Below are 461373 nucleotides of genomic sequence, written 5' to 3' on the forward strand. Positions count from 1 at the left end.
GGTGAGCAGCATGTCCAAGACAGGCAAACAGGATATCAAAGTACTGCAGCGAAACAAGAAAGCATTCTTCAATTATGAGATACTTGAAACCCTCGAATGCGGCATGAGCCTTTCCGGAACAGAAGTGAAGAGCATGCGTGAGGGTCGTTTTTCTTTCACTGACAGCTATGTGACAATTGAAAACGGACAGCTTAGGCTTCTGCAATTTACCATACAGCCTTACAAACAGGGGTCCATTTTCAATCATATACCTTCAGGGCCAAGGGTCCTGCTTGCGCACAAGCAGGAAATCAAGCGGCTGAAGAGAAAAACAGAAGAAAAGGGACTGACGCTCGTTCCTATCCGCGTCTATCTGAAGGGCAACCTTGTCAAGATGGAGATCGGCCTTGCAAGAGGCAAGGCGTTGCATGACAAACGGGATGCAATCAAGGAACGCGACATGAAACGGGATGCAAAAAGGGAACTGAAGCGCCTGAACTATTAGAAGGAGGAAATCCTGTGAGGGTCTTGCATACCAGCGACTGGCACATAGGCAAGCAGATAGGAAACATGAGGATTCCTGATGTGCATGAAGCCTTCATGGGATTTCTGCGACAGATAGTCATTGACCGCCAGGTCGATGTCCTGCTGATAAGCGGTGATGTCTTTGACACCAGGTCTCCTTCCGCACAAAGTCAGAAAATGTTCTACGGGCATATGTTTGACCTGCTCCAGACCACAGGCCTTTCTCACATCGTCGTAACCAGCGGCAACCATGACAGTCCCGCAGTATTGTCCATGCTTGCCCGGATTTTCTCACCTTATGGCCTGCACATCGTCACTTCCTGCAATCCTGCTGATGAACTGCTCACACTCACAGACCGCAACGGAAAGCCGGCTCTTCAAGTACTGGCAGCCCCATTCCTGCGGGAAAGGGAAATACGGAACAGCCAGGGAGAAGCCAGCACACAGGACCTGAGGGCTGCCCTGTCAAATGCCATTGCCGCACATTTCCGGCATGCACAGGAGCTGATGGAAGCAAAGTTTGATCCTCTTTTGCCTACCATAGGCATGGCACATCTCTCTGCTGCAGGCTCCTCTGCAGAAAGCATAGACAAAGGCGCCGGGGTAAGGGATTTGTATATCGGAGGCCTGGATACGGTCAATCCTTCCATTTTCCCTGCCTTCTGCGATTATATGGCCCTCGGGCATATCCACCTTCCCCATGTGGTCGCACAAAATGAAGCCATCCGATACTGCGGCAGCCCTATCAGCCTTGGGTTCGGTGAACATGGCAGAAAACAGATGCTGCTGATAGACTTCGACGGCAAAACACCAAAGGTCTCCCCAGTTGCCATACCTTGTTTCCTTTCCCTGCTGCAGGCAACAGGTACCGGACTGGATGAAATACTTACAAAGATCGACACCTATGCCAAAGAAAGAAAAAACCTGACGGACCTGGTCAGACCGACCACCTATGTTGAAATCATCTACAAAGGTGAGAAACCGCTTCCCTCCCTCAAGAAAGACGTACAGGATCATCTGTCCGCATTGGATGGGGAATGGGTACTCAGCCAAATAAAGTCCTTGCGTTCCCTTGGCAAATTGACCGCACAAGATGCTTCGATACGTTTGGATGAACTGACACCGGAAATTGTATTCGAGCAGATCGTAGGCAAAGACAATGCGTTACGCTATAAACCGCTGTTCGATCTTGCATATGCCGCAGCTCTTGCTGCGAAGGCTGAGGAAACATGAGAATCCAGAGCATCGAAGGAGAAAACATCAACTCCTTGAAAGGAAAGTGGAAAATTGACTTTACTGATCCATCCTTGGTACAGGACGGGCTTTTCCTCATCACCGGCGATACAGGAAGCGGCAAGACAAGCATTTTTGATGCCATCTGCCTTGCCCTCTTTGCAAGGACTCCGAGGATTGCCAACGTTTCTGCGACTTCCAATGAACTTATGAACAGGGACAGCGGTTCCTGCTATGCCAAGTTGACCTTTGCAAAGGGCAACAACGTCTATGTATCGCTTTTTTCACAGCATAGAGGCAGGTATGCTTCCTCAGGAAAGCTACAAGCCCCAAAAAGGGAACTCTCATTGCTGACAGGAAAGATACTTTATGACAGGGTATCGGGATACAATGACCAGATAAGTAGGCTCATCGGCATGGATTTTGACCAGTTTACCCGTTCCATGCTGCTTTCCCAAGGAGAATTCAGCAAGTTCCTGCTCTGTGACGAAAAAGACCGGGCCACTATCCTGGAACAAATCACAGGAACTGACATCTACTCAAAGATAGGAAGCCAGATCTATGCCCTGTATAAGGATGAAGAAGCAAAGCTTGACAAGCTCAGGGAAGGCTTGGGCCAGATAATCCTTCTGGATGACCAGCAACTTGCAGCATTACAGTCTAAAAAGAGTCAGGCAGCTGATAGGCTCTTGCAGTTGTCTGCTGAAGAAAAAGGACTGCAGCAGATACTTGCCTGGTACGCTTCAATGCAGAAACAGGCCGAAAAAGAAAAAGACTTGGAAGAACTTGCCCTCCAGATTGACACTGGAAAAGACAACTATGGCAAGCAGAAAGAAAGACTTGGTTGGCATCAGGAAGCTGTCGGGTGCCTACCAAGCTATACCTTGCTGGACCTTTGCAATACCCAACTTCAAGAACTGTCAGCAAAAAGAGAAACGGCCGAAAAGAAGCTGGAAGCCTTGACCAGCGATCTTGCACACTATGAAACCGAGTCCAGTCAGGCAACCTCTGCCTTCAGCAAAGAAAAGGAATCCAATGAAAAGCTCAATGAGCTGACTGCCAAAATACGCCCCATCGACAGCAAAATAACTTCCTTGACAGACTCGTCGACCATGTTGACAGGTTTGGTAGAAAAAGAAACCGACGAAGCGGAGAGCCAGCGCGAACAGGTGGAAAAACTGAAAGAAAGAATTGCAGAACAAACAAAAAAGGTTGAATTTGCAAAACATTACTTGAAAGAACATGAAGCAGATGTACTGCTGGTAGAAGAACTTTCGCTCTACCTTGACGCCCGCACACGAAGAGATGAGTTTTTAAAAAATCTGGCTGTTACAAAAAAACAGATCCAGAACGCTGCACAGGAACAGGTCGAAATCTCAAAAGAATTGACAGAGAAATCAGACAGCAAGGAAACCCTTGCACTGGAGTCTGCCGCAGCAACGTCAGAACTTGATGAAGCCACACATCGCCTTGCAACATTTCCTGATGCCGAAACACTGGAACAGCAAAGGCAGGAAGTTGGCCGTCTGCAGAAACTGGTCGAGGATGCTTCAGCCTTTTCCTCGCAAATGGAATCCCTTGAAGAAAAAATCACTTCCCTTACGGTGCAAGAAGAACAGGAAGAAAATGAACAGCAACATTGCAGCCGACTCTATGAGAAACAGAAAGAGCTTGTAGCAGGATACAAGGAAAACCTTGGCATGGCGGAGAAACTTGCCGGACTCTCCGGCTATGTTTCATTGCTGCAAGAAGGACACCCTTGCCCTCTCTGCGGTTCAGTTTCCCACCCGAAGCCCGTTGCTTCTCCTGCAGAAGATCTCATGGCAATCAGAAAGAAGGTTTCAGTTGCCGAAACACAACTGGAAAAGCTTCAGGAAAGCCTGCATGAGGCAAAAGGAAAGCTGTCTTTGACACAAGCCCTTCTCAGTGCTGACAAAAAGACACGGACAGCGCTCTCTGACAGCATCAACCATGAATTCGGGATTGTCCCGGCACGGCTGCCTGAAAAGCAGGAAGTGCTGGAAAAAGAGTACGGCAGCCTTGCACTAAAGGTGAAAAGGCTCAATAAGGATAAGGAAGCAGCAAACCAAGCTATTTCAAAGCTGACAAAAGCTCAGCAGACTGCACAGAAGGCCCTTGCTGATTCTCAGAAGGAAACAGATAAACTTCGCCAGCAGCTGGAATCTCTAGGAAAAGACGAAGAGCGATCAAGAAAAGATGCTGATGCCATAGAAAGCAAGCTGAAACGTACAGAAGATGCACTCCTTCCCTTTGCTACATATGACAAGTTGGATGCAGCAAGCCTGAAAGGCCTGCGTGCTGCTTTCCAAGAACAAACTGCGACACTTGCAAAGATTGACCTCGCAGAACTTGAAGATCGACTTCAGCATGCTACACTGAATCTCACGGCACAGCTTACAAGGCTTGGATCAGACAGGAATCAACTGGCAGCACTGCAGCAAAAACTTGCTGGACTGCGGACGGAAAGAACGGAACTTTTTGGCAACCGTAACTGTGAAGCAGAACAGAAAGCTGCAGAAGAACGATTGGAAAAACGACGTACAGAAGAAAGAGAAGTACAGGCAAGACTCGCAACCTGCAAGGAAGAGATTGCTTCCCAGACAGCCCTGCTTGCATCTCTTGCTACATCACGGGATGAACAGCTGGATCTGCAGTCGACCTATAGGAAAAATTTGGAAGAGAAGCTTTCGGCACATGGTTTTTCAGATATCGCAACAATGCTTGCAGCAAAATTGGATGAAAGCCAACTTTCTGCAATAACGGAAGAGACAAAGTCCTTTGAAACACAACAGCAGGAATATCAGACCAGGAAGCAACTGCATCTGCAGGCCCTTGATGAACTGGAACAGACAAGGCCGAAACAGGAAGAAGAGTCTGTACGTGACAGATCTGAAACCATAGCACAGGAAATCACGGCCCTGACAGAGCAGCAGGGAGCCATCGGCGCCCAGCTGGAAACCGATCGGCAAAACAGGCAAAGATACAGGACGAAGTTTACTCAGGTAACAGACCAGGAACAGATCACAGAAAAATGGAAACAGTTCAATTCCCTTTTGGGAAGCAGTGACGGTACCAAGTTCAGGAAACTTGCCCAAGGTATCACGCTTTCTGCATTGCTCAAGTCCGCAAATACAAAGCTTGAATTGCTCAATGACAGATACCAGCTTGCCGACGATACCGAATCCGACAGCCTTGATATCTCAGTCGTCGACAGCTACATGGGTGGAATCGTGCGCCCGGCCAGCAATCTTTCCGGCGGGGAAACCTTCCTGGTTTCACTCGCCCTTGCCCTCGCCCTGAGCCAGATGATGTCAAAGGAAGACGGCATTGATACTTTATTCCTTGATGAAGGCTTCGGCACCTTGGATGATGAATTGCTCGATACCGCCATGAATGCCCTGGGAAACTTTGCCCAAGGCGGCAAGCTTATCGGTATCATCAGCCATGTTGACAAGCTCAGGGAAGTAATCAACATCCAACTGCTTCTCCGTAGGAAAGGCGAAGGCTCTTCACGTATCGAAGGCCCCGGTGTTTCATACCTGTAACTACAGGAGCATTTTCCCCCATCGTCCATTTTTCTTTACACCTTCCTTTACATATCTACCCACACTGGACAGTCAGCGTTACAGGACTTTGCCCTTTCCTTTTTGACGTCATCAAGACCTATGTACCTATAGATTGAATTCACCTTTTTAGATAAGTACACTATCAAAAACAACAGTATTTAAAATGTGTTAGTAAAAATATACATAGTATATAAAATTAATTAGAAACATTAAATTTATGTATAAATTATAGAATATTAAATATTTTAATAATTTTATGTATACAAATAAAAATAATTATATCAATTAAATTTCAAAAAATAAGGAAATTTTTTTAAATATTTATTTTCAAAGTCAAAATAAATACACAATATTAGTCATAAATTAGACAATTATTCTTAAATAAAATTATTATTTATATATAACAATATTGCATAAAATAAGAATATTTTATGTATATTTATTTTTTATACATATCAAAAATATTATATATTCATTTTTAGTACTTACTTATATTCAGTAAGTACTAGATTTTATTAATTGACATAAAAAATGAATATAATATATTATAAATAAAGAATTAATAATAATTATAAAACATAGGAATTTTTCTCTATTATTCCAATATTGAGCAAATTATTGAGCATTTATCCAGACGGAGGATACACGTAAAAATGAGCAATCCAGCACCATTCACCATCTGCAAACTGAAGCAAAGGGACAATGCCTACTTCTACGTGACATTCAGGGATGCTGCAACAGGCAGACGTGGTACGAAAAAAAGCATAGACAAGCTCAAAGCCAAGTCGGGCTTGGGCTTTGCCCACGTGACAAGGAAAGAAGAAGCAGTGCTCATTGCCAATACGCTGCTTGAACAGAAACAGGCTATGCTAGGAAAGCCTGAAACAACTTCCCTGCGTTCTTTTTTGCTTGAGTTCTTTGATTGGGATCACAGTCCCTACTATGTCCGACGCAGGATGCTTGATGCTGACAGTGTCTCACCTGATTATGTTTCTACAAGAAGAAACCTAATTGCCAATCATCTCATTCCATTGATTGACAGGAATATGTCCGTACAGCAGGTTACTACTCCATATCTCGAGCAACTCCAGCAAAAGCTTGCTGATGACGGCAAGCTTGCCCATGCAACAATCAATCTGATCATGGGAGCCCTTGGACAGGCACTAGGATATGCCCAGAAACTTTCACTGCTTCCTGCCGATGTCATCATACGCATTGAGAATCTCAGCGCGGGGCACAAAATACGGGGCATATTGGATCAGAGTGAAACACAACGGCTCATTGCCTATCTGGACGGACTCTCCGATCGACGTCCCTATCTCTCCTGCTGCCTTTCACTGTTGACAGGCATGCGTTCAGGGGAACTGCGCGCACTGCGCACTTCCCAGATACATGATGGCATGATTGCCGTAGATGCTGCATATGCCAATATTGCCGGAATGAAACTCCCCAAAGGGAAAAAGGCAAGGACCGTCCCCTGCCCTTCATGGCTTTGTGAACAGTTGGTTTCCTTTGCAAAGCAAAATCCGTATGCCACAGGATTGGTCTTCTGGAGCAGAAAATCCGGAGGACCGGTTTCAAGCCATTACTTCTCTACGCAACTCCACAAGGCATTGTCAAAAGCAGACATCCTTACTGCAGAGGAAATTGAGACCAGAAATATAAGTTTCCATAGCCTAAGGCATATGGCAAATACCCTGCTGCGTGGTTCTGTCGATGAATATCTGCTGCGTCTCACCATCGGGCACAGCAGCGAAGCACTTTCTGATATGTATACACATATCAGCGACAATGCCCTTGCAAGTCTCAGAACAGCTCAGGAACAGCAGATCATGCCTTTCCTTTCAGTTTCTTCCACTGTAGATGGCAAGGAGTGACTGGCCATAAAACTAGTTTAGAAAAATCATTTACCTTTTGCCTTTTTTGCCATCAAGGGGTATAGTGATACATATACCCCACTGCAAGGGGATATTCCGGTATAGAAACCGGACTTTTTTTTGGCAATATGGTTGCAAGTCTGCCATTTGCCATGGTATTTTTCAGTATTACATTATCTTAGGAGTTTACACATAGAATGAGTAGATACAAGTTGGCTACCAAATGCATCCAAAGCGGTTATGTTCCGAAAAACGGAGAGCCAAGGGTTCTACCTATCTGCCAGAGCACGACATACAGGTATACCAGTTCCACACAGTTGGCAAAACTGTTTGACCTGGAAGAGCCGGGACATATGTATTCAAGGATTTCCAACCCTACCGTGGCATGTGTCGAAAGTAAAATCGCAGACCTTGAGGGTGGCGTCGGTGCCTTATGTACTTCCAGCGGACAAGCAGCTACGCTCATTGCAGTCCTCAATATCACGGAAGCAGGAGATAATGTAGTCTGCATGAACGATGTCTATGGCGGGACGACCAACCTTCTTGCAGTGACGCTGAAAAAGCTTGGTATCGAAACACGTTTCATTTCATCTGAAATGACAGATCTGCAGATAAGTACCTGCTTTGACACCCATACACGGCTGCTTTTCGGGGAAACACTATCCAATCCGGACTTAGTCGTATTGGATATCGAACGTTTTGCTACCATTGCCCATGGACACGGAGTCCCTCTGATCGTCGACAATACATTCGCTACACCCATCCTCTGCAATCCCTTCCACTGGGGTGCCGATATCGTCATCCATTCCACCACAAAGTACATGGACGGACATGCGACAGTTGTCGGCGGCGTCGTCGTAGACAGCGGCAACTTCGATTGGGAAAAGGATGGCAGGTTCCCACAACTTTCCCAGCCGGATCCTTCCTACCACGGCGTAGTCTATACAAGCAAGTTCGGCAAGGAAGCATATATTGTCAAGGCAAGGACTCAACTTCTTCGTGATTTAGGCTGCAGCCCTCAACCGACAGCAGCTTTTCTACTCAATCTGGGACTTGAAACATTGCATCTGAGGATGCCCCGTCATTGTGAAAATGCCTTTGCTGTTGCCACTTTCCTACAAACCTGTCCGCAGATTGAAAGCGTCGATTATCCAGGTCTCAAGGAAAGCAAAGATTATCGCCTGGCTCAGAAGTACCTGCGCGGCGGTATGGCCGGTGGTGTCGTTTCCTTTGTCATGGCTGGCGGTAGGAAAGCTGCGACCGTATTCATGGATTCGCTTGAACTGGCCGAAATCGTCGTCCATGTTGCCGATGCACGGACCTCGGTCCTGCATCCTGCTTCTACTACCCATCGTCAGCTGACCGATGAACAGCTTGAAGCTGCCGGCATCAGTCCTGGTTTCATCCGACTCAGTGTCGGTATCGAAGATATCGATGATATCATTGCAGATCTGCGGCAGGCACTGGACAAGGTAGCTACATGCCGATAAAAATTCCCAATGATCTGCCAGCAAAAGTTGTACTTGAGCGCGAGAATATATTTACCATGGAAGAAGGACGGGCCTATAGCCAGGACATCCGTCCGCTTCGTATTGCAATCGTCAACCTGATGCCTACAAAGATCAGTACGGAAACACAGTTGGCCAGACTGCTGGGCAACAGTCCTCTGCAAGTTGAAGTCGACCTCATCCAAATGAGCACACATGAAAGCAAGAACACCAGTGCCGAACATATGCTTGCTTTCTACAAGACTTTTGCTGATATCAAGAAAAACCACTATGACGGGATGATCATAACAGGAGCTCCTGTCGAACAGCTACCCTTCGAGCAAGTGGAATATTGGGGCGAGCTGTGCAAGATCATGGAATGGAGCAAGACACATGTGCATTCCACTTTCCATATCTGCTGGGGAGCCCAGGCAGGGTTGTATTATCACTATGGAATTCACAAAGTACCGTTGAAAAAGAAGCTGTTCGGGGTCTATAAGCATAAGGTTACCTACGACCATCCGATTCTCCTGCGTGGTTTCGATGAAGTCTTCCTTGTGCCCCATTCCCGTTATACGACGGTACTCCGTTCAGATATCGAGCATGTGCATGAACTGAAGATCCTCGCAGCATCGGAGGAGGCAGGTCCATATGCAATCTCCAATGACAAGGGGAAACAGATTTTCATAACCGGACACAGTGAATACGACAGGCTGACATTGAGCGATGAATATTTCCGTGACAAAGAAAAGGGACTTCCTATCCAGGTACCGTACAATTATTTCCCAGATGATGACGATACGAAGACGCCCATCATGACCTGGCGAGGACATGCCAATCTTCTATTCTCCAACTGGTTGAATTATTTTGTCTACCAGACTACACCGTTCGAGCTCAAGCTTGCAGGAACAAGCAAGGACCAGCATAAGATATTTTATGCCGAATGATATAAAATGCGAGGCTTTCACCTACGGGAAACGGGCCTTGGAACCTATCAATATGTATAAGATGTTGTAAAAGAGGAACCGAATGTTTACTGAATCCCTAGTGTATCAGAACCAAGACAGTCTGCTTACATTCATTGCTTCCCATGGTTTGGCTGACAAGGCACATATGTTTGTCCAGGTATTTTTTCCACCTGCGTACCTCCGAAACCAAATCGAGGCAGTGATGCAGGAGATTACACAAGTCCTACCCAAGGCAAGTATTGCCGGTTGTACTGCTGCCTATAGTTTCTCTGCAGGCAAGAAGGAAAACTTCGAAGGTCATGTACTGCTCGTCTTCCACAGCTTTGAATCAACTGACATGCGGACAAAATTGGTTGACCTGAGCCATAACGCTGTTTCCAGTTTTTCGGAAATGGTAAAAGAAGCTGCCAGTGCAATCTCAACACCAGGAACAAAGGGCTTTCTTGTCTTATCTACAAATCCTGATATCGACGGAGAAAAAGTAATCTCCGCAATTGAATCAGTCTCACCGCAGAAAACGGAGATATTCGGCAGTGTTGCAGCAGCTTCAAATCAGGACCAACATGGTTTTGTCTGCAATGAGGAGGCATTGACCGACGAAGGCCTCCTCCTTTGTTCTTTTTCTTCTGAAATTCTCCAGATACATCATCTGTCTTCCAGCAATTGGTCACCGATCGGAAAAAAATTCCAGGTGACAAGATGCAACGGACGGGAGTTGGTCGAACTTGACCATCGGGAAGCCAAACAGATCATCATGGCCCATCTTGGCATACAGGATGCCACCAATCTGCTGGATATCAGCTGGCTGTATCCTCTTATGCATATCAATGAGAAAGGACAATGCTATACCTACACCTACCATACACGTACAGACAGCGGCAGTCTTTTCATGAACAGCGAGTTACCTGTCGGTTCCTTTGTCCAGCTGAGCTATGAGAATCTTACGGATGTGCTCCAAGGTATCCAGCAGGGGTATGACAAGCTACGGGGCATTGATACAGAATCAGTAATGCTTGTTGCCTGTGTAAGCCGCTATATGCTCCTTGATGACCTCAATTGGCAACTCATATGGGGATATGGAGGACGGGTTCCCATTACAGGAATGTTCGGTTGGGGTGAATTCAGCAAAATTGACGGAACCAATATGTTTTCAAGTGAGATGCTCGATATAATTTCCTTCAGTGAGCACACAGAAAAACCTTTTTCCTATGATTTCATCAAAGATGAAATTTCGCTTGACAAGAGAAAATATGATATGGTGCTCCATCATCTCATTATGTATTCTGCCAGGGAAATGCAGGATATAAATGACAGGCTCGAGCTTTCAATTGAAGACAAGACCTCACAGCTACGTGAGAACTACTATAGGGATCTGGTATCAGGCTTTCCAAATAAAAACAGGCTGTTACGTGATATTGCTCTCAAAAAGGTTGACAAAGTTGCCTATATTGTGTTGCCCTTGCTTCAGCGCTATGCATCCTACTATGGATTGGAACTTATCCGCAGGCTTGAACGGGCCTTCGGATCTTTCACCAAGTTCTGCTTTGAGAAGGAAAACGGATATTTCTACCAGATAAGCAGCGAGAGCTATGCAATAGGATGCAGCAACCGGATCAGCTTCCATGATTTTGTTTCAAAGCTGCAGTGGTACCTCGAACTGCTGAAAAAGCATATTTTCAGCATCGGTGGAGCCGATATCTATCTTGATGCAACATTGGGCATAGCAGACAGCAACAGCGACAATATCTGTGAAAATGCAAACACTGCCTTAGTCATTGCCATCAACGAACACCGCCAATACGTCATTTATGATCCGGATTCTGTCTCTGTCACAAAAATGAAGGCAAACATGGAAATGGTATCAAAGATCCGGTCTGCAATCGAAGAAGATAGGATATTCCCTGTCTTTCAGCCGATTTATGACAATTCAAAACATACGATAACAAAATATGAAGCCCTTGCACGCATGGAAGATACCGATGGGAGCATAATACCGCCCCTTTCCTTCATAGAAGTAGCAAAACTTTCAGGGCAATATAGTGCAATCACCACAGTCATGATGAAAAAAGCCTTTGAATTTTTCAAGGAAAGCAAGTATGAATTTTCACTTAATCTCTCAATCTCGGACATCAAGAACGCTGAAAGCAATGCTGCCATCCTTTCCCGTCTGTCTTCTTTCCCAAAACCTCAGCACGTCGTATTCGAAATCCTTGAAACGGAAAAAATCGAGGAATTTGAAGAAGTTCAGCAATTCATCAGCAGAGTAAAGCAACTGGGAGGACATATTGCACTCGATGATTTTGGAAACGGATATTCGAACATGATGTATCTTACACGCCTGGATATCGATTATATCAAGTTGGACGGTTCAATAGTCAAAGATGCCGCGACTGACAAAGTTGCCGAGAATGCAGTAAAGACAATGTTGAACTTTGTAAAGATCACAGGCCAGAAGGTTATAGCGGAATATGTCAGTGACCAGGCAATCCAACAGAAAATACAAGAACTTGGTGTCGATTACTCACAAGGATATTACATAGGCCGCCCCGCAAAGATGCTGCTGCCGGATGATTTCTCATTGGCTTGAGAAACATGGTGCAGCATTCTGGGATAAGGCCTGTCCGTCACCCAATCAGATAGCCGCAGTCGACACAGATTGTCTGTCCCGTGACGGCAGTGTTCCTCGCCAAGAACAGTACGGCAGAAGCAATGTCTTCCGGTTCCACAAGACGCTTTATGACTGCGCGGGCAAGGAATTTACCCTTAGTGGGGTTTTCCGGCCGATCAAGATAAGGAGCGTTGATAAGTCCTGGAGCTACTGCATTTACCCGTATTGACTGAGGACCGAGTTCTGCTGCCAGGCTTCGTGTATATGATACGACAGCACCTTTGGAAGCATCGTAATGGACTGTCTTTCCGAAGCCAGGATGAAATGCATTGGAAGAAGCAATGTTGATGATGCTACCATGATGCAGTGCAAGAAGAGGAATTGCATGTTTGCAACAAAGAAACATGCCTTTGACATTGACATCAAAGACGTTGGTAAAATCATGGATATCCAATTCCTGTTGCAGGCTTTCAGTAAAAACACCACTTACATTGACCAGAAGGTCAAGGGCAGTGAAGCTGGAAAAGAACTTGCTTACCTGTACCTCATCGACATTGTTCAATTGCCTGAAAGTACATCCCTGCATAGCATTGGGTGCATGTGCACAGTAGGTACCGATTACGGTATAGCCTTCCTTCACCAACTGCGCACAGATACTGCGACCTATATTGCTGCTTCCTCCGACTACCACAGCTTGCATCACTAAGCCTCCTTCCCTGCAAGGAAATCTCCAAGAAAAGCTACACCTGGATACATTTCAAGCAATTCCCTTCCTCCCAGTTCAAAGGCATCGTACCGGAAAGCAGGAACAAGGACACAGGCAACCAAAGCCCAATGGCCGCCGTGCTTCAGACGGGTTCCCTGCCAGCAATCATTCTCCACCAAAGCATAAGGGGCATATCCCTCACCAGCCTTTCCCAAGATGGTCAAGCTGTGGGTACCGTCCGGCAACAACTGAAGCTGTTCGACAGGATCCCCATCAAGGAACAACCAAGATTCATCATGGGCAAGGCGATGCAATGCTGAAAAACTGTTTTCCGTCATAAGATAGTAAATGATAGAACCAGCTTCCTTTTCCTTGCCGTCCTTGAAAGTCATGACCCTATGGAAATAACCACCTTCTTTCTCAAGGGGAACCAGATGCAACTGTTCAATAAGTTGCGTTGCATCTAGCGTGGCCATTCTGTTACCAACTGTTTCATGTAAGCGGTAAACGTATCTTTTACCTTCATGCTGGTCTCAAGTACGTCGTTGCCGTCAATGGCTTTCTTGGTCATGCCCGCACCCATGTTGGTCAGACAGCTTAGGCCAAGCGTCCGAAGTCCCAGATAGGCTGCAGTTATGGCTTCAGGGACGGTAGACATACCCACAGCATCAGCACCCAATAGCCTTGCTGCCCTGATTTCAGCCGGTGTTTCAAAATTCGGACCGGTAAAGTATTGGTAGACCCCTTCCTTGATGGCAATATGCTGCCTGCTGGCAATTTCCCGGGCATATTTCCTAAGCTCTGCATCATAGGCATTTGACATATCAAAGAAACGGGGGCCAAGAAGCCCATCCTGCTGTTGCCCGGTAAGCGGAGACTCTGCCTGCAGCTTGATATGGTCACTTATGACCATCAAGTCTCCCGGCTGCCATTTTTCGTTGAGACACCCCGCCGCATTGGTAAGAATCAAATACTTGACACCGAGCAATTTCAGGACTTTGATCGGATATGCAATGGTCTGCATGGAATATCCTTCATAATGATGGAATCGTCCTTGCATACAGATTATATGACGGCCACCTAGATCGCCGGTAAGCAACTTTCCTGTATGTCCAGGAGCCGTGGAAACCGGAAAATATGGTATCTCCTTGTAAGGAATGGCAATGGTTTCTGATAATTCTTCGCCGAACTGTCCCAGTCCACTTCCAAGTATCAAGGCAATGTCAGCGACCTGTGTCCCGAATATTTCAGAAAGGTATGCTACGGATTCTTCCAATTGTTCTCGTTCTGTCATCATATCAAACGAGGATATCCTCTATCCTCTTCTCCTACTCTTAAAGGCTTCGCTATACCCTGATGACAAGCAAGCCATCAGTATGGCAACGCAGAAACTCTGCAAGGGAATGATAAAGGATACGGCACGGTGTTGCAATATATCCTGTTTATGTGGCCTGCCAGCCTTCAAGGTCCAACAACCACTTCTTCTTTTCCAATCCGCCGCCATAACCTGTCAAGGATCCATCTGCACCGATTACCCTGTGGCACGGATAGATGATTGCCAGTGGATTGCGATGTATGGCCTGCCCTGCTCCCCTGCAGGCATTGGGACTGCCTGCCATACCTGCTATGGCTCCATAGGTCAGTGTCTGACCATAAGGTATCTGCAGCAAGGCTTGCCAGACGCGTTTTTGGAAATCCGTACCTTCCAGGCAACATTCCACCTTGAAGTCTTTCAATTTCCCGGCAAAGTAGTCGTCAAGTTGCCTGAATACCTCACACGAGAACAACGAAGAAGAAGCCCCTGGATCCTCTCCGTCACAATAATTGAGACGATAGGCAACCTCATGTTGATATTCCAGGCGAACCCAACCGATTGGGGTAAGATGAAATGCATGTTCCATTATGGATTTCCTCCTGTACCAATGATACGATATCAGGATAACACCTGCAACACAAACCGGCTCTTTACAGCTTATTCCGATAGCAGCATACTATATGTATGGAAAAACGACTATTCAGATGCGAAGGACACTTGATCGATTCCGGTCTGCTTTCCAAAGTACTCAATACGATACTGGAAGCAGGATCTGATTACCATATTACTGATTTTGTCATCGGAAAGACACCGGATCAGACTTCTTCCGTAAAAATCGCTGTCATGTCCAAAGATAGCCACAGCCTGAAGGAACTGACGGTACGGCTCGGAAAACTCGGAGCCTATGAGGAAGAAGTCCCGCCGGCAATATTCAAGGCGGCAGACAGGGACAAACATGCTCCCGAAGATTTCTATTCTACGACAAACCACCGCAGTGAAGTCTTTACCGAGGGGACTTGGCATAAAGTGCTGGACCAAAGGATGGACGCAGTCATCGTCAGGGCTGCCGATGGACTGCTCCGCTGTACAAAGCTGAGAAACATAAAGGCAGGCGACATGATACTTTGCAACGGAGAATCGGTAAGAGTATTTCCTCCTCAGGCAAGCAGACGGAAAAGCAACGGCTTTGCATTCATGGACAATGCAGTATCAAGCGAACGAAGCGGTGAAACAGCCATACGCGGTGTTGCAGACATGATGAGTACGATCAGGCACGACCATGGCAGAATCATCGTTGTCTGCGGACCGGTAGTCGTACATACCGGAGGTGCCGATGCCTTGGCATCCTTGATTCGCAAAGGCTATGTCCAAGGCTTCCTCGGAGGCAATGCAGTTGCAGTACATGACCTGGAATATCGTTTTTTCGGCACCAGCCTCGGCATAGATCTCAAGACAGGGAAACAGACAGAACACGGCCATGACCACCACATGAAGGCAATCAACAGGATCTACGGCTATGGTTCGATAAGGAATGCCATTGCCAGCGGTGCGCTGAAGGAAGGGCTGATGTTTGAAGTCCTCACCAACGGCATACCCTACTGCCTGGCCGGTTCCATACGTGACGACGGACCTCTTCCTGAAACGGTCAATGACATGATCGAAGCCCAAAGACAATATGCCTCCATCATCAAGGATGCCGATATGATACTGATGCTTTCCACCATGCTCCATTCAATCGGCACAGGCAATATGACACCTTCGCATGTACACACCATCTGTGTGGATATCAATCCGGCCGTCGTGACAAAGCTATCCGACAGAGGTACAGGACAAGCCGTCGGCATCGTCAGTGATGTCGGACTTTTCCTGCGCGAGCTTGATGCCAGTCTCAGACCCCTACCAGGTTCCGCCGCCGCCGCCGCCGAAACCGCCGCCGGAGAAGCCACCGCCGCCGCCTCCGATACCACCACCTGAATGGGCAGCCTGTGCACGCATTGTCTCAGAAATTGTATGCTGCAATGAAGAAGAAAGTCCCATATAGAGCCCCGAATACATGAAAATTCCCGGTCCTGTGTACCATACAGGATTATCGAGATGGAAAGTCTCGAATTTCTTCGACCACTTTTTTCTCAAGCCCCAGCACAATGGCATACGACAGAAGATGATAGTAGAGCATCGGCTGCTCATCGATCAGACGCTTCAGCTTGTCAAGCTCCACATACTCAATGAAAGACTTGAATCCAAGGGCCTGCTGCAATATCTGCTGCGCATATGGACTACGCTTTTCAATGGCCGCTGTAAGGATTGACAGCAGCAGACTGAAGATGCCGGTCCCCAATGCATATCGGAAGGAAAGCGCCGTAGGAAATGCCAATAAGAATTCTATGATCAGAAAATCTGCAGCACAGACGATAAGAAACAGCAATGAAATTCCTACGATCTTTCCTGCCTTGCTGAATATCTTCTTGCCTGCACTGTGGTTGATGAGCCTGTCAGTAGGGACATAGAGAACCAGGAAAAGCAAGAAGCAAAGAAGAGAAGGAGCTATGGCAGCTGCCGGTATGCCTTTTCCCAAGGCAATGCTGAGCACAACAAAGGCTACAGCTCCAAGGAGGATGGCAAGCAGCTTTGCTCTTTTGCTCTTCTTGTTCTTCAGGCTATGTTCACCTTCAAAGTAACTTGCACATTCGGTTTCAGCCCTACGCAAGCCCTCCACGAAGGAACTGCCGAACTGCGATGGGTCATGGCTCATGCCTACCACAGGTGTCGCACCGAGGAACACATGGTACAGCTGTTCCTCTGCCGTACTTGTAAATTTCGGGGCAGCTGCAAGACAGGTATAGGTATAGCTCTTCTTGGCAAACATCCCTTTTCCCGTCTCTTCTTCCTGTATGGAAATGTAACCTTTGTCGGCCCAATAGAAAAGCATGGCAACGGCATCACTGTCATTCGCCGAGCCTTTGAGCAAATGAGCCAGCAACATCGGAGAAAGATCATCAGGAGGATCAAAGGTCTCTACATCAATCAGTTTTTCATCCTTTCCATATTTCAGATACAAGGCAAAAACCAATCCCAGCAACAGGACAAGCAGGGCTAGGTACGGAACAAAAAACCCTCTTGCTATACCTATTGGATCCCTTGCTCCGACAAATGAACCGTCAGGAAGCCTGACGTTGACAGTAAGTCCCTCACCGGGTGCAAAACCGTAAGCAGTTCCAGAAATCGTCTTGCCATCATCAGAAAGCGTATAGTTGACATTGCCACCGACACTGCCATAGGCACCCCGGCTGAAGACAATCCTGTCATTACGCAGATCAAACGGTGTCTGGATTGTAAAATCAAGCCGGTCAAAAGGCAGTTGCCAGCCAGTACCGAGTATATTGTAATACAGCTGGTCATAGCCGTCATTCTGGTCTGCACCGATATCATAGGAATAACTGAGTGTGTAATGCTGCACACCACTGACAAGCCTGTCAGGATCCCCTACCTTCACCATGACGTTTCCACTTTGCCTGTCAACGGAAAACTTTTCCGAACATCGGATATCGGAGACCCTGACCATATAATCATTCGAGGAATTTGTAGGAATGACCCTGTAGAATCCATGTCGAGGACTGTCGAAGAATAACTGATAATTTTCCTGTACATCAAGTACATTGTTCTTGTTGGCAACGACCTTGACAGCAATTTCATTGCCACTGTCTACGGCAAACAACGGCAACAGGACAAAGCAACCTAAGAAAAGCAAAAAGCTTCTTTTCATCTGCAACTTGCTGGAATTTAGCATCAGGACCTTCCTTCGGATGTTATTTTGGTTACAGTATTTTGCTTACAGGTCCCTACTTGTCAAGGAGGAACCTTCTTCCCTGTCCGTACCCTTTTGCTATATCCTTCGTGAAAGGAGAACTCATGATACTCAGTTGCAGCAGGCGATGCGACATCCCTTCATTTTTCCCCAGATGGCTTGTTTCCAGACTTGAAGCCGGTTATGTCCTTGTCCGAAATCCCTATGACAGGCATAAGGTCAGCAGAATAAGCCTGCAACCTGAAGTTGTAGATGCCATGATATTCTGGTCAAAGAATCCCCAACCGCTTTTCCCTTATCTGGACCGTATCCCCTATCCATATTACTTCCAGTTTACCCTGACGCCTTACGGCAAGGAACTTGAACCGAATCTCCCGGACAAGAAAAGTTATCTGGTCCCTGCCTTCAAAAATCTGGTAGAGCTTCTGGAACATGACCGCTGGGGACAGGGTCGTTCCAGAGTACTTTGGCGATGGGACCCGATCATATTGACCGATAAGATGGATGAAAACTTCCACCTGGAACAGTTTGAAATCTATTGTCAGCTGCTTGAAGGATATACCGGACGGTGTACCATAAGCATTCTCGATGCCTACACAAGGACAAAGAAGAATCTAAGAGGCCTTCCCGTACAGTATCGTTCACCGAAGGACCTTTCCCAACTGGCAGTTTCAATGGTCGATATCGGCAAAGAACATGGAATTGATGTGGTAAGCTGCTGTGAAGACGAACTTGGCATCAGGAAGGGAGCCTGCATTGATGCCGCCTTGCTTGACGGGTTGTTTTCCTTGGGACTGACCGTGCAGAAAGACAAAGGCCAACGGCCCGGATGCAGATGTTGCAACAGCATCGACATAGGAAGCTATGACTGCTGTCTCTGGGGCTGCAGATACTGTTATGCAACAGGAAGTCTTGCTGCAGCACAGCAAAATGTAAGCCTGCATGACGAGAAAAGTCCTCTTCTCTATGGAAACATAGACAAGGCTGACATCATCACAGAACGGAAGATGTGCAGCCTTGTGTCCGGTTTGCCTTCACTGAAAACTAGAAATGTGACAACTGCTGTATTACGAAAACAGAGAGATGCTTCAGCCCCCTCGCTCCACCCATCAATACGGGGCAAGCCCCAAGGTATTTCTTAGACATCAGGGCATGCGCTTCTAAGATGAATTATAATTGTCCATAGTCATTCTTTTCACTTTAATTCTCTATACAACTCCGCCATTACGTTCTTGTTTGTATAATTTTATATATTCACTATAAGATGAAATATCAAATTCGACATACTGTGCAATAAGTACCAATATTTGATTTTCTGATTTCTAATACTTACATAACTTATTCAAGCCATAGATTTTCACATGGCAAACAACGGCGAATTCAGATCCTTTAGTTCCAAAAGATATGCTATATCGTTTGGAACACATAAAATTGTAATTATTTCAAAGAAAGATCTTCCTCAGACTTGTTATAGATATCAAATCTATTCTTTATGTCAATCTGATTCACAATCCAACCACGAACCATACAAAGTTTGATAAAATCGTCTATTCGATTTTCACCAGACATTTCTTTAAGTGTAACGACAACGCCGAATGGTAATCTCCTACCATTTTTGACACGCAGTCTTTCTTTTACTTTAATACTAAGACCCCAAGTACCTACGCCATAAACTTTTCGTGGTTTTGGTCTATTTGTAATGATGTCACTTACAAGTTTTATATTGTCCCACTTGCGATATAATTTTCGAGCTTCTTCTTCAAAAAGTGGATTAACTCCCATGTCACCTTGCCTGTTTGCATTTATCGATTTAATTGTTGCTTTGCCGTTATCTTCTTTTACACGTCCAAAGTGAACATCCATTTCTGTACTGGTATAATCAACGCCTTGAGTTCTAAGACACTTTGGAAAATAACAAAGTGTTGCCCTTGCAAAAAATGGCTGTTTATTTTTATAAATCGGAATAGGAATGTTATAGGTAAATGTTTCATAAGCATCGCATGTTCCAGTCAGAATAAATCTAATTTCATCATTTGGAGTTTGGATAATATTTTCAATTCGTTGTGGAACAACACCATAACCAATAGAATGTGACAAAGTATTCATATCCATTCTATTCCATCCTGCAGCTGCATCAATAAGTAACGCTTTGGCAACTTCTCTGGTAAAACCCATGTTATATATCAAATATGCCATTTTTCTTGAAATCCAAGGTGCTGAAAACGAAGTGCCCATAACGAACCCTTCACCACAAGGAGTGCAGACTTTCATTGGCTGTCCTATGTCTCCTCCATAATAACTGATATCTGGCTTATGAAAGAAAGAAAGAACAGGACCGACACGATGATATGAGGCAGGTTTATTAGTTAAGTTTACTGAATTAACCACAATAGCATTCAATGAATCCGCAGGAGCACCTATTGGCATCTTCTCTGGGGAATCATTTCTTTTGTTAGTTCCGGCAATAACAAAAATAATATCGTAATCACTTTGGATCTTATCAAGCTCTGCAGCTTCGGGGGATATAAAGTTCCTATTGATCGGCATATCAGAACCAAGTGATAAATTCCAAACCTTTATGTCCTGATTCCTAGCAACAATTTCACGTATTGCTTTCAAAATACTGAAGGAACTAAAACGTCCTGCTTTCGCGACACCAAAGTGTTTGACTTTAAACCTACCACAACCATCATCTAATTCAGGATTAATAGTTGGTCCATCAACAATAATAGATGTCACCTCTGTTCCATGATTGTAATCTCGAGGCTCAAGTTCAATGCCCTCATCTATCATAGAAACATAAGTAACCCATTCATTGAAATATACTTTTTTATCGAAAGGTGTATCAATAACACCAACTGTCGGTTCCTGATGGGGCGCTGGAATATCAACGATTTTTGTATTGCTATTACGTGCTTCTTCTGGAGTCACTTCCCTTAAATCTCGAACTTTCATAGCAATCAGGTAGGGGGCATTTTCTTCTAACAGCTTAATTTCATCCGGCTCCAAACGGATTGTAGTATCATCAATAACTTTTGCATTTATCATATCAATTCCCAGCTTACTAAGTAAATCTTTAGTGGCAACATCTGTTTTGTAAATGGTTATAATTGAGCGGTCTTCTATGCCCTCAACATCCTGGTCAACATCGAATCTTTGCACATAGTAAGCATCCTTAACGACCCTTAAAAAATTAGTCTTTGCAAGTTTTGTGTTTCTGTAGGCTTTGCGTTTTTTATTGAGTGATTCAATATCTTCTTGCGTTATCTTTCCTTTGTATTCAGTTTTTACGACATCAATACAGACACTTAACCGATCAATAGACTCTTGCAAATCATCTAGCATTACATAATGCGTAAAGACATGTTTTATCGGGTTCTCGCCATCAAATTTTGACCCTCTGATTGAATCGTTTGGATCAGAGGAGCCTTTACATAATAAACCTCGAATTCTATTGCTCTTTGCAACAACGTGTTTATAATGTACACTTACAAGAGCACCTTTTATCAATGTATTTTCCTGCCAAAAACGTAGTATATGTTGCAGTTGATTTCTTAAATCCTCAAGATGATTTGATTCAACAAAACCATTTGTAGGCAAACTTGGAGAGCCAGCTTTACTTTGGTTATTTTGCTGTTGAAATTGACCTTTTAATTGTAATATGTTATTCACTTAATTTTTCCCCTTTAAATCTCTGGAAACTTGGCTTTTTGAGACTCCTGTCAGAATCTCTATTTCTCTCACCGTAAAACCTTGTTTCTGAAGCTTTTTTAGATTGGCTGTTTGCTCTCTGTTTACGGCATAATACAGACGTTTCAGATAATCAAATCCATCGCTAGGATTACTAAAAGCAATTGCTGTACGAATAATATTCTTTAAATCTCCCGGATACGGAAGAGGATCCAGTAAATTTATTATCTTTCTAAAAAGCCGAACATTTCTACCAACACATTTAAATTTGTTTAAAAAGTCATTCATTAGAATTTCGGCAATTTCCAATAGATCTTCTCTGCTATACCGATTAAAGTCTATTGTTGAATCAAACCGCCTTATCAAGGCTTTATCGAAATGTTCGAATAGATTTGTTGTTGCAATTAAAACAATCCGATCATCCAAACGATCAAGTCCTTTCAAAATTGTAGAAGTAGCTCTACCCATTTCACGTAAATCGTTGGAATTAGTACGATCCATTGCAATCGAATCGATTTCATCAAACAGGATAAGTACTTTTTCAGGGTGAGCAAAGCTGTTAATCTCCTTAAAGAGTGAATCAATGTTTTTTTGCGTTTGGCCAAGTTTGCTATCGATTACAATGGAAAAATTCACAGAATATAATTCTCGTTCCAAAATACGAGCAACTTGTTTTGCTGTTTCAGTCTTTCCGGTTCCTGGAGCACCTTGGAATAGAAATTTATTAATTCCCAAATTACGTCCTACGGCATTTACCAAGCCAATTATATCTTTTTCAAGAGAATCAGGTAACGGGAGCGGTGTGTTACTAACATTTAATTTTTCAAAAAAGCCAGAAGGACTCTCGCTCATTTGAGGAATGAATGTATTTGCATCTGACAACAGAGCCATAATATATTCGGCTAACTGAGAATCTCCTGCAGAATCAAAGTCTTTAGCAATTTCATATGCTTCACTCCTAAAACCTGCATCATTTTCTTCTGCATGGTACTTTATTAAATTAATTATGTTCTTCTTTTTCATATAGAGACGCCCCTTGTAAAATTCAATCTCAGTATATCACATATGGGACAAAAGTCAATATATTGGGACAATTTTTCAATTTATTCAGCTTGACTTTCTGCATCATCTATCAAAACAGCTTATATAGTCTACACTAATTTTTATAGCTGAAATGACTACCCACGACAAAGCTTCAAAACGCTTTAGCTTGACTCGAAAAGAACATCTGTTTTCTTACTATGTATTAAGATAATGTCATTAGTGCTCTATAGTTTTCATTGCACAAAACATACATGAGGACTTCTCTCATAACTACAATAGCCAAAAACGACATTGATTGCGAGCCCTACAACTCATATAGCGAGAAACTTATCAAATTTTAAGGTATTACCAGAATAGTAGTTCTCCAAGAACTTCAGTCAGCAGACATAGTTGTGGAACGACAGAACGAGTATAGCAGCAGCAAACAAGGTTATTCTCAACTCACAAAACAGGAGAAATGCCCAATGGAATTGCTGATCAGTTCATAGAGACCTTCGTTCCCAGAAAGTAAACAAAAAAAGTGATTGACAAAAACAAATAGGTAAAAAAAATCATAAGACGGTCTGGATATACTTGTATTGGCAAAAAGCTACTCAACCAGCTGCAAAACTTCAGTTATTTTGATAAAAACGTTCTTGCTAATTTATTACTGAGGTTGCAAGCAAAAAGGGCTCATTACCCATAATCATTGTAATAAATAGTAAAATCATTTGGAGCATCTTATACCGGATATTACAAACATATAAAACGGAGAAATCGCACCGTCATACAAAAATTGACGTATAACCAATGACAGGCAATGCAAAACACCATACAATTTTTCCGATTCGGCATTGCATTATTTACTGAACAAAACGCTGTGAGTCCCGATGCGTGCCAGTATCAGTACAAGAATATCATTCCCTACACGATACACAAGCAACCAGTCGCTTTGAATATGATATTTCCGACGCTCTATCGATTTAATAGTGCGTGATTGCGGTTTGTTTCGGGAAGCGACTCGCCTTTGGCAAGCAGGCAAATGCTATTGTCCAGCAGATCCATGCTTCACCCACGCCTCATCTCCAGCTTGTAATCCTTCTTGAATCATGAAGTCAAAACAATTCCAACTTCATTTTTAAGTTCCCGCAACGATTCTTCTACATCGCTGTAGTGCTTTACATTGGAATCTCGGACAGTACATTCAGCTTCTTGCATAGTGTCAATGGTAACAGCATTCGGTGTGTTGAGCACCACATCAAACGGAAAAACACCCAATCGAAGCGACTGTATCAAGATATAAAAAACTATATTAATGACTGACGTCAGTCATTAATTATATGGAGGATTTGTATGTCTAGACCGGCAGTAACCAAAAAGGAAGATATCATTGCAGCAGCACTGGCAATGTTCAGAAAAAAAGGAGTGAACAATACCACTGTGAGCGATATTGCAAAGGAAGCTCATGTCGCACAAGGCACATTCTATAACTACTTCCGGTCAAAAGACGACATATTTGCAGAAGTATTGGAAAAAGCTACGGAACATACCCTTGAGGAAACACAGAAAACAGTACAGAAAGAAGATATCGGCCCTGTTGAAAAACTGAAGCTTCTGGTACAACAGGATTTCATGATGAACCGTCGGAATGACAGTCTGTTCGATGTACTGCATGAACCCAGGTATGCCTATGCCCATCAGAAATATATCGTAAACCGTATACTGAAGCTGAAACCGATCTGTGCAGGGCTGATCAGGCAAAGCGTTGATGCAGGATACTTCGACACACCTTATCCTGAAGAAACGGCTTTGCTTCTGCTGACAACCCAGAAATTTGTATTTGACCCGGCTTTTTTCCATTTGGATGGAACTGAAATACTTAAGATGATAGCACCTTTCGGAAATTTTGTAGAACGTGTCCTCGGCGCAAAACATGATCCAACTATGGAAAAGGACTGGAAACAGAATATCTTACAATATTTTGGAGATGGCATAAAATGAAATTCGATATCAAGGATGAACAATTGGCATTCCAGGCACTCAGGATGTTAAGTGAAGTCTCCTCAGGACAGGCCGATGTGAACGAAGTCATGGATACTGCACAAGAAATCGAAGGTGGCAACTATGAAAGCTGGTACCAGGAATGGACAAAAACAGCAGACAGAGTACGGAATATTGCCGACGTTTTTCTAGCCCAAGGCCATTATGTCAGTGCTGCCGAAACCTATTTACGGGCTTCCAACTATTACCGTGCCGCTGGCTTTTACCGTGGCGTGCTGATTGTTGAAGGATGCAACGCTGAAACGAAGCACAGACTTGAACAACTGGATATTTTGGCTTTGGATTGCTTTTCACAAGTAATCCGATACGGAAACACAGCGATTGAGCCAGTAGAAGTTCCCTATGGGAACACGACACTTCCCGGTCATTTTTACAGGGTTCCGGCAAAAGAAGACAGCAAATCCGCCCCTACCCTCATCATGATGAATGGCTATGACGGTACAAAGGAAGAACTATATGGCTTCGCGCTTGCAGCGCTTAAGCGTGGCATGAACTGTTTCACGTTCGAAGGTCCGGGTCAAGGGGAAATGATCCGTAAAAAAGGCATCCCGTTCCGTCCTGACTGGGAAAATGTCGTAACACCTGTCATTGATCATCTGATTGTAAAGTTAGGTGTCAACCCAGACAATATCATACTCTGGGGAGAAAGCATGGGAGGCTATCTTGCTCCCAGGGCAGCTGCCTTTGACCATCGGATAGCAGCCTGTGTTGCAAACAGCGGAATCTATGATTTCATAGGGTGCCATGCACCGGAGGGAATGGGCCGGCATACCTTTTTTGAGGCAATTTCCCACGCATCAGAGACGGAAATAGAGACCGCCCTGCAAGTACCCCTGTCCCATCCACAGGTCGACTGGGCATTCAAGCATGGAATGTACGTATTTGGTGCAACAAACCTGAAAGACTTTCTGTTGAAAGCAAAGGAGTATTATCTTGAGGGAAGTGCATCGCAAATAAAATGCCCGACACTTGTAACGGACAGTAAAAATGAAACCAATTTCCCAGGAGAGGCCAAGAAACTCTACGCATCACTACGTTGTCCGAAGGATTATCTGCTTTTTACAAAGCAACAAGGTACTGCCGAACACTGTCAGCAAGGCGCAAAGATCTATGCAACAGGCTGTATCTTCAACTGGATTGAAGACCATCTTCCGAAGAGTTGCGAGCAACAAGCTTGACAACGGATGGCCTTTGATGGGATTGTTGGAACATATGGTGATTGCACGCATCAAAAGTGATGTTACAGAGAGGAACACGTAAATGAAAAATGAAAGCATAGACCATGGCAAAGCTTTTGACTGGGGTAATACATCAAAGGATTACGCAAAATACCGTGATATCTACCCAAAAGAATTTTACAAGAAGATAGTTGACTTAGGTCTTTGTATTTCCGGGCAAAGTGTCCTTGACCTCGGCACAGGCACCGGAGGGAGCATCAGACTACCTGGACTGCGTGGATTGCCATGCATGTGACCTGGAACTCCCGTTCACACGTGAGAGTTGGCATGGCCGGATCGTGGCCTGCCGTGGCATAGGAGCTTCTTCATTGCCTCAGGATAAAATCAATGCCTTCAAGAAAGAGCATCTCGAGTATATGCAGACTGTACCGGAATGTTTTACCATTCCGCACTATGTGACAATGCTGGATTTCAAGGCAAAGGCTCTTTGATTATCCTAGCATGAGAAAATCTCTATATGCATAGGCAGATGTTTCAAGAACTCAAGCCAGCATCGGCAGTAAAAGGCTCGTCCGTGTTACAAGTCAAGCCGGCTGAGACAGAATGGGACCATCTCCTGGCATATCGATCGATCAATGATGGAAAAAACAGATCAATAGGAAGGACCATATCATGAAAATTGGAATGATCGGAGGAATCGGGCCAGAATCGACCGTGGATTACTATCAGCGCCTCATAAGACTCTATCAGAAAAACATAAGCAGCAACGAGTATCCTGGAATCATCATCAACAGCATCAATATGACGGCTATGTTGAAATTCATTTCAGATGACGATCGGAAGGGGTTGATCACTATGCTGTCCGATGCTGTCCATTCGCTGTACAAAGCCGGTGCAGATCTCGCGTTCATTGCGTCCAATACACCGCATATTGTCTTTGATGAAGTCCAGAGGATATCTCCTATTCCACTCGTCAGCATCGTAGAAGCAACAAGAATGAAGGCTGAGCAGCTCAGTCTGAAGAAGATAGGTCTGCTTGGAACGCTGTTTACCATGCAAAGCAGTTATTATCAGGATGAATTCAACCACAGCAACATTGAGGTCATAGTCCCTGATGAAGTTGAAAAGCAATACATCCAGCAGAAGTTGTTTTCGGAAATTGAACAAGGCGTATTTCTGGAAGAAACGAAAAATGGCCTTCTGAAAATCATCAGGAGGTTGATAGCCGAAAAATCAATAGACGGTGTGGTATTGGGATGTACGGAACTTCCGCTGATTCTGACGGAAAGTGAATATGGTATTCCTTTCCTGAATACGACTGAGATCCATGCACAACAGATTTTTGAAAAATACATGGAATTGAGCAGGAAAGCATAACAGAAGGCAAATCACACCTACGCCTTTCCATAGCAGACAAGTCAATTCTTATCAAAAAGACAAGCTTACTCAGATAAGAGCTCCTTTCAACATCGGTATGCATATTCTTTTTTTTCTGCTATACTTGGTGCAATCTAATCAAAGCTGGAGGACCGCATGTCAAAGATTCTCTTCGTAGTGGATATGCAGAATGATTTCATCGACGGGGTTCTCGGAAGCCCTGCCGCCGTCGCTATCATCAAACCGATGGCACAGTTTCTTGCAACATTCCAAGGGACTGTCTACTTTACCCAGGACACACATCCGAAGGATTGCTACGGCACTACGCTGGAAGGCAAAACCCTTCCACTTCATTGTGAACCTACAAGCAATGGCTGGCAGATTGCATCCCAACTGGCACCATATGTCCAGAAAGATCATACCATAGAAAAAAACACCTTCGGAAGTCTGGAACTGCCCGATTATATCACAAAGGAAACCGACGAAGTCTTTTTCTGCGGTGTCTGTACCGATATCTGTGTAGTCAGCAATGCATTGCTTCTCAGGGCAACATATCCTGACCTTCCTATTACGGTCTATGGTGATCTTTGCGCAGGTAGCAGCGAGGCAAGGCATCAGGCAGCTCTTTCCGTGATGGCCAGCTGCATGATCAGCATCAGGCAGGCAGGAAAATGAGCCTGAACAGTACGCCTTCTGCAAATCGCATCCATATCGGTTTTTTCGGCAGGCGCAATGCTGGCAAATCAAGCTTGGTAAACGCCGTGACAGGACAGGACCTTGCCATTGTCTCAGACATCAAAGGTACAACGACAGATCCTGTATTCAAGTCAATGGAACTGCTTCCTCTCGGCCCTGTCGTCATCATAGACACACCGGGTTTCGATGATGAAGGGGCTTTGGGGAAACTGAGGATTGAAAAGACACGGCATGTACTGGCCAAGACAGATGTTGCTGTCCTTGTCACCGATGCTACCGTCCCCTTAGGAGAGGGAGAACTGGCCCTTGTTGATCTGTTCAAGGCAAGGAACCTCCCTTATATAATCGCTGCCAACAAATGTGACCTGCTCGAAAACCAGCCACAGCCAGACGAACATACCATGTATGTCAGTGCCTTGAAAGGTACGAATATCAAGGAACTCAAGAATACCATCTCCCATCTGACGATTGCAGACCAAAGCAATCTGAGAATCGTAGGAGACCTTATCCATCCTTCTGATTTCGTCGTATTGGTCACTCCGATCGACAAGGCCGCACCAAAAGGCAGGCTCATCCTTCCCCAGCAGCAGACAATACGGGATATACTTGAAGCAGACGCAACGGCAGTGGTCGTCAAAGAGTTCGAACTCAAGGAAACGCTGCAGGATCTGGGCAAGAAACCGACAATGGTAATTACGGACAGCCAAGTGTTTTCAAAAGTATCTGCAGATACCCCCGAAGATATTCCCCTTACCTCTTTTTCAATCCTGCTTGCCAGATACAAAGGTCTGCTTGAGCCGGCAGTAGACGGAATCAAGGCAATCGAGCATCTTAAGGATGGGGATAAGATACTTATTGCAGAGGGCTGTACCCATCATCGGCAGTGCGATGATATCGGAAGCGTCAAGATTCCCCGTTGGCTCAAGAACTATACAGGAAAAAAACTGACGATTGAAACTTCTTCAGGCACAGGATTCCCCGATGACCTGTCCCCTTATGCGGTGATAATCCATTGCGGAGGTTGCATGCTGACGGAAAGGGAAATGCGCTATCGCACCGAATGTGCAAGGCGACAGGGAATCCCCATCACGAATTATGGCCTTGTCATCGCTTACATGCAGGGAATACTGAAACGGAGTCTGGAGGTATTCCCCTACCTGTTGGAAAAACTGGAGGATGACAATGAGGAGTGAAACTGACAACCTCGGTACGGTCGAACTTCCTGACGATGCCTTATACGGCATCAATACCTACAGGGCAATGCAGAATTTCTCACTGGATAGCAAACCTACCAGTCTGGTGCTGATTCATGCCATGGCAATGGTAAAGAAAGCTGCTGCATTGGTATATGCAAGGTTGCATGTACGGGAAGAAGGCATCTATGAGGCAATTGTCTCTGCCTGTGACCAAGTCATCAGAGGAGAAGTTGATTCAGTCTTCAAGCTGGATGCACTGCAGGGAGGAGCCGGCACTTCGACAAACATGTGTGTCAATGAGGTAATTGCCAATTTGGCATTGCTCAGATTGGGTAAGGAATGCGGTCAGTACAGTATCATCCACCCCCTTGATGACGTCAACAGGGGCCAGTCAACCAACGACGTCTACCCTACAGCCTTGCGCATTGCTGCCATCACTCAGCTGAGGATCCTCAGTGACGCCTGTGCAAAATTGCAGGAAGCCCTTCAGGAAAAAGAAAACGCCTTCCAGGATATCGACAAGCTGGGCAGGACGGAGCTTATGGATGCCGTAAGCATTACGCTGGGAGAAGAGTTCGGCAGCTATGCCCAGGCAATTGCCAGGGACAGATGGAGATTGTACAAGATCGAGGAAAGGCTCCGTCAGGTAAACCTGGGAGGCACTGCAGTAGGTCTGAGCGACAATGCAAGCCGAAAGTACCGTTTCGGAGTCATTGAAGAAATAAGAAAACTGACATCAATCGGCCTGGCCGCAGCAGAATATCCTATGGATGTCACCCAGAACAATGACGTCTTCGTTGAAGCTTCAGGTCTCCTCAAAGCCCTGGCAGTAAACCTGAGCAAGATTGCAGGCGACCTGCGCCTGATGAACAGCGGGCCTTACGGAGGCTTCGGTGAAATCAGACTGAAAGCCGTACAGCAGGGAAGTACCATCATGCCGGGAAAGGTAAATCCGGTCATCCCAGAAATGGTCATGCAATGTTCGATGCGTGTCCTTGCCAATGACAGTGCCATAAGCCAGGCAGCCAGCCATGGTGAGTTCGAGCTCAATGCTTTCCTGCCGCTTATTGCAGACAGCCTGCTCGAAAGCCTGAACCTGCTGATCAAGGCAACGGACTTGTTCAGGACAAAGGCAATCGAACCTTTGGAGGCAGACAAGGATGCCTGTCATAGGCATCTGAGTGATTCCTACGCTTTTGCAACCTCCTTTACCCCCAAATTGGGGTATGAGACTGTAAGTCATATAGTCAGGGATCATAATCCAAAGGAAGCTTATGAAATACTTCAGAAAATGAATGAAAAATTGCAGGATGCCACAACTTAATTTTCGTTTTACTACTTTTTCTTCAAAATAGCCCTTTTTGTGTATTTTTAATTTCTTTCAGCTTCAGGAACCGTTTTTTCTTGCTAAATCAGCAATGATTTTTGATTTTTCTGGTAATTATGCTTGCAAATTCGATGTCCGATGCTACTATATAAACACCACCAGGAGAGCGGTGGAATTAATCTGGAGGTCTTTTTATGAAAAGAACACTCATTTCACTATTGTTGATCGGTGCCGTATCCGTAGCAGCTTTTGCCAACGGGAATGCGGAATCCAGTACTACAGCTACAAAAACAGAAACTGCATCCAAGCCAAGTGTACGACTCTTGACTGATGCAACCGGTATTGATGACAAATCATTCAATGCAGCTGCCTGGCGTGGCATACTCAAGTTCTATGGTGAGACCTGGGACAACACCCCTTCAAGAGGCAGTTTGTATGATGTCGTCACTGCAGCTTCACAGGATATGTATATCCCGAATCTCAAGAATGCCGCAGATGCCGGCTATGACTTGATCATTACCACAGGTTTCACCTGGGCTGATGCACTTGGAGAAGTTGCCAAGCAGTATCCTGACCAGAAATTCATGATTGTCGATGTCAACTGGGTCAACCAACCGAATGTAAGGGAATATGTCTATACGGAAGAACAGGGTTCATATCTTGTCGGTGTCGTTGCTGCCTCACAGGCAATCCACGACGGCATCCAGAATCCTAGGTTCGGCTTCATCGGCGGAGTTCCTGGAGCAACTATCACGAAGTTTGAAATGGGTTATATCCAGGGTATCAAGTCAATCCTTCCCAATGCACAGGTAGTCGATTACTATGCAAACAGCTGGGGAGCCCCGGAACTTGCAAAGGCACAGGCAAAGAGCTGGTATGACAATGGTGTGTACTGCATCTTCAGTGCCGCAGGCGGCACGGGCAACGGTACTATTTCCCAAGCCAAGGAAATGCGTCTTGCAGGTAAGAACGTATGGGCAATCGGTGTTGATTCCGACCAATATGAAGACGGCATCTATGCAGATGGCAAAAGCGCAGTCCTTACTTCAATGCTGAAACTTGTTGAAAATTCCACTCTTGATGCACTCAACAGAATTTCAAACAACACTTGGGCTGCTGGTCAAATCGTCATGTCCATGAAAGACGGTGGTGTCGGTTACTCCCAGGCCAACAAAAAATTGGACAAGGATGCAATTGATGCAGCTGAAAAAGCAAAGGCCGCAATCATCAAGGGCGATATCAAAGTCTATGGTGTCTACAAGGATGCCTTGGCCGCCGGAGCTGTTCCTGCTGGTCTCCATGCGCTTGATGACTGATTAATTTCCTGATATGGAATAAAGTCCGGGTGACTTCAGTCCCCGGACTACTTTTGTTCAAGCAAACTTTCTGGTTGGACCCGCTTCCAGATAGACAGGAGGCTCCCGTGAGTGAATATGCTATTGAAATGCTTGGCATCACCAAGACTTTTCCTGGTATCATAGCAAATGACAACGTCACCATACGTGTAAGAGATAATGAAGTACATGCCTTGTTAGGAGAAAACGGTGCAGGAAAATCAACCCTGATGTCCATCCTCTTCGGTGCATACAGCGCAGACAGTGGCATGATTCGGATATTCGGAAAGGAAGAGCACATCAAGAATCCGAATATAGCAACGGAACTTGGTATCGGTATGGTACACCAGCATTTCAAACTGGTACACAACTATACCGTAACCGAAAATATCGTACTGGGAAGGGAACCGAGAAATCGCTTCGGCATACTGAACCTCAGCATAGCAGAAAAGAAAGTCCAAGAACTGTCTGACCATTATGGTCTCATGGTAGACCCACGGGCAAAAATTGACGATATCACCGTCGGGCAGCAACAGCGGGTCGAAATTCTCAAGACATTGTATTCTGATTCAAAAATCATCATCTTCGATGAACCTACCGCAGTGCTTACGCCACAGGAAATCGACGAACTGATGGAAATTATCCGAAAGCTCAAGCAGGAAGGCAAGACCATCATCCTCATCACGCATAAGCTCAAGGAAATCAAGGCAGTCAGCGACCGCTGCAGTGTACTGCGCAGAGGGAAATACATAGGGACAGTAAATGTAGCTGATGTTACCGAAGATGAATTGGCTTCGATGATGGTCGGACATGCCGTCAAGTTCCAGATAGAAAAGAATCCGCTCCATATGGGAAAGAAAATGCTGGAAATAAAAAATGTCAGCATCAATGACCATAATGGGCTGCAGAAAGTCACAGACCTGAGTCTTGATATCCATTCAGGCGAAATACTGGGTATTGCCGGCGTCGATGGCAATGGACAGAATGAGCTGTTGATGGGCCTTTGCGGCATGCTGCCTATCACAGAGGGAACAGTTACCCTTGACGGAACTGACATCACCCACATGACAATCCTTGACAGGATAAAGAACGGACTGGGCTACGTACCGGAAGACCGACAGAAGTATGGGTTGGTCAAGGAATTTTCACTCAGTGAAAATGCAGTCCTCAAAGATTTCTACAAAAAAAAGTATGCGGGTCCGCTACATACCTTGAACCAAGCAAGATTCCAGCCGGTTGCAGATAAACAAATCAAGGAATTCGACATACGTGCAGCATTGGGACCGGCAACAAAAGCAGGTTCGCTTTCAGGTGGAAACCAGCAGAAGGCAATAATTGCACGGGAAATCTCATTGGACCCGAAAGTCCTGCTGGTCGCACAGCCTACCAGAGGACTGGACGTAGGTGCCATAGAATTCATAAGGAAGAGACTGCTTCAGGAACGTGACAGCGGACAGGCAATCCTCCTCATTTCCTTCGAACTGGATGAAATCATGAATCTCTGTGATACAATCGCAACAATCAGCAAAGGCCAGATCGTCGGTATATTCAAGGAAGGTGAAGTCAATGAAAGGCAGATAGGCCTGATGATGGCTTCCAGCGGCAGGGAGGAAAAGAAATGAAAACAGAAGAAAAACGTTCATTCATTGACTGGATGCTGGACAATGAGGTGATGATTTCCCTCCTGGTCGTCCTCTTGGGTTTCCTCTGCGGAACCATACTGGTACTGGCAGTCGGCAAGAATCCTGCAAACATGTTCAGTTCCATCTTTGACTCGATGGTCGGTATCCCGAAAAGGGACGGTACATGGAATTTCCGATACATCGGAGAAACCCTGGCTTATTCCATGCCCTACATTCTCTGTGGGCTTTCCATGGGACTGCCATGCAGGGTCGGCCTATTCAATATCGGAGCTGAAGGACAGTATATCATGGGAATGACAGCTGCCCAGTCCCTTGCACTCTTCATCTCTCCGTTTCCCGGACAATGGTTCTTCTGCCTCTTGGTTGCTTTCATTGCAGGAGCCTTGTGGGGCGGCATCGTAGGTTTGCTCAAGGCAAAGTACAACGTAAGTGAAGTCGTCGCGACCATCATGCTCAACTATATTGCCCTCTATGCAAGCCGGTTGATCTGTTTCCATCAGCCTGGTGCAACCACCTATAACACTGATCCCCTACCCGCTACTGCATTGCTTTCCAAGTTCCTGATCAAGACATCAAACCTGAACATAGGTATTTTCTTCGTACTGCTTTCAGTACTGCTTTACTGGTTTGTCGTCAACAAAACCAAGTTGGGATACAGCATGAGGGCAACAGGCTATAACAAGAATGCTGCAAAATGCTGTGGCATATCAACGGTACGGTCAATTGCAGCCAGCATGGCTCTGGCGGGTGCCTTCGCCGGACTTGCCGGCGCAATAGTCCTGCAGGGAGGAGCTTTTCCGAAAGGAAGGATCATCACTGGAATGGACAACTATGGTTTCATGGGAATCGCAGTTTCCTTGGTAGGTAACAACACGGCTATCGGCAACCTGCTTGCAGGATTGCTTTTCGGCGTACTGAAACAAAGCCAGTCCCTTATGCAAAGCAGGAATATTCCCAAGGAAATTACTTTTATCATCCAGGGTCTGATCGTTGTCTTCATCTCACTGCGCAGTGGATTGGAACTTGTCAAGCTCTATAGGAACAAGAAAAAACTCCAGAAGGAGGTACTGCACAAATGAACATATTGCTGCAGATTCCGACCATACTTATGATCGTAGCTCCTATACTCATCACTGCCATAGGCGGTATGTTTACTGAACGAAGCGGAGTGGTCAACATTGCTTTGGAAGGTCTGATGGGGCTCGGTGCCTGCGCAGCCGCATGCTGCCATTACCTCATGGAAGCTGCCGGCTATGGACGCTATTCACTCGTGCTTGCGCTTCTTCTGGGTGCATTCGTCGGCTGGGCTTTCTCCCTTATCCATGCAGTGGCCTCCATTGACCTGAAGGCAGACCAGACGATCAGCGGCACAGGCATAAACCTGCTTGCTGACGGCCTGACCATCTTCGTAGCACAGATACTGTTCCATGCAGACCGTACAAAAGAATATAAGATCGGCATGTTACCTGACAAAATAGGTATGTATCCTACTGTCTATATTGCAGTTGCCGTCGTCATCATTGCCTGGTTTGTCATGTTCAAGACTCCTTTCGGCATGCATCTGAGAGCCTGTGGCGAGCACCCTGCTGCTGCGGATTCAGTCGGTATAAATGTACGTCTGATGCGATACAGCGGTGTCATGATATCAGGAGCACTCGCAGGATTGTCCGGCGGTTGTATCGTCCTGACGCAGACCATCCAGTACACTTCAGGTACCATCGGAGGCCGAGGCTTCATTGCCCTTGCAGCCGTATCCTTCGGCAGATGGACACCGCTTGGGGTAACAGGCGCTGCAATCCTGTTCGGCGGCATGCAGGCTATGGGAGTAATCGCAACGAATATCACCAGTCTCAGGGGCATACCTTCCGAATACTTCAACATACTGCCATACTTCGTGACCCTTGTCGCCTTGATACTCACCAGCGGAAAGGATTATGCTCCGCAGGCCAACGGCATTCCATATGAAAAAGGAGCATCATGATATGACGCCTCATAATGCTGCTGAAGTCGGAATGATTGCAAAGGATGTACTGCTTCCAGGAGATCCTGCAAGAGCTCGTTTCGTAGCTGAAAATTTCCTGGACAATGCATCCCTTGTTTCTGAAATACGTGGAATCCCATGCTTTACAGGAACTTACAAGGGAAAACGCATGAGCGTCATGGCTTCCGGCATGGGAGGGCCTTCCGTAGGTATCTACTCATGGGAACTGTTTGCTGCATATAAAGTTGACAACATAGTAAGAATAGGTACCTGCGGAGGCTATCAGCCGTCTCTTGAAGTAGGAGATCTTGTCTTTGCCTTGACGGCTTCTACCGATTCTGCATGGGCACATCAATATGGGCTGAAAGGAACCTTCAGCCCTGTCTGCTCTCCTTCCTTGCTTGGTTGCATGCATACGGCTGTTGAAAGACTTGGTTACCGTTATACCATGGGCATGGTACTTTCCAGTGACCTGTTCAGCAGTTACAATGCACTTGGTGCCGATTCTTGGAAAGCTTGGGCTGATATGGGTGCCTTGGCACAGGACATGGAAACCTATGCGCTCTATTGCAATGCCATGAGAGCCGGAAAACATGCTTTTTCCATCCTCACCATGACCGACAACTGTGCGACGGGAAAAAGTTTTGCAGACGCTGACCGTATGAAGGGAAATGAAAAGATGATCAAGGTCGCTTTGGAAGGATTGTACCTGAGAGGAAAAGACTGATATGAAAGAAAGGATACTTATTGACTGTGACACAGGTCAGGATGATGCTGTGGCAATCCTGCTGGCAGCAGGTTCCGACAAACTGCAGATAGAAGGAATCATTGCCGTCGCCGGCAACGTCAGCCTAGCCCATACCTTGGAAAACAATTTGCATCTGGTAGAAGCAATGGGAAAAGACATTCCTGTTTTTCGTGGAGCGGAAAAACCCCTGGTAAGAGAACCGATCAAAGCAGGACATGTCCATGGTACAAATGGTCTGGCCGGCTATACATTTCCTCCTGACTGCAGCCGCCGTTGCAGTGGAAACGGCATAGCATTCATCATCAAGACCATAATGGAAAATCCTGGACAGATTTCCTTGGTTGCTACCGGTCCATTGACTGATATTGCCTTGGCCTTCAGGGAAGAGCCACGTCTGGCAGAAAATGTAAAGCAAGTCGTCCTTATGGGAGGATCGATGGGAGAAGGCAACATAACTCCCAGTGCCGAATTCAACATATATGCAGATCCTGAGGCAGCCCAGATCGTCTTTTCCAGTCATGCAAGAATCTACATGATGGGACTTGACGTCACACTGCAGGTTACCCTGACGGATCAGATATTGGAACGGTTCAGAAAAGAACAGGAAGCAGATCCTAGGACCATGAGAGGCCTTTTCCTGAAAGGCATGGAAAGTTATACACGGGCCTGCATGGATGTAATCCATGATTTCCCATCCATGCATGATCCCTGCTGCATTGCCTATCTGCTTGACAGCTCACTCTTTACCTTTACAAGAAGAAACGTGGTCGTCGAGACAAAAGGCACCTACACCTATGGTAGGACCGTTGCATTATGGCCGGAAGAAACCGCCGATACATTCATCGGTATCAAAGTCGATGCCTTGAGGTTCTGGGATTTGCTTTCAGCCTCGCTCAGCAACCTCAGGTAGCACAACGGCACCTACAGTTTCTGCCATACGGATTTCAATGTCGACAGCGCCTTTTCATCCTTTGCAAGGTCATCTTTTTCCGAAGCATGGAAAGACAGGTCGACCGTTTTTTCCCACCCGATGTAGTCAAAGATACATCCGAACTGCTTGGATATGAGCTCATACTCCATATCCTCCAAAGACGCCCCGCCGATACTGATGATACCGGCCTTCTTTGCTTGCTTAGGTCCATCAGGCCCACTGATGCAATAAAGTTTGTCCACTGCCAGTTTCAGTTGGGCCGAGACTCCCCAGAAATAGACGGGAGTTACGTAAAGGATCGTATCCGCTTCCCTTACGCTGTTGATCATTTCGTTGGTATCATCATCAAAGACACAATCTCCCCCATTGTCAAAGCACGCCTTGCAATCCTGGCAAGGCCGGAGGTCCATTTCATTGGTATCAAGGACGATTACCGTCGCATCAGTGATATGTGATTTCACTGTTTCCGTAATTGTCCGTACGGCAGTACTGCAGTTGCCATCCTTGCGGGGACTTCCGTTGAAAATCAAAAGGTTCATTTTCTTTTCTCCCTGATATAGCCAGTATAGGCTTTTTCATCTGATCAGAAAAGAGATAAGACGCCCTCCGATGTATTCAGGAAACAGTCTTGGCTTATGGCCAGGGATACGCTACCATCAGGATATGAAACCTATTGCAACCATACATACTGACTTCAATACAAAATTCGGAATTCCAAGACAGGCAGGGATCATCCGACATGCAGAAGGATGGATTACATTTCTTGATGGCTACAGGAATCCCCAGGAATTCATCGGACTTGAAGGTTATTCCCATATCTGGCTCATCTGGCAGTTTTCCGAACACCTTTCAAAAGGCTGGAAACCCATGGTACGTCCTCCAAGGTTAGGAGGTAATACAAAGGTCGGTGTCTTTGCTACCCGCTCCCCTTTCAGGCCGAATCCCTTGGGCCTTTCCTGCGTCCGGCTTCTCGGCATTGAAAACTCGGCAGCACAAGGTCCCTTGCTGCATGTGCAGGGTGCAGACATGCTTGACGGTACCCCTATCTATGACATAAAACCTTATGTCCCGCTCTATGACAGTATACCCGATGCAAAAGGCGGTTTCGTTGACAGCGTCAGCCGTACCTTGCTTACCGTCTCGATACCTTTGGAAATCCAGGAAAGGATTCCTGAAGAAAAAAAAGAAAACATACTTTCGATCCTTGCCCAGGACCCGCGTCCGTCCTACCAACATGATCCTGAGAGAATCTATGGATTTGTATTCTCAGGGTTGGAAATAAAGTTTACCGTGACAGGGAAGCAACTTACCGTGATTTCAGTAGAAAAAAAGAGTTGACAGAGGGCAAGCCGACAGGAAAATGCCTTGTTATGATACCGCTACTCCGTTATACTGCCAGAAAACTCAATATTTTTTGGTGGTACAATAATGACACAACACAAAAAAGAATTGATTCTTTTCTCACTGTTCATCACATCTATGGTATTGGTCAATACCATAGGGACCAAGATCATTGCCTTGTTTTCAATCAGGGTGTCGGTCGGCATTTTTTTCATGCCGATCCTCTTCCTCATCACCGACATCGTCGGTGAGGTAAAAGGTAAAGCTGAAGCACTTTTCTTTGTAAAAGTTGCAACAGGAATGCTCCTATTCCTTTTCTGCATGGTCGCGCTCTGCGTCAAGATTCCCCCGTATTCCGGTTATTCCTACCAGAAGGAATATGCCTTGATATTCGGCTCGACACTCCGCATGACCATTGCTTCACTCATCAGCTTCATGATCAGCCAGAACCTTGATGTCGTACTCTTTGACAAAATCGGCGCTGCCTGCGGCGGTAGATACCTGTGGATCAGGAACAATACTGCAACGATGACAAGTCAGCTCATTGATACGATTGTCTTCGATTTCATTGCCTTCTATCATCTGACACCACAGTTTGATGTACCTTTTCTCATTTCCCTTATCCTACCGTACTGGATGTTCAAAGTACTTTTTGCTGCCATGGATACGCCATTCTGCTATCTCGGCGTAAGGTGGTTGAAAGGAGAAAAACCTTTCAAGGAAAACCAACTTGCCACAGCCGTATCCTGCTGAAATTGTTACGGTAAATTTTTCGGAATCTGCTTCCAATCCTAAGATAGAAAAGTTATCATGGTGGGATGAAATCAAATATCAGGTTGATGACAAAAGGAGCAGTCGGACGTGAAATTCTGACATTTGCTTTTCCTGTCTTTCTTGCAAATCTTTTCCAACAGTTATATCTTACCGTGGATTCATTGGTTATCGGTAATTTTGTCGGAAAAGAAGCACTTGCTGCCATAACTTCCGTAGGGCCGTTGGTTTTCCTTCTGGTAGGTCTGTTCAATGGTCTTTTCATAGGTGCGGGAGTAGTAATTTCCAAATACTTCGGTTCAGACGATGCTGACGGTGTCAGCAAGTCCATCCACACGACAGTAGCTTTGGGCTTTTCCAGCAGTGCCCTTGTTACCATTGTCGGTATAATCGGTTCCCCATACATCCTCAGATGGATGGGGACCCCTGCCGAGGTTTTCTCACAGGCAAATTCTTATGTAGAGATCTATTTCATAGGCATCAGCTCACTCATACTCTACAACATGGCCACAGGTATACTCCAGGCTCTTGGAGACAGCAGGCATCCGCTGTATTTTCTCATTGCTTCATCCCTGACCAACATCGTGCTTGACCTGCTGTTCGTAGGTGTCTTGGACTGGGGAATGGACGGAGCAGCCTATGCAACCATCATAAGCGAAGCAATTTCCGCAGTCCTTTCCATGGGACTTCTCTTTCTCACAAAGGAACAATACAGGGTACATCTCCGCCAGGTACGATTCCATGGCAGGCAACTTGGACGCATCCTGCATATCGGTATTCCTTCCGGTATCCAGAACTCCGTAATTTCAATCGCAAATGTCTTCGTGCAGGCCAGCGTCAACAGTTTCGGAGCAGCTGCCATGGCTGGCAATGGGGCTTTCCTGCGTATCCAAGGATTTGTTTTTCTGCCGATTACCAGCTTTGCCCTTGCCTTGACTACTTTTACGAGCCAGAACATAGGAGCAGGAGAACTAGGAAGAGTAAGGAAAGGTATACGCTTCTCCCTGGCATTCTGCCTGATCATGGCGGAAACCTTCGGATTGTTCCTTTTTTTGTTTGCGAAGCCTCTGCTGTTGCTTTTCAGCAGGGATCCTGAAGTACTTGCGATCGGAACCGAAAAGGCTCACATCGCATGTTTTTTCTTCTGTTGCCTTGCCTTGTCGCATACCATGGCCGGCATCTTCCGTGGAGCCGGCAGAGCTATCATACCCATGCTGGTAATGCTTGTCTGCTGGTGCCTGATACGGGTAAGCTATATCTTCATCACTTTGAAATACTTCAATGACATACGGGTCGTATTCTGGGCTTATCCCATCACATGGACTCTCAGCTCATTGATATTCATCTTCTATTACTTCAAGGTAGACTGGCTCAGGCAACGTTGAACGGTTGCTACGAACCATAAAGATTACGAAAAGACTGAACTCATTGTGTCCCTAAGCCCTACTGGGTAACTATAACAGCAAGATATCCTAGGCTTTCTTACAACACAGACAAAATAATTCGGATCCGCTGTTTTGCACAACGGATCCGAACTACAATCTGTACAATGGAGGTGGGGAGAGTCGAACTCCCGTCCTGACGTGCCACCCGTAGACCTCTACAGGCTTAGTCCCTGCTTGGTTTTGTCGCCAGAACTTCTGTGCAGGAACAGACATCATCCTAGCCAAGTCAGCTTTTATGTTCCTCTGCAGCACTGACCTCTGCAGAGGTAAGTCCCTATTGTTACAAGCATCCGAAAGTTAGGAACAGCACTAAGGGAGCCTGTACGTTCAAGCTAGCTTACGCAGCGAGAGCGTATTCTGCATCGTCGAAGTAATCTTCGTCTTTCTTTGCAGTTATTGTTTTTTGCTAGTTTATGGAGTTGGCGCTCCGTCTGCAGCCTCCGGCCTGATCTACGCCAGTCGAAACCAAGTACACCCCCCAAAGAATTGCTTCTTCAAGGACAAGCAGAATATACTACACAACCAGCAAAAAGGCAAGTGGCAAAAGAAACTGCCTATGACATTCAAGCAGGATAGTCATAATTTGGCGAATCAAATGCACTGGCAGCAGAAAGACAAGCAGGAACTTTCCGTATCATCGCATACCTGAAACAGCAGATACCCTTATCTTTTATATTACCGATAAGCTTCAGCCCGCAAGCTTCCAGCAAATGTATGGAAGGAAGGTTCTCCTGGGCACATTCTGCCTGAACTTCCCAGATTTCCAAATCAGCAAAAAGATGTTCGATCATTACTGTCAGGACTTCTTTCATCAGTCCCTTACCCCAGTAACACTTGTTCAGGGCATAGCCTACTGCAGCATCCTGTTCGGAAATCAGCTTTACGGTAAGGATTCCGACACAACGATGTTCCTCCCGTAATTCCAAGGCATAGACTCCTTCCATGCACACATAATTCCGATAGAGCGTTTCCAAGGCAAGCAATCTTTCCTGTACCTTTCCCCAAGGAAGATATCTGGCAACCTCAGGATCCTCGGCCCAACTCAGCATTTCCTCCAAATCCCTGGTACTTACGGGCCGCAGATCGAAATGCGGCGTTTCCAATCGAGGGAACAGGCTTTTCACCTCCAAACCTCCATACAAGACATTCAATCCTCCAGTTGTTTCTTCGGTGTAAGTTTTTCGGCAAAGGTGTCAAGTTTGTCAAAGACTTCAACGAGATCGGTAAAACGGAGTGCTGCCACCCGATCATAATATGTCGGTTGGGCATTGACAATCACGATCTTTCCATGGCGGACATAAGAGGGAAACGATGCAGCAGGCTGTACGGTCATGGAAGAGCCGAGGATCAGGCAAAGGTCACAGGCAGAGAACATTTCATAGGCACGAGTCAAAATTGAACTGTCAAGTGCTTCCCCATATAAGACGATGTCTGGTTTTATGACTCCGCCGCAGGCTTCGCACCTCGGGACCTTTCCTTCCCGTACAATCGGTGCAACCTGTGCATATGAGTAGTATTTGCCACAGTTGGTACAGGCATGGTGACGGGCACTACCATGGACTTCATAGACTTTCTTTGAACCTGCCCTTGTGTGCAGCATGTCGATGTTCTGGGTAAATATACCCTGTACATAGCCTTTGTTTTCGAGCTTTGCCAACACTGTATGCACAATGTTCGGCTGATAATCTTCCAGGTGGTACCATACATCCTTTGCCCATGCATAGAAAATCTCCGGATGAGTATGGAAGAAGGAGATATCAAGTACCTGTTCAACCTGCATTCCATGCCAAGGATCCGTATAGACACCATGGGCACCTCGAAAATCAGGAATACCGCTCATCGTCGATATTCCTGCACCTGTAAAGACTACAGTAGAATGACTTTTTTCAAGTAATTGCTCCAATTGTCCTATATCGGTATCAAAGTCTTTCAAAACATGCCCTCCTATGGTCTGCCATAACAAACGGACAGGCCCTCCTGACAATGATAAAATCATCTATGTGTGTTTGCAAGTACCTACTCCCATGCAACAGGAAAGATATTACTTAGCTTGGAAACCGGTCATTGTATTCCCATTGACTCCCGTATATGACACGGCAACAACCTCACCTCTCACACATCGGCCAATAGGTGTAAAGGCTACCATTTCGTTATGTTCGCCACGGCCAAGGAACTGCTTTTCATCATTTCTGCTTACACCTGTAACCAATATACGATGGGTACCGCTTGCCCTTGCTGTCTTTTCCTCATGGAAAATGATCTGTTGTCTGTCAATCAGCTTTCTCAACCTTTCACCTTTGGTTTCTTCCGAAAGTTGTCCGTCCATCTTGACCGCCCTCGTACCTTCCCTTGGATTCCAGTAGTACATAAAAGCTTCAGTACACCGCATCAGTTCAAGCAAGCTTCGGGTCTCCATGTAGTCTTCTTCTGTTTCACCGGGAAAACCGACCATGACGTCCGTTGAAAAGGTTACGGATGGGATTTCTTCCTTTATCCGCTGGATCAGGGAAATGAATTGCTCCCTGTCATATTTCCGGTTCATCAGCTGAAGGATCCGTGAACTACCGCTCTGAAGAGGAATGTGCAGATGTTTTGCAACCCTTGGTTCCTTCTGTATCACCTGGATAAGAGACTCACTGAAATCCTTGGGATGGGGGGATTCAAAACGAATCCATTCCACGCCTTCTGCGGCAGTACAGACTGCTTCAAGCAACACAGGAAAGTTCACCTTCCTGCCTGTTGCATCTTCATAGGCGTAACTGTTCACATTCTGTCCCAGGAGCGTAATTTCCTTCACGCCTTTTGCTGAAAGGAATCTTACTTCTGTAAGGATTTCTGACAGCGGACGGGAAACTTCCCTTCCACGTACATATGGGACGATACAGTATGAGCAGAAATTATTGCAGCCATTCATGATCGGCACATAGGTCGACAGATCCCCTTCCTTGTAGTATGACCTTTGGAAATGGTAGGATGTTGCTTTCTCATCCTCATACATGCCTTGAGCTATCTCAAGTATTTCCTGCTTGTCATTGGTACCAAGCACATAATCGACATAAGGAGCTTCCTTTTTCAATTGGTCTGAAAGACGCTCAGCCATACAGCCGGTCACGACCAGATACATGGGACGTTCCTTCTTCAGCCTGGAATAGAAGCCAAGACGCCCCCATATCCTGTTTTCAGCAGTCTGTCTGACAGAACAGGTATTCAATACCACAAGGTCCGCTTCTTCTGCACATCGGGCTTTTGTAAGTCCGATTCCCTGCAACTGTGTTTCAAGGGCATTGCTTTCCGCGACATTCATCTGGCACCCATAGGTTTCAATCAAATAAGAGGCAACCTTCACAGGCTTGTCAGCAATACTCATACAGTCTTGTTTCCCTTGACGCTCATCAAAGCACTTTTCATTGTATTTTCCATAAGCATGGCTATGGTCATCAGGCCCACGCCTCCTGGAACAGGAGTAATGGCAGAAACTTTTTCGCTGACTGGTCCATAATCTACGTCGCCGACAAGGCGATAACCACGTTTCCTTGTTGCATCCTCGACCCTGTTGATACCGACATCGATGACGACAGCCCCATCTTTCACCATGCCAGCTGTAATAAAAGCAGGTTTGCCGATGGCAGCAATGAGAATGTCGGCACTTCTGGTAATAGAAGGCAAATCATATGTCTTGGAATTGCAGACCGTAACGGTAGCATCCCTTCCTTTCTGCATGAGCAAGGCAGCCATAGGCTTGCCGACTATGTTGCTTCTCCCCACAATGACGGCATGTTTGCCACAGGTTTCGATGCCATAGTGGTCAAGTATGGCAAGTACACCGTTCGGTGTACAGGAGACAAATCCATCAAGCCCTATCAGCAACTTGCCTACGTTCTGAGGATGGAAACCATCGACATCCTTGTTGGGATCAATAGTCTCTATGACCTTTTCTTCGTCCATTCCTTTCGGCAAGGGAAGCTGTACCAGTATGCCGTTGACTTCTGGATCCTCGTTGAGTTCCTTTACCAAGGCAAGGAGATCACTTTCCTTCGTTTCGGCTGGCAGCGTATAGTCACGGTGACCGAAACCAAGGCGGATACAGGCTTTATGCTTGCTTCGTACATAACTTTGGCTGGCAGGATCATTTCCTACCAAGACAACAGCCAGAGTCGGTACTTTCCCATACGCTTCCTTGAATGTTATACATTCCTTGGCAATTCTTTCCAGCCGTGCCTCGGCAACCTCTTTTCCTGATAATATCTGCACGTTATGCTCCTTGCCTTTTATATAGCACAATCGTTGCTGTTGTTCCACTACCGTAGCAAAAAGAAAACACATACAAAGCACATAGACAGTCAGAAAACCTGAGGTTGATATGCACAGGCAAAAGTCAGTATCATGCAATAGGGAGAAAGCTTGTAACGAGACAGCTGATTGGCTGTTGTTCTAATAAAAACATCCCGAGGGAATATTTCATGAAAAAGAAATTATCAGGTCTGTTTCTCTGCATCATGCTGCTTGCTTCAACAGGGCTTTTTGCACAGAGCACATACTATGAAAAGGGCAATACATCATTCTCATTCACAGCTGGCATAACAGCACCTTTCTTCCTCCATTTCTGGACAGGAGAAAACAATCATCCGGACCAGTGGTACTTCTTTTCTAACGACATGAATATCTACGTAGGTGGTTATGCCGCCATTTCCTATATGGCTTTCACGAATGAACGGTGGGCTTTTGGAGGAGAGCTTGGCTATTCTTTCAATTATGATAAAGGAGACCATCTGTATTATAATGTCCCGCTAATGGCAAAGGTAGCCTATTATCCTATACAGACTGGAAAGTTTGATTTATATCTGACTGCTGGTTTAGGCCTAGCATACAACCACTACACTTCCAACAACCTGACTGATGTTTCACAGGGATTGCTCAGCCCGTATGCCAATCTTGGCATAGGAGGCATGTACTTCTTCAATGACAACTGGGGACTCGGTCTTGAAACCGGGGTTGACTTCATCCCACAAATAAGTTTTTACCAAGATACGGCTCAGGACAATGGAACCTTCGCAACCATACCTGTTGTCCTTAAGGTCACCTACAGGAACTGAGGAGAGAGAAACAATGAACATTAAGAATATAACCAAAGTTTCAGTAATAGCAGCCTGCGCTGTATCTGCACTGATGTTGACTGGTTGCGATTCTGATGCAACCGAGGGTATCTATGCCCAAATGCTGACAGCCCAGACTTCAGTTTCCTATACGACCAAGCAATTGACAGGATACATTTCTAACGGCACAGGGTCTTCCTTCCTATCATTGGAAGATACAGGAATTTACAAGGTAACAGAAGGTACTACAACCGATGCTGATACGCTCATTTCAACTCCGAATAATTCAGTAGTCAGAACAAAAATTATAAAGAGTGTGCATACCTTGGATAACGGTACCAAGCAACAGATAGCTTCAATTTACTCTCCAGAAGATGAAGGAATATTCGAATTATATTATATCCTTGGTAACAGTGGGGATATAGATGTAGAGGATGCGACGGCAGATAGTCGTCATGCAAAGCTTTATCGATACAGCAGCAGCTCCTCTTCTACTGATCCTTTGACAGCAGGTACTGCTTTGTCAAATCCTACTGACTATAACTATTATCCCCAGTATTTTACGGCAAACAATTATTTGGTAGGCCTCAAGAATACTACATATGAGACCGACAAAGAAGAGACAGAACAATATGTTACGGAAAAGACCTTGGCTTTGCTTGATGCTTCAACATTTGACTCAAGCGATACAGAAATCGGTTGGGATACAATCGATTCGGACAAATTGTTGCCAATAGATACGGATGGCGGTTACGGATTGTCCAGTGTTGTACCTGTACTTGATGCGACACAAGAGACTACATATGCCACGGACACACCTTTTGTTGTCACAATTGCTGATTCAAATACTGATGAACACTATTACTCATTCTACTTATACGATAGCACTTCAGGTTTCTCATCAGAGTTAAATTCTGAAGGTGGTGATGGTACTGACGACGCAATTGAATATGATCTCGTATCAGCAGCTGAGACTGGAGATGGCACAATAATCGGTGTATTGAAAAACGGCGATATGGTGTATATAAGTGATACTACCGTAAAGGAATTCGATCCTGGTGCCAACTATTCATTCACCTATGGCGGTCCGCGTCCTTCATTCCTAATTAATAATGATGATGAGGCTTACCTTATCATCATGGATACCAGCTCCGATATGATTGTCTATAAATTTTCAAGTAGCAGTGCACCTACTTCAAAAACTTCAAAAAGTGGAGTTTCAATTTCCTGCGTAACAAACGGGTATGCTTCCGATCTTTCCGGCACAGATGAAATCAGCTCATTCATTAAACTCGATACCAAGAAGTATGTGGTTGCCACTACCAGTTGCGGCTACTATACCATTACCTTCTCCGATGACCCGACTGACGGCGATGGAACCGGCTATGCATCAGTAGAAGGCATTGATTTCAGCGAATAACCTAGGCTTGTCTTTCCGTCCGATATTCTAATTGTACGGGAACAAAAAAGTTTTACTTCGGCATCGTTATGAGACACAAAGATGACAGGGCATGCAGCAGCAAGCAATGTTTCTTTCAGCTCGTCTGCAATGGCATCCTTCAGTTCTGTATCCAAAGCTGAAAAAGGTTCATCCAGAAGAATTACCTCAGGACTGGAAGCAAACAGCCTGGCAAGAGCTACGCGTTGCTGCTGTCCACCTGACAACTGCCTTGGATAACGCTTTTTCAATTGATCGATATGAAGCAGTTCCAGATAATGTTCCGCGGTCTCGGTTGCCCGAAGCTTCCACTGCTTGCTTGATTCGCCTTTGTCACGTGCGATACTGCACATAAGATTGCCCATGACAGTCATATGAGGAAAGAGCGCATAGGATTGGAACAGATAGCCTACCCGTCGGTCACGACAGGGAAGGTTTATTTCCTTCTTACTGTCGAACAGGACCTTATGCCCGATGGTCACATGACCTGCATCCGGTTTTACTATTCCCGCTATGCATTTGAGTGTCATGCTCTTTCCGCTTCCGGAAGGCCCAAGCAATCCCACGATCTCTCCATCATCTACCTGGATGCTGGAAGAAAGTACAAAAGGTATCTGCCCATCTGAAGACAGGCTCAGCTTGACCGCCACATCTAGGTTCATCCTTTCCTCCTGCTATTGAAATGAGTCGTCAGTGCCAATGAAATGCAGGAAATGCCTATGATGATGCCTACCCAGATCCATGCTTCAGTCATATCACCGGCAGCCGTGGCAAAATAGATTGCCATCGGCATCGTCTGTGTCCGTCCTGGGATGTTGCCTGCTACCATCAAGGTCGCACCGAATTCACCGAGGCTTCTGGCAAAACTAAGAGCCAGACCGGCAATCAACCCGGGCCAGGCTTCAGGAACCATCACCTTGATAAACAACTTCCACTCCGGCATGCCAAGCGTCCGACCAGCCCATAGCAGTTGATCATCTATCTGTTCAAAGGCGCCACGGGCAGAACGGTACATAAGCGGGAAGGAAACAACAGTCGCTGCAATGACAGTTGCTTTCCATGAAAAGATAATCTGCTGCCTTCCTGTCGAGGCAAGAAGTATCCCGATCGGTCCGTTCCGTCCGAACAGTACCAAGAGAAAGAATCCCAGCACCGTCGGAGGAAGTACCAATGGAAGAGTAAGCAACGTATCAACCAACGTTGCTTTCCTCCCCTGCATCCTATAGCATAACCTGGCGATGATAGGGCCGATGATGAACACAATTACACTTGAGAGTATTGCAGCTCTCAAAGAGATATACAGGGGAGAAAAATCAAACATGGTTACAGTACGGAGAAACCGTATTTTGCAAAGATCTTTGCAGCTTCGTCAGTGAAGAGGAAATCTTCATACGCCTTGGCTGCTTCGGGTGCCTTGCAATCCTTTGTCAATCCGACAGGATAGATGATCCGCTTATGGCTGTCCTGCGGGGCTACTGCACATACGACAACCTTCTTGCTCAGCTGTGCATCAGTAGAATAGACTACACCTGCATCGACATTGCCGGTCTCAACCCAAGAGAGCACTTCCCTGACATCCTTTGCCAGTACAAGCTTCCCTTTGAGGGCATCATCCAAGCCAAGGTTGGTAAATACCTGGGCAGCATACTGTCCGGCCGGCACTGATTTCGGATCTCCTATGCCGACTTTTTCGACCGAGGCAGCCTTCAAGTCATCAAAGCTTTTCAATTTTTTACCATTTTCAGGAACGATGAGCACGACATTGTTTTCAAGTATATGCTTGACCGTCGAATCATCCATCAGTTTTTTGTCCTGAAGGGCTGTCATCTGCTTGAGACCAGCAGAAAAGAACATATCAGCAGGTGCGCCCTGCTCAATCTGCTGCTGAAGTGCTCCTGAAGAGCCATAGTTGCAAGTAATGGTAACCTGTGGATTCTTTTCCATATAGGTAGATTTCAGCTCATTCATACAATCTGTCAGGCTTGCTGCGCAACTGACCAGCAATTCTGTCTTTTCTTCGGTTGCCCCTTGGGCAAAACCAGCTGTCAGACATACCAATCCCAACAGCATTCCGATGACACACATTTTTTTCTTCATGACAAGGACCTCTCTTTCCTTAGTATGGCTTTTGGCAAAGGGATATATGCTCCAAACTTCCGATAGTCTATTGCATCGTTCCTATTGCTGTATGCAAGCCATTATATTTTTATAAATATAATGGAAGTATAGACAAAGGCACCAGATATGTCAATAAAACAGAAAAACAAAAAAGAAAGACTCAAACACAGCCAATCAGTCTAATTTTTTAAAAATTCCAACAGGTTTTTCAAATCACGTTCCATAAGTTCATGTCCATGCTGATAGAACGCTGTCAGCACGTCAATGTCACGCTCCATCTGTCCCACAGGAGTCAGTTCAGGACGCATGACAAAGCATTTTCCCTCTTTTTCCATACTGTCAACAAATTCAATTTCTTCATTGTAGACCCGAGGACGGTCAAGAAGGCAATTCAATAGCTGTGGATAATCCTTAAGTTTTCTTTTCATCGCCTTGACTGTCAGCTTTGAATCAGGCTCTTTCCTGTAATCGGCTTGCCTTGTCAATATGACAATCGGCTTGCAATCCGGATATGCTTCCATGGCATGTGCAAGAGGAATAGAATCGCCTACACCTCCGTCCAAGTACGGTACACCGTCAATGACGACAGGATCACATATGACCGGCATACTGCAGGAAGCCTTGCAAAGAGCCATCGTGTCTTCCCCTTCTATGCTTTTCATCCTGTGATAAACAGCCTTCCCTGTCAGGCAATTGGTCATGACAACCTCCATTTCAATATCCGAATCTTGATAGGTCGCATAATCAAAGGGATGCAGGCGGTTCGGATATGCATCAAAAAGCATTTCCATATCCATCAGACCTTTCTTTGAAAACATACCGAGAGGATGGATGTATTGCTCTTTCTTGTCCGGTATGATCATGCAGTCCCGGGATCTGCCGATTTGTCTTGACACATAGTCAATGGCATTGCAGCTACCTGCGGAAACTCCGATAAGCTTTTGGATCCAGATATTCTGTTCCATGAGGTAATCAAGGACGCCGGCGGTGAATACCCCCCGCATCGAACCTCCCTCAAGAATCAAGATTGCGTCATATATGTCCATAATTACCCTCGTCTTTCGATACGATACCAAAAGAACCAAAAAATCAAAAGGGACAGAAAACCCTACTTGTCCCTGACAGCATAACAGATTCCATGGTTAAAAAAATTCTTGGAAATAAGCCAAAAGAAAACAAAAAAACCGCTGGAACAGCGGTTATGCACACTATAGAATCAAGTTCAATCGTAATCACCACGTACGCGATGCAGGATTTCCCTCACTTCGGAATCCTTGTACTGGCTGTCAATCTCTTCACTCGTCAACCCGATGAACTCATGGCAGTTGTAGTGGATCCATACTTCATCTTCAGGTTTTTCGATGACATGCTTGCGGCACCAGTAGTCCGGCTGGATAGGAAGCGGCGCCTTTTCCGGATGGGTAAATACCTTGTAGTCGAAGACAGCAATTTTCACATCTTCCCGGGGAATCCCTTTCCCCATTACAATTTCAGCCAGGGCATTCACCGTCTTTCCGGTATCGAAGATATCATCTATGATAAGGATCTTGTCACCGCTTCGCAGATGCTCGGGTGAATACGTCCAACCATCGACGATGACCTTGCTCTGGCTACGCAGATACCCATAGGAACGTGCCACAACGGCGGCATAGAATACAGGCCGACCTTTTTCTCTCAGTCGTACCATCTTGTAGTATTCGCTCATCACATTGGCCATGTAGGCTCCGCCCCTCAAGGATGCATAAATTACGTCAGGAATAAAACCATCCTCACGATACATCCTGTCGACAAGCTTGAGTGCACTGTCTCTGATGAAATCCGTCTGGACAAATTCCTTTGCCATTGGTGAACCTCCGCCTATATTTGTGTCAAGATTTCCACACCATCGCTCAATATGACGACCGTATGTTCAAAATGCGCTGCTGGCAGACCATCTGCAGTCCTTACCGTCCAGCCGTTGGGATCATCGTCGATGATATCAGCAGTACCGCGGTTTATCATCGGTTCGATTGCAATCACCATACCAGGACGAAGCCTTGGGTTTGGAGAAAGGATAGAAACGTAATTCGGGATTTCAGGAGGTTCATGGACATCAAGGCCTACCCCATGTCCGCAATATTCCCGCACCACACCGAAGCCATTCTTATCGGCATGGTCAAAGACAGCCTTTCCGATAGTATGGACACGTGCATTCCTTGTTCCTGCCGCCTCACAGCCAAGAGCAAGACATTCCTTGGTCACCTTGCATAGGCGTTCATCCTCGGGATCACCCTTTCCGCCAACGATAAATGTCCTGGCACTGTCAGAAAAATAGCCGTCAAGGTTGATTCCCAGGTCAATGGAAACAAGATCACCGTTCTTTATGATTTTCTTGTCGCTTGGTATGCCATGTATGATTTCATCATTGACGCTGATACAAGCAGTGGTCAGGAAATCCTCCAAAAAGCTTGAAGGCAGGTTTCCAGCCTCTGTTGGAAATATATTCATAGCAAAAATCGTCTATGAATTTTGTCGTCATACCTTCTTTCAGGTAACCATCACCCAGAATATCCAGCAATTTGCACAGCTCATGGCAACTTTTCCGGATACCCTTCAATCTGTTCCTTGTTCTTTATTGTTATCATTTGTTTTCCTTTGCATCAGACAATTTCTTCTGCATGGCATCCAAGATGCCATTTATGAACTTATAGGTCACATCAGTCGAGAATTCCTGTGAAAGTTTGACAGCCTCATCAATGATGATATGGGGATGTATGTCAGTTTTGAGAAATGAATAGACGCTCAATCTGAGAATATTCCGATCGACAATGTCAATCTTCTCAATCGGACGATTGATTGAAAATTCACTTATCAGCGCATCGATATGATCAAGCTCCTCAAGGGTGCCCCTCAGCATCAGGGAGGCAAAGACCTTTACCTCTTCCTCCAGCTCTGCATTTTCAGTCTCGTTGATACCTGCAAACGTATCAGGTATCTTGTCGACGGACAATTCATTGTTGAAATCCATTGCATATAGGGTCTGCAAAACCAGCTCACGCGCCCTGTGTCGTGTCTTCATTGATCTGTCGGCGGAATCAGTAATCCGCCATCCTCCTACGTGTAACGCGGCAGCATACTGCATTCCGCCTGGACTTATGAAAAGCCAATAGGAATCAATGCAACGGGGCTGCCACGCCTGAATCCGTTGTTGCTATCAGTCTTACCGCATAATTGTCAAACTTACAATAGCATCTGCAGAAAACAACAGGAGACTCGGTTGAGCCTCCCATTGCAATCATATGATATATGCCTAGACAAGCTTGGTAATCGTAGCTTGTTTTCTCAGGTCAGTAACCACATTGTTGATTGCCAGCTGGTAATTCTTCTGAGCCTGCTGCTGCTTGAGATAATTGGAAATATAATCACGGACCGTTGTCTTGCTGTCAGGATTTATCGGATCATCAATCTTCAGGAACTTGGCCTGTACATGGGAAAGTACCTTGATGATGTGATAGCCGCTTGTGGAAGTAATGACATCGGAAATCTTGCCGACATCAGTTTCCATGCATGCATTGAAGAACGTATCACCGAGAAGCTTCTTGATATTCTGGGTATCGTCCATCGTTACCCAGCCAATCTCTCCACCATTGTTGACGGAACCTTCATCCTTGCTGTACTGTGCAACGGCTTTTTCAAACGTAATGTCTCCGCTCTCAATCTCACCATGGAGCTTTTCCATCAGGGCCTTGTTATCGGCATCCTGCGTACTATCATCTTTGTCAAATGGAATGAATATCTGAGCGACTTTTGCACATTCAGGATTGACGAACTGAGTTGCATTCGACCTGTAGAATGACTTTATGTCATCATCGCTTACCGTAACGTTCGAATCCATCAGATCCGGTTGCTTTTTCTTGAGATACTGTCCCAATAGATACTGCTGGGCAAGTGTCGTCTTGAAATTGTCAACAGAACCGTACGCCGACACAACCTGTTTGTCAAAAGCTTCTTGCGTAAGTGTCACTCCGGACTGCTGCTTATATTGCTGGACAGCACTAGAGAACTGAGATGTATAGAGATTATCCTTCAACGAATCAGTAACTTCCAAACCTTCATGCTTTGCAGCAATGAGGACAAGCTGGTCATTTATCATAATGTCAAGGACGTTGCCCTGGGTAAACTGACTCGCGTCACCGCCATTCTGGCTGGCAGCAGCTTTGTAACTTGCTACCTTCTGATTGAGCTCAGTCATACCGATGGCAGTCTTTTCCCCATATAGGCTGATAAATGCAGCAGGCTGCCCGCTTCCTATAGCATCAGCAAATACCCCTGAAAGCGCAAAAACTCCCAGGACAAAGGAAAGCATACATTTCCTTACCAAACCATTCATCTTTAGCCTCCGATTACTTGGAATCAATATGCAACCGCTTGCCTACTGCAGCAGCTTCTTCATTTTTCTTAAGGATATCACTGTTCTTCAGGTACATGCCTTCACCCTCCATAGCCTTCATCAGCATCTGGAGGGTCTTGTTGGCTCTCATGCCAGGTTTCGTAACAAAACCCATGCACCTTTTACCGGACAGCTTGCCCGCGCGTGCCAGGAATTGGGAGACTTCAGGAGGAATGCTACCACCAAAGGCACCTGTAGCTTCAGTACCGACAATGATATAATCATAAAAAGAGACTATCTTTCTCTCCTCATGCTTCATATCCAATATATCAACCTGATGCCCTTGGCCATCAATGCCCTTGGCCATGGCATTGCAGAGCCCCTTCAGATGGGTATCATCTTTTCCCGCTGCAGCATATAAGATACAAACGCGCATGCCTACTCCTTAATACCTAAACACAACGACCGACCGCAGGACGATATAGCTGCGATCGGCCGTAAGCATACAATTTCATTGACGATGCAACATTACCTTATTTGGCGGAAGAATCAACCCACCAAGTCTGACTCTGCTGCACCTGCTGTGTCTCAACGGAATTGAGCAGGGTGTCCTTGGACGAGGTAGAATTCACCATAGCAATGCACAAGGCCACAATCATGAATGCCGCACCCAGAACAGCCGTCGCCTTAGTCACGACACTGCTTGTATGAGAACCGAAAGTTGACTGTGCAGAACTGCCGAAGGCACTCAAGCCATCACTCTCTTCATCCTGGATTGCAACGATAAAAATCACCAGAAAACCAATGATGATAAAAAGCACCAAAAGAATCGTACTAAACACACCCATATACTACCAACTCCATAACTTACTTGTCAAAGCAGACGATCGGAAGGAATTTTTCAAGTGAAAGGGAAGCACCGCCGACCAAAGCGCCATCGATGTTTTCCTTAGCCATCAGTTCCTTGACATTCGCAGCCTTCACTGAACCACCATACTGTATAATTGTCTCTTCTGCAACCGTTTTTCCAAAAAGTTTTTCGACAAGAGACCTGACAAAAGCATGTGCAGTGTCAGCATCTTCAGGTGTGGCAGTCTTTCCTGTACCGATAGCCCATACTGGTTCGTATGCCAGGGTAACCTTCTTCATCTGTTCAGCAGTCACACCCTTCAGACCTACTTCAATCTGACGGGTCAGCACTTCTTCCAGCTTACCGCCTTCTCTTTCATCAAGGGTTTCACCGATGCAGAGATCAACATCCATACCTTCCTGCAATGCAAGCAGCACTTTCCTGTTGATGAATTCATCACTCTCACCATAGATATGGCGTCTTTCACTATGTCCCAGGATAACAGCATTTACACCGATATCCTTCAGCATTTCCGGCGAAACTTCACCAGTAAATGCACCGGACACATGATCATTCATGTTCTGTGCAGATACAACAATGTCACTGCCCTTCAAGGCTTCCACGACACCCGGCAATGCCACGAAATTGGGAGCAACCATCACTTTTGCATTGCAACCCTTGGCAGCTTCAGCCAAAGCTTTTGCAAGCTTGACACCCTCACTCGGGGTCAGGTTCATCTTCCAGTTTCCTGCAATATATGGTCTTCTCATCTTCTTCTCCAAGGCTTTGATACCTGGCAATTCCTTGCCTTCCAAGAATTCAAGTGAAGCTCCGCCACCGGTAGAAACGTGGCTGATCTTTGAAGCCAAGCCGAACTTATTGATGGCTGCAACAGAATCGCCGCCGCCGACTACAGTCGTTCCCTTGCACTTTGCAAGTGCCTGGGCAACTTCAAGCGTTCCCTTTGAGAATGCTTCAAATTCAAATACACCCATAGGGCCGTTCCAGACAACGCTCTTTGCATCTTCCAAAGCTGCACAGATTTCCACAACCGTCTTCGGTCCGATATCCATGCCGATAAGGCCTTCCGGGATATCAGGGCTGTCAACACTGACAGGCTTTGCAGTTTCACTGAATTCAGCAGCACAGAGATGGTCGACAGGAAGTATGACTTTCACGCCCTTTTCACCGGCCTTCTCAAGGAAGCTTCTGGCAGTATCAAGATAATCACTCTCAAGCAAACTACCACCGATGGTATGTCCCTGTACCTTGAGGAACGTATATGCCATGCCGCCGCCGATGACGATGGTATCACAGGTCTTCACAAGGCTTTCAAGTACGGTAATCTTGCTGGAAACCTTGGAACCGCCGATGATGGCAACGAATGGCTTTTCAGGATTCGAAAGCAACGGAGCCATATATTTGACTTCCTTCTCAATAAGGAATCCTGCATAACTTGGCAGATAGTGTGCAACGCCTTCAGTTGAAGCATGGGCCCTATGTGCGGTGCCGAATGCATCATTTACATAGACATCCCCATAGGAAGCAAGTTTCTTTGCAAATTCAGGATCATCAGCCGTTTCCTGGCTATAGAACCTGACATTCTCAAGCATCATCACCTCACCCGGCTTAAGGGCTGCAACCATATCTTCCGTTGCTTTGCCCAATACATCCGGAGCCAGCTTGACATCCTTGCCCAGCAACTCGGAAAATCTCCTGCAGACAGGAGCAACGGAAAACTCAGGTTTCTTTTCTCCTTTCGGTCTGCCGAAATGGCACATGACGACAAGGGCTGCCCCATCATCAAGCAGATACTTGACGGTAGGCAATGCTGCCTTGATGCGGGTATCATCAGTGACTTCCCCATCCTTCACAGGACAATTGAAATCTACTCGGATCAAAACTTTCTTTCCGGAAAAAGAAGCATCTCTAATTGTATTCAATACCATGTCTTTACTCCTTTACTGACAAGGCCTGCCCCATTGGTAAGAGCAGGCCTGTTCCTCAGTTTCCAAGGGAAGTCGATTATTTGCCGATCTTGCGAGCCAAATCAACTACACGAGTGGAATAACCCATTTCGTTGTCGTACCAGCTCAGTACCTTGAAGAACTTGGGCCCCATCTTCATGGTCGAAAGTCCATCAACGATGGAAGAGTGGTTGTTGCCGACGATATCATGGGAAACAATCGGATCTTCAGTGTAAGCCAAGATGCCTTTCATCGGGCCTTCTTCAGAAGCCTTCTTGAAAGCTGCGTTCAGCTCTTCGACAGTGCAGTCCTTCTCGGTTTCGAAGGTAAGGTCTACGATTGACCCGGTAGGAGTAGGTACGCGCATTGCCAGACCGTTCATCTTGCCAGCAAGAGAAGGAATGACCTTGCCGATAGCCTTGGCAGCACCGGTGGTAGTCGGGATGATGGACACAGCGCCGGAACGTGCACGGCGGAGATCAGCCTTCGGCTGGTCAAGCATGACCTGGTCATTGGTATAGGAATGTACGGTCGTCATAAGGCCACGGACAATACCGAAGTTGTCAAGGATGACCTTTGAAATAGGAGCCAAGCAGTTGGTCGTGCATGATGCATTGGAGAAAGCAGTGTTCTTCAGATCAATTTCATTGTCATTTACGCCGCAGACGATGGTCTGGTCAATTTCATCTTTTGCAGGAACAGTGAGGATAACCTTCTTTGCACCAGCCTTGAGATGATCCTTGTAGCCACCGCGGGGACCTTCAGCAGTTCTGAAGACACCGGTGGATTCAATGACGACATCAACACCAAGCTTACCCCATGGCAGAACTTTCGGATCTCTTTCCTTGTAGATCGTAATCTTCTTGCCGTCTACGGAAATGTAATCTTCACCATAGGTGACGTCATGGTCGTATACACCATAGGTCGAATCATATTTGAGCAGATGAGCCAGAGTCTTCGGGTCGGTCAAATCATTGATACCGACAATTTCAATAGCAGGATCCTTGGAAGCAATCTTGAATACGTTGCGTCCAATTCTACCAAAACCGTTAATTGCAATCTTCATGGAAAAATCCTCCAGATTTATGGTTAGTTTTATGTTTTCACTATACTATCTCAGTAAAGAATGGTCAACGAATTGCACAGTTTTTATAGGAAAAACTTAAAGAAACACACAAAAACGATATTTCAAAAACTAAAGTGAACCAAATTTGATATTATCGGCTTTTTCCCAGTTATAATTCAAAACATATACCAGATATCACATAAACATTCATAAGGCAAAACAAAGTCGCCAACAGGATAAAACAGAAGAAAAGCTACCCCTTCTGCTGCTGGTCAGCAGCAGGCCTGAGCTGCAGTTTTATCTTGTTTATCTTATGCCCTTCGATATCTTCGACAGTAAAAACAGCCTGTCCGTCATCCACATGCTCACCCTTGAGAGGAATCCTTCCAAAAAGTTCGAAGACATAGCCTCCGATGGTTTCAAAGTCATCCTCATCGAGATTCAGATGGAAGCGTCCGTTGATTTCTTCAATATTGCATCGGGCATCAACTTGGTAAGTCGAAGCATCCAGCTGGATGATATCATCCTCTTCGTCTTCATCAAACTCATCCTGGATGTCTCCGACGATGACTTCGAGGATGTCCTCCATACAGACTATACCTGATACTCCGCCATATTCATCCACGGCGACGGCAATATGGACCTTTCTCTTCTTGAAATCCCGCAACAAGTCATCCAAATGTTTGCTATCAGGGACAAAATATGCAGGCCTCATGAGCTTTCTTACGTCAAAATGCTCTCTGATGCCCTTCTTGAGCAGGTCTTTTGAATACAGCACACCGATGATATCGTCGCTGCTTTCCCCAAAGACAGGATAACGCGAATATCCATGTTCACCGATGACCTCATAGAATTGGTCCAGGCTGATATCAGCACTTATGAACTCGACATCTATGCGAGGGACCATTACTTCCCTTACGGTCATGTCTTCAAGCGCACCTATGCCCTGAATCATCGTTTCACGTTCCTTGCGTTCTGCTTCCGACAATTCCGTTGGCATGCAACCTTTTCTACGTTTATGGAACAAGTCCAGCAATCCCACTGTCATTTACCTCCGAGATCAGCCAGGATACGTTCCTGAAGTTCGAGCATAGGCTCTTCAGCTCCATTGGTGGCATGATCATAGCCAAGAAGATGCAATGTACCATGGATAAGCAATCTTCGGATCTCCTGAGCAAACGGCACGGAAAACTCTTCGCTGTTTGTTTTGGCAACAGAAAGGCAAATAACCATATCTCCGAGTACGCGCAACCCGTCATCATCGCCGGACGGCCAGAAATCAGTTGCAGAACGTACATCGGACTGCACGAAGGAAAGTATGTCAGTGGGACCTTCCTTTCCTCGCCATTCCTTGTTCAGCGTCGCAATCGATGCCTCGCTGACAAAGGAAACAGACAGTTCAACACCATCGATCTTCTGATAGGCAAGTACCTGTTCTACCCATTGCCTGACCGACGGCTCATCAGCAACTTCCGCATAGGAAGGTTCTTCATATTCTACGTCAATGCTACAGTTCATACTTATGGCAATATGCCTTGCGTGCAGACTATGCAGCACAAAGTTGCCGGTTCCTCCTAGGAACGGTAGGTTTGCAAACCGTTCTTCTGATATCAGTTGTGACCCGAGGATTGTCTCTCAATCCCCATATGGGACAACGAAAAGCAATTCAATTATAAAAACGATAATGTAATTTGGAAAGATTGTCTATTTCCCTATGGAAAAATTCATTGAAAAACCCCATTTACCTACGATGATCGGCTTCATATTGTTCATCTCCCGGGTAGCTGATCCTCGTGTGATATTTGCCTACGAGGCTGTTTTCAAGGGATTTCTCGATTTCATCAAGTTCCGTAAGATCAAGATGAGAATCATTGAGCTGGTTATTCGACAATTTTCCCATGAAGATAGCATGAATCTTCCTATGAAGCTTTGTCGGTGTGGTATTCTTCAGGGATTTCGTAGCAGCCTCGACACTGTCTGCAAGCATAAGTATTGCACTTTCCTTTGAACTTGGCGGCTGAGCCGTATAATGATAATCTGCCGCAGCTACTTCCTCGCCGTTTTCATTGTTGCTGTTCATGGCTTCTTCATAAAAGTACTTGATCAAATCGTTGCCATGGTGTTCACCTATGACCTGTATCACCTCGGCAGGCAAGCCCGCATCACGACACTTTTCAACACCGAGCTTGACATGGCTTCTGATGATTGCTGCACTCATCTGCGGCTTCAGGTTGGTATGCTTGCTTATCTCCCCTTCCTGGTTTTCTGTAAAATAATCAGGATGGTCAAGCTTACCTACATCATGGTACAGAGCTGCGACCTTGCATAGTTCAGCATTGGCTCCGATTGCCAAAGCTGCATTGTAAGCGAGTTCGCTGACCGCAAGGCTATGGTTGTAGGTACCTTGGGCGGTCGCCTTCAGACGTTCCAGCAAAGGTGTATCCAATGATTCAAGCTCTTTCAGCCTGAATACCGTAGGCAAGTTCAAGGCACTGTCTACAAACGGCATCGTCAGCAGTACCAAGCTGAAACAGAATGTAAAGTTTACAAGACTTCCTAACAGGGAAATCGAAAGTTCCTGCAATGCGATGTCCTGAACGAAATAAAACAACACAGTCATAAGCAGATACCAGAGCACTGAAAGAAAGACACTGGCCATCTTTCCCCTGCGTGTGTTGAAGAGATTAGCCAGGAAAAGGACCCCCAAGGAGGCAATGCAGAGATAAAAGAACGTGAACCAGGTGCTTGACGGGAGAAAGAAGCAATAGAAAGCAAGTTGAATCGTAAAGAGGACTCCGTACCGCTTCATGTTCATTGTCTCCGAGATGAACAGGGTACCGAACACAACAGGGACAAAAGCTTCCCAATGAGCCACCCCGAACCTGCCGCACAGATACATGGCAAGCAATGTCGTCAATACTGCCATATCCATAAGAATCAGATATAGAATCCAGATGATGCTACGACGTCTGTTTGTCCCATCCATCAGCCAGTAGAATGCATAGCTGACAAGTGCTGCCAATATCAGAAAAAACAGCCGTCCGCCGATTTCATATCGGTCAAACGGTGCACTATGCAATTCAACCTCTGCCAACAGATCAATATCTTCCTGCGTCACCAAGGAATCCTTTACCAGAATCTGTTGCCCGCTTGAAATTACTTTTTCCACAGGTTTTACTGCATCGTATGCCTGCTGTCGTGCTATAATGGCCCTGCTTCCATCATAAAGCACATTAGGACGCATGGAAAGAGCAAGAATCTGAGAAAGCAACTGGGGATTCTCCACGCCTTCTGCGGTAAGGAAAGCCGCCAGATTTGCAGCATCCGTCAATTGGGATACCTCATATTCCTGTTCCTGTGAAACCATCTGCTTATAGGACAATCCAGACAGATTTCCACGGACTGCAATCTTCTTGTACCCTTCTTCTGACACTTTGGAAAGTTCCTTGCTGTCATAGTAACCTGAGTTCAGGATTTCCGTGCCGCATGACTGTAGGGAAACTGAAAGCTTTGTCCTGGCCTCCGGTGTCATTTCCACCAAAGCCGAAACGACTGCCACTGCCTGCTGTGCAGAGCCCTCGTCAAACAAGCGGGCAAGCTTCTTCTCGTCTACCGGCGACTGTTTCAATACCGATACCAATTCTTCCAAGTTTCCGACATTTTCCGTAGTTGCCGCAATGTCAAGATAAAAAGGAGGCAAGACTGCGGCAGCAGCAGCTTCACGAGCCTGCTGGGTAGCCTTCTCATCAATATAGCGGAACCCATTGCGGACATAGACATCACGAGGCGCAAGCTCCTTTACCTTAAGGGAATCCGAAGTCAGTCCGGTCCCGAGCACATTGCCGGAGAAACGCAAAGGAAGAACCATGACGGCAACAATAGGTAAAATTGAAAGCAAGACTATCCAAAAGGCTTGGGCAGCAGTCATTTCCCTGTCCTTCGGTATAAGTTCGCTGAAAATGTGTGAACTAGTTTTCATAGGTAACCTTGCTGTCCCTTTCATAGGCGTCGACGATACGTTGTACCAATCTGGACCGGACTACATCCTTCGTCCCAAGGCGTACGAAGCTGATCCCTTCGACCCCTTGGAGAATTCTTGAAGCATGGACCAGACCTGACTCGACCTTATAGGGCAAATCAACCTGAGAGATATCCCCTGTCACGACTGCTGAGGAATTGTCGCCGAGCCTGGTCAGGAACATCTTCATCTGTACCGGGGTGGTATTCTGGGCTTCATCAAGGATAATGACAGCGTTGTGAAGGCTCCTGCCACGCATATAGGCAAGCGGAGCAACCTCAATGGCTCCGTTTTCTTCCAACTTGTGAATCATGATAGGACTGAGCAACCACTCCATGGCATCATACAACGGCCTGACATACGGAGTAATCTTCTCATCCACGCCACCGGGAAGGAAGCCCAGGCTCTCGCCGGCTTCGACTACCGGCCGCGTAAGTATTATCTTCTGCCGGGTTCCCGAAAGTATCTGTGACAAGGCATATGCTACCGCAAGGAAAGTCTTTCCGGTTCCTGCAGGCCCGATTGCAAAGGTAAGACGGGCATGCTGCATGGAAAGGATAAGTTCTTTCTGATTCGGTGACTTCGGCGAAATGACCTTGTTGTTCTGTAGCTTGATAGCCACATCCTCGGGAGCATAGATATCTTCCTGCACCCTGCCAGCCGCTACGTCACCGACTGATACTTCGCCTGAGACTGCATTGAGCAGCATCTGCCATTCCATGAATATTTCGCTCTCGCCTAGATATTCCTTGCCATCAGTGCACAGCTGTTCCAAGTTGTCCATGAGCCGTCGAAACAAACCGACTTGATATTGGTCACCACAAGGAAGCAGCAACCGGTTACCCTGTGTCAGTATTTCAAGGCCAGTCAAAGCTTCCAGATAAGAGATATTGTGATCATTTGCACCACAGATCGTCCTCATTGCATCCAGGTTGTCAAACTCTATGCTCGTTCCCATGCGCCTTCCATCAGTCGCTGTCCAAAGTCCATTGTTGTTCATCGTTATCATAGGACAGTGTATTGTCTACCTTTAGTTCCGGTATTGTCTTCCATTGCAGATAAATGGAAAAAGTTGGAACCCATTGGTAGGTATAATCTGATAATACAACGCTTCCGGTGTATTTGCAATGGAGATTCCAGTCATCCATGTAATGGACCATTTCGATGCTGATATCTTCCATATTGAACTGCGTATTCTTGTTGCCGCCGCCAATGATATCAAAGGACCTCAGCAAATCCGCTGAAAGTGAAGCAAAGCTGAAGTTTCCATCATCGTCTTCATAGGCTTGGAATCCATAATTGGAGCTATCCAGCGAAATCTTCAAGTCAAGGAACTTTGCAATCGAATAGGTCGTATCGAGTGAGAATGTCATATATGATGAAGTGAAATCCGCAAAATCCCAATACAGCCTGAATGACATGCCTACCTTCCATTGGATACGCCCCTTCCATTGCCGTATCACAAGATCATCGAAGCTCAGCTTCTGGTCCAGATAGCTCAAGTCTACATCACCGTCATACGATGAAAGTGAAAGGCTGATATCATAGTAGCTACTGTCAAACGAAGTGATGATCGACGGGAAACAATTATGATAACCATCATCATATCCTTCAAAATCTACTTCCTGCGAAAGCTTGCCGACCCAAGGGAGCCTGATACTTAGCGAACTGGTAAGATCGAGCGGGTCAAGTAAGCTTTCATAGCCGCTGTCATATTCCAGGTCATACTCTGCGTCAGCCGTGAATGATACCCGTCCCATTTCAAAAGCAAGGTCATCATTGATGGCTGACGGATACAGTTCCCCTGAGGAACTGGATCGAGCAAAATCCATGCTGACGGTATTGGAGGTATCCAGATAGGAAAGCGTAAGGGAAGGTGACAGCTTCCAGTCAAGAGGCGGAAGCTGCAGGGCTATTGACGGGACAAAGGACAGTTCCCCTGCATTCCACGTATGCTTGAGCGAAATATAGTGCTTGGTAACGAAATCATCGGAAAAAGCAAAGGACTCAATGTCAAGCGACGGGTTGTCATTACCAGTACTGTCGCTACTATCATAGGAATATTCAGACTGGTAAAGCTTTGCATTGAAACCATAGGTAAAGCCCAGGGGATCTATGTATATCTTGTTGGTCGTCGTCAGCTTGAAAGTATTTTCTGCATCGTAGGATGAGGAAGAAGCATAGCTGTTCCGCTCATATATATTGCTGCCGTCTATGCTGCTGCTGACCGTAAGCAGATTGCTGAACTTGGCATCAAGGTCCAAGGAACCTTTGGCTTTATCATAACGGGTCGATTCTTCATCGCTGCTGTCAATCATATCGGTAGTGGTATCATAATACGTATCGGTCAGTTGATATCCCAAATCAATGCCACCAGCAGAGCTCACTGCTGCACTTGATGCAGAAGACTCATCAGCGGAAAGAGGCTTCCCCCATATCGAACTGTATGTACTGTCTTCTGCATTTGTCTGGGAAGTCGTCTGCTGAGCTGTTGCATTATCTACGTTATCGGGCGATTTGCTGCCGTCCTCACTTGATGTGCCATTTCCGTCGGTTGCCTTGCCTGCTTTTGCAGCATCAGGTGAAAAAGATATATTCAACAGCTCGCCTTTCATGCCTGCGGTCATCTTCGGCAAAGTCATTGAATAGAGATGATAGCCATATACAGAATCGACTTTCCTCCACTTCCATACCAGAGAGGAACTGAGGCTTGTAATATCCAGGCTCTGGATATACTGGCCGAACATATCGGTAGGGACCTGCAGGCTACCAGTCAAAGACCATGTATAGGAAGTAATGTCGGAAGAATAGGTTGTCGGAAAACTCAGGTCATAGTTCCACAGTGCATCTATGGAAAAGGAAGAAAGTCTGTTTGCATAGGCCTCCCTTACCTTAGGATCGGATAGTATCGGCATGGTCAGGTCCAGCTTCATCCATTTGGTCTTGACCTTCAACTCATTGGAAAAATCAAACCGCGCCACAGGATAATAGCTGTACGACGACTGCGCAAGCGTATCTCCGTCAGCTGCGAACCCTAGGAATCCTCTGGAAAAAAATGTAACTGCATTGTCAGGCAAGGCAAGCTGTGTTTCATATCCCAAGACTGCCGACCCATTATTGCTATCGCTGTTGCTATCATAGGTATGTTGATAGGCATCAAAAGTCAAAGCCAAGTAACTTGATGTTGCTTTCACCCATTTATCAAAATCAGAATCTTTACTGGAATTCCCTCGGTTTTTATAGATAGGCCCGGAGGGAACGGCATTGCTGGTATCAGTTTCGGATTGAAGAAGGCTTGAAAAACTGGTTCCCTCAGCGTCAGCAAAAGACGGATATGTTCCGAACAATACATATGTGGTATTGACGAAAAGACCTCGGTTGCTTTCCATGCCGACGGAAGGATGCCCTGTCATGGTTGCGCCTGGATAAAAGAAATACGGAAAGTACAACAGTGGTACCCGGCCTATCTTGATTGTGGCATCCTTGAGAAACATATCGCCATGCGGAAGGATGGCAATGGTATCGGCATGAATGGATGAATAGGAGGTCTCGGGATCAGTAGTGATTATGCCATCTTTCATGATCATGGAATCGCTTGACCTGTCATAGTTCAGCAAGGAAGACGTCGCCGTGAAGGTGACCTGATCACCATTGCTGTTTTTTCTATCCGTTGTCACCGTGCCGCCGCTGACCGTCAGATTACTGTTTGACCAGTCAAGGACAACGATCGATCCTCCTATCTGCTGGATTGCTTCCTGTACCGCAGAATCATCCTTGTCACTGAAGGAAACCTGTCCGAGAGCAGACAGACGCGTATGTTTCAGATCCACGATCATCCTGGCTGCTGAAAGTACCCTCTCCCCTTTTTCGTTTGCAAGAGAAAAACTTACCTGGACATTTCCTGAAAGAAAGACCAATGACTCATTTCCCCCTAGCTTCTCCATTGAATCGGCATGAAGGATAGTAAGCGTATAGTTACCTTTGGTTGCAGCAGAAGCCTGTCCAGATGCCTCGGCTTCCTTATCAGCAGGTCCGGCAGCAGCGGAAGCAGGTTGCATACCTGTATTTGTACTAACAGCAGTGCTGTTGGTGTTGCTGTCATTGATTCCCATTGCAGCCTGCAGTCTGTCCCTCAGTTCCTGTTCCGTCCCATCAGTCGGCAATCCACGTACCGCACAGAGCAATTCGAGCTCATCTGCCCCAGCCTCATCCAAGGCAATTGACTGCAGATCAAGCTGACTGCCCCATACGGGGAAGCATGCTGCTGAAAGGAAAAAACAGAACAGGAAGAGGATTTTTCTCACCGGGCAGCCCTCACTTTATTCCCATCTTAGCCAAATACTGGCCAGTATATGAAGCCTTGCAACGGGCAACTTCCTCAGGGGTGCCACTGGCAACGACAAACCCGCCTGCATCACCACCCTCAGGACCGAGGTCAATCAGATAATCGGCACATTTCACTACATCAAGGTTATGTTCAATGAGTACGACAGTATTTCCTTTTTCTACCAGACGTTCAAGGACTTCGACAAGTTGCTTTATATCGGCAAAATGCAGGCCTGTCGTCGGCTCATCAAGGAAATAGAGAGTCTTTCCGGTACCGACCTTGGACAATTCCAAGCTCAGCTTGACCCGCTGTGCTTCTCCTCCGCTCAAAGTCAATGCACTCTGCCCTAGCTTCAGATAACCTAGGCCGACAGACTGCAGGGTCGTCAATTTACGGGAAATCGAAGGAAAGGCAGAAAAGAAATTACTGGCTTCGTTGACAGTCATTTCAAGGACATCATGGATATTCTTTCCCTTATAATGTACTGACAGCGTTTCCTGGTTATACCGTTTTCCATGGCAGACATCACATTTGACATAGACATCCGGCAAAAAGTTCATTTCAATCTTGATCGTACCATCCCCTTTGCAGTTCTCACATCTGCCACCTGGGACATTGAAACTGAACCTACCGCTTTTGTACCCTCGCGCCTTTGATTCAGGCAAAGAGGCAAACAAATCCCTGATCGGCGTAAAAGCTCCGACGTAAGTAGCAGGATTGCTCCTTGGTGTCCTACCTATCGGGGTCTGGTCGATGTTGATCATCTTATCAATGTCTTCGACGCCACTCAAAGCCGTATAACCATCGTACGACAGTTCTTTTTTCTCCAAGCTGGCCTTTATCGCAGGAAGCAGCACTTCTTCAAGCAAGGTTGATTTACCGGAACCAGATACACCGGTAATGACGACGAGTTTGCCCAATGGAAGTGTTATATCGATGTTCTTGAGATTATTCTTGCTTGCCCCCTTCAATACAATCTTCTTGCCAGAACCCTTTCTCCGTTCCTTGGGAATAGGAATTGAAAGTTCCCCGGAAAGGAAGCGTCCCGTCAGGGATGCCGGATTCTTTTCAATTTCTTCAGGGGTACCCTGTGCAGTGATATAGCCTCCATGTACGCCGGCACCAGGTCCAAGATCGACTACATAATCACTTTCCCTTATCGTCGTTTCATCATGTTCAACGACAATGAGGGTATTGCCGATATCACGCAACTTCTTCAATGTCCTGATCAGCCGGTCATTGTCCCGTTGATGGAGCCCTATGGACGGTTCGTCCAACACGTACATGACTCCTGTAAGGGCAGAACCTATCTGCGTTGCCAGACGTATGCGTTGGGCCTCTCCTCCGCTAAGTGTTCCACTGGTACGGTCCAATGTCAGATAAGTAAGGCCAACATCCTGCAGGAAACCGAGCCTCGAACCGATTTCCACCAGCAACTGGCGGGCAATTTCCTGCTTGACAGGGGGAAAATCAAGATTTTTAAAAAAATCAATGCTCTGGGTAACCGTCATGGCTGTTACATCCATGATGGTCTTTCCTCCTACAGTAACGGCAAGCGCTTCAGGTCTCAACCGTTTTCCATGGCAGACAGGACAGGACTGACTGGTCTTGAAAGACTCATACCATAGCCACATCTGATGGGAAGCACTCTGTTTCTGCCGTCTGTCCAATTCGTTGACAATACCCTCAAACGGCCTTACTTTCATCATGCCAGCCTGGTGTGCATCCTTTTCATAATACATGGGAAGAGGTTTCGCATACCCATAGAGTATGGCATTGATTACTTCATCGGGCAAATCCTTGAACGGAGTATCCAATGAAAAGCCCATTGCTGCTGACAAAGCTTCAAAGGATGCCCTGTTCCATGAAGCTTGCGGATTATGGGTTTTTATCGCATGCTGGTTAAAACTGAGATTCCAGTCAGGAATAAGCAGATGTACATCAAAATGAGCTACAAATCCCAGCCCATGGCATTCAGGGCAGGCTCCGTAAGGGTTGTTGAAGGAAAAAAGACGAGGCTCCGGTACCGGAAGGGAAATCCCACAGTGAGGGCAACTGTTGTTTTCACTATAGATATGTTCCTTTTCATCGAAACCACCTTCCGGCCCTGGCAGAAAAGGCTGTCACTTTTACCAGGCCTCCTGCGGTTTCGATGGCTGTTTCAAGGGAATCAGCCAATCTGCTTCGCGCCTGTACATCAAGCACCAATCGGTCTACGATGATATCGATATCATGCTTGTACTTCTTGTCGAGCTTTATATCCTCATCCAACAGACGGATCTGGCCGTCGACTTTGGCACGTTGGAAACCTGCGGCCTTGGCATCACTGAATACTTTCTTGAACTCACCTTTCTTTCCCATTGCAACCGGGGCGCTTATCATAAGACGGGTTCCTTGAGGAACCGTTGCAATGGCATCTATGATCTGGTCAATGCTCATATCAGAAATTTCTCTGCCACATTTCGGGCAGTGAGGAGTCCCGGTACGGGCCCAGAGCAACCGATAGTAGTCATAGATTTCCGTAACAGTCCCCACGGTAGACCTAGGATTGTTGTTTGTTGATTTCTGTTCTATGGAAATGGCAGGAGAAAGTCCCTCCATGTAATCAACCTCAGGCTTGTCCAACCGCCCCAAGTACTGCCGTGCATAGGCACTGAGAGATTCAACATAACGGCGCTGCCCTTCGGCAAAGATGGTATCAAAAGCCAGGCTGCTCTTGCCTGAACCGGACAAGCCACTGATGACAATCAGCTTGTCCTTATCCAGCGTAAGATCAATATTCTTCAGGTTATGGACCCTAGCTCCCTTGATGATCAATTTCTTATCTTGCATCAGCTGCTATTGCCTCCAGCAATACGTTCTTCGCATCCTTCTTGTCCACTTCCTGGTATAATGCACCATGCTTGTACAAAAACACTTTCCGACCTATCCCTGTTATGGCAAAGTCTGCATGGGATGCTTCTCCGGGGCCATTGACTTGGCACCCCATGATAGCAACGGAAATATCCTTTTCAATCTTCAGCAGATCAGGTTCGACGGAAGCAAGGAATCCCTGGGAATCAAAAGTATGGCGTCCGCAACGGGGGCAGCTTATGATTCGCACGCCTTTATGTCGGAGGCCCAATGTCCGCAGTATCTCCACGCCTGCATAGACTTCATCTTCCAAGGAACCGGTAATGGAAATACGCATCGTATTGCCTATCCCCTTCTTCAGCAGATTGCCCAATACCCATGTGGAACGAGCCACGCTTGAAACCACGGAACCTGCTTCAGTCACACCCAGGTGCAGGGGGTATCCGCTCTGTGATGCAAAGGATTCGTTGGCAATCCTTGTGATTTCCAGATCCGTGGACTTGAGTGACACTACCGTATTATAGAAACCGAACTGTTCGAAGAGAGAAAGATAGGAAAGTGCAGAATCGACCATCAGCTTGGCCTGCCCTACAGGCTCTTCACTTTTGGGCAATGACCCGGAATTCAGGCCTATCCTGATTGCAGCGCCATGGTCTGCAGCACTTCTGACAATTTCCTCCACCTTCCATCTCGCCCCGATATTGCCGGGATTGATCCTGACCTTGCAAAACCCGCAATCCAATGCGGCAAGTGCCATCTTGTAATCAAAATGGATGTCCGCAACAAGTGGCATCGGGCTTTTTTTGCAAAGGTAGACAAAGGCATCCCTATCATCATCACTGGGGTAGGAAAATCGCATGATATCGCATCCCATGGCCTTCAAGGAAACCATCCTCCGCAGAAGTTCATCCAAATTCTCCCTGTCATGCGGAACCGGCGAATCATACATGGTCTGGATACTGACAGGATATCCTTCCCCTATGGAAATCCCACCTACATGGGCGTTATGCTTATTCATCATGATGCTCCTGAATCAACGTATAATCGTTTTTGATGATACCTTAATGCTCCAGGCTTGAACAGGCCTTGCCGGCAGTCATGGCAGGTATTGATAAAACAAAACCCAGTCGAAATCCGCTAGGATAACAACTGGGTTTCAGACTGAAAGCAAAGGTCAGTTATTTCTGCCCCTCAGCCTTCTTCTTCTTTGCTTCCATATGTTCTTTCCACAGTGAATCAGCTACAGGTGCCCAATCTTTGGCATACTCTACACACTTGCTGCAGAGGTGATCGGCACTTTCCCTGTCACATAGGTCAGTGGATACAGCACCTGTTTCCTTGACCATCTGGGGAAGCCTGTCAGGATTCTCAAGCATCGGACAAGGCTGGTAGAGATTGCTGTTGAACGGCTGCGCTTTCTTATAAGCCCTGAACAGTGGCTGCTGCAAAGCTTCAAGAAGCGTCTCCTTATGGATGTTTGCACTTGAGTAATGAATGAACACACAGGGTTCGACATCACCGTTTGAATTGATATGCAGGTAATTCTTACCTCCTGCGATACATCCGCCGATATACTCACCGTCATTCTGGAAATCAATCGGGAAAATCAGCTTGCCGTTGTTCTCATTCCTCAGGTTCCTGATGGCATTGAACATGAACGTGCGCTGCTCGGCAGTCGGCAGGAATGTCGTGTCAGTGTCCTGGCCTACCGGCATGAAATGGAAATACCAAGTCCACAGACAGCCATGCTCAATGATCATATCAATGAATTCGTCGCTGATGACCGTCTTGTAGTTCTTATTGGTCCAGCAGATTGAAGTTCCGAAAGCCAGCTTGTTCTTCTTCATCAGGTCCATGGCTGCCATGACCTTGTCAAAGCATCCCTCACCTCGTCTGAAGTCATTCTCTTCCTTGAATCCTTCAAGGCTCAATGAAAGTATGATATTTCCGCAGTCTCTCGCTTGGTCACAGAAATGCTGGTCTATCAATGTACCGTTCGTAAACAGATGGAATATGCAGTCACTGTGTTCCTTTGCAAGCTTGACGATGTCATTCTTTCTCATCATAGGCTCCCCGCCTGTATAGAGGAAGAAATGGGTACCCAAGTCAACTGCCTGCTTGATGATGGAATCCAAGTCATCATAAGAAAGTGCAGTCGTCTTCTGATACTCACTGGACCAGCAACCGGTACAGTGCAGGTTACATGCAGATGTAGGATCAATGACAATTGCGAAAGGTATATTGCAGTCATACTTCTCGCAAAGCTTCCTGCTCATATTCCAACCGAGGTAACCGCCCTCATAACCAAGGTTGAGCATCATATTCTTCAATATCTTGGAATCAACGGAATTAAAGATATGATTGGCATATTTTGCCCATTTTGCATTCGGATCGGACATATATTTTGACATGCCTCTGAAAGCATCCGCTTTTTCAGCACCATTCTTTGAACTGTAGTACTTTGTAAACAGATCAATAACTTGAGAAATTCCATCCTTGGGATTTTTCTTGGCATGATTCAATGCAAGTTCAAAACCAGCACCGATTGCAGCTCTCGTTGCCTTGTGCGATAAATCCATATACCCCTCCATTTCCAAAGAACCACAGTGTCAGGGCAACTTTTGCAGTTCCTTGGATAGACTTGATTATAGTAATAACGTGAGGCTTACACAACATCGTCGGCCTATATTTTCTCACTTGAATGGCAAATGGTCAAGTTATGGAAAAAAAACTTTGTAAAAGTTGAAAATTACAAAATCATGAAGGCATATTCCAATGTCTGACATAGAAATCGCACAACCACAAGAAAAGGATTGTACAAAAAATACAGGATACTTTCCTGCTGTCAAACATCCAAAATTGTCAGATATTTACTTCATGACAGCAGCTCTTGCCTGACATTGTCCCTGTATATCCATCATTATGGCATCGAACCCTACTGTATCAAATTGCGATGTCATCATATAGATCTATCCTTATCAGGATACCCTGCTTTCAGAAAAAAAATGGCAAATCTCACGAAAGAACTCTTTTCTGGGTATATTGCATTCTTCATATTTACAAGTCATTGCAAAGAGTTTTGGATATCATCTGCCAAGCAGACAATCAAAGCAAGACAAACGAAAGGAGTCAGACCAATTACATCCATCCTAAATATCAGTTTTTTTGCTATGAATTCATATTCAAGCAATACAACTTGTGTTTGAAGGAGAAATTGTCCATAGCATCCGATGAAGCTCTGCCCATACTACATGTACAGAGAAAACGGCAGGTTTTGCTTGCACCTTTTTCCTAGTTTTCATCAAACCAAAATCAAAAAAATGATGGCACCGCGAAAGCACCATCATCCAATCCGTTGTCACGGAGATTCCTCTTCGGTCTACTGAAGTACCAAAAGAGAGAAGACCAAGGTAAACAGAGCGACGGTTTCAACGATACCGATGACAATAAAGTAGTTTGCCGTTCCTTTGTCCGTCGAAGCCAAAGCATCACAGGCTGCAGCAGCAACCTTACCCTGCATAAGGGCAGAAACACCAATGGCAAGTCCACCGAAGACGCCCACACCGAATCCAAGGTAACCGGAAGTACCACCAGCAACTGCCGCCTTGATGAAGTTCATCAGAAGAAGGCCGTAGATGGTCTGGGTAAGAGGCGCACCGGCAAAAGCAACCAGCAGGAAGGATGCCTGCTTTCCGCTTGCATAACATTTTTTCCATCCACCGATTGCTGCTTGGGAAGCAAAACCGGTACCAAAGCCAGAACCCACTGCAGAAAGTGCCAAGGCACATGCCATTCCGATAAATGCAAAACTATTCATGATTAAACTCCTTAGTTGTCCAATGACAACGGTAATTACTTGAGTACGACCGTTTCACGAAACGGTTCATAGGCGATACCAGACCACTCCATGCCGAGCTGGCCCGAGAATTCCAACAGATTCAACCTTACTCCATGCACGAAGACAGAGAGCAGACCCATCATCAGGTTCAGGCCATGTCCAAGGGCCAGTACGAGCAGCCCTGCGACAGTTGCCCATCCTCCGATCAACGGTGCAGCCATGGCATTGAAGCTCTGCGCTATGGCAAGGGTTGCAAGTCCGACAGCAAACAACCTGATATAACTCATCAGATTGGAAAAGCAGCTGATCGTATCCAGGAATGTCGTAAAGAAACCCGCAAGTCCATGAAGTATGCCGATTCCAAAAGACTGTCCCTTCTGCTGACTGCCGAAGAACACTACCAGCAGGAAACCTACGCCGATTACGCTGAATGAGAATCGGTAATTGCATGGAGCCTGGATAACGAGGCTAAGTACGACAAAATACAAAACCAGGATATCCATCAGCCAACCGACATCAGCAAGGAAAGAAATCTCTTTCTTTGCCAATTTTCGTGAAATATTGATGACTTCTGCAAGGCTCAGCTGAATCGTTCCCAGGATGAAGCAGAAATGCATGAGGTTGTTCTGGGCAACCTTGGCATCCACTCCAAAGAGAGCCGGATAGCTTGCCAGTGGCGCAAATACGAGGTATTTCAGCGGAGTATACTTGACGATGGACTCACTGCCGAACCATGTCCCTGTAAGGCTGCCCCACACTACTGTCGCAATGGAAAGCACATACAGCAACTTGACCGCATCCGTAGCCTTATGCTGCTTCACATGCAGCAGTATCGTCACTGCCAGGAAAATCATTCCATAGCCGGCATCCCCGATGATCATGGCAAAGAACAAGGTAAAGAACATCAGGAACCATGTCGATATCTCACCTTCCCTATAGGCAGGAACCGTACCGAGAATATCGAACAAAGGTTTGATGATGCCCACTCCCCTTGCATATTTGACATAGGTAGGAGGAATATCATCATCCTCGGGATCATCCATCAGATATCCCCAGGCATTCTTCTTTGCAGCTTTCTGGAATGCGACGACTGCTGTCTGCGGAATATATCCGGTAACATAGCAGAGATTCTCGCCACCTCCCATCTGAGAAGCAACTTGTTCGAACTTCTGGTCCATTTCATTGACCCTGATGGTCAATGCATAGGCATCAAGGTACTTGCAGCTGTCCCTGAGGAAACTGTCAACGTCAGCAACCTTCTTCCTGCTGTCCGCAATCCTTTGCCGGAGGGCCGAGGGGCCAAGCTCAGGCAATTCAAATCTTGTCGCAGGATAGGCAGAAAGATCCAAAGGCTTGCCGACGGTTGCTATGGCTCTCTGCTTGTTGACAGGATCAAGCAACAGATAGTCGACATCCGAACCAAGCTTTTCAAATTCCTGCTTGCTCAGCGTGTAAAAGAAAAGCGACACGCCTTCGTCAGCAAGTTTTCTGATCTGTGAGGGATCAAATTCACCCCATGCACCGACCTGCTCGACCAACTGCGTATCCTTTCCAATCTGCTCGACCAGTTCTTTTTTCAAGTCAAGCTGGCTGACAAGTTCCTTATGTATTGATTGGAAAGCTTCCTCTGTCAGTTTCACCTGCTTCCCGGCAGTTGCATTCTTGTCGGCAGCCAAGTTTTCCTGAAGAGCTTTCTGGACCAACTGCAGGGAAGCATGTTCCTTTTCCAGCTCCTCACCCTTGGTACTCTTTCCCTTTTCATCATAGATATGCATCACACCGAGTTTCCTCAGCCTTCTGAGCATATCGAGCTTTTCCGAAGTCTGCACGACGACGGTAACTTTTTTCATGGGTACTATCATATATTCCCCCCTGTTACCTTTGCCTTTGCAATCTTTCCTCGTACCACAGCAGCGGACATCTGATCGCCTATATAGATGCTGATTTTCTTGATGTTCGCCTTCGCTTCCGGGATCTTGACTTTCTCGAAGAGATTCACCCTTTGCGATGTCGTCCGCAGTTCCTTGCCAAGCAACTTTTTCTGTATCTCAAGTGTCGACACCAAAGCATCCAGCCTTGCATATTCACGCAATGTCTGGATTCCCTTGTCGACCCATAGAGGATACACATCAAGGTCATAGTCAATATCCTTGAAGGTAAGCTCCTTGAACCGGGGAATCATCACACCTGCAATGTTTCCTTTTTCACGGACAACTTTGTCAACTTGGACAAGGTTGGAAAGATCTTTTTCAGGACCAAAGGCACGGTTTTCTGCATAGACTGCAATCCAATCCTGCATTCCGTCCACGAGCTGCTTCTGCTGGACCTTCAGCTTGGCAATACGCGCTTCGATATCCATGATTACCGACTGAAGCTGCTGTTTCTTCAATTGCAGCGTCGGAAGATATCGGGTGTACTGCTTCAGCTGGTCTTTCTGCTTCTTCAGTTCGTTTTTCGTCAATTTGACGGCCATGGTTCCTCCCTACTTGTTGAGTTTCTTGGGCCAGCGGCTCATAATCAGATCAGTCTTGAGTCCTGTTTCATTGGGTTCAAAACATTCAGCAAGGATTTCCCAGCCGAGATCCAAAGCCTCTTCCAAAGGAATGTTGACAGAAAGGTCCATCATCTTGGCTTCAAACAATTCGCCGTACTTGAGGAGTTTTTCATCCCAATCAGACATCTGGAAACCCATGGAACGCTTCTCCAGGCTTTCCTTGTAGGATGCATAGAGCTTGATCATTGCGTCCATCAATGCCCTGTGGTCATCCCTGGTATCCTTGTTGACCTGTTGCTTCAACCTGGAAAGTGAACCGAACGGTTCAATCCTTCCACCTTTGAGGTAGTACTGTCCTTCGGTGATATAACCGGTATTGTCAGGAACCGGATGGGTGACATCGTCACCGGGCATCGTAGTCACTGCCAAAATCGTAAGGGAACCTGCGCCGTCAAAGTCAACTGCCTTTTCGTAGCGTGAAGCCAAGGCAGAATATAGGTCGCCGGGATAACCACGGTTGGAAGGTACCTGGTCCATGGTGATTGCCATTTCCTTCATGGCATCGGCAAAGTTGGTCATATCCGTAAGAAGGACAAGCACTTTCTTGCCGTCGATTGCAAATTTCTCAGCTACAGCCAGCGCCATGTCAGGGACAAGCATACATTCGACGGTAGGATCACTTGCCGTATGGATGAACATGATGGTCCTGCTCATTGCACCGCTCTTTTCAAGCGTGTTCTTGAAATAGAGATAGTCATCATATTTCAGACCCATGCCACCCAGTACGATCAAGTCGACCTCGGCCTGCATTGCAATACGTGCAAGCAACTGGTTGTATGGTTCGCCGGATACGGAGAATATAGGGAGCTTCTGGCTTTCTACAAGCGTATTGAAGACATCGATCATCGGTATACCGGTACGGATCATGTTCCTAGGTATGATACGTTTTGCAGGATTGACAGAAGGACCGCCGATCTCAATCATGTTCTCATCGAGTGCAGGACCATGGTCCCGGGGCACCCCGCTTCCGTTGAACACCCTGCCAAGCAGCGCATCCGAATAGGAAACCCTCATCGAATGTCCGAGGAAACGGACATGGTCGCCTGTCGAGACACCTGCAGCTCCTGCAAATACCTGCAACGATACCATGTCGCCTGAAAGCTTGATGACATTGGCATAGCTTTCCTTGTTCCCTGAAGAAACGATGGCCAATTCATTATTGTGTACGCCCTTTGCGCGTACCGTAATGACATTGCCGATTATGGATTCAATCTTTGTATATACTTTTTGCATCATTGGCCCCTTACATCAGCTTCTCACCGGCTTTGTCATAGCCGATGCAAGTCTTCTCATACTGTGCCTTGATTTCCTCTTCCTTCTGTCCGAAGCGAGGATCATCGAACTCAACATTGTTCCAGTCAAGGAAATTCTGTCTGAGGGCATTGAAGAACTGTCTGACTTCCTTCTTGTCCTCAAGCTGGAACTTTGCACACAGGACCTTGAACAGAAGATCAAAGGTACGGCGCTGGCGTTCGACCGAAACAGAGGCATCAACGGGGTCAAATGAATTCTGCTGCAGATAGACAGCGTCAAGGAGCTCACTCTTCTGATAAAGGATGTAATCATCTATGCTGGTTCCTTCTTCACCGACAACCTTCATCATCTGGTTGATTTCACTTCCATGATGGAGAATTTCGCTTGCATAATTGACCTTCGCATTGTCAATGACTCCCGAGTACTTTGACCAGGAAGTAAGACTGTCTATGGCAGGATACTTACGGGCATCTGATCTTTCCCTTGAGAGGCCATGGAAAGCTCCGACGACCTTGAGCGTCGCCTGTGTGACAGGCTCTTCAAAGTTACCGCCGGCAGGAGATACGGTACCGCCGATGGTAACCGAAGCTATCCTTCCGTCATTCAACCGGACTTTTCCGGCCCTTTCATAAAATTCAGAAATCCTTGATTCAAGATATGCAGGGAAAGCTTCCTCCCCAGGAATTTCCTCCAACCTGCCGCTCATTTCCCTCATGGCCTGTGCCCAGCGGGAAGTAGAGTCTGCAAGCAACAGTACGTCAAGTCCCATCTGCCTGTAGTATTCTGCCATGGTCACCGCAGTGTAGACGGAAGCTTCACGGGCAGCAACCGGCATACTGGAAGTATTGCAGATGATGATGGTTCTTTCCATCAATGACCGCCCTGTCTTCGGATCGGTCAGCTCCGGGAACTCCTTGAGGATTTCCACGACTTCACCTGCACGTTCACCGCAGGCAGCGATGATAACGACATCTACATCAGCATTTCGGCTTTCCATGTGCTGGAGCACCGTCTTGCCTGCACCAAAAGGTCCCGGCGTACAGAAAGTACCACCCTTTGCAACAGGAAGGAACGTATCGATGACCCTTACTTTCATTACCAGAGGATCGGTAGGCATAAGCCGCTCGGCATAATTGGTGATAGGAACCTTTACCGGCCAGGAGAATACCATGGTCAGATCCTTTTTGTTTCCTTTCGGATCCTCGACCGTGGCAATCTTTGCCCTGACATTGTATTTGCCTGCAGGGACTATGGAAACAACCTTCCACTCCACATCGGCAAAATTGAACGGAACCATGATCTGATGGGTAAACAGCCCTTCCGGTACAGTCGCAAACGTATCACCGACATGCAGGATATCTCCGACCTTTGCAACAGGAGTAAGGTCCCAGTCCTTGTTCGGGATAGGATCCATGTACACGCCTCTCTGCAGGAAGAAGCCGCACTGCTCTGCAAGATCCGGAAGCGGATTCTGCAGGCCATCATAGATTTGCGTGAGCAGGCCTGGCCCAAGTTCAACGGAAAGCATCTCCCCGGTGAATTCCACCTCATCGCCCACGGCAACACCATTGGTTGACTCAAAGACCTGCAGGGAAGCTGCTTTCCCACTGATCTTGATCACTTCACTTTTCAGCCGGATATTGCCTACATGAATGTATCCGACCTCATTCTTTGAAATGGCTGTGTCGAATTCAACAGTGACCATGTTTCCATTGACACCGGTGACACGCCCGCTCATCTTTTCCATAGCATTCTCCACATTAATTGCCTTTCATCATCGACTTCAGATTGCCCAGCAAACCATCAAATTCCTTATTTCCATCCGCCGTATCAAACTCGCTCTTTCTTTCAAGCAACCGAAGCTTGAGACTATAGGCCAATAGGCCGGTCAGATCAAACATATGGTTGACGCTGGCATCATCCAGATATTCCCAGAACAACCGGAGTAGGATCAGTTCACCTTCCAGAGGATTCTGTGCCCCGATGGCATTCCTCACGGCCTCACTGATCTGAAATTCCCTGTCACCCGAATTCCTGTACTTGTCTCCACGGAGATTGAGCTTCTTGCTCCGCTGCTCGGACAACTCCATGCGGACCATCTGCTGGAATTCTTCCCACTGACGGACAAACCCATTGGCACAGGGTTCACCGGCCAGAGCCTTCGTCATGGTCGTGTAGTCCTTTCCCTTCATGTTTCCCTGGCAGTCTTCGAGGAACTTTACGACACTCATCGGTGCCGGATCCTCCCAGCGAAGCATAGGAAGGGAAGCTGCCAGATAGTAATATGAAGCCACTCTGCCGCTCTCCTATTCGCCGATGATTTCTGCGATTGCAGGTGAAAGGAACGGGAGCATAAGCTTGGCTACATCTTCATCGCTGAAATCGTAGTATCCCGATCCATCTTTGTCACTGAGCCTGAATCCGACAGAAACAGACTTGACTGGTTTGATCTCCAACCCATTGCGGACGGCATCTCCCAACTCTTTGACAAGCGTCTTGCCAAGCGCATCGAAATCCTTCTGGGACAGCTGAAGTTCAGTCTTGCTCGGATCAACTATATCCTGGAGGAGGATTTCCTTGATGAGTTTTACCAAGTTGTCAGACGAATATGCCTTTGCAATCTTGGTTTCAAGCAAACCATTCAGCTGCTTTTCCAGTGCATTTCTCAGAGAAAGCTGCACATCTCTGGCTGCCTGCTTGAGACCAGCTTTCGCACTCTGGTCCCTCAGTTCAATGTCCCTTTGGGCATCGGTAACCAACTTGTCTGCTTCCTTCTTGCCGTCGGCAACGATCTTTGCCGCCTGCTCCTTGGCATCGGCAATGATCTTGGCTGCTTCGGCATTGGCCTTGTCAATGCCTTCTTTCTGAATGGAAGCAACCAAATCCTGAATCTGTTGTGCCATACTGTACTACCTACCTTATGATTGATTTCCATGCTTTGGCCGTTGTCAAAAAAATTCCAACATTGACAACTATACAAAAAACCACAAATTGTGTCCAATGCATTGCATGGTTTTCATCCAAAACAACGGTACTTCTGCCATTGCAAGACAAACTTCATCTGTTTTCCATATTGGAAATGAACATATCTTCTATCGATATGGCATCTGGCTGCAAGTGCGATACCGATGGAAAAACAAGAACATACCATCAGGAAAACCCTCAGGCCTCCTCATACAGGGCAATGCCTTCTGCCTTGAACCTTGCTTTCTGCAAGGCAAGAAGCTTCGCCAAGTCCTCCTTGTCTTCGGCAAGGGCAACCGGTTCAATTGCAAAGAGTTCAAGACCTATCCTTGCATATTCCTCCTGCAGGCAAGCATTGGTGTACAGGCCCATGTCCAGGCTGAAACGTATCCTGCCCATGTCCTTCACCACGTCGTTGCTCTCCACCAGCAGGCTTCTGTCAGTCTGTTGGTTATAGATTCTCAGGATGCCTCTCTTTGGCCCATCAGCCAGGAAACAAAGAGAAGACAGTGAATCATCAGATATCACTGTCTTGCCTCGTGTGCCTGCTGGTCATTGCCATCTTTTTCCCTGTCGGCTTTGATGAGGTTCCTTACCCCTTCGACCGCAACCTTGATCGCTGCCTCAGTATCATGCAGGATAGGATTGTCCATGCCGAGTTTTTCCCGTTCCTGGTTGCCGACGACAAAGAATTCGCTGCCGCACCTTGCTCCGAGTCTGGCGCAGACGGTAAATATGGCAGCACTCTCCATTTCCGAAGCCAAGACACCAAGACGCTTCCAAGCCTCCCATTTTTCAGTCAGTTCATAGCTGACAGGCATGATCTGCGGTGAATGCTGTCCATAGAAGGAATCCTTGCACTGGACCACTCCCATATGATGGCGATAACCAAGGGACTTGGCAGCTTCCCTGAGGCAAAGGGCAACATCGAAAGTTGCAACGGCAGGAAATTCGATAGGTGCGTACTCACGGCTCGTACCTTCCATCCGCACCGCAGCCGTGGCAATGACTACATCGCCTCCGACGACAGGAAGCGCAATCCCGCCACAGGTTCCCATCCTTACGAAGGTATCTGCGCCACAGGTGTACAGTTCCTCAACGGCAATTGCAGCCGATGGGCCGCCTATACCCGTACTGGTAACAGAAACCTTTTCGCCTTCGAGCATTCCCGTATAAGTAACAAATTCCCTGCTATCCGCCACAAGTACAGGATCATCCAGATATTTTGCAATTTTCTTTACCCGTTTTGGATCCCCGGGAAGAATCACATACCTGCCTACATCACCCTTCTGTATCCGCAGATGATACTGGATACCGGTGCCTCCCATATAATCTGACATACTGGACTCCTTGTTACGCAACTGTAAAAGAGTGCGTATGGGCAAGCATATCCCAGAACCACAAAAACCGCAACAGAGATAACTAAAATGATTATCGGAAGAGGGTGTCCAGTTCCCTGCAATCCATGATATACTGGTTCCCACTAGCACAGGAGGTGCCAATATGAACATTCCTACTCCGCACATTCAGGTGACGGATCCCGCGCTTGTGGCAACAACCGTACTTATGCCAGGTGACCCTTTGCGGGCAAAGTACATTGCAGAAACGTATCTTGAGGACTATGTCAGGATCAATGAAGTCCGCAACATGTTCGGCTACACAGGTTATTATAAGAAGAAGAAAATCACCGTCTTTGCCTCAGGCATGGGAATACCGAGCATAGGCATCTATTCCTATGAACTGTTCAGTTTCTACAACGTGGAACGTATAATCCGTATCGGCTCCTGCGGCTCTTATGGCCCCCAGCTGAAACTGTATGATGTTGTACTGGCAAGCGATGCCTTCAGTACATCAACTTATGCACAGGTCCTGAACGGTGATACACGCAACATCATCGAGCCTTCCATGGAACTCAACAAGGCGCTTATGGAATCTGCAGCAGGACTGGATATTCCCCTGCATCCTGCACGGGTAAACAGCGAAGATGCCTTCTATACAAATGACCCCAAGCATTATCTGAAGATGCGGGATGAAATAGGATGCAAAGTCGTTGAAATGGAATCATTCGGACTATTTGCCAATGCACAGGCCCTCGGACGGCAAGCTGCCTGCCTGCTGACAGTATCTGACGAAATTGAAAGCGGCAGGAAAACTACCAGCGGCGAACGCCAGACTGCCTTCGGCAGAATGATGGAAATCGCTCTCAACGTCCGATAGCAACCAAAAGTAAGCATCCGGTGGCAAGACCGTGACGGGAACAGTTTTCCTTACAGTTCCACATAGGTCTTGCCCATGCCTCCGTCATCCGGTTTGGCAAAATGAAAGTCCTTTATGTTCTGGTCTTGTTTCAGATACCGCGTAATACCGGTCTGAAGGATGCCGTTGCCCAGGCCATGGATTACTTGGAAAGAAGACAGACCATGGACCATGCAGGCTTCAATCTGACGCTGCAATGCATCCAAAGCCTGTTCCAGGGTCAGACCACGGACATCGATGCACAGCTTCGGCCTCGGAGAAGAAGACAGATAGCTGACATTGACTTTCTGGGATTGAGGTTCCTGCTTGTCGATGGGCTCCAAGTCCTTTTCCTTGAGCGTAATGCGCATAGAACCGATACCTACTTCCCATTTGTCCCGGCCTGCAGCAGAAAGGATGATACCTTCCTTCTTCAGGGAACCGCACAGGACATGGCATCCTACAGAAAGCACAGGTTTCGATCCTTTCATGTTCCTTGCATGCAGTTCCGTCTCTTCCTTGTCCAGCTGGTCTGAAAAATCCGCCTGCTTCTCTCCGATATCCGCAATGAATGTCTTTACAGCCTGGGTCTTTTCTTTCGTCAGTTTTCCCGTGGCAACATCCGATACAAGTTTTTCCAGCCTTGATCTGCTTTCCCTCACATATCTTGAAAGTTCAGTCGACTGGCTGACCTTGAGCATATGCTCTTTCTGCCGGACCTGAAGCTCATGCAGGTCAATCTGACGACGCAGTTCGGACAGCTGCCGCTCCCGCTCCTCAAGTTCCTTTGCCTTCCAGGCAGCCTCGCGCTGCCTGCTTTCCAATTCTTTGATGATCTTGCCCATCTGCAGGTTGTCAGACCCAAGGTAACGGCGCGCGGCTTCAATCACCTCATCAGGAAGCTTCATGCGAATTGCCGTATCAAGGGCATGGCTGTCTCCCGGCAACCCCTGTATGACATTGAACGTAGGCAAATGGCTGTCTTCATTGAACTCCATGCTGGCATTCATCATCGACGGCGAAATATAAGCCTTGTGCTTCAGGGATACCTGGTGAGATGTAATGAGGCTGAGACCGGCATGGACAGCCAGGTAGTCCAGGACACCGCAGGCAATGGCACCACCCTCGGCAGGATCGGTGCCCGATCCAAGTTCATCAAGGATGACCAAGGAACTGTCAGTACAGCCACGGAGTATCTGCGCAAGGTTATGCATATGGCCTGAAAACGTACTCAGTTCATCGCTGATGCTCTGTTCGTCCCCGATATCAGTGTACAGGCCGCTGAAAAGAGGCAATGCAGAACCTTCACTGCAAGGAATGAAACCAGTCAGCTGATTAAGCAATACAAAAAGTCCTACCGTCTTTATGGTTACCGTCTTTCCGCCTGCATTCGGACCGGAAAGGACCACGGCCCTGATATTCTCCTTCAGGTCAATGGTAATGGGAACAGCCTTCTGCCCCAGCAACGGGTGGCGGGCCTTGAGCAATCTTACCGGTGAAGGAGCCTCTTCCAGCAGCGTCTGCGTGCAATGCTGGTCAACGGACCATACAGCCATGGCATAAAGGCAATCTATCTGCGTCACGACGGAAGAAAGCACCCTCAGCTCCGTTTCCAACGACTTCAGCTGCTGTGAAAGCTCACTCAGGATCCTTGCAATCTCTATTTGTACCTGCTGTTCTGCCAGCACTACCTGGTTGTTGTACTCAACCAACTTGTAGGGTTCCATGAATATGGTATTGCCACTTGCAGAAGCACTGTGGACAAAACCATCAACCCTTGACTTGGCATCACTGCGGACAGGAAGGACCAGCCTGCCGTCACGGACGGTTTCCGGTTGGTCACGCATGGCATCGACATGGCCTTTGATGAATTTCCTGGCATAGTCGGTCCTGCTGTGTCTGGACGCATCCGCAGCTTCAAGCAGCTTGCGGATTGAAGGATATGACTCCTTTACCTTGCCGTCCCCGTCCAGGACCTGGGTAGCTTTTTCTGCATATTGCAGAAGTTCAGGGATCAGATGTTCGGAAAGGGATGAGCCCAACGAAGGTTCAGATTCATCAAGGCACAAGAAATCAAGAAGTTTCCTGCTGCTGTCCACATACTCGGCAGATGCAAGCAGGCATATGCCATCCAGAGACTGATAGGTGCGGTCAAATTCTTCCAACACAGGTTCCAGTGAAGGAAAAGCCTCAGGCTTTTCCGTATGTGGACGTTGCAGCAACGCACGCAACCTATCAACTATATGCTGGCGTTCCAAAAGCAAGGTCCGGTCACCTATGAAATCATCAAATCCAAGCCTTGCCTTTCCTTCGCATGTCAGGCAATGCGAGGCAATCATCTGCCTGACCTGGGGGAAACCAAGGTCTTCCAAAGTCTTCTTGCTGACGGTCATAGTATCTTTTCCTTCTGGTTCATCTTCTTATCCGGCATCTTGTACCTGGCCTTGCTTGTTGATCCCGTACTGCCCTTCCAGCAGGGACCCTGTTCTTCCAAGCTCTGCAATATCCTCAAGTAGCTCTCATACCGGTCAGCATCTATCAATCCTTCTTCAACTTGACGTTTGACTTCGCAGTCAGGCTCACTGTCATGCAGGCAGCCGTCATAGGCACATCTGGAAGCAGGTTCCCTGAACTCAGGAAAGCTGTTTGCAATCTCAATAGGATCACGATGGGGAACGATCAGCTCACGTACTCCCGGAGTATCTACGATATGCAGGTCTCCCTGTTCCAGCAAGAGTGCATAGTTGGTCGTATGTCTTCCCCTGTTGTATTTGAGGGAAACATCACCCGTCCTTTGCCCACTGCCGAGCAGCACATTGACAAGCGTCGATTTGCCTACGCCGCTCTGCCCTACGAATGCGGCGAGCTTACCCCTGAGATAGTCCGACAATTCCTCGATGCCTCTTTCCTCCAATGCACTGGTCCTGAACACAGGGTAGCCCAGGCGGCCAAAAAGTTCGAGCCGTTCCTGTTCCTGTTCCGTCATATCCAGTTCCATCTTGTTAAGTACAATGATGACCGGAATTCCTTGGCTGCTGGCTATGACACGATCGATGAACCTAGGCCGAAAAGGCGGTACCCCGCAGCTGCATACGCAGACAAGCAAATCCATATTGGCAACTACCGTCTGGTTACATTGCCCCTTTACATTCCATCTCTGGAAACAATTCCTTCGAGGAAGGCGACGGGTGACAAGCCCCTCCTGGGTACCTGTAACGGTAAATTCCACCAAGTCTCCCACAGAGAGAGGATTATATTCACCACTGACAGCTTCAAGCTGCTTTCCCTTGATACGACAAGAGTAGACTGTCCCTTCACACTTTGCTGAAAAAATGTTGTTGATACCTCTGGTAATCATTCCGACCATGCTTTGCATGTTAGAGAAAAGAGAAAGGCTTGACAAGCATCAGATTTCTGATACGCTGGATGCATGTTCACATTTCAAACCTGCAAAAAAGAAGGATGCAATGCCTTTGTCTGCATGGATGGCGAGTACTGCTACAGGCATGCCCCAGACAGGGAAAAGCTACGGCAGAGACTGCGGGACCTGCTGGAAAGCGACCAGGACAGGATTGCTGACCTTTGCTTTACCCATGGAGAATTTGAAGATTTCGTCATAAAGAAAAAAAGATTGACCAGCAGCAACCTTTCATGGTGCGTATTCCGGAACATTGATTTTTCAGGCTGTACGATCAACTCAAGTTTCTTCAGCTTCTGTATTTTTGACACCTGTAGGTTCAAGGATGTCGACATAAGGTATTCCGTCTTTTCAGGAAGCAAGATCATTGGCTGTGACTTTTCAGGTTCGCTTCTTATCCATGACAATTTCATGGGAATCGACGCATGGAACTGTGACTTCAGCAGCAGTGATCTCTACTTCACGACTTTCTGCAGTTCGCAGCTCAGGGATGTTTCCTTCGAAGATACCAATCTGAAGAAATCAGATTTCCGGATGACCGTGCAACGCAGGCTTAATTTCCGCTACTCGAACCTTGAATCAGCAAACGGCAGTTCCATGGCCGTACTGTGAAAAGGGAGGAAATAGAATGAAAATATACCAGCATTTTTCCGTAGTAGGGTTCTGCAATACCTATATCATCGGAGGTCCTGAAGGCGGACAGGCCATCCTCATTGACCCCGGACATGTAGACAATGAGCTGATTGCAATAATCGAACGGAACCATTATACGTTGGGAACGATCCTGCTTACCCACCGTCACAAGGCCCACACCCAAGGCGTAGGGACCTTGCTCAAGATCTACAGTCCGAAGATATATGCCTATGCAGAAAAGGTCTATGACTTCCCCGTGACCAGGATACATGGGGATGAGACCATTGACTGCGGCGGTATCAAAGTAGAAACCATACATGTACCTGGACACAGCGTCGATTCCTTGGTCTTCAAGATAAGCCATGCACTGTTCACAGGGGACACGCTCAATGCCGGCAGAACCAGTTCAACTCCAGGCTATATGGAACGGTCTATCCTTGCAGACCAGATTGAAAAGAAACTGATGTGCCTGGACGGCAATTTCCTTCTGTTTCCAGGACACGGAGCTCCGAGCACCATCAACAACGAACGGCTGTTCAACCCCGATCTGTCAGAAAGGACCGCCTCACAGTGGATTCAAAGCTCACATCATTCATAGGACAGGACATAAGATAAGGTTACCGAAGGAATATGGCAGGCTACAGCTGTCGGATAATCTGCTTGAACCGCTGTGGCATAGGAGAGCGGAAGTTGAGCCGCCTGCCATCACGCGGATGATCAAGTTCAAGGGAAAAGGAATGGAGCATCAATGTCGCTTGGGGAAAAGTCCTGTCAGGACGGGCATAGATCGGATCTCCCAGAAGAGGATGCCCTATCGATGCCATATGGACACGGATCTGATGGGTGCGTCCTGTATGGATGCTGATGCGTACCAAAGCATAGCCTTCAAACTGCCGCAGGACCACAAAAGAAGTATCTGCAGACTTTCCCTTGGGAGGTTGGCAGATGGTAAATTTCTTCCTGTCTTTCCGGTCCCGGACCAGATTGGTCTGGATCCTGCCCCGTTTGTTTGTGAAAAAACCCTTGCAGATAGCTATATATACTTTACTGACCGTGTGTTCCTTGAATTGGGCAGCAAGCTTCCGATGGCTTTCCCTGTTCAAGGCAATGACCATTGTGCCGCTTGTGTCCTTATCCAGGCGATGCACGATGCCAGGCCTCAGCGGATCAAGCTGCCAGGCCTCGTCCTCGTCGATATCAGCAGCTGAATCGGCATTTTTGGAAGAAGCTGGATCACCGCTTTCAAAATCCCTGCCATACCTGAATACCAATGCATTTACAAGCGTATGATGCAGGTTTCCCGCCCCAGGATGTACAACCATTCCTTGGGCTTTGTCAACGACAAGCAAGTCAGCATCCTCATACAGGATATGAAGCGGCAGATCTTCTCCCTCTATTTCTCCGAAGCACTCCTGGCTATATGAGACGACTATCCGGTCGCCACAGGAAACCTTGCTGCTGTTCTTTGCCGGTTTCCCGTTTATGGTAATCTCTGCATCGGCGACAAGGGAACGGGAAACATCATCCCGACAGGAAGCGACATATTTGTCCACCCTCACAGGCTGTGCGATTTCTCCGACAGTCAGTTCTATCAGTCCTTTGTCCAGGGACATCAATTGAATTCTCCTATGATATAGTCTGTGACGGCAATGAACAGGGAAATTGTCGCCGCAACGACAAGCTCCTGCTTCAGCAGCTGCAGATCGTCATCAGGATAGGAAAGCAATCCTGCGCTTACTCCTACTCCGTAGCCAAGCGTAACTACCGGCATTGAAAAAGCAAGCGAACCGAAGAAAAGTGATTCGCCTCTCCGCAACTTTACTGCCCATGACGGGAATTCCTCAGCCTTGTAGGGCTCAAACGTAAAGTCCTGGCTGTCATCAGTAGTATCGCTGCTACTGCTGTCTGTAGCAAACAAAGAAGCACAGGACAGGCACAGGACTACCAGAAGCAGCAAAGGAAGCTTATGTTTCACCTTATGCATCCTTGTTCCCGTAGTCACGCTTTCCGAATATCTTCGTTCCGACTCTGATGAGCGTTGAACCACACTGCAGGGCAAGAAGGTAATCACCGCTCATACCCATGCTCAGTTCATGCAAGTTGAGAGAGGGAACATCACTTGCAAGTCTGGACTGGATTTCAACCAGATGCTCGAAAGCCTGCTTGGTCTTTGCATGGTCGTCTCCCAATGGTCCGATCGTCATCAGTCCGTCAATCCTGATATGAGGAAAATCGCCGGCATGCTGGCAAAGTTCCAGGATCTCAGCATAGGAGCCGAATCCGCTCTTGTTTTTCTCTCCGCTGGTATTGTATTCAAGAAGCACAGGCATGATGATGCCGAAATCAGCTGCGGAGCTATTGATCAAACGTGCTACCTTCATGCTGTCGACACTGTCAATTGCATCAACATAGGAAACCGCCTTCTTGACTTTGTTGGACTGCAGGTGTCCGATCAAGTGCAGCTCCATCCCCTCCGGTCTTGCACCCTTCGGAGGAAATTTCATCAGCACTTCCTGTACACGGTTCTCTCCGAACAACCTTTGTCCAAGGTCATAGGCCTCCATTACCGCTTCCCAGGGATGGGTCTTGCTGACAGCCATCAGCCTGGTTTTCCCTTCCCTTCCACATTCCTCGATCTGTCTATGTATTTCATTCAATGCTTCTTTCATCAGAGTCACCTCTGCGTATAACCATACCACACACGATCAAAAAATCCTAGGTTCCGGAAACTTCGGGACAGGCTATCCAATGGTCGTCCCCGACCAGCCTGAGCTTCGGAACGCCATTGTCACAGGAAGGCATATGGTCTGTACAGGCCGAGGCAAACGGGCATCTTCCATCCTCTCTTCCAGAAGAATCCTCCATCAAACCTGCAAAGCCACTGCCACTGGCAGCAAGAAGTTGCCTTGTATAGAAATGAAGGGGATTCCTGACCACGGCAACGGCGGGGCCCACCTCAACTATCCTTCCCATATACATGACGGCAATCCGATCTGCCATATAGGAAACGACATCCAGGTCATGTGAAATAAAAAGATAGGTTAGATTCAATTTCTTCTGCAAGGCAGAAAGCAGGTTCAGGACCTGTGCCTGTACAGAGACATCCAAGGCAGAAACACTCTCATCAAGAATAAGGAAAGATGGACGGAGTACCAAGGCCACGGCCAATGCCAGCCTCTGGCGCAGTCCTCCGGACAAGCGGGAAGGCCGGCTGTCAAGATACATCAGGTCCAGTCCGACAGCAGCCATCATTTCCTTGACCATGGAAAGCCTGTCTGACTGGTCAGTGTTTCCATGTATGACAAGCGGCTCCTCTATGAGGTACCGGACTGTCTTGAGGTCATCAAGGCTGCTGTAGGGATCCTGGAATACGATCTGGACATTCCTTCGGAAACTCTTGTAATCCCGCTGGCACAGTACATTCATATCTTCCCCGTTGAACAGGACTGTGCCGCTGTCGGGGACCAACAGATGTGAAGCAACCTGTGCAAGCGTTGATTTACCGCAGCCGCTTTCACCTATCAAAGCAAAGGTTTCCCCCTTCCTGATGGACAGGTCAATGTCATGCAGGACGGACTTCTTCTGTCGTCTCCCGATCCTGTAGGAGAAACAGACATCCCTGAATTCTAGCATCGGCTCCATCCGTCCTCCTCCCTGAGCAAATGGCATAGGGCCTTCTGATCATCCCTGCAGACAAGAGGTGGCAGCTGACGGCTGCAGATAGGCAAGGCCCTTTTGCACCGGGGGGCAAAAGGACACCCTTCGGCAATACGTCCTTCCAGGGAAGGAACCGTTCCTTGTATCGAAGGCAAGCTGGCCCCACGCTTGTCAACGGAAGGCAAGGAAGCAAGAAGGTCCTGGGTATAAGGATGGGCTGGTGCCTGCAAGACTGCACTGCTACTGCCAGTTTCAACTATCCTGCCTGCATACATGACATATACCCTGCTGCAGACTGTCGAAACGAGCATAAGGTCATGGGAAATGAAAAGCAAGGAAGTATCCGACAATGAATAAATACCCTTCATCGTCTCAATCACCTGACGTTGGATCCTGGAATCGAGAGCCGTGGTAGGTTCGTCGGCAACAAGCAAGGATGGATGCCCCATCAATGCAATGCAAATCATGATCCGCTGTCTCATACCACCGGAAAGCTGATGCGGATAGCAACGATACAAGCGGTCAATATCAACGAAGCCGACCTTTTCCATCATCTCATGGGCCAGAATTGAAGCTTCTTTCCTCTTGATCCCATGGCAAACGGAAGCTTCCTCAATCTGTCTGCCGACACGGACAAGGGGATCAAGGGCAGTAAGTGGTTCCTGGAAGATCATCGACACCTTCGTACCCCTTGCTTTCATCCATTGCCGTGGAGAGTATGAAAGTACATCTTCGCCTTCCAGCAAGATCCTGCCCTCCAAAGGCTTTGAACCTGCAGGAGCAAGCCCTGCTATGGAAAGTGCCGTCAGGCTTTTGCCACAGCCGCTCTCTCCTACCAAGGCTACGGCTTCACCTTTCCCGACTTCAAGGTCAAGCTGGGTAACGGCAGAAATCATCCGACCTTCGACAGGAATACCGAGCGAATATCCTTGGATCTGCAGTACGTAGTTCATCCCTGTACCTCCCGCAAGCCACTCCCCAGCAGGTTGAATCCCAGGACAAGTATGACGAGTACTACAGCAGGAGCAAGGATATAATGAGGGGCAACAAGGATATATGGCTGGGCATCACTGAGCATTTTCCCAAAGCTTGGAGTCGGCGGCTGTATACCTAGCCCCAGATAGCTCAGCCCGGCCTCGCTCATTACGGCAGAAGCAAATGAAATGGAACATGTATTGAGTATGTCTGCCTTGATATGCGGAAGTATATGGAACACCATGATCCTGAGGCTACCTGCTCCTCTTGCTTTTGCCGAAAGGACATAAGTCTGGTTCCTGTGTGCCATGAAACCTCCTCTGGCGACCCTGGCAAAACGAGGAAGCCCCATCAAAGACAATGCCATGACCATACTTGAGTAATTTGCTGATAGGACTGCAACGAACATAAGGGCCAGCAGAATGCCAGGAAAAGACATCAGCGTATCTATGACCTTCGTGACTGCTGCATCCACCTTGCCCCCGAAGTAACCGGCGAAAGCTCCCAGCGGAGTACCGACGACAAAACTGAGAGCAACGACCACACATCCCAGTGAAAGGGAAATCCGGGCTCCGACCATCAGGCGGGAAAGGATATCCCTGCCAAGATGATCACACCCCAGCAGATGGGCACGGCTGAGACCTTGCAACTTGCTGGAAATATCAACGGTATTGGGATCATACGGCAGGTATATCAATCCGACCAGCATCAGCAGGACAATGCTTGCAATGCAGCAGAAACCTATGGTAAAGCTTTTGTTCCTGAAATATATTCCCATGGCCTACTCCAACCTGATCCTTGGATCGATCAAGCGATAGACGACATCAACTGCAAAATTACACACGATGACGATGAAGGAAAGATAAAGGACAAGGGCCTGGAGCAAAGGCAAGTCCCGGCTGGTAATGCTGGAAGTAAGCAACTTGCCTATTCCTGGCAGTGAAAAGACATTTTCAATGATGATGCTTCCCCCCAGCACATCGGCAACCAGCATGCCGAATATCGTTACCACAGGAACAAGGGAATTTCTCAGCACATGCAGATACAGGATACGGGATTCGCCGGCACCTTCCGAACGTACCGTACGTACATAGTCCTTTTTCTGCTGTTCCAAGATACTTGAACTGAGGTATTGGGACAGGACGGATGCACAGCCGATTGCCAGGGACAGCGAAGGAAGAAATATGGAAGCAAACCAACGCGAATGGGACTGGGAAAACCTGACATACCCCATGGAAGGAAAAAGAGGAATCCTGACAGCAAGCAGGGAAATGAGAAGGATACCTACAAGGAAAGCAGGTACAGAAAGTCCCATCTGGGACAAGAAGGTAAGTACCATTCCTTTGCCATGCGATTTCCGGCTGGCCAAAAGGACACCAAGCGGAATGCCGATGAGGACCGACAAGCCAAGGCCAAGCAAGCCTATGGACAGTGAAACAGAAAATGCATTCCAGATCAAAGAACTTATAGGGAGCCCATAACGGTAGCTTGTACCGAAATCCCCTTTCGCTGCAGCCTTCAACCACTTGAAAAATCGCAACGCGGTATTGCCGTCAAGCCCCATGCTCTGGTGGAGCTGCGCAACCTGTGCAGGATCGGCATCAGGGCCAAGCATGACCAAGGCCGGGTCTCCCGGCAATATCTGAAATACAAGGAAAGTAATCAAGGCAACCAATATGATTGTCAGAAGCGTACTTGTAAGCTTTCGTAGCACATAGCGCATGGGCAGCCCTCATCTGCTGGCATGGTACAGCAATTCATGAAAACGGAAAAGGCCCGTCCTATTCGAAGTAAAGCGAAGCAAAATCATAGTAACCTGCGAAATAGAACTTATATCCCTTCAGGTTTTTCCTTACCGCCACGGTCATCTCAGGATCACAGATCCAAATTGCCGCAGCATCTTTTGTCGCAAGCTGCTGTGCCTGCTTCAGCAAAGAGACATATTTCGTCTGGTCTGTAGCAACTGATGCCTGCTTCAGCAAGGCATCATAAGCATCGTCTGTATAATTGAAGAAATTTTTCTTGTAGCCTGAGGTGTAGCGGAACATGACTGCATAAGGGTCAACCTTTCCCGTAAGTCCGATGACAGTCGCCTGGTAGTTCCTGTCCGTGTAGACATTCTGAAGCCATGTACCCCATTCAACGCTGTCAATGGTGACATCAATGCCGAGCTTTGCCAATTGGCTGACCAATATCTGGGCAGTATCAACATGCTGGAAGTAGTTTGCAGGAACGGTAAGCGTCATCCTGAAACCATCAGGATAACCGGCCTGGGTCAGCAACGCCCGTGCTTTTGCAAGATCATGGGGATAAGACTCTGCCAATTCCGTATTGCAGTATGCATCCATGGCGGGGCTGACATTGGTATACATCGGTACTGCCTTGCTTGAAAAGACCCCGTCAATGATTTCTTTCCGATCAATACCATAGTAGATGGCTTGTCTTACCCGTGGATCATCAAACGGTTTGCGCTTGTTGTTGAGTGCAATGAGATCAGCCATGTTCATCGGATCCGCTTCCAGGACAAAATCCTGCTGCAACGGAGCAAAGAGGTCTGCCGAGACAAGGCCGAAATCAAGCTGTCCGGACTGGAATGCAGAAACCATGGCCGCTGAATCCGTCATGATATATACCTCGACACGGGCTATTGCAGGCTCTTTGCCCCAATAGGAATCATTCCGTACGAGATCTACCTGCTGACCGGGGACATAAGCTTTGAAACGATACGGCCCGGTACCTATCGGAGCCGTGGCATTTTCCGTGTAACCGGCTTTCACGATCGGCTGGATGGCAAGTGGCAGAAACGTCGACGAAGGATGGTCCAGGGTAACCTTCACCGTATAGGGATCGGGAGCAGAAATGGCACTGATGATTGAAAACTCATCCAACAGCCTGCTGTTTCCATCCAGACCTGCATACCTATCATAGGTATAGAGCACATCCTTGCTTGTAAAAGGAGTACCATCATGGAACGTGACATCCTTCCGCAGATTGAACGTATAGGTCAATCCATCAGGGCTTACCGTATAGGATGTAGCAAGGCTAGGCTGCAGGCTACCATCGGTATCAAAGGTCAGAAGTCCTTCATAGATATTTTTCAGCAATGACAACGTATCAAAGGCGGCAGCTTTGAAAGGATCAAGAGAATCAATGTCACTGGTCATGCACATCCGTACGACATCCCTCTTCACAGGAGCCTGTGCTTCTTCACTTTTCCCAGAAGCAACAGCCAGCGGAAGCGCAAGCAACAGACTCAGCAGCAATGTCAGTATTTTCTTCATGATAATCTCCTTGGCTAAATCAGTCTAACGATACAGTCTCATCCAGATTGTTTCAACAGCACGTACTCTTGTTTTTTCTTCTGATTCTGTTGACACTTTTCGTCGGCTGTGCTAACTTCACTCAAGTGATACGAAAGGGCGGATAGCTCAGTGGGAGAGCGGTTGCCTTACACGCAACTGGTCGGGGGTTCAAATCCCTCTCCGCTCATAGAAAAAGCAGGTCTTCAGAGACCTGCCTTTTTTTATCTTCCTGCCACTGCGAAAGGGCTATGCCGCCCTTTGCAACAGAAAAGATACTTCTATTTCGATGTATTTGAATTATTGTCTTTCAACAGCACATCATGTGCCCCACCCTCTACGATTGAAGTTGCTGAGACAAGTGTCAGCTTTGCCTGTTTCTGCAACTGGGAAATAGTCAGGCAACCACAGTTGCACATCGTACTTCTGACTTTGCTCAACGTCATCTCAACATTGTCTTTCAGGGCACCTGCATAGGGAACATAGGAATCGACACCTTCTACAAAAGAAAGTTTCCTGTCTCCACCCAAATCATAGCGCTGCCAGTTCCGGGCCCTTGCACTTCCTTCTCCCCAGTACTCTTTCATGTAACTTCCGTTTACATTGACCTTCTGGGTAGGACTTTCATCGAAGCGGGCAAAATAACGACCCAACATGACGAAATCAGCTCCCATAGCCAAAGCCAAAGTGAGATGGTAATCATGGACGATACCACCATCAGAACAAATAGGCACATAGGTACCGGTCTGCTCAAAATAATCGTCCCTTGCCTTGGAGACTTCAATCATTGCCGTAGCCTGGCCTCTTCCGATACCCTTTGTTTCCCTTGTAATGCAGATGGAACCGCCTCCTATGCCTACCTTGACGAAATCAGCACCGGCTTTTACCAAAAACAGGAAACCTTCGCGGTCAACCACATTTCCGGCTCCGACCTTTACTGAATCCCCATATTTTCCACGGATCCAGGCCAGGGTATCGGCCTGCCATTGGGAGTATCCTTCGGATGAATCGATGCATAGCACATCAGCTCCCGCGTCGACCAGAGCCGGTACCCGCTCTTCATAGTCACGGGTATTGATACCTGCACCTACGACATATCGCTTATGGCAGTCAAGCAATTCATTCGGATTATCCTTATGGCTATCATAATCCTTGCGGAATACAAAATAACAGAGCTTCCCGTCCGCATCGACGACCGGTAGGGAATTGAGCTTGTTATCCCAGAGCATGTCATTGGCCTGGGACAAGGTTATGCCATCCTCCGCAAAGATCAGTTTTTCCTTAGGAGTCATGAATGTCCTGACCTTGGTGTCAAGGGACATCCGGCTCAGCCGCCAGTCTCTGCTCGTCACGACACCCATCAAAAGGCCGTTGGGACTACCGTCATCAGTAACAGCTATGGTAGAGTGACCGAGACGTTTCTTCAATTCGACGACATCTGCAAGCGTCTGGTCCGGCATGATATTTGAATCAGATGGTACAAATCCTGCCTTGAAGGCCTTGACTGCACGGATCATAGCAGCTTCGTCTTCGATTGACTGTGACCCGTAGATAAAGGAACAGCCACCTTCCCTGGCCAAGGCCTCGCCCATCCTTACACCGCTGACAGACTGCATGATGGCACTTACCAAGGGAATATTAAGGGTCAATCCAGGTTGTTCACCTTTCCTGTATTTGACCAACGGAGTCTTCAGTGAAACATTGCGGGGAATACACTGTTCGCTTGAATAACCAGGAATCAGCAGGTACTCACTGAAGGTATGTGAGGGAGTATCATAGTAGTATGCCATAGAGGCCTCCTGTCTTTTTGACAAAGTATGATGAAGGAAAAAAGAGGTTGGTTCAATACAAGACACGCTTCTTTTCAACAATTTTGCAACAGCTTAGCACTACTATGCAACAAAAGTACAGCCATCCAGGGAATTTTCCCAGGATGGCTGAGCAACACAATCTGCAGAAAGCAAAATTACAAGGATTCACATCCTGCCATAAAGGAAAATCTTCTCACGAAGATCGGAGAGTACAGGAGTAAGGTCAGCTTCCGGCATCAGCTGCCAAGCCCAATTGTGTCCCCCGCAGGTTGCCGGAGTATTCATCCTCGCTTCATCTCCCAATCCAAGGATATCCTGCAAGGGGAAAATTGCATATCTGGCATGGCTTTGCATGACAGCCTTGACCATACCGGCACACACATCCTGCTTTGTACATCCAAGATAACTGCACACCTGTTTCTTTTCCTTCTCCTTCAAGTCTTCAAACCAGCCTTTCACCGTCTGGTTATCATGCGTTCCCGTATAGGCGACACATCGTTCCCCATAGTTATGGGGCAGGAAAGTGTCATAGGGATGCAGTTTTCCTCCGGCATCAAAGGTAAAGCCGAACTGGGCTATCCGCATCCCAGGAAAGCCATTGCTGTCCCTGAGGGCTTCGACGTCAGGCGTGATCACACCAAGGTCTTCTGCAAAAATCCTTATCGCCGGGAATCTTTCCTTCACCTTGCAGAAGAAATCCATACCGGGGGCTTTTTCCCATGTGCCGATTTCAGCAGTAGGATTTCCATACGGCACACTCCAATAGGCCTGAAATCCCCTGAAATGATCAATCCTGATGATATCAGTCAGTTCCTGAAGCCGTTTCAGACGCTGCAACCACCACTCGTAACCGTTTTCTTGCATGACCTTCCAATCATAGACAGGATTTCCCCACAGTTGCCCGGTTACGCTGAAATAATCAGGAGGCACACCTGAGACAAAGGAATAGCGCCCTGCCTCATCGGTTTTGAACAATTCGATATGGCTCCATGAATCCACGCTGTCAGGAGCAACAAAGATAGGGATGTCACCGACGATGCTGATACCAAGAGAATTGGCCGTTTCCTTCAGACGGTGCCATTGTACGTCAAAGAAAAACTGGAGCACTTTCCAGACTTCAATCATCTTTGCCTGTTCCTTACGGACAGCTGCAAGAGTTTTGCTATTCCTTCTACCCAAGGCTTCCGGCCATATCGAATGCCATCGTGCATCTCCAAAACGCTCATACAGGACCATGAAAAGCGCATAGTCATCAAGCCAATAGCTGTTGTCGGCACAGAATGCTTCATAGGCCCCTTTATCAGCAGCACCATAGAGAAAACGTTCAGCTGCCCGTTTCAGCAACCCGATCTTCCAAGGCATGACCATATCATAGGCTACCCGTCCCCATGGAAAAGGAGGCCTGTCAGTGACAAGCTCTGAAGCTAACAGCAATCCCTGGTCCTTCAGGTCATCAAGGGACAGCAGCAATTCATTGCCAGCAAATGAAGATCTGGCTGCATATGGGCTGTTTCCATAACCTGTCGGTCCCAATGGCAGGACCTGCCAGATACGTATGCCGTCTTCAGCCAGCAGGCGTATGAACTTTCTGCACCCAGGTCCGATATCCCCGATGCCATAGGGAGTAAAAAGAGAAGTAGGATGCAGCAGTATGCCGCAGAACCTTCTGTTTTTGGTATCCATTACGACTCCTTTCTCAAAACATGTAACATAGCCGAAACCATATCTGGATCACTCAACCTTTCACGGCTCCTGCAATGACACCTTCGATGATGAACTTCTGCGAAAAGAAGTAAAAGAAAATCACCGGAATCATAGCAAGGATCAGCATGGCCATCATTGCCCCCATGTCCACTGAACCGTAACCTCCGCGAAGATATTGAATTGCAATAGGAATGGTCTTGTAATCGGTACCGATCGTAAGGTAAGGAAGCAGGTAATCATTCCATACCCACATGGTATTGAGAATGGAAACGGTAATTGCCGTCGGCTTGAGCATGGGCAGCACGATTTGGAAAAAAGTCACTATCGGCGTAGCGCCGTCGATCATGGCAGCCTCTTCCAAGGCAAGGGGTACACTTTTTATGAACCCGCTGAACATGAAGGTCGAAAGCCCGGCACCGAATCCTACATACAGGACGATTATCCCTACAGGATTATCCAGATGCAGCATGTTCGCCGTTTTGCTCATGGTGAACATGACCATCTGGAACGGTACGATCATGGAAGTGACAAGCAACAGGTACATAACGGACGTAAACTTCGTCTTCACCCTCGTCAGATACCAACCAAGCATGCTGGTGACCAAATCAATGGCCAATACGGAAAAGACCGTGATGAACAGTGAGTATCTGAATGCGGAAAAGAAATCAATCTTCTCTACCCCGTTCACATAGTTCTTCATCCCTACGTAAGTCTTGGCCTGCGGCAAGGAAAAAGGACTGCTGGATATGAAGAACCTGCTCTTGAAAGAATTGATCAGTACAATGAAAATCGGAACCAGGAACAGGATGCAGATTATCAGAAGTACAAGGAACAGTATGGCTTCTACCGTCGGATTTCTTTTTTTTGACATCAGGCTTCAACCTCCCTGCTTCGTGTAAGCTTAAGCTGAGAGAAAGCAATGACAGCTACCAAGACAGTGAATACCAAAGCCTTGGCTTGTCCTACTCCTTCAAAGCCGCTCCTGCCGTAGAATGTATTGACAATATTCAAAGCCAGCATTTCAGTCTGCCTGCCTGGATCTCCTGCAGTCAAGGCAAGGTTCTGGTCAAAGAGCTTGAACCCATTCGTAACTGAAAGGAAAAGGCAGATGGTGAAAGTACTCATCATTGAAGGAATGATGACATCCTTCAGCGTAACCCATTTCCCGGCTCCGTCGATTTCAGCAGCTTCAAGGAGGTCACTGGATATGTTCTGTATCCCGGCAATATAAATGATCATATTATAACCGATGCTTTGCCAGTTCATGACGCAGACAAGGCCCCAGAATCCATATTTGGGATCAGTAACGATCGTCGCATTGTATTTGAGCAGGACACCGTTGATGATGACCTGCCAGATCCACCCGAGGACAATGCCACCGATCAGGTTGGGCATAAACAGGATGGTCCTGAAGACATTGGTCCCTTTTATCTTCCTGGTAAGCAGAAGTGCAAGCCCGAAAGCAAAGAAATTTACACTGACCGTACAGACAACGGCATATTTGACGGTAAACCAGAGAGAGTTCATGAAAGTATCATCGACAAACATCTTCCTGAAATTGTCAAGGCCTACGAAGTGAGCATCGGTTACTGTCGTAAATTTACAAAATGACAGTACGACTCCCATGATAAAAGGGATAAAAAAAGCCAGGCAAAAGCAAATCAGACCTGGCAAGGCAAACAAAGCAAAGTATTTCTGTAAGCTTTTCTGCATGTATACTCCTCCATGACATGTGCATGCCATCCTCAGTTGCCAGAGGACGGCATGCAAGATGAAAACTGATCTGAAGGCAATCAGTTGGTATGGGTAAGCTTGTATTCACTTGCCCAATCATTGACAGCCGTTTTCATGACCTGATCCCATGAAGCCTGTCCCTGTGCATAACTGAGCAAGGCTGCTCCAAAATCATTTTTCCAGTTCTCACTCGGAATAGCCTGGAAAGCCCATGGAACTGAAGTAAGACCAGGTTTGTTCATCCAGTTGACGATTTCCTTGCCAAGGGGATCTGCCGGAAGTTCATCCTTTGAGAATGAGTTGAACGGTGTAATGAAGCCCAAGGAACCGATGCAAAGCTGCTTGCCGGTCTTGGAGGAGAACAGCCAACTCAGGAATTTGTCCGAATTCTTCTGAGCCTGGGCAGAGACATGGCTGTTGATGCACAGATAGTTCTCCGTTCCGATGCACAGGCCACGTTTTTCTTCTCCTGGAATTCCCATGTATATAGGCATGAACCTGATATCATCATTTGCAACGGTGTTCCCATCAACACCAAGGATCTGGCTGGCTGCCCAGTTGCCGTTCTGTACCATGGCACATTGCCCGAGAGCAAATTCAGCCATGGAATCATCCACGGACTTTGAGCCAAGCAAACTGGCAGGAGTGCAACTGTTATTGATATACAGATCAAAGATCTGCTTCATCTGCGGCCCATATTTGAAGGTAATGGTCGGAGAAGCAAGTCCGGCAAGCACAGGATCGTCATATCCCTTCTTCTCGGCAAATTCATAGTAAAGCGGGATATTGACCAAATGGGTCTGCCATCTCCATTGGGTACCTGCTGCCATTGAAGTAGAAGCAAAGACACCCTTTATGCCAAGTTCAGCTTTATGGGCGGTCATATCCTCGACTACAGCTTTCAAAGTAACAAAATTGTTGATCTGATCGACACTTGAAACAGCCGTTTTTTTGTCAGGCAAGGCAAAATATGCCCTCATGATCTTATCATTATAAATGATGCCATAGCCTTCCACTGCATAGGGTACTGCGGCAATCTTGCCATCGGCAGTCAGAGCCATCGACTTGTCTGCTAGCAATTTATAGAAATCAGTGTCCTTGAGATCCATTGCATTGTCTTTGTCCGTTGCAAGTCCTACAGGACCGTTCGTCTGAAAAACAGTCGGAGGGACACTCTTTGCCATTTCACTCTTCAGAGTCTGAGCATAGGTACCTGAACCAGCAGTTACGACTTTCAAGTCGATACCGGTTTCCTTTTCAAAAGCAGGAATAACCTGATTTTCATAGACCTTCGTTATTTCTGATTTAAAATTCAAGAAATAGACTCCGTCAGAGGGTGTCTCCGACTGTCCGTTCGCCCACAGGCAACTTGACAGCAGCAACAGTCCGGCAGCAATGACAGTAAATGTTTTTCTCATCATCTTCTCCTTTGTATGTGTTGTTTTCAATTTCGTTGAAATACAAATTTTCAACTTCCAGGACACATAGTAAATCGGTTTTCTAAATCGGTCAACCAGAATAAATCGTTCTGTACGACTTCATTGAAAAAAAACTCGGAATGTGCTATCCATAGGCGACGGCAACAGCTTCGTCGGTTGCCGGGAGGAAAAGAATGGCCTACCGTTACGAAACGCATCTGCATACGAATGTTGCCAGCGCCTGTGCAATATCTGCACCGGAAGAGTATATCCAGCCTTACCTTGATGCAGGATTTGCAGGTATCATTGTCACCGATCACTTCTTCAATGGAAACTCATCAATAGACAAGACGTTGCCATGGAAAGCGCGTGTCGAAGCATTCTGCAGCAGTTATGAAAAGACAAAGGAAGCCGGTTCAAAACTTGGACTTGACGTCTTTTTCGGCTGGGAACATTGTTTTGGCAATGATGAGTACCTGGTCTATGGCTTGGACAAGGCATGGTTGGAAAACCATCCGCAGATCATGGGCTTTTCACATGAGCAATTGTTTTCAGAAGTCCAGGCAGCAGGAGGAGCCATGGTACAGGCCCATCCCTTCAGGACACGGGACTATATAAGTTCAATTGAACTTTACCCTTATGCCGTACATGGGGTGGAAGTGGCCAATGCTGGAAATATGGAAGAAAACGACAGACGGGCATTCAGGTATGCACAGACCTATCATCTTCCTATGACCGCAGGTACTGACATCCATGATGTAAGGGGAAAATCAAATTTTTACGGGGTTGTCTCCGACAGACGCTGGAAAAGTATCAAGGACTATGTACAGGCCCTTCGGCAAGGAAAACAATTGGGCTTGCTCACTGACCGCATGGATCTTGAAGGTCCTGTCGACTCCATCCTTTCCTTACCTGTCAACCTACATGCTTAGATTCACTCTATATTTCCTTGACAGTAATCCTTTTTTTTGAAATGATTATCAGGCGGAAATAGATTCTCACGTCATGCTTTGTCCGCGTTCCTGCTCCGTCCATACCTATGGCGCAGCTGCTATGGGGACGTTCCGTGCCAGCCGATCAGGAATTTTTCCGTGGCTTGTCAGATCAGTTTCTCGATCCAAAAAACAAGGAGTAAGGCAACAGCAAGTAACAATGAACCAAAACAAAAAAAGAATTACCATCAACGATATTGCGCAGGAATGTGGCGTATCAAAGACTTCTGTTTCCTTTGCTTTCAACGATCCGGGCAGACTCAGTGTCCAGACGCGGGAAAATATATTGAAAACGGCTGAGCGCCTAGGATATTTTCCCGATCCCTTGGCTCGTAACCTCTCTCTTCGCAAACACAATTCAATTGGATTTCTCCTCCCTCAGGATATAGGTTCGACATTAGGGAACCCTTATATTTCCCTTGTAATCCAAGGAATAGCTACAGTCTGCCAACAAAAGGGACATACCCTTACCATTATTCCTCCTTTTCATTCCAGTGCATTGGATGCTGTAAAACTGGCTGCCGTTGATGGACTCATCGCCCTTGGCATGGATGTTGACCCTGGAGTCACCGATTTCCTGAACAAAAGGAAAGTACCTTTCGTAACGATTGATGGCAAAGCTGCGCCGAACCTTCCTTCGGTCAATATCGATGACAGGCTTGCAGCTTTTCAAATCATGAAAGAAGTCCTGGACAAGGGACACAGACGACTTGCCATCGTCAGTCTCACCGAAGACCTGTTTACGGCCGCTGATGCAGAAAATCCTTTGACTGCTCCCTACCTCAGAAGACAGGGATATGAAGAAGCTTTGAAGCAATATGGCCTGGACCTTGCTACCCCTGACGTTTCCGTCCTTGTCTGTGAATGCACCTTCCAGGACGGAAGGGACCTTGTCAGCAAACTGCTTGGACTAAGACAGAAGATTACCGCAGTCATTGCAATGAGTGACATCGTTGCCCTGGGCATACTCTATGGTCTGAAGGAACAGGGCATCCAAGTCCCATCCCAGCTTTCCGTCGTCGGATTTGATGATATTCCTGAGGCTGCACTGAGTTATCCGAAGCTTACCACAGTCAGCCAGCCGGGTATTGAAAAGGGAAAACTCGCCGCTATGATGCTGTTCGATTACCTTGAAGGAAAATCGAGTGAAATAAAGCAGGCCTATATACCCTTCGAACTGGCTATGAGGGAATCCCTAGGACCGGTGGCAATCCAGAGCCGCTGATATCTTCCTTATGTCATATCATTAGCCCTCTTCTTCTGAAAGTGTCCGTTTTTTACCCATCACAGGCAAATTGTTTATCAGGAACAGGACTTCTGCAATATGAATGTTCAAAGGTTTCTGATAGGATAAGCCAGATGGATTTGAGGGAGTGGCATATGTATTCTGACTTATATAAAAAAGCACAGGAACTGTATGGACAAGGAATCTTCGGACTCTATGACATGGGATCGGTCATGGCCGTGAGAATTCCACATGATGGCGATATCCATTACTGTGTCATCGAAGATTCTTCAATTTTCATTTATGAAGGTGCCAGAGGTTTTGAAAGCTGGGTAGACCTGCTTGACCAGGATGATGAGACAGGCGACCTTGCTGCACTTGAAAAGGAATACATGAGGTACGGCTACTCGATTGATTTCATTCCGAATGATGAGGCTACGGCAAAACAGATGGAAGAAGCAGCAGATACAGGTATTTTGCCAGCTGACATATTCCCGACTTTCAACAAACATCTGGAACTATGCATGCCGTTGCAACTTTCCTTCACAGAAAAGACTGCAAGACTTATAGCTACCGTCCTCGATGCCTTTGCCTATGCAGTACAGAACAAGCTATGCATTGACTGCGACGAGGATCAGCTGAAATGTCTGACACCGTCCGGTGGAAGCTTTTCGGTCTCTTCCATTCAGATTCCCGAAGAGTTCAACAGATTTCCCAGTCCAAGGCTCCAGGGAAAATCACAAAACCTTTTTCTCCATGCAAAGAAGCTGAAAAGTACTGACTGGGATCTGCACATGTTCATCATTCCTGATGCAAACATCTATGCTGAAAAACTTGGCATACGCAAATTCCCCATAGCCTATGTACTGATTGAGGAAGGAGACGCCACTGTACTCTGCAGCGGTTTCGTCATTGACTTTTCCAACGACTATCATAAGATCCTTGATGATGTCCTTCACCAGATTGAGCAACGGGGCCTGCCCTCTTCCTTGAACGTAACAAGCGACAGGGCATACTGCTTGTTTTCTGAGCTCTGCGACCAACTGGACATCGAACTTTCCCAATACTCTACACTGGATGATGCCTTTGAGCTGGAAGATCAGTTCCTTGATGATTTCAACAAAGGTAGCTACCGCTTCCCTGATCAGCTTTCTTAGGACTGAAACAAGATAAAAGCAATTGAATCTGCATCGGTGTTGTCCTGATTCAGTCAGTTTCCGACGAAATCTTGCTTCCAGCATAGGAAATTTTCTGATAAGCAAACAGGAGTATATTTTCCCTAATATTTCAAAAACAAAGCAGACTGAGGAAAAATATATGACTGTAAATCATGGCAGACAGTATCCAAGGTCAGCGTCTGCTGTCATTGTTTTCAAAAAAGAATCAGACAAGTTGCATCCCCAGGCATGTGTATTTCCCTCAAAAAGGAAAAGCTTCCTGTATAGGATAAATACAGGTAACCAGTCAACACAACAAGGACTGCGGGTTACAGTTGCTGTTTTCTTTACCTCTTGATTTCATTCTTCAACAGTTCCGTTCCATTTGCAAAGCAACAAGTTTACATATGCCACGTCGGTCAGTTTATACAGAAAAAAAGCCATTCATGTATCAAATCTGTAAGTTTTTTTGAAAAAACAAATACAAACCAAGCAAAAAAAATAGTTATATACAAATATTTTACTATAAAATTCTATAAAATAACTATTATAATTTATTAAAATTATATTATATATTGATTAATTTATACTTTTAACTAATGTTTATATAGTAAAAAAATATAAATATTATTTAGTAATACTACAGATATGCTAAGATATCATACTAAACAATGAACTAACAATAGAACAATTTTGAAAAAGCCGTCCATCGGCCAGGCACGATAGACGGCAATTGAAATGGAAAATAATATATCTGACTGAAGAGGATACTCGGCGCCAGAGACATCTTTCCAGACAAATATCAATAATAGGAAGTGGCGCCTTTTTAGGCTTTCCCGGCATCCAAGGCTATGCGCGCTGCACTATCATGATGCCGCTTCTCATATGAAGGTCTTCCGACCAGCCATATGGCCCATATAATCAAGGCCAGAGCAATTGCCGGCCCTATGCCAAACGAAGCACCAAAGAACAGCCAACTGCCGAGCTGGTAGCAAACGAATGCAAGCGCATAACCAAGAATCACTTGGTATAGGATTGCAAATGTACTCCACGCCTTGTTGCCCATTTCCCTGATGATCGTTGCTATTGCTACGATGCAAGGTGGATCAAAAAGATTTATGATCATAAATGAGAAGGCACCCATTGTGGTAAACATTCCAGCAATACCCTGCATAACAGCAGCATCTGAGGCATCAGCTGCAATCTTATTCAGGACGGCCAATGTACCGATTGCCTGTTCCTTTGCCATTTCTGCCGAGATGACAGCAACGGCACCTTTCCATGTACCAAAGCCTAATGGAGCAAACAGCCAGGCAAAAGCATGTCCGATTGCAGCAAGCATACTGCTTTCGATATCAACCATCTGGAATGTCCAACTGAACGTGGACAGCGCCCAAATGACTACACAAGCCGTAAAGATTATCGTACCGGCCTTGATGATGAACGCACGGGATCTTTCCCACATATGTATCAGCACTCCTTTCAATGCCGGCATATGGTATGCTGGAAGTTCCATGACGAATGGTGCCGGATCTCCGCTGAATGCCTTGGTCTTCTTCAAGGCAATACCGGAAAGGACTATGACAGCAATGCTCAAGAAATACATAGACGGAGCAATCCATACTGAATGCGGGAAGAAAACTGCCGTAATCATACCGATGATGACAGTCTTGGCAGAACAGGGAATGAATGTACACAGCATGATGGTCATGCGTCGGTCTTTCTCATTCTCAATCGTCCGGGCCGCCATGATGGCAGGAACTCCACAACCTGTACCGATAAGGATAGGAATGAACGATTTGCCAGAGAGTCCAAACCGTCTGAAAATCCTGTCCATGATGAATGCAATCCTTGCCATGTAGCCAGAATCTTCAAGGATTGCAAGGAAGAAGAAAATCAGCAGCATCTGCGGAACAAATCCAAGGACTGTACCGACACCTCCGATGATACCGTCCACCAAAAGGCTTTCAAGCCAAGAAGCAGCTCCTGCATTTTCCAGGAAAGTGGATACTCCATTGGTAATAATACCACCGAAAAGAGTATCATTGACCCAGTCAGTAAGGAATCCACCCAAGGTAGTAACGGAAATATAATATACGAACCACATGACAGCAGCGAAAATAGGAAGAGCCAGTATCCTGTTTGTCACTATACGGTCAATCTTGTCTGAAACCGAAAGATTACCTGCAGGTCGTTTCTTACGGATTGTCATTGAAACAATTTTTTGGATATAGGCATATCTCTGGTTGGTAATGATGCTTTCGGCATCGTCATCCATTTCTTTTTCACAATCGGTGATATGAGTCGACAGATGAGCCATAAGCTTCGGGTCCAAATGCAGGCTTTCAAGGACTTTTTCGTCTTTCTCAAATACCTTGATTGCATACCAACGGATATTCTTCTTATCTACAAAAGGAGAAATTGATTCTTCGATATGTGCGATTGCATGTTCGACGCTTCCAGTAAATACATGGGGCCTTTCCTTGATCTGGCGGGTCTTGGCAATTTCAATCGCCTTTTCAGCAGCCTTGAGGCTACCCTCGCCCTTCAATGCACTCATTTCGATAATTTCACAACCTAAGGTTTCTCCTAATTTTGCCAAATCTATCTTGTCTCCGTTCTTTCGGACAAGATCGACCATATTCAAGGCGATTACCATAGGAATTCCCAATTCAAGCAACTGGGTCGTCAGGTACAGGTTACGCTCGATGTTCGTCCCATCAATTATGTTGATGATTGCATCAGGCTTTTCATTGACCAGATACCTTCTCGTCACCACTTCTTCCAATGAATAGGGTGACAGGGAATAAATCCCGGGCAAATCCTGGATGATCACATCCTTATGATTCCTTAACCTGCCGTCTTTTTTCTCTACGGTTACACCCGGCCAGTTACCGATATACTGGGTGCTACCCGTCAAATCATTGAACAATGTAGTCTTGCCGCAATTAGGATTTCCGGCAAGTGCAATTTTAATTTCCATTCTACAGATTCCTCATTCCACTCCTCAGCGAGGGTACTTTTTCATAAAGTCGGTTCAAAACACTTCAATTTGCTGTGCATCATTTTGACGCAGGGACAACTCATATCCTCTGATCTGGATCTCGATAGGATCTCCAAGGGGAGCTACCTTCCTGATATATACATCAGTTCCCTTGATAATTCCCATATCCATGATCCTGCGCTTGGTTGCACCTTCTCCAAGAAGCTTTTTCACCTTGACCGTTTCCCCTACTCCAGCATCCTTCAATGTCTTTATCATAAACTTCTCCTATACCATGATTCGGTTTGCCATACTCTTGCCCAATGCAATCCTGCTGTCCTTTACCTGCAGTATCAGGTTACCGGACAACTCCGAAATCACCGTGACAGAACCATCTACGACAAAGCCCAATTCCGACAGATGTTGCCGTATTGCATCATTGCCCGTAATTTTATGAATCGTTACGGTTTCACCGGCCTTTGACATAGTCAATGGCATCATTTTTCCTCCTAAAGATTACTCGGAAATCTTCTTTGAACGGCATGCCAAGTTCACACTTCAGGTTTGTTAGACGTCTCTAACTTAAAGTGAGTTTAACGCCTCTAACTTTTCCTGTCAAGCCTATGAAAAAAATAATTCAAGAAAAAACCATGCCTTGTCGGTAACTTGCAATTTGCTTTTTACAGTTACCTATTGTATATTGAATCCAAGAAGTCGCTTTTAGAGCTAGAAAATTGGCTTCAGCAGGCACATGTCCCTTGAATGCACCAAACAAACGGAAAAATGTTATTTTTGTGTATAATTAATTGATATTTTGTCGGTATACAGAAACCAAAGGATCAAAAATGTCATTGAAGAAAACTACAGAAGACTACCTTGAAGCGATGTTGATGCTCAAGGAAGAACATGGATATATAAGATCCGTAGATGTTGCAGAAAAGCTGAGTGTCACGAAACCAAGCGTAACCTATGCCACAAAGCAGCTGAAAGAAAAAAAATATATAACAATGGATCCTAACGGATCAATCAGCCTGACTGCTTCAGGAATGGAAATTGCCTCAGGGACCTACCGTCGGCATAAGCTCCTTACCGAATTCATTGCCAGGCTTGGAGTCGACCGCAAGATTGCAGAGACGGACGCCTGCAAGATTGAACATGACCTCAGCAAGGAAACATTCGATGCCATCTGCAACCACGTCAAACAAGAAATAAAAGAAGAATAGAAATATAGGATTGGTTCTCTTTGGACCTTTGCCTTGATTTCAAGACAATGTCAGAAAGTCTCCTGTCCTGCATTCTGGTACTGACGGCTGCCAATTGAAAAGAAGCCGGTCAAAGATAGAAAGGCTTTGACCGGCAAATGAAAACATACCCCCTCCGCTTTACCGTGGAGATAAAGCGGAAAACAACAAATCAGGATTTATCAATATGGCAGGAATGGCAAGCAGAACACGCACTGCAACCGCTGCAGCAACCATCACAGGACTTACCGTTCTTTGCCCTCTTTACCACGCTGACAAGCGCTAGGATGATACACCCGAATACAATGGCTCCGATAACCCAGTTTATCATAGTTCCCTCCTGTCAATAAGAAACTCACAAGAAGCAATATTGTTTGTCTCTGCTAACTTGTACGCATAATCTAACACTTCCGCAAAAGAAAGTCAACACTGATAAAAATCCTCAGCAAGCCAAAAGCCAAGACTTCTTCCAGTTTTTCAGCCAAAGCTAACAACAGCAAAAAGAGCCCCCGAAAACTATCGGGGGCCAAAGGCAAGGATAAAAAATGGAATATTGGACAAGAATCTATGCATGGCCCCTTGCCCATCAATGATATGATGCTTATACAGTGAGCCAATACGTATTGCCTCGTCGGTTGGCAGTACTCATTTCACTAATCGCATCTAACTTGCAAATACCAAAATGTTAGCCATTGCTAATAATCATATCGGCTTTATACTATGGAAAAATTTCATGGCAGTCAAGTAGGCAATATAAAAAAACCAAGATTTTTCTCTGTAAGATTTCTTTGGTACTTCCGGTCTACAAATTCAAAAGGTCACCAATTCCTTTATCTTCCATAATCATTTCACAGAAATGAAGATAGAAGAAGTTTCAACGAGGAATAATCCTAGCGAAACGGGTATCCGGAACATAAGAGACCATTGTTCCAAGTACAAGATTCCTACAAGAGGAAGCAAAAGGGACATGGACGTAGATAGTCATGGATATGCTGATTTCCAATTCATACCGTATGTAACTTCCCAAAAATTGTTTGGAAACAATCCGTGCCCTGGGCTTGCCTACTTTTACTTTTCCTATAGCGATATACTCTGGTCTTAGCATCAAAGCAACAGGCTCTCCTTTCTTGAGCGACCGACAATCCTGTCTGTCAATTCTGAATGGAATATTTCCTGGCAGCAGGACCGTTATGATGTTTCCTTCTGCCTGCTGCACTGTCAGGTGAATAAGATTTGCCTGGCCTATAAAGTCCGCCACAAACATTGACTGCGGAAAGTTATAGATTTCCTCAGGGGTACCGATTTGTTTTATTCTTCCTCTGTCCATGACGATGATCCTGTCAGCAATAGAAAGCGCCTCCTGCTGGTCATGTGTCACATAAAGACATGCAATGCCAAATTTACGTTGTATTGTAAAAATCTGCGATCTCATTTGGATCCGGAGCTTAGCGTCAAGATTTGAAAGCGGCTCATCCATCAAAAGCAATTGAGGTTCCATCACGATTGCCCTGGCCAATGATACCCGCTGCTGTTCTCCCCCGCTAAGCTCTTCAGGATAAGCCAGGCCCTTATGTGTCAAATGAAACAATTCCAGACAATCCTTTACAGATTTTTCAATTTCTGCAACACTCTTCTTCTTGCACTTCAAGGGATATGCAATATTTTGCATTATGGTCATATGAGGCCATAAGGCATAATTCTGAAAAACAAAACCGATATTCCTATCATTCGGCACTATTGAAATATGCCGTTTGCTGGAAAACAAGACCCTACCATCCAAAATAATTTCACCTGTGACTGTCTTCCCTATTCCAGCAACTGCACGCAGGAGTGAAGTTTTTCCACAGCCGCTCGGCCCGAGGATAGCAATCAATTCCCGGTTCTTTATCTTGGCAGAAAACTTATCTACGGCAAGTTGTGTATCATACGTAACCGAAACATCGTCAATTTCCAAAGACATTCCTGGATCAGCTCCTTTTACCGATAAAAATTATCAAAAAACGCAACAACATGATGCAACCAATCAAGACGACAGCCAAAGTCGAAGTCATTTCCAATCCATAGGACTGGGACTGCATGCCAAACAGCAAGACCCCTACAGTCTGTTGACCGGCTGCATAGAGAAGCAACGATATGGGAATTTCCCGTAACGCTATGATGAAACAAAGGACAGATCCACTTCTTATTCCTTTTTCAAGCAATGGCCAGACAATATCCCTCATGCTTTTTCTTTGCGAAGCTCCTGCAAGTCGTGCTGCAGCAATCTTGTCCCAATCTATTTTTGCAACCAAGCCATTGATATTATTCAAGATAATAGGAGTAAAGAGTACCGCATAAGTCACTATTATCGCCCATGCAGAACCATACAATCTTATCGGTTTCCTGTTCCATGCTGTTATGGCAGCTACAGCAAGTACAAGATTAGGAATGGAAAGAGGAAAAGAAACAAGCCGGACCAAGTATTTTCTTCCAAAAGCATCAGCAGGCAAAAGGGAAATATGCAAAGCAATAAACGAAGCAATACCGATACCGGTTGCCCCATACAAGAAACTGTTGCGAAAAGCAACTTTAGCTTGTTGGTCAGAAAACAGCTCAATATAATTGGAAAATGTAAGGTATTCAGACTTAAACGGCAATCCCCATCGCTTGAGAAACGATGAAGCAACCATGCAGACCAAAGGAACTGCTATGAGGCAGACAAGGACGAACAAGACTACGGCCATTACAATGAAGCGCCAACGCCCCAAGGAAAAACAGACAGAAACATTTTGACTCGAATGGTGTACCTCAAAGCTTTTTCCAATAAGCCTTTTCCTTCCGAAACTACAAATTGCTGTTACCGTAATGACCAGCAGGAGTGACAAGCCTGCAGCCTCCCCAAGTTTCAAAGAAGAAAGCGATGCATATATCTGGGTTGAAAGAAATCGTTTGCCGACTGGAAGTCCCAACGCTGCAGGTACATCAAAATTGGCAATGATCCTTCCGAAAACCAAACTGCTTATCGAAACCAGCTGCGGAAGCAGCAAAGGAACAGTTACGTCTACAAGAGTATGCCATTTACCGGCACCTGAAAGCAAAGCTGCCTCTTCAAGACTCCTATCATAGTCAAGCAATGCATTGTACAATGCAAAATACGTAATCGGCAGCATATGGACAGACAATACCAACCCTACGGAAAATACCGAATATGGCATCATGGTCATCCCATAATGCCATCCCAGATGGTTCCACAATCTGTCGATATATCCATTCCGGCCAGCAAGCTGTATCCACGACAAGGCCAACACATAAGATGGTATGGCAAAAGCAATGAAAATAAAAATATGGACAAACCTTTTTCCTGGCATGTCCGTCCTTGCTACCAGCACGGCAAGGACAAGGGCAACAAATACGGTAAGGCAAGTCGAAATGATTGCCATGCTGATGGATGTAACCACAGCTTTCCATGTACGGGAATCTATAAGAAGGTTGATAATCGGCAATATCCTGCCATCAGAATTCAAACTTCCATTGAATGCACTGACAAACAGAGAAGCAAGCGGATATGCCACAAAAAGTCCTGCAGCTATCCATAGACCTACAAGTACAGGGGAATGTGTAGTTCTAGAAAAGTGCATTGAATTGAGTCTTTATTTCGTCCTGATGCTCAGACAGATACTTCCAGTCAACGCGATGCACCGAAAAATTGTCAGGAATTCCGGCAGGGAGAGAAAGATCTGAACGCACGCTGATGAATTCATACTTCAATGTTATTTCCTGAGCTTCCTTTGAGATCATAAAGTCTTCAAATGCACGGGCAAGCTGTTCTTTTTTCTGAGAACGTTCAGGATTGTTGCTGATTGCAATCGGTCTTTCTATTGCCAATGCACCCTCTGAAGGCCAAACAATGCCGATAGAGGAAGGATAACCACCTTTCCTGGCTTTTTTTTGAAGGCGTAAAGCTTCGTCATCAGGCGCTATACCCAGTAAGAATTCCTTTTCCATAATCTTGGAAGGAACTGCACTGTTTTTCTTTGCCAGATACAGGTGATTATTGACCAAAGACTTGTAGTAATCCCAATTCCTTCCTTTCATGTCATATAAAGTTGCTACCAACGCCAAGGCAGTAGAAGACTGCTCAGGATCTGCCTGCAGAACAGCATGATCATATTCTGGTTTTGTCAAATCCGCAAAAGAAGTCGGAACCTGGTCAGCAGGCATCAAGTCTGTGTTATATAAAATGACACCATACCGTTCATTGACCAAAGTATAATTGCCTTTTGTCCTGTATATGGGTTTCAGTTGTTCAATCCCTTGCGGAACATATGGATCCAAAGCTCCCGCTTCATCAAGGGCAATGTAAAGCAAAGGGTCAGATCCCCAGAACACATCCGCACGGATGCCACCTGTCTTGAATTCAGTCCAGACCCGTTGACGCAATGGGCCACACCCCAGTCCGACAATATCCAAGACATCACCCCTATCCTTTTCAAATGCCTGTTCCAGTTCCTGCAACATGGCAGAAGGGCCGGAAATATAAGCGGTTATTTTTTCATCAGGTTCATTGACTTCTTCAACTCCCTCAGCAAACAAAGCACTTCCAACCAGTACCATGGCAGAAAGAACTAACAGAAACTTCCATCCCGTATGTTTCATAACACCTCCACAAATTTAACTAATTAGTTATTGCTAACTTTGTAAGCTAAAGCTAACACTTTGTCAAGGGGAAATTCCCAAATCTACAAAATTAAAACCTGAAAATGGATAATCCAGAAATACTGGGAATCAATTTACAAAGGCATATATGGACTTCACACAACACTCTTTATGAATTAATTTCATGTTATGTGCATTACTTACTGTCGTAAAACAGTAGCAACATGTCCTGTAAATCCTCAGTTAAGGAAAAAAGAGCCCCCGAAAACTATCGGGGGCCAATGGTGGAGATTCTACGGAATGGAGCATTTGGACAAGAATCCGTGTATGGACTTCCCACCTGTCAACGAATGGCATATGATATCCGATCTTGCTGAGACCGAGTCAACTGGCATTCCTTTCACTTGTGCAGACTAGCTAAAGGAAATTTCATTGAATCAGCAAAATGTTAGCATATGCTAATAATCGTATCTTATCCAAAGGAGCCATTGCAGTCAAGTAGCAACAGAAAAAAACTCCAAATAAAACTGATATAACCATGACAAAGAAAATATAAACTCATTCAGTAAAAAGAGACATGTTGGCCCTTAGTAAAGTAAAAAAAGTACTTAAGTGCTTTAGAAAGCTTTAATTGTCTTGCAGAATGCAACATCAATGGCATAGTAAATTATATCGAATTATACTATAATTTATATTCATATGATGAAATAAGATAATATTTATTTGATAAAACAATATAAATTTTTTCTATTTTCATATAAAACCAATTTGAAATTTTCTTTTTACACTAATAAGAAATCTCATATAAAAGCAAATATTGTAGGCCTTTTGCTCCAAAGAAAGCCTTTCTCACACACGAGAATAAAACTAACATTAGTAAGAGTTAAACTTTCGTGCGCAGTACTACAACAGTGGCACTATTTCAATTGAAAGAGACATATTCTTCTCTCGCTCAATACTTCTTTTACATCCTTGGGCAATGTGTAGAAGATTATGGGAACCAGTAAACAAGGAAAAATAAGCTGATACCCTCTGACAGGGTTAATCCTTTACATTCCCTGGCATGTAAACTTGTGTACCGACAATTACTTTTCTGCATGGAAAAGCAACAGAATCATATGGTACACATCATAAAATACCAGCAAGTCATAGTATAATGCTACGGAAAGCTCCTTGTATTTCATGTGCAGGACCCCAAGCTCCTGCACTTCTTTTGAAATAATCAAATGGCCAAATAGGTAATCAGAAAGCCCGCACAGCCCGAACACAGTAACAATTATCCTTATCATGGCAACTGCGAGCGCCAAAAGTAAACTTTACAAAGTATGCACGATCAGAATCGCCCTCGGAAGAATAAGAACTCCAATAGTAATCCTTTTTGAATCCTCCTTCAGTGTATATTTGATCGTACATTTTGCGCAATTCATCCAGAGACGGCAGGAACCAATCGCTATACCCGTTCAGTATTTTGTCGTAACATACTTTTGCAGCATAATCGGTTCTACCCTCGTATGGTTCTGCAGTACCAAATTTCGCTACTATCGCCTCCGTGTTTGCCTTTCCGTCTCCGATTTCTCTATACGTCCCCGAGATTGATGTACCATAGCCTCCCCAGACATAATATCCTTCATCAGCAGGAGCTGCTTCAAGATATCGCCAGCCACAGACACTCGATTCCATATTATCTGCTCCATCAGGATCACTAAGCATATTGTCTGCATCGCAGTCATAGAAAATTATTCCTCCTGCAGGTCCAGTGTCTCCCACAGAATAAGTTTTTTTCCACGTATAGGTTGCACTTGCCACACTGCTGTCCGCCATGCCGCTCTTCACCGCCATCGCCCTTACTGTCACCGTGGCATCCAGTGTAATGGCTCCGTCATAGATGTTGCTCAGCGTGGTCGGCATACTGTCGTCCGTCGTACAGTAGATGGTCGCACCGTCGGTCCCACAGCTGACCGTCACGCTCTGGGTCCCCTCGAAGGTACCTCCCGTCGGGCTGATCACCGGCGTCGCCACCTGGCTGACCGTCACTGCCAGCACCGCAGTGGAGGAATCGGCAAATCCGTCCTTCACCGCTATGGCCCTCACCGTCACGCTCGCCGTCACCGTGACCGCCCCGACATATTGGTGGCTCGAGGTGCTCGGCGTGCTCCCGTCCGTCGTGTAGTAGATGGTTGCTCCACTGGTAGCACTGCTGATCGTTATGGCCTTCCCTCCCGGCGCACTCAGGCTGCCGTCTATCTCAGGCATCGCCGCCCTCAGCGTGTAGGTCCTGCTCGCCGCAGCAGAGTTCACCTTCCCGCTTTCCTCGTTGAATGCCGTAATGGTCGTCCCCGTACTTGCGATGCTGATGCCTGACAAGTAGGTCTGGTAGGTACCGCTTCCTGCCTTGTAGCGTATGGTATCGCCGGTCAGTGTCAGCGTAAATGTATTGCTGTAGGTTCCGGTGGTCTTGCTGAAGTCTGGTCCTGTGGCAACGCTGTAGGCCTGTGTCCCTGTGGCAGACCTGACCATCCCGTCCTTTTCTGCATAGGCCTCCACCTTGAGCTCCTTGCCCTGCGTCACCGGGATACTTGTCCCTGTCGTCCAGCTTCCATAGCTTGCACTGCCTACCGCATACCGGTAATGGATGGTTGCTCCGCTAGTCTTGCAGCTGATGGCAACATCTTGCGTATCTCCTGAACTCAGGCTGAAGGTCGGGGTCACTGCAGCAGAAACCGTAACAGCTTGGCTGGCTTCCTCTGAGTCCAGCAGGTCAGCCTTCACGGCAACTGCCTCTACCGTCTTGCTCTCTGTCAAGGTGAACGGAGCTGTATAGCTCTCTCTCGTACTGCTGGTGGCAGGGTCAGTCCCATCTGTCGTGTAGTAGATCGTCGCTTCTGCAGTATCGGTTGCCATGGTCACCTGCTTGCCGCCGGTAACATCACCTGTGCTTATCGTAGGCTGTGCTGCCTTGGAAAAGTCAGCGTCCTCGAAGCTGATCGTCCCGCTCGACTCCAGCCCCGTGAACACGTTCACCATGTCCATCCCTGAGAAAGTAATCTGGGTACCGGAGGGATTGGTAAACCTCACCCCTACCATGTAGTCGCCTGCAGCGGCAGTGCCGCTTACTGCCACACTGCTGCTACTTATCGTCCCGGCAACATAGTCTTCTCCTATGTCTGCCCCTACTCCTTTGAAGGATGCTCCTAGGTCTTCCGGCCAGCTTATCCCTATGCTATAGGTTCCGGTGTCACTTGTAAGGTAATGCAGGGTGAAGCTGATGGAGCTCGTCTTCCCTGAGTTGACTGCGACTCCGGTTGCATCGGCCTGTTCGGTGATCACCGTCCCGTCGCTGTTCATCCCTTCCACATGGAAGTCCCAGGTGCCTACGGGAATGCTGGAGACCGTATTCTTTTCACCGAGGATCAAGGTCTGCTTGGAGAGCGTCTTGCTGCTGTTCGTCTCTTCGCCCCAGAAGGACACCTGGGTGACCTTGGCACTGCTTCCGGGAGTTATCGACTTGGACGTACCTTCGTCTAAGCCAAACTGCAGTTCACCGTAGGGATCAGGGTCCTGACAACCTGAAAGTAATAGCAAGGTAAAAAATAAAATGAACAAAAGTCCATATAAATATATAGGAAATCTAAGTTTTTTGTTTACAGACATAGCAGACACCTTTTGCTCTACAAAGATTGTGGTTCTATGCGGATACAAGGATACCTTTTCTGAGTAGATTTTCATTTTGTCGGTTCTGATTATGTCATAGCTTTCATTATTTACAATAGACAACTAACGCAAACTGTAAGAAAAATGATTTTTTGTTCTGTGAATTTTAATTACAATATCCCAAAGTCTAATATTTTGGTGAAGAATTATAAGAATAATGAAATCTTTTTTGTCGAGAATAAAATTTTGTCAAAGAAATCATAAACATGTTGCGACAACTGGCGTCATAAGATAGCCATTCTCTGCAATCACTGGAAAAGGCTGAGAGCAAACTTGAAACCAGACAGAAACGGTCCCCTTTGAAAGGGACCGTTCGCTTACATCACTTGCTTGAACCGCTTGCCTTCTTACAATCAGTACAGTAAAAACCCGATCCATGGAAAAATACGGGTGCCGGTTCATACTTCTGATGCAAAGAATTCTTTGCCTTGCAATATGGGCAGTCAGTAGGAAGCGGATCCTTCATTGATTGCTCAACGGTAAACTGTTTTTTACATTTTGTGCATTGAAATTCGTAAACTGCCATATGTTATCATCCTATATCTTCACAGAAGACGCGACGGAGTCGGTCAACTGTGTAAATTGCTCTTCACTCAGCGGCATATCATGGAAAGATACCACAGAACCATCCTGGGCAAACATTTCACGTAATGCAGAGAAATCGAGTTTTTCTCCCTGTTTTCTCAACATAGCAACATAACCAGTCTTGAGAGCTTTCAACATGGTATCAGCATATTCCTGGCTCTTCATGTCAAACTCTCCCTCGACACTCTTCGCCCCTTCAGCAGAGGAATGTATGCAAAGCAATAGAAAATCCATTTTCTGGTACATCGGCTGGGTAATTCCCATGCCAAGGTCAAACATAGTCGTAGGTTCCATTGCCATCAGGCCAAGGTCTGAAGCATACAGCTTCAACACAGCTACATCATTATAGAAACTATAATCGGAAGACTCCATTTTCCGTTTCAAATCAGGAAAAGAAGTATCTGAAGCTCCGATCATGTTCGACCCAAGAAGTCCCACATCGAAGGAACCATCCCGATAGAAAGTGATACCTGAGTCTTTTTTCTTGGTAAAACGGCCCGAGACATTCATGGCAGAAGAAAACAACCATGAAGGGAAATCACCCTCCAAGACGGCATTGTACCGAGTATCCGCACTCTGTAGAGGAAAGACATCCCTGTCATCAGGAATAAGTTCAACGGTAATCTTCTTTGCCCGTGAAGCAATTTCCTTTCCTACAAGGGACCTTGCCAGCTCCGGCTGCTTGGGAACATCCATGATCAACATGATGTTCCCGGCACCAGCCAGTTTCTGCAAAGGTACTATACCGGATTCAGGTGAAACAAACAGGGAGGAGCGACAGCCGATGAGCATCAGCGAAACAAGAGCCGATCCAATGACATAACCGATCAGCTTTGATATCTTCATCGTCTATCCCTCCATCTCTTATCTGTCATCAGGCATCTACCCGACTGACTGAAAGCTTGATCTTCGTGTCTCCGACTTCATACTCCTGGCCCTCTACGCTTTTCTTCTGCAACTTGTTGCATAGGGTCTCATGCGCAATATAAGAACCAAAATCCTCAAAGACTCCGTCAAGGACAGCATCGCCATCCCACTCAAGCGTGATATGGTCGGCAACATCAAACCCGGCATCCTTCCTCATGTTCTGGACAACCCTGATGATGTCTCTGGCAACACCTTCCTTGATAAGCGCATCTGTCAGTTTCGTATCAAAAGCAACTGTCAGCTCACCCTCATTCAGCACCTTGACATCTTCAAGTTCCGTCCTCTGGATAACCAGATCGGCCTCACCGAGCTCAATCGTCCCATCGGTATAAGATATGGAAACAGTCCCACCATCAAGGATACCGGCAATTGCACTGCTGTCCAATTGCTGGATCTGATTTGCTACTTCCTTCATATACTTGCCCAGTTTCTTACCAAGAAGCTTGAAGTTTGCCTTTGCCTGATAACTTACAAGATTGCTTTCATCAGCCTGGATATGCACCTGTTTGACATTGAGTTCTTCACAGATGATATCAGTCATCGAAGAAAGGATCCGGCGGTCATCGTCACTGCGGTCAACCAAGTAAAGGGTACTGAGCGGCTGGCGTATCTTCAGGTTATGGCTGCTTCTCAGGCTTCTTCCCATGACGATTGACTTCATTGCCAATCCCATCTGTTTCTCAAGTTCAGGATCTCTCTCTTTCTCATCATAGGCAGGATAGTCACAAAGGTGGACAGAAGAAGGCATTGCCTCAGTCCTGAGATTGCGATAGATCTCTTCAGTTACGAACGGTACTATCGGGGCACAGGCCTTCACCACTGTCATCAGCACGCTGTAAAGCGTATCATAAGCCATCTTCTTGTCACTGTCATTCTCACTGCGCCAGAATCTCCTGCGGCTTCTCCTGATATACCAGTTGTTGAGATTGTCAATGAAAGCCACCATCGTCGCACAAGCCCGCTGGATATCATAGTTGTCAAATGCCTCAGTAACATCCTTGACAAATCCCTGGCACGTACTGATGACCCAACGGTCAAGGGAATTTTCCAGCTTTTCGAACGGCGTTTCTCCAGGGACATACCCATCTATGTTCGCATAGGTAACAAAGAACGAATAGGCATTCCAAAGAGGAAGGATGAACGTCTTGATGACATCTTTTACGGATTCATCACTGAATTTCAAATCATCCGCCTTGACTACCGAACTGTCCATAAGGGCAAAACGAAGCGCATCGGCACCGTAGGTGTTGATCAGCTCCATAGGATCGGTATAGTTCCTCTCGCTCTTGCTCATCTTCTTGCCTTCGGCATTGAGCACGATACCGTTGGTGACACAATGAAGGAAAGCCGGTTTCTCAAAAAGTGCAGCCGCAATGATAGTGAGCGTATAGAACCAACCACGGGTCTGGTCCAGTCCTTCACAGATGAAATCAGCCGGGAAGTTTCCTTCGAAACGTTCCTTATGTTCAAACGGATAGTGCTGCTGGGCATAAGGCATGGAACCTGATTCAAACCAACAGTCAAGGACATCGCTGATACGCCGCATCGTGCCTTTCCCATCAGGGCTAGGCCATGTAAGCTCATCAACATACTGCTTGTGCAGATCCTCGACATGACGTCCGCATTTCTTTTCAAGTTCAGCTACGGAACCGATCACTTCGATATGATCAGAACCATCACATTTCCACACCGGTATCGGGTTGCCCCAGAACCTATTCCTGGAAATAGCCCAATCCCGTGCACCTTCAAGCCACTTGCCGAATCTTCCATGCTTGAGATGAGAAGGCACCCAAGTAATCTCCTCATTGCAGTCAAGCATAGTCTGCTTGATCTTCTGCACATCGACAAACCAGCAGGACATTGCCCTGTAGATCAATGGCATCTTGGTACGATAGCAGAAAGGATATGAGTGCAGGTAATTCTCACGCTTGACCAGCTGGCCGTTCTTCTTGAGCATATCGATGACGTCTTTGTCGCAATCCTTGACGAAACGTCCCTTGAAATCAGGAACTTCATCGGTGAACTTGCACTCATCATCCACAGGACAGACAACCGGGATTCCAGTTCCTTTCAGCACATTGTAGTCATCTTCACCGAAGCCGCTTGCCGTATGTACGATGCCGCAGCCATCCTCAGTAGTGACATAGTCACCAAGCACCGTCACAAAGGCTCCGGCACTTTCCTTCAGATTTGCAAAGTAAGGGAACAGAGGAGTGTAGCCGATACCTTTCAGGTCACGGCCTTTATAGGTTGCAACTATTTCATAGTCACTTTCATCCTTGTAGTAATGTGACAGGCGATCCTTGCCCAGGATGTAATACTCATTGCCGTCCTTGACCTTCACATAATCGATATCGGGACCAAGTGCAAGGGCCAGGTTGCTGGGAAGTGTCCATGGCGTAGTCGTCCATGCAAGGAAATAGGTATCCGTTGTCCCATCCACAAGGAACCTGACGGTTACAGCCTGGTCGACCACATCGCGATAGCCACCCAAGTTGACTTCAAAATTCGAAAGTGGACAGGCAAGTTTCGGGCTATACGGAAGGATGTTGTATCCTTCATAGATCAGGCCCTTGTCATACAATGACTTGAAGACCCACCAGATCGATTCCATATAGTCTTTGTCCATGGTACGATAGCCATGTTCGAAATCAACCCATCGTCCCATACGTTTGATCGTCTGTTTCCATTGGCTGGTAAAACGCAATACGATGGACTTGCAGTTGTCGTTGAACTTGGCAACCCCATAATCCTCTATTGCACTATGTCCGCTGATACCCAGCGTCTTTTCCATTTCATATTCAACGGGAAGTCCATGGCAATCCCATCCCCACCGTCTGTAGACACGCTTGCCCTTCATGGACTGGTAACGTGGAATGGCGTCTTTTATGGTACCCGGAACCATATGTCCGAAATGGGGAAGCCCCGTCGCAAAAGGAGGGCCATCATAAAAGACAAACTCATTGTCTGCAGGGCGTTGTTCGACGGATTTGGAAAAGACATCTTCCTCGTCCCAGAACTTCAGGATCTTTTCTTCGACTTTCGGAAAGTCGACTCTCGTACTGACTGGACGAAACATTTCAACTCCTAAGAATGAAAACTCATTTCCAACAATAATACGTAAAAATTACATCAATGGCAACACTTGACAACCACGCAGACAGAGAAGAAATACCCCTATTCCCACTGTTTCCGTAATTGACGCGCACAAGGCAAGCCTATATCCTTGTGACCATGAAAACTTTTCCTCTCAACGCAGATGTCAGGGCTCTCTCCCACATATTCAAGATCAATGGGTATAGCCTTTACATAGTTGGTGGTGCCGTCCGTGATTTCTTGCTTGGAAACAAGATACAGGATTTTGACTTTACGACCGACGCAAAACCGCAGCAAGTGATGCGCCTGTTCTCCAGGACTATTCCGACCGGCCTCAAGCACGGGACGGTCACCGTCCTGTTCCATGGGCATTCATATGAAGTCACTACGTTCCGTACCGACGAAGGCTATTCAGATGGCCGTCACCCTGACAAGGTCAGTTTCGTTCCCAGCCTCGAAGAAGACCTAAAGAGAAGAGACTTCACGATCAACGCTCTCGCCGCTGATATGGAATCTGGAAAAATCATTGACCTCCATGAGGGTATACAGGATCTGAAGAGGAAAAGCATACGGGCAATCGGAGAGAGCAGGCAACGCTTTACCGAAGACGGGCTGAGGATCATGAGAGCCTGCCGTTTTGCATCTTGTCTTGGCTTTGACATAGAGCAAGGGACTTTCAATGCAATGGAAGCCTGCAGGGATAATCTCAAAAACGTATCAAAGGAACGGATCAGAGAAGAATTCTACAAGCTGTTGATGGGAAAACAAGCCAGAAAGGGTCTGCAGCTCATGCTGGATAGCCATGTCATGAATCAGGTATTGCCTGAAATTGCAGAACTGGCCGGTATTGAACAGGGAGGCTTCCATCATGAGGATGTCCTGGAACACACACTGTCTGCCGTGGATGTTGCAACACAACTTGATTATCCGCTTCCTGTACGAATCGCGGCCCTGTTGCATGACATAGGCAAAAAAGAAACACAGCAGGAAGATGCTGCACGTAGCCAGGAAGATGGCAGGAAAGCCTATTCCTTCCATGGACATGAGCTGGTTTCTGAACGGAAGGCACATACTATCCTTCGTAGGTTGAAGGACTCCAACGAACAAATAGACTTGGTATGCAATCTTGTCAGGAACCACATGTTCCATTACACACCGGACTGGAGTGATGGAGCCGTCCGACGATTCATCAACAGAGTAGGCAGAAGCAACCTGGACTACCTGTACCAGCTGCGCATGTGTGATGCAAAAGCCATTGACAATAGGGCCAACTGGAGTTGCATCGGAGAATTGGAACAACGGGTTTCTGCACTGCTGGAAAGAAATGAGGCACTTACGCTCAGCGACCTTGCAGTCAATGGCAAGGATCTCATGGAAGCAGGTATCCCTGCAGGACCAGCAATGGGACAAGTACTCCAGCAATTGCTGGAGACAGTCCTTGATGACCCTGCACAAAACACAAAGGGAACACTGCTTGGAATTGCTACCGCCTACTATGCCACTTATCTGGCATGATAGGCTGGCATCAGCAATCCAGCTGGTGTCCCTCTGCTGTAAGAGCCTCGAAAGCTAATTTCGCAGCATTCTGCTGGGCTTGCTTCTTGTTTTGGCCGGAAGCAGGTCCGAAGACTGTTCCATTGAGCTTGATGTTCATGAAAAAGACACGCTTGTGATCAGGACCTTCCGTCTTGACCAGTTCATATTCAGGTACACATTTCCATTCTTTCTGGGAATACTCCTGGACAGCAGTCTTATAATCCCTTACAAGCTTATGGGAAAAATATGCCTGTATCTGACCTACCATCAATCTTTCAATCAGTTCCTTTGCAACAAAGAACCCTTGGTCAAGATATACGCATCCGAAGATGGCTTCCATGCAGTCCGAAAGGATAGCTTTCTTTTTCTTCCCTCCGGTAATCCGTTCCCCCTTGCCGACCAAAAGCAATTCACCGACACCAAGCTGTACGGCTACTTCGTACAGTGAATCTTCACTGACGACAGCGCTTCTTATACGGGAAAAATCACCTTCATGCTTTGCAGGAAGGTTGAGAAACAGCCAATCACTTACCGAAAGGCTAAGCACGGAATCCCCTAGGAATTCCAGACGTTCATTGTTGTCAGTCGCGTCCGGACATTCATTGGTATAGGACCTGTGTGTAAAGGCAAGGTTGAACATATTGACATCCTCGACCTGAACACCCAGTTTCCTTTGAAAACTTACAAGCTCCCGCGTTCTCTCAGCAGAGACAGGGGGAGCTTGTCCAACTTTGGCATTAATCATCAGAATGAAGGAGCCTCAGTTTTTTTGAGAAGAAAGGTAATCGACCGCATCCTTGACAGTTTCGAACTCATTGGCCTTCTCATCAGGAATGGCAATGCCCATTTCTTCTTCAATGGCATAAATCAGTTCATAGGTATCCAAGCTGTCTGCCCCTAAATCCTTGCGGAAAGAGGCATCCATGGTGACCTTTTCGGGATCCACATCAAGTTTCTCAGCAATCAATGCCTTTACCTGTTCAAACATTTCATTGTTCATCTATAATTACCTCTTCTGTTATTTGCTGCTTGTGTCAATAATCTGCTCACCCTTGTAATACCCACAATTAGGGCATACTCTGTGAGGCAGGATAAGGTTACCGCAAGTAGAACATTCCACCAACGTAGGAGCTTTGAGCTTCATGTTGGCAGCCTTACGGGAAGCAGCCCTTGACTTTGATGTCTTATATTTCGGTGTTGCCATTATATATACCTCTTGTACGATTTAGTTATTACCTGTTGACGCTTAGGCAAGCATAACAAAAACTGCGTGAAGCGTCAACAACAAACCCAGGTAATTTACCTTAAGCTGAAAAAGCTATCTTGTTCATTCGTTCATGCATGGACAAACACATTCCGGACCCGTAATTTGACGACACTTGCGTTGAACGGCTTCATTATCACATCAGCTGCACCAAGCTCCAAAGCCTTTTCCACGTTCGTGTCACCGTCTGCTATCAGAATGACTGGAATGGAAGACAATTGTGCATCCTTTTTCAGCAATGAGAGGAACTCCAGACTTTCCATATCCGGCAGGTGCATATCAAGAAGAATCAACGAAATTTCCCCATGATGACTATGAAGCAACTGAGAAGCTTCCTTACCAGTTGCTGCCTGGAGAACCTTACACTCACCGGTAAGATAGGTAGTAAGTGTCTTCCTAGTCATCTGTGTCCCGTCAACGACAAGGACTGTCCGTTGTTCATGCATTGTCTCGTCCCCTGCATAGAAGCAATGGCAGGCTCTCCCCATCTGTTTTGCATCATACAAAGCCATATCTGCCCTAGCAAACAAAGTATGGTAAGTATCTCCATAATGTGCCGTAGAAATCCCTATTGAAAGCGAAATAAAACAATTCATGTAAGAAAAAACATGTTCAACATGCTCCTGAAGCATGTTGGCAATTTTCGTCGCATATGCACGGTCTGCGTCAGGGAGGAACAAAACGAATTCATCTCCCCCTATCCTGCCTATCACCTCATTCCTACAGAACATTTCAAGCAACTGTTTGCCGAAGTTCTGCAGTACCATATCGCCGATCTGATGCCCCTGTGTATCGTTGATCATCTTGAACTTATCAATGTCAATGACAAAAAAGCAACCATATGCTTTCTGTTTCAAGGCATCATTGACAAGATATTCTACTGATTTCCGGTTGCAGACTCCTGTCAGGCTGTCAATGGTAGACATCTGATAGATTTCAAGCAGGCTTGACAGTTCGATTTTTTTTGTCTGATCAGAAAAGAATGCCCCAAGGATGGAACCCAACAGGGCCGTCATGCCGATGATGAAATCAGTCGTAAAGAAGAAATGAGGTTTGAAAAACCAAGACGTAAGCAGGAAACAGACACAGGCAGTCCCGCTGAGAAAAATAGAAACCGAGAGAGAAAAATGAAAAATCAATATCAGCAAGACCGAAACGATGCCATAGAAATATGCCGGAACATAAGGGTAGAGATAACAGTTGGAAATCATGAAGAAAACCATGACAAGGCCCCAGAACACATAGGCTGCTGCCGTAGCCCATTCCGTATGCAATTTGAGTTTCCGTTCAAGGATAAACTGATATATCCCCATCGAGACCAATGAAAAGAGGACAAAAAGAATCCTCATCTTGTCAAAACTCTGGAAAACAACCAAGAAAAAAAGAAAAAAGAGTATAAGAACTGCAATACGCCCGGCAATACGCACGATCTGCAGATTCCATTCATTGAGTATCTGCGGCAATTCAGCTAGTTGCTGGCGTGATAATACACTTCCCTTACTTTTTTTCATACCGATCTCTTATTTTCCTAGCCACAAGAGGAGGGACCATCGTAGAGATATCGGCATGATAGAAAGCCAATTCCCTTATCTGGGATGACCTCAGCAAGAAATAATTGGGACTGGTAGGCATAAACAGGACTTCAAGTTTGTCATACAGCTGCTTGTTGGTCATGGCCAATTCAAATTCATAGCCAAAATCGACCAAGGCACGCACGCCTCTGATCATGACCCTTATATCATGCTTCTTTGCAAAATCCACGACAAGTCCATTATAGATGACGACTTCAATATTGTCATGGCTGCTGAGAATCTGCGTCAGCATATCCTTCCGCTCTTCAGGGGAAAAAAGACACTGCTTGTTGATATTTGCAGCTACGACGACATACAGATGTTCATACAAACGTGCACTCCGTTCAATGATATCTATATGTCCGAGCGTAGGTGGATCAAAGGAACCGGGAAGCATGGCATTCATTGTTTTTGATTCTCCACATACTGTTTCATCTGCTGGTAAGTTTCAGGAGATTCCACGTTGATTTTTTTTTGCAGTATCAATTTACCTTCTGCATCGGTCGTGAAGATACCAAAGTTTCCCTCACCGATATAGCTAAGCTTCTCATCAGCACCGAGATGTTCTTCTTCCTTTATCTTGTCCATGATACAGTCAAAATGATAGAATCCATTTTCTCCTGCACTGACAGCCTCAGCAATATTCTCAATTGTCTTTCCACAGAGCAGGCAGTCAGGACGGGGCTCCACTACAGATTTTATAGGCGTATCAGGTAAGGTACCATGAAATTGCTTCCTATCCTGTGATGGCAGAAGTTTTCGCCCTTGGTCACTGCGTTCGTGTCCATCTTTTCTCAGGGCTCCTTTTTTCTTCCTGCGCCTTTTCTCGCCCCTCTTCTTTTTCCGTACATCCATTTCAGGAAAATTATTCTTTTCCATGTATCCTCCGACAGTCATGCAGACACAGCCCTGATCATGATAGTATATTTCTGATGATATTGACAAGGAACACACGAACATGTCTTCACAGACTGCAGAAGGGTGGCAAAACGCCACCCTTCCTGTAGTTCCGCAATCGATGATGACTTAGCGGTTCTTGCTGACAATAAGCTCTTTGACCTTGGCCGCTTTCCCAACCCTTTTCCTGATATAATAGAGCTTTGCCCTTCTGACACGTCCTTTGCGAACGACTTCAATTTTTTCGATACGGGGAGAATGAAGCGGGAAAATCCTTTCTACACCCACACCATAGGAAATTTTTCTTACGACGAAAGAGCGACGGAGTCCACTGTTGTTCTTGGCAATGACCAAGCCTTCAAAAACCTGGACTCTTTCCGTTGTACCTTCAATAATCTTGAAGTAAACCTTGATTGTATCACCAACTCTGAAATTCTCAGCGTTTTCCCTCATCTGCTCTTCTTCAATTGCTTTAATTACGTCCATTTTAGGTCCTCTTTGCCTTGTTTCTGATTTCTTGCAAAGCTTTTCTGGTCTTGACATCCAACGATGCCTCTTCCAAAAGCTCCGGCCGGTTCAACAATGTCTTTTCCAGCCGCTTACCCAAGCGCCAAGCTTCAATTTCTGCATGGTTGCCACCCAACAATACAGGGGGAACCTGCATATCCTTATACAACTCAGGCCGGGTATACTGTGGATACTCCAGCAAATTGCCGGTAAAGCTTTCCTCTTTGAGAGACTCACCGTTGATCACACCGTCTACCAGACGATAGACAGCATCTATGATCACAAGGCTTGCCACCTCACCACTGGAAATCACGTACTCACCGATACTAATCTCGTCATCAACATACAGGTCAATTGCCCGTTGGTCAATTCCTTCGTAATGTCCGCAGATAAAGACCAAGTCTTTTTCCTTGCTCAGTTCCTGGGCGTAGGCCTGGGAAAAGGGCTTGCCGGACGGTGAAGCATAAATGACCCTCTTTTCACTGGCACCGATTGACTCCAACGCATCGCACAACGGCTGGGGCTTGATCACCATCCCTGCACCGCCTCCATAAGGCGTATCATCACAGGTATGATGACAATCAGTAGCGAAGTGACGAAAATCAATCAAGTTATAAGAGATTCTACCCGCCTGGACAGCTCTCTTCATGATTGAATTCGTAAAGAAACCCTGGAGCATCTCTGGAAACAAGGTTACTACATCTATATTCATGCCAACAACCAAGGCGTCAACAGTTCAATGGTCTTTGCCTCAAGATTTACATTTGCAACATACCTGTCCATCTTGGGAACAAGGTATTTTTCCCCTTTTCCATCTGCTGCTTCCAGCATAAGGGACTGTGAACCCTCGAAGACATTAACCACTGTAGCCATTGGCAAACCGCCATGAACGAGTGTGCACCCGATCAAGTCGGCGACATAGTATTCCCCATCCTCAAGCGGGGCAGCCTCACTTCTTGGAACCTGAAGTGTAGCACCTGAAAGCTTTTTTGCTTCTTCCGGAGTATCAATACCCCGAATTTTCATCAGTGCCTGACTGCCCGACATGCGGAATCCATCGATATGACATGGAAGCTCGCGGCCATCCTTCAAGAGGATAATTCCCTCCTTGAGTTGTCCCAAGTAGGAGCAATCATCGTTGAATGGGCGGACCTTTACCTCACCCTTGACTCCGAAAGAAGTCTGGATGATAGCCGTTGCGAGCATATCCATACCTAATCCAAAATCTCCAAAACAGCACGCTTGCCGCTCTTTGTCGCAGAAGCACTCAGGATGGTTCTGATTGCCTTGGCAATGCGGCCCTGCTTGCCGATCACCTTGCCGACATCATCCGGGGCAACCCTGAGTTCCAAAATCGTTGACTTCTCGCCTTCGATCATAGTCACGGATACTTCCTCGGGGACATCTACAAGGGACTTTACAATGTATTCAACAAGATCTTTTTCCACAACTTTCCTCTTATTCCTGGACAGTTCTGGAAACTGTAATTCCCTGCTTATTAAGCAAGGAACGGACAGTCGCACTGGGTTGTGCACCCTTTGCAAGCCAATCTTTCACTGCCTCAACATTGAGAACCACTTGGTTTTCTTTGTTTTCGACGGGATGATACTGACCGACTTCTGCAAGTGTCTTACCCTTGGTTGCGACCCTGGAATCCTGGACAACGATCCTATAATAAGGACGCTTCTTGGATCCAAAACGCTTCAGTCTCATACTTGTGCTCACGCTGTTTCCTCCTACTCGAACTTCAATAGCTACGATTTGAGTTTGTATTTCCTTATCCGAACTGCTGCTGTAGCTTGTTCAGATATTTTTTATTCTTTGTAATCTTACGCATGGTATTACGCATTTTCTGAAATTTTTTCAAGAGCCTGTCAACATCAGATACACGCGTCCCACTTCCCTTGGCAATTCTCCTGCGCCGGGCAGGTCCTATAATCATGAAATTAGATCTTTCTTTCTTTGTCATCGAAAGTATGATTGCCTTGTCACGCTTGAACTGGTCCAAATCGAGCTTGCTGGTGTCTACATTGCCTGCGACACCCGGGACCATATCAAGGATCTTGTCCATCGACCCCATCTTCTCCATCTGCTTGATCTGTTCCAGATAATCCTGCAGGTCAAAGGTCTTGTTCTTGATCTTCTTCTCAAGCTTTGCAGCTTCTTCCTGATCAACGACCTCCTGTGCCTTTTCGACCAAGGAGACGATATCACCCATTCCCAGGATCCTGCTGGCAATCCTGTCAGGATAGAACTGGTTGAGGTCTTCCATTTTTTCACCGACACCGATGAACTTGATGGGTTTGCCGACAACCGACTTCAGGGAAAGAGCTGCACCACCACGGGTATCTGAATCAAATTTGGAAAGGATGACTCCTGAAATACCTACATGCTGCTCAAATTCCTTTGCAATGGCAACAGCATTCTGTCCAGTCATTGCATCAGCAACGAAAAGCGTCTCATCCGGATGTACAGCTGCTGCGATGTCTGTAATTTCCTTCATCAGTATCTCATCAAGATGCATACGTCCTGATGTATCGATGATCATCACATCAAATTGATTCTTCCTGGCATATTCAAGCCCGCGCCGTGCAACGGTCACGGGATTTTTTTCACCTTCTATGGTAAAGACAGGGACTTCAACCTTTTCACCCAGTACCTGCAGCTGTGTGATTGCAGCAGGACGGACCAAATCAGCAGCAACCATGAGCGGACGCCTACCTGACTGCTTCAGCTTCAATGCAAGCTTTGCACTGGTCGTCGTCTTGCCGCTTCCCTGGAGTCCCATCATAAGCAGTACACTGGTCGTGTCTGGACCTTTGAGCTTCAGATCCTGGTTGCCTTCATCACTAAGGAGAGCAACCATCTTGTCATAGACGATTTTCGTAAACTGCTGCCCTGGGTCAACGGCCTTGAGTACCTTCTCACCCAAAGCTTCCTCACGTGTTGCATTGACAAAACGACGCACCACACGGAGGTTGACATCTGCATCAAGCAGGGCAACCTTTATCTGCTCTACGGCATCTTCAATATTTCTTTCGGTAATCTTGCCTTTTCCGGCAAAATTCCTCAGTATTCCTGAAAATTTCTCACTTATTGAATCAAACATTACCTATCTCAATTTTTTCTAAGCTCAAGTGCCACTTATACCCCAAGAAAACACCCGTTGTCAAGGCTGGAACAAGTTTTTTTCCTTTCGGTTATTCAAATTCCACACTTTCATTCTTATCATTCAATATAACCGGTTCCCCTTCCAATGCCCCCAACTTATAACTTACTGTCTTGGAGACACCAGCTTCTACCTGAGTCACCCCAAGCAAGGTAGTACTGCCGATGACCGTATGCTTGTTATGGGTAATGATGATAAACTGGCTGTCCTTCGAAAAATCATCAAGGACCGAAAGGAAGAATCCGATGTTCCTGTCGTCCAAAGCCGCATCAATCTCATCAAGGATACAGAAAGGACTTGGCTTGACCTGATAGGTTGCAAACAGCAGTGCAACTGCCGTCATGGAGCGCTCACCGCCGGAAAGAAGTGACAGTGCAGTCAGCTTCTTGCCAGGAGGTTGGGCAAGGATTTCAATACCACTTTCCAGGACATTGTCAGGGTCGCTGAGCTGCAGTTCTGCACGGCCACCACCGAAAAGTCTCTTGAATATCAACTGGAAGTTCTGTGAAATCTGCTGGTAGGTAGATTGGAACAGGTCAGTACTTTCCTTTGTAATGTCACCTAGGACTTCCTGCAGATCCCCCTTTGCTTTCAGCAGATCATTCATCTGCGTAGTAAGGAAGTCATACTGTTGCTTTGCCTCATTGAATTCATCTTCAGCCATCTGGTTTATGTAGCCAAGCTTGCCCAGGTCTTTCTTGACTTCCTCAAGTCTGTTTTTCAGTATCGTGGTATCTCCAAGGTCATCCTTCAACCTTTCTTCATACTCATTGAGGCTTTTCCCATAATTATCAAAGAAATCCGTATAGATCTTCTTGATCATTTCTCCCAGCTGTTCAATCTGCAGTTCCAGCCGGTCATTATCCCTGCGAAGCTGTTCCAGCCGCTGATAGGAATCATTCTTCTGGTTCTGCTTCATCTTGACAGCTTCAGTTAGGTTGTTGATATCTTCAATCTTCTGGCCAAGCTGCTCGGAAAGGGTTACGCCCTTTGCTGCAATCTGGTCCATTTCGGCTTCGCATTCCCTGATGCTCGTCTGGGTTTCATCAACACGTTGCAGGGCATCCTGACTTTCATGCATCCTGTCGCTGTAGTCAAGCTTCAGTTCCTCAGAAGCCCGTTTCGTCTTTTCAATTGCAATGTTCTGTGCCTCAATCCTACCCTCGATATCCTTGTCCGTCAGATTAAGGTCATAGATGTTATCCCTGTAATCATCGCATTGCACCCCAAGCTTGCTGTTTTTGTCCCGAAGGAATGAAATGCGTTCCCTCGCCAGGTTGACTGCTTTCCTGTTGTCTTTCATGTTGCTGTCAACAGTTCTCTTTCGGGTCACTATACCGTCTGAGGTAACAAAATCATCGACAAAGGTAGGAATGACTGCATCATAGGAGGCAAGCAATTTTTCCACTCGCAGCAGATTCTTCAGATTGCTGTCAAGATCTTTACTGACCATGGAGACCAAGGCAGAGGCATCCAGCCCTTCAAGTCGGGAAAGGCGCTGCTGCTGTTCTTTGACAGACTGGACGAAATGATCAAGGGTCTGCCTTAATTCTTCTCTTGCGGCAACCCTCTTATCGACACTGTAGTCACTTTGGCGAAGCTTCTCATCAAGCTGGAGTACGATGGAATCCGTCAGCTCTTCCAGCTCATGGGCAAGTTTTCCATAGGCATCCTCAAGATCCCGGGCCGCCTGTTCCTGGTCCGTTATCTCCTTGTTCTGGTCAATGATGAGCTGCTGAGCCTTTCGCAACGACAGTTCCATTGAGGCGATTTCGTCCTTTACCTCTTTTTTCTGCTGCACGAGATCGGCAACTTTCGCCTGATAGGAGGATATTTCCTGATCATTGCGTTCCAGTTTCTCCTTGATCGCTTCAGCTTTCTGCAAAGCAGAATCCTTGGTCAGCAGAAAATCCTTGAGACGCCCGGAAAGCAAATCCAAAAGGCTCTGTTTTCCTCTGTGCTCTTCTTCCAAACGCTTGAGCTCGGTCTGCATACCAGCACGGGATGCAATCTGATTCCTCAGATTTTCCTGCATCTCCTCAATGACCGTATCAATGCCGGAAAGGGAAACATTGCTGTTTTCCCATTCCTGTTTCTTCTGTTTCAGTTCTTCTGTCTTTGCATCGCTCAGCATAGCATACGTCTGCACCGATGAAAGCTGCACGTCGACTTCGAGGGAAAACTTTTCCTTTACCAACGCATTGTACCTGCTGCATCGCTCAGCCTGATTCTTCTTCAGTTCATAGGTACGCTTGACTTCCTGAAGGATGGTATCGACCTGTGCGATGTTTTCGTCGGTCTTGATCAGTTTCCGCTCAGCCTCCTTGCCTTGTACCTTATAGCGGGAAATTCCTGCTGCTTCCTCAAATATATAACGTCTGTCTTCGGGCTTGGTAGAAAGTATCTGGTCAATCTTACCCTGTTCAAGGATAGAATAGGCACTTTTACCGACACCGGTATCCATGAACAGTTCCCGGATATTCTTGAGCAGGACCTTTTCCCTGTTGAGATAGTATTCACTCTCTCCGCTCCTGAATATCCTTCTTTTTATTTCAATCTCACTATCATCAATAGTAAGGTAATGCTGCTCATTGCTTATAACCAAAGTTACTTCAGCCATCGTCATCGGCTTACGGGTATCGGTCCCGTTGAAGATGACATCTTCCATCCTGCCGGCTCTGAGTGTCTTCGTCGATTGTTCTCCCAATACCCATTTGATGGCATCTACAATGTTGCTTTTTCCACATCCATTAGGGCCAAGAAGGCTGGTAATCCCATCGGAGAAATCAAGGCGTGTCTTATCTGCAAAGGATTTGAATCCGAAGATCTCGAGACTTTTTAAGAACAAGATAATTTCCTTCTCCGGCAAGACCGGAAGCATACAGAGGCTGCTCGGCTCCCCAAGAAGAGCACATGGAAAGCATAGCAGATTTATAAAGCCGGCGTCAATTAAACATGGCTTGAAGTGACAGGACAATGGGGATAAGCTAGTCAAAAAAAGGAAATTGCAGAAATGCCACAATTTCAGATACAAACAGAAAAAGAAGCAAAAACAATCATCGTCGGTCTAGACGAAGCAGGCAGGGGGCCATTGGTGGGTCCGGTCTATGCCGGTGCCGTAGTCCTTCCCCAGGATTTTCCTCTAGGATGTCTCAACGATTCAAAGAAACTGTCAAAGGAAAAACGGGCAGAAGCAGAGGCAATCATCAAGGAAAAAGCCCTGGCATGGGCTACGGCCTTTGCAACGCATGAGGAAATCGACCATATCAATATATTGCAGGCCAGCATGCTGGCGATGAAGCGTGCATTCATGAAAGTCAGCCAGCAACTGGAAGAAAAAGGCTTCCATGCAGACCTTGCCTTGGTAGACGGTAACCGTTGCCCCGACCTACCGGTAGAAACGAAGGCTTTCGTAAAAGGAGATGCAACCTACCCGCCTATCATGGCAGCATCAATCCTTGCAAAACAGGAAAGGGATCGGATAATGGTGCTATGTGCAGAGAAATGGCCAGGCTACGGCCTTGAAAGACATATGGGCTATCCTACGAAGGCACACAGGAAAGCAATTGCACTGCTGGGACCGTTGCCGATCCAAAGAAAAAGCTTCCGCACTGTGCCACCTAAAAGCGAAGCACAAGGGAAGCTGTTTTCCGACATCTGAATCTGGTCCTATTCTTCCTCGCCGTTGTTATCATAGTCGTCGTTTTCTTCCCTACGATAGGACCGGCGTTCCTTGCCATGGATCTTGATGTAGTCAAGTGATTTCTGGAATTCCCTGATGAATTCGCCCATATCTTCCTGATAAACCAGAATTGATTGACGAATGAATCTGTTGGATTCTATATCACCCTTGCTTTCTACGATATTGAGATACAACTCACCATAAACGTTTTCTTTGACGTTGAAAAAATACGTCCTGTCATTCTTGACCAACCTGGTCGAAAAAACTTCTCCGCGCTGTCCCATATGCTTCCTCACTTGCAATTGATAAAAAACCAGCCTATCCTCGGCCTGAGCCCCTGTCAGTTTATTCTTTTCAATGGATCACAGGGGAAAAAAAGCTCTGCAAGCTACATAAGGCCTGCAGAGCAGCCTAAGCGCCCTACGGGGGTCGAACCCGCATCTCCAGCTTGGAAGGCTGGGGTAATACCGCTATACGAAAGGCGCGCGACATTGGTGATAATAGTAAACTGGAAATATTACGTCAAGTAGAACCAGGAAAATTCCCTGGATTTTTATCAAATCAAAGCACCCGCCTCCAAAAAGGAGAACGGGTGCTTGTCTCCCTGCAGCCGTATGATTACTTCTGGAGGGTGATAGGCGTGCCATAGTAGGCGGCCTTGTAGATCATCTTCACATCAGCAACAGTAGGATGTCCCGGATTTGTCAGCGTGCAGGGATCTTCAAATGCATGCTGGCTCATTCTGTCAAGCACAGCCTCGAACTTTTCGGGAGTAATTGCAACTTCCTTGCAGTCCTTGAAGTTTGTAGGAATACCGACCTTTGCGTTGATCTCCTCGACATTCTTTGCAAAATCAGGAATGCGCAGCTGCTTTTCACCGAAAGCGTACTTATCCGTGAACTGCTTGTTGTAAGCAATGATATAAGGAAGCAGGATTGCATTGGCAAGTCCGTGGGTAACACCGAATTCCCCGCCGATCTTATGGGCAAGCGAATGTACCAGGCCCAAGGAAGCATTGGTAAATGCCATGCCAGCCAGAGCAGAAGCTTCATGCATCTTCAACCTTGCGTCAAGGTCGTCGCCCTTTGCATATGCCGTAGGCAGGTTGTCGGTAACAAGGCGGATTGCTTCCAATGCATACGGATCCGTAAAGGGAGTTGCTGCAGTAGAAACAAGTGCTTCCAATGCATGGCACATGACATCCATGCCGGTATTGGCAGTAATGTGCGGGGGCATCGTCCTGGGTAAATCTGGATCAAGGATAGCCATATCAGGAACCATCTCACCAGATACCAGAGGATATTTGATATGATTTTCAGGATCAGTAATGACGGAGAATGCAGTAATCTCACTTGCAGTGCCGCTTGTGGACGGAATAGCAATGAATTTGGCCTTGTTCCTGAGTGCAGGCATGGAACCTACAGGAAGAAGCTGTTCAAAAGTCACTTCCGGATGCTCATAGAAACACCACATGACCTTGGCCGCATCAATTGCAGAACCACCGCCGATGGCAATGATCCAATCAGGCTTGAAGTCAAGCATTGCCTTTGCACCACGTTTGACAGTTGCAACCGAAGGGTTTGGTTCGACACCATCAATAAGAATAGCCTCTATGCCACCTTTCTTCAGAATTGCCGTGACCTTGTCGATGAAACCGAACCGCTTCATTGAACTACCACCGGTAACCAAGGCTGCCTTCTTTCCTTTCAACCCGGCAAGCTTTTCAAGTGAACCTTCTCCATAGTAGATTTCACGGGGAACAGAATAGCTCATTATACTCATCTTACATCTCCTTAGACAGGCAACTGCTGTCATCGATTTTCTTTTGGAACTACCTTCGGCTTATCTCCGATGGCTGCTTCCTTTTCTCTTTCGACTATAACATAGCAATCTGACGCAGTAGAGTCAATAGATAAATATATATTTTTATCTATATTCTGATTTTTTTTCTTTCAAAAGCGTTTTTAAGCAACCAGATAGGTATTATATGTCCAATTTTTTCAATAATTAGCCATCAATATATGAATCCAAACACATTTTCATTCTTTTTGTTCAATTCAAAATAAAAATGCCGTTGGCAATGATATTACCATTCCTGCTATATCGGCGAGGAAAATATCCTGCTCCAGTTGTGTTCTTTCCTCCTGATAGACTCAAAATTCCATAGCCGAAACCATCGGAAAATGAATCGCCATCTTTGAAGAAAGGAAATTTTGCTGTATCATGGTCGGCATGGAAGATTTATTCACTCGATATGCAGATTTGGTCTGTACACGTCAGCTGCAGCTGACAGCCGGAGACAAGCTTTCCATCCACAGTGAGGAAGCCACATTGTCATTTGCAAGAGATTTGGCAAAACTTGCTTCTGGATATACCAGGACCACTGTCAATATAGTGGTTACCGAAAAAGGACGAGTCAAGGAAATTGTTCCCATGGAACCTGATATCCCTGAAATGCTCAAGCTGGATGGCAAGACCCCTATCCTATGCCGCATCCTCAGCATGGAAAACCAGCCGTTGTTTGATGATGAGGATCCCTTCAAGATTGCAAAGGAAGCTGCTTCACTCAGCAGATACAACATGCTCGGAGAGCCTTTGGTCCTTGACCGACGGGTTGCTGTACCATGGGCAGTAGTTCCCGTTCCTGGCATGAATCTGCTTCTTGCACTGGAAGAAAATGCTGACAGCGAAGATCCTATCAGGTTATTGGAAATCCTGTATCGGCTCAGCATGGAGAATCCCGGAACGTTCTGGGACAACCAGAAGCAGCTCCTTGCACAAAGACGGCAGCAACTGGACAGCTTTGGTTCCCAAGCCCTGTTCCACATCCAGGGAAATGATACGGATTTCACCTGCAGGAAAGCAAAAAGGACCTGCTGGCAAGGCGGAGAAATCACTTTGGCAAGCGGCAGGACATTCCTGCCTTCCCTTCCCTGCCAGCATCTTCATGCCACGTTGGACGGCAGTTCGGCAGACGGTACGGTAACAGCATCCAGACCATTCATTGTCCTGGGAAAGTTCGTCAGGAACGCTACATTCAAGTTGGAACATGGCAGGGTCGTATCATTCGATGCCGAGGAAGGCAAGGATGCCTTGGCAGCTTTTTTCGGCGCCGACCTGAATGCAAACGTCGCCAGTACATTGAGCCTGGCAGACGAAGGGACAAGCGAATCATTGCATCTCAGGAAAGGTGTCCATCCTGTTTTCACGATCGAATCGACAGCCTGCCTGACTTTCGGGGCAATACAGACCGATACGCTTCTCGGGCAAAAAGATATGGATGACCTGGAACAGGATGAAATAAAAAGTTGCCTGGTCAGGCTGGTCATGCCTATCGGCACGCCAGACATGAAGGTAACTGTAACAGAAGAAGACGGAATCGAACATATGCTCATGTTGGATGGCAACTTTGAAGCATAGAAAGCAGTTCCGTCGATGTTTTACTTGCTTACCTGCCGTTGGTTGAGGTCATTGATCAGCTTGAGCCCATTGAGTGTATGGAGAGGATCGACCTCATCAAGGCAGGGAATCAGGGATGCAATGGTCTTCGAAAGCCCACCTGTCGCCATGACATGCAACTTTCCACCTATCTGTTTCTCAGTCCTTGCTATCATGGATTCGACCAGGCCCGCATAACCGAGCATGATTCCTGAACGTATTGATTCATCGGTAGTACGCCCCATCGACACTTTCGGAATCTTGAGCTCTACCTGCGGCAACTGGGCAGTCTGCCCGAACAAAGCATTCACGGCAGTTACCAGTCCTGGTGCAATCGCCGCACCGATCACATCGCCGTCAGCACCGACACAGCTTATAGTCAAAGCAGTCCCAAAATCAACGATTGCAACAGGCATATCAGGATGCAGATGATGCCCCCATGCCAAATTACAGAGAATATCAGTACCGAGCTCCGGAGGAATCGTCTCTCTTGCCAGGCCAGCCTTCACATCAAGGGTCACCATCAATGGCTGGATATTGAACAAGCGGATGATATTCTTCTGCAACGCCCTGGACAGATTCGGTACTACAGATGAGATGACCGCTTGGTCAACCTTGCTGACAAGACGAGGCCGTTCGCTGTGTGCAATCAGACTTTCCAGCATGACAAAGTATTCATCGCTTGTCTTGCTTCCGTCAGTATGTATACGCCAGGTCTCTACCCATGATGTACCATCATGGACAGCAATGACAATATTCGTATTTCCGATATCAACTGCACACAACATTCTCTGCCACCTTAGATTGAAACCGTATGGGCAGTATCACTATACAGCTTGTCACGCAGTTCGTTGACCCCCTCGTCAACCAGATATTCGTCAAAGCTCATCATCCGGTCAATGATACCGTTCGGAGTTATTTCAATGATCCGATTGGCTATGGTATTGACGAACTGATGGTCATGGCTGTTGAACAGGAGTACTCCGGTAAAGTCTATCAGTCCATTGTTCAATGCAGTGATGGATTCCAAGTCAAGATGCGAAGTCGGCTCGTCCATCAGCAGGCAATTGGCACCTTCCAGCATCAGCTTCGAAAGCACACAACGTACCTTTTCACCCCCAGAAAGGACAGTACAGTCCTTCAGTGCCTCATCGCCGCTGAAAAGCATGCGGCCCAGGAAACTTCTGATATAGGTATCGTCCTTGATCTCAGGTGAATATTGCCTGAGCCAATCTGTAATAGACAGATGTTCCTTGAACATTGAAGAATTGTCCTTGGGATAATAGGAAAGACTGGTCGTCACTCCCCATGAAAAAGTTCCTTCAAACTCAGTATCTTTTCCGCTGAGTATATCAAACAGGACAGTCTTGGCCTGATGCATGGGCCCGACAAAGGCAATCTTGTCCCCAGCGTTCACCGTAAGGGAAAAATCATTGAGCAACATCTCGCCATCTGATTTTTTGGTAAGGTCCCTGACATCAAGGATGTTCCTGCCGCACTCCCTGACAGGCTTGAACGCCACATAAGGGAATCTCCTGCTGCTTGGCTTGATATCATCGATGGTCAGTTTGTCGATCAGCTTTTTCCTGCTGGTCGCCTGCTTGGCCTTGGCAGCATTGGAACTGAACCGTTGGATAAAGTCCTTCAACTCAGCAATCTTGTCTTCCCTTCGCTTCTTTTCATCCTTCATCTGCTTTGCGGCAAGCTGACTGGAGAAATACCAGAAGTCATAGTTGCCGACATACAGCTGTATCCTTGAAAAGTCGATATCAGCAATATGAGTACAGACACTGTTGAGAAAGTGACGGTCATGGGAAACTACAATGACCGTGTTATTGAAATTTTCGAGGAAGTTTTCAAGCCATTGGATGGATTCCAGATCCAAGTGGTTTGTCGGTTCATCCAGGAGCAGGATATCAGGATTACCGAACAATGCCTGGGCAAGCAAGACCCTGACCTTGACATTGTCTTCAACCTCAGCCATCAGTTTCGTATGCTTGTCAGTCGTTATGCCAAGGCCATCCAGCAGCTGAGCTGCTTCAGCTTCGGCTTCCCATCCGCCAAGATCATTGAATTCGCCTTCCAGTTCTGCAGCCCTTATGCCGTCTTCTTCTGAAAAATCTTCCTTGGCATATATTGCCTCACGTTCCCTCATGATGGTATACAGCCGGTCATATCCCATGATCACCGTTTCAAGGACCGTATGACTCTGAAAAGCAAAATGATCCTGCCTAAGCATAGTCATACGTTCGCCCGGGGTTATGATGATCTCTCCTGTATCAGGTTCGATTTCTCCAGATAGAATTTTCAGAAAAGTTGATTTTCCTGCTCCGTTGGCACCAATTACGCCATAGCAGTTGCCTGGTGTAAACTTGATGTTGACTTCCTTGAAAAGTACTTGCGTACCAAAGGCCAGGGATATATTCGACGCTGTTATCATTGCTTGTTTCCTCTGAGGTAATATTGCAAAAAAAAGAGCAACCCCAGCGGCTGCCCATTTCAGTTCTTTTAGTAGTCCCTAGGGGAATCGAACCCCTATTTGGAGACTGAGAATCTCTCGTCCTAACCATTAGACGAAGGGACCGACAATAGCTGGGATGGAGGGACTCGAACCCCCAAAGGCAGAACCAGAATCTGCAGTGTTACCGTTACACCACATCCCAAACTCAAATTACCTGTGTACTATATGTAATCGTCCTCAAGTTGTCAATTACTTTCAAAAAGTTTTTTGCTTTGCCATGGCAGTCTTCTCAGGAAAAAGGCTAGAAAAGCAGTCACGGCTCCTTTGTCAAGACTCCGATTATATACAGATATACAAAGAGATTACTGTTGATTTTTAAAGGCTTTGACACGTGCACTGGCACTGGCATCAAACCCGTCACGATAGCCATCCTGGAGGTATCTGTAAGCAAGACCGGCTATCATTGCACCATTGTCCGTACAGAGCTTCAAAGATGGGAAAGTCACCGTGTATCCACCCTTTTCAAGGTCTTTTAATTCCCTGCGAAGCAAGCTGTTGGCTGCCACGCCGCCACCGGCGCTGATCCTCTTGTACCCCGTATCATCAAGAGCCAATCTCACACGTTTCATCAGAATCTGAATGGCAGATCTCTGGAAACTTGCTGCAATGTTCCCGTTGCTCTTTTCGCTCTTTCCATCCCAGAACTGGTCCCTTTGGTTGATGACCGCGGTCTTGAGCCCGGAATAAGAAATATCGTACCGATGCCCCTCGCCCAAAGACGGGCCAGGAAACAGGAATGCCTTGTCATTGCCTTTCTGGGAAAGTCGGTCAATTACCACCCCGCCGGGATATCCCATGCCATAATGCTTTGCCACTTTGTCAAAAGCTTCCCCGATTGCATCGTCTATCGTCGTCCCAAGGACCTCGACCCTGTCATAATCCTTTACTTCGCAGATAACCGTATGCCCACCTGATACCAAGATTCCCAGATATGGGTACTCCAAGAAATGTTCTATCTGGGAAGCATAGAGATGAGCCCTTATGTGATCAATGGTAATGAACGGTACATCGAGGCTGGCTGCAAATCCCTTTGCAAAATTCAGTCCCACCAGAAGGCTGCCCATCAGCCCTGGCCTGCTGGTCACGGCTACGGCATCTACATCGGTAGCATCCAACCCAGCCTGCTTCAGTGCAGCAGCCACTACCTGGTCTATCCACTCGGTATGCAACCGGCTGGCCAGTTCAGGAACGACACCCTCATAGGGCTTGTGCAACTCAATCTGGGTTGCAATGACATTGCTCAGTATCTGATTTCCATCCTTGACGACTGCAGCACTGCACTCATCACAGGACGTTTCAATTCCCAATACATTCATAGTGATTCCAACTTGGCAGATCCTATCAAAGAACTGCCATTCTCCTACATAATTTCTGAACAGAAAGACAGTACAGTCTTTCCTTATAATGATCCCTCATCATCTCCACCGCCGACAATCTCAGCATCGATACCAAGATGATTCATCATATCAAGGAACTTGCCTAATGAAGGCTCAGAATGGGAAAGGGCCTCGATGACCGACCGCATCTGGAGTTCTGCAATAGAAGCCCCCTGGTCCAGCAATGTGGGATATAAATCAATCAGGAAGGAACCGACCTCACTGCTCCAAGCCTCGCTGATCGTTGCAATATTCTTTTTTTCTACGGCCGGCAAAGGAACCAAGTCATTGGTAATCGGAAGACGTCCGACATGTATGACCATATTCTGCATTTTTCTCATAGCCTAAGAGTACTGAGAACAGCGGCTACGGTCAAGGAACTGAGAATGATAATCAAAAAAACTTAAGGCCAGGCAAAAAGTGATACAGCCGTCCTACAAAGGGGCTTTCCCACAAGATTTTCCATTCTATTGACAGAATAAGGAAAAATCTGTAGAGTGCTTTTCGTCAGTCGGCAGGATATCCGGTCAGCGCAGACATGCCAAAGTAGCTCAGGGGTAGAGCAGCTCACTCGTAATGAGCAGGTCAAGGGTTCGACTCCCTTCCTTGGCTTCCAGTACTTTCCCTTCATTACGAGGGGAAATTTTTTTGTCCGGACCTTTGCTGTTTTCGGGCAAGGACAGGAAAGGGTACCGTTTCCGGTACCCTCCCCTACAAGAACAGCATAGCGCTCTTATTTCTTTTCGTTGACCACAGCCTGTGCTGCAGCAAGTCTGGCAATCGGCACTCTGAAAGGAGAGCAGGACACATAGTTCAGCCCGATCTTCTGACAGAAAGCAATCGTCTTGGGATCACCGCCATGTTCACCGCAGATACCCAGCTTGATATCAGGTCTTACGCTTCTTCCAAGCTTTGCGGCCATTTCGACAAGCTTGCCCACACCACCGATATCGATGGTAGCAAACGGATCATAGTCATAGAACATCTTGTCCGGATCATTGACATAATGACCAAGGAAGGAAGCTGCATCATCACGGGAGAATCCGCAGGTCATCTGGGTCAAATCGTTTGTTCCGAAACTGAAGAATTCTGCATCCTTTGCAATTTCATCAGCAGTTATGGCAGCCCTGGGCACCTCGATCATCGTACCGATCTTATAATCGACCTTCATGCCTTCCAACGTAAAGACAGAATTGATGATCTCAACTGCATGGTTCTTGCAGAACAGGAATTCCTTGCTGTTTCCGACCAGAGGTATCATGATTTCCGGATAGACATTGGTTCCGTTCTTCTTCACCTGTATGGCAGCTTCGATGATAGCCCTTACCTGCATGCGAAGGATCTCAGGATAGATGATGGCAAGCCGGCATCCCCTGAAACCAAGCATAGGGTTGAATTCCTGCAAGGAAGAAATCTTTGCAGCAATTTCTTCGACGCTTACCCCCATGTCAAGTGCCAGCTCGTGACGTGAAGTGTGGTCATTGGGAAGGAACTCATGCAAAGGTGGATCCAGCAGACGGATAGTTGCAGGACGGCCATCCAAAGCCGTAAAAATCTCAACGAAATCCTGCCGCTGGATAGGCAGCAGTTCATCAAGGGCTCTGGTTCTCTGCACTGTATTGTCGGCCAAAATCATCTTGCGGACGCTCTTGATACGGTTGCCACCGAAGAACATGTGCTCTGTACGGCACAACCCGATACCCTCGGCCCCAAGGTTGATAGCCATCTTGACATCCTGAGGTGTATCAGCATTGGTCCTGACGCCCAATTCCTTGAGACTCTGCACATAGCCCATGAACGTCTTATAGTTCTGATAAAGGGAAGAGTCCTTCTCCTCCATCTGTCCGTTGAGCACCTGGACTATTTCACTGGGCTTGACTTCAATTTTCTGCCCGAATACTGCTCCGGTAAAACCATCGATGGAAATGTAATCACCTTCCTTGATAGTCTTGTCACCGATTGTCATGAACTTCTTGGGTTCGTTTACCTTTATGGCACCGACACCCGAAACACAAGGGCAACCCATGCCGCGGGCAACTACAGCCGCATGGCTGGTCATACCACCCCTGCAGGTAACGACACCACGGGAAATAGCCATGCCCTGTATGTCTTCGGGTGAAGTTTCGGTTCTTACAAGAATGACATCATGACCGATCTTTGCCATTTCCTCAGCTTTCTGTGCCGTAAAGCAGACCTGTCCGCAGGCACCTCCGGGTGAGGCATTGAGGCCATGGGCAATTTCAGAAATCTTTTCCTTACTGATCAAAGAATAGTCAAGTACAGGGGCAAACAACTTGTTGAATTCGGCAGCAGGGACCCTGGTCACAGCAGTTTCCTTTGTGATCAGACCTTCTTCCACCATTTCGACCTGTGATCTCAACCAGCTGAAAATAGTCCTCTTGCCATTCCTTGTCTGCAGCATGTACAGCTTGCCTTCCTGGATAGTAAATTCAAGGTCCTGCATGTCATGGTAATGCTTTTCCAGCTTTTTCCGGATATCTACAAGCTGCTTGTAGACTGCAGGGTTGACTTTGTTCAACGTTTCGATCGGTTTCGGCGTCCTGATGCCGGCTACGACATCCTCGCCTTGGGCATTCATCAGATATTCACCATAGAACTTGTTCTCACCTGTGGAAGGATCACGGGTAAAGGCAACGCCGGTTCCTGAAGTATCACCCATGTTGCCGAACACCATGGACTGTACATTTACGGCTGTTCCCAGCAAACCACGTATGTCATTCATCTGACGATACTTGATGGCTCGGTCATTGTTCCAAGAATCGAAGACTGCACGGATTGCCTTGAAGAGCTGCTCTTTCGGATCTACGGGGAAATCTTCTCCTGTATACCTTCTGTACAACCTCTTGTAACGGGCAATGACTTCCTTGAGGTTGTCAACGTCAAGCTCGGTATCAAATACCTTCTTGTTTTCATCCTTGACATCCTGCAGTGCACTTTCGAATTCATGATGAGGAACCTTCATGACGACATCACCGAACATCTGGATAAATCTTCTGTAGCTGTCCCAAGCGAAACGCTCATTGCCTGTTTTCTTGATCAAGGCCTGCACGGTATCGGGATTGAGACCAAGATTCAAGACAGTATCCATCATTCCTGGCATGGACTGGGCTGCACCTGACCTAACGGAAACCAAAAGCGGAGAAGTAGCATCTCCAAGTTTCGCATGCATGACATCTTCCAGATGTGACAGCGCTTCAAGCACTTCCTCTTCAAGACCAGCAGGGAGCAGGCCCTCATGGTCATTGAAATACTCACAGGCATTGGTTCCAATCGTAAATCCCGGGGGAACCGGCAGACCGATCGAAGTCATTTCAGCCAAGTTGGCCCCCTTGCCTCCAAGTAAATCTCGCATTGAAGCATTTCCTTCAGCTTTTCCGTTGCTGAAGGAATACACATACTTATTATTCTCTCTCATTATTTCCTCCATGGACAGCAGTCCATGACCATAGGTTATTTTATACGACAAGCGGGTGTCAATCAAAAAATCTGAAAAAGTAACGATTTCATGCTGAAACGATACAAAGGGCAGGCAGAAAAAAAACGAGCCGTCCCCTACGGAACAGCTCTCATAAGAAGATATATGATAATCAACGTCCAGGTTGCCCTGCCGTTGTCAAGCGCTATAGGCTTCCAGACTCCGATGAGTCTCTACATCCTGAAGCTTGCTGATTGCACGTTTTTCAATCTGGCGGATCCTTTCCTTGGTAAGGTTGTACAGTTCCCCTACTTCCTTAAGGGACATCTGGCTCTTGCCATTCAGACCGAAACGATATTCAAGGATAGTCCGTTCCTTTTCGCTCAGATGGGAAAGCGCCTCATTGATATCATCTTTCATTGCACTTTCCATCACACGCTGGTCAGGAAGTTCACCATCGGAAGGAATGAAATCCCCGATGCTGCTCTCTGATTCATCACGATAGACCGGAGAATCCAAGCTGACCATGTCTTGTGATACTTTAAGAAGCACATCAACGACCTCTTTGTCAAGATGTGCAGCTTCAGCAATCATCTCATTGGTAGGCTCATTGCTGAGCTCATGTGTAAGCTGCTTCTGGACTTTCTGGATCTGAAGCAATTCATTGCTTCGGTTGAGCGGCAATCTTACCGCACGGCCCTTTTCGTTGATAGCCTTCATGATGGCCTGTCTGATCCACCATACCGCATAGGAAATGAAATGGTAGCCTTTGTCAGGATCGAATTTATCAATGGCTGTCATCAAGCCGATATTGCCTTCATCAATGAGATCTGCCAAAGGCAGCCCTTGGTTCTGATATTTCTTTGCTATGTTCACTACGAAACGAAGATTTGCTTCAACCAGACGATTGCGGGCAAACTGGTCACCCTGCAATGCCCTCTTGCTAAGGTTATATTCCTGTTCTCTGGAAAGAAGGGGGACCTTGTTGATTTCCTTCATATAGATGGAAAGCACATTGGCATCTTCCTGCAGGTAATCTTTATTGTCATTCAGCATTCTACTGTTGCTTTTGCTCATTGTCTCGTCCTCCTGTATGGCAATTAGAATGCAATATCCATGCCAATTCACTATTGACTGTGCAATACAAAGCAAAAAAAAGTCATTTTCCCTGTAAAAAATACTGATATGATACAAAATAAAATTATTTTATGTATCAATCAGGTAAACAGCATAAGATTATGGGCTCAGAATGACATCTGCCAACTTCAAAAGAAAGGAAAGCAGTGTCACATTGACACACAGGATCTGATATGATGAAAAAAAGCATCATTTTGACTCACTCTACACAGGGCCTTCATCAAGCAGTGTGAGAATGACGCAACTTTTATAAGGAATCTGCTTCTTCAAAGCACCAAGGAAAATCAATGCGGATAGTCTTGTACCACTGCCTGAGGTTGCTCTTGTCAAAGTCAAATGCACTATGAGCCAATTGCTGTGATAGATCTTCCCATTCATTTCGAATCAAATCAAAAATCATATCACCCTCGCAGAGATCGATACCCAAGGAACGTCTCCCCAAAAGATAAATTGCAAACTGGATACGGAAGAATTCGATAAAATCATCCTCAGCCCCATCAACATCAAGGTTACGCAACAGGAAAGTATCACTGAAGCAATCCAAGGATTTTGCGATTTCCTTCTTCCTGGAAAACAAGGCACCCAGCCGGTAGAAATCTTCTGCCAGTTTCTGCATGGGAGGACGGAATGAACACAAGCAAGTCATTTCCTTGCTTTCCTGACATCCTGTCTGCATATGAATAGGGTATCTCAAATCTTCCATTTCCATCATTTCCTTTCATTCATCAATATACTCATAGAGTAGCCATAAGGCAAATAAAAACTGCCGTCGGATATATTGAAAATCGGATATCCCTGACCAGAAGACACAGCAGCATAGAAAGGAAATCCTGTCCATCTGAAGTATATCATGACATCCCGGCCACTCAACCTCTTACATATAAGGAAGCAGCCAAGAAAAAACTTCCTTATTGCCGAAGATGTACAGGACCACAAGCTGCCAGAGCATACCAGCAAGAGAAATATTCCAGTTACTTTTCATTTTTGCAGGTAACCTTCCTTTACCTAGCTAGAAACACCCCACCCCTCTTTGGCAAAGGGAAATGCCTTTCTCCCCTATTCATTGCCGACATTTTTCCAAGCGAATATTTCTCTTGATTTTCAACTTCGATGTTGCCGCTTGGAATTCTTATGAGTATATTAGAATCTAGCAGGCGGATGATATCCGCCTAATATTATTGATATATTCAAGGAGAAGGAAGAATATGAAGATCAGACCTTTAGGAGCAAGAATTCTCGTAAAGATGGAAGAAGTCAAGAAACAGACAGCCAGTGGCATCTATATCCCTCAGTCAGCACAGGAAAAAACCCAGATTGCAAACGTTATGGCAGTCGGCGATGACAAGGATGCCATCAAGGTAAAGGTCGGTGACAAGGTACTCCACGACAAATATGCAGGCACCCAGGTCAAGATTGATGGCGAGGAATACCTCATCATCAACATGGACGACGTCCTTGGTGTAGTCGAATAGACAAAAAAGCTTCAACTTTTCCAACCAGCCCATACGGGGCTGGTTTTTTCAGCTGAAAAGGAACCTTTCTATCTTGTCGGCAACAGAAGCAAGTTCACATTGCTGCCAATCACATTCAGGAAGTGCCCTGAGGATAAGTTTTCCATACTGCTTGGTAACCAGACGGGGATCAAGGACAAGCACAACCCCTTGGTCATCACTTTTCCGGATGAGTCGTCCGAACCCCTGTTTCATCTTCATCATGGCATCAGGAAGCTGGATATACATGAATGGTGATTTATTCTGGTGTTCCAGATATTGGGCCTTGGCCCTCAGTACAGGATGATCTGGGACAGGAAATGGCAACTTGACAATGATGACCAACCGCAATGCACTGCCGGGGACATCGATACCCTCCCAGAAAGATGACAAGGCAAAAAGCGTTGCATTCCCATTCTCCCTAAACTTTTCAAGCAGCTGCTGTCTGCCCAGGTTCTCTCCCTGCATCATCAGACTCAGATGTGCCTTTTCAAACTTTTCCTTCAGCTTGTCATGTACAGCCTGCATGGAGACCCGGCTGGTAAAAAGGACCAAGGCTCCACCACCGGAAGAATCCACAGCAGGGAATATCGCATCAGCCAAAGCCTGGTGATAGGCGTCCTGTTTTTCAGTCTCCCTCGCAAAGGCCGGCGCATCATAAGGCGTAAGCAGCAGCAGGTGGTTCCGGTAATCAAAGGGAGAAGGAAAGGAATTCTTAAGAAACATACGGTCAGACCCGAACGGCAAGCCTACCCTTCCGCACCAGAAGGCAAAATCATCACCAAGGTTCAACGTCGCACTGGTAAAGATAATCGAAGAAAGCTTGCCATACAGGTTTTTCTCAAGCAAGGATGCCACCTCCAGAGGTGAAATGATCACCCGGATCGTCACGACCTTGCCATCAGATCCTACCAGCGGTTCAAACCAATGTATATCATCACCCCAGCCTGCGACATCAAGGAAGGCTGCAAGATTTGCACAGCTTTCACCGATTGCACCGAGCATGTTCTGCAGGTCAACCAAGTAGGTCTTTTCCTCTGCATCCAATTGCAGATGTGCCAAAAATTCATCTGCAACGGACAGCAATGCCTTGCAAGCCTCTATGACCTTTGTTGCAGCAGGTACAAAATCCTTTGCAAGCCGGGGAAAAGTCTGTACGGAAATCAAGACCGGCCTGAATCTGTTTCTTGCGAAGGTAATTTCCATATAGCTCTGGAAAGAATGGACCATATCTTCCATTTGCTGCAGCTTGTCAAATACAGTAAAGACATCATTGCCCTGTTTGGCAAACCTCGACAGGATTTCCAAGACATTCAGATACCGGGCTCCGGTACGTGTATCGACATGTACCGGTCCGGCACTTTCTTCTTCAGTCCCATAGGTCCTTTTCTGCCTGATCCTCTGTATGACACGCAAGATTTCCCTACCGTCAAAGATCCTGGCATAGAATTCACTGGCAACAGGTTCGATGTTATGCGCCTCATCGACCACCAGGTGTGCAAACGCAGGCAAGACCGAATCCTCGTCATATCCCATATCCTTCTCGCTGCGGTTCTTTGAATCGGTGAAAAGCATATGATGGTTCGTTATGATGATGTCAGCCTGTTGCTGCGCTTCCTTTGCCTTCATGAAAAAACATTGGCGATAGTAGGGACACTTTCCTTTCAGACAGTTGTCCGGATCACAGTTTACCTTTGCAGTAATCGCCCCAAGTTTCAGATTACAGTTTGAAAGCAGGCCGTCTTCTGTGGTCACCAACCAACTATTGAACCGTGACTGCAGGGATATCGAATCCTTGAGCAACTTAGGATCCTTTTCAAGGAACTGGAGCGCACGCTCCAGGCAGACATAGTTTCTCCGGCCTATTGCCAAGGCAACCTTGCAATCGACCCCGAGAAAAGCAAAAAGCTGCTTTATGTCCCTGTTGTACAGCTGGTCCTGCAGATTGATGGTAGCCGTCGCTATCACCGTCCGGCTCTGGGCACCATAGAGGGCATTGTAAATTGCAGGGACAAGATATGCATAGCTTTTCCCTATCCCTGTACCGGCTTCAATCACGCAGATTGCATCTTCCCTGTAGGCTTTGTCGACCAGCTTGCACATCTCAACCTGGCCGTCCCTGGCCTCAAAGTCCCTCATCTTCTTTTCAAGCAGTCCGCCTTTGCAGAAGATGTCTTCAATCTCACTCGTAGTCAAGCTGATACTCCTGCAACTTACGGTGCAAGGTCTTCCGTCCTATCCCAAGGATCTGGGCAGCCTTTGTCTTGTTTCCCTTGCAAGCCGTGATGGTACTGAGAATCAGCCTGCGTTCACCTTCAGCCAAGCTAATGCCGACATCGAGGTCCACTTTTGCATTCTTGCCACTTCCCCGTACCTGAGGAGGCAGATCACCTAGCTCAATGACATTGCCACGGCATAGGACTACCGCCGCCTCAATGCAGTTTCTCAGTTCCCTGATATTGCCAGGCCAGTCATAGCTGTAGATTGCATTCTTCGCTTCACTGGAGATATCCTTGATATTCCGGTTGTTTTCCTTGTTGGCCTGATCGAGGAAAGCAGTCATAAGCAGGGGAATATCATCCCGACGCTCCCTCAGCGGAGGTACTTCCAGATGGACCACATTCAACCTATAGAACAGATCCTCCCTGAATGTACCTTTCTTGATTTCTTCTTCCAGGTTCCTGTTCGTCGCGGCAACGATACGCACATCAACGGTAATCGTCTTCTCGCCGCCGACTCTCTCAAACTGCCTTTCCTGCAGTACCCTCAGGATCTTGATCTGCGTAGACATATCAATTTCGCCGATCTCATCAAGGAAAATGGTACCGCCGTCAGCAAGCTCAAAACGTCCTTTCTGCTGACCGACCGCTCCAGTAAAAGCCCCCTTCTCATGTCCGAAAAGTTCACTTTCAAGCAAATTGGCATTAAGTGCAGCACAATGGACCTTGATAAACGGGCCCTTTGCTACGGTCTGACAGCTGATGTATGGCATCGGCTACCAGCTCCTTGCCGACTCCGGATTCTCCGGTCACAAGGACAGAAGCCCTGGAAGGTGCCACTTGGCTGATCGTCTCCATAAGCTGCTTTACCTTGGCACTGTTGCCTATCATCTTCGAGTATCTGTTCTGAGCACGAAGCGTATTCAGTTCAGATCTCATCCGTTCCATTTCCTCAGCCATGTCCTTGTTTTTCAAAGACTTCTTGACAAGGATGGAAAGCCTGTCCAAGTCTACCGGCTTGGTAAAGAAATCAACGGCACCGTCCCTCATGGCATTGACGGCAGTTTCAATGGTCCCATGACCGGTAAGGATCACCACGGGAATATTGGGATAGGAAGCAACGATTTTCTTCAGGAGTTCCTCGCCGTCCATCCCTTCCATCCTCAGGTCAGTAATGACAAGATCAACTTCATTCTTATTCAGCATTTTCCATGCCTGCAGGCCATTCTCTGCCAACAGAGTCTGATAGCCATCCAATTCGAGGGCCATACCCAGGCCCTCTCGTATATTCTTCTCATCATCGCAGACAAGGATCGTCTTGTTCATTTCTCCTGCTCCTTCCCGGCTTCGCTCACTTCCGCATGATATACTTCCCCAAGTGCAAGCCGTTGCCCATGCGGAACTGGAAGCTTCATGGTAAATGTCGTTCCCTTGCCCAAGATGCTATGGACCTGTACATCACCATTATGTTCCTTGAATATCTTATATACCACGGTCAGCCCCAGTCCGGTACCACTGGCCTTGGTAGTGAAATATGGCTCAAATATTTTCGCCAGAGTCTTTTCATCCATTCCTTTCCCATTGTCGGAAATAAGGATATCGACAAAATTTCCATCCAGTTTGCAGGCGATGGTCATGATGCCTTCCGGAGTTTCTTCCATAGCCATCATTCCGTTCTTTATGATATTGAGCAACGCCTGCTTAAGCAGATTGGAATCTATCATCAGCCGAGGTACAGAAGCAAAGGAACGTACGAGACTGACATGATTTTCCTTCAGTTCCGGTTCAACGAAATCACAGATTTCAGTAAGAAGCGGAGGCAGTGCAGTCAACCTGAGCGTAGAATCCATCGGACGGACAGCAAAGAGAAAATCCACCACGATGGAATTCAACCTCTGTATTTCTTCATCGATTACGTTGATATAACGGGAAGCATCATCCAGCGTCAGGGTTCCCTTTCTTTCAAAAGCCTTGGTAAGCAACTGGAGATGGATACCGATAGCAGCAAGAGGGTTCTTGATCTCATGGGCAACCCCTGCTGCCATTGTCGTCATCGAAGCCAAGCTCTCACTCCTGCGAAGCCGTGACTCATCCCTTTTTTCCTGGGTCGCATCGGTAAACACGACAAGGAAAGCAGATGGAGCCGCACTGTCGTCCTGCTCCATGGGAGTCACATTGACTCTCAATGTCTTGGTTTCAGGACCCCATTGGTAGGCAAACTCACCGGTATTCTCATCCTTGCCCCGGAAACAATCCATCAGATAATTTCTCAAGGCCGTATCATTGAGTACATAACTCACAGCATAGCCGTCATAAGACTTCAGGCGCTTGAAAGGAGACAATAACCTGGCAGTCCTGTTGATATACTGTATCCTTCCGTTGGCATCACAAAGCACGACTCCCTGCGGCAAACTATCCAAGACCTGTTCAAATTTATCGATTACGGCACTTTCCCGTTCAATCACCTGCACAATCTGACGACAGTCCAGCTGATCAATCTTATGCAATGCTCTTTTTACAAACTTATCCACACTTACACCTCAGACAAATCATAATAAATTGCTTCCCACATGTTTCTTTTGGTAACATTGAACCGGGTACTTACGAGAAAACTCCGGTCAAGCACCTGAAGCATCTGATGGGCATGGTAGGTATCCATCTGTCCGCTTGCCAATGCCAATGAAATATCCTCTGACAGCTGTGAGAGGATATACACATCCAGACGGCTCTGTTCAAAGGCTCCTGTCAATTCGGCCAGAGAAGCAGCATCAAGCCTACGGGCACGGGGAAGAAGAGAAGAGACAAAAAGCTTGATCTGCCCGTCAAGCTGGGAAAGTCCACCCTTTGTTGCCCCTTGCAGAAAAAATTGTTCTATCGTCATATCCTGCCCAAGAAAAAATGGCTGCAGCAACCGATGCTGCACCTCTATTGGAAGCGGTGGAAAGAAAATCTTCCTGACCCTGGAAAGGATAGTCTGGATTATCTGTCCAGGCCTTTCGCTCAGAAGAATGAAGTATACACCGTTTTCCGGTTCCTCGAGCATTTTCAGCAAACTGTTTCTGACTGCATCATTGGCACTTTCGATTGATTCGATGATGATGATACGGGCCCGTTCTCCGACCATGGTTGAACCGACCCATTGCCTCAGCTGGCGAACTGAAGCGATGCTGAGATTAGTCAGGTTCTTGCTGTCCTGGGCAAGCAAAGGTTTCATTGCGACCTGCAGTTCCTTGACCCGCTTGCCTGCTGTCTTTTTGTCCATATCGGGTTTTTCCCTGAACAAGTCAATAAGCACGTCATTTGCAGCCCTTGCACCTTCGTAAAGTTTTGAATCCTTGTCAGCAGCAAGAGCAGGATGATAAGACAGGAGCAAGAGTCTGACGGTCCTGATCAGATAGGTACGGGAAAAATCATTCCTCAGACGAAGGAAAGCATCACATGCTGCTTGAAAACGAAACGAAAAATCACGGTTGGAAATGATGACCACATTGGACATCGTAAGATATTTGAAACTTTTGCAAGACGGACAGGTACAGGAATCCTCACCGTTTTCCATGCAGGAAAGCTGGCGGGCAAGTTCAATTGCGGCAGTCATCCTTGAAGAATATCGGGGACCACAGAACAACGAGGAACGGCTGACCGTTCCTGCACGGAAATCTTTTTCAAGCTCATCTGCCACAACGGGCTGACTGGCCCTCAACCGTTTAAACATAGTTGCTGATCCCCTGCTGTACCACAGGCAGGTACTTGATAAGGAATTTCTGCACGAAATATGACTTATCTGTAAAACCAGAAATGTCAAAGAGCTGCTGGCTCTTGAGCAACAGCAACAGCACACAGATGACGACAAGCGCAAGCAGACATCCCCAGATAAAGCCAAGCACAGTATTTATCGGTCCAAGGCCTATGCCATTGAGCACTTTTGTAAGCCAATTGCCGAATGCCTGTGTCAGCAAGAAGCCAACATAAAAAAGCAAGATATAGGCGACCAACGCTGCAGTGAACGGAGACAGAGAAAATGTCGATATGAGCAAGGGAGCCACAGACTTGGTAAACATAAGGCCCACGCATAAGGCAACGACATAACCTGCTTTGCTGGCAAATGATGAAGCAAAGCCTTCCAAGGCTCCGCCGATCCCCCCTATAAGTACAAGGACCAATATGATGACATCCAGTGCATTGATCACGACATTTCCGATGGCCATGCTCCATTCCATCTTATTTCTCCTTTTTTGCTGCAAGTTCCTTCAGCAAGCAGACAATCTTTTCCCCAGCATCTGCTGAGGAAATCTTCTTCATAGCCTGTGACATGGTTGACCGCTTTGTCTCATCACCAAGCAGACTTACCACCATATCAGCAAACATATCTGCAGAGCAACCCTTTTCAAGTACTTCGGCAGCTCCCTTCTTTTCATAAAAAGTTGCATTGGCTTCCTGCTCTCCTCGGCTTGCACTGCGCAATGGCAACAATAAGGCTGGCTTGCCTAGCGCAGCAAGCTCAGACAAGGTCCCTGCACCACTTCTGCAGACTACCAGGTCTGCCCGACGATACAGGCCAGGTAACTGAGTACCTATGAATTCCTCTTCCCGATATCCTTCCTTCACTATGCCGCTTGTCTTTCCTTTTCCACATTGGTGAAAGACATTGCAGACAGGACAGAGACGGTCAAGGGAGCCGGTTACCAGAGCATTGAGTTCGTTTGCTCCCTGGCTTCCCCCAAGTACCAGCAACAGAGGCTTGTCATCATTGTAAAACCCCAAAGTTTCTGCAGGAATGGCATCTGCAAGGTCTTTTCTGACCGGATTCCCGGTATATACGACCCTTGCGTGCCCTAGTTTTTCCAAATGGAGGTCAAAGCCTGTGGCCAGCACTGTTGCAAAATGACAGTTTATCCTGTTTGCCAGCCCGATGCTGCTGTCAGATTCATGGGTAAGGACAGGTATATGAAGCAACCATGCAGCCATGACAGGCGGTACGGATACAAAGCCGCCCTTAGAAAACAACACATCAGGCTTAAAGCCACGGAGAATTGACAGAGAGCGGGAAAAGGCCATGGCCAACCTGCCGAGATCCGTAAGGTTTCTCAATGAAAAATAACGGCGCAGTTTCCCGCTGGGAACTACGGCATACGCTATTCCCATTGCTTCAACCTCCTGCCGTTCCCGAAAATCATCACGGCCTATCCACAGTTCTGACAAGCCTTTTTCAGCCTGTAGCCTCTGATGTACGGAAAGAGCAGGCAATATATGCCCCAATGTTCCTCCGCCCGAATAACAAATCCGCATGGAAACGATGGTACCACAGCAGTGGTAAAAATGCAACAACAGAGTCAAAATGACACATATTGGGGCAATTAGACTGTTTTTTCTCTCTTTAAAGCGCTTTGTTTCCGTTTTTCCTTGAAGAAATTGTAGTTTCATAGTAACTTTCAGTGGATAATTGTAATCATGCAGTTTCCTTTTCACTGGAAGCAATCCGGTGCCAAGAAACAGACAACGTGGAGAAGTACATGGCAAAATCGATTTTCGGAGTTCTTTTCGGAACCAAGCAGGACCGTGACATAAAGAAACTCAAGCCAATCGTCAAGCTTGTAAACGACCAGGAATCTTGGGCAAAAGCCTTCAAGGATGAAGATTTCCCAAAACAGACGGCCGAATTCAAGAAACAGGTAGCAGAAGGCACCGGGTTGGATACGTTGCTCCCCCAGGCTTTTGCCCTAGCACGTGAGGCAGCATTCAGGGTCTTGGGCCAGCGCCATTACGATGTGCAGATAATGGGCGCCATTGTCTTGCACAAAGGCAAGATATTGGAAATGAAAACCGGTGAAGGAAAAACACTGACGTGTGTTCCTGCTGCTTATCTGAATGCATTGGAGGGCAAAGGTGTACATGTAGTCACCGTCAACGACTATCTGGCTTCCCGTGATGCCCATTGGATGGGGCCTGTATACAACTTTCTTGGGCTCAGTACAGGTGTCATTGTCTCGGATATGGACAATGACTCAAGAAGACAGGCATATCAGGCTGATATTACCTATGGTACCAACAACGAATTCGGATTTGACTATCTGAGAGACAATATGAAATGGTCTCTTGCAGACAAGATACAACCGAAGCACCATTACTGCATCATCGATGAAATTGACTCGATTCTTATCGATGAAGCCCGTACGCCTCTGATTATCAGCGGCCAGGCGGAAGATGATTCCGAACAGGTACTGGGTGCTGAACAGATTGCAGGCTCTTTGGTTGAATGTGAAAAAGATCCTGCGACAAATGACTACTATGAAGTCGATCCTCTTGCACGTTTTGACAAGGACAGTGCTCCATTCGATGAACGGGGTGACTATAAGATTGACGAGAAAAAGAAATCCGTTTCATTTACCTCCCAGGGTCTTACCCATATGGAGGAATTGCTTCAGAAACACCATACCATCTCAGGAAGCCTCTATGAGGGTGCCAACTTTGAATATGTGCACTATGTGACCCAGGCAGTCAAAGCCCTTCGCCTCTTCCAAAAAGATGTTGATTATGTCGTCCAGGACAATGCCATCCAGATCGTCGATGAATTTACCGGGCGTATCCTATATGGAAGACGTTACAGTGACGGCTTGCACCAGGCAATTGAAGCAAAGGAACATATCAAGGTCCTTGGGCAGAACAAGACATTGGCGACGATTACGTTCCAGAATTTCTTCAGGATGTACGACAAGCTTTCCGGTATGACCGGTACTGCTGAAACAGAAAGCACTGAATTCATGAAGATATATGAGCTGGATGTCGTAGTCATCCCTACCAATCGCCCAATCATCAGAAAAGATGAGCAGGACCTGATCTACTATGATGAAAACTTCAAGTTCAAGGCAATCTGCGAAGAGATCAAGCGGATACATGCTACAGGACAGCCGATTCTAGTTGGTACAGTATCAATTGAAAAGAGTGAAGTGCTCTCTACGTTGCTTCGGAAGATGGGTATCAAGCATGAAGTGCTCAACGCCAAGAACCATGCCAGAGAAGCTTTGATCATCGAGGAAGCCGGTGCAAAGGGTGCAGTTACCATTGCCACCAATATGGCCGGACGTGGTACTGATATCAAACTCGGCGGCAGCATCGAGAATATGGCGAGGAAACTCTGCGGTACCGATGCGACTCCTGAAGAAATGGCAGAGGCAACAGAAAAGGTCCGGCCACAGTGGAACAAGGCATACAATGAGGTCAAGGCTCTCGGAGGTCTGTATATAATCGGTACAGAACGACATGAGGCCCGCCGTATCGACAATCAGCTCAGAGGTCGTTCCGGACGTCAGGGCGACCCCGGTTCCTCACGTTTCTATGTATCCCTGGATGATAACCTGATGCGTCTGTTCGCAAAGGACAATCTCAAGGAAATGCTCGGCAAAGCCGGCATGAAAGATGGAGAGCCGCTCCAGCATAGGATGCTGACAGGTTCCATTGAACGTGCTCAGAAGCGAGTCGAGGAAAGAAACTTCGATATCAGAAAGCATCTGCTCGAGTATGATGATGTGCTCAATGAACAGAGAAATTTCATCTACCAGAAGAGGGATGATATCCTTGGTGAAGAGCATATCCTGCAGAAGGTGCTTGAATATTGCCACAAGCTCACAGACGGCTACGTAGACGAAGCCTTTGACTTGAAAGATGACAACCAATGTAGGAATATCGTCGAACGGATGGACAGTGAAATGCACCTGGCATGTTCTCCCCTCGCCCAGGAAGCTACGCGGGAAGAATGGAAGGAGTATCTGCATAAGACGATTGATGACGAAGTCATGGCTAAGGTGGCAATCACGACAGAAAAGCCGTTCAATGATTTCCTGAGATTCCATTTCCTTCGTCAGATTGATATCCGTTGGCAGGATCATCTCTCCATGCTTGAAGAGCTAAGAGAAGCCGTAGGCCTCCGTTCCTATGCGCAGAAGAATCCTCTTGTTGAATATAAGCTGGAAGGATTTGACATTTTCAACCAGATGTTGGAAAATATAGAGGATTTCATGGCCTTTACCCTTGTCAATGTCAGGATCAGAGAGAAGGATGAAAGCTATGACAGGCAACATAAACCGGCTAAAACGGTTGAACGCCATACCAGAAGTGCGGCCTTCCAGGAAAAGGCAGACCAAGCGGCTCGGCAGACGCAGAAAAACCGTCAGTCCGACCAAGGGCAGACAAAACCTGTCACTATCAGGAGGACTTATCCGAAGGTAGGAAGGAATGATCCCTGTCCTTGCGGTTCCGGTAAGAAGTATAAGAATTGTCATGGAAGGCATATGTAACAGATCATATGCTTTTGGTTAGATCAGAACTCTCTTCAGAGGAATATGTGGACTACGTGCACAGGTGCAAGTCATCTGTGCACGTTCTTTTATTGGTTGGGTTTCAAAGTCATATACTATGGATTCTTTATACCTTTCCGTTGTTTTCGGAAAAGGCAACGCTCATTTGAATAATCAATGGTTTTCTTTCATTCTTCTGTGATATCAAAAAACCTCTTCGAAATCATATTACCGTTGTTGTCTACTTTTACCAGATGAGAAAGGTCTGCTTCGTCTTCACCTTTTGTTTCGAAATATTCATCATTGCAATAGACAAAGTAACTCTTGCCGTTGGGGAAAATTTCAACACGGTCTAAGTTTCTAAGTAGTTCTTCTTCAGCTTGCTTCGTTGTATGGGCCAAAGCAGTGTCTTTAACGGCTGACACACAACAATAATCTTTGGTTGCTTTTTCTTCTTCTTTAATCATTCCATCGTCCCAAATACTGACTCACTAAATGTACTTTCATTTTATGTTCTTTGCTACATAGATAGACATTTCCATAAAAAAGCCTTTGTGTACAATCATATGGTATACATCATGGAATACTGGCAAGTCATAGTATAATGCCACAGAAAGCTCCTTGTATTTCATGTACAGGGCCCCAGGTTCCTGCACCTCCTTTCAAACTAGTCAAATTGACAAATAGGTAATCAGAAAGCCCGCACAGCCCGAACATAGTGCTTGTTGCTCTTGATGTCGTCGTACTTGCTGTCAAAGTAGAAGTAAACGTAGTACGCGTTGTCAGCGCTGGACTGAGAAGAACTCCAATAGTAACTATCCTTGAATCCTCCGATACTCTTTCTTTGCTCGTACATTTCGTATAACTCATCCTGCGATGGCAGAAACCAATCGCTGTACCCATTCAGTGTCTTGTCAGAGCATACCTTTGCCGCATAGGTATCGGTGATGCTCTTTTTTTCAAGTGTATCTACAATTGCTTCAGTGTTTGCCTTTCCGGTTTCGATTGCAGTGCTTGTTCCCGAGACTGAAGTCTTATAACCTCCCCAGACATAGGTTCCTTCATCAGCAGGTGCCGCCTCAAGATACCGCCAGCCATTGCTATAGGAACCTTTGTCATAGAATATTACGCCACCCGCAGGTCCAGTACTACCGATCGTATAAACAGCTTGCTTCATATATTCTCCGCTTGTTGCAACCGCAGAATTTGCCATGCCACTCTTCACCGCCATGGCCTTTATTGTAGTCGTAGCACTCAGGGGAATGCTTCCTCCCGACGTAATATGGCTGCTGCTTGTCGTCGGTGTAGTACCATCTGTCGTGTAGTAGATGGTTGCACCACTGGTACTCGTCATTGTCACTGTCTGGCTATCGGTAAAGGTCGTTCCTCCTGCAGGACTGAAAGTCGGTGTCGTTACTGTTGAAACTGTAACTGCCTTACTTGCCACTCCAGAACTGGCAAAGTTGTCCTTCACTGCAATGGCCTTGACCGTCTTGCCGGAAGTCAGAGTAAAACTTGTCCCTATTGTACTCGATGCAGTCGGAGTACTCCCGTCTGTCGTATAGTGGATAGTTGCTCCGCTGGTCCCACAGCTGATGCTTACCTTCTGCCCGCCTGTGGTTGCGCTCTGGGAAATGACAGGCGTCGCTGCCTGCAGGGTATAGGTGTTGACTACAACAGCAGAGTTCACTTCCCCGCTTGCTTCATTGAATGCCGTGATCGTTGTTCCTGTGCTGGTGATGCTGATGCCTGACGAGTAGGTCTGGTAGCTTCCGCTTCCTACCTTGTAGCGTATGGTATCGCCAGTCAGTGTCAGCGTAAATGTATTGCTGTAGGTTCCGGTGGTCTTGCTGAAGTCTGGTCCTGTGGCAACGCTGTAGGCCTGTGTCCCTGTGGCAGACCTGACCATCCCGTCCTTTTCTGCATAGGCCTCCACCTTGAGCTCCTTGCCCTGCGTCACCGGGATACTTGTCCCTGTCGTCCAGCTTCCATAGCTTGCACTGCCTACCGCATACCGGTAATGGATGGTTGCTCCGCTAGTCTTGCAGCTGATGGCAACATCTTGCGAATCTCCTGAACGCAGGCTGAAGGTCGGTGTCGCTACAGCAGAGACCGTGATGGCCTGGCTGGTCTCCTCTGAGTCCAGCAGGTCTGCCTTCACGGCAACTGCCTCTACCGTCTTGCTCTCTGCCAAGGTGAACGGAGCTGTATAGCTCTCTCTCGTACTGCTGGTGGCAGGGTCAGTCCCATCTGTCGTGTAGTAGATTGCCGCTTCTGCTGTATCGGTTGCTATGGTCACCTGCTTGCCGCCGGTAACATCACCTGTGCTTATCGTCGGTTGTGCTGCCTTGGAAAAGTCAGCGTCCTCGAAGCTGATCGTCCCGCTCGACTCCAGCCCCGTGAACACGTTCACCATGTCCATCCCTGAGAAAGTGAGCTGTGTACCAGAGGGATTGGTAAACCTCACCCCTACCAGGTAGTCGCCTGCAGCGGCAGTGCCGCTCACTGCCACACTGCTTCCGCTTGCTGTCCCTTCATACCAGCTGTCCCCGAGGCTTGCCTCAACCTTGGTAAAGGTCGATGACAGGTCTTCCGGCCAGCTTATCCCTATGCTATAGGTCCCGGTGTCACTTGTAAGGTAATGCAGGGTGAAGCTGATGGAGCTCGTCTTCCCTGAGTTGACTGCGACTCCGGTTGCATCAGCCTGTTCGGTGATCACCGTCCCGTCGCTGTTCATCCCTTCCACATGGAAGTCCCAGGTGCCTACGGGAATGCTGGAAACCGTATTCTTTTCACCGAGGACCAAGGTCTGCTTGGAAAGCGTCTTGCTGCTGTTCGTCTCTTCCCCCCAGAAGGACACCTGGGTGACCTTGGCACTGTTTCCGGGAGTTATTGACTTGGCGTGCTCCATCTGCAGAGAGACTTCCCCCACCTGCAGGTCAGGTTGATCACAGGAAACCAGCAAACAGATTACCAACAACAGTAAGGACAACTTGCAGAAAAATTTCAGTATGTTCTGCATTTTTTTCATAGGATATGCTCCGACCTGGGCACAACACAAGAAGTTTCATGTGGTCGGATTGAAAACAATGAGACCGTATACTGTGATACCGTATGTCCAGCTATTAAGTTCAGTATTATGTCATAACTTTCATTATTTACAATAGACAACTTACATAAAATGTAAAGAAAAGCACAAACTCATTAAATTCTCTTTCAAAAATTATTTTGATGGATCTTATATTTTCTTGAGTATACTTAGGCTATTACAGGAATAATAGATAGTCATGCGTTAAATAGCTCCTTGTAACTAAAGTCATAAGGAAACGCAAGCCTTCCTGATTTTAGGAAGGCTTGCATCTATCATGAAAATATTTCAGCCAGCAGTACTATTCTGACTGTAGTTGAACTTGGTACTCTCTAGCCAAGTATACCATCAAATTTCTTTCCTATGCACCTATCACAGGACTACCGCCGGCATCTGACGATCTCAGTCTCTCGATCTCCGCCAATACATGCTCGGCAGTTGCAGGGTGTCTAAGAAATACTTTCTTTCCCGGCGCCGTAGCAGCAACGGCATCACGCAGTGCATTGAATACTGAAATACCGTAGAGGAACGGAGGTTCTCCGATGCCCTTATTGCCGAGAACACCGCAGATCTTGTCATCAGTAGGTATAAGATCTACGGTAAAATCAGTCGGGAAGTCGGTAATCAAAGGAACTTTGTATTTTGCAAAAGAATCAGCCAACTGGACACCCGAGGTACTGACAGGAAGATCCTCCATGGTCACATATCCAAGTCCTTGGATAAAACCACCGACAACCTGTCCTCGGTCAATATCATAGTCAATCAGGTTGCCACCCTCATGCCGTATATGTACCAAGTCAACCGTATAGGTACCGGTAAGTACGTCGATAGTCACCCCGGAAAGAGCAACACCATTGGTAAAATATGAAAAGGGCGTACCTTTTCCCGTCTTTTTGTCATACTGCAACCCCGGCGTAGCAAAATGAGCCTGGGCACCGAGCCGATACCTATGGAAATAGCAGTAGGATACCAGTTTCTCAAACGGATATTTCTTCTGGCTTGCCCGTATGTCAAAGGCCATATCGTCTTCTATCCTGACATATTGGAGAGCCGGAGGAAGACCGAAATCATCCTCAAACATATGGGAAGCGGCTTCCTTGAGAGACGCGAGGATAGTAAGGGCAGCTTTCCTTGCTGCAGCTCCGTTGATATCAGTCCCGGTTGACGCTGCCGTTGAAGTTACAGTTCCTACCCGATGTGTATTGGTCGATTCATTGTGTACCCGTGACACAGAAACACCAAGTGTCCTTGCAACGATTTCCTCGACTTTCGTATACAGCCCCTGGCCCATTTCGATACCACCGTGCGATACAGAAATCGACCCATCAGTAAAGATATTGATAAGGGCATTCCCTTGGTTAAGGAAAGTTGCAGTAAATCCTATGCCATACTTGATGGGTACGATACCAAGCCCTTTCTTTGAAAAGTGATGCGACGCATTATATGCTGCCTTTTCTTTGCACAGACGTATGTAATCTGCACTTTTCAAAAGCTGGGCATGGATCTCGGGTACCCTGACCTCTTCCATGATCATGCCATAAGGAGATTTTTGTCCTTCTTCCAGAAAATTGACTTCCTGTATTTCACTTACATCCTTGCCTAGTTCACCGGCAATCCGGAAGATAATCTCTTCCATGACCAATGTCGCCTGAGGAGCTCCGAATCCCCTGAAAGCAGTATTGGGAGGAAGGTTGGTACGGCAACCGGTACCGGTGATCTTGGCATTCGGAAGGTAATAGGCATTGCATATGGCAAATACTGCTCTTTCCACAATCGCCAGACTAAGATCCTCATAGTAGCCACCGTTTGCATAAAGTTCCACTTGGAAAGAAGTAATCTTCCCCCTATCATCAAATCCTACATGGTAATAGGAAAGGTATGGATGACGTTTCCCTGTAATCCGTATATCCTCATTCCTTTCAAGGACCAGGCAGCAGGGATGGTGTGTCAGATAAAGTCCCAACGCCGCAAGTGCAGCCCATACGGTGCCACCCTTTTCCTTGCCTCCGAATGCCCCGCCTATGCGATAGACATCGACTTCCACCTGGGATTCTTCCAATCCAAGGGCAAGTGCAGTGACTTGCTGGGCATCAGAAATACTCTGGGTACTGCACTGGATGACAATATTCCGTCCATAGGTATCATAACTTGCAAAAGCCCTTTGGGTCTCGAGATAGGCATGTTCCTGCCCTCCTGAGACAAAGTTGCCTTCAATCCTGTGCTTCGCTGTTTTGTATGCCTGGGTGACGTCTCCACAATTGATGATCAAAGGTTTTGTATAGAATGACTTTTTATTTATGGCATCTTCAATGGTCACGATACCGCAGCCATCGTCTTCAGTGTTGACCTTGCATAGCCGTGCAGCCTTCCTTGCCGCCATCTGAGTACGGGCAATGACAAATCCGACCGGTTGTCCAAGGTAGCGGACATTCTTGTCAGCAAGCAGGGGCTCTTCCTTACGATTCGCAGATCCATGACCGTTCACTCCAGGGATATCGGCAGCAACGACACCTCTGATGAAACCGTCAACCTGCTTACACGCAGAAAAATCGACCGAGATCAGCTTGCCGGATACAATCGGAGAGGTCACAAGACAGCAATGCCAGTAAGACCTGAAACAATCAGCTTCACCGTCAAACGACATGGTTCCTTTTACAAGTTCCTTCAGGTTTTCCATTCTTTTGTTCATTTCAGTCAACCTCTCTGATTGCAAGTACATGCTTGATGATGTGGTTCCTGATCAACTGGCTTCGATAGGTAGCGCTGCCCCGGACATCGCTCAAAGGGGCAAACGACGAGGCAACGGAAGCCGCCTTGGCAGCAAGTTCCTTTTCATCCATCGATGCCGGGATATCCCCCAGCCTGACCAGGCGGACTGTCTTGTCGACCCCTCCGAAGGCAATCTCAAGGCTTTGTATGTTCCCCTCGGCATCCGCTGTATACGAAACGGCAGAATTGACACTTGCAATATCAACAGCCTTTCTTTTTGATGTCTTCTCAAATCTGTAGGATTTCTCCAATGCTGAATCAGGTATGGATATCCCCCACACAATCTCATCCTTTGCAAGGGCCATCTTCTTATAATCAAGATAGAATTCCCTGATGGCAACGCTGCGCTCTCCGGCAGGTCCTCTCACCAGCAGCCGGGCATCATAGCAGAAAAGCATCACCACAGAATCCGCAATGGGAGACGCGTTGCAGATGTTCCCGGCCAAGGTCGCGAAGTTGCGGATCCCCCTATGGGCCATCATGCCCAGCATATTGCACAAGGGTGCCAGCTCCCTGGAGGCAATTTCATTCCCTGCAATCTGAGACAGGGGCTCTGAGGCCCCGATCACGATGCAGCCCTTCCCATGGCTGATGCCGAGCATCTCCCTGACCCTGGAAACGTCTATCACCCTCGGAGGAAAAGCATCTGTCGCATGCGCCCTGACCGACAGGTCCGTGGAACCGCTGACGATGACAGCATCAGGGAACTCCTTCCGCATGCCGTCCAGCTGTCCGAAGTCAAGCGGCATCAGGTAGTCTCCGGCCTGCAGCCCCTGCGGCAACTTGGAAAGCTCCGGTTCTATGGCACGCAGCTTCGCTGGGACGACGTCCGCCTGCGGATGGGCCTTGAGGGAATCAGCCACCAGCCTGGCTGTTTCCATGATTCCCTCATATCCGGTACAACGGCAGATGTTCCCTTCCAGTGCAAGCACCAGTTCTTCATAGGTAGGAGTCCCTTCTTCGGCAGCAAGCGAAAACATGCTCATGATGAATCCCGGTGAGCAGAAGCCGCACTGCAGCCCATGCTTTTCCAACATGGCTTCCTGGATCAGGTTCAGTTCCCCATTCTCGCCGCCTATCCCCTCGACTGTAATGAGGGAAGTCCCCTGCAGCTTGCCTACGGGCATAAGGCAGGAATTCATCGACCTGTAGCTGACCTTGCCCTGACAGGCCGACGCGAGGGTAACGGTACAGGCCCCGCAGTCCCCTTCCCCACAGCCTTCCTTGGTGCCGGTCAGCCACAGGTCCTCCCGCAGGAAATCAAGGACGCGCATGGACGGATCCAATTCCCTTTCAATAAGTTCGCCGTTGAGAAAAAAAGAAATCTTTACTTTCTGCATGTTCTTAAAATCCCTTATACATAGGTTGCTTGTGCAACTGATTCATCTTTACCTTTCTTGTAGCAAAGAAAACAAATATCTTCATAAATTTCTTCAGCCCTCGAGCAACATCATTGCTTCCGATTCTCATAAAGGCCGATACCTGTCCTTCCAAAACATATTCCTTTTATCAGGGTGGAACCCTATTGCTTAGTTTTACAGGATAGGAAAAATTTTCTATCTATGCAACGACACTTTGTAAAATTTTAGCTGAAAATCAAAAATGGAACATATTCATTTGCCTTTGCCGTAATAAGATACATTCTGTAAATACCATATAAGCGGCATATAGATATAGAAATATTTATAATGAATATTTATTTGCAATATCTGGCAACAATAGTTGAATATCAAAATATTTTTACAAGCATATACAGACTGAAATACTTGAACGGAGTTCTTTCCTCTTATGTTTGCTATATAGAAAACGGCAAGAGCCCTGCCGTTCCCATAGGAATTGCAGGCAGGCCGCCAACAGCGCAAACAGTTGCAGGACAATTATAAGTTCATCAACCTAGAATTCAATTTCTTAAAAGGTGTAACAAGCCTTTTGAAAAATACAATTAATCCCTATAAATATTTATTTACAAGAGAATAATATACAACAAAACTACTTTCATTGAATGATAAAAATAGAGCAGATAGTACGTGGCAGGATCACTTTGAAAAGAAATTCATCGGATCAAGAGAAAAACCGTTCTGATAGATGGCAAAATAAAGCGATGGCTTCTTCAGATTTCCGCCACCGGTTGTACCACAGGTTCCGATTGCCTGCCCGGCATCCAGATGGGCCCCGATTGTAGTACTGACTTCGTCGAGATGCCCATAGACCGTTTCATAACCACCTTCGTGTGTCACCTTGACGTATCTGCCTAGGCCATCATCCTGAAAACCGATATCTGCAACGCTGCCTTCGGCACTGGCATGCACATCCTTGCCCTCCATCATGAGGCCCTCCAGGTTGGGAGTATCCCCGTTGGGATTGTCCTTCAGATACTGACCGTACATGGCAGTTATCTTTCCGTCACAGGGACGGATGAATGTCGATGCCGGCCGTGCATATGAAGCGGCAGAAGAATTTTCATCCACATCAGGAATAAACAGTTTCTGCCCGACTTTGATGTTTTCTGATGTCAATGCATTGAGTTCCATCAAAGTTTCCCATCCGAGATTAGGACTATACCGCTTCGCAATGGTAGAAAGCATATCACCGCTCTGCACGACGTAATAATGTCCATCCCTGTCGGGTATGGAAAGGATATCCCCGGCTTTGATCGCATTGACATTTGCAATGGAATTGACGCTGATAAGTGTCTGGATCTTCAGATCATATAACGTCGCAATATCCTGCAAGGTTTGGTTTTCCTGTACCACATGCTGATGGAACTGGACAGCAAGGGAATCGGCTTTATCTTGCTTCATTGTAGAAATATCACGTGCAGTAGTAGACGAATCCTGCTTTGCTGTCACCGTAGGAGCCGAAGCATCGCCAGCGGCAAGTGCCGTAGAATCGGAAGGAACTGTATCGGCTACAGGCTGTACGACCGTCGTACCTACAGTTACAGGTGCCGAAGACAAATCGGCAGAGGAGGATGGCTGGACTACCTGCTGAGGAGTCTCTTGTACGGTAGCCTTGTCAGAAGAAGCCGGAGCAGGCGCAATGAAGACACCATAGACAAACAGGCTACCAAGGACAACAAGCACACACAGGAAAATGACCAGCAGATGGGTGTTGGTCCCGTGTTTGTGTTCATTCTTCCGTTTTCCCCTTCCGTAGTCATCGGGGGGAGTGCCGTCCATGTTAAATATTTCCCTGCTATCTCTCATATATCGACAATACCCTGTCTCTAGTGTACAATATAAAAGCTATGGATTCTACTAAAAAAACAAGAAATTTTCTCATCTTGCTAGCAATCATTGCCATTCTTTTCCTATTGGTACTGATCCGTGTAGGAAACATAGACCATACCTTTGCAGCAAAACGGACAAGTTATGATGATCCTGAGGTTGCAAGCCAAGTGACAAGAGGTGCTATCCTTGACAGAAATGGCAGGATATTGGCAATAGAAAATACGTATACCAGCTGCAGTTTCAGATTGGATGCCATAACAGACCTGCCCGCAGCGGCTGCTTTTGCGGCTCCATACCTGGATATGAAGTCTTCCGAAATCATCGAGGCATGCAAGGGCCATACATACCAGGCTATGGTCAAACGACGGATAGACAAGAAAAAGGAAGAAGCCTTCCGTGCCGCCATACAAGCCCAGAAATACACGGGAAAAATAAAACTGGAGACTTTTACCGGCAGAGATTATCCCTACACATTCCATGCTGCACAGCTGCTTGGTTTCATCGGTCAGGACGGTACAGGGTTGGCAGGATTGGAACATTCACTTGATTCCCAGCTTTCACCGCTCCCTGGGCTTGACGAAAAAGTTACCAGAGGTACCGACGTAACCTTGACATTGGACATGGACATACAATATCTCAGCGACTTGGAAGTCCAGAAAATAGGAAACAAGTTCAAGCCGGAAAGTGCCTTGGCTATCGTCATGGATGCAAAGACAGGAGACCTGCTGGCAGTCACCAGCTACCCTTGGTTCGATCCCAACGATATTTCGGATTCAACTGATGATGAACGACAGGAAAAGGCGTTTTCCATGCTGTATGAACCAGGATCGGTCTTCAAGGTCTTTTCCTTTTCCGCAATCATGGACATCGGGGAAGCAGACCTGGCTACGCCTTTTGAATGTACCGGGAGCTACACCTTCACAAACCGTGGACAGACGGCCACCGTCAACTGTGTACACGCACATGGAACCGTTACACCGACGACGATGATTGCCAAAAGCTGCAATGGAGCAATTTCCTGCTGGGCGCTGCAGACGGATGACCGACCTTTCTACGACAAGTTATGCAGTTTCGGTTTCAATGCCAAGCAGGACCTGCCTGTAACAGGTATTGCACGTTCGAGAATTGCGGATCCGTCCACATGGTCTTTCCGTTCCAAACCTACCATTTCCTTCGGCCAGGAAATGGACACTACGGCACTCAACATTGTTTCAGCAGCAACGGCACTTGCCAACGGCGGTTATCTGCTTTCTCCGCATCTGATACTGGAAAAACAAGCAGGAGACCTGTATCCGGGAAAGGGAAAGATCCTGGAAACACGGCAGGTACAAAAGAGCAAGGAACCCATCATCAGCAAGAAGACAGCTGATTTTGTCCTCGGTGCAATGGTTGAAGCAACCAAAGAAGGCGGAACTGCCATAGCCTGTGCAGTCGATGGCCTCAAGGTAGCAGCAAAGACAGGCACTGCCCAGCTGTTCAACGAAAAGACACATAGTTACATCAATAGCAGGACAATGGCATCGACTCTGGCAATCGTACCAGAAGATGACCCGAAATATATCATCTACATAGCAGCAAAAGCACCAAGCCAAGGTTCGATATGGGGCAGCAATATTGCAGCCCCTGCCGTCGGGAATCTGATCAGAGGCCTGGTCGCACAGGGAAAGCTCCTCAGATGATGGAACCGGGAGCAAAGGTCTGTGCCACCTTGCTGCCGACAGACAGTGCAGACGCACAGGCATCAGGGAACGATACTCCCCCAAGCAATGCAAGGCAGAGCCCAGAGCAGACGCCGTCCCCACATCCGATGGTATTCACCACACGGTCTACCGGAGGGACCTGCAACGTATAAGGCTGCTCTCCGTCGAAGCACAAGGCCGGCCATCTGCCGTGGGTCAGCAATATCCGGGCTTTTGCCATCCTGCCCACTTCAACCATCTTCTGTTTGGCAAGTTCCACGGTCCTGCTACCCTCATGCCCTTCTGTCACGGTACAGTCAGGCAAGAACGTAGAAACAAACTCACTGAGATTCGGCTTGACGACAAGGCCTTCTACTTCAAGGCAACGTCTCAGGTCTTCGCCTCTGACATCAAGCACCACCGTCTTACCCAAGTCCCTTGCTTCCCTGCAGAAATCCCTGTAAAGAAAATCTGAATATCCGGCACATCTGCTACCGGTAATGATAAGCGCATCACTTTCTGCAATCCTCTGCCCGAACAGTTTTCTGAGTCCTTCCTCAGTACCGGATGGCACAGCCGTTCCCTCTTCCACCAGTTCAGTTGCCATGCCATCATGAAGGACCGTCGTACAACAGCGGACAGGAACCTGTGCATCGACACTACAAAGCGTAAAGCCTGCTTCGTGGCATAAATTTGCATGTAATTCGGCTTCTTCACCGCCCTGATGACTCAAAAGCACGGCTTCGGCACCCAGCTGTGTCAGTATCCTGGCACAATCAGCACCTTTTCCACCCACAGAAAGCAACGACCGTTTGCTTCTGTTGACTTCTCCGGCTTTGAAATCCTCAAAATACAGCGTTCTCTGAAGCGTCGGATTAAGACAGACAACAAGGATTTTATTTTGCATCACCTTCTCCTGCAACCAGCGATGTCCCATTCTCCCACATGGACTTGAAATCCAAAGAGAATCCTGTAAGCAGGCTCATGATATAGGCACCGCTTGCCTGCTGCAGGTCTCCTGTGATATTTGGCCCATTGCTGAGGAACAGCAAAGGAAGCCCTGTCCCGTGGCAAAAAGAAAGCACGTTTCCGAATGTAGCAGTCTGGTCACACATTGTCACTACAGCACTCTTGAACTCATATGCTGAAAACTTTGCGTAGTCGCTTTCCAGCTGTCGCAGCTTATGCCTGGCATCGATGCAATAGAAGTGCCCGACCTTGGCCAAGGGAAGATGAGCAAGCATAGCATCTGCAAGCTCATCGTCGATACCCCTTTGGTCGACAAGCACCAGGTCATATTCGTCAAAGCAGTCCTTTGCCAATTTGTCAAAAGCAATGAGATCTGCTGCATGGAATACATGCATTGCAGGCAGATGCTTTTCTTCAGCAAGTGTACCGGCACTACCCAATGTCAGGAAAGCGACCTTCCTTTTTGAAAGGTCAATGACATCCTCCGAATAGAGTGCTGCCAGTTTCAGCAAGGCAAGTGTCTTACCGACACCTACCGGTCCATGCAAGACAAAGAATTTCGGAGGATGAAGCATGTCATCACGGTCGATGCCGGCCGAATCTACCAACCGGTTGACCAACCGCAGTTCCATCTCCGTCAGATCCTTGGCATCTGCCCATACGAGATTGCCGATCACTTCTCTTGTCAGCTCCTCAGAAAAATCATTGGACAGCAAGGTCCGCCGCATATCCTTGACGACCTCGCTGGGCGCTTCTATCGACTTCGGCGGCTGAGCTTTGGCTTTTGCCACCTGCTCTGCCTCAGGCCCCTTTTCCTTGACCAGATAGCATTGGATGCTACATCCTCCCCTTCGACGGAACGAAGGGGCAAGTGTCGTCCTGGTATGAATCCTGACAGCACTGCCGAATTTCTGCCTGGCAAGTTTCACCGCCTCGTCATAATCCTTTCCTACGAATGTCAGGAATTCCATACCGAGCTCCTACAGGATGAACCGGGAAAGATCCTGGTCCTCGACTACATCGCCAAGCCGGCGGTCAACATAATCAGATGTTATCGTAATTGTCTGTCCTGTCAGTTCATCCGCACTGAAACTCAGCTCCTCAAGCAGCTTCTCCATGATCGTATATAAACGTCTGGCTCCGATGTTCTCATTGGCAGTATTTACCTGATGTGCAATCTCGCTGATCCTGCTGATGGCATCATCACGGAAAACAATATCCACGCCCTCAGTCTTGAGCAGTTCATGGTATTGCATGGTAATTGCATTCTTCGGCTCAACCAGGATTCTCTTGAAATCATCAACAGTAAGATCATCCAGTTCCACACGGAGAGGGAAACGTCCTTGGAGTTCAGGTATGAGATCGCTGGGCTTTGAGACATGGAAAGCACCGCTTGCGATGAAAAGGATGTGGGTCGTGTCAATGACACCCCACTTGGTGTTTACCTTGGTTCCTTCGACGATGGGCAGAATATCACGCTGGACACCTTCACGGGAAACATCCTGTCCTCCGCTGCGTTGTCCCTCTGCATTGGCTATCTTATCTATCTCATCAATGAAGATGATGCCCATCTGCTCGACACGTTCCTTTGCCTCGTCCTTGGCCTTGTCAGGGTCGACAAGTTTGTCAAGTTCTTCCTCTCTGAGCAGTTCCCTGGCCCTTTTGATGGAACAGACACGCTTCTGGGGCTGACGGAGCATGGAAGAAATAGAATTCATTGCATTCTGTATATCTTCCATATTTCCACCGCCGAACATCTCGACACCGAGAGAAGAACCGGAAGAAGTGACATTGAGTTCGACTTCCTTATCTTCAAAGGCACCCTCATGGAGCATTTTCCTGAATTTCTCCCTGGTTGTCGTCTTGTCCTCTTCAAGGGCACCCTGTGAAGCATCCAGCTTCGGCAAAAGCAAATCAAGAAGCCGTTCTTCGACCAATGCATCCACTTTGTCAGCATTGTTTTCACTTGCTTCTTTCTTTACCATCTGCAAGGAAACCCCCATCAAATCCCTTACCATAGATTCCACATCGCGCCCGACATAGCCCACCTCAGTAAACTTGGTAGCTTCGACCTTGATGAACGGGGCACCGCTGAGCTGGCTTATCCGTCTGGCCAATTCAGTCTTTCCACATCCTGTAGGACCGATGAGTATCATGTTCTTGGGAGATACTTCATCCCTGATCTCAGGAGGAAGCCTCTTACGTCTGGTGCGGTTCCTGATAGCAACAGCAATCGTACGCTTTGCTTTTTCCTGTCCGATTATATACTTGTCCAACTCAGCCACAATCTGTGACGGTTTCATTTCATCCAAATTCTGCAATTGTTTCATTCTTGCTTTCCTATAATAAAGGGAACCGTAGCCACGTTCCCTACTAATTTTTCTTTGTAGCATCCATAAAGGTTTCAGGTTCACCTGGAACCTCAACCAAAATCTTGTCATCGGTATAGATGCACAGGGACGATGCAATCTTGACGCTTCTGTAGGCAATCTCACGTGCATCCATATCCACTTTTGCATCAATATATGCCAGAGCTGCAGAAAGCGCAAAGTTTCCGCCGCTTCCGATAGCCATTACATTGTATTCCGGTTCAACGACATCACCGACGCCGGTAAGCAGGAGAATCTTGTCATTGTTCGCCACGATCATCTGTGCATCAAGCTGCCTCAGTTGCTGGTCAGCTCTCCATAGCTTTGCCATTTCCACTGCCGACCGTACCAAGTCGCCGGAATATTTCTTCAGTTTCTGTTCAAAGTGCTCAAAAAGGGTAAAGGCATCAGCCGTTCCACCGGCAAAACCGGTAACGACCTGTCCGTCATAAAGCTGACGGACCTTCCGTGCATTTCCCTTTAGAATAGTGTTTCCGGCAGTTACCTGTCCGTCACCGGCCAATGCAACCTTACCGTCTTTCTTCACTGCTACGATTGTAGTTCCTCTGTATTGTTCCATTATGTTTCCCTTCCATGAGGATGACTGTCCAAATAGACTTCCCTCATTTTTTTCTGTGAGACATGCGTATAAATCTGTGTTGTCGAAAGCGACACATGCCCCAACAGTTCCTGGACAACCCTTATGGATGCCCCGTTGTCAAGCAAATGGGTAGCATAGGTATGCCGCAGGACATGCGGCGTAAATCTCTTCTGCCAGCCAAAAGCAAGACGCTGTGCTTCAAAAATACTCTCAACAGTTGAAATCGACAACCTTTTTCCTTTGTCTGATACAAAGAAAATGTCCAGATCCGACTTTCCCTTGATCCCCTTGAGTCTTTGCAGGACACTTCTCTGGGAAAGGTAGTACCGGGCAAGTTCCCTGCAATGGTCCGTCAGGTAAACTTTTCTCTGCTTGCTTCCTTTTCCCATGACAAGGAAACCATCGGCTTCCAGGTCAACATCCCGTACGTTGAGAGGCAGCAATTCCCCTATCCTGCAACCGGTGTCGTAGAGCATCGTAAACAGCAGTACGTTCCTTAATTTCGGGAAGGTATCTGTCGGCTGACTGAGCAGACGATGTACTTCCTCGACAGTAAGGACCGTCGGAAGCGGTCGTCCTGTCCCCCTGGTTGATACTGAAGAAAACGGATTATGTTCCGTATAGCCATGTTTGCGGCAATAGGTAAAGAACCCTCGCAGACAACTGATTTTTCTGGCTATGCTCCGTTTTGACAGATGTTGTCCCTCCAGCAGTCCAAGATACAGTATGGCATCCCCGTCAGCAACGGCAGCAATATCAATCTGCTTATCAGCCAGAAAAGCCAAGAACTGTCTGATATCATTCCCATAGGCTTCCAGCGTATTAGGACTACGTGAGCCGACAGCTTTCAGCACATCAAGATATTCTCCAAGCAATCCATACCCATCCATGATTTTTCCATTCTATCATTGCATAAGGACTCTCACAAGCCAGAAGGGCATGTCTCTTTCATCGGTAAACCTTGCAATCTTGCCAAGTCCTCATAGCCATGTACCATAATTGCACCATCATCAAACAACTGCTTGGATCCTCTGCAGAACATCCGTCCGTCGACCCCACACTGATGGACATAGCATTCAATGCCAGAATCCAAGGCTTCCTGCACACAGGACAGGGATCCGCTTCGCTGCGATGCCTGCAGCACGACAAGACAGGATGCCAAGCCGACCAACAACGTAGCCCCGTTTCTCCTTGCCCCCGGCTGGGAGTTCCCCATCCAAGGTTCCATGCACGATACCGTAGCAACACCAGATCGATGTCTGCAATGGTCCAATCCACAACCGGCGACCCTGACAGGCACCGTGCCCCCTGCAGCAATACCGGCAAGCATCCGGGAACCGCAGGTCCCTTCTCCTGTCAGTACTACCGAAATTCCATTGAAAGAAAGGGCCCGTGAGAAACCATAGGCACAGCAAAGTACGTCATCATAGGCAGTATCACTGCACGTCAAGGCAACAGCCATACCGCAGGTTGACGGAAACGGAGCGTCAGATGTAAGCCGATACGGAGGATGTGCAAGCCTGTAGAGACCTTCAGGATATCCATCCTCTCCGCAGAAAGCTACCCTGTAATTCCTAAAGCTGTCCAACCGTGCAGAAATATCGGGAAATGATCGGTGGGAGACTATCAATGACTCGATTTCAGCAACACAGAGATCCTGTTTCTCAAATACAGGCTTCAGCTGTTCCTGTTCAAAAGGAAGCAACGACAACAGCAGTTTTCTTTCCCTATCCATGTCCTGTTATACAAAAAAGACAGGAAAACGGTTGTGTCAGACCAGGAAACTGAAAATGAGTTTCAAAAGCAACAGTGCCATTACGATCAGCATGATCGGCTTGACAATTGCAACACCTTTCCTGATTGCCATGCCAGCACCCAGATATGAACCGGCAATCTGGCATGCAGCACAGGGGATTGCAATAAGATAATCAATGTTGCCATTGAGGATGAATGTTGCCAAAGCCGCAACGTTGCTGGCCAAGTTGACAATCTTTGTCGTACCGCAGGAAGTGACGATATCAAGTCCGATCAAGGCAGAAAAAAGGAAAGTAAGGAAAACACCGGTTCCAGGTCCGAAAAAACCGTCATAGAATCCGATGAGCAGGCAGGCTATGCAGCATATGAAGTAAGTAAGCGGACCATCTGCCATCCGTCTCTTTGCAACCCCGAAGTCCTTTTTCAACAGCGTAAAGGCTGCTATGACAGGGACCAGCACCACCATCAGATACCGCAGGAACGTATCTGAAGCCTGGAGTGCCACATGGGCTCCGACAGCGGAACCGACAAGGCTGAAGATGACAGCGAAGGTTCCCAATTTCATCTCAACTTGTCCGGCTCTGATATAACGTATCGCAGCCACCGTCGTACCGCTGGTAGAGGCAAACTTGTTGTTTCCCAATGCCAGATGAGGCGGCATTCCCAATGCCATGTAGGAAGTAAGGGAAATCAAGCCGCCGCCGCCTGCAATTGAATCAACGAAACCGGCAAGGAAAATAAGAGGACATAATATGATAAGCATCTTCGGATCCATTCACTCGTGCTCCCGTACAGGCTTATCAGATGCAAGGTCCTTGTGATATCTGGCATACGCCTGTTTCCTGTCAGTATCATCGACGTGAGTATATATCTGCGTCGTCTGGATGTCACTATGGCCAAGCAGTTCCTGGACGACCCGAAGGTCAGCCCCGCCTTGCAGCAGGTGAGTTGCAAAGCAATGCCGGAGCGTATGGACATGCAGGAATGGAAGATCAGCCTGAAGTGCATACATTTCCAATCTCTTGCTTACAGCCTGACGTGTCAGTCCTGTTCCCCGCCTGCCAAGGAATACAAGCGGGTTCTTTTTCCCTCCGGTCAGCAGGGGACGGGATTCAGCGAAATACAAATCCATATATTTCTGGGCTACTTCACCTACCGGTATCGTCCGCATCTTCCTGCCTTTGCCTACTATGGTAACGGCGTTCTTCTGATAATCAGGCAATCGCAATGAGATAGCCTCGCTTATCCGCAGTCCACAGCTATAAATAAGCTCAAACAAGGCCCTGTCCCTGATAGAAAGGGAATCTGTAAGGGGAATCACGGCAAACAGATGGTCTATTTCTTCTTTTGAGGCAACTTCAGGAAGTTTCCGGTGTACTTTGATGGCATCGAGCAATTCAAGGGGATTATCAGTGCGATATCTATGGGAAACCAGGAAACCTGCAAAACTTCGCAAGGCAGACATATCCTTTGCCTTGGTCCGGTCACAGAGCTGTCGCTGGTTGTCGCAACTGACCATGTAGCCTTCCACATCCCTTGATGCAAAATCATCGACATCTTTTCCGATTGAGACTAGATAAGCAAGGAACGTAGAGACTTCCCGCAGATAGTCAGCGACGGTCACGTCAAGCAACCGCCGCTGATATGCCAGATAATCACGATAGTCTTCGAGGATCTGGTCCCGATAGATAGAGAGAGGCATTTATTTCTTGTCCACCTTCTGGTACCGCAGTACAGCCGGTATATTGTAGTCATCCTGCTCACCGCCATTTGCCTGGGCACCGATACGCTGCTGCAGATCCTGCCAACGATTGACTGTTATTGTCTCGACTCCCGACGGAGCTTTCTTTTCTCCATCTTCACCAGTTTCCTTTTCTTTCTTTTCAGCGCTTTCATCCGAAGTAGTCTCGACCCCCTTCTTGGTCTTCTCCGCCGTAGCCGAAGGGAACAGATGTTCTCCTACGCTCTCTGGTCCGGCTTCAAAGCCAGTGGCAACAACCGTTACCTTGACTTTGTCTCCAAGTTCAGAATTGAAGGACTGTCCTGCAATGATCAAGGCATCTTCAGCACATTTCTCGGTAATCAGTTCCACTACATCCTGATATTCCTGGATTGTCAGGGAGTCAGAACCGGCAAGATTGACCAAGACGCTCTTTGCTCCCTGGATGGAAGCATTTGCAAGCAACGGATTGGAAATGGCCTGGCGGGCAGCGTCGACGGCACGGTTGGCACCTTCCCCGAAGCCGATGCCCATAAGGGCATCTCCCTTGCCTTTCATTACCGTCCGCACATCGGCAAAGTCGATGTTGATTTCACCGGGTTCGGTAATAAGTTCCGAAATACCCTGCACGCCCATATACAGCACTTCATCAGCCATCAGGAAAGCCTGTTTGATCGGTGTATTGTTCTCCACTACATTGAGCAGATATTGGTTGGGTATGATAATCAACGTGTCTACCTGGGCACGGAGCTTCTCTATGCCCTGCTCGGCAAGCTGCATTTTCTTCTTGCCCTCAAATGCAAAGGGAGTAGTGACGACGCCGACCGTCAGTGCATTGGCACTCTTGGCAACCTCAGCGACTACAGGAGCCGCTCCGGTCCCAGTTCCGCCGCCCATGCCGGCAGTGACAAAGACCATGTCACAGTTCTCGACTTCTGCACGAATATCCTCTTTGCTTTCGATGGCAGCTTTTTCGCCTATCTCAGGAATGCCGCCGGCTCCCAGCCCTTCGGTCAGAGCCTTTCCCAATGTCAGACGTGTCTGTGCATTGGATCGTTGCAGTGCCTGCATATCGGTATTCATTGCGACAAAGTTCACCTTCTTCAATCCACTGGCTATCATACGGTTGACCGCATTGCCACCGGCTCCGCCTACTCCGATGACCTTGATGGTAGTCTCAACCGCCTGCTCGCCGGATATCATATCCTGCACTTCAAACATTCCTACATCCATAGCTACTCATTTCCTTATCATAGTCAAAATATCGATCTGAAAAAGTTCGAGACCTTCCGTACCACACCGCCATCTTTCTTGCCCTTCCTCCGTGGAACATCGGAAGAGGATTCCAGATGCTTTTTGGTATTGCTTTTCAAAAGCCCCAGGACAGTCGTGTACTGAGGGCTGATATAATTCCTGTCAAGACCACCGATGGCTTCAGGGAATCCTACCCTGCAAGGCATCCTGAAGATTTCCGTAGCAAGATCGGCAATACCGGACATCATGGCACCGCCGCCGACAAGGACGACGCCGCCGCCGATATTCCCTAGGTCAGGGACACTGCGCAACTTGTTCTGCAACCGGGAAAATATCTCAGCCATACGGGCTTCGATGATCTTCGACAGTTCCCGCTTCGGCAATCTGATCGCAGGCAAATTGCCCGCCTGGGGAATGAGGACCATTTCATCACTGGAAACCGAGGGAACGTAACAATGCCCATACTCAAGCTTCAGTTGCTCTGCAATGGCCTTCGTCTTGCCCAAGATCTGTGCAATGTCCTCAGTTACGGATTCCCCTCCAAGGTTTACTCCTCCGGTATACATGGGAGTACCGCCACTGTAGACGATCATGTCTGTGGTACCGGCACCGATGTTGATCAGGATAGTACCCATCTCCTTGTCTTCCGAAGACAAAGTTACATCCGCATCGGCAAGGCTCTGCAGCGTCGTCCGAAGTACATCCAGGCCAAGACGCTGCACACATTTCCTATGAGTCTGGCAAAGCACTGAACTGGCAGTTACCACAAGGACCTTCGTCTCAAGTCGATGGCCGAGCATGTCGATGGGGTCTTTGATACCACTCCTCCCATCTATCTTGAAATCCTGTACCAGAGAATGGATGATCTCACGGTCACTGGGCAATGCAAAGGCCCGTGCGACTTCCATACTTCTGAATACATCTTCTTTTTTGATTTCCTGATCAGGGTCACTGATGCTGACGACACCCTGGCTCATGATTCCCTGTACGGATTCTCCGCCGACTCCGATTATGACATCGTTGATCTCAGTCCCTGCAAGCATCTGGGCTTCATTTATAACGCTGTTGATTGATCTGACGGCACTTTCTATGTTGATGATCGTCCCATGCAGGACACCTTCGCTGGCTCTTTCGCAGATGCTGTCTACCATCAGCTGGTCATCCCTACCGACCGATCCAATGACGCACCTGACCGTCTCAGACCCGATATCCAGCCCCATCATCATCTTTTCTCCAGCCAACTTAGCACCCTCCCAATTTGCCGCTTCTTACTACAAGGGCATCATGGTATATATATATTTCCCTGTCATGCTTCCCGTTCTGCAAGCCAAGTCCAAGGATTCTTCGGACAGCCTTTTCCAGATTCGGTAGGTCAGCTTCCTGACGAATGGATATTTGTGTAAAACCATCAGCCAGGGTCAAAGTATACAAAGCAGACCCATAGTTGATATTATTATCGCATTTCAGGCTGCATATCAAGTAAGAAGTTTCATTTATCCTCATAACCATACGTATTGCCTCTTCAAGACCAGACATTCTATCCCCTGTATCCAAAAGCTTTGCAAATGTCGGAGTAAGGACAACTTCAAGACCCAGGCCAGCGGCATACCTTCCATCGCCTTTGCCGATACGTACGATTCCTTCTCCGTTCATGACACCCCAGACCGTTCCATCGGTAACAAGGTGAGCAAATACAGGCTGCTTTTCAAGCACGATCCTCAGCACATTGCCACTGAAAGTACTACCGGCAACCATTGCAACGAAAGGACTGTCCGCAAACCGGCTGATATTTCCTTCCAGCAACTGTAGGGGATAACTGTGTCTTCCAAGATGATTTGCCTCATCAATCAGGCTCACGGGCAAAGCAGTATCCTGCTTACCTTGCCATGATATCTCGACTGTCTTGATCTGGAAGGGAGGAAAGAAAAACAGAAAACAGAGCAGGATAGCCAATGCTATCAGCAGGACAAGAGCCAACAGGATACTTTTTTTCATAAGGCACCTTCTGTTTCCCGCAACCCCTTGAGGATGAACGAAGATTCAAAGATGACGATAAGCAGGTTGGTACCGCCTTGGCTGAAAAAAGGAAGCGGAATTCCCGTAGGTGGCAGAAGGCCCGTGCAGACCATCAGGTTGACCAGTGCCTGGAACACGACCATCAGGGTTACTCCCAGAAGAAAGCGGGAAAAAAACAAATTCTCATTGTCAGCTTCCCGGCTTGAGGCCTTGAGACCGAAGTAAGCATAGCAAAGGAACAAGAAGCAGACAAACGCTATCCCGATCAAACCAGTTTCTTCACCTATGTTGGAAATGATGAAATCATTGTGGACCTCAGGCAATCTTCCCAGCTTATATATTCCCTGTCCTATCCCCTTGCCAAGCAAGCCTCCCGAGCCGATTGCTTTCAGGGAATTGGACATCTGATAGTTTATACCCTGATGGTCAAGAGAAGGAAAAAGAAATGAAACGACTCGAAGCAACCTGTATTTTTCTGATAACAGAAGTCCTGCTGCCGGTACAGGAAGAAAGACAAGTACTGACAGCAGCCTCTTCCATGAAACACCTATCATGATACAGAGCAACAGATTGACTGCCAGATACAGCACGGAGGTAGAATAATCCCGTTGCATGAGGATAAGGACTGAAAAAGACAAGACGACAAACAGAGCCAGATAGTCTTTTACCCATTTCTCCAGAGACAATTCCATCAGTGCAGGAATAAAACAGATGGTTGCAAGCTTCACGACTTCCGAAGGCTGGAAACTAGGAATCGGTCCCAGGCTTATCCAACGCCGCGCTCCCAGGCTTTCGACTCCGAAATGTGTAAAAAGCGTCAGGAACATCAGCAGATACGCACAGCCCACAAGGGGAAAAGCCGATAGTTTCGCAATCTTTTCAAAAGGCAGCGGCTGCATGATCAGTCCGAGGACAAGGCCTGCCAAGGCAAAGATTGCCTGTTTCTTGAAGAAATATGCAGCAGGAAGCCCTTTTGAAACTGCGAAGAAACTGCTTGCACTGTACAGTGAGGCAAGCCCTGTACCAATCAGCAGGATTGCAAGACACAGGAAACGGAACCAGTCATCCTGTCCCAGGGGCAGCCGGTCGTCCTGCTGCCGGATTCCTTCGTCCAGAATTTCCATGGCAATCCTTAGATCAGACAGAGATAGACCAGCAGTGCAACGATGGAAAACAACGTACTGTACATGGTGAATCTCCGTACGATCGTATCTTCGTCCTGCCCCATTTTCTGATACATGTGATGTACCGGTGCAATCGAAAACACCTTTCTGTGGAACAAGCGAATTGCAATGATCTGGACCAATGAAGAAAAGAGTTCAATGGAAAACATCAATGTGGCAACAAGGAAGAAAGGTACGACATTGAATATGACAGAAAGGACAAAAAGCATTGCCCCCAGTCCCATGGATCCGCAGTCTCCCATGAAGCAACGTGCAGGATAATGGTTGAAAACCAAAAAAGCCAAGCAGGCAACGAATACTGCCAACAGCAGCAGAAGCAGCTGCTTCATCTGGGGAACCATAAGCATGGCCAGAAAAAAGAATGCCAATATGGGAAACATCAGGTTTACAGCCAACCCATCCAATCCATCGCTGATATTGAATGCATTGACAAAGTAGACCAACAGAAAAACAAGTACGGCTGTCTGCAGCCATGGAATTGCATCCAACCAGGCAAAACCTGTATGCAGCAGGCCTTTTGTTCCGCCGAAGGCAACCAGGACAAAGGCACAGGCAAACTGAAGCAACAGCTTCTTCTTCGGTGAAATACCATCGCCGTTTACCGTCTTTGTCTTCAATACATCATCAAGGAATCCAAGCAGGGAAAAAAGGACAAGGGCAAGCAAGGCAAATTGGATCTCCGGCGTAAGCCCGATGAACAGGAAAACAGGAGCAAGGATACCTGCCAGCATGGCTACGCCACCGATGTTCGGTGTACCTTGCTTTTCCTCCTGTTCATCCATGAGTTCCGGCTTGATATGCGCAACCAATACCCCGCCTTTCCGTATCAACAGATCACAGACGATATACGTAATGAAGAATGACATGAGAGCCATGAGCATGATCTGCAATGCAAGGTTGATCATACGGCCCCCTTCAGCAATGGAATCAGCCTTTCCATTTCCATGACCCGGGAACCCTTGAGAAGGAAAAGGTCACCGCAATGCATATCGGCTTCTACGGCATAGCTCAGCTTCCCGAAATCATCACTGAAAAACAGTTTTCCAGGATATCTGCTTTCCTTCAGGAATGCATAGGCTGCTTCCATATTGCTTCCGAACAGGAAAATCGTATCCAAACCAAGGGAAGCAAGCAGCCTGCCTATTTTCCTATGTGCCGGTTTTGAATACTTGCCCAGTTCCGTCATGGAACCAAGCACAGCTTTTTTCCGGCCTCCCCACTTCAGGTTGCCCAGATATCCAAGGATACCGGCAGTCGATGAAGGAGAAGCATTGTAGCAATCCTCAATTACCGTTATCGGTCCCGCAGAGACTGTTCCTCTGCCTGGAAGAGGATGGAAAAAGCGCAGGCCATCACACAGCTGTTCATCAGAGATACCCATATCACGGGCAACTGCTACGGCAGCGGAAACATCTTCCATCTGATATGGTGCAATCAAAGGCAACCTGACTTTTTCCTTGCCGAAGCTAAGTGAACAGCCATCCAGTCCAAGATAGGTCACATCAAGGTCATCCTTGCTGAAGGATTTCAACCTGACGGGAGACCGATGCTGCAGCAATGGCCTGAGGTTGCAGTCACGGCTTACGTAGCCGGCAATTAAGTCAGCATGATATATCTTGCTTTTCTCTTTTGCTATGTTGCGTTGGCTTCCCAGCTTGCCGGCATGGGCATAGCTGATGTTCGTCACTATTGCATAAGACGGCGGCAACATCGAAAGATGGCGGTCCATCTCTCCCTTGTGGTCAACAGCCATTTCGAATACACCATAATCGGTAGAGGAATCAACCTGAAGCAAAGACAATGGCAACCCTATTTCACTGTTGAGGTTCCCTGGCGTCATGGCTACGTTGCCCTTGGCAGAAAGAATTGCAGCCAAAGCCTGTTTTGTCGTACTTTTTCCACATGAGCCGGTAATACCCACATAGGTGATATCAGGAAACTGGGCTATGTATGCGGCAGACAGGGTCTGCAACGTCCTGAGCGTATCATCACAGACAAGGACACCGGCATTCCATTTATTTGCCAGCTCACAGGCATAGGCAATGTGCTCACCATCGACAAGCAAGGCAGAAGCGCCCTTTGCAAGAGCTTCGTCAAGGAACAGATGCCCATTGACCCTGCTGCCCCGCAAGGCAACGAACAGCTTGTCCTGCAGGTCAACTCTGGTATCGATGCCGATTCCCAGAATTTTTTTCGAACATTGCCGGACTACTCTTGCACCACTGAAATTAGCTATGGAATAAATACCGTATCTATAGGAAGCAAATCCCATGGAATATCCTCACTTCCTTTCATCTATCCTCGTCAGGACGAGGTTCATGTCCATGGCCTTGCCATAGAGAGATTCAGGAGTCATCAAGGTAGCAACAGAACTCAGATGGCTCCGATACTGTTCTTCCATATCGGAGGTTGCCCTTTCCACATCACCCATTTTCTGGTCAAGGGTATCATAGATACTGCTCTGCCATACGGCAGCAAATATGGCAGCGAAACCCGCGGCAATGGAAATGAGCGTCCTAGGCCTGCTGTAGGTATGCTGATGCATCCTGCTGTCTTTCTCATTCCGCTCTTCTAGCTCTGTGTTTCTTTCAATCATTCCTGCCCTCCTTCCGGATCAGTTTTCCCTGTGACCCGTAGCTTCTCGATTACCCTTAGTTTTGCACTTCTGCTGGGAGGATTCAGTTCTGTTTCCTCGTCATCGGGCACCAGAGGTTTCTTCGTCAGTATCTTTACCCTCGGCTCCACTGTACTGTCCGTCTGTCCGGCCAGCTCCCTGAATGACCATTTGACAATCCTATCCTCCAATGAATGGAAGCTGATGACTGCCAGCCGTCCACCGGGTTGCAAGGCATCCACGGCCATGCGAATTGCCGGTCCGATCCTGTCCAGTTCCTTGTTGACGGCAATTCTCAACGCCTGGAAAGTACGGGTAGCAGGATGGATCCTGCCATACCGGTATCCCCGAGGGGCACTTTGGAAAATGACTTGTTCCAGTTCATCACTGGTAACGAACGGCTGTTTTGCACGTTGTTCGACAATTGCCCTGGCAAATCGACGGGAATACCTTTCTTCTCCATATTGGTAAATCAAGTCGGCCAAACTGTCTTCATCCAACGTATTTACCAAATCGGCAGCACTCATGGGAAGGCTTTTGTCCAGTCGCATGTCCAAGGCTTCATGTGCCTTGAAACTGAAACCTCGTTCGGATTCTTCATAATGGAAGCTGCTGATCCCCAAGTCAAAAAGTACGAGATCCAGCAAAGGTCCATGATATTGCTTGAAAAAGTCGTCAAACCAAGTATGCACAGGAACAAACCGATTGCCGTAGGGCTGCATCCTGCAGATTGCCTTTTTCTGTATTTCTACATCACAGTCCAAGCCGAACACCGTCAGCTGGTCATAGGCATCCAACATCATCTGGGTATGTCCACCCTCGCCGCAAGTGCAATCCACCATATAGGCAAGCCTGTCCCTAGGTGGGATAAGCAGGCTGAAGACTTCTTTCTTCATGACCGGATAATGGACATATTCCATAAGATATTCCTCTTTACATCAGTTCACTATAGATACCCAGGTCATTTGCAGCCGGGGCAACATCATCTCGTACGTCAAGCATCCATTTCTCATATTCATTCGAATTCCAGATCTCAAACCATGGCCGGAATTTAATCAGCAGGGCTTCTTCCTTTATTACGATACCGGCAAATTTCCTCAACGTTGCAGGAATGGCAATCCTACCGCTCTTGTCCATCGATATTTCCTGGGCAGGAGCAACCAGACGCCGCAGCAGAATCGTATTTTCCTTGTTCATCTGATGCTCAGCTGTTCCGAGGATCCTTTCATGAAGCTTTTCGAACTTTTCCCTGTCGAGAAGCCACAGGCATTTGTCAATCCCCAAAGTAAGCACAAAGGTCTTGCCTTCCAATTCCGATCGCTTTTGAATCGGAACCAGAAACCTACCCTTGTCATCGATGGTGTTGGCGTATGTACCTGTATCCATATCTCCCTCTTCTACCATAATTTTCCATATAAATCCACAGTTATACACAAATCCTAAGACAAAGTTCACATATTGGCAAGTATTTTCTTGTAGAGACCGATAATTTACAGAATTTTTAGATATTATAACTAAACATATAATAAGTTTATCGATGCTTATGAGAATTCCAACAAAACATTGGCTGGAAAAAATGAAAGAAAGACAATACAGGTATCCTACAGGATCAAAATCTTCTGCATAAAAAAAAACTGCATCAGGACGATGCAGCTCCATTACAACCTAGCCTTCAGCCGGTCATATCAGTTTCTCAAAAAGTTCCTGGTTGAATATATTATAGTTGATTGACGGGAATATGTTGTCTCTGTCTTCACACTTTACCAACCATTCCGTATTGACGGCATTCTTGCACATGTTTTCATACACCAGATTGAAATTCTGCAGATGATCCTCAAGTTGGTTCTTTGCAAAATCAATATTATTATGGTTATAGAACAGATAAGCCCAGTCACTGCTCATGGCAAGCAACAGCTCCCGCGTCGCCTGGTCAAGGAACCTCTTCTTCAGGCTCTGCTGGGAAGGGAACCTATCCGCAAGTTCTATCATCCGTTCAATTCCCTTGTGGATATGCCGATACGCCCATGCATAGGAACCATCCAGCCAGACCTGCGCAAAACCACCTGCACCCCAAGATGAGAATGCTGGTCGGATTTTCTGAAGCCGAGGCTCCAAGGCAAGTTCCTGGCTAGGAGTCGTCAGTTCCACCGGAGAATCCATCTGACAGGATTTCGTAAGGAACGTTTCAAGCCAGTCAATACCTTCGAACCACCAATGCCCGAACAGTTCCGCATCAAAACAAAGAGTAATCAAGGGATCTTTTCCATCCAGATTCGGACGAACCCGCCTCCCCTTCATCATCAGGTTATACAGGAAGTTGGAAGCATGTTCTTCTACTTTTGCCTTTGCCTTGGCAGGATCATAGAAGACCTTGTCCGCACCTTTCCCTGTAATCGCCCAATATTTGAAACCGGTAAACACCCTCACATCAGGCTCATGGATGAATGGCCGGATATAATCAAGGTCAAGGTCATAGCCGATATCCCTGTAGAATTCCCGATAGGCAGGGTCACTGGGATAGCCTTCATCGGACCAGACAAGACTGGTCAGCTGGTAGTCCCTGGGGAATACCGCAATGTCATTTTCACTATATACAGGCCTGAACACCCCTGTATCACATCTGTCCGGTGAAAAAAGAATCGATTGGCTGGCAGCTGGGAAATATCTGATCCCATGTCTGCTAAGCAATTTGTCAAGGCCCGGATAATATCCGCATTCCGGCAACCAGAATCCCTGTGGTTTCTGTCCGAACGCCTCATGGAATGTCTGGATACCAAGCATGATCTGCGCATTTACGGCAATCGGATACTCCTGATACAGGGGAAGAAAAGCATTGGTTGCTGCAGAAGTAATCAACTCAAGATAACCGCTCAGCATCAGGTCCTTGAAACCAGTCAGGATGTTCCTGTCGTATAGCTTGTCAAAATCTTCCAGGTTCTGTCTGATGTTTTCCAAATAATATTGAGCCATCTGCAGGGCCTGTGGCTGCTGCTTGGAACAACGTTCAACTTCCAGTTCCCCCAACTGTCTGTGAAGTTCAAGATATCCTATGAACCGTTCCTGCAGGAGAGTATCCTGAAGCATGGTAATCAGTGTCGGAGAAAGACAGATCGTAAGCCGATAGTTTACGCCTTTGCTCCGTAAGGAATTCAGCATCCTCAGCAATGGAAGGTAACTTTCATTGATCGATTCAAAAAGCCAATCCTCTTCAAGGAACCTCTTGTATTCCGGATGCCTTACAAAAGGCATATGGGCATGCAATATCAAATTGACATTGTTCTTTGGCATCAGTCCGTTTCTCCTTGGGAGAGCATCTTGAAAAGAGGCTCGACCACAACCGTATCCTTGAATTTACCGCTTTTTGTCACAATAGATGAAAACAACCCATTGAACAACATGGGATTGTCCGCCAATTCATCAAGATGCCTATACCAATATGGCATATCGACTTTCACTCCCATGCTCTGTGCCAAGGCAATCATCCTTCCCTTGCTGTTCCGGCAACATAGGGCAACCTGGTAGGCACAGCCCAGCTGGGGCAGGTTGACATACCATGTCGTATCCGTCTTGTCTACTTCTACTTCAAAGATTGAATTCCTCTCTGTTTCACAATCCGTTGCCGTCACACGGAGAAAAAAATGTTCTTGGTAGGTAGCATCCAATTCAAGGAGCCGGTTCATCGTCCGGGGAGCAACAGACCAATATACATATGCCCATTGGGGATCCCGAAGCATGATATGTATCGATGTTTCCTTGTATAATTCCGGCAGTTCGCTCACGCCGGGCATCTTTTGATTTTCTCCATGACCGGGACAATCGGAAAGGGCACTGATGTAGCGTTGTCCTCCATGGAGGGAAACCGCACCTGTATGCCGCTGAAAACCTGCTTCCGAAGTTTCCAAGAGTTCAAGCAAGGAATCGGTCAGCTCGTTCCTGTTCATCGAATCGACATCTTCCAGCCCTTCTTGCTGAGCCAGATTCCTCAATTCAACCAGAGACAAAGAATCAATGTCCGCCAGTATCATGCAATAAACCCCTTTCTAATGATAACGGATTCAATGTTAAGGGAAAGGCTGGTTTTGGTCAACCATACAGACAAGGATGCAAAAGGCCCTATTGCGGCAACATCTGCAACAAAATGCAAATATTGCAAGAAAAGAGTAGTGATACTCAGCTTTGTTTCTGGTATCATGCAATCATGGAACCCATAGAAAAAACAGCTCTGATCCTTCATGGTCATTTTTATCAGCCGCCTCGGGAAAATCCTCTGACAGGGATCATCCCCAAGCAGCCTTCGGCAAAACCGTTTCCTGATTGGAATGAACATATCTTCAGTCAGTGTTATGCAGCCAATACGAATTCCCGCTATCTTGACGGAAACGGAAGAATCCTTTCGATCACCAATAACTTTGAATATATATCATATAATTTCGGCCCGACGCTTCTTACATGGATAAAGGCAAACCATCCCGGTACCTACGAAAAGATCATCGAAGCAGACAGATCCAGCATACTTCGGCTGGGTCACGGCAATGCAATGGCCCAAGGATTCAACCATACGATCCTACCGCTGGACAGCCCAAGGGCAGCCAGACACCAGATCCTTTGGGGGCTTGAGGATTTTTCCTCACGTTTCGGACGGGAAGCAGAAGGCATGTGGTTGCCAGAAGCTGCAATCAATCCGGATATCATAGACCTGCTTGTAGCATCAGGGATCAAGTTCGTCATCCTTTCTCCATGGCAATGCAAAAGCATAGAGACCGAACCAGGCAAGATGGTGGACCTGGAAGGAAAACCAGCTCCCTATGACAAGCCGTATATCCTGACAGGAACGAAAGGAAACACCATCAGTGCCTTCTTCTATAATCCGCAATTGGCTGACGGCATCAGCTTCGGACATCTGCTTCGGGATGCAGACAACCTCTATCAGACCCTTGAAACCATCAAGCAGCAGGACGGACCGGCGCTCATCCATACGGCGACGGACGGAGAAATCTATGGACATCATGAACCGTTCGGAGATATGGCATTGGCTGCTTTGATCAGAAAAGTAAACGAAAGAGAAGATTTCACCTTCACCAATTACGCTACATTCCTCGAAGGACATCCTGCAGTCCTGCATGCCCAGCTGCACCCAGGGGAAGAAAACAAAGGTACAAGCTGGTCATGCTCCCATGGAGTCAGCAGGTGGTACAAGGACTGCGGATGCCATACAGGAGGCGAAGAAGGATGGAACCAGAAGTGGCGTACGCCACTTCGTGATGCACTGCAGCATAATGCCGACAGGCTGGTAACAATCTTTGATACCCGCGTGGGAGAAATATTCGATGGGCAGCTGCCTCCGGACCGACTGCTTGACCTTTATGGTGAAGTTGCCGGCCAGGCACTTTCGATGGAAGATTTTCTCAGCGGGCTTGCGACAGATTATCCTCAGGCACAGGACAACAGGGCTGAGCTGGCGTCCTTGCTGGAAGGAATAAAGAACAAGCACTTCTCATTCACATCCTGCGGATGGTTCTTCAATGACCTTGCAGGTCTTGAACCCAAACAGAACATTGCCTATGCGCTCTATGCGATCAGCCTGTTCCAGCGTTTCAGCCAGACAAGCCTCCTTTCGCCCTTCCTCAGGGAACTGAAGCAGGCAAAATGCAACAGGAAGATTGACGGAGACGGCATGGTGATTGCACAGGAAGAACTGAATGCGCTTCCCGGAGAAGTCGAAGCAACTTTGTTTTTTATCCTGAACCGACGGATTGCGGAACCACAGTTCATCACGGCCACCTATGGCAGGTTCAAGTTGCTCAGCTACAGCTATGGTGATGATTTCCCTGAACTGGAGCTCTATGATACCATTTCCTTACGTGATTTCAACATATCGACCATCATCGGCGAGGGAGAAGAATATTCAAGCTTTGAATTCTATATTGCTGTCAAAGACAAGGCTGACAACCATGTCATGCGCTATTCTGTGAATAATTCCAATATTCCCCCGAGGATGCTGGACCAGGCCTATACATGGATCGAGCATTCACTGAGCATTGTAGGCGACGATGAGCTTATGCAGATTGCCCGTGACATAGATCACTATTCGATGCTCTCAAAGAATTCCAAGTACCTGCCGATGGCAACGCTGTTCATAGAGAACATCGGTACTTGCCTGAGAGCATTGAGAAGCCTTTTCATCACCCCCAATACCCTTCCTTGGGATAAAAAGGAAGAAAGCATACACCAACTCATCGGGTTCATCAAGAAACAGGGACGACGCAGTGAAATCGAAACAATCAACGGCATATTTACCGAAGAAATAAACCGGCTGGCACTGCAGGTCCAGGAAAATGGACTTGACAAAAGCAATGTCACCTACCTCATCGGCTTCCTTGCGTTGACCAAGAATGAACAGCTGGACATCGACATGAAGAATCTCCAGAACAGCTGCTACCCATTTGTCACCGGTAAGAATCCTCTTCCAGATGAATGCAAGGATGATTTTGCCCAACTGAAGACATTGCTTGATTTTGCATAGGATGCAGGAACAGATATCGGACAGATGGCATTTTGCCATAAGAAACTGTCCGATATTTATATTTTCAATATAATAAAGAAACAATTACAATATAATTATATAATAAAAACACTTATAAACATGCAGTTAAATACTATATAATCGATATCAGTCAAGCAACTCCTTTGCATGCTCAAGCGATACTTTGCTGTTTGAATCACCTGAAAGCATCCTGGCTATTTCCTTTATCCGGGCTTCACCGGTCACCGGTACGACAAGGGAATAACTCATGCTGTCGCGGACTTCCTTGTGCACGACAAGCTGACTGTCAGCCTTGCTGGCTATCGAAGCAAGATGTGTAATTGCCAAAATCTGGGAAGAAAGGGAAAGATGTTTGAGTTCCTTTGCAACATTTGAGGCAACGACACCTCCTATCCCAGCATCGACTTCATCGAACCAGAGGGTTGCAACGGGATCTTTCTCCCGTAGCGTCGCCTTTATCGCAAGCATTACCCTGGAAAGTTCGCCACCGCTGGCGATTTCAGCCAAAGGCCGTATCTCGAGTCCCGGATTCGCGCAGAACATGAAGCTGACTCTTTCACTTCCCTTGTCATACATCCCGCAAGGTTCAAGCTGTATCGAAAGAACGGCATGGGGCATACCAAGACCATGGAGTACTGAAACAATTTCCTTGCCTAGGGCAAGGGAACCCCTTTTTCTTTTTTCAGAAAGCTTGCGCCCTGCTTCGGCGCAGGCGGATGTCGAAGATGCAATTCTTTTGTCCAAGTCTGCAAGATCCGTCTCACCGCTCGTCAGGGAATCCACTTTTGACCTTGTTTCATCACGAAAGGACAGTACCTGTGACAATGTAGGTCCATACTTTCTCATCAATCGTTGCAATTGGGCCAGCCGGGACTGCATATCATCGAGTTCTTCCTGGCTGTAGGTCATATGGGTCAGATAATCCCTGAGACTTTCATAGATATCCTCACACTCAATCTGCACGCTGCTGAGCCGGGTTGCATAGCTGGAAAGCCCACTATCATGTCCGGCAGCCTTCTCAAGGCAATCCGAGCCTTGTCCAAGCTCACTGAGGATACCGCCACCTTCATAGGACCGGAGCAACTCGACCGTCTGCTGCAGGTTGTCATGTATGTTCTCAAACTGACTCGACCGATGGATTGCATCGGCAAGCTGTTCATCCTCACCTTCCTTAGGCGCAATGCGATCAATTTCCTGAAGGGCAAAACCAAGATAATCTTCTTCCTTCTTGCCTTCTGCCATCAACCTGATCTTTTCTTCACGTTCCGCCACAAGCCGGGAATGCTCCGTAAAGCAGGCCTGATAGGCAGACAGCTCTTTCCCATCATCCGCATAGCTGTCAACAAGCTGGAGCTGTTTCTCTTCCTTCAGCAGGGACTGATGGGCATGTTGGGCAGATATATCGACCAGATGCGAGGTAATCTGCAGCAGATCACTCCGGTTCACCGGGGTATTGTTGATATAGCTCAATGTCCGCCCGTTTGATTTCAGGACACGGCGAATGATCAACTGGTCATCCTCAGCAGGCAAATTGAGAGACTGGAGCAATTGGTTGACACTTGACTGTTGCTCAAGGACAAACAATCCGCAGACACTTGCACTTTCACAGCCGACACGGATCGATGAGACATCGCCCTTGCTGCCAAGCAGCAGGGAAACAGCTGAGAGCATGATGGACTTTCCTGCTCCTGTCTCTCCCGTTATGGCCGTAAAGCCCTTGACAAATTCTATATGTGCATCTTCAATCAATGCATAGTCATGTATGTCCAAGGTCTCAAGCATGGGTTATTCCTCCTCCCGACCAATGCAGCTTGTCCCTGATGATATCAAAGCCTGTACGTTTAGCCGGAGTAATAAGCAGGGCCTTGCTCCGGGATTTTTCAATTTCAATCTCATCACCTTCTTCCAAATTGAAATTGACCTGTCCATCCAATGATACCATCAAGTCCGTACGTTGGTTGGAAAGGACGTTGACACAGACGCTGGAATCGCCGGAAACGACCAGCGGCCGGTTGGAAAGGGTAAACGGACAGATTGGCGTGATGATCAAAGCTGAAAGGTTCACATCGACAATCGGTCCACCAGCAGCAAGGTTATAGCCAGTGCTTCCTGTCGGCGTAGCAACTATCATCCCATCAGCACGGAAGGAACCTATGCAGGTATCGTCTACGCACATACCAAGGCTCACTACCTTGGTAATGCCATAGGAACCGACAGCGACTTCATTGAGAGCCGTACCATTGAAAATGGTCTTTCCCTCCCTCACGACATTGGCTTTTATCGTAAGCCTGCGATGGATTGCGTAGCCGGTATCGTTGCCTTCAAGGTAGCTGTCAAGCACTGGTCGCCATTCTGATGCAGAAATTTCTGTTATATAGCCGAAGGTCCCGATGTTGACTGCCATTATCGGAATACCAAGATCCTGCAGGTACCTTACGCAATATAGGACGGTACCGTCTCCTCCAAGGGAAATGACCAGATCGGTCTGGCTAGGGCATTCAAGGACTTCATAGCCTTCGAAAGTCTTGAATACCATGCACGGGATCGAAATAGAGTGCAGGTAAACAGAAATCTCCTGTGCCACAGCCTTGACCTGTTCTTTTTTCCAATTGGCGACAATTACGATATATCTGGGTTTTTTCAATATGCACTCCTTACGGCAAATGAGAAATCACTTTTATCAGTGTATCAACTTCGCTTCCTTTCAGAAATGGATAAAGGGGAAAAGATACAGCACGGAGAAGCGCAGGCATTGCCTGAGGGAAAAGGGCATGCTTATCCTTTACCGCCGCTCCCAGTGATTTGTCAAACATTTTTCTGCAGGAAACATGATATTTCTCTGCAAATTTGATTACATCCTCGCTTTTGGAATCCAAGACAACGGGAAAATTCCAACCATTGGTATCAAAATCAAGGCTCCCGTTGCCAAACGGTTTATGGTCAGTTTTCAAAAGTGCATCATGAAACAGCCGATAAAGTTCCCTTCTGCGTTCCAGCTGTGCATCAAGGGTAGACAGCTGTACGATACCTAACGCCGCATTCATATCAGGAAGCTCTTCCCAAGGTTCGGTGCCACAAAACCAATCATGGATCGGTTTTTTCCAGCTTTCTTCCTTATAGAGAATTGCGGCCCCTCCTCCGCAGGAAAGTATGTGCTGCTCTTCAAATGCACAGATGACTATGTCACCGATGCTCCCAGCTGTAAGCCCATCATAGGAAGAAGCAAGACTCTCCCTAATATCCTCAATGACAGGAATCCCAAGGCTATGGTAGCTTTCCTCGGAAGGAATCTGAGAATATGGCTCATCAACCAATAATACGGCATCATTTTCCTTGGAAAGTGCATCCAAGGCACTTGAAGTTGACAGGCAGCCATTTTCCCGGTTGATATCACAGAGTACCAATTTTGCACCCAACCGTCTTGCGGCAATACCGTATACAGCAGGGGAAAGGACAGAAGTCAAGATGGCAGATCCTTCATGGACCCCACAGACTGACAGTGCAGCCAGCAACGCCTGGAAATAACTCCGCAGTGCCATACCACCCTTCATGTCCAAGCGGGTACATAGCAGGGATAAAAATTCCTTTTTCCTTTCTCCTGGACCTATCCGTTCATCGACCATGGTCTGCAGGACTGCCTGCATATCTTTGCGCCGTAACGTAGGCTTTACAAATTGGATTAACTGTGCCACATCATACCTCTGCAATAGTATATGCGATTTTATTCATTTTTTCCATTAGATTCTGCAGCGATACTGCCGATAGGTATACCCGAAAGGGCAAAAAAAAAGACCCGAAGGGCCATGGAAGGGAAAAAGAAAGGGGTCCGGCGGCTGCCTACTCTCCCGCCAGAAGGCAGTACCATCGGCGCAGGGGCGCTTAACTTCCGTGTTCGGGATGGGAACGGGTGTGCCCGCCCCGCCATCGCCACCGGACCCGGCCAACGCCCAGGGGCACCAGGAGAGTCCCTGGTACACCCGGCCTTGGCCCTGCGGGGGACCGCAACGACAATATGGTCAAGCCTCACGGCTGATTAGTACCGGTGGGCTGCACGCGTCGCCGCGCTTCCACCCCCGGCCTATCGACCAGGTAGTCTCCCTGGTTCCTTCAGTCCCCCACAGGGGGGATGGGAAGTCTCATCTCGGGGCGGGCTTCCCGCTTAGATGCTTTCAGCGGTTATCCCTTCCGGACGTGGCTACCCGGCACCTGCCGCTGGCGCGACAACCGGTACACCAGAGGTCCGTCCACCTCGGTCCTCTCGTACTGAAGGCAGCTCCCCCCAGACTTCCTACGCTCGTGGCAGATAGGGACCGAACTGTCTCACGACGTTCTGAACCCAGCTCGCGTACCGCTTTGATTGGCGAACAGCCAAACCCTTGGGACCTGCTCCAGCCCCAGGATGCGATGAGCCGACATCGAGGTGCCAAACCTTGCCGTCGATATGAACTCTTGGGCAAGATCAGCCTGTTATCCCCGGAGTACCTTTTATCCGTTAAGTGACGGCGCTTCCACTCGCTGCCGCCAGATCACTAGGACCTACTTTCGTACCTGCTCGGCCTGTACGCCTCGCAGTCAAGCCGCCTTGTGCCCTTGCACTTGCAGGATGATTCCCGACCATCCCAAGGCGACCTTCGCGCGCCTCCGTTACGCTTTCGGAGGCGACCGCCCCAGTCAAACTCCCCGCCTGGCACGGTCCCCGCGCCGGTTCACGGCGCGGGTGAGGAGGCTGGAAAGGGAAGGGTGGTATTTCACCGGCGGCTCCGCCCAGGCTGACGCCCGGGCATCCTTGCCTCCCACCTATCCTACACATCCCTGCCCAGCCCCCAATGCCGGGTTGGAGTAAAGGTTCACGGGGTCTTTCCGTCTAACCACGAGTACCAGGCATCTTCACCTGGACTTCAATTTCACCGGACCTCACGCCGAGACAGCGCCCATGTCGTTACACCATTCGTGCGGGTCGGAACTTACCCGACAAGGAATTTCGCTACCTTAGGACCGTTATAGTTACGGCCGCCGTTTGCTGGGGCTTGGGTTCGCCGCTTCGCCCTGAAGGCTGACGGCTCCCCTTGACCTTCCAGTACCGGGCAGGTGTCAGTCCATATACTTCCCGTCGCCGGTTCGCATGGACCTGTGTTTTTGGTAAACAGTCGCATGGGCCATTTCTCTGCGGCTCCCCCTGCGGGGAGCCATACTTCTCCCTAGGTTACGTATGCATTTTGCCGAGTTCCTTAGCGTGAGTTCGTCCGTACGCCTTCGCATTCTCAGCTCGCCCACCTGTGTCGGTCTGCGGTACGGTCTCCCGGTGCCTTGCCTTAGAAGCTGTTTCTCGGCACCGCGGCTCGGCACGCTTCGCCGCCATTGCGGCGGCTCGCCGCCGGCTCACCTGGGCCGGGGGGTTTGCCTCCCGGCCGTCATAGGCCCGCCTTCCGGACAGGGACTACCGTCGCCCTGCCGTGCTCCGCCCCATGCTTCGCTCCGTCGAAACACCGGGAGGTGCGGGAATGTTGACCCGCTTCCCATCGGCTACGGCCTTCGCCCTCGCCTTAGGGGCCGACTGACCCTCGGGCAGATTGCCTTTACCCCGGAAACCTCGGGCTTCCGGCGGGGGGGGATCTCACCCCCCTTTCCGTTACTCATGCCTGCATCCTCTCTTCCGCCCCGTCCACGGACCCTCCCGGGCCCGCTTCGTCCGTTCGCGGAATGCTCCCCTACCCACAGCGCACAAGGCGCTGTGCCGCGGCTTCGGCGGCGTGCTTAGCCCCGTTGGATTGTCGGCGCGTGACTACTCGACCAGTGAGCTGTTACGCACTCCTTGGAGGAATGGCTGCTTCTGAGCCAACCTCCTGGCTGTCTGTGCAGTCACACTTCCTTTCCCACTCGGCACGCCTTGGGGACCTTGGCCGGCGGTCCGGGCTGTTCCCCTCTCGACGACGGCCCTTATCAGTCGCCGTCTGACTGCCGCGCATTGTACACCGGCATTCAGAGTTCGGTTAAACTTGGTACCCGGTGAAGGGCCCGCATCTATCCGGTGCTTTACCTCCGGTGCAGTCCACGCGACGCTAGCCCTAAAGCTATTTCGGGGAGTGCCAGCTATCTCCAAGTTTGTTTAGCCTTTCACTCCGAGCCACAGCTCATCGCAACCCTTTTCAGCGGATTTACGTTCGGCCCTCCACCGGATTTTACTCCGGCTTCAGCCTGGCCATGGCTAGATCACTTGGCTTCGGGTCCGCCCCGTGCAACTCGCGCCCTCTTCAGGCTCGGTTTCCCTACGGCTCCGGGACTCCTGTCCCTTAACCTCGCTGCACAGGACGACTCGCAGGCTCATTCTACAAAAGGCACGCCATCACCCTCTCGGGCTCTGACCGCTTGCAGGTCCACGGTTTCAGGTTCTCTTTCACTCCCCTCCCGGGGTCCTTTTCACCTTTCCCTCACGGTACTGTGCGCTATCGGTAGCCGCCGAGTATTCAGCCTTGGAGGGTGGTCCCCCCTGCTTCCGGCAGGGTTTCTCGTGCCCCGCCGTACTCAGGCTGCGCGCCAAGGCAGCCCCCATGCCGCCGGCTACGGGGCTTTCACCCGCTCCGGCCGCCCTTCCCAGGTGCGTTCGCCTGGCATGGGGGTTTCTTACTGCCCGGGTCTCCCCAGGCGCGCGCCTACAACCCCGCGTGCCCGAAGGCGCGCGGTTTGGGCTCCTCCCCGTTCGCTCGCCGCTACTTGGGGAATCTCGTGCTTGATTTCTTCTCCTGCCGGTACTCAGATGGTTCATTTCCCGGCGTATGGCTCCCGCACGCTGTCTTTCCTCACGTGCGGGCGGCAGGCTCAGCGCCTGCCGGGTTACCCCATTCGGACACCCGCGGATCACAGGGTGCTTGCCCCTCCCCGCGGCTTTTCGCAGCTTGCCGCGTCCTTCGTCGCCTGACGGCTCCCAGGCATCCTCCGTGGACCCTGTTCATTGCTTGACCATATTGTCCTTGCTGTCCCTTCGCTCTAAACTTCATAACAAAGATCATCATCCCACTGGAGGCAGGGGGACTCGAACCCCCGACCCTCGGCTTGCAAAGCCGATGCTCTAGCCAGCTGAGCCATGCCCCCGGCTCTGCCTCAGGGAAGACGGGAAACGGAAGGAAGCCCCGGGGGACCCCCTGGAAAAGGACCACCATGCATTCCGGGGCACGCCGCCTGTGAGCGGGGCGCGCCCCATGCCTTTCTTTGCAGAAAGGAGGTGATCCAGCCGCACCTTCCGGTACGGCTACCTTGTTACGACTTCACCCCCCTCACCGGGCATACCTTAGGCACCGCCCCCCCTTGCAGGTTGGACCGGCGACTTCGGGTACCCCCGACTCGGATGGTGTGACGGGCGGTGTGTACAAGGCCCGGGAACGTATTCACCGCGCCATGCTGATGCGCGATTACTAGCGATTCCAACTTCACGGAGCCGGGTTGCAGGCTCCGATCCGTACTGGGGCCGGCTTTGCGCGATTCGCTCCGCCTCGCGGCCTCGCTGCGCCCTGTACCGGCCATTGTAGCACGTGTGTGGCCCAGGACATAAGGGCCGTGATGACTTGACGTCGTCCCCACCTTCCTCCGGTTTGTCACCGGCAGTCCCGCCTGAGTGCCCAACTTAACTTGCTGGCAACTGGCGGCAGGGGTTGCGCTCGTTGCGGGACTTAACCCAACACTTCACAGCACGAGCTGACGACAGCCATGCAGCACCTGTGCGCCCGCCCCGAAGGGAAGGCCGGTCTCCCGGCCCGCCGGACGCATGTCAAGCCCTGGTAAGGTTCCTCGCGTATCATCGAATTAAACCACATGCTCCACCGCTTGTGCGGGCCCCCGTCAATTCCTTTGAGTTTCACCCTTGCGGGCATACTCCCCAGGCGGTGCACTCATCGCGTTGGCTTCGGCACCGGACCCTCAGGGCCCGACGCCTGGTGCACATCGTTTACTGTGCGGACTACCAGGGTATCTAAACCTGTTCGCTCCCCGCACCTTCGCGTCTCAGCGTCAGTACATGGCCAGGCATCCGCCTTCGCCACCGGTGTTCTTCCGGATATCTACAGATTTCACCCCTACACCCGGAATTCCGATGCCCCTTCCTGTACTCAAGCACCGCAGTTTCCAGCGCGTCCCCCCGGTTGGGCCGGGGCCTTTCACGCCGGACTTGCAGCGCCGCCTGCACGCCCTTTACGCCCAATGATTCCGAACAACGCTCGCCCCCTACGTGTTACCGCGGCTGCTGGCACGTAGTTAGCCGGGGCTTCTTCCGGGATTCACGTCATCCGCCGGCCATTCCCTGCCGGCGTCGTTCCCCCTCCCGAAAAGGACTTTACAACCTCACGGCCTCCATCGTCCACGCGGCGTCGCTCCGTCAGGCTTTCGCCCATTGCGGAAGATCCTTAGCTGCTGCCCACCGTAGTAGTCTGGGCCGTGTCTCAGTCCCAATGTGGCCGTCCACCCTCTCAGGCCGGCTACCCATCGTCGCCACGGTGGGCCTTTACCCCGCCGTCTAGCTAATGGGCCGCGGACCCATCCCCCGGCGCCGCCTCGGCGCCTTTCCCGCCGGGGCCCTTCCGGCCCTGGCGTCTCATGCGGTATTACCCGGTGTTTCCACCGGCTATCCCGCTCCGGGGGGCAGGTTGTCCACGTGTTACTCACCCGTCCGCCGCTCTCGGGGGGCCGAAGCCCCCCTGCCGCTCGACTTGCATGCTTAAAACGCGCCGCCAGCGTTCGTTCTGAGCCAGGATCAAACTCTCCGTCATCATATCGCGCGGGCCGAAGCCCGCGCTGCTCGATATCATTTCCGGCGTCCTCTCCTGCCGCTCCAAGAACTCACGACCGACTTCTTCAATCTGTCTGTTCTCTCATCCTTGAATTGACTCGGGAGCCCCCCCCGGCCGGGCACATGCCCGGCCGGTCGGCTTCCTTCCATTTCTCGTCTCCCCTTCGCTCTTCTTCTAAAAAAGACCTGCAGTCCCCGGGTCTCCCCGGCATCCTGCCCTCAGGCGCTCCTCTCGAAGCGCTCGGTCAACATAGCAGATTTGCTTTTCCTAGTCAAGGGAAAAAGCATTTTTAGATACTTTTTTTCTGATAATGTTTTGTAAAATTTACTGCCGGTAGGCAAGGAATTCTTCTATATGTCCTTCCACTCAGTAATTTCGCCGGTAATGTTTACTCGTACACTTGAGATATAGTTTCGGGCATCATCAATATACCGAGAAGTAATCTTCTGGTATTTCTTCTCGCCGCTTTCGGCAATGACATAGAAATAGCTGGTATAAAGTGAACTTGAGGAAAGTTTCTCGACAAGGAAATCCAACGAAAGTTCTTTCAGCATGCGTTCCCTTTCCTCTTCAGGAAAGCAAGAATTGAAGCGGGCATTATGGCTGTCATAATCGAACGTATCCCCATAATGCGAATTGTCTAAGTCATTCTTGCTGCTCAGGACAGTAAGGGTACGGGCACTGACATCTATATAGGCAAAGAATTCCACATTCAGGTTGATCAGCCAGTTCTTTATTTTCTTCTCAAGATATGCACGGTTTTCATCAGTTCCTATGAAATATGCTTCCAGTTCATCATTTGCACCATTGCGCATCAGGTAAGTCTTGAAACCGACGACCTTGTATTGGCCTTCCTTCGTCTTCAACTTGTAATGGCTTGTCAGCGTACGGGCACCTTCCTTGGACACCGCCCGCATCTGCTCCAAGTCAAGTACAGGATACCCATCGTCCAATTCATACGGAATCAGCTCGTCCAAGAATGTACGGACCGAAGTGATTGCCGGCAATTCATAATCACCATCGTCACAAACAGTGGAAATCGTATCCCGATCCAGATTGAAATGATAGGCAATGCAAGCCTCGGCCAACAACACGTCAAGGTTGTCCTTGACGCTCTTGTAACGGTCCTCTTCCTCCATCCGCTGCTGTACATCTTCCAAAGTAATGACAGCATCGATGTTCTCCCCCCGTCTGTACACCAACGATGTCAGCATGCACTTGTTCCACCGGGCCGAACCATCATCCATATGGCGCTGGAAGACAAACTGTTCCGACGTACTTCCTGCTCTCATGCGGGAAATTGCAGCATCAAGCAATTGCCTGTCTTCAGTTTTCTCGAAAAGTTCGTCACAGAAATTTTCCCTTGGGTATTCATCCGCACCATGATAAAAGGAATCGGTAGAAAAGACATAGTAATAATAGGAAATGCCATATTGCTCCAAGGCAACCACATACCGATGTTCGAGATCCTTGAATTCCTTGAGGTCATCAATCATGGCAAGTATATTCCCATTGCCATCGAGCTGACTGAAACGTACGCGAACCCAACCCGTCTGAAATGCCATCATCATCAAGGAAACATGGATATCACAGGTAACATCATTTCCATCTGCCATGATTTCTTCATAAGCACTGCAAAGCCGCAGGAGATCCTTTTCCGAGCAAGGCAATTTCTTGGTAAAGTCACGCAGACTTATATTTTCTTTCAGCCCGAGCTGTTCCACCAGGTTTATGTCAGGATGGGCCATCCCTGTATTGGTATCTATCACCACATAATGCAACTCTGCATGGAGCAGGACACGATGCATCAGGCTTCTGAGGGATTTCTCCTTGTCCAGCAGCTTTTGAAGCTCTGTCACATCATTGCACGTCAGAATATAGGTATTGTCATCATAGGAAATCTGAACCTGCAGCCATTGCCCTTCAATGGTCTGCAACACATCATAGTATCTTCCCCTCTTTTCAAGGATACTGCAGATGTATTTTCCAAGATTCCGTCCATCAGGTCCGTTAAAAAGTGTAAAGAAAGCCCCCTGCTGTACCAGGTCTATGATATCTTCCCGACTTTTTCTAAGGAGGCTACATAGCAATGTAGAAACAATAAGCGGTTCCCGCTTTCTCCCTTTCCCATTGTTCCGTACCACAAGCAACGCTTGGCTTTCCTCAGAAAGGATAATATCCTGAAGTGCAACTTTCTTTTTCAACTTCTTCAAGGAAGACCGTTTTTTCCATAAAATCAGCAGGCAGCAGACCACACCGACGACAAGACCCAATATCAAGACGAAATACAGCCACCACGGTCCATTTTCGGCTTCAGGGGATTTAGAAGAAAAAAAAGTCTGAAGCACAAAGGCATTTGCCGGTAATTTCGAAAGATCACCATTATGGGCAACAAGCTCAGTCATATTGATGATCGGATAGCTTGAGATGGAACCCAGCCTCAGCTTTGCAGGTTGTGCACCTTCCAGTATCTTGGTAACCAGTTTTGCAACGGCAAGACCAAGTTTTTCAGGAGCTATGACGATGCCACCGGCCAATCTGTAGTTGACTCCGATTCCCAATGTTGAAAACACAGGGGCGCTGACCGCATCACAGATGACATCAATGGCCCTCTCCAACGAAAAATGTTGAGTTGCAGTACTCAGCATGCCCCCATAGAAAAAAATGGTATGTTTCTGATCATATGAAGCAAGTTTCTTCTTCAGGGCATTCGTATCATATGCATCACTGTTGATGGTCACCAGCTTCAAGGCAAGGAAACCCTTCTGAGGCAGTATGAATTGCTTGGCGATGCCTTGGCTGGACAGAGTTCCGTCACATACCGCCACAGCCATATCTGCTGTCGGAAAGAATCGGGTAGCTATATCGAGTATGGAAGAAACACGCAGATCATCGGCATATCCGACATAATCAGGTTTCTTGTTTGCCTTTGCCGCAAGTTCATTGTCCTTTACGCCAAAGAAGACAACCGGTGTATCAGGAAAGAAAACCTGCTTGTATTTCAAGAAAAAGCTCAGGGCATCGTCACCGGCAACGCAAAGACATGCATACTGTTTTCCAGCCGCCGTTTCCTCCCCAAGCAGTTTATACAGCCGTGATGTAGCCTGGGCTTCCCCTAGATTGAGACTATCCATCCATAGCAAATCAAAATCATTGGAATGATAACCAGCTTCAAAACCAGACAACTGCCGTGTCATTTCCACGTCATCAAACGAGTGAGACCCTACGAAAAGCACGGGAGCCTCAGCCATCAGACACATGCTGGAGTTAATCAGGAAAAAAACAAAAACAAAGAACTTTTGTATTATCCTACACATATGTCATCCCCCGATTTACGACACCCTTAGTAACTGTATACTATGTTTTCCTCCCAATTGCAACAAAAACATATGCAATCGTCATAAGGAAATCAACTTAGTGATAGTAAAAGTTACTGTTTGCAAAGTCATGACATAGATGAACTATCTTCTTATGCTAATATCATTTTCCACAACAAAAATGACCATGCATCAGTTATTTTTGGTAACAAAACAGTAGGTCAATAGTAATCAAAATCAAGCCAGGAACAACTTGACCCCTTTTTCTTTCAAGACTCACCATCCCAAAAAGGACTTGTCTGCATAGGACTTATTAAAGTTATCTTTTGGTAGGACTCCCGCCATGGAAAGTTCACTCTCGTGCAATTATCCACCAAGGACAAGTACCATTGCAGTTTCATTATCGGCCAAAGTCTGGGCAACTTTCAGGGAATGGGTAATTACCGTCAGATCCTTTTTCTTCAGCAGGCTTTTTGCAAGTTCAGGGCAAGTCGTACCATTGTCAATGAACAATATGTTACCATCCTTAATCAATCAGTCTTGGCAATCCTGGCAATTTCATCATGCACATGCAGGTTATTGTAGGAAACGTGAGAAATGACGGCCTTGGCCTGCGCATCAACGATTTTCCTCAGCCACCTGATGACAACTTTCTGCCGTTTCCCTTTTCGCTGAACATAGAATCTTCAACTTCTACAATGATTCTCAAACATTTTTTTGCAAAGTGGTTGACGCACATTTACAGTTCTGCTATATTCCAAGTCGTTGCGTGGGCCGCTAGCTCAGCTGGTAGAGCAACGCCCTTTTAAGGCGTGGGTCACTGGTTCGAACCCAGTGCGGCTCAATGCTTTTAGGGCAAAGAGAAGAATCGTGTCTCCTTCGTCTAACGGTTAGGACTCAAGGTTTTCATCCTTGCAATATGGGTTCGATTCCCGTAGGAGATGATTACAGGACGCTGCAAGTTTGCCAGCGTCCTGTTTTTCATAAAGCAGATTCTACCCTTTTCCCCAACGATATCGGTTATGCTTACAGGTCAAGTCCGAATTCATGGAAGAACTGACGTTTTACGGCATCCTTCCCGCTTACATATAGTTTTCCATCATCTTCTACACAAAGCATCTGATCCAGGAAAAGTTCAAGTTGCCCATTATGGGCTCCACCACCCATCAGTCCATAGTTTTTCCAGTTTATCCCCGACGCATGTTCAAGCTTCCTGAATGTTGCCAGATAACGCAATGCAAGGAAAATTCCCATAAACCTGGCAGACCGCTCCTGCGTTTCACCAGGTTCCAGAAAGGCCACCTCAAGGAAAAGGTCCAGTTCATTCCTGTCATGGAACTGCACGGCAGAAAGATAGCCGTTGACGCCATGTCCTTCCAACATGACCAATTCATCGCTCCATGTTATAAAACCAGCAAGAAGCAGCTTCTTGTCGTCAATAGCAACATCAACAAGTTTACCTTTGTCATCGAATGTCAGATCAAGCAGCATCTCAAGCTTCTCCAGGTCAGCAATTTCATCTTTTGTATAGCCTTGGAAAAGATAGTCATAAGCCTCATCTTCCTCTTCTGTAGCCTTTGCCGACAGTATGTCATCACCCAAACAATGGTTATCGAAGGAAAAGGCGAAATAAGTGGAATAGTCTTCAGTGGTCATCGTTTCTACGATACCCACAGATTCCGTTCCCAAAGGATATCCGCTGACTTTTGATTTGATATCTTTTCTCAAAGATTCAGGAATCTTACCTCTCTTCCCTATCAGGGTATAAGGGATCCCCAATTCAGCAAGAAGTTGCCTGGTCTGCGTATCAGCAAGTTGTTCGTCCAGGCACAGACAAACCAATCCATAATTTTTTTCCGAAGAAGCATCAAGCACCTGCCTGACACCATCGATGCCAGTATCAGTAAGGAAATAAGTAAGCGGTATATTGCCGTCACTGTCATACATTACCCAGAAGAGGCCCTCAGTGCCATCTTTTCCGTAACCAGCAGAAACCAACAGGTATGGGTGCCCGTCTGCACCGTTGCAGGAAGACAACCAATTTGCAATGGACTGGTCCATATCATTGCCGCAGATACCGCTGCCGACCAGCTGAGTCCCTCCCTGCTGTTTTGACAACCACGTGTAAAAGGAAGGTTCCTCATCGTCTGCGGCAACTATGAGAAACTGACAGAAGGCAACAATCCACCCAAAGCAATCATTCCTTGGAAAATATTCCTTGAGATTGCCAAAGAACCCAGGGTCCTTCTTCAGCACCTGCCAAATGAAGTATCTGCTACCGAAAGGATATACCCGATGGTCAACCATCAGAGAATAGAACTGTTCGTCATCTGCACCCTTCAGTCCTTCGCCACCAGGGATGCAGGAAACATCCCAATCGCCGGGAAAAAGCAAGCTTTCAAAGAAAGAATCTCCCATCGAACCAAGTTCAGCAAAAGGAATGAACAGTTTTCCGGCAACCGTACCAAGCGGACGAAACATCTTCCCGTCTTTGCCGTTCTCTTTTTTCCCTGGGATATACATGCCGGCAAGCTTGGTCCCGTCCCGGAATTCCATGCACGCTACGGGCTTCATATCCTGTTGCTCTTCAAAAGGGTTCTTCATAGGATTCTCCTTGCTGGAAAGGCTACCCTAACCTTACTTTTTTTGCAACTGTCGAATTAAACCTACAATGACACAGCCTTTGATATGTACTAAGTGTGGCAAAGTTCCATTTTCAAAACAGGAATCACATTGCAAACTTTGCAGATTATGCTATAGTGTAGAAGTGTCAAAAAAGTACATCCGTAGAGGCAGGCCATCTTGCTTGCCCTCTGAGCCGGATAAATGAGGATCCGTAGGATCTCAACACCATAACAGGAGGAAAGCAGGGCTTTCGACATGCCTGAGCAGAACTTTCGATGACAACAGCACAGATTTATCAGATGATTGAAGAAGAAATGTATGAAATGCACAAGGAAAGGCCAAGGGTATCCTATGATGTTTTCCTTTCCAGTTGGTTTGTAGCCCACTGCATTGACAATGTGACAGACTACCCCTTGGAAAAGCTTCGTTTTGTCTGCCCTATGAAATTTTTCACTACCATGCTCCATTGTGAAAGTGAAAAGCATATCATCCTGCTGGCAACGTATTTCTTACCTGCAAACTATACCATTCCTGATCAAGTCATCAAGGATTTCGTCAGCTATCCTACGGATGTATTCCATGAAAAACATCCGAAGATGAGCCAAAATGCATTGTTCGACAAGGCATTGCATGATAAGGATTACCACATCTCCCTGACGCTTGTCACGACAAGCAACCAACCGTTGGAAGGTCGGTCATGGGCCATGCTCAATGAATTCAACAAGAATCTTGATACTTCATATCTCTGTAGGATAACAGCAAGGTATCTTGATTTGGAAAATATCAAGACATTCTACACCTATGCCCAAGACATTGATGCCTATGCCCAGGCCTTGGAAACAGAAATGGAGAATGAATGACCGACATGTACGACCTGAACCGGATGCGTGCGTATTTTGCCGAGGGAAATACATTCCCTTATGAAGTAAGAAAAAGAAATCTTGAGAAATTGTTTTCCCTTACCGAAACCTATGAGGATAGGTTGGCACAGGCTTTGTACCAAGATCTTGGAAAAAGCAAGGAAGAAAGCTACATGAGCGAGATTTCTGTCGTCCGCGGCGAGATCAAAGACTGCATGAAACACCTGAAGGGTTGGATGAAACCCAAGAAAGTTTCCAGTCCCCTTACGGTTTTTCCTGCAAAAAGCAGGACCGTAACCCAGCCGCGGGGACTGTGCCTGATCATGAGTCCATGGAATTACCCTCTCCTGCTTTCACTCTCACCGCTTACTTATGCCCTGTGCGCAGGAAACGTTGCCGTACTCAAGCCGTCCCGGTACAGTACCAACACCAGTACAATACTCAGACAGATGCTCAGTGAGAATTTTTCCAGCGACATTGTCCAAGTAGTCGAAGGTGGGCATGAGGCAAACCAAGCTTTGCTTGAAGAAGAATGGGATCTGATCTTCTTTACAGGTTCGAAGACTGTAGGGAAACTGGTCATGTCAAAAGCCAGTGAACATCTGACGCCCGTGGTATTGGAACTGGGAGGGAAAAGCCCTGCATACATCGATGCCAGTGCCAATCTGGACATAGCGGCAAAGAGACTGGCATGGGGCAAGTTCCTCAACGCAGGACAGACCTGTGTGGCCCCTGACTATGTACTTATCCAAAAACAGGTATTCCTGCCCTTCCTTGCCTTGCTCAAGAAACACATACAGGAAATGTATACGCCAAGCCCCATTTATAACAAAGATTATCCGAAGATAATAAACCCGAAGCATTTTGACCGTCTCGTCTCATTGCTCAGGATGGGACAGCTTAACCTCGGAGGGCAGTATGATCCCACGACTAGGAAAATTGCACCGACTGTGCTGGTCAATCCGGAACTTGACTCGCCTCTTATGCAGGATGAAATATTCGGACCTATCCTGCCGGTGCTGAAAGTCGATGATTTCGCCCAGGCCATGGCTTTCATTGAAAAGAAGCCAACGCCTCTGGCCTTCTACCTTTTCTCAAAAGATAACGGGCAGATAAAACTGATGGAACAGAGACTCAGGTTCGGTGGCGGGTGCATCAATGACTGCATCTTGCATCTGGCAAATCAGAATATTCCTTTCGGAGGAGTCGGACAAAGCGGCATGGGCAATTACCATGGACAATACGGCTATCTCACATTCAGCCATCAGAAGGCAATACTTGAAAAAGGTTACCATATTGATATAGCCTTGCGTTATCCACCATATGAAGGAAAAATGAAACAGTTCAAGCGCTTGCTACCATAATTTCATGCCAACTAGCCTCAAATATTATGTGATAATTTCTTCTACGGACAATCTTCTGTAAAAAGCAGGAAGATCCTTTATCTGTCATTGCAACCTAGAAAATTTATTGGTACGATAAGGGACATGCAAAGGAAAAACACACTTTTTCACTTGACGTGGTGTATCAGAGGAGTTGCACTGGGCTTGATCATTGGCCCTATAATTACGTTACTGACAGATTTGGTCCTTTTTGGCACAAATCTGAGGATTGCACACCCTTGGCTTCTGTTGACCATTCCGATTGTTGCAGTACTGGAACAGCTGATACGGTCCCGTAGCGGAGAAAAAGTCGAAAACAGTGCTGCCCAGATCATCAATCTCATAAATGAGACATTCAATCCGATAGAAGAAAAGAAAGAATCAAATACCACTTTCCTTGATGACAGAGGCTTGCCGCCCGTAATCCTTGCACCGATACTGCTCGTCAATACATTTCTTACCCATATATGCGGAGCGTCAGGAGGCAAGGAAGGTGCAGGCGTACAGATCGGTTCCGCGGTTTCTGCAATGGCAGCAAAGGCAGAAAGTCGGGTATTCCATACACGCTATGACCCGCGACTGAGGGAAGCATACCTGATCTGCGGTGCAGGAGGAGCCTTTGCAGCGTTGTTTTCCGCACCTCTTTCAGGTTGCCTGTTCGGTATGTTTTTTGCAAATCCCAGGGTAAACAGAAATGACACATTCCTGCCTTGCCTGGCTACATCGATGTCTTCTGCACTCAGCAGCCAAGCTCTGGGCATACCAAAGATAGCAGTGGTTACACCAGGACTCATGCAATTCTCCACGGCCATTACTCTGAAAGTAGTACTGGTAGGCGTCATCTTCGGCCTCATCGGACGTTTCTTCTGTTTTTTTACCCATGAACTTCGGGAATACTTCAGGAAGATCAGCAAGACAAAGACACATTCTGAGTTCTACGCAAGCATTTTGCTGGTTGTCCTGACGGGTATCTTCTATCTCATAAACCATGATTTTGACTACAACGGACTTTCCACCCCACTGATTGAAACCGCTGGAGAGGGAGAAACCCCGCTTATGGCTCCTATATATAAGTTGGTTTTGACTGCAGTTACAGTTGCAGCAGGTTTCACAGGAGGCCAGATTGTTCCCTTGCTTGTCATCGGTGCAACTTTTGGCTCCACCTTTGCAAATTTGCTTGACATGCCGGCTGCCTGTATGGCAATGTTCGGAGCGATGGGGCTATTGAGCAGCGGCAGCAAACTGCCTATGGTCTGCTTCCTGCTAGGATTGGAAATGTTTGGTACAGCAAATTTTGTATATCTATTTGCGGTAACGGTAATTGCCTTTTCCGTATCCGGAAACAGAAGAATATTTGAGTCTCAGATAGCACCGGTCTAGGAGCAAAATGATTATTGATTAACTGATTACTGTATGTTATTATCTTTTACCCGGTTACAAGGACGGAATAATATATGAACGCAAAGACAACAAGAAACATAGGGATCATGGCCCATATAGATGCAGGTAAGACAACTACGACTGAACGGATTCTCTACTACACAGGAGAGAATCATCAAATAGGAGAAGTCGACAACGGAAATGCCACGATGGACTGGATGGAACAGGAACAGGACCGCGGTATAACAATCGTCAGTGCAGCCACGACCTGCAGATGGAAAGATCATCAGATCAACATCATCGATACCCCCGGTCATGTTGACTTCACTGCTGAGGTCGAACGGTCATTGAGGGTCCTTGACGGAGCCATTACCGTCCTCTGTGCCGTCGGAGGAGTCGAGCCACAGACAGAAACCGTATGGCGTCAGGCAGACAATTACAAAGTTCCACGTATTGCTTTTATCAACAAGATGGACAGACTGGGAGCTAATTTCTACAATGTTCTCGATGAACTGAAGGAAAAACTTGGAGCACACCCGGTTCCTTTGTACATTCCCGTAGGCAGTGAAAGTGATTTCAAAGGAATCATTGACCTCCTTTCCATGGAAATGCTTACTTTTGATCCCACTGACCTAGGTGCTACAGTCTCAAAGCATCCGATTCCGGCCGACATGCAGCAACTTGCAGCAACATGGAGAGAATCTCTCATCGATGCAAGTTCAACCTATGATGAAAAGATTATGGATTTCTTCTTTGCTGAAAAAGAAATCCCCTCAGAACTTATCAAGCAGGCAATGAGAATCGGTACACTGAAAAGGGAATTGCTGCCGGTATTCGTCGGATCATCCCTCAAGGATATCGGAGTCCAACCATTGCTTGATGGGGTTGTGGACTATCTTCCGAGTCCTGATGAAATTACGACAGTCTACGGTACCGATCCCAAGAAAGGTACGAAGATACAGATACTCCATGATGAAAACGCACCAGCCCTCGCTTTGGTGTTCAAGATTCAGGTAGACAGGGAAGCAGGCCCACTCTCTTATGTGCGGGTCTATAGGGGCAAACTCAAGAAAGGTACCATGATCTTCAATGTCACGAAGAAGAAAAAGGAAAGGCTCGGCAGAATTCTCAGGGCACATGCAGACCGGTTCGAAGACCTCAATGAACTCGAGGCCGGTGATATCGGGGTCATCGTAGGTTTCAAACATGCTCAGACAGGTGATACATTGGCAAGTGAAGGGAACCAGATACTCTTGGAAGAAATCCACTTCCCCACTCCCGTAATCTCCGTTGCCATCGAGCCGAATTCACAAAGTGACAGTGACAAACTCAAGGCTGCACTCGCCCAGCTTTCGATGGAAGACCCTACCTTTACCTACAAGGACAATGAAGAGACAGGGACAACTGGTCATCAGCGGCATGGGTGAACTTCATCTTGATGTTCTTGTCACCAGGCTGACAAAAGAAATGAAAATCGCCGCACATGTAGGCAAGCCGCAGGTCACCTACCGAGAATCAATCACCTCAGCAGTTTCAGGAAGCTACAAGTTCAGCAAGCAGATTGCCGGCAAGAGCAATGAAGCAGTCATAGGACTTTCAATTGAACGGCTTCCACAGGGAAGCGATAACCAGATTATATTCAGTGCACCGACCAGGGGAATCCCAGAGGACATCATTGCTGCCATCAGACGAGGCATAGAAGGTGCCCTGCAAGGAGGTATCAAATTCGGTTATGAAGTATGTGAAATCAAAGTAGATGTCACTCAGATTACCTACAACGAGCTTACTGCCAGTGACTTTGCCTTTGAAGCCTGTGCTGCAATGTGCTTTGACCAGACTTGCAAGGAAGCTGGCCCCATACTTATGGAACCGATCATGAAGCTGCAGGTCATCGTACCGAACCAGTTCGTCGGAGAAGTCATCGGAAGCCTTACCATGAGAGGCGGTATCGTCAGCAGCATGGAATCACGACCGAATGCAGACCAGATCAATGCCGAAGCACCGCTGTCGGTCATGTTCGGCTACTCGACCGTCCTGCGTTCTGCTACCCAAGGACGAGGCAGTTTCTCAATGGAATTCGACCACTATGCGGAAAAACAACGATAGAAAAATCAATACGAGTTGTAATCTATGCCACACAGTCATCTGCTTTTGTGCCAAGCCTTATATTTGCAAAAGCAGTGATAGCTTGTCTTTTACCTCACGGAGCACAGTCTGGGAAACTTTTGCTCGAAGAGAAGCGTTTCTGGCTTGCCAGTCCAGACAGCGGACTTGATCTGCCAGAACGATTCCCGTCATACTTCCGAAGGCAGGAATGGAAACCTCAAATGGATATCCCTTCTTTTGGTTTGTGATTGGACAAATGAGTGCTAAACCTATCCGATTATATATCATTGGGTGTCAGCACACGCCCTCTTTGTTCATGTCCAGCCCGAGGAGTAAAATCCAGCCATACGATATCGCCCTCTTCGGGAATATAGGCTTCGCTTACCATTGCTCTTTGCCCGTTTCTTTGCCAAAGAAATCCTCAGCATGCATACTGTCAGGAGTAATTTGATCAAGTAGCTCTTGAAGTTTCTCCTGTCGTTTTTTTTGCACTGGTACAATTTTTATTCCATCTTCAATTTGTAATAGTTCCACAATGGAATCGATATCCAGACCTAAGTTATGCGCAAAAGTTGCAGGAATCCGAATACCAATACTATTGCCCCATTTTTTACTGCTACTTTCATTTTTTACTCCCAATAACCTAAAGCATTATGCTATCATCTGAAATATAGTATAGCGAATGATCATTTAGATTATTTTTATTTCCCAAAGCGTTCCAGTAGTTGCAAAGAGTGTCTCGCAACTAACCACGATGTCTCCTTACTTTAATAGTATAAACAATAGTTTAAACAAATTTAAGTATTTTCAGTAGCTTCCCCACAGTCACGATGTACACAAAAAAACAACTGTTCCATCAGAAGCAGATTGCCTGCGCATATTTCAAATCTACCAAAATACACAAAATAAAAAAAGACTACAGATAGTCTTATATACAAACAACGATATCAAAAGATTACAGCCTTTATGAAGAGAAGACTGTTGCTATAATTACAGAAAGAAAAAATTTTTGAACACATGGTTTTTACCTCACGCTTTCATTGCATACGCATGGTTTTTGTATTTCCAGACATATAGAATCAACGTTTCACTTACGAGAACGGCAACCAGCAAGGCGATACTTGCTGATAAATAATTTGACATATGTACTTGTGGGGCGTACCATACTCCTATACGCAACAGGCGTTTATGCGTAAGCAAGCCAAAGGAGGAACAATGAGCGTTACAAGTACAGACCTAAGGAATGTAGCCATCGTGGGCCACAATGGGACTGGAAAGACCTCTTTGATGGAACAAATGCTGTTCTCTGCAAAGGTAATTTCCAAGCCCCAGACAATCGAAAGCGGTAAGACAACCAGCGATTACACAGATGAAGAGATCAGCAAACAGATTTCTATCCATACCAGTCTGGCAAACCTTGACTGGAACGGGAAATGCCTCAACATCCTGGACACTCCCGGATATGCAGGGTTCATCGGTGAAGCTATCTGTGGCTTCCGTTCCTGCGAAGCTTCGCTTATGATAGTGGATGCATGCGAAGGAGCTCAGATCGAGACAATCAAGCTCTGGAGACGCCTAGACAACAGAAATAAACCACGGGCCGTGTTCATCAACAAGATGGACAAGGAACGTGCTGACTATACAGCAGTATTGGAAGACCTGAGAGCACATTTCAAGGCAACTTTCGTACCGACTTTCATTCCTATGGGTGAAGGTGAAAATTTTGAAGGGATCATCAACCTCATCGAAGACAAGGCATATTTCGTCGGTAAGGATGGAATTGAAACAGAGGGACCGATTCCTGCAACCTATAAAGATCATGAAGCAAAATACAGAGATCAGCTCATTGAATTTGCAGCTGAAGGTGCAGATGATCTCATTGAGAAGTACTTTGAAAACAACACCTTGGCTCCTGATGACATCCGAAGAGGCCTGAGGGAAGGACTTGCCGCAAACAAGGTCGTACCGGTATTCTGCGGTTCCACATTGAAAGGAAGCGGTATCATCAGCCTGCTCAATTTTATCCAGCATAATTTTCCTTCTCCCGTCGGACATCTGGAATGGATTACTGACAAGGATGGGAATCCCAAAGATATGCCTATCAGTGAGGATGGGGCACCAAGCGCTTATGTCTTCAAGACTACGATTGATCAGTTCAGTGGAAAACTGAGCTATGTGAAAGCCGTGACTGGCATGCTTGCAACTGATACAGAATTGACAAATCCGACCTTGGGCAAAAAGGAGCGGATAGGCAAGCTCTACAGGGCAATAGGGAAAAAGCTCATCGAAACCGATGGCCTTTCGGCCGGAGATATCGGTATCATTGCAAAAAGCAACATCACATGTACAAATTGTAGCCTGCTTGCTGATCCTGCAACACAGGATTTCACTTTCAGGCCTCTGTCACTTCCCTATCCGATTTACGCTCTTGCCATCAGTACCGATGACAAGAAAAGTGAAGACAAATTGAATGATGCCTTGCACAGACAGAGTGAAGAAGATCTGACCTTCAAGACAGGCTACAATGAAGAAACCAAGGAAAGTGTCATCATGGGCATGGGAGATGTCCACCTGCAGATGATATTGGACAAGATCTGTACAAAACAAAAGATTGTCGTACATACCAAGCTTCCGAAAGTCGCGTATCGGGAAACCATTACGAAAAAGAGCGGTATCATCGAGTATGCACACAAGAAGCAAAGCGGTGGACATGGCCAGTATGGTAAGGTAGTCATTGAAATTGCCCCGATCGAACGAGGCAAGCAATATGAGTTCATCAATGCCATAAAAGGCGGTTCTGTATCAAAGGGTTATATACCAGGTATCGAAAAAGGATTGCACGACAAGATGTCAGAAGGATATCTTGCAGGTTATCCATTGGTAGATATCGGCATTACGCTGCTCGATGGCAAGGAGCATCCTGTTGATTCTTCGGAAATGGCATTCAGACTAGCAGCAAAAGGAGCCATGGAGCTTGCCCTTGCAAAGTCTGGTGTGGTATTGCTGGAACCGTTCATGAAACTTGCGGTCTATATCGAAAACCAGTATCTGGGAGATATTCTTTCAGACCTTTCAAGTAAACGTGGACGGGTAACCGGTCAGGAAGAATTCGGACAACTTGTACAGGTCAATGCCGAAGTTCCCCAGTCTGCATTGCTCAACTATGCCATCGACTTGAAGAGTATTACCAGTGGTACCGGTAGCTTTGAAGTCGAATTTTCCCATTACGAGCCACTCAAGGGAAGAGATGCTGACCTAGTCATCCAAGCAGCAAAAGATGCAAAAGAAGCAGAATGACAGTAAGCAGGTAAGCTTTTCCTGGTAAATCAACACATGGGGTTATTGCAAAAGTCAATTTTGTAATAACTCCTTTTTTTTGCATTGTGCTAATAAGATTAACACGACCATGAGACTTGATCTCTTGCTTCGCTTTTCATCAGAAATATCCATTTCTCTGGATAAAAAGACGACATTGAATTCTTTGTTGTCCTTATGCAAATTCTAAAACAAATTGATTAGCCAATTAAAAATCAAAATTCTAGCGGCATTTCCACATAGCCATTGGATGACAGAAAATACGTTCAAGGTCCTTGCAATACGTGACAACGCAGCATCTAGTTAATTTCAATTTTCAGGTTATCTTTCATGCCACCGGCATCTTGGTATTCATAGACAAACGAATCCAGTGTGTGATAGTCTTTGACTTCGAACTATAAGCATAACCAGATGACTCCATAAATTTTGCAATATGCCCTGTTGCTTTCTTCCGTTCGGCAAGCATTTCGTCTTTTTGCAGGTTTTCTGTAAAATCCAAGTCAATAGCAACAGACAGACGTGGCAAATCAAAGATAGCCAAGTTGATTGCCGTACCACAATAAAATGATTCTATGCAATTTTAAATATCGTACAAATCTAATTATACCAGTAACAGAAAGATGCTGATTTACTGATGACCTTGACAATTTTATTACAGGAAAAGGGACTATTACAAAATTGGCTTTTTCAACAACTCCGTTATATTGCCTCTTGTTTTTCAATTTGCTATCATTTTTACGACTTTCAGATGATGAGGAGTAGCCTCTTATGTATGATTGGAAGGAAAAGATTGATTCACAAGTATCTGGGACATATGTAGTTCCGCTCTATCCGAAGACAGGTACTCCTGTTACCATCCGCTTGCAGATTGCAAAGAAGTAAGAAACGTTTTGTTATTCACCGACTTCGATGGAGAAACTGAAAGATTTACCTGCGAGAATCATGGCACGATGGCAGAAACCATTGTCCCGATGAAAGGGAAAGAAGCATTTTATTATTTTTCCCTCCAGGCAGAGCATCGATGTTGGTATTTCAGCAAGCTCGGACTTACGGAGGCATTACCCTCACAGAGGGATTTTTTCTGTCTGAAGGCAGATCTCCAACCGGCTGCATGGGTAGCAGAGGCAACTTGCTATCAGATTTTTCCAGACCGTTTCAGAGATGGTAATCCCGCCCTTGATCCGAAAGGACGGTGCCTACACCTTTGACGGGGCACAGGTCCGGCACAAATCATTTTCTGAGGCACCGCTTCCTTTCGACAAAGCAAGATGTCTTGATTTTTATGGAGGAGACCTACAAGGGATCATCGACAGTATACCCTACTTCAAAGAGCTGGGCATTACCTGCCTGTATCTCAACCCGATCGGAGACAGCCGGACTACCCACCGATATGACTGCTGTGACTTTTTTCACGTCGATCCAAAACTCGGTGGCGATGAAATGTTTGAAAAACTGGTCAAGGAACTTCATAAGAACGGTATAAGGATCATCATAGATATTTCAATCAACCATACCGGAACAGAGAATCTCTGGTTCAAGAAAGCACTTGCAGACAAGAACTGTGAAGAGGCTTCCTTTTACTACTTTGATGAAAACGGTAAACCGTCCTATTGGGAAGGTGTTCCTACGCTTCCACAACTCAATTATGGTTCAGAAAAACTAAGACAGCTGATTTACAAAGACAAGGACAGTGTCCTCAGGAAATTCCTAAAAGAACCGTATTGCCAGAATGGCTGGAGATTTGACGTAGCCAATGTAGTCGGCAGGCATGGCAGTGATCAATTCTGCAAGGAAATATGGAAGGAAGTCCATAAGGCAGTAAAGGAAGAAAATTCCCAAGCCTACATGGTCGGTGAATGCTGGGTCGATGCTACAGCTTACCTTCAAGGTGACATGTGGGATGCAACGATGAACTATGTCGGTTGCAGCAGACCATTGAGAAGATGGATGGGAGAGATTGACCGCTTCCAGATGGAAGGTTGGGGTACCGACCCTGGCAGTACCATCCCCTATTCAGGGACAGACCTTCGGACAGCACTTCAGTCCCAGTTGGAAAGTCTGCCCACCCAAATGTGTTTTCTTCAGATGAACCTTTTCGATTCCCATGATACACCGAGACTTCATACCAATACCGAGACAATGGACAAGAAACTTTATGCAGGAATAGTCATGTTGACTTATCTGCTTCCAGGGATGCCAAGCATCTACTATGGAGATGAAATCCAACTTGCAGGAGATGTCCATAGCGTAGAAGCCTGGCGTTATCCGATGGAGTGGGACAGAAGCAAATGGGATATGGATATCCACCATCTTTATTGTGTTCTCGGAAAACTTCGCAGAGACTGGGCAGAGGTATTAGGGAACGGTTCATTTGCTTTCTTGGCTGCAGACAGCAAGACAATGGTCTTTGCCCGTTACACGACAAACCAAGCACTTATTCTTATCCTCAACAGGGGCAAGGCAAGGTCCTTTTCCTTCAGGACCTGCCAGCTGAACGGGAAAAAAACAGCTGTACTGATGGGAAGCGGCAGCGCAGAAGCAGTGCCGGATGCCATTCTTTGTCATCTGGAAGAAAGAGAAAGCCTGTTGCTTGCCCTTACTTAGATTGACATTACCATTAGGATTGCTTTCTTGCTCTCAAGGTTGCAGAAGATTTTCAACTCGACGACTATTTTCTTTATCTTTATAAAGGTATCTGTTGTGATTCTTTCATCGCAACAAATACCTTCTGCTTTTTCAAAACTTCAGGAAAAACCTTGAAGGGCTAATTTCCATCGAGAAAATGCATCAAATCTATCTATAGAAAACATTGAAAAGGAAAATGATTTCATGCACTGTAGCGACGTTACTGAACAGACATTTTGACCAACAACATCACTACAAACGTTTTTCTTATCCCTGTCTGATTACTAAAGTCCGACAGAACAGCCGACTGTCAGCTGCATATCCAAAGCATTTGAACCAGATATGTTACCCTTGTTTATGGTATAGACGACATCAGTCTGTGCAAAAACTTTCATGAACTTCAGGAAATAACGGCTACCGCTGAAACCAAGGTCAAACATATTGATAACAGCATTTCGATCTTCTGGATCGGTCACGCCAATAGTTTCATAATCATCATCAGCAAATGATCCGGACCACGAGGTTGTCGGAGTAGACAGATTTGCAATATCATCACCTGCTCCACCAGCCCATTTTGTATACTGGTCAAAGACTCCATGGAGCATATACATGAAGTTAATATCTGTCTCCCATTTACCAAGTTTCCGAGCACTGAGGTTCAGGTTGCCGACAATGGCATCTCCACCATAGGGATAACCAAGGAAGGTGTTTTCATAGACTGCGGACCTGTTGGATGCCGATTCTCTAAAAGCCACGACATAGCTGATACCATAATCAAAGTCACTTTGGCTGGTACCATATCTCAGGTAAAGCAGAGGATCAGTATAGGCAAACTCAACGTTTGCCTTGAGGATGACCCCATCGTCCTTGACCTTGTAATAGGTTGCTCCGGCCAAGTAGCCAAGAGCAGGCGGAAGATAACCATCTTCACCAGCTTCATCTTCACCCGGCAACACAAACTCATCGACCACAACCTGACCATAGAAATTCAAATTCTTCAGCAAGGTAGTATCCATTTCAAATCCCAAGAGAGAATTTGCATTGGCTCTGATATAATAGTCATGGAAAATAGCAGCCGGACTGATATACCTAGGATCAATATTCCCGTTTGCATCTTGGAACATAATTGTCTCATTCAAGGCAAAACCAAGCTTGTCATGGAACATCCGCCATTCAAGCCTATGTCCCATGAACATGTAGAGGCCATCGGAAGCATCTTCGGCTTCAAGTCCTGTAGTTGGGTTAGTGTCACCATCATCCATATAATCCTCTGGATAAGGATAGAAAGCAGTCAGGAAGGTATACTTGTAGTTGCTACCGAATGCCGTTGCCTTTGCAAAAGTCTGATACGGCAGATTGTCACCCAGCACCAGATTACCGGTCGTACCTGCACCCCACTTGAGCCTGTCACGGCCTATTTGGAGGTTCCAATAATTTCCACCAAGGGAAATAAAGGCTCGGTTGGGACCCATGATGCTGATATCACCGACGGTACCCTGTTGCCCAATGCCAGGGATGTTGGTACTGTACTGCTGGTCTCCCCAAACAGAACCATCAGCAAAGTTGGTATTGAGGCCGAAGGGATATGCCACGCCTATATACAGATTTCTGAACAGCCAGAGACCTGCAGTTGCATCTGCAAACGGAGCGGGAGTTCCTTCTTTCCAATCACCCTGCAGATCGTAATCGGTCGGATTGGTCTGCGCGTACGCTTCCGCTGTCGCCTCCCCTGAAACTTCCAATGCAACAGCAGGAAGCGACACAAGCGGATTAAGGTCAAGGGCGTCTTCAATGTGCTTGTAAAGTACTTTCTGTCCCTTGGTAAGTGAATTCTTATTGATCTTTGAAAGCATCAAAGCCAACTCAGCATCGCTATATGGAGCTGTCTGTGACGGCAAGGACATACCCTGCGTTACATACAGCGCATCCATGGCATCGATGAGATTACTGTCAAGTGAACGTATCTTCTGCATATTCTGCCCTGCGTTCAGGCTCATAAGGCAAGATGCAGCACCAATCACTACCAAACAAATATTTCTTTTCATATTATGCATGTACATCCTCCTTAGAAAGCAAGCTTCACGCTGACATTAAGCTGAAGATCAGAAGCCGTCACCCCGCTGACATTCCTGAAATTTATGCAGTAAAGATAATCTGCTTCCGTAAGTACTGAAAGTCCTTTGAAAAGGGTGCATTCACCTCCGAGAGATGCAATGAGTGTCTGTGAAATTGCATTGCGTGATGAAGGAGCACTGTATCCTCGGTCTGTGGCTTCTCCATCAGTAAGCTGAGAAGCTGCACTATGTGAAGAAGTCAGAAAAACCTGGCTGGCATCTGCTGTATAGCAGGTGTAGGCATCATAGGTGCCGTGCAGCATATACATCATGCTTGCGTTGAGCTTCCATGAATCAAGTCCAAGAAGTTGGGCCCCGATCTTGCCGACAAAGGCATCGTTGCCCCATTTATACCCAAGGAACTTGCTGTCATATATAGTATCATTGGAAATAAGGAAAAATCTGGAAGCTGCAACAAATCCGATACCTACATCCCCTTTGCTTTGAGATTCACCGGTGGTACTGGCCAAGTACAGATATGGATTTGTGTATGCAGCCTCAGCGTACAGCTTAAGTACCTTCAGGCCTCCCAAAGCCTTGATATGTTTCGCGCCAAGGATAAGTCCATAAGCCATCGTTTCATCTGAAGTAAGACTGTCGAGAGCTCCTTCAAAGTAAATCGTCCAACGGGGTTTCACCGTGTAGTCCATGCTCAATGTCAGCATAGGATTGAACTTACCGTCATCAGAAGTATATGAATCGTAGATACCCTCGATGACATCGGTACCTCCGCTGGAGAGATACATGAAAGTCGGTGCAAAAGCAATGCCAAGCTTCCCTAGCTGGGTTTCAAGCCTGACACCACCATGGACAAGGACTCCTCTTATCTCATCACTCTGGCTGTCACCTTCATAAGGTACGTCATCGTCAGCACTGACGCTTTCATCATCGGAAATGTAAGCATTGGGATCAGTATAATAAGAGTTGACTATGACCAGCTTGGACCTGCCGTCGAACCATGAGAACTTGAGTAAATTCTCAAATGGCATAGTTGCACCCCAGTCAAGGCTACCGCTTTCCCCGTTGCCCCATCTCATACTGTCTCTTCCAAGTTCCAGATTCCAGTTGCTGCCACCGGCAGTCAGAAAAGCCCGGTAAGGGATATTGAAATCAATGTCATCCATAACTGCCGGAGCAAGAAGCGGAATATTGGTCGAGTATGTTACAGAGGCAAATTTGTCTCCAGGAAGATCACCAAGATTCTCGGTATTTCCTAACGTAAACTCGCTGTACCCATAGAAATTGTTGCCAGCCCAAGTCTCAAGAGACAGTTTGAAAGGTTTTTCCCGTTCACGGTACGGTCTTTGCCAATACATACTGCCACTGAACTGATCGGTATTGGAATTATAGTACCCCTCAGCAGCAATGTCACCACTAAAATCATAGCTGACACCTTTGCCTTTCCCTTTCGGGACGGCACCATTGATAAGGTTGACAAGCTTATCATATAGAGCCAGTTCATGGGCATTCATCTTCGACCTGTCAAGCCGCTTCAGCATTGCCTTCAGTTCTGCATAGCTGTAAGGAGCAGCAGAAGATGGCAAAGGCTTTGACTGCGAAAGATATAAGGCTGTTATTGCTTCATATATCTGATTATCAGAAATATTGGTAAGTTTCTGAAGATTTTCGGATGTTCCACGTTCTTCAGACAGGGCACTGATATCTACCCCTTTTTCATCCTTTACTGTAAGTGATGAGTGTAAATCCGATTGTGTCAAGCCGGTAGCAAAAACCGAGGACATCACGAGTACCAGCAAAGCTGAAACAATGGGAACTTTGATCCTCAATAACATAACAGACATGTACCTCCTGCATAATCATCTTACATACTCTGACCGACAGCAATGTGAGAATTTTTGAGCAAAAAACATTTCATGCAGCATACTGCATGAAAATCCTAGCATTGCCAGGTCATAAATACACACATAATACATAAACAACTGTTTCATTCTTTAGGATACAGAGAATAATTGCAATGCAGTCAGAATTGAATAAAGCAAAAAAACTTATCAAGACGAAAAACATTTTATATCGATATACCAGTCACCCATTCATTTTTGCAACTTGAACAGCAACAAATCAAAAGATTCTTCAATTGTCAATCCGGCAGTATCAGCATGGAATACTACTTTATTTCCCTCTCTGGAATATAACACCAGAAAATCCAAAACAGATTTCCAGTCTAGCAGATTTACGTATTATTCCTCTCAACCTGAATCAGGCAACAACTTCTTTGAAAGCTGACATCTCTCTACAAAGAAATTGTAGTACCAACTGTCAGTTGCAAGTCATCCTCCCAGTCGCTGAAAACATCTGAGTCTGCATCATAATGAACCCGTTGTATATAACTGGTTTCACCATAGCATTTCCAACTTGTCATCCATTTGGGTACAGGAAGCTGTATGCTTCCGTTCAACGTGGCAGTCAGGCTGGCATCAATAGAGCCGCCCTTGAACAGTTGTGTCCCGTACTTCACTATCTCGTCATCATTATCATACCTATACATACTGACCGGGCCATGCAAAGCCAATGTCGTAGCAAATTCCGTTTCCCATTTCTCGGGAACACGGTAGGTGTTATCCCATTTGACTACCACTGCGTCACCGCCATAGGGAAATCCGATGTAGTCAAATTTTTGCAGTTGCCAGTAATGAAGTGAAGCATAGCGGGTGGCCATCAGGAAATCTACTTTATCACGCAGATAGAGACACGGAAGAGTCATTGCTCCTTCAAGGGAAGTGGTCAATACTCCACTTCCAAGGATGCGTGCATAGTCAAATCCGACAAGTGCTCCCCATGCAGTAGATTCAGCATCGGCATCTTCATTCGGAGCTACAGCCTGATCCAGGACAAACTGCCCATAGATATTCCATCCAGGCAAGAAAGTATAGCTTAATTCTACATGTGCAATAGCATTGAATTTACTGCGTGAATTCAAGTTGTGATAAATAAAGGATGGATTGAACACCTGTGGATCAAAGCTCGTATCCTTATACATGACATCTTCACTGACAGCAAAAGTAATTTTGTCCCATGGACGGAACTCCAACCGATGAGCCATTAAAACACGGAAGTATTCGTCATCATAATTATCATCGTCTTCATCGTCTTCGTCATCTTCATCGTCATCACTGGCTTTACTTTTTCGGCTCAATCACTTTTCTTGTGTGATTTTAAATTAACATTTACTAAATAGTGTTTTCTAAAAGGTTGTAAAAAAAGGGCAACATCTTTATGTTGTAGTTACCACACATTAAACATAAGAGAGTTGCCCTAAATGAAATATATCAAATTACCATCAAGATTGGTAGGCTTTAACAATCAAACTACGGAAATCGTAAATACAGTATCAAATAAAGAGATGTATCTTCTTCATGGGACTCTAAAAAAAGATAAAAAGCCTTGTATTTGTCCTTATTGTCATAAGAAAATGCATGTTAATAATAAATATGAAGTCAATTTAAAGCATCTTTGTTTCGGAAGCAGATTAAGTACTATTAGATTTTCTAAGATTCGATATAGATGCCCTGAATGCAGCTATACACAGATGCAGGAAGTCCCTTTCCAAGCAAAAGGGCACAGGATTAGTTGTGAGCTCTGCCAATACACTAGAGATCTATTAGCTTATGGCTTTACCAATAAAGAAATAGCAGAACTTACTGGCCTTGGAAAGAATACTGTTAAAGATATTGATTTACAACGATTGAAAGAAAAATATACTATAGATGATAAAACTCTCATCAAACCAGAAAGGCAAGCAAGGTTCCTTGGAATCGATGAATTTAAGCTACATAATGGTCATAAATATGCGGTAGTAATTATTGATATGGAAACAGGTCATATCCTCTGGTTAGCGCATGGCAAGAAGAAAGCAACTGTATATGCATTTATAGACCATGTAGGTCTTGATTGGATGGATGGAGTTGAAGCTATAGCATGCGACATGAACAGTGACTTTGAAGAAGCTTTTGAGCATCGTTGCCCTCATATACAACCTATATTCGATTTCTTTCATATTAAAAAAAATTTGAATGATAAAGTTGTAGGAGAAGTTAGAAAGGATGAATTTCGAAGGTTAATTGCAGAGGGAGATAACAAGGCTGCAGCTTCTCTTAAGAAGAGCAGATATATTCTTACATCTTCTGTGCAAACTCTTCAAAAGAAAGACAAAGAAGCAGAAGATGGGAAAGTAATATCAAAAGGCAGCACGCTCTTTCATAAAGGAGAAGTTGTTAGAAAATCTGGTTATGTTGATAGATACGAAGAATTAATTAAACAAAACAAACTTCTCTTTACTCTAGATATAATTAAAGAAAAGCTCTCAGATGCATATAAGATGACAGATGAAGCTAAAATGGCAAACGAAATATCTGAGATTATGGATATTTGTAGCAATACCAAAAATAAACATTTTCTTTGGTTTTATCGGCTTCTAGATAATCACTTTGAAGGTATAATAGCTCATGCTACATATAATATATCTGCAGGTAAGATAGAAGGAATTAACAACAAAATTAAGACGGCCAGGCGCAAGGCTTTTGGCTATTCTGATGATGAATATTTCTTTCTAAAGCTCTTTGATGCAAGTAGGAAAAGTTATGTGAGAAATCAAGTGTCACATAAAATCCTTAAAAACCCACAAACTTTATGATTGAGCCACTTTTTCTTTCATTCAGATAAGAATTGTCAAAAAATACACCGAGGGCCTCATATTTGAAATATCGGGTAAAGACAGTAAATCTTGCATAATCATGGTAGTCAACATGATTGTCTATAATGAAATTCCCGATATGGGAATTGCCCCAGTTGATCCGGTCCCTGCTGAGATTGAAATTCCAGTTATCCCCACCGAATGACAGGATTGCCCGTTTAGGCCATTGGAAATCAAAGTCCCTGCTAGCCGTGATAAGGTTGGTAGCAAAACTTGAGCCATACTGGTTGAGCACAGAGAAACTGTCAACATAATCCAAATCATCATAATCACCTTCAGAATTGTCAATAAGTGCACCCACCGATTTCTCTCCTAGAGAGGATACGACATCATCATATGTCACGATGCCATAGCCGTATTGTAGGTCACAGTAGGTATAGAACATCGGATCAACAGCCATTTCCACCCGCAGTTTCGCCAGAGGCTGTCGATCGATAAATCCATAGGTCCAATCATCATAAGAAGAAAAATCACCATCAGTATTTGTATGTGCATAGGCTTCAGCCGAAAGATCCATAGTAGCATTGGCAGAAAATCCATCGGAGGTATGCACGCGAAGCGGTTTGGCAAGTGCTCCATCGATACTGTCATACAATTGTTTCGCCGTACCAGTCAAAGAAGAAGCATCTACCACGGAAAGAAGCTTTTTTGCTTCATTGACTGTCCATGGTCGGGAATCAGAAGGAGTACCGATGCCAAGTACCAGATACAAATCATCCATATCAGCATAAATGGCATTTGAAAGAGGAAGGACATCCTGTCCAGGAAGAGATGTCGCATACGCAGTAGCAAACAACGAAATAACTACCAAAAATAAGCAATTTTTGTATATTAACTTAGGATAGAAGTGCCAGAGCTTTACTTTTTTTTCTAAAATCCTATGGTAAGAATGATATTTCCCTTGGAAAAAAAAGTTGGTTCGCCAATTACCTACCCTATTGTTTTGCATCTTTTCCTCACAGCCTTTTATTTGTGGGGCAAGTATACACTGCAAGAAAGAAAACTGCTATTGTTTTCGAAACAGTTTCACGATAATGTGTTTTTTTCGTAACATATCATCAGATAAATTTTCAAGCGAGCAATCAGATATCCGTGAATTTTGCAAAATCAAAATGATACCACAACAAAACAACGGAAAGAAAGAACTCTTCATGAATAACTGCTACTGAAAATTTGTATATAGATTATAACCTCAAGAGTTCTTTTTATTTGACATTTGTATAATTTGTAATTATAGTGCAACTGGTAAGGTTAATTGTGAATGTAGAGTTCATCAACAAAGATTTGGAGGAACTGTATATAAACGGTACTTCCAAAAGATTCAGTAAAGTTCCTCCTGAAGTTGCGCGGAAATTAGTTCGTGCTGTAGATGTCCTTGAAAGTAGTACCAGTATTCAAGGCATCTGGAAATTTCCAGCATATAAATTCGAAAAGCTACAAGGTAACGAAAGATATTCCATGCGTTTAAACAGAATATGGCGTCTGGAATTAACCGTACGATGGGTTGATGATACTAAAGTAACTATCGATGTCATCAATCTTGTTGATCTGACACACCATTATGGAGGCTAATTATGTTTGATAAATTACGTCCGTTCTATAATCCAGGACCAGGTGATGTTATCAGGGATGCCATGGAAGAACTCGGCTGGCAACAGAGTGATTTGGCCGACATTACCGGTCTGACCGGAAAATCAATAAATAAAATAATCAATAACAAACAGGGGATTACGCCAGAAACAGCTATCCTCTTAGGTAAAGCTTTTTCCACTCCGGCAGAACTGTGGCTCAATCTTGATGCAAAATACCAACTGCGTAAACAGGAAACAGATACCTGTGGAAAGGAAGCGCTTGCAGAAAAAAAAGCCCAGATGCGTAAATATATGCCAGTGGCAGAACTAAAGAAGAAAGGCTGGCTTTTATATGACGTATCTACCGCAAAAGGAATTGAGCAGGAATGTCAGCGACTTTTCGGAAAACCGGAGATTCCAACAGAAGAATACAATCAAGAAAAGAAATTTGCCGCACGGCAGACGCGGTTTGATTTTCAGTATACGATGTGGTATTGCCGTACATGGTTTGAATATGCAAAGCTGTATGCGCCCGCGGCCGCTCCAAGACAGGCATATGACAGAGAAAAACTTGCAGACCTAGCGGGAAACTTCTGTATGTTCCTTGCTGCAAAAGATGGAATTGAGAAAGTACTCACTGCTCTTACTGACTGCGGCGTAGGCTTTTTTGTGCTGAGCCACCTTACAAAGACATATCTTGACGGAGCAGCTTTCCTACAGGATGGTAAACCTTTCATTGTATATACCGCACGCTATGACCGCATAGACAACTTCTGGTTTGTACTTGCACATGAGATTTCACACATTCTTCTGCATTTTGACTACCTTTGTGAACCCGTGCTGGACAATCTTGATTCAAATGCAGAAACGAAGCGTGAACAGGAAGCTGATGAAAACGCCTCGAAAATGCTGAATTCAAAAAAAGTTATTTTACTGGGGCAACATTATGGAAAATACCTGTCCGCAGACAGGCTTGAACTGATAAGCAGAGAATCAGGTGTGCCGATTACCGTTGCCCTCGGAATATTACAGCATGCAAAAATTATTGAATGGCGGCAGTTCAGCAAATACAAGGAAAAAGTCATGAATAAGATACCAGTAGGTATGGTAAAGGGATAAGGTAATCCAAAAATAAACAGAAATACATTACCAACATAGGGAAAATCCTATGGAAAATAAACTTTTGAAATTGGAGACATTTCAACTTGAAATACCAATCAGGTCTCATTTCTGCAACTTGAACAGCAACAGGTCAAAAGATTCTTCAATTGTCAATCCGGCAGTATCGACATGGACTACAGTCCTGTTTTCCCAAGGTTGGTAGTCCCTGCTGAGAATCTCAGCCCAACTTGGGAGTTTAAGCCCTTCGATATCAGTAGTTCGCCCCTCGACTCTCCTACGATGTTCAATGACATCACTACAGGACACTTCAATGTTGATACAGGAAACCTGTTCTTTTTTTGCAACATTTTCCCATTCTTTCCTTGTCAGATTCCACGGATTACAACAATCGGCTATTACATCAAGGCCAAGACGAAGATTATCTGCGGCAATGCGATAAGCAAGACGATACCCCTCGCCTTTGACATCAAAAGAACACAAATCCCGCAATCCCTGCTTAATGACATCAATCCTTAGATATGTACAGGACAATTTTTGAGCCAGCAAGGATGCAAGTGTAGATTTGCCAGATCCCGGCAACCCGGAAAAGACATAAAGTATGGGTTTCATGAACAGTAGTTCTCCCTTTCTTTTCCCTTAAGGATACTATGGGAGACAGTCTGCAACAAGAGTTGACATCCCATCCTACAGGTTCCTGCAATAATAAGGAAAAGTCTGGTCAATCAAAGATCATACAGTTTTTCCCATCTTTATAGATGGCTTCCGTACCAGCTTCCAGGGCCTTCTTATAATACCGACATTTGAAATCAATGACAGACAGCGTTTTTTTCAATGCTTCCATCTGCTCTTCAACGATTTTCTTCCGCTCAACGAACATGTCGTAACGTTGCTGCAACGTACAATCTCCCTGAGCACACCAGTCTATGAAATGCCTGATGTCCCTGATGGGCATGCCTGTAGCTTTCAGGCATTCGATTACCCGTAGTGCAGCAACATCCGATTCCCTGAACACCCGGGTACCTGATGCAGACCTGCCTACCATCGGCATCAAACCTTCTTTGTCGTAATACCGCAATGTGTACACCGTAAGATCTAACATTTCTGCAACTTCACCGATTGAATATGTCATATCCTGTCTCCCAATCAAACATCGGCCTTCGTGAGTAACCCGAAGACCGACAGTAGTTTCGGTATTCCATATTTTAATACGACAATTCTATATTCCAATATGGTCCCGGTTATTTAAAATAGACCCTTATTTGACGGTAATCAACTCATAGGTACGGGAACCTAAACCTATCTTCTGGGCATGTTCCAAGCAAGTCTGCCATTCAGATTCAGGAGCCGAATTGGTAAAATGATCATGATGATCAACGAAACCAGGTTTCATCATATTGGCATAGAGCTGACTTCCAGGAAGCGGAGTCGCCTTCTGGCAAGCATCCACACAGGCTTGGTCCAGCGCAACAGGATCAAGCGATGCGAACATTCCCAAATTAGGCAGTATAGGCACATCATTTTCACCATGACAGTCACAGTTCGGTGAAACATCGACAACCAAAGAAATGTGAAAGTTCGGACGCCCATCCACTACAGCCTTGGCATATTCTGCCATCCTGCAGTTGAGCAACGTGTTGGCAGCATTGTTGTCAAATACGATGGCATCAAAATTACAGGCTCCGAGGCAACGGCCGCAACCGACACAGTTATGATGGTCAACCCTCATCTTCCTTGTTGCTGCATCAAAGACCAAGGCTTCGTTGGCACACTCTTTCTGACATCGGCGGCAACCACGGCAAAGATCTTCCTTTACATGTGGTTTGCCACTGCTATGCTGTTCAGATTTTCCTGCCCGGGAACCACAGCCCATACCGATGTTCTTCATGGTTCCACCGAAGCCGACCATCTCATGTCCCTTGAAATGTGTCAGGCTGATAAAGACATCCGCATCCATTATAGTCCGTCCGATTCTTGCTTCCTTGACATACTCACCGTTTACCACAGGAACCGCAACATCATCGGTCCCTTTCAGTCCATCACCGATCAAGACAGGGCAACCGGCACTCAACGGTGTAAACCCATTTTCCCATGCACATTCCAGATGCTCCAAGGCATTTTTCCTACTACCAGGATACATAGTATTGCAATCAGTAAGGAACGGTTTGCCGCCAAGTTCCTTCACTACATCAACGACAGCCTTGGCATAGTTAGGCCTCAGGTAACTGATATTTCCTTTTTCTCCGAAATGCATCTTGATGGCAACGAATTTACCGTCCATGTCAATCTGTCCGATGCCAGCCTTTCTAAGCAACTTCTTCAGTTTCGTCGGCAATCCATCTCCAAAAGGTTTTGTGTGAAAATCAGTAAAATATACCTTTGCTTTTTCCATCGTCCGGTACTCCTTCAACATTTATCCCGTATCCTGCGGGTCCTTGGCAATGCTGCAGGCATATTGTGCTTGCAGCACATAACATGAAAAGAAACAACTTTCCTTCCCCGTTTTCTTCAACAGTCAATCCATGTTCAGGAAAGTCTCTTGATGTCCCAGGATATATCCAATGGTTTTATCGGATACCTACCCTGAAAGGACACTCTTGGATAACCATAAAACATAGAGTCAACTCTAGGTCAAGAGCGTTTAAAAAAAATATCAGCCGGAACAGCTGTCAACAGAGCTCACTCACCTTCTTTTTACTGGTACAGCCAATAGTCACAAAAGAAGACAGCACACGGGTTTCAGTAACCATGGTCGGGTACAATCTGATTTGATTTCTGTCCTAACATAGATTTCTTAAGATCTACACATCAACATCATTGCGTTTTTTTCCCCGTAATTCTGTCCGTTTCCAACAAAAACAATAAATAAGCAACTCTTTCCCATAATCCACACATCTTGCAGTCAGGAGTAACTGGCCTAATACTGTAATAATACATTCGATAGATATTTATCTTAATTGATACAGGAAGTTTACCATGCAACATACAATCCGATTCAAATCAAAAGCTATGCCGGTACTGGTATTAGGTATCTTCATGATGTACTTTTATTCAGGGCTTCAGACAGATCATCTCAACGTATTGACTCCTTACTATACAAAACTCGGTTGGGATGCTGTAACTATAACGAATCCTGTAACATGGGCAGGTTTTGCAGTCATACCAGCTACACTTCTGGTAGGTACGCTTCTGCTGAAGAAAGGGATTCCACAAGTTGTGGTACCTTCGACAATCATTGTAGCTCTGGCTATGATCGGTCTGGCTTTTGCCGGCACACACATCCTACAGTATGATATCTGCCTTTTTTGCATGCGGTTATTCATCCTTCCCTTGCAGATGGGAGCCTTCATGCTCTGTACGAACTGGTTTATTGAGAACAGAGGCAAAGCATTGGGTATCGTCACCATCGGGAGCCCTCTCTGCACAGCTTCGTTCATCTATTTGCTGTCAAGAGGAGTCACTCGCCGAGGTTTCACCGCCTCATATGCTACGGTCAGTATCATACTGCTTGTCTTGGCTCTTCTAATCAAATTGTTGATTCACACTGCACCGGAAGAACTTGGAATGCACCCAGACGGCAAGGCAGTACCCTCATCTTTCCAAGATAAGGATACAGACATCCATTTGACATTCAGGGAAGTTTTTTCAAAAAAAGAATCCTGGCTGTTGGTCATTTCCTATGGATTTCTGCAATTTTGTATTGTGGGCATCATGTCTTTCTATGTCTTCAGGTTGCAGAAAGTCGGTACAGTTCCCTCACTTTACTTTTTCTGGCTTTCTGCTGCTGCCATTCTCGGAATCCCGTTCAGTTGCCTCTTTGGCTGTATCGATGACAGGTTTTCAACCATCAAAGCTTCGTATTTTCTTTGCCTCACGTTCATAATGTCTTTGCTGGGACTCAGATATATGAAAGCAAACTGCTCATGGATGCTTGCCCTCACTGCAATCGGAATTGCCGGCGTAACAGGTGGTACACCTACCTTACATCCATCCATCACTTCCTATGTTTTCGGCAGAAAGCAATATCAAGCAGCAAACCGTTGGATTATGACAGTCCAAGCTATCCTAATGGCGTTTTCCCTTTATTTTATGTCATCGATACTGGATTTGACAGGAAGCCTGGACCTTGCATATGACATCATGGTGATTCTCATAGTCATCGCAATCATCTGCCTTGCAGTCATTGGGAAAAAGCCAGACTACGACAGGCAAAGAAATTGAAACAGATCTTTTGTAACAACTGATAATAACAAAGCAGGGATGTAACTATACAAATCAAAAACACGATAGGCTCCAGGTTGATTCCGCTACCATCATAAAGCTTACAAACAAGTCTCTTTCAGGCTTTACAGATCAAGAATCGTCCTCATCTGCTATGTCAAAAAAAGGAACTGTTGCAGATAAGACAACAGTTCCTTCATCGGGCAGTACAAGCTCACTACATACTCTACATCAGATTTGAATGGCAGCAGCATATGCCGTAGCCATGGCCGTCTCCACGGTCCCTACCCCCGCACAGTCTCCGATAGGAACGTAGCGTTTCGCGACATCTGTAAAAGCTGAAGCTTCCTGACGCCTAGGCCGCATACCAACCGAGACAATGATATCCTGTCCCTCAACCAAATGGGGATTACCTTCCCCATCCAGACAGTTGACACCCTTGTCCGTAATGGAAGTACACTTATAGGAAGTGATATACTCCAGACCAAGCGTCTCGTCAAGTTTATTGAGCAACTCAGTCCTATGAGTCGGAGAAGCATCAGGAGCAAGCCGTTCCTGCATCTCTATGATAGTAACTTTCTTGCCCATCATAGCAAGATGAAGACCTGTCTCACAGCCTACTTGTCCTCCTCCGATAATAACTATCTTACCAGAAAGAGATGCTTCATTGCCGTAGGTAGGCAAAGCCATATGGACATTGCTGCCATCCATACCAGGTAACCTTGGACGTACAGGTTCTGCACCCACCGCAGCTACCAATACATCGGCTTTTTCCTTAGCCAGAAGCCCAGAAGTTGCCGTGCAGTTCAACTTGACTGAAATACCGGATTTTGCTACTTGGTCGACCATATACCGTTTGAATTTGGCCAGATCATACTTGAATGATACTTTCTCAGAAAACTGGAGAGTACCTCCCAATTCTTTTCCCTTTTCGTAGAGGATAACCTCATGCCCTCTTTGATCAAGCACAAGGGCAGCCTCCATTCCTGCAGGTCCACCGCCGACAACAAGTACTTTTTTCTTTCTTTCCACAGGACGGCAAAGAGAAGGAAGTACATGCTGCAGGCCCATCTCTGGATTGACGGTACAAGCAAAACGCACATCAAAACAAGCACTGTCATGACAACGCATACACTTGATGCAAGGTCTGACGTCTTCACCTCGTCCTTCATAGGCCTTTTCGCCCAGATCAGGATCAGCTATGAATCCACGGCCTACTGCAACGATATCCGCTTTCCCGTCAGCAAGTATCTGATCTGCACCATCAAGGTCCTGTATGCCTCCTACAGCAATGACAGGAATCTTGACTCCAGAAGCTTTCACGGCCTGTGCCAGATACACATTTGGCATAGGAGGAAGAAAGTCACACGGGTGGGTGACTGTCATATACTTTTCCCCAATCATACCGGCTGAGACATGGATCATGTCAATTTTATCCTCAATAAGTTTGGTAAACTTGATGGCCTCGTCGATAGTAATACCGCCCGGAGCTATCTCGCTACCACTGATTCGCACAGAAATCAACAGCCTACGGCCTACTTCCTCCCGGATCCGGTCAATGATCATACAAGCAAAACGTGCACGGTTTTCAAAGGAACCACCGAATCTGTCAGTCCTCTTGTTGGTAAGCGGTGATAAAAATGATCCCACCAACAGACCATGCCCGAAATGAAGCATAGCCACGTCAAAACCTGTTTCAACCAGCACTTTGGCAGCATGTCCATACCCATCGACAATTTTCTGGATGACTTCCTCAGGCATTTCCTTTGCAGGCTGTCCTGTCATCAAAGGGGCTCCGTCACTCACACCGTACGGCATACCTACGACGCCTGACACTCCTAATTCCATCGAAGCCTTGGCTCCATAGAAATGGAGCCTATGGGCAAGTTGTGCCAAACCATATTTGTGATTGGTCTGATACATATCAAAGTCAGAATGAATACCGTCCGTTTCCTTCAAAGGGAAAAGGCTTGCCCCGACGCAGGATACACAGGCTGCCCCACCTTTTGCTTTGTCTGCATAATAGGCAATCACAGACTCGGTCGGGTACGGTACCGGCATATTGAGGGAATGTACACCGGTAGGTGCTGCAAAAATACGATTGCGGAACGTTGTCCGTCCAACGGTCAGCGGTTCCAATAAATGAACATATTTCTTTTCCATATCTTTCTCCAAATCAATTCATTGGTTTTTGTTGGCTACGGTCAAAATCGGGTTTCCTACCGATGACAAGCAGACAAATGACAGCTATTACGACCAATCCGATCATAATCTCGTAGGCCAGATCCAAGCTCCCTGTAGCATCCATTACGGAAGACATGAAATAAATACCGAAAGCCATGATAATCGACTGCACAGTCATAATCCAACGATTTGCTGCCTGATATTGCTTACGGCCATAGACATATGTAGTAATGGAAGGATGCAACGTACCTGTCCCACCGCTGATACCGGCAATACCGATGGCAGTGACGACCAACATCGGAATATTGTTTTTTGTCATAAGCAAAAGACCTACGATAGTAAGAAAATAGGCAATACAAAGAGCCAGACTCGCCTTTACGGTACCGAACTTATCATCAAGGAAACCAAAGAAATTACTAGAAAACATACCGCCGATAGCAGCGACAGAAAGGAAGGAAAGATAAAGGGCCGGTGTTGATCCTGACATATTCATGCGAACGACAAAAAACGGCATGATACAACAGATACAGAATTGGAGCCACCCCAACGAAAAAACCAACATCCAAGCATCCAACTTGCTGAAAACAGCTTTGAAGGACAGTTTCTCTTCATCTTTCTCATGGGTAGGAGCCACAGTTGCGCCATCGGGGAACAGACCGACATCCTCAGGGCTTGAAACTACAAAGATTGCGATAAGCAAGGCAAGTACCAGAATAATACCTCCGGTCAGCGAGTAGGTAAGCCTCAAACCGATTCTGTCGACTCCAATAGTCAACAAGGCAATGAAAGTTGCAGTACACAATGGACTTCCCATTACCATCGTTCCCAATGCCCGTCCACGGGTCTTTATGAACCAATTGGTGCAGAGCATGAAGGCACCCATCTGAAGCGGAAGTATAAAAAGTCTCATGCAGAACAGACAAATGCTATACATGACCAAGTTGGTACCGGAAAGGGACAATCCAATCGTAGATATACCGACGATAATCGTCGAAGGTACTACTACGTTCTTTACACCGAACTTGATCAACAATGTTCCGACAAGCAAGGTAGCAGGAATAACAACAAAACCGGCCCATGTAACCGGGTTGGTAATCGTTACGGCACTCCAGCCCAATTTCGTATAGTAAGGTGTCAGCACATTCAGGTGATCTGCCTGCAGTCCTGAATAAAAGTACATCATGAAGACACCCAAGACAAGGATAGGAATAGTCCGTTTCCTGAAAGCAACTCTAGTATCCATATATCATTTACCTCTTTGTTACGGAAAAAAGACAATCGCTCTTTTTTTACCGTTTTGATAACTTAGATTGTAATGGGAAATCTGTGCTTCTCAAGGTATATGACAAATTGAAATAAGTGGTTTATTCTTTGATTTCAGACTTTGGATTCCATCTGATATCTAAAATTGTCCAACAAATCAAAGACAAATTATCAGAATTTGCTGAGATTCGCCGTACATATTCGGGAACTTGACGCATTGACAGATAATTAATCCATTATATTATTATGATTGTCACATAAATCTTTTCTAATAATTGTTCACTCTTGATAAGGAGACAGGAATGGGATTCAACATTGAACAGGCCATATTGGACAATCTGAAAAAATCCAATCTACCCGAAGATTGTGGTTATAGGCTGATCTGTGAAAGTTCACAGAATATCATTTCCCATAAATCTACGTTCCTTACCATATGTTTTGTCCATTGTTCTGCCAGGATAGTACTGGATGGCAACAAGTTCAATGCTTCTGCAGGCAATTACATCATGGTGAAAGAAAGTTGCCCGTTCAGTACCCAGGTACTCCCGCTGAAAGCTGGTGAGATCGGTATCTTTATCCTTGATTTCAGCAAGGATTTCTTCGACGAACTTTACTATTTACAGATCTCTGACTGTCCTATATTTTATGATTTCTTCAGACCGTTGTCCGGTGAAAAGGAATACCTGGTTTTTGACAATACAGAAAATGAATTGCCTGCATGGAGTTCCAGATTGCTGCTTTATGAAGCCAGTAAGGAATATGTCGGGAAAAAAAAGGCGATACTTGCATGCCTGGTCATTTTCCTTACACAATTGCATAGGACACACCAGAATCACCTGCTCATCAGCAAATCATCCATGATGACTACATATCCTTTCAAAGCCGGCAGATATCTCAAGTATATGGCAGACAACTATAGGACAGTGACACTTAATTCCATGGCAAAGGAATTCGGATATACTCCTGCGTATTTCTCAACCTTGTTCAAGAAAATGGTATGGACTACTTTTTCTGAAAAGCTTATGGAGCTGAAATTGGAACAGGCAAAGTCATTGCTGACAACGACCTCACAGTCCATCGAAGGAATTACACAACTCGTCGGATTTACGGATAAAAGCTATTTTCACCGCTGCTTCAAAAAGAAATTTGGGCTTACTCCCGGAGCCTACAGGAAACTTCATACCTAAGAACTACACAAATATAACATCCTTGCCAGCATAAGGTTTTTCAATCTCCAAGGTAGCTTCCTTATTTTATTGCCATTTTCACAAGATAAGGTATAAGTATTGATTATAATTGGATTTATTCTTACAAATGTGATGACCTCGCATCTCATTGAAAAGTTTTCTCATACCGCAAGTTGCCAACTTGAATAATTTTTATTGACACTTTGACATTTTTTGTAATTTTGTTAGAATAAAAGAGAAAGTGCACCAAGACTTTCTCAAAAGACTTACCAATGAAGGAAAAAACTATGGACATCTCACACTTCACTGACATCATCGATTCACTGAAATCAGTATCAGGCAAACTGGTCGAACAGTTACCGACAGACAGGATATCAGATTCCATCAAAAGCATGCAGCACCTTGGGAAGCTATGGCCTCCCCTGCGCATAGGGAACCACACAGCCCGCATCCCGATTGTCCAAGGCGGTATGGGAGTAGGTATATCACTTTCTTCTCTTGCGTCAGCAGTAGCAAATGCAGGAGGCATCGGTGTCATTGCTGCCAATGGTATCGGCCTTCTGGAAAAGGACTACTACCAGGAGGGAAGGAATGCCGGCCTCCGGGCATTGAGAAAGGAAATACGAAAAGCCAGGGAGCTGACAAAAGGCATCATCGGCGTCAATATCATGGTAGCGCTCAATGATTTTCATCAGATGCTTGATGTTGCAATTGAGGAAAAAGTCGATGTCATCTTCATGGGTGCAGGCCTTCCCATCAAGGGAATTCCTATCCGGAAGCTAAGAGAAAACAACGTCGCCGTTGCCCCTATCGTCAGTTCCGCAAGGGCAGCCGGCCTGATCTTCAGGATGTGGGACAAACTGTATAAGGATATTCCCGACGCAGTAGTCATCGAAGGGCCGATGGCAGGAGGCCATCTTGGTTTTTCTGCTGACCAGATAGAGAAAAAAGAATTCCAGCTGGAAAACATCATACCGCAGGTACGGGATTCCCTTGTTCCCTTTTCACACACATATGGGAGAGAAATTCCTATTGTGGCAGGAGGGGGTGTATTTACAGGAAAGGATATCCACACCATCCTCAGCCTCGGAGCCTCCGGTGTACAGATGGCAACACGTTTCGTTGCTACTGACGAGTGCGATGCTGACATACACTTCAAGAAGGCTTACGTCAACTGCACAAAGGACCAGATCGGCCTTATCAAAAGCCCCGTAGGTATGCCAGGAAGAGCCATACGGAATAAATTCATTGAAAACAGCGAGCAAGGCAGGCACCCTGCTTTCCGATGTGCATGGAAATGTCTGGCAAACTGCAAGGCACAGGAAGCCAACTATTGCATTTCAATTGCACTCAACAATGCCAGAAAAGGCATGATAGACAGCGGCTACGTATTTGCAGGAGCGAAAGCATATCTTATAGATAAAATAGTGCCTGTAGCCGACCTGTTCCAGGAACTTGGCAACGGTTATTGGATTGCAACCCATAAAAAAGCAACACAGAGATTGGCACAGCTGGTAAGCAGTACCAGGAACCTGTGGGAAAAATATGAGGAATTGGAAAACAAGTCCAGAACCGCCGGACAAATCTATGCACAGTCATTGGCAAATCTGCCAAACCATTCTCTCAGTGAAGCCAGAAAGCAATACAAATCGGCTCTGGCAAAGGCGAATAGCCTGCAACTGCAGTTGATCGAAAAGGTAATGTGTGCATGGAAGCTAGTCAATGAAGTACCGGGACCAAGCGAAACATTGCCGATAAAAGCCTAAGGATTCCTCCCCTGAAAGCCGTTTTTCTCTTGCCTGTCCTTTTTCCTGTCAATGCAGTACCATAGCAAGCATCTTATCAGACAGGGAAATCACAAGGTGAAGAAAAACGGCACAGGATTCTATCTGTTCTGGTCAACACAGATGGTGTCGACCCTCGGCAGTTCCATGACCAGTTATGCCCTGATCCTTTGGATATACGAAAGGACACATCGGGCATTCCCCGTTTCCCTTTTATCTTTCTATTCCTATATTTCATATATAATTGCCAGTTTTCTTACAGGACCGTTCATTGACCGCGGCAACCGGAAACGGACGCTGGTCCTCTGCGATTCCATTGCAGCCCTCTGTTCCCTTCTCATCTGCATCGTTTCCCTTCAGCACAACCTGAATACCGGGTATGTCTTTGCTGCTGCAGTCATTGTCGGAGCAACAAATGCAGTATCAGCTCCGATCCAGACAATTGTAGCAGGATGCCTCATCCCTCAGAGAAATTATGAAAAAGCCAGCGGCCTAAAATCTTTTTCCTCATCCCTGACCGCGGCATGCACCCCCGCATTTGCCACGGTCTTTTACAGCATCTGGGGCTTGAGCGGTATCCTTATAGTAGACCTGTGTAGTTTTTTTGTAGCCGTTTCGGCCCTCCTGTTTGTCATCAACGTACCAGAACCAGCCCCTACTGAAAGAAAGGACCAAGGTTCATATATTGAAGAGGGCAAAATCGGGTATCTATTCCTCCTACAACACAAAGGACTCTTCCAAATCATCATCAGTATGTGCATCATGAATTTCTTTTCCCGTCTGACCTATGAGAACATCCTTCCCGCAATGATCTTGGGACGGTCAGGCTCTTCCACTGTACTTGCATGGGTAACAGGAGTCATCGGCATCGGAGGAATCGTGGGAGGTTTGATGGTCTCACTGTTTCCGCTTCCAAAGCATAAAGTCAAATTGCTTTATGTCGCCGCTGGCTTTTCTTTCCTTTTCGGAGACCTGCTGATGGGTTTCGGAAAGAGCCTATGGCTTTGGCTGCCAGCTGCAGTTGCAGCCAGCATACCTATTCCTTTCATCATAGCCACCCAACAATATCTGCTCTATCAGACCGTACCGGAACAGCTCCAAGGAAAAGTATTTGCAGCCCGCAATGCAATCCAATATGCAACGATTCCTATCGGCATCCTTTTGGGAGGCTGGCTTTCTGATTCTGTATTCGAACCTCTGATCGGCATGCAGGGTTCCATTCCCAGTCTGCTGAGAAAGTTTCTTGGCTCGACTCCAGGTTCAGGAATGGGAGCTATGTTCCTCTGCACAGGAATCCTCGGAACCCTGACATGTATCATTGCAGCAAGAAATAAGCACGTCAAGAAACTTGACAGTAGCATGTAGTTGTGGGGCTTTCAGCTTTTCTGCAGACCAGCAAGATGTGAAATGACAGACCTGTAATAGAGGCACGCAATAAGTACTGCACTCCAGTTTACCACGACAATTCCGACATAAACGCCGCTGATGCCCATATATCGTCCAAGGATAGTAAACAGAAACCATGGCATGCATATCTGCCGATACAGTCCGATATAGACAGCAAAATCCGGTTTCTTGATTCCCTGCAGGGCGCTGACCAGTATCCCTAGGATGACATAGGTCGGAAAGGCAAACAACTCAATATGAAGATATTGGACTCCGGCGGCAATTACAGCCTTGTCAGATGAAAACAGACCAAGTAAGAACGAAACCAGAGGATAGATGATTATGCCGCCTATGCTGATCATCGAGACACCCCAGACAAGGGTGTGCTGCACTACTTTGTGAATCCTGTCCATCCGTCCTGCACCAAAACTTTGCCCGCAGATAGCCAATGCAGCTGTATTGAGTCCCATGGTCGGGATCAAGGCAAGTTGTTCCACCCGCATTGCAGCCCCATAGGCAGCAATGGTCTGGGAACCTGGAGCAAGTTTCAGGATAAAATAATTTATCACGAATATGCCAAGCGCAGTTGTTCCGATATTCAGCATTGCAGGAACCCCCTGCCTCAAAAGTTCCCCCAGTTCCCGTAGACTTGCCCGTGCCTTGAGAAACAGCAAGCGGTCAAAATTCTTGCTATGGATACATCTGAAAGCCAGGTAGATACTTCCGCTCGCCTGGATCAATACCGTTGACAGTGCTACGCCGACAGCCCCCAGCCGTGGCAGGCCTCCCCATCCCATGACAAACAGAGGATCAAGCAAGACATTGAGGAAGAATCCGAGTATCAGGAAATTACGGTAGCTCCTTGAGTCACCCTGGCTGTTGAGAAAACCGTTCATGACTGCATTGAGACAAAAAAAGACAGCACCGAAGAAAATGACATCTATGTACTTCAATCCTTCAACCAAACTCTGTCCCTCTGCTCCCGCAAGCAACATGAGGAACCTAAGCAAAGGTACCATGCAAGCCAGCAGAACACCTGCTGCAAGAGAAAGCAAAAGGGAACCGACCGCAAAGTGATGGAACTTTGTCCGGTCATCCTTCCCCAAGGCAATCGAACATAGGGCAGTAGTACCGCTGCCAAGTCCTCCGGACACAGCAGTGACAATGAAATAGATGGGAAATGCAATGGTAATTCCTGACAAGGCTGCCGTGCCGACCTGCCGTCCGGCAAAATAAGTATCGACGACATTGTATAGGGTATTGAACAACAGACCGGTGCTCGCAGGTACAGCAAGTTCCCTGACAATATGTCCAACCGGCTTTTCCATATGTACCTGCCCGCTCATGCTACCGAACCTCCTGTTGTCCAGTGATATTCCAAGAAAAACAAACCAGTATCCATGCTATCCGAAAACAGATTCCTTTGCTATGATATCAGAAAAAGGAGCCATGCATGGACTTTACCATTGAGAAAAACATCATCACCCTGCACCAGCAGGACAAACAGTACGGATTCATCGACTTTTCCATGGAAAACGAACATCTGGTCAGTCTGAAAAAGGTTTATGTCAATCCTGAATACAGAGGACAGGGAATAGCAGGAAAACTGATGGACTTTGCAGCCGCTACGTTTCACGATAAAGGCTACACGGTCAGGCCTGTCTGTCCATACGCCTTTACATGGTATAAGAGGCACCCACAGTTTGAAAGTGAAGTCATCTATCCTGACCAGGATCAGCTTTCCTGTCAGCTCTGATCCTTTTCAAACCAGACTTCACTGATTTCATAGTCCAGGTCCCTGCCCCGTCGCTCATATTTTGTCGTAGGCCGCCATGGTCTGGTAGGAGCAAAACCACCATAGGGGTTGTGCAGTCCCTTTGTTGCTGAAAATACCGAAAGCATCTGGTCAGCATAGTCCTGCCAATCAGTCGTACAGTAGATGTAGCCTCCAGCTCTCAGCTTCCTTGTCAGCAACGCTGCAAAATCCGGTTGGATCAACCGCCGTTTACGGTGTTTTTTCTTTGGCCAGGGATCAGGGAAGAATATATGGAAACCTGCAAGGCTCCCGTCACTGATCATATCTTCCAATATCCGGACTGCATCGAATCGCATCAGCCTGATGTTTTCTATCCCTGTATCGCCGACAGTTGCAAGCAACTTGGTAAAACCGCTGAGGAAGACTTCAACTCCCAGATAGTTGAACTGCTCACGTTCCTTTGCAATCCTGGCAGTGCTCTGTCCCATACCGAACCCTATTTCCATGATCACCGGCCTGTCATTGCCGAAGATCTCTTGGAAATCAAGCAGCTGTTTTCCATAAGGGACACAGTAGTGGCTGTAATATTTCCGTACAGCTTCTACCTGAAACGTATGCAATGCTCCCGTACGGAGTACATATGAATGTATCCTACGGTTTCCGTCAGCCTCAGGTTCCACGAACTGCAGTTCAGGTATATCTTCAAAAACTACTTTCGGTCTTTCCTTCATATCCTTTCCTATGCAAGCCTTTCCAACATCTCAAGGATGAACAGGCTCTTGTCCTTCAATGATACGGCTCCAGTCCTGAGTTTGACATCACATGGATGGGCAGTATCGAACTTGACGTTTCCATTGCTATACTTGAGCAAGGCAAGCAGTTTCTCAGCATGGATATACTTGACGGACCGATATGTTACCGTCACGGTCCCCTTCTTTTCCTTGAGATGGATGATGCCAAGCTTACGGCAGACTATCTTCAATTGCGCGATATAGATAAGGTTTGACACTTCTTCAGGAGGAGGTCCAAATCTATCTGACAGTTCACTGATAAGCAGATTCAACTGCTGCCGGTCCTGGACACTGGCAATCTTCTTATAGATTTCGAATTTGATCGAAGGTTCCTTGATGTAGGAATCAGGGATGAACCCGGTATAGTCAAGTTCCATGAATACTTCCTGTTCAAGTTCTTCCTTTCCTTCACTGCGGATCTTGTTCACCGCCTCATCCAGGATCCTTATGTACATATCCAGACCCACGCTTGCAAGCTGTCCCGACTGTTCCCTTCCCAACAGGTTGCCCGCTCCACGGATTTCCATATCCTTCATGCTGACCTTGAACCCGGCGCCCAGACCGGTATTCTCGCTGATTGTCCTAAGCCGTTTCACGGCAACCTCGCTCAGGGACTGCTCATTGGGATAAAACAGATATGCATAGGCCTGATGGTCACTTCTACCTACCCTCCCCCTCAGCTGATAGAGCTGCGATATCCCGTAGAGATCAGCCCTGTCAATGATGATCGTATTGACATTCGGAATATCGATGCCGTTTTCGATTATCGTCGTAGAAACCAACACCTGTATGCCTTCATGGATGAAACGTCTCATGGTATCCTCGAGGTCCGCAGGTTCCATCTGACCATGGGCACTGGCAATGGCGACATCAGGCAACAGCTGGGACAGCAACCTTACCGTTGCATCCAGGCTGTCAATCCTGTTATGGAGATAGAACACCTGTCCATGACGGGCAATCTCATCCCTGATTGCCTGGGCTGCAACTGAGATATCGAAGGGAATAATCTTCGTCGCAATGGCATGTCGGGCCATAGGAGGTGTCGTAAGCAGTGACATATCCCTGATCTTCAGCAGTGACATGTAGAGGGTCCGGGGAATCGGAGTGGCAGAAAGTGCAAGGGAATCGATACTGGTACGCATCTTCTTTATTTTCTCCTTGTCCTTGACCCCGAAGCGCTGTTCCTCATCAATTACAAGCAATCCCAAGTCCCGGAAAAGGATATCCTTCTGCAATATCCTATGGGTACCGAACAATACATCGATCTGTCCTCCCGCAATCCGGTTCTTGACCTCCGTCTGCTGTTTCTTCGGAACGACACGTGACAGCAAGCCGATGTTGATCGGAAAATCCTGGCATCTCTGGATGAAATTGTTATAATGCTGTTCTGCCAGAATCGTTGTCGGCGCCAGGAATGCGACCTGCTTTCCACTCATCACTGCCTTGAAAGCAGCCCTGAAGGCGACTTCAGTCTTCCCAAAGCCGACATCACCGCAGATAAGCCGGTCCATCGCAGTAGAACTTTCCATATCTGCCTTGACATCATCGATGCAGGTCAACTGGTCCGGTGTCTCCTCATATGGAAACATTGCCTCAAACTGGAGCTGCATATCATTGTCGGGTTCAAAAGGAAAACCAATCGTAGCTTTTCTTCTCGCATAGAGCTCGATCAGATATTTTGCAAGGTCTTCGGCTTTTGCCCTTGCTTTTGCTTTCTTCTTTTCCCAGCTCGCCGTACCGATCCGGTCCAACGTCGGGGCACTGCCGGACGAGCCTATGTACCGCTGGACCAGGTTCGCCTGTTCGATCGGTACATAGATGGTATCGCCGCCAGCATATGCTATCTTTATGTAATCCCGTTCCCTGTCAAATGATTTGACACGATCAATCTTGATGAAACGTCCCACGCCATAGTTGACATGGACTACATAATCACCTTCATGAAGATCGACAAATGAATCCAAAGGAGAACTCTTGGTTGTCCGAAGGGTCTTTATCACCTGTTTTCGCCGGCCGAAAATCTCATGCTCACACAGGACAATGACCTTGCGCTCGGGAATGGAAAAACCACCTGAAAGCTCCACATCCATATAGCGAATCTGAGGAAAAGACGACAGCATCTGCTTCAACCGCTGTGTCTGCAGGGCATTTCCGCTGGAAATGAAAATCTGCCACCCATCGGAAGAGAGACTCTTCAGCTCACCTTTCAGCCTTGAAAAATCGCCGAAATAAGAATGAGGTCCCTCAAGATTGAACCGATAGCATTCTTTGTCATTGTCGATGTCGACCAACGTCAGGCTATGCGGATGCCGGCTGACAAAGTCTGGAAAATCGAGCAATATCTCATCAGGTCTGGGACAGTTCCTGTCTTCCTGGAACGCAGTCCTGTACAGACTTTTTGCTTCCGCCTGGAGGCTCTTGTAACTGGTATCCAGCATCAGATCTCCCAGAAGACAAAAGAAGTCATGGGATCCGACATAGCTGTCGATCAGACAGGTCTCAACAGGACTTGTCTCATCAACAAGGCTGACGGCAAAGTTCCTGAGGTTCCCGGAAGTTTCCTGGGTCAATGGATCGAAAGGTGCAATTTTCTCAACTTCATTCCAAGCCGAATAGATCCGTACCGGCTCGTCTTGGTTGAACGGAAAGATATCCAGTACCTCTCCCCGTACCGAAAAATCACCTGGAAGCTGGGTGGAAGGACCCCTGGTATAGCCGGCAGAAGAAAGCCGTGCCGCAATTGAGACAGGGTCAAAGGTTCCCCCTACCTTGATTTTGAGACTGGAAGCCTCTATTGTGCCTGAAGCAACCACAGAGCTTACAAATGGCCGCAGATGCGTGACGATAATTGCTTCCTTGATCTCACGGATTCGGGTAAGGACCTGAAGCTGCATATATTCCAGAGGCCCTGGTTGCCAAGGGGAGTAGAGCTTCTTGTCCGTACCGGGGAAATAGACGACAGGCACTTCACTGCTGCTGAGGTCCCTGGCAATATTCCCATAGGAATCAATCGTAATGCCAAGATCCTTGAGCATCTGGAGACAGCTTTCCTTCGTCGGGCAGATCACCCATATCTTGCCCTTTTGGCTCCGATAAGCCAACCGGACCAGCTGGGCCAGAGGATATCCTTCGATACCAAAGACCCTAAGATTACCAATCCCGGCACTCAAGCTCTTGTAAGCAGGTGTAGTTTTAATATATCCTTGGATAATATCTGAAAGTTGCATGACGTGCTACAACGTAGCATAGAGCAAAAAGGAAATCAATGAGACATGGTATTGGATGGCGAAAAATTAGACATATTGATGGAAGAACTGGAAAGCTGTGCGACTGTTGCCTATGAAATGCAGGCTGACATCGCACGGGGATACAAGGATGACGGTTCGGTACTGACAAAAGCCGATACCACCATCTCCAGAAGAGTAATGGTAATGCTCTCCCGGCTGTTTCCCACCTGCAACAGGATAAGCGAAGAAGAAAGGTCCGCTTACAAGGAAGATGCACCTTATACGTTCATCTTGGACCCGATTGACGGTACTGATGTCTATTCCCAAGGGCTGCCCTGCTTTGCCATAGCGCTGGGTATCCTTGACAGCTGCAGGCAACCGGTAGGAGCAATGGTCATCGCACCCCGTTTCGGCATTGCACAGGAACGGTTCAGCATAAGGCTTGATCCCGGACAAAAGCCCATCCTCGACTCAAAGCCTTTGAGATATCCACAGGGAAAGGATATGCCTACACAGATTACGTTAAGCAGCAAAAGTCAGAAACTTGTAGATTTCAGCCACTTCCATGGCAAGGTCAGGACATTCGGATCGTCAATCATACACATCCTTGCCCCCGCAATCTATCCCTATATCCAAGGATGCATCAACCAACCGGCATATGCATGGGACATAGCTGCGGCCCATGCTGTACTACGGGCTGTAGGAATGGATATCGAATATGCCGACGGTACACCTTTTGTCTATGACCGTTCGATGCTGGAAGACAGGATGCCTTGCCACGGCACCATCTACTGCGGTACCGAGACATGCCGGCATAACCTAAGGGAACTTCTTCCCCTCAGGAGCTAAAGCGTACAGCTGATTTTTCCTTGGTCAAACCATCTGCGTGCAAGGTAAATGAACGGTGTATCACAGATAGCAACGATCCATTTGAGCAGATAGGTAGAAATCATGATCTGGATGAGTACATCCCAGGGATAGACCCCAAGGAAAGCCCCTAAGGTAAATATCACCGTATCAATCAACTGTGAGACAAACGTCGAAGCATTGTTGCGCAGCCAAAGCATCCGGGTACTTGGAAAACGTGCCTTCCAGAACTCAAACGCCCAGATATCATGTGAATTGCTGCATAGGTAGGCAATCAATGACGCAGCAGCAATCCTAGGCATCAGTCCGAACAGTTCCTTCATGGACTGCTGTATGTAGTCGGAAGGTGCCGGAATGAACAGAATCGCCATCTGCATGAAAACTGTCATGACAATCAAGGCAAAGAAACCCATCGGAACTGCCTTGGACGAGGCTTTTCTTCCATAGCACTCGGACAGTATGTCGGTTGCAAGGAAGCCGGTAGCATAGACAATGTTACCAAGCGTAGCCTCGATACCGAAAAGGTTGACGGTCTTTGCAACCTGAAGGTTTGCCACAATCACATAGATAGGAATCCATAGGTACAAGCCAAGCTTGCCCCAGAAACGAAAGGCGACCATAATAGCCGCAAAATTGAGAATAAGCAGGATGAACCAATATAATTCATTCATGCTGATACCCCCTCAGATAGAATAGCCAGGAGCAACGCTCCCCTACGCCAAGATGCTGTCAGTTTCCCGACGTGCCACATCCACCTTGGTTCTGATGGCTGCATGATATGCAAGGGCCACTTTACCCTATTTCACAAACAGAATTATACTTAACATAATTAAAGCATCAATTTCTCCGTTCCGTTCCAGGGTACTACCTGTTCAACGGACCAGCCTGACAATCCATAGGCAGCAATCACGGCAGGCATAAATTCATCCCTGACTGCAAGCACAAGCTCTATGCGTTCATTACGCAACAAAGTACGTAACAGTCCGTCAAATCCAAGTCCCATAGAAAATTCAAGCCGACCGATTTCATCGAGAAATACAGTTGCATGGCCCACCGCCTGCTGCAGGCTGTCCAAAAGTTCAGCCTGCGCCGAAGCAAAAGCTTCTTCACGTACATAGTAACGGCCAAGCCTGAGACCCGGAGGGCAGTCTGCAAGACTGAGATATTGCCTGCCGGTAGCCAAGCTAAGAAGTGTATAGAAACTTTTGTTTTTCCCTCCGATGGAAAGAAAACCGAAACAGGGACCCGTCTCTTGAGCTGCAAGTTGCCGTAATCTGGTCGTCTTGCCTCCATGCCATGGGGCAGTAACCAGCAGGTTTCCCATCTCAGTGTTCGCCCAAAAACGACTGGAGCACAGCAAAAGCTTTCATGCTGTCTTCGCGAAGTATGACAAACGTCAGCTCGTTCATTGTCGATACGATTTCTATGACGTTGATTACTTCCCATGCAAGCTTTCTTACAGCTTCATAGACAATGCCTGGTGTCTGGAGAAAACGACCCGAAAACACAAGAGTAAGGGCAACAAGGTCATTCATTTCATTGAGGACATCCTCGCCTTCTGCAATTTCTTTTACAAGGTCACGATATTTGTCACTCACTGCAACCGAAATCTCGTGTGAGCCAAGAGAAATATTGAGAAAGTCTCCCTTTTCAGTTGCCACTGTCGCATAAATGCGGCCAAGCTTGGAAAGGAAACTGTCATTCCGAACTACATTGAGATCATAGATATTGGTCTTCATGACAATCTCATAGTCCACCTTCGGACGGCTGTTCATTTCTTCCCTGAGCTTGAGCTCATCCCCATAGCGGCGTACAGCCATGACGATTGCACTGTGCTTGACTTCCCTTCCGTACAGCTTCTCCACTTCACCTTGGATGGAAGAAGCATAGTTGCTGAAAGAAAGCACACCTCTTACCAACATTTCATGGATGAAAGGAGACCTGTCTATGATATGCTTGACGCATCCGCTTACCGATTCTGCCATGGATTCCTCCAAATTCTCTATAGGTGTTATATTAATCACAAATTGTAAACATTTCAACAGAAAAGGCACTAAATCTCTACATGAACTAAGAATTGTTTTTTTTACACGAAATTAATTCAATTTACACCTAAAAGTTGAAAAGCCAGGGCAATTGTCAAGAAAAATAGTTACATTCTCCACCTGACTGAATAAATATTACCAAAGGCAATGGCAATGTTCAGCTATCTGTGCCATACTGGTCCTACAGACATATGCGAAGGGGAAACACAGCAGGATGATGAACATCATAGACAATCTTAAGCAAGAAATGATCAGCTACTTTTCAGGTGACCCTCAGAGAATACAGCATTTCATAAAAGTCCATGCTTTTGCGGCATTCATTGCAAAGAAGGAACAGCTTGCTGAAGAACAAAGAGTCGTCTGTGAATGTGCAGCCTTGGTACATGATATCGGCATCAAGGCTGCAGAAACAACTTACGGACATAACACGGGCAAGTTACAGGAAAAGCTTGGCCCTGAACTTGCTTATCGATTGGTGCAAGCCGTCAATGAGAAACAAAAATCACTTTATAAACTCACGGACCAGCAGATTGACAGGATATGTTATCTGGTAGGACATCATCATACCTACACCGGAGTCGACGGACTGGACTACAGGATACTCGTTGAATCTGATTTCCTTGTCAACATGTACGAAGACCATTATCCGATGGATGCCATAAAGAGAGCATATTCACTTTTTTTCAGGACCCGGACGGGCCGGATGATCTGTAGGACGATATATGGACTGTCATGAACAAAGATTGCTAGGTTGTCACCTGAGTATAAGCGGCGGACTGGCTGCAATGGCAAAGACCGCCCATTCCCTGGGAGCAACAACCTTTCAGTTCTTCAGCAGCAATCCAAGAAGTGCCAGAGGAAAAGAATGGGCCAAGTCCGATATCGAAGCATTCAAATCTGCTTGGGACCGTCCGTTCGTGGCTCATGCACCCTATATCCTGAATCTGGCCAGTACCTTCCCAGAAAAAAGACAGAAAGCAATCTCAGCAATGCAATCCGACCTAAAGAGGATCATGTCGATAGACTGCCCCTACTACAACATTCATCCAGGCTGTCATCTTGGCACTGGAAGCGAGAAAGGTACAAGTCTCGTAGCCGAAGGGCTTGACCAGATCCTCGACCAAGGATGTTCTTCAATGATTCTTCTTGAAACGATGGCTGGCAAAGGAACGGAGCTGGGACGTACCTTGGAGGAATTGGCAAGGATACGGCACCTGAGCCAGCACGAAAACCAGATAGGTTATCTGGTGGATACCTGTCATGTCTGGGATGCCGGCTATGACCTCAGGGATGGCAGCTCCTTCATCAGTCTCCTTGATAGGGTCCTGGGCCTTGAAAATATCCATGCAATACATCTCAATGACAGCATGAACCCTCTGGCAAGTCATAAGGACCGCCATCAGAAACTCGGCAAAGGCTGCATAGGCTTTGATGCATTGGCCTCGCTTACCTGTAACCCAGCCCTTTCCCACCTGCCTTTCATCCTTGAAACCCCAGGAGGGCTTCCGACCTATCAAGTTGAACTCAAATTGCTGAGAGGCTATTGTCCATAGTGTCAATTTTCATATAAATTACATTTTATCCCCACATAAACCACTAGAAAAACTTATTACGACCCGTTATCCTACCAAAGAAGGCATACTATCCAGTATGCGGGGAGAAGAGACAATGAGATGCCCGAATTGTGGATATCCTCATGACAAGGTACTTGAATCACGATTGAACTCTACAGGTTCCACCACAAGGCGACGAAGGGAATGCCTACGATGTGGCTATCGTTTTACCAGTTATGAGCGGATTGAAGAAAAACCTATTACCGTCATAAAGAAAGACGGCAGACTGGAACGTTTTGATATCAAGAAAGTCGAACGTGGCATACGTACATGCACAGACAAGCTCAAGATCAGCGAAGATGTACTGGAAAAATTACTGCAGGACATAGAAGACAACGTAGACAAGCAAGCTGGCAGCAAAAGGGAGATAGCTTCCTCCGCAATTGGGGAAGAAGCACTGAGACAGCTTTCCAGGATAAGCACCGTTGCCTATGTAAGGTTTGCTTCCGTTTACAGAGCCTTCGATACATTGGACCAGTTCATCCAGGAAATCGAAAGACTTGATGCTGCAGGCAAAGAAAACAGGAAACAGGAAGAAAAAGACTAGTCGCCGTCGATCCATCGTCCCTTGAGAGAGTATTCTATGCTGTCATCCAGATGTTCAGGAATCAGTATTTCATTGGCGCATGACTGCGCAAAATTATCACTCATTCCCGCAACATAGTCAAAGATGAGACGATCAGTTGTCCCGTCATGGTCTCGGTATGGCTCCTCCATTTCCCTTACGTATCTGCCGAATCCCACTGCAAGAAGATTCTTTTCACTGCAGTAACCGTTTATGTCATTCCCATATTGGGTCAACAGCTCACCGAGATAACTGACGATCAAATCAAGCAATCTGGTATAGTACTTCCTATAGCCGCCAAGCATCGGAGATCGATAGATATGCTGGTAGTTATACTCTTTCATCAGGCATACGGCCTCATATACCCTGTCGCTGAAACTGATACCGCTCTGCTCATCGGAATTCTCGATGACATCCTTTACCAACGTATCAATGATCTTGCTGTTGCTGTTCCCCAACACTTTTGCAACCGTTTCCGGCAATTCATTACGATGTATGAGCCTAAGTCTGCAGGCATCTTCCCAATCCCTTCCCAGATAGGCTATTGAATCGGAGAAACGGACGACGACTCCTTCCCAGGTGCTTGGTACCAAGCCATCCTTTGAGGTAATGGCACCAAGGTCCTTTACTTCCTGTTCCGGCTTCAGATGATGAAGGAATTTTTCTCCGCAGTGGCAGACGATACCATCACGCACGGCATATGTCAGGTCCATGCCCTGCCCATGGTTGGAAATGAAATCCACAATCCTCAGACTATGGACCTCATGCTCGAACGGTCCGACCCCGGCTTTTTCCATCATTGAACTAAGAATGGTTTCCCCGATATGTCCGAAAGGGGTGTGTCCAAGGTCATGGCCCATACCGATTGCCCATGAAAGCTCATCATCCAGGCCAAGGCCCTTGCAGATTGTCGAAGCAATGGAAGAAACATGCAAGGCATGCTCTATCCGGGTACAGATATGGTCATTGCTCGGGGCAAAGAAAACCTGTGTCTTGTGCTTCATCCTGCGGAATGCAGAGGAATGGATGATAGCTGTCGTATCCCTGTAATAATCTCCCCTGACATCGCTCGATCTAGGCCGGATGCGATGTCTGAGGCTGTCTTCAGGCAACAAGTCCTGCAGAATCTTGGACATCTTTTACAACCTCCGTGAAATATGGTATCATATACGAATCAGAATTTCTACAGGAGATATGATATGTACTTTATTGCTACATTGACGACATTGGTCTACATCATCTGCCTGATCATGCTTATCCGCTTTGCATTTTCCAGGACGTTCCTTTATTGGATATTTCCTCTGATCATCAGTGCGGCATTGCTTGTAGGCCAAGTCGAATCACTCATTGTTTCTGTAGGCGGTACGGTCCCGGAACAACTGCGCATCCAGTTGCCTATCGGACTGTTTTCTGACATTGCAAGAACCAGGTTGGCCTTTCCTCTTCTGTTTTCCATACTCTTCATGTGCATGATCATCACGTTTCATCACGCAGTCGATGCAAGAAGACCTCCGGTCAGCCGAAGGAAAAAGATGATGATGAAAAACTATGCTGCCGTCCAGTATGTCCAGATGATGGAAAACAACGCAATACGCACCGCAGACCTCCGACATAGCATGGCCAGTCATTACAGATGTACGGTCCCCCATGGTGACCGTTATCCGAAATCCTGGGAAAATCTCTATGACTGAGAAGGACATGCATATTTTCATTGCAGGAATAAAACATTGCGGCAAGACGACACTGGCAGAAAGACTGGCAAATGCCATGGATATACCTTATGTGGATGCAGATTCACTGATGCTACAGCAGATTCATCCTATGACAGTCCGTGGGTATTATAGGAACGTAGGAAAGGAATGCTTCCAACAGACGGAAGCAGACACGCTTGAATGCTACCTTTCCGAAGTACATGCAGACAGCATCGTGAGCCTTGGCGGAGGCGCATGCGAAAACAAGACCTGCATGGAACTGTGCCATCGCTACGGGTTGCTCCTGTATCTCAATGTCGGAGAACAGACGCTTTGGGAAAGAATCATCAGGGATGGCATCCCACCTTTTCTGGAAACAGAAGATCCCAGGAATACGTTCCATGGGCTTTACCTGATGAGAGACGGCCTCTACCGCAAGGAAGCGGACCTCATCGTCGACATACCCTGTGGCAGCAGCAGGGAAGCAACTTTTGAAAAAGTCTGGAATGAACTGAAGAACAGGGAGGAGATATGGCAAGCAATTCCTTCGGAAAAGCACTGACCGTCACTACATTCGGCGAGAGCCACGGCCCGGCGCTTGGAGCCGTCATCGATGGACTGCGCCCAGGGCTGAAGCTCGACGTGGAGCAGCTTCAGGCCATGATGGACAGAAGACGTCCTGGCGGAAATCAGCTTGGTACACATCGGAATGAAAAAGACAAAATAAAAATCCTTTCAGGGATATATGAAGGCATCATTACAGGAACGCCATTGACACTCATCGTCGAAAATGAAAACCAGCACAGCAAGGACTATGAAGCAATTGCCCATTGTTTTCGCCCCGGGCATGCAGATTATACCTACCAGCAGAAATATGGCATAAGGGATCCCAGAGGCGGCGGGAGGGCCAGCGGCCGTGAAACGCTTGCAAGGACAGCAGCAGGAGCCGTTGCCATGCAGTATCTTGAAAAGGAAGGCATCAGCATAGAAGCCGGGACTGTCAGGATCGGCACACTGCACGTCGGCAAGGATGACCCACGGTATGACTGGAACGGAAGGAAAGACAATCCGCTCTATTGCCCGCAGCAGGAAACAGCAGCACAGATGGAGGAACTGATCCTCGACTGCCAAAAGCGTGGTGACAGTGTCGGAGGCATCGTTGAATGCAGAATGACCGGTCTGCCGAGCGGCATAGGAGAACCTGCATTCGACAAATTGGATGCAATGCTTGCACATGCAATGCTGAGCATAGGAGCAGCAAAAGGCTTTGAAGTCGGTGAAGGATTCGCAGCGGCAAGCCTATTCGGGTCACAGAACAATGACCAGATGGCTCACAAAGGTTTCCTTTCCAACCACGCAGGAGGCATCCTCGGAGGCATATCCACAGGAGAAGAAGTCATATTCCGGGTAGCTTTCAAGCCTACCCCGTCGATTTCCATCCCACAAAAAACCATTACTGACGAAGGAATGGATACAGAGATATCCATCAGCGGACGGCATGATCCATGCATCGTTCCCAGGGCCGTCGTCGTCGTTGAGGCAATGGCAGCACTGACAGTCCTTGACCTTCTTCTGGAAAAACAGGCAAGGAGACCATTGCAATGAAAGATTCACCTTTGATCGTACAAAGTGACAGGACACTTCTCCTTGATGTACACCACCGGCTTGCAGACCAATGCAGGGCTGATATCAGCCGATTCTGTGACTTGGTCAAGAGTCCTGAACATATGCACACCTATGCACTTACAGCAATTTCACTATGGAATGCCGCATCCTGCGGATTGACCTGCGACAAGGTACTTGACTCCCTTGAGAAATGGTCACGTTATGACCTGACGGACGCCATACGCTTCTTCGTGACCGATGTCTCAGGAAGATTCGGCAAGCTCATACTTACGAAAGAAAGGGACTTGGAAATTCCCCAGGCTACAGTTTCTCCCCTACCTGAAGTCTCAAGTCAGCAGGAAGCTGCTTCCTACCAAGTGGAAAACGACCGGCTCAACCAATCACTCATGAACCTGCTGCAGGACAAGAAAGAAAAGAAAAAACAGCAGGAAGCAGAAGACTTTCCCGTTGCTGAAGATGACCTTCAGGAAGAGCACTACTATCTGCATGTCAGTGACAGGAACATTGCCATGATCCTTGAGAACCACAAGGAAATCGAAGCACTCATGATCCATACGGAAGAGCTGGGCCTCTATGCAGTCCCACAGCTTTACAGAGGAGAACTGAAGCTTCGGTTAATCAAGCTTGGCTATCCAGTGGACGACAGGATACCGCTGAGCAGGGGACTTCCCATAGATTTCAGGCTAAGGAAGACTACCTTGTCAGGCGAAAACTTTGCAATACGGTCATACCAAGAAGCAGCTGCAAATGCCATTTACAGCACAGATGGCAGCGGCAGTGGGTATGGGACGTTGGTATTGCCCTGTGGTTCGGGGAAAACCATCATAGGACTTGAAATCCTGGCAAGGCTGAAAACACGTACGTTGATCATCACGACCAATGTGGCAGCTGTGCATCAATGGATAGATGAAATCAGGGACAAGAGCTTTACCGATGAAGTAGGAGAATACACTGGCAACAGGAAGGATATCAAAGACATTACGGTCTGTTCCTACCAGGTGCTCACATGGCGGCCTGACACAGCAGGAAATTTCCCCCACTTTGACTTGCTCAAGAAGGGCAACTGGGGATTGATAATCTATGACGAAGTACACATGCTCCCAGCTCCGGTTTTCAAGGTCACTGCAGAACTGCAAAGTGTATGCAGGGTCGGTCTGACGGCCACGTTGGTAAGGGAAGACGGCCGACAGGATGAAGTCTTTTCCCTCGTCGGCCCCAAACGCTATGATATTCCATGGAGCGAACTTGAGGCCAAGGGATTCATTGCCCAGGCTTTCTGCCATGAGATCAGGGTACCGCTTCCGGTCTACCTTGAGCTTCCTTTTGCCTTGGCCGGCAAAAAGGATCAGTTCAGGATTGCAAGTGAAAATCCTGCAAAGATTCCCATCGTCGAGAGCCTGTTGAAAAGACATGAAGGAGAATGCATACTGGTCATCGGACAATATCTGCAACAGCTCAAGCTTGTTGCAGAGCAGATAGGAGCACCATTGCTCACAGGTTCGACCGCCAACAAGAAGCGGGATGAGCTCTACAGGAAATTCAGGGAAAAGGAACTGAAAGTGCTGGTGGTCAGCAAAGTAGCGAATTTTGCAATAGACCTTCCTGATGCTTCCGTAGCTATACAGATATCAGGAACGTTCGGGTCAAGAAGCGAAGAGGCCCAACGGTTGGGAAGGATACTCCGGCCAAAAAAGCTGAACAGCAATTTCTATTCATTGGTAACCCTGCATTCAACGGAAGAAGACTTTGCGATGAACCGCCAGAAATTCCTTGCAGAACAAGGATACCAATATGATGTGGAAATTTGGAATGAAGAAAAGAACTGAAAAGGAGGAAGCCTAGGCTAACGGTCAGGCAAGAAATTGATGGAACAGAAATTAGAGCAGTTCATTGCCTATCTGACTGAAATGGATGAGGAAAAATTCTTTTATCTTGCAAGGAATTTCCTGCCTGAGACAACGACACCATACAACAAACAGTTGGTAGCCGAGCGTCTTGCATCCTTCTTCCTCAACGAATCAAAGAAAGAAGCATTGCTTTCTACATTGGGTCCTCTGGACTGTCTTATACTTGCCTTGCTTCAGCTGCGGCCCTCGGCAACACTTGCCGATCTGTTGGGCATGCTTGAACCTTTTGAAAAAGTAAGTTGGGACGAAGAACAGAATGATTATCATTCCTATGACTTGTTTTCGGGTATTACCTACCCCGATTTCGTCGCCCATCTTTCTTCCATGGCGAAACGTCTTATCCTCATCTTTGACAATGGCATGATCAAGGAAAACCCATTGCTTGAGGATGATCTGAAAAAGAAAGCTACCCTTTATCCCCTCTCCGCCTATTTTTCGACACATGTTCCTTCTGCTGAGCCCGTCGAACGAATCACCGGTACGGGCTACCTCAATCAGGAATTCCTAAAGGCATTCCTCAGCTGCGGGGGCAGAAACCTGTCACCACACTCATTTCCCCAACTGGAAGTCATACAGCTCAACTACTTCCAGACATTGCTCGATGCCTATGCAAGGGAATACGGTAATCTGGAAAACCTCCTGATGGCCAAAGATGACAAAAGCTTCCTGGCTCAGCTACTTTCCCAGCAACCGGAAGAAAAGGCATTCTATATGGAAGCTTTTGCCCTACTGTCCAAGAACAGGAACATGGAATTCGGTCTGGCCGATTATCTGCTACGTCAGCTTGCTGTATACCACAAGCTCAGGACTGACAGCGCAGAGCTTCTTGATAAACTTGAAATACTTGGTATTGCAAGACGGCAGAAAGATTATCTGCTCACCAATGAACTGTTCATAGACTCAGAGCAGGAAAGACAGGGAACCCTTTTGGTTGACTCTGACCTGAGCATCAGTTACATCGGCAAAAGAAATGGTTCCGATTTACTGTGGAAATTCAGCCATATAGAGCGCCTTGACCTACGGACAATCTACAAAGTAGACAAAAAGGATATTGTCAGGGCTTTTGACTCCGGATGCACCTTGGAACAACTCGTCTGTTATCTCAAGGAAAACACACAGCAGGACAACCTTGGTTTCCTACTGGATTTCCTCCGTTTTACCAAAGATGAATACAGCCAGGTCTCACTGCTGCATGGAACGGTGCTGAAAGGAAATGAACGGATTGCAAATATCATGGAACACCATCCACAGATCCAGCAGTTTATCCTTGCACGGCTTGCCCCAGGCATATTTCTCATGGACAGCAACCAAGAAGAGGCATGGACTGCCATCTTGCAGGGTGCTGGTATATTGGTTCCGAAACCACAGCATCCCCATACAGACAGGATCTGTATTCCGGTTGCAGAAGAACCCAAGGCAATACCGGCAGTAATCTGCCCGTTGGACAGGAAACCCCAGCAAATGACTTTTGATTCGGATTCCCTGCGCAAGCAGATTGAGTTGTCCGATTTCAAGCAAAATGAAAAGAAAGACCTGCTGAAGCGACTTGATGAAAAAATGATTGTCGATGCTTCACAACTGGGAGCCAATGTCCTGGAACAAAGGCCATCAGCAAGCGGTTTTGCTTACAGAAGCAAAGTGAACATCTGCCAAATGGCTACGAAGGATCCTTCTTCCCTGTTGGTTCTCAACTACAGGGGAAAGAAAATGCTGGTTGCAGCCAAGAAGGTCTTGGACAAAGGAAAAGAAAAGGCAATCCTCATCGGTCTGAAACTTCCGGGATACAAAGAAGTACAGTTGGACATTACCAAAATGTTCCAGGTGGAACTGACAAAGACAATGCTTGGCTAGATTGAAGGCTTGATCCAGTAAGGATAGTGATAACCGGTAAAAGCCTCAAACTGGAGCAATCCCTGCTCCAGAAGCATCCGCTTGCCGTTGTAGACAGTACATCCACTCGCCTTTGCCCTGTCAAGAAAACGTGTATGTTCAGGCGAATAGATCAGGTCATAGACGATCTCATTGCCTGTAAATTGCAGGGCAGGTGCAGGATCGGCATCGGAATGAGGAGCCATCCCCACGCTTGTAGTCTGGACTACGAGATCCACTTTTCCACTATAGGAAGCAACATGGTCAAGGCTATCAAAAGCACTCATCGATTCCTTTGCAAGCTCTCTTGCCCTTTCAATGGTCCTGTTGAGCACCGTTACCTTGACCCCATGGTTGACCAGAGCCCATACGACAGAACGTGCGGCACCTCCGGCTCCGATGACCAAGGCCTTCTTCACCTTACCTTCCTTCAGCAGATCATTGATCGGGGCAATGAATCCATAATAATCCGTATTAGTCCCCTTCCACATACCTTGGATCCTTGTAACGGTATTGCAAGCACCGATCTGAAGTACTTCCCTGGTAACTTTGCCAAGATACGGAAGCACTTCCCTTTTGTAGGGAACAGTGACTGAGAAACCATGGATATGAATCATTTCTGCAAGCCGGAAGAACGATCTGATTTTGTCAACAAGAAACGGTACATAGATGGCATTGTAATGTATGCCGGCAAAACCGGGGTTATGGATCTCAGGTGAACAGCTATGGAGCACAGGATTGCCGATGATACCATAGATGGCTGTCTTTCCATCGACCTTGTCGGCCCTGTAGAGCATCTTGAGCTTCTTTGCAGAAAGTTGCCCAGGTGCTACCGCATCGCCCTCAGCACAGGCAAAAGTCAGCATGGAACCCAAACGATGATAAAGAATCCGTGTACAGACACCGTAATCTCCCATTCCTATGACGATCTTATCCTTTACATCGACAAGTTCCTCTTCCATCCTGAACAAGGTCACCACATCGACAATGGTATTCGGGGTAACCGCAACCTTGGGAATATCACCTTTACGCGCTATTTTTTCAACGAGGGCATAGAGTCCTGCCGGCACTTTTTCAAAATCATGGAGACTTCGGATTATCCTGACTCCCTTCTCATGTAATTCTTCTTCGAAATCGACCTTTGCTGCTGTCTTTTCGTCCTTCACCTTGAAATCTGATTTCTTCAGATCCTGTTCCAAGTCGACATAAGCAAATTTTCCAGCAAGGACAACCTTGCGCAACAAGGAAATCCGGGTCTTGTTGGAAAGCACGCACAGCCCGCCGTCGACCTTTCTGCGGAACGTCGCTATAACCGGCAGCTGGCAGGCCTCTGGAAAAGCAGAGGCTTCATCCAACTGCTGCGGTTCCAGCTTGTCAAGCCTCAGTTCGACAAGATCAATATAGCCTCTGTTTTCTTCAACCTGACGCAAGGCATCGGAAACCGTACTGGCAGTCGTAGTAAGACATATCATTGCTATAACCCCTTGAAAACCCTTGTTGTAATCAAAAACGCAGTATGCTACACTCCATCATAGCGTCAAATACGCCATGTTTCAACAATAAACGGAGAAATGACCTATGGGAACGCTCCAGATTACTTCCCTGAACCTTGCTTTTGCGGACAGGGACATCTTGGACAACATCAGTCTTACTTTGGATGAGCATTCCAGGAGTGCACTCGCCGGCAGCAACGGCTGCGGCAAGTCCACTATGCTCAAATGCATATGTCATATCATGGTCCCGGATTCCATGAACCTTGCAATGACAAAGGACCTGCGTGTCTCCTACCTGCCTCAAAGCGATATCGTCTTGGAAAGCGGAACCGTAATCGAAGAAGCAGAAAACGGATACAAAAGATTCCTACCGGCCGTGAAAAGAATAAAGGAAATCGAGGCAAGACTTGCCCATGCAAGCGAAGGAGAACAGCTTGACCCGCTGTTGCTTGAATTGCATGAGCTACAGGAAAAGCTGCTGAACGGCGGTTGGCATGACCGTCGGCGCAGGAGCGAACAGATACTCAAGGGGCTGGGATTCAAGCAAGAAGACCTGGAACGTACCTGCAGTGAATTCTCGGGAGGTTGGCAGATGCGCATTGCCCTGGCAAAGGTATTGCTGGAATCTCCTGATATATTGTTGCTGGACGAACCGACCAATTATCTTGATATCGAAGCCAAGACTTGGCTGAAGAACTATCTGGCTGCTTTCAGAGGCGGACTCATGCTCGTGTCCCACGACCAAGGCTTCCTTGATGCCACAGTCAACGAAGTATATGAGCTCTATAGAGGACAACTTACCCGATACAGCGGAAATTATTCTTCCTATCTTGTACAGCGGGAAGCAGAACTGCAGCAACTTGAAGAAAAGTGGAAACAGCAGCAGGCAATGATCGGCAAGACAGAGCAGTTCATCGAACGGTTCAGATACAAGGCAACGAAAAGCAAACAGGTACAGAGCAGGCTCAAGATGCTGGATAAGGTTGAGGAAATCCAAGTCCCATCCCACCTGAAGAAACTGCACTTTTCCTTTCCTCCTGCACCACACAGCGGCAATGACGTGCTTACTGTCAGCAATCTGAAGAAAAGCTGGGGTGACAATGTCATCTTTGATGGTCTTTCTTTCCTCGTAAGGAAGCAGGACCGCCTGGCTGTAACAGGAAGGAACGGCGAAGGTAAAAGTACACTGCTGAGGATGCTCTGCGGCCGGGACAGGGAGTATGGCGGAGTAATCAAACTGGGTGCAGGAGTACGGATCGGTTACTTTGCCCAGGATACTGAGCATACGCTTGATCCTTCCAATACGGTAATCGGCGAGCTTGAAGGTATCGCTACTACAGCGGATGTTCCACGACTGAGGAATTACCTAGGGGCTTTCCTGTTTGAAGGTGATGATGTATTCAAGCCCATTTCGGTACTTTCCGGTGGAGAAAGAAGCAGGCTGGCACTGCTGAAGATCCTGTTGCATCCTGTCAACCTGCTCATCTTGGATGAACCGACGAACCATCTTGATATCAACGCCAAGGAAATGCTTGCAGAGGCATTGCGCAGCTATGAAGGCACGATGATATTCGTCAGCCACGATACTTATTTCATTGAACAGTTGGCAACAAGGATACTCTACCTCAGTGAAGACGCCCCTCAGTTCTTTGAAGGAGATTATGGTTATTTTGCCCGCAAATTGGATGAAAAGGAACGGTGGGAAGAAAAGGAAGACACACCGGACAAGCAAAGCACCAAGCAGGCACTCGGCTACAAGGAAACCAAGGAAAAGAACAACAGGATGAAAAAGCTCCAAAGGGAAAACGAACTGTTGCTCTCGCAGGACGAAGTCCTTCAGCAGAAAATTGACAAAGTCAGCCAAGATATGAGCAAATCAGAAAATTACAGTGATGCAACCAAGATCACAAAACTGATGGAAGACAAACAGAAACTGGAAAAAGAACTCAAGGAAAAAGAAGACCTCTGGTTGAAACAGGAAGAGGAAATCGAAGAATTGCAGGCAGAGCTCCAATGAAATCATTGCCGGAACATATCATCCTCGCCTCTGCTTCACCGGCAAGGAAAAAGGTACTTGAAGACCTTGGAATCAAAGTCGAGACAGCCCCGACAGGCTGTGATGAACAGACGGATGAAAAGGATCCTGCAAGTTCGGTCACTCTCCTTGCCCGCAGGAAACTGCATGCATACCTGCAGATGACAGAAAGGAATGATGCCTTGGCTACCAACGACTGGACTGATATTTCCATTGATGGGAAAGGCAGGTTTTTCCCCTCCCTCCTTCAATGTGCACAACGGCCCTTCAAGGGCCCATCGGTATTGACGTGTGATACGATGGTTGTCTTTGAAGACCGTCTGATCGGCAAACCGAAGGATAGCAATGAAGCCTTTCAACTGCTGCAATCCTTCAGTGGCAAGGAACAGACAGTCGTTACAGGTTTTGCACTGCTGCTTGAAGGAAAATGCCTGCTATCGGGCTGTGACCATGCTACGGTACAGTTCAGGACCTATGGCCTGCAGGAAATCAAAGATTATCTGGCAACGGAAGAGTGGAAAGGTGCGGCAGGGGGTTATAGGATACAAAAGGAAGGAAAGCATCTGGTTGAACGGACAATCGGCGACATACACACAGTCGTGGGGTTGCCACTCTTTCTGATTTCTGCTTTAATAGGTTCGAACTTTGTCTTGTGACAAAGAAATTTCCGCTCCTTATGGAGTGAGATACATACGAAGGGTGGCGACCCTGCTTTATACTGCAACGTGTGCAAAAGCTTGAAGTTACTTATGTCGCCGGCACAGGAGGATATTATGTCCGTAGTTACTATGAAGAGCCTGCTTGAGTCAGGTGTGCACTTTGGTCACCAGACCAAAAGATGGAATCCAAAGATGGCTCGTTACATCTTCTCCCAGAGAAATGGAATCCATATCATTGACCTGCAGAAAACTTCAACTTGCATCGTTGAGGCTTATGATGCAGTACGCAACATCGTAAAGGACGGCAAGACCATCCTGTTCGTCGGCACAAAGAAACAAGCACAGCTTGCAATAGAGACCGAAGCAAAACGATGCGGCATGCCCTATGTGAACAATCGATGGCTTGGCGGTATGTTGACAAACTTTACTACTATCAAGAAATCCATCGCAACATTGAAGAAAATTGAAAAGATGGAAAGTGACGGCACTTTCGATTCACTTACCAAGAAGGAAGTTTCCCTACTCACCAAACAGAAATCAAAACTGGAAAAGAACCTCGGTGGCATCAAGGAAATGAAGGACCTGCCGGGTGCTCTTTTTGTCATTGACACCAAGAAGGAAGCAATCGCCGTCGCTGAAGCAAAACGCCTTGGCATTCCTATTGTTGCAGTAGTTGATACAAACTGTGATCCTACGGATATTACCTATCCGATTCCTGGCAACGATGATGCTATCCGTGCAATTCAGCTTTTCGTTGAAATCATTGCAAATGCTGTAGTTGATGCAGACAATGAAGCAGGTATCCAGATCATCGAGTCCCTTGACTCTGTAGATGAGACTGCACCTGAAGAAAAGAAAGATGCCGACGAGAGTGAAGAAAATGTCGTATTCTCATCCGATGACACAGAAAATCAGGATTATTCCAAATTTGAGCATACTGACGAAGAAAAGAAAGAAGCCCCAGAAGAGGAAAAGGATGATACCGTCGTCACAGCTGGTATTGAAGTTGATGAAAAGACACTCTATCAGGACTAAGGAGAAGAAAAACCATGGCTAAGATTACAGCATCACTGGTAAAGGAGCTTCGGGATTCAACCGGAGCAGGTATGATGGACTGCAAGAAGGCACTTGTCCAGGCAGACGGCGATTTTGAAGCTGCCAACAAGATCCTGATGGAAATGGGATTGGCCGCAGTCGCAAAAAGAGCTGACAGAGCAACAGAAAACGGCAGTATTTTTACAAAAATTACTGCAACCAAGGCTGTCATCGTAGAATTGACCTGTGAGACTGATTTCGTTGCTCAGAATACTGACTTCCAGAAGTTGGGGAATGACATCTGCACGGAAATCCTTGAAAAGGGTTACACAGAAATCAACGATGCACTTACTGAAATGGTAAATGGCCTGATTGCCACAATCAAGGAAAACATGCTCCTCAGAAAATTCGAAGTAATTGATCTGGCGGAAAATGGATATGCATCGACTTATATTCATGACGGTGGCAAGAAAGGCGTACTGGTAGAGTTCAGTGCAGACAAGAAGGAAGCTTTTGAAGATGCTTCCATAAAGGAATTCTGTCATGACTGTGCTTTGCATGTAGCAGCCTATACGCCAACCTTCCTTAAGCCGGAAGAAATTCCTGCAGAAAAGGTTGAAGAACTTACCGGTATCTTCACGAAACAGGCTGAAGGCATGGGCAAACCTGCAAAGATTATTCCGAATATCGTCAAAGGTATGCTTAAGAAACACTATGACCAGATTTGTTTCCTTAATCAGACTTTCATTAAAGATGACAAGTGTTCCGTCGCGGCAAAGGCTCGGGAAATCGGTAAAGCAGCAGGCTACGACCTGCAGATTGTCGGTTACCAGCTCTATACGACCGGCGAATAGGGTCATAATCAATCCATAGGCTCATCACGGTCGTCAGACAGTGATGGGCTGATTTGTTTAGGAGGAACATAATGCAGACTGTACTATCCAACAGTGAAAACAAAATGCAAAAATCCATTACGGCCTTGGAAAAGGAGTATCAGGGATTGAGGACCGGCCGTGCCAGTGCCGCTCTTTTCAGCAATCTTACCGTCACGTATTACGGTGCACCCACTCCGCTCTCCCAAGTCGGTTCCATAAGTGTCCCTGAAGCCCGAATGGTAGTCATCCAACCGTGGGACAAAAGTGTGCTTCCCGAAATTGAAAAAGCAATCCTGAAAAGTGACCTCGGGTTGACTCCCAACAATGATGGAAAGCTTATCCGCATCAATTTTCCTGCCCTTACTTCAGACAGGAGGAAGGAACTTGCAAAACAAGCCAAGCAGATAGCTGAAAAAACAAAGGTAGCTATCCGCAACATCCGCAGAGAAGCCATTGATGAACTCAAGGCAATGGAAAAGAAGAGTACCATCAGTGAGGATGATCTGAAAACCGGAGAAGATAAGGTTCAGAAACTGACTGATAAGTATATCAATCAGGCCAGTGACATCGCCACTGGTAAAGAAAAGGAAATCATGGAGATCTAACCGATGGAGACTGCATCGCTCAGGCACCTAGGAATCATTATGGACGGCAATGGCAGATGGGCTAACCAGCACAATCTGCCAAGGGCAGCCGGACATCTCGAAGGTTCAAAGGCTGTAAAACGTATCACCGTAGCTTGCAGGGACCTGGGCATTGCTTATCTGACGCTCTATGCCTTTTCTACCGAAAACTGGAAACGTCCGCAACAGGAAGTACATTATCTGATGGGAATGATTGCTTCCAAACTTCATGGAGAACTTTCTTTCTATGTAAAGCATGGCATCAGGATTCTTGTCCGGGGAGATATTTCCAAGCTTCCGGTCGAAGCACGGGATGCTGTGGTTGACACTATGGATGCCACAAAAGCCATGCGTCAGCTGACTTGTATCCTGGCAATCAATTATGGTGGCCAAGATGAAATCTGCAAAGCTGTCGATTCCCTTCTGAAGGAAAATATGGTTCCGCCGATTTCCCCGATAGCATTGAGAGCTCATATGCAGTACCCGGATATCCCACCAGTCGACATGATCTGCAGAAGTGCAGGAGAAAAAAGACTAAGTAATTTCTTACTTTGGGATAGTGCCTATGCAGAACTTGGTTTTTATGACAAACTGTTTCCGGATTGGGACGAAACCGACATTCGACGCATTATGGCCGACTTCAGCTCAAGGACCAGAAAATTCGGAGGTTTAGCAACATGACTTCACTCAAGGGACGTCTGTTGACCACATTCGTAGGCATTCCAGCTGTGGCTATTATCGTCTTTGCACTACCACAGTTTGCCCACTTAGGATTTGCCTTGCTAGCTGCCGTGGCAGGTATTCTCGGTACATACGAAATGAAACAGATGATGGAAAAATCCCTTGACATCCACATTTTCTTTCCTTGTTGGTTCGGAACCTTGTTACCGCTTGCAAGTTGGGCTGAAGTATACTTCAATCTTGAAAGTTTGATGGAAATTGTCTTTGTGCTGATGCTTTTCTGCAATTTCATCTCAGAATTGAGAACCGGAACAAAAGATGAAGATCCTTTCAGCAAAAGTATCATTCGCATCGCAACTTCTTCTCTACTTGTGTTCTATCCAAGTTTCCTGCTGACTTTCCTTGTGGCGGCCGATCAATTACCTCATGGCCCTTTTTTTCTTGGATTGTTCTTCATCTGTGTCTTTTCGAATGACATATTTGCCTTCCTCTGTGGAATGACCTTTGGCCGCCATAACAGAGGTTTCATCAAAGTAAGCCCCAACAAGTCAATCGCGGGTTTTGTAGGAGGCACTGTTGCCTCAATGTTCTTCGCAACACTCTATGTCTATCTTTTCCCCAGCCTACGGGCTCTTCTCAGTATTCCGATGTCCTTGGTCCTAGGATTTGTCCTTGCATTTTCAGGTTCATTGGGCGATCTGCTTGAGTCAGTATTCAAACGTAGTGCAAAGGTCAAGGACAGCGGACATCTGGTACCTGGGAGGGGCGGAGCTCTGGACAATCTTGATTCCTTGGTTGTTGCTGCACCGCTTTTCTATCTTGCCCTGAGGATCCTGCTCACATGAAGCGCTTGGTTATCCTAGGGGCTACAGGAAGCATCGGGACGACTTGTCTTTCTGCAATCCGCAGATTCTCTCTTCCAGTTGAAATCGTAGGTATTTCTGCAAACAGCAACTATTGTAAATTGGAACAGATTGCAAAGGAATTTTCTGTACATCATGTTGCATTGACCAGACACAGGAGCACCATTGACGTGGAAAATGTTTCTTTGCCGAAAATTCCTGAAAATACCGATGAATTGACATGGTATGACAATATTCCTGCATTGTTGGATACAGTCGAATGCGACATCGTACTCAATGCAGTAGCTGGGTTTGACGGATTGCAAGCAACCTTGGCATGTCTGGAAAGACATCTGGACATTGCATTGGCAAACAAGGAAAGTGTCGTCACCGGAGGTAATTTCATCTTCGAAATGGCACAGCGATCAGCCTGCTCCATCATTCCGGTAGACAGTGAACATTCTGCAATCTATCATCTGATTGCCGCACATGACAGGAAATCGGTAGATTCCTTGCTCGTCACTGCAAGCGGTGGACCATTCAGAACATGGGAAGCCTCCCTGTTCAGCTCAATTACACCGGAACAGGCCCTGCAGCATCCAACATGGAAAATGGGAAAGAAGATTACCATTGACAGTGCAACTTTGGCAAACAAGGCCCTGGAAGTCATAGAAGCATCCTATCTGTTTGGATTCCCTCCCGAGAAAATCAAAGTCGTGGTCCATCCACAAAGCATTGTCCATTCCATGGTCAGGATGAAAGATGGTGCAGTATATGCCCAGATGGCAACCCCTGACATGAGCCTTCCGATCATCGAGGCCATTCTCGGCAGACAGATGCAAGAACTGGTTTCTCCACTCTCGTTTACCGATCTTGACCTCCACTTCGAACAGCCTGACACTGCGCGTTTTCCATTGCTTAAGGCTGCTTACGAAGTCATCAGATTACAGGGCGGTTATCCAACGGCTTTCAATGGCGCCAATGAAGAGGCTGTCAACGCTTTTCTGAATCACAGGATCAGCTTTACGGATATCAGTACCCTGACACTAAAAGTGCTGGAGCAGGATTTTTCATCACCAGTCCATTGCTATGCAGACGTACTGGAAGCAGACGTACTGGCGCGAAAAACCTGCAAGGCCTTGATAAGACAAATATCATGAATATTCCTGCGACATTGCTCTATTATGCACTGGGTATCATCTGCATCGGCTGTGTCGTACTGTTCCATGAAGCAGCACATTTGTTTGCTGCAGGTATCTGTGGCATTGAGGTTGAGGTATTTTCCTTCGGTTTCGGTCCTAGGCTTGTAGGATGGCAGAAAGGAAATACTGAATTCAGAATATCGCTTCTGCCTTTTGGTGGTTATTGCAGGATGAAAGGTTCCGATGATCTGCTTAGGGCACTTGATGACAAAAGCGATACATTTACCCATGTTGAAAACGGCTCTCTCTTTTCAGTACATCCATTGCCCAGGGCAATGACCTATCTTGCAGGTCCTCTTGCGAATATCTTCCTGGCCATCATTTTATGTATTCTGCTGCAAGCAACACCTTATCAAGTACTCTCCCTCCCCGCTACAGTTGCGACAGTCAACGATTACCCGACGCTCTTTACAGGTACATCGGCAAGTCCCGCATATGACCAAGGACTGCGGACAGGAGATATATTGCTTTCTATCGGTTCGATACCGATTACAGACTGGGAACAGGCCTCTACGGTGCTACAGACATTGCAAAATGGACAGGCTGCAGTCAAAATCAGTAGGAATGGCAAGGAAGCTACATATACCATACAAGGAGAAGATACCGGAAATGGTACCTATCGTTTTGGCTTGACAAATCTCATACCTGCCCACGTTTCCTTGGTCAAACCATGGACACCGGAAAGAAAAGCTGGTTTGAAGGCCGGAGATTGGATCATAGGTTGCAACGGACAGGCAGTAACAAACAATCTCGACCTGCTTGCAGCTCTTGCGACTGTCACACCGTCATCAGGCGATATACAACTGACCATACGGCATGCAGGAACAGATAAAAAGCAGGTCATTGCATACACGCCGATCTTTGTCAACAGCAAATTGCAGAACGGGTTCTCACTTGCGGCTCCCACAAGATGGATTGAAGGAAAAAAACTGGGCAAGGCAATAGGAAAAGGTACAGTTATGGCTTTTGGGTTGTTCACAGAAACAATCCATAGCTTATACAGTATTTTGACAGGAAAACAAGATGACGTAAGGCAGGTGCTGACAGGTCCTATGCGCGCAAGTTATATGATAGGAAACATCACGGCCCTAGGATGGGAACACAGTGCTTACTCAGCCTTCAAGGCCTTGCTCTACCTGTTGGGTGTGGTTTCAGTTTCTCTTGCAATTGCAAACCTGATTCCACTTCCGAGCTTTGACGGCGGGCAGATACTCATTGCCTTGGGCGAAGCCATAACAAAACATAGGATCAATCCAAAAAATTATTGGCGGATACAGTTGATAGGTCTGGCCTGCATCATACTGATTTTCATTCTTATGTATTATGTCGATATCAGGTATTTCTGGAATTCGCGTCATACAACGCACCTTCTTCCCTGACCTACAGTTATTCTCAAAAAGATAAAGATAATAAACTATATAATGGCACTATGGACAGGCCAACAAATCATGTAATCTGTTACATTATTTACCATCAGAAGGGCTTTTGACCGTGTTTATTTACAAAAGTTCCCGATATGGTTCCAATGATAATATGTAAATAATTCAATGCATCTAGGCAAGATGCTGGAGGAATAGTATGGAATTACAACATAAGGCAACAAGAGTAGCAATCGGAACAGCCATTGATGTAGCTATCAGACATGCCAGAAAGAACAAAGAAGAAGGCATAAGGGACATAGTGAATCTTTTCACCAAGTATTTTGCGCCTACAAAAGCTGATGAGAAAGTTGGAGCCGGTGGCAACGCTTTTTCCGGAATTGCCAAGTTTGCACAGGATCCTGACTCAAAATGGGTCCGATATATTTCCAGACTGTTTGAAGAAATTGATCCAAAGGTTGCAAAGACACTCATTCTTAACCTTGCCTATGAAGCAGGTTACAGAGGACTTGCAAAGGTCCGGGAAACCAGCGTAAAGAATGATTGCAATGTCCCTTGGGCAATCATATTTGACCCGACAAGTGCCTGTAACATGCATTGCAAAGGCTGCTGGTCCGGTGAATATGGAACCAAGCAGAACCTGAGTTTTGACGATATGGATTCCATCGTTACCCAGGCAAAGGAATTGGGTGCTCACTTTTTCCTGATGACCGGAGGCGAACCACTGGTAAGGAAAAAGGATATAGTCAAACTTGCAAAGAAACATGACGACTGTGTCTTCCATTGCTTTACAAACGGAACATTGGTAGATGAACAGTTCTGTCAGGATATGTTGGATTGCGGGAATATCCTGCTTGCAATCAGCTTGGAAGGTTTCAAGGAAGAGAATGACTTCAGACGTGGTGATGGTAGCTTTGATGCAGTCATGAAAGCCATGGATTTGCTTAATGCACATCATCTGGGCTTCGGTACCTCCGTCTGTTGGACCAGCAAGAACTACAAGACAGTCATCAGTGATGAATTCATCGACATGATCATTGAAAAAGGTTGCCGTTATGCTTGGTATTTCCATTTCATGCCAGTCGGACAATATACAGGAACAGATCTTATTCCTACTCCGGAAGACCGTGAATATATGATGAAGCATCTGAGAGCCGTCCGTAATGCACATAGTGACAAGCTGATAGTTCCCCTTGATTTCCAGGATGACGGAGAATTCGTAGGTGGCTGTATTGCAGGAGGAAAGCATTACCTCCACATAAATTCTAATGGTGATGTCGAACCTTGTGTCTTCATCCATTACTCCAGCGCAAATATTCATGATGTCAGCTTGCTTGATGCGCTCAAACAGCCTCTGTTCATGGAATACCATCGTAACCAACCTTTCAACAAAAACCTCTACAAGCCTTGCCCAATGCTGGAGAATCCCGATTTCCTGCCTAAGCTAGTCAAGGAAGCCGGTGCTCATTCCACGGATTTGGAAGCGCCTGAGGATGTGGATCATCTTTGTGCAAAGTGTGCTACATATGCAAAAGAATGGGCTCCTGTAGCTGACAGGCTCTGGGAACAGGTACCTGAAACTTCAAGAATAAAGGCTGAGAAGGCAGTCTTGCTGAAAGAAACTGCACAGAAAAATGCTAAAAGAGAAGATGCATAACATGCGGTGGAAAAACTGTAAGTTGTAACATCCGAAAAGATATAGCAATTGCCTTGAAGCTGCCACTGAAAAAGTGGCAGCTTTTTCGTCATCAGACGAGATTCCTGCAAGTAACAAAAACCATAAGTTCATGTTATCGTGATGCTGTCACGGTGGCACAAGAAAGGTCACCTTATTCTTTTTCATCGAAGGCCTTGTTTTGATCTAGCATATATAGACAAGGTAATCATCAGAAATTTTGACTACTTCCATTGATTTCCCTATGATTCCATTGCAAATCCAAATTTTGCGTTGACAGTTGTTTTATTTGATATAAAGTTCTGGTTCCTTGGTATTAATCAAGATAGTCATCGGTATTTCAATACAGGTCATTTCCGGTAACACATAAAATACAGGATCATCTATGATAGCCGTTGTTCCATCAGCTTTTTGTGCACATAAATATACACTTGAAACATCAGAGACTACATTTTTGTCAATATAAATGCGATATTTCAAATCGGAAAGCATTGCATCGACGATTGCCTGCATATTTGCATCATCAGAAGAAGACGTATTATCATTACCTTCAGCAAAAAAATCAAGCAACGGAACAACCAGATACTTTGTAGATTTGTATGGTATGAACATAGCCGTATCGGGATCTGACGCATCTGCAGATCCTGCAAGTTCGTTAGTGTCAATACCAAACGCTATTCCACTTTCTGTATCTGTATCAATTTTCTGCACATTGTAAAGATAATCAGGAAGAGCATCTGTGGGAATATTCGAAATAATATTATTGATGCCTGTTTCCGTATCTTTGCAGTTCTCAAGGCATTCAGACAACGACTCATTCTCGACAGTGGATGTAGATACTGCATTATCCTTTGAATCTAAGTCAGACATAGACAGCAAGGCTTTGGAGATGGTAATACGGTAATTGGTAAAATAGCCACCCTTGGTATTTGCAGAAACGTTTTGTACGACATCAACACACGATATACAACATAGACTACAGACTATGACAATGACTACTGAGGCATGTAGTCTTACGGATGATTTCATTTTTTCTCCTTTTTTACCCTTTTTTCAATATAATAGGATTTTAGAAGAACAATAACTGCTTCACCCACATATAAGCCTTATTGCTGTCGATTTTTCTTCGCATACCCCTGTTTGTTCTGGTTATTTGCAGCCGGAGAAACATAATCATTTGCCAACTCTTCGAATTTGACCAAGCTCTTGTTGAAACCAAGCATCAGACGATCAGTGACACCATTGTTTTACTTATGGGCAAAACAATAAGAGGAATATCAAGCTGCCATGCAAGTTGCTTCAGAGTCAAGGAAATACCGCTAATGACTCCGTGTCCGAAAAATCTGTCTCTGCAACTCCTTTCAAAATAGTCAAAAACAAACAGGCAATCAGAAAGCCCGTATAGCTCGAACCCTGTAGGAATAACTCTTGAGGCGGGCCATCGTGGTGCAACTGCCAAAATAAACCATAAATGCAAGGTTGTCGGAGTTTCCCTGAGTAGAACTCCAATAACAAAAATCATTTAGGATTCCTCCGATGTTACCTTTTTTGTATTGATTATATATTTCTACCAACTCGCCTAGTGTCGGCAAAAACCAGTTGCTATATGTTTTACCGTTACAGGACACTGTCTTACTAGCACACACACTTATCGCCTTATCCCAATTATACTCTCCTTCATCCTCAGAAGCAGCTTCAAGTCGTTGGCCATTATAATAAAACACAAAGCCACCAGCAGGTCCTGTATCTCCCACGGAATAAGTTTTTCCTAATGTATAGGTTGCACTTGCGACACTGCTATTTGCCATACCACTCTTTACTGCCATGGCTTTTATTGTAGTCGTAGCACTCAGGGGAATGCTTCCTCCCGATGTAATATGGCTGCTGCTGGTTGTCGGTGTAGTACCGTCCGTCGTATAGTAGATGGTTGCACCACTGGTACTTGTCATTGTCACTGTCTGGGTACTGGTAAAGGTCGTCCCACCTGCAGGACTGAAGGTCGGTGTTGCTACGGCAGAAACCGTGACGACTTGGCTGGCTCCCTCTGAATCCAGCAGGTCTGCCTTCACGGCAACTGCCTTTATCGTCTTGCTCTCTGCCAAGGTGAACGGAGCCGTATAGCTCTCTCTCGTACTGCTGGTGGCAGGGTCAGTCCCATCTGTCGTGTAGTAGATTGCCGCTTCTGCTGTATCGGTTGCTATGGTCACCTGCTTGCCGCCGGTAACATCACCTGTGCTTATCGTCGGTTGTGCTGCCTTGGAAAAGTCAGCGTCCTCGAAGCTTATCGTCCCGCTCGACTCCAGCCCCGTGAACACGTTCACCATGTCCATCCCTGAGAAAGTAATCTGGGTACCGGAAGGATTGGTAAACCTCACCCCTACCATGTAGTCGCCGGCATCGGCAGTGCCGCTTACTGCCACACTGCTGCTACTTATCGTCCCGGCAACATAGTCTTCTCCTATGTCTGCCCCTACTTCCTTGAAGGATGCCCCTAGGTCTTCCGGCCAGCTTATCCCTATGCTATAGGTCCCGGTATCACTTGTAAGGTAATGTAGGGTGAAGCTGATGGAACTCGTCTTACCTGAATTGACTGCGACTCCGGTTGCATCGGCCTGTTCGGTGATCACCGTCCCGTCGCTGTTCATCCCTTCCACATAGAAGTCCCAGGTGCCTACGGGAATGCTGGAGACCGTATTCTTTTCACCTAATATCAAGGTCTGCTTGGAAAGTGTCTTGCTGCTGTTCGTCTCTTCGCCCCAGAAGGACACCTGGGTGACCTTGGCACTGCTTCCGGGAGTTATTGACTTGGAGGTACTTTCACTTAGGCTAAACTGAAGGCTTCCATGGGGATCAGGTTCCTTGCAACCTGAAAGTAATAGCAAGGTAAAAAATAAAATGAACAAAAGTCCATATAAATATATAGGAAATCTAAGTTTTTTGTTTACAGACATAGCAGACACCTTTTGCTCTACAAAGATTGTGGTTCTATGCGGATACAAGGATACCTTTTCTGAGTAGATTTTCATTTTGTCGGTTCTGATTATGTCATAACTTTCATTATTTACAATAGACAACTATTATACAAATGTAAGAAAAATCATATATCTTAAATAAATCTTGTATTACTTCTGATAATTCTTTTCTCGCTGAAATCAAAAAAACAAGGTCATGATTAAGTTTTATCAAGATCAAATAGACGAAAGTCCATTAAAGATTAATTAACAATTCTTCATGCCAGCAAGCAATAACCTGCTGCAATATCATTGTCACTGAAATTGGACATCACATGTTTTTTCCCTAGGAAAAATCATATAACTATTTATAAAACATAGAATAACTAAACAAATAATTGTAGCAAATCATACAGTTTTCCCAAAGCAATTCAGTCCAATAGCATTTAGGTTGCTTGCCTTGTTACATTTAGCAACAATACTGCTACAGAGTGCCCAGGCTTCTGGGAACATAACCAATCGGCTTCATAAGCCTTGATATGCTTTGAATCTTCTAGTTTTTTTCATGCAATAAATATGTCATAACTTTTGTATGAATTACACTACATAAAGAGTTGTTACATGGATTTCTCAATATCAATCTGACAATTATAACTTTATTGCTGTCGATTTTTCTTCGCATAACCCTGTTTGTTCTGGTTATTTGCAGCCGGAGGAACATAATCATTTGCCAACTCTTCGAATTTGACCAAGCTCTTGTTGAAACCAAGCATCAGACGATCAGTGACACCATTACGGTTTTTTGCAACAACAACTTCCGTATTCTGCACTGCATTGTCTTCCATTTTGTCACGATGCAGAAAAATGACTACATCTGCATCTTGTTCGATAGAACCGGATTCCCTCAAATCGGCAAGCTTAGGCATGACCCCATCACTTTGTCTACCGACCTGAGATAAGACAATGATAGGAATATCAAGCTCTCGAGCAAGTTGCTTCAGGGCCCTGGAAATACCGGCAATTACTTCGTGTCTAGGAGTCTGGCTATTGACATCAGTTGCTTGGATCAAGCCAATATAGTCAATGAAAAGGACATCAATATGCCGTTCCCTCTTCATCTTTCTTGCTTGGCTTCTCAACTCAACCAAAGTCATATTCGGAGTATCTTGGATATAAAGTTTACAATTGTTGAGAATATCAGCTGCATTGATGATTGCATCAAGCTCATTCTGGGTAAGAACCCCAGACCTGATATGGGCAAAGTTCACTCGGCTTATGCTGGCAATCATCCGTTCCACCAAGGAAGTCGCCGGCATCTCAAGAGACATGAATCCGACACATTTCTTTTCACGGGTAATCATATTCAGGGCAAGAGAAAGTGCAAAGGCTGTTTTTCCGATTGAAGGACGTGCACCGATAATTATATATTCCTGAGGTTTGAACCCACCGGAAATGAATGAATCAAGTTTTGTAAAGTCCGTTTTTACAGCCCTAGGATTACCGCCATTGTTCATCCTGTCCTGGATATTCTGAACGGCATCAAGAAGAAGCTTATCGACTTCCTTGTATTCATTCTCTGCCATATTGAGGTCATTGAGACGGGAAAACTGTTCTTCACCTTTATCAACGACATCCTGGATATTCTCACCTTCATCAAAGGCTTTGTCCCGCAACGAAGAAGTCAGCACAAGCAACTGACGCCGCAGAGACAGACTCTTGAGTATCCTGGCATAATAAGTAGCATTCGTTGTTGACGGGACATCATCCGTCAGTGACGAAATATAGGCCAGACCACCACACTTCTCAATCAAATCATGTGATTTTACATAATCAGCCAATGTAATCAAATCAATGGTCTGGGCACTGTTTTCATTATGGAAATCAAGCATCGCCTGGTATATGGTCTGGTGTCCGAGCTTATAGAAATCCTCTTTGGCCAATATAGGCTGAATTTCCAAAAGTACCGTACTATCCAACAGGATAGCACCTAACACAGCCCGTTCCGCCTCAATATTATTGGGCGGAACAAGTCCAATACCTGACGATGCCGTTGACACTACTGTGTATCCTCAGCAGAAGCAGCGGTACTCTCTTCTGCAGCAACTTCAGCAGTTTCTTCTGCAGGAGCAGCCTCAGCTTCTGCAGCAGCTTTTGCTTTTGCAGCTTCTTCAGCTTCTGCAGCGGCCTTTGCCTTTGCAGCTTCTTCAGCTTCTGCAATGGCCTTTGCCTTTGCAGCAGCCTCAGCAGCCTTACGGGCTTCAGCTTCCCTCTGTCTGATGATTGCTTCGCTTTCAACGATAAGTTTCACAGTAGCGGATTCATTTTCATACAAACGGATACGGACACTATATGTACCTACCATCTTTATGAGATGGGAAGAAACCTCAATACGTTTCCGTTCAATTTCAATACCTTCCTTGGCCAATGCCGCCTGCACCATACTGGAAGTAACGCTACCAAACAACTTGCCACTGTCACCTGCGGAAACCACAAGGTTAAGGGTAAGTCCATCCAGACGCTCCTTCAAAGAAGCAGCTGCCTTCCTCTTTTCAGTCTTTCTTGATTCAATAGCAGCCGCACGGCTGGCAAACAAAGCTACATTAGCTCTGTTATAGGCAACAGCAGCACCGGTCGGCAATAAAAAATTACGGCCATATCCGTCTTTGACGGTAACGACATCGCCCTCTTCTCCGAGGTTCACAACATCCTGATTGAGAATGATCTTCATATCGAAAACTCCTTCTTCGTTACTTTCTCAAAGTAAACCAAGTCTCCATCACCCCAAGCAGGGGAAAAACAAAGACTATCACAATATTCAAGCCAGGAAGCAAAATAGCAAGCAATCCGGTAATAACAAACAACTTGACTGCGCTGACTTGTTTTCCTTTATGCACCATACGGTAGGTCACGATACTCATACCCTGGATTGCATAGACCAGAGCGAAGAACAAAGCAATATTCAACACTACAATGGACAGTATCTGATTATTTCCGAACTTGGCCACTGCAACAAATGCCAGCCACGCACAAAGAAAGAACCAAACGTAATCCGACGGAATGTGGAAATCCGAAATCTTCCGAGTAAATTCCATGGAATCACGAAACCGAGAAGCAAGCTGAAGAAAGGCACTGAATCCAAAGAAAGCAGCCACAACCGGCAACAGCAGTGATGCAATCACATGCTTAAGCAGGTAGTAAAGCTGAACAGGTTCAACACCCATCACAAGCTTCTGGTTCCCGTCGGAACCTACAGTAGTGAACATACTGTTCAACAAGTCAATGTATTGCTTGTCCAAAGCCTGTACTGAAGCATCATGCCTCATAAACCAAACTCCGAATATAACAATGACAAGCCCTATGAAGGAAGCGCATATCAAAAAACGGGACAACACATCGATTTTCTTCAATATCGTCCAAATAACCGAACTGCCAATCAATGCAACCGGCAGGAACAATCCCATCGCCAGAAGCCCTTTCCCCAACGGCTGACCAAGTGTAGACAACTGTGGAATCAGTTCCACAAGAAATACGACTATAGCCAACAGACCGAACGGCAAAAGCTTTTCTTCCAGCGATACCAGCTGGTCGGTCAGCAGTAAGAGCGGCAATACAAACAAAAACGCTGTAAAACCGAAAACATAAAGAACTGCACCCAGTCCGATGCCAAAGCCTACTCTAGGCCAATAGTTCCGTTCTACCCTCACTGCATCCGCCCGTTCATTTCTTCTCGAAAGGAAGATAGGCCAGAACGCGAGCCTTCTTGATCTCCGCAGTCACAGCTCTCTGGTGTTTTGCACAGTTGCCAGTGATGCGGGCAGGAAGAATCTTGCCTCTTTCCGTGGTATACCTTCTCAGCTGATCAGGATTCTTGTAATCAGGCTCAGTGTGCTGAGCGCAGAAACGACAGACTTTCTTCCGAAAATTATTCCTTCGGTTGTTGTTGTTTCTCCTATCCCTCTGAGTTGTTTTCTCTGCATCTTTCTTTGCGTCAGTTTCTTCACGCATAACCCTTTGTCTCCTTAGAATCTTTAAAATGGAATCTCGTCATCAAAGCCTTCAGGGCCAAGTCCCAAGTCATCCATATCACCCATGGATGGAGCCGATTGCTGTGCGGGAGGTGTAGCCTGGGCATTTTGCTGATACCCACCAGCCTGGCCATTCGGTACTTGGCGAACATTGTTGCCCTGTGATCCTTGATTACCATATCCATTGTTTCTGAATTGATCGTTTCTTCCCTGGAATTGATTCCCCGGGCCGTTATTGCCCGCGGAAGTTCGGGAACTTGAAAGCAATGACAGACCGTTGACATAGATTTCAACATCATAGCGCTTTTGGCCATTCTGCTCCCAGACATTCTGGTGCAGTTCTCCTGCTACCGAAACCTGTTGACCTTTTGTGAGGTACTGGGTAATACCTGCGCTGGAACCGAGGAAATAAACACAATTGAAGTAATTTACCTCATCAGCCCAATTCCCGTCAGCCGATTTCCGTCTCTTGTTGACAGCCAACGAGAAACTGCATACCGTCCTTCCACTGTTCGTAGATCTGATGGTACAATCCTTCGTAAGCCTGCCTACCAATGCTACCATGTTCAAGTCACTTGCCATACAGCTATCTCTCCATTATCTCTATTTTTCCTTGCTGACGAACAAAAACTTCAATATTGAGTTAGCAAGCAAAAATTTCTTTTCAAATTCAGAAATCGATGCAGGATCAGCTGTAATCTCATAGTAGAAATAATGACCTTTGTCCTGCTTCTTGATTTCATAGGCAAGCATCCTGATGTCCATGTCATCTTTTTTGGTGATTTCCACACCGGCATCTTTAAATGCGCCTTCGACAAGAGCCAAGCCTTTCTGGGTCTTTTCTTCGTTGGAGTCGAAGATTATTGTGAACTCATAATTTCTCATGGTTCCTCCTTACGGACGTTAAGATCCACCACAAGGTGGATAAGGGGGTTTCTCTGTATCGCCGAAAATCTTACTTCCGGCTTCTCCTGACACAAAGCCAATGCTCACCATCGAGCATGGTATTGATAATCCACACAAGAATCCGCCGGGATACCGGCGGAATCCTTTTCATGAAGCAATGAAACAACAGATTACTTATTCTTATGTCTGTTCTTTCTCAGTTGCTTTTTCCTCTTGTGAGTAGCAATCTTATGCTTCTTTCTTTTTCTTCCACAAGGCACTGTAGAACTCCTTAACTATAATTTCCGAAAGCAAATGTCAGACATATCACTTCGGTGATAACCAACATACTGGATTATTGTGCCGATTCATCCCTGAGGTGTCAAGAGGTCAGCCTTACATCAAGCAGGAATCATTTCTTCAGTCTGCCCAGACCTATAGCCTGAACTCATGATTTCCTATATAGTATGGAATAGGAGACATACTGACAACCTTATGAAAGTTTTGATCTACGGACTTGGACTCAAAGGTGGAGGCCTTGCTTCTGCAAATTATTTTTTGGAACATGGCAACGAAGTGCGGGTTACAGACCAGAAAAGTGCAGACACATTCGGTACTGCAATTGAACGCCTGGAAAGCAAAGGCTGCAGATGTATTATGGGGGAACACCGCCAAGAGGATTTTCTTTGGGCGGACATTGTAGTCAAAAATCCTGCAATAAGTCCTGACAACCCTAACCTGCGCCTATGCAGGAAGATTACCAATGACCTGGGATATCTGTTCCAAAGCCATTTGCTTGACAACACTAAGATCATAGCAATTACGGGAACCAAAGGGAAAACCACCACATCAAGTCTCATAAGCCATGTCCTGAAATCAAACGGACACGATATAATGCAGTGTGGGAATATGGGCATCAGTGCTTTTTCCGTCCTTTCCCGACTTGAACAACGCAAGGGAAAGAAACGTCCAGCTCCTGAATATCTGGTCATAGAATTCTCATCCTGGCAGATTCGTGACACGCTGATTGCAACAGGCGGAAACCTTCCTTGTTTCTATCTTGCCATCGTCACCAATTTCATGGAAGACCATCAGAATTACTATCGATCCATGCATGATTATCTCAATGACAAACTTGGATTATTCCAAGGGGGATGTAGTTATGCACTGGTACCCAAAACTCTCAGGGCCCAAGTAATGGGAATTACCGGACTGAAAAAAAAACAGGTCCTTCAGATAAATGCAACAGTTCCGATGGAACTCATGCAGCGTCCGGAACTGCTCATCGGTTATCAAGCTTTGAGAATCCTGGGACTTTCAAAAAAGAAATTACTTGTCGATCTGCCGAAATTCAAGGGTGTTCCCCATCGTATCGAATGGTTGGGCATGAAACATAACGTAGCATTCGTAAATGACAGTGCAGCAACCATTCCTGAAGCAGTCAGCTTCACAAGCAATCATTTCAGAAAGGAAATGGTGCATCTCATCACAGGAGGCACTGATAAAAACCTCAAACCAGATGCGATGCTTCCTGCCCTGAAGGAAGCCACAAGCATCACAGTACTGGCAGGAAGCTTCACTTCCAAGAAACTGCTACCTCTTCTGGAAGCAAACAACCTTTCTTTTTCCGGTCCATATACCACAATGCCGGAAGCCGTTTCCTCATGCTATCAGGCAGCAAAGGAAAAGGCAAAGGAAACGGGGCTAAGCCAGTTGATCCTATTGTCCCCGGGTGCAGCTTCCTTTGATCTGTTCCAAAACGAATTTGACAGAGGCAATCAGTTCAAGGCATTCTATGGCTCAATTGAATGATCAGTGGCGATGCATCCTGAAACGGACAGATTCCATAAAACTGGCCACTGCATATATCATTGGCCTTGCAGCATAGTTGACGGTCAACATCCGTTCCCATAGGTTACCCCCGAAAGCCTGCTTGAACAGCAGCAATGAGGACAGATGGCTTCCGTTCCCGGAGCCTGAAGGTACTCCATAGAAATCATAACAGCTGCATTTCCGTCGGACAGCTTCTGCAATCGCACTATCCTGGAGGCTGTAGCTTACACTATATCCACAAGTCCTGTCGGCTCCACCGAAAAGATACAGGCCTTTGTATCGGCTGTAAAGGACTATGATTCCCCCTTCCATTTTTTCATCCACATAAGCAAACAGCAGCATGCAATCAAGAGATGACGAGGCATCACCGCCTTTGCATTCTTCCAGTACAGCTTTGATATATCCATAGCTCCGATGGGTAAATCCGTCATTCCGTGCTGTCTTGCAATAAATATCATACCACTTGAGCAATTCCTGTTCATTTCCCTGCCAAGGCCTGACCTCAACAATACCTTTGTTTTTTGCCAGGTGTCGGCGAGCCCGTTTCCTATATCCTTCCTCACTTCTTCCAGACCGCTCCGCAAATCCACGACCCATGTACCGGTAGGTTGTGTACTTTCCTTGCACACATGGATTCTGGCGGTACTTTGTATGTCGGCTGACTGCGTATGCCAAGGCAGGTCCCATTGTATCTGGAACACCGCAGTACCGATATAGGTATGCAACTGCCGTGAAATGGATTCCAGCCAGCTGGCATCCGATTCCATGCATTCGGGAAGCCTCACGCCCTGCAATGACAAAGGGCCCAACGGTATATAAGCGAGGGAAAATCCAGGAAACAGCTGCCGTACCAAGCAAAGGAAGATGGCAAGTTCCTTCCCTTTTTCATCAGTGATAAAGAATGCATATCCTTTCCAACCAAGGTACTGCTTTACTCGAGCCCACTGTTCGCTTTGAAAGGGTTCAAGACCCGTCAAGTCATGTAAAGAAGCAGGAATCAAAGCATACATTGCAACGGCCTCCCCCATACAGACAAAAGAAGGGCAGTCAATTGCCTGCCCCCTGTGGATATATCAATTTTCAGCCTATTCCTCAGCCGACATTGCCATTAATATAGACATGGGCCTTTACCGCCTTTCCATCAAAAGAACAAAGTTTTTTCCCATCAATCTTTACAATTCCATCTTCAGTATAAATCGGCATGGAGAAGAATTGGTCGGCTTTGACGTATGTCTGCTTTTCCTCAGGCCTGGTTTCACCCTCTGGCTCGAGTACAGTACCTACGGGAAGCTCGTCTGCAAAAAGGACTTCACAGGTTTCATGTGCATCATCCTGCCGGTCACTGGCCGCCAGAAGCATTCCCCGGCTCTTGACTCCACGGAAATTCGCAGGCTTGAGATTGCTTACGAGAATGATATTCCTCCCAAGCAGTTCATCGGCTTTATAGAATGGTACGATGGAAGATACGATTGTCCGCTTTTCTTCCTCTCCCGTGTCAAGCGTCAGGATATAAAGCTTGTCACCGTTGGGGTGCTTCACTACTTCCACAATCTTGCTGACAAGCAAGGTCACCTTCTGGGCAAATCGCTGTGAGACAGTCAATGTTTCTTCATCTTTTTCCATTTTTTCACTACCTTCCTTCTTATTATCGGACACAGCACTGTCATTACCCTTTACGGCTTGCTGCCGCTGTGCCTGGCTACCACTGTATTTTTCCCGCAGTGTCTCTATCAGCCCATCATCAAGTTTTTCAAAAAGCAGATTTGTCGGGTTGATCACTTCAACTCCTTCGAAACTGCCCAGATTCTTCCAATCGTCATGTTCCCTGCCGACAAACTTCAGGATAGAATTACCGGTCACCGGCATATACGGTCCGACCAAGATGCCGATATCCCTGATGAGATAAACCAAGGTACGTAGCAAACCTGCGGCCTTGTCAGGCTCTTCTTTCCTTGTTCTCCAAGGTTCACCGTCCTGGAAAGCCTTGTTGCCGATCGAAGAAAGAAAACATATCTGATGAAGGGCGTCCCTCTCCTCTGCTCTTTCAAGCAGGGAATCAATAAGTCGCTCTTTTTCATGGATAGCTGCAATCACTTTTTCATCAAGTTCCCCCTGAGGAACCTTGCCGTCGTAGAAACGGTTGATGAATGTAAGCGTACGGTTGACCAAGTTTGAAATATTGCCGATAAGTTCTCCGTTTACCTTTTCCTGGAAATCACTCCAAGTAAACGTGACATCAGATTTCTCCGGCCTGTTGTAGAACATATAGAAACGCCACACATCGCTTGGAATACCGGTTTCGATGACATCATTGCCGAAAATGCCTATGCCTAGGCTCTTGGAAAATTTACCACCCTCATAATTTAGATACTCAGTGGCACTCATATGATGCAGCATCGTCCAGTTTTCTCCGCTTGCGAGTAACGTAGACGGAAAGATAACCGTATGGAAAGGAATATTGTCCTTTCCTATGAACTGGAACAGTTCCGTATCATCAGGGCTCTTCCACCAGCGTTCCCAATCTTTGGTCGCATAGGAGGAAATCGAAATATATCCTATCGGAGCATCGAACCACACATAAAAGACCTTGTCTTCAAAACCTTTCTTCGGTACTGGTATCCCCCATTTCAAATCCCGCGTGATTGCCCTTGCCTTCAGTCCGTCCCTGATCCAGCTCTTGGTAACCTGGATAGCATTGTTTGACCAGAAGCCATCCACCGAAGCCTTCTCCATCCATTTTTCAAGCAATGGCCGGGCTTTCGGAAGATCCAGATAAAGATGCTTGGTCTTTTTCATTATGGGAGTAGTTCCGCATACACTGCATTTCGGATCAATCAGTTCACTTGGTTCGAGTAGTGTCTGGCAGTTGTCACACTGATCCCCCCGCGCGCCTTCGTAGCCACAGTGTGGACAGGTCCCATTGACGAAACGGTCTGCAAGGAAACGCCCACAGTGGGGACAATAAAGCTGCTCAATTTCTGCTTCCGTGATATACCCGTTGGCATCGACTTCCTTGAACAGTTTCTGCACGATTTCAGTCTGGTGAGGCATACTTGTCCTACCGAAATAGTCAAAGTCAATATTGAACCAATCATATATCTTACAGTGGATCTCATGGTAATGGTCACACAACTGCTGAGGCGTCACCCCCTGCTGGAGAGCCCTGGTTTCCGTTGCTGTTCCATACTCATCGGTACCACAGACATACAGAGTCTCATATCCCTTGGAACGGCAGAATCTTGCAAAGACATCTGCCGACAATACCTGAGTTAAATTTCCCAGATGCGGAATATTGTTCACATAGGGAAGTGCTGATGTAACAAGTCTCTTTTTCATAGATGGAATCATAGCCTCGATAGCCTATTTGTTCAACTGCAAAAGGTCCAGAAAGCAAACACACGGCAATACAATCTGAAGACTTGAAGGCAAAGGTTAACAGACCTTTGCCTCTCAGCAAGGTTTTACTCTTGACGCATAAATCAAACACCAGTACATTCTAAGTACATGATTCTGCGGTTTTCTTACCGCAAAAGGAGTTTTCATGGACAATTTCCAGCAATCGGATCATCCGACGAGCAAGCCTCTGAACCTAACTCCGAAATTGCTCCTGGCTATCATTGTAATAATAGTGGTTGCAATAACAGCTCTGACGAGTTTTTTCGTCGTTGACCAAACAGAGCAATCGGTCATCTGCCGATTCGGAAAATACAACAGGACCGTTGGTTCTGGCTTGCATTATAAGATTCCATTCGGTATCGAGAAAAGTTATAATGTCCCCACGCAGGTAGTACAGACATTGACCTTCGGCTATAGAAGCAATACAACATCCAGTCCGCTCATTGCCAGTACAGACTACCCGAAGGAATCAATCATGTTGACCGGGGACCTCAATATCATTGATGTAGAATGGATTGTCCAGTATCAGATCAACAACCCGAAGAACTGGCTGTTCAATGTCAAGGAAAGGGAGACGACAATCAGGGATATCAGCCAATCCATCATGAACATGCTGGTAGGAGACCTCCCCATCCTTTCCGTCATGACCAGTGAAAGGACAAAGATTGAAGTACAGGCCCAGCAACTCATGCAGGAAAAGTTCGATACCTATGGGCTTGGTGTCAAGATAGTAACCGTCAAGCTCCAGAACATCGTTCCACCGGAAGGTGACGTACAGGATGCTTTCGAAGATGTCAACAAGGCCATCCAAGACATGAACCGATATATCAACGAAGGCAAGGAACAGTACAACTCAGTAATTCCAAAGGCACAAGGTGAAGCAAAGCAGGTCATTCAGCAGGCACAGGGCTATGCAGCAGAAAGAGTAAACAATGCCGAAGGTGACGTGGCTAGGTTCGATGCTGTCAGAAAGGAATATGAAAAGAGCAAGGAGGTCACTGCAGATCGCCTGTACATAGAAACCATGGAAGATATCCTTTCAGAAAACAAAGGAAATATCACGTTGGTTGACAAGAACCTTGAGAATTTCCTCCCGATTTCTCAAATTGACCTTGGTACGGCTACAGCACCGGCTGCAACTGCTACTGACGCAACTACGGCTGCCACCGCAGGAGGAAACAAATGAAAAAAGCAGTAACAACCATCGTAATCATTGCGGTCATCGTCATCATATTTCTTCTGCTCGGGCCTTTCTACATCCTTAATGAAGGTGAACAGTCAGTTGTGACAAGATTCGGCAAGATTGTCGATACCCAAACGGAAGCAGGTCTCAAGTTCAAGATGCCGATGATAGACAACGTCGTTGTCTATCCTAAGAAAGTCATGAGCTGGGACGGTGAAGCACAGAGGATCCCGACAAAGGAAAACCAATTCATATGGGTTGATACAACAGCCAGATGGATCATCAGTAATCCAGCAAAATACTATGAGTCGGTCACTACGCTGGCAGGTGGTATCTCAAAGCTGAATGATATCCTTGACTCTACAGTCAGGACCATCATCAGTGAGAATTACCTCAATGAGGCAGTAAGGAATTCAAACCAGATCAATGACATCAAGGTAGATGAGACAGTGCAGAATGTGGAAAACCTCCAGGATGCAGAAAACCTCAGATCCCTTACCCAAACAAAATCACTGCAGGAAAACATCAAGATAGGACGTGAGGGTCTCTCTCAGGAAATGTACAAGATGGCCAGTGAATTCACCTCCGCCTATGGCATCAAAGTGATTGATATCATCATCAGACAGATCCGTTACAGTGATGATCTGACCCAATCAGTCTATCAGAGGATGATCAAGGAAAGGAATCAGATTGCTGAAGCATACCGGTCCTATGGGCAAGGCCAGCTGGCCCAATGGGAAGGCAAGACAGAAAGCGAACAGAAGAACATCATTTCCACGGCTTATGCTGAAAGTGAAAAAATCAAAGGTGTTGCAGATGCAAAAGCTACACAGATTTACGCTGATGCATATGACCAGGATCCTAAGTTCTTCCTGCTGTGGAGAACCCTTGAATCCTACAAGAAGACAATACCTGACCTGAAGAAGATCCTGTCAACGAACATGGACTACTTCAAGTTGATGTATACGCCGACATGGCAACCGGACAGCAAATAAAACCTATCCGATTTGCATCAAAAAGCTGCATCCGACCAAGGATGCAGCTTTTCTTATGCCTACTGCCTACTTTAGTTGCTTTTCTTCAAAAAATAGGCAACAGTCGGCATCAGTATATCTGCAACAATAGCAATGATGAACAATGGCGTCATTTTTCCTGTACCGATCCATTTGAACAACGTCATAAGTACGGCACCTGCACTGAAACAGCACCAGATGACAAACCCATCCTTATTGCCGCGAAGGAAAATGACCAAGCCTGTGACCATTCCGATCTTTATCAAAATAAAAAGGACATTCAACGATACCGGTCCGATCGGATACAAAAGCACCGCTCCGGCAACTGCTGTTACAATAGAAATCCATAGCCATACCTTCAACACACCATGCATAAGACGAACCTCCTTACATATTGAATTCTATTTTCAATAGTACTGCGTTCCTTAGCAAGAAACAATGCAATTACTTTCCATATAGACAATGATTACGCAAAAACATGCTGACTGCCCGTGATCTTTCAAATCGATTCTGCGATTGAAAAATCCCTGCAGTCAGCTACAGGCAGATAAAACCAGCAAAGGCTCCTTATCCCTTGACAGCTCCCGCTGTAAGTCCTTCGACCAATCTTTTCTGAAAAATATAAATAAGCACCAGCAGAGGAATGGTAACCACGACAGATGCAGCCATTATTTCTCCGAAAGGTTCCTGCCTTGCAACAGTTCCGCTGAACAGTGCCATTGCAACAGGAACTGTCCTGGCGCTACTCTCAATGGAAGTAAACGTCAAAGCAAACAGATACTCGTTCCAAGCCGCAATAAAAGCCAGCAATCCTGTCGTTACCATTGCAGGAACAGTCAATGGCAGCAAAATCATATAAAAGGCTTGAAAATTGGTAGCACCGTCAACATTTGCAGCTTGCAAGAGAGAATCAGGAATTCCCTTGAAGAATGATGTCATGACCCAAATTGTAAACGGCAATGTAAAGAGCATATAGGAAAGGATCATTGCAGGAATTGCATCTATATGCAATCTGTTGATGACCGAGTACAGTCCCGTCAAAACAGAAATCTGAGGAAACATTGTCATGGAAAGAATAAGATACAGACTGAACGTCTTGCCTTTGAATCGCAGCTTTCCCAAGGCAAAGGCAACAAAGGCACCGACCACAAGGCAGATCAAGGTAACTGAAATTGAGACAATAGCGGAATTCTTGATACCTCTGAGAAACGTAGCATTGCTGAACACAGCTTTGTAATTGATCAAAGAAGCCTTGGCTTCATGTGTAACAGGATCCCTTGGTATAAAAGTAGCCGGGGTCATCATAAGTTGTGATTCTGTCTTCAGTGAAGTAACAATCGTCCAATAGAATGGAAATACCAGATAGAAAAACATGACTATAACCAATATCCAGAAAGCAATATGGCCTATTGTCTTTGATTTACTTTTCATTTGCTACACCTCCTGAGATCCGGGTATAGATAATGATGAACAACAAGATGATAAAGAATATTACGACACTCGCAGCGGAAGAGTATCCCATCATCTTGTTGTCAATCAACTGATAATACGCGAAGGAAGCCATTGAATAGCGTTTCTGGGCAAAGACAATCTGGAACAAGTCAAACACACGCAAGGCATCCAAGGTCCTGAAGACCAAGGCAACCAGAAGTGTATCCTTGACCAACGGCATAGTCATCTTCCAGAACCGCTGTACGGCATTGCAGCCATCTATCTTTGCAGCTTCATAGATACCTGGCGGAATCGTCTGAAGACCAGCCATCAACAGCAATGCCATGAAAGGGGTCGTCTTCCATACATCGATTGCAATCATCGCCCATACTTGGGTCGATTCTGCAGTCAGAAAAGGAAATTGCCCGTTCGTCCAGCCGAACCATTGGCAGATGACGTTGATTACTCCTACACGGGTAGAAGCAAACATCCATTCCCACATACGAGAAGAAACAGCAGTCGGAATCGCCCACGGTACCAACATGGCTACACGTAGCCCTCCCCTTCCTGGAAAATTCTTTATCATGACCAAGGCTATGACCATCCCGAGAATCGTCTCGAGCAATACCGAAAGTACGGTAAATACGATGGTATCACCAATGGACTGGATAAATTCAGGATCTGTTGCGGCAAAGACATAGTGCCTACCGAAGAAATCAAACTGTGACACGGCCTTATAGCGGTAAGGTTCCCTCGGCAAAATGTCAATGGGATCTTGATAAGCAGGTTTCTGGGTCGTAGTATCTATCATCTGCTTTCCTGAGGCATCCAGAAGAGGTTCCAATTCAGCAACCTTCATGGACAGCAGTTTCTGATAGTTGTCCATACCTACAAAACGTACGGTCCGGCTACTCGCAAACTTCTTGTCGGTCAAACTGGTAGAAAATACCGTAAACAATGGGTAAAAAGCTATAAGAAACAGAATGACAAAGGAAGGAAGCAGCAATATCATTGCGAGTTTCTGTTCCTTTTTCTGCAGCCTGTGAGAATTCATCTGCATGCCTCCTTTTTTCAGAAGCAGGCGGCACCCTCACCTCCAGGCAAAGGCACCGCTCGAAACATATCTTGGGAATACTATTTGCCGATGACATCAGCAATATCAAGAGAAATATTCTTGACAGCCTTCTCTGCACTCACTTTCTTTGAGAGCACGTCATGGACTTCAGTAAAGAACACCTTGGATACTTCAGCATACCTAGGAGCCGTAACCGTTGACGGACGGGCAACTGCCTGTGTAAACACATCATAGAGACTTCCAAAGAACGGTGTTGCCTTGAGTACGTCCTTGTCCTGATAAAGAGCCTTGATGGTCGGGTTATAGGAACCGACGATTGCCCTACGTTTCTGCTGCTCATAACCTGTCAGATAGAACAGGAGATCAGTCGCTTCCTTAGGATGCTTGCTATACTTGGAACAAGCCAACTGCCATCCACCCAAGGCAGCTGCACCATGTCCGCTTGCACCGGCAGGAAGCGGAGCTACATCAAATTTGCCTTTGATGACGGAATCATCAGAATTTCCAAGTGCATATGCATAAGGCCAGTTCCTCATGAACAGGGCATTTCCGGCCTGGAACATATTCCTGGCATCCTCTTCACCGAAGCCAAGGACACCTTCCGGTGAGATAGTACCTACCCAACCAGCTGCCATCGCAATCGCTTCTGCAGCCTTGTCATTGTCAATGGAAATCTTTCCGTTACTTTCCACGATAGAGCCGCCACCGTTGGAATTGATCCATTCAAGGGCATCACAGGTAAGGCCTTCATAAGAATTGCCCTGCCAGACAAAACCCCAGAAATCCTGGTTTCCTGCAGCTCTTTCACCGGCTTGGACCTTCTTGGCCATTTCGTCAAGTTCCTTCCATGTTGAAGGAGGAGCATCATAACCATATTTCTTCAGCAGGTCAGTCCTGTAATAAAGCAGACCTGCATCTGTGAACCAAGGCATGGCAACCAATTTACCATCTACGGTATTGTTCTTCACTATGGCCGGAAAGTGATCCTTGGCATAATCAGCACCACCATATTGATTCAAGTCAAGCAGATGTTCAGCAATATCGCCGGGCCAGATGACATCAATTTGGTAGAGATCGACCGCACTGGACTTTGCTTCGAAGTATTGGAGATACAAACCAAGACGGTCCGTAGTCAAGTCCGGTGTTTCCAGGCACTCGACTTCAATGTCAGGGTGAGTCTTCATATATTCAGCAGCACCATCTTTTGCAAGCTGGAGTTCCTGGCCTACAGCCCCTGCAGCAACGACAAGCTTGATCTTTCCCTGTTCCTGCGTCTGGGAACCGGAAGCCGCCTCTTCAGAAGACCCGTTGGCAAAAATGCCGATCGAAGCACAGCCGACCAACAAGGTACCTATGACAACCTTTACCACTCTGTTCATAATTTCCTCCTTTTGCAAATTACGAAATAGATTGACTATGTACTTTCCCTTTCTATCAGATAGGGTTTTATTTCCTCTTGGATATGTCTTCCATCACTCCCCGTCTTGATGAGGTCAAAAATCCTTTTGCTGGCTTTCCGCGTTATCTCTTCACGAGGTTGATGGATGGTCGTGATAAACGGTGGCAGTATCCTGCTGTAGTAGCTGTCATCAAATCCTACTACTTTTATATCTTTGGGAACCCGTATACCCTTGCTTTGCAGTGCTTGTATAAGTCCCACGGCAACGACATCAGCTTGGGCAAATATTGAATCACAGCGGCATACAAGATCAAAATGCTGCTGGACAAAATGATAAGCACTGTAAACATCACTGGGAATGAGGAAATGAAGTGCAGGATCTGCTTCAAGGCCATATTCCTTCATCGCCATATTGAAACCCTTCGTACGATCGTTGAACTCTGTACCGATATTCGGAGCACATCCGACCTGCAGAGGCTTTTTGCAACCTTTTCCAAACAGATGCTTCCCAGCAAGATATCCTCCGTATACATTGTCAGTAATGAAAAAATCAAGTGCCCTCAAATCAGTGAACTGAGGATGGAAGTGGACCTGTACCGCAGGAATCTGATAGCAGTTGAGGCAATTGATATCGGCCTCGGTAATCTGGGCATGCAGGAAAAGGAATCCATCTACCTTATGTTCCCTGATCAATCGGATTGCATTGCTCTCTTTCGTATGCAGGTTGATTGCTTCGACCTGAATCGTATCGAGCTGGAGTCGTTCCAATTCCCTACGTAAATTCAGGAACAGTGCATTTACATAAGAATGCGAACCATCTTCATCCAGACTTTCCTGATAAACCAAACCAACTAGTCCTGTCTTATGCGTTGAAAGGCTCTTTGCACTGTTGTTCGGAACGAAACCAAGTTCAGCTGCCAATTTCTTGACCCTGTCCCTTGTAGTCTGTGAAATCCGAGGGTTATCATTGAGACAACGGGAAACGGTCGATGTACTTACATCTGCAAGTTTTGCAATATCCTTGATTGTCACAGCCATGCACAGCACCTCCGTTTACTATTGTTGTGCAACCGTTTGCTCAACAATTGAAAGTATATCATAAGCAATATATCTGTCAAGATTTATTTTAATAGAAAAATTACCACCGATGAAATATTTCATCTAAAGTGGCAAATTAAAAAATTATATTTCGATAAAGAGTGAATTAAATAAAAAGACCTAAATACCTGATTCCCTATTTATTTTCTTAAATTCAGCTTGTTTTGGGTTACATGCAAACAACATGTTTTTGTCCGTTGTTCAACCGGTTGCACAAAATTATCAGACTAGTCTGAAGCTGATTTGACCTTGTCGGAATCCAGATATCGGCAGCTCTCTTCCAGTTGCTGCAAGGTGATCAAAGCTTTCGGCAACCGTCGGATTGCCTCTTGCCTTGAGTTCTCCAAGAACAGACAGCTTTCAATTGACCTACACTTTGTACGCAAAAAACCAATGAACCCAGCAAGCGGCTGTTCCATCCAACCCTTGCCTGAATAGACCCGTACAGACAATACCCCTGCAGTTGCATCGTAGCCGAGACGTCTGCAGAATCGACTGAGCCTGAACGGATCAAAGAAATCAAGCTTATCAGCATCAAAGAGCAGCTTTGCTTCAATGGAATCCGGTTTAGGTCCGCTGTTCCTGCTATGTTGGGCAATGCATAGTGCAATCCTGTCAGAAACCTTGTCACTGAACCAGTTCTTACCCTTGAGATAGGTCGCAGCCAGCTTGGAACCTTCCTTTGCATGATCGCCCATCGAGCCACCGGTTTTCTCAATCGGACCTCTGGCAATATCATGCAGCAGGCAACTTGCATGAAGGACAGTCATATCAACATCACTTTCATTTGTCGCCAGTGCCATTGCCAGCGCTTCTACCCGAAGCGTATGCATCAATGTATCGACATCGGTAATCATACCTTCCTTAAGTTCATTTCTGATCGCATCAATCTTCTGTATAGCATCCATCGCATTTCTCCTCGTCAGTCTCCACTGAGGGCTTTCGCTGTAGCTTTTGCAGCAATTCTATATCCTGCTAGGGAAAAACACAATCCAGGAATAAAAGCAAGCCAAGCAAATGAAGGAAGCAGACAGACTATCAGCATGGAAGGGAGCAAAGCTATGAGATTGACAAGCAGGGCAATGAGTGTATTGGGATTGCTTTTCATAGCCTTGACAGGCAAATCCCAGTCAAGCATCGGCCGGCTATAGTCAAGTGCGAGGTCAAGGCAACCGATGGTAAACGTATTGATGACAAGAAGCGGAGGAAAAATGACAAACCACTTGGCCGAAAGACCTGCAACACCTATAAATACAGATAAATAGATGAGATATGGAAGAGCAACAAGCAACATATGGAAGTACAGTTTTGCCCTGAGCACTTGCTTAGGTTCAATAGGAAGTACTTTGTCAAGTTTCAGAAGCTTCCCTTGCCGGCTGACAGATGTCGCTGAGACAAAACACAACCCGCTGAACAGACTGATGATGCAGAACAGCAAGCCAGGGAACCAACTGGCATTCTGCTGTGCAAAAAGGAATGAAGTTATTTGCGAAGAAATCCCCATGAACAGCCAAACGGCAATAAGAATTACAGGTATCAGCAATTCACCGAAGAACTCAAAGCTCAGGCCCCTATCGCTTCGGATAATTTCCATTTCCCTTCTGAGCAAGGCTTTCAAAGGCGAAGAAGCCTCCGTTGCTTGTCTGTATGACTTTGATTTTTTCTTTTTCCTTCCTTGGGCATACAACTCAGCCTGGTAGGTAAAACGTCCTGAAGCAAAATGCAAGACCAGCAAAGGGAAAAGCAAAGAAACGGAAACGAAGACAACCAGGCAAGGAAAAGCATGTTCCAAGGCTCCCGACATCTGGGAAAAATAAAACAGATCAGCTGTCTTCCTGAACAGTGGAAGATACATGGACATCTGGATATCGGTCTGGTCGGCCAATGTTGCACCTCTGGAAAGCAAAAGTACGGCGATAATCGGAGGTGCAGTCGCAACAAAGCCTTCCAGCCAAGCAATACCGTTGATATAGCGAATCTTGATGAAACTGAAAAGGACACCGAGTGACAGAGGAGCGAGCGGCAGAAGAAAGAAAATAAGGATGAATACCACGAGCATATAGGAAGTGAAGCCTATAAGCAGGAAAAAAGCTATTGCCAGGGGAATTATCAGAAGTACTTCCAACAGAAGCGTATAGCCATAGGCAAAGCAGAAACGGCTCAGACAAAGTTCTTCATTGCTTACCGGCAACGTCATGAGCAACTTGCCATCCTTGCCTCCATAGAGGAAAGCATCCATGAACAGACCGACCAACAGAAAAATCAGGATACTATAGCCAAAAAACAGAAAAGTCATGCCATCCAGTGTCTTGCCTGCTTCCCTTGCAACAAAGACAAGACCGTACGCATTGGAAAAAGACAAGAACATAAAACTTGCAGCAACAAGGACAATGATAAGTTTTGTCACAATTTTGCCCACGGTCCCCTGTCTTGCTTTGTTCGACCCAATTCGAAAGCGGCTGGAGAGAAGGTCCTTTCCTGACAGATTCCCTTTTATAAGTGTCAATATGATTCCGAATCTCATGACAGGGCTTCCTCTACTTTGTTTTCCAAGCCGGACTCGCCGGTCATCTGAAGGAACAACTGTTCCAGATCTCCGCCCTTGCCTTGGTTCAAGTCAGCAAAACTACCGTGGAAAAGAAGCTTACCCTTGTCAATGATACCGATATCCGTACACAGGTTCTGTGCAACTTCCATAACATGCGTCGAAAAGAAAACGGTTCCGCCTTTCTTGCAGAATGTCCTCATTACATCCTTCAGGATGTAGGAAGACTTTGGGTCAAGTCCGACCATAGGTTCATCCAAAATCAACAGCCGTGGATGATGTATCAAAGCGGCTATGACACCAAGTTTCTGTTTCATGCCATGGCTATAGCTTGAAATCGGTGTATCAATTGCTTCTTCCAAGCTAAAAAGCTCGGCAAGACGTGCAGTTTCTTCCTTACGTTCTTTTGCGGGAATGCCGAAAAGATCACAAATAAAGCCAATATAGCGTCTTCCGCTCATATGTTCATAGAACAGAGGTTCATCAGGTACATACCCGATGAGCTTCTTGCAAGCCAGGCTATCCTTGCCTGCGTCATGTCCAAAGATTGATACAGTTCCAGCTGTCGGCTTCAGACTGCCTACCAGCATGCCTATCGTTGTACTCTTGCCTGCACCATTTGGTCCAAGGAAACCAAAGATCATACCATCTTCAACAGTAAGGTCCAAACCATCAACAGCAATCTTGCCTTCCGGCTCATATCTTTTGGTCAATCCCTTGAGTTCTATCATCTGCAGACCTCCATGCATCCTGTTTTGTTTCATATAGTATTATGATATCATGATAATATCATAATACTATTTCTATGACAAAAGTAAATCCCTTGTCAAGCAATAGGACCGAGTATTATATTCTACTTTCTGCTTTTTTTCTTGGAATCTTCCAGAAGTAACATCATCTTGTCCCTGCGTTCCTTTGCTGCCTGCATGCCTCTTGCTCTCCAACTTCTGAGTTCGTTCCTTGCAGTCTCAAGCTGCAGACGCAAGCCTTCGTTACGACTGGTCATCGAGGGATTGGAGAGGATGATCCTCCTGCCTGTACGTCCGATCTCTCCCTTCATGTTGTCAATTTCAGCTTCCATCTTGGCAGTCAGCTTGGACATAAGCTCTGATGAAAGGCTCTCTTTCTGCAAAGCTATGGCACGCTCTTTCAATTCCTGAGTCTTCAGATGAAGATTCTCCACCCGTCTCTGGAATGCCTTCATCTTGAAGCACGAAGCGGTAAAATCGACGCCCATACCCACCACAATGGTCATGGACAAACTATAAAGGACATCCTGGGGCAGACGCAGGATGGTATTGGTACAGCCGATACTGAAAAACCTTGTTATCACCACACCGAGCAAACCGAACAATACCGAATTCAGCAAACATATCCTGCCATTGAGATTAAAACGGTGTTTGCTGTAATCCCAAAGCTTGATATGGAACAATTTCTCCAAAAACCACGAACCGAAATATTCAAGGAAACTTGAACTTACCGCTCCGGCAAGGAAGACTGAAAGGATATTGCCTCTCAGTTGGCCGACAGCCCTGCCAGCAACAGGAACGATCACATAGATGATAATCAATGCACCGAAACCATAAATCGGTAGGTATGGACCGTGAAGAAAGCCACGGTTGATAAAATGCCCGGCAGGTACCGAACAATAGACGACTTCACAGCACCACCCTATCACACTATAGATGAAAAAGTTGATTGCTAGTTGTTCAAACAGTTCAATGGACATACAGCTCCTCAATGTGCACACATGATAGGGCAATCAGCATTCTGGTTCAAGCAGGAAAAATCTTATCGAGCAGATCAGAAAGATCTGTCGATAGCCAGATAGAAGGAAAATCCTCATTGCTTGCAGCCCTTGCGATATGAGTCAATGCAATAAGATGATCCTGTCTGGCTTCAAGCGGACCGAAAAGGAGAAACACAGCTTTCACAGGAGGTTCATCATCAGAAAAAGAAACCCCTTCCTTGCATCTTAGTGCAACCATTTCCATCTGGTCCAAATCATCAAGAATTACATGGGGCACTGCAAGGAAACTGCTCAACTGTGTACTTGCCTCTTCTTCCCTATGAAGGAATTCATCCATCAGATGCTGCTTGTCATTACAGGAAAATGGCAACATATCTCCATCAATGACCTGTTCAAGCAACTGTGGGAAAGAACAGGATTCCTGAATTTCATAGACCTTTGAACGCGCCACCAGCTCATAGAAATATTTTTCCCTGCTGTCCCTTTCCACGACGATTTCCTCCAATTCCTTTTCCAGCAATCCCTGCGTCAGCCTTTCATCGGCAATGCGCTTGAGCACGTGCAGCAAGGCATATTCACCACTGCTATGTTTGCTTCCATAGAACAAATAAAGAAGCAGGCATCCAAGCCCTAGGAGCAATGCGACTTCCAACGTCAGGCTTCCAAGCTCAAAGACGAAGAACGTAAACAGCAATATGCAGGCAATATGGAGCCAAGGATAGAACGGTGACTTGAAGGACGGCTGGTAGTATTCCAAGCGACTTTCCCGCAAGACAATGACAGAAATATTGGTAAGCACGTATGAAGTAAGTATGACACTCGATGCCGCTTTTACCAATGAGTTCAGATCAAGCAGCAATGATATCCACATCAGGAGACCGGTAATTATGATTGCGACATATGGCATTCCTCTCTTGTTGAGCCGGACGAAGAAAGATGGTAACAATCCATCCCGTGACAAGGAAAGCGGATAGCGGGAAGCTGCCAGGATCCCTGCATTTGCAGTCGTCAGAAAAGCCAGGGAAGAAGCAATGTTCATAAGGATGAAGCCTATGCTTCCCAGGCTTACCGAAGCTGCCTGGGCAACCGGAGCCGGAGCAACAGCAAATTCCTCAGGGTCAAGAAGACCCGTGACTCCGACCATTACCAACACATAGAGAACGGTAACGACAATGATCGAAGAGAGCATACCCCTGGGGATATTCTTCTTTGGGTCTTTGATCTCTTCTGCCAGATTGGCTACCTTGAGCAATCCTCCGAACGAAATGAACACAAAACCTGAAGTCACCAGCATATCAGTCGGAGTGCCTTTGAAGAAAGGCTTATAATTAGCTGGATTGACTTTTCCCAATGAGGCTACTATGAAAACTACCAGCAGCAGAAGCAGGAATGCAACAAGCAACGACTGCAACCGTGCAGCTTCCTTTGCTCCGCTGAGATTGACGACTACGAAGAAAACGATACAGATAGTAGAGGAAATAAGTGGATTGATGCCCCACAGCATCCATAGGACCTCGCCTATACCATACACGGCAAGTGCACTCTTCAAAGACAGTGCAAGCCATCCAAGGATACCTGAAAACGTCCCGACAAATGGCCCCAAGCTCCTGTTGATAAAGTAGTAGTCTCCGCCTGAACGGGGCATGGCAGTTGCCAGTTCAATCATGCTCAGGGACCCTAACATAGCAAGTATTCCAGCCAAGCCATAGGAAACAATTGCTGATGGACCGCTCTGGGCAAAAGCAAGGGACGGAAGGATGAAAATGCCGGAACTGATCATTGCTCCGACAGCCAATGCGAATACGCCAGCGAGAGAAACATCTCGTTTCAGTTTCATCGGTGCTCCTGCAAAAGGGAATTCGGACTCCCTTTTTATTAAAAATACTACCATGTACATACTGTTTGTCAAGAAAAACCACAATGATATATCTTTTCCCGACATTTCAAACAACTATATATGTATGAGAATGTGAAGAAAAATCTTTCTAAAACAAGAATCGACAGGCCATCAAATAAAAGGTAACTCTTGAATATTTATGCGAATAAGTGCGCAGTTTCATGTAGATAGTATACAGAATATACAAATATTTATTCAGGAATGGTTCGATATTCTAGCCAAAGATGATATTTTTTAAATATTTATTCATTAATCACTTGACATAAATTACATAAATATACATACTCCAAACCGTCAATAAAGAGAAAACTCAACAAGGTCAATGGAGGACTAGTAAAATGAGCAAAGAAAAGGTCATTCTCGCCTATAGCGGCGGTCTGGACACATCAGTCATTCTTAAGTGGCTGAGCAACAAGGGATTCGATGTAATTGCCTATGTGGCAAACGTCGGACAAAACGAAGATTTTGACGCAATCGAAAAGAAAGCCTATGCAACAGGCGCCAGCAAGGTCTATATCGAAGACCTACGTAAGGAACTTGTCACCGACTACATCTTTCCGGCTATGAAAGCAAATGCAATCTATGAGGGCACGTACATGCTCGGTACCTCCATCGCCCGTCCTATCATTGCAAAACGACACATTGAAATAGCTAAGAAAGAAGGAACCAAATATGTAGCACACGGCGCTACAGGCAAGGGCAATGACCAGGTAAGGTTCGAATTCGGTTACTATATGCACATGCATGATGTCAAGATTATCTCTCCATGGAAAGATCCTGAATGGCTTTCACAGTTTGAAGGACGTTCTGACATGATTGCCTATGCCAAGAAGTACAATATTCCAATCAAGGCATCTACTAAAAAGCCATATAGCGAAGATGAAAACCTCATCCATATCAGCCATGAAGCAGGCATCTTGGAAGATGCCGGCAAGAGATGTCCTGAGGATGTCTTCAGTCTTACTGTAAGCCCGAAGCAGGCACCGGATAAGGAAACCATACTGACTTTCGAATTCAAGGACGGCACTCCGATTTCCGTAACCAATGAAACAGAAGGCACCACGGTCACAGATCCTCTTGAGATGATCTATTATCTCAACAAGGTCGGTCATGACAATGGAGTCGGCAGGGTTGATATGGTCGAGAACCGTTACATCGGTATCAAGAGCAGGGGCGTCTATGAGACCCCGGGCTGTGAAATCCTCTGGAAGGCACATCATAGTCTTGAAGGTCTGACAATGGACAAGGAAGTAATGCACTTGAGGGATTCTTTGATGCCCAAGTTTGCAGAACTTATCTATAACGGTTACTGGCACGCACCGGAATTCAATATGCTGGAAGCGGCAATGGAACAGAGCCAGAAGAACGTCACCGGCAAGTCTACTGTTGCCATCTATAAAGGCAATGTCATGATGGCCGGAATTTCCAGCCCATGTTCTCTCTACAATGAACAGCTGGGTTCCATGGAAGTCAAGGGCGGCTACGAGCCTGTTGATTGCAAAGGATTCATCAACATCAATGCAATCAGGTTGATGGCAAGTGCACAGAGAGACCACATGGAAGGCTAAAAAGCTTTTCAGCAAAAAAGGGAATCCGATCCGATTGGGTCGGGTTTCTTTTTTATCGGTGTTTTCTTCCCTACAAAGGACTTCTCTTCGTCCTCCAGGTAATCGCGCGTTTAATTGACGGGAAATAGAAACATGTGATAATGTCAGAAGCGAAAGTGTATCGTAAGCTGTTCTGACGATATTATCTTCTTTGGGAGAAAAAGTAGTCGAATTCTAATTTACCAAGCAGATAACTTTTCAGGGAGGTGACCGAAAGCGTGAAGAACAGAACATATATCGCAATCGATCTGAAATCCTTCTATGCTTCAGTCGAATGTATAGAGCGAGGACTTGATCCGCTGACTACCAATCTTGTTGTCGCCGATGCGAGCCGTACCGAAAAAACCATCTGCCTCGCCGTCTCCCCTTCCCTCAAAGCCTACGGCATCCCCGGCAGGGCAAGATTATTCGAGGTTGTGCAGAAGGTTAAGGAAATCAACGCGGCCCGGCAACGAATGGCGCCGGAACAAGTCTTTTCCGGTGCATCCTTCAGCGATACGGAACTGAAAGCCTCGTCGGGACTTTCGCTGGATTATATTGTTGCACCGCCGCAAATGGCACATTACATGTCTTGCAGCACACGGATTTACACGGTTTACTTAAAATATGTAGCGCCCGAAGATATTCACGTCTATTCCATTGACGAGGTCTTCATTGACACCACTGATTACCTAAACACCTACAAACTCTCAGCCCGTGACTTTGCTACGAAAATGATTCAGGATGTTTTGGATACCACCGGTGTTACGGCGACTGCCGGAATCGGTACGAATCTGTATCTGGCCAAGGTCGCAATGGATATTGAGGCAAAGCACATACCTGCTGACAAAAACGGTATGAGGATTGCCGAATTGGATGAAATAAGCTACCGTCGCTCGCTGTGGGCGCATCGGCCTTTGACAGATTTCTGGCGCGTCGGCAGAGGATATGCCCAAAAGCTGGAAAAACTCGGTCTCTTTACAATGGGAGATATCGCACGGTGCTCCCTTGGTAATCCTGCCGATCATTATAACGAGGATTTGCTGTACAAGCTGTTCGGCATCAACGCAGAGCTGCTGATTGACCACGCATGGGGATGGGAGCCCTGCACCATCGCCGATATCAAAGCGTATAAGCCGAGTACAAGTAGCATCGGATCAGGGCAGGTACTGCAACACCCCTACTCCTTTGCCAAAGCAAGGCTGATCGTGCGGGAAATGGCCGATTTACTGGCACTCGACTTGGTGGATAAAAGGCTTGTGACCGACCAGCTTGCGTTGACCGTTGGTTATGATATTGAAAATCTGACCGATCCGAAGATCAAGAAACTCTATCACGGGGCAATCATGACCGACCGTTATGGGCGCGATGTTCCAAAATCCGCACACGGTACGACAAACCTCGGTAGGCGAACTGCCTCAACAATGCTGATTATGAATGCGATTACAGAACTGTTTGAGTGCATTGTTGACAAAAACCTTATGGTCAGGAGAGTCTATCTTACAGCAAATCATGTGGTAGATGAAGGGACCGTTCAAAAAAAGGATAGCTTTGAACAGCTTGACCTCTTCACGGACTACGCGGCGGCACAGGAAAAGAAAGAGGCCGAAAGAGTGAAGCTTGTACGGGAAAAAAAGATGCAGAAAGCAATGCTGGAGATCAAGAAGAAACACGGGAAGAATGCCATCCTAAGGGGAATGAATCTGGAAGAAGGCGCAACCACAGTTGACCGGAACAAACAGATCGGAGGACACAAAGCATGACGGGAACGTATGACGACATCATCAACCTGCCACACCATGTCTCTGAGACACGTCCTCACATGACAGTAATTGACCGGGCAGCTCAGTTTTCTCCCTTCGCTGCGCTGACCGGTTACGATGATGCCGTCAAGGAAGCTGCAAGATTGACAAATAAGCGTATAGAATTAGACGAATATACGAAAGGAGTCTTGAACGACAGACTGCAGATCATAGCGGGCCGCACAAAAGAACAGCCGGAAATCACGATTACCTATTTTCAGCCGGACAAAAAGAAAAGCGGCGGTACTTATATCACCGCTACTGGTTCGGTTAAAAAGATAGACGGATACAAACGGATTGTCGTTATGGACGATGGCACGACGATTCCCATTGATGAAATAATCAGCATAGACGGACAGATATTCGAAGCTCTGTGCAATAGGTAACATTTAATCGGAATTTGCCGGTCATCTTAACTGTAAATCATGATATAGGACGGTGAATGTAACAAGCGACAGTTACCTTGTGCACATTATGGACGACAAGCCGATTACAGCAAGGCAGACGATCAGGGCGTTGCCCGCTGTCGCAAAATACAAGCCCAATCTCATAGAGGATATTTATAACGCGCTGCACAAAGCGAAACAGGAATTTCACCCCACAGGCAAGTGATCAGAATTTTCCGATTACCAGCTTTTCATGAAGAATCGGATAATGGTATAGCACATTGTTGGCAACGAAATCTCTTGGTTTATGTTCAAAGCCATTGTAGGTGATCTATGAACCGATTTCTATGGAAGGTTCATTCACGACATTCTTCAGATAGCCTGTCTGGGTATCCCCTATATCTTGTCTTTTCAGGAATAGTCATACTATCCTCCTTATTATACTAGATTTCAAGGACTGTTCCAGCAAAGGCAATGCATCGTCTTGCCATTGAATCTCTTTTCTCCTTCCATAAGGTCTCAGCGGCAATTCGGCAATTCCATCTCGTTGTCCATCTTCAGAAAACCGAATTTTTTATACAGGAACCGTCCCATATCCGTAGCCTCAAGGGATATCGCTGGTATCCCTTTTGCCAAGGAAGCTTTGACCAACAGGCCAAGGACTTTGGAAGCTATTCCCTTTCTCCTGTACCTTTGGTCAGTATACATGTTCATGATATATGCTTTATAGCCGGTCTGGTTGTGATAGGTAGGCATCACCCTGAAAAAACTGACTCCGCCGGTACCGATGACAGTATCACCATCGAACACCAGATAAGCCACATGACTGCCATCAGCAAGGGCTTTCTTATAATATGCATAGGTATGCTTCCTGACTTCCGGCATATCCATTGAATCATCCAGCCCATTGGCAGCCCGCAAAACCTTTATCCGAGTTTCTGTCAGCAGGCCCAAATCTTCAATTGTTGCTTCCCTATATAGAAAGTCCATTCTTATTTGCTCCTATGGAACCCATTGTAACTGAAGCCATACAGAAAAGAAAATCATTTCGAGTATGCTTCGATGTAAGAATTTACCTGCGATGCAAGAAAAAGCGGCAGATTGAGCAGACGATACGGTCTTGCAGCATTGGAAGAAGTAACAGGTGTCCTCGCCTCTTCCACGGAAAATGTACCGCTGTATAACCGGACGGCAAGGCTATTCCCTGATGCATTGATGAATTCATGAAGGGAACGGAGTGTCCCATTCTTGCCTGATTTGACTTCAACAGGATATACCTTGCCTTTATTTACCGTCAGGAAATCCACTTCAGCATTCGATTGTTTCTCTTCACGTATCCAAAACAAGGGTTTTTCACATATGGTATTGCTTCGAGCCATAAGTTCCTGGGCAACCAGCTGCTCAGCAAGTTTACCGGCATATAGAGCATCAAGAGATTCTTCGGTAAAATATGCCGCCTGGCCCCCCAATGCATAACCAAGCAACCCGGTATCAATAAATTGCAGCCGAGGCCTTCGCCTCAGATTCGGTACAAGAGGAAGTGCATAGCCAGTTACAGGATATCGCAGGTACAGTAGCATTGCTCGCTCCAAGGTACGCAAGGCATTTCCTACTTCCTTCGATTTGTAGCCTGAATTTCCAAAATGTTCAAAAGCAATCCGGTTCCCGACCTCCGCCGGAGTACTTTCAATGACATGCCTGATGATATCCGTTTCATGGCCACCCTTTGCGTATTTTGAAACATCATCCTTATATGCGGTAAGCAGGCTCTCATATACCGGCGAAAGCTGTGAAAGATCTTTCGTTTCGGCATACCGCACAACGGCTTCTGGCATTCCTCCGACAAATGTATAAAGCCGGAATAGCTCCATGAGCTTCTGCTCTGCGTACCGAGGGACAGGGATCGTATGGAAAGCATCAAGTGCCTGTGTTTCTCCTAATGCCTGAAGGAATTCTTCAAATGTCATCGGAAACAGGTAACGATACTCAACCCGCCCGACAGGAAAGTTGACATGACGCTTGTCCATGGATATTTCAAGCAATGGCTCCGCACCGATGACAAACAAATCCGGCAACTCCTCATAGAAATAGCGCATCTGCATGACAGCCTGCGGCGAGTTTTGGATTTCATCAATGAACAGAAGCGTATCACCCTTTCTCCTGCAGTTCTTTTCAAGACAGATATACTGGATCAATTCTTTTGGCTCTGTTTTCCAAGTGTATTGCTAAGCGCTTGAAGCGACCGTCTTTTTGTAATATACTCAACATATGTTATGTAAAGACAAAGAAACCATCAGCCTTGAAACATTGGCGGAAATGCTCGGGAATCTGTCGGAACAGGACCGCCAGAGGGTCATTGCATTGGCCGAACTGGCAACGTATGCTCCCGACAAGCATCGGGACAGTCACGAGGACATGCCGCGTTGTCCCCATTGCTCCGGTGTCCATGTCCGTCGCAACGGCTTCGTCAGGGGCAGGCAGCGGTATCTCTGCGGGGATTGCGGGCGTACGTTCGGGGCGACCACCGGTTCTGTGCGATACAAGAGCAAGCACGGCAAGGAAACCTGGGAGGCCTACCTGGAGGCATTCGCCCTGAGGCTTCCCCTGCGGGAGGCCGCACGCAAGTGCGGCATAGCGCTGAGCACCTCGTTCTTCTGGCGGCACAAGATCCTCGATGCACTGGCGACGGGATCCACGGGGAACTTGCTCAGCGGCCGGGTACAGGAGGACGAGACGTACATCCAGGACAACTACAAAGGCAACTGCGATGCGGAAAACAACTTGGGAACCAGGGGGAAGCGGCATCGGAGCCCGGCATACAAGACCCATAGGGTGACGGGCCATCGTCATGAGAGAGGGAAAGCGACCCATACGAGGGGCTTGGGCAACCAGAAGGTCTGCGTGCCGTGCGCCATCGACGAGCAGGGGAAGACCCTGGCGAAGGCTGCCGGCAGGGGGATGGTGCAACCCCGCTACCTTTCCTTTGTCCTGGCCTCGCACCTGGGCGATGACGTGGTGATGGTGACCGACAAGAGCCGGGCAAGCCGGGAATTCTGCGCCTCGGATGGCCTGCCGGTGGTACAGCTGAAGGCGGGCATACAGGGATGCCCGGTACGAGGGCGATACAACTTGCAGAAGGTCAACAGCCTGCATAGCCGTCTTCGGGGGCTGCTGGCTGGATTCAGGGGTGTCTCCACGAAATATCTTGACGACTATCTTGCCTGGAATGGCTTCGAGGTCGAGAACCCCGGATCGAATCGCCTGGATCTGAAAACCGTATTGCTGGACAAGATGCGGACAATCGGAACATGTTCAACCTATTGGGGGATATTTCACAAGCCTCCCTTGCCTTTTCCCACTGTTGGCTAGCCCTGCAATACACTTGGAAAACAGAGCCATTCTTTTACAGAAAGAGAGCTCCTGAATAAACTGAGGTCACTCTCAATGTCCATATTGAGATAGATGAATGTGTCGAATTCTGCTCCGAATTCCTTCACAACAGTTGTCTTACCCGTCTGTCGCGCACCACGGATAACCAGAGGTTTCCGGTATGGCGACTTTCGCCATTCTCTGAGATTTCCAAGAAGATTACGGTAAAATTCCATATCTGTTTCCACCGCCTATTGCACAAAGTCAACCCAATTTTCACTCTTTTAAGATACAAAGTCAACCCAATTTTCATTATTATTGGCTCTGTTTTCCAAGTGTATTGCTAAGCGCTTGAAGCGACCGTCTTTTTGTAATATACTCAACATATGTTATGTAAAGACAAAGAAACCATCAGCCTTGAAACATTGGCGGAAATGCTCGGGAATCTATCGGAACAGGACCGCCAGAGGGTCATTGCATTGGCCGAACTGGCAACGGATGCTCCCGACAAGCATCGGGACAGTCCCGAGGACATGCCGCGTTGTCCCCACTGCTCCGGTGTCCATGTCCGTCGCAACGGCTTCGTCAGGGGCAAGCAGCGGTATCTCTGCAGGGATTGCGGGCGTACGTTCGGGGCGACCACCGGTTCTGTGCGATACAAGAGCAAGCACGGCAAGGAAACCTGGGAGGCCTACCTGGAGGCATTCGCCCTGAGGCTTCCCCTGCGGGAGGCCGCACGCAAGTGCGGCATAGCGCTGAGCACCTCGTTCTTCTGGCGGCACAAGATCCTCGATGCACTGGCGACGGGATCCACGGGGAACTTGCTCAGCGGCCGGGTACAGGAGGACGAGACATACATCCAGGACAACTACAAAGGCAACTGCGATGCGGAAAACCAGGGGGAAGCGGCATCGGAGCCCGGCATACAAGACCCATAGGGTGACGGGCCATCGTCATGAGAGAGGGAAAGCGACCCATACGAGGGGCTTGGGCAACCAGAAGGTCTGCGTGCCGTGCGCCATCGACGAGCAGGGGAAGACCCTGGCGAAGGCTGCCGGCAGGGGGATGGTGCAACCCCGCTACCTTTCCTTTGTCCTGGCCTCGCACCTGGGCGATGACGTGGTGATGGTGACCGACAAGAGCCGGGCAAGCCGGGAATTCTGCGCCTCGGATGGCCTGCCGGTGGTACAGCTGAAGGCGGGCATACAGGGATGCCCGGTACGAGGGCGATACAACTTGCAGAAGGTCAACAGCCTGCATAGCCGTCTTCGGGGGCTGCTGGCTGGATTCAGGGGTGTCTCCACGAAATATCTTGACGACTATCTTGCCTGGAATGGCTTCGAGGTCGAGAACCCCGGATCGAATCGCCTGGATCTGAAAACCGTATTGCTGGACAAGATGCGGACAATCGGAACATGTTCAACCTATTGGGGGATATTTCACAAGCCTCCCTTGCCTTTTCCCACTGTTGGCTAGCCCTGCAATACACTCGGAAAACAGAGCCTTATTATTTGACATAAAATATACCCAATTCCAACTGTATCTCGGCATAAAGTCAGGGCAATCAAACAAAACAACGACAAAATCAAAGTCAAATTACCTTTTTCCAGTTAGTAAAAAATGTAACAATCCAGATACTTTTATCCCATAACAGACAAGTCGAAGGACCTGCCGACACTTGGGACAGTAAAGTGAAGGCACTCAGACTGTCCTACCTTACAATGTGACCACCGAGAATATGGAACAGAGGCTGGTACCTCCATCATCGAAGCAGAAAAAATTTGCTATCTTCAGCTTTGCAAGCCTGAGAGACAAAGACCTCTGAGTCGTATCTCCCAAGTAATATAGAATACGCACAAAAACATACTTATTTTGGGCTATAGTAAGATTACTTGGGCGATTCCTGGCTGTCGGCTCTCACATAAAAGGTCGCTCTACCAACGCCCGAGCGTATGATGAAGCCTTCCTCGACAAGTGATTTCAGTGCGTTTTCTATTGATGACTTGCCGGCTGAAGGAACTATGTCCATAATCTGGCGTTTGGTAAATCTTCCAATCACACTTTCGACGGCCCTCCGTACCTGCCCAAGGCTGTTTGTTTTCTCTGATGCAAGCGTCATCCTGTCATCCAGATCGCGGTAAGCCGCAAGGATTGTCCCAAGAAGGTATTTGATGAATGGCAGAGGATTGTTTTCACCAATGTTCCAACCCTGGTCCGAAGCTGAAAGCGTGTCGTAATAGGCGTCCTTGGTCTTCGAAATTTTTGATTCCAAGCTAATGTATCTTCCTACATTGAATCCCGCCTTATACAGAAGGAGCGTGGTGAGTAACCTGCTCATCCTCCCGTTTCCGTCATTGAATGGATGGATGCAGAGAAAATCAAGGATGAAGACAGGGATGAGAATCAGAGGCTCGACTATATGGTTGCCTACCGCCCTATTGTAGTTTTCACAGATTGCCTCGATGGCACCAGGAATCTCATATGGAGCAGTTGGGAGAAAAGCAATCCACCGTTTTCCGTCGGCATCGAAGGTGTTTATCTCATTCTGCGAGTCTTTGAACTTGCCTCCGAAACCGACGTCAGCATACTGCATCAGGTCACGGTGAAGCTGGAGGATGTAGGAAGGTTTCAGGGGAATAAACTCATAATTACTGTGGATTGTATTCAGAACATCACGGTACCCAGCAATTTCTTTCTCATCTCGGTTCCTCGGGGTCGTCTTCTCTGCACAGATCTGGGCAAGACGTGAGGTCGTGGTCCGGATGCCTTCGATTGCATTCGATGATTCCGTGCTTTGTCGCTTGGCGACTTCGACAAGTCGATCGAGCATTTCAGTTTTCTGGGTTGCATACAGTTCCTGCTTTCCCTTGGCTTCGTGGATCTGGGCAATGTAGGAGATAGTCTGGCTGTCCAATTTTGAATCAGCAAGACGAGAATAATCGAATGATCTCATAGGATGCTCCTTATTTTTTCACCCAATTATCTCATAAATTTGGGCGTAAATCAAACTTTTAGGCAATTTCAGGAGATACATTCGTGGAAGTTTTAAAGAGCTGAATGATGAAGACAGAAATGCAGGACCTAGAAAGACTTCGGGAAATGATAGGCTCCGATCTGATTGCCCATATCGAGACATACCACGGACAACCCGTGGTTTTTGATCTTAAACAGACAATACTAGACTGCAATTTGCCACATAGAAAAAGTCAGCTGTTTTTTTGATTGTCAGACAAAGACAGCCTTTTCATATTCTTGGATAGTAGAATGTTCATACAAGAAGCTGTAAAGGGCATTGACGATAGGGAAATACACTTCAAGTTTCTTCTCCTGCGTGATTTCCTGCATGAGTTTTACAGTCCGGAGTCCTTCAAGGACCGTAGAACTCTTCTGTGAAGTATCAATCCTGAACCCCTTGCCCATCATAAGCCCCAACGTCCTATTCCGGGAAAGATCATTGAGACCGGTAAGTCCGAGATCTCCTACCCCGCAGTAAGTATAGATGACATGGGGATCAGCTTCGTACAGCTTGAGGAAAGAACGCATCTCCCTCACAGCCTTGGTGTAGATCAGGAAATCAACATTCGGTGAATTGAATCTCCCTGACACCAGGCCTATGGCTATGGCATACATGTTCTTCAATACGCTCAGCAGTTCAACTGCCCTGGTATCGTCACTGTAATCCAACAGGATAAGGGTATCATCCAATATTTCCTTCTTGGTTTCAATATAATCCCTACGTCTGCCACCGAAAGTGAAAGCCGAAGGACTGCCATTCATCAATTCTATGGCAAAAGTCGGCCCTTTCATACTGGCTACGCGTTCAGCAGGAATCTGGGAAGTAACGAACGTACCGTCTTCATTCATCCCCTTTGCAAGGTTGATGACCAGACAATCAGGCCGTATATATTTGCTGATAGATGTGAAGAAAGGCAGGACAGCCTTTGAAGGAATGGCAATGAAGATATAGTCAGCCTCTGCAAATCTTGGCAAATCATCAAAGGCAACGATCGATTTGTTGAGGAAACGAGTCGGATAATATTTCTTGTTTTGATGAAGGTCATTTATTTCGTTGACTACCGCCTTGTCCCGGCTGTAGAGAAATACAGTATTGTTTTTGTTCCAGGCAAGACGTTCTGCCATGGCAGTGGCAAATACGCCCGCTCCTGCAAACATAATAGTATGTTGTTCCATAGGACCAATGATAAAAACAATAGCATTTTGAATCAACAGCATAAAAGACAGTCATTGCCGACAGCAAGCAACTTCCGGCAATGACTTATGAAAATTCTTCATTCTACAGTAAAATCTGTCACTTCCATCCTTATGCCCTTTCTTTTTCTTTTTTCAGGACATCATAACGGATCAATTGATTTGCATTGGAGTCCTTGTCATTGAACATTTTCTCCAGCTTGTTCTTCTGTACGATGGAATAGACTATCGGCGTCAGAAACAAAGTAAGGAAAGCGCCCGAAATGATACCTCCGATTATGGTAACTGCCACTGGTTGCATCAGTTCACTTCCGGCTCCAGGGAAAAACCCAAGGGGAATCATACCAAGGATTGTAGTCAGGGTCGTCATCAAGATCGGACGAAGCCTGCTCTCAGCCGCCATACGGCATGCCTGCTTTACCGGGATTTTCCGGGCAACAAGGCCATTGATGGCATCGACCAATACGATGCCATTGTTGACGACGATACCCACAAGAGCAATGATACCGATCAAAGAAAACATGGTAATATCCATGCCCATGATCAGATGGATTGCAATGACACCTATGAGCAGCAACGGAATGGATACAAAGATGATGAACGGATCCTTGATAGATTCAAACTGGCTGGCCATTACGGTAAATACCAATGCCAATGCCAACAGCAATACCGTGCGGAATGTAGCATCTGCATCTGCAAAATCGCTCATCTGACCTGCCAGACTCAAATTCACCCCTTCCGGCAACACTACAGCCTTGACGACTTCCTGTACCTCTGCATTGACTTGGCTGGTACTGACACCGTCGACGGCATCAGCGGTAATATGGTTGATTCGCCGCTTGTCTTCCCTATAGATAATTGTCGGTCCTACGGAGTCTTCTATTGCAGCTATGGAATCAAGCCGGACCTTGCCGACTGATGTATCTATCATCAGGCTGCCAAGCGCAGAAATGTCATCTACGAACCTAGGAGCCAGGGTAACCACCAGATCCCTGCTGTCATTGGAATCAAAGGAAGTAATCGTAGCCGCTTTTGCACCACCGATAGCCGTGTAAAGCGTTGCCTCTATCTGACTGGCCGTAATGCCAAGTGCATCAAGCCGTTTCTGATCAGGCACTATCCTGAGCCTTGGAGCTCCGGCAACTGCATCGGATTTCAAATTCGTCACATCCGGTACCTTGCGTTTCAAGGCATCCATCAAACGGTCAGAAGCGACCTTTGCAGATTTTGAATCAGTGCTGAATATTTCAACATCGACCGCAGAGGAAGCCATCGACGCCGCGGCTTGGCTGATGGTCCATTTTGCCAATGGATTTCCCTCAAGTACAGGTCTTACCGCATCCGAAAGCTGCTGGAAATCAAGCGGTTGCTCATCAGCTGGAGGAAGTGAAATCGTCAATGTTCCCTCATTGTCTTCTGCAGTACATCTGATTGAAGTATATGCGGCAGAATCAAGCTTTGCAGAAAGTTCCTTTTCTACCCTGTCAAGCTCTTTCTCTACTACATGCTGCGAGGTACCGTCAGCATATGTCAGGGAGGCTATCATGGAATCACTGGTTTTGACCGGTGTAAGCAAGCTTTTGTTCATATGCGGCACAAATGAAACAAAGAAAAGCAACAAGGCAACGAACAGGGAAATAAGCAGCAACCTATGGTCAAGTGCATAATTGATCGACCGGCCGTAAAAGGTCGTGACTTTGCTCTCAAAGTTTGACATCTTCTGGTCCACATATGCAAGGAAACGGTTCTTCAGCGGTTGTTGCCTATGGGTTTTCATCTTAAGGATAGGTCCCGCAAGTGCCGGTACCAAGGTCGTTGCAACAATGAAGGAAAGGATCAGGCAGCTCATGATAGCAAAGAGGAAACCTTCTACCATAACGCCTATGATACCAAGTTGGTTATGGTACATATACATAGGAAAGAACACACAGACAGACGTAAGCATTGAGGCAAATACTGCAGAAGTCATTTCATGGCTACCTTCAATGGACGCTGCAAGAGGTTCCATCCCTGCTTCTTCTTTTTTGTAGATATTTTCCAAGATTACGATTGACGCATCTACAATCATGCCGATGCCAAGGATAAGGCCGCTCATGCTGACGACATTCATCGTATATCCCATCATGTTCATAAGACCTATGGTACCAAATATTGAAATCGGCATGGAAAGCGAAATTATAAAAGCCGCCTTGCGGTTCCTGAGAAAAATGAAAATAATCAGGGCAGCCAGCAAAATGCCCTCAATGGCATTGATACCTACGCTGTTGATGGTAGAAGCTACAAAAGCGGTATTATCCGAATAGGTCTGCAGGGTAACACCACCAGGGAGGAGAGCCTGTATAGACGGAAGTGCCTTCTTGACTGCCTTGACAACCTGGATGGAATTGGAATCGCTGGTATTGGCAATATCCAAGGCAACAGCCGGTTTTCCATCAATGGTAACATGGCTGCTGTCATTTGTCGAAACATAGGCGAGTCCTGCAACATCCTTGACACGGACGGTATGCCCATCTACCGTTTCAATAGCCGTATCCAGTATCTGAGACGGTTTTTGATAACGGGTGTCAATGACGATCGAATACTTATAGGAGGAAGTATCCTCGATGCTCCCCAACGTGCCAAGAAGCGTGCGGGGTGCAACGGCTGCAACAACCTGGGACAGGGTAAGTCCAAGTGCAGCAAGTCTGTTCGGATCAACTTGGATCTGGTATTCCTTGGTATCAAGACCACCCTCCGTTACCTTTGATACTCCTTCCACTCTTCCCAAGGCAGGCTTGATGATATTGTTTATTGCATCAAGTTTGACAGTGTCAGAGGCTTCTCCTGAAACAATCAGGCTCATGATATCATCATTGCTGCCGACATCGTAGGTCAGCACCGAAGGCATATTGGCCCAAGAAGGAAGACTTGATACCACAGCCTGGACCTTATTGTTTACATCCATCATCTTTGTATGCAAATCTGTACCATAGTCAAACTGCAGGATGATATAGGCATATCCAGTGCCAGACTGGCTATGCATGGTATCAAGGGACTCCAAGGAATCCAGGGAATCTTCAAGTGGCTTTACGACTTGTTCTTCAATCTCATCAGGACCTGCAGAGGGACAGGGCACACTGACGGAAATGACAGGAAGTGTTACCTTGGGGAACTGTGACGTCGCAAGGTGTGGAAATGCCATAACAACCAAAACCATTGCAAGCAGGAAGGCCATCAGTACCGTAACAGGTTTCCTGACAGAGAATTCACCGAGTCTCATTCTACTACCTCCACTTTTTCTCCATCGGCAAGACCGGTATCCATCAGCAGCATATCTCCCTCGCCTATACCAGAGACAACGATACTGTCCTTTTCATTTGCATCAGACAGGACGACTTCAGTCTTCACGGCACTGCCATCCTTGTAGATGTACACATATTGCTTGCCATTGTCCGTAAGAATCAGGTCATTCGGTACCAACAGCTGTCCCTCACTGCTTTCAAGTACCAGATTCATCTGCACATACATACCGCTTGCAAGATCGGAGGTATCAGCAAGAGAAAACCAGACGGAAAATGTTCTTGTTGCAGGAGAAATCTGTTCATCCTTTCCGATCAAGACAGCCGTCTGTGGTCTATCAGGCTGGGCTTCGGTATAGAAATAAGCCTCCATGCCTTTCTTGACTGTCAGGTAATATTTCTCAGGATAGGAGGTCTTCAGCTGGAGATCCCCTATTTGGGAAATGACAATGATCGTAGAACCGGAAGTAATCCTTCCGCCGTCTACCACACCAACGCTCGATACGATACCGGCCATGGGTGCAGTCACATGGGTTACCACATACTCATTGCCTGGGGTAGAAGGATCAATTTCACAGATAGGTTCCCCCTTCGTAACCGTATTCCCTTCCTTGACGGCAATGTTGCCGACAGTTCCAGTGACAACGGCAGCAAGGTTATAGTCATGTACGCTGTTGTATATTTCCCCACCGCTTGTCAGTATTTTCTTGAAATCACTTCTTATAATTCTCATTCCTTTCACAGGAACTACGATTTCTGTTTCGGCCTTTACAGAAGAAGTTTCTGTCTTTCTTTGGAATGTATTAATATAAGTAGTGGCAATCAAAGCAATTATAGCAACAATTAAAATTAGTGTAACTACACGTCTTTTCTTCATTTCAGTTTATCTCCATGTATAATTTTTCAGGTGTAACTTCCAATAATGCTGACAATGAATATACTGAAAGTGTATAGTTAAGCTGGTCCTGAAGAATTGCCAGCTGTGTTTTTTCAAAAGTCATCTGTGCATCCTCGTAATCCAAGTATGTTGATTTACCATCCCGATACTGACTTTCGACCATGTCACGTTGGTAAGTAACAAAATCGAGCTGGTCTTTTTCCAGTGCATATGCACGCACATAACTTTCTATCTTGTAAAGCGTACTGCGTAAGCTGCTCAGTGAAGACTGTTTTGCAGCATCCAACTGCGTCTGTGCAATCTGCCGGTCCAACACTGCCTTGTTGGCCGAATTTGCTGCTGTACTGTGAGCAACATGCCCCCCGAGTGGAATCGAGACAGCGACCGTACCGCTGGCCGTATCACCGAAGAATGTCGAGGAAGTACCCGAAGTGCTGCTCCAACTCCCATCATAACCAAGGTTACCTGAACTGAAGCTGAAGGAAACTACAGGTGCCATCGAACTTGCCTTGGTCAATTCTTCCTGCAATGCTGCCGTTTCAACGGCATTAGCCGCAGTTCGCACCCCGCAGGTCTTCATGACATAGGGTAAAAGTTCTTCTGCAGATTTCAGAGACCGCACTTCAAGCATGACGTCAAAGCTCCCGTCTACATCAAGTCCCGTAACCTGTGAAAGTATTTCAAAAGCCTGCTGCTTTCCCATTTCTGCATCGTCAACGGCTTTCTGCGCTTTCTGTACGCTATACTGAGATTGCTTCATTGAAAGCTTCGTGATCTTTCCATCCGTAAAACGTTCTTGTGCGGCAGTATATTGCTTCTTTGCATTTTCAAGTGCCTGTTCCAAAATAGGAGCTTGGAATACATAGCCGGCTGCGGTCCAATAATCCTGAAGCAAGGTAGTTTCAACATCGATTCTCTGGCTTTCCAATGCCAAGGCAGAAGAAACCACACTCAGGTCCTTGATATCCTGTTGCAATCCCAAGGTACTGTCCAAGGAAAGTGACACTTCCAAGCCCATGGCAACAGACAAGCCGGAAACCGATCCACTGTCACTCAACGGAACAAGGGTACCGGTAGCACTGCCGACAAGGAAAATATCAGGAATAAGAGGATTGACCTGTGCATTGCCTTGGCTTTCTTCAAGTTTCAGTTGCTGTACATGCAAGGCAAGGTCAGTCCCGACAGCGCCTTTCTTTGCATCTTCCAAGGAAAGGGCAGCAAGGTTTCCCAAACCAATTGCTGTCAGAAGGATGATAGATAGTATATTTCTGTTCAATTGTCGTTTCTCCTCTATCTTGGTTACGGGTACAACCTACAGAAGAAACATAAACTGAACATAAACTTTGAAAAAATAATTGGAATCTGAAAGGAAAAGCATACCTGACAAGACAAAAAATCAGATGCACGCCCAAAGGATGGCATCTGATGCAATCACACAGCGACAAAATACGTAATTATGGATGCAACCGATAAAAATCTTATTTCTGTTCAGGAAAGACAAGGGAAAACTTCACATAGCCTTCACGGGAGCAATCAAGCAGGATACTGCCTCCATGCAGCTGCATGACACGGCTGACAATTGACAAGCCGATACCATTGCCCTGCGAAGTATGGCTTGCATCGCTTTGATAGAACTTATCAAATACGTGTTCCTGTTCATCTTCCGTCAGGCTACCTTCATTGGTAACATAGCAACTGTTTCCTACCGTTCCCACGGCAAGTACAGAATAATCAGGAGCGAATTTAAGCGCATTTGTCAAAAGGTTCAATATGGCTTCCTTCAGCAGGCCTTCATTGCCGCTGACAATAAGTTCGTCATCCAATCCAAGGTCAAGTTCAAGATGCCGGGCTTCCCACTGAGGTTGCAGCAACAACAGCTCGCGTCGTGCGATTTCTGAGACATCGCATGCTTTTCGCTCTGGTAGGATCACCGTATTCTCAATCCTTGAAAGCAACAGCATATTCTGTGACAAATCGGAAAGACGAGTCGATTCCTCTGCAATGATCCGAAGATACTGTTTCTCCTTGTCAGCAGAAAGGTCACCTTCTTCCAATATCTTTGCAAATCCGGCAATGGAAACAATCGGAGTCTTGAATTCATGCGAAAAATTATCTATGAAGTCATTGCTGAGCACAGTCTTTTTCTCTAGTTCCCTTGAAAGAAGATTGAAACTATGCTGCAATTCCCTGATTTCTATGATGTTTCCTGTCCCTTCTTTACATTCCAGTCCGAACTTCCCTGTCGCCAGTTGCTTCATTCCCTCGTTGATCTCCAGCAACGGCTTGAGCCTTACCCTGATCATAAAACTGAAAAGTACTACGACAATAATAAAAACCAATAAAACAAAAAAATCCAACCATTCCCAATAAGCAAGCTGAGAAATCAAATTCAAGATCAGACTGAAATCAAGGCCACCGTGTGTCAATATAAGCAAGGAAACAAAAAATCCGATAATGAGAATTGCCATCATGATTGCTGCATATAACGTAAGCTGCGTAACCAATTCATGCTGTTTCCTAGCCATGGATGACTCCTTTGTAACCTAGGCCCCGTACCGTTACGATTTCAAATTCATCCCACCCTGCAAAGCGTTGCCGTAGCCGGTTGATATGCACGTTTATCGTCGATGCATCAGAAGTAGAATCCAAGCCCCATATCTCATCAAGCAACTGCAACCTGGTGAAAATCTGCCCAGGATAGGACAGAAGCTTGTACAGCAGGAAGAATTCCTTGGGAGGAAGTTCCGTACTGACACCATCCTTTTCTACCTCACAGCTATTGTACCGGAGTGAGACCTGCCCAATCTTGATGCACGCTTCACTGGCAATCCTTGATCGCCTGAGCAAAGCCTTGATCCGAAGGATCAGTTCATCCTCATCAACAGGTTTTACCATATAATCATCAATACCGGAGATAAAACCTTTCTTCACAGAGGTTTTCTCACCTCTTGCGGTCACCATGAGGATAGGAACCATCGAATGTTCACTGCGCAATTTGTTGGAAAAATCCAACCCATTCATCCTCGGCAACATCTGGTCAAGGAGAATAAGATCTACAAAATTCGCCCTAAGGACTTTCAAAGCTTCAAGGCCATCTCCAGCCTCAAGAGCACCATATCCGTGTTTCTGAAGAATTGTCGTCAACAACATCCGCGTATGCAGATCGTCATCCACGACCAAAATGGATAACATGGTCATTTCTCCTCAATATCAAGGCCAAGGCTCAAAAAAACAGGACATCCATATGGTCAAATATCGCCTACCTCTTGCTCTGATCATAGATTTCACCCAAGGCACGGGGAGCATGGTTGGTCTGGGAAAAGAAAATCAGAAGCACAAGTGTCAATATATAAGGCAGTGTCAGTACCAAATCACTGTAGCTGCTCGGAAGTCCCAGTTTCTGGACGATCACATACCCAGCACTCCTTGCAAAGCCAAAGATGATGCAGGCAAGGAATGTCGGACCGATCTTCCAGTTGCCGAAGATGTAGGAAGCAATGGCAAGATAACCGAATCCCATATAGATGCTTGGAGAAAAATTGGTTGAAATGGAATAAGCAAAGCACATACCTCCAAGCCCAGCCATGGCACCGCTGACCATCACGGCCCCGAAACGGATCTTCTCAACATTCCCACCGGCAGCCGCTACGGCATGCGGGTTGTCACCGCAGGCCCTGATCCGCATCCCCGTAGGTGTACGGTAAAGGATATACCACATCACAAGCGCCACGCCTATGATGATGAACTCGAAGGTATACATATCGGTAAAGAATGCCCCGACAAACGGAATCTTTGAAATACCAGGGACAGTCACCTTAGGGAAAACTTCCAGCATGAATTTGTTGGAAGCCTGCCCGAACAGGGAAGCATTGAGCTGGTTGGCAAGGAATGCAGTCAATGCCGTAGCCAGCATGTTGATCACCACGCCACTGATCACCTGGTCAGCCTTGAAGGTAATGCACAGCACTGCATGGATGATTGCAAAGATTGCTCCGCCTATCATTGCAAAGAGCAATGAAAGGTAAATCAAAGCCAAGGGATTTGAAGCAAAGTGCGGTGTAAGGAGAGCAACCATGAAACCACCGCAGAAAGCACCGAAGCCAAGCAAGCCTTCCAATGCAAGGTTGGTGATACCGCTGCCTTCACTATAGATACCGCCGATTGCAATGATGAACAACGGAAGGGAAAAAGACAGCCCGTCAATGATGATATTATTCATGCTTTGCCTCCGAATCAAGGATTTCTCCATAGTAGCGCCCTGCCAACGATCTGAAGAAGACGCCACAGGCACTGAACAGCAGCAGGATACTGGTAATCAGTGAAGCAATTTCTCTCAGCACTCCCAGTCTCGATGACATATAGGTAGTTCCTGAATTGAATATCATCACCAGCAAGGAAGCAAAGAAACAACCTACCGGCGTTGAATTTCCAAGCAAGGCAACGGCTATGGCATCAAAGCCCAAAGAGGGAACTACCCTCGGCTGTATGGAGGCATAACTACCAAGGTAATAGGAAACACCGGCAAGACCTGCAAGGGCTCCGCTGATCACCATCGTGATTATCATCGTCCTGCCGACTTTCATTCCTGCATAACGGGAAGCTTTCCTGTTGCTTCCTACGGCCTTGAGTTCAAAGCCTAGCCGTGTCCGCTGCAAAAGGAAACGGATAAGAAAAATACAGATGATGGCAAGCGGCATTACCAAGGTAATGTTCATTCTGAGGCCAAAGGCCTGTACATCCATCAGCGTCAGCCGGGCATTCTGTCCGATTTCCACCGATTGCCTGGTAACTGGATCAATGAAATCGGTCCTAATGAAGAAACTGACGATATAGCTGATGATATAATTGAACATGATGGCAACGACAACTTCATTCATGTTGAACCGATACTTAAGCCAGCCTATCAAGGCTCCGAGCGCACCTCCGAACAGAATACCGATCAGCACGACCAAGATTCGCGCCAGAGGAGCTGAAATCGACGGATTATAGCCGACAAGGACTGTAGCCATCACCCCTGAAAGGACCATCATGCCTGACACGCAGATGTTGAACAAGCCACATTTGAGAGCAATTGCTACCGAAAGGGAAGCAAAGACCATCGGTGTCGCATAGTTCAGCAAGGAAAGTAAATCCGTCAGCTGGTTTTTCCTACCGGGATACCGGAGCTTGGGAAGGCAACCGGCTCCCTGAAGGATACTCCCATAGGCAACAAAGGGATTCTTGCCCAATGACAGAAGCAATATGGCCCCTGCAAGCAAGCTGAGGACAATGCAGAAAAGTGAAGTCCGCAGCAACTGGTGCTTACCGGGACCGCAGAAACGGACCATCAGCCTTTTCATCGGATTGATCTTGATCTCATTACTCATGGTGAGCCCCCATCATGTATTCGCCGACTTGGTTCTTTGAAAGATCACCGGCTTTTCGGATTGTCTGTACCTTTCCGTTGTACATTACCAGTATGGTATCTGCCAGTTCCATGATCTCATCGAGTTCAAGGGAAATAAGCAAAACAGCCTTGCCTTTGTCTCTGAGGCTTTCGATTTTTTCGTGTATGGTGGATATTGCCCCTATATCCAACCCTCTCGTAGGCTGTACGAATATGAACAGATCGGAATCAAGGAAAAGCTCCCTGGCCACGATTGCCTTCTGCTGGTTGCCGCCGCTCATGCTCCTTACTGACGTATGGACTCCGTCACTGCAACGGATATCGTATTCTTTGATAAGCTGTTCACCGGTCCTGTTGAATTGATCAAAATCAAGGATTCCATGCGGGGAACAGTATGGCTTGTGATAGTATTGCTTGAGACAAAGGTTATCGGCAAGATCAAAGTCCAGCAACAGACCTACATTGTGGCGATCTTCCGGAATGTAGGAAATACCTTTCTCGCTACGTTGGCGGATATCAAGTCCAGAAATATCCTCTCCGTTCATTTCAATCGAACCGCCTGCCATGTCTGTCATACCTGCAATGGCATCGGCAATTTCAACCTGCCCGTTTCCTGCAACTCCTGCGACTGCCAGGATTTCTCCCCCGTGTACGGTAAAGGAAACATCATCAACCACCGTATAGCCATCGCTGTTACGCACGGAAAGATGCTTTACATCCAAGACTACCCTTCCGCTTTCAAGTGGTTTCTTTTCTATATCCAGGACAACTTCATGGCCGACCATCAGAGCTGCCATCGTCTGCGTGGAAGTCGTCTTCACATCAAGGACATCTATCAGCTTGCCTTTGCACAGGATAGCACAACGGTCTGCAATCTTTTTGATTTCATCCAATTTATGGGTAATGAGAATGATAGTCTTTCCCCCGTCACGCAAGGACTTGATGACATCAAGCAAAGAATCAATCTCCTGAGGTGTAAGTACTGCAGTCGGTTCATCAAAGATAAGGATTTCTGCATTGCGATAGAGCATTTTCAGTATTTCTACCCTTTGTCTGGCAGAAACAGGAAGGTCTGCTATCATGTCCATCGGATTTACTTCCAGGTTGTAGCGCTGGGAAAGCTCCTTCACTTCCCGATTTGCCCGGGCAAGGTCTACCTTGCTGAAGAGTCCCAGCTTTTTCTTGACGGGCTCAATGCCAAGGATGATGTTCTCAGCAACCGTCTGGTTTTCTACCAGTCTGAAATGCTGATGGACCATACCGATATTCAGACGGTTTGCTTCCAATGGAGAATCAATATTGACTTTCTGACCCCTGATATAGATTTCACCCTCATCAGGTTCATATAGACCGAAGAGTACACTCATCAGTGTGGATTTCCCTGCACCGTTTTCTCCCAAAAGTGCGAATATCTCACCTTTTCGAACTTCAAGGGAAATGTCGTCGTTGGCAACGATCTTGGGAAAGCGCTTGGTAATATGACGCAATTCAACTAGATTTTCTGCCATTGCAATCTCCTTATCCATATAATCTGCAACAGGCATTTCCCATAGGAAACCGAGACAAAGCCTGCCATAATAACTTTTAAAAATTCTATGCGATAAGCCAAAATTATCCAAGAGGTATGGATATCAAGGTACACAACATCTGCACCACCACAGAGAAAAAGGGCAAATGCCATCCCTTCCTTCTGACATATCACACTATTGCAACTACGGTGAGCCGCTTATTGACGAAACTTATAAAGGAAGCATATGCTAGCGTACAAGGAGCAGGAAAGTGCAGGAAAACATCATAATCAGAGCAGCTACGGAACAGGATGCAGAAGCAGTCATCGCACATATGAAAATGATAGGGGATGAGACCGATAACCTCACTTTCGATTCAAAGGCTCTTGAAGGACTCACCGTGGCGACTGAAGCATCTTTTCTAAAATCCCAACAAGAACGTGCATCCTTTCTTATTGCCGTTGATGGCAACGAGGTCATCGGCAGTGCCAACTTTTCAATCGGAGGCAGAAAAAGGATCAGACATGTAGGAGAGCTGGGAATTGCCGTCCAGAAAAAATACTGGGGACAGGGAATCGGCAGTGCTTTGCTGGAACGGGTCATCGCGAACGCAAAGGCCGCAGGTATCAGGAAACTGAATCTTACCGTAAGATCTGACAACCAAGAAGCTATCCGACTCTACAAGAAATTCGGTTTCTGCCATGAAGGTACTACTTCCAGGATGTTTTGCATAGGAAACCAATGGATTTGTGGTGAGTACTTCGGGCTTGAACTGTAGCATGACCGTTTTTCGGACAGATATGCATCACCCCTTTTGAGAGAGTGCATTTTGTTCAGCTTTCTCTGTTGCACAACATGCCTGTTTTGTCTTACGATTATAGGTATTGGAACCGATGTATGGTGAAAACGGTTCAAGGGAGAAATAAGCATATGAAAAAAGCACTGAGTGTATTGCTGGCAACAGCAATGTGCGCTGGTCTGGTCTTTGCAAACGGAACCACTGAACAGCCGGCAGCAAAGAAAGGTCTGAAGATTACCATCATCACCACCCCATCCGGTGTAGATGACGGCTCCTTCAACGAAGACAACTACAATGGTATCCTGGACTTCATCAAAGATAATCCGGGAGCAACAGTCAAACCGATCAGAGAACCCAGCGGTGACGTAGCAAAGGCACTGAAGGCCGCCGGAGACGTAGTAGCCGATTACGATGTAGAAGTATGCACTGGATTCCAGTTTGCAGGTATAAGCCAGCTCGCAATTGATAATCCTGACACAAAGTTCATCCTTGTTGACACCTATCCTACCGATCCGAAGGATCCAAGCAAGAACATCGTGCTTGACAATATCTATGCAATGCAGTTTGCTGAGCAGGAAAGTGGTTTCTTCGCAGGAATGGCTGCAGCCCTGGAAACAAAGACCGGAAAAGTAGCCGTAGTCAATGGAGTAGCCTATCCTTCAAACGTAAACTACCAGTATGGTTTCGAATGCGGCGTAAAATATGCCAATGCCAAGTATGAAACAAAAACTCAGTGCGTAGAACTTGCTTCCCAGGCCGGCACTGATGTAACAGGAGCAAATGTGGGTGGTAACTACATCGGTTCCTTTGCTGACGAAGCAACAGGCAAGGTCGTCGGCGAACAGCTGATTGAAAAAGGTTGTGATATCCTCTTTGTCGCAGCCGGCGGAAGCGGCAACGGTGTATTCACCGCAGCAAAGGAAAGCAACGGAGCCTGCAAGGTCATCGGATGTGACGTAGACCAGTGGAATGACGGAGTAAACGGTGACAGCAATATCATCCTTACCAGCGTACTGAAAGTCATGAGACCGAATGTAAAGCGAGTCCTTACTGAAATCAACAACGGTACTTTCAAAGGGGGAAATTACCTGTTGAAGGCAGATAGCGATTCTACCGGTTACGTAAAGACCCCAGGACATAACCAGCTCAGTGCAGCAACGATAGAAAAGCTCGACGCAGCTTACCAGCTGGTCAAGAGTGGAAAAATCGTTCCCGCTTCGAATTTCGGAGGTTTCACACCGGAGCAGTTCAAAGTCGACTGATACTGACAATCAAACGACTTCAGAAAAGGGCTGCCGAAAAAAAAGGCAGCCCTTTTTTTCAACTTCTGTGAAATCATTATTTCAATTATGTTATTTTTTTGGGTCTTATGTTCAAAATCACACGGTTTGTGATAAGATGCACACAGTAACGCAATGGAGGATGCAAAGCATGGAGAAAAAACATATCGGATGGATCGGAACAGGTGTCATGGGACTGAACATGGCTATGCGATTGCTTGATGCTGGCTATGCGCTGACCGTATATAACCGCACGGCATCAAAAGCCCAGCCTTTGGTAAAGAAAGGCGCAAGGCTTGCGGTATCTCCTGCAGAAGTAGCAGAAACAGCAGATATTGTTTTTACCATGGTAGGTTATCCAAAGGATGTCAACGAAGTTTACTTTGGAAGCAACGGTATCTTCAGCACTGCAAGAACCGGTCAGTTACTGGTCGACATGACTACTACTGAACCATCCTTGGCAATCAAGATTGCAGAAAAAGCAGGTGCAATAGGCGCAGCAGCACTGGATGCTCCTGTATCAGGTGGAGATATCGGCGCGCAGAAAGGTACCCTGTCAATCATGGTCGGCGGTGAAGAAAGTGCTTTCAGAGAAGCCCTTCCCTATCTGCAGGTCATGGGAAAGAATATTACCCTCGAAGGCAAGTCAGGTGCAGGACAACATACAAAGATGGCCAACCAAATCGTCATTGCAGGAACAATGGGTGGTGTATGTGAAGCCCTGTTGTATGGCAGAAAGGCCGGACTTGATTTGACAAGGCTGGTCGATACCATCAAAGCAGGAGCTGCCGGTTGCTGGACCTTGGACAACCTGGCACCAAGGATAATTGCAGGGAATTATAATCCCGGTTTCTATGTGGATCATTTTGTAAAGGATATGGGCATTGCCCTTGATGAGGCAAAAAGGATGAAACTGAGTTTACCGACGCTGGCATTGGTAAACCAACTGTATGTTGCCATGCAAGGACACGGAAGAGGCAAGATGGGAACACAAGCCCTGGTCCTTGCCTTGGATGATCTCAATGGATCAGGGCTGTTTGGCCTGAAGGAGCAGAAATAAATGGAGCTGAAGGAAAAAGGCGCACATCTTAGTTGGGATGGGAAAGAATGTGATCTTGGATTGATTACAGACAACATGGGCGGCAAGGCAATTGATATCTCCAATCTGAGAAAAGATACAGGACTGTTGACCTATGATCCGGGATTCATGAATACAGGCAGCTGCATGAGTTCCATCTGCTATGTAGATGGTGAAAAAGGCATACTCAGATACAGAGGCTATGACATTCAGGACTTGGTAGATCACTGTGACTTCGTCGAAGTAGCCTATCTGTTGGTAAAAGGAGAATTGCCTACCCTCCATCAGCGGCACGAATATCAGGAATTGCTGAACAAGCATTCCATGCTGCATACGGATATGCAGCTGTTTTTCAGAAATTTTCCACAGAATGCCCATCCTATGTCAATCTTGGCTTCTATGGTCGCGTCCCTTTCAGCTTTTTATCCTGAGATGAGCGGAGATGTAGATCCTGAAGAGAACATAGACCTTACGGTGACAAGACTTCTGTCAAAGATGAGGACAATTGCCGCTTTTACCTACAGGCAGATGCAAGGTCAGGATGCAATACCACCTTCCTACAAGTACACCTACTGTGCGAACTTCCTCAACATGATGTTTGCTTCACCCGTGATAAACTACACACCAAACCCTGTACATGTAAAGGCCCTCAACCAACTGTTGATCATCCATGCAGACCATGAACAGAACTGCTCGACAAGTGCCGTAAGATTGGTTGCTTCAAGTGGCGCAAACCTCTATGCCAGTGTCGCAGCCGGTTGCTGTGCACTGTGGGGCAGCAGACACGGCGGTGCAAACCAGGCAGTGCTTGACATGTTGGAAAGAATCAACAAGAACGGACTTTCCATCAAAGACGTCATCAGCATGGCAAAGGACAAGAATTCGAATTTCAGGCTTTCTGGATTCGGACACAGGGTGTACAAGACCTATGATCCAAGGGCAAAGATAGCAAAGAAACTCTGCAATGAAGTACTCGGAGAAGAAGCTCAGACAGATCCTTTGCTCAAGATTGCACAGGAACTTGAAGATGCGGCATTGAACGATCCCTATTTCCAGGAAAGGCATCTTTATCCCAATGTTGACTTCTACACCGGCATCATTTTCCATGCCATGGGAATTCCCTCAAGCATGTTCACGGTGTTGTTTGCCATGGGACGTCTCCCTGGCTGGATTGCCCACTGGTTGGAATGGAGGCACGATCCATATCAGAAGATCGGACGTCCACGCCAAGTATACTGCGGACCGGTTGCAAGGAAAGTCATTCCTATTGAAGATCGGTTCAGCAGCAATGAAAAGCAGTAGGAACAAAGACTAGTTACGTCTGATACAGAACGGGGTTGTTGCAAAAGTCACAGATGACAAAGCAACAACCCCGATATTTTGGTATTTCCACAGTGCCATAGAAGAGAATCAAATCTTTTTCGATAAGCTTGCAAAGCGAAGGTACGTCCAAGACGAATGAACATAGAATCAAAACATACAACAGGCAGGCGGCATTTCTTGGAAATGCCCTCACCGTATCTATAAGTTTCAGCTAATCCAGGCACATAGGCTTGGGCCAATATCTTGAAGGACAATAATAAAAGGAGCCGATGCAAAACTTCTGCAACAGCTCCTTTCTTATGCAAGATCAGCCATACGGCCGACAAGCAAATCTGCTTATTTGTCTTTCATATCACTGCGGATGACATTGAGCAATCCTCCGGCCAGCAGCATATCAAGCTGAGGACGGGTGATTTCACATTTCATCTTTACGTTTCGGTCTCCGATACGAACAACAAAAGGTGCTCCTTCCAAGCAAGCCATCGTAACCTGATCCTGTACGTCGTCAATCTCAATGGTCTCACCCTGTTGGATCGCATCATAGTCGTCCTTAGAGAAGAACGTAAGCGGCAAAATACCGAAATTGCACAAGTTGTTCTGATGTATCCTTTCGATTGAAAGTGCCAATACGGCCTTTACTCCCAGATACATCGGGCAGATTGCAGCATGTTCCCTGCTGGATCCCTGCCCATAGGAAAGGCCTGCGACAATGAAATTGTCAATGCCGCTGTCACGGTTTTCACCGCAACGGTCACTGAAAGTAGGATCGACACCCTCGAAGACAAAACCCGCATATACAGGTATGTTGGAACGATATTTCAATCTTGGGCCAGCCGGCATTATATGATCGGTGGTTATCTTGTCCCCTACCTTGATCGTCACGACGCCGGAAAGTTCCTTTTCCAACGGACCTTTTGCCGGAGGCTCTCCGATATTCGGTCCTCTAAGAATTTCAATATCGTGTCCGTCCTCAGGAGGGAAGATGAACATTGAATCATCGTAGTGGAACTGTTCCACTTCTGCTGCTTTCGGATAGGCAATGTCAGTGACCGCAAGAGGATCAGTAAAACGACCGGTAAGGGCAGCAAGGGCAGCTACTTCAGGACTGACGAGATAAAGCTGTCCACTCTTGGTACCGCTGCGTCCCTCGAAGTTCCTGTTGCTTGTCCGAAGGGAAACACCATTGGTAGGAGGACTCTGGTGGTTACCGATGCAGAACCCACAGGCACACTCAAGAATCCTAGCACCACTCGCAATCAACTTTGTCAGGCTCCCGTCCTCACTGAGCATCTCAAAGACTTCACGGCTCCCTGGTGCAATACCAAGGCTGACCGTCGGATGGACCGTATGTCCTGCAAGGATATCTGCAACCCGCCTTATATCCACATAGCTGGAATTTGTGCAGGAACCGATAAGTACTTGGTCAACCTTCTTGCCAGCCAATGATTTGATGGTGGCTATATTACCAGGACTATGCGGGCAGGCACACAAAGGCTCCAATGCAGAAAGGTCAATCTCAAACAGACCGTCATATACAGCGCCGCTATCCGCAGACAGAGGAGTATAGGCTTCTTCCCTTCCCTGAGCCTTCAGGAATTCATGGGTCTTTTCATCACTCGGAAAGATACTTGTTGTTACTCCGCATTCGGCACCCATATTGCAGATGGTAGCACGTTGAGGTACTTCCAGAGTCGATACGCCTTCTCCTGTATATTCAAACACACAATTGACATTACCCTTGACCGTAAAGTGTTCAAGTACCTTGAGAATTACATCTTTTGCACTTACCCACGGTCTAAGCTGGCCCTTGAGCCTGATCTCTATCACTTTCGGAGCTATGATGTGGAAAGGCTTGCCAGCCATGGCAACAGCAACGTCAAGGCCACCGGCTCCGATAGCAATCATCCCGATTCCACCGCCTGTCGTCGTATGGGAATCACTTCCCAGCAAAGTCTTTCCTGGCACGCCGAACCGTTCAAGATGTACTTGATGGCAGATTCCGTTGCCTGGCCTGGAAAAAACGATACCCTTATTTGCCGCAATGCTCTGCAGATACCTGTGGTCATCGGCATTTTCAAAACCTACCTGAACCGTATTATGGTCAACATAGCTCACGGCCAGTTCATTTCTGACTTTATCCAATCCCATGGATTCAAATTGAAGATATGCCATGGTTCCTGTTGCATCCTGAGTCAGTGTCTGGTCAATCCTGATGCCGATCGGTTTTCCGCATACAAGTTCACCTTCTTCAAGGTGTGCACGCAGAATCTTTTCAGTCAATGTCTGTGCCATTCTAGAAATCTCCTATGCCTGGAGTATACAGGATAAGCAACTGATAATGCAACTTACCTCAACATTCCCACTTGATATCTATATCGGAAAACCAAAATCTTTTACAGAACACGGCAATATCTTTCTCAGTCCGGATAATCCCATACGGAACGAAATGCCCGTTTGTCTTGTCCGTAAGGCCAAATTCCTTTTCCCCGGTACAACCACCTACCCGTATCGTCGGAACCTGACGTGCCAAATCAAGTATCTGGCATTTCTCCTTACTCCGTCGCAAGAAGGACATATGCACCCCCTTTTCATATCCTCCAATCAAGCAGACCATGCTATATGGAAAAAAAGACAGGTCCCTTCCATCATACCTTTTTCTTCCGTTTGAGCAAGAAGATAACCAGCTGTACCATACAGACTATTGCAAGAATAGCCGAAAAAATCAGCATCATGGAAGGATAATCGAACCGATCATAGAAATCACCACCCAAGGCGCCACCTACGATGATCCCTATATTAAGCACGACTTCATGGATAACCATTCTTCTTGACCGATTGACGGAACCACTTGCTCCGTGAAAAATTGATTCAACATAAAGAAAAGCATAGAAGATACCCAAAAGGAAGAAGAAAACTATCAGCAGGCCAAATGAGGTCACCCCGTTGAACACCAAAAGCAAACCTGCAATCGCCATCTGGCTGAGAATGATATACCTGAACTTGAAATGCCAGAACTCAGTTTGTCCCAGCAGCATAAAAACTGCACAGCTTACTATGCCACGGATCAGCAGAAGAATACCGGTAGTACTCTCTGTCCATCCTAGGACTTCTCCTGCATAGAGAGGAAAGACCGTCTGGACACCTGTCAGGGCAACATAACCTACAAATACTCCCACCCAGCAGAAGTAACGTAGGATAGTTGATCTGTCCTGCATTGCCGCCTTGCCTACATAAACTTTTTCACTGTCAAAGGTACGGATCTGCGGCACAATGATGGAAGCAACGAAAAGGAAAATTGAAATTGAAAGAAACAATGCTGCTGCTGTAAAAAACGGCAGTTTCGTGTTTCTTTCTACCAGCAAGGTACAGACATAGGGAGCAATACCAGCCCCCAGGCTCCATGAAAAATTGAACTTGCTTATAGCTTGGTTCAGGGGCTTTCCTTCCTTCCCTCTTGACAGCCACGCTTCTATGCTCGGCCAGATCATACTCTGGGCAAATCCATAAAGCACGAGAAGAGGCCAAATCAACGGCAAGCTGGTACACCATGCTATAAGAAGCATGACAACGACCAGGCCTATCAGGCCAACAAGAATGACATTACGGGGTCTATGCCGTTCATAAAAAGAAGCAAGTGCAATACAGGCAATACAATAAGAAATTGCAGCAAGGCCTACGGCAATGCCGATCAGGCCAGCCGGCATATTGAACATAGTCCTGAAATGGTAAACAAAATCCAAGTTGACCATGTTGATGGCCAGTTCAGTTATTACCGAAAGCAGCATGAGCGTACCCAATTGTACGGTATCAATCCTCTGTCTTGAAAGTTCCATTATTCTCTCCGATAGAGAGGGAGTTTAGTACCAAAAATCAGGTTTGTACAGCAAAATATAAAAGATTTCCTATATCATATTATCAGAACATCCTTGTGTAACGAAAACAAAAGCTATAGATTGGAAACATGGAAAACAATCTGTTGCACAATGCTCCTTTTTTCAGCGCTCTTGTGGCTTGCCTATTGGCCCAGTTGCTCAAGCCGTTGGTATTGATGGCGACAGGTGAAAAATTTGACCGCAAGATGCTTACTACCACCGGTGGTATGCCCAGCAGCCATACTGCAGGAGTCATTGGCTTGGTAACCAGTGTTGCCATGACCAATGGTATTGCTTCAAGTGAGTTTGCCATCAGCTGTGTCTTTGCAGCCATTGTCATCCATGATGCAATGGGTATACGGCAGGCAGCAGGGAAACAGGCAGAAGTCATAAACGAGTGGAGCAAGCTGCTCAGTAGCCTTACAGATGGTACATTTACCCCCGCAAACCTGAAAACCATGCTCGGACATTCCCTCCCTCAGGTATTTTTCGGAGCTGTGCTCGGCCTGATCGTCGGCTTCCTGCTTACCTTCTTCTGGCCGTTCGGATAAAAAAAGACTCAGAAGATTCAAACAGAAGCAGACATGTGTTCCTCCAAACTTGATTTCCTGCGGAAACGCGACCGTAGCTCGCATTTGTTCGGATGGTTTTTCAGCCTTGTCTGATATGTAGTTGACAGCATAGGAGATGTAATAATCCTGCTACTCTTTGCCGACTCATCAAAACAATAGTTTTTCAAGGAATCATTCCTTTGACTTGGTACTAAAAGCGAATCCAGCAAGTACCATATCTCTGTTTTTTTCAAATAAATGCAATATTCCCCTTGACAATTTATTTCGATTTCGTAATATTCATACTACATCATATAGTACGAATTCGTACTAGTCAGCAACAGAAACAATGGACAGAACAAAATACAGACAATGGAACAGATAGACAAAAAATCAATACACAGGCTTATCTATCTTTTTCCAAAACTAAAACGGAACCTCAACAAGTTTCTTTTGGAAGATCAAGATAAAAGACAAGGATTAAGCAAACTGCAGACATCAGCGGTACTCATGCTGATGTTCCATGGCCCTTCGCGTATGAGTCTCCTGCAACAACGTCTTGCAGTTCCTCCCAGCACGCTGACCAGTGCCATCGATTGTCTGGAAAAGAAAAAACTAGTAAGGAGAATCCACTCATTCGAAGACAAAAGGGTATTGATGGTAGAACTTACAGCAGAGGGTACTGAAATCGGATGGAAACTCAGGAAAGAAAACAACGAAATCTTCAAACAGAAAATAACTAAGTTAAGCGCCGAGGAACAGGATGATTTCTGGCAAGCAATAGAGACGCTTGAGCGTCTTATCAAGAAAATCGGAGAATGAAATGGAACAAGACAAATCATCATTCCTTGGAACGGAAGATGTAAAATCACTACTTTGGCGACTTTCGCTTCCGGCATTCATCGGCATGGGCAGCAATGCATTGTACAACCTGGTCGATACCATTTTTGTAGGAAGGGGAATGGGAGCGACAGGTATCGCAGCCTTGAGCATTGCGTTTCCGATGCAGATGCTCATCGGGGCCTTTTCCCTTACTTTCGGAGTAGGCGGTGCCTCATTGATGTCCATCAGATTAGGACAAGGCAATGAAAAGGCAGCAAAACAGATTGCAGGCAATTCCTTCGTATTCGGAGAGATAATTGCCGTACTTCTTCTCTTGTGCACATATCTGTTCATGGATCCGATACTGAGGATACTGGGAGCATCCCAACAGATTGCGCCTTACACACAAAGCTACCTTTCGATCATCATGATCGGAGGTATACCTCTCACCTTCTCCATGATTACCAACAATCAGCTTCGGGCACAGGGTGACGCAAAGGACGCTATGAGTACCATGCTTCTGGGTACATTCATAAACATAGCACTTGATCCCATTTTTATATTCGGGCTGAAAATGGGTATCAGAGGAGCAGCTCTGGCAACTATCATCAGTCAGTTTTCCAGTGCAGCGCTTGCAGTATATTTCCTTGTATCGGCAAAGAAATCATTGAAACTTGACAAGACATCGTTCATTGTAAAATGGGAAAACCTGACACAAACCGTCTCACTCGGCATGGCAACTTTCATCAGACAAATCGGCATGAGTCTTGTTGCTCTGGTAGTCAATCTTTCCCTTGCCAGATATGGAGGAGACATGTCCATAGCGGCCTATGGTATGATCAACCGGTTGACAGCATTCTTTACGATGCCTCTTATGGGCATAGCACAAGGACTGCAACCTCTCGCCGGCTATAATTTCGGAGCAGGCAAGTACGACAGGATGAAAAAGGGAGTACAGTACAGCATTGTTGCAACAGGTACGCTGGCGCTCATTACCATGTTCCTGTGCATACCCTTCCCCACACTGATGCTTCGCCTTTTTACAAACAACAGCCAATTGCTGGCATTGGGAGGTTCAGCATCACGGATTATCTTTGCAGCCTACCTTTTCGTTGCATTGCAGACAATCGGTTCAACTTACTTCCAGGCCATAGGGAAAGGAGGCAAGGCAATGTTGCTCAGTATGTCCAGGCAAATCCTGACGTTCATTCCTTTGATCCTTTTGCTTCCCAGGTTCCTGCAACTGGAAGGTATCTGGCTCTCTTTTCCTCTTTCAGACTTCCTCTCAGGCCTTCTCTCCATCATTCTGATGTCAGTAGATATGAAGAAGTTAGGAAAACAAAGGAATATCCCGCCATCTGGCATCGTTGGTAAGGTAATGGAAAAGGAATAAAAGTACATGGCCCCTATCAGGAGACAAAACACTATAGACAACTGTTTGTTCAACTGTGTAAAGCAATGGATATAAGAATTACTGCATATTAAGAGAAACATGCTGCAAGCACCTAGTGTCCTGCAGCATGTTTTATATTCCAATGACAGGATTTTACCCTAATACATACTGTTTTCTATCGGCTTTTATCCAAACAGGCAAGCTGGTCACAGGATATGTTTCACGGTACCACCGACCTTCTGATTCTACCGTACGCCTGTCCAAGGCATGGACCCAAACTCCCTGAGGCAGATAATATTCTACCGTTCCGTCATAGGTAAAAACAGGAGCAACAAGCACGTCCGGCCCCAGCATATACTGACGGTCAAGACCGGTACAGGTAGGATCTTCAGGATATTCCAACATCATTGCGCGAAGTACAGGAACGCCGGTTTCATGTGATTCGACTGCACATTGCATCAGATAATCTGTCATTTTACGTTTCAATGAAAGGAAAATCCGAGCAACCTCGCTCGCTTCTTCATCGATGCTCCAAGGCACACGATAGGAATTGCTGCCATGCAGGCGGCTATGTGAACTGAGCAAGCCGAATTGGAGCCATCGCTTGAACACCACAGGATCTGGCTTCCCTTCGAATCCACCGATATCATGGCTCCAGAAACCGAACCCACATAGACCAAGGCTCAATCCTCCTCTCAGAGATTCGGCCATCGCCTCAAAGGTAGATTCGCAGTCACCACCCCAGTGGACAGGAAACTGCTGGCATCCTACGGTAGCACTGCGCGCAAAGACACAGGCTTCACCCTTGCCTTTCTTTTGCTCCAGCAACTCAAATACCGTCTTGTTGTACAAGTAGGTATAGTAATTGTGCATCCGAGCAGGATCACTGCCATCACGGTAGACTACGTGTTTTGGAATTCGTTCTCCGAAATCCGTCTTGAAGCAATCAACACCAAGATCAACCAACTCAGCCAATTTTTGCTGATACCATCGGCATGCCTCAGGAACTGAGAAATCCACGATAGCCATTCCTGGTTGCCACATATCTGTCTGCCAGACATCGCCATTTTCCTTAGTAAGCAGATAGCCGTTCTTTTTACCTTCTTCAAAAAGCCGGGACCGTTGGGCAATATATGGATTGATCCAGAGACAGACCTTGATGCCCCTATCATGAATCCGTCTGATCAAGCCTTTAGGATCAGGGAACATAGCTGAATCGAACAGAAAATCCGTCCAGTGAAATGCCCGCATCCAAAAACAGTCAAAATGAAACACGGAAACAGGCAGATGACGCTTTTCCATACCATCGAGAAACCCCATGACGGTCTTTTCATCATAGTCAGTAGTAAACGAAGTCGAAAGCCAAAGACCGAACGACCATTCGGGAGGCTTTGTCGGTCGTCCGGTCAGCGCAGTATAGCGTTCAATGATATCCTTCGGTGTCTTTCCACCGATCATATAGTAGACAAGCCGTTCTCCTGCAACGCTGAATTGAATACGGGAAACCTTCTCACTTCCGATTTCAAACCCTACCTTATCGGGAGTGTCAACGAACACCCCATAGCCTGCATTGGTCAGATAGAACGGAATGTTCTTGTATGCCTGTTCGCTTGCCGTTCCTCCGTCCTGATTGTCAATGTCGATACTCTGTCCGTTCTTGATGAACGTGCCGAAACGCTCTCCTAAGCCATAGACGCATTCACCGACGCCGAGAGTCAACTCATCCTTGATGAACTGTCCTCTCTCTGCGTCGTCCATATAAGCCGTAGACTTCTCCCTGATGTCAGTCAGAGCCTGTCCGGCATAGGACCAGTGGCCGTTCCACGAGGAGCAAAGGGCCAAGGCAACACTAAGGTTACCAGACGAAAAGTGCACATCTGCATTGTTTATGGCAATTTCCGGTTTTATCGATGTATCAGCAGCAACGGAAAAATTCGGTCCACATTCCTTCGTCCCGGCAAAATGTGTTACAGAAACCCGTATGACGTCACGGCACGGAGCCGTATAGGTAATGGTAAGCATGGAAACATCATTGCAGTCACGTCGGGATCGGATTGCCTTTGATGCTGCATAGACAGTCAGGGACGTATCGGTACGTTCTGCCTCAACTGCCTCAACAGCAAATTTCGCAGTGACTCCCTTTCGCAGAAGCCAATATCCATTGTTAAATCTCATTGTTTGCTACCCCTTGATCGCACCAGCGACCATTCCTTCAATTATTTTCTTACTGAACAGGAAATAGAAGAGAACTACCGGTGCCATGGTAAGGAGCATGGCAGCCATCATCTTCGGATAATTCGAATTGAATTGCCCGGTGAACTGTGTCATCGCAAGAGGAACAGTCTTGTAATTGATGTTGTTGATCAGCACCAAGGCAAACGAGAATTCATTCCAGCAGGCAAAAGTCTGGATGATGGCAACGGTCACCAAAATCGGCATGCAGATCGGAAGCAGGATGGAAAACATTGTCCTGACGAATCCGTACCCATCGATTGCTGCAGCTTCCTCGAATTCCTTCGGGACACTGAGCACGTATCCATGGATCAAGAAAACGGCAATAGGCAAGCCGAATGCTACATAGGGAATGATAAGCGTATACCATTTATCTCCGATACCGAGCCTGTTGAACACAACATAGATAGGGACCAAAAGTGAATGGATAGGGATCAGCAAACCAAGCAACAACAGCAAAGAAAAAATCTTGCTGCCTCGGAATTTCAGCCGCCCGAGAAGGTAACCAAGGACATAACCGAACACGATAATCAGAAGAACAGCAAAGACAGTCGTACGGAAACTGCTGAGAAGCGCTGTCCAAATATGTGCGTCACGGTCATTTGCAACAGCAACGTAATTATCAAACGTCGGTTTGGCAGGAAGAGAGATGATATCGAGCTGGAATGCCCGTTTTTCCTTGAGAGATGAATAGAACATCCAAATCAACGGAAAAATGCAACTGAACGAAAAGATAATAAGTATGGCATTGATGAAAAAAGCTCCGACACCACGACCGACACGCATGTCATTTGAGGAGTGAGAATTCTTTCTGCTCATAATCCAGCCTCCTCTTTGGAAAAATAGTTAAGCAATGCTCTGGAACCAAGGATAATGGCAAGGCTCAGCACAAAGATACCAATAGAGACCGTACTGCCATATCCCATATTGGACTGACGGAAAGAAACGGTATATGCATAAAGTGCCATGACGTTTGAAGCCGTACCAGGACCTCCGTTCGTCATAATATAAATATGGTCAAAAGCTTTCATATTGCCGGCAATACAAAGCGTAATGCAGACAAAAATCATGTTTTTTGTCAGCGGCAGCACAATATGGACAGCACGCTGGAAACCACTCGCACCGTCAAGTTCGGCACTTTCAAATATTTCCTGGGGAATTGCAGCAACTGCTGAAAAAAGAATTACCATATAATAACCGATGAACTGCCAGATAAGCGGCAAGGAAACCAAAATCAATGCAAATTTTGGTTCATTAAGCCAGACAGACACAAGATCACTTCGTCCGATGGCTTTTAGAAACCAATTAAGAAGACCATACCGATAATTATATATCATGGACCAAATAAATCCGATGGCAATTGCGGAAATAGTACTGGGAAAAAATGCCAGAGTCCGATGGATACCCTTCAGTTTCACAAAACGTGACATAATCATCAGCACAAAGACAAAGGCAAGGCCAATCTGACCTATGATACAGACTACAACCAGATAAATATTGTGACCGAACGCCTGCCAGAACAGTTTGTCATGAATCATGGAGATATAATTCCCCCATCCGATGAACGTCTTCGCAGGCCCCCCTTTCCATTCAAAGAAACTGTAGAATACAGCAACGACCAAGGGTATAAAAACTGAAAAGATATACCAAGCTACCGGTACAAGCAGTAGCAAGAATATCGTTGATTTTTTCGGTCGTATCATGGTATTGAGCATGGATCCCTCCTCCCAGGACAACAAGCGGTGTCTGTGGATAATCCGTAATCCACAGACACCTTTCGGCTTCCAATGGAAAACTGTCAGGTTATTTGTACACTTCCTGATACTTTGACTGAGCATTAGCCGCAACCTGCTCAGGAGTCATATCACCGTTAAGCATTGTCTGCAAATCGGTATTCAAGACATCGATGACTGCACTGTTGATATAGGAATCATAGATTTCACATCCAGGATTCTCATAATAGTGATAGAAATCGACAGTAAAGGAATCAAGTTTGCTCATATCAACGGCATCAGCCTTGGTAACACAGCTAAGCGCAAAGTTCTGAGCGACATAGTCAGCATACTCGGTACCTGTCAGATACTCGATCAAGTCAATGCAGGCAGCCAGTTTTTTCGGATCTGAAGCAACTTTAGAGTTGATAGCCAAACCATATCCCTGCCCGGTATCGTGAGTCCTGTAGGAAGCAGTGGCACCTTCAGGTTGCGGAAGAACCGCAAAACCGGTGTTGTCCACCAAGTCCTGGTCCGCGTTTGCCTGGATGTAAGATACATCCCAGTTACCACAGATTACTGCTGCAGACTGACCAAGGATATAGTAGTCATTTGCATCATTGTTGCTGACAACGTTGAAGTCAGGATTGAAAATACCAGAGCGGAAAATGTTCTGGGTAAAGCGCAGGGCATCAACAAACTTCTTGTCAGTAAATGCAGCTCCCTTGTTTTCAATCAGGGAATATGTCCAGTCAGAACCGGTAAAACGATCACCGATCGTAGAAAGGAAGCAGGAGTCTATCTGCCATTTATCCTTGTTGCCAAAAGTAATGACATATTTGTATCCCTGTTTCTCAAGAGCGGCTTTTGCTTTGATCAGTTCATTCCATGTCTCAGGGAACTTGTCATAACCGGCTTTTTTCCAAGCCCTCTTGTCATAGCAAATTACAGCACAGGTTCCTTCAGTAAGAGCCGGAATTGCATAGCGTTTGCCATCTGAGGTAAACGTATAGAACTTACTTTGGTCATATCTATCGGCATACGGAGATGAAGCAATGGCATCGGTCAGATCTGTGAGCAATCCCTGCTTTGACCAAGAAGCGGTGTTCATCCCTTGCAGCATAAATACATCGGGAAGATCATTTGCAGCCGAAAGTGTTGCAATTTTCTCCTTGTATTCGTTGTTTGCCAGAACATTCTGAACCAAATTGATTTCAGGATGCTTCTGCTGATACTGTTTGATCATGTATCGAAACCCGGTTGCTCCACCATTTCCGTTCGACTCTTCCTCAGCAGTGGAAAAATGCATCATGTTGATATCACCTGAATACGTTCCACTGGCTGTAGCTTGCGGAGCTGCCGTTTCTTGCTGTCCATTGGCAAATGCCAACCAAGGGCTCAATGCAAGCAGGATTCCAAACGTGCATGTAAGTCTTTTGTTCATTATAAACCTCCTATAAAAGCCAACAGTACTGTATTGATAAAGGACTGTCGGCAGTTTTCTTGTTTTCTCACAGAAGCCGCATCAACTGCTTCTCCTATGTCCCCTTGGTAATCAGGAAACGACATTTCCTGACCACCATTACTGAGAGATTGAACGGCACTCATTCCACAACATCGAGCCCTGTTATGCCGGCTCCATGGTCATCGGAATAACCAATTTACCTAAACAGGACGCATCTGCTGCAGACTGGACCTTGTCTACTTTATCATCCGCTATCAATTCCCCCCTTGCGTCACGCATCAACAAGCAAATTCCTGACAGAATGCCCCTCCAGCAACTGCCCCTTCACCCAAATCTCCTTGGGTAAAAACCCTTTCGGATGTTCTATCTGCCCAATCAACTCCCCTGCCATTTCACGTCCCATCGTCATGCTATCCTGCTTATAGGTCACAAGCGTGGGATGCATCAACGTCGAAAGGAGTATACCGTCATAGCCTACTATACTGATGTCTTTGCCGATCTCAAAACCAGATTTCTGCAGGTAACGGATCCCTCCCAAGCTGGCAAAATCATCAGGATAGAATATGCAGGTTGGAGGTTGAGGCAAGGCAAGTAAATTTTCTGTAGCTTCCTCACATATCTTCGGGTCGTGATATCGTCCATCAACTATGAAATTATCAGGAATATCAACTCCCCATTGCCTGCAAGTAGTAAGAAAAGATCCCAGCCGCCGTTGATTAACTATGGTACTTTCGCCATGGATTATGGCAATCTTACGGTGTCCTCTCTCAAGTACATACTTGGTAAGTTGTGCCATCCCTTCGATATTGTCACTCCTGACGACCGTATGTCCTTCATAATGGAAGTCTAATGTCACCGTCGGTATCGGACTATTTACAAGCTTGAGTACATCAGGACGGGTAAAATCAGCGGAGACGATAGCCACTCCATCCAAGTTCCTATAGAGGGTATGTTCGTAATAGTCATTTTTTCCTCCCAGGTTCCGGCTGATGAACGTAATATCATACCCTTTTGCCTCAGCCGTTACCTTGAGGCTCTCAAAGACCGTTGTAAAGAACTCATGCTGCAAGCCACTTCCTGTCGTATCCTCAAACACGACTCCGATGCTATAGGTACGGTTGGTCTTCAGGGCACGGGCAGCAGCATTCGGCCGATAGCCCATGCGCATGGCAGTGTCCTTTACAAGTTTCTTCTTTTCGCTGCCGATTTCGGGACTGTCGTTGAGAGCTTTGCTTACTGTAGAAAATGAAACATTACATTCTCTGGCTATGTCCTTCATCGTGACCATCTGCCGATTCTCCTTACTACATCGTTGTAGTAAATTTAGTATATATCGTTTGAACAAGATGTCAAGATTTTTTTGTTTTTTAATATTTTCTTTACTATATCAAAATTATAAGATTCTACTTTACATGGAAAAAAAATGAACTTATAATCTAGACAATCACTACTACATCGTTGTAGTACTATAGGTACAAAAAAACTCAGGGGGTATTGGAATGCAGTACGGTCACTTTGATGACAGCAAAAGGGAATATGTGATAGAGACTCCGATGACTCCGCTTCCATGGATAAATTATCTTGGCAACAAGGACTTTTTCTCCTTGGTTTCCCAAACATTGGGGGGATTCACCTTCTACAAAGATGCAAAACTCAGAAGACTTACCCGCCATAGGTATAATGACGTGCCTAGGGATAACGGAGGAAGACTCTACTACATAAAGGACGGAAATACCGTCTGGAATCCCGGATTCCTCCCCTCCAAGACCCCGCTTGACAGTTATCGGTGCCGCCATGGCTTAGGCTACTCAATCATTGAATCAAAGAAAAATGGAATCATGTGTTCCGTCAAACTGTTCAATCCACTGGATAAAGCAGTTGAAATCAACCAAGTCAAATTGGAAAACAAGAGCTCGACAAAAAAGAACATTACCTTGTTCTCGGCTCTGGAATGGTGTTTCTACAATGCAGAGGACGATGCAACGAACTTCCAGCGAAACTGGAACATTGCAGAAGTTGAAGTCGAGGGAAGTACCATCTACCATACCACAGAATATAGGGAAAGACGAAATCACTATGCATTTTTTTCCGTCAATTCCGGCATTTCAAGCTTCGATACCGACAGGGACCATTTCCTTGGCACCTACAATGGATGGGACAAACCCGATTCAGTAGAAAAAGGAGAAGATTCATGCAGCATTGCGCATGGATGGGCTCCCATTGCCAGCCACTGCATACACATTTCCCTTGCCCCCGGAGAATGCAGGACTTTTGTCTTCCTCCTAGGGTATGTAGAGCAAAAAGAATCGACAAAGTTTTCTGCGCCAGGAAAGGTCAACAAAGACAAGGCATACAGAATCATCGAATCGTACGACAGTGAGGAAAAGGTCCAAAAAGCTTTCGGATCGTTGCAAAAATATTGGCATGGCATGCTTGGACATTTCCAAATCACTACCGACGAGCCAAAAGTAGACAGGATGGTCAATATCTGGAACCAATATCAATGCATGGTAACCTTCAATCTCAGCAGGTCAACAAGCTACTATGAAAGCGGACTTGGCCGAGGCATGGGATTCCGTGACAGCTGTCAGGATATCTATGGTTTCGTACATATGGCTCCGGAAAGGGCACGGCAAAGGATTCTCGACCTGGCCTCAGTCCAGTTTGCCGATGGCAGTACATTCCATCAATATCAGCCTCTCACAGGAAAGGGAAATGCAGATATAGGAGGTGGTTTCAACGATGACCCGCTATGGCTCATTGCTTCCACAATCGCCTATCTGAAGGAAACCGGCGATTTTTCAATCCTTGACGAGTCTATTCCCTTCGTAGACAATAACATAGGAACGACTACCCTACTCATGCACTTGGAAAGAAGCTTCAGCTTTACCCTCAGCCACAAGGGTCCTCACGGACTGCCCCTGATCGGTAGAGCCGACTGGAATGACTGCCTTAATCTCAATTGTTTTTCCACAGAACCGGGAGAGTCTTTCCAGACTTGTTCCAACTATGACAGCGGCAAAGCCGAATCGGTTTTCATTGCCGGCATGTTCGTTCTCTACGGACGGACATATGCCCAGCTACTTGACAGATTGGGCAAAAGCAAGGAAGCCCAGGAAGCAAGGAACGAAACAGATGCAATGGAAAAAAAATGCATACGTTATGGCTGGGATGGAAACTGGTTTATCAGAGCCTATGATGCGCTCGGTGGTAAAGTCGGCAGCAAGGACTGTGCCGAAGGAAAGATTTTCATAGAACCCCAAGGGTTCTGTACCATGGCAGGAATCGGAGAAGACGAAGGACTGGGGAAAAAGGCAATGTCCTCAGTCTGGCAATATCTGGTAAATGACTTCGGGATTGAACTGATTGCACCGCCCTATTCCACTTATCACGAAGAACTGGGAGAAATATCAAGTTATCCGCCAGGATACAAGGAAAACGGTTCCGTATTCTGCCATAACAACCCATGGGTTATTCTTGCAGAAAGCAAACTTGGACATGGCAATGAAGCCTATAGCCTCTATTGCAGGAACAGCCCGGCTTTTACGGAAGAAAAAAGTGATATACATAGAAGTGAACCTTATTGCTATAGCCAAACCATTGCAGGAAGGCAAGCGCCTACATACGGTGAAGCGAAGAACAGTTGGCTTACTGGTACAGCCGCATGGTCCTTCGTTGCAGTCAGCCAGGGAATCTTCGGTATCAAACCGGACTGGGACGGGCTGCTCATTGATCCATGCCTGCCGGACTCAATCGGCTTCTGCCGCATTATCCGTCAGTTCCGCGGGACGACCTACGAAATATCAATTGACAATAGCACCCATTCAGGTTATCAGCTGACAGTAGACGGAGAAAGGGTTCATGGAAAACTTGTCAGACATAATGCAGAAAGGAAAAGAGTCGACATAAAGCTTTCCTTATGACGCCGAGAACCGCTTCCTTTCCAATATAGCGACTTAAAAACACAGCTCTTATAAATTTGTCATTCGGTATCTGCTGGATACTGGATGACTTTTTTGCCAGATACCTTTAATCAATAGTAGCATTTTTAACAATATAATTATATACAATACATAAATATAGATATGATATATTTAAAATAATCTATTTATAAGAATTCAAACGAAGAGTGACTTTATCACATAACAATAACATTTTCCTTGATTTATACCTCTTTATGCTATATGTTTAAGATGTAGTTAATAAGTAATACATAATAATATATTTTTAGTAAGGAGGACTTACGACATGAAGAGATTTTTAACACTGTTTTTAGCCATAGCAACAACAGCAACTGCTGCCTTTGCAGTTGAATTTGACAGTTACTTCGGTTGGGGAAATACTGATTCAAACCAGACTTCCGCAAATATTTCCAGCAAAATTGAAATCAACACTACCGTAACATCGACTCCGATTTCTACTACCTTGTATTATGAGGGTGATACTGATGAGATTGATTTGTCTGACTATGATGCATCCAATCCCTACCTGATTACCTTGGATGATAACGCGATTGCAACAGCAGGAAATACAAACCATTTCGTGATAAAGGCATCAGGAAACCAAACCACTGATACGGATTTTGATATCGATGTAACGGCAACCCCCTTTTATACTATCAGGACTACCGGTGGAAACATTGAAGAGCACGATGAGCAGGCTGTCAATGTACAGTTCTTTGACCCAGCAACGGAAGATGAAATCACTACGCCAAGTACTCTTACTCTAGCCGCTGGCTATCGGGACAAGACACCCATCACAGATTTCAATCTTTCTTGGGCGGACAATCCCAATCCGGATGCAGGCGATTACCAAAGTGATGTCACGGTTTCCCTTACTGAAAATTAACCTGATAGAGTAGTTTGTAGTACGTAGAACCCAGTACCTGTCTGTGAAGCTTCACAGGCAGGTACTCCTTTTTCTTTTCACAAGTAAAATCTTGGTACTGGATATACTTAATCCACTTAACGACATGCAAGGCTACAACTATGGCAAGTCAATACATTGTTTTAGTATTTTATCAGTATTTTTTTTGATATTTATGCAATTTTATCAATTTGTTTTGGATATGATTGACAATACATGTATTTTTATACATAATCTATGCAGAAATCGAAAGACACAAATCCCTTGTAAAACAAGGGAAAGAAGCAAGGAGATGGAAACAATGAAAAAAATCACACTGGCAGCAATCCTGCTGCTTGCTTTGGTAACGACCCAGGTGTTTGCCCAAGGCGCCAAGGAACAGAAAAAGGATGACAAAACCATCGTAATGGCATCAAACTGCGAATGGCCTCCTTTGGAATTCGTAGACGAAAACGGCAAAATAACAGGTTTTGAAATCGAACTGCTGCAGAAACTGGGAGAAGTAACAGGTTACAATTTTGTCGTCAAGAATGTTGCTTGGGATGGTATTTTTGCAGGTCTTGCCAACGGAGCTTATGATGGTGTAGCTTCCGGAGTATCCATTACAGAGGAAAGAAAACCCAAGATGGAATTTACTGATCCTATCCTTGATGTCACACAGGCAATCATTTCTCCGATCGGTGCAAAAGATGCAGCAAAGGACATCCAGGGACTGGTCGGGAAAAGAGTCGGTGACCAAATGGGTACGACAGGTGACATCGCACTGCATGACAGCGGACTCAATATCACCATCAGAGGATATGATTCAATCGGCCTTGCAGTAGAAGACCTTCTGAACGGCAATCTTGACTGTGTCGTCACTGATAGTGTCGTTGCAAGTGAATATGTCTTGCAGAACAAGAATTATAAGGACAAACTTGAAGTATCAGGTATAGCAAGTGATATTACTGAGCCAATTGCAATGTGCTTTCAGAAAGGCGATACTTTCCATACCCAGATCGTCAACGAAGGACTCAAGAAACTGAAAGCTGACGGGACGCTCAAGGCTCTCAAGGAAAAATGGAAATTGCTGTAAGAAAGCAACAATTGGTTTTATTTTGCATTATAGGAAAGCAGGGACGGATGCCCCTGCTTTTTTAGGTCCACTTTCTTGAAAGCCATACGCACATCGGTTATGGTAGTGGCATGCAAGATACAGTTTCCCTTCTTTCTCCATTTCTGCAGGACAAATTCGACAAAGAAAATTCAGAAGATTTGAAACGTTTCGCAGACAAGGTCCTTGCTTTCCGAATGGCTCATGGACGCCATTTCCCATGGCAGGAAACTTTTGATCCTTACAGGATACTTGTCTCTGAAATCATGCTGCAACAGACACAGACAGAACGGGTCGTTGCAAAATATCAAGCCTTTACGGAGCATTGGCCGACACTCGAATCATTGGCAAAGGCCGGTGTAGACGAAGTCCTGCCGTTATGGAAAGGTCTTGGATATAACAGACGTTGCCTGAATCTCATCAAAGCTGCCAAGATGACAGAAGATTTTGGATATCAAATCCCGGATGACCCGACATTCATTTCTTCGCTGCCTTCCGTAGGCCCAAGTACAACAGCAGCGCTGCTGAGCTTTGCCTTCGGACATCCTTCAATCTATATCGAGACAAATGTCAGGACCGTTCTGTTTACCTTGTTCTATCCACAGACAAAAAAGGATGAAAAAGTAGCTGAAAACCAACTCACTTATGGTAAAAAAGCCACCATAAGTGACAAGGAATTGAAATCCTTGCTGGAAAACATCCTTCCATTTGTTACAGATACAAAGCAATGGTACTATGCACTGCTGGACGTCGGTGCCCAAATGAAAAAGGAACTTCCTCCAGATACTGCAAGAAGCAGCCACTATCACAGCCAAAGTCCTTTCAAGGGTTCTGATCGCCAGTTACGAGGACAAGTACTCCAACAAATCATAGACAAAGGTCCCCAGACGGCAAAACAATTATTGACGTGTCTCGCAGAAAAAGGGTGGGAAACTACCAGGATCAGCAAAGCATTATGGACCTTACTCCAGGATGGTCTCCTTTGCAAAGACCCAGGAGACCGCTATGGTCTACCAAGGAAACAAGACGACTGAACAAAAGCAAAGCTATACTTTTTGTCCTATCATAAACAAACCTATAGCAGTAGGAGGGAAAGGCCCCTGTTGTTTTCATTGTACATTGTCCCTGAGGGAAGCAAGGCCAGCAAGACTGGTTTCCCTATAGAGAGACGGAATCGCCTGCCCCGTTTCCATCATGACCTTGATGACATTGTCAAAGGAAACCTTGTGCCGTCCATCACCTAGCTGTGCATAAGTCGAAATATCCAAAGCCCGCATGGCAGCCATGGCATTCCGTTCGATACAGGGAATCTGCACAAGCCCCAGCATAGGATCACAGGTCAGGCCAAGGTGATGTTCCAGCCCCATTTCTGCTGCATATTCTATCTGATGGTTGGTACCACCAAGCAGTTGTGTCGCAGCAGCACCGCCCATGGCACAGGCTACACCTATTTCCCCTTGGCAACCTACTTCAGCTCCGCTGATCGAGCCATTGGTCTTCACAAGGTTGCCGACAAGTCCTGCCGTCAGCAATGCCCGCAAAATACGGCTCTCAGCAATTCGTAGATTATTTTTCATGTAATACAGGATACTTGGAAGCACACCGCAACTACCGCAGGTAGGAGCGGTCACTATTTGCCCGCCGCTTGCATTCTGTTCACTTACAGCGAGGGCATAAGAAATCAATTCAGCACTTCTTCCTGCACGACCAGAAAGTCTTTGGGCCTTTGCATGATACTGGGCAGCCTTACGTTGCAACCGCAACCCGCCGGGAAGTACCCCTTCATTTGAAAGGCCTTCCTTTACTGCTTTGCACATCACATCCCAGACTTCTTTCATATAGTCCATTATGTCTGCACCTTCGGCATGAAGCACGAATTCCCATAGCTGCAGGCCTTCTTGGTCACAATAGGAAAGTATTTCCTGCATTGAGCACAACTGTGCAGGATATAGAGAACTTTCCGGCTCCATAGGTTGCCCCTCTTCAACAATCCTGCCACCGCCGACACTGTAATAGGTTTTTTCACCTTGGTCAGAGACAAAGGTCACTGCATTTGGATGGAAAGGTTTGAATTGGTCAGGATGCCAGATAATCTCAACAGGTTTCTTCGCGTCAGCAAATACTTTCCTGATTGCCTGGTCGGTCAGATGGCCTTTCCCTGTTGCAGCAAGAGAGCCAAAAAGAAGTGCCTTGCATTCCTTGGCATCCGGATATTTTTCCAAATAAGCCAATGCCGCAGCCCGAGGCCCCATGGTATGGCTACTGGAGGGACCGGTACCGATACGATATAAATATCTGAGACTTTCCATAGCCAAAGCATACTCGAAAAAAGAAAAAAAGATAATATATCTATAATTTTTTCCAAAAGAATAAAGCGAATAAACAAAAACCAATTGATTTTGGAAGCAAGGACACATCATAAAGTTCCCTTCATACGGTCTTGACAGAAATTGCTGTCAAATTTGCTTTACTATCTGAGCACCAACATAAAGATGCCGGTAACAAAGAGCAATGCGAAGACCATGATCGAAAAAGTACGCTGGTCCGCCTTCTTATGGATTGTTTCCCCTATGGCAATCCCGACTGCCAGGAACGGCAACATCCACAGGATCGTCCTGAACGTATGGGTTGTAAAACCTGAGTCCGGGTTGAAGTACGTCAGGATGAAATGATTCTTCAGTAAGATTGTAATATTGAATATGTAATGGATGTCATTGGCAACCAAGTCTGGCAGTTGCTCAAGAAAGCAAAATACCTGAAAAATTCCTTGGAGTTGCAGAAACCCCTTGTCCAAGTAGATGTAAAGAAGGAGGCAGTTACGTATCATTCTGGAATAACTGGATTGGTCAATTATCCAGTGACAGAAAAATTGGAAATGGACAAAAGAGGATTCTTCCCGCAGGTGAAAGTTTTTTCTACTGGCTATAAATCGATCAGGACTCAATAAGGAGCCGTAGATTTACTTATGAAAGAGTTCATGTCAACTTAAAAGTATAATCAGAATCAATCGACAGCATTTTTGCAGATAAAGCAGCGGTCTGTTTTGTACACTTCAATTAATATATGTAGCTATTTTTTATTAAAATTCATTATATAAAATGGTTTTACATATACAAAATTCAATTATTTATGAGTAATAAAAAATTATATTAGAATATTTTTCTCACTTCTATATCCAAAGTAAGATTGAATCTGTCGCCGCAAATTCCTATACTGTTGTTGATGAACAATCCATCATATGAACTGAAACAGCGGCAGAAACTTACTGCCCTCATAATAAATATGGCCAGAGGCTTTTCAATGGCTCTGGCAGATAGTATTCCCGGAATTTCAGGCGGAACGATAGCGTATATCCTTGATTTCTATGATTTATTCATTGATTCCCTGTCAGCGCTTTTCGGTCGGAATGCCGAAAAACGCAAAAAAGCAATCCCTTTTCTCCTGCAACTCGGCCTCGGATGGGTCATCGGATTGTCTCTGTGCATCTTTTTCCTTGCACTTATGTTTGAACGCCACATCTATCCTATGAGTTCTGCACTCATCGGCCTCACGGTTTTTTCGATTCCTACAATCTGCATTAATGAGCATATGATGCTTATAGGCAAGAAAAAGGAAGGAATCAAGCGAGTGGCAATGCTACTTCTAGGTATTGCCATCGTTGTATTGATTACTGCAGCGAATCCTACTTCAGAAAGTAGATATGCATTGACAAAACTTACGTTCCCACTTGCCTGTTATCTGTTTTTAGGAGGTATGGGAGCGATTTCGGCAATGGTACTGCCCGGCATTTCTGGTTCATCGCTTATCATGATCATGGGACTATATCTCCCTGTAATCACAGGTATACGGTCTTTGATGTCAGGTAACATCGCATTTTTCCTTCCGCTGTTCTGCTTCGGATGCGGCATCATTGCAGGGCTTCTCACCACTGTAAAACTTGTACAGTATTGTATCCAAAACCATCGGAGCAGTACCATAAGCCTCATCCTTGGCATGGTAATCGGAGCAATCTATTCCATCATCCTTGGGCCGATGACCCTGAACCCGCCGCAACCTGCTTTGTCTTTCGGAACCTTCTCTATCACGGCTTTCTTAATCGGCGGAGCAATTATCCTGTTGATCAACTACTTTTCTTCCTTGCATGCAAGGAAGTCTGTACTAAAAAAAGAATAACAACTTTCAAATCATTTATCATATAGAGCAACCGGCAAATAATACCGGTTGCTTTTTAATTTCATCTTAGTCCTTTTTCCCACATCATCTTTTATCAAACTACCCAGTTTTGTCAAAAAACATAAAGAAAAGGGAAAATCCATTGCAAAAACCACAACTTATACAAACTTATAACATACATTTTCACATGCAAAATCGTTAATTTTAGCTTAAAATTGGCTATTTTTATAAATATGTATAAAAATCTATAAAAAATAGCTTGACTTATACAAACTTTGACCATACACTATAAATACGAGGACAAAGAAAGAAATGAGGAAATTCATAGGAGCGATGATGTTGATGCTGACACTGGCATTGGTTGCAGTTTCTGCCGAAAGTGTGCACATCAGACTCGTTGCCTATGTTCCTGAGACAGTGACGATTAGTCAGACTTCCAAGGGTGTGGATGTCAATGTCAATACACAGAATGCTTCTTATGGCTTCTATGATGGAAACGGCAATCTGACTGATGCAAAGAATGCTTCAGTATTTATGATGACTGCCACTTAGAATTGAAGAATATCGTAAGGTAAAGATAAAGCTTGCAAACTGAGAAGGTTTTCGAAAGGGAAATTCGAAAACCTTCTTTTTATAGCTACACAAAACCATACACTATGAAACCAAACTTTGATCTCAGAACAACTCCAGTTGTCTGTCCTGGGGCTTTTCCTCAAACGTGCGAAGGTATGTAAATATCTGCCTATGATCATGGGCAATACCATTTCGGGCACATCTTTGACGGAACAAGCTCATCAGGTTGGATGCATCAAGACTTTCCAACATATACTTGTCTCCATATATCTGCATATATTTTGCTTTCAAACCAGGAAAAGACCCATCCAGTTGCTGGTAAAAGTAGTCCCGGCTTCCCTCCCTCAATGTCATGCCAATATCCGGACAGACAATTCCATATACGCCAGCCCTTACGCAATATTCCAGAATTCCTGATAGATTGTCTGATGTGTCATTTATAAAAGGAAGAATAGGACAAAGCCATACGACTGTCGGTATCCCAGCTTCCCGCATCCTGAGCAACGTTTCAAAACGCTCCTTCGTCGTGCAGACATTCGGTTCAATTTTCCTGCACAGATTCTCATCAAAGGTAGTCAATGTCATCTGTACGACACATTTTGTCCTTTCATTTATTTGTCTCAGCAAATCAATGTCTCTAAGGATACAATTGGATTTCGTCAGGATCGTAACTCCGAAACCATATGCATGGATTATGGACAGGGCCTTTCTCATAAGGCCAGTTTCCATTTCAACCGGCTGATATGGATCTGACATGGAACCTGTATGCACCATACGTTTTGTGCGTGCATATTTCAGTGTATGTTCCAACAAAGCAGGAGCATTTGCCTTGATTTCTATATCGTCAAAATCATGTCCCATCTGGTAACAGCTACTTCTTGAATCACAATATATACAGCCATGCGTACACCCTCGGTAAATATTCATTACATTCTTTGCAGATAAAATTCCCTTTGCCTCATGGTAATGCATATGGTGAACCTCCATAAACTACGAACTTTCCCCATAGTTGCTGTAATATCCATCATCCAGACAACTATAAAAACCTGAACTGTTTCTTCTATGATAGCAGATGAAACCAGACAACATATGTCAGGGTTACTAATTTTTTTCTTCTGCATCAATTCCGATACAATAACAAATTCCCATAACCCAAAAAACATCCTATACTTAATAACAACAAGAATGAAAACAAGGAGTATGCTATGCTTGAAATACCAAGAAAATTGCTTGAGACAAACAGCAACCTCCAGTTATATAGCCTCAATGGGCCTGGATTCACATCGTATGGTAGATTGCTCAACTTTCATGGTTCCAAAAAAATTGAGCAATATGTTGAGACAGGACCGGGAATCCCTACCAATGGGATTAAATACGTCACCAGCACAGATGACATCGAAAGCACAGAACTGCTTCGGCGGCTTTCTCCTTTCTTTGCAGGAATGCCTGTGCAGATCGGCTACTACGTCGGACATAATAGCACACCAGATTCCTTGGAATGGCATAATGGTCCCCAGATATTGATTGCAGCAACGGACTATGTACTTTTCTTGGCAAGGTTAGAAGAAATGGATGAAAGCTACATGCTTGAATCCAACAGATGCAAGGCATTCTATGTGCCCAAGGGGGCTGTATTCGTACTGAAGTCCGGAACTATTCATAGCATTCCCTGTGAAGTGCATGCCACTGGTTTCAGGACGGCAACCATCACCGAGCGTGATACAGGAAATCCTTTGCCAGATCATTGGCAGCAGGAATCCTGTGAGGACAATGATCCGCTGTGTAAATTGCTGTTCAGGAAGAATACCTATTTGATTGTTCACAAGGAGCAGAAAGAACTGATCTCCCAAGGTGCACATTGCAGGATCCTGGGCAAGATTCCCAGGGTACATCCTTTTTGACATAAAAGGCTTCTTTTCTGTATCTGAAAAAGAAACGAGATAGTATTATTATACAATAAAAAAGGAAAATTGTTGAATATTTATTCAGTATATCTTGACCAAAATGCATCATTATGTAATAACGTATCTATCTGTTGCCGCCATTGGCTGCAACAAAGCCAAATTGATGGATTAAAGACAGATGAACAAGATGAAGGGCAACAATAAGGAAGATCAAAAAGACAATGACAATTCCAAACGGAAAAATGTAACTATCCAAATGACCGATGGTGTACTTATTCCGAACAAAAAGAACGGACATGTACTGAACAGCTGGAGAATAACATTCTACGGTTCCATTCTGCTTCTGATAGGATTGATGGTCTTCATGCCCGATCCTTATGTGCAGATTTTCAAGGTAACCATCCAGGGCGCTCCGGTAACTTTCCAATGTACAGTCTTCGCTATACTCGGAGCGGTCCTAATAGGGACTTTTACAGGTCTTGGCTCTGTATCCAAGAGTTATGCGATCAATATGGTAAGCGGAGTCTATGTTGAATTGATCAGGGGTATTCCCCTTTTGGTCCAGTTGATTTTCATTTACTACGCCATGGGCAGGTTTTTCCATATCGATGGCAACATTGCAGCTATCATCGCACTTGCAATCTGTTTCGGAGCCTACATGGGCGAAATAGTCAGGGCCGGCATCCAGGCTATCCCAAAAGGACAGATGGAAGCAGCAATAGCCTTGGGCATGAGCCGATCACAGGCATTCAGGTATATCATCCTTCCCCAGACGCTCAAGGTAGTGCTTCCTGCCGTAGGCAATGAGTTTATTTCCATGTTGAAGGACTCCTCATTGGTTTCCGCAATAGCTCTGAGCGATATCCTGAGAAAAGGACGTGAATACATCGCAAGGACGTTCCTATCCCTTGAAACCATGCTGATCGTTGCTCTTATCTATCTGATCATAACACTTATACTTTCCCGACTTGTCGGGATTCTCGAGGAAAGGATGAAGAACAATGGCTAACATCAGAATTGAACATCTCTACAAGACTTTCGTCACGAGAAACGGCAAGAAGGTAGAAGCCGTCAAAGATGCTTCGATGTCAGTAAATGACCGTGAAGTAGTCGTTATCATCGGGCCATCAGGATCGGGCAAGAGTACCTTGCTCCGGTGCATAAACAGGCTTGAGATACCTACCGATGGAAAAATATTCGTCGATGACAAAGAAGTAACCAGTGCTTCGGTTGATATAAGGAAAATCAGGGAAGAAGTCGGCATGGTCTTTCAGTCCTTCAACTTGTTCCCGCATCTGACCGTCTTGGAAAATATTACGCTCTCTCCGATCAAAGTCAAGAAAATGGAACCTGATGCGGCCAAGGAACTCGGGCTCAAGTTGCTTAGGCAGGTCGGACTGGAAGAGAAGGCATCTTCATATCCTGGTCAGCTGTCAGGTGGACAGCAGCAAAGAGTTGCCATTGCCCGTTCTCTGGCAATGGAACCAAAAGCAATGCTGTTCGATGAACCGACATCTGCCCTTGACCCAGAGATGATCAAAGAAGTCCTTGATGTCATGATGGATTTGGCAAAGAGCGGCATGACGATGCTGCTGGTAACCCATGAAATGGGATTTGCAAAGGCTGCAGCTACAAAAGTCATATTCATGGATGAAGGACAGATTTTGGAAAGGGGCACACCTGAAAAAATCTTCAACAATCCGGACAATGAACGGACACAGTCTTTTCTCGACCATATCCTTTGATTGCCTGCCAATATCGTCAATGATGAATTTTCCCAACATTTTTTAGTTTTTGCCCGGTTTTTACCATTGATGCATTGCATCGCATTAGGCTGGTGCATACACTTTGAGAGCAAGGAGTGCACAGATGGAGAAGAATAGGCAGAGCTGGCTGGAAAAACATATCACACTTCCAGTGTTGGTACATCCTGAGGCCGAAGGGGAAAATTTCGTCACGCATGCCATCGGCATTGCACTGTCCATATTTGCTACGATTTATCTCCTTGTCAATTTCAGCAATGTAGAAACCACAACATTGAAAGTCGGTTTGTTGGTGTATTGTTTCTCGATGATACTACTCTATACGGCATCTGCCTTGTATCACAAGCTTCCGGTATCCGATGCTAAACGTTTCTGCAGGATCTTAGATCACAGCAATATCTATTTCCTGATCGCCGGCACTTACACTGCGGTACTACTTTCTATCGGAAATCCGATGATGGTAAAGCTTACCCTGTTCGTCTGGTTCATTGCGCTGGCCGGTGTCGCTTTCACCTTGATCTTTTGGGGACGGCTCAAGCCTTTGCATGTAGTCCTTTATTTGACCATGGGTTGGATAATTGTGTTCTTTTGGAATGATATCGTGCCGAATCTCAAACCAGGCTTGTTCCGCTACATACTTGCCGGAGGTATCACGTATACCATCGGAGTGATTTTCTACGCTTTCAAGAAAATTCCACATGGTCACGCAATCTGGCATTTGTTCGTACTTGCCGGAAGCATTTTATTCTACGTAGGATTTGCCATCTACTGCTTCTAGGACTAATGGGACCGTGGTATTTTGTTTCTGAGTTTACTCAGATTGTCACAAGGAATTTTTTCTACTATACTGGCGCTCATGCCTGCTGAACAAAACAAATATAACCTTGAATTTTTGAAAAAGGTATTGCCTTTTGCTCTCCCGATCATTCTGCAAAATCTATTGATCAACGGAGTTTCATTCGTCGATACCACTATGATCGGACAGCTGGGTGGAAAAGCTGTAGCCGCAGTAGGTATGGCAACTCAAGTCTCATTCATCGTAACATTGTTCTTTTTTGGACTTTCCAGTGGATGTTCCATTTTTGTAAGCCAGTATTGGGGAGCGGGAAACAAACATGGCATAAAACAAGTAATCGCTTTCTCCTTACTTATTTCTCTGATCGTATCCATTCCTACAGCGCTTCTTTCAAGCAGTTTTGCGCCGAAAGTCATGGGTATCTTTACCGATGATACCCAAGTCATCACCTATGGTTGCGATTATCTTCGGATGGTTGCTCCAAGTTATATCTGTATGGGTATCAGCCTTGTGCTGTCATTGGGTCTACGTTCAATCGGAAAACCTACCTTACCCCTAGTGGTTTCCGCAATTGCCCTTGCTACTGATATCCTTGGCAATTACCTGCTTATCTTTGGCATAGGTCCATTTCCGGAACTTGGTGTCAAGGGTGCTGCATTGGCTACTACCATCAGCAAAGTCATTGAACTGTCAGCCTTTGTCTGTTATCTATTGTTGCACAAGGACAGTCCCTTATGGATTGACTCACCACACTACTGGATTGTTCCCAGGGACTTTGCACACAAGACCTTTGTCCGGATACTTCCTGTCATTGCAAACGAAACTTTGTGGGCCTTGGGTTTTTCAATGTATAAAGTCGCCTTTTCAAGGCTCGGCGTAGAAGTAATGAGCGCAGTGCCGATCATTGATGGCATCTTTAATCTCTGCACGGTTGCCATCTTTGGCCTTGCAAATGCTACGGCAATCCTGGTAGGTCAGCAAATAGGCAGGAAAGAGCCGCAAAAGGCTTCCGATTATGCGCATGCGGCAATTATTTTCAGCCTGTTGTTGGGGTGTATCATAGGAGGGCTGAATGCTCTGGCTCCCTACCCTCTGTTACCGTTTTTCAAAGTCAGTGATATGGTCAGACAACTGGTCTATGAATCCTGCATAGCTGTTGCATTCAGAATGCCTCTTACGGCTATGGATGCAACTATCATCATAGGAATACTCAGAAGCGGTGGCGATACAACCAAGTCAATGTTGTATGATGTAGGCACTGTCTGGCTTTTCGGAGTACCGATAGCCTTCCTCGGTGCAACGGTGTTTTCCTTGGAGCTTCCGATTCTCTATGCATTGCTCTCATTGGAGGAAATAGCAAAATCCATACTGGGATTGAGAAGAATGAAATCAGAAAAATGGATACATGATCTTTCGACAACATAGAATAACTACAATTACTGGCTTTTGCAAAACACAGGATTCTGTTAGACTACAGAATTAACGGAAATCTAACACAATGTTTGCCATTGTTTTATAAAAAGATGAAAACATGGGGTTGGAAACTGTCCTGGACAATAAAGAATAGAGGACAGGTCGAAGGAGAAGCTTGGATGAAATATGCTTGTCACAAGATACTTGCCAAGAGACTTTGCAAGGATCAACTATCGGTCTGCAGTCGTTTTCAAAAAGTTGCTTTTTCTTTAGGTTGTGTCGAACCTGATTTTAACCCCGGGACATTCCTGAGAGGTTCTCTTACGACTAAGTGGCTTGGAGGCCATAACTTCGTAACTGCGAGGACCGTCATTTCCAAATTGGCGGGAAACTTAGATCAAAGTGTTCCTTCAAGTGTCTTTGATTTCTACAAGCTAGGCAAACTGATTCACTATTTGGTTGATTCTTTCACCTATCCTCACAATGGTTGGTTTACGGGAACGATCAGGGAGCATATGGCGTATGAAAAGGTACTGAAAAAACAGTTTCAGAATCTCATGGAGCATATAACTCCGCCTGCTTATACTGATTTCTGCGGTTCTTTTTCCAAGTGGATCCAAGAGTACCATGAATCCTACAGCAATGGTGATGCGTCAATGGAAAGGGACGTTTCTTTCTCTCTTACTACTTCTTCCTACATCCTTGGGCAATGCAGGAAAATGATGGAAGCTAGCCAACAAGGTATAACGAGCTAATGAAACAGGTAGCAGAGTACAACGCCATCAGTTCATTGGCTTCCATATGTAGGACTCCTACCATTCTTTCAAAATAGTCAAATTGACAAATAGATAATCAAAAAGAACGGATAGCACGAATGTGTGCACCAGAGGTTTTATTAATATTATAAATATGATTAGTTTCCATATAATCACTACTAGCGGCAAATTTATCATATTCTGAAGAACTCCAATAATAGCATGTTCCATCAGATACAAATTCTCCACCTAATCCTTGGGTATATAACTGATGCCAAATTAGCAACAGCTCTCCTCTGCTCGGCAAAAACCAATCATTATAACCATTATAAACTTTTTCAGAACAAACCTTTGCCGCATAATCTGTACAGTTCTGATATGGCTCTTGGTCTCCAAACATTGACACAATCCTTTCCGTATTTGATTCTCCAGAGCCAACTGAAGTCTCTGTACCATTAATATATGTTCCGTAACCACCCCAACGAAAAATTCCGTCTTCATCTGCAGGAGCTGCTTCTAGATACCGCCAGCCATCTGAATAAGAACCCTTATCGTAAAACACACAACCTCCTGCAGGACCTGTTTCACCTACAGTATACGTTATTTTTAAGGTATAAGTTCCACTTGTTCCAATTGATGAATCTGTCATGCCACTCTTCACAGCCATGGCCTTTACCGTTGTTGTAGCACTGAGGGTAATGCTTCCTCCCGATGTAATATGGCTGCTGCTGGTTGTCGGTGTCGTACCGTCCGTCGTATAGTAGATGGTTGCACCACTGGTACTCGTCATCGTCACTGTCTGGGTACTGGTAAAGGTCGTCCCACCTGCAGGACTGAAGGTCGGTGTCGCAACAGCAGAAACCGTGACGACTTGGCTGGCTCCCTCTGAATCCAGCAGGTCAGCCTTCACGGCAACTGCCTCTACCGTCTTGCTCTCTGCCAAGGTGAACGGAGCCGTATAGCTCTCTCTCGTACTGCTGGTGGCAGGGTCAGTCCCATCTGTCGTGTAGTAGATTGCCGCTTCTGCTGTATCGGTTGCCATGGTCACCTGCTTGCCGCCGGTAACATCACCTGTGCTTATCGTAGGCTGTGCTGCCTTGGTAAAGTCAGCGTCCTCGAAGCTTATCGTCCCGCTCGACTCCAGCCCCGTGAACACGTTCACCATGTCCATCCCTGAGAAAGTGAGCTGTGTACCGGAAGGATTGGTAAACCTCACCCCTACCATGTAGTCGCCTGCAGCGGCACTGCCACTCACCGTCGCACTGCCCCCGCTTGCTGTCCCTTCATACCAGCTGTCCCCAAGGCTTGCCTCAACCTTGGTAAAGGTTGATGAAAGGTCTTCCGGCCAGCTTATCCCTATGCTATAGGTCCCGGTGTCACTTGTAAGGTAATGCAGGGTGAAGCTGATGGAACTCGTGGCCCCGGACTTCACCTCGGCATCCGCATCGGCCTGTTCGGTGATCACCGTCCCGTCGCTGTTCATCCCTTCCACATGGAAGTCCCAGGTGCCTACGGGAATGCTGGAGACCGTATTTTTTTCACCGAGGACCAAGGTCTGCTTGGAAAGCGTCTTGCTGCTGTTTGTCTCTTCCCCCCAGAAGGACACCTGGGTGACCTTGGCACTGCTTCCGGGAGTTATTGACTTGGAGGTACCTTCGTCTAAGCCAAACTGCAGTTCACCGTAGGGATCAGGTTCCTGACAGCCTGCCAACACTAGAAAGACAACAGACAGAACGAACAATAATCTATATGGATGTATACCCGATTCCAATTTCTTGGTTATGGGCATGATGACCCCTTTCTGACTGCAGATAAAATATTCCTGCGCTATCCACAAGGCTGCAGGGTATTGCAGAAAACCAAACCTTGTTTTGTTAGCTCTGATTATGTCATAGCTTTCATTATTTACAATAGACAACTATCATAAAGTGTAAGAAAAATCACACCTTTATGATAAATTCCAAACTTGCTTATTCCCATTATTTTGCTTATAGAAATATGAAAATACATGGATATATTCTCGAATTTTCCAAATTAACAGGGTGAATCTACACATAAACCATTTCTATATACACAGCACATAGAATGACACAGGTGCAGTGACATAACATTGTACATCTCACGTCGCATGGTACCCATGTAAAATCCATATACTTAGTCAGTAGTAAAACAGTATTATGAAACCCATGGGGAGAGACAAAACGACACTCAGGTTATTTGATTTCATTGTTTTATTTATTATCAGAAATATAAATAATCCTAATAAACGCTGTGTGGTTCAGGGGGAGAACCACACAGTCACATGATCTTTGCATTTTTTTTCTGCCTTTACCATGCACTAGTAAAATATGTCACAACCTTATCGCCTTGGCAATAGACACTTATCCCAAAATGTAAGTAAATTCATATATTATATTCTTGCACTAAAATTCTACGACTGTTTTACTCACCATCCAAAACAAAACGGAAATGTAGATATTCATCCAGTAACTAAAGTCACAAGACTACCCATAGACATTCTTTCCTGTATGACTAGACTTAGAAAGAAGGTACATGACGTATGAACATACTTATCGTTCCGATGGTAGCGACAGCAGGAACTTCAGGCCCTGCGTCGCGGGCTAGGTTATTTGCAGAAGCTTTCCAAAGGAAAGGAATGAACGTAGCTATCTGTACTGATGAAAAAGACAACTTCAACTTGCCAGGAATAAAGCGACACAGCTTTTCCGATCCCGTACCACTGGGATTGCCAGAGCTACTTGGCAGACACATTTATGCCATGGCAGACAGATTGGGTGTCATCGGCAAGAAATCCGTACACAGTTTCGAAGAAGCCCTTCACCTCACAGGTACAGCGTCCTATGCTTATCTGAAACATAGCATCATTGAAATCCAGCAAGCCATCAAAGACTTTGCTACAGATGTCCTCTATGCAGAGTTCAGTATACCGGCACTTATTGCAGCAAAAGCAGAAGGCAAACCAGCGATAGCTTCTTTCAGTTTTTCGACCCAACCTTCATATGCAAGCACGCCACGCTACGCAAAGGATGTCAACAGAGTACTGGCAGAATTGAAACTCCATCCCGTTTCTTCAACACTGGATCTCTTTCTTTCTGCAACAATGAGGATTATTCCCACCAGCCAGGAACTGGAACCAATGGATATCCCAAATACGTATTTCGTAGGCTCCTTGAAACAGGAAGTACACCCCGCAGCAAAGAAGAGAAACTGTATACTTGTCTATATGGACAATGGCGCCATTGCACAGCGTAAGCTACTGCAGACCATTGAAAAAGCTTTTGCAAATTCATCTCTTGAAGTATATGTTGCAGGCATAGCTACTGCCCCAATGACAGCCATGAACATACATATTGCTCAGAAGTTTGATTTTGCGAACCTGTTGCCAAGGACTGCGGTTTTTATCAACCATGGAGGACAGAACAGCATAATCGACGGTCTGCTCAACTCCGTACCTCAGCTAGTCTGCCCAGGAAAAGTCTTCGAACGGAAATACAATGCGCAGAGTATTGCAAAATATGGGGCAGGAATTTTCTTGGATCTGAAGCATTTCAGATCATCCGAAGTAGCAAGTGCAACAAAACGTCTCCTTGATGATGATTCTTATCGTAAGCATGCAAAAGCCCTTGCCAATTCATTGCTTGCATTAGGTGGAGCAAATACAGCAGCAACATACATCAGTAACAGATTTTCACCCTGATGCATGTTGCGCTATCGTACGGCAACCTCTAGTTGCTGTACTGTTTTCGAACTGTAAACCTCTGGATCTTACGGGTACTGGTCATTGCAAGTTCTTCCTTGGCAATTACAATTTTCTCTATCTTCTTGAAACTAGGCAAATCCTTGTTGACGGTAGCCACATAGCGTTTGATCTTGCTTTCACATTCCTCGGGATCTCCCTTTCTTAAGACTTCCGACGGATAGACAATGGCCTTGATACCTTCAGCCTTCGTCTTTTCATTCTTTACATACGGAATGATACAGATCTGTTCAATATCATCGAACAACTGGAACTTGTCCTCTATCTCTTCAGGAAATACATTCTTGCCACCTTCCGTGACAATGATATTCTTTGCTCTTCCTGTCAGATAAAGATATCCTTTCTTGTCTATATGTCCGACATCACCGGTATTGAGCCATCCATCCTCTGTCAGGATTTCTCTGGTAGCTTCCTCGTTCTTGTAATACCCTTTCATCACGCAGGAACCTTTGAGGTAGATCAGACCATTGCCGTTTTCATCAGGATCGACGATCTTCTGTTCTATGCCGGCACAGACCTTGCCGACAGAGGTTTCAACATAGGCATAGATTGGATTCAGATGAGTAATCGGACTGGTTTCAGTCAGGCCATACCCCTGTACAAAATCTATGCCCAATTCATTGAACATCTTGAATGTCGAAGAAGGAAGCGGTCCTCCTCCACAGATACAGATCCTGTTCGTATCCAGCGAAAGATGTGCCAATAGTCCATTGAACATCGGATGTCCTATGTTCTTTCCTGTCAGCTTCTTTACAAAACCAGAAAGCCCCATACCCATTCGGATGAAAACATAGCCGATCTTGCTCTCCTTCTTTACGCCTTCGAGCAAACCTGAAAGCATCTTGTTGAAAAGCATGGGTACGCCCAGGAACATAGTCACTTTTCCCTGCTTGAGTTCCTTCAGTACCTGGCTTATGACAAGCCGTTTTCCCATGACGGCCTCAGCTCCGACACTGAGGGCTTCGATCATAACAGACTGCATTGTATAAGCATGATGGATAGGAAGAATAGCATAGAACACGTCAGTAGGAAACAATTCCATGTTTGACTGTGCCTGATAACAGTCACTGACCAAGTTTTCATTGGTAAGCATCACGCCACGAGGAGTTCCTGTCGTCCCGCTGGTAAACAGAATTGCCGCCATATCATCAGAAACTACTTTCGGCACATTTTCTGACAGCTCAGTTCCCTCCAATACATCCAAGACATACGTATAAGAGGCACTTCCCTTTTCCAAGCAAAGTTTTTCATCCAGCTCAAGCTGTCCGTCCTTTTCCAGATGCTTAAGTTTATCCAGATCAGCAACAAGACATTTGACCTCGGCAAACTCCATGAATTTTTCCAGGTCCTTGTCCAGTGCCTTGGCATCCAAAGGGACAATGACACAGCCTGCATAAACTGTAGCATAGTAGGTAATCACCCATGTTATGCTATTTCTACCGCAGACAGCAATTTTGTCCCCTTTCTTATAACCTCTTGATACAAAATGATTTGCCAATCCAACAATTTTCTGTCTGGCTTGATCATATGTCAATCTCCAGTCCTCGGGAACAAATTCCCGCAGGCAAGGACGTTCTCCATAGCGGTCCACACTGATGTCAAACATCTGTGGGAGAGTAGGCCATTTACCCTCAAACCATTTGTCATTACGATAGGCATCCAGGAACGCCCATGGGCAAAACTCTTTTTTCTTCGACATTAGTGCATCAACCCCATTTTTTCTTACAGTAACACCTTGTAGTGTCAATCTATCTCGATTATTACATGCTTTTCTTTACAAATCAATTGACTAATGTCAAAAAAAAACCGTTTTTCCTTAGTCAATACCTAAAAAAAGACAGGCTTAGCCTGTCTTTTTCCAACAAAACGGAACCAACTGTCAGTTAGGCAACAGTTTGTCCAATATTGAATAAAGACTTTCCTTGCTCATAGCACCGACAGATTTACCAAGATAATTTCCATCTTTATCAAGAAAAACCGTCGTAGGCAAACTATTACTGTTCACGATGTAATTGACATAACCCGGATCAAGATAGATATGGGCATCTGAGGGAAATGTCTTGGCGGCAAAATCAGTAATCGTCTGCTTGGTCTCCCTCGTACCATCCATGTTGTCAAAGAACAGGAACTTGACCTTTCCCTTGTAGTCTTTGCTGGCTTGGATAAAATCAGGCAACTCCATCTTGCAAGGCGGGCACCATGATGCAAAGCTGTTTATTACAGTAATGAGCCCTGGTTCAAGTTCATCACTGAAGTTTCCTGTCGTACCGTCAAGCCGGGTAATGGGAAAATCTGGAAATTTCTGCGAAGCAGTCTCAGCTTGTGTATCGCTAGCCTGTGTATTACTAGCCTGTGTATTACTAGCCTGTGAATTACTAGCCTGTGAATTACTAGCCTGTGAATTACTAGCCTGTGAATTACTAGCCTGTGAATTGCTAGCCTGTGAATTGCTAGCCTGTGTATCAACAGATGCTGCCTGTTGTGCCTGGGTATCGATCACCGGTTGTTCCGTTTGCTGAGAATCTGCCTTATTATCAGTCACTGTCTTTTCCGTTTCTGCCTTAATCGGAACAGTACTGTTGATAGGACTGAGAGTTATTTCAGGACTCTCAGAAGCCTTAAGCCTCGGATACACAACTGCCGCTATGACAAATACAGCTATGATGACTATAGCCGAAATGATAAAGCCCTTATGGGAAGGTGCCACTTTCTTATCTTTATCGTCTTTGTCTTCCATACTATGATCCATCTCCTTAAACCTAGAAAAGCATTGCCGGGGAATACCCCAGTACCATTACGATTCCCATTGCCAGCAACAGGATGCCACTGATCCTTTCCACTGCCACATAGTGCTTCTTGATGAATGAAAACGCACTCTCAAGTTGATTCAACAGCAAAGAGGACAGGGCAAAGGGCACTGCAAGACCCATGGCATATGCAAACAGAGAAAGCATGCCCTTGCCTACTGTTTCGGCATTGGCGGCCATCATCAGAGCAGAACCAAGGAACGGACCTGTACAAGGTGACCATCCTATTGCGAATACAAGCCCGAAAAGCAATGATGAAAGTACACCAAGTGACCGAGGGTTCTTGAACTGCAGTTTATACGTATTGCCCAAAACAGGCAAAAAGCCGGCACCAAGAAAGCCCAAGGACAGCAAAATGATCAATCCACCGCCAATTTTGTTCAGCGTAGCAAGGTGCCGGCTAAGATATGCTCCCAATGCAGTTGCCGTAGCTCCCAAAGCAACAAAGAAAAGGGTAAAACCGAGAATAAAGAAAACCGTATTTACCCATTGCCTTTTTTTCTGTGATCCTTCCGTAGCTACATCACCGGCTAAATAGCCGATATATAATGGTATCATAGGAAGTACACAGGGACTTATGAAACTGAGCAGTCCCTCAAGAAGTGCCGTTATATATGCCATACTGTAAACTTAGGCTAACAGTCCTGTTTATTCAGTGACAATGTCACCCATAAAACTTTTCTTCATCTGTTTCCAACTACCCAAACCAAGGAAAAAGAAGTATGCTTCTGCTATGAGCAGGCAAAGAAAGCAAACAGATGCAGAAGAACGCTTCAATGATTTCTACAGGCAACAATACCCAGACAGATGGGACTCTTTGAAAACTGCCATGCTTGAAGAGCATGCTCCTGTAGCTTTTCAAGAAGGACTGGAAACTCCCTATTACCTTGATTCTGCGTCCATACGATGTGCAAGGTTGCTTGGAACAGAAGCACAGGATTACGTACTGGATATGTGTGCGGCCCCAGGTGGAAAGACCTTGGTCATTGCCTCAACCTTGAAAGGAACAGGACGATTGGTATGCAATGACCGTAGCAGTACCAGAAGAGCCAGATTGCATAGGGTCATAGAAACACATCTGAAAGAAGTCTGGAGAACCAATATTACCATCCAAGCCCATGATGCTGCCCGGTGGGGACTGTATGAGCAGCAGATCTATGACAAGATTTTGCTGGATGCCCCGTGTTCCAGTGAACGCCACGTCCTCAAGGATGCCCATTATCTTGCACAATGGACACCAAATCGTCCAAAACGGCTTTCGGTCCAACAGTTTGCCATGCTGGCCGCTGCACTGGAAGCCGTAAAGATAGGCGGTACCATCCTCTATTCGACATGTGCAATCGCAAAAGAAGAAGATGAGGGTATCATCGAAAAACTTTTCAAAAAAAGGCCAGGACGTTTCAGACTGGTAGAAATTGATGAAGCAGGAAGCGAACCATGCAAATATGGCAGAATCATCCTTCCTGACAAAGCACAGGGGCAAGGCCCCATGTACTTCTGCAAGCTTGAAAGACTCAGCTGAGCCAGGAGGTAAGTACAGATGACTGATGTTGCAATCGTGCCTTGTGACAGTTACGAAGCAGACAAATTGAAAAAAGCCATTGAACTGGTCATAGAAAAGTCAGATTTTCCAATCGTCAAGGGAAAAAAGGTCCTGCTCAAACCAAACATACTTTCGGATTCGACCCCTGACCGAGCTATTACGACAAATCCTGCAATCCTCAGGGCAATGATTGAACTGCTCATAGACAAAGGGGCTGAGAAAATCGTCGCAGGAGATTCTCCCTCGATTCAGAAGAAAAACTCAAAACCCACAGCATGCGGTTTGTATCAAGTATGCGAAGAAAAAGGCATCGAATGGATTGATTTTACTCAATTTCCGGTAAAGAAGAAGCTTCCATACGTACACCATTCCATTCCTATGGCAGCGATCCTTGATGAAGTGGATGTAGTCATTGACCTCCCGAAGTTCAAGACACATGAACTCATGCTGATGACGGGAGCAGTAAAGAATTTGTTCGGAACTGTTCCCAGTCTCTACAAAAGTGCCCAGCATGTCCATCACCCGACTAGAGGTTCCTTCGCAAAGATGCTCTGTGGCATCTTCAGCCAAGCACATGTGGACTATGCCCTGATGGACGGTATCATCGGCATGGAAGGTGCAGGCCCTGCAAACGGCAAACCAAGGCAAATCGGACTTCTTCTAGGAGGAAAAGACTGCGTGGCAATAGATGTTGCAGCATCAACCATCATGGGATATGATCCCCTTTCCATCCCTACAAATGCCTTTGCATTGAAAAACGGCCTTACGGGACTTCGTAACTTAGAGGATATCCACTATCCTCTCCTGCATCCATCTGACATCATGATCAAGGATTTTCTCCGCTGCGGAGGAAAAAGCCTTGACAGCAGTGACAGGGAAGAAAACCTGAGACGTCAACCTCCGAGATTTATCGCTGACAAATGCATACGATGCGGACGATGCATAGAAATCTGTCCTGCAAAAGCCTTGGAATTGAAGGACGGGCATGTTGGACTGACAGCACAAAAATGCATCCGATGCTATTGTTGCCACGAAGTCTGCCCGGCCGGAGCAATTGAAATAGAGGAATAAGAAATGACAACATTATGTGATGAAGACCAGCAGAAGCTGCACAGTCTCTGCCAATCACTTGTACAGATTCCCAGTGTTACCGGAACGGAAACAAAAATTACCCATTTTTTGAAACAGGCCATGGAACAGGCCGGCTATGATGATGTCTGGATTGATGAAGTCGGCAATGTCATCGGCAAAATCAATGCCAACCAAGCAGGAGCAGCCAGCGTACTCTTTGACGGACATGTCGATACCGTAGCAGTTCCAAAGGAGAACGGCTGGACAACAGATCCCTTCGGGGGTACCATCAAGGACGGAAAGATCTGGGGCCGTGGCATCAGCGACATGAAAGGAGCCGTCGCAGCAATGGTCCTTGCTGTTGCAAAGGTGAAGCAACTGGGATTGCCCCATGGCGACCTGTATGTCAGCGGTACGATCTTTGAGGAAATAGCCGAAGGTTATACCCTCTCCTTCATCCTGCAGAAACTGCATCCTGACTACGTCGTCATCGGAGAATCAACAGGACTTCGGCTGAACATCGGACAGAGAGGCCGTGCAGAAATAGTCATGGAAACGCAAGGTAAGCCTGCCCACTCGGCAAATCCTTCTATCGGCATCAATGCCGTGCTTCTTATGCTCAGGTTGGTTGCACAAGTCAATCAACTGCCGGTCCCAACCCATCCCCTGCTAGGAAAAGGTGAATTGGTCTTGACGGATATCATCTCATCCCCTTATCCGGGAGCTTCAGTCGTTCCTGCAGCCTGCAGGGTAACCTACGACAGGAGATTGCTTCCTGGAGAAACAAAGGAAAGTGTACTGGCACCTATACAGTTACTTATTGAAAAACTTGAAAAAGAAGATCCGAAATTCAAGGCAACTGCAAGGATTGAAGGATTTACTGACAAAACCTATACAGGATTCGAAGTAAACCCAATCCGTTTTGCGCCTGCATGGGTAGTAAACAAGGACAGTACTCTGGTCAAAAAAGCTCTAGAAGCACTTGCCACAGCCCTTGGAAAAGAACCGGAGCTACATAGCTATTCATTCTGTACGAACGGCTCATCCTCATGCGGTATACTGAAAATACCGACCATCGGTTTTGGTCCAAGTGAGGAATATCTGGCACATACGGATGATGAACACGTAGAGCTTTCCAGCATTGACGGTGCCTACCTGGGGTACCTGCAACTTGCAACAGGCCTGCGATAGCGGAAGCTTCCTCTTTCCCCTTGCATTTCTGCAAGGGGAACCGTTATGCTCTCTTAGAGCCCGAATGGCATATGAGGATATTTTAGGTGCACGTGAATCTCAAAGCAGAATTGAACGACAAGCAGTATGAAGCAGCTTCTCTGACCGAGGGGCCGCTTCTTATCATAGCAGGTGCAGGAAGCGGCAAGACCAGGATGATAACATACAGGATTGCCCATCTGCTGGACCTGGGAATTTCTGAAAAGAACATACTTGCCCTTACCTTTACGAACAAGGCTGCAGCAGAAATGGCAGACAGAGTAAGGAAGCTTACAGAGTTGCCATTGCAACACCTCAGAACCTCAACATTCCATGCCTTCGGCCTGGGGCTGCTGAAGCAATTCATCCAACATCTGGGATGGAAAAACAATTTCACCATCTATGATACCAACGACAGGACTGCCTTGATCAGGCAGGTGATCATCGGACGGGGCGGAGACCTTTCCCTGTTTGACCTCAGGGAAATAGGCCAGATGATCTCAGATATAAAGACAGGCAGGATAACACAAGCCATTTCAAGCAACATGCAGGGACTGTATGATGAATATGAAAAGCATCTGAAAGCCTTCAATGCTGTCGATTTCGATGACTTGATTACAAAGCCGATTGATTTATTTACACAATTTCCAGATATTCTCGCAAAAGTCCAGGACCGTTATCAATATATCCTCGTCGATGAATTTCAGGATACATCCCTCTGCCAATATAAATTCGTCAAGCTTATCGCACAGAGGAATCGGAATCTCTGCGTGGTCGGAGATGATGATCAGAGCATCTATTCATGGAGAGGTGCAAATTTCCAGAACATCGTACTTTTCGAGCAAGACTTCCCTGAACGGCGTCAGATCATGCTGGAAAGGAACTATCGGAGTACAGGCACAATCCTTGAGGCTGCAAACACGCTCATTGCCAAAAATACACAACGCAAGCAAAAGAAACTCTGGACAAAAAGCGGCATGGGTTCGAACATCTACCTCATCCATCCTACCGACGGCGACCAGGAGGCAATGGTCATCGTACGTCGGATCATCGAACAGCAGAAAAGGGAAAACATCCCTTTGGGTAACTTTGCCATCCTCGTCAGGACAAATGCACTGATACCACGTTTTGAAACAGCCTTGATGGAACGTGACATACCATGCTTGGTCAGCGGCGGCCAAAGTTTCTTTGATAGAAAAGAAATCAGGGATATCGTCAGCTACCTCAAGGTCATTGCCAATCCTGATGATGATGTCAACTTTCTGCGGATCATCAACACGCCAAGAAGGGGCATCGGACGGGTGACCGTCGAGAAAATACGGAGCGTAGCCGAGAACAACCACATATCACTTTATTCAGCACTTGCCTTGATGGCAAACAGTACTGATCCAAGGCTACGGGAAAGCACAAAAAAATCCCTGTCCAAGTTCTATACGTTGATCGAGACCTTCAGTGATAGATTTGAACATGAAGAAGGACAACGTAACATGGTCCTCCGCAACATGATCAATGAAATCAACTACAGGGACTTCCTCATTGAAGATGAAAACAGCGAAGCCGCCGTCAAATACAAGATGAAAGGTATCGAACTGCTGTGTACGATGCTTGCACGTTGGGAACGGAATCCTCTCAATGAAAACCGTTCGATGTTTGATTGGATCAATCGCATCTGCCTGATCGGCAAGGATGACGGTACAGAAGACAGTTCTGCAAAATTAAATCTCATGACTATGCACGCAGCAAAGGGCTTGGAATGGGACACTGTGTATCTTGCCGGCATCGAAGACCATATCATTCCCAATGCAAGGTCACTTGAAGAAGATCCAAGGAATCTTGAGGAAGAAAGGAGGCTTTTCTATGTTGCCATTACCCGGGCCAAGCGTATACTTGTCATCAGTACCTGCGAAAACAGGAAAAGAGGCAATGAAATGGTACCGAGCCAACCTTCCCGTTTCCTTGAAGAAATTCCTGTTGCATTGTTCAATGAAGAAGATCCGAACAGGATAATCGGCACCGAAGAAGCAAAGGCCCAGTTCAATGATCTGATTGCCCGCCTCTCAAAGCATAAGGCAAAGGAGCAGCATAATGAGTAATGATGATACGACTATGACTGAAGTGCTGCAGCTGGCTGAAAAGCTGCTTGCTGCAGATCCTTGGAAACTTTTCAGTTCCCTTGACGTCCTTGGTTTCCAGCCGGGAATAAATGAAAGGGCTTATATTTTCTTTGGGAAGGAAGGCCGTGACCTTTCGATGCAGGTCTTCGTAGGCTCAAAAGCCTTCAAGACTCTCTGCAGGTCCTTCGATATCCCTCCGTATGCCTCCGGCTTTGATTATTTGGAAAAGGAACTGAAAAAGGATTGTTATTGCCTTTCCTTCCTCAGCGAAGAGGAACTCCAGGAAGATGAACTTTCACTGCTGACTTCCCACAAATGGTCCGATGCCCGCTTTCCTGTCTTCCGGCGGCAACACCCGATGTCATTCCAGCAAGAGCTATCAGACGATGAAAATGGCTTGGATATCCTGAAGAAGGCCATGGCTGTCGTCCTGGATGCCACAGCATACTTTCCTGCCCATGGCAAGGACAAGGAAAATTCAACTTTCCAGACTTGGTTCGAGGAAACTGGCGCAAAGGATTCACAGCAACTGGATTACATTCCCTTTGCAAAAGGCGAGAAAAAGGGATTCCTCTGGCAACCGCTTCAAGTCGACTGGATTGCCGAAGCTGAAGAGCTGGATATACCAGGACCTTTTTCTCCTGATTCAAAAGCTGTGACTGATGCCAGGCACGCAAAGCAGAATCCAGGACAAATCGCCTATTTTGACATCTTCTGCCCAGGCTTTCCCATTGAAGACTACAAGAGCAACTGGCGTTACTGCTATGCAGCGATCCTGACGGACCTGAAAAAGGGCAATGAAGAACCATTCCTCCATTTCTTTTTTCCAGAAGCAGGAAAAGATGGACTGTTCTATGCCATGGCAACATACATGACAGAGCATGGAAAACCACTGGCAATAAAAGCTTTCGGAGGTCGTTCATTGGCCCTTGCTGAAGAATTGTTTGCACCATTGGGGCTGAAAGTATCAAAAGAAAAACCAGAGAACAAAAGGCGTCTGGTCAATGCCGAAGAACGGGCCTTGGACAGTTTTGCACCTACTCCTTCCTGAGCGCTTCTGATCTCAGAGCAACATAGAATAAATAGCGCCTTCAAGCCCATGCATATGAAGGGTATTCCCTTCCCTGACAGGAGGTTTTGCCTGTTTGTTCGTAGAAAAGACCATATCGCCAGCACTGAACGGAATGCCAAGCATGTTCAGCTGGACATCCTTGGTCCTGGTAGAAAAATTAAGCACCATAAGCAATGTTTCGTTTTCGGCACTCCGAAGATAAGCAAGCACATTCTTGTCAGGTGACTGCAAGAATGAACACGATCCATCAATCAAGGCAGGATGTTTCTTCCTCAGCCGAATGAATTTCTGATAGTAATGATATGTAGATACTTCAGCCTGAGCCTGGCTGTCTGCTGCGAAGCGTTCCCTGTGGGCTACCAGAGGCAACCATGGCTGATGCTCGGAAAAACCTCCGAAACGTTCGATTGCCTTCCAGATCATCGGTCCCCGTTCTCCGTCACGGCTCTTATATCTGAACAAGAATCTGCCGGCAAGCACATCATGGGATTCCTTTGTACCGACATGTGAATTTTCCAATCCAAGTTCCTGTCCATAATAAAGGAACATCGTTCCTCGCTGAGTAAAAAGGAACATGGCAGCAAGCCTGATCTTATCCACATTGCCTTTGAATTTAGTTGCCATCCTGATGTGGTCATGGTTTGAAAGCACCCAGGCCGGCCAATTTCGGCCGACTGCATCATACCAGCGTTGCGCCGCAGTCTTCCAGACATTGGACTTGAATGGCAGGTTGATCAGGGAATAGTCAAAGGCGAGGTTCAGTTCATCATTGAACGTACCATAATAACTTGCAACGACTTCCGGTTCCCCAGGAGGTTCGACAATTATCTCTCCGATGAGCACTTTATCATCGTAAGAGTTTGCAAGGTCCCTTATTGCCCGAATTCGTCGATGTGCAAACGGACGATTCCTATCAAAAATATGCCGCTGCTTGTTATAGCGGGTATAGTGTCCGGGATAAAGCGGATTATTTCTGAAAGTACGGTCCTTTACAATGAGATTTATGGCAGAAAGCCTAAATCCGTCGACTCCCAGCTCCAACCAGTAGGCAAGGTCAGCAAGTACCGCATCAACCATATCCTGGTTCCTCCAATTGAGATCAGGGGCTTCAGGAAGGAAGGAGTGGAGATAATACTGGCCCCGCTTGCTGTCAAACGTCCACGCTGACCCACCGAAGAAAGATCTCCAATTGTTGGGAACTTTGTCCTGCCAGATATAGAAATCACTTTTGTCATTGTCCTTGCCAGCCCTGCTTTGCCGAAACCAGGGATGTTCGATGGAAGTATTGGAAAGCTGTATATCAAGTATCACTTTCAGTCCCTGTTTATGTGCCGCATCCAACAGCATCATGAAATCATCCATGGTACCCAATTCAGGATCTATAGAGCGATAATCCGAAATATCATAGCCCATATCATTCTTCGGTGAGGGAAAGATGGGAGATAGCAGAAGGGCACCTACACCAAGTCCCGTCAAATAGTCCAGATGTTGGACTATGCCGTACAAATCCCCTATTCCGTCACCATTGCTGTCTTGAAAACTCCGGACGTATATCTGATAGATGACAGCTGTTTCCCACCACTCGTGAACCATGCTACCTCCCTGTAGTCACCTTGCCAGTATACTGAAAAAAAAGGCCGAGGGAAAGAAAAATACAACAGAGCACTGTTGCAATTTCAGGTATGTCGTTGGAACCTACTTAGTATCAAGAATATATTTATAAAAATATATATTCCTAATTCGGTATATAATATCTACTTTAAAATAATTACATCATTGCTCTAGCGGTCTTCTGACAAGGATAAAAGCATAAAAATAAGGCAGCTCTGCGCTGCCTCTTCTGCTTCGTGATATCTGTAGGAAAAAAATCAATTTTCCTCATCCTCTTCTTTTTGAAACTTGAAATTCCTTTGGAAATACTTCAAGGCAAAACGTGTCCCGGAAGCCCAGCCAAGTCCCATCTGGTCATACATTTCTTCAAGGTCTTCCTTAAAGGACGGCTCTATGGAAAATGTCGTAAGTATTTTCTTCTCTTTGCCTGATGACTTGACTTTCTTTTCTGCTGCAAATAATTTGCTGGCTTTCGTCACATTCACGTTTTCTGCTGTTTCTGGTTCTATTTCAGCCTTTGTCCTCTTCAATGCCATATGCTATCTCCAAATTTCCTTTTCCATCTCCAGGAAAGTTTCCCGGGTACGATCCTTCATCCCCTTGCCGTTTTCCTTGAGAAGCTGGGGTGCCGTCTTTTCTTCCTGTGCCTTCCTGAATATCGGATCCACGGGTATCTGGTATACGGTAAAATCACCCTTGCAGGCAGCCTCATAGATATCTCGATGCTGCTTGATCCTGTTATCATAGGAATTTATGACAACTTTGTCATGCAGTATATTTGACCGAAAATTTTTTTTCAACTTAGCAAGTTCGTCTATGAATATCTCAAGTCCGTCAAGACTGAAGGTTTCAGGTGTCATAGGTGTAATGACTTCATCGGCAGCAATAAGAGCAGAACGTTCCAGCCGACCCAGTCCAGGGGAAAGATCGAGAATAATCCTCTCAAAGTTCTTCCCAAGTTCCTTGACCAAATCTTGGATGACATATGGCTCATCAGCCAGTTTTGTTTCCGAATAGGGCTTGAGAGAACCTCCGATACCGAAGGTAGGAAGGATCGAAAGGTTCTGGACCTGCTGTACAGGAACAACCGCATCCATAGGAAAACATTTGCCCTGTACGACATCAGAAAGTTCCCAATCAGGTGCTTCCCTTAGGAACCAAGAGGAAGCATTCCCCTGAGGATCGACATCGATAAGCAATGTCGGAATCCCTGACATCGCGGACTGGCAGGCAAGTGTCCCTGAAATGGTAGTCTTGCCTACGCCACCTTTCTGTAAATGAAATGCAATAGTCTTCGTCATAATCACGCCCTACTCATAAAGTAATACCATCAAATTTCTCTCCTTACAAGAGCAATAAGTTTTTTTTATAGTTATCATGTCAAAATTCTGCCAAACTCTATAGCTATACTGGAGAAAAAATCAATTCTAATACAGAAACTATGATATTTCTATATTCCTCTACCCAGTATCAGTACAGCTTCACTAGCAAAAGCTGGACAATTCCATATAAAAAAACACACTGTGACATCATTTAAGGTATCATCAATCATGTGTATTACTGGTAAAATCGATACCGACCATCGCAAGTTTCAGGCCAATGACTTATGGCTCGTCTGTTTCGATATGCCTCTCAGACGGAACCAGTATACTACATTTTTTCCAAACGTGCCACATAAGTTTGGAAGAAAAATACCATTTATCAGTATCGGCGGGCCTTGCTTACCTTGAGCAGAAAATAAGCACTGCCCTTCAGATAACAGGCAGCCATGGTTGTAGTCGAGACAGATGGTCACAAAGGCATTTGCTATGCCATAGGCTCATTCAAACTTATCCAGAAACGCTTACATGGTCCCCATTCAGATAGATTTCCTTTGCAAATGCCTGGCGGCAAGCACGAAAATGCTTCTGCAGGTGTCTGCTGCTTTTTCCATACTATACACATGGACATCTGCCAACATATCCTTGCATGTGCAGTCAGTTTCCGCTACAAAAAGAGCAAGGTCACCGTTTACATGCCCGAGTTAACGAAGCATTCTCATCAGCAATGGAAGTTTTGCCGACCACCCCTTCCCTCTTACTTTCTGTCAAAATGAACCAGGTTCACAATACACGTACTTCTGTCATTTGTTCTCACTTTAACAATTCACCAAAGGGAAGCAACCGGCTGGCGGATGACATCCATACCTTTCGGTCCATGGGCTAGTAAAAACCATGACGGACAGATTCCTGTGGGTAATATCCCTGAAACAGAAACAAGTCAAAGCTACACTACAGCTTGCAGGTCCTACGGTCTGAGCACTGCCAGATGCAGGATAATAGAGCTAGCTCCCAAACGAAATGCCGATCAGTCTTTTCTTCCACACCTTCCCGGACTCATTGAGGACAAGTCCATGCACAATAGTAAGATGATGGACTACACTGTTTACCTTGGACAAACTGACTATACTTTTTTTGCTGAAGATATCATCCCGTCCTATTCCTCACCACCCTCAACATGGCAGCTTACAGTTGCACAGCCATACTGAAACGTCTTGGCAAGGCCAAACCTTTGATAAAGCTACTCCCTTGCAACAGTTCCTTACCAAAGGACATTTGTCGACGACACCTAGAGAAATGCAAATTACCGGTCTGCCCGACTCTAGAGAAGAACGATGATGGATATGATAAAAATCAATAGAAATTCTTATGTATCTGTTTCTTTTTCAGTTGTTAATTCACGTTTTCCGTTGTATCCTACCTCAAGAAAGCTACATTAAGGAGCAGAACTCGAATGAGTACGTATTTTCCAGAAGGATATGTTTCACTGTTTGACAAAAAACAGACTGAAAAGGGAATAAAATTTGTCAAGGATACCTTCGAACGGGAACTTGCAGGAGAACTGATGCTCAGCAGAGTAACCAGTCCTTTGTTTGTACCTAAGCATTCAGGTATCAATGATGATCTGAACGGTGTGGAACGTCCGGTAAGTTTTGATATCGGGAAAATGGACAACAAGAAAATGGAAATCATCCAATCCTTGGCAAAATGGAAAAGGATGGCCCTTGCAGACCATGGCTACACACCGGGAACAGGACTCTATACAGATATGAATGCCGTGAGGCCAGATGATGACATCGACGCAATCCATTCAATTTATGTAGACCAGTGGGATTGGGAGCTTGTGATTACCGAAGAACAACGCAATCTTGATTTCCTGAAGAAAACGGTAAGGAAGATTTACGAAGCTCTGAGAAGGACCCAATTCTTGGTCAATGAATCTTTTCCGACACAGCTGCCGAAGCTTCCTGAGGAAATCACGTTCATTCATAGTGAAGATGCCTTGCACAGATATCCGAAATTGGACCCATCCCAACGCGAAAAGGCATTGGCCAAGGAATATGGTGCAATTTTCATCATCGGCATCGGGGCTGAGCTTGCTGACGGACAGGTCCATGGCGGAAGAGCTCCTGACTATGATGACTGGACGACTCCTACAGGTCACGGTCATCAGGGACTGAACGGGGACATCATTGTCTGGGACTATGTCAGAAACGATTCCATGGAACTTTCTTCAATGGGTATCAGAGTCGATGCAACGGCATTGATGCGACAGCTGAAAATTAGAGGGTGTGAAGAAAGAAAGGATTTCTACTGGCACAAACGGCTTTTGAACGGGGAATTCCCATTGACCATAGGTGGAGGCATCGGACAAAGCAGGCTTTGCATGATTTTGCTCCAGAAGGCACACATAGGAGAAGTACAGTCATCCGAATGGCCTGAGGCAGTAAAGATAGAGGCAAAAGGGAAAGGAATTCCTTTCATGTAATGGAAACTGGGGCAGGAGTTGCCTTCGGCCCCAGCAGTATGGACAAGGAGCGCACATGTCGGAATTGACTTTGGTATCATGGAATGTCAACGGGCTGAGAGCAGCAGACAAGAAAGGGTTCAGGACATATTTTGAGCAAAAAAATGCTGATATATTCTGTCTGCAGGAGACAAAGCTTTCAGAAGGTCAGTTTGATTTCAATCCTGAAGGCTACCATAGCTACTACAGCTATTCAACAGCAAGGAAAGGTTACAGCGGTACTGCTCTCTTTTCAAAGGAAGCTCCCCTTTCAGTGACATACGGCATAGGCAGTCCCCTTGACGATGAAGGCCGTACCATTCTTGCAGAATATGATCATTTCTTTGTCATCTGCGTCTATACCCCAAACAGCCAGGATGAGCTCAAACGACTTGACCAACGGCTTATGTGGGATGCTGCCTTCAGGAACAGACTAAAGGAACTTGATGATTCAAAGCCAATCCTTGCCTGCGGAGACTTCAATGTTGCCCATACATCCATCGACTTGAAGAATCCGAAACCAAATGAAGGTCATGCAGGTTACTCAAAGGAAGAAAGAGACAGCTTCACGACTTTGCTAGAAGAAGGCTTCTGTGATTCATTCAGGTATCTGTACCCTACAGTCGAGCACAGATATAGCTGGTGGAGCTATCGGTTCAAAGCAAGAGAAAAGAATGCAGGATGGAGAATCGACTATTGGCTGACGTCTGACAGGATCAAAGACAAAATCAAGGAAAGTGAAATCGATGACACCGTAATGGGAAGTGACCATGCACCTATTTATCTGAAGATTGATATGTGACTTGTACTTTTTAAGCTCTATTACAACTGAACTAAATCGGGTGAAAGCATATTACCCGATTTATTTTTTTCAGAACCAAGCTTTTCACTGGTGTAAAAATAAAATGACTAAAAATCATTATATACATCATTAAAAACAGCAAACAGAATAATATCAAGTCATTGATTTCCACTGTAAAACAGAGCTCGATAAGATTATCGGGCTCTGTCATCATAACGATCATTTTGGTAATCAATGCAGATAATGTGGAATCTCACCTCTTGATTCCAGGATCTTTCGCTGCTGGGTATTCAATACCTTCTTGCACATCCTGACCGACAATGGAGTAACTTCGACCAATTCATCTTCCTTGATGAACTGGATGGCCTGTTCAAGGCTCATCTTGGTAATGGGTGTCAGCGTAACGGCTTCATCCTTTCCGGAAGCTCTCAGGTTTGTCAGTTTCTTGGTCCTTGTAGGATTCAGCATAAGGTCAAGATCACGGTTCCTTTCTCCGACGATCTCTCCTTCATACACAGGATCACCAGGAACAACGAATAACTTTCCACGGTCTTCCAGCTGCCACAGAGCGTAAGCAACAGCTACACCTGCCCTGTCACTGATAAGAGAACCTGAAAGTCTGTCAGGGAAATCACCTTTGTATGGTTCATACCCCTTCAGATAAGAATTCATGATACCGAACCCATGGGTATCAGTAAGAAATTCATCCCTATAGCCTATCAAACCACGCGAGGGAATGGAGAATTTGATCTTCACCCGGTCACCTTTGTAAGTGATATCACTCATCTGGGCTTTTCTCGTGGCAAGTTTTTCCATTACAGTCCCTGAATACTCCTCAGGGCAGTCAATAAACAGTTCTTCAACAGGCTCAGTACGTTTGCCGTTTTCATCCTTGTGAAAGATAATCCGCGGACGGCCGACGCAAAGTTCAAACCCCTCACGCCGCATTTCTTCAATGATGATGGCCATCTGGAATTCCCCACGTCCCTTTACGGTATAGGAGTCATCCTCGTTCTTCTCTACTTTGATCGAGACATTGCGCAAGGCTTCCAATCGGAGTCTTTCACCGATCTTGGCACTGGTAAGTATCTTTCCCTCTTTTCCTGAAAGCGGAGAAATATTCTTGCTGAACAGCATTGAAACCGTCGGCTCATCTATGGTTATCCTAGGAAGTGCCTTGGGATAATCCTTGGTACAGATAGTATCTCCGATCGTAACATTGTCAATGCCCGCCAAAACAACGATATCACCGCTGTCAACTTCAGTGACATCATGGTACGTAGGCCCATCATAGGCATAGAGTTTCGTAACCCGCAGGTTTGAGACACTTCCATCAGCTTCCATGCAGACAAGCTGCTCATTGACCGTAGCATTCCCATTGATGATTTTTCCTATGGCAAGCCGGCCAAGGAATTCGCTGTAGCTGAGATCACTGACCAGCATCTGGAAAGGCTCTTCATCATCATATACAGGGGCAGGAATTGAATCAACGATTGCGTCAAGCAACTTGTAAAGATTCGGCTCAAGATGATCGGGATCAGTCCCGCAAGTCCCGTCTCTGCCGACTGCATAGAAAACAGGAGCCTCCAGCAACTGCTCATTGTCACTAAGCTCAAAAAGCAAGTCGTAGACCTCATCAAGTACTTCTGCAGGCCGGGCATCTGCCCTGTCTATCTTGTTGATGACAATGATGGGTGGCAGGTGGAGAGCCAATGCTTTCTCAAGTACGAACCGTGTCTGGGGCAACGGTCCCTCGGCTGCATCACAGAGAAGCACGACTCCATCTACCATAGAAAGGCCACGCTCGACTTCTCCACCGAAGTCCGCGTGTCCAGGGGTATCAATAATGTTGATCTTGACACCTTTCCAATGGATGGCACAGTTCTTGGCATTGATCGTAATGCCCCTTTCTCTCTCTATTGCTCCACTGTCCATGATCCGGTCCTTGCCTTCGGCTCCGGCAAGTCCTGATTGACGGAACATAGCATCGACCAACGTGGTCTTGCCATGGTCAACATGTGCAATGATTGCAATATTTCTTATCGATTCATTCTTTCTTTTCATCTTCTGTTACCTTGTCCTGTATCTTATCAGAGGAACCGTATGAAGTACGAGACCTCTACAAAGGTTTCTTCATTTTTTATATCATAGATATGTAGGAATTGCTGTCAGTCTGGCAAAATACTTTCCAGCAAGGCCTGCGCAACCGTGACATCTGCAGGAGCGAGCGGGACTTTCCAGACATCAGCAAATCTCACCCAACGTGAAGCTACATGTTCCTTCAGGATAATCTGTTCAGGGTGTACCTTGACGACAAACGCATCCATATTGAGGAAGAAGGTCGGATACTCATGGAATATCCTGCAGAAATAATCCGGTACGACAGCAGAAAGGGCAAGTTCCTCTTCAAGTTCCCTTTTGAGAGCGTCGACGGCATTCTCACCGCTCTCAAGCTTGCCACCTGGGAATTCCCAAAGTCCCGCATTATATCGTCCTGAATCTCTCTGGGCCAACAGCACCTTGCCATCATGGACCAGAAGGGCACAGGCAACCTCCAAAGTATTCTTTTTTCTCTGAAGCATATGCTATCGCTTCCCTTTGGACATAGCAGGTTGCATCCCCTTGGAAACCACACCAAGAGTCTTCTGATAAGAACTTACAAGGCTGTCACCGACCTTGTCATGTACAATGGTAGAAATGGTAAGGCTATCGCCATTCCCTGTTATACCGAAAGAATTCCTTACATAAGAACTGGAAGTGTAGTATTCAAGGGAGTTAAAAGGTTTTTCAATTTCAAAATCCGATACCCGGTCTATCAGAAAATCATCAAGAAACAAAGTCTTTGTTTCTTTGCTGCAAGTAGGGTCAGCACAGACAGAAAGGGACGGCAAAGAAAGCTCAGTAGACCTGAGCAGATATTGCTTGCTAGGAAATGCCCTTGCCAATATTCTGTCAATTCCCCGGCAATTATCATAAAAAGTAATCTTGTGATCAAAACCTCGGACAAATCGAAATGTCGGAGAAAGATCAGCAAGAGATGTATCATCTGATTCTCTCAGGGAGAGGGGAATACTGAACTTCATTCTCAGCCCTTGGTTCAATGACAATGCAATGCAGATAAAAAATGAAAGTACAGAAATCCTTTCTTTGGAACAGAGACTGAAAATCGTCGTTGCATCAACTGAGAAACTTCTTACCTTTATCTCTTGCAGATGTTCTGGCCCCTGAGGAAAATCACAGGTAATTGCAGGAATCTTATGTAATTTCAAAGACTGCAGCAACGGCAATTTATTCATGACCGGCCAAGGATGGAAAGTATCTGAATCTGTAAGCACATCATCCATGACCATTGCTTTTGCAAGGGCAACCAAGGCAGGTGCATCTGCGACTAGAGGATGAGCCATCAGAACCAGTCGTCCGTTGGGATTATAGCAACATCTGAAGAGTGGACCAACGAAAGGGTCAAACGGATGCGTTTCAATCTCTTTCTTTATCCATGCATGTACAGATGATGTCGTTTCTATAAATTCATATAAAGATTTTTCGGTTTCTTTTCTTATACAGGTCCTGTTCTCAATGACAGCAAAAATGCTCTTAGTTGAAATTTGGGAGGCCAGCAAACGAGCAAGACGTTCCTGGACTTCTTCAGCTGTCAGTTTTACTGCATAGGAGGCTACCAGTATCCTGTAACCACATCTATCGTACAACTGATATCTTTGAGCCTTTATTTGTTGTTCTTCCATAATAAAAACCAGGTATATGAGCCTGAAACCTCCTTTTCCTACATGTAACGGTCTGTCAGCATGATAGAAGAAAATCCTCCGTTCTTAAGCATATCACAAAACCAAAGAAAAAAAAGGAATCTGGATTACAAAAAAAAAAGACCCGAAGGGCCATGGAAGGGAAAAAGAAAGGGGTCCGGCGGCTGCCTACTCTCCCGCCAGAAGGCAGTACCATCGGCGCAGGGGCGCTTAACTTCCGTGTTCGGGATGGGAACGGGTGTGCCCGCCCCGCCATCGCCACCGGACCCGGCCAACGCCCAGGGGCACCAGGAGAGTCCCTGGTACACCCGGCCTTGGCCCTGCGGGGGACCGCAACGACAATATGGTCAAGCCTCACGGCTGATTAGTACCGGTGGGCTGCACGCGTCGCCGCGCTTCCACCCCCGGCCTATCGACCAGGTATTCTCCCTGGTTCCTTCAGTCCCCCACAGGGGGGGATGGGAAGTCTCATCTCGGGGCGGGCTTCCCGCTTAGATGCTTTCAGCGGTTATCCCTTCCGGACGTGGCTACCCGGCACCTGCCGCTGGCGCGACAACCGGTACACCAGAGGTCCGTCCACCTCGGTCCTCTCGTACTGAAGGCAGCTCCCCCCAGACTTCCTACGCTCGTGGCAGATAGGGACCGAACTGTCTCACGACGTTCTGAACCCAGCTCGCGTACCGCTTTGATTGGCGAACAGCCAAACCCTTGGGACCTGCTCCAGCCCCAGGATGCGATGAGCCGACATCGAGGTGCCAAACCTTGCCGTCGATATGAACTCTTGGGCAAGATCAGCCTGTTATCCCCGGAGTACCTTTTATCCGTTAAGTGACGGCGCTTCCACTCGCTGCCGCCAGATCACTAGGACCTACTTTCGTACCTGCTCGGCCTGTACGCCTCGCAGTCAAGCCGCCTTGTGCCCTTGCACTTGCAGGATGATTCCCGACCATCCCAAGGCGACCTTCGCGCGCCTCCGTTACGCTTTCGGAGGCGACCGCCCCAGTCAAACTCCCCGCCTGGCACGGTCCCCGCGCCGGTTCACGGCGCGGGTGAGGAGGCTGGAAAGGGAAGGGTGGTATTTCACCGGCGGCTCCGCCCAGGCTGACGCCCGGGCATCCTTGCCTCCCACCTATCCTACACATCCCTGCCCAGCCCCCAATGCCGGGTTGGAGTAAAGGTTCACGGGGTCTTTCCGTCTAACCACGAGTACCAGGCATCTTCACCTGGACTTCAATTTCACCGGACCTCACGCCGAGACAGCGCCCATGTCGTTACACCATTCGTGCGGGTCGGAACTTACCCGACAAGGAATTTCGCTACCTTAGGACCGTTATAGTTACGGCCGCCGTTTGCTGGGGCTTGGGTTCGCCGCTTCGCCTTGCGGCTGACGGCTCCCCTTGACCTTCCAGTACCGGGCAGGTGTCAGTCCATATACTTCCCGTCGCCGGTTCGCATGGACCTGTGTTTTTGGTAAACAGTCGCATGGGCCATTTCTCTGCGGCTCCCCCTGCGGGGAGCCATACTTCTCCCTAGGTTACGTATGCATTTTGCCGAGTTCCTTGGCGTGAGTTCGTCCGTGCGCCTTCGCATTCTCAGCTCGCCCACCTGTGTCGGTCTGCGGTACGGTCTCCCGGTGCCTTGCCTTAGAAGTTGTTTCTCGGCACCGCGGCTCGGCACGCTTCGCCGCCATTGCGGCGGCTCGCCGCCGGCTCACCTGGGCCGGGGGGTTTGCCTCCCGGCCGTCATAGGCCCGCCTTCCGGACAGGGACTACCGTCGCCCTGCCGTGCTCCGCCCCATGCTTCGCTCCGTCGAAACACCGGGAGGTGCGGGAATGTTGACCCGCTTCCCATCGGCTACGGCCTTCGCCCTCGCCTTAGGGGCCGACTGACCCTCGGGCAGATTGCCTTTACCCCGGAAACCTCGGGCTTCCGGCGGGGGGGGATCCCACCCCCCTTTCCGTTACTCATGCCTGCATCCTCTCTTCCGCCCCGTCCACGGGCCCTCCCGGGCCCGCTTCGTCCGTTCGCGGAATGCTCCCCTACCCACAGCGCACATGGCGCTGTGCCGCGGCTTCGGCGGCGTGCTTAGCCCCGTTGGATTGTCGGCGCGTGACTACTCGACCAGTGAGCTGTTACGCACTCCTTGGAGGGATGGCTGCTTCTGAGCCAACCTCCTGGCTGTCTGTGCAGTCACACTTCCTTTCCCACTCGGCACGCCTTGGGGACCTTGGCCGGCGGTCCGGGCTGTTCCCCTCTCGACGACGGCCCTTATCAGTCGCCGTCTGACTGCCGCGCATTGTACACCGGCATTCAGAGTTCGGTTAAACTTGGTACCCGGTGAAGGGCCCGCATCTATCCGGTGCTTTACCTCCGGTGCAGTCCACGCGACGCTAGCCCTAAAGCTATTTCGGGGAGTGCCAGCTATCTCCAAGTTTGTTTAGCCTTTCACTCCGAGCCACAGCTCATCGCAACCCTTTTCAGCGGATTTACGTTCGGCCCTCCACCGGACTTTACTCCGGCTTCAGCCTGGCCATGGCTAGATCACTTGGCTTCGGGTCCGCCCCGTGCAACTCGCGCCCTCTTCAGGCTCGGTTTCCCTACGGCTCCGGGACTCCTGTCCCTTAACCTCGCTGCACAGGGCGACTCGCAGGCTCATTCTACAAAAGGCACGCCATCACCCTCTCGGGCTCTGACCGCTTGCAGGTCCACGGTTTCAGGTTCTCTTTCACTCCCCTCCCGGGGTCCTTTTCACCTTTCCCTCACGGTACTGTGCGCTATCGGTAGCCGCCGAGTATTCAGCCTTGGAGGGTGGTCCCCCCTGCTTCCGGCCGGGTTCCTCGTGCCCCGCCGTACTCAGGCTGCGCGCCAAGGCAGCCCCCATGCCGCCGGCTACGGGGCTTTCACCCGCTCCGGCCGCCCTTCCCAGGTGCGTTCGCCTGGCATGGGGGTTTCTCACTGCCCGGGTCTCCCCAGGCGCGCGCCTACAACCCCGCGTCCCCGAAGGCACGCGGTTTGGGCTCCTCCCCGTTCGCTCGCCGCTACTTGGGGAATCTCGTGCTTGATTTCTTCTCCTGCCGGTACTCAGATGGTTCACTTCCCGGCGTATGGCTCCCGCACGCTGTCTTTCCTCACGTGCGGGCGGCAGGCTCACCGCCTGCCGGGTTACCCCATTCGGACGTCCGCGGATCACAGGGTGCTTGCCCCTCCCCGCGGCTTTTCGCAGCTTGCCGCGTCCTTCGTCGCCTGACGGCTCCCAGGCATCCTCCGTGGACCCTGTTCATTGCTTGACCATATTGCCCTTGCTGTCCCTTCGCTCTCTATGTCAAAAAAACCTTCATCCCACTGGAGGCAGGGGGACTCGAACCCCCGACCCTCGGCTTGCAAAGCCGATGCTCTAGCCAGCTGAGCCATGCCCCCGGCTCTGCCTCAGGGAAGACGGGAAACGGAAGGAAGCCCCGGGGGCCCCCTGGAAAGGACCACCCCTGCTGCGGGGCACGCCGCCTGTGAGCGGGGCATGCCCCTGCCTTTCTTTCCAGAAAGGAGGTGATCCAGCCGCACCTTCCGGTACGGCTACCTTGTTACGACTTCACCCCCCTCACCGGGCATACCTTAGGCACCGCCCCCCCTCGCAGGTTGGGCTGGCGACTTCGGGTACCCCCGACTCGGATGGTGTGACGGGCGGTGTGTACAAGGCCCGGGAACGTATTCACCGCGCCATGCTGATGCGCGATTACTAGCGATTCCAACTTCACGGAGCCGGGTTGCAGGCTCCGATCCGTACTGGGGCCGGCTTTGCGCGATTCGCTCCGCCTCGCGGCCTCGCTGCGCCCTGTACCGGCCATTGTAGCACGTGTGTGGCCCAGGACATAAGGGCCGTGATGACTTGACGTCGTCCCCACCTTCCTCCGGTTTGTCACCGGCAGTCCCGCCTGAGTGCCCAACTTCACTTGCTGGCAACTGGCGGCAGGGGTTGCGCTCGTTGCGGGACTTAACCCAACACTTCACAGCACGAGCTGACGACAGCCATGCAGCACCTGTGCGCCCGCCCCGAAGGGAAGGCCGGTCTCCCGGCCCGCCGGACGCATGTCAAGCCCTGGTAAGGTTCCTCGCGTATCATCGAATTAAACCACATGCTCCACCGCTTGTGCGGGCCCCCGTCAATTCCTTTGAGTTTCACCCTTGCGGGCATACTCCCCAGGCGGTGCACTCATCGCGTTGGCTTCGGCACCGGACCCTCAGGGCCCGACGCCTGGTGCACATCGTTTACTGTGCGGACTACCAGGGTATCTAAACCTGTTCGCTCCCCGCACCTTCGCGTCTCAGCGTCAGTACATGGCCAGGCATCCGCCTTCGCCACCGGTGTTCTTCCGGATATCTACAGATTTCACCCCTACACCCGGAATTCCGATGCCCCTTCCTGTACTCAAGCACCGCAGTTTCCAGCGCGTCCCCCCGGTTGGGCCGGGGCCTTTCACGCCGGACTTGCAGCGCCGCCTGCACGCCCTTTACGCCCAATGATTCCGAACAACGCTCGCCCCCTACGTGTTACCGCGGCTGCTGGCACGTAGTTAGCCGGGGCTTCTTCCGGGATTCACGTCATCCGCAGGCCATTCCCTGCCCGCGTCGTTCCCCCTCCCGAAAAGGACTTTACAACCTCACGGCCTCCATCGTCCACGCGGCGTCGCTCCGTCAGGCTTTCGCCCATTGCGGAAGATCCTTAGCTGCTGCCCACCGTAGTAGTCTGGGCCGTGTCTCAGTCCCAATGTGGCCGTCCACCCTCTCAGGCCGGCTACCCATCGTCGCCACGGTGGGCCTTTACCCCGCCGTCTAGCTAATGGGCCGCGGACCCATCCCCCGGCGCCGCCTCGGCGCCTTTCCCGCTCGCGCCCTTCCGGCGCGCGCGTCTCATGCGGTATTACCCGGTGTTTCCACCGGCTATCCCGCTCCGGGGGGCAGGTTGTCCACGTGTTACTCACCCGTCCGCCGCTCTCGGGGGGCCGAAGCCCCCCTGCCGCTCGACTTGCATGCTTAAAACGCGCCGCCAGCGTTCGTTCTGAGCCAGGATCAAACTCTCCGTCATCATATCGCGCGGGCCGAAGCCCGCGCTGCTCGATATCTCTTCCGGCGTCCTCTCCTGCCGCTCCAAGAACTCACGACCGACTTCTTCAATCTGTCTGTTCTCTCATCCTTGAATTGACTGGGAGCCCCCCCGGCCAGGCTCGCGCCCGGCCGGTCGGCTTCCTTCCATTTCTCGTCTCCCCTTCGCTCTTAACTGTGGAAAAAACATTCAACACAAAAGATACCAAACCATGAAAACCCATCATCGTGTTCTGTAGCTTTCGTACCCTAGCTCTCAGTGCCGAACAAGGAGAGACTATATCACGACTTCAGAATTATGTCCAGTAAAATCTTAAAATTTTATATTCTTTATTTTAAAACAAATTTAAATACTTATATAGTATAAAATAAAAAACCCTTACATAGACATTTTTTCCAAACAAAAACTCTATTCTGCAGACAGACCTACAGCTATAGGGCTTTGGCCTCGCAGCTGAATGCAGCTATTCCCTCTGCGGGAAATTCTTCTCTCAGCTGTCTGACAATCCTTGCAAGCGTTGCCTCCTGTGCTTCATCAGCATAAAAGACATAAAGCTTGTTCTCCTGCGGCCATACATCATCACCCATCTTCGGATCAGAGTACCCTCTGCCGATGACTTGCCTGACAGCCGTATACGTCCGCAGACGGTTGTCTGCCAGCCTATCCTGGAACTCTTCGTCAAGAGCCCGTGAAAGTATTACTTCAACCCTTTTCATTCAGCTGTTCCTCCCTGAATGGCATTCTCTTTCCGTTCCCTTTCCTTCTGCAATCTTTTCTTTTCGCCATGGACATTGAAAAGATAATAGACAACAGGCATCAGCGTCAGTGTCATGAGTGTTCCGAACGTCAAGCCTCCGAATACCGTTTGCCCGATCGGCTGTACAAGCTCTGCCCCTGTCTGGGGGAAGAAAGCCATAGGAACCAAGGCCAGTACGGTGGTCAGTGTGGTCATGCTGACAGGTCTCAGCCTTGACCGTGCCGCATTGATGCACGCCTCTTCCAACGGCTCTCCCCGCTTACGGAGCAAATTGGTATAGTCAACGAGCACAATGCCGTTGTTTACGATAATTCCTACAAGTACCAGTGCACCGACAAGCGTCATCAGCGAAATAGGCATATGCATCAGCGTTTCTATGCCGACAACACCTATGAGGGCCAAGGGAAGTGTAAACAGAATGATAAACGGATCCTTGAACGATTCAAACTGGCTCGCCATGACTGCAAAGACCAATATGGCTGCCATAAGGATAATCTGCAGGAACACCTGGATACCTTCCTGCATCGTTTCCCATTCACCGCCGATACTGTACGTCAGATTTTCATCTGTCACGACATTGGCTTTGAGCAAATCTGAAATCTTTTCCGTTACCGTATTGATGGACTGGCCGGAAACCCGGGTTGCAGTAACATGGGCAACACGGGACTGGTCCTCCCTTTCTATAGTCAGCGGAGACTGGGATTTCTTGAAACTTGCAAATGCTGACAATGGAACCTTCTGATTCAAGTTATTGGTAACCGTCAGTGTATCCAGGTTAATGCTATGATAGTCCCTGGCTCCTTTGAGCCGGAGCACCATATCTATATCATCACCCTTGTCACTGTACGAACCGACGACTGTCCCTGACAGATCAGCCTTCAGTTCCGTAGCAACTCCTGCAGCAGTCAAGTTGAACAAAGCCAGTTTACTACGGTCAAACACCAGATCAAGCTGAGGATTACCGCTGACAATGGAATTGGAAACGTCACTGACGAGACTGCTTCCTTGTTCCTTCAGCAACAATGCAATCTGATCCGATACCTTCCGTAACCGGTCAAAGTCATTGCACTTGACCGTAATGTCAATATCACTGCTTGAAGAACCGGACATGCTCATCGCTGACTGGGTCGAAACAGACAAAGTAAACTGCGGATACTCTGCAGCAATCTTTCTTGCCTTTGCAATTACTTCATCCAAGGTCATATCGCCCTGTTTTCTTTCTGAGCTGTCCCGTATGGTCACCTCAATCTTTGCAGTCGAAGCAGAAGTACCTGAGAAATAACTGTTCTCCCCGCTTCCCACTGATGTCGATATGGTCTTGTATCCTTGTATCTGATCCATCAGTTCTTTCTCAAACTGCTTGGTGATTGCATTTGAACTCTCCAAATCAGTCCCATGGGGAAAATCCAACGTAAATGTCGTCTGGTCCTGTTCGCTGTCGGAGAACAGTTCAAATCCCATCTGAGGAATATGCATGACAGACAATACAAACAATGCGACTATCACCGCAATCAGCAGGAACTTATGATGGAGTGCCCAACGTACAAAATTTCCATACCCCCGTTCTATGCCGTTGAACATTTTCTCAAGCAAACGGTCAACACCCTTCTTCTGAGCATGCATTTTCTTATGCCCTTTAAAGAATGACGCTGAAAGTGTAGGAACAAGAATCAAGGCAACCAACAGAGAAGCTGTAAGTGAGACAATGACAGTAAAAGCCAAGTCTTCAAAAATAGTAATCAAGCCGTTCATGCTGTTTCGGAAAAGGAGCAACGGCAGGAATACACAGATTGACGTCAATGTCGAGCTGGTTATTGCCCTGCTCATTTCATTTGCACCCAGCTTTGCAGCTATGTGAGGCTTCGCCCCACGCTCCCTGTATGAAAAGATATTTTCCAATATGACTATCGAGTTATCCACCAACATACCGACGCCCAAGGCAAGTCCAGCCAACGAAAGCATGTTGACCGTATGCCCGGTAAACGACATGATGCCAAGCGTTATCAGCAATGAGATAGGTATCGTCAGGGAAATCGTCAATGTTGACGAAAGACTCCGGAGGAAGATGAATATGACAAGGACAGCCAATAGGGCACCTGTCAGGGCAGACTGTGCAACATTGTTGATCGAAGTGCTGACCATATCCGTCGTATCATAGGCAACTTCAAGCGAACAGTCAGACGGGATTGCCTTGTCCAGTGTCTTGAGCTGGTTCCTTACGGCCTTTGCAATATTAAGGGAATTGGTACCGCTCTGTTTCTGCAGCGTAAACAAGATGCCACTTTGTCCGTTGATATATGAATAGGAAGTAGCATCCTTGTAACCTTCCTTTATGTCTGCAATATCTCCGAGCTTGACCTGTACCGACTCCCCATTGCTGTTGGTCTTTGCTGTTACGACGGTATCACGAAGCTGCTGCAAGTCAGTGAAGCTACCCAAGGATGAAAGTGTATACTCAAGTCCATGGTCAGTAACCTGACCGGCATCGGACTTGAGGTTCTGTGCCGCCAAAGCCTGTGAGATCTGGGTCAAGGAAAGGTTATACTGCTCAAGTACCGACAAAGGTACATCAATAAGAATGGCTTTTTCCCTACCCCCACTGATGTTTGCCTGAGCCACGCCATCCAGCTGTTCCAGACCAGGTTGGACGATGTTCTGCGCAATATCCAACAGTTCATCCTGTGACCGTTCACCGACAAGGGTAATACCCATGATCGGCATCAATGACGGATCCATCTGGATGATCATCGGGGAACTCGCCTCATCCGGCAGGTAATTCCGAACCAGATCAAGTCTGTCCCGAACCATGTTCGTCGCTTGGTCAAGGTCCGTGGACTGTGTAAATTCCAGCATAATCATTGAAGTACCGGCAGAAGAATCAGAATACACCTTCTTCAGGCCTGAAATGCCCGAAAAGGTTCCTTCGAGTACTTTGGTCACCCTGGATTCAATCTCCTCAGGACTTGCATTGGTGTCACTGGTTATGACAATGACATATGGCAATGACATATCCGGGAGGGTATCGATCGGTAAAGTCCGTGTCGTATATAGTCCCAGGGCAATCAATACCAAGGTAAAGATCAAAACGGTCTTAGGCCTTTTGATCGAACTGTCACTCAAGCTCATTATTCAGCTCCTCCGTTCTCCACGACCAGGACTTTGATTCCGTCTCCCAACAATGAGGAATTGGAATTAACTAGTTCGTCACCAATCTTTATGTCACCAGACACCTGTACCTTTTCATATGTCGAAAGGCCGACGGTAACCGGTACCTTGGAAATGATGTCATCAGCTCCTATGCGATAGACGAAATCTGTGCCATCCTCGGAAAATAAAGCTGTAGTAGGTATGACAAGGACGTCTTTTCGCTCCTCAGTAATTATTCGAAGTTTGGTATACATTCCTGCAAGGATACCGTCCGATGGAGATGTCAGCTTGACGGTAACACCAAGACTTCTCGTCTGGGAATCCACTACAGGGTCCAGTCTGGAAACTACACCTTTGAAAGTCTTGCCAGGATAAGCCTCGAAGTCCAAGTCGACTTTTTCGCCGACAGAAAGACGGGAAATATACTTTTCCATGACCTTTGCCTTGATCTCGATATCTGAAAGGTCCCTGATATACGCAAGCGTCACCGCAGGTGATACCTGTACGCCTTCTTCCATCATTACTTGGATTACAGTTCCTGTAATAGGTGATTTTACCGGGCTAGGCATGTAGTTCATGCCAGGTTTTGAAGGATCGACTTCGGCAACAATCTGGTCTTTTTTGACGATATCCCCCACTTTCAGGTTGAAGTCCTTCAGTTTGCCTGAAGCTTCACTGTTGATACCGGTAAGCGTCTGGGCATCGACCACGCCATCAACCGTAATCGCAGACTCGATGGTATCTTTTGTAACCGTCGTCTGATATACAGATACAATCGGATTCTCATCAGCAGATGTTTTCTCCGTTGTTGTCGCCGTTGCTGTTTCTTCGGCAGTCTTATCGTCAGTTGTTCCACTGGTTGTCGTCTTGCTGCAAGCAACCGCCAATACAAGGAACAGCATAAGCATCATTATAAATTTAATTTTCTTCATACGTTTCTTTCCTATTTGTTAAAGTCTTGTTTTTTCTACCGTTCAATATGCGGCAGAGGCTTCGGACTGCAACTTCAGTACCGAAGAAAAATATGTATACTGTGCCTGCAGGAGATTGAGTTTTGCCTGGTCATGGCTAAGCTGGGCATCCCGATACGAGGCATAGTCAGTCAGTCCGTTCTCATAGGATTGCTTGGTCAGATCAAGGGTCTTCTGAGCCAGTGCTATATTTGTCTTTGCCAAATCCATCTGTTCCAATGCCGTCTTTGCATCAGCAAGGTTCTTGCTGAACGTCAGCCGTATGTTCTGTACCAGTTGATCTTTGCCGACTTCAAGGTTCTGCCTTGAATTGGCAATCGTCTTGAGTTTGGTCCTTGAACTGCTTCCAGGAAGCATATTGGTAACATTGAAGGCCAAAGTAGCAGAAATAGAACCTTGGTCTGTATGGTTCGTACTGGTCGACCAATCAGTGGTCACATCATATACCAAAGGCTGATACGAAGCAGAAAGTGTAACAGAAGGACAGTAGATACTGGACTTCGTCATTGATTCCTGGCTGTCAAGCATCTGCTCATTTATGTTCAGGTTCTGCAGGTCAGTATCTGCGGCAAGGGCTTCTTCCACCTTGAAGGTATCAAGCTCATGGCCGGTGACAGCGGGAAGTCCGTCGACAAACTCAATCGGAGCATCAATGTCCTCCGTTCCCATGAGGAAATTCAGTGTCTGTTTCTGGCTTGCAATGTTGGCTTCACTGCTGTTGATCGAACTGTTGCTTGAGGCAATCTGATTCTTCAGCTGATAGAGATTGATTTCCGGTACCAATCCGGCTTCATAGGATTTCTGCATGTTGGCAAGTGTTTCCTTTGCCTGTGCAAGGCTCTGCTGCTGGAGTTTCAAGGCCTCTTCCTGCACGACGATGCCGAAGTACAGTTGCCTGATCTGCAAGGCAAGGCTCTTCTTTGCAGCCTGCAGGCTGATCTGCTTGGTATCAATCTGATACTTAAGCAGTTTCAGTGATTCCCACATCGAGGGATGTAGTGAAAGACTAAAACTGAGGCCGGAACTAAAAAAAACATAAGGACCATATGTTGCATAATCTGCTGCCATCCCAGAAGAAGAATCAGATGGATCAATATAATGCATCCCACTCAATGCTTTTGTCCCAGAATTACTCCTTCCTATAGTAGTCGTCGCCTGCAGTGTCGGATAGAACGTGTTGGTAACCCCATCATCCTGCGCTATTTTTGCGGCTTCCACAGAAAGCTGATCTGTCTGAATGGTCAGGCTATGTGTCAAGGCATTTTCCACAGCTTGGTCCACCGTAAGTTTCTGTGCTGCAAGCGTCGGCATCAGTATGGATACTGCTGCAAGCAGAGCCAATATCTTCTTACTCATTTACTATAGCTCCTTCTTCACTGAACTTTGTCAAATTCATATCCACCTTGGCTAACAAGGTCCTCGAAATTTGTCTTTCTTCATCAGAAAAACCAGACATCAGCGAATCTGTCATCTTATGAAGGTTTTCTTCTATCATCTCGACTATTGACTGACTGAGCGGCAACAGAAATATTTTCTGGTACCGTCTGTCTATCTCGGAAGTTTCGACTCCTAGGAAACCTTTCTTTCTAAGCCCATCAACCAACTTGGATACATTCGATCTTGCCATTCCACTACGGGAAGCAAATGCTGCTGCAGTTGGAATAGCATCTGCACAATTCAAATAAAGAATCAGCTGACATTCATTCAAACTGATTCCGTATTGTCTGAGGGATTCACGTATCAGACCAAGCCACAACTTGTGAGCAGCCACCACTTTAAGGAATAGATAATTCGAATTCTCCACTTGATTATCTCCCGATATCTTCTACAAAAATAGTTCTTATTTATAATAGATATAATTAAGAATAATTACTAAAAATATCTGTTACTATTACATATTTATTGTTTTCTTTGCAATAGGTATCATGGCAAATAAATGCAAAAAAATTTTAAATAACGATGCAATTTATAATATTTCTCATCTGAGATAAATAGAAATATATATGTCACCCTTACATCCAATATAGAATAAGTATCACTTAATATTTATGTTGTTTTATTACAGCAAATTAAGCAGAAATACAAAATCTATGCATAAAAACAGGTGTCCGCCAGTAACCTCTTTCTCCTTAGCTCTACAGTTGTTTGCCTGCAACGATTGCAAGCTAAATTGTTATGCTCTATTTCATGCATGACTTATGCCAACTACTATAAATCGTTGCATAAAGAGCATGAAAAAAATAATACATAGCTATCAATTACTTATATATAAATATTATACAGAGGTTTTTGCAAAACTCACGGGTGCCTGAATAAATATTCACGGATGATGCATATCCATGCAGAAGCCATGCCTGACAGCTGCAGGGGATGGGAACCGGCCGCATCACGTAGCCTTCATGGCCTGCCGCAGGCCTGCGCGCACACACAGGACGGACGCCCTCCCGGGTGCCTGCACTCTGCCATCATTTCCGTTCCTTCCTGCTATGCGCTCTTCTTCCTTGCCGCCTGCTGCCGTGCTTCCAGCACCTTGCCCATCCGCTTGACGGTCAGCAGCAGCACCGCAAGCCGCAGGTCGAAACGTGCCCTCGGCCCCCGGCCGTACAGCGCCTTCGGCAGGAAGCACTCCTTCAGCTCGCTGTTGGTGCGCTCCACCGTGGTCCGTGCCCGGTACCTGGCGCGTCCCGCAGGGTCCATCTCCTCCTTGGCCCCGTTGCGGTCGGCCTTGAAGTCGATGAGCGGCACCCTGCCCATGGCAAGCACCCTGTCCCTGACCGCCCCGCTGCTGTAGCCGCCGTCCATGAGGGCATACAGCCAGGTGCACCGCCCTGCGGCGATGCGCAGCAGGGGGATCGCCGGCTGCGTGTCATGCACGCACGCCCCCGTCACCGCACTGGCCACCGGGATGCCGCTGTCGTCCACTGCCAGGTGCACCTTGTAGCCCACGCGCCACTGCATGTGCCCCCTGCTGTTCCGCTTCCCCGTGACCGTGCACCGCTGTTCCAGCGTGGCCAGGTAGGCATGGGGGTCCCCGCTGTCGCGCAGCTGCACCAGGCGTGCCTCCTGCCCCTTCCTTTCCTGCACCGCCTTCTCCCCTGCGCTGCCGGCCTTCGGGCGGCCCCTCCGGCCCTTCTGCCGCTTCGTCCTCACCGCAGGCCTCTCCCGTGCATCCACGGGCGTGCTGTCAAGGCTCAGGTGGCACACCGTCCTGCCTGCATAGAACTGCCTGCACAGCCGGTCATGGATCCCCCGGAAGTCCATCTCCTCCAGCAGCCGTGCCGTCCGCCTGCTCACCGACGACGGGCTGGGTACCCGCCCCAGCTGTGTCACCGTCCTCAGGTTCGGGCTCGACTGCAGCAGGGCAACCGCCGCCGTGACGGTGTCCAGGCGGAAGAAGAGCAGCACCGCACGCACCGCCAGTATGTCCGTCAGGCTGTAGCCCCTGCGCCCGGTACGCCCTCCCGCAGGCCGGGAAAGCCGCGTGGGGACCAGGGCAACCAGTGCCTGCCAGTAGCGCAGGAACTCCACCTCCTTCGGGGTGGGCTCAAGGAAGAAGCAGCCGCACAGGTCCTGCCGGTCGAAGAGGAGGGGTTGCAGTGAAAGGCGATTCGGTGTACTGTCCATGGTAAAGGCTCCTTTTGTTCTCTTTTACAATCAAAGTATATCAAAAGCGAGCCTTTTTTCATACCCTAAAAAGAATTGTTTTTCCCAAAAAAAAAGATGTCGGTGTACCTGTCCTTTGCCGTACGGGGCGGGGCTGTCCTCCCGGCACCATGGCATGCCGGTGCAGCCTTTCCCTCAGTTTCTCCCTCTCCTTTCCCTTCCGGGCACAGGCCGGGAATCCTGCTGAGGAAACTGCATATTTATGCACACTGACCCATCAGCTTCGAGTTTTGCAAAAACCTCTACAAATCAATGTTTTATTTGAATGGATTTTTTTTAAATTGATGCCTCATGGTAATCCTACCTACACAAGGATCAATTAATGGTAAAAAATACCAATATGCGTCTATTATACCAACAGTTTCCATGTTTACATTCAGTACAAGAAAGTTGAAAATACCACAAAGGAAAACGGCTGGACCAATAAAAGGACCAGACTATATGGAATCTACGGACAACTCTTTTCAATCCCCTACATCTGTCAGTCCAACAGCTCTAGGTTTGCTACAATAGCCCTTGTCCATATTCTCCTTTATGGCTCAAACAGAATAAAAAGAAAATGTGGGTATACTTTTCTTTTTTAGTTCTTGAAAGATCTATTTTCAAAGTAATATTATCTACATTGGAAACCACATGAAATTCTATGACAGTACAAGGATTACATATGGACCAGTAGCCTGCAAGTAAGTCAGTTTTCCTACTCATATTAATACTATATGCAGAGTGCAGAAAAAATTAGTTACGTATACAAGGAATTGTCCGAAATTTTGATAGAGAAGTATTGACAAAAATATAGCATTTGTGGCATTGTATGCCACGTCGAGCCGCGATGGGGTCCTAGATTGACTACTGAAGGCTTTATAATGGTGGAAGTAGTTCAATGGTAGAGCGCCAGATTGTGGATCTGGTTGTTGAGGGTTCGAGCCCCTTCTTCCACCCTTGCTTTTTACGAGCGTCCGTAGCTCAGTTGGATAGAGCGCCGGACTTCGAATCCGTAGGTCGAAGGTTCGAATCCTTCTGGGCGCGATGTTTTTTTACAAATTGGGCTGCTAGCTCAGCTGGTAGAGCAACAGACTCTTAATCTGTGGGTCAAAGGTTCGATCCCTTTGCAGCTCATTCCCATCAGCGCACCGCGAGAGTGGTGAAATTGGCAGACACGCCAGATTTAGGTTCTGGTGCCGCAAGGTGTAGGGGTTCAAGTCCCCTCTCTCGCATAAGGACATTGGAACTTAGAGGCGGAGTTGTGCAGCTGATAATATTGCGAAAGTAGCTCAGTGGTAGAGCTCCACCTTGCCAAGGTGGATGTCGCGGGTTCAAGTCCCGTCTTTCGCTCTTAGACAACTGATTGCAGGTTAAGCGATCAGTTGTTTTTTATCATTGGAAACTTCAAAATGAACATTGACAGTATCAATTCAAATCAATCGGACTGCAACGAGAAAACACTATTCGGTACTGACTGGAATTACGATGAACTAAGCACTCAATGCAAAAGACGCATTTTCTCTTCTATATCAAAGAATTACCCTTGGTTATTATCTACATCAGAAAGAAATGCTGTATTGCACTGAAAAAAAATGAAAAATATGCAAGAAGAAAATGAGCGGAAAGAAATATAAATTTCCACAGTCCTTGTCACTTATTTGTTATTTGTACAGGAAGTATAGCCACCAATAAAGATACGCTTTGTCTGGCTATTAGTTCTGGAAACTTGCAATAACAATTAGATATCCTAACAGTGCAAACTTCACAGCCATTGCATACCCTAATCGTAGACAAATCAGCACCACCCCTAGAAGGGGTGGTTTGATCTGAGGCTATAAGCCTCTTCCTCCGACTCGCGCCTCAAGACGCCGGGCATTCACTCCGCTCATCGCCCCCGGTGCCCCTACCGCGCGCTGCCGCTCCAAGCGGCTTACTTATTCTTACCCAACGGATCCTCGTACTCCTTCACGCTCAGCCGGTCCTGGGCTATGTCCTTCAGCTCCTGCTCGCGGATGTACTTCCTTACCTTCGCCCCGTTCAGCCCCACCGTGCCCACCTGGTAGCCTGTCACCCAGAAGTGCCGGTTCCCGAACTTGTACTTCAGGTTCGCATGCCGGTCGAACATCAGGTGCCCCTCAAGGATCTCCACGCCCTTGTGGTCACACAGCTGCCTGAGTATCTCCCCCAGGCTCCTCCGATATTGATTGTAGATTACCTTTCGCCTATACTTGGGTGCAAATACTATATGGTACCTGCACAGCCACTTGGTATGCGCAAGGCTGTCGCTTCTTTCTGCCATCATTTCCTCCGTATGGTCTTTGCTTTCGAGTGAACGACGAAATCTCAGACCGTGCGGAGTTTTCTTTTCAAGCGTGCAACGCCCTTGCCTTCCACCCGCATAGCGGGTGGTTTTCTGTAGCGCCCGTTACACGGCCACTACAGGCTAAAGCCAAGAAAAAAGGGATCCGGACTTTTTGCCGGATCCTTTTGATAGTCCAAATTAAACTAACTCACGTTCTTGCGCATTGCTTCCGCTCACGGATAAGTCAGTGCCATCGAATGTTACGGTTATTGTCTCATTGCTACCGTTGACTATATGGTCATTTGCAGGCAATGCTTTCTTTCAAGTCTTACCGTACGACAATAGCAGTCACCTTTGAATCAATGGAGCCATCTCCGACAATCGTCGGTGTCGTTTTCCCGTTCACCCAGTAACAGGTTTGTTCAATTGTTCCATTGTCCTGATATCCAGCCACACATACCGACTTCGTTGCCTTTTCGGGTTCCGTTGAACACCCAATACCCAGCAATACACATGCGAGCACGGCAACCAGCATCGTTCCTCTCATCCACGTCTTTTTCCTACTGTCTTTCATTGCTATTTCCCTTTTTGAATGTTTCTTAAAAAATCAGATTGATTTTATTTGGTTCAGACAATATGAAGTTGACCCCCTTTGCTTGCAAGTTGACCAACTGTCATAAAATCAATAAAAATACTTTCTTTCTTGTTGTTATTGCGACGCAAATCGTACTGTATAAGCCACGTATCAAATGGCAACAATTCCAGAAGTTTGAGAAATATAAGAAGAATTACTGTCAACAATCGTCGGTGTCTTGCTACCGTTCTTCCAATAACAGGCCTCAAAACCAGTAGTACTGATCTGCTGTACGCCGGCTATATACACATCCCCATCAGCTGTTATTGCAATTGCATCCGCCTCAGAATCACAAGAGGTATCACACAAATCTATTTTGGTTCTTTTTTTCCATACACAGGCTTGAGTTTCATCTTCACCTAAATCGATATTTCCAATTATGTATATATCCCCTGAATCAGCAATCGCAATATCCTTTGCTGAAGAATCAACAGAAGACAGATATTGGGCTATGCCATTATTTTCCCAATAGCAGGCCTCATAAAACCTACTGTTCTCATCATTGTATACACACTGGCAACCTCCCACATATATGAGGAATTCTTTATGGCAATATTGCTTGCATAAGACGCATAGGAATAATCCTTCTGGAGGATATCCGGTGTACCATCATACCAATAGCAAGCTTTGTCATTACGTCCTTCTTTCTTATATCCCACAGCATGGACATGCCCACCATTCAGCAAGATTGCATTTGCCCCGGAGTCATCAGTGCTAGTGTCCAAACTTTTTTCCTTACCATTCTTCCATATACAGGCATGAGAAATAGAATTATCAGCAGCGTCAGCGATATCACCGGCTATATAGATATCAGTACCATCAATTGCAATATCAGTAGTTGTTGAATCATCAGCATCCAGACTTGCAAACGTACCCTCCTTCCAATAGAAGGTCTGAGAAGTCATATAATCTGCAGAAGCTTGTGTTATGCCAAGACATACAGGATCACTTTTCACTTCCTGATCCGATGAGCAACCGGTCAATAGCCATATGCATGTAGACATACAAAAAAATACAAGTATAAAGAACTGTTTGCTTTTTCCCTTTTCCATTGCCCCCCTAAAACATTGATATAAAAGATCAGGTCCTTGCAAATATCCTCAAATCTTGTTTTTCCAATGCCACAAGGTTTGCAACAGTTTCAAGTAAATGAAAATAAGGATACTACGCAAGCATAAGTCAGTACGGTACAGATTTTAATTTACCGTTACAAGTTCTGTAGAGGGAAATACAAGCAAATAGTAAGTTCCCTTTGTCAGAAATCGAATAATGTCGTAAAATAATTTAAGTCCGTAGAATTTTTTCGTAATTATCATGTACAAGGATCACATGATGCTGGCTTAGGTAATGGTAAAAGACATACCTACGACAACAAATATCTTCTGTCTTACGTCAGAAACCTTAGAAACTAACAAAACAAGCAATATAAATACTTGCCTAACAAGTCGATACTTGTAAAATTATTCTACTTTCACTTGACCAAGTTCTTTCCCCATTCTAACATTGTAACAATGGATTTTGAAAAAACGGAACGGAGTGAAAATCCCCGACGGTCCCGCCACTGTAAGCGATGACGAAAGCAGAAACACCATTGTCCGATTAGGATGAGAAGGTCTGTAAGTAGGCATAAGTCGTAAGTCAGGAGACGCTTTCAATTCCATCAATACTCCAGAGGTATAAAGCAATCTCATGACTGTCTCTGAAGTATCAGCTTATCCATCGGAGGCCGCATATGCAGAAGCGTGGAATCTTCTCGTTGGCTCTGTTGGTCTTGGTTGCCATACCATCTGTGGCAGCCGCACAGGACTACACAGATATCGGAACTGCCTATGAGCTTGTCGTCAGCGACAAGGCACTTTCGCAGGCAGAAAAAAACAGTGCTTCAACGGTAACCGTCATTACCAGGAAGCAAATTGAAAGCTACAATGCAGAGAACAACTGCAGAATTGGTCAACAAGGCAATAGGAACGACATTCAATTCCTATGGAGCCTTGGGATCCTTGCAGAACGTACAGATCAGGGGCATCGGATCATCAAAGGTTTCTGTATACCTTGACGGAGCCCCCTCTATCTACTGCCTACCAGAGAACAGTAGATCTTTCTTCCATTCCGGTGAGCATCATCGATCACATTGAAATCATCAAAAGCGGTACCGGTAACCTAGGAAAGGACCAATGCCATCGGTGGCATGGTCAATATCATCACGAAGAAAGGTACAAAGACAGAAAAGCCACTTACAGTTTCACTTGAAAACGGATCATATCTTCCTCTTTCCTATGATGGAGGCAAGCATGCATGGAGAGCTTTGGTAGACAGCCAGAAGCTTGACCTTTCCTATGTCAACTCCATCAATGGACTGAACATTGCGGCAAATGCAGGCGGTATCATTGCCCAGAATGACTATACCTATGAAAACAGCGGCACGACCTATCTCCGGGACAACGCAGGCATGTACAACCTCCATGGAGGCCTCAACCTCAGCGGAACTGTCGCAGAAGGACTTGAAATATCTTCCAATAACATGGCATCCTACCAGAATTTGGGAGTACCAGGTCCTCTCACATCTTTAACACCAGACAATTATCAACATACATTGTTGCTGTCAACGGCCAATACAATAAGGAAAGATTTTAACCAAGGGCCATTGACAAAGCTTACTGGCAATTTTGATTTCACCTACAATAGTCTTTTTTATCACAATACAAAATCATGGGACGGAACCACCTACATAACCAAGGACAGTACACATAACTACAGCAAAGGAACACTCCAATCAGAACAGACTTGGAACTTAGGTGAAGATTATGCACTTACTTCAGGAATCTCTGCTTCCATTGACTATATAGACAGTACTGAGGTCGGTACCCACACCAGGATAGCTCCTTCTCTCTATGCAGATGGCAGCATCTATCTGATGGATGGTACCGTATCCGTCCATCCGTGTCTCAATGTCACCTATCTCAGTGACCTTAGTGAAGTGGCACCGAATGCTTCCCTTGGCATCATCTATAATCTGTCGGATGAAACAGCATTGAAAGCCACGGTTGATTATGCAGAGAATCCTCCTACGTTCAGCGATCTGTACTGGCCAGACAGCGATGGTATGAAAGGCAACACAGACTTAATCCCTGAAAAAGGAATAAGCGGAGAAGCCGGACTCTCATGGAAAAATGGGACAATTTCCTATGAAGGAACAGGATTTGCCAGGAATATGTACGATGCAATCAACTGGAGTTATAATTCCTCATCTTCTTATTACTCACCTGACAACATTGACCACAGCATGTACTTCGGTACCGAGCAATCTGTTAAAATTGCTATCATAGATAGATTGGAACTTAATCTCAGCTATCAGTATAACAAGAGCTTTGACCTGTCTGATGGGCAGACATTATCGGATGATGTTGAAGTATCTGGCATCAGGAAACATACCGCAAAGGCTTCCTTGCAGTATACAAAAGACAAGTATACTGCATCCATTGACGGTGAATATTTAGGGAAAACCACAGGATACTATGGATCAACCATTGATTCAGTTTTCCTGATGAACCTCAGCATCAACGTACAGCTTACCGATGATCTCAAGACCTATGTAGCTGTGGACAACCTCTTGAACGCTTCATATCAGCTGTCAAGTGGCTATCCGATGCCAGGAACAAAGATCCGTGTCGGCGGTAATTGGAAATATTAGAGATGAAGCACACAACACTGTTTGCATTACTTCAGAAAGGAGGAGCGGTCATGTGGCCGCTCTATGCCTTTTTTATTCTGACTGTCATCATTGTAGTAGAAAGAGCAATCTCCTTTACTTTGCTTGCAAGACGAAAGGAACAATTGCCAAGAAAAAAACTGGAAGCCCCTCTTTCCGTCCTTGATATGATCGCAATGGTAAGTCCTGTCCTTGGATTCCTCGGCACCGTCACAGGAATGATCAACGCATTCCGGGCAGTATCGGAAGCTTCAAGCGTCAACCTGCAGATAGTTGCCTCAGGTTTGTACGAAGCTCTTTTTACTACTGCTTTCGGCCTGATCATCTCGATTATTGCAACAGTTTCAGGATTCTTTCTGGATATGGCTGTGGACAAACTATGCGAAGACGAAGACACGACTTAGTCCAGCCAACCGATATCGCATTCCTGCTTATCATCTTCTTCCTTCTGCTTGCAGGTTCAAATATAAGTAGAAGCATCGACTTGAAGACAGGTATGTCTACGACAGCCCAGACCAGACAAGTTGAGCTTACCTTGCATGCAGACGGTACCTTGTCTACCGGTGAAGGTCAGATTACGGAGGCTCAACTAGAATCAGAACTAACTCCTCAGGACACCCTCCATATTTTCATTGAGCCAGAGACTACTTGGCAAAAAGTCGTTGACATACTTTCTATTGCAGAAAAAACAAAAGGAGTTTCATTGGAGGAACTTCCATGAGAAGGAAACGACATACCCCGCAAGCAGCCATGACAGACATAGCCTTCATTTTATTGCTATTCTTCTTAATCATTTCCATCACTACTACATTGCTTCCTATTTCTTTAAAAGAAGCAACGGCAACAGAAACCACAGCTACAGAACAAAAAGGGCCTGTCATCGTCATCGGGAAAGGCGGAGACATTTATCAGGACAATATACAGATTACAAGAGGCCAGCTTCCTAGCACTGCTGAAGAAGTATCTGTTGTCGCAGACCGAGATACTCCTTTCTCAGCTATTGCACCAGTCATCAAGAAACTCCAACAAAATGGTACGAAACACTTGCATTGCATAGTTGAGGAGGAAAAATGAAACCTCTGCATACGATTATCCTTGCCTGTGCCGTTACGGTGACACTTATCCTTGTCTTGTTCATTCCATTACCGGTCCATGAGATAGCAGTTGCTCCCTCAACCGGTGCTACCATAAGTCTGACAAACAGCGTAGCAAGCAATGCCTCATCTGCAGAACAACCCACAGAAGAACAACCCACAGAAGAACAACCTACAGAGGAACAACCTACAGAGGAACAACCTACAGAGGAACAACCTACAGAAGAGCAGCCTACAGAAGAGCAGCCTACAGAAGAGCAGCCTACAGAAGAGCAGCCTACAGAAGAGCAGCCTACAGAAGAGCAGCCTACAGAAGAGCAGCCTACAGAAGAGCAGCCTACAGAAGAGCAGCCTACAGAAGAGCAGCCTACAGAAGAACAACCTGCAGAAGAACAACCTGCAGAAGAGCAACCTGCAGAAGAGCAACCTGCAGAAGAACAGCAACCTGCAGAAGAGCAACCCTCAAAGCAACAGCCTGCGGAACAGCAACAGAATAAACAAATTGAAACCAATGACATCAAAAATCAAGATAAAAAAGAAAAGACATCAGTAAACAGCAGCACTGAAGAAAAAGACAAGCAACCACCTCTACCTACTACTCCAGCAGTATCTGCAATTACAACCCAAGCTGCTTCAGTAGAAAGCAAACAAGAAAAACAGACAATGATAAACGGTTACAACGAACTGTCTGCAGTCGATACCGGACCTACATTTGACCGTCAGGAACTAGCAAGACGAATTTCCTATCCAGCATTGGCAAAAAGAAGAGGAAAAGAAGGAACAGTACTGCTTCGGCTCTATGTCTCCGATTCGGGACTTGTAGAGAAAGTGTCTACAGTACAAGACCCTGGATTCGGACTTGCCGAAGCAGCACGAAAAGCTTTCCTAGGCTTCAAGGGCCAGCCAGCCTTGATCGACGGCAAGACCGTTCCTGTTACCTTGGTATATCCAATAAAATTTTCTTTGAAATAAATCAGAATACAGTCTTATTTTTCTTCTGTACCGGTACCAAGATCTCAAATGCATTTGTCTTCTCACCCCATGCCGTATAACGTTCAATATCGAGGGAATCAGCAAACTCATAACCTGACAGGGGAAGCCATTCTCCCATTATACGTTTGTAAGCCTCATGGATTGTCTGAGGCATTGGACCGCTTCCAGGGAAAATTGCCCAAGTCTGGGAAGGTACTGACATTTTCGCCAATCCTTGCGGAACTGGTCCACTGCAGGCCACTGCAATATCATACTCCGCAGAACCTTCGGCCGTTTCCCTGCAAATACCCAGTAAGCCTGTCGGATCCTCATGGATAAGTCCTATCAATTTCTTCAATACACCATTTTCCTCAATCGTATCCCAAAATCCTGGGATACAGGCATAGAATTCATCGGAACTTTTCTTTCCTGTAAAAGAAATGCCCACAATTTCAAATGCCGGTCTTGTTTCAATACGATAATCCATCTCATGTGCTCCTTGTATGTTCATGGTAAATTTGATCGGGAGATACGCCTTCAATAACGCACTCTCATGTTTTGATGCAGAAGGAGCGATGCCATGTATGCTACGGAATGCCCGGTTGAACGCTGTCGGTGATTCATATCCATATCGCAAGGCAACATCTATCACCTTTCCGCCTTCTTTCAAATCGAAGGCAGCTTTCGTAAGCCGCCGTCTGCGTATGTACTCGGAAAGGGATACATCTGCAATATAGGCAAACATACGAAGAAAATGATAAGTGGAACAGCCGGCAATGTTCGCAGCCTTATCATAGGATATTTCGCCATCCAGATGCGATTCAATATAATCGACGGCCTCATTTAACCTTACAATCCATGCCTTCATGGTCACCACCCTCCTGAACACATACAAGTATGCACATGGACATTGTAGTTTTCCTCTCTATCATTGCACGATTCTGCGAGTAAAGAAAGCAATAAGAAAGCCTTACAATAATACTCAGAAGATAAATCAGATATAATATTTTATATATAACTATATCTTAATACATATTTATACTTAATATATCATATCATAATAGTATTTGATTTTATCAAAACAATATATGCAGGACACGGTTTTCAGCCAATCACAATCCAATCCCCCACCATTTCAGCAATCGGGCCTTCTAAGTTTCCTCAAACCGAGGCTGCTGGAAACGCTTGAAAAAGATGATTACCAACAAGGCGGCAATGGCAGCGGGAATACAGAAAAGCAAGAAGAATGTCCTGTAACCGAAATGCTGAATGACTATTCCGCCTACCATGTCACCGATCATGGTCGGAAGTCCTGACCCGAAGGATTGGCACAGGGATACACCTGCTGCCTGATGGGATTTGCTGACCCACTTTGCAACAAACATGATTGTCGCCGGCATATAGAATCCATAGCTCAGGCATTGGGTACATTGTCCCAAGATAACTCCTGTCATCGAAGGAACCAAGGCATAGAGCAACAATCTGACGACAGTAGCAAGAGCACTGATCATCAGCATGGTGACCGGAGCCACATCCTTTTTCGACATAAGATAACCAGAAAGTACCATACCGAAGATTTCAGTCGTCGCAGCAAGGCTGTTCATCAGCGTAATCTGATCATTCTGGAGCTTATCAACCATATACAAGGAAAGATAACCGCTTGCAGACAACCCCAGCCGAGACAATGCCATGATCACCAAACCGAAATAAAATACACTGTTGCACCATTTCTTTCTCGGATTCGGTACGCCTTTCATCTTCTTTTGCTTCGGACGAATCTCATCCCTTTTTGCAATAAGCAAAGGAACAAAGAAGAGTATCGCCCCGATAAAGATGAACATAAAGATATCATGGTTGTCATCTACATACGGACGTTTCAGAGCCGTCCACAAAAGGCCAAAAAGGATATAGCCGACCGTACCATAGATCCTGACACGACTATATCTGTATGTATCGCCTTCAACCTGCCGCATCGTCGAGACATCCAAGAGGGAAAGCAAGGATTTATAAGTAAAGCCACCCACGCCGATAGCCAGCAATATGATGAAAGTTCCCGGCAGATAATCAATGGCAAAGAAAGCAACGACCATTATGACCGTGCATAAAAGCATGACAATCTTAAGCCGCCCTGTCTTGTCAACCAAGGAGCCTGTCACAATGGGACCGATGATGCCGGCACACTCAAAAAGGGCAAGCAAAACACCAATCTGTGCATAGATAAATCCAGAATTCCTGAGCATGATCTGCAGATACGGCTGGATGATGCTCGAAGATGCCTGGACAAAAAAATACATCGCGCAAAGTGTAGCCATGTCGCGCATTCTAGCGACAATGACAAAACAATTCCAGTAGCAAAGACACTGCCTGATTCAAAAAAAAACAACCCAGTTTCCCGCTGTTTGCCTCACTGGACAAACAAGCATGGAACTGAGCATAAAAGCAGGAACAACACAACTTAGATTTGTTGTATGAAGTGCCCTTTTTCCATAATCATGACATGTTTTCCCGTAGCCGTCACAGCCTCAATATCCAGATCCTGGGAACCGACCATAAAGTCGACATGTACGGAAGACTTATTGCCATTCTTCGTAGCAAAATCCGCATCTCCAAGATTCCTGAAGCAAGGGAAGCCTGTACCGATAGCCATATGGCAAGAAGCATTTTCATCATAGAGAATTGAAGAAAAAAGCCTTTTTGCCTTGGCGATGGGACTGTCTTCATCGACAAGGGCAATTTCACCTATTCGGGAAGATCCTTCATCGACAGACAAAAGTCTTTCAATGGCCTCTGCACCCTTTTTAGCAGAGAAAGTCACGACTTTGCCATCCTTGAATGTAAACCTGACGTTTTCAGTCATTATACCGTATACGGGAACAGGCTTCGTGGACGTGACATAGCCGTTGCATCGGGTCTTGTCGGGCGTACAGAACACCTCAGCCGTAGGGAAATTCGGATAGAACCGACGTCCGTCAGGAAGCATCCCAGGTCCTCCCATCCACATGGCATCAGTATGTAGACCTACAGTCAGGTCGCAAGTACTGCTTGTATAGTGCAGATGGTCCATACCCAGCGAATTCAGATAAGCACACCTTTTATCAAAGATTACGGTTTCCTTATCCCATGCCGCACAGGGGTCATCTGTATCTAGCCTAAGAATCGGCATCAGCAATTGCCAAAGTTCTTCTTCAGTCGCGCCCTTGCCGAGGACTTCCTCAGCCCAGGACGGACTTGGAACACAGATGATACACCATGCATGTCTGTCATAGTCAAGGTTGTCATGCCATTCCTTGGAAACGGCTCTGATAGCTTTCTGTCTTGCCACGCTTTTGGATACCTCACATCCTTCCATAAAATGATTGACTGTATCTATACTCAGAATGGCCCAGTCATTTTTATCGAGGTCAGCATATCTTGCCTCAAGATAATCCGGAATCTTTGCAAACTCTTTTTCACTCTGGATGTCCATCCGCACCCGAAGCAACTGGTCATCCCTGATGGAAAAATCAACTTGAAGAGCTCCCTTCGCGTAGGCCCTGGAGGCAACCAACCTCGCAAAGTCATAGTCTTGCGGAGCACACGTAATGAAAAGCGATTGACCCCTTTTCAAGGCCAGCCCCCTGGTCAGCACAAGGTCCGCATATTTTTCTTGTACATTGTTCATGGAAAGAAGTATCTGCCAAAGCAGAGAACAATGCAACCCGTAAGTTCGGACACCCAACAATACCAAATTCAAGTCAACAGGTTCTCATAAACCTTCTTTCAAGCTCAAAGAAGAAAATAAGAATTCTACCAAGCAATCTGATAAAATAAAAATCAATAAAATAAGTTCATTGCTAAACTAGAGAAATTCATAACTAAAGTTAATATTAACGTTAATTAACGATAATTTATTGGTATATAATCTTATTAAATCTATCGATATTTTCTAGACAATATTAACGTTATGCAATACACTTCACTTAAAGGCAAGACAAATGAAAACAAAGATGGCTGATATCGCACAGGCACTTGGTATATCTACAATCTCCGTCAGCAGAGCCCTTGCAGGTCAGGAAGGTGTCAGTGACAAACTGAAGAAAAAGGTCCTGCTCAAAGCCAGTGAAATGGGCTACTGCAGATCAAGAAATCAAAAAGACTATAAAATCCTCTTGCTTCACCAAAAACCCTTCGTACAAGACAACAGCAATTACAGTTCCATGATCCAAGGAATGGAAAAAGAATTGCAGATGGCTGGGTTTGAATACGACATGGAATTTGTAGATAAAGCAACCCAAGCAAAATCGGCTCCCCCACAAAAGATAACAAGGGGTTCCCGTTACGACGGTTTCATATTCATCGGCCATTTCAACAATACATACATCAATCTGGTCACCCAAGGTTTACGGAATTGCGTGCTCTATACAGGTTATGCCCCTTCTGCTGACTGTGACAGCATCTGGTACAGCTTCAGCAACAGCGGGTACCTTCAATGCAAGTATCTGCTCGACAAAGGGCATAGACGGATAGGTTATATAGGCAACTCCAACGGCTATGCTAGCAAAGAAAAGATTCTTGGTATCGTCACAGCACTGGAAGAGCATAGCCTTCCAGTGGACCAGGAGCTTTTTGTCTATGGCAAAGACACTGCAGAGCAGCAGATGGTTGAACTCATCCAGAAAGGAAAAGGGCCCACGGCTATTATTTGTCAATGGGATTACACAGCCATCAGGCTAATCCAATATCTTTTCGAGCAGGACATACATATTCCGGACGATGTGTCCGTAGTAGGTTATGGGAATACCGAGATGTCATCGTTCTGCATCCCGGCCCTTACTACAATGGGACTGCATATTGACTTTGCCTGCAAAACATCGGTTTCCCTCCTCAGGAAAAGACTTGACGAACCGAACAAGCCTGCAGAACATATCCTGATTGACAGTTCATTCATCGAACGGAATTCGGTACGGCCCCTGAAGTGACAAGACAATCATGCAACAAAGCAACACCAACGGGTGAAAGAATCTTGCTGCGTTTTATCAAAGAACACAAGATTTCTTATATTGCCGGCATAGTGTTCATGCTGTTTTCATCCTATGTTCAGACACTTTTCCCAAAAGTCTTAGGAAACACGGCTGATATCCTAGGTGAAAAAGGCTTCAATCCTGCTGTAGTCTATACAAACCTTTATTATATCCTTCTGATTGCAATCGGCACCTTCGCTTTTACCTACCTATGGAGAAACCTTGTCATTGGCAATGCACGGAAACTTGAGTGCCAACTCAGGGAAAAGCTCTTTGAGCATTTTCAGCAACTTTCCCCCGAATTCTATACCCAGGAAAAAACAGGTGACCTGATTGCCTATGCAATCAACGATATCAACGCAGTACGCAGGACCCTTGGTCCCGCTGCATCCATGTCAATCAACGGCATAGTCGTATGCATATTGTCAATCTACTCCATGGCAAACACAATAGATTGGCGCCTTACGTTGCTCTCACTTCTTCCCATGCCCCTGATCGTCTACATCATGTATGTCATCGGAAAAGCTGTCAAACGGAGATTCAAGAAAGTCCAGGAAACTTTTGCGTCAATCTCAGACCGTGTCAATGAAAACATCAACGGTATCCGCGTCATCAAGTCCTACGTCCAAGAAAGCAAGGAGGTGGAAAACTTCAGCAAGCTGAATGACCGGATGGTAGAGGCAAACATGGATATGGTCCGTGTATCCGCGTCCCTTTCTCCACTGATTGAACTTTGCTTTACGATGAGTTTCGTGATGAATCTGATTTATGGAGGCAACATGGTCCTCAAAGGTATGATTTCCTTGGGAGATTTCGTTGCTTTCAATGGTTACCTTGCAATGATACTGGCACCGGTGCTGTCCATAGGCAAGGTCATTACCATTTTCCAAAGAGGTTTTGCATCTCTTGACAGGCTCAATGGAATACTAGATATCAAGCCACAGATCGAGGACAACGGTACGGTCAAAACTTTCCCGTCTTCAGGTTCAGTAAAAATCCAAGATCTTTCCTTTACCTATCCAGGGACACAAAAGAAGACTTTGGATGATATAAACATAGAGATTCCTGAAGGCCATACATTGGGAATCATCGGGAAAACGGGTTCAGGGAAAAGCACGTTGGCCAATTTGCTATTGAAAACATTCAATGTAGAAGACAACAAGATTTTTATCGGAGACACAGACATCAATGAGCTCAAGCTGAATACACTGCGAGGTGGTTTCGGATATGTCCCTCAAGACAATTTTTTATTCAAGGCATCTATCATTGACAATATAAGTTTCTTTGAGGCTACTTATAGTGATACAGATATCGAAGAAGCCGCTAAGCACAGTTGCATCTATCAGGATATCATCATGATGCCCGACGGGTTTGAGACAAAAGTAGGAGAACGCGGAGTCAATCTCTCCGGTGGTCAGAAACAACGCATTTCAATTGCAAGGGCACTGGTACGTAATCCCGAGATACTTATCCTTGATGATGCCCTCTCGGCAGTAGATACCGTCACGGAAACCAAAATCCTCCACAATCTTCAGGAAGTAAGAAAAGGCAAGACGACGATTGTCATTGCAAGCAGAATTTCCACGATCATGGAAGCCGACGAAATCATCGTTTTTGACAAGGGGCGTATCTGCGAAAGAGGAACCCATGAACAATTGCTGGGAAAAGGAGGCCTTTACCGTGAAATCTACGACTACCAGTTCAGCAATGAAACCTACCTCTCATAAAGTCCATGGACTTTCAAGGCTTCTCAGACTGAACCGTCCTCATCTGAAGAAGATCATTCCTGCAGCAATCTGTGCACTTTTGGTAAATGGGGCACTGCTTGCAAAACCTTATATTTTGAAAATCGTAATTGATGATTTTCTCACGAAACATGTGGTCCAACGCGGATTTTATTCGCTGACAGCAATGGGAATCCTTTACTTTGTCATAGTTGCGTGCAGTGGCATCTTCAGCATTGTCCAGACAAACCTGATCAATAGAGCTGGCCAGGAAATCATGCATAACCTACGCAATCAGGTTTTCAAGACAATCCAGCTTCTTCCACTCCGTTATCTGGACAAGGTCTCCTCCGGTGACCTTATCACCAGGGCCACCAATGACGTAGAAGCATTGAGCGAATTATATACGGACGTGTTGATAGGTCTTTTCAAAGATATATTGCTGGTCATAGGCATCGTTGGAGCAATGCTGGTCATGGATGTGCGGCTTGCGCTTGTCTCTCTTTCCGTACTCCCTGCAATGTTCATGATCATCTTCCTGCTAAGGAAAAAAATAAAGCAGAATTTCAGAAAGATGAAAACTCTCATCGGCAAAATCAACGGTCTCATGGCAGAAAACATAGCAGGTATGAAACTCATACAGATATTCCATGGAGAACGTGAAAAGAAAACTGCCTTTGTGAAATTGAACGATGCCTATTACAAGTCAACTTCCTATCAAGTCTGGATGAACAGTTTTCTCAAGCCGGCAACCATCGTATTTGAAAATCTGGCAGTTGCTCTTCTGATTTGGTATGGAATGGGAAGAATAGCCAACCAGACACTCCAGATCGGCATCCTTTATGCTTTTACTTCTTACATCAAACAGTTTCTCTCCCCTATTTCCGATCTTGCCGACAATTATACCAACATTCAATCGGCTCTCGTTTCCGCCGACAGGATTTTTGAGTTGCTGGATCAGAAAAACAACCTTGAAAACCTTACCAAGGGTACTCCCATAGCTCGTCTGAGTGGAAACATTGAATTCAAGCATGTCTGGTTTCTCTTACAATGACAAAGATTGGGTCCTCAAAGATATCAACTTCTCCATCGAAAAAGGTCAGACAATAGCTTTTGTCGGGAGAAACAGGAGCTGGCAAAACGACAATCATCAACCTCATCAACGGTTTCTATAAAATCCAGAAAGGTGAAATTCTGATTGACGGAATCAACATCGACAATATCCAGAAAGGCAGTTTGAGAAAGAATATAGCAGTCGTACTTCAGGATGTTTTTCTTTTTTCCGGGAACAATAGAAGAAAACATTTCCTTGAATGACAAAATCCCGGTTTCTACCATCGAGGATGCTCTGTTGTTTTTAGGTGCTAAGGATTTCGTCAACGGACTTCCGGGAAAAATCAACGAACCGGTGATGGAAAAAGGTTCCACTTTTTCTGCAGGACAACGCCAGTTGCTTTCCTTTGCACGGGCAATCGCCCATGATCCTTCCATCATCGTACTTGACGAGGCTACTGCAAACATTGATTCACATACTGAGGCTTTGATCCAAAAAGCCATAGAAAACATTTCCCGAAACAGAACTACATTGGTCATTGCACATAGGCTTTCCACGATACGGGATGCAGATGTCATCATCGTCATGAAACATGGCTGTATCATGGAAACAGGAAACCATACCCAGCTTATGGAAAGGAATGGTTACTATAGACGCATGGTCCTTGCAGGAATCCATGGAAATGACAACCCACCCTTTTCTACCCTTCCATATCGTCCTGAATACTTGCTATCATAGAAAGTAATTTCAGTTTCGCCCTTGACTTTTTCCTTGGCCTACTGTTTCCTTGACTCTATCTAAGGAGTAACCATGGATACGTTGATACTCTTCGGTTCAGCAAGAAAAAACGGTGAAACACACAAGATGGTAAGCTATCTTGTCCCATTGCTCGAAGGTACTGTTACAATCGTCGATGCCTATCGGATAAAGGGTATTTCTCCCTGCAGGGACTGCAGATATTGCTGGAACCACCCCACATGCTGCATCAAGGACGGCATGCAGGATATCTATGGTCTGGTTGAAAGTGCACAGGGTATCATCATAGCCGCTCCGGTATATTTTTCTTCAGCTCCGGCTCCACTGAAGTTGATCATAGACAGGTTTCAGCCTTACTGGGCAAAGAACTGCCTGAAAAAGCAGCCTTGGGAGAAAAGGAAAAAAGGAGCACTGCTGCTTGCGGGAGGTGCTGCCAGCTTTGAGAACCAGTTCAAGGGATGCGAAATCCAATATGCCGATGTCTTCAAGGCCTTGGGGGTCGATTCCCTCGGCACGGTCTGCATGAGTGATACCGACCATCGGACCTTGTCTACTGAAGAAAAGACCAAGGATGAGCTGGTAAACTTGGCAAACTTATTGAATATGTAATCGTAATGCGACAAATCCCCATCCGGAAAATCAAAAATCATACCATTGATGGAAAACCAGCTGCTTTCATGTTGCAAGTTCTTGCTCAATTTGCTATCTTTTCCCGTAGTCTGCATTGATAGCTTGGTTTTATTGAAACGCAGCAACGATTTGACTTTGCATTGTCTTTTCAGTATGATGGGCATCCGGGTTTGCCCCTGTGAAAAGAGGTTGCCTGCTGACTGCCCGTTTTCAAGTCCGGACATTCTGAAACTATCAAGCCCCCGGCTTGAATGTAGATATATACTTACAGGTCGACGACCGAAAAGGAAGTAGATAGCATGATTGCTGAAACAAAAATCAAGGAAACAGAGAATTCCTCAGTCGAGCTGTCCATCACGCTGACAGCGGATTCCGTAGAGCAGGCTTATCAGACAAAGCTGACCAAGTATGCGAAAGAACTGACCATCAACGGTTTCAGGAAAGGCAAGGTGCCACACAGCATCATTGAGCGGAAATATGGCGAGTCAATACGTAATGAAGCAACTTTCGACGAAATTGAAAACGGCATGAAAGAGGCAATTGAAGCACTCGACGAAACAAAGAAACCATTGCCGTTCAGCCAACCGGAACTTCTTGACGAAGAAAAGCTCCTGCCGTTCAAGGCAAATTCTGACCTGACCTTTACCGTCAAGTATGACGTCTCCCCGAAACCGGAGATCAAGGGTTATACCGATGGCAAGTACGGTTATGATACCGCAGAAGTCAGTGAAGCTGACATCGATGCCAAGGTAGAAGATTACAGGCAGAAGGATGCCATGATAATGTCCAGAAGCAATGGTGATGAAGCCAAGGCCGATGACATCGCAACCATCGACTATGCCGAAATTGACGACAAGGGTGAAAAGATCGAGGGAACTGCACGTGAAGACTATACCTTTACCATCGGCAAGGGCACAGCACCGTTTGAACTTACGGAAGACGTGGCAGGCATGAAGATGGGAGAAACCAAGGAAATCGAAAAGACTTTCCCTGCAGACTACTCTGACAAAGACCTTGCCGGGACTTCCAAGAAGCTGACCGTCACGCTCAAGGAACTGAAGTACAATGATATCCCTGAAGTCGATGATGAATTTGCCCAGGATATCAAAGAAGAGTACAAGACTGTAGCTGACCTGAGAGCAGGCATCAAGGGTGAACTTGAAACACAGATCGAACAGATTGTAAAGAATGAGAAGATCAAGGCTGTACTTGACAAGATGACCGAAGAAAATACCATCGACCTTCCCCAGTCAATGATCAATGCACAGGTAGAACAGCAATTGAATTCCTATTTCCAGCGGATGGGAGCTACATCCCAGCAGATTTCCCAGATGTTTACAAAAGAACAGCTGAAAGGATTTGCAGATGAAATCCGTCCACAGGCAATCAAGGATCTCAAGGCATCCCTCATACTTGAAACCATCGCAAAGAACGAAAAGCTCGATGCTACCGATGAGGAAATCAACAAGGTCATTGCCGACGAACAGCTTGATACTTCCAAATACCAGAAAAATCAGCTGGATTATCTGAAGCAGCAGCTCAAGTTTGAAGTTGAAAACGACAAAGCCGCGAACTTCATACTTGAACATAATACTTTCACTGAAGAGGCAAAGAAATCCCTTGCTGAGCTGACTGCTCCGAAGAAGGCACCGGAAGAGGAAACGGAAGAAGCAAAAGAAACTTCTGAAGCTGAATAAGTTCCTTTTTTGAGCAAACAAGGGTTGTTGCCAGGCAACAGCCCTTGTTTTTTTCCTAAGAAAACAATAAAAACAAATGAATTTTCAGAGGTTCTGCAAAGCCAGGGATATAAAATGACTGAGTAACCTTTCTATTTTGCTTTTTTTCCAGTATATTGGAAAGGGGGCTGTTGCTCCAAAAAAAATACCGGGAGCTGAACAGAAGCGAGCAATCCCTTTACGGTTAGCATACACGGGGAATGTTCCACCCAAAAATATCGAGGAGTAATTCTTATGGATAGTTTCAATACAAAGACAAGAATGCAGACCATGATCCCGATGGTTGTCGAACAATCCGGCGTCGGAGAACGTTCCTATGACATCTTCAGCCGTCTGCTCAAAGATAGGATTGTATTCCTTGACGGAGAAATCACTGATGAAGCCGCAGATCTGGTCGTTGCACAACTGATATTCCTAGAAAGCCAAGATCCAAACAAAGACATAAGCATATACATAAACAGTCCTGGCGGCAGTGTGACAGCGGGCCTTGCAATCTATGATACCATGCAGTATGTGCGTCCTGATGTCCAGACAATCTGTATGGGACAGGCAGCAAGCATGGGTGCACTGCTGCTTACTGCAGGAACAAAGGGAAAGAGGTTCATCCTTCCCTCTGCTAGGGTCATGATCCATCAGCCTTGGGGTGGTGTCCAAGGCCAAGCCAGTGATATCGTTATACACACGAAGGAACTGCTCCGCATCAAAAAACTTACGATTGATATCCTTTCTCAATGCACAGGCAAGGATCTGGCAACAATACAGAAGGATGTGGAACGGGACTACTTCCTGAATGCGGAAGAAGCACAGGCCTACGGGCTTGTCGACCAAATTATGAGGAGATAACAATGAGAGGAGCAAAAGTCTGTTCTTTCTGCGGAAAGAGTGCTGACAAGTGCAAGAGGTTGATTACCGGCCCCGGCGTCGCAATCTGTGACGAATGCATAGCGACTTGCAACAAGATATTGGCAGAAGATCCGATCGATGATGAAAGTACCGCCTCCCTTCCTGATAAAATTCCGACTCCTCAGGAAATGAAGGCATATCTTGACCAGTATGTCATCGGACAGGATGAAGCAAAGCGCGTCCTGTCGGTAGCTGTCTACAACCACTACAAAAGAGTAAAATTCCAGAAGAAAATTGCTGAAAACGGTGTCGAGCTGGACAAGTCAAACATACTTATGATCGGCCCTACCGGTACAGGCAAGACACTTTTGGCAAGGACACTTGCAAAGAAACTGCAGGTACCCTTCGCCATTGCCGATGCAACGACACTCACGGAAGCAGGCTATGTCGGTGAGGATGTAGAAAACATCCTGCTCAAGCTGATACAGAATGCAAACGATAATATCTCTGCAGCAGAACATGGCATCATTTTTGTCGATGAAATTGATAAGATTGCAAAGAAAGGTGAAAATGTCTCCATTACAAGAGATGTATCAGGTGAAGGCGTACAGCAGGCCCTGCTGAAGATCATCGAAGGAACCGATGCTTCGGTACCTCCACAGGGAGGAAGGAAGCATCCGAACCAAGAAATGCTGAAGATAAACACAAGGAACATCCTGTTCATTTGCGGCGGTGCCTTCGTGGGATTGGACAAAGTCATCGAAAAGAGAGTGGCAACCCAACCTATGGGCTTCGGTGCTACCATACAGACACTTGAAGAAAAGGATCTTTCACAGATTTACAGCCAGTTGCTCCCGGATGACCTGATCAAGTTCGGTCTCATCCCTGAATTCATCGGCAGGCTTCCGATTCATGTTTCCCTTGACAATCTGAGCGAAGATGATCTGGTACGGATAATTACCGAACCGAACAACTCTATTGTCAAGCAGTACAAAGCTTCATTCCAGCTTGATGACGTAGACTTGGAATTTGACGATGAAGCAATCCGAGCAATTGCACACAAAGCGGTCGAGCAGAAAACCGGAGCAAGAGGACTGAGGTCGATAATCGAAAGCATCATGATGTCCATCATGTACGAGATTCCGTCCCTAGGTCCTGTAACAAAGGTCATACTGGACAAAGACTGCGTACTGGGAAATGGGAAACCAAAAGTATTCATGAAAGATGGTTCACTCCTGCAGTTTGCGGAAGCGACCCCAGAGATTACCGCATGAACGACAACTTTGCATTTCCACCATTCAGCAAGGAATTCATCGATACCCTGCATGCATTCAGACACGCTATTGTAGTCGGACATATGAGCCCTGACGGCGATTGCTTCTCAAGTGAAATTGCCATGGAACACCTGCTGAAATCCATAGGGTATACACAGGTATTCCTTGCCAACGCAGGGCCATTTGAAAGGGCTGAAGCAAAGGAAATGCAAAGCAGGTTCCATGCAATGATAACTGACGATATGCTCGCAGCGGATCCTCTGATAGTCATGGTCGACTGTGGAGAAATGAGCAGGATCGGAAGCCTTGCTGAGAAACTGCAAGGAAGGAAATTCCTTGTTCTTGACCACCATACGACTTCCATTGGGAAAAACCTTGGGCCAAGTTACATCCTTCCGGCTTCAGCTTCTACGACCTTGATCATCATGAAACTTTACAAGCAGCTCGGGGTACCGCTTACTGAAGAAATTGCCACTGCATTGTTCTTTGGTTTTGCAACGGACACAGGTTTTTTCAAATTCATTCCAAAGGGCAACGGAGAAGCAGTTAGAATGGCTGCACAGCTCATAGAAATCGGAGCGGATCCTCAGATTACCTATGCAAGGATGAGTAGCGGCAAAGACTGGAAATTCATCCAGAATACTGCCTTGCTCATCAATAGGACAATATTCCTGAAAAATGGTGAAATTGCTCTGAGCTGCTTCTGCCGCACGGATGAAGGTGAATGTCCAAGTGACAACTATTATGAACAGATATTCAAAACTGACGGTATCAAATCCATCATCCTTCTGAAAGAAACAGATGTACATACTGTCGTGCTTGGACTCCGATCCAGCTATGACAGTGCCTTTGATGTAGCCCACTTTGCTTTGACTTTCGGAGGCGGAGGTCATGTAAAAGCTGCAGGAGCGACCCTTGACTGCAGTTTGGAAGAAGCAAAGGAACGGGTCCTGGCCCAACTTGAACTCCAATATGGGAAATAATGAAAGGAATATATGAAAAAGCACCCGGTTACATCCAATCGGATGCTTTTATTTTCCGTTGCTATTTCTGTCCTGCAGCAAGTTCCGTCCCTATCATTCTGGAACTGACAGCAACTACATAGGTGCATACCAAGTCCCCGACAACATTATTCATTGTCTCAAACATATCAAGGATAGGATTGATTCCTAAAGCCAATCCGACAATAACAGCAATCTGATCTGAAGGTAACCCCATATTCTGCAGAATGATGAACAGAAGCATCAACGATCCACCGGGAACTCCACCAGCCCCTATGGAAGCAAGGACCGTAGTCAGCACAAGGATTGCAAGACCACTGAAACCAAGATGCACAGAAAACATATTGGCTGCAAGAATTGCGAAAAATGGCAGATGTACGCAGACACCATCCATGTTGATAGTTGCTCCCAATGGCAACGAAAATGCAGAAAGGCGACTGTCTATCCCCAGCTCATCACTGCTTACCCGAAGTGATACCGGCAGTGTAGCAGCCGAACTTCTTGTAACAAAAGCAGTCAAGGGTGCTTCCTTGATTGCAGAAAGGAAACGAAACGGATTCCTTCGAACTGAAAGAAAAATCAAAACCGGATAAACAACAAGCACCATAAAAGCAATACCTGTTATAACTCCTGTAGTAAGTGATACATATGGCCCGAACAGTGCTGATCCATAGCTTGCAAAATTACAGGAAGTCAAAGCAAATACACCTATAGGAGAATATGCAAGAATCCAATCCACAATCTTGAATATTCCTTCTTTTGCAGCGTCCAGCAAGCCTAGGAGCGACTGGATATTATGTTTGAGACCTTCATCTTTCTTGGGATCTTCTGCTACAAGTTTCAAAGCTAGGCCAAAGGCAATTGAAAAAACAATGATAGCCAGGAAATCACCATTTGCCAATGCTTGGAACGGATTCTTGAACATGCCGACAAACACATCTGCCAGCGCAGAACCTGTACTTGTATCAATTGATTTTACTGCGGTACCGGTTGTCACGAGGGAATTCCATGCTGAAATGCTTGCTCCGCCACCAGGATTGAACAAAGTAGCTAGAAAAGAGCCAACGACAGCGGCCAATACAGAAGTAAGGAAATACCATACGATGACCTTTATACCTACCCTACCGAACTGTCCGGTCGGAAGTGAAGCAGCTCCACTGATCAGGGACAGCAGGATGACTGGAACGACTATCATCTTCAACATTGAAACCAAAACGTTTCCGAAGGGAGAAACCCACGCAAGATACCCACTGACATCAAGCTTGGACAACCAAAGCCCGATACCGACAGCAAGACCAAGTACAAACGCAACCAGAATCTGTACAACCAAATTTTTTTTCATATCCACCCCAATACAACTTATATGGGTTGCATGGTACCACAACGGACACGCAAATAACAACTGTATCCAGGTTCTCCCCGCAACTCAATCAAGACAAAATCTAAAAATGTCTCTGTGATCAAGTTACTGTTATTTACATTCCACATATCTATACTGCAAGTAGATAGTTGATTAAATCGGAGTATAATATGAAACATATAGCAAAAAGAATCTTACTGGTATTATTGGCCCTGTCAGCTTTGCCAGCTTTTGCATTTGCCCAGGGGCAAACAGAAAGTCCACAGGAAAACAACCAAGCAGTTTATCACACTATTACACCTCAGGAAGCAAAAAAGCGTCTGGATACAGACAAAGACATAATCCTGCTTGATGTACGGACAGAAAGTGAATTTACCCAAGGACACATTCCAGGAGCCAAGAACATTCCACTCCAGGAACTGAGCGATGTCGCATCGGCCCAATTACCAAACAAAGATGCTACGATTTTTGTCTATTGCCGTTCGGGCAACAGAAGCAAAACCGCATCCAAAGCTCTGGTCAAACTGGGATACACACAGATCTATGACCTAGGCGGTATCATAGACTGGCCATACGAAACCGTAAGTCCTTGACAGTTCCTAGCCCTGAAACTTTCCAGCTTTTTTCCTGCTGAATATAACATAGGAATAGACTACAGGAACCAGCGTCATTGCAAGGATGACTATGATGAAAGTAGCGGTCAGCAACATCTTTGGAAAAAAGATAGAAGAGACAAAGACACCTATGCCCCCTATCACCCATATCGGTGCCGCCATGCGATGGGTTCGGTTCCATACATCCTCATCAGCAAGTGTCCATGGAGTCTTGATACCCATAGTATAGTTATGCTTGAACTTCGGCATATAGTTACCGATAAGCGCAAGGAAACAACCTAGTGCGGCAAACAGAATCCTTACCATATCCAAGTCATGCCCGCTTGCAATACCTACCATCAGGAAAAGCAACAGGACAAAAAAGGCTGTCAATGCAACCCTGAAGATATCAAAGGCTCTCCTGAAGCGATCATAGTTTTCACTCTTCGGATCAATCCTTGCTATGAAAGGCACAAGGAAGTTTATGGCTACGATCAAAGCAAACAGATACCAGAGGGTCCTCTTGCTTCCGTAGCCGTCCACTTTTCCTCCGACTCCCCAATGTGTAGGTATGGTCGCCGGCAATTTTCCATACGATATGGCCAATACCAAGAAAGCTACCACAAGCAGGCAACATATCAAGAGAACAGTCTTCTTATCCCTCATCTTTCCCTCCCTGACCTTCATCAGGCAATTCATCCGATGCTGAAATTCCCAAGAAACCGGCAAGCCAGTCCATGACATCTTCCATAACAGAGGTATTCAATTCATAGATAAGGCTGTTTCCCTGCCGTGTGTCACTGACAAGTCCTGCCTGTTTCAGGATCTTGAGATGATGTGAAAGAGTTGCACCCGTTATATCCAGGTCAGATAAAATCTCACCCACGGATTTCGGTCCTCCCCTGAGCAGTTCCAACACTTTCCGTCGTACAGGATCACTAAGAGCCCTGATGGTATCCTGCAACATGTCATGTCCTCCATGCCCTTCCGTTTTCTTCAAGTTTCCTGCCGGCCATCCGGCAGGAAAACAATCAAATTTATTTTTCTGTTGTCTTGACCCATGTTGCAATATCTGTAATTACCATGGGATCGACATGCTGCGGTGTATTGTACAATGAAACATCAGGTGTACCAGTCGGTGATATCTGACCAGGCATAAACAGATGGCTCAAACCATCATAAAGCCTGAACGTGACATTGTCCCGTCCCATCAAGACAACCTGCCACAGTTTATAATCTTTGTCAAAGGGAACTTGGAAATCCTCGTTGCCTTGCAGGATAAGCATCGGCAGATGTACTTTCTTGATGATATCCATACCATGGATATCATCAAGACTCTTCCAATAGGACGTAGGAGTTCCCATGATATAGCCACTTCCGCCATCATCCAGCGTCTTCGTCTTTTCCAATCCAGCCGCAGCTTGGTCAAGCAAGGCTTTCTTCTGTTGAGCTGAGTAGGAAGGCTGTGCGTTGATCATAGCCTTGTTCTGGTCAAGCATTATATCCTGCAGGCTCCGCAGGGAACCTGCCATGGAAATGATACCCTTGACATGAGGATTGTCTTGTGCAATCTTCGGAGCCAGCATGCCACCAAGGCTATGTCCAAGCAAATAGATAGCACTCCCGTCAACCCTGTCGTCAGCATACAGGAGGTCTACTGCAGCTTCTGCATCATCCAAGACCTCATATTCCACGGTAATACCTGCTGTGGCCCAAGGATACTGATAGGTACGCTTGTTATATCGTAAGGAAGCAACCCCTTGCTCTGCTAATCCACGGGCTATATCCTTGAACGGTTGGACAGGAACCTTTCCTATGGATTCATTCATATCAGACGAACCTGAACCTTGCACCAAAAGTACGACAGGTGGCTTCTTTATGCCCTTAGGCAGGGTCAACAGACCTGGTAATCCCTTTTCTCCGACTTTCACGGCTTCTTCTTCCCATGCAGCCGTACTCTGAGGTTCAGGTACTTCCTTCGGAATGGGACTGATCAGTATACCTGCAGGCTTCTCTTCACTGTCAAAGCTTATTGTTATCCTGAAATCAAAAAGCGTACCCGCTATAGAAGTCACGACACTGTCATACTGCCCCTGCTTGACATACTGGCTGCTTAGGATGTTTCCTGCAGAACCGGTTATCTGTTGCTGAAGCATGACCCAACCCTGCTGCAATTGAGCTTTGCTGATACTTTGAGTCAGCTTCTCTGCCGCATCACCGTAGAACGTAGTAAAATTTCCTGCAAAAAACTGTGAAATGTAAGCTGCAACCCGTTTTTCCAAAACTGCACCTTTGTCCTGCTGAGATGGTCCCGACTGAACCGCAGGTCCAGCAGAACACAGTGCCATTGCCGCCAACAGCAAGGCCAAAAAGGCAAATGTCTTTTTTTTCATTGTTCTTCTTCCTCCATTGTCCACCATAGGCTCTTCCAGCCTATGGAAAATATATGGGATAAAATAGACAAACATCTAATTAGATAATCATCTAAATACTATCCATAGGGACAAGACATGTCAAGCAATGAACAAGGACTTATCCGATATAATAATTTTGCTTGCACGGTAGCATAAGTGCGTGTTAGTCTACTCGTATGCCGATACTTCGGTACGAGGTCGCAGGCATAGCCTGCAAAGGAGAGTATATGAAAAAACGGTTCTTATTGCTGCCGTTGGTGCTACTGGCTGCAATCAGCTCCCTGTTTGCACAAGCGCAGATTGAACAGGTTGCTGAAAGACAACCTGTTACCATTTCCGTAGTAGCAACGACGGATGTCCATGGGGATATTTACGGTTTTTCCTATGAAAACAACAAGGAAACCAAGGATTCTGGACTTGCCAGGGTCTATCCTTTCGTCCAGGAAGTCCGAAAGGAAAACCCTACAGGAACCATACTTGTGGACGACGGTGACATGCTGCAAGGTACTATCCTCACGGATGACATCTTCAACAAGACAGACGGACCACATCCCGTCGTACAGACAATGAACTACATGGGATACGATGCCATGACTCTCGGCAACCATGAGTTCAACTTCGGACTTGGACTCATAAACAGGCTCATTGCCCAAGCAGACTTCCCCATTCTGGCTGCAAATGTCACCTATAAAGATGGCACACCGTTGGCAAAACCATATACCATCTTAGAAAGAAATGGACTACGTATAGCCATCATCGGCTTGACTAATCCGAATGCGCCACGATGGGACGGAGACAAAGTCGCTGCATTGACTTTTACTTCCGCAGCTGACAGCTGCAGGAAGGTATTGGACGAACTCAAGGGAAAAGCCGACATCTACATTGCCCTCGCCCATATGGAAGAAACTCCTGAATATGATATCGAAAACGGCTCGGACAGCGGAGACAAGATAGCTGAAACCTGCCCGGAACTGTCTGCATTGATGCTTGGACACTATCATATTGACGCAAATACTGTAGTCAATGGAGTTCCTATCCTATCCTGCCAAAAAGGTGGCAAGGACGTTGCCAGGTTTGATATCCACGTAGGACCTGACAAGAAAGTCACTTCAGTGACCGCTACGCTGACAAACACAAAGGATTACCCGGCTTCTGACGAAATACGAAACCTTCCGTTCGTCAAGAAAGCCCAGCAAGAGACAGTCGATTATATCCATAAGGGAATAAAGCTGGCAGACGGATCAACAAAAGGCGGCGTACTGGGAGAAGCAACCGCAGATTTCCAACCTGCAAATGAAATCAAAGGCATTCCACAGGGTAAGCTTGAAGATACTGCAGTAGTGGATCTCATCAACAACATACAATTGGCTGAAAGCGGAGCCGATGTCTCGGCAGCAGCACTCTTCAAGGATACCAGTGACCTACCGAAGGGACCGCTCAACTATGGGAATGTCTTTGATATCTACAAGTATGACAATACGTTATATACGGTAGTCGTCACAGGGCAAGAGTTAAAGAACTACATGGAATGGGCAGTAAAGCACCTCAACACCTTCAAACCAGGCGACCTTACCATTTCCTTTGACAAGGATATACCAGGTTATCTGTACGATATGTTCCAAGGTGTAGACTACCAAGTCGATATCAGCAAACCGGTAGGTCAGCGAATCGTAAACCTGACATTCAAGGGCAAACCTCTCAAGATGGACCAGAAACTGACCCTCGCTGTCAACAATTACAGATATTCCTCTGCCTTGAAGGCACAGCACCTGGTTGCCGGTACAAGGAATTGGGAAAGCTCGGCATCAATCAGGGATATGATTGTCGCCTATCTGCAGAAACATAAGACGATTTCTCCTGAAGTCGACCACAACTGGAAACTCATAGGTTATAGTTGGGATAAGGATTTGCATCAAAAGGCAGTACAGGAAGTCAATGACGGCATCCTTGAAGTACCTTATTACAGAAGTCTTACTGCAGCAGATCTCAAGTAAGCACCTGCAGATTTGTCAATTTTTGTTTCAGAGACCATAGTGCGCTATGGCCTCTTTTTTTTACCTAGTCCTAGGAAAATCACAGGTATCATTGGAGTCAAGATACCAGATTTTAAAAATTAGCTTAACAAACAACAGGTAGTAACGCCATATTTCGTTGGCATAAGAATTGCGTTGGTTTACTCATCTTCCTTCAAGGGAAAAAAGGAGAAAACCAATGAATTACTACACGGCAATGCCTGATCTGGCATCCTATGACTGGACACCTCTTACACGACTCATAATGAAACGGAAAGCTGCACCTCTCAACAAAAAAGAAGAAACACTTTTGCAAAGGGAACTGCAGCTGCTCATCTACAGCATGACGCTCCAATGGCATATCCTGCCGGAAGATGACGCTTCGGGATTCTTGCTTTCTACGCTTCCGAATATAGAAAAGATCCTAAGCAAATGGAACAGTAGCAAGGGAACCTTCAAGAATTATCTCATCGGTTCAATCTACAAGCTCGCAAGTTTCCACAATCTGAGGAAATATTCCGACAAACAAAAGGAATCAACTTATTTTCTTCTGATGCATAACACAAGGACCGAACAATCCAACTATGCGGTATCTACGAATCCCGACGGTACAAAAGAGCTGATCATCAGCTCCTCGGACAAAATCTTTGAAACAGAACCTGCCTACGGACTTTCATCCTATGCATTGCTTGAAACCAACCTGCAGGTCCAAGCAAAATCAACATTCAAGCGAATCGTCAAAGCGACACATAAGCCCTTGGATACAACAAGCTGTAATTTTTCCCCGACAGAGCAAAGGCTCCATGAATATTTGGCAAAGAAAACCGACAGAAGAGCCATCCTGCTGTATTTTCTTACGTTCACCTATGATGCCATGGAAAATCTTATCCCGACACTTGCCTCCCTCTTCAATATCGATGAGGATTGCATGCAGCTTCAGTTCCTGTCTCTCAGGCCTTTGGCACTCAAGAAAATCTTCGACCATGAGTACAGAAGGAACATGAGCCAGAAACATCTCAACAGCATGATCATGCATGTCGAGAAAAGCAAGGATATTGAGCTGACAGTCCCTAAAAAAGAACAAATAGATAAGCAGATACGTTCGACAGGTTCATTGTTCAGAAAATCGTATGAAGCAAACAAGGAAATTCGAATATCACAAAATCAGCTTGCAGAAGTACTTGATATCAGCAGAGGTACTATTGCCGGTTACATCGTAAGAGCAAAAAAGATACTCAAGTCTTGTCTTGATGGAACTTCGGCGGTATCTTACTCAATATGAAATATCTATTGGCAAGTTCAAACAAACACAAGTATCAGGAACTGATCGCACTGCTTCCATCCGTGACTTTGGAGCTGGCAGAAGGTCTGGAAGACGTCAATGAAAATGCCAAGACATTCCTCGGCAATGCCTTGATCAAAGCAGAAGCAGCCTACCGTCAGTTCCACATGCCGGTGATTGCAGATGACTCAGGTCTCTGCGTCTCCGCATTGGGAGGAGCACCTGGAGTGTTTACTGCCCGTTATGGCAGTGATGTACTGCACAGGCTTCTGGACAGCAGCGAACGCAATGCCTATCTGCTGAAAAACATGCAGGGAATTACAGACAGAAGTGCAAGTTTCGTCTGTTGTATTGTTGCTTACATTTCTCCTTACAGAATCTATACGGTAAGTGAAGAAGTCAAAGGCAGCATCGCAGAAAAACCTATCGGTGCAGGAGGTTTCGGTTACGATCCTGTCTTCGTGCTTGATGACATCGGCAAGGCAATGGCCCAACTTACCGAAGAAGAAAAAGGACAGCATAGTCACCGTGGAAAAGCAGCAAGGGCAATGAATACGCTGTTGGCTACATTGGAGGAGAACTAAGATGAAAAGAAATGAACAACAGGCAGGTGATACATGGGACCTGTCACCACTATTTGAAAGCAATGAAGCATTCTATGCTGCACTGGAAAATTTCAAGACGACTTATCTTGCAAAGGCAGGAACGATCAAAGGTACCCTCTGTTCAAAAAAAGGCATCCTGGATGGGTATGATTTCATAAGACGTTCATCTTTGCTTCTGGAACGTCTTGCCCAATATGCGCAACTGAAAAACAGTGCCGATTCAAGTGATATGGAAAACCAAAAGATGCTTTCCTATCTCATGATGACAGCTTCTTCCTACATGCAGCAACTGGCTTTCTTTGATACGGAAATCCTTTCAAACGACGAAAAAGGACCTTGAAGCCTATATCGCAGACAAAGATTTCAAGGATTTGAAAAGGACACTTACCGATCTGCTCAGACAGAAAAAACATATACTTGACGAAGAAGGTGAAAGGCTCCTTGCCGGACAGATGGAAGTCGGTAGCAAAGCCTCCAAGATATTCCAGGACCTGACCACCAATGATTTCAACTTCGGAACAATTGATGGCAAACCACTGTCAGAATCTACATTCTCCCTCTTTCTCAAGGATTCAGATGAAGGGTTGCGCAAACAGGCATATAACCAGCTGTACAGTGAATATGAAAGCCATAAGTATACGTTGGCCAACACCTATGAGATGCAGATCAAACAGGACATCTTCGTGAGCAAGGCAAGAGGCTATGCTTCTACCAGGGCCATGAAACTTTATGACGACAATGTTGACGAGAGTGTCTATGACAACCTGATTGCACAGATCCATGAAGGCTTTCCTGTCCTACATGATTATTATGCACTCAGAGCAAAGCTGATGGGAAAAGACAGATTGCATCATTGGGATGTATATACGCCTTTGGTCGAAGGTTTTGAACGGCACACGACATATGATGAAGCCGTTGCAATTGTTGAAAAGGCTTTGTCACCATTAGGCAAGGAATATACCGATACCCTGAAGAACGGTCTTACGGCAGCCCGCTGGGTCGACAAGTATGAAAATGAAGGCAAACGGCATGGAGCCTTCTCAAGCGGAACCTATGAGTCATACCCGTACATTCTTCTCAACTACAAGGAAGATGATATGAGGGATATCTTTACCATAGCCCACGAGGGTGGTCACTCGATGCACAGCTGGTATGCCACCCACAACAATACATTCTTTGATTATGACTACACGATCTTTGAAGCTGAAGTTGCCTCAACTTTCAATGAACAGCTGCTTGCTGGCTATCTGCTGGATAACAGTACAAACAAAGCAGAAAAAGCCTATCTGCTGGGCAAGCAACTGGATGACCTCATAGCAACATTGTTCAGGCAGACAATGTTTGCCGAATTTGAACATCAGGCACATTGCATTGCAGAAGAAGGTAATCCTCTGACCGTTGATGTACTCAGAGACGTCTACAGGAAACTGCTTGAAGCTTATTTCGGACCGATGATGGAGTTTTCGAATCTGAGTGACATGGAAGGACTGCGGATCCCACACTTCTATTCTTCCTACTATGTCTATAAATATGCTACGGGTGTCAGTGCTGCTATTGCATTGAGCAAGAAGGTGCTTGGTGGAGGCCAGGACGACCTTGAGCACTATAAGGCATTTCTGAAAAGCGGCGGTTCCAGATATCCCCTGGATTCCCTGCGGCTTGCCGGTGTCGACATGTCCAAGAAGGAACCTGTGCAGGCAGCAATTGCACATTTTGCACAGTTGCTGAAACAATTCACTGCATTGATTTAATGCATGTTTACCAAACAGCAATGACCGCCAGGGAAATCTTTCCCTTTGGTGGTTTGCTGGCTGGTCACATTTGATCGCCCGGTCAAAGTCTGAAGCCTTTGCCGTCCCCGATGCTGATACCGATTCCCCTGGCAATATTTACCATCTGATGATCAGTCGGTATATATTTTGTCTTTCCCGCAATATCACTGAGCAGGTTATAAGTAATTTTGTCATCTTTTATGGCAATTGTAGTACCGAACTTGCCTTCCATTGCCAGCCGTCCGGCATAACTGCCCATTTCAGAAGAAAGCAATCTATCGTAGGCACTTGGATTTCCGCCACGCTGCAGATGTCCAGGCACGACTATCCGGGTTTCTACTCCACAGTTTTCACTGATATACTGTGCAAGGAATTTTGTCGATGTAAGCTCCCCTCTTCTGGAAGCCAACCGTTCGCCTTTCTTCATCTGGCTTTCAGCTTTTGTCATTGCACCTTCTGCTATGGCAATGATATTGAAGGCACTGCCTTTTGCTATACGGCGATTGACTGCCTTTGCTACCTCCTCCGGTTCATAGGGAAATTCCGGAAGCAGGATGATATCTGCTCCACCTGCAATACCAGCATAGAGCGTCAGCCAACCGACTTTGTTACCCATGAGCTCAATGAGCATGGTCCGGCCATGGCTGGCTGCGGTGGTATGGATCTTATCGATGCAGTCGGTAGCAATATCAACTGCCGTATGGAAGCCAAAAGTAACATCAGTCCCCCAGATATCATTGTCTATCGTCTTGGGCAGACCAATGACATTCAGACCGGCACGTGAAAGCAACCCAGCTGTCTTATGGGTTCCTGCCCCGCCCAAGGTAACCAACAGATCCAGTCCAAGGTCCCTGTAGGTCTTTACCATCATATCGAGCTTTGATACCCCGTTACGATCTTCTACGGTCATCTGCTTGAATGGTTGGCGTGATGTACCAAGGATAGTACCGCCGACATTGAGAATACCTGAAAAGTCCTTGGCCTCAAGTACCCTGGTTTCATTGTTGATAAGGCCGGAATATCCATCCGTGATACCGATAAGCCGCACTCCGTTCATCTGGTTGAGGACGAACTTCCCGAACCCTCTGATCACCGCATTCAATCCCGGGCAATCACCACCGCTTGTCAAGATACCTATCTTCATTCCCATATTTGCTCCTTTTCGATATATACTCTCTCCTTCATCATAGAGGAGAAAAAGGCCATCACGAAAGAAAAAAATCATATATGCAGAAAAATCAGCCCCACTCCATCGTTGGAGCAGGGCTGATATATTACAATGCCAGACTTCCCATCGGATCCCATGGTTCCAAAACAATTGGTTCCAAGGCAAGCATCTGTTGCTGGTCGGCAGTCAGATACTTCTTGTCTATGACAATTTGATATACAAACTGGTCAAACCAACTGTCAGACATGACAAAGTATCCTTTGTCACCGGGTTCTTCTCCCCAACTGTTCTCGACTTTCCAACGATCAGGTTTGCCATTCTCATCAAGATTGACGCCGGTAAGGACCATGGCATGGGTCATGCGGCTGTCACCATAGTCAAGCCTTTGTGCTTTTGTAAGCGGAAAATCAGTGGAGAACAAGCCTGAGATATCATGTATGCCCACATCCATGATGCCGGTATCACGATCACTGCACTTGCCGACATCCGAACCGAACCAGACCACCTTGCCATCCCGCATCTGGGCCAAAGCCGCCTGTTTCAGCGCATCAACAGAAAGGTTGAGATATCTCACAGGCCTGCCACCTACGACATTGCCCAAGAACCTGACGGTATACATCTTGTCATAAGGTTTGTCAGCTGTAGGAGCATTGATCAGGCTGATATACCTATCAAGATCCATGCTGACATATTCCTTGTAGAACTGCTGTGGCGTAATATCCTTTATCCTGATGAATTTGTCATCCTTGTCCCTGGTTTCAAAGGTAAAGGATACCGGCGGCTTGCCAAGGCTGATAGACAGCATCCGATAGACAGTTGCAATCATATCACCCTTCATTGCATAAAGCTTTTCCTCATCGGCCCCGTCCTTGGCAGCCTCACGCAGTTCACAGGCAAAACCTCGGAGTTTCGTGGTTAGCAAGCCATCCATAGTACGGGTTTCTGAAGATGATTTACTCTCTCCCATGCATTGTTTGGGTACGACACCATATTTTCTTACCAGATTGGCAAACATATCCCATTGCCCGCCGTCTCCAAGCGGATCGGTCAGCAAGAAAGCAACAGTTCTGCCGGACAAAGGCTCTTCCAAGGTCTCTATGATATTTTCCAAGAAATAATTGGATTTCTCCAATTTGTCATAGAACAAAGGATAGGATTGCGAAAGCTCGAAATTTTCAATATTGAGTTTCTTCATCACTTCTATCCGCATGACATTCAATGCAGAAAACATCCAGCATCTGCCTGATTTTTTCTGATTCGTTACTTTTCCAGCTTCAATCTGAGTTGAAAACTCATGTACTGCAGCGGCTTCATCCCCCTTGACAAGGCAAGTCGGAAAAATGCCATTGTTGACTGTAGCATGCATCAATGCTCGATTTTTCTTCATATCTTCAAACGCTGACTCAAATGAAGCCAGGTTTTCTGTAGCAATTGCTCTCACTATGATTCTCCTTTGCAGGTAGGCTGTATCCTATGCTACTGACACAATAATTCTGATTGCCATCAATTGCAAGCAAGCCATACTTCCGTCACTCCTCTGGAAGCAAAGAAAGAAATACGATATAGTCATGAGAGTCGGGAATGAAGTTCTCCCTTGGCATAGCCAGAAACGCAGCTGCTGATGACTTCTGAATACTACAGAAAGGATTTTGTACATGAAAAGATATCTGTTAATCGGATGCGGCGGTTTCCTGGGAGCTTTTTGTCGTGGCGCTGTCAAAAGTTTGGATTGGCCAGCAACTTTCGGCTCTTTCCCTTTGGCAACGTTGCTTATCAATCTGAGTGGTTCGTTTATTCTGGCCTTCATCCTGACGGTCACCCTTGAACTATGGCAGGCCGATCCAGATTTTCGCAATGCACTGACTGTCGGCTTCTGCGGTTCATTCACTACATTTTCAACATTTACGAAAGAGTTGTTCCATTTGTTGTCCCTAGGAAAATTGGTACAGGCAGGTCTTTATCTTGGTCTTTCCATTGCCATAGGACTGCTGATGAGCCTTGCCGGCATCTATCTTGCCAACTTACTCGCAGAGCGTCATGTCGAAAAGCCACGTATGCTGGAAAAGGAGGCAAAGGAATGAACATGCTTATCCTGATTGGTATCGGCGGATTTTTCGGCAGCATATCAAGATATATATTGGAACATGCAATTTCCTCCAAAGTCATGTCAGTCTTTCCGTTCGGAACCTTTACCATCAACTTGTTGGGTGCCTTTCTGCTAGGCATCGTTTCGGTAATAGGACATGGAAGTTCCTATGCCCTCCTCGGAGACGGGTTCCTTGGCGCTTTCACGACTTTTTCCACCTTTACGTATGGAGCTTTCCAATTGATGCTCAAGGGAGAACATTACTACTGTTTTCTTTACGTCTTTGGGTCTATACTATGCGGTACGGTGGCATTTGTCGCCGGGTTTGCCATAGGGCAGGCTATCTAGTATTCAAGGAGGTAATTCATGACAGTCACAGATTCTTGTCAGTTGTTACGAGTATATGTCAGTGAAGATACCCGCTATAAGGGTCACAGCCTATACAACGAAGTAGTATTCCTTCTGAAAGGAGAAGGTATCTGTGGTGTAACCGTCTATCGAGGCATTGCAGGCTATGGTGAAGGCAAAGTACTTCATACTACCCGGTTCATCGAAATGAGTTCAAGTCTGCCTATTATCATCGAAGCGGTAGATACCAAGGAAAAAATCACCGCAGCATTGCCGAAAGTAAAAGAAATGGTCATGGAAGGCCTCGTGATAGTCCAGGACATACAATTGATTTCCTATGGCAAAGCCAATCAGAAAGAAACAAAATAAGGAGCAACAACATGGATAGTACTACGACAGGAAGCTGCGTTGGCGGCTGTATGGGAAAAGACAGAGTCTATAGACAGGACTTTCCTTTTTATTCTTTCAATGCAGACCGCCATAACCAGGCAGATCTTGTCTGGTATTTTCAGATTCTCCAGGAAATCAGCCTGAAACATTCACAGCATGTCGGTTTGGGATGGGAAGAGTTGGAAAAGAAGGGTCTTGCATGGGTTGCCTTCAGAAATATCATTGAAATTGACAGATATGTCAGGTGGCCGCAGACGGTAAGGGTCGAGACATGGGCCGGCAGCATCTACAAGCTCTATTTTCCAAGGATGGTAAGGGCTTTTGACGAAGCAGGAAACAGACTGTTTGAGTCCCACAGCTACTGGTTGCTCCTGGATAGAAACAGACATGGCCGTCCGGTACCGCCTGCACCTTATCTTGCTATCTATGGTGTTCCTGAAAGTACAGATTTCAGCAGACCGACAGGCTTCCCTTCTCGCCTTGTCCCAGACGAAGAACTCCCACAGGCCAATGTGTTCATGCCACCGATCCTGTACCAGGATACGGACTTCAACATGCATGTCAATAACATTACCTATGTAAAGTGGTTCATTGAGTCTATGCCTGAGACCTTCAGGGATACCCACAAAGCCTGTTTCATGGATATAAACTGGAACAAGCAGACATTTTCCAGCGATGTAATAAAGATCATCACATCAAGCAAGGATGGTACAATGCAGCAGGATTCCTTCCAACACTACCTTGAAAAGACTGATAAAGAAGGAAACACCACCATTTCCAGTTGCTGTATGACGAAGTGGAAGGCACGGGAAGAAATGTCCTGAAAAGAACGAAGTCCGTCTATCGGGTCAACCGATGGATGTCCTCGCCCTCCAAGCTGAATATCCATGGAATGGAAAACTTTGCTGTCAGCAATGCCCATTCCTGCGGCAGGATCCGGCCATAATCGAATTTTTCCTGCAGGTTCAAAAGGCATTGCAGTAAATAACGCTCATTCATCTTTACTGCAAAGATATCCTCATACATAACCGGATGGCAGGAAAAATGATGACTAAAATGTTCCATCCTGTTTGTCGTCATAGGACCGGCCATATATCCTCGTCGTAGGAATTCATCCAAGACAAGCCTATGGTATGCAAGCAACTCACAGGGCGAACTGTCATTGACAAAACCAATCACAGGGTTACGTACCTGTCCTTTTGAAAGCAATACGCTTTCCATGGCGGCACACTCCCTGTTTTGTCCTAGGAGCTGTTGCCGTGGCAAGACATCGATAAGAGCTTTATGCCATAAGCGCATCTTTGTTCCTCCTGATATTGCCTACCCTAAAATAAAAAGACAATTGCTTCAACTTCACTCGACACAAGAAACAAAGCAAAACAAGCACATGAAAATTTCTATTCCTTGGTTTCCTGTTTGTAGCTGATACCTTCAGCATACTTCCCTCTACCGGAGATGTCTACAAGAAATTATTCACATCCAGTACTATGCGAAATGGATATAGCTTATGGAAATCACAGACTATCAACAGCATGGAAGCAAACTGCTATCCTTATACAAAAAAGAGATATAAGCATCTATGCTTACGGTGATGAACATAAGGAAAAAAACAGCTGGCCAAATTTCAAAAATATCAAGATAGCAAGCCAAATTGCAGTAATGAAAACTAAAATCTTCGGCAGTTTAATAACCTATCATAGTATATAGTATCCTATTAAAGCCAAACATAATCATACCGTTGAGAATCTTCATGACTGATGGCTTTGTCATTCATGTTTATCTTAGTTTTCAATGTATACTTCACGAATTATAAACAATATAATTATTATAATTTCATGTTTTAACTTAATAGTTGATATTTAACATAATAAGAGTTAAAATATATTTGAAATGTTAGAAGGAATTTCTATAGATTATATCGAAACAACATTAGGAATGAAAACAAGCTATCAGCAATGGCCCCATGAATCAGAACTACCTTACTATCTCCGAGATCGTTATGAATTTTCACAAGCGACAATCGGCAATATAAAGACTATTTTTGTCTATCCAAAAATGAATTTGGACCAAATGGGCTCGGTAAAAAAGCAAATTAGCAGGATACAGAAAATTGAACCATTGCCGGTTGTCTTCGTTCTCAAAAGCATTGATCGCAATCGCAGAACTTATATGATCTCTGCAAAAATTCCTTTCATTGTGCCAAATAATCAAATCTACCTCCCCTTCATGGGAATAGTTCTCCAAGACAGATTCAAAACTGAAAAGATCCCGATGATACGATTACAGCCTTCAACACAAGTCTTGTTTTTCCATTTCCTGTATCAAAAACAAAATTTGATTTACCTGAACGATGTTGCACATATGCTCGGATATTCGGCAATGACAATCAGCAGGGCAGCATCACAACTGGAACAAACAGGATTGTTTGGAACACAAAAAGACGGCCTCAGAAAAATACTGATCAGTCGATATAATGGGCAACAATTGTTCAGAAAAATGTTACCTTATCTGATATCGCCTGTGCACAAGACAATTTTCATAGAAAAGAAAAACAATTTATCCAAATTATATTCTGCCGGCATATCAGCATTGTCAGGAAAAAGCATGCTCAATCCACCTGCGGTGAAGTGCTATGCAACCAGAAAAGAACAGAACTGGGAAAAAACCAATATATTAATGGATGCAGACATTCAGGTCCAAGTTGAATTATGGAAATATGATCCCGGTATCTTAGGAAAGAACGGTATCGTCGATACGCTTTCACTTGCCATGGCATTAAAAGATAACCAAGATGAACGCGTCAAGGAAGCTTTGGACAAAACACTGAATCAAATTTGGGAGAATTGATAATGATACAGGGATTCGCAAGCTTCAGAGACTGGTTCTAAAAGTTTGAACATCAATATGTAATCATAGGTGGCACAGCCTGTGAACTGCTGATGTCAGAGGAAGGATTGGACTTCAGGACAACAAAAGTTGCACAACTTCAGCATGAACTGTATTATAGCTGTTACTTATGTATCTCAAATCTCATTCATGAGGTTCTGTTTTCCAAAAAACACACAGGACAAAGGAATACAAAGACATGAACCAAGGCTACCAAGTAATTGATATGAACAATTGGAAACGAGCAATGCACTGCCAGATATTCAGGAATTGCATCGAACCGTCGTATTGCGTTACCTTTGAATTGGATATTACGAATTTTCTTAAAAAAATAAGGGAAAAAGGATATTCATTTACACCAGCCTTTGTATTCACCGTCTCAGCATGCGCAAACAGAATTGAAGAATTCCGCTATCGTTTCCTGGATGGGCAAGTCGTGCTCTATGACAGGATCAACACAGCTTTTATGTATCTAAACAAAGAAACCGAACTTTTCAAAGTAATCAGAGTAGAAATGCAAGATACCTTGGCACAATATGTCATCGCTGCAACCAAGAAAATAAAAGAACAGAAAGAATACTTTACAGATCCCCTGGGAAATGATGTATTTCAGTTTTCTTCTTTGCCTTGGGTATCATATACACATATTTCACATACGAATTCCGGGAAAAAAGATAATGCTACGCCCCTATTCGATTGGGGAAAATATTTTCAAAGAGACGGGAAATGGGTCTTGCCTTTTTCTGTACAGGTCCATCATTCTTTCGTAGATGGTATCCATATAGGGAAATTGGCAGATTCATTGCAAAAAAGCCTGGATATACTTTGAACTTACAACAGAGTATCCAAACTTCGCTACATGCAATAACCATCAAGGTCTGATGGACTCTACGCTTTTGAGATGTTTTCTCTTATAAAGACTTGCAGGCATTTGTTTTGTCTTCAGGAAGTCAGACGATCAGAGATTGAACGGTTTCCCAGAAGCCAGTTGTTCCCCCAGCTGAAAGGCACTCTGACAATCCTCATCAAAATGTGCATCCTTATAAGCCTTCTTCGCTTCCCCTGTAGCATTGGCTTCATATAAACTGTAATCGTCATATTGTGTGGTGTTATTGGCTAAAATCATCTTGCAAGAGCCGAATTCCCTGTCCAGTGTTTGTTTCGTACGTCCAAAAGTCACGTCATAACCAATCTTTTCAAATTGTTCAATCGGAATATTCATGGTATAGATAAGGCCCACAGGAATCCGACGAGGGAAATGGCTATGAGCATAATCTGCATAACTCAGGTATGGAAAACACAGCCGTTCAATAAGTGCACGGGTTGCTGCCGTTTCACTGCCATAATAGACAGGTGTACCGATCAGGATAGCATCGACATCATGGATTTTTTCCAATATCGGCCGCAAATCGTCCCTGACTACACAGACAATAGGACGTTCTTTATCCAGACGTTTGCATGAGAAACAACTGAGGTAACCGGAAAATTTCATTCTATATAAGTTGAAAACCTCGACGTCCGCTCCTTTTATACGAGCCCCCTGTATTGCGTTATCAAGCATGGTTGCCGTATTTCCTTTAAGACGGGGGCTTCCGTTGAATGCTAGGATTTTCACAAGCTTTTTCACCTCATTTCTCAACAAAAAAGAATATCATTCAAAAAGAATATAATTCTAGGTTTTCCATGATACATGGTTACTTGGATCATTTCCAATCTCTTATAGAAAATTCAACATATACAAAAGGTATTTCAGGTCATCTTCTGATCATCTCTGAAGATTCTGGACAAGCTGAAATATAAAATACCATGATTGATTCAAAATCAAAGGAAACCGGTACCTATGGAATTCAAACTGAATGAAAATCCCGATGAAACAGCAATCAATGAAATCCGACATAAATTACAGGATTATAACGACCCATATTGGGAAGTCGAAGACAGATATAAGTATGTATTGACCTTGAAAGACGAAACCGCTCTTGTGGGAGGTATCGTATTTACCATTTTCGGAGAATGGCTTGAACTTGATTTCTTCTGGATAGATGCATCAAGACGTCATCAAGGCTATGGAAAGGAATTACTCAAAAAAACAGAATCATTTGCAGTTTCAAAAGGATGTCGAATGTCTTTCCTCAATACGTTCAGTTTTCAAGCCCGTCCCTTTTATGAAAAGAATGGATATACAGTCGTATATACACAGAAAAATTATCCAATACGAAACACACGGTATTTCATGGAAAAATCTCTGAAAAAGGCATGAGGAATTACAGGCAAAAGAATTTGATCCTAAGCATCTAGCTCTACATTTTATTTGACAAGCTGAAGAGTAAAAGCTATAGTCCAGCCATTACAGGAATCTCTTTCAGGGAACAAACCATGAAAAAATCTGGCAAAGTCAATGATTTGGTAATCGGATATATACTCGTTGCCCTTTCGGCAATATGTTTTGGCATTATGCCGGTCCTTGCAAAGGTAGCCTATAATTCTGGCGAAGGAACTACAACACTCCTCTTCCTCCGCTTTGGAATCGGAGGTTCCTTACTGTTCTTTTTCAATCGGACAAAGAAAGCAAAGTCCCCTTCAAGGAAAAATATATTTGCACTCTTCCTACTTGGAGCCCTTGGCTATACCGGCCAATCCTTCTGCTATTTCACTGCATTGGAATTCGCATCTGCAAGTCTTGTGGCTTTGTTGCTGTATGTTTATCCGGCACTTGTCATCTTCATTTCAGCAATTTTCCTGCATGAGAAAATTACTTCCTCAAAAATGATAGCCTTGGTCTGTGCCTTGGTCGGATGCATGCTCATCCTAGGTTTCAAAGGAGAAAAAGATGCCAGAGGAATGGGCTTGGCACTTGCTTCAGCAGCAATCTATGCAATCTATATCATCTGCAGTTCCATGTTCGTAGAAAAGGAAACAGCAAGCATGTGTTCGGCCATTATCATGCTTTCAGCCTCTTTTTCCTTTGCCGTCATCCTTGGCTGCAGCAAGGGTTTCCAACTTCCAAAGACAGGGAAAGGGATACTTGCAACAATTGCAATTGCCCTCTTCTCAACCGTAGTTGCGTTCTGGGCATTCTTCTCAGGACTAGGACGTATCGGACCTACCGATACGTCACTTGTATCAACTTTGGAACCTTTGGTTACAGTCCTCTGTGCAATGCTGTTTTTAGGAGAACGACTCTCATCTATCAATATCTTGGGCGGGGTATGTATCATTCTCTCCCTCATTGTATCAGCTTTTCCATCCTATCGGAGCTCCCATACATTGTAGTATTGTACTGCTGAAGGAAACATATATGGACAGAAAAGATCTTACCGAAAAAATATGGTAAGCAGCCAAGTTACAACCACTCATTTTTTTGTTTGGACTTTTGCTCTAGGAACTTTATGCTTTCAAGATAGTCTTTTTCTACACTGCTGAGTGTCTTCGCCTGATATTTCTTATATTCTGTTTCAGCTTTATTCATCGCCTGAAAGTGACTGATTGTTCCATTGCCAGTCAATAGATTTTCTCCGGTGGATGTCAAAATACCATCCAAATGCTTTGACCAGTCTTCCATTTTCATAGGAATTTCTCTTTCAGCCTGTCTCTGGGCAAAATCCAGATACCCAGAAACAAGTTGCCCCATTGCTCGCAGTTCTTTTTCATTCAGATAGTTCTTGGCAGTTTTTGCCTCACGCAATGTCGGTTGCGTTCCTGAAAAAGTCATCAAGCCCATGTAATCTTTTTCAGCATCTGCACGATGGTAAATGACTTCAGCTGCTGTCTCACCAGAAATGGCATAATGGATTTTATTCTGAACCTTTTTGAAAAACTGAATGGAGACATCAGCCTTCGGATTGTAATCAATACTTGTAGCATAAATTTCAAGCACCTGGCGATAGAACACTTTCTCTGATGCCCGAATGTCTCGAATTCTTTCCAGAAGTTCTTTGAAATATCCTCCACCGCCTAATTTCTTCAGGCGGTCATCGTCCATTGCAAAACCCTTTTTTATGTATTCTTTCAGGACACCTGTTGCCCAGATACGAAACTGTACACCTCGCTGTGATTTCACACGGTATCCCACGGAAATAATTACATCAAGATTGTAGAAATCCACCTGATATGTTTTTCCGTCAGAAGCAGTGTAGGCAAATTTTGCCCACACTGAATTTTTGTCCAGTTCTCCTTCCTTGAATATATTTCTCACATGCTTTCCGATAACACTTTTATCACGTTGAAACAATTCAGCCATCTGATCCAGGGAAAGCCATACAGTTTCATTCTGCATATTAACATCTATTTTTGTCAGACCATCTTCTGTTTGGTATATTACGATTTCTCCGTGATTGTCCATTGCAGCTTCCCCCAATCCGTTTATCTCTCCTTCATAATAACATAATTTTTAGTCAAAGTTGTTTACAGTATAAAACTTGTGTATATTAAAACAGATAAATATCGTTTTCCCTTATCTGTATTCATTTCACCCAATCAAAACACTTCTATTTTCGGGTCATTTTTTGATATTGGCTAATTTCTAATTTGTGTAGTACAGAGCTGCTATGCTTTGTTCAAAAGTGTAAATGACAAAAATTTGTCTGCCCTAATCCAGCTATTCTTTACTGACATAACTAAACAATCCAGTATCAAGGAATATACTATAACTATGTTGCAAATGACTTTTCTACAAGACATATAATCAAATCTTAATTTATTTTGTCTACAATAAACCTGTACTTACTCAAAAATCAGCTTTCCCAAAAACTTAACAACAAGAGTTTTCTCTTCATTCTGACTATTTCATCAAGGGATTTGTTAACAGACGCTGCTTAGGATAAAAAGCACGCGTGTTACTAAAGGACAAATACAACATGATATTCGTCAGAAACGAATATACGGGAGAACTTAGTCATAGGCTCAGGCAAGGACATATGAAATGAAGAAGACTTGCACACCACCAGTCAAATTCGCACTTCCCTCAACAAGGAACTTCAGATGGTGTCCAAACATAATTTGTAAGCTTGTTTTCTTCTTTATGACGATACTTCTCATCAAAAAGCAGAAGACAAACCCCAAGAAGCTGAAGCTTCAGGAACTTCCTTTGTGTAATAAGACTTAATCAAGGAATAGGACAGAACAGTGGCCGTATCGGGTGAAACACTGCTAACTCTATCAAAGTTTGTAATAATCCTTTCACTTTCTATGATTTATTCTTCCCGTTCTGCTGGTATTGTATTTTTACTTGATCGGAAGAATATATCGTCCTTGATATCTTCCATTAGAATTTGGATCAACTCCAGCTTCTTGCTGGATAATACAACGGCCTTCTCAACGGAATCCATCCAAAACAATACCGCGGATATAAAGGCAGAAATAATACCGCCGACCAAGAATGAATAGATCTTGAAACTAGCAACTAATTTAAGCATATTCCCATCAAAAAGATCAGATGTATTGTTGGAACAACCTATCAAACAATTTAGGCAAAGCGCAAACAAAACCACAGAAATAATCGCAAATATGACACCGAAAAATTTCATAAGTAACTCCCTTCAACATAACATGAGAATAAATCGAAATACTATCAATCCATTCTTTTACCTAATAAATTATCATGGTATATATCTGTTGCCATCAGTTCATATCGGTAATCTTTGTATTTTGTTAAAATTTTGTCACTCCTTATAACTTGGATATAGCAGGCAACGCCAAAGTATGATTGGAATTCAAAGGTGACAAAGTCGTCTGTCGATTGTACAAATTTGTCCTCTATGGTACTGATGCCTTGGAGCTCAGAATATAAAGTCCCCTCTGAGTAAGTTCCAAAGTACTTCCAACCAAGGCAACATGTCTTTAGCTTCTAAAATTAAGATACAATTGCTTATAGTCACTTTTTTTCTTACCTTGATTATTCACATACTCTGCTATCTCGCTTGTATTCGTATATTTCCCGACACTTTCCACAAACTGATATACTATGTAAAAAAGCATCAACACTCGCTTTTGCTTATTCTTGCAACTCCCGCAACTTATCCTAAGTTTAAGGCTTCCATACGGTAAGTCACAAAATGTATGGATTTTAGCCATCAACGACGTACAGTGCAGATTGAAACTAATAAAAAATAATCGCATTCATTGATCCACCGCAGAAAGAAGAAACTTTTGCAGCCGTAAAACATTTTATGTTCAACAAAATTCATACTATAGATCTAAAACTAATCTTTAAACCTAAAGAAGTCATCTTTTACTGCTACTGCTACTGTACATTTGAGCACTACAGCCCTAATAAAATCATCAATGCCAGAGAATTTTAAGTGTTGCTCTAACAGAGAATTTGATTACACAAAGTTTAAAACCCAGTGGAAGAAGAAAAGTCAAAATTAGAACGATGACACAATATTATTACTATAGCTTATTGATCAACTCATTTGTTAATTACTTTTTACTGTTTAAGGACGTATCAAAACACAATAAAATCTGTGTATATTTAATTCAGATTAGGCTGGATTTTAGGTTCAACTTTTCTGAATTGCACAATGGTATCGCATATTATCTTTTCAGAGAAGGGTTTTATATCCTTTTCACATTTATTTTTCACCGCAGAAACTCACTTATCGGTCTACATCCATTCGCTAATACTAATTTATAAGTTGATTTTCTGCAGTACTTATGAGTAATTGGATATGTGAAATAAAATCACCATAATGCGTATTTGTTTCACCATCTTTTAAAAGAATTCTCTCATTATCAGGTTTCAAGACAATCTCTTTATAACTATTTTCCATAGCATCAGAAATCTGATTAAGCATCTTTTTTTTACAAAGAAATTGTTTCCCCTCATGTTTGAGAAAATTTTTTTCTCTTTCAAATACAAATTGAAAAGTATAATGATTTGCTTTACAAGGTTTACTTACCATCTCACCAATCTCTGAATAAAACGAAGCAAAGCGACAAAAAATATTTTCCCGTGCCAGATGCCATTCCTGCCGCCTCAAATGCAGCAAGGAAAATAAGTAGACAATAACAGCGCCTATGAATCCAGAAAGTAAATTAATCGCTACTTCCCTCATTTTTTTCTTTCAACCCTCATAGCCTCTTTTATATAATCAGTAACATCTTTTTCCCAAGACACAGGAATATGCACAAACTTAAGATTCGCAATTTGTTCTCCAAGACCATCTCGAACAGCTCCACCAAACGCCTCCTCCAAAAAGGAAGGGGAAAACATCTTTGTACCTCCAAAATCAATGGTAATTTCTTCGTCATTTTTTACTTTTTTTAGCCATGGTTCTAAAATATTCTTACGAAATTCTTCTCCTGAATTTGGACCAAGATCTTTAAAACGTGGCCCTTGATAGACATAATTAGGAGCTACTTCAGAAATCTTTAATATATTTTCTTTCATAGTAATTACTACCTCTTGGATTTATTTATAATATAGGAAATTGGAATAGAAAAATCAATGATTGATCCTTGAATGCATGTTTCTCTATCAGGCTTAGCCTCATCTATAACTCTGTCATTCTCTATACCTGCACGATACCATCCCCTCCCACTCATTATACCAATAGTTCCATCAACATCCTTTAAGGACTGGGTTGCTTTGGGCAACCCCAAACCTCTTCCTATAGTTTCTCCATTAACAATGCCCGATCGTCCTCCTGCTGCTAATTGAATAAGTTGAGAATCAGATGTTACTTGGTCCTTTATGGCTGAAAAAAATTGTTTTTTCTTTAAACTTTCTCTAAAACCTATCCCTTTATCGCAAACACAAAATTGATATTTATCATCTAGTGGATATAATCCAAATCCCAAATACCATTTTGTAAATTTAGCATCTTCATCATATGCATGCTCTCGACAGTTAAACAAAGCTTCAGAGATAGCAGTTGCAATAAGACTATTTTCGCCTTCATTTGAAAAAGATAAACATTTAGGAAGAATATCCTCCATTAAACCTTAGCTTCCACGAATTTTGACACTAAAAGTCGGAAACACTCCGGCTTATAGCTTGATCAGACGCATCACCTCTTCCATGGTCTTGCCGCTTTTGTCGATGGCTTCGAGAAGCTTGGCGACCTGCATCTCGCGACGTTTGTCTTGCAGATCCTTCAATTCCTTGAGGGCCTCGTCGTACCGGTTCTTCAACCTTCTGGCTTTCTCCTCCGCCTTCAGGATCTTGCCGTTCAGGCTTTCCATGCTGCTTGCTCTTGCCATTGGCGTTCCTCCTCGTCCTCGACCGTCGTGTCATTCCGGATGTCGTCATCGGGAGCCCCGTTTCTGATGTCTGCCGTGTCGATGGCGGCCAGATGCTTGGAGAGATCCATGCAGGCACTTCTCATATCATCGGCACTCAGTCCGAAGACCGAGAGTATTTCCTTCTGCCTGGCGGTAATGGCATGGTCCAGACGGTATATGCCGTCGCCGATCCTGATCAACTCGATCTTCTCGAGCTCGGTGATGACCGAAACGACATTCAGGTAGTTGCGTTTCCTCCCGGTTGCCTGCACATGATCGCAGATACAGGCGTGGAACCGGCTGCGGACAATCAGGGCGAAGAACTCGATGAAAAGCCTTGAGCGGAGGGAGGCTTCGGACTGTACCCGTTCGGCCCTGCTTCCTATGAAGGTCTTGTCGGCTGCAAACAGCTTTTCGGAGCTATCCCGGGCCTTGTACAGGAGCAAGGCCTCCCGTGCACTCATTCTGTCGGACGATATGATGCAGAAGTATCCGCACAGGTCGATGAGCCGTTCGGTAACTTCCGTCCTCTCGCGGTACATGACCAGGGTCTTCCCCTCCCCGAAGAAGGTGAGCTCGAAGTCCTGGAACCGTTCCATGTCCAGCTCGGCACAATCCTTCCCGACGAGGGCATCCAATTCGCACGACAGCTTCCTCAGCAGCATCTCGATCTTCGCACGCTCGACCGAATGGCGGAACGGGGAATAGTAGATATGGAAGAAACGATTTTCCCTGTCCCCTTCGTAGAGCTTCGCCTCGACGGTGGTCCCGTTCACCGAGTATTCCCAGAGGTGGTTCGCCCGTATGTTCTCGAATGTCCCCTTCACTCCGAGGACAATGGAGGAGACCAGTTTCTTCCTCCCCTTTGCCATGATGATGAACGAGTAGCCGTAGCGGTCCAGGTACTCGATGTTGGCCTTGCTGAAATATCCCCGGTCGAGGATGAAGCCGAGGTTCCGGTAGCCGAGCCCCCTCGCCTTGTCGACCATGTGCACCAGCTGCGAGACATCGACGATGGAACCCGGGTAGTCCTCGTAGAAGAGCGGGAGCTTCTCCTTGACGTCCAGGGCCACCGACAGGCCGAAGATCGGCTCGCCGTTGATGCCGCTTTTCGAATGCCCTCCTTCAACCATGGCGATGTCCCCCGCCTGGCAGAGCTTGTTGGAGGAGTCGTAGGAGATGTACACCTTCTTCCGGTGGTCCTTGTCGCCGTTCCACCATTCGGTGAAGGCGATGGTGTCATCCCGGCCGATAGTCTCTCTCAGCAGGTGGCCGACCTTGCTGTCGCTGTAGATCCGCATCTCCGGGGTGAAGAGGGGATGGCCGTATGCATGATCGGGATAATGCTGTGCCGAATTCCGCCCGGAGACGAGGAGATAGACGGCAAGGTCCATGACCAGCCCCCCATCCTTGCAGCCGAACCGGTCCTGCAACCACTGGAGCAGCCGGTGTTTCTCCAGTATCTTCCGTATCACCACATAGGTCCCGCACCGGAGGCAGCTGCTTCGCCCTCCCGTGTATTCGGGAACCTCCGCCGTCGTCGCATCCGGAAAGAACTCCCGGTACTTCTCGTTCGGGTACATCCGGGTGTCGTCTTTCGGGTCTTGCTTGCCTATGCATGCCCGCTTGGGTATCGTGTACTGCCTGTCCTTGTAGTAGATCCTGTCGTATTCGAAGTAGATGTAGAGGCTTCCGTCACGGCCTTTCTTACGGGTCATCTTGCCTTTCACATCGGGTATGGGTACGGTGAATTTCCGGTACATGGCAACCCCCTGTGTTTAGTGTTTCAATAACACTAAAAATATACCACGATTAGGCTGAAACCGCAAGTGCTGTCGTAAGGAAATCTGTTGTTTTACAAGGAATTATCTACTCCATGTCGGACCGGAGAATCTTTTTAGTGTCAAAAATTGCGGGAAGCTAAGGTTAAAAGCAAAGGAATATTCTTCTCTGATTCTTTGTCAAAATCATATAATTGCCAGCAGGTCAAATCTCGATATTTCTGGCATTTGACACCATACTCTCTAATTTTTAAGTATTGCAACACCGCTTGGGTTTTTTCATTTTTTGGTTTCTTAATCCAAGGTTTCCTTTTGTATGTAAACAAAAACTGATCATTAAAAGCTTTCAATGTCAAACCAGCGCGTAAAGAAATCGTTGTTACATTAGAAAAATCAAGAGAACAATTCGGAGTTCTTAATACATAATCAAGCTTTTCGATAAAATTCTTGGCAATTTTATCATCTGATAGAAAAAGCTTATCAGGTACAGAAACAAAAAAATCGGGCTTAATCCGCATTCGCTTTTTAAATTGACTATGTCGAATTTTCCATTTGATTACTTTTTCTTTCTGGGCAATTCGACATTGAGATGTATATTTTCTTTTATTTTTTCTTTCACAATAGACATTTCTTCCTAATGCCATACCTACCCCTTTCTACTGATACAAATACAATCAATAAGCTAATTAATAACATAACATATTCATATGAAACATTTACACCATTCCATTACCAGTTTAATTTGTCTGCTATTATTTCTATTATTAATTTCTATCGAATCAGTTAAACCTAACCCAATTCCAACATAAGGACAGCTAGCAAATAAAACAACATCAACATTGTTTTTCTCAAAATGTCTTATACAATGAACAATGGTAATAACTACCTAAATAATGAACTTGCCATGTGGTCTATAAAAGTGTATCACATAGCTAGGGTTGAATGGATTTTTCACTAAACAGCATTTATTTCCCAATAAAAAAATTTGGAATATCCATTACTGATTGTACCCTGCAAATAATTTCTATGAAATGTAAAAGCTAACATGTTCTTATCAGCTTTGATAATCAATGAAGTAACAAATTTTCTATGTTTAGAAACATAGTTCATTAATATTTAAAATCCATTGAATATGGTCAACGCATATCCACCGCAATAAAAATAACTATGCACTAATAAAAAAACTCCCAATCACCGTAGTAATCAGAAGAAAAAAAATTATCGAAATCTCTCAAAATTATAAATTGCGGACGACTGGACTTGAACCAGCACAGCATTTCTGCCACTAGCACCTCAAGCTAGCGTGTCTACCAAATTCCACCACGACCGCAGACAGTCCCATTCGGAACGATTGGAACAATACACGATGAACGGGCTAACGTCAAGATAGTATGGAGAAATATTGGAAAAATCTTAGGTTCTATAGGTATCTCTTTCGATTGTCTCTGATATTGGTTTCACCACCAGGATATCATATCCCCACTCTCTTCAGCACACGTAAGAAAACTTCATGGAAGTTATTGACATATGCCAATAATAAACCTATGATGATGCCATCATCACATAAGGAGTAACCTATGAAAGTAGCAATGGCAGTAACAGGAAAAGACTTGGACTCCAAAATCAATCCGACATTCGGCAGGACACCCTTTTTCCTCATCTACGACACAGAAACAAAGAAAGAGACCTACATAGACAATCCTGCAATGAACGCCTCCGGCGGAGCAGGCATACAAGCAGCACAGGTTGTCATAGATACAGGAGCCGACACCGTAATCGCCTATCGATTCGGTGAAAACGCAGCCAAGGTATTTGAACATGCAAATGTAAAAAGTTACAAGGCTACAGAAGGGACGGTAAAGGAAAATATTGAAAAACTCGAAAGTAATGAACTTAGTCCATTACAGGAAGTCCACCCTGGCTTCCACCACGCCTGACCCATGCAGATAGCAGTACTCAGTGGCAAGGGAGGAACTGGAAAGACCTTTGTTTCAACCAACCTTGCAGCAGTCATTGAAAACTCGACTTATTTGGATTGCGACGTTGAAGAGCCTGACGGCAGATTGCTGTTGCACCCAGTCAGCATACAGACAGAAAAAGTAACAAAACCCATGCCTCAGGTCAATGCAGACAAATGCATAGGTTGCAGGGCTTGTGTGGATATCTGCAGATTCGGAGCATTGGCATTTCTTGGTGGGAAACCTATGGTATTCCCAGAAGTATGCCATAGCTGCGGAGGATGTACCCTTGTCTGTCCGACAAAGGCAATGGAAGCACATCCCCATGAAATCGGTACAATTGAAACTGGTACCTCAGGGAATATGGAAGTCGTAACAGGCATCCTGTCCATAGGAGAAGCTTCTGCCGTTCCCTTGATCAGCGCTGTCCTGAAAAAAGCAAAGGGAAATACCATTATCGATTGCCCACCAGGAAGTGCCTGCAGTGTCATGGAATCCATCAAGGGAAGTGATTACTGTGTCATGGTTGCCGAGCCCACAATCTTCGGACTTCACAATCTCAACATGGTATATACCTTGGTCAAGCTTTTCCACAAACCCTATGGAATCGTCATCAACAAATGTGAAGACGACTATAACCTGATCGATGACTTCTGTAAAAAAGAACACATTGAAGTATTGCTGAGAATTCCCTTTGACAAACAGACAGCACAGGATACAGCAAGAGGAAAGCTAGCTGTACGGCAAAATGCAGCAATGAAGCAATCATTCATGTCCCTTGCAGACAAATTGAGAGAAAGGACAAAAAAGTGAAGAAGATATTGGTACTGTCAGGGAAAGGTGGCACAGGAAAGACAACCATCACCTCTGCCCTGATTACCCTACTCTCTATCAAGGCCTATGCTGACTGTGATGTCGATGCACCAAACCTCCACCTTGTCTGTGATGACAATCATTGGGAGAAAAAAGACACTCCTTTCTTCGGTATGCCGATATCACAGATAGATACTGCAAGATGTACAGGCTGCGGGCGTTGCCTGCCAGTCTGTCGTTTCGATGCAATAATCAAAAAGGGGAAATACATATTCCGTAGACCCATATGCCTGTGAAGGTTGCGGTGTCTGTCAGTATGTCTGTCCTGAAAAAGCAATCAGCGATGTACAGAATCAAAGTGGTACCTGCAGTGTCCATAAAGGAAATGATACAATCTTTTCAACGGCACAGCTGACCATAGGCAGCGGCAACTCAGGAAAGCTCGTCTCGCAGGTAAAGAAAAACCTTGAAGATGCATGCCAAGACATCAGTTATGCCATCATCGATGGTTCCCCTGGCATCGGCTGTCCCGTCATAGCCTCACTTTCAGGTGTAAATCTAGCACTATTGGTCACCGAGCCGACTGCAAGCGGATTAAGTGACTTGAAAAGAATCGTACATACAGCCAGAATCTTTTCCACATCCATGGCAGTCTGTATCAACAAATATGACTTGGACGATGAAGGTTGCAAGAGCATTGAAGCTTATTGCAGACAAGAAAAGCTCCCGTTGGTCGGTCATATCCCATATGACAGGGAAGTATCAAGAGCCATCAACAGAGGTGAAACCATAGCAAAAATCGATTGTCCCGCCAGGACTGCCATTGTAGAAATGGCAACAGAACTACGGCCGTTATTACGATAGTCTCTTTTTGAAACAACTACCGATAGCTGACGAAAAGCTTTTTTTTTCGTATCTTATAGGTAAGAAAATTTGTTTCAGGAGACAAAATGACCGATTATTTCCAGCAATTGATATTGGAACCAGACATACGGGATCTTAAGGAGTTTGCCAGAAGACAAGATCTCATTGCGAAATTCCAAAAAGAAAAAAGAGATGCTTTCAATAGACTCGGCCCTTTCTCCCTCCCTGCCCTTGTCTATGAAGGGCGACTTTATGACCTTTACACAGCTGAAGGTGAATATGACACGGCTTTGCAATCAGCAAAGACAATCTACCAGGGACTTTCACATTCCAAAGAACAAAGCAATGACAGCGTAGTCGAAGCATTCCTCAATCTTGGAGAATCCTATCTCAATATGCATGACGTGATGAGAGCCGGTGCCATAGCAGCAAAAGCGAATCTATACACCACGGGGAAGACAGAACCACAGTACCACGAACTGATGGCTCGGCTTGCAAAAGCCAACGGAAGCAAGGACAAGGAATTGTCCCACTATATTGAAGCATACAAAACTACAGTAGCGAACCACGGTGGCAATAACACCCGTCTCAGCAACCTGCAGGCAGCCTTGGCCCTTTGTTATGAAAAACAGGGATATTTCCAGAATGCTACCTATAACTATACCATTCTGCTAAGAGATGCCGACAAACTGGAACTATCGGCAGAAGAAAGGATTTCCTTGGAAGCCAGAAGAGCTTACTGCCTATCAAAAAACGGGCAACCTCAACTTGCAAAACAATTGATGGAATTGGCTTTGGCCAAAGCAAAGGAACAGCTGAGACCAAAGCACCCTACTACCATCAGAATTGAAAAACTGATGGAACAATTTCCCATTCCCGATGATGCAGATTCCTTTCCCCCTGCTTCTGTTACAGAGCCCCCACTGAAAACATAGCATCTTTTCCTGTCTTGTGTCTGTCGTTTTCATGTGTTCACAAAAGAAAGGTTGCAAACAGCGTGTTTCAAGTTTATGCTTACAGATGTAAACTTGTAGTGTTGTATTATTTACCAGCTTACAAAGGTCAGGCAGCACATAGCATTCAATCTTTTTGACTTATGGGAAAACAGTCTCTATACCTATGTGGGACTTGACAGTTTTTCAAGATTCTGCCTGATGACAATACCACGAGCTGACAAAGAGGGTTCGGGGAATCCTGGATTTTGCAAGAGGAGGACGGCAAGTATGGATACATATTTCCAGTTGCAACTTGCCAAACATAAATGACCAGACGACAGCTAAAGAAAATATGCTATGTTTCCATTCTTATTACAAGTGTCTTGTTCAGTCTGACAGGATGCAAGAAAAAACAACAGGCTGAAGCAGAGGTTCCTGCCACACAGACCGTCGTACAAAAAGAAAAGATTGATGTGCAACCAGCCGTGAAGGAACCAGTCCCAGTAACAGCAGAATCAACTTCTCAGGAAAAGGCAGCTACTGAATCAGTTACAAAACCTCAAACAGAACAGACATTGCAATCTGACACACAAACTGCAGTAACGCAACAAAGCGCCCCCGAAAAGGAACAGAAATCCCAACAGTTCTTCAAAGCCTCAGTCTATGGATTCCAGATAAAGGATGGAAAGCTTTATCTTAATGATCTGTTGCTCAGTAATTCACCGGTAGCACAAGACACTGCCGATGCTACTTCAGAAACCTTTGTCCTTGACGACGGTGCAAGCCTTTCTGCCAAAGCAGATGGAACAATCCTGGCGAAGCTTCCAAATGACATCACCATACAGACAGACCATCTTTTCCAGACATTCCAGACAAGTTTTCGTACCTTGCTGATTACCGATGCACCTATAACTTCATTCGTAGCAAAAGACAATGCCTATGACTGTTCTTACGGTTCCAAGCTGTCAATGCAAGATGCCCCAGAATCATTGACAGTAACGTTTGGCAGACTGAGTATGGCTATTTCTGCAGAATCGGCAACGACCTACTTTGATTCCATGCAGGTGGAAAATTCAAAAGTAGCGGCATTCACGGCAAATACCAAAGGCTTTGTACTCACCTACACAGATGGAATCAAAATCTCAGCAGATTTAGACGGAAACTATACCTATACGTTCTCCAACGAAAACACAGTGAATGTTTCCTCTGACAGCATGGAAATCAACAACAAGGCTACAAAAGCCCAGCTCAAAGGGACGTTTGGAAAAGCAACAGCCGATGCTTCTGCAAATACAATCACCATTGTGACAAACAAGGAAGATACAGCTACCATCGATATGGAAGGCAACATCATCATACAAAAACCTGAAGTTCCTGCAGAACCGACCATCGAACCTGTAACTGAAAAGGAAGAAGCTCCTATAGAACAAGACAAAACCGCTTCACAGGAACCTGTCGCTGCACAACCACCTAAAGAAAATAATATACCTGATGGCGAAGATATCTTTGCAGATATGGCAATGACTACAAAAATTGAAGCACCCTCACAATGGACACTGACCGCAGACCTGGAACCTGACTTATACTGGCAGAAAGACCTTGGCATAAGCATAGGGGGTACGGTCAATGTAGGATTTTCTTATCGTCTGGACAAAGACCTGAAGACAGGCATATCACTCGGATATACATATGGCACCATCTATGATTCCAGCGATGATAACCAACGCATGAATCTCAGGGCATTCATACGCAAGGATTTCCAACTGTCCATTCCAATATACGTACAGGCAAGTGCAGGTTTTATAATCAATCTCTTTTCTTCCGTTTCAGCAACTACCCCAGTCGTATTAGGCATTGAGACAGGCACCACATTTCATATGGCAGACAAACTTTCACTGCTGGTCGGCATCGGAGAAGACTTCATGCCTTCCACGGATACAATAGGCAATACAGTCTACGGGAAAATAGGAGTTGAATATTCCCTATGATATGTCGAATCCATAGAACAGAAAATCGAGTCTTGGGTTATTGTCCTGCAGATGGTATAGTCTTGCCATGAAAGCAGAAACCCTAGAACTTACATCAGCTTCAAACGGAGGGAAAAGCCTATACGACCTGAGACAACAGGTCACCTTCTTTTTGTCAGATCTTCCGCTTGAAATCATTGCATTTCATCTTTCTGCCTATCTGCAGGCAATACTGGGGCATGGCGGCAAAAGGAAAAGTGAGACGACGATCACAGCTTCTTCCTTTGCTACAGTATTGGCCTCTGGAAGACATATTACGACTTGCAATGATATCGAAGGATGGCACTTGGAGTCATTACGGACAGCAACAGCCACAATTATCCCTATCCTGCGTGAACAGCAGCCTACGGAACTGTTTGCCTGCTATCAGGGAAACAGAGAAAAACAGGCAATCCATCCGAGGCTGTTCTTATCAAGCAACAACAGCTTGGATTGCCTCGACAATACTTTATCTGCAGGATGTCGGCTTGATGAACTTACTGCATGGTGGAAAAAAGAAGAAGAACAGAATGCGCCACAGTTGTCTCTCTTGCGGCCCGTCGTACAGAAAGCCATGCCTGCCCATTGCTATCTCCAGGTCCCCAAAAAGAGTTCGCAGTCTGATCTTACCCTGACAGGACGTTTGCTTGATGGTGTTCGGCTGAATCTGCTGAACGAACAATGCAAGGACAGACTTTGCATCATCATGGATCTTGCACGGCGTTTTATCCTGGCAGGAATCGGTTGCAAGCATCCTTTTGAACAGGAAGGCTTAGTCCTCATGTTCGGCATAGAGCCATCTTTCCCTTCTTTGCTGCTGTCACTTTTCCCCAATTTGCAGGTACTGGCAACAATTTCCAGACTACCACAACCACAGGATGTAACTTTTTCCTGTATGGTCTATGATGGCAGGGAATTGGAGGAAAAATAATGGACTATTGCATGGAATGCGGTACAAAGCTGGAAGAACGCTTTCTCGAAGGAGAAGGCAACGTACCTTATTGCCCTACTTGCCAGCAGTTCCGTTTCCCGGTTTTTTCAACTGCAGTCTCCATGGTCGTGCTGAATCCAACCATGGACAAGATATTGCTCATCCAACAATATGGACAACCCTTGAATGTTCTCGTTGCAGGGTATATCAGCAAAGGGGAAAATGCCGAGCATGCTTCCCATCGTGAAATAATGGAAGAAATAGGCATTGAGGCCAAAATGCTTTGCTACAACAAAAGCGAATACTATCCGCGGACAAATACAATTCTGTTCAACTATACGTATGTTGCAGCATCTGAAGATCTGAACCATACGAACAGAGAAGTTGACAAGGCCGGTTGGTATTCCTTTGGCGAAGCAAGGCAAGTCATCAAGAAAAATAGCCTTGCAGAGAATTTCCTACGTTACTATTTGGACAAAGTAGAGAATACAGGGAAAAAGAATCCGTGCTGAAACATCAACGTGCAGGAACCTCCAACTATTTCCTTTAAAATTCTTGAGCAACAGCAAGTATGATTACCATATAGTTGAAGCAGACCATGGATATATGGTAGTATATCGGAGAAAGGGAAAGAAGTTCTCCCACGGCTATGCCGAAACCGCTTGTCAAAGCTGATGACTTCTGTGTCAGGCAGAATCGTCAGTTTTTTTGTTTGGTAAGGTCCATTTTTTATCTTTGTCATAAAAAAGACATAATCTGCAAAAGGTGCTCCATAACAAAACGGAATTGTGATTCTGCCCTGAAAAGGGAGTAACTATGTTTTGTAGCCTCTTGTTCCTTACACGGCAGCAGTATGACCAGCCACGTCGTACAGATATGCCAGACTATTTCAAAGACCTGAATCTTGATCAGATATTTGAGCCGATTCTGAAATCAAAGCAAAGATTCAAACTGGAAGAATTCTTTTTCACTGTACTGCATGACCCAGCCATCATTGCCTATAGGCAGGAAATCATGCAGGAAATGGAAAATATTGATCTCCAAGTTTTACTTTCCGAGTTTTCAAAAACTATCTATGGCCTTGGTTATTATATGGAAATCCTCCGAAAAGAATTATCCAAGACAGATGTGCACAGCAGTTATCTTGACAAAGGACATATGCTGGATACTGCAGATGAATATTGCCACATTGTCTCCGCACTTTCACAGAAACTTTCAAGCATAACTATCCATTCACAGGGTCTGTGTCACTTCACCGAATATCTTTCTGCTTATGAAAGTTCAGAGCCTTATATGCAGCTCAAGACCCAAGTAAAAAAACTTCGCAAAGAACTTTCTACTGTACATTATTGCATGTTAATCAAAAACGGGACCATCCGTGTCCGTAAATACGAAAATCAATCTGACCATTCAAAACAAATCCTTTCAATCTTTGAAAAATTCCGCCAAGGAAACGTAAAAGATTATCGGCAGACTTTTACCGAAGAACCTTCTGCTGTACATGTCGAAACTGCTGTATTGGATTTGGTTGCAAGACTTTACAAAGATATATTTACAGACCTTGATGGTTTTTGTTCCACATTTCTTCATTTTGATGACAAAATACTCCTTCGCTTTTCAAGAGAATTACAATTCTATCTTGTATGGCTTGAAGCAATCCGTCCGCTTCGAAAAGCAGGTCTCTCATTCAACTACCCAGCAATCTGTGATACTCCCGATTGCATATATAACCAAGGAGGATTCGATCTTGCCCTGGCATTTTCACTTGAAGGGAAAACCATTACAAATGATTTTTCATTGCACACACCGGAACATATTTTGGTCATCACAGGGCCTAACCAAGGAGGAAAGACCACCTTTGCCAGGGCTTTCGGCCAACTGCATCATCTTGCTTCACTTGGTCTCTGTGTGCCAGGGGAAAAAGCTGCAACATATCTTTTCGATAATATATTCACCCATTTCGGTAAAGAAGAAGATATATCTACCCTGAATGGAAAACTGCAGGATGACCTTATAAGGCTTCATGATCTGCTAGGAAAAACCACTTCAAAAAGTATTATCATTGCCAATGAAATTTTCTCTTCTACAACACTTTCAGATGCACTTTACTTAGGCAAACAGATGATGGATGCATTTGCTTCATCGGGATCACTTGCTGTGGTCGTGACATTTCTGGACGAATTGGCCTATCACGGTACTGATACCGTCAGCATGATGAGTACAGTCCAGCAGGATAATCCTGAGCAACGGACCTATAAAATCATCAGAAAGCCACCAGACGGCCTGGCTTATGCTCTCTATATTGCAGAAAAACATGGATTGACCTACAAGCAACTCAATAAGAGGCTTAAAAAATGAAAGTACATCTCATGTTCCGTAACAAGGATTTTGAAGAACAGAAACAGTGTTTCTGTAAAGACACACTGGAAACGGACCTTGCACTGACATGCATGCTTTCGGCAATGTCACAGAAAGACGATGTCGTTCATACTACCTGCAGTTCTGCATTATTCAGTCCGTTGCAGCCCCTAGAGGAAATCCACTACCGTCAGGAAAATCTACGTGATGCACTTCAGAATCCTGATGTGATACGACAGCTTTACGATATTACAGTCAAGACAGAACAGAAAAAAAGGAATTCCTTGCAATGGCTATTTCATTCAGCTTACCTCTCCAGCACATTCTCAAGTGCCGTCAATCTCTTACAGTTATACACCAAGGTATTGATGGAGCTACGCCAAATTGCAGATATCAATCTATCCTATTTCCATTCAGAGGGATTCCATAATCTGTTCACTATGTTCCAGCAGGAATTGAATGATGAGTACTTTATAGAGGTACAATCTCATCTGGATGCATTGAAAGAGGATAATGAAAGCATATTGATCAGTGCTTCACTCGGCAACTATATGCAAGGGGTCAATTATGTACTTCGTCGCAAGATTCCCAAAAGATTTTGGTGGCGTTGGCATGTTGCTCCGTCGTATACCATAGCACCTCGTGATGATTCCGGAGCAACAGATTTGAGCATGCGGCGAGGCAGGGCCATCAATGAAGCAACGAATGCACTGGCACAAGCTACGGAACACATAGAATGTTTCTTCGCTATGCTGCGCAGAGAGCTGGCCTTCTATATCGGCTGTCTCAACCTTGCCGATAAACTTCATGAACTTGGTATGCCTACCTGTATCCCTGATCTGCAATCTATGGAAAGTACTGATCGCTCTTGGCAAGGGCTGTATGATATAAGCCTCGCGCTTACAAAGGATAAAGCTGTTGTAGAAAACAATTTGGATGCAAAAGACAAGCAGTTGTATATCATCACGGGGGCCAATCAAGGCGGTAAATCCACTTTTCTACGTAGCGTAGGACAATCTCAGCTCATGGCACAATGCGGTATGTTTGTAGGAGCTAGCAGTTCTTCACTACCTCTCCGCAAGGGTGTCTTTTCCCATTTCAAAAAAGAAGAGGATACAACGATGAAAAGTGGTAAACTGGATGAGGAACTGGCACGTATGAGCGAACAGGCAGACCATCTGGCAAAAGGAGACCTGATGCTGTTCAATGAGTCCTTTGCGTCAACGAAACGAACGTGAAGGTTCAGAAATATGCCGACAAATTACACAGGCTCTGATTGAAAACGACATAGAAGTTTTTTTCCGTGACTCATCTTTACACGTATGCCGTTGCGTTCATGGAAAACACAAAAACACAATATCTTAGGGCCCAGCGATTGGAAGCTGGAAAGCGAACCTTTGAAATTGTTCCTGGCAAACCGTTGGATACAGCTTTTGGAGAAGATTTGTATCATAAAATCTTTTCTATCCCCAGGACGATACTACAGGGAATCGCCTAGCATAATCAGATACAATCTTGGATGAGATTATACAAAGAAGAACAGCAAGTTGCTAGTATATAAAAAAGGAGACAAGCAAACAAGGAAGTATGGCAATGGAATGGAATCCTGGACTTTGTGACCACAAGCACGGCTTCGTATCAAAATACGGCGAAGACGTCGTAAATTTACTTGCTCCCCAAAAAGGTGAAAACATTTTGGATGCCGGTTGCGGTATCGGTAATCTGACCAACCTAATAAGCGGTTCAGGCGCTGATGTCATCGGAATCGACAATTCTGAAGAAATGATAAAAAAAGCCCACAAGAAATATCTCCAGCTTAAATTAGCCATAAAATCCGTAGACAACCTTGGCTATGAAAATAAATTTGACGCTGTTTTTTTCAAATGCAACACTTCATTGGGTACTGGAAAAAGAAAAAGCAGCAAAATCCATTTATGCCAGTCTGAAAGCTGGTGGAAGATTCGTCTCGGAATTCGGAGGAAAGGGAAATGTCAACAATATAATTTCGGCATTGAGAATTTCCCTAAGAAAACACAAGGCCCTTGAAGCCGCAAATAAAGTCATCTGGTACTACCCTTCCTTATCGGGATATACTTCTCTACTCGAAAAAAATGGCTTTCGAGTGACATTTGCAACTCATTTCGACAGGGCAACACCACTGGATGGTAGCAATGGGATCAGGAACTGGATCCGTATGTTCGGAAAACCATTCTTTGAAGGTCTGGATGATGCAACTATTGAAAACATCCTCGCTGATGTCGAAAAACAAGTCAAACCGACAAATTTCAAGAATGGACAGTGGTTTGCAGACTATGTACGCTTAAGGATCATGGCAATCAAGTGAATTCGTCTGTCCTATCAATCTTTGCTTTCATATTGCCCCGAAGTTCTGAATAACTAATGTTTATTCAAAGAAGCAGTTGCCTGTTCTTTTTTCATTTGCTGTTTATGCTGATACATCAGTTTGTCAGCTTTCTGTACCAATGCATCGACACCCATATCATTGTTTTCCTTAATGTCCAGACAACCATAACTCACACTCCATGGTATAGAACAGTTCACTTCCCTACCCTTTTCTCCAAGGATTGAGTTGATCTCAAGAAGATGTTCCTTAGCCATCGAAAGGGATTCCACCTCACAGACAGCGAGAAACTCATCTCCTCCAAACCGAGCGATTCTGTCACTACCATGCATAAATTGTCGCAGTACCCTGACAAATGTACTGATAAACAAATCTCCTTTGTCATGTCCAAGCTGATCATTGATTCTTTTTAGGTTGTTCAAATCAAAAAAACAAAGAATAGGCGAGGCCCCAGCATTCTGGCTTTTATCTATAGCTTGTTGGATAAATTTGAATCCAGCTTTCCTGTTGTAAGTTCCCGTCATGATATCGCGAGTAGCGTCATGATACAATTGTTTATGTAATTCTATGTTTCGTTCTTCCTTACGAGTCCACAGATATGCCAATAGTAATATGATTGGAATTGCCACAAAAGCCAATAATAAAAAAACTTGCTTAGCCAAGGAAATATATTTTGCCCAACGGTTCGGCGAAAGTTCGGCAAGTATAAATAACTCTGGACTGTCATGACCAATTGAAAAAGTTTCGAACTGTGGATTCGTATTTAACTCAAGAATCTTGAATACTACAGGGTTAGAGGAGTCAACCAAAGAAAAGAAGTCTAGACGATGTCTATAGGTATAAAGTCCAGAAGAATTCTGCACCATCATTTTCCAGAGATCGGGATTTTGCTGTTCAATGTTTTTCCCAATGAAACTTTTCAACTCGCTGTCTTCACCTACTACACTACCTAAGCAGTTGCCATGTGAATCTATCACATGAATGATACATTCTTCTTCATAGGCAAATTTGTGTAACAAGGCTTCCACATCATCGGCAGACCAATCGAGAATGAGAAAACCAAGTGGGTCTGAAGTTGTTTTATCATAAACTTTAACTATATACCGAATGTTTGCAGGAAAAGTTTCATTTAGACTGGTCAAAACCATATTGAGATTTTGCGGATACACATGGATGTAATCTTTCTGGAAATTTTGGAATAAAGAAAAAAAAGAAAAAGAATTATCAGCTGTTTTCTGTATATCGTCATTGTATATAATTTTTATGCCCGAATCATCCCTTTTGATTCTCAGGAATTCTGTACCTGATGTATCAAACAATTGTATGGAGCGATAACCTTGATGACTTTGAAGTAATGAAGTAGCAATGTTACTGAAAGCATTTATAGCCTTTGGGTTATTATAGAAAACTTGGTCATTTCCCCCAACACTAGCAAGAAAAAAGACATCTTCGATAACTGTTTCTTTTCTTTCTGACATCCGGGTAATGAGAACCTGTAAATGTTGAAGTTCATTCTGCTCAAATACAATACGTTTTTCATGATTGGTAAATACATATACGGCAAACAACCATAGTATTAGTATTCCCCATGACAGTATAAAAAGAAGAAAAGTACGCTTAATAACAAATACCGATATTTTTTTCATACGTTCTCACATCAAAGAAATTCACAAAATAATCTATCCGACTAAAACCACCTGTATTTAAGCACCTTTTTAGTATATCATGGTAAAACTCTATTGTCTTTCATATAATTCATAAATATGCAATATATTTCCTAATTATTAAATGCATTCGTCATAATGCCTACGATAATTAGCGTTATTTCCGTCGATAGTTCCTCTATTCTGATAGCATGAAAAAACCATTACTCAGTATATCAGGCAATCAACATGTCATTCTTAACAATACTATACCAGAATTTATTTTATCATAAACTTTGACAATATACCGAATATTTACGGAAAAGTTTTCATTTATAATGGACAAAACTAAATAAAACCATTGTATATATGATATGAGTTTTTACAAACTGTAAATCAAAAGTGTCAATTAACACTTGGAAAAAGATTACATCTTGTTATTAATTTAGCTCATACACAAAGTTGCTTTGACCTGACCTATAAAGTGACCACCAACGAAGCTGGTGGTCACCATTAATCTTTTTCAAAAACATAATTCAAGCGGTTGACCTTATTTGTCAAATAATTCCGCAGTGCGTTTAAACATACTTTCAACAGCCATTTTTGGTGTATAATTTTCCTTTAAAATCCATTTTTGAATTTCATTGTTAATAATTACGTCTTTAACTCCTGCATATTTATGCACCCTGACCAATCAGTTTCGAGTTTTGCAAAAAGCTCTTTGAACTATTCTTTCTTTTATACAAAGAAAACTTCCGACATGGCCTAGCCATATAAATGTCTCCCAAACCGCATGTACCGTGAATAACGGTAACAGTGAAGAAATCTATATGAACGCTGACTATTCAGAAGTTCTAGCAAGTAACTATACTATAAATAATTAAATTTTGAGACCGATTGGGTTTGAACCAACGACTTCTACCGTGTGAAGGTAGCACTCTCCCACTGAGTTACGGTCTCGGGAAACCTCTTTTCCAAGGGATAACACAAAGTTCTACTCTTACGCGAACCTACACCCATTGAAAAGACATTAACTGACCATATAGAAAAGCATCGGAAAAGTCAATAGCAAGAACCTTTTGGTCCCTAGCAGCCAGCCTTTCCTTGATAGAAAAAGCCTGACTTATCTATCGACGGTATAGTACCTATTTCATCACCACAATGCACATGGCATACCTGCTTCTGTATTGAATTATTTATACTTCCACACCTATCCTTCACAAAACTCCATATAACTTCGTTTTCCTTTTCCGTCTATGACCGGTATACTGGGACCAGGTCAAAAGAATGAGTTGCTTCATTGATACAAACAACTATCTTATGAAGATTGCCTTTGTTTCGGTGTGGCTCCATTCGTATGATTCCTTCAGATAAACCTTGTTTCCATTTCGTACAGGAAGGAGTTTCTGCTGGATAAGACTCTCAGATTTGCCCTTTCCTGTTCTGCCTGCCTAGCGATAAAGACAGGCAGTTTATTATTTCAGGCCCCTGCCTTTTCCTTGCTACTGCAAAAAGACAATAGAGAGAGAAGTGTTTTCTCAAGCCTGTTGCTCCCAAGATAGTAGCAAATCATCAGAAAAGGAAATGTCTATTGACAAATGTGTTTAGTATATATACACTTTAAGATATGTTATATCTCAACTTCAAGAACAGAGGCAAACTCAGTTACCAGTTCCTAAGAATTGCCGTCAAATTGACAGAATTCGATAAGGTAACACAGAATTATGGGACAGATACGAAACTCACTATGGCTGAAATCCATATGATCAAGGCAATTAAGGAAACTGATGATTGTCACGTAACGAAACTGGCTGCTTTGCTTGGAGTAACAAAGGGTGCAGTTTCCCAAATCACAAAAAAATTGGAAAGGAAACATATGATTTCCAAAAGTACAGATCCAAACAACCTGTCAAAACAAATCCTAAGATTAACGGATATCGGGGAAACAGCAAATGATTGCCATGAGGCTCTGCATAAGGAATTTGATGCCGTTTTCATGGAAACATTGGCAAATGCCACTCCAGAAAACATAGAGTTTCTCAAGGACTTTCTCCATCGCATGGAAACAGAAATCGATGTTTATGAAAGCAATGGACATATACAACTTTAACCATTGTCTTTACTGACATCAGTTCCTTATGAAAAAGAAAATTTCGTGAAACAGTATAGCTACTAAATACTTTTTGTAGTAACAAATTCGTTTGGGTTTATAACACAGCATACATGTATAGCACCTAAACAATATAAGAGGAAAATAAAATGAACGATCAGAAACTACAGTTGATGAGAACAGGCAACATGCCAGAGGTACTTGCCAGACTTGGTATCCCGACCATGGTCGGAATGATGGTATCAGCGTTGTACAGTGTTGTAGACGCCTATTTCGTCGGTGGATTAGGAACGAGCCAAATGGGTGCCATCGCAGTTGTATTTCCCGTGGTACAAGTCATTGTGGGCTTGGGAATGACCTTCGGAAGCGGAGCAGCTTCATATATTGCACGGATGCTCGGCAAAGGAGATGCCCAGGCAGCAAACCACACGGCAGCAACAGCATTGTATACAAGCCTTGCTGTAGGTGCCGTTGCAATATTGCTCTCATTGGCCCATCTTGACCGTATACTTACCGCATTGGGAGCAACTTCTACCATACTTCCCTATGCCAGAGCATATGCTAGCATCTATATTGCAGGCTCTATCCTCAATGTCTTTAATATCACCATGAACAACATCATTACAGCTGAAGGCAGGTCAACACTGACCATGGTATCCATGTGCATAGGAGGTGGACTCAATGTTGTCCTAGATCCTCTTTTCATTTATCCTCTTGGTTTTGGTATCAGAGGAGCTGCAATTGCAACTGTCATTTCACAGGTAGCAACTGCATGTCTATATTTCTGGTACATTGGATGCAAAAAGGGATATCTGCGTTTTGCACCCAGTCTTTTTTCCTTCGACAAAACCATATTCATGGAAATATTCAAGGTAGGTGTCCCAATCCTTGTATTCCAGCTACTGACAAGCATATCTTTGGGGCTTTCAAATACTGCTGCCACCACTTATGGTGATTCGGCCGTTGCAGCCGTAGGTGTTGTCACAAGGATACTGACTCTCGGTACCTATGTTATCTTCGGATATATGAAGGGTTACCAACCGGTAGTCGGATACAATTACGGCGCAGGGCGCAATGACCGTGTCAGGCAAGCGACAAAGCTCTCACTTCTCTGGTCAACTGTATTTTGCATAGTTGCTGCAGGCCTCATGCTTATCATCCCAAAGCAAATTATCAATCTGTTTACGACTGGTGATGCGGATCTGTCTACCATAGGAGCCCATATGCTTTGGGCAAATGGTTTGGTTTTTCCTCTCTTTGGTTTCCAAATGGTTACCATGGCATTGTTCCTGGCTATGGGAAAAGGCAAAGAAGGAGGCATATTAAGTATAAGCAGACAAGGACTTTTCTTTGTCCCGGCCATTTTGCTACTTCCCCATTTCTTTGGAGTCAATGGTATAATCTGGGCGCAACCTGTTGCTGATGCCGCAACAGATATTCTAGCAATCATCCTGGTACTCAGATTACATAAGGAATTATCAGCTACCAGCAAAGACAATCTGAAGAAAGCCATGTCAACAAACTCAGATACAACTGTATAAGTCTTTATATGCCCACACTTGAAATCGTTCTTTGCAGAAACAAGAGCTTTGCTTTGCATAACTATCATAATTTATGATATAGTAGTCACATCAGAGACAGAACGGAAAATGCGGAAAGGGAAAAACATGAAGAAAAAACATATTGCGGTCATCCTGGCTATCATAGGTTCAAGCATAGCATTGCTGACTGCAAAGCCTGCAACGTCGGTGCCATCAGATTCTGATCAGATTCTCTATGACAAATCAGGTAACCCGATTACATTCGTTACACCGCATGGTCCGGCACCATATGCTTACATAGTCCCGAATTCAATCGTGGGTTACTACGAAGCTTACATTCCACTTGGATTTACTTACAGCTATGGCAGTCATGCCATCGAAGGATCATCAGATGACGCTTTTACTACCATGGGAGTCAACTTTGACTGTTATATCTATGATTATGGAGAACCCTTGGGACTAGGGATGAAAGCTGCATGTACATTTGGCGATAACCTTGTCTCAGTATCATTTCTTCTTGAGCCTGCATACCGTTTTACTATTACCTCTGAGCTAGAAGGTTACATGGGCATAGGATTTGCCATGAATGCAATCGGCAGCAATGATGATGACACAGGACAGAACTCAGGAAGTAACAAAGTCAACCTTCCTTTTCATCGGTCCCTGGCATGGACATAGGCTTCAATTTCAGTCCGATTCCAGATAATCATTCTTTCTTTATCAATGCCGGCGTAGATGGCGAAGCTCTTTGGCTGGTATCAGATGAAAGCACCGAGGCAACAGGAAAAGACTTCAGATATCGAATTGCACCGCATATCGGCTTTAACTTCAGGTCTGTTTCTCCCCGCTGGCTATTCAACTGAAAACAACGGGAAAAATCAAGGCATATATATTAACAGCGGCACAAACCGTGCCGCCGTTGTCATATACTTTCTCCGTCTTTTACGGATAATCAATCATGAATCAACTGCTTGAGTTCTGCAACTCTTTCATCCAATTCCTTCTTCGTAGAAGCTTCTACGACCAATCTAAGATAAGGCTCCGTATTGGATTTCCTGATATTGAACCACCATGTAGGATATTCAATCCTGTAACCGTCGAAGTCAAGGACTTTCTCAGCCTTGGATGCATAGTTCTCCTTCAACTGTTCCATTACTTCATCCTTGTGCTCAATCTTGAAGTTGACCTCCCCACTGCTGTAATACTTGACAATCTCACCCATCAGCTGAGAGAAACTCTTCCCTTGCTTTTTTGCATCTGCAAGTACGGAAAGCACCATCATCGAAGAGAATAGACCACTGTCACAGTTGTTGAATTCATGGAAATAGTAATGCCCGGCAAGTTCTCCTCCGAAAACAGCACCGGTTTTCCTTAGCATAGCCTTTGCATTGACATGACCGACCTTCCAAATCTTTACTTCAAATCCAAGCTTGGCAAGGTAATCAGTCGTTGACCTGCTGGTTCTGATATCACACACCGCAATTTTATTGCCCGGCATATGAACCATTTTCTGCCCCATGAGACCCATAGCATAATCTGCCTGGATATACGTGCCTTTTTCATCGACGAACATGACCCTGTCCGCATCACCGTCAAAGATAATACCGACATCACAGCCATGCTTCAGAACAGTATCCTGCAGTTGCCTGCAGGTCGTCGGATCAAGAGGATTCGGTGCATGGGCTGGAAAACTTCCATCCAAAGTATCATTCAGGAAAATATGATCTGCACCATATAAGTCTTTGACCAATATCGATGACATGCCATTGCTACAGTCAAATGCAAGCTTCAGGTTCGACACATCAGGCAAGTATTGCTTGAGAAATTCCAGATATGGAGCCTTTGCATCTACCTTTTCAATCGTACCCTTCTTCTTTGCAACAACAATTTCATCCTCGTTGCACATCTTTTCCAAATCCTTGAGCCCTGAATCACCTCCGACAGGAATTGCCCCGGCAGCGCTGATCTTCAACCCATTGTATTTTGCAGGATTATGGCTGGCTGTAATCTGGACACTACCGCCACAGGGGAAATGAACCGTCGCAAAATAAACCATTGGAGTTGAGGCCAGTCCGATGTCAACAACAGTACAACCGGCATCCATCAGTCCTTGGGACAGACCTTCAAACATCTTGTCACTTGAAAGACGCATGTCTCTTCCAACGACAATTCTGTCAGTCGAAAGTAACTTAGGCAGAAAATAACCTACCTTATATGCCAATTTTTCATCCAGATCTTCTCCGAAGATACCGCGAATATCATATGCTTTGAAAGCACCCATCATATCCCTCCTGATTTAGGTATGGTAGTATATGTATTATTGTATCACCTTTCAGCTTTTTCTCCTAGGTTCAAACCTTTTTGCCAAAGCAAAAGCTTTTCCTCAAAAGGCAGCGTATAGGCAGGGCTGGTCGAGGGCATCACCAAAAAATCAATGTCGGGATAATAACCGACTTCCTTCCGATAAAGGCTACAAGCCGTTTTGCCATTGAAAAGGACTCTGACTATGGTAGGCTGTCCCTGCAGGAGCTTCTCTACTGCATGGGGTTCTACATTCCTTATTGCAGTATCAAGGGAACCCTTCCGTTCACATCGCCTGACCACATCCCACAAGGCAATGCCATTGTTCCTAAGCAGTTGTTTTTTCTCCTCATAGTCCGAGAAGCCTCGCTTCTTATTGTAAAGGATGTCCATTATCTTCCAGAAAGCATTACGCTCATGCCCATAGTATTCTGATTTTGCAAGGGATCGCACGCTTGGCGCTGACCCCAGGATCAGCAGTTTTGGCTCAGCCCCGATGATGGCATCAAAAGCTTCTATCATGCCAAGTACCTTACCACTGCATCAGCAACGTTGATGCCATCCATGGCAGAACTGACAATACCTCCTGCATAACCGGCGCCCTCGCCACAGGGAAACAATCCATCTTTGGACATCAAGGAAACATCATCCCTGACTATCCGTACAGGACTGCTGGTCCGACTCTCACAGGCAAGCAACAACGCTTCATCGGTAAGGAATCCCCTCGCTTTCTGTCCGAATTGTTCGAAAGCAAGTTTAAGCCTCATGCTGACAAAAGACGGAAACAAGGTTCTCAAATCAGCACTGGCTACGCCAGGCACATAGCTGGTTTCCGGCAAGTCATTACTCATTTTGCCGGCACAGAAATCCGTCATTCTCTGGGCAGGCACAACAAGGCCTTTGTCAAAGACCTTCCATGTACGCATTTCCATTGCCTTCTGAAATGAAAGCATGCCAAGAGCCCCCTGGAATTGGACAGGCATATCCTCAGGATGCAGTTCCACTACCATGGCACTGTTGGCCCATCTGCCTGTACGCGAAGCTGGACTCATGCCATTGACAACCGTACGGCCTTGCTCAGTATGCGAAGGAATGACTAATCCGCCAGGACACATGCAGAAGGAATAGACACCACGTCCTTGTACCTGTGTAACAAAACTATATTCAGCAGCAGGCAGATAACTTCCACGTCCCTTGGGGTCCTTGTATTGTATCCGATCAATCAATTGCTGAGGATGTTCAACCCTGACTCCTATGGCTATCCCTTTTGCTTCAAGATCATAGCTACCATCTTTCAGGAACCTATAGACAGACTCTGCACTATGGCCTGTTGCAAGTACGATAGGTCCATCAAAGGTCGAACCATCTCGACAAAGGGCTCCGCAAACCCTTCCATCTGTTTCCTTTAAGCCGACTACTTCCGTATTGAAATGGACTTCTCCACCATATTCAATGATGGTGTTTCGCATATGTTCAATGATCCGGGGAAGCTTATCAGTACCAAGATGAGGATGAGATTGTCCGAGGATAGCAGGATCAGCCCCATGTTGGCAAAACTGAAAAAGAACTTTGTCAACATTTCCCCGTTTCTTCGACCGGGTATAAAGTTTGCCATCAGAAAAAGTTCCTGCCCCTCCTTCCCCAAAGCAAAAATTGGAGTTTTCATCCACATGGTTCGACCTGATCATCTTCGCTATGCTGATCTTACGTCCATGTACCTGTTCTCCTCGTTCCAAGACAATGGGACAAAGTCCCTGCTCCAGCAACCTCAGAGCACAAAAAAGTCCTGCAGGGCCCTCACCTACGACAATGACCCTTTTGCAATTCCGCACATCCTTGTATTCAGTTTTTTCATAAGGAAGCGATGGTTCCTGGGAAACAAATATCCTCACTTCCATGTCAACCATGACAGGATGCCTGCGGGCATCAATCGACTGTCGTCTTACCAGGATGTCTGTTACTTCATCTACAGGTACCTTGGCTCTGCCTGCAGACTCTTTCAACAAAGATTGCCTTACGAAAGCAACTTGCGGCAGTATTCTCAGATGTATATCTTTTACCATGTCCATATGGTAGCTATTCACACTATCTGCGTCAACGGAAACAAGCCTTTCAGTTGCAAACACCGGGCTCTTGCGCTACCATAGGCTCATGAATGTTCTATCTGTGGAGCAAATCTCCAAGACCCTCAATGATGCACCTTTGTTTGAAAATGTTACATTTGGCTTGGAAAGCGGCGAACATGTCGGCTTGATAGGCAGCAACGGATGTGGCAAGAGCACACTGCTCAACATACTCAGCGGCAAGCTTGAGACTGATACCGGAAAAGTAAGCATGTCAAATGCAGCTCAGATACTGATACTTGAACAAACCGTTTCCTTTGCAACTGACGATACTGTAGAACAGTATCTTTACAAAGCAAAAAGCCCCCGGTTCAAGCTTCTGGAACGCTACCACAAATTACTCGACAAAGCCACAGAACCGGCCACGCAAAAGCAACTGGCAGACCTGACTGACAAAATGGAAAAAGATGGTACATGGAACATCGTCTCGGACTTTACCTCTATCTTGGGTGAACTGGGACTTTCGGACGTTTTGAACCGACGCATGGCAACCCTATCAGGAGGAGAACAGAAAAAAGTTGCCATAGCACGGGTATTATGCGGGAAACCGACCATCCTGCTGCTTGATGAGCCGACAAACCATCTGGACATCGACACCATCGAATGGCTCCAGGATTATCTCTCTACAAGCAACATGACTATGATCATCGTTACACATGACCGATATTTTCTCAATGCAGTCTGCACAAGGATCATCGAACTTGATGATGGGCAGGTCTATTTCCATCCCGGCAACTATGACAGTTACTTGCTTCGCAGGGCAAAACGGATCGATGACAACCAAAAGCAGCAGGATAGATTTGCAACCATACTGAGACGGGAATTGGAATGGCTGAAGCGTGGCCCACAGGCAAGGACAGGTAAGGATTCAGGCAGAAAAGATCGTATTGTTTCCATGCAGGAACAACAGAAAAATGTCCAGGATATTGCCCAGAACCAATTCACATCTGCTTCCAGACGCTTAGGTAAGAAAATCCTTGAAGTACGGGACATCAGCAAAGGTTTTGCAGGACAACCGTTGTTCAAGGATTTTTCATTTTCATTTACGAAGGGCATGCGAATGGGCATCATAGGAAAGAACGGAAGCGGCAAGAGTACTTTGCTTGATGTACTTACAGGACATCTATCCCCAGATGCAGGAAACGTTGACATCGGCGTCAATACGGTTTTCGGTTATTATGACCAGAAAGGAAGGAACCTGAACAGCAGCAAAAGTGTACTTGAATATGTGGAAGATATCAGCGAACGTATTACTTTGGCTCCGGAGCAACAGGTAACGGCCGCCAGATTCCTTGAATTGTTCTCATTCCCTACGAAACTGCACAGACTACCCATTTCAACTTTGTCGGGAGGACAAAGACGAAGGCTTTATCTGATCTCAAGATTGCTGAGCAATCCGAATTTTCTTGTCTTGGACGAGCCTACGAATGATCTTGATGTAAAGACAATGGAAAATCTTGAAAGCTACATCGCAGATTTCGAAGGGTGTTGCCTCATTGTTTCCCATGACCGTGCTTTCCTAGACCATACTTGCCAAGATCTGCTCATACTTTCAAACCAGCATGTCGAACGATTCGAAGGCAATTACTCAAGTTGGAAAGTTGAGGAAAATGCAAGGAAGGAAGAAAAGCAGCAACAGGAACGGCAAGCCATCAAGGCACAGCAGAAAGCCCAAGAAAGATCTGATGCGGAAAAAACCAAAAAAAGCAGGAAAGGCCTGACTTACAAAGAAAAGCTAGAACTCAAGGATTTGGAAAGCAACATTGCGGAAAAAGAAAAATTAGTTGCAGACTTAGAGGCGAGTTTTGCCACTGCAGACACAACAGAATTAGGGACATTACAGGAAAGAACTATAGCTTATGCAAAGGCAAAGGACCAACTTGAATCCATGGAAAACCGGTGGCTTGAATTGAGCATGCTTGTTGAAGAGGCGTAAACATTGCATAGAAGGAGAAGCAGAAATCAAGATAATGTCTTTATCTGTTTCTCCTTTTCATTTCAGAACCACCGGGATTGCTGTGGCTCCTTACAGTTTGTTTCCAGCTTTGCGACAGTTTTGTCAAAACGGGCATCGTGCATAAACAAAGCTCCTGTAGGACAATTCTTTATACAAGCA

The 461373-nt window shown here is 46.1% G+C and carries 385 protein-coding genes, 16 tRNA genes, 6 rRNA genes, 1 other RNA gene, 11 pseudogenes and 3 riboswitches (1 of these 422 only partly in view); of the genes and pseudogenes, 168 read left to right on the top strand and 251 right to left on the bottom strand.

The window, feature by feature from the left end; translation table 11 throughout:
* Positions 1-10 precede the first annotated feature (10 nt).
* From smpB to LKE40_02125, 7 genes are all read left to right on the top strand, one after another.
* Positions 11-484, top strand: coding sequence for an SsrA-binding protein SmpB (gene smpB, locus LKE40_02095; GenBank protein MCH3916274.1), 474 nt, complete (start codon positions 11-13; stop codon positions 482-484).
* A 14-nt stretch (positions 485-498) separates the two neighbouring features.
* Entirely contained in the window at positions 499-1737 is a 1239-nt protein-coding gene (sbcD, locus tag LKE40_02100) for an exonuclease subunit SbcD (protein MCH3916275.1), read from the top strand.
* Positions 1734-5303: an AAA family ATPase gene (locus LKE40_02105; GenBank protein MCH3916276.1), complete on the top strand. Its 3570-nt coding sequence runs from the start codon at positions 1734-1736 to the stop codon at positions 5301-5303. Before sbcD ends, LKE40_02105 begins: the two co-directional genes overlap by 4 nt.
* Positions 5304-5977: 674 nt before the next feature.
* Entirely contained in the window at positions 5978-7201 is a 1224-nt protein-coding gene (locus LKE40_02110) for a tyrosine-type recombinase/integrase (protein ID MCH3916277.1), read from the top strand.
* A gap of 197 nt (positions 7202-7398) precedes the next feature.
* Positions 7399-8691, top strand: a complete 1293-nt coding sequence (locus LKE40_02115; GenBank protein ID MCH3916278.1) for a PLP-dependent transferase — start codon at positions 7399-7401, stop codon at positions 8689-8691.
* Entirely contained in the window at positions 8682-9635 is a 954-nt protein-coding gene (gene metA, locus LKE40_02120) for a homoserine O-succinyltransferase (GenBank protein ID MCH3916279.1), read from the top strand. The genes LKE40_02115 and metA overlap by 10 nt, the downstream gene beginning before the upstream one ends.
* Before the next feature lie 82 nt (positions 9636-9717).
* Complete coding sequence (locus LKE40_02125) at positions 9718-12243, top strand: EAL domain-containing protein (protein ID MCH3916280.1); 2526 nt, start codon at positions 9718-9720, stop codon at positions 12241-12243.
* Positions 12244-12280: 37 nt separating this feature from the next.
* Here the strand turns inward: LKE40_02125 and LKE40_02130 are convergent, their stop codons facing one another.
* The 4 genes and pseudogenes from LKE40_02130 to LKE40_02145 form a co-directional block, all read right to left on the bottom strand.
* On the bottom strand, positions 12281-12964 hold the full coding sequence (locus LKE40_02130; GenBank protein ID MCH3916281.1) for an SDR family oxidoreductase: 684 nt from the start codon (positions 12962-12964) through the stop codon (positions 12281-12283).
* A gap of 2 nt (positions 12965-12966) precedes the next feature.
* Positions 12967-13446, bottom strand: coding sequence for a cupin domain-containing protein (locus LKE40_02135; protein ID MCH3916282.1), 480 nt, complete (start codon positions 13444-13446; stop codon positions 12967-12969).
* Positions 13434-14267, bottom strand: coding sequence for a purine-nucleoside phosphorylase (locus LKE40_02140; protein MCH3916283.1), 834 nt, complete (start codon positions 14265-14267; stop codon positions 13434-13436). Before LKE40_02140 ends, LKE40_02135 begins: the two co-directional genes overlap by 13 nt.
* 145 nt (positions 14268-14412) lie before the next feature.
* Positions 14413-14733 (bottom strand): annotated as a pseudogene (locus LKE40_02145) (methylated-DNA--[protein]-cysteine S-methyltransferase).
* A 236-nt stretch (positions 14734-14969) separates the two neighbouring features.
* On the opposite strand from LKE40_02145, the gene LKE40_02150 reads away from it, so the two are divergent.
* Positions 14970-16259, top strand: a complete 1290-nt coding sequence (locus LKE40_02150; GenBank protein MCH3916284.1) for a TIGR00300 family protein — start codon at positions 14970-14972, stop codon at positions 16257-16259.
* Positions 16260-16371: 112 nt separating this feature from the next.
* Here LKE40_02150 and LKE40_02155 read toward each other — a convergent pair whose 3' ends face one another.
* Positions 16372-18072, bottom strand: a complete 1701-nt coding sequence (locus tag LKE40_02155; protein ID MCH3916285.1) for a DUF2207 domain-containing protein — start codon at positions 18070-18072, stop codon at positions 16372-16374.
* Positions 18073-18194: 122 nt separating this feature from the next.
* Here LKE40_02155 and LKE40_02160 point away from each other — a divergent pair, with 122 nt between their 5' ends.
* The gene (locus LKE40_02160) at positions 18195-19232 is read left to right on the top strand and encodes a DUF1848 domain-containing protein (GenBank protein MCH3916286.1); all 1038 of its coding nucleotides are present in this window, start codon (positions 18195-18197) and stop codon (positions 19230-19232) included.
* Between the two features lie 295 nt (positions 19233-19527).
* Here the strand turns inward: LKE40_02160 and LKE40_02165 are convergent, their stop codons facing one another.
* From LKE40_02165 to LKE40_02180, 4 genes and pseudogenes are all read right to left on the bottom strand, one after another.
* Positions 19528-21762, bottom strand: coding sequence for a S8 family peptidase (locus LKE40_02165; GenBank protein ID MCH3916287.1), 2235 nt, complete (start codon positions 21760-21762; stop codon positions 19528-19530).
* Positions 21763-22803 carry an ATP-binding protein gene (locus tag LKE40_02170; GenBank protein ID MCH3916288.1) on the bottom strand — a complete coding sequence of 347 codons (1041 nt, stop codon included), beginning with the start codon at positions 22801-22803 and terminating at the stop codon, positions 21763-21765.
* 859 nt (positions 22804-23662) lie between these two features.
* A pseudogene (locus tag LKE40_02175) lies at positions 23663-23886 on the bottom strand (type II toxin-antitoxin system YafQ family toxin).
* Between the two features lie 24 nt (positions 23887-23910).
* Positions 23911-24099, bottom strand: coding sequence for a hypothetical protein (locus LKE40_02180; GenBank protein ID MCH3916289.1), 189 nt, complete (start codon positions 24097-24099; stop codon positions 23911-23913).
* A 57-nt stretch (positions 24100-24156) separates the two neighbouring features.
* Here LKE40_02180 and LKE40_02185 point away from each other — a divergent pair, with 57 nt between their 5' ends.
* The 13 genes and pseudogenes from LKE40_02185 to LKE40_02245 all read left to right on the top strand — a co-directional run bounded on the left by LKE40_02185 (position 24157) and on the right by LKE40_02245 (position 37254).
* A complete protein-coding gene (locus LKE40_02185; GenBank protein ID MCH3916290.1) occupies positions 24157-24804 on the top strand; it encodes a TetR/AcrR family transcriptional regulator in 648 nt (215 codons plus the stop codon).
* On the top strand, positions 24801-26042 hold the full coding sequence (locus LKE40_02190; GenBank protein MCH3916291.1) for a dipeptidyl aminopeptidase: 1242 nt from the start codon (positions 24801-24803) through the stop codon (positions 26040-26042). Before LKE40_02185 ends, LKE40_02190 begins: the two co-directional genes overlap by 4 nt.
* Positions 26043-26124: 82 nt before the next feature.
* Positions 26125-26533 (top strand): annotated as a pseudogene (locus LKE40_02195) (hypothetical protein).
* 181 nt (positions 26534-26714) lie between these two features.
* Positions 26715-27419, top strand: a complete 705-nt coding sequence (locus tag LKE40_02200) for an amino acid racemase (protein ID MCH3916292.1) — start codon at positions 26715-26717, stop codon at positions 27417-27419.
* 156 nt (positions 27420-27575) lie between these two features.
* Positions 27576-28094 carry a cysteine hydrolase gene (locus LKE40_02205; GenBank protein ID MCH3916293.1) on the top strand — a complete coding sequence of 173 codons (519 nt, stop codon included), beginning with the start codon at positions 27576-27578 and terminating at the stop codon, positions 28092-28094.
* Positions 28091-29308, top strand: a complete 1218-nt coding sequence (hydF, locus tag LKE40_02210; GenBank protein ID MCH3916294.1) for a [FeFe] hydrogenase H-cluster maturation GTPase HydF — start codon at positions 28091-28093, stop codon at positions 29306-29308. The genes LKE40_02205 and hydF overlap by 4 nt, the downstream gene beginning before the upstream one ends.
* Entirely contained in the window at positions 29298-30635 is a 1338-nt protein-coding gene (locus LKE40_02215) for an aspartate ammonia-lyase (protein MCH3916295.1), read from the top strand. Before hydF ends, LKE40_02215 begins: the two co-directional genes overlap by 11 nt.
* A gap of 197 nt (positions 30636-30832) precedes the next feature.
* A complete protein-coding gene (locus tag LKE40_02220; protein ID MCH3916296.1) occupies positions 30833-31954 on the top strand; it encodes a BMP family ABC transporter substrate-binding protein in 1122 nt (373 codons plus the stop codon).
* A 128-nt stretch (positions 31955-32082) separates the two neighbouring features.
* On the top strand, positions 32083-33594 hold the full coding sequence (locus LKE40_02225) for an ABC transporter ATP-binding protein (GenBank protein ID MCH3916297.1): 1512 nt from the start codon (positions 32083-32085) through the stop codon (positions 33592-33594).
* On the top strand, positions 33591-34694 hold the full coding sequence (locus LKE40_02230) for an ABC transporter permease (protein ID MCH3916298.1): 1104 nt from the start codon (positions 33591-33593) through the stop codon (positions 34692-34694). The genes LKE40_02225 and LKE40_02230 overlap by 4 nt, the downstream gene beginning before the upstream one ends.
* Positions 34691-35596 carry an ABC transporter permease gene (locus tag LKE40_02235; protein MCH3916299.1) on the top strand — a complete coding sequence of 302 codons (906 nt, stop codon included), beginning with the start codon at positions 34691-34693 and terminating at the stop codon, positions 35594-35596. The genes LKE40_02230 and LKE40_02235 overlap by 4 nt, the downstream gene beginning before the upstream one ends.
* Before the next feature lies 1 nt (position 35597).
* Complete coding sequence (locus tag LKE40_02240; protein MCH3916300.1) at positions 35598-36323, top strand: purine-nucleoside phosphorylase; 726 nt, start codon at positions 35598-35600, stop codon at positions 36321-36323.
* Between the two features lies 1 nt (position 36324).
* On the top strand, positions 36325-37254 hold the full coding sequence (locus tag LKE40_02245; protein ID MCH3916301.1) for a nucleoside hydrolase: 930 nt from the start codon (positions 36325-36327) through the stop codon (positions 37252-37254).
* Positions 37255-37265: 11 nt separating this feature from the next.
* Here the strand turns inward: LKE40_02245 and LKE40_02250 are convergent, their stop codons facing one another.
* Positions 37266-37814 (bottom strand): flavodoxin family protein, encoded by a 549-nt coding sequence (locus LKE40_02250; GenBank protein ID MCH3916302.1) that lies wholly within the window; start codon positions 37812-37814, stop codon positions 37266-37268.
* 124 nt (positions 37815-37938) lie between these two features.
* Between LKE40_02250 and tsaA the strand changes: the two genes are divergently transcribed.
* The 3 genes from tsaA (at position 37939) to LKE40_02265 (ending at position 40772) form a co-directional block, all read left to right on the top strand.
* The gene (gene tsaA, locus LKE40_02255; GenBank protein ID MCH3916303.1) at positions 37939-38613 is read left to right on the top strand and encodes a tRNA (N6-threonylcarbamoyladenosine(37)-N6)-methyltransferase TrmO; all 675 of its coding nucleotides are present in this window, start codon (positions 37939-37941) and stop codon (positions 38611-38613) included.
* Between the two features lie 90 nt (positions 38614-38703).
* Entirely contained in the window at positions 38704-39369 is a 666-nt protein-coding gene (locus LKE40_02260) for a queuosine precursor transporter (protein MCH3916304.1), read from the top strand.
* A gap of 65 nt (positions 39370-39434) precedes the next feature.
* Positions 39435-40772, top strand: coding sequence for an MATE family efflux transporter (locus LKE40_02265; protein MCH3916305.1), 1338 nt, complete (start codon positions 39435-39437; stop codon positions 40770-40772).
* 162 nt (positions 40773-40934) lie between these two features.
* Here the strand turns inward: LKE40_02265 and ssrA are convergent.
* From ssrA to folD, 5 genes are all read right to left on the bottom strand, one after another.
* Positions 40935-41311, bottom strand: a transfer-messenger RNA (tmRNA) gene (ssrA, locus tag LKE40_02270).
* A gap of 84 nt (positions 41312-41395) precedes the next feature.
* Positions 41396-41956: a GNAT family N-acetyltransferase gene (locus LKE40_02275; GenBank protein MCH3916306.1), complete on the bottom strand. Its 561-nt coding sequence runs from the start codon at positions 41954-41956 to the stop codon at positions 41396-41398.
* A 23-nt stretch (positions 41957-41979) separates the two neighbouring features.
* Complete coding sequence (locus tag LKE40_02280; GenBank protein ID MCH3916307.1) at positions 41980-42765, bottom strand: NAD-dependent protein deacylase; 786 nt, start codon at positions 42763-42765, stop codon at positions 41980-41982.
* Positions 42766-42873: 108 nt separating this feature from the next.
* Positions 42874-44199, bottom strand: a complete 1326-nt coding sequence (gene miaB / locus LKE40_02285) for a tRNA (N6-isopentenyl adenosine(37)-C2)-methylthiotransferase MiaB (protein MCH3916308.1) — start codon at positions 44197-44199, stop codon at positions 42874-42876.
* On the bottom strand, positions 44196-45083 hold the full coding sequence (folD, locus tag LKE40_02290) for a bifunctional methylenetetrahydrofolate dehydrogenase/methenyltetrahydrofolate cyclohydrolase FolD (protein ID MCH3916309.1): 888 nt from the start codon (positions 45081-45083) through the stop codon (positions 44196-44198). Before folD ends, miaB begins: the two co-directional genes overlap by 4 nt.
* Positions 45084-45292: 209 nt before the next feature.
* On the opposite strand from folD, the gene LKE40_02295 reads away from it, so the two are divergent.
* Both LKE40_02295 and LKE40_02300 read left to right on the top strand, forming a co-directional pair.
* Positions 45293-45925: a hypothetical protein gene (locus tag LKE40_02295; protein MCH3916310.1), complete on the top strand. Its 633-nt coding sequence runs from the start codon at positions 45293-45295 to the stop codon at positions 45923-45925.
* Positions 45926-45938: 13 nt separating this feature from the next.
* The gene (locus LKE40_02300) at positions 45939-47345 is read left to right on the top strand and encodes a hypothetical protein (GenBank protein ID MCH3916311.1); all 1407 of its coding nucleotides are present in this window, start codon (positions 45939-45941) and stop codon (positions 47343-47345) included.
* Here the strand turns inward: LKE40_02300 and LKE40_02305 are convergent.
* The 29 genes and pseudogenes from LKE40_02305 to udp all read right to left on the bottom strand — a co-directional run bounded on the left by LKE40_02305 (position 47309) and on the right by udp (position 80881).
* Positions 47309-48025, bottom strand: coding sequence for an ATP-binding cassette domain-containing protein (locus LKE40_02305; GenBank protein ID MCH3916312.1), 717 nt, complete (start codon positions 48023-48025; stop codon positions 47309-47311). The genes LKE40_02300 and LKE40_02305 overlap by 37 nt on opposite strands.
* Positions 48022-48684, bottom strand: coding sequence for a molybdate ABC transporter permease subunit (gene modB / locus LKE40_02310; protein MCH3916313.1), 663 nt, complete (start codon positions 48682-48684; stop codon positions 48022-48024). Before modB ends, LKE40_02305 begins: the two co-directional genes overlap by 4 nt.
* Positions 48685-48686: 2 nt before the next feature.
* Positions 48687-49460 carry a molybdate ABC transporter substrate-binding protein gene (gene modA / locus LKE40_02315; protein ID MCH3916314.1) on the bottom strand — a complete coding sequence of 258 codons (774 nt, stop codon included), beginning with the start codon at positions 49458-49460 and terminating at the stop codon, positions 48687-48689.
* 200 nt (positions 49461-49660) lie between these two features.
* Positions 49661-50527: a patatin family protein gene (locus tag LKE40_02320; protein ID MCH3916315.1), complete on the bottom strand. Its 867-nt coding sequence runs from the start codon at positions 50525-50527 to the stop codon at positions 49661-49663.
* Between the two features lie 176 nt (positions 50528-50703).
* Positions 50704-51324 (bottom strand): phosphoribosyltransferase, encoded by a 621-nt coding sequence (locus LKE40_02325; GenBank protein ID MCH3916316.1) that lies wholly within the window; start codon positions 51322-51324, stop codon positions 50704-50706.
* 14 nt (positions 51325-51338) lie between these two features.
* On the bottom strand, positions 51339-51968 hold the full coding sequence (map, locus tag LKE40_02330; protein MCH3916317.1) for a type I methionyl aminopeptidase: 630 nt from the start codon (positions 51966-51968) through the stop codon (positions 51339-51341).
* A gap of 133 nt (positions 51969-52101) precedes the next feature.
* Positions 52102-52539 (bottom strand): transcription antitermination factor NusB, encoded by a 438-nt coding sequence (gene nusB, locus LKE40_02335; GenBank protein ID MCH3916318.1) that lies wholly within the window; start codon positions 52537-52539, stop codon positions 52102-52104.
* A gap of 231 nt (positions 52540-52770) precedes the next feature.
* On the bottom strand, positions 52771-53850 hold the full coding sequence (locus LKE40_02340) for a peptidylprolyl isomerase (protein ID MCH3916319.1): 1080 nt from the start codon (positions 53848-53850) through the stop codon (positions 52771-52773).
* Positions 53851-53863: 13 nt separating this feature from the next.
* The gene (locus LKE40_02345; GenBank protein ID MCH3916320.1) at positions 53864-54286 is read right to left on the bottom strand and encodes a hypothetical protein; all 423 of its coding nucleotides are present in this window, start codon (positions 54284-54286) and stop codon (positions 53864-53866) included.
* A 97-nt stretch (positions 54287-54383) separates the two neighbouring features.
* Positions 54384-54698, bottom strand: coding sequence for a preprotein translocase subunit SecG (gene secG / locus LKE40_02350; GenBank protein ID MCH3916321.1), 315 nt, complete (start codon positions 54696-54698; stop codon positions 54384-54386).
* Positions 54699-54717: 19 nt separating this feature from the next.
* A complete protein-coding gene (gene tpiA / locus LKE40_02355) occupies positions 54718-56649 on the bottom strand; it encodes a triose-phosphate isomerase (protein MCH3916322.1) in 1932 nt (643 codons plus the stop codon).
* A gap of 76 nt (positions 56650-56725) precedes the next feature.
* The gene (gap, locus tag LKE40_02360; GenBank protein ID MCH3916323.1) at positions 56726-57733 is read right to left on the bottom strand and encodes a type I glyceraldehyde-3-phosphate dehydrogenase; all 1008 of its coding nucleotides are present in this window, start codon (positions 57731-57733) and stop codon (positions 56726-56728) included.
* Between the two features lie 253 nt (positions 57734-57986).
* The gene (locus tag LKE40_02365) at positions 57987-58733 is read right to left on the bottom strand and encodes a hemolysin family protein (protein ID MCH3916324.1); all 747 of its coding nucleotides are present in this window, start codon (positions 58731-58733) and stop codon (positions 57987-57989) included.
* A gap of 44 nt (positions 58734-58777) precedes the next feature.
* On the bottom strand, positions 58778-59251 hold the full coding sequence (gene ybeY / locus LKE40_02370; protein MCH3916325.1) for an rRNA maturation RNase YbeY: 474 nt from the start codon (positions 59249-59251) through the stop codon (positions 58778-58780).
* 223 nt (positions 59252-59474) lie between these two features.
* On the bottom strand, positions 59475-61712 hold the full coding sequence (locus LKE40_02375; GenBank protein MCH3916326.1) for an HDIG domain-containing protein: 2238 nt from the start codon (positions 61710-61712) through the stop codon (positions 59475-59477).
* The gene (locus tag LKE40_02380; GenBank protein ID MCH3916327.1) at positions 61702-62760 is read right to left on the bottom strand and encodes a PhoH family protein; all 1059 of its coding nucleotides are present in this window, start codon (positions 62758-62760) and stop codon (positions 61702-61704) included. The genes LKE40_02375 and LKE40_02380 overlap by 11 nt, the downstream gene beginning before the upstream one ends.
* Entirely contained in the window at positions 62720-66055 is a 3336-nt protein-coding gene (locus LKE40_02385) for a hypothetical protein (GenBank protein ID MCH3916328.1), read from the bottom strand. The genes LKE40_02380 and LKE40_02385 overlap by 41 nt, the downstream gene beginning before the upstream one ends.
* 10 nt (positions 66056-66065) lie before the next feature.
* A pseudogene (gene uvrA / locus LKE40_02390) lies at positions 66066-68910 on the bottom strand (excinuclease ABC subunit UvrA).
* Complete coding sequence (gene ispG / locus LKE40_02395; GenBank protein ID MCH3916329.1) at positions 68900-69949, bottom strand: (E)-4-hydroxy-3-methylbut-2-enyl-diphosphate synthase; 1050 nt, start codon at positions 69947-69949, stop codon at positions 68900-68902. Before ispG ends, uvrA begins: the two are co-directional and overlap by 11 nt.
* Positions 69950-70109: 160 nt before the next feature.
* Positions 70110-71510: a radical SAM protein gene (locus LKE40_02400; protein MCH3916330.1), complete on the bottom strand. Its 1401-nt coding sequence runs from the start codon at positions 71508-71510 to the stop codon at positions 70110-70112.
* Positions 71511-72310: 800 nt separating this feature from the next.
* A complete protein-coding gene (locus tag LKE40_02405; GenBank protein MCH3916331.1) occupies positions 72311-72748 on the bottom strand; it encodes a V-type ATP synthase subunit K in 438 nt (145 codons plus the stop codon).
* 35 nt (positions 72749-72783) lie between these two features.
* Entirely contained in the window at positions 72784-74631 is a 1848-nt protein-coding gene (locus LKE40_02410) for an ATPase (GenBank protein MCH3916332.1), read from the bottom strand.
* Positions 74628-75242 (bottom strand): V-type ATP synthase subunit D, encoded by a 615-nt coding sequence (locus LKE40_02415; protein MCH3916333.1) that lies wholly within the window; start codon positions 75240-75242, stop codon positions 74628-74630. The genes LKE40_02410 and LKE40_02415 overlap by 4 nt, the downstream gene beginning before the upstream one ends.
* Before the next feature lie 9 nt (positions 75243-75251).
* A complete protein-coding gene (locus LKE40_02420; GenBank protein ID MCH3916334.1) occupies positions 75252-76556 on the bottom strand; it encodes a V-type ATP synthase subunit B in 1305 nt (434 codons plus the stop codon).
* Between the two features lie 10 nt (positions 76557-76566).
* Entirely contained in the window at positions 76567-78324 is a 1758-nt protein-coding gene (locus tag LKE40_02425) for a V-type ATP synthase subunit A (protein ID MCH3916335.1), read from the bottom strand.
* Between the two features lie 13 nt (positions 78325-78337).
* A complete protein-coding gene (locus LKE40_02430; protein MCH3916336.1) occupies positions 78338-78871 on the bottom strand; it encodes a DUF2764 domain-containing protein in 534 nt (177 codons plus the stop codon).
* Between the two features lie 12 nt (positions 78872-78883).
* Complete coding sequence (locus LKE40_02435; GenBank protein MCH3916337.1) at positions 78884-79480, bottom strand: V-type ATP synthase subunit E; 597 nt, start codon at positions 79478-79480, stop codon at positions 78884-78886.
* Between the two features lie 259 nt (positions 79481-79739).
* A complete protein-coding gene (locus LKE40_02440; GenBank protein ID MCH3916338.1) occupies positions 79740-80069 on the bottom strand; it encodes a hypothetical protein in 330 nt (109 codons plus the stop codon).
* Positions 80066-80881: a uridine phosphorylase gene (udp, locus tag LKE40_02445; protein ID MCH3916339.1), complete on the bottom strand. Its 816-nt coding sequence runs from the start codon at positions 80879-80881 to the stop codon at positions 80066-80068. Before udp ends, LKE40_02440 begins: the two co-directional genes overlap by 4 nt.
* A gap of 163 nt (positions 80882-81044) precedes the next feature.
* On the opposite strand from udp, the gene deoD reads away from it, so the two are divergent.
* Positions 81045-81758 carry a purine-nucleoside phosphorylase gene (gene deoD / locus LKE40_02450; protein MCH3916340.1) on the top strand — a complete coding sequence of 238 codons (714 nt, stop codon included), beginning with the start codon at positions 81045-81047 and terminating at the stop codon, positions 81756-81758.
* A 50-nt stretch (positions 81759-81808) separates the two neighbouring features.
* Here the strand turns inward: deoD and LKE40_02455 are convergent, their stop codons facing one another.
* Entirely contained in the window at positions 81809-84169 is a 2361-nt protein-coding gene (locus LKE40_02455) for a Smr/MutS family protein (GenBank protein ID MCH3916341.1), read from the bottom strand.
* A complete protein-coding gene (gene rsgA / locus LKE40_02460) occupies positions 84166-85143 on the bottom strand; it encodes a ribosome small subunit-dependent GTPase A (GenBank protein MCH3916342.1) in 978 nt (325 codons plus the stop codon). Before rsgA ends, LKE40_02455 begins: the two co-directional genes overlap by 4 nt.
* 63 nt (positions 85144-85206) lie before the next feature.
* On the opposite strand from rsgA, the gene LKE40_02465 reads away from it, so the two are divergent.
* Both LKE40_02465 and LKE40_02470 read left to right on the top strand, forming a co-directional pair.
* Positions 85207-85806 carry a pentapeptide repeat-containing protein gene (locus LKE40_02465; GenBank protein MCH3916343.1) on the top strand — a complete coding sequence of 200 codons (600 nt, stop codon included), beginning with the start codon at positions 85207-85209 and terminating at the stop codon, positions 85804-85806.
* Positions 85807-85822: 16 nt separating this feature from the next.
* Positions 85823-86425, top strand: coding sequence for an MBL fold metallo-hydrolase (locus LKE40_02470; GenBank protein MCH3916344.1), 603 nt, complete (start codon positions 85823-85825; stop codon positions 86423-86425).
* 40 nt (positions 86426-86465) lie between these two features.
* Here the strand turns inward: LKE40_02470 and LKE40_02475 are convergent, their stop codons facing one another.
* From LKE40_02475 to LKE40_02510, 8 genes are read right to left on the bottom strand one after another with little or no spacing between them, the layout of a single operon-like run.
* Positions 86466-87440 carry an RluA family pseudouridine synthase gene (locus tag LKE40_02475; GenBank protein ID MCH3916345.1) on the bottom strand — a complete coding sequence of 325 codons (975 nt, stop codon included), beginning with the start codon at positions 87438-87440 and terminating at the stop codon, positions 86466-86468.
* Complete coding sequence (locus LKE40_02480) at positions 87440-87802, bottom strand: hypothetical protein (GenBank protein MCH3916346.1); 363 nt, start codon at positions 87800-87802, stop codon at positions 87440-87442. Before LKE40_02480 ends, LKE40_02475 begins: the two co-directional genes overlap by 1 nt.
* 1 nt (position 87803) lies before the next feature.
* Entirely contained in the window at positions 87804-88496 is a 693-nt protein-coding gene (locus tag LKE40_02485) for a YggS family pyridoxal phosphate-dependent enzyme (protein MCH3916347.1), read from the bottom strand.
* Between the two features lie 46 nt (positions 88497-88542).
* Positions 88543-89469, bottom strand: coding sequence for an ATP-binding cassette domain-containing protein (locus tag LKE40_02490; GenBank protein ID MCH3916348.1), 927 nt, complete (start codon positions 89467-89469; stop codon positions 88543-88545).
* Positions 89454-90437, bottom strand: a complete 984-nt coding sequence (locus tag LKE40_02495; GenBank protein MCH3916349.1) for an ABC transporter ATP-binding protein — start codon at positions 90435-90437, stop codon at positions 89454-89456. The genes LKE40_02490 and LKE40_02495 overlap by 16 nt, the downstream gene beginning before the upstream one ends.
* The gene (locus LKE40_02500; GenBank protein ID MCH3916350.1) at positions 90434-91237 is read right to left on the bottom strand and encodes an ABC transporter permease; all 804 of its coding nucleotides are present in this window, start codon (positions 91235-91237) and stop codon (positions 90434-90436) included. The genes LKE40_02495 and LKE40_02500 overlap by 4 nt, the downstream gene beginning before the upstream one ends.
* A gap of 3 nt (positions 91238-91240) precedes the next feature.
* The gene (locus LKE40_02505) at positions 91241-92182 is read right to left on the bottom strand and encodes an ABC transporter permease (protein MCH3916351.1); all 942 of its coding nucleotides are present in this window, start codon (positions 92180-92182) and stop codon (positions 91241-91243) included.
* A gap of 58 nt (positions 92183-92240) precedes the next feature.
* Positions 92241-93740: an ABC transporter substrate-binding protein gene (locus tag LKE40_02510; GenBank protein ID MCH3916352.1), complete on the bottom strand. Its 1500-nt coding sequence runs from the start codon at positions 93738-93740 to the stop codon at positions 92241-92243.
* 136 nt (positions 93741-93876) lie between these two features.
* On the opposite strand from LKE40_02510, the gene LKE40_02515 reads away from it, so the two are divergent.
* Positions 93877-93948: transfer RNA gene (locus LKE40_02515), tRNA-Val, on the top strand.
* A gap of 91 nt (positions 93949-94039) precedes the next feature.
* On the opposite strand, the gene LKE40_02520 is transcribed toward LKE40_02515, so the two are convergent.
* From LKE40_02520 to LKE40_02540, 5 genes are all read right to left on the bottom strand, one after another.
* On the bottom strand, positions 94040-95548 hold the full coding sequence (locus LKE40_02520) for an IMP dehydrogenase (GenBank protein ID MCH3916353.1): 1509 nt from the start codon (positions 95546-95548) through the stop codon (positions 94040-94042).
* Between the two features lie 186 nt (positions 95549-95734).
* Positions 95735-97252: a 4-alpha-glucanotransferase gene (malQ, locus tag LKE40_02525; protein MCH3916354.1), complete on the bottom strand. Its 1518-nt coding sequence runs from the start codon at positions 97250-97252 to the stop codon at positions 95735-95737.
* A gap of 52 nt (positions 97253-97304) precedes the next feature.
* Positions 97305-98144 (bottom strand): carbohydrate ABC transporter permease, encoded by an 840-nt coding sequence (locus LKE40_02530; protein MCH3916355.1) that lies wholly within the window; start codon positions 98142-98144, stop codon positions 97305-97307.
* Complete coding sequence (locus LKE40_02535; protein MCH3916356.1) at positions 98144-98986, bottom strand: sugar ABC transporter permease; 843 nt, start codon at positions 98984-98986, stop codon at positions 98144-98146. The genes LKE40_02530 and LKE40_02535 overlap by 1 nt, the downstream gene beginning before the upstream one ends.
* A gap of 80 nt (positions 98987-99066) precedes the next feature.
* Positions 99067-100425, bottom strand: coding sequence for an ABC transporter substrate-binding protein (locus tag LKE40_02540; protein ID MCH3916357.1), 1359 nt, complete (start codon positions 100423-100425; stop codon positions 99067-99069).
* A 194-nt stretch (positions 100426-100619) separates the two neighbouring features.
* On the opposite strand from LKE40_02540, the gene LKE40_02545 reads away from it, so the two are divergent.
* The 3 genes from LKE40_02545 (at position 100620) to LKE40_02555 (ending at position 103799) form a co-directional block, all read left to right on the top strand.
* Positions 100620-101357: a PHP domain-containing protein gene (locus LKE40_02545; GenBank protein ID MCH3916358.1), complete on the top strand. Its 738-nt coding sequence runs from the start codon at positions 100620-100622 to the stop codon at positions 101355-101357.
* Between the two features lie 220 nt (positions 101358-101577).
* Positions 101578-102642, top strand: coding sequence for a LacI family transcriptional regulator (locus LKE40_02550; protein ID MCH3916359.1), 1065 nt, complete (start codon positions 101578-101580; stop codon positions 102640-102642).
* A gap of 155 nt (positions 102643-102797) precedes the next feature.
* Positions 102798-103799, top strand: a complete 1002-nt coding sequence (locus LKE40_02555) for a hypothetical protein (protein ID MCH3916360.1) — start codon at positions 102798-102800, stop codon at positions 103797-103799.
* An 826-nt stretch (positions 103800-104625) separates the two neighbouring features.
* On the opposite strand, the gene feoB is transcribed toward LKE40_02555, so the two are convergent.
* The 3 genes from feoB to LKE40_02570 are packed head-to-tail and all read right to left on the bottom strand — an operon-like array spanning position 104626 to position 107283.
* Positions 104626-106782 (bottom strand): ferrous iron transport protein B, encoded by a 2157-nt coding sequence (gene feoB / locus LKE40_02560; protein MCH3916361.1) that lies wholly within the window; start codon positions 106780-106782, stop codon positions 104626-104628.
* A 54-nt stretch (positions 106783-106836) separates the two neighbouring features.
* Positions 106837-107058, bottom strand: a complete 222-nt coding sequence (locus tag LKE40_02565; GenBank protein MCH3916362.1) for a ferrous iron transport protein A — start codon at positions 107056-107058, stop codon at positions 106837-106839.
* A 12-nt stretch (positions 107059-107070) separates the two neighbouring features.
* Entirely contained in the window at positions 107071-107283 is a 213-nt protein-coding gene (locus LKE40_02570; GenBank protein ID MCH3916363.1) for a ferrous iron transport protein A, read from the bottom strand.
* Positions 107284-107627: 344 nt separating this feature from the next.
* Here LKE40_02570 and LKE40_02575 point away from each other — a divergent pair, with 344 nt between their 5' ends.
* Complete coding sequence (locus LKE40_02575; protein MCH3916364.1) at positions 107628-108005, top strand: metal-dependent transcriptional regulator; 378 nt, start codon at positions 107628-107630, stop codon at positions 108003-108005.
* Between the two features lie 190 nt (positions 108006-108195).
* Here the strand turns inward: LKE40_02575 and LKE40_02580 are convergent, their stop codons facing one another.
* The 8 genes from LKE40_02580 to ileS all read right to left on the bottom strand — a co-directional run bounded on the left by LKE40_02580 (position 108196) and on the right by ileS (position 120960).
* A complete protein-coding gene (locus tag LKE40_02580; protein ID MCH3916365.1) occupies positions 108196-108354 on the bottom strand; it encodes a FeoB-associated Cys-rich membrane protein in 159 nt (52 codons plus the stop codon).
* Between the two features lie 543 nt (positions 108355-108897).
* Positions 108898-109983 (bottom strand): ABC transporter ATP-binding protein, encoded by a 1086-nt coding sequence (locus LKE40_02585; GenBank protein MCH3916366.1) that lies wholly within the window; start codon positions 109981-109983, stop codon positions 108898-108900.
* A 7-nt stretch (positions 109984-109990) separates the two neighbouring features.
* The gene (locus LKE40_02590) at positions 109991-111574 is read right to left on the bottom strand and encodes an iron ABC transporter permease (GenBank protein ID MCH3916367.1); all 1584 of its coding nucleotides are present in this window, start codon (positions 111572-111574) and stop codon (positions 109991-109993) included.
* A 52-nt stretch (positions 111575-111626) separates the two neighbouring features.
* Complete coding sequence (locus LKE40_02595) at positions 111627-112658, bottom strand: extracellular solute-binding protein (GenBank protein ID MCH3916368.1); 1032 nt, start codon at positions 112656-112658, stop codon at positions 111627-111629.
* A 1242-nt stretch (positions 112659-113900) separates the two neighbouring features.
* On the bottom strand, positions 113901-116240 hold the full coding sequence (locus LKE40_02600) for a chitobiase/beta-hexosaminidase C-terminal domain-containing protein (protein ID MCH3916369.1): 2340 nt from the start codon (positions 116238-116240) through the stop codon (positions 113901-113903).
* 451 nt (positions 116241-116691) lie between these two features.
* Complete coding sequence (locus LKE40_02605) at positions 116692-116895, bottom strand: zinc ribbon domain-containing protein (GenBank protein MCH3916370.1); 204 nt, start codon at positions 116893-116895, stop codon at positions 116692-116694.
* A gap of 11 nt (positions 116896-116906) precedes the next feature.
* The gene (locus tag LKE40_02610) at positions 116907-117800 is read right to left on the bottom strand and encodes a hypothetical protein (protein ID MCH3916371.1); all 894 of its coding nucleotides are present in this window, start codon (positions 117798-117800) and stop codon (positions 116907-116909) included.
* Between the two features lie 28 nt (positions 117801-117828).
* A complete protein-coding gene (gene ileS, locus LKE40_02615; protein MCH3916372.1) occupies positions 117829-120960 on the bottom strand; it encodes an isoleucine--tRNA ligase in 3132 nt (1043 codons plus the stop codon).
* 155 nt (positions 120961-121115) lie between these two features.
* On the opposite strand from ileS, the gene LKE40_02620 reads away from it, so the two are divergent.
* On the top strand, positions 121116-122492 hold the full coding sequence (locus LKE40_02620) for a CCA tRNA nucleotidyltransferase (protein MCH3916373.1): 1377 nt from the start codon (positions 121116-121118) through the stop codon (positions 122490-122492).
* Positions 122493-122502: 10 nt separating this feature from the next.
* Here the strand turns inward: LKE40_02620 and rnc are convergent, their stop codons facing one another.
* The 13 genes from rnc to LKE40_02685 all read right to left on the bottom strand — a co-directional run bounded on the left by rnc (position 122503) and on the right by LKE40_02685 (position 132769).
* Positions 122503-123258, bottom strand: a complete 756-nt coding sequence (rnc, locus tag LKE40_02625; GenBank protein ID MCH3916374.1) for a ribonuclease III — start codon at positions 123256-123258, stop codon at positions 122503-122505.
* Between the two features lie 15 nt (positions 123259-123273).
* The gene (gene acpP / locus LKE40_02630) at positions 123274-123513 is read right to left on the bottom strand and encodes an acyl carrier protein (GenBank protein MCH3916375.1); all 240 of its coding nucleotides are present in this window, start codon (positions 123511-123513) and stop codon (positions 123274-123276) included.
* Between the two features lie 18 nt (positions 123514-123531).
* Positions 123532-123717 carry a 50S ribosomal protein L32 gene (rpmF, locus tag LKE40_02635; protein ID MCH3916376.1) on the bottom strand — a complete coding sequence of 62 codons (186 nt, stop codon included), beginning with the start codon at positions 123715-123717 and terminating at the stop codon, positions 123532-123534.
* A gap of 131 nt (positions 123718-123848) precedes the next feature.
* Positions 123849-125288: a diguanylate cyclase gene (locus LKE40_02640; GenBank protein MCH3916377.1), complete on the bottom strand. Its 1440-nt coding sequence runs from the start codon at positions 125286-125288 to the stop codon at positions 123849-123851.
* Entirely contained in the window at positions 125275-125754 is a 480-nt protein-coding gene (gene coaD / locus LKE40_02645; GenBank protein MCH3916378.1) for a pantetheine-phosphate adenylyltransferase, read from the bottom strand. Before coaD ends, LKE40_02640 begins: the two co-directional genes overlap by 14 nt.
* Positions 125751-126227: a hypothetical protein gene (locus tag LKE40_02650; GenBank protein ID MCH3916379.1), complete on the bottom strand. Its 477-nt coding sequence runs from the start codon at positions 126225-126227 to the stop codon at positions 125751-125753. The genes coaD and LKE40_02650 overlap by 4 nt, the downstream gene beginning before the upstream one ends.
* A 147-nt stretch (positions 126228-126374) precedes the next feature.
* Positions 126375-126731 carry a 50S ribosomal protein L19 gene (rplS, locus tag LKE40_02655; GenBank protein ID MCH3916380.1) on the bottom strand — a complete coding sequence of 119 codons (357 nt, stop codon included), beginning with the start codon at positions 126729-126731 and terminating at the stop codon, positions 126375-126377.
* Position 126732: 1 nt separating this feature from the next.
* Positions 126733-127464 (bottom strand): tRNA (guanosine(37)-N1)-methyltransferase TrmD, encoded by a 732-nt coding sequence (gene trmD / locus LKE40_02660; GenBank protein ID MCH3916381.1) that lies wholly within the window; start codon positions 127462-127464, stop codon positions 126733-126735.
* Positions 127461-127964, bottom strand: coding sequence for a ribosome maturation factor RimM (gene rimM, locus LKE40_02665; GenBank protein MCH3916382.1), 504 nt, complete (start codon positions 127962-127964; stop codon positions 127461-127463). The genes trmD and rimM overlap by 4 nt, the downstream gene beginning before the upstream one ends.
* A gap of 2 nt (positions 127965-127966) precedes the next feature.
* Complete coding sequence (locus LKE40_02670) at positions 127967-128200, bottom strand: KH domain-containing protein (GenBank protein MCH3916383.1); 234 nt, start codon at positions 128198-128200, stop codon at positions 127967-127969.
* A 10-nt stretch (positions 128201-128210) separates the two neighbouring features.
* Entirely contained in the window at positions 128211-128465 is a 255-nt protein-coding gene (rpsP, locus tag LKE40_02675; GenBank protein ID MCH3916384.1) for a 30S ribosomal protein S16, read from the bottom strand.
* Positions 128466-128529: 64 nt separating this feature from the next.
* Complete coding sequence (gene ffh, locus LKE40_02680) at positions 128530-129861, bottom strand: signal recognition particle protein (protein MCH3916385.1); 1332 nt, start codon at positions 129859-129861, stop codon at positions 128530-128532.
* 91 nt (positions 129862-129952) lie between these two features.
* Positions 129953-132769, bottom strand: coding sequence for an AAA family ATPase (locus LKE40_02685; protein ID MCH3916386.1), 2817 nt, complete (start codon positions 132767-132769; stop codon positions 129953-129955).
* A 165-nt stretch (positions 132770-132934) separates the two neighbouring features.
* Between LKE40_02685 and LKE40_02690 the strand changes: the two genes are divergently transcribed.
* Complete coding sequence (locus LKE40_02690; protein MCH3916387.1) at positions 132935-133582, top strand: ribonuclease HII; 648 nt, start codon at positions 132935-132937, stop codon at positions 133580-133582.
* An 8-nt stretch (positions 133583-133590) separates the two neighbouring features.
* Here LKE40_02690 and LKE40_02695 read toward each other — a convergent pair whose 3' ends face one another.
* The 3 genes from LKE40_02695 to LKE40_02705 all read right to left on the bottom strand — a co-directional run bounded on the left by LKE40_02695 (position 133591) and on the right by LKE40_02705 (position 135379).
* Positions 133591-133887, bottom strand: coding sequence for a DUF3276 family protein (locus tag LKE40_02695; protein ID MCH3916388.1), 297 nt, complete (start codon positions 133885-133887; stop codon positions 133591-133593).
* Between the two features lie 130 nt (positions 133888-134017).
* Positions 134018-134088, bottom strand: a tRNA-Gly gene (locus tag LKE40_02700).
* 133 nt (positions 134089-134221) lie between these two features.
* The gene (locus LKE40_02705) at positions 134222-135379 is read right to left on the bottom strand and encodes an iron-containing alcohol dehydrogenase (GenBank protein MCH3916389.1); all 1158 of its coding nucleotides are present in this window, start codon (positions 135377-135379) and stop codon (positions 134222-134224) included.
* Between the two features lie 456 nt (positions 135380-135835).
* Between LKE40_02705 and LKE40_02710 the strand changes: the two genes are divergently transcribed.
* Positions 135836-137023, top strand: a complete 1188-nt coding sequence (locus LKE40_02710; protein MCH3916390.1) for an aminopeptidase — start codon at positions 135836-135838, stop codon at positions 137021-137023.
* 20 nt (positions 137024-137043) lie between these two features.
* Here the strand turns inward: LKE40_02710 and LKE40_02715 are convergent, their stop codons facing one another.
* From LKE40_02715 to LKE40_02740, 6 genes are all read right to left on the bottom strand, one after another.
* Positions 137044-137829: a type III pantothenate kinase gene (locus LKE40_02715; protein MCH3916391.1), complete on the bottom strand. Its 786-nt coding sequence runs from the start codon at positions 137827-137829 to the stop codon at positions 137044-137046.
* A gap of 11 nt (positions 137830-137840) precedes the next feature.
* Complete coding sequence (locus LKE40_02720) at positions 137841-139481, bottom strand: ATP-binding cassette domain-containing protein (GenBank protein ID MCH3916392.1); 1641 nt, start codon at positions 139479-139481, stop codon at positions 137841-137843.
* Positions 139482-139553: 72 nt separating this feature from the next.
* A tRNA-Glu gene (locus LKE40_02725) sits at positions 139554-139625 on the bottom strand.
* An 8-nt stretch (positions 139626-139633) separates the two neighbouring features.
* A tRNA-Gln gene (locus LKE40_02730) sits at positions 139634-139704 on the bottom strand.
* 160 nt (positions 139705-139864) lie between these two features.
* The gene (tsaD, locus tag LKE40_02735; protein ID MCH3916393.1) at positions 139865-140878 is read right to left on the bottom strand and encodes a tRNA (adenosine(37)-N6)-threonylcarbamoyltransferase complex transferase subunit TsaD; all 1014 of its coding nucleotides are present in this window, start codon (positions 140876-140878) and stop codon (positions 139865-139867) included.
* Positions 140879-140961: 83 nt separating this feature from the next.
* Entirely contained in the window at positions 140962-141279 is a 318-nt protein-coding gene (locus tag LKE40_02740) for a hypothetical protein (GenBank protein MCH3916394.1), read from the bottom strand.
* Positions 141280-141478: 199 nt separating this feature from the next.
* Between LKE40_02740 and LKE40_02745 the strand changes: the two genes are divergently transcribed.
* Positions 141479-141550 (top strand) — tRNA-Thr (locus LKE40_02745).
* Between the two features lie 121 nt (positions 141551-141671).
* Here LKE40_02745 and ppdK read toward each other — a convergent pair.
* From ppdK to LKE40_02760, 3 genes are all read right to left on the bottom strand, one after another.
* Entirely contained in the window at positions 141672-144374 is a 2703-nt protein-coding gene (gene ppdK, locus LKE40_02750; GenBank protein ID MCH3916395.1) for a pyruvate, phosphate dikinase, read from the bottom strand.
* Positions 144375-144572: 198 nt separating this feature from the next.
* Positions 144573-145451, bottom strand: a complete 879-nt coding sequence (locus LKE40_02755; GenBank protein MCH3916396.1) for an RNA polymerase sigma factor RpoD/SigA — start codon at positions 145449-145451, stop codon at positions 144573-144575.
* A gap of 307 nt (positions 145452-145758) precedes the next feature.
* Positions 145759-146214, bottom strand: coding sequence for a hypothetical protein (locus LKE40_02760; GenBank protein MCH3916397.1), 456 nt, complete (start codon positions 146212-146214; stop codon positions 145759-145761).
* 502 nt (positions 146215-146716) lie between these two features.
* Between LKE40_02760 and LKE40_02765 the strand changes: the two genes are divergently transcribed.
* Entirely contained in the window at positions 146717-146983 is a 267-nt protein-coding gene (locus LKE40_02765) for a co-chaperone GroES (protein MCH3916398.1), read from the top strand.
* Positions 146984-147031: 48 nt separating this feature from the next.
* Here the strand turns inward: LKE40_02765 and LKE40_02770 are convergent, their stop codons facing one another.
* From LKE40_02770 to LKE40_02795, 6 genes and pseudogenes are all read right to left on the bottom strand, one after another.
* Positions 147032-149197 carry an ATP-dependent DNA helicase gene (locus LKE40_02770; protein MCH3916399.1) on the bottom strand — a complete coding sequence of 722 codons (2166 nt, stop codon included), beginning with the start codon at positions 149195-149197 and terminating at the stop codon, positions 147032-147034.
* A pseudogene (locus LKE40_02775) lies at positions 149184-150546 on the bottom strand (sigma-54 dependent transcriptional regulator). Before LKE40_02775 ends, LKE40_02770 begins: the two are co-directional and overlap by 14 nt.
* The gene (locus LKE40_02780) at positions 150543-151751 is read right to left on the bottom strand and encodes an ATP-binding protein (GenBank protein ID MCH3916400.1); all 1209 of its coding nucleotides are present in this window, start codon (positions 151749-151751) and stop codon (positions 150543-150545) included. The pseudogene LKE40_02775 and the gene LKE40_02780 overlap by 4 nt, the downstream one beginning before the upstream one ends.
* A 2-nt stretch (positions 151752-151753) precedes the next feature.
* Positions 151754-152932, bottom strand: coding sequence for a hypothetical protein (locus LKE40_02785; protein MCH3916401.1), 1179 nt, complete (start codon positions 152930-152932; stop codon positions 151754-151756).
* Complete coding sequence (locus tag LKE40_02790) at positions 152925-153437, bottom strand: CvpA family protein (GenBank protein ID MCH3916402.1); 513 nt, start codon at positions 153435-153437, stop codon at positions 152925-152927. The genes LKE40_02785 and LKE40_02790 overlap by 8 nt, the downstream gene beginning before the upstream one ends.
* 1 nt (position 153438) lies before the next feature.
* Positions 153439-154506, bottom strand: coding sequence for a UDP-N-acetylglucosamine--N-acetylmuramyl-(pentapeptide) pyrophosphoryl-undecaprenol N-acetylglucosamine transferase (locus LKE40_02795; GenBank protein ID MCH3916403.1), 1068 nt, complete (start codon positions 154504-154506; stop codon positions 153439-153441).
* A gap of 224 nt (positions 154507-154730) precedes the next feature.
* Here LKE40_02795 and secA point away from each other — a divergent pair, with 224 nt between their 5' ends.
* Entirely contained in the window at positions 154731-157511 is a 2781-nt protein-coding gene (secA, locus tag LKE40_02800; GenBank protein ID MCH3916404.1) for a preprotein translocase subunit SecA, read from the top strand.
* A gap of 188 nt (positions 157512-157699) precedes the next feature.
* On the opposite strand, the gene LKE40_02805 is transcribed toward secA, so the two are convergent.
* The 5 genes from LKE40_02805 to LKE40_02825 form a co-directional block, all read right to left on the bottom strand.
* Positions 157700-157978, bottom strand: a complete 279-nt coding sequence (locus tag LKE40_02805; protein MCH3916405.1) for a hypothetical protein — start codon at positions 157976-157978, stop codon at positions 157700-157702.
* A gap of 224 nt (positions 157979-158202) precedes the next feature.
* The gene (locus LKE40_02810; GenBank protein ID MCH3916406.1) at positions 158203-160542 is read right to left on the bottom strand and encodes a chitobiase/beta-hexosaminidase C-terminal domain-containing protein; all 2340 of its coding nucleotides are present in this window, start codon (positions 160540-160542) and stop codon (positions 158203-158205) included.
* A 418-nt stretch (positions 160543-160960) separates the two neighbouring features.
* The gene (locus LKE40_02815; GenBank protein ID MCH3916407.1) at positions 160961-163288 is read right to left on the bottom strand and encodes a molybdopterin-dependent oxidoreductase; all 2328 of its coding nucleotides are present in this window, start codon (positions 163286-163288) and stop codon (positions 160961-160963) included.
* Between the two features lies 1 nt (position 163289).
* The gene (locus LKE40_02820; GenBank protein ID MCH3916408.1) at positions 163290-164708 is read right to left on the bottom strand and encodes an FAD binding domain-containing protein; all 1419 of its coding nucleotides are present in this window, start codon (positions 164706-164708) and stop codon (positions 163290-163292) included.
* Between the two features lie 696 nt (positions 164709-165404).
* On the bottom strand, positions 165405-166547 hold the full coding sequence (locus LKE40_02825) for a LysM peptidoglycan-binding domain-containing protein (protein ID MCH3916409.1): 1143 nt from the start codon (positions 166545-166547) through the stop codon (positions 165405-165407).
* Between the two features lie 68 nt (positions 166548-166615).
* On the opposite strand from LKE40_02825, the gene LKE40_02830 reads away from it, so the two are divergent.
* Positions 166616-168277: a penicillin-binding protein 2 gene (locus LKE40_02830; GenBank protein MCH3916410.1), complete on the top strand. Its 1662-nt coding sequence runs from the start codon at positions 166616-166618 to the stop codon at positions 168275-168277.
* On the opposite strand, the gene LKE40_02835 is transcribed toward LKE40_02830, so the two are convergent.
* The 19 genes from LKE40_02835 to LKE40_02925 form a co-directional block, all read right to left on the bottom strand.
* Positions 168270-169184 carry a PfkB family carbohydrate kinase gene (locus LKE40_02835; protein MCH3916411.1) on the bottom strand — a complete coding sequence of 305 codons (915 nt, stop codon included), beginning with the start codon at positions 169182-169184 and terminating at the stop codon, positions 168270-168272. The two genes, LKE40_02830 and LKE40_02835, sit on opposite strands and share 8 nt — an antisense overlap.
* Complete coding sequence (locus LKE40_02840) at positions 169174-170217, bottom strand: hypothetical protein (protein ID MCH3916412.1); 1044 nt, start codon at positions 170215-170217, stop codon at positions 169174-169176. Before LKE40_02840 ends, LKE40_02835 begins: the two co-directional genes overlap by 11 nt.
* Before the next feature lie 9 nt (positions 170218-170226).
* Entirely contained in the window at positions 170227-171576 is a 1350-nt protein-coding gene (gene hslU / locus LKE40_02845) for an ATP-dependent protease ATPase subunit HslU (GenBank protein ID MCH3916413.1), read from the bottom strand.
* 43 nt (positions 171577-171619) lie between these two features.
* Positions 171620-172195: an ATP-dependent protease subunit HslV gene (gene hslV, locus LKE40_02850; GenBank protein MCH3916414.1), complete on the bottom strand. Its 576-nt coding sequence runs from the start codon at positions 172193-172195 to the stop codon at positions 171620-171622.
* Entirely contained in the window at positions 172195-173106 is a 912-nt protein-coding gene (locus tag LKE40_02855; GenBank protein MCH3916415.1) for a tyrosine-type recombinase/integrase, read from the bottom strand. Before LKE40_02855 ends, hslV begins: the two co-directional genes overlap by 1 nt.
* 32 nt (positions 173107-173138) lie before the next feature.
* A complete protein-coding gene (locus LKE40_02860; protein MCH3916416.1) occupies positions 173139-173951 on the bottom strand; it encodes a hypothetical protein in 813 nt (270 codons plus the stop codon).
* Between the two features lie 36 nt (positions 173952-173987).
* Complete coding sequence (locus tag LKE40_02865; protein MCH3916417.1) at positions 173988-174746, bottom strand: TSUP family transporter; 759 nt, start codon at positions 174744-174746, stop codon at positions 173988-173990.
* Entirely contained in the window at positions 174747-175673 is a 927-nt protein-coding gene (locus LKE40_02870) for a tyrosine-type recombinase/integrase (protein ID MCH3916418.1), read from the bottom strand.
* Positions 175674-176924: a cell division protein FtsZ gene (ftsZ, locus tag LKE40_02875; protein ID MCH3916419.1), complete on the bottom strand. Its 1251-nt coding sequence runs from the start codon at positions 176922-176924 to the stop codon at positions 175674-175676. It lies immediately after the preceding gene.
* Positions 176925-176947: 23 nt separating this feature from the next.
* A complete protein-coding gene (gene ftsA, locus LKE40_02880) occupies positions 176948-178186 on the bottom strand; it encodes a cell division protein FtsA (GenBank protein MCH3916420.1) in 1239 nt (412 codons plus the stop codon).
* A gap of 1 nt (position 178187) precedes the next feature.
* Positions 178188-178940, bottom strand: a complete 753-nt coding sequence (locus LKE40_02885) for a hypothetical protein (protein ID MCH3916421.1) — start codon at positions 178938-178940, stop codon at positions 178188-178190.
* Positions 178937-180085, bottom strand: coding sequence for an FtsW/RodA/SpoVE family cell cycle protein (locus LKE40_02890; GenBank protein MCH3916422.1), 1149 nt, complete (start codon positions 180083-180085; stop codon positions 178937-178939). The genes LKE40_02885 and LKE40_02890 overlap by 4 nt, the downstream gene beginning before the upstream one ends.
* Positions 180086-180093: 8 nt before the next feature.
* The gene (locus tag LKE40_02895; GenBank protein ID MCH3916423.1) at positions 180094-181050 is read right to left on the bottom strand and encodes a hypothetical protein; all 957 of its coding nucleotides are present in this window, start codon (positions 181048-181050) and stop codon (positions 180094-180096) included.
* Positions 181047-182417, bottom strand: coding sequence for a UDP-N-acetylmuramoyl-tripeptide--D-alanyl-D-alanine ligase (locus LKE40_02900; GenBank protein ID MCH3916424.1), 1371 nt, complete (start codon positions 182415-182417; stop codon positions 181047-181049). Before LKE40_02900 ends, LKE40_02895 begins: the two co-directional genes overlap by 4 nt.
* Before the next feature lie 9 nt (positions 182418-182426).
* Entirely contained in the window at positions 182427-182741 is a 315-nt protein-coding gene (locus LKE40_02905) for a hypothetical protein (GenBank protein MCH3916425.1), read from the bottom strand.
* A complete protein-coding gene (rsmH, locus tag LKE40_02910; GenBank protein MCH3916426.1) occupies positions 182738-183679 on the bottom strand; it encodes a 16S rRNA (cytosine(1402)-N(4))-methyltransferase RsmH in 942 nt (313 codons plus the stop codon). The genes LKE40_02905 and rsmH overlap by 4 nt, the downstream gene beginning before the upstream one ends.
* A 13-nt stretch (positions 183680-183692) precedes the next feature.
* Positions 183693-184145, bottom strand: a complete 453-nt coding sequence (locus LKE40_02915) for a cell division/cell wall cluster transcriptional repressor MraZ (GenBank protein ID MCH3916427.1) — start codon at positions 184143-184145, stop codon at positions 183693-183695.
* A gap of 294 nt (positions 184146-184439) precedes the next feature.
* On the bottom strand, positions 184440-186047 hold the full coding sequence (locus tag LKE40_02920; GenBank protein MCH3916428.1) for a DUF1957 domain-containing protein: 1608 nt from the start codon (positions 186045-186047) through the stop codon (positions 184440-184442).
* Positions 186047-186784 carry a DUF4912 domain-containing protein gene (locus LKE40_02925; GenBank protein ID MCH3916429.1) on the bottom strand — a complete coding sequence of 246 codons (738 nt, stop codon included), beginning with the start codon at positions 186782-186784 and terminating at the stop codon, positions 186047-186049. Before LKE40_02925 ends, LKE40_02920 begins: the two co-directional genes overlap by 1 nt.
* A gap of 113 nt (positions 186785-186897) precedes the next feature.
* Here LKE40_02925 and LKE40_02930 point away from each other — a divergent pair, with 113 nt between their 5' ends.
* A complete protein-coding gene (locus LKE40_02930) occupies positions 186898-189282 on the top strand; it encodes a DUF3536 domain-containing protein (GenBank protein MCH3916430.1) in 2385 nt (794 codons plus the stop codon).
* Between the two features lie 147 nt (positions 189283-189429).
* Here LKE40_02930 and recN read toward each other — a convergent pair whose 3' ends face one another.
* From recN to LKE40_02975, 9 genes are all read right to left on the bottom strand, one after another.
* Positions 189430-191085 carry a DNA repair protein RecN gene (recN, locus tag LKE40_02935; protein ID MCH3916431.1) on the bottom strand — a complete coding sequence of 552 codons (1656 nt, stop codon included), beginning with the start codon at positions 191083-191085 and terminating at the stop codon, positions 189430-189432.
* Positions 191078-191947 carry an NAD(+)/NADH kinase gene (locus LKE40_02940; protein MCH3916432.1) on the bottom strand — a complete coding sequence of 290 codons (870 nt, stop codon included), beginning with the start codon at positions 191945-191947 and terminating at the stop codon, positions 191078-191080. The genes recN and LKE40_02940 overlap by 8 nt, the downstream gene beginning before the upstream one ends.
* Positions 191948-191957: 10 nt before the next feature.
* Positions 191958-192995 carry a DegT/DnrJ/EryC1/StrS family aminotransferase gene (locus LKE40_02945; protein ID MCH3916433.1) on the bottom strand — a complete coding sequence of 346 codons (1038 nt, stop codon included), beginning with the start codon at positions 192993-192995 and terminating at the stop codon, positions 191958-191960.
* 132 nt (positions 192996-193127) lie between these two features.
* Positions 193128-193238, bottom strand: a 5S ribosomal RNA gene (gene rrf, locus LKE40_02950).
* A gap of 77 nt (positions 193239-193315) precedes the next feature.
* A 23S ribosomal RNA gene (locus tag LKE40_02955) occupies positions 193316-196262 on the bottom strand.
* A 56-nt stretch (positions 196263-196318) separates the two neighbouring features.
* Positions 196319-196392: transfer RNA gene (locus LKE40_02960), tRNA-Ala, on the bottom strand.
* Between the two features lie 123 nt (positions 196393-196515).
* A 16S ribosomal RNA gene (locus LKE40_02965) occupies positions 196516-198059 on the bottom strand.
* The 16S, 23S and 5S rRNA genes sit together here with 1 tRNA gene alongside, the layout of an rRNA operon.
* Positions 198060-198430: 371 nt before the next feature.
* Positions 198431-201331: a hypothetical protein gene (locus LKE40_02970; protein MCH3916434.1), complete on the bottom strand. Its 2901-nt coding sequence runs from the start codon at positions 201329-201331 to the stop codon at positions 198431-198433.
* A 432-nt stretch (positions 201332-201763) separates the two neighbouring features.
* On the bottom strand, positions 201764-201931 hold the full coding sequence (locus LKE40_02975; protein ID MCH3916435.1) for a hypothetical protein: 168 nt from the start codon (positions 201929-201931) through the stop codon (positions 201764-201766).
* A gap of 237 nt (positions 201932-202168) precedes the next feature.
* On the opposite strand from LKE40_02975, the gene LKE40_02980 reads away from it, so the two are divergent.
* Together LKE40_02980 and LKE40_02985 are read left to right on the top strand one after the other, a co-directional pair.
* Positions 202169-202241, top strand: a tRNA-Lys gene (locus tag LKE40_02980).
* A 28-nt stretch (positions 202242-202269) separates the two neighbouring features.
* Positions 202270-202341 (top strand) — tRNA-Glu (locus tag LKE40_02985).
* 82 nt (positions 202342-202423) lie between these two features.
* On the opposite strand, the gene LKE40_02990 is transcribed toward LKE40_02985, so the two are convergent.
* Entirely contained in the window at positions 202424-204001 is a 1578-nt protein-coding gene (locus LKE40_02990) for a hypothetical protein (protein MCH3916436.1), read from the bottom strand.
* Between the two features lie 296 nt (positions 204002-204297).
* Between LKE40_02990 and LKE40_02995 the strand changes: the two genes are divergently transcribed.
* The 4 genes and pseudogenes from LKE40_02995 (at position 204298) to fusA (ending at position 209750) form a co-directional block, all read left to right on the top strand.
* Positions 204298-204882, top strand: coding sequence for a hypothetical protein (locus LKE40_02995; GenBank protein MCH3916437.1), 585 nt, complete (start codon positions 204298-204300; stop codon positions 204880-204882).
* Positions 204879-206246 carry an aldehyde dehydrogenase family protein gene (locus LKE40_03000; GenBank protein ID MCH3916438.1) on the top strand — a complete coding sequence of 456 codons (1368 nt, stop codon included), beginning with the start codon at positions 204879-204881 and terminating at the stop codon, positions 206244-206246. Before LKE40_02995 ends, LKE40_03000 begins: the two co-directional genes overlap by 4 nt.
* A gap of 123 nt (positions 206247-206369) precedes the next feature.
* Positions 206370-207644, top strand: coding sequence for a chloride channel protein (locus LKE40_03005; protein ID MCH3916439.1), 1275 nt, complete (start codon positions 206370-206372; stop codon positions 207642-207644).
* 74 nt (positions 207645-207718) lie between these two features.
* Positions 207719-209750, top strand: a pseudogene (fusA, locus tag LKE40_03010) (elongation factor G).
* A gap of 57 nt (positions 209751-209807) precedes the next feature.
* Here fusA and LKE40_03015 read toward each other — a convergent pair.
* Positions 209808-210138: pseudogene (locus LKE40_03015) on the bottom strand (type II toxin-antitoxin system PemK/MazF family toxin).
* Positions 210132-210389 carry an AbrB/MazE/SpoVT family DNA-binding domain-containing protein gene (locus tag LKE40_03020; GenBank protein ID MCH3916440.1) on the bottom strand — a complete coding sequence of 86 codons (258 nt, stop codon included), beginning with the start codon at positions 210387-210389 and terminating at the stop codon, positions 210132-210134. Before LKE40_03020 ends, LKE40_03015 begins: the two are co-directional and overlap by 7 nt.
* Before the next feature lie 576 nt (positions 210390-210965).
* Here LKE40_03020 and LKE40_03025 point away from each other — a divergent pair.
* Positions 210966-213047 (top strand): elongation factor G, encoded by a 2082-nt coding sequence (locus LKE40_03025; protein MCH3916441.1) that lies wholly within the window; start codon positions 210966-210968, stop codon positions 213045-213047.
* Positions 213048-213393: 346 nt separating this feature from the next.
* Here LKE40_03025 and LKE40_03030 read toward each other — a convergent pair whose 3' ends face one another.
* The gene (locus LKE40_03030; GenBank protein MCH3916442.1) at positions 213394-213606 is read right to left on the bottom strand and encodes a nucleotidyl transferase AbiEii/AbiGii toxin family protein; all 213 of its coding nucleotides are present in this window, start codon (positions 213604-213606) and stop codon (positions 213394-213396) included.
* A 349-nt stretch (positions 213607-213955) separates the two neighbouring features.
* On the opposite strand from LKE40_03030, the gene LKE40_03035 reads away from it, so the two are divergent.
* Together LKE40_03035 and LKE40_03040 are read left to right on the top strand one after the other, a co-directional pair.
* The gene (locus LKE40_03035; GenBank protein ID MCH3916443.1) at positions 213956-214273 is read left to right on the top strand and encodes a hypothetical protein; all 318 of its coding nucleotides are present in this window, start codon (positions 213956-213958) and stop codon (positions 214271-214273) included.
* Positions 214242-215669 (top strand): alpha-amylase family glycosyl hydrolase, encoded by a 1428-nt coding sequence (locus LKE40_03040; GenBank protein MCH3916444.1) that lies wholly within the window; start codon positions 214242-214244, stop codon positions 215667-215669. Before LKE40_03035 ends, LKE40_03040 begins: the two co-directional genes overlap by 32 nt.
* 305 nt (positions 215670-215974) lie before the next feature.
* On the opposite strand, the gene LKE40_03045 is transcribed toward LKE40_03040, so the two are convergent.
* The 3 genes from LKE40_03045 to LKE40_03055 form a co-directional block, all read right to left on the bottom strand.
* Positions 215975-217744, bottom strand: coding sequence for a hypothetical protein (locus tag LKE40_03045; protein ID MCH3916445.1), 1770 nt, complete (start codon positions 217742-217744; stop codon positions 215975-215977).
* A gap of 11 nt (positions 217745-217755) precedes the next feature.
* Positions 217756-219597: a hypothetical protein gene (locus tag LKE40_03050; GenBank protein MCH3916446.1), complete on the bottom strand. Its 1842-nt coding sequence runs from the start codon at positions 219595-219597 to the stop codon at positions 217756-217758.
* A gap of 458 nt (positions 219598-220055) precedes the next feature.
* Positions 220056-220958, bottom strand: coding sequence for a hypothetical protein (locus tag LKE40_03055; GenBank protein MCH3916447.1), 903 nt, complete (start codon positions 220956-220958; stop codon positions 220056-220058).
* A 123-nt stretch (positions 220959-221081) separates the two neighbouring features.
* Between LKE40_03055 and LKE40_03060 the strand changes: the two genes are divergently transcribed.
* The gene (locus LKE40_03060) at positions 221082-222455 is read left to right on the top strand and encodes an ISL3 family transposase (GenBank protein ID MCH3916448.1); all 1374 of its coding nucleotides are present in this window, start codon (positions 221082-221084) and stop codon (positions 222453-222455) included.
* Here LKE40_03060 and LKE40_03065 read toward each other — a convergent pair.
* Positions 222433-223311: a hypothetical protein gene (locus tag LKE40_03065; protein MCH3916449.1), complete on the bottom strand. Its 879-nt coding sequence runs from the start codon at positions 223309-223311 to the stop codon at positions 222433-222435. The two genes, LKE40_03060 and LKE40_03065, sit on opposite strands and share 23 nt — an antisense overlap.
* A 440-nt stretch (positions 223312-223751) precedes the next feature.
* Between LKE40_03065 and LKE40_03070 the strand changes: the two genes are divergently transcribed.
* Together LKE40_03070 and LKE40_03075 are read left to right on the top strand one after the other, a co-directional pair.
* Positions 223752-224087 carry a type II toxin-antitoxin system RelE/ParE family toxin gene (locus LKE40_03070; protein ID MCH3916450.1) on the top strand — a complete coding sequence of 112 codons (336 nt, stop codon included), beginning with the start codon at positions 223752-223754 and terminating at the stop codon, positions 224085-224087.
* A gap of 2 nt (positions 224088-224089) precedes the next feature.
* Complete coding sequence (locus LKE40_03075) at positions 224090-225205, top strand: HigA family addiction module antitoxin (protein ID MCH3916451.1); 1116 nt, start codon at positions 224090-224092, stop codon at positions 225203-225205.
* A 105-nt stretch (positions 225206-225310) separates the two neighbouring features.
* On the opposite strand, the gene LKE40_03080 is transcribed toward LKE40_03075, so the two are convergent.
* The 3 genes from LKE40_03080 to LKE40_03090 all read right to left on the bottom strand — a co-directional run bounded on the left by LKE40_03080 (position 225311) and on the right by LKE40_03090 (position 227597).
* Complete coding sequence (locus LKE40_03080; protein MCH3916452.1) at positions 225311-225817, bottom strand: AAA family ATPase; 507 nt, start codon at positions 225815-225817, stop codon at positions 225311-225313.
* A gap of 109 nt (positions 225818-225926) precedes the next feature.
* Positions 225927-226337 carry a MerR family transcriptional regulator gene (locus tag LKE40_03085; GenBank protein MCH3916453.1) on the bottom strand — a complete coding sequence of 137 codons (411 nt, stop codon included), beginning with the start codon at positions 226335-226337 and terminating at the stop codon, positions 225927-225929.
* A 126-nt stretch (positions 226338-226463) separates the two neighbouring features.
* Positions 226464-227597: a DUF362 domain-containing protein gene (locus LKE40_03090; GenBank protein MCH3916454.1), complete on the bottom strand. Its 1134-nt coding sequence runs from the start codon at positions 227595-227597 to the stop codon at positions 226464-226466.
* A gap of 584 nt (positions 227598-228181) precedes the next feature.
* Here LKE40_03090 and LKE40_03095 point away from each other — a divergent pair.
* A complete protein-coding gene (locus LKE40_03095; protein ID MCH3916455.1) occupies positions 228182-229426 on the top strand; it encodes an MFS transporter in 1245 nt (414 codons plus the stop codon).
* A gap of 231 nt (positions 229427-229657) precedes the next feature.
* Here the strand turns inward: LKE40_03095 and LKE40_03100 are convergent, their stop codons facing one another.
* Together LKE40_03100 and LKE40_03105 are read right to left on the bottom strand one after the other, a co-directional pair.
* Positions 229658-231589 carry an FAD-dependent oxidoreductase gene (locus tag LKE40_03100; protein MCH3916456.1) on the bottom strand — a complete coding sequence of 644 codons (1932 nt, stop codon included), beginning with the start codon at positions 231587-231589 and terminating at the stop codon, positions 229658-229660.
* Positions 231590-231602: 13 nt separating this feature from the next.
* Positions 231603-232853, bottom strand: coding sequence for an MFS transporter (locus tag LKE40_03105; protein MCH3916457.1), 1251 nt, complete (start codon positions 232851-232853; stop codon positions 231603-231605).
* Between the two features lie 322 nt (positions 232854-233175).
* Here LKE40_03105 and LKE40_03110 point away from each other — a divergent pair, with 322 nt between their 5' ends.
* The 3 genes from LKE40_03110 (at position 233176) to LKE40_03120 (ending at position 237209) form a co-directional block, all read left to right on the top strand.
* A complete protein-coding gene (locus LKE40_03110; GenBank protein MCH3916458.1) occupies positions 233176-234060 on the top strand; it encodes a helix-turn-helix transcriptional regulator in 885 nt (294 codons plus the stop codon).
* A 287-nt stretch (positions 234061-234347) separates the two neighbouring features.
* Complete coding sequence (locus LKE40_03115; protein MCH3916459.1) at positions 234348-235826, top strand: nitronate monooxygenase; 1479 nt, start codon at positions 234348-234350, stop codon at positions 235824-235826.
* Positions 235827-235877: 51 nt separating this feature from the next.
* Positions 235878-237209 carry an MFS transporter gene (locus LKE40_03120; protein ID MCH3916460.1) on the top strand — a complete coding sequence of 444 codons (1332 nt, stop codon included), beginning with the start codon at positions 235878-235880 and terminating at the stop codon, positions 237207-237209.
* An 11-nt stretch (positions 237210-237220) separates the two neighbouring features.
* Here the strand turns inward: LKE40_03120 and LKE40_03125 are convergent, their stop codons facing one another.
* Positions 237221-238576, bottom strand: coding sequence for an MATE family efflux transporter (locus LKE40_03125; GenBank protein ID MCH3916461.1), 1356 nt, complete (start codon positions 238574-238576; stop codon positions 237221-237223).
* A 107-nt stretch (positions 238577-238683) separates the two neighbouring features.
* On the opposite strand from LKE40_03125, the gene LKE40_03130 reads away from it, so the two are divergent.
* Positions 238684-238986: an N-acetyltransferase gene (locus LKE40_03130; protein MCH3916462.1), complete on the top strand. Its 303-nt coding sequence runs from the start codon at positions 238684-238686 to the stop codon at positions 238984-238986.
* Here LKE40_03130 and trmB read toward each other — a convergent pair.
* Positions 238977-239717, bottom strand: a complete 741-nt coding sequence (trmB, locus tag LKE40_03135; protein MCH3916463.1) for a tRNA (guanosine(46)-N7)-methyltransferase TrmB — start codon at positions 239715-239717, stop codon at positions 238977-238979. The genes LKE40_03130 and trmB overlap by 10 nt on opposite strands.
* Before the next feature lie 8 nt (positions 239718-239725).
* Entirely contained in the window at positions 239726-242947 is a 3222-nt protein-coding gene (gene mfd, locus LKE40_03140; protein ID MCH3916464.1) for a transcription-repair coupling factor, read from the bottom strand.
* A 102-nt stretch (positions 242948-243049) separates the two neighbouring features.
* On the opposite strand from mfd, the gene LKE40_03145 reads away from it, so the two are divergent.
* Positions 243050-243853: an inositol monophosphatase gene (locus LKE40_03145; protein ID MCH3916465.1), complete on the top strand. Its 804-nt coding sequence runs from the start codon at positions 243050-243052 to the stop codon at positions 243851-243853.
* On the opposite strand, the gene LKE40_03150 is transcribed toward LKE40_03145, so the two are convergent.
* The 3 genes from LKE40_03150 to LKE40_03160 all read right to left on the bottom strand — a co-directional run bounded on the left by LKE40_03150 (position 243850) and on the right by LKE40_03160 (position 245856).
* Positions 243850-244542: a queuosine precursor transporter gene (locus tag LKE40_03150; protein ID MCH3916466.1), complete on the bottom strand. Its 693-nt coding sequence runs from the start codon at positions 244540-244542 to the stop codon at positions 243850-243852. The genes LKE40_03145 and LKE40_03150 overlap by 4 nt on opposite strands.
* A gap of 158 nt (positions 244543-244700) precedes the next feature.
* Positions 244701-245195 (bottom strand): hypothetical protein, encoded by a 495-nt coding sequence (locus tag LKE40_03155; GenBank protein ID MCH3916467.1) that lies wholly within the window; start codon positions 245193-245195, stop codon positions 244701-244703.
* A 1-nt stretch (position 245196) separates the two neighbouring features.
* Positions 245197-245856, bottom strand: coding sequence for a hypothetical protein (locus tag LKE40_03160; protein ID MCH3916468.1), 660 nt, complete (start codon positions 245854-245856; stop codon positions 245197-245199).
* Between the two features lie 277 nt (positions 245857-246133).
* On the opposite strand from LKE40_03160, the gene LKE40_03165 reads away from it, so the two are divergent.
* The 3 genes from LKE40_03165 to nrdR all read left to right on the top strand — a co-directional run bounded on the left by LKE40_03165 (position 246134) and on the right by nrdR (position 248076).
* Complete coding sequence (locus LKE40_03165) at positions 246134-246652, top strand: HD domain-containing protein (protein ID MCH3916469.1); 519 nt, start codon at positions 246134-246136, stop codon at positions 246650-246652.
* On the top strand, positions 246639-247469 hold the full coding sequence (locus tag LKE40_03170) for a deoxyribonuclease IV (protein ID MCH3916470.1): 831 nt from the start codon (positions 246639-246641) through the stop codon (positions 247467-247469). The genes LKE40_03165 and LKE40_03170 overlap by 14 nt, the downstream gene beginning before the upstream one ends.
* A gap of 115 nt (positions 247470-247584) precedes the next feature.
* Positions 247585-248076 carry a transcriptional regulator NrdR gene (gene nrdR / locus LKE40_03175; GenBank protein ID MCH3916471.1) on the top strand — a complete coding sequence of 164 codons (492 nt, stop codon included), beginning with the start codon at positions 247585-247587 and terminating at the stop codon, positions 248074-248076.
* Here the strand turns inward: nrdR and LKE40_03180 are convergent.
* Complete coding sequence (locus LKE40_03180) at positions 248073-249230, bottom strand: HD domain-containing protein (protein MCH3916472.1); 1158 nt, start codon at positions 249228-249230, stop codon at positions 248073-248075. The two genes, nrdR and LKE40_03180, sit on opposite strands and share 4 nt — an antisense overlap.
* A 63-nt stretch (positions 249231-249293) precedes the next feature.
* Between LKE40_03180 and LKE40_03185 the strand changes: the two genes are divergently transcribed.
* Genes LKE40_03185 through LKE40_03205 form a run of 5 tightly spaced genes read left to right on the top strand, consistent with a single transcriptional unit; the run spans position 249294 to position 255169 of the window.
* Positions 249294-249785 (top strand): hypothetical protein, encoded by a 492-nt coding sequence (locus tag LKE40_03185; GenBank protein ID MCH3916473.1) that lies wholly within the window; start codon positions 249294-249296, stop codon positions 249783-249785.
* Positions 249778-250347 carry a hypothetical protein gene (locus LKE40_03190; GenBank protein MCH3916474.1) on the top strand — a complete coding sequence of 190 codons (570 nt, stop codon included), beginning with the start codon at positions 249778-249780 and terminating at the stop codon, positions 250345-250347. Before LKE40_03185 ends, LKE40_03190 begins: the two co-directional genes overlap by 8 nt.
* A complete protein-coding gene (gene aroC, locus LKE40_03195) occupies positions 250317-251390 on the top strand; it encodes a chorismate synthase (GenBank protein ID MCH3916475.1) in 1074 nt (357 codons plus the stop codon). Before LKE40_03190 ends, aroC begins: the two co-directional genes overlap by 31 nt.
* The gene (locus LKE40_03200; protein ID MCH3916476.1) at positions 251387-253237 is read left to right on the top strand and encodes a DEAD/DEAH box helicase; all 1851 of its coding nucleotides are present in this window, start codon (positions 251387-251389) and stop codon (positions 253235-253237) included. Before aroC ends, LKE40_03200 begins: the two co-directional genes overlap by 4 nt.
* Positions 253238-253276: 39 nt before the next feature.
* Positions 253277-255169, top strand: coding sequence for a hypothetical protein (locus LKE40_03205; protein ID MCH3916477.1), 1893 nt, complete (start codon positions 253277-253279; stop codon positions 255167-255169).
* Here the strand turns inward: LKE40_03205 and aroE are convergent.
* On the bottom strand, positions 255166-256659 hold the full coding sequence (aroE, locus tag LKE40_03210; GenBank protein ID MCH3916478.1) for a shikimate dehydrogenase: 1494 nt from the start codon (positions 256657-256659) through the stop codon (positions 255166-255168). The genes LKE40_03205 and aroE overlap by 4 nt on opposite strands.
* Before the next feature lie 106 nt (positions 256660-256765).
* Between aroE and LKE40_03215 the strand changes: the two genes are divergently transcribed.
* The 10 genes from LKE40_03215 (at position 256766) to LKE40_03260 (ending at position 267668) form a co-directional block, all read left to right on the top strand.
* The gene (locus LKE40_03215; GenBank protein MCH3916479.1) at positions 256766-258697 is read left to right on the top strand and encodes an ABC-F family ATP-binding cassette domain-containing protein; all 1932 of its coding nucleotides are present in this window, start codon (positions 256766-256768) and stop codon (positions 258695-258697) included.
* A complete protein-coding gene (locus tag LKE40_03220; GenBank protein ID MCH3916480.1) occupies positions 258694-259371 on the top strand; it encodes a Maf family protein in 678 nt (225 codons plus the stop codon). Before LKE40_03215 ends, LKE40_03220 begins: the two co-directional genes overlap by 4 nt.
* Positions 259372-259488: 117 nt before the next feature.
* A complete protein-coding gene (gene rpsB / locus LKE40_03225) occupies positions 259489-260409 on the top strand; it encodes a 30S ribosomal protein S2 (GenBank protein MCH3916481.1) in 921 nt (306 codons plus the stop codon).
* Positions 260410-260423: 14 nt separating this feature from the next.
* Positions 260424-261263: a translation elongation factor Ts gene (tsf, locus tag LKE40_03230; GenBank protein ID MCH3916482.1), complete on the top strand. Its 840-nt coding sequence runs from the start codon at positions 260424-260426 to the stop codon at positions 261261-261263.
* 71 nt (positions 261264-261334) lie between these two features.
* Positions 261335-261889, top strand: a complete 555-nt coding sequence (frr, locus tag LKE40_03235; protein ID MCH3916483.1) for a ribosome recycling factor — start codon at positions 261335-261337, stop codon at positions 261887-261889.
* Between the two features lie 3 nt (positions 261890-261892).
* A complete protein-coding gene (gene uppS, locus LKE40_03240) occupies positions 261893-262588 on the top strand; it encodes a polyprenyl diphosphate synthase (protein ID MCH3916484.1) in 696 nt (231 codons plus the stop codon).
* Positions 262585-263433, top strand: a complete 849-nt coding sequence (locus LKE40_03245) for a phosphatidate cytidylyltransferase (protein MCH3916485.1) — start codon at positions 262585-262587, stop codon at positions 263431-263433. The genes uppS and LKE40_03245 overlap by 4 nt, the downstream gene beginning before the upstream one ends.
* Positions 263430-264590: a 1-deoxy-D-xylulose-5-phosphate reductoisomerase gene (gene dxr, locus LKE40_03250; protein MCH3916486.1), complete on the top strand. Its 1161-nt coding sequence runs from the start codon at positions 263430-263432 to the stop codon at positions 264588-264590. Before LKE40_03245 ends, dxr begins: the two co-directional genes overlap by 4 nt.
* Positions 264587-266011 (top strand): RIP metalloprotease RseP, encoded by a 1425-nt coding sequence (rseP, locus tag LKE40_03255; protein MCH3916487.1) that lies wholly within the window; start codon positions 264587-264589, stop codon positions 266009-266011. The genes dxr and rseP overlap by 4 nt, the downstream gene beginning before the upstream one ends.
* A 199-nt stretch (positions 266012-266210) precedes the next feature.
* Complete coding sequence (locus LKE40_03260) at positions 266211-267668, top strand: radical SAM protein (GenBank protein ID MCH3916488.1); 1458 nt, start codon at positions 266211-266213, stop codon at positions 267666-267668.
* Positions 267669-267971: 303 nt separating this feature from the next.
* Here the strand turns inward: LKE40_03260 and LKE40_03265 are convergent, their stop codons facing one another.
* The 8 genes from LKE40_03265 to rpsF form a co-directional block, all read right to left on the bottom strand.
* Positions 267972-268715: a hypothetical protein gene (locus LKE40_03265; protein MCH3916489.1), complete on the bottom strand. Its 744-nt coding sequence runs from the start codon at positions 268713-268715 to the stop codon at positions 267972-267974.
* Positions 268716-269074: 359 nt separating this feature from the next.
* A complete protein-coding gene (locus LKE40_03270) occupies positions 269075-270568 on the bottom strand; it encodes a chitobiase/beta-hexosaminidase C-terminal domain-containing protein (protein MCH3916490.1) in 1494 nt (497 codons plus the stop codon).
* A gap of 725 nt (positions 270569-271293) precedes the next feature.
* Entirely contained in the window at positions 271294-272694 is a 1401-nt protein-coding gene (dnaB, locus tag LKE40_03275) for a replicative DNA helicase (protein ID MCH3916491.1), read from the bottom strand.
* A complete protein-coding gene (rplI, locus tag LKE40_03280; protein MCH3916492.1) occupies positions 272694-273365 on the bottom strand; it encodes a 50S ribosomal protein L9 in 672 nt (223 codons plus the stop codon). Before rplI ends, dnaB begins: the two co-directional genes overlap by 1 nt.
* Positions 273366-273384: 19 nt before the next feature.
* Positions 273385-274341 carry a hypothetical protein gene (locus tag LKE40_03285; protein ID MCH3916493.1) on the bottom strand — a complete coding sequence of 319 codons (957 nt, stop codon included), beginning with the start codon at positions 274339-274341 and terminating at the stop codon, positions 273385-273387.
* Positions 274342-274354: 13 nt separating this feature from the next.
* Complete coding sequence (rpsR, locus tag LKE40_03290) at positions 274355-274642, bottom strand: 30S ribosomal protein S18 (protein MCH3916494.1); 288 nt, start codon at positions 274640-274642, stop codon at positions 274355-274357.
* A 23-nt stretch (positions 274643-274665) separates the two neighbouring features.
* Positions 274666-275244 carry a single-stranded DNA-binding protein gene (ssb, locus tag LKE40_03295; protein ID MCH3916495.1) on the bottom strand — a complete coding sequence of 193 codons (579 nt, stop codon included), beginning with the start codon at positions 275242-275244 and terminating at the stop codon, positions 274666-274668.
* Between the two features lie 21 nt (positions 275245-275265).
* Positions 275266-275547 (bottom strand): 30S ribosomal protein S6, encoded by a 282-nt coding sequence (gene rpsF / locus LKE40_03300; GenBank protein MCH3916496.1) that lies wholly within the window; start codon positions 275545-275547, stop codon positions 275266-275268.
* Positions 275548-276042: 495 nt separating this feature from the next.
* Here rpsF and LKE40_03305 point away from each other — a divergent pair, with 495 nt between their 5' ends.
* The gene (locus tag LKE40_03305; GenBank protein MCH3916497.1) at positions 276043-277359 is read left to right on the top strand and encodes a UDP-N-acetylmuramoylalanine--D-glutamate ligase; all 1317 of its coding nucleotides are present in this window, start codon (positions 276043-276045) and stop codon (positions 277357-277359) included.
* On the opposite strand, the gene LKE40_03310 is transcribed toward LKE40_03305, so the two are convergent.
* Positions 277360-277977: an aminoacyltransferase gene (locus tag LKE40_03310; GenBank protein ID MCH3916498.1), complete on the bottom strand. Its 618-nt coding sequence runs from the start codon at positions 277975-277977 to the stop codon at positions 277360-277362. It lies immediately after the preceding gene.
* 495 nt (positions 277978-278472) lie between these two features.
* Positions 278473-280716: a methionine--tRNA ligase gene (gene metG / locus LKE40_03315; GenBank protein ID MCH3916499.1), complete on the bottom strand. Its 2244-nt coding sequence runs from the start codon at positions 280714-280716 to the stop codon at positions 278473-278475.
* 205 nt (positions 280717-280921) lie between these two features.
* On the opposite strand from metG, the gene hflK reads away from it, so the two are divergent.
* Entirely contained in the window at positions 280922-281962 is a 1041-nt protein-coding gene (hflK, locus tag LKE40_03320; GenBank protein ID MCH3916500.1) for an FtsH protease activity modulator HflK, read from the top strand.
* Positions 281959-282954, top strand: coding sequence for a protease modulator HflC (hflC, locus tag LKE40_03325; protein ID MCH3916501.1), 996 nt, complete (start codon positions 281959-281961; stop codon positions 282952-282954). Before hflK ends, hflC begins: the two co-directional genes overlap by 4 nt.
* Positions 282955-283025: 71 nt before the next feature.
* Here the strand turns inward: hflC and LKE40_03330 are convergent, their stop codons facing one another.
* From LKE40_03330 to LKE40_03375, 10 genes are all read right to left on the bottom strand, one after another.
* Positions 283026-283346, bottom strand: coding sequence for a hypothetical protein (locus tag LKE40_03330; protein ID MCH3916502.1), 321 nt, complete (start codon positions 283344-283346; stop codon positions 283026-283028).
* 193 nt (positions 283347-283539) lie between these two features.
* Positions 283540-284403 carry a carbohydrate ABC transporter permease gene (locus tag LKE40_03335; protein ID MCH3916503.1) on the bottom strand — a complete coding sequence of 288 codons (864 nt, stop codon included), beginning with the start codon at positions 284401-284403 and terminating at the stop codon, positions 283540-283542.
* A complete protein-coding gene (locus LKE40_03340; protein ID MCH3916504.1) occupies positions 284393-285463 on the bottom strand; it encodes a sugar ABC transporter permease in 1071 nt (356 codons plus the stop codon). Before LKE40_03340 ends, LKE40_03335 begins: the two co-directional genes overlap by 11 nt.
* 74 nt (positions 285464-285537) lie before the next feature.
* On the bottom strand, positions 285538-286857 hold the full coding sequence (locus tag LKE40_03345) for an ABC transporter substrate-binding protein (protein MCH3916505.1): 1320 nt from the start codon (positions 286855-286857) through the stop codon (positions 285538-285540).
* A 35-nt stretch (positions 286858-286892) separates the two neighbouring features.
* Positions 286893-287915, bottom strand: coding sequence for a LacI family transcriptional regulator (locus LKE40_03350; GenBank protein ID MCH3916506.1), 1023 nt, complete (start codon positions 287913-287915; stop codon positions 286893-286895).
* A 287-nt stretch (positions 287916-288202) separates the two neighbouring features.
* On the bottom strand, positions 288203-288883 hold the full coding sequence (locus LKE40_03355; protein ID MCH3916507.1) for an HD domain-containing protein: 681 nt from the start codon (positions 288881-288883) through the stop codon (positions 288203-288205).
* A gap of 14 nt (positions 288884-288897) precedes the next feature.
* On the bottom strand, positions 288898-290499 hold the full coding sequence (locus LKE40_03360; GenBank protein ID MCH3916508.1) for a hypothetical protein: 1602 nt from the start codon (positions 290497-290499) through the stop codon (positions 288898-288900).
* A complete protein-coding gene (locus tag LKE40_03365) occupies positions 290496-291251 on the bottom strand; it encodes an ABC transporter ATP-binding protein (protein ID MCH3916509.1) in 756 nt (251 codons plus the stop codon). Before LKE40_03365 ends, LKE40_03360 begins: the two co-directional genes overlap by 4 nt.
* Before the next feature lie 122 nt (positions 291252-291373).
* On the bottom strand, positions 291374-292249 hold the full coding sequence (locus LKE40_03370; protein ID MCH3916510.1) for a putative ABC transporter permease: 876 nt from the start codon (positions 292247-292249) through the stop codon (positions 291374-291376).
* A gap of 46 nt (positions 292250-292295) precedes the next feature.
* On the bottom strand, positions 292296-294107 hold the full coding sequence (locus tag LKE40_03375) for an amino acid permease (protein MCH3916511.1): 1812 nt from the start codon (positions 294105-294107) through the stop codon (positions 292296-292298).
* 398 nt (positions 294108-294505) lie between these two features.
* On the opposite strand from LKE40_03375, the gene LKE40_03380 reads away from it, so the two are divergent.
* From LKE40_03380 to LKE40_03395, 4 genes and pseudogenes are all read left to right on the top strand, one after another.
* Positions 294506-295735, top strand: coding sequence for an argininosuccinate synthase (locus LKE40_03380; GenBank protein ID MCH3916512.1), 1230 nt, complete (start codon positions 294506-294508; stop codon positions 295733-295735).
* 257 nt (positions 295736-295992) lie between these two features.
* On the top strand, positions 295993-297516 hold the full coding sequence (locus LKE40_03385) for a DNA methylase (protein ID MCH3916513.1): 1524 nt from the start codon (positions 295993-295995) through the stop codon (positions 297514-297516).
* A complete protein-coding gene (locus tag LKE40_03390) occupies positions 297513-297941 on the top strand; it encodes a hypothetical protein (GenBank protein MCH3916514.1) in 429 nt (142 codons plus the stop codon). The genes LKE40_03385 and LKE40_03390 overlap by 4 nt, the downstream gene beginning before the upstream one ends.
* A 67-nt stretch (positions 297942-298008) precedes the next feature.
* Positions 298009-298137 (top strand): annotated as a pseudogene (locus LKE40_03395) (SufBD protein).
* A gap of 33 nt (positions 298138-298170) precedes the next feature.
* Here the strand turns inward: LKE40_03395 and LKE40_03400 are convergent.
* The 3 genes and pseudogenes from LKE40_03400 to LKE40_03410 all read right to left on the bottom strand — a co-directional run bounded on the left by LKE40_03400 (position 298171) and on the right by LKE40_03410 (position 300136).
* Positions 298171-298356, bottom strand: a pseudogene (locus LKE40_03400) (acetyltransferase).
* A gap of 104 nt (positions 298357-298460) precedes the next feature.
* Positions 298461-298931: a GNAT family N-acetyltransferase gene (locus tag LKE40_03405; protein ID MCH3916515.1), complete on the bottom strand. Its 471-nt coding sequence runs from the start codon at positions 298929-298931 to the stop codon at positions 298461-298463.
* A 53-nt stretch (positions 298932-298984) separates the two neighbouring features.
* Positions 298985-300136 carry an ATP-binding protein gene (locus tag LKE40_03410; protein MCH3916516.1) on the bottom strand — a complete coding sequence of 384 codons (1152 nt, stop codon included), beginning with the start codon at positions 300134-300136 and terminating at the stop codon, positions 298985-298987.
* Between the two features lie 220 nt (positions 300137-300356).
* Between LKE40_03410 and LKE40_03415 the strand changes: the two genes are divergently transcribed.
* Positions 300357-301310, top strand: coding sequence for an IS1595 family transposase (locus tag LKE40_03415; GenBank protein MCH3916517.1), 954 nt, complete (start codon positions 300357-300359; stop codon positions 301308-301310).
* Here LKE40_03415 and LKE40_03420 read toward each other — a convergent pair.
* Positions 301307-301546 (bottom strand): AAA family ATPase, encoded by a 240-nt coding sequence (locus tag LKE40_03420; GenBank protein MCH3916518.1) that lies wholly within the window; start codon positions 301544-301546, stop codon positions 301307-301309. The genes LKE40_03415 and LKE40_03420 overlap by 4 nt on opposite strands.
* Positions 301547-301756: 210 nt before the next feature.
* The gene (locus LKE40_03425) at positions 301757-302092 is read right to left on the bottom strand and encodes a hypothetical protein (GenBank protein MCH3916519.1); all 336 of its coding nucleotides are present in this window, start codon (positions 302090-302092) and stop codon (positions 301757-301759) included.
* Positions 302093-302195: 103 nt separating this feature from the next.
* Here LKE40_03425 and LKE40_03430 point away from each other — a divergent pair, with 103 nt between their 5' ends.
* Positions 302196-302786 (top strand): hypothetical protein, encoded by a 591-nt coding sequence (locus LKE40_03430; protein ID MCH3916520.1) that lies wholly within the window; start codon positions 302196-302198, stop codon positions 302784-302786.
* A gap of 412 nt (positions 302787-303198) precedes the next feature.
* Here the strand turns inward: LKE40_03430 and LKE40_03435 are convergent, their stop codons facing one another.
* The 10 genes from LKE40_03435 to LKE40_03480 form a co-directional block, all read right to left on the bottom strand.
* A complete protein-coding gene (locus LKE40_03435) occupies positions 303199-304263 on the bottom strand; it encodes a Fic family protein (protein ID MCH3916521.1) in 1065 nt (354 codons plus the stop codon).
* Between the two features lie 272 nt (positions 304264-304535).
* Positions 304536-305501 (bottom strand): glycerol-3-phosphate dehydrogenase, encoded by a 966-nt coding sequence (locus tag LKE40_03440; protein MCH3916522.1) that lies wholly within the window; start codon positions 305499-305501, stop codon positions 304536-304538.
* Positions 305502-305631: 130 nt separating this feature from the next.
* Positions 305632-308778, bottom strand: a complete 3147-nt coding sequence (locus LKE40_03445) for an efflux RND transporter permease subunit (GenBank protein MCH3916523.1) — start codon at positions 308776-308778, stop codon at positions 305632-305634.
* Positions 308775-309674, bottom strand: coding sequence for an efflux RND transporter periplasmic adaptor subunit (locus LKE40_03450; protein ID MCH3916524.1), 900 nt, complete (start codon positions 309672-309674; stop codon positions 308775-308777). Before LKE40_03450 ends, LKE40_03445 begins: the two co-directional genes overlap by 4 nt.
* 1 nt (position 309675) lies before the next feature.
* Positions 309676-310971 (bottom strand): TolC family protein, encoded by a 1296-nt coding sequence (locus LKE40_03455; protein ID MCH3916525.1) that lies wholly within the window; start codon positions 310969-310971, stop codon positions 309676-309678.
* 202 nt (positions 310972-311173) lie between these two features.
* Complete coding sequence (locus tag LKE40_03460) at positions 311174-312220, bottom strand: HAMP domain-containing histidine kinase (GenBank protein MCH3916526.1); 1047 nt, start codon at positions 312218-312220, stop codon at positions 311174-311176.
* The gene (locus LKE40_03465; protein ID MCH3916527.1) at positions 312213-312887 is read right to left on the bottom strand and encodes a response regulator transcription factor; all 675 of its coding nucleotides are present in this window, start codon (positions 312885-312887) and stop codon (positions 312213-312215) included. The genes LKE40_03460 and LKE40_03465 overlap by 8 nt, the downstream gene beginning before the upstream one ends.
* 67 nt (positions 312888-312954) lie before the next feature.
* The gene (locus LKE40_03470) at positions 312955-313914 is read right to left on the bottom strand and encodes an ABC transporter permease (protein MCH3916528.1); all 960 of its coding nucleotides are present in this window, start codon (positions 313912-313914) and stop codon (positions 312955-312957) included.
* Complete coding sequence (locus LKE40_03475) at positions 313907-315061, bottom strand: ABC transporter permease (GenBank protein MCH3916529.1); 1155 nt, start codon at positions 315059-315061, stop codon at positions 313907-313909. Before LKE40_03475 ends, LKE40_03470 begins: the two co-directional genes overlap by 8 nt.
* A complete protein-coding gene (locus LKE40_03480) occupies positions 315054-316589 on the bottom strand; it encodes an ABC transporter ATP-binding protein (protein ID MCH3916530.1) in 1536 nt (511 codons plus the stop codon). Before LKE40_03480 ends, LKE40_03475 begins: the two co-directional genes overlap by 8 nt.
* A 271-nt stretch (positions 316590-316860) precedes the next feature.
* Here LKE40_03480 and LKE40_03485 point away from each other — a divergent pair, with 271 nt between their 5' ends.
* The 4 genes from LKE40_03485 to LKE40_03500 all read left to right on the top strand — a co-directional run bounded on the left by LKE40_03485 (position 316861) and on the right by LKE40_03500 (position 321048).
* Positions 316861-317367, top strand: a complete 507-nt coding sequence (locus LKE40_03485) for a GNAT family N-acetyltransferase (protein ID MCH3916531.1) — start codon at positions 316861-316863, stop codon at positions 317365-317367.
* 152 nt (positions 317368-317519) lie between these two features.
* Positions 317520-318650, top strand: a complete 1131-nt coding sequence (locus tag LKE40_03490; protein MCH3916532.1) for a BMP family ABC transporter substrate-binding protein — start codon at positions 317520-317522, stop codon at positions 318648-318650.
* Positions 318651-318819: 169 nt separating this feature from the next.
* Positions 318820-319728 (top strand): NAD(P)-dependent oxidoreductase, encoded by a 909-nt coding sequence (locus LKE40_03495; GenBank protein MCH3916533.1) that lies wholly within the window; start codon positions 318820-318822, stop codon positions 319726-319728.
* Positions 319729-321048, top strand: a complete 1320-nt coding sequence (locus tag LKE40_03500; GenBank protein MCH3916534.1) for a citrate synthase — start codon at positions 319729-319731, stop codon at positions 321046-321048.
* 357 nt (positions 321049-321405) lie between these two features.
* On the opposite strand, the gene LKE40_03505 is transcribed toward LKE40_03500, so the two are convergent.
* From LKE40_03505 to LKE40_03515, 3 genes are all read right to left on the bottom strand, one after another.
* Positions 321406-323361, bottom strand: a complete 1956-nt coding sequence (locus LKE40_03505) for an aconitate hydratase (GenBank protein MCH3916535.1) — start codon at positions 323359-323361, stop codon at positions 321406-321408.
* A gap of 58 nt (positions 323362-323419) precedes the next feature.
* Positions 323420-323644, bottom strand: a complete 225-nt coding sequence (locus tag LKE40_03510) for a hypothetical protein (protein ID MCH3916536.1) — start codon at positions 323642-323644, stop codon at positions 323420-323422.
* 70 nt (positions 323645-323714) lie between these two features.
* Complete coding sequence (locus LKE40_03515) at positions 323715-324902, bottom strand: MFS transporter (GenBank protein ID MCH3916537.1); 1188 nt, start codon at positions 324900-324902, stop codon at positions 323715-323717.
* A 128-nt stretch (positions 324903-325030) separates the two neighbouring features.
* On the opposite strand from LKE40_03515, the gene LKE40_03520 reads away from it, so the two are divergent.
* The 3 genes from LKE40_03520 to LKE40_03530 all read left to right on the top strand — a co-directional run bounded on the left by LKE40_03520 (position 325031) and on the right by LKE40_03530 (position 327707).
* Positions 325031-325492, top strand: a complete 462-nt coding sequence (locus tag LKE40_03520) for a divergent PAP2 family protein (GenBank protein ID MCH3916538.1) — start codon at positions 325031-325033, stop codon at positions 325490-325492.
* A 372-nt stretch (positions 325493-325864) separates the two neighbouring features.
* The gene (locus tag LKE40_03525) at positions 325865-326314 is read left to right on the top strand and encodes a MarR family transcriptional regulator (GenBank protein ID MCH3916539.1); all 450 of its coding nucleotides are present in this window, start codon (positions 325865-325867) and stop codon (positions 326312-326314) included.
* Position 326315: 1 nt separating this feature from the next.
* The gene (locus LKE40_03530) at positions 326316-327707 is read left to right on the top strand and encodes an MATE family efflux transporter (GenBank protein ID MCH3916540.1); all 1392 of its coding nucleotides are present in this window, start codon (positions 326316-326318) and stop codon (positions 327705-327707) included.
* A 153-nt stretch (positions 327708-327860) separates the two neighbouring features.
* Here the strand turns inward: LKE40_03530 and yicI are convergent, their stop codons facing one another.
* The 5 genes from yicI to LKE40_03555 form a co-directional block, all read right to left on the bottom strand.
* On the bottom strand, positions 327861-329882 hold the full coding sequence (yicI, locus tag LKE40_03535) for an alpha-xylosidase (protein MCH3916541.1): 2022 nt from the start codon (positions 329880-329882) through the stop codon (positions 327861-327863).
* Positions 329883-329888: 6 nt separating this feature from the next.
* Complete coding sequence (locus LKE40_03540; GenBank protein ID MCH3916542.1) at positions 329889-330758, bottom strand: carbohydrate ABC transporter permease; 870 nt, start codon at positions 330756-330758, stop codon at positions 329889-329891.
* The gene (locus LKE40_03545; protein MCH3916543.1) at positions 330755-331654 is read right to left on the bottom strand and encodes a sugar ABC transporter permease; all 900 of its coding nucleotides are present in this window, start codon (positions 331652-331654) and stop codon (positions 330755-330757) included. Before LKE40_03545 ends, LKE40_03540 begins: the two co-directional genes overlap by 4 nt.
* Before the next feature lie 88 nt (positions 331655-331742).
* On the bottom strand, positions 331743-333095 hold the full coding sequence (locus LKE40_03550; GenBank protein MCH3916544.1) for an extracellular solute-binding protein: 1353 nt from the start codon (positions 333093-333095) through the stop codon (positions 331743-331745).
* A 292-nt stretch (positions 333096-333387) separates the two neighbouring features.
* Entirely contained in the window at positions 333388-334404 is a 1017-nt protein-coding gene (locus LKE40_03555) for a LacI family transcriptional regulator (GenBank protein ID MCH3916545.1), read from the bottom strand.
* Between the two features lie 211 nt (positions 334405-334615).
* Between LKE40_03555 and LKE40_03560 the strand changes: the two genes are divergently transcribed.
* From LKE40_03560 to LKE40_03575, 4 genes are all read left to right on the top strand, one after another.
* Positions 334616-337039, top strand: a complete 2424-nt coding sequence (locus LKE40_03560) for a glycosyl transferase (GenBank protein ID MCH3916546.1) — start codon at positions 334616-334618, stop codon at positions 337037-337039.
* 325 nt (positions 337040-337364) lie between these two features.
* On the top strand, positions 337365-337964 hold the full coding sequence (locus LKE40_03565; protein ID MCH3916547.1) for a hypothetical protein: 600 nt from the start codon (positions 337365-337367) through the stop codon (positions 337962-337964).
* A 319-nt stretch (positions 337965-338283) separates the two neighbouring features.
* A complete protein-coding gene (locus LKE40_03570) occupies positions 338284-339057 on the top strand; it encodes a transporter substrate-binding domain-containing protein (GenBank protein ID MCH3916548.1) in 774 nt (257 codons plus the stop codon).
* Between the two features lie 110 nt (positions 339058-339167).
* Positions 339168-340109, top strand: coding sequence for a DNA repair protein (locus LKE40_03575; GenBank protein ID MCH3916549.1), 942 nt, complete (start codon positions 339168-339170; stop codon positions 340107-340109).
* Between the two features lie 75 nt (positions 340110-340184).
* On the opposite strand, the gene LKE40_03580 is transcribed toward LKE40_03575, so the two are convergent.
* A complete protein-coding gene (locus LKE40_03580; protein ID MCH3916550.1) occupies positions 340185-341384 on the bottom strand; it encodes an L-serine ammonia-lyase in 1200 nt (399 codons plus the stop codon).
* Between the two features lie 161 nt (positions 341385-341545).
* The gene (locus tag LKE40_03585; GenBank protein ID MCH3916551.1) at positions 341546-341902 is read right to left on the bottom strand and encodes a hypothetical protein; all 357 of its coding nucleotides are present in this window, start codon (positions 341900-341902) and stop codon (positions 341546-341548) included.
* Between the two features lie 395 nt (positions 341903-342297).
* On the opposite strand from LKE40_03585, the gene LKE40_03590 reads away from it, so the two are divergent.
* Both LKE40_03590 and LKE40_03595 read left to right on the top strand, forming a co-directional pair.
* Entirely contained in the window at positions 342298-343248 is a 951-nt protein-coding gene (locus LKE40_03590; protein ID MCH3916552.1) for a DUF368 domain-containing protein, read from the top strand.
* Between the two features lie 312 nt (positions 343249-343560).
* Complete coding sequence (locus LKE40_03595) at positions 343561-343800, top strand: hypothetical protein (protein ID MCH3916553.1); 240 nt, start codon at positions 343561-343563, stop codon at positions 343798-343800.
* Positions 343801-343923: 123 nt separating this feature from the next.
* Here the strand turns inward: LKE40_03595 and LKE40_03600 are convergent, their stop codons facing one another.
* On the bottom strand, positions 343924-344793 hold the full coding sequence (locus LKE40_03600) for a radical SAM protein (protein ID MCH3916554.1): 870 nt from the start codon (positions 344791-344793) through the stop codon (positions 343924-343926).
* Between the two features lie 233 nt (positions 344794-345026).
* Here LKE40_03600 and LKE40_03605 point away from each other — a divergent pair, with 233 nt between their 5' ends.
* The 6 genes from LKE40_03605 to LKE40_03630 all read left to right on the top strand — a co-directional run bounded on the left by LKE40_03605 (position 345027) and on the right by LKE40_03630 (position 350452).
* Positions 345027-345722 (top strand): DUF4867 family protein, encoded by a 696-nt coding sequence (locus LKE40_03605; GenBank protein ID MCH3916555.1) that lies wholly within the window; start codon positions 345027-345029, stop codon positions 345720-345722.
* Between the two features lie 190 nt (positions 345723-345912).
* On the top strand, positions 345913-346734 hold the full coding sequence (locus tag LKE40_03610; protein MCH3916556.1) for an amino acid ABC transporter permease: 822 nt from the start codon (positions 345913-345915) through the stop codon (positions 346732-346734).
* Complete coding sequence (locus LKE40_03615) at positions 346727-347470, top strand: amino acid ABC transporter ATP-binding protein (GenBank protein ID MCH3916557.1); 744 nt, start codon at positions 346727-346729, stop codon at positions 347468-347470. The genes LKE40_03610 and LKE40_03615 overlap by 8 nt, the downstream gene beginning before the upstream one ends.
* Before the next feature lie 124 nt (positions 347471-347594).
* A complete protein-coding gene (locus tag LKE40_03620) occupies positions 347595-348266 on the top strand; it encodes a hemolysin III family protein (protein ID MCH3916558.1) in 672 nt (223 codons plus the stop codon).
* 114 nt (positions 348267-348380) lie between these two features.
* On the top strand, positions 348381-349709 hold the full coding sequence (locus LKE40_03625) for an MATE family efflux transporter (GenBank protein MCH3916559.1): 1329 nt from the start codon (positions 348381-348383) through the stop codon (positions 349707-349709).
* A 167-nt stretch (positions 349710-349876) separates the two neighbouring features.
* Positions 349877-350452 carry a zinc dependent phospholipase C family protein gene (locus LKE40_03630; protein MCH3916560.1) on the top strand — a complete coding sequence of 192 codons (576 nt, stop codon included), beginning with the start codon at positions 349877-349879 and terminating at the stop codon, positions 350450-350452.
* Positions 350453-350549: 97 nt separating this feature from the next.
* Here LKE40_03630 and LKE40_03635 read toward each other — a convergent pair whose 3' ends face one another.
* On the bottom strand, positions 350550-352241 hold the full coding sequence (locus tag LKE40_03635; GenBank protein MCH3916561.1) for a chitobiase/beta-hexosaminidase C-terminal domain-containing protein: 1692 nt from the start codon (positions 352239-352241) through the stop codon (positions 350550-350552).
* A 771-nt stretch (positions 352242-353012) separates the two neighbouring features.
* On the opposite strand from LKE40_03635, the gene LKE40_03640 reads away from it, so the two are divergent.
* Positions 353013-354170, top strand: coding sequence for a hypothetical protein (locus tag LKE40_03640; protein MCH3916562.1), 1158 nt, complete (start codon positions 353013-353015; stop codon positions 354168-354170).
* Positions 354171-354198: 28 nt separating this feature from the next.
* Here LKE40_03640 and LKE40_03645 read toward each other — a convergent pair whose 3' ends face one another.
* The 3 genes from LKE40_03645 to LKE40_03655 form a co-directional block, all read right to left on the bottom strand.
* Positions 354199-355929: an acyl--CoA ligase gene (locus tag LKE40_03645; GenBank protein ID MCH3916563.1), complete on the bottom strand. Its 1731-nt coding sequence runs from the start codon at positions 355927-355929 to the stop codon at positions 354199-354201.
* 180 nt (positions 355930-356109) lie between these two features.
* On the bottom strand, positions 356110-356967 hold the full coding sequence (locus LKE40_03650) for a redoxin domain-containing protein (GenBank protein MCH3916564.1): 858 nt from the start codon (positions 356965-356967) through the stop codon (positions 356110-356112).
* A gap of 22 nt (positions 356968-356989) precedes the next feature.
* Complete coding sequence (locus LKE40_03655; protein MCH3916565.1) at positions 356990-357658, bottom strand: cytochrome c biogenesis protein CcdA; 669 nt, start codon at positions 357656-357658, stop codon at positions 356990-356992.
* Between the two features lie 112 nt (positions 357659-357770).
* On the opposite strand from LKE40_03655, the gene LKE40_03660 reads away from it, so the two are divergent.
* The 5 genes from LKE40_03660 to LKE40_03680 all read left to right on the top strand — a co-directional run bounded on the left by LKE40_03660 (position 357771) and on the right by LKE40_03680 (position 364025).
* On the top strand, positions 357771-358559 hold the full coding sequence (locus tag LKE40_03660; GenBank protein ID MCH3916566.1) for an RsmB/NOP family class I SAM-dependent RNA methyltransferase: 789 nt from the start codon (positions 357771-357773) through the stop codon (positions 358557-358559).
* An 18-nt stretch (positions 358560-358577) separates the two neighbouring features.
* Positions 358578-359651, top strand: a complete 1074-nt coding sequence (locus LKE40_03665; protein MCH3916567.1) for a DUF362 domain-containing protein — start codon at positions 358578-358580, stop codon at positions 359649-359651.
* 3 nt (positions 359652-359654) lie between these two features.
* A complete protein-coding gene (locus LKE40_03670; protein MCH3916568.1) occupies positions 359655-360842 on the top strand; it encodes a YgeY family selenium metabolism-linked hydrolase in 1188 nt (395 codons plus the stop codon).
* Between the two features lie 92 nt (positions 360843-360934).
* Positions 360935-362953: a UvrD-helicase domain-containing protein gene (locus LKE40_03675; GenBank protein MCH3916569.1), complete on the top strand. Its 2019-nt coding sequence runs from the start codon at positions 360935-360937 to the stop codon at positions 362951-362953.
* The gene (locus LKE40_03680) at positions 362946-364025 is read left to right on the top strand and encodes a hypothetical protein (GenBank protein ID MCH3916570.1); all 1080 of its coding nucleotides are present in this window, start codon (positions 362946-362948) and stop codon (positions 364023-364025) included. The genes LKE40_03675 and LKE40_03680 overlap by 8 nt, the downstream gene beginning before the upstream one ends.
* Positions 364026-364037: 12 nt before the next feature.
* Here LKE40_03680 and LKE40_03685 read toward each other — a convergent pair whose 3' ends face one another.
* The 3 genes from LKE40_03685 to LKE40_03695 form a co-directional block, all read right to left on the bottom strand.
* The gene (locus LKE40_03685; protein MCH3916571.1) at positions 364038-365639 is read right to left on the bottom strand and encodes an alpha-amylase family glycosyl hydrolase; all 1602 of its coding nucleotides are present in this window, start codon (positions 365637-365639) and stop codon (positions 364038-364040) included.
* 275 nt (positions 365640-365914) lie between these two features.
* Positions 365915-366193: a hypothetical protein gene (locus LKE40_03690; GenBank protein MCH3916572.1), complete on the bottom strand. Its 279-nt coding sequence runs from the start codon at positions 366191-366193 to the stop codon at positions 365915-365917.
* A 3-nt stretch (positions 366194-366196) separates the two neighbouring features.
* Positions 366197-366958, bottom strand: coding sequence for a ParA family protein (locus LKE40_03695; protein MCH3916573.1), 762 nt, complete (start codon positions 366956-366958; stop codon positions 366197-366199).
* A gap of 872 nt (positions 366959-367830) precedes the next feature.
* On the opposite strand from LKE40_03695, the gene LKE40_03700 reads away from it, so the two are divergent.
* The 3 genes from LKE40_03700 to LKE40_03710 all read left to right on the top strand — a co-directional run bounded on the left by LKE40_03700 (position 367831) and on the right by LKE40_03710 (position 370284).
* Positions 367831-368184 carry a hypothetical protein gene (locus LKE40_03700; protein MCH3916574.1) on the top strand — a complete coding sequence of 118 codons (354 nt, stop codon included), beginning with the start codon at positions 367831-367833 and terminating at the stop codon, positions 368182-368184.
* A gap of 245 nt (positions 368185-368429) precedes the next feature.
* Positions 368430-369464 (top strand): aspartate--ammonia ligase, encoded by a 1035-nt coding sequence (gene asnA / locus LKE40_03705; protein MCH3916575.1) that lies wholly within the window; start codon positions 368430-368432, stop codon positions 369462-369464.
* Positions 369465-369519: 55 nt separating this feature from the next.
* Positions 369520-370284: an exodeoxyribonuclease III gene (locus LKE40_03710; protein MCH3916576.1), complete on the top strand. Its 765-nt coding sequence runs from the start codon at positions 369520-369522 to the stop codon at positions 370282-370284.
* A 231-nt stretch (positions 370285-370515) separates the two neighbouring features.
* On the opposite strand, the gene typA is transcribed toward LKE40_03710, so the two are convergent.
* The 13 genes from typA to LKE40_03775 all read right to left on the bottom strand — a co-directional run bounded on the left by typA (position 370516) and on the right by LKE40_03775 (position 387642).
* Complete coding sequence (gene typA / locus LKE40_03715) at positions 370516-372348, bottom strand: translational GTPase TypA (GenBank protein MCH3916577.1); 1833 nt, start codon at positions 372346-372348, stop codon at positions 370516-370518.
* 104 nt (positions 372349-372452) lie between these two features.
* A complete protein-coding gene (locus LKE40_03720; protein MCH3916578.1) occupies positions 372453-372866 on the bottom strand; it encodes a (deoxy)nucleoside triphosphate pyrophosphohydrolase in 414 nt (137 codons plus the stop codon).
* Positions 372867-372869: 3 nt separating this feature from the next.
* Positions 372870-373991 (bottom strand): hypothetical protein, encoded by a 1122-nt coding sequence (locus LKE40_03725; protein MCH3916579.1) that lies wholly within the window; start codon positions 373989-373991, stop codon positions 372870-372872.
* 209 nt (positions 373992-374200) lie between these two features.
* Positions 374201-374311 (bottom strand): 5S ribosomal RNA (gene rrf, locus LKE40_03730).
* 77 nt (positions 374312-374388) lie between these two features.
* Positions 374389-377335 (bottom strand): 23S ribosomal RNA (locus LKE40_03735).
* Positions 377336-377388: 53 nt separating this feature from the next.
* Positions 377389-377462 (bottom strand) — tRNA-Ala (locus tag LKE40_03740).
* A gap of 119 nt (positions 377463-377581) precedes the next feature.
* A 16S ribosomal RNA gene (locus tag LKE40_03745) occupies positions 377582-379125 on the bottom strand.
* A 449-nt stretch (positions 379126-379574) separates the two neighbouring features.
* Positions 379575-379859: a hypothetical protein gene (locus LKE40_03750; GenBank protein MCH3916580.1), complete on the bottom strand. Its 285-nt coding sequence runs from the start codon at positions 379857-379859 to the stop codon at positions 379575-379577.
* Positions 379856-383026, bottom strand: coding sequence for an efflux RND transporter permease subunit (locus tag LKE40_03755; protein MCH3916581.1), 3171 nt, complete (start codon positions 383024-383026; stop codon positions 379856-379858). The genes LKE40_03750 and LKE40_03755 overlap by 4 nt, the downstream gene beginning before the upstream one ends.
* Positions 383026-383979, bottom strand: coding sequence for an efflux RND transporter periplasmic adaptor subunit (locus tag LKE40_03760; GenBank protein ID MCH3916582.1), 954 nt, complete (start codon positions 383977-383979; stop codon positions 383026-383028). Before LKE40_03760 ends, LKE40_03755 begins: the two co-directional genes overlap by 1 nt.
* 42 nt (positions 383980-384021) lie before the next feature.
* A complete protein-coding gene (locus LKE40_03765; protein MCH3916583.1) occupies positions 384022-385374 on the bottom strand; it encodes a TolC family protein in 1353 nt (450 codons plus the stop codon).
* Complete coding sequence (locus LKE40_03770; GenBank protein MCH3916584.1) at positions 385367-385822, bottom strand: hypothetical protein; 456 nt, start codon at positions 385820-385822, stop codon at positions 385367-385369. Before LKE40_03770 ends, LKE40_03765 begins: the two co-directional genes overlap by 8 nt.
* Before the next feature lie 680 nt (positions 385823-386502).
* On the bottom strand, positions 386503-387642 hold the full coding sequence (locus tag LKE40_03775) for a transposase (protein ID MCH3916585.1): 1140 nt from the start codon (positions 387640-387642) through the stop codon (positions 386503-386505).
* A 96-nt stretch (positions 387643-387738) separates the two neighbouring features.
* On the opposite strand from LKE40_03775, the gene LKE40_03780 reads away from it, so the two are divergent.
* From LKE40_03780 to LKE40_03805, 6 genes are all read left to right on the top strand, one after another.
* A complete protein-coding gene (locus LKE40_03780; protein MCH3916586.1) occupies positions 387739-387894 on the top strand; it encodes a hypothetical protein in 156 nt (51 codons plus the stop codon).
* Positions 387895-388547: 653 nt separating this feature from the next.
* Positions 388548-388619, top strand: a tRNA-His gene (locus LKE40_03785).
* 14 nt (positions 388620-388633) lie between these two features.
* A tRNA-Arg gene (locus LKE40_03790) sits at positions 388634-388707 on the top strand.
* Between the two features lie 17 nt (positions 388708-388724).
* A tRNA-Lys gene (locus tag LKE40_03795) sits at positions 388725-388797 on the top strand.
* 16 nt (positions 388798-388813) lie between these two features.
* Positions 388814-388895 (top strand) — tRNA-Leu (locus LKE40_03800).
* A 46-nt stretch (positions 388896-388941) separates the two neighbouring features.
* Positions 388942-389013, top strand: a tRNA-Gly gene (locus LKE40_03805).
* Between the two features lie 580 nt (positions 389014-389593).
* Here the strand turns inward: LKE40_03805 and tnpA are convergent.
* From tnpA to LKE40_03825, 4 genes are all read right to left on the bottom strand, one after another.
* The gene (gene tnpA / locus LKE40_03810) at positions 389594-389962 is read right to left on the bottom strand and encodes an IS200/IS605 family transposase (GenBank protein MCH3916587.1); all 369 of its coding nucleotides are present in this window, start codon (positions 389960-389962) and stop codon (positions 389594-389596) included.
* A gap of 331 nt (positions 389963-390293) precedes the next feature.
* The gene (locus LKE40_03815) at positions 390294-390539 is read right to left on the bottom strand and encodes a hypothetical protein (protein MCH3916588.1); all 246 of its coding nucleotides are present in this window, start codon (positions 390537-390539) and stop codon (positions 390294-390296) included.
* Between the two features lie 171 nt (positions 390540-390710).
* Positions 390711-390908, bottom strand: a complete 198-nt coding sequence (locus LKE40_03820; protein ID MCH3916589.1) for a hypothetical protein — start codon at positions 390906-390908, stop codon at positions 390711-390713.
* A 140-nt stretch (positions 390909-391048) separates the two neighbouring features.
* On the bottom strand, positions 391049-391555 hold the full coding sequence (locus tag LKE40_03825; protein ID MCH3916590.1) for a hypothetical protein: 507 nt from the start codon (positions 391553-391555) through the stop codon (positions 391049-391051).
* A gap of 532 nt (positions 391556-392087) precedes the next feature.
* Positions 392088-392269, top strand: a riboswitch (cobalamin riboswitch).
* A 255-nt stretch (positions 392270-392524) separates the two neighbouring features.
* Between LKE40_03825 and LKE40_03830 the strand changes: the two genes are divergently transcribed.
* The 6 genes from LKE40_03830 to LKE40_03855 are packed head-to-tail and all read left to right on the top strand — an operon-like array spanning position 392525 to position 396374.
* Positions 392525-392734 carry a Plug domain-containing protein gene (locus LKE40_03830; GenBank protein ID MCH3916591.1) on the top strand — a complete coding sequence of 70 codons (210 nt, stop codon included), beginning with the start codon at positions 392525-392527 and terminating at the stop codon, positions 392732-392734.
* 53 nt (positions 392735-392787) lie between these two features.
* Positions 392788-394290, top strand: coding sequence for a TonB-dependent receptor (locus LKE40_03835; GenBank protein MCH3916592.1), 1503 nt, complete (start codon positions 392788-392790; stop codon positions 394288-394290).
* 2 nt (positions 394291-394292) lie between these two features.
* Complete coding sequence (locus LKE40_03840; protein MCH3916593.1) at positions 394293-394712, top strand: MotA/TolQ/ExbB proton channel family protein; 420 nt, start codon at positions 394293-394295, stop codon at positions 394710-394712.
* Positions 394688-395029 (top strand): biopolymer transporter ExbD, encoded by a 342-nt coding sequence (locus LKE40_03845; GenBank protein MCH3916594.1) that lies wholly within the window; start codon positions 394688-394690, stop codon positions 395027-395029. The genes LKE40_03840 and LKE40_03845 overlap by 25 nt, the downstream gene beginning before the upstream one ends.
* Entirely contained in the window at positions 395026-395382 is a 357-nt protein-coding gene (locus LKE40_03850; GenBank protein MCH3916595.1) for a biopolymer transporter ExbD, read from the top strand. Before LKE40_03845 ends, LKE40_03850 begins: the two co-directional genes overlap by 4 nt.
* Entirely contained in the window at positions 395379-396374 is a 996-nt protein-coding gene (locus tag LKE40_03855; GenBank protein MCH3916596.1) for a TonB family protein, read from the top strand. The genes LKE40_03850 and LKE40_03855 overlap by 4 nt, the downstream gene beginning before the upstream one ends.
* Before the next feature lies 1 nt (position 396375).
* Here the strand turns inward: LKE40_03855 and LKE40_03860 are convergent, their stop codons facing one another.
* The 3 genes from LKE40_03860 to LKE40_03870 all read right to left on the bottom strand — a co-directional run bounded on the left by LKE40_03860 (position 396376) and on the right by LKE40_03870 (position 400035).
* A complete protein-coding gene (locus LKE40_03860) occupies positions 396376-397242 on the bottom strand; it encodes an AraC family transcriptional regulator (GenBank protein ID MCH3916597.1) in 867 nt (288 codons plus the stop codon).
* A gap of 283 nt (positions 397243-397525) precedes the next feature.
* Positions 397526-398686, bottom strand: a complete 1161-nt coding sequence (locus LKE40_03865) for an MFS transporter (GenBank protein MCH3916598.1) — start codon at positions 398684-398686, stop codon at positions 397526-397528.
* A 143-nt stretch (positions 398687-398829) separates the two neighbouring features.
* On the bottom strand, positions 398830-400035 hold the full coding sequence (locus tag LKE40_03870) for an aminopeptidase (protein MCH3916599.1): 1206 nt from the start codon (positions 400033-400035) through the stop codon (positions 398830-398832).
* 313 nt (positions 400036-400348) lie between these two features.
* On the opposite strand from LKE40_03870, the gene LKE40_03875 reads away from it, so the two are divergent.
* From LKE40_03875 to LKE40_03915, 9 genes and pseudogenes are all read left to right on the top strand, one after another.
* Positions 400349-401332: a LacI family transcriptional regulator gene (locus LKE40_03875; GenBank protein ID MCH3916600.1), complete on the top strand. Its 984-nt coding sequence runs from the start codon at positions 400349-400351 to the stop codon at positions 401330-401332.
* A gap of 98 nt (positions 401333-401430) precedes the next feature.
* Positions 401431-403101, top strand: coding sequence for an ABC transporter ATP-binding protein/permease (locus tag LKE40_03880; GenBank protein MCH3916601.1), 1671 nt, complete (start codon positions 401431-401433; stop codon positions 403099-403101).
* Positions 403055-404152: an ABC transporter ATP-binding protein gene (locus tag LKE40_03885; GenBank protein MCH3916602.1), complete on the top strand. Its 1098-nt coding sequence runs from the start codon at positions 403055-403057 to the stop codon at positions 404150-404152. The genes LKE40_03880 and LKE40_03885 overlap by 47 nt, the downstream gene beginning before the upstream one ends.
* Positions 404153-404211: 59 nt before the next feature.
* A pseudogene (locus LKE40_03890) lies at positions 404212-404890 on the top strand (ATP-binding cassette domain-containing protein).
* Positions 404891-404962: 72 nt separating this feature from the next.
* Positions 404963-405517, top strand: a complete 555-nt coding sequence (locus LKE40_03895) for a flavodoxin family protein (protein MCH3916603.1) — start codon at positions 404963-404965, stop codon at positions 405515-405517.
* 320 nt (positions 405518-405837) lie between these two features.
* Positions 405838-407235: a trigger factor gene (tig, locus tag LKE40_03900; protein MCH3916604.1), complete on the top strand. Its 1398-nt coding sequence runs from the start codon at positions 405838-405840 to the stop codon at positions 407233-407235.
* 309 nt (positions 407236-407544) lie between these two features.
* Entirely contained in the window at positions 407545-408117 is a 573-nt protein-coding gene (gene clpP, locus LKE40_03905) for an ATP-dependent Clp endopeptidase proteolytic subunit ClpP (GenBank protein ID MCH3916605.1), read from the top strand.
* A 2-nt stretch (positions 408118-408119) separates the two neighbouring features.
* Positions 408120-409391, top strand: a complete 1272-nt coding sequence (gene clpX / locus LKE40_03910; GenBank protein ID MCH3916606.1) for an ATP-dependent Clp protease ATP-binding subunit ClpX — start codon at positions 408120-408122, stop codon at positions 409389-409391.
* On the top strand, positions 409388-410374 hold the full coding sequence (locus LKE40_03915; GenBank protein MCH3916607.1) for a DHH family phosphoesterase: 987 nt from the start codon (positions 409388-409390) through the stop codon (positions 410372-410374). The genes clpX and LKE40_03915 overlap by 4 nt, the downstream gene beginning before the upstream one ends.
* Before the next feature lie 61 nt (positions 410375-410435).
* Here the strand turns inward: LKE40_03915 and LKE40_03920 are convergent, their stop codons facing one another.
* On the bottom strand, positions 410436-411734 hold the full coding sequence (locus LKE40_03920) for a dicarboxylate/amino acid:cation symporter (GenBank protein MCH3916608.1): 1299 nt from the start codon (positions 411732-411734) through the stop codon (positions 410436-410438).
* A gap of 188 nt (positions 411735-411922) precedes the next feature.
* Here LKE40_03920 and LKE40_03925 point away from each other — a divergent pair, with 188 nt between their 5' ends.
* The gene (locus LKE40_03925) at positions 411923-412345 is read left to right on the top strand and encodes a rhodanese-like domain-containing protein (GenBank protein ID MCH3916609.1); all 423 of its coding nucleotides are present in this window, start codon (positions 411923-411925) and stop codon (positions 412343-412345) included.
* A 6-nt stretch (positions 412346-412351) separates the two neighbouring features.
* Here LKE40_03925 and LKE40_03930 read toward each other — a convergent pair whose 3' ends face one another.
* The 3 genes from LKE40_03930 to LKE40_03940 all read right to left on the bottom strand — a co-directional run bounded on the left by LKE40_03930 (position 412352) and on the right by LKE40_03940 (position 414738).
* Complete coding sequence (locus LKE40_03930; protein MCH3916610.1) at positions 412352-413011, bottom strand: SdpI family protein; 660 nt, start codon at positions 413009-413011, stop codon at positions 412352-412354.
* Positions 413001-413312, bottom strand: coding sequence for an autorepressor SdpR family transcription factor (locus LKE40_03935; GenBank protein MCH3916611.1), 312 nt, complete (start codon positions 413310-413312; stop codon positions 413001-413003). The genes LKE40_03930 and LKE40_03935 overlap by 11 nt, the downstream gene beginning before the upstream one ends.
* Before the next feature lie 70 nt (positions 413313-413382).
* Positions 413383-414738 (bottom strand): alpha/beta fold hydrolase, encoded by a 1356-nt coding sequence (locus tag LKE40_03940; GenBank protein MCH3916612.1) that lies wholly within the window; start codon positions 414736-414738, stop codon positions 413383-413385.
* A 248-nt stretch (positions 414739-414986) separates the two neighbouring features.
* Here LKE40_03940 and LKE40_03945 point away from each other — a divergent pair, with 248 nt between their 5' ends.
* The 5 genes from LKE40_03945 to pepF all read left to right on the top strand — a co-directional run bounded on the left by LKE40_03945 (position 414987) and on the right by pepF (position 420409).
* Positions 414987-416753 (top strand): 5'-nucleotidase C-terminal domain-containing protein, encoded by a 1767-nt coding sequence (locus LKE40_03945; protein MCH3916613.1) that lies wholly within the window; start codon positions 414987-414989, stop codon positions 416751-416753.
* A 217-nt stretch (positions 416754-416970) separates the two neighbouring features.
* Positions 416971-418053, top strand: coding sequence for a hypothetical protein (locus LKE40_03950; protein MCH3916614.1), 1083 nt, complete (start codon positions 416971-416973; stop codon positions 418051-418053).
* Entirely contained in the window at positions 418050-418637 is a 588-nt protein-coding gene (gene rdgB / locus LKE40_03955) for an RdgB/HAM1 family non-canonical purine NTP pyrophosphatase (protein ID MCH3916615.1), read from the top strand. The genes LKE40_03950 and rdgB overlap by 4 nt, the downstream gene beginning before the upstream one ends.
* Position 418638: 1 nt before the next feature.
* Entirely contained in the window at positions 418639-418998 is a 360-nt protein-coding gene (locus LKE40_03960; protein ID MCH3916616.1) for a hypothetical protein, read from the top strand.
* A complete protein-coding gene (gene pepF, locus LKE40_03965) occupies positions 418958-420409 on the top strand; it encodes an oligoendopeptidase F (GenBank protein ID MCH3916617.1) in 1452 nt (483 codons plus the stop codon). Before LKE40_03960 ends, pepF begins: the two co-directional genes overlap by 41 nt.
* Before the next feature lie 82 nt (positions 420410-420491).
* On the opposite strand, the gene LKE40_03970 is transcribed toward pepF, so the two are convergent.
* Together LKE40_03970 and LKE40_03975 are read right to left on the bottom strand one after the other, a co-directional pair.
* A complete protein-coding gene (locus LKE40_03970) occupies positions 420492-421580 on the bottom strand; it encodes a 6-phosphofructokinase (protein ID MCH3916618.1) in 1089 nt (362 codons plus the stop codon).
* 124 nt (positions 421581-421704) lie between these two features.
* The gene (locus LKE40_03975) at positions 421705-423039 is read right to left on the bottom strand and encodes a C1 family peptidase (GenBank protein ID MCH3916619.1); all 1335 of its coding nucleotides are present in this window, start codon (positions 423037-423039) and stop codon (positions 421705-421707) included.
* Positions 423040-423166: 127 nt separating this feature from the next.
* Positions 423167-423236: riboswitch (Fluoride riboswitch) on the top strand.
* 17 nt (positions 423237-423253) lie between these two features.
* On the opposite strand from LKE40_03975, the gene LKE40_03980 reads away from it, so the two are divergent.
* The 4 genes from LKE40_03980 to LKE40_03995 are packed head-to-tail and all read left to right on the top strand — an operon-like array spanning position 423254 to position 425246.
* Entirely contained in the window at positions 423254-423679 is a 426-nt protein-coding gene (locus tag LKE40_03980) for a CrcB family protein (protein ID MCH3916620.1), read from the top strand.
* A complete protein-coding gene (locus tag LKE40_03985) occupies positions 423676-424032 on the top strand; it encodes a CrcB family protein (protein MCH3916621.1) in 357 nt (118 codons plus the stop codon). The genes LKE40_03980 and LKE40_03985 overlap by 4 nt, the downstream gene beginning before the upstream one ends.
* A gap of 18 nt (positions 424033-424050) precedes the next feature.
* Positions 424051-424401, top strand: a complete 351-nt coding sequence (locus tag LKE40_03990; protein ID MCH3916622.1) for a DUF190 domain-containing protein — start codon at positions 424051-424053, stop codon at positions 424399-424401.
* A gap of 11 nt (positions 424402-424412) precedes the next feature.
* Entirely contained in the window at positions 424413-425246 is an 834-nt protein-coding gene (locus tag LKE40_03995; GenBank protein ID MCH3916623.1) for a thioesterase, read from the top strand.
* 16 nt (positions 425247-425262) lie between these two features.
* Here the strand turns inward: LKE40_03995 and LKE40_04000 are convergent, their stop codons facing one another.
* Complete coding sequence (locus tag LKE40_04000; GenBank protein ID MCH3916624.1) at positions 425263-425721, bottom strand: pyrimidine dimer DNA glycosylase/endonuclease V; 459 nt, start codon at positions 425719-425721, stop codon at positions 425263-425265.
* Positions 425722-426312: 591 nt separating this feature from the next.
* On the opposite strand from LKE40_04000, the gene LKE40_04005 reads away from it, so the two are divergent.
* Both LKE40_04005 and LKE40_04010 read left to right on the top strand, forming a co-directional pair.
* Positions 426313-427269 (top strand): MarR family transcriptional regulator, encoded by a 957-nt coding sequence (locus LKE40_04005; GenBank protein MCH3916625.1) that lies wholly within the window; start codon positions 426313-426315, stop codon positions 427267-427269.
* 238 nt (positions 427270-427507) lie between these two features.
* Entirely contained in the window at positions 427508-428137 is a 630-nt protein-coding gene (locus LKE40_04010; protein MCH3916626.1) for a chloramphenicol acetyltransferase, read from the top strand.
* A gap of 129 nt (positions 428138-428266) precedes the next feature.
* Here LKE40_04010 and LKE40_04015 read toward each other — a convergent pair whose 3' ends face one another.
* On the bottom strand, positions 428267-428923 hold the full coding sequence (locus LKE40_04015; GenBank protein ID MCH3916627.1) for a flavodoxin family protein: 657 nt from the start codon (positions 428921-428923) through the stop codon (positions 428267-428269).
* A 225-nt stretch (positions 428924-429148) separates the two neighbouring features.
* Between LKE40_04015 and LKE40_04020 the strand changes: the two genes are divergently transcribed.
* Both LKE40_04020 and LKE40_04025 read left to right on the top strand, forming a co-directional pair.
* Positions 429149-429568 carry a GNAT family N-acetyltransferase gene (locus LKE40_04020; GenBank protein MCH3916628.1) on the top strand — a complete coding sequence of 140 codons (420 nt, stop codon included), beginning with the start codon at positions 429149-429151 and terminating at the stop codon, positions 429566-429568.
* A 116-nt stretch (positions 429569-429684) separates the two neighbouring features.
* Positions 429685-430581, top strand: a complete 897-nt coding sequence (locus LKE40_04025; protein ID MCH3916629.1) for a DMT family transporter — start codon at positions 429685-429687, stop codon at positions 430579-430581.
* A 70-nt stretch (positions 430582-430651) separates the two neighbouring features.
* Here LKE40_04025 and LKE40_04030 read toward each other — a convergent pair whose 3' ends face one another.
* The 9 genes from LKE40_04030 to LKE40_04070 all read right to left on the bottom strand — a co-directional run bounded on the left by LKE40_04030 (position 430652) and on the right by LKE40_04070 (position 438642).
* A complete protein-coding gene (locus LKE40_04030) occupies positions 430652-431650 on the bottom strand; it encodes a virulence RhuM family protein (GenBank protein ID MCH3916630.1) in 999 nt (332 codons plus the stop codon).
* Between the two features lie 850 nt (positions 431651-432500).
* A complete protein-coding gene (locus tag LKE40_04035; protein MCH3916631.1) occupies positions 432501-432833 on the bottom strand; it encodes a hypothetical protein in 333 nt (110 codons plus the stop codon).
* Between the two features lie 1098 nt (positions 432834-433931).
* The gene (locus tag LKE40_04040; protein ID MCH3916632.1) at positions 433932-434363 is read right to left on the bottom strand and encodes a hypothetical protein; all 432 of its coding nucleotides are present in this window, start codon (positions 434361-434363) and stop codon (positions 433932-433934) included.
* Positions 434360-434698, bottom strand: a complete 339-nt coding sequence (locus tag LKE40_04045) for an STAS-like domain-containing protein (GenBank protein ID MCH3916633.1) — start codon at positions 434696-434698, stop codon at positions 434360-434362. Before LKE40_04045 ends, LKE40_04040 begins: the two co-directional genes overlap by 4 nt.
* Before the next feature lie 8 nt (positions 434699-434706).
* Positions 434707-435246: a hypothetical protein gene (locus LKE40_04050; protein MCH3916634.1), complete on the bottom strand. Its 540-nt coding sequence runs from the start codon at positions 435244-435246 to the stop codon at positions 434707-434709.
* Between the two features lie 51 nt (positions 435247-435297).
* Complete coding sequence (locus LKE40_04055) at positions 435298-435510, bottom strand: hypothetical protein (GenBank protein MCH3916635.1); 213 nt, start codon at positions 435508-435510, stop codon at positions 435298-435300.
* Positions 435480-437294 (bottom strand): transposase, encoded by a 1815-nt coding sequence (locus LKE40_04060; GenBank protein MCH3916636.1) that lies wholly within the window; start codon positions 437292-437294, stop codon positions 435480-435482. Before LKE40_04060 ends, LKE40_04055 begins: the two co-directional genes overlap by 31 nt.
* A 140-nt stretch (positions 437295-437434) precedes the next feature.
* Complete coding sequence (locus LKE40_04065) at positions 437435-437956, bottom strand: hypothetical protein (protein MCH3916637.1); 522 nt, start codon at positions 437954-437956, stop codon at positions 437435-437437.
* A 601-nt stretch (positions 437957-438557) separates the two neighbouring features.
* A tRNA-Leu gene (locus LKE40_04070) sits at positions 438558-438642 on the bottom strand.
* Positions 438643-438889: 247 nt separating this feature from the next.
* On the opposite strand from LKE40_04070, the gene LKE40_04075 reads away from it, so the two are divergent.
* From LKE40_04075 to LKE40_04130, 12 genes and pseudogenes are all read left to right on the top strand, one after another.
* On the top strand, positions 438890-439249 hold the full coding sequence (locus tag LKE40_04075) for a NifB/NifX family molybdenum-iron cluster-binding protein (protein MCH3916638.1): 360 nt from the start codon (positions 438890-438892) through the stop codon (positions 439247-439249).
* Positions 439250-439252: 3 nt separating this feature from the next.
* Complete coding sequence (locus LKE40_04080; GenBank protein ID MCH3916639.1) at positions 439253-440083, top strand: ATP-binding protein; 831 nt, start codon at positions 439253-439255, stop codon at positions 440081-440083.
* Positions 440080-440947: pseudogene (locus tag LKE40_04085) on the top strand (ATP-binding protein). The gene LKE40_04080 and the pseudogene LKE40_04085 overlap by 4 nt, the downstream one beginning before the upstream one ends.
* Positions 440948-441033: 86 nt before the next feature.
* Entirely contained in the window at positions 441034-441882 is an 849-nt protein-coding gene (locus LKE40_04090; GenBank protein ID MCH3916640.1) for a hypothetical protein, read from the top strand.
* A 326-nt stretch (positions 441883-442208) separates the two neighbouring features.
* A complete protein-coding gene (locus LKE40_04095; protein MCH3916641.1) occupies positions 442209-443870 on the top strand; it encodes a hypothetical protein in 1662 nt (553 codons plus the stop codon).
* Positions 443871-443937: 67 nt separating this feature from the next.
* A complete protein-coding gene (locus LKE40_04100) occupies positions 443938-444819 on the top strand; it encodes a hypothetical protein (GenBank protein MCH3916642.1) in 882 nt (293 codons plus the stop codon).
* A complete protein-coding gene (locus tag LKE40_04105) occupies positions 444819-445331 on the top strand; it encodes an NUDIX domain-containing protein (GenBank protein MCH3916643.1) in 513 nt (170 codons plus the stop codon). Before LKE40_04100 ends, LKE40_04105 begins: the two co-directional genes overlap by 1 nt.
* A gap of 105 nt (positions 445332-445436) precedes the next feature.
* A riboswitch (Fluoride riboswitch) is annotated at positions 445437-445510 on the top strand.
* A 125-nt stretch (positions 445511-445635) separates the two neighbouring features.
* On the top strand, positions 445636-447177 hold the full coding sequence (locus LKE40_04110; GenBank protein ID MCH3916644.1) for a DNA mismatch repair protein MutS: 1542 nt from the start codon (positions 445636-445638) through the stop codon (positions 447175-447177).
* Positions 447174-448415 carry a DNA mismatch repair protein MutS gene (locus LKE40_04115; protein ID MCH3916645.1) on the top strand — a complete coding sequence of 414 codons (1242 nt, stop codon included), beginning with the start codon at positions 447174-447176 and terminating at the stop codon, positions 448413-448415. Before LKE40_04110 ends, LKE40_04115 begins: the two co-directional genes overlap by 4 nt.
* Before the next feature lie 65 nt (positions 448416-448480).
* A complete protein-coding gene (locus LKE40_04120; GenBank protein MCH3916646.1) occupies positions 448481-448675 on the top strand; it encodes a hypothetical protein in 195 nt (64 codons plus the stop codon).
* A gap of 95 nt (positions 448676-448770) precedes the next feature.
* Positions 448771-449223: a class I SAM-dependent methyltransferase gene (locus tag LKE40_04125; protein ID MCH3916647.1), complete on the top strand. Its 453-nt coding sequence runs from the start codon at positions 448771-448773 to the stop codon at positions 449221-449223.
* A 76-nt stretch (positions 449224-449299) separates the two neighbouring features.
* Positions 449300-449521 carry a hypothetical protein gene (locus LKE40_04130; GenBank protein ID MCH3916648.1) on the top strand — a complete coding sequence of 74 codons (222 nt, stop codon included), beginning with the start codon at positions 449300-449302 and terminating at the stop codon, positions 449519-449521.
* Positions 449522-449574: 53 nt separating this feature from the next.
* On the opposite strand, the gene LKE40_04135 is transcribed toward LKE40_04130, so the two are convergent.
* Positions 449575-451185, bottom strand: a complete 1611-nt coding sequence (locus LKE40_04135) for a sensor domain-containing diguanylate cyclase (protein MCH3916649.1) — start codon at positions 451183-451185, stop codon at positions 449575-449577.
* 885 nt (positions 451186-452070) lie between these two features.
* Positions 452071-452142 (bottom strand) — tRNA-Val (locus tag LKE40_04140).
* Positions 452143-452809: 667 nt separating this feature from the next.
* On the opposite strand from LKE40_04140, the gene LKE40_04145 reads away from it, so the two are divergent.
* From LKE40_04145 to LKE40_04160, 4 genes are all read left to right on the top strand, one after another.
* Positions 452810-453292 carry a MarR family winged helix-turn-helix transcriptional regulator gene (locus LKE40_04145; GenBank protein ID MCH3916650.1) on the top strand — a complete coding sequence of 161 codons (483 nt, stop codon included), beginning with the start codon at positions 452810-452812 and terminating at the stop codon, positions 453290-453292.
* Between the two features lie 149 nt (positions 453293-453441).
* On the top strand, positions 453442-454833 hold the full coding sequence (locus tag LKE40_04150) for an MATE family efflux transporter (protein MCH3916651.1): 1392 nt from the start codon (positions 453442-453444) through the stop codon (positions 454831-454833).
* Positions 454834-454959: 126 nt separating this feature from the next.
* The gene (locus LKE40_04155; GenBank protein ID MCH3916652.1) at positions 454960-455511 is read left to right on the top strand and encodes a hypothetical protein; all 552 of its coding nucleotides are present in this window, start codon (positions 454960-454962) and stop codon (positions 455509-455511) included.
* Positions 455502-455696: a hypothetical protein gene (locus LKE40_04160; GenBank protein ID MCH3916653.1), complete on the top strand. Its 195-nt coding sequence runs from the start codon at positions 455502-455504 to the stop codon at positions 455694-455696. The genes LKE40_04155 and LKE40_04160 overlap by 10 nt, the downstream gene beginning before the upstream one ends.
* Before the next feature lie 89 nt (positions 455697-455785).
* Here LKE40_04160 and LKE40_04165 read toward each other — a convergent pair whose 3' ends face one another.
* From LKE40_04165 to LKE40_04175, 3 genes are read right to left on the bottom strand one after another with little or no spacing between them, the layout of a single operon-like run.
* Positions 455786-457114 carry a phosphomannomutase/phosphoglucomutase gene (locus tag LKE40_04165; protein MCH3916654.1) on the bottom strand — a complete coding sequence of 443 codons (1329 nt, stop codon included), beginning with the start codon at positions 457112-457114 and terminating at the stop codon, positions 455786-455788.
* Between the two features lie 44 nt (positions 457115-457158).
* Positions 457159-457656: a DNA-deoxyinosine glycosylase gene (locus LKE40_04170; protein MCH3916655.1), complete on the bottom strand. Its 498-nt coding sequence runs from the start codon at positions 457654-457656 to the stop codon at positions 457159-457161.
* Positions 457653-459197 carry an NAD(P)/FAD-dependent oxidoreductase gene (locus tag LKE40_04175; protein MCH3916656.1) on the bottom strand — a complete coding sequence of 515 codons (1545 nt, stop codon included), beginning with the start codon at positions 459195-459197 and terminating at the stop codon, positions 457653-457655. Before LKE40_04175 ends, LKE40_04170 begins: the two co-directional genes overlap by 4 nt.
* 88 nt (positions 459198-459285) lie before the next feature.
* Between LKE40_04175 and LKE40_04180 the strand changes: the two genes are divergently transcribed.
* Positions 459286-461193, top strand: a complete 1908-nt coding sequence (locus LKE40_04180) for an ATP-binding cassette domain-containing protein (protein ID MCH3916657.1) — start codon at positions 459286-459288, stop codon at positions 461191-461193.
* Between the two features lie 62 nt (positions 461194-461255).
* On the opposite strand, the gene LKE40_04185 is transcribed toward LKE40_04180, so the two are convergent.
* A protein-coding gene (locus LKE40_04185) for an EAL domain-containing protein (protein MCH3916658.1) crosses the window boundary here: on the bottom strand, positions 461256-461373 show its 3' end. 2291 nt of this gene lie beyond the right edge of the window; 118 of the gene's 2409 nt are visible here — the last part of the coding sequence; its start codon lies off the right edge, out of view; the stop codon is at positions 461256-461258.

The organism is Spirochaetia bacterium, from assembly GCA_022482625.1.
In the GTDB taxonomy this organism is placed as follows: Bacteria; Spirochaetota; Spirochaetia; order Sphaerochaetales; family Sphaerochaetaceae; genus Pleomorphochaeta.

Coding starts and splice junctions, on each gene's coding strand:
- ffh (MCH3916385.1), bottom strand. CDS start 129,861: ATGTTTGATTCAATAAGTGAGAAATTTTCAGGAATACTGAGGAATTTT.
- LKE40_02765 (MCH3916398.1), top strand. CDS start 146,717: ATGAAGATCAGACCTTTAGGAGCAAGAATTCTCGTAAAGATGGAAGAA.
- rplS (MCH3916380.1), bottom strand. CDS start 126,731: ATGGACGTAATTAAAGCAATTGAAGAAGAGCAGATGAGGGAAAACGCT.
- metA (MCH3916279.1), top strand. CDS start 8,682: ATGCCGATAAAAATTCCCAATGATCTGCCAGCAAAAGTTGTACTTGAG.
- hflK (MCH3916500.1), top strand. CDS start 280,922: ATGGACAATTTCCAGCAATCGGATCATCCGACGAGCAAGCCTCTGAAC.
- LKE40_03710 (MCH3916576.1), top strand. CDS start 369,520: ATGTCGGAATTGACTTTGGTATCATGGAATGTCAACGGGCTGAGAGCA.
- LKE40_02540 (MCH3916357.1), bottom strand. CDS start 100,425: ATGAGAAAAACATTTACTGTCATTGCTGCCGGACTGTTGCTGCTGTCA.
- acpP (MCH3916375.1), bottom strand. CDS start 123,513: ATGAACAATGAAATGTTTGAACAGGTAAAGGCATTGATTGCTGAGAAA.
- LKE40_02135 (MCH3916282.1), bottom strand. CDS start 13,446: ATGGCCACGCTAGATGCAACGCAACTTATTGAACAGTTGCATCTGGTT.
- LKE40_02485 (MCH3916347.1), bottom strand. CDS start 88,496: ATGAAAGAAGCATTGAATGAAATACATAGACAGATCGAGGAATGTGGA.
- LKE40_02530 (MCH3916355.1), bottom strand. CDS start 98,144: ATGTCAAAAAAAAGAAATCCGACGGTAGAAGCCATACTGTTCCTTGTA.
- LKE40_02490 (MCH3916348.1), bottom strand. CDS start 89,469: ATGGAGCCGATGCTAGAATTCAGGGATGTCTGTTTCTCCTACAGGATC.
- LKE40_03510 (MCH3916536.1), bottom strand. CDS start 323,644: ATGTCCTTCTTGCGACGGAGTAAGGAGAAATGCCAGATACTTGATTTG.
- rpsR (MCH3916494.1), bottom strand. CDS start 274,642: ATGCGTGAAGAAACTGACGCAAAGAAAGATGCAGAGAAAACAACTCAG.
- LKE40_03305 (MCH3916497.1), top strand. CDS start 276,043: ATGAAAGTTTTGATCTACGGACTTGGACTCAAAGGTGGAGGCCTTGCT.
- LKE40_04040 (MCH3916632.1), bottom strand. CDS start 434,363: ATGAGGGAAGTAGCGATTAATTTACTTTCTGGATTCATAGGCGCTGTT.
- LKE40_02140 (MCH3916283.1), bottom strand. CDS start 14,267: ATGATGACAGAACGAGAACAATTGGAAGAATCCGTAGCATACCTTTCT.
- LKE40_02815 (MCH3916407.1), bottom strand. CDS start 163,288: ATGAACAAAAGAATGGAAAACCTGAAGGAACTTGTAAAAGGAACCATG.
- rplI (MCH3916492.1), bottom strand. CDS start 273,365: ATGAAGATCATTCTCAATCAGGATGTTGTGAACCTCGGAGAAGAGGGC.
- hydF (MCH3916294.1), top strand. CDS start 28,091: ATGAGCCTGAACAGTACGCCTTCTGCAAATCGCATCCATATCGGTTTT.
- LKE40_03245 (MCH3916485.1), top strand. CDS start 262,585: ATGACTTCACTCAAGGGACGTCTGTTGACCACATTCGTAGGCATTCCA.
- rpmF (MCH3916376.1), bottom strand. CDS start 123,717: ATGGCAACACCGAAATATAAGACATCAAAGTCAAGGGCTGCTTCCCGT.
- LKE40_03700 (MCH3916574.1), top strand. CDS start 367,831: ATGACATCCATACCTTTCGGTCCATGGGCTAGTAAAAACCATGACGGA.
- LKE40_03930 (MCH3916610.1), bottom strand. CDS start 413,011: ATGAGGGATAAGAAGACTGTTCTCTTGATATGTTGCCTGCTTGTGGTA.
- LKE40_02305 (MCH3916312.1), bottom strand. CDS start 48,025: ATGAACCTAGATGTGGCGGTCAAGCTGAGCCTGTCTTCAGATGGGCAG.
- LKE40_04170 (MCH3916655.1), bottom strand. CDS start 457,656: ATGATAGAAGCTTTTGATGCCATCATCGGGGCTGAGCCAAAACTGCTG.
- LKE40_02200 (MCH3916292.1), top strand. CDS start 26,715: ATGAAAATTGGAATGATCGGAGGAATCGGGCCAGAATCGACCGTGGAT.
- LKE40_02405 (MCH3916331.1), bottom strand. CDS start 72,748: ATGAATAGTTTTGCATTTATCGGAATGGCATGTGCCTTGGCACTTTCT.
- LKE40_02425 (MCH3916335.1), bottom strand. CDS start 78,324: ATGGAAAAGATGAGCGGGCGTGTCACCGGTGTCAATGGAAACATGGTC.
- LKE40_03075 (MCH3916451.1), top strand. CDS start 224,090: ATGTTTGATAAATTACGTCCGTTCTATAATCCAGGACCAGGTGATGTT.
- LKE40_03920 (MCH3916608.1), bottom strand. CDS start 411,734: ATGAAAAAAAATTTGGTTGTACAGATTCTGGTTGCGTTTGTACTTGGT.
- LKE40_03095 (MCH3916455.1), top strand. CDS start 228,182: ATGCAACATACAATCCGATTCAAATCAAAAGCTATGCCGGTACTGGTA.
- LKE40_03360 (MCH3916508.1), bottom strand. CDS start 290,499: ATGAGATTCGGAATCATATTGACACTTATAAAAGGGAATCTGTCAGGA.
- LKE40_04005 (MCH3916625.1), top strand. CDS start 426,313: ATGTTAGAAGGAATTTCTATAGATTATATCGAAACAACATTAGGAATG.
- uppS (MCH3916484.1), top strand. CDS start 261,893: ATGGAGACTGCATCGCTCAGGCACCTAGGAATCATTATGGACGGCAAT.
- LKE40_02865 (MCH3916417.1), bottom strand. CDS start 174,746: ATGGATCCGAAGATGCTTATCATATTATGTCCTCTTATTTTCCTTGCC.
- rnc (MCH3916374.1), bottom strand. CDS start 123,258: ATGATTAATGCCAAAGTTGGACAAGCTCCCCCTGTCTCTGCTGAGAGA.
- LKE40_03660 (MCH3916566.1), top strand. CDS start 357,771: ATGAGCAGGCAAAGAAAGCAAACAGATGCAGAAGAACGCTTCAATGAT.
- LKE40_03555 (MCH3916545.1), bottom strand. CDS start 334,404: ATGGTCACGATGAAGGACATAGCCAGAGAATGTAATGTTTCATTTTCT.
- trmD (MCH3916381.1), bottom strand. CDS start 127,464: ATGAATATAGATGTAGTAACCTTGTTTCCAGAGATGCTCCAGGGTTTC.
- LKE40_03650 (MCH3916564.1), bottom strand. CDS start 356,967: ATGGAAGACAAAGACGATAAAGATAAGAAAGTGGCACCTTCCCATAAG.
- LKE40_03185 (MCH3916473.1), top strand. CDS start 249,294: ATGTACTTTATTGCTACATTGACGACATTGGTCTACATCATCTGCCTG.
- LKE40_03000 (MCH3916438.1), top strand. CDS start 204,879: ATGACCGACATGTACGACCTGAACCGGATGCGTGCGTATTTTGCCGAG.
- LKE40_04025 (MCH3916629.1), top strand. CDS start 429,685: ATGAAAAAATCTGGCAAAGTCAATGATTTGGTAATCGGATATATACTC.
- LKE40_03515 (MCH3916537.1), bottom strand. CDS start 324,902: ATGGAACTTTCAAGACAGAGGATTGATACCGTACAATTGGGTACGCTC.
- LKE40_02640 (MCH3916377.1), bottom strand. CDS start 125,288: ATGAAAAAAAGTAAGGGAAGTGTATTATCACGCCAGCAACTAGCTGAA.
- LKE40_03925 (MCH3916609.1), top strand. CDS start 411,923: ATGAAACATATAGCAAAAAGAATCTTACTGGTATTATTGGCCCTGTCA.
- LKE40_03380 (MCH3916512.1), top strand. CDS start 294,506: ATGAGCAAAGAAAAGGTCATTCTCGCCTATAGCGGCGGTCTGGACACA.
- LKE40_02930 (MCH3916430.1), top strand. CDS start 186,898: ATGCAAATATTGCAAGAAAAGAGTAGTGATACTCAGCTTTGTTTCTGG.
- LKE40_02925 (MCH3916429.1), bottom strand. CDS start 186,784: ATGATACTGGCGGACATTGATTCTTTGTCTCTGGTTGAATTGAGGAAT.
- LKE40_03655 (MCH3916565.1), bottom strand. CDS start 357,658: ATGGCATATATAACGGCACTTCTTGAGGGACTGCTCAGTTTCATAAGT.
- LKE40_02835 (MCH3916411.1), bottom strand. CDS start 169,184: ATGCAAAATAAAATCCTTGTTGTCTGTCTTAATCCGACGCTTCAGAGA.
- ftsZ (MCH3916419.1), bottom strand. CDS start 176,924: ATGGATGTAGGAATGTTTGAAGTGCAGGATATGATATCCGGCGAGCAG.
- LKE40_02505 (MCH3916351.1), bottom strand. CDS start 92,182: ATGCGCTATGTGCTACGAAAGCTTACAAGTACGCTTCTGACAATCATA.
- LKE40_02920 (MCH3916428.1), bottom strand. CDS start 186,047: ATGCCAAAGAACAATGTCAATTTGATATTGCATGCCCATATGCCTTTT.
- LKE40_02155 (MCH3916285.1), bottom strand. CDS start 18,072: ATGCTAAATTCCAGCAAGTTGCAGATGAAAAGAAGCTTTTTGCTTTTC.
- LKE40_03595 (MCH3916553.1), top strand. CDS start 343,561: ATGAGGAAATTCATAGGAGCGATGATGTTGATGCTGACACTGGCATTG.
- LKE40_03080 (MCH3916452.1), bottom strand. CDS start 225,817: ATGAAACCCATACTTTATGTCTTTTCCGGGTTGCCGGGATCTGGCAAA.
- LKE40_02510 (MCH3916352.1), bottom strand. CDS start 93,740: ATGAAGAAAATACTGACATTGCTGCTGAGTCTGTTGCTTGCGCTTCCG.
- LKE40_02250 (MCH3916302.1), bottom strand. CDS start 37,814: ATGAACCTTTTGATTTTCAACGGAAGTCCCCGCAAGGATGGCAACTGC.
- LKE40_02570 (MCH3916363.1), bottom strand. CDS start 107,283: ATGATGCCATTGACTATGTCAAAGGCCGGTGAAACCGTAACGATTCAT.
- modA (MCH3916314.1), bottom strand. CDS start 49,460: ATGAAGAAAAAAATGTGTGTCATCGGAATGCTGTTGGGATTGGTATGT.
- LKE40_02710 (MCH3916390.1), top strand. CDS start 135,836: ATGGAAGATTTATTCACTCGATATGCAGATTTGGTCTGTACACGTCAG.
- LKE40_02870 (MCH3916418.1), bottom strand. CDS start 175,673: ATGCCTCTCTCTATCTATCGGGACCAGATCCTCGAAGACTATCGTGAT.
- LKE40_02860 (MCH3916416.1), bottom strand. CDS start 173,951: ATGGATAGGGAAAGAAAACTGCTGTTGTCGTTGCTTCCTTTTGAACAG.
- LKE40_02610 (MCH3916371.1), bottom strand. CDS start 117,800: ATGAAGATATCAAAGCTGATCGGTTATGTCATTGGATCGGCTCTTGTT.
- typA (MCH3916577.1), bottom strand. CDS start 372,348: ATGAAAAGAAAGAATGAATCGATAAGAAATATTGCAATCATTGCACAT.
- ssb (MCH3916495.1), bottom strand. CDS start 275,244: ATGGCAAGTGACTTGAACATGGTAGCATTGGTAGGCAGGCTTACGAAG.
- LKE40_02240 (MCH3916300.1), top strand. CDS start 35,598: ATGACGCCTCATAATGCTGCTGAAGTCGGAATGATTGCAAAGGATGTA.
- LKE40_03375 (MCH3916511.1), bottom strand. CDS start 294,107: ATGAAACTGAAACGAGATGTTTCTCTCGCTGGCGTATTCGCATTGGCT.
- rsgA (MCH3916342.1), bottom strand. CDS start 85,143: ATGGTCGGAATGATTACCAGAGGTATCAACAACATTTTTTCAGCAAAG.
- LKE40_03870 (MCH3916599.1), bottom strand. CDS start 400,035: ATGAACAATGTACAAGAAAAATATGCGGACCTTGTGCTGACCAGGGGG.
- LKE40_02545 (MCH3916358.1), top strand. CDS start 100,620: ATGGCCTACCGTTACGAAACGCATCTGCATACGAATGTTGCCAGCGCC.
- udp (MCH3916339.1), bottom strand. CDS start 80,881: ATGTCAGATTATATGGGAGGCACCGGTATCCAGTATCATCTGCGGATA.
- LKE40_04000 (MCH3916624.1), bottom strand. CDS start 425,721: ATGCGCTTATGGCATAAAGCTCTTATCGATGTCTTGCCACGGCAACAG.
- LKE40_02105 (MCH3916276.1), top strand. CDS start 1,734: ATGAGAATCCAGAGCATCGAAGGAGAAAACATCAACTCCTTGAAAGGA.
- LKE40_02130 (MCH3916281.1), bottom strand. CDS start 12,964: ATGCAAGCTGTGGTAGTCGGAGGAAGCAGCAATATAGGTCGCAGTATC.
- LKE40_03895 (MCH3916603.1), top strand. CDS start 404,963: ATGGATACGTTGATACTCTTCGGTTCAGCAAGAAAAAACGGTGAAACA.
- LKE40_02740 (MCH3916394.1), bottom strand. CDS start 141,279: ATGAGAAAAATGCAGAATATGGTCATACATGTCGGACGTCTTCCGATT.
- LKE40_03750 (MCH3916580.1), bottom strand. CDS start 379,859: ATGAAAAGGGTTGAAGTAATACTTTCACGGGCTCTTGACGAAGAGTTC.
- LKE40_02715 (MCH3916391.1), bottom strand. CDS start 137,829: ATGTTGTGTGCAGTTGATATCGGAAATACGAATATTGTCATTGCTGTC.
- LKE40_03760 (MCH3916582.1), bottom strand. CDS start 383,979: ATGAAGAAAATTAAATTTATAATGATGCTTATGCTGTTCCTTGTATTG.
- LKE40_03330 (MCH3916502.1), bottom strand. CDS start 283,346: ATGCATGGTGTGTTGAAGGTATGGCTATGGATTTCTATTGTAACAGCA.
- LKE40_02245 (MCH3916301.1), top strand. CDS start 36,325: ATGAAAGAAAGGATACTTATTGACTGTGACACAGGTCAGGATGATGCT.
- rseP (MCH3916487.1), top strand. CDS start 264,587: ATGAATATTCCTGCGACATTGCTCTATTATGCACTGGGTATCATCTGC.
- secA (MCH3916404.1), top strand. CDS start 154,731: ATGGCAAAATCGATTTTCGGAGTTCTTTTCGGAACCAAGCAGGACCGT.
- LKE40_03460 (MCH3916526.1), bottom strand. CDS start 312,220: ATGGCTAGGAAACAGCATGAATTGGTTACGCAGCTTACGTTATATGCA.
- LKE40_03780 (MCH3916586.1), top strand. CDS start 387,739: ATGTCGGTGTACCTGTCCTTTGCCGTACGGGGCGGGGCTGTCCTCCCG.
- LKE40_03355 (MCH3916507.1), bottom strand. CDS start 288,883: ATGGATGCTATACAGAAGATTGATGCGATCAGAAATGAACTTAAGGAA.
- LKE40_03970 (MCH3916618.1), bottom strand. CDS start 421,580: ATGGGAATGAAGATAGGTATCTTGACAAGCGGTGGTGATTGCCCGGGA.
- LKE40_03165 (MCH3916469.1), top strand. CDS start 246,134: ATGAACATCATAGACAATCTTAAGCAAGAAATGATCAGCTACTTTTCA.
- LKE40_03160 (MCH3916468.1), bottom strand. CDS start 245,856: ATGGCAGAATCGGTAAGCGGATGCGTCAAGCATATCATAGACAGGTCT.
- LKE40_02415 (MCH3916333.1), bottom strand. CDS start 75,242: ATGGCCGTCAAATTGACGAAAAACGAACTGAAGAAGCAGAAAGACCAG.
- LKE40_02190 (MCH3916291.1), top strand. CDS start 24,801: ATGAAATTCGATATCAAGGATGAACAATTGGCATTCCAGGCACTCAGG.
- LKE40_04180 (MCH3916657.1), top strand. CDS start 459,286: ATGAATGTTCTATCTGTGGAGCAAATCTCCAAGACCCTCAATGATGCA.
- LKE40_02520 (MCH3916353.1), bottom strand. CDS start 95,548: ATGGCATACTACTATGATACTCCCTCACATACCTTCAGTGAGTACCTG.
- LKE40_02325 (MCH3916316.1), bottom strand. CDS start 51,324: ATGGCAAAGGAATTTGTCCAGACGGATTTCATCAGAGACAGTGCACTC.
- LKE40_04080 (MCH3916639.1), top strand. CDS start 439,253: ATGCAGATAGCAGTACTCAGTGGCAAGGGAGGAACTGGAAAGACCTTT.
- LKE40_02695 (MCH3916388.1), bottom strand. CDS start 133,887: ATGGGACAGCGCGGAGAAGTTTTTTCGACCAGGTTGGTCAAGAATGAC.
- LKE40_03640 (MCH3916562.1), top strand. CDS start 353,013: ATGAACATACTTATCGTTCCGATGGTAGCGACAGCAGGAACTTCAGGC.
- rsmH (MCH3916426.1), bottom strand. CDS start 183,679: ATGGAATATGTCCATTATCCGGTCATGAAGAAAGAAGTCTTCAGCCTG.
- rpsF (MCH3916496.1), bottom strand. CDS start 275,547: ATGAGAAATTATGAGTTCACAATAATCTTCGACTCCAACGAAGAAAAG.
- LKE40_04030 (MCH3916630.1), bottom strand. CDS start 431,650: ATGGACAATCACGGAGAAATCGTAATATACCAAACAGAAGATGGTCTG.
- LKE40_03345 (MCH3916505.1), bottom strand. CDS start 286,857: ATGAACAGAGTGGTAAAGGTTGTCATAGGTACCTTGTTGGTCGGCTGT.
- ileS (MCH3916372.1), bottom strand. CDS start 120,960: ATGTTTCGTCCAGTCAGTACGAGAGTCGACTTTCCGAAAGTCGAAGAA.
- LKE40_02495 (MCH3916349.1), bottom strand. CDS start 90,437: ATGAACTACGTACTGCAGATCCAAGGATATTCGCTCGGTATTCCTGTC.
- LKE40_02475 (MCH3916345.1), bottom strand. CDS start 87,440: ATGTCCCTGGACAAAGGACTGATAGAACTGACTGTCGGAGAAATCGCA.
- LKE40_04010 (MCH3916626.1), top strand. CDS start 427,508: ATGAACCAAGGCTACCAAGTAATTGATATGAACAATTGGAAACGAGCA.
- LKE40_02890 (MCH3916422.1), bottom strand. CDS start 180,085: ATGGAAATTCTGGACGAAGGAATCCGGCAGCAGGACGACCGGCTGCCC.
- frr (MCH3916483.1), top strand. CDS start 261,335: ATGCAGACTGTACTATCCAACAGTGAAAACAAAATGCAAAAATCCATT.
- aroE (MCH3916478.1), bottom strand. CDS start 256,659: ATGATATGTCTTACTACGACTGCCAGTACGGTTTCCGATGCCTTGCGT.
- yicI (MCH3916541.1), bottom strand. CDS start 329,882: ATGAGATTTAACAATGGATATTGGCTTCTGCGAAAGGGAGTCACTGCG.
- LKE40_03850 (MCH3916595.1), top strand. CDS start 395,026: ATGAGAAGGAAACGACATACCCCGCAAGCAGCCATGACAGACATAGCC.
- recN (MCH3916431.1), bottom strand. CDS start 191,085: ATGCTTGAGACCTTGGACATACATGACTATGCATTGATTGAAGATGCA.
- LKE40_03645 (MCH3916563.1), bottom strand. CDS start 355,929: ATGTCGAAGAAAAAAGAGTTTTGCCCATGGGCGTTCCTGGATGCCTAT.
- LKE40_02260 (MCH3916304.1), top strand. CDS start 38,704: ATGACACAACACAAAAAAGAATTGATTCTTTTCTCACTGTTCATCACA.
- tsaA (MCH3916303.1), top strand. CDS start 37,939: ATGAAACCTATTGCAACCATACATACTGACTTCAATACAAAATTCGGA.
- LKE40_03580 (MCH3916550.1), bottom strand. CDS start 341,384: ATGGAAAGTCTCAGATATTTATATCGTATCGGTACCGGTCCCTCCAGT.
- LKE40_02110 (MCH3916277.1), top strand. CDS start 5,978: ATGAGCAATCCAGCACCATTCACCATCTGCAAACTGAAGCAAAGGGAC.
- rpsB (MCH3916481.1), top strand. CDS start 259,489: ATGTCCGTAGTTACTATGAAGAGCCTGCTTGAGTCAGGTGTGCACTTT.
- LKE40_02215 (MCH3916295.1), top strand. CDS start 29,298: ATGAGGAGTGAAACTGACAACCTCGGTACGGTCGAACTTCCTGACGAT.
- dxr (MCH3916486.1), top strand. CDS start 263,430: ATGAAGCGCTTGGTTATCCTAGGGGCTACAGGAAGCATCGGGACGACT.
- LKE40_02365 (MCH3916324.1), bottom strand. CDS start 58,733: ATGCCAACGGAATTGTCGGAAGCAGAACGCAAGGAACGTGAAACGATG.
- LKE40_04050 (MCH3916634.1), bottom strand. CDS start 435,246: ATGGAGGATATTCTTCCTAAATGTTTATCTTTTTCAAATGAAGGCGAA.
- LKE40_03570 (MCH3916548.1), top strand. CDS start 338,284: ATGAAAAAAATCACACTGGCAGCAATCCTGCTGCTTGCTTTGGTAACG.
- LKE40_02400 (MCH3916330.1), bottom strand. CDS start 71,510: ATGGATTTATCGCACAAGGCAACGAGAGCTGCAATCGGTGCTGGTTTT.
- LKE40_02595 (MCH3916368.1), bottom strand. CDS start 112,658: ATGAAACATACGGGATGGAAGTTTCTGTTAGTTCTTTCTGCCATGGTA.
- LKE40_03565 (MCH3916547.1), top strand. CDS start 337,365: ATGAAGAGATTTTTAACACTGTTTTTAGCCATAGCAACAACAGCAACT.
- LKE40_03545 (MCH3916543.1), bottom strand. CDS start 331,654: ATGCTCAATACCATGATACGACCGAAAAAATCAACGATATTCTTGCTA.
- LKE40_02825 (MCH3916409.1), bottom strand. CDS start 166,547: ATGGACGGCACTCCCCCCGATGACTACGGAAGGGGAAAACGGAAGAAT.
- LKE40_02805 (MCH3916405.1), bottom strand. CDS start 157,978: ATGATTAAAGAAGAAGAAAAAGCAACCAAAGATTATTGTTGTGTGTCA.
- LKE40_02295 (MCH3916310.1), top strand. CDS start 45,293: ATGAAAAAGAAATTATCAGGTCTGTTTCTCTGCATCATGCTGCTTGCT.
- LKE40_03985 (MCH3916621.1), top strand. CDS start 423,676: ATGAACATGCTTATCCTGATTGGTATCGGCGGATTTTTCGGCAGCATA.
- LKE40_03585 (MCH3916551.1), bottom strand. CDS start 341,902: ATGATACGTAACTGCCTCCTTCTTTACATCTACTTGGACAAGGGGTTT.
- LKE40_03605 (MCH3916555.1), top strand. CDS start 345,027: ATGCTTGAAATACCAAGAAAATTGCTTGAGACAAACAGCAACCTCCAG.
- hslV (MCH3916414.1), bottom strand. CDS start 172,195: ATGGAACAATACAGAGGAACTACAATCGTAGCAGTGAAGAAAGACGGT.
- LKE40_02420 (MCH3916334.1), bottom strand. CDS start 76,556: ATGCAAAAAGTATATACAAAGATTGAATCCATAATCGGCAATGTCATT.
- LKE40_03480 (MCH3916530.1), bottom strand. CDS start 316,589: ATGGCAGAAAATCTAGTTGAATTGCGTCATATTACCAAGCGCTTTCCC.
- malQ (MCH3916354.1), bottom strand. CDS start 97,252: ATGGATACCAAAAACAGAAGGTTCTGCGGCATACTGCTGCATCCTACT.
- LKE40_03045 (MCH3916445.1), bottom strand. CDS start 217,744: ATGCATAATATGAAAAGAAATATTTGTTTGGTAGTGATTGGTGCTGCA.
- LKE40_03085 (MCH3916453.1), bottom strand. CDS start 226,337: ATGACATATTCAATCGGTGAAGTTGCAGAAATGTTAGATCTTACGGTG.
- LKE40_02220 (MCH3916296.1), top strand. CDS start 30,833: ATGAAAAGAACACTCATTTCACTATTGTTGATCGGTGCCGTATCCGTA.
- LKE40_02375 (MCH3916326.1), bottom strand. CDS start 61,712: ATGAAAACTAGTTCACACATTTTCAGCGAACTTATACCGAAGGACAGG.
- LKE40_02755 (MCH3916396.1), bottom strand. CDS start 145,451: ATGAGCAAAAGCAACAGTAGAATGCTGAATGACAATAAAGATTACCTG.
- LKE40_03060 (MCH3916448.1), top strand. CDS start 221,082: ATGAAATATATCAAATTACCATCAAGATTGGTAGGCTTTAACAATCAA.
- LKE40_02720 (MCH3916392.1), bottom strand. CDS start 139,481: ATGATAACAGCGTCGAATATATCCCTGGCCTTTGGTACGCAAGTACTT.
- LKE40_03690 (MCH3916572.1), bottom strand. CDS start 366,193: ATGGCATTGAAGAGGACAAAGGCTGAAATAGAACCAGAAACAGCAGAA.
- LKE40_04150 (MCH3916651.1), top strand. CDS start 453,442: ATGAACGATCAGAAACTACAGTTGATGAGAACAGGCAACATGCCAGAG.
- LKE40_02760 (MCH3916397.1), bottom strand. CDS start 146,214: ATGGAAGATTTGAGATACCCTATTCATATGCAGACAGGATGTCAGGAA.
- LKE40_02785 (MCH3916401.1), bottom strand. CDS start 152,932: ATGTTTAAACGGTTGAGGGCCAGTCAGCCCGTTGTGGCAGATGAGCTT.
- LKE40_03960 (MCH3916616.1), top strand. CDS start 418,639: ATGAAAAGAAATGAACAACAGGCAGGTGATACATGGGACCTGTCACCA.
- LKE40_02840 (MCH3916412.1), bottom strand. CDS start 170,217: ATGGAATTCCTGACATTCGTAGGAAAGGATTATGACGAGGCGGTGAAA.
- LKE40_02820 (MCH3916408.1), bottom strand. CDS start 164,708: ATGCAGAAAGTAAAGATTTCTTTTTTTCTCAACGGCGAACTTATTGAA.
- LKE40_04125 (MCH3916647.1), top strand. CDS start 448,771: ATGGAATGGAATCCTGGACTTTGTGACCACAAGCACGGCTTCGTATCA.
- LKE40_02225 (MCH3916297.1), top strand. CDS start 32,083: ATGCTTGGCATCACCAAGACTTTTCCTGGTATCATAGCAAATGACAAC.
- LKE40_02900 (MCH3916424.1), bottom strand. CDS start 182,417: ATGGGATTTGCTTCCTATAGATACGGTATTTATTCCATAGCTAATTTC.
- LKE40_02790 (MCH3916402.1), bottom strand. CDS start 153,437: ATGGAATGGAGCATGGCCATCGGAAATGTCGTGATCAATGCACTGGAT.
- LKE40_02235 (MCH3916299.1), top strand. CDS start 34,691: ATGAACATATTGCTGCAGATTCCGACCATACTTATGATCGTAGCTCCT.
- nusB (MCH3916318.1), bottom strand. CDS start 52,539: ATGAAGACACGACACAGGGCGCGTGAGCTGGTTTTGCAGACCCTATAT.
- LKE40_03370 (MCH3916510.1), bottom strand. CDS start 292,249: ATGTCCATTGAACTGTTTGAACAACTAGCAATCAACTTTTTCATCTAT.
- LKE40_02185 (MCH3916290.1), top strand. CDS start 24,157: ATGTCTAGACCGGCAGTAACCAAAAAGGAAGATATCATTGCAGCAGCA.
- LKE40_03390 (MCH3916514.1), top strand. CDS start 297,513: ATGACGGGAACGTATGACGACATCATCAACCTGCCACACCATGTCTCT.
- LKE40_03435 (MCH3916521.1), bottom strand. CDS start 304,263: ATGAGATCATTCGATTATTCTCGTCTTGCTGATTCAAAATTGGACAGC.
- LKE40_03415 (MCH3916517.1), top strand. CDS start 300,357: ATGCCGCGTTGTCCCCATTGCTCCGGTGTCCATGTCCGTCGCAACGGC.
- LKE40_03090 (MCH3916454.1), bottom strand. CDS start 227,597: ATGGAAAAAGCAAAGGTATATTTTACTGATTTTCACACAAAACCTTTT.
- LKE40_04065 (MCH3916637.1), bottom strand. CDS start 437,956: ATGGCATTAGGAAGAAATGTCTATTGTGAAAGAAAAAATAAAAGAAAA.
- LKE40_03170 (MCH3916470.1), top strand. CDS start 246,639: ATGGACTGTCATGAACAAAGATTGCTAGGTTGTCACCTGAGTATAAGC.
- LKE40_04060 (MCH3916636.1), bottom strand. CDS start 437,294: ATGTACCGGAAATTCACCGTACCCATACCCGATGTGAAAGGCAAGATG.
- LKE40_03530 (MCH3916540.1), top strand. CDS start 326,316: ATGGAACAAGACAAATCATCATTCCTTGGAACGGAAGATGTAAAATCA.
- LKE40_03615 (MCH3916557.1), top strand. CDS start 346,727: ATGGCTAACATCAGAATTGAACATCTCTACAAGACTTTCGTCACGAGA.
- LKE40_03695 (MCH3916573.1), bottom strand. CDS start 366,958: ATGACGAAGACTATTGCATTTCATTTACAGAAAGGTGGCGTAGGCAAG.
- LKE40_03840 (MCH3916593.1), top strand. CDS start 394,293: ATGAAGCACACAACACTGTTTGCATTACTTCAGAAAGGAGGAGCGGTC.
- LKE40_02895 (MCH3916423.1), bottom strand. CDS start 181,050: ATGATCAACCTTGCATTGCAGATCATGCTCATGGCTCTCATGTCATTC.
- LKE40_03125 (MCH3916461.1), bottom strand. CDS start 238,576: ATGAGCGGGCAGGTACATATGGAAAAGCCGGTTGGACATATTGTCAGG.
- LKE40_04175 (MCH3916656.1), bottom strand. CDS start 459,197: ATGGTAAAAGATATACATCTGAGAATACTGCCGCAAGTTGCTTTCGTA.
- LKE40_02855 (MCH3916415.1), bottom strand. CDS start 173,106: ATGGATGGGTATGGATTGCTTGGAGAATATCTTGATGTGCTGAAAGCT.
- LKE40_03720 (MCH3916578.1), bottom strand. CDS start 372,866: ATGCTTCAGAGAAAAAAGAATACTTTGGAGGTTGCCTGTGCCCTTCTG.
- LKE40_03990 (MCH3916622.1), top strand. CDS start 424,051: ATGACAGTCACAGATTCTTGTCAGTTGTTACGAGTATATGTCAGTGAA.
- LKE40_02150 (MCH3916284.1), top strand. CDS start 14,970: ATGGAAAAACGACTATTCAGATGCGAAGGACACTTGATCGATTCCGGT.
- LKE40_04110 (MCH3916644.1), top strand. CDS start 445,636: ATGTTTTGTAGCCTCTTGTTCCTTACACGGCAGCAGTATGACCAGCCA.
- LKE40_03815 (MCH3916588.1), bottom strand. CDS start 390,539: ATGAAAGACAGTAGGAAAAAGACGTGGATGAGAGGAACGATGCTGGTT.
- LKE40_02810 (MCH3916406.1), bottom strand. CDS start 160,542: ATGAAAAAAATGCAGAACATACTGAAATTTTTCTGCAAGTTGTCCTTA.
- LKE40_03635 (MCH3916561.1), bottom strand. CDS start 352,241: ATGCCCATAACCAAGAAATTGGAATCGGGTATACATCCATATAGATTA.
- LKE40_03830 (MCH3916591.1), top strand. CDS start 392,525: ATGCAGAGAACAACTGCAGAATTGGTCAACAAGGCAATAGGAACGACA.
- LKE40_03600 (MCH3916554.1), bottom strand. CDS start 344,793: ATGCATTACCATGAGGCAAAGGGAATTTTATCTGCAAAGAATGTAATG.
- tpiA (MCH3916322.1), bottom strand. CDS start 56,649: ATGGTATTGAATACAATTAGAGATGCTTCTTTTTCCGGAAAGAAAGTT.
- LKE40_03155 (MCH3916467.1), bottom strand. CDS start 245,195: ATGGGAAACCTGCTGGTTACTGCCCCATGGCATGGAGGCAAGACGACC.
- LKE40_03430 (MCH3916520.1), top strand. CDS start 302,196: ATGCGGAAAACCAGGGGGAAGCGGCATCGGAGCCCGGCATACAAGACC.
- LKE40_03490 (MCH3916532.1), top strand. CDS start 317,520: ATGAAAAAAGCACTGAGTGTATTGCTGGCAACAGCAATGTGCGCTGGT.
- LKE40_02410 (MCH3916332.1), bottom strand. CDS start 74,631: ATGATAGTACCCATGAAAAAAGTTACCGTCGTCGTGCAGACTTCGGAA.
- LKE40_04160 (MCH3916653.1), top strand. CDS start 455,502: ATGGACATAGGCTTCAATTTCAGTCCGATTCCAGATAATCATTCTTTC.
- LKE40_03775 (MCH3916585.1), bottom strand. CDS start 387,642: ATGGACAGTACACCGAATCGCCTTTCACTGCAACCCCTCCTCTTCGAC.
- LKE40_03915 (MCH3916607.1), top strand. CDS start 409,388: ATGAACGACAACTTTGCATTTCCACCATTCAGCAAGGAATTCATCGAT.
- coaD (MCH3916378.1), bottom strand. CDS start 125,754: ATGAATGCCATGCTTCCCGGTTCCTTTGATCCACCTACGCTCGGACAT.
- LKE40_02915 (MCH3916427.1), bottom strand. CDS start 184,145: ATGGATACAGGTACATACGCCAACACCATCGATGACAAGGGTAGGTTT.
- LKE40_03050 (MCH3916446.1), bottom strand. CDS start 219,597: ATGTTATTGAGGATCAAAGTTCCCATTGTTTCAGCTTTGCTGGTACTC.
- LKE40_02535 (MCH3916356.1), bottom strand. CDS start 98,986: ATGCAGAAAAGCTTACAGAAATACTTTGCTTTGTTTGCCTTGCCAGGT.
- tnpA (MCH3916587.1), bottom strand. CDS start 389,962: ATGGCAGAAAGAAGCGACAGCCTTGCGCATACCAAGTGGCTGTGCAGG.
- hslU (MCH3916413.1), bottom strand. CDS start 171,576: ATGAAACAATTGCAGAATTTGGATGAAATGAAACCGTCACAGATTGTG.
- ispG (MCH3916329.1), bottom strand. CDS start 69,949: ATGAATAAGCATAACGCCCATGTAGGTGGGATTTCCATAGGGGAAGGA.
- LKE40_04105 (MCH3916643.1), top strand. CDS start 444,819: ATGGACTATTGCATGGAATGCGGTACAAAGCTGGAAGAACGCTTTCTC.
- LKE40_03495 (MCH3916533.1), top strand. CDS start 318,820: ATGGAGAAAAAACATATCGGATGGATCGGAACAGGTGTCATGGGACTG.
- LKE40_02435 (MCH3916337.1), bottom strand. CDS start 79,480: ATGGCACAACAGATTCAGGATTTGGTTGCTTCCATTCAGAAAGAAGGC.
- LKE40_02990 (MCH3916436.1), bottom strand. CDS start 204,001: ATGAAGAACCCTTTTGAAGAGCAACAGGATATGAAGCCCGTAGCGTGC.
- LKE40_03260 (MCH3916488.1), top strand. CDS start 266,211: ATGGAATTACAACATAAGGCAACAAGAGTAGCAATCGGAACAGCCATT.
- LKE40_03835 (MCH3916592.1), top strand. CDS start 392,788: ATGGTCAATATCATCACGAAGAAAGGTACAAAGACAGAAAAGCCACTT.
- LKE40_02115 (MCH3916278.1), top strand. CDS start 7,399: ATGAGTAGATACAAGTTGGCTACCAAATGCATCCAAAGCGGTTATGTT.
- clpP (MCH3916605.1), top strand. CDS start 407,545: ATGATCCCGATGGTTGTCGAACAATCCGGCGTCGGAGAACGTTCCTAT.
- clpX (MCH3916606.1), top strand. CDS start 408,120: ATGAGAGGAGCAAAAGTCTGTTCTTTCTGCGGAAAGAGTGCTGACAAG.
- LKE40_03560 (MCH3916546.1), top strand. CDS start 334,616: ATGCAGTACGGTCACTTTGATGACAGCAAAAGGGAATATGTGATAGAG.
- modB (MCH3916313.1), bottom strand. CDS start 48,684: ATGTTTGATTTTTCTCCCCTGTATATCTCTTTGAGAGCTGCAATACTC.
- LKE40_02345 (MCH3916320.1), bottom strand. CDS start 54,286: ATGCGCGTTTGTATCTTATATGCTGCAGCGGGAAAAGATGATACCCAT.
- LKE40_03505 (MCH3916535.1), bottom strand. CDS start 323,361: ATGGCACAGACATTGACTGAAAAGATTCTGCGTGCACACCTTGAAGAA.
- LKE40_03450 (MCH3916524.1), bottom strand. CDS start 309,674: ATGAAGAAAAGACGTGTAGTTACACTAATTTTAATTGTTGCTATAATT.
- deoD (MCH3916340.1), top strand. CDS start 81,045: ATGAACATTCCTACTCCGCACATTCAGGTGACGGATCCCGCGCTTGTG.
- LKE40_03115 (MCH3916459.1), top strand. CDS start 234,348: ATGGACATCTCACACTTCACTGACATCATCGATTCACTGAAATCAGTA.
- LKE40_03220 (MCH3916480.1), top strand. CDS start 258,694: ATGAAATCATTGCCGGAACATATCATCCTCGCCTCTGCTTCACCGGCA.
- LKE40_04075 (MCH3916638.1), top strand. CDS start 438,890: ATGAAAGTAGCAATGGCAGTAACAGGAAAAGACTTGGACTCCAAAATC.
- LKE40_02585 (MCH3916366.1), bottom strand. CDS start 109,983: ATGTCTTTGGAAATTGACGATGTTTCGGTTACGTATGATACACAACTT.
- LKE40_03100 (MCH3916456.1), bottom strand. CDS start 231,589: ATGGAAAAGAAATATGTTCATTTATTGGAACCGCTGACCGTTGGACGG.
- LKE40_03950 (MCH3916614.1), top strand. CDS start 416,971: ATGAATTACTACACGGCAATGCCTGATCTGGCATCCTATGACTGGACA.
- LKE40_02795 (MCH3916403.1), bottom strand. CDS start 154,506: ATGCGGATTTGTTATTCGGGCGGAGGAACATTGGGGCATATATTGCCT.
- LKE40_04055 (MCH3916635.1), bottom strand. CDS start 435,510: ATGGCAAGAGCAAGCAGCATGGAAAGCCTGAACGGCAAGATCCTGAAG.
- LKE40_03980 (MCH3916620.1), top strand. CDS start 423,254: ATGAAAAGATATCTGTTAATCGGATGCGGCGGTTTCCTGGGAGCTTTT.
- LKE40_03935 (MCH3916611.1), bottom strand. CDS start 413,312: ATGTTGCAGGATACCATCAGGGCTCTTAGTGATCCTGTACGACGGAAA.
- map (MCH3916317.1), bottom strand. CDS start 51,968: ATGAATATATTTCCAACAGAGGCTGGAAACCTGCCTTCAAGCTTTTTG.
- rdgB (MCH3916615.1), top strand. CDS start 418,050: ATGAAATATCTATTGGCAAGTTCAAACAAACACAAGTATCAGGAACTG.
- LKE40_02555 (MCH3916360.1), top strand. CDS start 102,798: ATGTATTCTGACTTATATAAAAAAGCACAGGAACTGTATGGACAAGGA.
- tig (MCH3916604.1), top strand. CDS start 405,838: ATGATTGCTGAAACAAAAATCAAGGAAACAGAGAATTCCTCAGTCGAG.
- LKE40_02690 (MCH3916387.1), top strand. CDS start 132,935: ATGCCACAATTTCAGATACAAACAGAAAAAGAAGCAAAAACAATCATC.
- LKE40_02320 (MCH3916315.1), bottom strand. CDS start 50,527: ATGGACATATATGACGCAATCTTGATTCTTGAGGGAGGTTCGATGCGG.
- LKE40_02125 (MCH3916280.1), top strand. CDS start 9,718: ATGTTTACTGAATCCCTAGTGTATCAGAACCAAGACAGTCTGCTTACA.
- LKE40_04165 (MCH3916654.1), bottom strand. CDS start 457,114: ATGGGTGCTTTCAAAGCATATGATATTCGCGGTATCTTCGGAGAAGAT.
- LKE40_04020 (MCH3916628.1), top strand. CDS start 429,149: ATGGAATTCAAACTGAATGAAAATCCCGATGAAACAGCAATCAATGAA.
- LKE40_04035 (MCH3916631.1), bottom strand. CDS start 432,833: ATGAAATTTTTCGGTGTCATATTTGCGATTATTTCTGTGGTTTTGTTT.
- LKE40_04045 (MCH3916633.1), bottom strand. CDS start 434,698: ATGAAAGAAAATATATTAAAGATTTCTGAAGTAGCTCCTAATTATGTC.
- rimM (MCH3916382.1), bottom strand. CDS start 127,964: ATGGATATGCTCGCAACGGCTATCATCCAGACTTCTTTCGGAGTCAAG.
- LKE40_02265 (MCH3916305.1), top strand. CDS start 39,435: ATGAAATCAAATATCAGGTTGATGACAAAAGGAGCAGTCGGACGTGAA.
- LKE40_03755 (MCH3916581.1), bottom strand. CDS start 383,026: ATGAGCTTGAGTGACAGTTCGATCAAAAGGCCTAAGACCGTTTTGATC.
- LKE40_03205 (MCH3916477.1), top strand. CDS start 253,277: ATGGAACAGAAATTAGAGCAGTTCATTGCCTATCTGACTGAAATGGAT.
- LKE40_03420 (MCH3916518.1), bottom strand. CDS start 301,546: ATGGAATTTTACCGTAATCTTCTTGGAAATCTCAGAGAATGGCGAAAG.
- LKE40_02575 (MCH3916364.1), top strand. CDS start 107,628: ATGTCATTGAAGAAAACTACAGAAGACTACCTTGAAGCGATGTTGATG.
- LKE40_02605 (MCH3916370.1), bottom strand. CDS start 116,895: ATGGCAGTTTACGAATTTCAATGCACAAAATGTAAAAAACAGTTTACC.
- LKE40_03005 (MCH3916439.1), top strand. CDS start 206,370: ATGCAAAGGAAAAACACACTTTTTCACTTGACGTGGTGTATCAGAGGA.
- LKE40_03215 (MCH3916479.1), top strand. CDS start 256,766: ATGGGAACGCTCCAGATTACTTCCCTGAACCTTGCTTTTGCGGACAGG.
- LKE40_02905 (MCH3916425.1), bottom strand. CDS start 182,741: ATGATTGAAAGAAACACAGAGCTAGAAGAGCGGAATGAGAAAGACAGC.
- LKE40_03365 (MCH3916509.1), bottom strand. CDS start 291,251: ATGATAGAACTCAAGGGATTGACCAAAAGATATGAGCCGGAAGGCAAG.
- LKE40_03540 (MCH3916542.1), bottom strand. CDS start 330,758: ATGAGCAGAAAGAATTCTCACTCCTCAAATGACATGCGTGTCGGTCGT.
- LKE40_02650 (MCH3916379.1), bottom strand. CDS start 126,227: ATGGAAAAGAATAATTTTCCTGAAATGGATGTACGGAAAAAGAAGAGG.
- LKE40_03590 (MCH3916552.1), top strand. CDS start 342,298: ATGAACAATCCATCATATGAACTGAAACAGCGGCAGAAACTTACTGCC.
- LKE40_03845 (MCH3916594.1), top strand. CDS start 394,688: ATGCGAAGACGAAGACACGACTTAGTCCAGCCAACCGATATCGCATTC.
- LKE40_03200 (MCH3916476.1), top strand. CDS start 251,387: ATGAAAGATTCACCTTTGATCGTACAAAGTGACAGGACACTTCTCCTT.
- LKE40_04155 (MCH3916652.1), top strand. CDS start 454,960: ATGAAGAAAAAACATATTGCGGTCATCCTGGCTATCATAGGTTCAAGC.
- LKE40_04090 (MCH3916640.1), top strand. CDS start 441,034: ATGACCGATTATTTCCAGCAATTGATATTGGAACCAGACATACGGGAT.
- LKE40_03525 (MCH3916539.1), top strand. CDS start 325,865: ATGGAACAGATAGACAAAAAATCAATACACAGGCTTATCTATCTTTTT.
- LKE40_03130 (MCH3916462.1), top strand. CDS start 238,684: ATGGACTTTACCATTGAGAAAAACATCATCACCCTGCACCAGCAGGAC.
- LKE40_02500 (MCH3916350.1), bottom strand. CDS start 91,237: ATGGGAATATATTTCAGGAACAAAAGCTTTACCATAGGTTTCTGCTGC.
- LKE40_03610 (MCH3916556.1), top strand. CDS start 345,913: ATGAAGGGCAACAATAAGGAAGATCAAAAAGACAATGACAATTCCAAA.
- LKE40_02550 (MCH3916359.1), top strand. CDS start 101,578: ATGAACCAAAACAAAAAAAGAATTACCATCAACGATATTGCGCAGGAA.
- LKE40_03120 (MCH3916460.1), top strand. CDS start 235,878: ATGCAGTACCATAGCAAGCATCTTATCAGACAGGGAAATCACAAGGTG.
- LKE40_02830 (MCH3916410.1), top strand. CDS start 166,616: ATGGATTCTACTAAAAAAACAAGAAATTTTCTCATCTTGCTAGCAATC.
- LKE40_03110 (MCH3916458.1), top strand. CDS start 233,176: ATGGGATTCAACATTGAACAGGCCATATTGGACAATCTGAAAAAATCC.
- LKE40_04115 (MCH3916645.1), top strand. CDS start 447,174: ATGAAAGTACATCTCATGTTCCGTAACAAGGATTTTGAAGAACAGAAA.
- LKE40_03475 (MCH3916529.1), bottom strand. CDS start 315,061: ATGAGTAATGAGATCAAGATCAATCCGATGAAAAGGCTGATGGTCCGT.
- LKE40_02160 (MCH3916286.1), top strand. CDS start 18,195: ATGATACTCAGTTGCAGCAGGCGATGCGACATCCCTTCATTTTTCCCC.
- LKE40_03310 (MCH3916498.1), bottom strand. CDS start 277,977: ATGGGTCGTGGATTTGCGGAGCGGTCTGGAAGAAGTGAGGAAGGATAT.
- LKE40_02465 (MCH3916343.1), top strand. CDS start 85,207: ATGTTCACATTTCAAACCTGCAAAAAAGAAGGATGCAATGCCTTTGTC.
- LKE40_04095 (MCH3916641.1), top strand. CDS start 442,209: ATGACCAGACGACAGCTAAAGAAAATATGCTATGTTTCCATTCTTATT.
- LKE40_03445 (MCH3916523.1), bottom strand. CDS start 308,778: ATGAGACTCGGTGAATTCTCTGTCAGGAAACCTGTTACGGTACTGATG.
- ppdK (MCH3916395.1), bottom strand. CDS start 144,374: ATGAGAGAGAATAATAAGTATGTGTATTCCTTCAGCAACGGAAAAGCT.
- LKE40_03350 (MCH3916506.1), bottom strand. CDS start 287,915: ATGGCTGTGACAATCAAGGATATTGCAAAACTTGCAGATGTAAGTACA.
- LKE40_02470 (MCH3916344.1), top strand. CDS start 85,823: ATGAAAATATACCAGCATTTTTCCGTAGTAGGGTTCTGCAATACCTAT.
- LKE40_03855 (MCH3916596.1), top strand. CDS start 395,379: ATGAAACCTCTGCATACGATTATCCTTGCCTGTGCCGTTACGGTGACA.
- LKE40_02995 (MCH3916437.1), top strand. CDS start 204,298: ATGACAACAGCACAGATTTATCAGATGATTGAAGAAGAAATGTATGAA.
- LKE40_02300 (MCH3916311.1), top strand. CDS start 45,939: ATGAACATTAAGAATATAACCAAAGTTTCAGTAATAGCAGCCTGCGCT.
- LKE40_02380 (MCH3916327.1), bottom strand. CDS start 62,760: ATGATAACGATGAACAACAATGGACTTTGGACAGCGACTGATGGAAGG.
- LKE40_03190 (MCH3916474.1), top strand. CDS start 249,778: ATGACTGAGAAGGACATGCATATTTTCATTGCAGGAATAAAACATTGC.
- tsaD (MCH3916393.1), bottom strand. CDS start 140,878: ATGAATGTATTGGGAATTGAAACGTCCTGTGATGAGTGCAGTGCTGCA.
- LKE40_02170 (MCH3916288.1), bottom strand. CDS start 22,803: ATGAAAAAGAAGAACATAATTAATTTAATAAAGTACCATGCAGAAGAA.
- LKE40_03680 (MCH3916570.1), top strand. CDS start 362,946: ATGAGTAATGATGATACGACTATGACTGAAGTGCTGCAGCTGGCTGAA.
- asnA (MCH3916575.1), top strand. CDS start 368,430: ATGAGTACGTATTTTCCAGAAGGATATGTTTCACTGTTTGACAAAAAA.
- LKE40_02580 (MCH3916365.1), bottom strand. CDS start 108,354: ATGATAAACTGGGTTATCGGAGCCATTGTATTCGGGTGTATCATCCTA.
- LKE40_03620 (MCH3916558.1), top strand. CDS start 347,595: ATGGAGAAGAATAGGCAGAGCTGGCTGGAAAAACATATCACACTTCCA.
- LKE40_02340 (MCH3916319.1), bottom strand. CDS start 53,850: ATGAATGGTTTGGTAAGGAAATGTATGCTTTCCTTTGTCCTGGGAGTT.
- ybeY (MCH3916325.1), bottom strand. CDS start 59,251: ATGAACTGTAGCATTGACGTAGAATATGAAGAACCTTCCTATGCGGAA.
- LKE40_03265 (MCH3916489.1), bottom strand. CDS start 268,715: ATGAAATCATCCGTAAGACTACATGCCTCAGTAGTCATTGTCATAGTC.
- LKE40_03880 (MCH3916601.1), top strand. CDS start 401,431: ATGCTGTTTTCATCCTATGTTCAGACACTTTTCCCAAAAGTCTTAGGA.
- LKE40_03865 (MCH3916598.1), bottom strand. CDS start 398,686: ATGGCTACACTTTGCGCGATGTATTTTTTTGTCCAGGCATCTTCGAGC.
- LKE40_03470 (MCH3916528.1), bottom strand. CDS start 313,914: ATGAATAATATCATCATTGACGGGCTGTCTTTTTCCCTTCCGTTGTTC.
- LKE40_03995 (MCH3916623.1), top strand. CDS start 424,413: ATGGATAGTACTACGACAGGAAGCTGCGTTGGCGGCTGTATGGGAAAA.
- LKE40_03025 (MCH3916441.1), top strand. CDS start 210,966: ATGAGCGTTACAAGTACAGACCTAAGGAATGTAGCCATCGTGGGCCAC.
- LKE40_03630 (MCH3916560.1), top strand. CDS start 349,877: ATGAAATATGCTTGTCACAAGATACTTGCCAAGAGACTTTGCAAGGAT.
- LKE40_03665 (MCH3916567.1), top strand. CDS start 358,578: ATGACTGATGTTGCAATCGTGCCTTGTGACAGTTACGAAGCAGACAAA.
- LKE40_02230 (MCH3916298.1), top strand. CDS start 33,591: ATGAAAACAGAAGAAAAACGTTCATTCATTGACTGGATGCTGGACAAT.
- secG (MCH3916321.1), bottom strand. CDS start 54,698: ATGGGTGTGTTTAGTACGATTCTTTTGGTGCTTTTTATCATCATTGGT.
- feoB (MCH3916361.1), bottom strand. CDS start 106,782: ATGGAAATTAAAATTGCACTTGCCGGAAATCCTAATTGCGGCAAGACT.
- LKE40_03875 (MCH3916600.1), top strand. CDS start 400,349: ATGAAAACAAAGATGGCTGATATCGCACAGGCACTTGGTATATCTACA.
- LKE40_04135 (MCH3916649.1), bottom strand. CDS start 451,185: ATGAAAAAAATATCGGTATTTGTTATTAAGCGTACTTTTCTTCTTTTT.
- LKE40_02970 (MCH3916434.1), bottom strand. CDS start 201,331: ATGGCTGAGGCTCCCGTGCTTTTCGTAGGGTCTCACTCGTTTGATGAC.
- metG (MCH3916499.1), bottom strand. CDS start 280,716: ATGAAAAAGAGACTTGTTACATCAGCACTTCCCTATGTGAACAATATT.
- LKE40_03940 (MCH3916612.1), bottom strand. CDS start 414,738: ATGAAAAAAAAGACATTTGCCTTTTTGGCCTTGCTGTTGGCGGCAATG.
- LKE40_02885 (MCH3916421.1), bottom strand. CDS start 178,940: ATGAAAAAAAGTATCCTGTTGGCTCTTGTCCTGCTGATAGCATTGGCT.
- gap (MCH3916323.1), bottom strand. CDS start 57,733: ATGAAGATTGCAATTAACGGTTTTGGTAGAATTGGACGCAACGTATTC.
- LKE40_03575 (MCH3916549.1), top strand. CDS start 339,168: ATGCAAGATACAGTTTCCCTTCTTTCTCCATTTCTGCAGGACAAATTC.
- LKE40_03180 (MCH3916472.1), bottom strand. CDS start 249,230: ATGTCCAAGATTCTGCAGGACTTGTTGCCTGAAGACAGCCTCAGACAT.
- tsf (MCH3916482.1), top strand. CDS start 260,424: ATGGCTAAGATTACAGCATCACTGGTAAAGGAGCTTCGGGATTCAACC.
- LKE40_04145 (MCH3916650.1), top strand. CDS start 452,810: ATGTTATATCTCAACTTCAAGAACAGAGGCAAACTCAGTTACCAGTTC.
- LKE40_02205 (MCH3916293.1), top strand. CDS start 27,576: ATGTCAAAGATTCTCTTCGTAGTGGATATGCAGAATGATTTCATCGAC.
- trmB (MCH3916463.1), bottom strand. CDS start 239,717: ATGAAGGAAAGACCGAAAGTAGTTTTTGAAGATATACCTGAACTGCAG.
- LKE40_03945 (MCH3916613.1), top strand. CDS start 414,987: ATGAAAAAACGGTTCTTATTGCTGCCGTTGGTGCTACTGGCTGCAATC.
- LKE40_03765 (MCH3916583.1), bottom strand. CDS start 385,374: ATGAGTAAGAAGATATTGGCTCTGCTTGCAGCAGTATCCATACTGATG.
- LKE40_03520 (MCH3916538.1), top strand. CDS start 325,031: ATGGAAAACAATCTGTTGCACAATGCTCCTTTTTTCAGCGCTCTTGTG.
- LKE40_03405 (MCH3916515.1), bottom strand. CDS start 298,931: ATGGACTTTCTATATAGGGAAGCAACAATTGAAGATTTGGGCCTGCTG.
- LKE40_03500 (MCH3916534.1), top strand. CDS start 319,729: ATGGAGCTGAAGGAAAAAGGCGCACATCTTAGTTGGGATGGGAAAGAA.
- LKE40_03550 (MCH3916544.1), bottom strand. CDS start 333,095: ATGAACAAAAGACTTACATGCACGTTTGGAATCCTGCTTGCATTGAGC.
- hflC (MCH3916501.1), top strand. CDS start 281,959: ATGAAAAAAGCAGTAACAACCATCGTAATCATTGCGGTCATCGTCATC.
- miaB (MCH3916308.1), bottom strand. CDS start 44,199: ATGAGTATTGCTGACAAGCCTGTGAAGGTTGCCTCTTATTTGATTGAA.
- LKE40_02455 (MCH3916341.1), bottom strand. CDS start 84,169: ATGACCGTCAGCAAGAAGACTTTGGAAGACCTTGGTTTCCCCCAGGTC.
- LKE40_03685 (MCH3916571.1), bottom strand. CDS start 365,639: ATGGTTCACGAGTGGTGGGAAACAGCTGTCATCTATCAGATATACGTC.
- nrdR (MCH3916471.1), top strand. CDS start 247,585: ATGAGATGCCCGAATTGTGGATATCCTCATGACAAGGTACTTGAATCA.
- LKE40_03335 (MCH3916503.1), bottom strand. CDS start 284,403: ATGAAAAGTAAATCAAAGACAATAGGCCATATTGCTTTCTGGATATTG.
- LKE40_03150 (MCH3916466.1), bottom strand. CDS start 244,542: ATGAATGAATTATATTGGTTCATCCTGCTTATTCTCAATTTTGCGGCT.
- LKE40_03670 (MCH3916568.1), top strand. CDS start 359,655: ATGACAACATTATGTGATGAAGACCAGCAGAAGCTGCACAGTCTCTGC.
- LKE40_03465 (MCH3916527.1), bottom strand. CDS start 312,887: ATGTTATCCATTTTGGTCGTGGATGACGATCTGCATACGCGGATGTTG.
- LKE40_03145 (MCH3916465.1), top strand. CDS start 243,050: ATGGTATTGGATGGCGAAAAATTAGACATATTGATGGAAGAACTGGAA.
- rpsP (MCH3916384.1), bottom strand. CDS start 128,465: ATGAGACTGAAGCGTTTTGGATCCAAGAAGCGTCCTTATTATAGGATC.
- LKE40_04100 (MCH3916642.1), top strand. CDS start 443,938: ATGAAAGCAGAAACCCTAGAACTTACATCAGCTTCAAACGGAGGGAAA.
- LKE40_03440 (MCH3916522.1), bottom strand. CDS start 305,501: ATGGAACAACATACTATTATGTTTGCAGGAGCGGGCGTATTTGCCACT.
- LKE40_03340 (MCH3916504.1), bottom strand. CDS start 285,463: ATGCAGATGAATTCTCACAGGCTGCAGAAAAAGGAACAGAAACTCGCA.
- aroC (MCH3916475.1), top strand. CDS start 250,317: ATGGCAAGCAATTCCTTCGGAAAAGCACTGACCGTCACTACATTCGGC.
- LKE40_03105 (MCH3916457.1), bottom strand. CDS start 232,853: ATGGATACTAGAGTTGCTTTCAGGAAACGGACTATTCCTATCCTTGTC.
- smpB (MCH3916274.1), top strand. CDS start 11: ATGTCCAAGACAGGCAAACAGGATATCAAAGTACTGCAGCGAAACAAG.
- LKE40_02620 (MCH3916373.1), top strand. CDS start 121,116: ATGAAAACTTTTCCTCTCAACGCAGATGTCAGGGCTCTCTCCCACATA.
- LKE40_03860 (MCH3916597.1), bottom strand. CDS start 397,242: ATGAAGGCATGGATTGTAAGGTTAAATGAGGCCGTCGATTATATTGAA.